General features: G+C 68.8%; 407 protein-coding genes, 9 tRNA genes, 3 pseudogenes and 2 riboswitches (2 of these 421 only partly in view). Of the genes and pseudogenes, 209 read left to right on the top strand and 210 right to left on the bottom strand.

The window, feature by feature from the left end; all coding sequences use genetic code 11:
• From J2X20_RS14935 to J2X20_RS14885, 11 genes are all read right to left on the bottom strand, one after another.
• On the bottom strand, positions 1–1,120 hold the 5' portion of the coding sequence (locus J2X20_RS14935) for a slipin family protein (protein ID WP_310266102.1). It extends 26 nt beyond the left edge of the window; 1,120 of the gene's 1,146 nt are visible here — the first part of the coding sequence; it begins with the start codon at positions 1,118–1,120; its stop codon lies beyond the left edge, outside the window.
• A 500-nt stretch (positions 1,121–1,620) separates the two neighbouring features.
• Positions 1,621–2,181 (bottom strand): HNH endonuclease, encoded by a 561-nt coding sequence (locus tag J2X20_RS14930; RefSeq protein WP_310266100.1) that lies wholly within the window; start codon positions 2,179–2,181, stop codon positions 1,621–1,623.
• A gap of 42 nt (positions 2,182–2,223) precedes the next feature.
• Positions 2,224–2,299, bottom strand: a tRNA-Gln gene (locus J2X20_RS14925).
• 12 nt (positions 2,300–2,311) lie between these two features.
• A tRNA-Leu gene (locus J2X20_RS14920) sits at positions 2,312–2,396 on the bottom strand.
• Positions 2,397–2,406: 10 nt separating this feature from the next.
• Positions 2,407–2,484 (bottom strand) — tRNA-His (locus J2X20_RS14915).
• A 27-nt stretch (positions 2,485–2,511) separates the two neighbouring features.
• Positions 2,512–2,587, bottom strand: a tRNA-Asp gene (locus tag J2X20_RS14910).
• Between the two features lies 1 nt (position 2,588).
• A tRNA-Pro gene (locus J2X20_RS14905) sits at positions 2,589–2,665 on the bottom strand.
• Positions 2,666–2,769: 104 nt separating this feature from the next.
• Positions 2,770–2,911 (bottom strand) — tRNA-Glu (locus J2X20_RS14900).
• A 10-nt stretch (positions 2,912–2,921) separates the two neighbouring features.
• A tRNA-Ala gene (locus J2X20_RS14895) sits at positions 2,922–2,997 on the bottom strand.
• A 41-nt stretch (positions 2,998–3,038) separates the two neighbouring features.
• Positions 3,039–3,196 (bottom strand) — tRNA-Arg (locus tag J2X20_RS14890).
• 370 nt (positions 3,197–3,566) lie between these two features.
• Positions 3,567–3,746: a hypothetical protein gene (locus J2X20_RS14885; RefSeq protein WP_310266097.1), complete on the bottom strand. Its 180-nt coding sequence runs from the start codon at positions 3,744–3,746 to the stop codon at positions 3,567–3,569.
• Between the two features lie 158 nt (positions 3,747–3,904).
• On the opposite strand from J2X20_RS14885, the gene J2X20_RS14880 reads away from it, so the two are divergent.
• Entirely contained in the window at positions 3,905–4,270 is a 366-nt protein-coding gene (locus tag J2X20_RS14880) for a hypothetical protein (protein ID WP_310266096.1), read from the top strand.
• On the opposite strand, the gene J2X20_RS14875 is transcribed toward J2X20_RS14880, so the two are convergent.
• Positions 4,271–5,638, bottom strand: a complete 1,368-nt coding sequence (locus tag J2X20_RS14875; protein WP_310266094.1) for a sigma-54-dependent transcriptional regulator — start codon at positions 5,636–5,638, stop codon at positions 4,271–4,273.
• On the bottom strand, positions 5,619–7,403 hold the full coding sequence (locus J2X20_RS14870) for a sensor histidine kinase (RefSeq protein ID WP_310266092.1): 1,785 nt from the start codon (positions 7,401–7,403) through the stop codon (positions 5,619–5,621). The genes J2X20_RS14875 and J2X20_RS14870 overlap by 20 nt, the downstream gene beginning before the upstream one ends.
• 134 nt (positions 7,404–7,537) lie before the next feature.
• On the opposite strand from J2X20_RS14870, the gene J2X20_RS14865 reads away from it, so the two are divergent.
• The 5 genes from J2X20_RS14865 (at position 7,538) to J2X20_RS14845 (ending at position 12,777) form a co-directional block, all read left to right on the top strand.
• Positions 7,538–8,140: a DUF4166 domain-containing protein gene (locus tag J2X20_RS14865; RefSeq protein WP_310266090.1), complete on the top strand. Its 603-nt coding sequence runs from the start codon at positions 7,538–7,540 to the stop codon at positions 8,138–8,140.
• A 137-nt stretch (positions 8,141–8,277) separates the two neighbouring features.
• Positions 8,278–9,747: a TIGR01777 family oxidoreductase gene (locus J2X20_RS14860; protein ID WP_310266089.1), complete on the top strand. Its 1,470-nt coding sequence runs from the start codon at positions 8,278–8,280 to the stop codon at positions 9,745–9,747.
• Entirely contained in the window at positions 9,728–10,654 is a 927-nt protein-coding gene (locus J2X20_RS14855; RefSeq protein ID WP_310266088.1) for a hypothetical protein, read from the top strand. Before J2X20_RS14860 ends, J2X20_RS14855 begins: the two co-directional genes overlap by 20 nt.
• 59 nt (positions 10,655–10,713) lie before the next feature.
• Positions 10,714–11,382, top strand: coding sequence for a response regulator (locus J2X20_RS14850; RefSeq protein ID WP_310266086.1), 669 nt, complete (start codon positions 10,714–10,716; stop codon positions 11,380–11,382).
• Complete coding sequence (locus J2X20_RS14845; protein ID WP_310266084.1) at positions 11,383–12,777, top strand: sensor histidine kinase; 1,395 nt, start codon at positions 11,383–11,385, stop codon at positions 12,775–12,777.
• Here the strand turns inward: J2X20_RS14845 and J2X20_RS14840 are convergent.
• Genes J2X20_RS14840 through J2X20_RS14780 form a run of 13 tightly spaced genes read right to left on the bottom strand, consistent with a single transcriptional unit; the run spans position 12,734 to position 25,387 of the window.
• A complete protein-coding gene (locus tag J2X20_RS14840) occupies positions 12,734–13,336 on the bottom strand; it encodes a 2OG-Fe(II) oxygenase family protein (protein ID WP_310266082.1) in 603 nt (200 codons plus the stop codon). The two genes, J2X20_RS14845 and J2X20_RS14840, sit on opposite strands and share 44 nt — an antisense overlap.
• 49 nt (positions 13,337–13,385) lie before the next feature.
• A complete protein-coding gene (locus tag J2X20_RS14835) occupies positions 13,386–14,150 on the bottom strand; it encodes a ParA family protein (RefSeq protein WP_310266081.1) in 765 nt (254 codons plus the stop codon).
• Positions 14,151–14,201: 51 nt separating this feature from the next.
• Positions 14,202–14,534 carry an antibiotic biosynthesis monooxygenase family protein gene (locus J2X20_RS14830; RefSeq protein ID WP_310266080.1) on the bottom strand — a complete coding sequence of 111 codons (333 nt, stop codon included), beginning with the start codon at positions 14,532–14,534 and terminating at the stop codon, positions 14,202–14,204.
• A complete protein-coding gene (locus tag J2X20_RS14825; protein WP_310266077.1) occupies positions 14,534–16,444 on the bottom strand; it encodes a B12-binding domain-containing radical SAM protein in 1,911 nt (636 codons plus the stop codon). The genes J2X20_RS14830 and J2X20_RS14825 overlap by 1 nt, the downstream gene beginning before the upstream one ends.
• Positions 16,445–16,486: 42 nt before the next feature.
• Positions 16,487–16,813: a hypothetical protein gene (locus tag J2X20_RS14820; RefSeq protein WP_310266074.1), complete on the bottom strand. Its 327-nt coding sequence runs from the start codon at positions 16,811–16,813 to the stop codon at positions 16,487–16,489.
• Between the two features lie 54 nt (positions 16,814–16,867).
• A complete protein-coding gene (locus J2X20_RS14815; protein ID WP_310266072.1) occupies positions 16,868–18,517 on the bottom strand; it encodes a GMC family oxidoreductase in 1,650 nt (549 codons plus the stop codon).
• Positions 18,518–18,569: 52 nt separating this feature from the next.
• The gene (gene creD, locus J2X20_RS14810) at positions 18,570–19,862 is read right to left on the bottom strand and encodes a cell envelope integrity protein CreD (RefSeq protein ID WP_310266070.1); all 1,293 of its coding nucleotides are present in this window, start codon (positions 19,860–19,862) and stop codon (positions 18,570–18,572) included.
• Between the two features lie 59 nt (positions 19,863–19,921).
• Positions 19,922–21,343: a two-component system sensor histidine kinase CreC gene (gene creC / locus J2X20_RS14805; RefSeq protein ID WP_310266068.1), complete on the bottom strand. Its 1,422-nt coding sequence runs from the start codon at positions 21,341–21,343 to the stop codon at positions 19,922–19,924.
• Positions 21,340–22,011, bottom strand: coding sequence for a two-component system response regulator CreB (gene creB / locus J2X20_RS14800; RefSeq protein WP_310267844.1), 672 nt, complete (start codon positions 22,009–22,011; stop codon positions 21,340–21,342). The genes creC and creB overlap by 4 nt, the downstream gene beginning before the upstream one ends.
• Positions 21,999–23,024: an NAD(P)H-dependent flavin oxidoreductase gene (locus J2X20_RS14795; protein WP_310266066.1), complete on the bottom strand. Its 1,026-nt coding sequence runs from the start codon at positions 23,022–23,024 to the stop codon at positions 21,999–22,001. Before J2X20_RS14795 ends, creB begins: the two co-directional genes overlap by 13 nt.
• A 10-nt stretch (positions 23,025–23,034) precedes the next feature.
• Positions 23,035–23,676 (bottom strand): MarC family protein, encoded by a 642-nt coding sequence (locus tag J2X20_RS14790; protein ID WP_310266064.1) that lies wholly within the window; start codon positions 23,674–23,676, stop codon positions 23,035–23,037.
• Positions 23,677–23,717: 41 nt separating this feature from the next.
• Positions 23,718–24,497, bottom strand: a complete 780-nt coding sequence (locus J2X20_RS14785) for a helical backbone metal receptor (RefSeq protein ID WP_310266062.1) — start codon at positions 24,495–24,497, stop codon at positions 23,718–23,720.
• Entirely contained in the window at positions 24,494–25,387 is an 894-nt protein-coding gene (locus J2X20_RS14780) for a hypothetical protein (protein ID WP_310266060.1), read from the bottom strand. Before J2X20_RS14780 ends, J2X20_RS14785 begins: the two co-directional genes overlap by 4 nt.
• A 233-nt stretch (positions 25,388–25,620) precedes the next feature.
• On the opposite strand from J2X20_RS14780, the gene J2X20_RS14775 reads away from it, so the two are divergent.
• A complete protein-coding gene (locus J2X20_RS14775) occupies positions 25,621–26,151 on the top strand; it encodes an RNA recognition motif domain-containing protein (RefSeq protein WP_310266059.1) in 531 nt (176 codons plus the stop codon).
• Between the two features lie 69 nt (positions 26,152–26,220).
• On the opposite strand, the gene J2X20_RS14770 is transcribed toward J2X20_RS14775, so the two are convergent.
• The 5 genes from J2X20_RS14770 to J2X20_RS14750 all read right to left on the bottom strand — a co-directional run bounded on the left by J2X20_RS14770 (position 26,221) and on the right by J2X20_RS14750 (position 31,750).
• Positions 26,221–28,518: a carbohydrate binding family 9 domain-containing protein gene (locus J2X20_RS14770; RefSeq protein WP_310266057.1), complete on the bottom strand. Its 2,298-nt coding sequence runs from the start codon at positions 28,516–28,518 to the stop codon at positions 26,221–26,223.
• A 237-nt stretch (positions 28,519–28,755) separates the two neighbouring features.
• Positions 28,756–29,529 (bottom strand): SDR family oxidoreductase, encoded by a 774-nt coding sequence (locus tag J2X20_RS14765; protein ID WP_310266056.1) that lies wholly within the window; start codon positions 29,527–29,529, stop codon positions 28,756–28,758.
• Complete coding sequence (lptC, locus tag J2X20_RS14760) at positions 29,526–30,158, bottom strand: LPS export ABC transporter periplasmic protein LptC (protein ID WP_310266053.1); 633 nt, start codon at positions 30,156–30,158, stop codon at positions 29,526–29,528. Before lptC ends, J2X20_RS14765 begins: the two co-directional genes overlap by 4 nt.
• 23 nt (positions 30,159–30,181) lie before the next feature.
• Entirely contained in the window at positions 30,182–30,763 is a 582-nt protein-coding gene (locus J2X20_RS14755) for a KdsC family phosphatase (protein WP_310266051.1), read from the bottom strand.
• Positions 30,764–31,750, bottom strand: a complete 987-nt coding sequence (locus J2X20_RS14750) for a KpsF/GutQ family sugar-phosphate isomerase (RefSeq protein WP_310266049.1) — start codon at positions 31,748–31,750, stop codon at positions 30,764–30,766.
• A gap of 140 nt (positions 31,751–31,890) precedes the next feature.
• Here J2X20_RS14750 and J2X20_RS14745 point away from each other — a divergent pair, with 140 nt between their 5' ends.
• From J2X20_RS14745 to J2X20_RS14715, 7 genes are all read left to right on the top strand, one after another.
• Positions 31,891–32,595, top strand: coding sequence for a phosphatase PAP2 family protein (locus J2X20_RS14745; RefSeq protein WP_310266047.1), 705 nt, complete (start codon positions 31,891–31,893; stop codon positions 32,593–32,595).
• A gap of 95 nt (positions 32,596–32,690) precedes the next feature.
• Complete coding sequence (locus J2X20_RS14740) at positions 32,691–34,469, top strand: FAD-dependent oxidoreductase (protein WP_310266046.1); 1,779 nt, start codon at positions 32,691–32,693, stop codon at positions 34,467–34,469.
• A 79-nt stretch (positions 34,470–34,548) separates the two neighbouring features.
• On the top strand, positions 34,549–36,384 hold the full coding sequence (locus J2X20_RS14735) for a 2-oxoacid:acceptor oxidoreductase subunit alpha (RefSeq protein WP_310266045.1): 1,836 nt from the start codon (positions 34,549–34,551) through the stop codon (positions 36,382–36,384).
• Positions 36,381–37,433, top strand: a complete 1,053-nt coding sequence (locus J2X20_RS14730) for a 2-oxoacid:ferredoxin oxidoreductase subunit beta (protein WP_310266043.1) — start codon at positions 36,381–36,383, stop codon at positions 37,431–37,433. Before J2X20_RS14735 ends, J2X20_RS14730 begins: the two co-directional genes overlap by 4 nt.
• Before the next feature lie 71 nt (positions 37,434–37,504).
• Positions 37,505–38,164, top strand: coding sequence for a hypothetical protein (locus J2X20_RS14725; protein WP_310266042.1), 660 nt, complete (start codon positions 37,505–37,507; stop codon positions 38,162–38,164).
• Positions 38,164–38,655, top strand: coding sequence for a hypothetical protein (locus J2X20_RS14720; RefSeq protein ID WP_310266040.1), 492 nt, complete (start codon positions 38,164–38,166; stop codon positions 38,653–38,655). Before J2X20_RS14725 ends, J2X20_RS14720 begins: the two co-directional genes overlap by 1 nt.
• Positions 38,656–38,754: 99 nt before the next feature.
• Entirely contained in the window at positions 38,755–40,230 is a 1,476-nt protein-coding gene (locus tag J2X20_RS14715) for a sulfatase-like hydrolase/transferase (protein WP_310266038.1), read from the top strand.
• Between the two features lie 12 nt (positions 40,231–40,242).
• Here the strand turns inward: J2X20_RS14715 and J2X20_RS14710 are convergent, their stop codons facing one another.
• The 5 genes from J2X20_RS14710 to J2X20_RS14690 all read right to left on the bottom strand — a co-directional run bounded on the left by J2X20_RS14710 (position 40,243) and on the right by J2X20_RS14690 (position 47,334).
• On the bottom strand, positions 40,243–41,448 hold the full coding sequence (locus tag J2X20_RS14710; RefSeq protein WP_310266036.1) for an erythromycin esterase family protein: 1,206 nt from the start codon (positions 41,446–41,448) through the stop codon (positions 40,243–40,245).
• Between the two features lie 53 nt (positions 41,449–41,501).
• On the bottom strand, positions 41,502–43,079 hold the full coding sequence (locus J2X20_RS14705; RefSeq protein WP_310266035.1) for a flavin monoamine oxidase family protein: 1,578 nt from the start codon (positions 43,077–43,079) through the stop codon (positions 41,502–41,504).
• Positions 43,080–43,147: 68 nt separating this feature from the next.
• Positions 43,148–45,553, bottom strand: coding sequence for an apolipoprotein N-acyltransferase (lnt, locus tag J2X20_RS14700; protein ID WP_310266032.1), 2,406 nt, complete (start codon positions 45,551–45,553; stop codon positions 43,148–43,150).
• Positions 45,550–45,990 (bottom strand): hypothetical protein, encoded by a 441-nt coding sequence (locus J2X20_RS14695; RefSeq protein WP_310266029.1) that lies wholly within the window; start codon positions 45,988–45,990, stop codon positions 45,550–45,552. Before J2X20_RS14695 ends, lnt begins: the two co-directional genes overlap by 4 nt.
• 231 nt (positions 45,991–46,221) lie before the next feature.
• Positions 46,222–47,334 carry an SGNH/GDSL hydrolase family protein gene (locus tag J2X20_RS14690; RefSeq protein ID WP_310266027.1) on the bottom strand — a complete coding sequence of 371 codons (1,113 nt, stop codon included), beginning with the start codon at positions 47,332–47,334 and terminating at the stop codon, positions 46,222–46,224.
• 259 nt (positions 47,335–47,593) lie between these two features.
• Here J2X20_RS14690 and J2X20_RS14685 point away from each other — a divergent pair, with 259 nt between their 5' ends.
• Complete coding sequence (locus J2X20_RS14685; protein ID WP_310266024.1) at positions 47,594–48,100, top strand: hypothetical protein; 507 nt, start codon at positions 47,594–47,596, stop codon at positions 48,098–48,100.
• A gap of 4 nt (positions 48,101–48,104) precedes the next feature.
• Positions 48,105–49,148, top strand: a complete 1,044-nt coding sequence (locus tag J2X20_RS14680) for an OmpA family protein (RefSeq protein ID WP_310266022.1) — start codon at positions 48,105–48,107, stop codon at positions 49,146–49,148.
• Positions 49,149–49,161: 13 nt separating this feature from the next.
• On the opposite strand, the gene J2X20_RS14675 is transcribed toward J2X20_RS14680, so the two are convergent.
• Positions 49,162–50,664: a TonB C-terminal domain-containing protein gene (locus J2X20_RS14675; protein WP_310266020.1), complete on the bottom strand. Its 1,503-nt coding sequence runs from the start codon at positions 50,662–50,664 to the stop codon at positions 49,162–49,164.
• Between the two features lie 126 nt (positions 50,665–50,790).
• Positions 50,791–52,080, bottom strand: coding sequence for a M23 family metallopeptidase (locus J2X20_RS14670; RefSeq protein WP_310266018.1), 1,290 nt, complete (start codon positions 52,078–52,080; stop codon positions 50,791–50,793).
• A 160-nt stretch (positions 52,081–52,240) separates the two neighbouring features.
• On the opposite strand from J2X20_RS14670, the gene J2X20_RS14665 reads away from it, so the two are divergent.
• Positions 52,241–52,489 carry a hypothetical protein gene (locus J2X20_RS14665; protein WP_310266017.1) on the top strand — a complete coding sequence of 83 codons (249 nt, stop codon included), beginning with the start codon at positions 52,241–52,243 and terminating at the stop codon, positions 52,487–52,489.
• A gap of 4 nt (positions 52,490–52,493) precedes the next feature.
• On the opposite strand, the gene J2X20_RS14660 is transcribed toward J2X20_RS14665, so the two are convergent.
• Entirely contained in the window at positions 52,494–53,429 is a 936-nt protein-coding gene (locus J2X20_RS14660; RefSeq protein ID WP_310266016.1) for an NAD(P)-dependent oxidoreductase, read from the bottom strand.
• 154 nt (positions 53,430–53,583) lie between these two features.
• On the opposite strand from J2X20_RS14660, the gene J2X20_RS14655 reads away from it, so the two are divergent.
• From J2X20_RS14655 to J2X20_RS14630, 6 genes are all read left to right on the top strand, one after another.
• Positions 53,584–55,632, top strand: a complete 2,049-nt coding sequence (locus J2X20_RS14655) for a M13 family metallopeptidase (RefSeq protein WP_310266015.1) — start codon at positions 53,584–53,586, stop codon at positions 55,630–55,632.
• Between the two features lie 32 nt (positions 55,633–55,664).
• Positions 55,665–57,122 (top strand): MocR-like pyridoxine biosynthesis transcription factor PdxR, encoded by a 1,458-nt coding sequence (gene pdxR / locus J2X20_RS14650; RefSeq protein ID WP_310266013.1) that lies wholly within the window; start codon positions 55,665–55,667, stop codon positions 57,120–57,122.
• A 126-nt stretch (positions 57,123–57,248) separates the two neighbouring features.
• The gene (locus tag J2X20_RS14645) at positions 57,249–60,029 is read left to right on the top strand and encodes a TonB-dependent receptor (protein ID WP_310266011.1); all 2,781 of its coding nucleotides are present in this window, start codon (positions 57,249–57,251) and stop codon (positions 60,027–60,029) included.
• Positions 60,004–60,756, top strand: coding sequence for a DUF1223 domain-containing protein (locus J2X20_RS14640; protein ID WP_310266009.1), 753 nt, complete (start codon positions 60,004–60,006; stop codon positions 60,754–60,756). The genes J2X20_RS14645 and J2X20_RS14640 overlap by 26 nt, the downstream gene beginning before the upstream one ends.
• Positions 60,757–60,824: 68 nt before the next feature.
• The gene (locus tag J2X20_RS14635; protein ID WP_310266007.1) at positions 60,825–61,595 is read left to right on the top strand and encodes a hypothetical protein; all 771 of its coding nucleotides are present in this window, start codon (positions 60,825–60,827) and stop codon (positions 61,593–61,595) included.
• 80 nt (positions 61,596–61,675) lie between these two features.
• Positions 61,676–62,233: a dihydrofolate reductase family protein gene (locus J2X20_RS14630; protein WP_310266005.1), complete on the top strand. Its 558-nt coding sequence runs from the start codon at positions 61,676–61,678 to the stop codon at positions 62,231–62,233.
• Between the two features lie 12 nt (positions 62,234–62,245).
• On the opposite strand, the gene J2X20_RS14625 is transcribed toward J2X20_RS14630, so the two are convergent.
• On the bottom strand, positions 62,246–62,857 hold the full coding sequence (locus tag J2X20_RS14625) for a DUF4337 domain-containing protein (protein WP_310266003.1): 612 nt from the start codon (positions 62,855–62,857) through the stop codon (positions 62,246–62,248).
• 92 nt (positions 62,858–62,949) lie between these two features.
• Here J2X20_RS14625 and J2X20_RS14620 point away from each other — a divergent pair, with 92 nt between their 5' ends.
• Complete coding sequence (locus tag J2X20_RS14620) at positions 62,950–63,972, top strand: alpha/beta hydrolase-fold protein (RefSeq protein ID WP_310266000.1); 1,023 nt, start codon at positions 62,950–62,952, stop codon at positions 63,970–63,972.
• On the opposite strand, the gene J2X20_RS14615 is transcribed toward J2X20_RS14620, so the two are convergent.
• Together J2X20_RS14615 and J2X20_RS14610 are read right to left on the bottom strand one after the other, a co-directional pair.
• The gene (locus J2X20_RS14615) at positions 63,969–65,129 is read right to left on the bottom strand and encodes a GGDEF domain-containing protein (protein ID WP_310265998.1); all 1,161 of its coding nucleotides are present in this window, start codon (positions 65,127–65,129) and stop codon (positions 63,969–63,971) included. The two genes, J2X20_RS14620 and J2X20_RS14615, sit on opposite strands and share 4 nt — an antisense overlap.
• A complete protein-coding gene (locus tag J2X20_RS14610) occupies positions 65,126–66,319 on the bottom strand; it encodes a GGDEF domain-containing protein (RefSeq protein WP_310265996.1) in 1,194 nt (397 codons plus the stop codon). Before J2X20_RS14610 ends, J2X20_RS14615 begins: the two co-directional genes overlap by 4 nt.
• 51 nt (positions 66,320–66,370) lie before the next feature.
• Here J2X20_RS14610 and J2X20_RS14605 point away from each other — a divergent pair, with 51 nt between their 5' ends.
• Positions 66,371–67,117, top strand: coding sequence for an SDR family oxidoreductase (locus J2X20_RS14605; protein WP_310265995.1), 747 nt, complete (start codon positions 66,371–66,373; stop codon positions 67,115–67,117).
• On the opposite strand, the gene J2X20_RS14600 is transcribed toward J2X20_RS14605, so the two are convergent.
• Entirely contained in the window at positions 67,114–67,977 is an 864-nt protein-coding gene (locus J2X20_RS14600) for a septal ring lytic transglycosylase RlpA family protein (RefSeq protein WP_310265993.1), read from the bottom strand. The genes J2X20_RS14605 and J2X20_RS14600 overlap by 4 nt on opposite strands.
• A 49-nt stretch (positions 67,978–68,026) precedes the next feature.
• Here J2X20_RS14600 and J2X20_RS14595 point away from each other — a divergent pair, with 49 nt between their 5' ends.
• Together J2X20_RS14595 and nadC are read left to right on the top strand one after the other, a co-directional pair.
• A complete protein-coding gene (locus J2X20_RS14595; RefSeq protein ID WP_310265991.1) occupies positions 68,027–68,725 on the top strand; it encodes a fumarylacetoacetate hydrolase family protein in 699 nt (232 codons plus the stop codon).
• Positions 68,726–68,727: 2 nt separating this feature from the next.
• On the top strand, positions 68,728–69,594 hold the full coding sequence (gene nadC, locus J2X20_RS14590; RefSeq protein ID WP_310265989.1) for a carboxylating nicotinate-nucleotide diphosphorylase: 867 nt from the start codon (positions 68,728–68,730) through the stop codon (positions 69,592–69,594).
• Here the strand turns inward: nadC and J2X20_RS14585 are convergent.
• The 3 genes from J2X20_RS14585 to J2X20_RS14575 form a co-directional block, all read right to left on the bottom strand.
• Positions 69,591–70,688, bottom strand: a complete 1,098-nt coding sequence (locus J2X20_RS14585; protein WP_310265987.1) for a PEP-CTERM sorting domain-containing protein — start codon at positions 70,686–70,688, stop codon at positions 69,591–69,593. The genes nadC and J2X20_RS14585 overlap by 4 nt on opposite strands.
• A 184-nt stretch (positions 70,689–70,872) precedes the next feature.
• Positions 70,873–71,616 carry a proteasome-type protease gene (locus J2X20_RS14580; RefSeq protein WP_310265985.1) on the bottom strand — a complete coding sequence of 248 codons (744 nt, stop codon included), beginning with the start codon at positions 71,614–71,616 and terminating at the stop codon, positions 70,873–70,875.
• A complete protein-coding gene (locus J2X20_RS14575) occupies positions 71,613–72,632 on the bottom strand; it encodes an NAD(P)H-binding protein (protein WP_310265982.1) in 1,020 nt (339 codons plus the stop codon). The genes J2X20_RS14580 and J2X20_RS14575 overlap by 4 nt, the downstream gene beginning before the upstream one ends.
• Positions 72,633–72,724: 92 nt before the next feature.
• On the opposite strand from J2X20_RS14575, the gene J2X20_RS14570 reads away from it, so the two are divergent.
• Positions 72,725–73,615 (top strand): LysR family transcriptional regulator, encoded by an 891-nt coding sequence (locus J2X20_RS14570; RefSeq protein ID WP_310265980.1) that lies wholly within the window; start codon positions 72,725–72,727, stop codon positions 73,613–73,615.
• Positions 73,616–73,618: 3 nt separating this feature from the next.
• Here the strand turns inward: J2X20_RS14570 and J2X20_RS14565 are convergent, their stop codons facing one another.
• Positions 73,619–73,897 carry a hypothetical protein gene (locus J2X20_RS14565; RefSeq protein WP_310265978.1) on the bottom strand — a complete coding sequence of 93 codons (279 nt, stop codon included), beginning with the start codon at positions 73,895–73,897 and terminating at the stop codon, positions 73,619–73,621.
• A gap of 196 nt (positions 73,898–74,093) precedes the next feature.
• Between J2X20_RS14565 and J2X20_RS14560 the strand changes: the two genes are divergently transcribed.
• Both J2X20_RS14560 and J2X20_RS14555 read left to right on the top strand, forming a co-directional pair.
• On the top strand, positions 74,094–74,516 hold the full coding sequence (locus J2X20_RS14560) for a universal stress protein (RefSeq protein WP_310265977.1): 423 nt from the start codon (positions 74,094–74,096) through the stop codon (positions 74,514–74,516).
• A gap of 1 nt (position 74,517) precedes the next feature.
• Positions 74,518–74,979: a universal stress protein gene (locus J2X20_RS14555; protein ID WP_310265975.1), complete on the top strand. Its 462-nt coding sequence runs from the start codon at positions 74,518–74,520 to the stop codon at positions 74,977–74,979.
• Between the two features lie 38 nt (positions 74,980–75,017).
• On the opposite strand, the gene J2X20_RS14550 is transcribed toward J2X20_RS14555, so the two are convergent.
• Positions 75,018–75,863 carry a universal stress protein gene (locus J2X20_RS14550; RefSeq protein WP_310265972.1) on the bottom strand — a complete coding sequence of 282 codons (846 nt, stop codon included), beginning with the start codon at positions 75,861–75,863 and terminating at the stop codon, positions 75,018–75,020.
• Positions 75,864–76,038: 175 nt separating this feature from the next.
• Between J2X20_RS14550 and J2X20_RS14545 the strand changes: the two genes are divergently transcribed.
• The gene (locus J2X20_RS14545) at positions 76,039–76,473 is read left to right on the top strand and encodes an Hsp20/alpha crystallin family protein (protein ID WP_310265971.1); all 435 of its coding nucleotides are present in this window, start codon (positions 76,039–76,041) and stop codon (positions 76,471–76,473) included.
• A 97-nt stretch (positions 76,474–76,570) separates the two neighbouring features.
• On the opposite strand, the gene J2X20_RS14540 is transcribed toward J2X20_RS14545, so the two are convergent.
• On the bottom strand, positions 76,571–76,903 hold the full coding sequence (locus J2X20_RS14540; RefSeq protein ID WP_310265967.1) for a hypothetical protein: 333 nt from the start codon (positions 76,901–76,903) through the stop codon (positions 76,571–76,573).
• 161 nt (positions 76,904–77,064) lie between these two features.
• On the opposite strand from J2X20_RS14540, the gene J2X20_RS14535 reads away from it, so the two are divergent.
• The 3 genes from J2X20_RS14535 to J2X20_RS14525 all read left to right on the top strand — a co-directional run bounded on the left by J2X20_RS14535 (position 77,065) and on the right by J2X20_RS14525 (position 80,679).
• Complete coding sequence (locus J2X20_RS14535; protein WP_310265965.1) at positions 77,065–77,592, top strand: flavodoxin family protein; 528 nt, start codon at positions 77,065–77,067, stop codon at positions 77,590–77,592.
• Positions 77,593–77,886: 294 nt separating this feature from the next.
• Entirely contained in the window at positions 77,887–78,609 is a 723-nt protein-coding gene (locus tag J2X20_RS14530; protein WP_310265963.1) for a response regulator, read from the top strand.
• The gene (locus J2X20_RS14525; protein WP_310265961.1) at positions 78,610–80,679 is read left to right on the top strand and encodes a PAS domain S-box protein; all 2,070 of its coding nucleotides are present in this window, start codon (positions 78,610–78,612) and stop codon (positions 80,677–80,679) included.
• On the opposite strand, the gene J2X20_RS14520 is transcribed toward J2X20_RS14525, so the two are convergent.
• The 3 genes from J2X20_RS14520 to J2X20_RS14510 form a co-directional block, all read right to left on the bottom strand.
• Complete coding sequence (locus tag J2X20_RS14520; protein ID WP_310265959.1) at positions 80,676–82,286, bottom strand: methyl-accepting chemotaxis protein; 1,611 nt, start codon at positions 82,284–82,286, stop codon at positions 80,676–80,678. The two genes, J2X20_RS14525 and J2X20_RS14520, sit on opposite strands and share 4 nt — an antisense overlap.
• A 65-nt stretch (positions 82,287–82,351) precedes the next feature.
• The gene (locus J2X20_RS14515; protein ID WP_310265958.1) at positions 82,352–85,678 is read right to left on the bottom strand and encodes a putative bifunctional diguanylate cyclase/phosphodiesterase; all 3,327 of its coding nucleotides are present in this window, start codon (positions 85,676–85,678) and stop codon (positions 82,352–82,354) included.
• An 80-nt stretch (positions 85,679–85,758) separates the two neighbouring features.
• Entirely contained in the window at positions 85,759–86,523 is a 765-nt protein-coding gene (locus J2X20_RS14510; protein WP_310265956.1) for a helix-turn-helix domain-containing protein, read from the bottom strand.
• Positions 86,524–86,724: 201 nt separating this feature from the next.
• Between J2X20_RS14510 and J2X20_RS14505 the strand changes: the two genes are divergently transcribed.
• Both J2X20_RS14505 and J2X20_RS14500 read left to right on the top strand, forming a co-directional pair.
• Complete coding sequence (locus J2X20_RS14505; protein ID WP_310265954.1) at positions 86,725–87,219, top strand: Rossmann-fold NAD(P)-binding domain-containing protein; 495 nt, start codon at positions 86,725–86,727, stop codon at positions 87,217–87,219.
• Between the two features lie 74 nt (positions 87,220–87,293).
• Complete coding sequence (locus J2X20_RS14500; RefSeq protein ID WP_310265953.1) at positions 87,294–87,890, top strand: NAD(P)H-dependent oxidoreductase; 597 nt, start codon at positions 87,294–87,296, stop codon at positions 87,888–87,890.
• 8 nt (positions 87,891–87,898) lie between these two features.
• Here the strand turns inward: J2X20_RS14500 and J2X20_RS14495 are convergent, their stop codons facing one another.
• From J2X20_RS14495 to J2X20_RS14475, 5 genes are read right to left on the bottom strand one after another with little or no spacing between them, the layout of a single operon-like run.
• On the bottom strand, positions 87,899–90,562 hold the full coding sequence (locus tag J2X20_RS14495; RefSeq protein WP_310265951.1) for a bifunctional acetate--CoA ligase family protein/GNAT family N-acetyltransferase: 2,664 nt from the start codon (positions 90,560–90,562) through the stop codon (positions 87,899–87,901).
• A 12-nt stretch (positions 90,563–90,574) separates the two neighbouring features.
• Positions 90,575–91,408, bottom strand: coding sequence for a universal stress protein (locus J2X20_RS14490; RefSeq protein WP_310265948.1), 834 nt, complete (start codon positions 91,406–91,408; stop codon positions 90,575–90,577).
• Between the two features lie 31 nt (positions 91,409–91,439).
• Complete coding sequence (adhP, locus tag J2X20_RS14485; protein WP_310265946.1) at positions 91,440–92,462, bottom strand: alcohol dehydrogenase AdhP; 1,023 nt, start codon at positions 92,460–92,462, stop codon at positions 91,440–91,442.
• The gene (locus J2X20_RS14480) at positions 92,453–93,838 is read right to left on the bottom strand and encodes an MBL fold metallo-hydrolase (RefSeq protein ID WP_310265944.1); all 1,386 of its coding nucleotides are present in this window, start codon (positions 93,836–93,838) and stop codon (positions 92,453–92,455) included. Before J2X20_RS14480 ends, adhP begins: the two co-directional genes overlap by 10 nt.
• Positions 93,838–93,963 (bottom strand): hypothetical protein, encoded by a 126-nt coding sequence (locus J2X20_RS14475; RefSeq protein ID WP_310265943.1) that lies wholly within the window; start codon positions 93,961–93,963, stop codon positions 93,838–93,840. Before J2X20_RS14475 ends, J2X20_RS14480 begins: the two co-directional genes overlap by 1 nt.
• Positions 93,964–94,228: 265 nt before the next feature.
• Here J2X20_RS14475 and J2X20_RS14470 point away from each other — a divergent pair, with 265 nt between their 5' ends.
• Positions 94,229–94,843 (top strand): OmpW/AlkL family protein, encoded by a 615-nt coding sequence (locus J2X20_RS14470; protein WP_310265941.1) that lies wholly within the window; start codon positions 94,229–94,231, stop codon positions 94,841–94,843.
• 94 nt (positions 94,844–94,937) lie between these two features.
• On the opposite strand, the gene hemN is transcribed toward J2X20_RS14470, so the two are convergent.
• Positions 94,938–96,326, bottom strand: a complete 1,389-nt coding sequence (gene hemN / locus J2X20_RS14465) for an oxygen-independent coproporphyrinogen III oxidase (protein ID WP_310265938.1) — start codon at positions 96,324–96,326, stop codon at positions 94,938–94,940.
• 83 nt (positions 96,327–96,409) lie between these two features.
• Between hemN and J2X20_RS14460 the strand changes: the two genes are divergently transcribed.
• From J2X20_RS14460 to J2X20_RS14445, 4 genes are all read left to right on the top strand, one after another.
• Positions 96,410–97,195 (top strand): helix-turn-helix domain-containing protein, encoded by a 786-nt coding sequence (locus J2X20_RS14460; RefSeq protein ID WP_310265936.1) that lies wholly within the window; start codon positions 96,410–96,412, stop codon positions 97,193–97,195.
• Between the two features lie 94 nt (positions 97,196–97,289).
• Positions 97,290–98,033, top strand: a complete 744-nt coding sequence (locus J2X20_RS14455; protein ID WP_310265934.1) for an ABC transporter ATP-binding protein — start codon at positions 97,290–97,292, stop codon at positions 98,031–98,033.
• The gene (locus tag J2X20_RS14450; protein ID WP_310267841.1) at positions 98,033–100,408 is read left to right on the top strand and encodes an ABC transporter permease; all 2,376 of its coding nucleotides are present in this window, start codon (positions 98,033–98,035) and stop codon (positions 100,406–100,408) included. Before J2X20_RS14455 ends, J2X20_RS14450 begins: the two co-directional genes overlap by 1 nt.
• 2 nt (positions 100,409–100,410) lie before the next feature.
• Complete coding sequence (locus tag J2X20_RS14445) at positions 100,411–101,604, top strand: efflux RND transporter periplasmic adaptor subunit (protein WP_310265933.1); 1,194 nt, start codon at positions 100,411–100,413, stop codon at positions 101,602–101,604.
• 28 nt (positions 101,605–101,632) lie between these two features.
• On the opposite strand, the gene J2X20_RS14440 is transcribed toward J2X20_RS14445, so the two are convergent.
• Genes J2X20_RS14440 through J2X20_RS14430 form a run of 3 tightly spaced genes read right to left on the bottom strand, consistent with a single transcriptional unit; the run spans position 101,633 to position 102,650 of the window.
• Positions 101,633–102,079, bottom strand: coding sequence for a universal stress protein (locus J2X20_RS14440; RefSeq protein ID WP_310265931.1), 447 nt, complete (start codon positions 102,077–102,079; stop codon positions 101,633–101,635).
• A gap of 19 nt (positions 102,080–102,098) precedes the next feature.
• Entirely contained in the window at positions 102,099–102,446 is a 348-nt protein-coding gene (locus J2X20_RS14435) for a carboxymuconolactone decarboxylase family protein (RefSeq protein ID WP_310265929.1), read from the bottom strand.
• 3 nt (positions 102,447–102,449) lie between these two features.
• Entirely contained in the window at positions 102,450–102,650 is a 201-nt protein-coding gene (locus tag J2X20_RS14430; protein WP_310265928.1) for a YgaP family membrane protein, read from the bottom strand.
• Positions 102,651–102,851: 201 nt separating this feature from the next.
• On the opposite strand from J2X20_RS14430, the gene J2X20_RS14425 reads away from it, so the two are divergent.
• From J2X20_RS14425 to J2X20_RS14415, 3 genes are all read left to right on the top strand, one after another.
• Positions 102,852–105,389, top strand: coding sequence for a cation-translocating P-type ATPase (locus J2X20_RS14425; protein WP_310265927.1), 2,538 nt, complete (start codon positions 102,852–102,854; stop codon positions 105,387–105,389).
• 74 nt (positions 105,390–105,463) lie between these two features.
• Positions 105,464–106,294 (top strand): polysaccharide deacetylase family protein, encoded by an 831-nt coding sequence (locus J2X20_RS14420; RefSeq protein WP_310265925.1) that lies wholly within the window; start codon positions 105,464–105,466, stop codon positions 106,292–106,294.
• Entirely contained in the window at positions 106,291–107,538 is a 1,248-nt protein-coding gene (locus J2X20_RS14415) for a putative glycoside hydrolase (RefSeq protein ID WP_310265923.1), read from the top strand. The genes J2X20_RS14420 and J2X20_RS14415 overlap by 4 nt, the downstream gene beginning before the upstream one ends.
• A 141-nt stretch (positions 107,539–107,679) precedes the next feature.
• Here J2X20_RS14415 and J2X20_RS14410 read toward each other — a convergent pair whose 3' ends face one another.
• A complete protein-coding gene (locus tag J2X20_RS14410; RefSeq protein WP_310265921.1) occupies positions 107,680–107,892 on the bottom strand; it encodes a hypothetical protein in 213 nt (70 codons plus the stop codon).
• Positions 107,893–108,208: 316 nt separating this feature from the next.
• Here J2X20_RS14410 and J2X20_RS14405 point away from each other — a divergent pair, with 316 nt between their 5' ends.
• Positions 108,209–109,153: a DnaJ C-terminal domain-containing protein gene (locus tag J2X20_RS14405; protein WP_310265920.1), complete on the top strand. Its 945-nt coding sequence runs from the start codon at positions 108,209–108,211 to the stop codon at positions 109,151–109,153.
• Between the two features lie 8 nt (positions 109,154–109,161).
• Entirely contained in the window at positions 109,162–109,479 is a 318-nt protein-coding gene (locus J2X20_RS14400) for a chaperone modulator CbpM (protein ID WP_310265919.1), read from the top strand.
• A gap of 106 nt (positions 109,480–109,585) precedes the next feature.
• Here the strand turns inward: J2X20_RS14400 and J2X20_RS14395 are convergent, their stop codons facing one another.
• Complete coding sequence (locus J2X20_RS14395; protein WP_310265917.1) at positions 109,586–110,869, bottom strand: MgtC/SapB family protein; 1,284 nt, start codon at positions 110,867–110,869, stop codon at positions 109,586–109,588.
• A 233-nt stretch (positions 110,870–111,102) separates the two neighbouring features.
• On the opposite strand from J2X20_RS14395, the gene J2X20_RS14390 reads away from it, so the two are divergent.
• Positions 111,103–112,098, top strand: a complete 996-nt coding sequence (locus tag J2X20_RS14390) for a S1C family serine protease (RefSeq protein ID WP_310265915.1) — start codon at positions 111,103–111,105, stop codon at positions 112,096–112,098.
• A gap of 43 nt (positions 112,099–112,141) precedes the next feature.
• On the opposite strand, the gene J2X20_RS14385 is transcribed toward J2X20_RS14390, so the two are convergent.
• A tRNA-Arg gene (locus J2X20_RS14385) sits at positions 112,142–112,217 on the bottom strand.
• A gap of 142 nt (positions 112,218–112,359) precedes the next feature.
• Between J2X20_RS14385 and J2X20_RS14380 the strand changes: the two genes are divergently transcribed.
• Positions 112,360–112,899 (top strand): c-type cytochrome, encoded by a 540-nt coding sequence (locus J2X20_RS14380; protein WP_310265914.1) that lies wholly within the window; start codon positions 112,360–112,362, stop codon positions 112,897–112,899.
• Positions 112,900–112,954: 55 nt separating this feature from the next.
• Here J2X20_RS14380 and J2X20_RS14375 read toward each other — a convergent pair whose 3' ends face one another.
• Genes J2X20_RS14375 through J2X20_RS14365 form a run of 3 tightly spaced genes read right to left on the bottom strand, consistent with a single transcriptional unit; the run spans position 112,955 to position 114,890 of the window.
• Entirely contained in the window at positions 112,955–113,470 is a 516-nt protein-coding gene (locus tag J2X20_RS14375) for a DUF2946 family protein (protein WP_310265913.1), read from the bottom strand.
• Positions 113,470–114,435 (bottom strand): YheT family hydrolase, encoded by a 966-nt coding sequence (locus J2X20_RS14370; RefSeq protein WP_310265912.1) that lies wholly within the window; start codon positions 114,433–114,435, stop codon positions 113,470–113,472. The genes J2X20_RS14375 and J2X20_RS14370 overlap by 1 nt, the downstream gene beginning before the upstream one ends.
• 11 nt (positions 114,436–114,446) lie before the next feature.
• Complete coding sequence (locus J2X20_RS14365) at positions 114,447–114,890, bottom strand: YybH family protein (protein ID WP_310265909.1); 444 nt, start codon at positions 114,888–114,890, stop codon at positions 114,447–114,449.
• 115 nt (positions 114,891–115,005) lie between these two features.
• Between J2X20_RS14365 and J2X20_RS14360 the strand changes: the two genes are divergently transcribed.
• From J2X20_RS14360 to J2X20_RS14345, 4 genes and pseudogenes are all read left to right on the top strand, one after another.
• Positions 115,006–115,608: a DUF1326 domain-containing protein gene (locus tag J2X20_RS14360; protein WP_310265907.1), complete on the top strand. Its 603-nt coding sequence runs from the start codon at positions 115,006–115,008 to the stop codon at positions 115,606–115,608.
• 263 nt (positions 115,609–115,871) lie between these two features.
• Positions 115,872–116,687, top strand: a pseudogene (locus J2X20_RS14355) (DUF2182 domain-containing protein).
• A gap of 35 nt (positions 116,688–116,722) precedes the next feature.
• Entirely contained in the window at positions 116,723–117,523 is an 801-nt protein-coding gene (locus tag J2X20_RS14350) for an EamA family transporter (protein WP_310267837.1), read from the top strand.
• A gap of 87 nt (positions 117,524–117,610) precedes the next feature.
• Entirely contained in the window at positions 117,611–119,524 is a 1,914-nt protein-coding gene (locus J2X20_RS14345) for a hypothetical protein (protein ID WP_310265903.1), read from the top strand.
• Between the two features lie 2 nt (positions 119,525–119,526).
• Here the strand turns inward: J2X20_RS14345 and J2X20_RS14340 are convergent, their stop codons facing one another.
• The 12 genes from J2X20_RS14340 to J2X20_RS14285 all read right to left on the bottom strand — a co-directional run bounded on the left by J2X20_RS14340 (position 119,527) and on the right by J2X20_RS14285 (position 128,564).
• Positions 119,527–119,742 carry a zinc-finger domain-containing protein gene (locus J2X20_RS14340; RefSeq protein WP_310265901.1) on the bottom strand — a complete coding sequence of 72 codons (216 nt, stop codon included), beginning with the start codon at positions 119,740–119,742 and terminating at the stop codon, positions 119,527–119,529.
• A gap of 249 nt (positions 119,743–119,991) precedes the next feature.
• Positions 119,992–120,924: a branched-chain amino acid transaminase gene (locus J2X20_RS14335; protein WP_310265899.1), complete on the bottom strand. Its 933-nt coding sequence runs from the start codon at positions 120,922–120,924 to the stop codon at positions 119,992–119,994.
• A gap of 46 nt (positions 120,925–120,970) precedes the next feature.
• Positions 120,971–121,348, bottom strand: coding sequence for a hypothetical protein (locus J2X20_RS14330; protein WP_310265896.1), 378 nt, complete (start codon positions 121,346–121,348; stop codon positions 120,971–120,973).
• Complete coding sequence (locus J2X20_RS14325; RefSeq protein WP_310265894.1) at positions 121,345–121,695, bottom strand: antibiotic biosynthesis monooxygenase family protein; 351 nt, start codon at positions 121,693–121,695, stop codon at positions 121,345–121,347. Before J2X20_RS14325 ends, J2X20_RS14330 begins: the two co-directional genes overlap by 4 nt.
• Before the next feature lie 9 nt (positions 121,696–121,704).
• The gene (locus J2X20_RS14320; protein WP_310265893.1) at positions 121,705–122,109 is read right to left on the bottom strand and encodes a VOC family protein; all 405 of its coding nucleotides are present in this window, start codon (positions 122,107–122,109) and stop codon (positions 121,705–121,707) included.
• Between the two features lie 222 nt (positions 122,110–122,331).
• Positions 122,332–122,760, bottom strand: a complete 429-nt coding sequence (locus J2X20_RS14315; protein WP_310265891.1) for a hypothetical protein — start codon at positions 122,758–122,760, stop codon at positions 122,332–122,334.
• A gap of 28 nt (positions 122,761–122,788) precedes the next feature.
• A complete protein-coding gene (locus tag J2X20_RS14310; RefSeq protein WP_310265889.1) occupies positions 122,789–124,165 on the bottom strand; it encodes an ATP-binding protein in 1,377 nt (458 codons plus the stop codon).
• On the bottom strand, positions 124,162–124,818 hold the full coding sequence (locus J2X20_RS14305) for a response regulator transcription factor (RefSeq protein WP_310265887.1): 657 nt from the start codon (positions 124,816–124,818) through the stop codon (positions 124,162–124,164). Before J2X20_RS14305 ends, J2X20_RS14310 begins: the two co-directional genes overlap by 4 nt.
• On the bottom strand, positions 124,819–125,379 hold the full coding sequence (locus J2X20_RS14300) for an outer membrane beta-barrel protein (RefSeq protein WP_310265886.1): 561 nt from the start codon (positions 125,377–125,379) through the stop codon (positions 124,819–124,821).
• Positions 125,380–125,447: 68 nt separating this feature from the next.
• Positions 125,448–126,893 carry a DNA repair protein RadA gene (radA, locus tag J2X20_RS14295; RefSeq protein WP_310265884.1) on the bottom strand — a complete coding sequence of 482 codons (1,446 nt, stop codon included), beginning with the start codon at positions 126,891–126,893 and terminating at the stop codon, positions 125,448–125,450.
• Between the two features lie 50 nt (positions 126,894–126,943).
• Positions 126,944–127,387, bottom strand: a complete 444-nt coding sequence (locus J2X20_RS14290; RefSeq protein WP_310265881.1) for a YiiD C-terminal domain-containing protein — start codon at positions 127,385–127,387, stop codon at positions 126,944–126,946.
• Positions 127,388–127,391: 4 nt separating this feature from the next.
• Positions 127,392–128,564 carry an MFS transporter gene (locus tag J2X20_RS14285; protein WP_310265878.1) on the bottom strand — a complete coding sequence of 391 codons (1,173 nt, stop codon included), beginning with the start codon at positions 128,562–128,564 and terminating at the stop codon, positions 127,392–127,394.
• 115 nt (positions 128,565–128,679) lie between these two features.
• Here J2X20_RS14285 and J2X20_RS14280 point away from each other — a divergent pair, with 115 nt between their 5' ends.
• On the top strand, positions 128,680–129,312 hold the full coding sequence (locus J2X20_RS14280; RefSeq protein WP_310265876.1) for a LysE family transporter: 633 nt from the start codon (positions 128,680–128,682) through the stop codon (positions 129,310–129,312).
• Positions 129,312–130,211 carry a DMT family transporter gene (locus J2X20_RS14275; RefSeq protein ID WP_310265874.1) on the top strand — a complete coding sequence of 300 codons (900 nt, stop codon included), beginning with the start codon at positions 129,312–129,314 and terminating at the stop codon, positions 130,209–130,211. The genes J2X20_RS14280 and J2X20_RS14275 overlap by 1 nt, the downstream gene beginning before the upstream one ends.
• On the opposite strand, the gene J2X20_RS14270 is transcribed toward J2X20_RS14275, so the two are convergent.
• Together J2X20_RS14270 and J2X20_RS14265 are read right to left on the bottom strand one after the other, a co-directional pair.
• Entirely contained in the window at positions 130,208–130,840 is a 633-nt protein-coding gene (locus tag J2X20_RS14270; RefSeq protein ID WP_310265872.1) for an FMN-dependent NADH-azoreductase, read from the bottom strand. The two genes, J2X20_RS14275 and J2X20_RS14270, sit on opposite strands and share 4 nt — an antisense overlap.
• A gap of 2 nt (positions 130,841–130,842) precedes the next feature.
• Positions 130,843–131,160, bottom strand: coding sequence for a DMT family transporter (locus J2X20_RS14265; RefSeq protein WP_310265870.1), 318 nt, complete (start codon positions 131,158–131,160; stop codon positions 130,843–130,845).
• Positions 131,161–131,250: 90 nt separating this feature from the next.
• Here J2X20_RS14265 and J2X20_RS14260 point away from each other — a divergent pair, with 90 nt between their 5' ends.
• Complete coding sequence (locus J2X20_RS14260; RefSeq protein ID WP_310265868.1) at positions 131,251–131,619, top strand: winged helix-turn-helix transcriptional regulator; 369 nt, start codon at positions 131,251–131,253, stop codon at positions 131,617–131,619.
• Here the strand turns inward: J2X20_RS14260 and tetR are convergent.
• Complete coding sequence (gene tetR, locus J2X20_RS14255; protein ID WP_310265866.1) at positions 131,616–132,239, bottom strand: tetracycline resistance transcriptional repressor TetR; 624 nt, start codon at positions 132,237–132,239, stop codon at positions 131,616–131,618. The two genes, J2X20_RS14260 and tetR, sit on opposite strands and share 4 nt — an antisense overlap.
• 62 nt (positions 132,240–132,301) lie before the next feature.
• Between tetR and tet the strand changes: the two genes are divergently transcribed.
• The gene (tet, locus tag J2X20_RS14250) at positions 132,302–133,480 is read left to right on the top strand and encodes a Tet(A)/Tet(B)/Tet(C) family tetracycline efflux MFS transporter (protein WP_310265865.1); all 1,179 of its coding nucleotides are present in this window, start codon (positions 132,302–132,304) and stop codon (positions 133,478–133,480) included.
• On the opposite strand, the gene arfB is transcribed toward tet, so the two are convergent.
• Together arfB and alr are read right to left on the bottom strand one after the other, a co-directional pair.
• On the bottom strand, positions 133,477–133,887 hold the full coding sequence (gene arfB, locus J2X20_RS14245; RefSeq protein WP_310265863.1) for an alternative ribosome rescue aminoacyl-tRNA hydrolase ArfB: 411 nt from the start codon (positions 133,885–133,887) through the stop codon (positions 133,477–133,479). The two genes, tet and arfB, sit on opposite strands and share 4 nt — an antisense overlap.
• Positions 133,880–134,980: an alanine racemase gene (gene alr, locus J2X20_RS14240; RefSeq protein ID WP_310265861.1), complete on the bottom strand. Its 1,101-nt coding sequence runs from the start codon at positions 134,978–134,980 to the stop codon at positions 133,880–133,882. The genes arfB and alr overlap by 8 nt, the downstream gene beginning before the upstream one ends.
• 120 nt (positions 134,981–135,100) lie before the next feature.
• Here alr and lplT point away from each other — a divergent pair, with 120 nt between their 5' ends.
• Positions 135,101–136,390 carry a lysophospholipid transporter LplT gene (gene lplT / locus J2X20_RS14235; RefSeq protein ID WP_310265859.1) on the top strand — a complete coding sequence of 430 codons (1,290 nt, stop codon included), beginning with the start codon at positions 135,101–135,103 and terminating at the stop codon, positions 136,388–136,390.
• A gap of 119 nt (positions 136,391–136,509) precedes the next feature.
• Here lplT and J2X20_RS14230 read toward each other — a convergent pair whose 3' ends face one another.
• Entirely contained in the window at positions 136,510–137,472 is a 963-nt protein-coding gene (locus J2X20_RS14230; RefSeq protein WP_310265857.1) for a hypothetical protein, read from the bottom strand.
• A 158-nt stretch (positions 137,473–137,630) separates the two neighbouring features.
• On the opposite strand from J2X20_RS14230, the gene J2X20_RS14225 reads away from it, so the two are divergent.
• Positions 137,631–138,131, top strand: coding sequence for a glutathione peroxidase (locus J2X20_RS14225; protein ID WP_310265854.1), 501 nt, complete (start codon positions 137,631–137,633; stop codon positions 138,129–138,131).
• On the opposite strand, the gene J2X20_RS14220 is transcribed toward J2X20_RS14225, so the two are convergent.
• A complete protein-coding gene (locus J2X20_RS14220) occupies positions 138,128–138,781 on the bottom strand; it encodes a Crp/Fnr family transcriptional regulator (RefSeq protein ID WP_310265852.1) in 654 nt (217 codons plus the stop codon). The genes J2X20_RS14225 and J2X20_RS14220 overlap by 4 nt on opposite strands.
• A gap of 56 nt (positions 138,782–138,837) precedes the next feature.
• Here J2X20_RS14220 and J2X20_RS14215 point away from each other — a divergent pair, with 56 nt between their 5' ends.
• The 6 genes from J2X20_RS14215 to J2X20_RS14190 are packed head-to-tail and all read left to right on the top strand — an operon-like array spanning position 138,838 to position 145,389.
• Positions 138,838–139,947: a DUF2332 domain-containing protein gene (locus J2X20_RS14215; RefSeq protein WP_310265850.1), complete on the top strand. Its 1,110-nt coding sequence runs from the start codon at positions 138,838–138,840 to the stop codon at positions 139,945–139,947.
• 27 nt (positions 139,948–139,974) lie between these two features.
• Entirely contained in the window at positions 139,975–141,171 is a 1,197-nt protein-coding gene (locus tag J2X20_RS14210; RefSeq protein WP_310265848.1) for an amino acid aminotransferase, read from the top strand.
• 7 nt (positions 141,172–141,178) lie between these two features.
• Positions 141,179–142,048 (top strand): hypothetical protein, encoded by an 870-nt coding sequence (locus J2X20_RS14205; protein ID WP_310265846.1) that lies wholly within the window; start codon positions 141,179–141,181, stop codon positions 142,046–142,048.
• Between the two features lie 28 nt (positions 142,049–142,076).
• Entirely contained in the window at positions 142,077–143,411 is a 1,335-nt protein-coding gene (locus J2X20_RS14200) for a D-amino acid dehydrogenase (RefSeq protein WP_310265844.1), read from the top strand.
• Complete coding sequence (locus tag J2X20_RS14195; protein ID WP_310265842.1) at positions 143,408–144,496, top strand: serine hydrolase; 1,089 nt, start codon at positions 143,408–143,410, stop codon at positions 144,494–144,496. The genes J2X20_RS14200 and J2X20_RS14195 overlap by 4 nt, the downstream gene beginning before the upstream one ends.
• Entirely contained in the window at positions 144,475–145,389 is a 915-nt protein-coding gene (locus tag J2X20_RS14190) for a S66 peptidase family protein (protein WP_310265840.1), read from the top strand. The genes J2X20_RS14195 and J2X20_RS14190 overlap by 22 nt, the downstream gene beginning before the upstream one ends.
• A 184-nt stretch (positions 145,390–145,573) precedes the next feature.
• Here the strand turns inward: J2X20_RS14190 and J2X20_RS14185 are convergent, their stop codons facing one another.
• A complete protein-coding gene (locus J2X20_RS14185; protein WP_310265837.1) occupies positions 145,574–148,486 on the bottom strand; it encodes a TonB-dependent receptor plug domain-containing protein in 2,913 nt (970 codons plus the stop codon).
• Positions 148,487–148,696: 210 nt separating this feature from the next.
• Between J2X20_RS14185 and J2X20_RS14180 the strand changes: the two genes are divergently transcribed.
• Together J2X20_RS14180 and dacB are read left to right on the top strand one after the other, a co-directional pair.
• Entirely contained in the window at positions 148,697–149,644 is a 948-nt protein-coding gene (locus J2X20_RS14180) for an ornithine cyclodeaminase family protein (protein ID WP_310265834.1), read from the top strand.
• Complete coding sequence (dacB, locus tag J2X20_RS14175; protein ID WP_310265832.1) at positions 149,644–151,059, top strand: D-alanyl-D-alanine carboxypeptidase/D-alanyl-D-alanine endopeptidase; 1,416 nt, start codon at positions 149,644–149,646, stop codon at positions 151,057–151,059. The genes J2X20_RS14180 and dacB overlap by 1 nt, the downstream gene beginning before the upstream one ends.
• A 70-nt stretch (positions 151,060–151,129) precedes the next feature.
• Here the strand turns inward: dacB and J2X20_RS14170 are convergent, their stop codons facing one another.
• Positions 151,130–152,167, bottom strand: a complete 1,038-nt coding sequence (locus tag J2X20_RS14170) for a S66 peptidase family protein (RefSeq protein WP_310265831.1) — start codon at positions 152,165–152,167, stop codon at positions 151,130–151,132.
• Between the two features lie 49 nt (positions 152,168–152,216).
• On the opposite strand from J2X20_RS14170, the gene J2X20_RS14165 reads away from it, so the two are divergent.
• The 3 genes from J2X20_RS14165 to J2X20_RS14155 all read left to right on the top strand — a co-directional run bounded on the left by J2X20_RS14165 (position 152,217) and on the right by J2X20_RS14155 (position 156,402).
• Entirely contained in the window at positions 152,217–153,062 is an 846-nt protein-coding gene (locus tag J2X20_RS14165; protein WP_310265829.1) for a hypothetical protein, read from the top strand.
• A gap of 121 nt (positions 153,063–153,183) precedes the next feature.
• Positions 153,184–156,036 carry a peroxidase family protein gene (locus J2X20_RS14160; protein ID WP_310265826.1) on the top strand — a complete coding sequence of 951 codons (2,853 nt, stop codon included), beginning with the start codon at positions 153,184–153,186 and terminating at the stop codon, positions 156,034–156,036.
• A 132-nt stretch (positions 156,037–156,168) separates the two neighbouring features.
• Positions 156,169–156,402, top strand: coding sequence for a DUF1653 domain-containing protein (locus J2X20_RS14155; protein ID WP_310265822.1), 234 nt, complete (start codon positions 156,169–156,171; stop codon positions 156,400–156,402).
• 51 nt (positions 156,403–156,453) lie between these two features.
• On the opposite strand, the gene J2X20_RS14150 is transcribed toward J2X20_RS14155, so the two are convergent.
• Positions 156,454–157,038, bottom strand: a complete 585-nt coding sequence (locus J2X20_RS14150; protein ID WP_310265820.1) for a hypothetical protein — start codon at positions 157,036–157,038, stop codon at positions 156,454–156,456.
• 88 nt (positions 157,039–157,126) lie between these two features.
• Between J2X20_RS14150 and J2X20_RS14145 the strand changes: the two genes are divergently transcribed.
• Genes J2X20_RS14145 through J2X20_RS14135 form a run of 3 tightly spaced genes read left to right on the top strand, consistent with a single transcriptional unit; the run spans position 157,127 to position 158,923 of the window.
• Positions 157,127–158,098, top strand: coding sequence for a helix-turn-helix transcriptional regulator (locus J2X20_RS14145; protein ID WP_310265818.1), 972 nt, complete (start codon positions 157,127–157,129; stop codon positions 158,096–158,098).
• A 7-nt stretch (positions 158,099–158,105) separates the two neighbouring features.
• Entirely contained in the window at positions 158,106–158,573 is a 468-nt protein-coding gene (locus tag J2X20_RS14140; RefSeq protein WP_310265816.1) for a GNAT family N-acetyltransferase, read from the top strand.
• An 11-nt stretch (positions 158,574–158,584) separates the two neighbouring features.
• Positions 158,585–158,923 (top strand): hypothetical protein, encoded by a 339-nt coding sequence (locus J2X20_RS14135; protein WP_310265813.1) that lies wholly within the window; start codon positions 158,585–158,587, stop codon positions 158,921–158,923.
• 6 nt (positions 158,924–158,929) lie between these two features.
• On the opposite strand, the gene J2X20_RS14130 is transcribed toward J2X20_RS14135, so the two are convergent.
• The 3 genes from J2X20_RS14130 to J2X20_RS14120 are packed head-to-tail and all read right to left on the bottom strand — an operon-like array spanning position 158,930 to position 162,011.
• Positions 158,930–159,535: a M15 family metallopeptidase gene (locus J2X20_RS14130; protein WP_310265811.1), complete on the bottom strand. Its 606-nt coding sequence runs from the start codon at positions 159,533–159,535 to the stop codon at positions 158,930–158,932.
• Positions 159,532–160,431 carry a LysR family transcriptional regulator gene (locus tag J2X20_RS14125; protein WP_310265809.1) on the bottom strand — a complete coding sequence of 300 codons (900 nt, stop codon included), beginning with the start codon at positions 160,429–160,431 and terminating at the stop codon, positions 159,532–159,534. Before J2X20_RS14125 ends, J2X20_RS14130 begins: the two co-directional genes overlap by 4 nt.
• A complete protein-coding gene (locus tag J2X20_RS14120; RefSeq protein WP_310265806.1) occupies positions 160,428–162,011 on the bottom strand; it encodes an ABC transporter substrate-binding protein in 1,584 nt (527 codons plus the stop codon). Before J2X20_RS14120 ends, J2X20_RS14125 begins: the two co-directional genes overlap by 4 nt.
• A gap of 460 nt (positions 162,012–162,471) precedes the next feature.
• Between J2X20_RS14120 and J2X20_RS14115 the strand changes: the two genes are divergently transcribed.
• The 6 genes from J2X20_RS14115 (at position 162,472) to J2X20_RS14090 (ending at position 171,308) form a co-directional block, all read left to right on the top strand.
• Complete coding sequence (locus J2X20_RS14115; RefSeq protein ID WP_310265803.1) at positions 162,472–165,501, top strand: hypothetical protein; 3,030 nt, start codon at positions 162,472–162,474, stop codon at positions 165,499–165,501.
• A 204-nt stretch (positions 165,502–165,705) separates the two neighbouring features.
• On the top strand, positions 165,706–166,590 hold the full coding sequence (locus tag J2X20_RS14110; protein ID WP_310265801.1) for an alpha/beta fold hydrolase: 885 nt from the start codon (positions 165,706–165,708) through the stop codon (positions 166,588–166,590).
• Between the two features lies 1 nt (position 166,591).
• Entirely contained in the window at positions 166,592–167,671 is a 1,080-nt protein-coding gene (locus tag J2X20_RS14105; RefSeq protein ID WP_310265799.1) for a tartrate dehydrogenase, read from the top strand.
• Between the two features lie 81 nt (positions 167,672–167,752).
• Positions 167,753–168,805, top strand: a complete 1,053-nt coding sequence (locus tag J2X20_RS14100; RefSeq protein ID WP_310265797.1) for a homocysteine S-methyltransferase family protein — start codon at positions 167,753–167,755, stop codon at positions 168,803–168,805.
• Positions 168,806–168,963: 158 nt separating this feature from the next.
• Positions 168,964–169,623 (top strand): YqiJ family protein, encoded by a 660-nt coding sequence (locus J2X20_RS14095; protein WP_310265794.1) that lies wholly within the window; start codon positions 168,964–168,966, stop codon positions 169,621–169,623.
• 2 nt (positions 169,624–169,625) lie between these two features.
• Positions 169,626–171,308, top strand: coding sequence for a flotillin family protein (locus tag J2X20_RS14090; RefSeq protein WP_310265791.1), 1,683 nt, complete (start codon positions 169,626–169,628; stop codon positions 171,306–171,308).
• Positions 171,309–171,311: 3 nt separating this feature from the next.
• Here the strand turns inward: J2X20_RS14090 and J2X20_RS14085 are convergent, their stop codons facing one another.
• From J2X20_RS14085 to J2X20_RS14075, 3 genes are read right to left on the bottom strand one after another with little or no spacing between them, the layout of a single operon-like run.
• Positions 171,312–172,472: a hypothetical protein gene (locus tag J2X20_RS14085; protein WP_310265789.1), complete on the bottom strand. Its 1,161-nt coding sequence runs from the start codon at positions 172,470–172,472 to the stop codon at positions 171,312–171,314.
• 22 nt (positions 172,473–172,494) lie between these two features.
• On the bottom strand, positions 172,495–172,995 hold the full coding sequence (locus J2X20_RS14080; RefSeq protein WP_310265787.1) for a hypothetical protein: 501 nt from the start codon (positions 172,993–172,995) through the stop codon (positions 172,495–172,497).
• The gene (locus tag J2X20_RS14075; RefSeq protein WP_310265785.1) at positions 172,992–173,582 is read right to left on the bottom strand and encodes an RNA polymerase sigma factor; all 591 of its coding nucleotides are present in this window, start codon (positions 173,580–173,582) and stop codon (positions 172,992–172,994) included. Before J2X20_RS14075 ends, J2X20_RS14080 begins: the two co-directional genes overlap by 4 nt.
• A 339-nt stretch (positions 173,583–173,921) precedes the next feature.
• Here J2X20_RS14075 and J2X20_RS14070 point away from each other — a divergent pair, with 339 nt between their 5' ends.
• The 5 genes from J2X20_RS14070 (at position 173,922) to J2X20_RS14050 (ending at position 177,908) form a co-directional block, all read left to right on the top strand.
• A complete protein-coding gene (locus tag J2X20_RS14070) occupies positions 173,922–174,335 on the top strand; it encodes a VOC family protein (protein ID WP_310265783.1) in 414 nt (137 codons plus the stop codon).
• Positions 174,332–174,790 (top strand): hypothetical protein, encoded by a 459-nt coding sequence (locus J2X20_RS14065; protein WP_310265781.1) that lies wholly within the window; start codon positions 174,332–174,334, stop codon positions 174,788–174,790. Before J2X20_RS14070 ends, J2X20_RS14065 begins: the two co-directional genes overlap by 4 nt.
• Positions 174,791–174,846: 56 nt before the next feature.
• On the top strand, positions 174,847–175,884 hold the full coding sequence (locus J2X20_RS14060; protein ID WP_310265780.1) for a GSCFA domain-containing protein: 1,038 nt from the start codon (positions 174,847–174,849) through the stop codon (positions 175,882–175,884).
• The gene (locus tag J2X20_RS14055; RefSeq protein ID WP_310265777.1) at positions 175,881–176,684 is read left to right on the top strand and encodes a hypothetical protein; all 804 of its coding nucleotides are present in this window, start codon (positions 175,881–175,883) and stop codon (positions 176,682–176,684) included. The genes J2X20_RS14060 and J2X20_RS14055 overlap by 4 nt, the downstream gene beginning before the upstream one ends.
• Positions 176,685–176,759: 75 nt before the next feature.
• Positions 176,760–177,908 (top strand): methionine aminotransferase, encoded by a 1,149-nt coding sequence (locus tag J2X20_RS14050; RefSeq protein ID WP_310265774.1) that lies wholly within the window; start codon positions 176,760–176,762, stop codon positions 177,906–177,908.
• A gap of 5 nt (positions 177,909–177,913) precedes the next feature.
• Here the strand turns inward: J2X20_RS14050 and J2X20_RS14045 are convergent, their stop codons facing one another.
• On the bottom strand, positions 177,914–178,732 hold the full coding sequence (locus J2X20_RS14045) for a hypothetical protein (RefSeq protein ID WP_310265771.1): 819 nt from the start codon (positions 178,730–178,732) through the stop codon (positions 177,914–177,916).
• Between the two features lie 220 nt (positions 178,733–178,952).
• Here J2X20_RS14045 and J2X20_RS14040 point away from each other — a divergent pair, with 220 nt between their 5' ends.
• Complete coding sequence (locus J2X20_RS14040) at positions 178,953–179,636, top strand: type IV pili methyl-accepting chemotaxis transducer N-terminal domain-containing protein (RefSeq protein ID WP_310265768.1); 684 nt, start codon at positions 178,953–178,955, stop codon at positions 179,634–179,636.
• A 3-nt stretch (positions 179,637–179,639) separates the two neighbouring features.
• Here J2X20_RS14040 and J2X20_RS14035 read toward each other — a convergent pair whose 3' ends face one another.
• Positions 179,640–180,074: a CPBP family glutamic-type intramembrane protease gene (locus J2X20_RS14035; protein WP_310265766.1), complete on the bottom strand. Its 435-nt coding sequence runs from the start codon at positions 180,072–180,074 to the stop codon at positions 179,640–179,642.
• Positions 180,075–180,139: 65 nt separating this feature from the next.
• Positions 180,140–180,511, bottom strand: coding sequence for a MerR family transcriptional regulator (locus J2X20_RS14030; protein WP_310265763.1), 372 nt, complete (start codon positions 180,509–180,511; stop codon positions 180,140–180,142).
• Between the two features lie 80 nt (positions 180,512–180,591).
• Between J2X20_RS14030 and J2X20_RS14025 the strand changes: the two genes are divergently transcribed.
• Positions 180,592–181,026 (top strand): hypothetical protein, encoded by a 435-nt coding sequence (locus J2X20_RS14025; RefSeq protein WP_310265761.1) that lies wholly within the window; start codon positions 180,592–180,594, stop codon positions 181,024–181,026.
• Between the two features lie 34 nt (positions 181,027–181,060).
• Here the strand turns inward: J2X20_RS14025 and J2X20_RS14020 are convergent, their stop codons facing one another.
• Genes J2X20_RS14020 through J2X20_RS13990 form a run of 7 tightly spaced genes read right to left on the bottom strand, consistent with a single transcriptional unit; the run spans position 181,061 to position 189,813 of the window.
• The gene (locus J2X20_RS14020; RefSeq protein ID WP_310265759.1) at positions 181,061–182,326 is read right to left on the bottom strand and encodes a Zn-dependent hydrolase; all 1,266 of its coding nucleotides are present in this window, start codon (positions 182,324–182,326) and stop codon (positions 181,061–181,063) included.
• 14 nt (positions 182,327–182,340) lie between these two features.
• Positions 182,341–182,706 (bottom strand): bleomycin resistance protein, encoded by a 366-nt coding sequence (locus J2X20_RS14015; RefSeq protein WP_310265757.1) that lies wholly within the window; start codon positions 182,704–182,706, stop codon positions 182,341–182,343.
• Complete coding sequence (gene hydA, locus J2X20_RS14010; RefSeq protein WP_310265755.1) at positions 182,703–184,157, bottom strand: dihydropyrimidinase; 1,455 nt, start codon at positions 184,155–184,157, stop codon at positions 182,703–182,705. The genes J2X20_RS14015 and hydA overlap by 4 nt, the downstream gene beginning before the upstream one ends.
• Positions 184,154–185,623 (bottom strand): NCS1 family nucleobase:cation symporter-1, encoded by a 1,470-nt coding sequence (locus tag J2X20_RS14005; RefSeq protein WP_310265753.1) that lies wholly within the window; start codon positions 185,621–185,623, stop codon positions 184,154–184,156. The genes hydA and J2X20_RS14005 overlap by 4 nt, the downstream gene beginning before the upstream one ends.
• A gap of 21 nt (positions 185,624–185,644) precedes the next feature.
• Positions 185,645–187,144, bottom strand: coding sequence for a CoA-acylating methylmalonate-semialdehyde dehydrogenase (locus tag J2X20_RS14000; RefSeq protein ID WP_310265750.1), 1,500 nt, complete (start codon positions 187,142–187,144; stop codon positions 185,645–185,647).
• A gap of 10 nt (positions 187,145–187,154) precedes the next feature.
• The gene (preA, locus tag J2X20_RS13995) at positions 187,155–188,474 is read right to left on the bottom strand and encodes an NAD-dependent dihydropyrimidine dehydrogenase subunit PreA (protein ID WP_310265747.1); all 1,320 of its coding nucleotides are present in this window, start codon (positions 188,472–188,474) and stop codon (positions 187,155–187,157) included.
• Positions 188,467–189,813 (bottom strand): NAD(P)-dependent oxidoreductase, encoded by a 1,347-nt coding sequence (locus J2X20_RS13990; protein ID WP_310265746.1) that lies wholly within the window; start codon positions 189,811–189,813, stop codon positions 188,467–188,469. The genes preA and J2X20_RS13990 overlap by 8 nt, the downstream gene beginning before the upstream one ends.
• A gap of 107 nt (positions 189,814–189,920) precedes the next feature.
• Between J2X20_RS13990 and J2X20_RS13985 the strand changes: the two genes are divergently transcribed.
• The 5 genes from J2X20_RS13985 to J2X20_RS13965 all read left to right on the top strand — a co-directional run bounded on the left by J2X20_RS13985 (position 189,921) and on the right by J2X20_RS13965 (position 192,359).
• Complete coding sequence (locus J2X20_RS13985; RefSeq protein ID WP_310265742.1) at positions 189,921–190,553, top strand: TetR family transcriptional regulator C-terminal domain-containing protein; 633 nt, start codon at positions 189,921–189,923, stop codon at positions 190,551–190,553.
• Between the two features lie 230 nt (positions 190,554–190,783).
• Positions 190,784–191,221, top strand: coding sequence for a nuclear transport factor 2 family protein (locus J2X20_RS13980; protein ID WP_310265739.1), 438 nt, complete (start codon positions 190,784–190,786; stop codon positions 191,219–191,221).
• Positions 191,222–191,280: 59 nt separating this feature from the next.
• Positions 191,281–191,694 (top strand): helix-turn-helix domain-containing protein, encoded by a 414-nt coding sequence (locus tag J2X20_RS13975; protein WP_310265737.1) that lies wholly within the window; start codon positions 191,281–191,283, stop codon positions 191,692–191,694.
• Positions 191,691–192,044, top strand: coding sequence for a VOC family protein (locus J2X20_RS13970; protein ID WP_310265735.1), 354 nt, complete (start codon positions 191,691–191,693; stop codon positions 192,042–192,044). The genes J2X20_RS13975 and J2X20_RS13970 overlap by 4 nt, the downstream gene beginning before the upstream one ends.
• Before the next feature lie 15 nt (positions 192,045–192,059).
• Positions 192,060–192,359, top strand: a complete 300-nt coding sequence (locus J2X20_RS13965; RefSeq protein WP_310265733.1) for an antibiotic biosynthesis monooxygenase family protein — start codon at positions 192,060–192,062, stop codon at positions 192,357–192,359.
• On the opposite strand, the gene J2X20_RS13960 is transcribed toward J2X20_RS13965, so the two are convergent.
• The 3 genes from J2X20_RS13960 to J2X20_RS13950 are packed head-to-tail and all read right to left on the bottom strand — an operon-like array spanning position 192,356 to position 195,354.
• Entirely contained in the window at positions 192,356–194,212 is a 1,857-nt protein-coding gene (locus J2X20_RS13960; protein WP_310265732.1) for a sensor domain-containing diguanylate cyclase, read from the bottom strand. The genes J2X20_RS13965 and J2X20_RS13960 overlap by 4 nt on opposite strands.
• Positions 194,213–194,263: 51 nt before the next feature.
• Positions 194,264–194,860 (bottom strand): NepR family anti-sigma factor, encoded by a 597-nt coding sequence (locus J2X20_RS13955; RefSeq protein ID WP_310265731.1) that lies wholly within the window; start codon positions 194,858–194,860, stop codon positions 194,264–194,266.
• Complete coding sequence (locus J2X20_RS13950; protein ID WP_310265730.1) at positions 194,857–195,354, bottom strand: RNA polymerase sigma factor; 498 nt, start codon at positions 195,352–195,354, stop codon at positions 194,857–194,859. The genes J2X20_RS13955 and J2X20_RS13950 overlap by 4 nt, the downstream gene beginning before the upstream one ends.
• Positions 195,355–195,422: 68 nt before the next feature.
• On the opposite strand from J2X20_RS13950, the gene J2X20_RS13945 reads away from it, so the two are divergent.
• Both J2X20_RS13945 and J2X20_RS13940 read left to right on the top strand, forming a co-directional pair.
• Positions 195,423–196,712 (top strand): S8 family serine peptidase, encoded by a 1,290-nt coding sequence (locus J2X20_RS13945; RefSeq protein WP_310265729.1) that lies wholly within the window; start codon positions 195,423–195,425, stop codon positions 196,710–196,712.
• Positions 196,713–197,063: 351 nt separating this feature from the next.
• The gene (locus J2X20_RS13940; protein WP_310265727.1) at positions 197,064–197,855 is read left to right on the top strand and encodes a hypothetical protein; all 792 of its coding nucleotides are present in this window, start codon (positions 197,064–197,066) and stop codon (positions 197,853–197,855) included.
• 43 nt (positions 197,856–197,898) lie between these two features.
• Here the strand turns inward: J2X20_RS13940 and J2X20_RS13935 are convergent, their stop codons facing one another.
• From J2X20_RS13935 to J2X20_RS13915, 5 genes are read right to left on the bottom strand one after another with little or no spacing between them, the layout of a single operon-like run.
• On the bottom strand, positions 197,899–198,675 hold the full coding sequence (locus J2X20_RS13935) for an ABC transporter permease (protein WP_310265726.1): 777 nt from the start codon (positions 198,673–198,675) through the stop codon (positions 197,899–197,901).
• Positions 198,672–200,765: an ATP-binding cassette domain-containing protein gene (locus tag J2X20_RS13930; RefSeq protein WP_310265724.1), complete on the bottom strand. Its 2,094-nt coding sequence runs from the start codon at positions 200,763–200,765 to the stop codon at positions 198,672–198,674. The genes J2X20_RS13935 and J2X20_RS13930 overlap by 4 nt, the downstream gene beginning before the upstream one ends.
• A gap of 8 nt (positions 200,766–200,773) precedes the next feature.
• The gene (locus J2X20_RS13925) at positions 200,774–201,442 is read right to left on the bottom strand and encodes a hypothetical protein (RefSeq protein ID WP_310265723.1); all 669 of its coding nucleotides are present in this window, start codon (positions 201,440–201,442) and stop codon (positions 200,774–200,776) included.
• The gene (locus J2X20_RS13920; protein WP_310265721.1) at positions 201,439–202,338 is read right to left on the bottom strand and encodes an ABC transporter ATP-binding protein; all 900 of its coding nucleotides are present in this window, start codon (positions 202,336–202,338) and stop codon (positions 201,439–201,441) included. The genes J2X20_RS13925 and J2X20_RS13920 overlap by 4 nt, the downstream gene beginning before the upstream one ends.
• Positions 202,335–202,724 (bottom strand): GntR family transcriptional regulator, encoded by a 390-nt coding sequence (locus J2X20_RS13915; protein ID WP_310265719.1) that lies wholly within the window; start codon positions 202,722–202,724, stop codon positions 202,335–202,337. The genes J2X20_RS13920 and J2X20_RS13915 overlap by 4 nt, the downstream gene beginning before the upstream one ends.
• Positions 202,725–202,792: 68 nt before the next feature.
• Between J2X20_RS13915 and J2X20_RS13910 the strand changes: the two genes are divergently transcribed.
• Positions 202,793–203,329, top strand: coding sequence for a DUF2262 domain-containing protein (locus J2X20_RS13910; protein ID WP_310265717.1), 537 nt, complete (start codon positions 202,793–202,795; stop codon positions 203,327–203,329).
• Here J2X20_RS13910 and J2X20_RS13905 read toward each other — a convergent pair.
• Positions 203,326–204,528 carry an HD-GYP domain-containing protein gene (locus J2X20_RS13905; protein WP_310265715.1) on the bottom strand — a complete coding sequence of 401 codons (1,203 nt, stop codon included), beginning with the start codon at positions 204,526–204,528 and terminating at the stop codon, positions 203,326–203,328. The two genes, J2X20_RS13910 and J2X20_RS13905, sit on opposite strands and share 4 nt — an antisense overlap.
• Positions 204,529–204,612: 84 nt before the next feature.
• A riboswitch (S-adenosyl-L-homocysteine riboswitch) is annotated at positions 204,613–204,679 on the top strand.
• 19 nt (positions 204,680–204,698) lie between these two features.
• Between J2X20_RS13905 and metH the strand changes: the two genes are divergently transcribed.
• The 3 genes from metH to J2X20_RS13890 all read left to right on the top strand — a co-directional run bounded on the left by metH (position 204,699) and on the right by J2X20_RS13890 (position 208,588).
• On the top strand, positions 204,699–207,395 hold the full coding sequence (gene metH, locus J2X20_RS13900; RefSeq protein WP_310265713.1) for a methionine synthase: 2,697 nt from the start codon (positions 204,699–204,701) through the stop codon (positions 207,393–207,395).
• Positions 207,396–207,506: 111 nt separating this feature from the next.
• Positions 207,507–208,103 (top strand): glycine zipper 2TM domain-containing protein, encoded by a 597-nt coding sequence (locus tag J2X20_RS13895; protein WP_310265709.1) that lies wholly within the window; start codon positions 207,507–207,509, stop codon positions 208,101–208,103.
• 32 nt (positions 208,104–208,135) lie between these two features.
• Positions 208,136–208,588 carry a glycine zipper 2TM domain-containing protein gene (locus tag J2X20_RS13890; protein ID WP_310265708.1) on the top strand — a complete coding sequence of 151 codons (453 nt, stop codon included), beginning with the start codon at positions 208,136–208,138 and terminating at the stop codon, positions 208,586–208,588.
• A 147-nt stretch (positions 208,589–208,735) separates the two neighbouring features.
• Here J2X20_RS13890 and J2X20_RS13885 read toward each other — a convergent pair whose 3' ends face one another.
• From J2X20_RS13885 to J2X20_RS13870, 4 genes and pseudogenes are all read right to left on the bottom strand, one after another.
• Complete coding sequence (locus J2X20_RS13885; RefSeq protein WP_310265706.1) at positions 208,736–210,709, bottom strand: diguanylate cyclase domain-containing protein; 1,974 nt, start codon at positions 210,707–210,709, stop codon at positions 208,736–208,738.
• An 11-nt stretch (positions 210,710–210,720) separates the two neighbouring features.
• The gene (locus J2X20_RS13880) at positions 210,721–211,695 is read right to left on the bottom strand and encodes an ABC transporter substrate-binding protein (protein ID WP_310265704.1); all 975 of its coding nucleotides are present in this window, start codon (positions 211,693–211,695) and stop codon (positions 210,721–210,723) included.
• A gap of 37 nt (positions 211,696–211,732) precedes the next feature.
• On the bottom strand, positions 211,733–212,671 hold the full coding sequence (locus tag J2X20_RS13875) for an ABC transporter substrate-binding protein (RefSeq protein ID WP_310265703.1): 939 nt from the start codon (positions 212,669–212,671) through the stop codon (positions 211,733–211,735).
• A 38-nt stretch (positions 212,672–212,709) separates the two neighbouring features.
• A pseudogene (locus tag J2X20_RS13870) lies at positions 212,710–213,306 on the bottom strand (ATP-binding protein); the annotation flags it as partial.
• Positions 213,307–213,393: 87 nt separating this feature from the next.
• Here J2X20_RS13870 and J2X20_RS13865 point away from each other — a divergent pair.
• The 8 genes from J2X20_RS13865 to J2X20_RS13835 all read left to right on the top strand — a co-directional run bounded on the left by J2X20_RS13865 (position 213,394) and on the right by J2X20_RS13835 (position 222,427).
• On the top strand, positions 213,394–214,557 hold the full coding sequence (locus J2X20_RS13865) for a tyrosine-type recombinase/integrase (protein ID WP_310265701.1): 1,164 nt from the start codon (positions 213,394–213,396) through the stop codon (positions 214,555–214,557).
• Positions 214,554–216,230 (top strand): hypothetical protein, encoded by a 1,677-nt coding sequence (locus J2X20_RS13860; RefSeq protein WP_310265699.1) that lies wholly within the window; start codon positions 214,554–214,556, stop codon positions 216,228–216,230. Before J2X20_RS13865 ends, J2X20_RS13860 begins: the two co-directional genes overlap by 4 nt.
• A 2-nt stretch (positions 216,231–216,232) precedes the next feature.
• Positions 216,233–218,044: a site-specific integrase gene (locus tag J2X20_RS13855; RefSeq protein WP_310265696.1), complete on the top strand. Its 1,812-nt coding sequence runs from the start codon at positions 216,233–216,235 to the stop codon at positions 218,042–218,044.
• Between the two features lie 70 nt (positions 218,045–218,114).
• Positions 218,115–218,402: a hypothetical protein gene (locus J2X20_RS13850; protein ID WP_310265694.1), complete on the top strand. Its 288-nt coding sequence runs from the start codon at positions 218,115–218,117 to the stop codon at positions 218,400–218,402.
• 662 nt (positions 218,403–219,064) lie between these two features.
• Positions 219,065–219,379 (top strand): helix-turn-helix domain-containing protein, encoded by a 315-nt coding sequence (locus J2X20_RS29485; RefSeq protein WP_409034165.1) that lies wholly within the window; start codon positions 219,065–219,067, stop codon positions 219,377–219,379.
• A gap of 137 nt (positions 219,380–219,516) precedes the next feature.
• Positions 219,517–219,798: a hypothetical protein gene (locus J2X20_RS13845; RefSeq protein ID WP_310265692.1), complete on the top strand. Its 282-nt coding sequence runs from the start codon at positions 219,517–219,519 to the stop codon at positions 219,796–219,798.
• 178 nt (positions 219,799–219,976) lie between these two features.
• Positions 219,977–221,860 carry an HAD family acid phosphatase gene (locus J2X20_RS13840; protein WP_310265689.1) on the top strand — a complete coding sequence of 628 codons (1,884 nt, stop codon included), beginning with the start codon at positions 219,977–219,979 and terminating at the stop codon, positions 221,858–221,860.
• 255 nt (positions 221,861–222,115) lie between these two features.
• Positions 222,116–222,427 (top strand): helix-turn-helix transcriptional regulator, encoded by a 312-nt coding sequence (locus tag J2X20_RS13835; RefSeq protein WP_310265687.1) that lies wholly within the window; start codon positions 222,116–222,118, stop codon positions 222,425–222,427.
• A gap of 1 nt (position 222,428) precedes the next feature.
• Here the strand turns inward: J2X20_RS13835 and J2X20_RS13830 are convergent, their stop codons facing one another.
• From J2X20_RS13830 to imuA, 6 genes are all read right to left on the bottom strand, one after another.
• Entirely contained in the window at positions 222,429–223,706 is a 1,278-nt protein-coding gene (locus tag J2X20_RS13830; protein WP_310265684.1) for an HNH endonuclease, read from the bottom strand.
• 112 nt (positions 223,707–223,818) lie between these two features.
• On the bottom strand, positions 223,819–226,815 hold the full coding sequence (locus J2X20_RS13825; protein ID WP_310265682.1) for a P-loop NTPase fold protein: 2,997 nt from the start codon (positions 226,813–226,815) through the stop codon (positions 223,819–223,821).
• A gap of 135 nt (positions 226,816–226,950) precedes the next feature.
• Positions 226,951–227,823 (bottom strand): hypothetical protein, encoded by an 873-nt coding sequence (locus tag J2X20_RS13820; protein ID WP_310265680.1) that lies wholly within the window; start codon positions 227,821–227,823, stop codon positions 226,951–226,953.
• 52 nt (positions 227,824–227,875) lie between these two features.
• Complete coding sequence (locus J2X20_RS13815; RefSeq protein WP_310265678.1) at positions 227,876–230,974, bottom strand: error-prone DNA polymerase; 3,099 nt, start codon at positions 230,972–230,974, stop codon at positions 227,876–227,878.
• A 15-nt stretch (positions 230,975–230,989) separates the two neighbouring features.
• Complete coding sequence (locus tag J2X20_RS13810; RefSeq protein WP_310265676.1) at positions 230,990–232,342, bottom strand: Y-family DNA polymerase; 1,353 nt, start codon at positions 232,340–232,342, stop codon at positions 230,990–230,992.
• Positions 232,251–233,081 carry a translesion DNA synthesis-associated protein ImuA gene (gene imuA, locus J2X20_RS13805; protein WP_310265675.1) on the bottom strand — a complete coding sequence of 277 codons (831 nt, stop codon included), beginning with the start codon at positions 233,079–233,081 and terminating at the stop codon, positions 232,251–232,253. The genes J2X20_RS13810 and imuA overlap by 92 nt, the downstream gene beginning before the upstream one ends.
• A 226-nt stretch (positions 233,082–233,307) precedes the next feature.
• Between imuA and J2X20_RS13800 the strand changes: the two genes are divergently transcribed.
• Complete coding sequence (locus J2X20_RS13800; protein ID WP_310265673.1) at positions 233,308–234,021, top strand: zinc-finger-containing protein; 714 nt, start codon at positions 233,308–233,310, stop codon at positions 234,019–234,021.
• Between the two features lie 24 nt (positions 234,022–234,045).
• On the opposite strand, the gene J2X20_RS13795 is transcribed toward J2X20_RS13800, so the two are convergent.
• The 3 genes from J2X20_RS13795 to J2X20_RS13785 all read right to left on the bottom strand — a co-directional run bounded on the left by J2X20_RS13795 (position 234,046) and on the right by J2X20_RS13785 (position 236,155).
• Positions 234,046–234,606 carry a hypothetical protein gene (locus J2X20_RS13795; RefSeq protein ID WP_310265671.1) on the bottom strand — a complete coding sequence of 187 codons (561 nt, stop codon included), beginning with the start codon at positions 234,604–234,606 and terminating at the stop codon, positions 234,046–234,048.
• Positions 234,607–234,750: 144 nt separating this feature from the next.
• Positions 234,751–235,728 carry an SOS response-associated peptidase family protein gene (locus J2X20_RS13790; RefSeq protein ID WP_310265668.1) on the bottom strand — a complete coding sequence of 326 codons (978 nt, stop codon included), beginning with the start codon at positions 235,726–235,728 and terminating at the stop codon, positions 234,751–234,753.
• A 223-nt stretch (positions 235,729–235,951) separates the two neighbouring features.
• Positions 235,952–236,155, bottom strand: coding sequence for a hypothetical protein (locus J2X20_RS13785; protein ID WP_310265666.1), 204 nt, complete (start codon positions 236,153–236,155; stop codon positions 235,952–235,954).
• 348 nt (positions 236,156–236,503) lie between these two features.
• On the opposite strand from J2X20_RS13785, the gene J2X20_RS13780 reads away from it, so the two are divergent.
• Positions 236,504–236,698: a hypothetical protein gene (locus tag J2X20_RS13780; RefSeq protein ID WP_310265664.1), complete on the top strand. Its 195-nt coding sequence runs from the start codon at positions 236,504–236,506 to the stop codon at positions 236,696–236,698.
• Between the two features lie 74 nt (positions 236,699–236,772).
• A complete protein-coding gene (locus tag J2X20_RS13775) occupies positions 236,773–237,018 on the top strand; it encodes a hypothetical protein (protein WP_310265662.1) in 246 nt (81 codons plus the stop codon).
• A 179-nt stretch (positions 237,019–237,197) separates the two neighbouring features.
• On the opposite strand, the gene J2X20_RS29480 is transcribed toward J2X20_RS13775, so the two are convergent.
• From J2X20_RS29480 to J2X20_RS13760, 3 genes are read right to left on the bottom strand one after another with little or no spacing between them, the layout of a single operon-like run.
• On the bottom strand, positions 237,198–237,698 hold the full coding sequence (locus J2X20_RS29480; protein WP_409034164.1) for a sigma-70 family RNA polymerase sigma factor: 501 nt from the start codon (positions 237,696–237,698) through the stop codon (positions 237,198–237,200).
• Between the two features lie 46 nt (positions 237,699–237,744).
• The gene (locus J2X20_RS13765; protein WP_310265659.1) at positions 237,745–239,640 is read right to left on the bottom strand and encodes a UvrD-helicase domain-containing protein; all 1,896 of its coding nucleotides are present in this window, start codon (positions 239,638–239,640) and stop codon (positions 237,745–237,747) included.
• Complete coding sequence (locus tag J2X20_RS13760; protein WP_310265657.1) at positions 239,637–241,595, bottom strand: ATP-dependent nuclease; 1,959 nt, start codon at positions 241,593–241,595, stop codon at positions 239,637–239,639. The genes J2X20_RS13765 and J2X20_RS13760 overlap by 4 nt, the downstream gene beginning before the upstream one ends.
• Before the next feature lie 294 nt (positions 241,596–241,889).
• On the opposite strand from J2X20_RS13760, the gene J2X20_RS13755 reads away from it, so the two are divergent.
• The 3 genes from J2X20_RS13755 to J2X20_RS13745 all read left to right on the top strand — a co-directional run bounded on the left by J2X20_RS13755 (position 241,890) and on the right by J2X20_RS13745 (position 247,757).
• Complete coding sequence (locus tag J2X20_RS13755) at positions 241,890–245,255, top strand: nuclease-related domain-containing protein (RefSeq protein ID WP_310265655.1); 3,366 nt, start codon at positions 241,890–241,892, stop codon at positions 245,253–245,255.
• Between the two features lie 129 nt (positions 245,256–245,384).
• Positions 245,385–246,239 (top strand): hypothetical protein, encoded by an 855-nt coding sequence (locus tag J2X20_RS13750; RefSeq protein WP_310265654.1) that lies wholly within the window; start codon positions 245,385–245,387, stop codon positions 246,237–246,239.
• Between the two features lie 54 nt (positions 246,240–246,293).
• Positions 246,294–247,757: a hypothetical protein gene (locus J2X20_RS13745; RefSeq protein ID WP_310265652.1), complete on the top strand. Its 1,464-nt coding sequence runs from the start codon at positions 246,294–246,296 to the stop codon at positions 247,755–247,757.
• Between the two features lie 239 nt (positions 247,758–247,996).
• Here J2X20_RS13745 and J2X20_RS13740 read toward each other — a convergent pair.
• Positions 247,997–248,914: pseudogene (locus J2X20_RS13740) on the bottom strand (YifB family Mg chelatase-like AAA ATPase); the annotation flags it as partial.
• A gap of 292 nt (positions 248,915–249,206) precedes the next feature.
• Between J2X20_RS13740 and J2X20_RS13735 the strand changes: the two are divergent.
• From J2X20_RS13735 to J2X20_RS13700, 8 genes are all read left to right on the top strand, one after another.
• Positions 249,207–249,938, top strand: coding sequence for a TorF family putative porin (locus J2X20_RS13735; protein ID WP_310265650.1), 732 nt, complete (start codon positions 249,207–249,209; stop codon positions 249,936–249,938).
• Positions 249,939–249,953: 15 nt separating this feature from the next.
• Positions 249,954–250,292, top strand: coding sequence for a P-II family nitrogen regulator (gene glnK, locus J2X20_RS13730; RefSeq protein WP_056192325.1), 339 nt, complete (start codon positions 249,954–249,956; stop codon positions 250,290–250,292).
• 34 nt (positions 250,293–250,326) lie between these two features.
• Positions 250,327–251,853, top strand: coding sequence for an ammonium transporter (amt, locus tag J2X20_RS13725; protein WP_310265640.1), 1,527 nt, complete (start codon positions 250,327–250,329; stop codon positions 251,851–251,853).
• Between the two features lie 105 nt (positions 251,854–251,958).
• The gene (locus J2X20_RS13720) at positions 251,959–253,086 is read left to right on the top strand and encodes a GGDEF domain-containing protein (protein ID WP_310265638.1); all 1,128 of its coding nucleotides are present in this window, start codon (positions 251,959–251,961) and stop codon (positions 253,084–253,086) included.
• A gap of 55 nt (positions 253,087–253,141) precedes the next feature.
• A complete protein-coding gene (gshA, locus tag J2X20_RS13715; RefSeq protein ID WP_310265635.1) occupies positions 253,142–254,407 on the top strand; it encodes a glutamate--cysteine ligase in 1,266 nt (421 codons plus the stop codon).
• Between the two features lie 362 nt (positions 254,408–254,769).
• The gene (locus J2X20_RS13710) at positions 254,770–256,779 is read left to right on the top strand and encodes a M13 family metallopeptidase (RefSeq protein ID WP_310265630.1); all 2,010 of its coding nucleotides are present in this window, start codon (positions 254,770–254,772) and stop codon (positions 256,777–256,779) included.
• Between the two features lie 144 nt (positions 256,780–256,923).
• Complete coding sequence (locus J2X20_RS13705; protein WP_310265628.1) at positions 256,924–258,807, top strand: potassium transporter Kup; 1,884 nt, start codon at positions 256,924–256,926, stop codon at positions 258,805–258,807.
• The gene (locus tag J2X20_RS13700; RefSeq protein ID WP_310265626.1) at positions 258,804–260,123 is read left to right on the top strand and encodes an APC family permease; all 1,320 of its coding nucleotides are present in this window, start codon (positions 258,804–258,806) and stop codon (positions 260,121–260,123) included. The genes J2X20_RS13705 and J2X20_RS13700 overlap by 4 nt, the downstream gene beginning before the upstream one ends.
• Here the strand turns inward: J2X20_RS13700 and J2X20_RS13695 are convergent.
• Positions 260,120–260,893 carry a class II glutamine amidotransferase gene (locus J2X20_RS13695; protein ID WP_310265624.1) on the bottom strand — a complete coding sequence of 258 codons (774 nt, stop codon included), beginning with the start codon at positions 260,891–260,893 and terminating at the stop codon, positions 260,120–260,122. The two genes, J2X20_RS13700 and J2X20_RS13695, sit on opposite strands and share 4 nt — an antisense overlap.
• A 197-nt stretch (positions 260,894–261,090) precedes the next feature.
• Between J2X20_RS13695 and J2X20_RS13690 the strand changes: the two genes are divergently transcribed.
• The 4 genes from J2X20_RS13690 (at position 261,091) to J2X20_RS13675 (ending at position 265,761) form a co-directional block, all read left to right on the top strand.
• Complete coding sequence (locus J2X20_RS13690) at positions 261,091–262,269, top strand: benzoate/H(+) symporter BenE family transporter (RefSeq protein WP_310265622.1); 1,179 nt, start codon at positions 261,091–261,093, stop codon at positions 262,267–262,269.
• A gap of 60 nt (positions 262,270–262,329) precedes the next feature.
• Complete coding sequence (gene gshB / locus J2X20_RS13685) at positions 262,330–263,277, top strand: glutathione synthase (protein ID WP_310265620.1); 948 nt, start codon at positions 262,330–262,332, stop codon at positions 263,275–263,277.
• A gap of 74 nt (positions 263,278–263,351) precedes the next feature.
• Entirely contained in the window at positions 263,352–265,049 is a 1,698-nt protein-coding gene (locus tag J2X20_RS13680) for a DUF885 domain-containing protein (RefSeq protein WP_310265619.1), read from the top strand.
• A gap of 268 nt (positions 265,050–265,317) precedes the next feature.
• The gene (locus tag J2X20_RS13675; RefSeq protein ID WP_310265618.1) at positions 265,318–265,761 is read left to right on the top strand and encodes a DUF4124 domain-containing protein; all 444 of its coding nucleotides are present in this window, start codon (positions 265,318–265,320) and stop codon (positions 265,759–265,761) included.
• 14 nt (positions 265,762–265,775) lie between these two features.
• Here the strand turns inward: J2X20_RS13675 and J2X20_RS13670 are convergent, their stop codons facing one another.
• Complete coding sequence (locus tag J2X20_RS13670) at positions 265,776–267,689, bottom strand: hypothetical protein (protein WP_310265614.1); 1,914 nt, start codon at positions 267,687–267,689, stop codon at positions 265,776–265,778.
• A gap of 85 nt (positions 267,690–267,774) precedes the next feature.
• On the opposite strand from J2X20_RS13670, the gene J2X20_RS13665 reads away from it, so the two are divergent.
• Positions 267,775–268,638: a hypothetical protein gene (locus J2X20_RS13665; RefSeq protein ID WP_310265612.1), complete on the top strand. Its 864-nt coding sequence runs from the start codon at positions 267,775–267,777 to the stop codon at positions 268,636–268,638.
• A 3-nt stretch (positions 268,639–268,641) separates the two neighbouring features.
• Here J2X20_RS13665 and J2X20_RS13660 read toward each other — a convergent pair whose 3' ends face one another.
• Positions 268,642–269,862, bottom strand: a complete 1,221-nt coding sequence (locus tag J2X20_RS13660) for a flavin-dependent oxidoreductase (protein WP_310265610.1) — start codon at positions 269,860–269,862, stop codon at positions 268,642–268,644.
• Positions 269,863–269,917: 55 nt separating this feature from the next.
• On the opposite strand from J2X20_RS13660, the gene J2X20_RS13655 reads away from it, so the two are divergent.
• From J2X20_RS13655 to J2X20_RS13630, 6 genes are all read left to right on the top strand, one after another.
• Positions 269,918–270,442, top strand: a complete 525-nt coding sequence (locus J2X20_RS13655) for a MarR family winged helix-turn-helix transcriptional regulator (RefSeq protein ID WP_310265608.1) — start codon at positions 269,918–269,920, stop codon at positions 270,440–270,442.
• Complete coding sequence (locus J2X20_RS13650; protein ID WP_310265606.1) at positions 270,439–271,401, top strand: Bug family tripartite tricarboxylate transporter substrate binding protein; 963 nt, start codon at positions 270,439–270,441, stop codon at positions 271,399–271,401. The genes J2X20_RS13655 and J2X20_RS13650 overlap by 4 nt, the downstream gene beginning before the upstream one ends.
• A 281-nt stretch (positions 271,402–271,682) precedes the next feature.
• Positions 271,683–272,390: a hypothetical protein gene (locus J2X20_RS13645; RefSeq protein ID WP_310265604.1), complete on the top strand. Its 708-nt coding sequence runs from the start codon at positions 271,683–271,685 to the stop codon at positions 272,388–272,390.
• Between the two features lie 103 nt (positions 272,391–272,493).
• Entirely contained in the window at positions 272,494–274,902 is a 2,409-nt protein-coding gene (locus tag J2X20_RS13640) for a tetratricopeptide repeat protein (protein WP_310265601.1), read from the top strand.
• The gene (locus tag J2X20_RS13635; RefSeq protein ID WP_310265597.1) at positions 274,899–277,013 is read left to right on the top strand and encodes an FUSC family protein; all 2,115 of its coding nucleotides are present in this window, start codon (positions 274,899–274,901) and stop codon (positions 277,011–277,013) included. The genes J2X20_RS13640 and J2X20_RS13635 overlap by 4 nt, the downstream gene beginning before the upstream one ends.
• Before the next feature lie 2 nt (positions 277,014–277,015).
• Complete coding sequence (locus tag J2X20_RS13630; RefSeq protein ID WP_310267834.1) at positions 277,016–278,116, top strand: S-(hydroxymethyl)glutathione dehydrogenase/class III alcohol dehydrogenase; 1,101 nt, start codon at positions 277,016–277,018, stop codon at positions 278,114–278,116.
• Positions 278,117–278,748: 632 nt separating this feature from the next.
• On the opposite strand, the gene J2X20_RS13625 is transcribed toward J2X20_RS13630, so the two are convergent.
• Together J2X20_RS13625 and J2X20_RS13620 are read right to left on the bottom strand one after the other, a co-directional pair.
• Positions 278,749–279,057: a DUF1272 domain-containing protein gene (locus J2X20_RS13625; RefSeq protein WP_310265594.1), complete on the bottom strand. Its 309-nt coding sequence runs from the start codon at positions 279,055–279,057 to the stop codon at positions 278,749–278,751.
• 2 nt (positions 279,058–279,059) lie between these two features.
• On the bottom strand, positions 279,060–279,740 hold the full coding sequence (locus J2X20_RS13620; RefSeq protein ID WP_310265592.1) for a glutathione S-transferase: 681 nt from the start codon (positions 279,738–279,740) through the stop codon (positions 279,060–279,062).
• 172 nt (positions 279,741–279,912) lie between these two features.
• Here J2X20_RS13620 and J2X20_RS13615 point away from each other — a divergent pair, with 172 nt between their 5' ends.
• Entirely contained in the window at positions 279,913–280,545 is a 633-nt protein-coding gene (locus tag J2X20_RS13615; protein WP_310265589.1) for a PEP-CTERM sorting domain-containing protein, read from the top strand.
• A 29-nt stretch (positions 280,546–280,574) separates the two neighbouring features.
• On the opposite strand, the gene J2X20_RS13610 is transcribed toward J2X20_RS13615, so the two are convergent.
• Together J2X20_RS13610 and J2X20_RS13605 are read right to left on the bottom strand one after the other, a co-directional pair.
• Entirely contained in the window at positions 280,575–281,528 is a 954-nt protein-coding gene (locus J2X20_RS13610) for a complex I NDUFA9 subunit family protein (RefSeq protein WP_310265587.1), read from the bottom strand.
• Entirely contained in the window at positions 281,525–283,540 is a 2,016-nt protein-coding gene (locus tag J2X20_RS13605; protein ID WP_310267831.1) for a lytic transglycosylase domain-containing protein, read from the bottom strand. Before J2X20_RS13605 ends, J2X20_RS13610 begins: the two co-directional genes overlap by 4 nt.
• Positions 283,541–283,740: 200 nt before the next feature.
• On the opposite strand from J2X20_RS13605, the gene J2X20_RS13600 reads away from it, so the two are divergent.
• Positions 283,741–284,316, top strand: coding sequence for a DUF4114 domain-containing protein (locus J2X20_RS13600; RefSeq protein WP_310265585.1), 576 nt, complete (start codon positions 283,741–283,743; stop codon positions 284,314–284,316).
• A 1-nt stretch (position 284,317) separates the two neighbouring features.
• Here the strand turns inward: J2X20_RS13600 and J2X20_RS13595 are convergent, their stop codons facing one another.
• Complete coding sequence (locus tag J2X20_RS13595) at positions 284,318–285,955, bottom strand: esterase/lipase family protein (RefSeq protein ID WP_310265583.1); 1,638 nt, start codon at positions 285,953–285,955, stop codon at positions 284,318–284,320.
• Between the two features lie 123 nt (positions 285,956–286,078).
• Between J2X20_RS13595 and J2X20_RS13590 the strand changes: the two genes are divergently transcribed.
• Both J2X20_RS13590 and J2X20_RS13585 read left to right on the top strand, forming a co-directional pair.
• Positions 286,079–286,621, top strand: a complete 543-nt coding sequence (locus tag J2X20_RS13590; protein ID WP_310265582.1) for a 5-formyltetrahydrofolate cyclo-ligase — start codon at positions 286,079–286,081, stop codon at positions 286,619–286,621.
• 7 nt (positions 286,622–286,628) lie between these two features.
• Positions 286,629–288,284 (top strand): cation:proton antiporter, encoded by a 1,656-nt coding sequence (locus tag J2X20_RS13585; protein ID WP_310265580.1) that lies wholly within the window; start codon positions 286,629–286,631, stop codon positions 288,282–288,284.
• A gap of 126 nt (positions 288,285–288,410) precedes the next feature.
• On the opposite strand, the gene J2X20_RS13580 is transcribed toward J2X20_RS13585, so the two are convergent.
• The 3 genes from J2X20_RS13580 to J2X20_RS13570 all read right to left on the bottom strand — a co-directional run bounded on the left by J2X20_RS13580 (position 288,411) and on the right by J2X20_RS13570 (position 290,372).
• A complete protein-coding gene (locus J2X20_RS13580) occupies positions 288,411–288,956 on the bottom strand; it encodes a DUF4199 domain-containing protein (RefSeq protein WP_310265578.1) in 546 nt (181 codons plus the stop codon).
• A gap of 106 nt (positions 288,957–289,062) precedes the next feature.
• Positions 289,063–289,482: a response regulator transcription factor gene (locus J2X20_RS13575; protein WP_310265576.1), complete on the bottom strand. Its 420-nt coding sequence runs from the start codon at positions 289,480–289,482 to the stop codon at positions 289,063–289,065.
• Between the two features lie 2 nt (positions 289,483–289,484).
• Positions 289,485–290,372, bottom strand: coding sequence for a LysR substrate-binding domain-containing protein (locus J2X20_RS13570; protein WP_409034163.1), 888 nt, complete (start codon positions 290,370–290,372; stop codon positions 289,485–289,487).
• A gap of 409 nt (positions 290,373–290,781) precedes the next feature.
• Here J2X20_RS13570 and J2X20_RS13565 point away from each other — a divergent pair, with 409 nt between their 5' ends.
• Positions 290,782–291,093 carry a DUF2917 domain-containing protein gene (locus J2X20_RS13565; protein WP_310265572.1) on the top strand — a complete coding sequence of 104 codons (312 nt, stop codon included), beginning with the start codon at positions 290,782–290,784 and terminating at the stop codon, positions 291,091–291,093.
• Here the strand turns inward: J2X20_RS13565 and J2X20_RS13560 are convergent.
• Together J2X20_RS13560 and J2X20_RS13555 are read right to left on the bottom strand one after the other, a co-directional pair.
• Positions 291,028–291,462 (bottom strand): TfoX/Sxy family protein, encoded by a 435-nt coding sequence (locus tag J2X20_RS13560; protein ID WP_310265570.1) that lies wholly within the window; start codon positions 291,460–291,462, stop codon positions 291,028–291,030. The genes J2X20_RS13565 and J2X20_RS13560 overlap by 66 nt on opposite strands.
• A complete protein-coding gene (locus J2X20_RS13555; protein ID WP_310265567.1) occupies positions 291,462–292,589 on the bottom strand; it encodes a sterol desaturase family protein in 1,128 nt (375 codons plus the stop codon). Before J2X20_RS13555 ends, J2X20_RS13560 begins: the two co-directional genes overlap by 1 nt.
• Before the next feature lie 101 nt (positions 292,590–292,690).
• Between J2X20_RS13555 and J2X20_RS13550 the strand changes: the two genes are divergently transcribed.
• The 4 genes from J2X20_RS13550 (at position 292,691) to J2X20_RS13535 (ending at position 296,008) form a co-directional block, all read left to right on the top strand.
• A complete protein-coding gene (locus tag J2X20_RS13550; protein ID WP_310265564.1) occupies positions 292,691–293,260 on the top strand; it encodes a 5-formyltetrahydrofolate cyclo-ligase in 570 nt (189 codons plus the stop codon).
• A gap of 71 nt (positions 293,261–293,331) precedes the next feature.
• Positions 293,332–293,556: a DUF1161 domain-containing protein gene (locus J2X20_RS13545; protein ID WP_310265562.1), complete on the top strand. Its 225-nt coding sequence runs from the start codon at positions 293,332–293,334 to the stop codon at positions 293,554–293,556.
• A 10-nt stretch (positions 293,557–293,566) separates the two neighbouring features.
• Entirely contained in the window at positions 293,567–294,883 is a 1,317-nt protein-coding gene (pepQ, locus tag J2X20_RS13540; RefSeq protein ID WP_310265559.1) for a Xaa-Pro dipeptidase, read from the top strand.
• 93 nt (positions 294,884–294,976) lie between these two features.
• Positions 294,977–296,008, top strand: a complete 1,032-nt coding sequence (locus J2X20_RS13535) for a hypothetical protein (protein ID WP_310265557.1) — start codon at positions 294,977–294,979, stop codon at positions 296,006–296,008.
• Here J2X20_RS13535 and J2X20_RS13530 read toward each other — a convergent pair.
• The 7 genes from J2X20_RS13530 to J2X20_RS13500 form a co-directional block, all read right to left on the bottom strand.
• Positions 296,005–298,257, bottom strand: coding sequence for a WD40/YVTN/BNR-like repeat-containing protein (locus tag J2X20_RS13530; RefSeq protein WP_310265554.1), 2,253 nt, complete (start codon positions 298,255–298,257; stop codon positions 296,005–296,007). The two genes, J2X20_RS13535 and J2X20_RS13530, sit on opposite strands and share 4 nt — an antisense overlap.
• A 207-nt stretch (positions 298,258–298,464) precedes the next feature.
• Positions 298,465–298,929, bottom strand: a complete 465-nt coding sequence (locus J2X20_RS13525) for a low molecular weight protein-tyrosine-phosphatase (RefSeq protein WP_310265552.1) — start codon at positions 298,927–298,929, stop codon at positions 298,465–298,467.
• 11 nt (positions 298,930–298,940) lie between these two features.
• Entirely contained in the window at positions 298,941–301,217 is a 2,277-nt protein-coding gene (locus tag J2X20_RS13520; RefSeq protein ID WP_310265550.1) for a TonB-dependent receptor plug domain-containing protein, read from the bottom strand.
• A 78-nt stretch (positions 301,218–301,295) separates the two neighbouring features.
• On the bottom strand, positions 301,296–302,135 hold the full coding sequence (gene metF / locus J2X20_RS13515) for a methylenetetrahydrofolate reductase [NAD(P)H] (RefSeq protein ID WP_310265549.1): 840 nt from the start codon (positions 302,133–302,135) through the stop codon (positions 301,296–301,298).
• The gene (locus tag J2X20_RS13510; RefSeq protein ID WP_310265548.1) at positions 302,132–302,878 is read right to left on the bottom strand and encodes a TlyA family RNA methyltransferase; all 747 of its coding nucleotides are present in this window, start codon (positions 302,876–302,878) and stop codon (positions 302,132–302,134) included. The genes metF and J2X20_RS13510 overlap by 4 nt, the downstream gene beginning before the upstream one ends.
• A 7-nt stretch (positions 302,879–302,885) precedes the next feature.
• Positions 302,886–304,304 carry an adenosylhomocysteinase gene (gene ahcY, locus J2X20_RS13505; RefSeq protein WP_310265546.1) on the bottom strand — a complete coding sequence of 473 codons (1,419 nt, stop codon included), beginning with the start codon at positions 304,302–304,304 and terminating at the stop codon, positions 302,886–302,888.
• A 79-nt stretch (positions 304,305–304,383) separates the two neighbouring features.
• Positions 304,384–304,465: riboswitch (S-adenosyl-L-homocysteine riboswitch) on the bottom strand.
• 10 nt (positions 304,466–304,475) lie between these two features.
• On the bottom strand, positions 304,476–305,375 hold the full coding sequence (locus tag J2X20_RS13500; RefSeq protein ID WP_310265543.1) for an AraC family transcriptional regulator: 900 nt from the start codon (positions 305,373–305,375) through the stop codon (positions 304,476–304,478).
• A gap of 156 nt (positions 305,376–305,531) precedes the next feature.
• On the opposite strand from J2X20_RS13500, the gene J2X20_RS13495 reads away from it, so the two are divergent.
• Entirely contained in the window at positions 305,532–306,533 is a 1,002-nt protein-coding gene (locus J2X20_RS13495; RefSeq protein WP_310265541.1) for an aldo/keto reductase, read from the top strand.
• Here J2X20_RS13495 and J2X20_RS13490 read toward each other — a convergent pair.
• Genes J2X20_RS13490 through J2X20_RS13475 form a run of 4 tightly spaced genes read right to left on the bottom strand, consistent with a single transcriptional unit; the run spans position 306,530 to position 312,121 of the window.
• A complete protein-coding gene (locus J2X20_RS13490) occupies positions 306,530–307,759 on the bottom strand; it encodes an MFS transporter (RefSeq protein WP_310265539.1) in 1,230 nt (409 codons plus the stop codon). The two genes, J2X20_RS13495 and J2X20_RS13490, sit on opposite strands and share 4 nt — an antisense overlap.
• The gene (locus tag J2X20_RS13485) at positions 307,760–309,262 is read right to left on the bottom strand and encodes a hypothetical protein (protein ID WP_310265537.1); all 1,503 of its coding nucleotides are present in this window, start codon (positions 309,260–309,262) and stop codon (positions 307,760–307,762) included.
• Positions 309,263–309,273: 11 nt separating this feature from the next.
• Entirely contained in the window at positions 309,274–310,365 is a 1,092-nt protein-coding gene (locus J2X20_RS13480; RefSeq protein ID WP_310265535.1) for a DNA glycosylase AlkZ-like family protein, read from the bottom strand.
• The gene (locus J2X20_RS13475; RefSeq protein ID WP_310265534.1) at positions 310,349–312,121 is read right to left on the bottom strand and encodes a diguanylate cyclase domain-containing protein; all 1,773 of its coding nucleotides are present in this window, start codon (positions 312,119–312,121) and stop codon (positions 310,349–310,351) included. Before J2X20_RS13475 ends, J2X20_RS13480 begins: the two co-directional genes overlap by 17 nt.
• Positions 312,122–312,275: 154 nt before the next feature.
• Here J2X20_RS13475 and yajC point away from each other — a divergent pair, with 154 nt between their 5' ends.
• The 4 genes from yajC to J2X20_RS13455 all read left to right on the top strand — a co-directional run bounded on the left by yajC (position 312,276) and on the right by J2X20_RS13455 (position 318,113).
• Entirely contained in the window at positions 312,276–312,599 is a 324-nt protein-coding gene (gene yajC, locus J2X20_RS13470; RefSeq protein WP_310265533.1) for a preprotein translocase subunit YajC, read from the top strand.
• An 81-nt stretch (positions 312,600–312,680) separates the two neighbouring features.
• A complete protein-coding gene (gene secD / locus J2X20_RS13465; RefSeq protein WP_310265531.1) occupies positions 312,681–314,564 on the top strand; it encodes a protein translocase subunit SecD in 1,884 nt (627 codons plus the stop codon).
• A gap of 12 nt (positions 314,565–314,576) precedes the next feature.
• Positions 314,577–315,611, top strand: coding sequence for a protein translocase subunit SecF (secF, locus tag J2X20_RS13460; RefSeq protein ID WP_310265529.1), 1,035 nt, complete (start codon positions 314,577–314,579; stop codon positions 315,609–315,611).
• 45 nt (positions 315,612–315,656) lie between these two features.
• Entirely contained in the window at positions 315,657–318,113 is a 2,457-nt protein-coding gene (locus J2X20_RS13455; protein WP_310265527.1) for a DUF1631 family protein, read from the top strand.
• A 45-nt stretch (positions 318,114–318,158) separates the two neighbouring features.
• On the opposite strand, the gene J2X20_RS13450 is transcribed toward J2X20_RS13455, so the two are convergent.
• The 3 genes from J2X20_RS13450 to J2X20_RS13440 all read right to left on the bottom strand — a co-directional run bounded on the left by J2X20_RS13450 (position 318,159) and on the right by J2X20_RS13440 (position 320,966).
• Positions 318,159–318,611 carry a Smg family protein gene (locus J2X20_RS13450; protein ID WP_310265526.1) on the bottom strand — a complete coding sequence of 151 codons (453 nt, stop codon included), beginning with the start codon at positions 318,609–318,611 and terminating at the stop codon, positions 318,159–318,161.
• Positions 318,612–318,697: 86 nt separating this feature from the next.
• Positions 318,698–319,789 carry a DNA-processing protein DprA gene (gene dprA, locus J2X20_RS13445; protein ID WP_409034162.1) on the bottom strand — a complete coding sequence of 364 codons (1,092 nt, stop codon included), beginning with the start codon at positions 319,787–319,789 and terminating at the stop codon, positions 318,698–318,700.
• A 7-nt stretch (positions 319,790–319,796) separates the two neighbouring features.
• Positions 319,797–320,966 (bottom strand): LysM peptidoglycan-binding domain-containing protein, encoded by a 1,170-nt coding sequence (locus J2X20_RS13440; RefSeq protein WP_310265525.1) that lies wholly within the window; start codon positions 320,964–320,966, stop codon positions 319,797–319,799.
• Positions 320,967–321,082: 116 nt separating this feature from the next.
• Between J2X20_RS13440 and def the strand changes: the two genes are divergently transcribed.
• The 11 genes from def to J2X20_RS13385 all read left to right on the top strand — a co-directional run bounded on the left by def (position 321,083) and on the right by J2X20_RS13385 (position 331,710).
• The gene (def, locus tag J2X20_RS13435; RefSeq protein WP_310265524.1) at positions 321,083–321,619 is read left to right on the top strand and encodes a peptide deformylase; all 537 of its coding nucleotides are present in this window, start codon (positions 321,083–321,085) and stop codon (positions 321,617–321,619) included.
• Positions 321,619–322,554: a methionyl-tRNA formyltransferase gene (fmt, locus tag J2X20_RS13430; RefSeq protein ID WP_310265522.1), complete on the top strand. Its 936-nt coding sequence runs from the start codon at positions 321,619–321,621 to the stop codon at positions 322,552–322,554. The genes def and fmt overlap by 1 nt, the downstream gene beginning before the upstream one ends.
• A 57-nt stretch (positions 322,555–322,611) precedes the next feature.
• A complete protein-coding gene (gene htpX, locus J2X20_RS13425; protein ID WP_310265520.1) occupies positions 322,612–323,457 on the top strand; it encodes a zinc metalloprotease HtpX in 846 nt (281 codons plus the stop codon).
• Positions 323,458–323,504: 47 nt separating this feature from the next.
• Positions 323,505–323,903 carry a hypothetical protein gene (locus tag J2X20_RS13420; RefSeq protein WP_310265519.1) on the top strand — a complete coding sequence of 133 codons (399 nt, stop codon included), beginning with the start codon at positions 323,505–323,507 and terminating at the stop codon, positions 323,901–323,903.
• A 116-nt stretch (positions 323,904–324,019) separates the two neighbouring features.
• Complete coding sequence (locus J2X20_RS13415; protein ID WP_310265517.1) at positions 324,020–324,778, top strand: head GIN domain-containing protein; 759 nt, start codon at positions 324,020–324,022, stop codon at positions 324,776–324,778.
• A 24-nt stretch (positions 324,779–324,802) separates the two neighbouring features.
• A complete protein-coding gene (locus tag J2X20_RS13410) occupies positions 324,803–325,519 on the top strand; it encodes an AzlC family ABC transporter permease (RefSeq protein ID WP_310265516.1) in 717 nt (238 codons plus the stop codon).
• A 73-nt stretch (positions 325,520–325,592) separates the two neighbouring features.
• Entirely contained in the window at positions 325,593–325,922 is a 330-nt protein-coding gene (locus tag J2X20_RS13405) for an AzlD domain-containing protein (RefSeq protein ID WP_310265515.1), read from the top strand.
• A 65-nt stretch (positions 325,923–325,987) separates the two neighbouring features.
• A complete protein-coding gene (locus J2X20_RS13400) occupies positions 325,988–327,181 on the top strand; it encodes a phosphoglycerate kinase (protein WP_310265514.1) in 1,194 nt (397 codons plus the stop codon).
• 90 nt (positions 327,182–327,271) lie between these two features.
• Positions 327,272–328,528, top strand: coding sequence for a GGDEF domain-containing protein (locus J2X20_RS13395; RefSeq protein WP_310265513.1), 1,257 nt, complete (start codon positions 327,272–327,274; stop codon positions 328,526–328,528).
• Between the two features lie 76 nt (positions 328,529–328,604).
• Positions 328,605–330,932, top strand: coding sequence for an NADP-dependent malic enzyme (locus tag J2X20_RS13390; protein ID WP_310265512.1), 2,328 nt, complete (start codon positions 328,605–328,607; stop codon positions 330,930–330,932).
• A gap of 73 nt (positions 330,933–331,005) precedes the next feature.
• Positions 331,006–331,710, top strand: a complete 705-nt coding sequence (locus J2X20_RS13385) for a transporter substrate-binding domain-containing protein (protein WP_310265511.1) — start codon at positions 331,006–331,008, stop codon at positions 331,708–331,710.
• 5 nt (positions 331,711–331,715) lie between these two features.
• Here J2X20_RS13385 and J2X20_RS13380 read toward each other — a convergent pair whose 3' ends face one another.
• The gene (locus J2X20_RS13380; RefSeq protein ID WP_310265509.1) at positions 331,716–332,648 is read right to left on the bottom strand and encodes a DMT family transporter; all 933 of its coding nucleotides are present in this window, start codon (positions 332,646–332,648) and stop codon (positions 331,716–331,718) included.
• A 41-nt stretch (positions 332,649–332,689) separates the two neighbouring features.
• On the opposite strand from J2X20_RS13380, the gene J2X20_RS13375 reads away from it, so the two are divergent.
• The 4 genes from J2X20_RS13375 to J2X20_RS13360 all read left to right on the top strand — a co-directional run bounded on the left by J2X20_RS13375 (position 332,690) and on the right by J2X20_RS13360 (position 335,848).
• The gene (locus J2X20_RS13375; RefSeq protein ID WP_310265507.1) at positions 332,690–333,262 is read left to right on the top strand and encodes a helix-turn-helix domain-containing protein; all 573 of its coding nucleotides are present in this window, start codon (positions 332,690–332,692) and stop codon (positions 333,260–333,262) included.
• Positions 333,263–333,277: 15 nt separating this feature from the next.
• Positions 333,278–333,751 carry a GNAT family N-acetyltransferase gene (locus tag J2X20_RS13370; protein WP_310265505.1) on the top strand — a complete coding sequence of 158 codons (474 nt, stop codon included), beginning with the start codon at positions 333,278–333,280 and terminating at the stop codon, positions 333,749–333,751.
• A 69-nt stretch (positions 333,752–333,820) separates the two neighbouring features.
• Positions 333,821–335,251, top strand: coding sequence for a pyruvate kinase (gene pyk, locus J2X20_RS13365; RefSeq protein ID WP_310265504.1), 1,431 nt, complete (start codon positions 333,821–333,823; stop codon positions 335,249–335,251).
• A gap of 15 nt (positions 335,252–335,266) precedes the next feature.
• The gene (locus tag J2X20_RS13360; RefSeq protein WP_310265502.1) at positions 335,267–335,848 is read left to right on the top strand and encodes a putative 2OG-Fe(II) oxygenase; all 582 of its coding nucleotides are present in this window, start codon (positions 335,267–335,269) and stop codon (positions 335,846–335,848) included.
• Here J2X20_RS13360 and J2X20_RS13355 read toward each other — a convergent pair.
• Entirely contained in the window at positions 335,842–336,264 is a 423-nt protein-coding gene (locus J2X20_RS13355; RefSeq protein WP_310265498.1) for a MerR family transcriptional regulator, read from the bottom strand. The genes J2X20_RS13360 and J2X20_RS13355 overlap by 7 nt on opposite strands.
• Positions 336,265–336,338: 74 nt before the next feature.
• On the opposite strand from J2X20_RS13355, the gene J2X20_RS13350 reads away from it, so the two are divergent.
• Positions 336,339–336,968, top strand: coding sequence for a cation efflux transmembrane domain-containing protein (locus J2X20_RS13350; protein WP_310265496.1), 630 nt, complete (start codon positions 336,339–336,341; stop codon positions 336,966–336,968).
• On the opposite strand, the gene J2X20_RS13345 is transcribed toward J2X20_RS13350, so the two are convergent.
• From J2X20_RS13345 to J2X20_RS13335, 3 genes are all read right to left on the bottom strand, one after another.
• On the bottom strand, positions 336,940–338,187 hold the full coding sequence (locus J2X20_RS13345) for an NRAMP family divalent metal transporter (RefSeq protein WP_310265494.1): 1,248 nt from the start codon (positions 338,185–338,187) through the stop codon (positions 336,940–336,942). The two genes, J2X20_RS13350 and J2X20_RS13345, sit on opposite strands and share 29 nt — an antisense overlap.
• A gap of 62 nt (positions 338,188–338,249) precedes the next feature.
• Positions 338,250–339,269, bottom strand: a complete 1,020-nt coding sequence (locus J2X20_RS13340; protein ID WP_310265492.1) for an MBL fold metallo-hydrolase — start codon at positions 339,267–339,269, stop codon at positions 338,250–338,252.
• The gene (locus J2X20_RS13335) at positions 339,266–339,733 is read right to left on the bottom strand and encodes a group I truncated hemoglobin (RefSeq protein ID WP_310265490.1); all 468 of its coding nucleotides are present in this window, start codon (positions 339,731–339,733) and stop codon (positions 339,266–339,268) included. Before J2X20_RS13335 ends, J2X20_RS13340 begins: the two co-directional genes overlap by 4 nt.
• A 156-nt stretch (positions 339,734–339,889) precedes the next feature.
• Between J2X20_RS13335 and J2X20_RS13330 the strand changes: the two genes are divergently transcribed.
• Positions 339,890–340,639, top strand: a complete 750-nt coding sequence (locus tag J2X20_RS13330; RefSeq protein ID WP_310265487.1) for a substrate-binding periplasmic protein — start codon at positions 339,890–339,892, stop codon at positions 340,637–340,639.
• A gap of 118 nt (positions 340,640–340,757) precedes the next feature.
• Positions 340,758–341,405 (top strand): substrate-binding periplasmic protein, encoded by a 648-nt coding sequence (locus tag J2X20_RS13325; protein WP_310265485.1) that lies wholly within the window; start codon positions 340,758–340,760, stop codon positions 341,403–341,405.
• A 6-nt stretch (positions 341,406–341,411) separates the two neighbouring features.
• Here the strand turns inward: J2X20_RS13325 and cphA are convergent, their stop codons facing one another.
• Positions 341,412–343,982, bottom strand: coding sequence for a cyanophycin synthetase (gene cphA / locus J2X20_RS13320; RefSeq protein WP_310265482.1), 2,571 nt, complete (start codon positions 343,980–343,982; stop codon positions 341,412–341,414).
• A gap of 7 nt (positions 343,983–343,989) precedes the next feature.
• Positions 343,990–346,164, bottom strand: coding sequence for a cyanophycin synthetase (locus J2X20_RS13315; RefSeq protein WP_310265480.1), 2,175 nt, complete (start codon positions 346,162–346,164; stop codon positions 343,990–343,992).
• An 89-nt stretch (positions 346,165–346,253) separates the two neighbouring features.
• On the opposite strand from J2X20_RS13315, the gene J2X20_RS13310 reads away from it, so the two are divergent.
• From J2X20_RS13310 to J2X20_RS13300, 3 genes are read left to right on the top strand one after another with little or no spacing between them, the layout of a single operon-like run.
• Complete coding sequence (locus tag J2X20_RS13310; RefSeq protein ID WP_310265478.1) at positions 346,254–348,500, top strand: cyanophycin metabolism-associated ABC transporter; 2,247 nt, start codon at positions 346,254–346,256, stop codon at positions 348,498–348,500.
• A complete protein-coding gene (locus J2X20_RS13305; protein WP_310265476.1) occupies positions 348,493–348,987 on the top strand; it encodes a RidA family protein in 495 nt (164 codons plus the stop codon). The genes J2X20_RS13310 and J2X20_RS13305 overlap by 8 nt, the downstream gene beginning before the upstream one ends.
• Positions 348,988–349,461 carry a cyanophycin metabolism-associated DUF1854 family protein gene (locus J2X20_RS13300; protein WP_310265474.1) on the top strand — a complete coding sequence of 158 codons (474 nt, stop codon included), beginning with the start codon at positions 348,988–348,990 and terminating at the stop codon, positions 349,459–349,461.
• 51 nt (positions 349,462–349,512) lie between these two features.
• On the opposite strand, the gene bfr is transcribed toward J2X20_RS13300, so the two are convergent.
• On the bottom strand, positions 349,513–349,989 hold the full coding sequence (bfr, locus tag J2X20_RS13295) for a bacterioferritin (RefSeq protein WP_310265472.1): 477 nt from the start codon (positions 349,987–349,989) through the stop codon (positions 349,513–349,515).
• A 106-nt stretch (positions 349,990–350,095) separates the two neighbouring features.
• Between bfr and J2X20_RS13290 the strand changes: the two genes are divergently transcribed.
• From J2X20_RS13290 to J2X20_RS13270, 5 genes are all read left to right on the top strand, one after another.
• On the top strand, positions 350,096–350,320 hold the full coding sequence (locus J2X20_RS13290; protein WP_310265471.1) for a (2Fe-2S)-binding protein: 225 nt from the start codon (positions 350,096–350,098) through the stop codon (positions 350,318–350,320).
• Between the two features lie 140 nt (positions 350,321–350,460).
• Positions 350,461–350,667 carry a cold-shock protein gene (locus J2X20_RS13285; protein WP_310267825.1) on the top strand — a complete coding sequence of 69 codons (207 nt, stop codon included), beginning with the start codon at positions 350,461–350,463 and terminating at the stop codon, positions 350,665–350,667.
• 83 nt (positions 350,668–350,750) lie between these two features.
• A complete protein-coding gene (locus tag J2X20_RS13280; RefSeq protein ID WP_310265469.1) occupies positions 350,751–353,033 on the top strand; it encodes a YgiQ family radical SAM protein in 2,283 nt (760 codons plus the stop codon).
• Between the two features lie 130 nt (positions 353,034–353,163).
• Complete coding sequence (locus J2X20_RS13275) at positions 353,164–355,377, top strand: putative bifunctional diguanylate cyclase/phosphodiesterase (protein ID WP_310265467.1); 2,214 nt, start codon at positions 353,164–353,166, stop codon at positions 355,375–355,377.
• A gap of 294 nt (positions 355,378–355,671) precedes the next feature.
• A complete protein-coding gene (locus J2X20_RS13270; protein WP_310265465.1) occupies positions 355,672–356,889 on the top strand; it encodes a 6-phosphofructokinase in 1,218 nt (405 codons plus the stop codon).
• A 47-nt stretch (positions 356,890–356,936) separates the two neighbouring features.
• On the opposite strand, the gene J2X20_RS13265 is transcribed toward J2X20_RS13270, so the two are convergent.
• A complete protein-coding gene (locus tag J2X20_RS13265; protein WP_310265464.1) occupies positions 356,937–357,395 on the bottom strand; it encodes a YciI family protein in 459 nt (152 codons plus the stop codon).
• A 64-nt stretch (positions 357,396–357,459) separates the two neighbouring features.
• Here J2X20_RS13265 and J2X20_RS13260 point away from each other — a divergent pair, with 64 nt between their 5' ends.
• The 4 genes from J2X20_RS13260 to J2X20_RS13245 all read left to right on the top strand — a co-directional run bounded on the left by J2X20_RS13260 (position 357,460) and on the right by J2X20_RS13245 (position 361,154).
• Positions 357,460–357,927 (top strand): VOC family protein, encoded by a 468-nt coding sequence (locus J2X20_RS13260; protein WP_310265463.1) that lies wholly within the window; start codon positions 357,460–357,462, stop codon positions 357,925–357,927.
• Between the two features lie 76 nt (positions 357,928–358,003).
• Positions 358,004–358,405 carry a BlaI/MecI/CopY family transcriptional regulator gene (locus J2X20_RS13255; RefSeq protein ID WP_310265460.1) on the top strand — a complete coding sequence of 134 codons (402 nt, stop codon included), beginning with the start codon at positions 358,004–358,006 and terminating at the stop codon, positions 358,403–358,405.
• Positions 358,402–360,657: a M56 family metallopeptidase gene (locus J2X20_RS13250; protein WP_310265459.1), complete on the top strand. Its 2,256-nt coding sequence runs from the start codon at positions 358,402–358,404 to the stop codon at positions 360,655–360,657. Before J2X20_RS13255 ends, J2X20_RS13250 begins: the two co-directional genes overlap by 4 nt.
• A 71-nt stretch (positions 360,658–360,728) precedes the next feature.
• Positions 360,729–361,154: a nuclear transport factor 2 family protein gene (locus tag J2X20_RS13245; RefSeq protein ID WP_310265457.1), complete on the top strand. Its 426-nt coding sequence runs from the start codon at positions 360,729–360,731 to the stop codon at positions 361,152–361,154.
• A gap of 303 nt (positions 361,155–361,457) precedes the next feature.
• On the opposite strand, the gene J2X20_RS13240 is transcribed toward J2X20_RS13245, so the two are convergent.
• The 12 genes from J2X20_RS13240 to J2X20_RS13185 all read right to left on the bottom strand — a co-directional run bounded on the left by J2X20_RS13240 (position 361,458) and on the right by J2X20_RS13185 (position 374,478).
• The gene (locus tag J2X20_RS13240) at positions 361,458–362,585 is read right to left on the bottom strand and encodes an HD-GYP domain-containing protein (protein WP_310265455.1); all 1,128 of its coding nucleotides are present in this window, start codon (positions 362,583–362,585) and stop codon (positions 361,458–361,460) included.
• Positions 362,586–362,755: 170 nt separating this feature from the next.
• Positions 362,756–363,664 (bottom strand): hydroxymethylglutaryl-CoA lyase, encoded by a 909-nt coding sequence (locus J2X20_RS13235; protein WP_310265453.1) that lies wholly within the window; start codon positions 363,662–363,664, stop codon positions 362,756–362,758.
• 2 nt (positions 363,665–363,666) lie between these two features.
• Positions 363,667–365,649 (bottom strand): acetyl/propionyl/methylcrotonyl-CoA carboxylase subunit alpha, encoded by a 1,983-nt coding sequence (locus J2X20_RS13230; RefSeq protein WP_310265452.1) that lies wholly within the window; start codon positions 365,647–365,649, stop codon positions 363,667–363,669.
• Between the two features lie 89 nt (positions 365,650–365,738).
• Complete coding sequence (gene bioB / locus J2X20_RS13225) at positions 365,739–366,779, bottom strand: biotin synthase BioB (RefSeq protein ID WP_310265450.1); 1,041 nt, start codon at positions 366,777–366,779, stop codon at positions 365,739–365,741.
• Positions 366,776–367,486 (bottom strand): dethiobiotin synthase, encoded by a 711-nt coding sequence (bioD, locus tag J2X20_RS13220; protein WP_310265448.1) that lies wholly within the window; start codon positions 367,484–367,486, stop codon positions 366,776–366,778. Before bioD ends, bioB begins: the two co-directional genes overlap by 4 nt.
• Positions 367,483–368,697, bottom strand: coding sequence for an aminotransferase class I/II-fold pyridoxal phosphate-dependent enzyme (locus tag J2X20_RS13215; protein ID WP_310265447.1), 1,215 nt, complete (start codon positions 368,695–368,697; stop codon positions 367,483–367,485). The genes bioD and J2X20_RS13215 overlap by 4 nt, the downstream gene beginning before the upstream one ends.
• Complete coding sequence (bioA, locus tag J2X20_RS13210) at positions 368,684–369,973, bottom strand: adenosylmethionine--8-amino-7-oxononanoate transaminase (protein ID WP_310265446.1); 1,290 nt, start codon at positions 369,971–369,973, stop codon at positions 368,684–368,686. Before bioA ends, J2X20_RS13215 begins: the two co-directional genes overlap by 14 nt.
• Complete coding sequence (locus J2X20_RS13205; RefSeq protein ID WP_310265444.1) at positions 369,970–370,581, bottom strand: DUF4126 domain-containing protein; 612 nt, start codon at positions 370,579–370,581, stop codon at positions 369,970–369,972. Before J2X20_RS13205 ends, bioA begins: the two co-directional genes overlap by 4 nt.
• On the bottom strand, positions 370,578–371,363 hold the full coding sequence (locus J2X20_RS13200) for an enoyl-CoA hydratase/isomerase family protein (RefSeq protein WP_310265441.1): 786 nt from the start codon (positions 371,361–371,363) through the stop codon (positions 370,578–370,580). The genes J2X20_RS13205 and J2X20_RS13200 overlap by 4 nt, the downstream gene beginning before the upstream one ends.
• 12 nt (positions 371,364–371,375) lie before the next feature.
• Positions 371,376–372,353 (bottom strand): dienelactone hydrolase family protein, encoded by a 978-nt coding sequence (locus tag J2X20_RS13195; protein ID WP_310265439.1) that lies wholly within the window; start codon positions 372,351–372,353, stop codon positions 371,376–371,378.
• Positions 372,354–372,355: 2 nt separating this feature from the next.
• Positions 372,356–372,874: a GNAT family N-acetyltransferase gene (locus J2X20_RS13190; protein ID WP_310265438.1), complete on the bottom strand. Its 519-nt coding sequence runs from the start codon at positions 372,872–372,874 to the stop codon at positions 372,356–372,358.
• Positions 372,871–374,478, bottom strand: a complete 1,608-nt coding sequence (locus J2X20_RS13185) for a carboxyl transferase domain-containing protein (protein ID WP_310265436.1) — start codon at positions 374,476–374,478, stop codon at positions 372,871–372,873. Before J2X20_RS13185 ends, J2X20_RS13190 begins: the two co-directional genes overlap by 4 nt.
• A 161-nt stretch (positions 374,479–374,639) precedes the next feature.
• Here J2X20_RS13185 and J2X20_RS13180 point away from each other — a divergent pair, with 161 nt between their 5' ends.
• Complete coding sequence (locus J2X20_RS13180) at positions 374,640–375,335, top strand: TetR/AcrR family transcriptional regulator (protein WP_310265435.1); 696 nt, start codon at positions 374,640–374,642, stop codon at positions 375,333–375,335.
• 229 nt (positions 375,336–375,564) lie between these two features.
• On the opposite strand, the gene J2X20_RS13175 is transcribed toward J2X20_RS13180, so the two are convergent.
• Positions 375,565–375,846, bottom strand: a complete 282-nt coding sequence (locus J2X20_RS13175) for a hypothetical protein (protein WP_310265432.1) — start codon at positions 375,844–375,846, stop codon at positions 375,565–375,567.
• 75 nt (positions 375,847–375,921) lie between these two features.
• Here J2X20_RS13175 and J2X20_RS13170 point away from each other — a divergent pair, with 75 nt between their 5' ends.
• The 6 genes from J2X20_RS13170 to J2X20_RS13145 all read left to right on the top strand — a co-directional run bounded on the left by J2X20_RS13170 (position 375,922) and on the right by J2X20_RS13145 (position 389,472).
• Complete coding sequence (locus J2X20_RS13170; RefSeq protein WP_310265429.1) at positions 375,922–377,550, top strand: FecR domain-containing protein; 1,629 nt, start codon at positions 375,922–375,924, stop codon at positions 377,548–377,550.
• A 10-nt stretch (positions 377,551–377,560) separates the two neighbouring features.
• Positions 377,561–379,942: a hybrid sensor histidine kinase/response regulator gene (locus J2X20_RS13165; protein WP_310265426.1), complete on the top strand. Its 2,382-nt coding sequence runs from the start codon at positions 377,561–377,563 to the stop codon at positions 379,940–379,942.
• A gap of 200 nt (positions 379,943–380,142) precedes the next feature.
• Positions 380,143–382,899 carry a TonB-dependent receptor plug domain-containing protein gene (locus tag J2X20_RS13160; RefSeq protein ID WP_310265423.1) on the top strand — a complete coding sequence of 919 codons (2,757 nt, stop codon included), beginning with the start codon at positions 380,143–380,145 and terminating at the stop codon, positions 382,897–382,899.
• Between the two features lie 102 nt (positions 382,900–383,001).
• Positions 383,002–386,703, top strand: a complete 3,702-nt coding sequence (locus J2X20_RS13155; RefSeq protein WP_310265420.1) for an ATP-binding protein — start codon at positions 383,002–383,004, stop codon at positions 386,701–386,703.
• A gap of 83 nt (positions 386,704–386,786) precedes the next feature.
• Positions 386,787–387,242, top strand: a complete 456-nt coding sequence (locus J2X20_RS13150; RefSeq protein ID WP_310265418.1) for a (2Fe-2S)-binding protein — start codon at positions 386,787–386,789, stop codon at positions 387,240–387,242.
• Between the two features lie 10 nt (positions 387,243–387,252).
• On the top strand, positions 387,253–389,472 hold the full coding sequence (locus tag J2X20_RS13145; RefSeq protein WP_310265415.1) for a xanthine dehydrogenase family protein molybdopterin-binding subunit: 2,220 nt from the start codon (positions 387,253–387,255) through the stop codon (positions 389,470–389,472).
• A 62-nt stretch (positions 389,473–389,534) separates the two neighbouring features.
• On the opposite strand, the gene J2X20_RS13140 is transcribed toward J2X20_RS13145, so the two are convergent.
• Both J2X20_RS13140 and J2X20_RS13135 read right to left on the bottom strand, forming a co-directional pair.
• Positions 389,535–390,461 carry a hypothetical protein gene (locus tag J2X20_RS13140; protein ID WP_310265413.1) on the bottom strand — a complete coding sequence of 309 codons (927 nt, stop codon included), beginning with the start codon at positions 390,459–390,461 and terminating at the stop codon, positions 389,535–389,537.
• 80 nt (positions 390,462–390,541) lie between these two features.
• Positions 390,542–390,751, bottom strand: coding sequence for a heavy-metal-associated domain-containing protein (locus J2X20_RS13135; protein WP_310265410.1), 210 nt, complete (start codon positions 390,749–390,751; stop codon positions 390,542–390,544).
• Between the two features lie 51 nt (positions 390,752–390,802).
• Here J2X20_RS13135 and J2X20_RS13130 point away from each other — a divergent pair, with 51 nt between their 5' ends.
• Entirely contained in the window at positions 390,803–391,357 is a 555-nt protein-coding gene (locus J2X20_RS13130; RefSeq protein ID WP_310265407.1) for an NADPH-dependent FMN reductase, read from the top strand.
• On the top strand, positions 391,354–392,253 hold the full coding sequence (locus J2X20_RS13125; RefSeq protein WP_310265404.1) for a pirin family protein: 900 nt from the start codon (positions 391,354–391,356) through the stop codon (positions 392,251–392,253). Before J2X20_RS13130 ends, J2X20_RS13125 begins: the two co-directional genes overlap by 4 nt.
• Before the next feature lie 7 nt (positions 392,254–392,260).
• Here J2X20_RS13125 and J2X20_RS13120 read toward each other — a convergent pair whose 3' ends face one another.
• Both J2X20_RS13120 and J2X20_RS13115 read right to left on the bottom strand, forming a co-directional pair.
• Positions 392,261–393,028 carry a PA3715 family protein gene (locus J2X20_RS13120; protein WP_310265401.1) on the bottom strand — a complete coding sequence of 256 codons (768 nt, stop codon included), beginning with the start codon at positions 393,026–393,028 and terminating at the stop codon, positions 392,261–392,263.
• Positions 393,025–394,044, bottom strand: coding sequence for an STAS-like domain-containing protein (locus tag J2X20_RS13115; RefSeq protein ID WP_310265398.1), 1,020 nt, complete (start codon positions 394,042–394,044; stop codon positions 393,025–393,027). The genes J2X20_RS13120 and J2X20_RS13115 overlap by 4 nt, the downstream gene beginning before the upstream one ends.
• A 144-nt stretch (positions 394,045–394,188) precedes the next feature.
• On the opposite strand from J2X20_RS13115, the gene fba reads away from it, so the two are divergent.
• From fba to J2X20_RS13080, 7 genes are all read left to right on the top strand, one after another.
• Positions 394,189–395,253, top strand: a complete 1,065-nt coding sequence (fba, locus tag J2X20_RS13110; RefSeq protein ID WP_310265395.1) for a class II fructose-bisphosphate aldolase — start codon at positions 394,189–394,191, stop codon at positions 395,251–395,253.
• Positions 395,250–395,675 (top strand): gamma-glutamylcyclotransferase family protein, encoded by a 426-nt coding sequence (locus J2X20_RS13105; RefSeq protein ID WP_310265393.1) that lies wholly within the window; start codon positions 395,250–395,252, stop codon positions 395,673–395,675. Before fba ends, J2X20_RS13105 begins: the two co-directional genes overlap by 4 nt.
• A gap of 95 nt (positions 395,676–395,770) precedes the next feature.
• Positions 395,771–398,869, top strand: a complete 3,099-nt coding sequence (locus tag J2X20_RS13100; protein ID WP_310265391.1) for a PAS domain S-box protein — start codon at positions 395,771–395,773, stop codon at positions 398,867–398,869.
• Positions 398,870–398,871: 2 nt separating this feature from the next.
• Entirely contained in the window at positions 398,872–399,243 is a 372-nt protein-coding gene (locus J2X20_RS13095) for a response regulator (RefSeq protein ID WP_310265389.1), read from the top strand.
• Positions 399,244–399,276: 33 nt separating this feature from the next.
• A complete protein-coding gene (locus J2X20_RS13090; protein ID WP_310265387.1) occupies positions 399,277–400,173 on the top strand; it encodes a phosphoribosylaminoimidazolesuccinocarboxamide synthase in 897 nt (298 codons plus the stop codon).
• 14 nt (positions 400,174–400,187) lie between these two features.
• Positions 400,188–401,312 carry a hypothetical protein gene (locus tag J2X20_RS13085; RefSeq protein ID WP_310265385.1) on the top strand — a complete coding sequence of 375 codons (1,125 nt, stop codon included), beginning with the start codon at positions 400,188–400,190 and terminating at the stop codon, positions 401,310–401,312.
• 54 nt (positions 401,313–401,366) lie between these two features.
• Positions 401,367–403,115, top strand: coding sequence for a serine/threonine protein kinase (locus tag J2X20_RS13080; RefSeq protein ID WP_310265383.1), 1,749 nt, complete (start codon positions 401,367–401,369; stop codon positions 403,113–403,115).
• A 1-nt stretch (position 403,116) separates the two neighbouring features.
• Here the strand turns inward: J2X20_RS13080 and J2X20_RS13075 are convergent, their stop codons facing one another.
• On the bottom strand, positions 403,117–404,067 hold the full coding sequence (locus tag J2X20_RS13075) for a tetratricopeptide repeat protein (protein ID WP_310265381.1): 951 nt from the start codon (positions 404,065–404,067) through the stop codon (positions 403,117–403,119).
• A 113-nt stretch (positions 404,068–404,180) separates the two neighbouring features.
• Here J2X20_RS13075 and purE point away from each other — a divergent pair, with 113 nt between their 5' ends.
• From purE to J2X20_RS13055, 4 genes are read left to right on the top strand one after another with little or no spacing between them, the layout of a single operon-like run.
• Entirely contained in the window at positions 404,181–404,645 is a 465-nt protein-coding gene (gene purE, locus J2X20_RS13070; RefSeq protein ID WP_310267822.1) for a 5-(carboxyamino)imidazole ribonucleotide mutase, read from the top strand.
• Positions 404,645–405,808 carry a 5-(carboxyamino)imidazole ribonucleotide synthase gene (locus J2X20_RS13065; protein WP_310265380.1) on the top strand — a complete coding sequence of 388 codons (1,164 nt, stop codon included), beginning with the start codon at positions 404,645–404,647 and terminating at the stop codon, positions 405,806–405,808. Before purE ends, J2X20_RS13065 begins: the two co-directional genes overlap by 1 nt.
• Positions 405,808–406,794 (top strand): L-threonylcarbamoyladenylate synthase, encoded by a 987-nt coding sequence (locus J2X20_RS13060; RefSeq protein WP_310265379.1) that lies wholly within the window; start codon positions 405,808–405,810, stop codon positions 406,792–406,794. Before J2X20_RS13065 ends, J2X20_RS13060 begins: the two co-directional genes overlap by 1 nt.
• A 26-nt stretch (positions 406,795–406,820) precedes the next feature.
• The gene (locus J2X20_RS13055) at positions 406,821–407,780 is read left to right on the top strand and encodes an SGNH/GDSL hydrolase family protein (protein ID WP_310265376.1); all 960 of its coding nucleotides are present in this window, start codon (positions 406,821–406,823) and stop codon (positions 407,778–407,780) included.
• 21 nt (positions 407,781–407,801) lie between these two features.
• Here J2X20_RS13055 and J2X20_RS13050 read toward each other — a convergent pair whose 3' ends face one another.
• Together J2X20_RS13050 and J2X20_RS13045 are read right to left on the bottom strand one after the other, a co-directional pair.
• Positions 407,802–409,535: a long-chain-fatty-acid--CoA ligase gene (locus J2X20_RS13050; protein WP_310265375.1), complete on the bottom strand. Its 1,734-nt coding sequence runs from the start codon at positions 409,533–409,535 to the stop codon at positions 407,802–407,804.
• A gap of 65 nt (positions 409,536–409,600) precedes the next feature.
• A complete protein-coding gene (locus J2X20_RS13045; protein ID WP_310265373.1) occupies positions 409,601–410,302 on the bottom strand; it encodes a DUF8198 family protein in 702 nt (233 codons plus the stop codon).
• A gap of 35 nt (positions 410,303–410,337) precedes the next feature.
• Here J2X20_RS13045 and J2X20_RS13040 point away from each other — a divergent pair, with 35 nt between their 5' ends.
• Positions 410,338–411,207: an esterase/lipase family protein gene (locus tag J2X20_RS13040; protein ID WP_310265370.1), complete on the top strand. Its 870-nt coding sequence runs from the start codon at positions 410,338–410,340 to the stop codon at positions 411,205–411,207.
• Here J2X20_RS13040 and hppD read toward each other — a convergent pair.
• Positions 411,153–412,298, bottom strand: coding sequence for a 4-hydroxyphenylpyruvate dioxygenase (hppD, locus tag J2X20_RS13035; protein WP_310265367.1), 1,146 nt, complete (start codon positions 412,296–412,298; stop codon positions 411,153–411,155). The two genes, J2X20_RS13040 and hppD, sit on opposite strands and share 55 nt — an antisense overlap.
• Before the next feature lie 122 nt (positions 412,299–412,420).
• Here hppD and J2X20_RS13030 point away from each other — a divergent pair, with 122 nt between their 5' ends.
• From J2X20_RS13030 to J2X20_RS13020, 3 genes are all read left to right on the top strand, one after another.
• A complete protein-coding gene (locus tag J2X20_RS13030; protein WP_310265365.1) occupies positions 412,421–412,903 on the top strand; it encodes an Lrp/AsnC family transcriptional regulator in 483 nt (160 codons plus the stop codon).
• Between the two features lie 32 nt (positions 412,904–412,935).
• Positions 412,936–413,451 carry an RNA polymerase sigma factor gene (locus J2X20_RS13025; protein ID WP_310265364.1) on the top strand — a complete coding sequence of 172 codons (516 nt, stop codon included), beginning with the start codon at positions 412,936–412,938 and terminating at the stop codon, positions 413,449–413,451.
• A gap of 93 nt (positions 413,452–413,544) precedes the next feature.
• Positions 413,545–415,053, top strand: coding sequence for a tryptophan halogenase family protein (locus tag J2X20_RS13020; RefSeq protein ID WP_310265362.1), 1,509 nt, complete (start codon positions 413,545–413,547; stop codon positions 415,051–415,053).
• On the opposite strand, the gene J2X20_RS13015 is transcribed toward J2X20_RS13020, so the two are convergent.
• The 4 genes from J2X20_RS13015 to J2X20_RS13000 all read right to left on the bottom strand — a co-directional run bounded on the left by J2X20_RS13015 (position 415,050) and on the right by J2X20_RS13000 (position 417,526).
• Positions 415,050–415,883 carry an HDOD domain-containing protein gene (locus J2X20_RS13015; RefSeq protein WP_310265360.1) on the bottom strand — a complete coding sequence of 278 codons (834 nt, stop codon included), beginning with the start codon at positions 415,881–415,883 and terminating at the stop codon, positions 415,050–415,052. The two genes, J2X20_RS13020 and J2X20_RS13015, sit on opposite strands and share 4 nt — an antisense overlap.
• Positions 415,884–416,160: 277 nt before the next feature.
• A complete protein-coding gene (locus J2X20_RS13010; protein ID WP_310265358.1) occupies positions 416,161–416,397 on the bottom strand; it encodes a hypothetical protein in 237 nt (78 codons plus the stop codon).
• Positions 416,398–416,469: 72 nt separating this feature from the next.
• The gene (locus tag J2X20_RS13005; RefSeq protein WP_310265355.1) at positions 416,470–416,661 is read right to left on the bottom strand and encodes a hypothetical protein; all 192 of its coding nucleotides are present in this window, start codon (positions 416,659–416,661) and stop codon (positions 416,470–416,472) included.
• Positions 416,662–416,947: 286 nt separating this feature from the next.
• On the bottom strand, positions 416,948–417,526 hold the full coding sequence (locus tag J2X20_RS13000; RefSeq protein WP_310265354.1) for a hypothetical protein: 579 nt from the start codon (positions 417,524–417,526) through the stop codon (positions 416,948–416,950).
• Between the two features lie 143 nt (positions 417,527–417,669).
• Here J2X20_RS13000 and J2X20_RS12995 point away from each other — a divergent pair, with 143 nt between their 5' ends.
• Positions 417,670–418,107 (top strand): nuclear transport factor 2 family protein, encoded by a 438-nt coding sequence (locus tag J2X20_RS12995; RefSeq protein WP_310265353.1) that lies wholly within the window; start codon positions 417,670–417,672, stop codon positions 418,105–418,107.
• A 7-nt stretch (positions 418,108–418,114) separates the two neighbouring features.
• On the opposite strand, the gene fusA is transcribed toward J2X20_RS12995, so the two are convergent.
• Positions 418,115–420,169, bottom strand: a complete 2,055-nt coding sequence (fusA, locus tag J2X20_RS12990) for an elongation factor G (protein WP_310265351.1) — start codon at positions 420,167–420,169, stop codon at positions 418,115–418,117.
• A gap of 70 nt (positions 420,170–420,239) precedes the next feature.
• Between fusA and J2X20_RS12985 the strand changes: the two genes are divergently transcribed.
• Positions 420,240–421,649, top strand: coding sequence for a M28 family metallopeptidase (locus J2X20_RS12985; protein ID WP_310265349.1), 1,410 nt, complete (start codon positions 420,240–420,242; stop codon positions 421,647–421,649).
• Between the two features lie 222 nt (positions 421,650–421,871).
• Here the strand turns inward: J2X20_RS12985 and J2X20_RS12980 are convergent, their stop codons facing one another.
• Both J2X20_RS12980 and J2X20_RS12975 read right to left on the bottom strand, forming a co-directional pair.
• Complete coding sequence (locus J2X20_RS12980) at positions 421,872–423,722, bottom strand: hypothetical protein (RefSeq protein WP_310265347.1); 1,851 nt, start codon at positions 423,720–423,722, stop codon at positions 421,872–421,874.
• Positions 423,723–424,221: 499 nt separating this feature from the next.
• Positions 424,222–424,653, bottom strand: coding sequence for a hypothetical protein (locus J2X20_RS12975; protein WP_310265345.1), 432 nt, complete (start codon positions 424,651–424,653; stop codon positions 424,222–424,224).
• A 212-nt stretch (positions 424,654–424,865) separates the two neighbouring features.
• Between J2X20_RS12975 and J2X20_RS12970 the strand changes: the two genes are divergently transcribed.
• On the top strand, positions 424,866–427,409 hold the full coding sequence (locus J2X20_RS12970) for an EAL domain-containing protein (protein WP_310265343.1): 2,544 nt from the start codon (positions 424,866–424,868) through the stop codon (positions 427,407–427,409).
• On the opposite strand, the gene J2X20_RS12965 is transcribed toward J2X20_RS12970, so the two are convergent.
• The 4 genes from J2X20_RS12965 to J2X20_RS12950 form a co-directional block, all read right to left on the bottom strand.
• The gene (locus J2X20_RS12965; protein WP_310265341.1) at positions 427,410–427,856 is read right to left on the bottom strand and encodes a hypothetical protein; all 447 of its coding nucleotides are present in this window, start codon (positions 427,854–427,856) and stop codon (positions 427,410–427,412) included.
• Positions 427,857–427,972: 116 nt separating this feature from the next.
• Complete coding sequence (locus J2X20_RS12960) at positions 427,973–429,394, bottom strand: CHASE3 domain-containing protein (protein ID WP_310265339.1); 1,422 nt, start codon at positions 429,392–429,394, stop codon at positions 427,973–427,975.
• Between the two features lie 10 nt (positions 429,395–429,404).
• The gene (locus tag J2X20_RS12955) at positions 429,405–429,818 is read right to left on the bottom strand and encodes a response regulator transcription factor (protein WP_310265338.1); all 414 of its coding nucleotides are present in this window, start codon (positions 429,816–429,818) and stop codon (positions 429,405–429,407) included.
• A gap of 123 nt (positions 429,819–429,941) precedes the next feature.
• The gene (locus J2X20_RS12950) at positions 429,942–430,271 is read right to left on the bottom strand and encodes a BON domain-containing protein (RefSeq protein ID WP_310265337.1); all 330 of its coding nucleotides are present in this window, start codon (positions 430,269–430,271) and stop codon (positions 429,942–429,944) included.
• Between the two features lie 188 nt (positions 430,272–430,459).
• Between J2X20_RS12950 and J2X20_RS12945 the strand changes: the two genes are divergently transcribed.
• Positions 430,460–431,110, top strand: a complete 651-nt coding sequence (locus tag J2X20_RS12945) for a response regulator (RefSeq protein WP_310265335.1) — start codon at positions 430,460–430,462, stop codon at positions 431,108–431,110.
• On the opposite strand, the gene J2X20_RS12940 is transcribed toward J2X20_RS12945, so the two are convergent.
• On the bottom strand, positions 431,104–431,298 hold the full coding sequence (locus J2X20_RS12940; protein ID WP_310265333.1) for a hypothetical protein: 195 nt from the start codon (positions 431,296–431,298) through the stop codon (positions 431,104–431,106). The genes J2X20_RS12945 and J2X20_RS12940 overlap by 7 nt on opposite strands.
• Positions 431,299–431,437: 139 nt before the next feature.
• Between J2X20_RS12940 and J2X20_RS12935 the strand changes: the two genes are divergently transcribed.
• On the top strand, positions 431,438–432,187 hold the full coding sequence (locus tag J2X20_RS12935) for a substrate-binding periplasmic protein (RefSeq protein ID WP_310265332.1): 750 nt from the start codon (positions 431,438–431,440) through the stop codon (positions 432,185–432,187).
• Here J2X20_RS12935 and J2X20_RS12930 read toward each other — a convergent pair.
• Genes J2X20_RS12930 through J2X20_RS12905 form a run of 6 tightly spaced genes read right to left on the bottom strand, consistent with a single transcriptional unit; the run spans position 432,184 to position 438,703 of the window.
• Positions 432,184–433,770 (bottom strand): acyl-CoA dehydrogenase family protein, encoded by a 1,587-nt coding sequence (locus tag J2X20_RS12930; RefSeq protein ID WP_310265331.1) that lies wholly within the window; start codon positions 433,768–433,770, stop codon positions 432,184–432,186. The two genes, J2X20_RS12935 and J2X20_RS12930, sit on opposite strands and share 4 nt — an antisense overlap.
• A complete protein-coding gene (locus J2X20_RS12925; RefSeq protein WP_310265329.1) occupies positions 433,770–434,924 on the bottom strand; it encodes a GGDEF domain-containing protein in 1,155 nt (384 codons plus the stop codon). Before J2X20_RS12925 ends, J2X20_RS12930 begins: the two co-directional genes overlap by 1 nt.
• Positions 434,921–435,385, bottom strand: coding sequence for a CreA family protein (locus J2X20_RS12920; RefSeq protein WP_310265326.1), 465 nt, complete (start codon positions 435,383–435,385; stop codon positions 434,921–434,923). Before J2X20_RS12920 ends, J2X20_RS12925 begins: the two co-directional genes overlap by 4 nt.
• 9 nt (positions 435,386–435,394) lie before the next feature.
• Positions 435,395–436,513, bottom strand: coding sequence for a lactonase family protein (locus tag J2X20_RS12915; RefSeq protein ID WP_310265324.1), 1,119 nt, complete (start codon positions 436,511–436,513; stop codon positions 435,395–435,397).
• Complete coding sequence (locus tag J2X20_RS12910; protein ID WP_310265322.1) at positions 436,513–437,799, bottom strand: alanine racemase; 1,287 nt, start codon at positions 437,797–437,799, stop codon at positions 436,513–436,515. Before J2X20_RS12910 ends, J2X20_RS12915 begins: the two co-directional genes overlap by 1 nt.
• 10 nt (positions 437,800–437,809) lie before the next feature.
• Positions 437,810–438,703 (bottom strand): diacylglycerol/lipid kinase family protein, encoded by an 894-nt coding sequence (locus J2X20_RS12905; protein ID WP_310265320.1) that lies wholly within the window; start codon positions 438,701–438,703, stop codon positions 437,810–437,812.
• Between the two features lie 109 nt (positions 438,704–438,812).
• Here J2X20_RS12905 and J2X20_RS12900 point away from each other — a divergent pair, with 109 nt between their 5' ends.
• Positions 438,813–440,003, top strand: coding sequence for a GGDEF domain-containing protein (locus tag J2X20_RS12900; RefSeq protein ID WP_310265318.1), 1,191 nt, complete (start codon positions 438,813–438,815; stop codon positions 440,001–440,003).
• A 3-nt stretch (positions 440,004–440,006) separates the two neighbouring features.
• On the opposite strand, the gene J2X20_RS12895 is transcribed toward J2X20_RS12900, so the two are convergent.
• Complete coding sequence (locus tag J2X20_RS12895; RefSeq protein ID WP_310265315.1) at positions 440,007–440,603, bottom strand: YdeI/OmpD-associated family protein; 597 nt, start codon at positions 440,601–440,603, stop codon at positions 440,007–440,009.
• Between the two features lies 1 nt (position 440,604).
• A complete protein-coding gene (locus J2X20_RS12890; RefSeq protein WP_310265312.1) occupies positions 440,605–441,186 on the bottom strand; it encodes a TMEM175 family protein in 582 nt (193 codons plus the stop codon).
• Between the two features lie 50 nt (positions 441,187–441,236).
• Between J2X20_RS12890 and J2X20_RS12885 the strand changes: the two genes are divergently transcribed.
• The 5 genes from J2X20_RS12885 to J2X20_RS12865 all read left to right on the top strand — a co-directional run bounded on the left by J2X20_RS12885 (position 441,237) and on the right by J2X20_RS12865 (position 446,469).
• Positions 441,237–442,226, top strand: coding sequence for a transglycosylase SLT domain-containing protein (locus J2X20_RS12885; RefSeq protein WP_310265310.1), 990 nt, complete (start codon positions 441,237–441,239; stop codon positions 442,224–442,226).
• Between the two features lie 40 nt (positions 442,227–442,266).
• Positions 442,267–443,682 (top strand): serine hydrolase domain-containing protein, encoded by a 1,416-nt coding sequence (locus J2X20_RS12880; RefSeq protein WP_310265306.1) that lies wholly within the window; start codon positions 442,267–442,269, stop codon positions 443,680–443,682.
• 70 nt (positions 443,683–443,752) lie between these two features.
• Positions 443,753–444,919, top strand: coding sequence for a GGDEF domain-containing protein (locus tag J2X20_RS12875; protein ID WP_310265304.1), 1,167 nt, complete (start codon positions 443,753–443,755; stop codon positions 444,917–444,919).
• A 156-nt stretch (positions 444,920–445,075) separates the two neighbouring features.
• Positions 445,076–445,918 carry an ankyrin repeat domain-containing protein gene (locus J2X20_RS12870; RefSeq protein WP_310265302.1) on the top strand — a complete coding sequence of 281 codons (843 nt, stop codon included), beginning with the start codon at positions 445,076–445,078 and terminating at the stop codon, positions 445,916–445,918.
• Positions 445,915–446,469, top strand: a complete 555-nt coding sequence (locus tag J2X20_RS12865) for a DUF4124 domain-containing protein (protein WP_310265300.1) — start codon at positions 445,915–445,917, stop codon at positions 446,467–446,469. The genes J2X20_RS12870 and J2X20_RS12865 overlap by 4 nt, the downstream gene beginning before the upstream one ends.
• A gap of 37 nt (positions 446,470–446,506) precedes the next feature.
• On the opposite strand, the gene J2X20_RS12860 is transcribed toward J2X20_RS12865, so the two are convergent.
• Together J2X20_RS12860 and icmF are read right to left on the bottom strand one after the other, a co-directional pair.
• Positions 446,507–447,298, bottom strand: a complete 792-nt coding sequence (locus J2X20_RS12860) for a substrate-binding periplasmic protein (protein WP_310265298.1) — start codon at positions 447,296–447,298, stop codon at positions 446,507–446,509.
• An 87-nt stretch (positions 447,299–447,385) separates the two neighbouring features.
• Positions 447,386–450,676 carry a fused isobutyryl-CoA mutase/GTPase IcmF gene (icmF, locus tag J2X20_RS12855; protein ID WP_310265296.1) on the bottom strand — a complete coding sequence of 1,097 codons (3,291 nt, stop codon included), beginning with the start codon at positions 450,674–450,676 and terminating at the stop codon, positions 447,386–447,388.
• A gap of 149 nt (positions 450,677–450,825) precedes the next feature.
• Between icmF and J2X20_RS12850 the strand changes: the two genes are divergently transcribed.
• Positions 450,826–450,901: the beginning of an OPT family oligopeptide transporter gene (locus tag J2X20_RS12850; RefSeq protein ID WP_310265294.1), read on the top strand. The gene runs 1,901 nt beyond the window's last position; the window shows 76 of its 1,977 coding nt (coding positions 1–76); the start codon lies at positions 450,826–450,828; the stop codon falls past the right edge of the window.

The following is a 450,901-nucleotide window of genomic DNA, read 5'->3' as shown; positions in this document are numbered from 1 at the left end:
GCACCTGGTCCAGACCTCCGAACACGGAGATCTTGTCGATGCGCTCGGCCACGCGTTCCAGCGTTTCCAGCTCCTTCAGGCGCAGGGCGACGGGGTTGTCCTCCATCACCTTGGCCGTGTTGAGCAGGGCGCGCGTCGCGGCGGTCTCCTCGCGGCGGCGGATCACGTTGGCCTCGGCGGCCTTGCCGGCCTCCACCACCTGGGCGAGGATGGTCTTCATCTCGCCCGGCAGCACGATGTCCTTCACGCCCACGCCGTCCAGCTGCAGGCCGTAGCCCACCAGCTTCGCGGTGACCTGGGCGGTCACGACCTCGTCGATGACCGACTTGTTCTCCAGCAGCTCGTCCAGCGTGCGGGTGCCCACCGCCGCCCGCAGCCCGAACTGCAGCTCGCGGTAGAGGTAGTCCGCCGGCTTGGGCAGCGCCTGAAAGGCAAGCAGCACGTCGGCCGGGCTCGAGTAACGCCAGTTCGCCGAGAGGTTGAGCCGCAGCGCGACCTTGTCGCGGGTCAGGATCTCCTGGCCCGAAACCTCCAGCGCCTGCAGACGCAGGTCCACCAGCTCCACGGCCACGTTGCGGCCGAACTTCCAGAACGCATGTGCGCCGGGTTCCAGCAGCCGCTCGACCTTGCCGTCGACGCGCAGCAGGCCGGCGCCGTGTTCGGGCACCTCGACCTGCAGCACGCCGGTCAGGCCGGTCACCGCGCGCGGACGCAGTTGCGGCTGGGCCAGACGTGCGGCGACGGCCGCGGGCAGCTCGGCGGAGGCGCGCAGGTCGATGACCTCGACCTGCACGTCCACCAGGCCGCGCCAGTACAGGCGCCGCGTGGACGGCGGCAGCACTTCGACCAGCAAGCCGTTCTCGGTGCGCAAGCCGGCCTGGTGCTCGTTCAGTTCGACGCGCAGGAACTCCGCCTCGACGACCTCGGGCTCCTTGGCCATCAGATAGTCGGTCAACGGGTGCACGAAGGCCGGGGCACCGATGTTGAAGAGCTCGACCTTGAGCTCGTCCATGCCGGCGAACAGCCAGTGCGTGCCGGGCTGCAGCACGCGTTCGAAATCGCCATTGCGCAGCAGCAGGCCGCGCTCGTTCTTCTTCACAGTCACACGCTTGATCGTCATGGTGTTCTCCTTGTGGTGACGCGTGTTGAGGGAGAGGGTGCCGTTACAGGGACCCGTGCGGACGCCGGATGCCAGGGCCTGGAGCCGCGGTGCGCCTTGACCGCCCCCCTCCCTGAAGGCGATCGCGGCTGGCCGTGGATGCACAGCCCCGCTTGCCCGGCGCGCGAGCGCGGGCCGCTGATGCGCGGTCCGGCCGGAGCCGGGGCGCACGTTCGGCGGGTGGTCTTTCGACCGGTTTTGTTTTGGAGTGGGAGTCGAACCCACGACACACGAATTACGAGTTCGTTGCTCTACCGATTGAGCTATCCAATTGCCAATTGGCTGGAATGAGGGGACTCGAACCCCTACCCTTGCGGGACGCCTGTCATCCCAATATCAACCGATTCCAGCAGGGCGGCATACGCCGTGACGACAGGCGGAAACCTGGCCACGGCGCACCGGCGGGGCATGGGAACCCCGACCTGTGAGCCTTTGCCTTTCTCGGCAGATTCGTTGGCGCCTCAGCTGAGGCGTGATCCTTTGGGCAGGCGCGCGGCCAGCCAGTCGTGCACGTCGGCGCGGATGTGGCGGCCCTTGAGGATGAAGTCCTCGAAGCGGCTCGGCACAAACGGCGCGAACAGCAGCGGCATGCGGGCCTCGTCCGGCGTGCGGTCGGCCTTGCGCGAATTGCAGGCGCGGCAGGCCGCGACCGTGTTCATCCAGCTCAGGGCGCCGCCACGGCTGGCCGGCACGATGTGATCGACCGTCAGCATGCGGGCGTCGAAACGCTCGCCGCAGTAGGCGCAGGTGCAGCGGTCGCGCTTGATGACCTTGCCCTTGCCGTAGACCGGCGTGATGTCGAAGAGGTTGAGCCTCGACGAGCCGCGCAGCGCCACGATGGGCGGTACTTCCAGCATCGACTGGCGGCCGGTGGTGCTGTTGAAGCCGCCACGCAGCACGGCCAGCGGCTGCTCACCGGCCGACCACACGACGGCGTCGGTAGCGACGAGGGTTGCGGCCTGCTCGACCGAGATCCAGGCCTGGGGGAGGCCGGTGATGTCCAACTGCAGAACGTCGTGCATGCTGACCTCCTTTCTTTGGGCTGGGCACGATGAATGAATGAGTGGCAGGGGTAGCAGGGCTTGAACCTGCAACCGGCGACTTCAAAGGCCGCTGCTCTACCGATTGAGCTACACCCCGGTTGAAGTGAATTGGTCCCCTCGGTCCGGATCGAACGGGCACGCCTCGCGGCCCCGGCTTCTGAGACCGGTGCGTCTACCTATTCCGCCACGAGGGGACGATGCGCTTGGGGGTGACCGACCGGAGTTGAACCGGTGATGCCAGGGTCACGACCTGGAGCCTTGGGCCTCTAGGCGACGGCCACCCCCAAGCGCACGTGAAAAGAAAGCAAATGGCGCCGCCAGCGGGTTCCGACCCCGCGACCTCCGGTTCGACAGACCGGCGCTCTTCCAGCTGAGCTATGGCGACATGGTCCGGGCGGCACGAGTTGAACGTGCACCCACCTGCTCCCAAAGCAGGCGCTCTACCTGGTTGAGCTACACCCGGATATTGAAGGAAAGGTTGTCGGTGACGGGTTCCGACGCCGCCCAATCGTTGCGGCCGGTTTGCGCCCGTCGAAGCGTGAGCTCGACAACGGGCTTCGGGTTGAGTGGTACCCCGTGCGGGAGTGCTGGCGCCCTGCGCCAGGCCTGCGGCCCGCAGCAAGCTGCGTCCTGAGCGGCTTCGCCGCTCAGAGTGAACCCGCCTCTTCGGCTTGAAGGGCCGAGGACCTCACCGGAAGTCCAACGGGGCCTGGTGATGGTGGTGGAAGCGGCCGGCATCGAACCGGCAACCGTCTGCTTGCAAGGCAGGTGCTCTCCCTGTTGAGCTACGCCCCCATGAAGTTCATGTTGCTTGCACTAAGGCCATGCAAGCCATGTGGTGCCTCGTGGACGACTCGAACGTCCACCTTGCAGGCCGCGCGTTCGCAGAGCGAACGCCCTTCGGCAGGCACAGGCTGCGCGCAGGCGCACCCTGTGTCCGGCCTCAGCCTCCGGCTTCGTAGACCGGCGCTCTGCTCCATTGAGCTAACGAGGCAAAAGAGAAACTCCATCTCGGCTGTGTCCACACGCGACGCGACTGGCTTGCGCAAGCCAGGGACGCATCGCTGCACGCGACAGGCGGCCGCCCGAGCGCACATGCACACCGGGTCGACCAATGCTTGTGCGTGGGCACACCCGAGATGGGGCAGGGCTGCCGAGACTGGGTCTTGGCGCCTGCCGTTTGTGAGCGCTGCGCGGGCCTGAGCCAGCGCGGCACTCGGTGCAAGTTGTTAATGAGCGGGCGCTGCGCAGGCGCAGCGGCGTCGAGGCAGCCTCGGCGCTGTGTTCGTTTGAACAGGGGGAAAAACAAGAGGCCCGGTTCCTTGGCAGGAGACCGGGCCTCGAATGAGCGTGGAAGGTCGGCGTCAGCCGGGTCCTTCACCCGATAGGTTGATGTCATCAGTCTCACGACCGCAGTCGTGTGCATAGGCGACCGGTGCGGGCAAGCCCTGCAGCTTCGATCCCTGGCCCTGCGCCATACGCGCGGCATCACACCGGCTCAGGAAGCCGATGGTGGTGATGACGGTGACGAGATGGCGGTTCATGGCAGAGGGCAAAAAAGCGGTTCGGTCGTCGGTTGGGATGGGTGGAAGAGCTCAGTTGTCCTGAGCGAATATGCGCATTGTTAAGAGTTTTCACTTCATCGTCAACACCTAGAATTCATGTGAAGTGTTTTCACAACACCGCGCCGCAGCCTTCACACGTGTCCAGTCCCGCCACCATCCGTCGCCTCAACGCCATCGCGTTGTTCCAGTCCTTCGCCGAGGAGCGCATCAACGCGGGCGACCCGCCCAAGGGCCTGGAGGCCGCCTGGGCCGCGCGCATCGGGGTCAGCGGCGCGACCTGGTCCATGGCCAAGAGCGGCGCGCGGCCGCTGGGCGACAAGCTGGCGCGGCAGATCGAGCACCTCTGCGGAAAGGAGTCCGGTTGGCTCGATGAAGAGCGGGAACCTACCGGCCTTACGCCCGCCGAACAGCAGTTCCTCTCGCAGGCGCTGAAGACCTATCGCGCCACCAACAGTGACGGGCGCAAGAAGCTCAGGCAGTGGCTGAAGGAATTCGGCAACTAGCTAACGCAGGCCCAGGCGGGTCAGCTTCTTGATGAGGCCGACCCGCGATACGCCCAGCTGGCGAGCTGCTTCGGATTGGTTGCCACCGGCGGCGCTCATCGCATCCTGGATCAGACGACGCTCCAGCTCGTTCAATGCCGCGTCCAGCACGCCAGTGCTTGCAGCAGGTTCGATGCTGCGCGGGGCTTCCGAGCTGTCGCCCGCGGCCAGGCGCAACAGCTCGGTGTCGACCTCATGCTGCTCCGGCAGCAGCAGCGCGCCGGCCGACTCGACGATGGCCTTGAGCTCACGCACGTTGCCCGGCCAGTCGCGTGCCGTGACCCAGGCCAGCGCACCCGCTGAGAAGCGCGCCTGCGGCGCCCCGCGCTGCAGGAAGCGCGCCGCCAGCAAGGGCACGTCGGCCATGCGTTCGGCCAGGGCCGGCGTGCGCAGCACGACGCCCTTGAGACGGTAGTAGAGGTCCTCGCGGAATGCCCCGTCGCGCACCATGGCTTCGAGGTCGCGATGCGTGGCGGCGACGACGCGGGCCTCCGCCGTCTTTTGCACGCGGCCACCCACGGGCACGAAAGTCCCCTCCTGCAGGAAGCGCAGCAGCTTGACCTGCATGGCCGGTGGCATCTCGCCGACCTCGTCGAGGAAGAGGGTGCCGCCGTGCGCCGCTTCGACCAAGCCGGGCTGATCGCGGTAGGCGCCGGTGAAGCTGCCTTTCATGTGACCGAAGAGCTCGCTCTCCAGCAGCTCGGCCGACAAGGCGCCGCAGTGCACGACGACGAAGGGGCCGTCGCGACGCGGGCTGCCTTCGTGCAGGGCACGAGCCACCAGCTCCTTACCTGTCCCCGTTGGGCCCAGCACCAGCACGCTGACGCGCGTCGGCGCGACACGTCTGACCATGGCACGCAATTGCTGCATGGGCGGCGTCTGGCCGACCAGGCCGAGGTCGTCGGCGCCCTGCTCGGCACGCAGCCGCAGCAGCTCGGCTTCCAGTCGCGACTTGCGCAGCGCGCGGGCGACGACGAAGCGCAGCAGATCGGGGTCGATGGGTTTGGTGATGAAGTCCCAGGCGCCCAGCTCGGCGGCGCGCAGGGCCAGCTCATGCTCGCCATGCCCCGTCAGCACGATGACGGGCACGCCTGCCAGGCGCGGGATCAGCTCCAGGCCGCGCTCGGGGTCCATATGCGGTGGCATGGCCAGGTCCAGCAGCACCAGCTCGGGCCGCTGCGCGGCGAAGCGGGCCAGGGCCGCTTCGCCGTCGCCGGCGATGTCGACTTCGTGCCCGAGGCTGCGCAGGAAGCCGCCGCCCAGGCGCTGGAAGGCGGCCTCGTCGTCGACCAGCAGCACGCGGCCGGTTTCAGGGTTGGATGGGGTCATGGGGAAAGCTCAGCGTGAAGCAGGTGCGCCAGCCGGGGCGCTCGTTGAGGGCGGCGGTGCCGCCATGCGCGGCCATCACGCGGGCGACGATGGCCAAGCCCAGGCCGGTGCCACCGGGGCTGCGCGAGGCAAAGGGCTCGAACAGCCGCTCGCGGATGGTCTCGGGCACGCCGGGGCCGTCGTCGCAGACATACAGGCGCAGGCCGTCGGCGTCGCGCTCGGCGTCGACATGGACGGCGCTGCCGCTGGCCGTGCGGGCGTTCTCGACGAGATTGGTCAGGGCTTGTTCGACGCGGCGGGCGTCCAGCAGCGCCGGCAGCGGCTGCTGCAAGCCGGGGCCGATTTCAACGCCGGGCTGGCGGCGCGCCACTGTCTGCACGAGGGTGGTGACGTCGACCTCGGCTGGTGCGAGTTTCCAGGGTTTGGCGTAGTCCAACAGGTCGCGTGTCAGATGGGCGATGCGGTCGACCTGCTCGGCCACCTCGCGGCGGGTGTCGCTCGGCGCCATGGCGACGGCCATCGAGATGATGTTGAGCGGGTTGCGGATGTCGTGGGCCACGGTGGCGGCCAGGGCGCCCAGTTCGGCCAAGCGTGCCTGCAACTGCCGCTCGCGTTCGCGGGCGGCGAGCTGTTGGGCCTGCTCGACGCGCATGGCGGCTTCCACGATCAGGCTGCCGAAGAGTTCGGCCAGATGCCGCTGGCCCGGCGGCGCGGCTGCCCAGCCTTGCAGCTCGAGTCGCCAGGGGACACGGCGGCAGTTCAGCCGCGGCAGGGCGGGTTCGGTTTCGGCGTCGAAGACGACCTCGACCGGCATGCCCAGGCGCGTGCCCAGCAGCCGTGCGGCGAGCAAGCCGAGTTCGTCCAGCGTCTCCGCCGGCAGCAGGGCTTCGCGCCAGGCCTGCAGGTCGGCGGCCGAGGCCTCGCCGCCCGGGTAGATCAGGCGCTGCACAAAGCGCCGCACCGGCCCGCTCAGCGCGAGGCAGCCGGCAGCCACGGCCACGCCGCTGAGCCAGCGCGACTCGAAAGGCAGCAGCAGCGGCATCAGGCCGACGATGCCGACGCCGATGGCCAGCAGCAGCGTCCACACCAGGGCGCGGCCGGCCCAGGCATTGGCGACGAACACGCCCCAGCGCAGCACGCCGTAGACGAGGATGACCGGGTAGAGGGGCAACAGCAGCAGCGGCACCGGGTAGACAGGCAGGCGCAGCATCACCAGCGCGTAGCCGCTGAGGCAGAGCAGCCCCCAAAGGCAGGACGCGGTGACGGCCGCAATCTGCTGGCGGGCCGGCGGCCGGGCCCGCGCCAGGCCGCTCAGCAGCACGCCCACGCCAGCGATGCCCAGCACGATCCAGGCGATGCTGGCCAGCCAGCCCACGGTGCTGGCCATGGCGATCCAGCCCACCGGCTCGATCCACACCAGGTGGCCCGACACCCAGAACTGCGCGACCAGCGAAGACAACCCGCTGTACGCATACGCCGCCGTCACCCAGCCCCGGCTCAAGGGCACGCGGCAGAACACGACGCAGAAGTGGAAGAAGAAGGCCGACACGAAGGGCGCCATCGACATCAGGCGCAGGGCGACAGGCTCGGCCTCCACACCCCACCAGTTGGGCAGCTCGTTGCCGGTGATCCAGACCGCGATGCCGGCCAGGAAGGCGGCCAGCAGCCGGCCGCCGGCCACTCGGTCAGACCACCAGAGCAGCACGCCGGCCAGCACCAGGGTCTCGAACAGCGAGAAGCCCAGGGCGAAACGGATCAGCAGCATGGGGTGTTAACGAAGTTGACAAGTGGGGCGTCCGGCACTGTATCCGAGGTATGCGCATTGCGGATGTAATTTCAATGAAATCAATCACTTAGGAGGTGAATCGGGCCTGGCATGGTTGTCGCGATAGAGGGGGCATGAACGCCGCCCAGCCCCTCGACCTCTCCGCCCTCATCGGCCCCGCCGCCTGGGCCCGCCTGCCCGCCGCCGTGCAGCGCCGCTTTGCCGCCGGCCATGCCGAGGCGACCTACCACGGCCTGATGGACATGCGCTGCTCGCGCCTGGGCCGCGTGCTGGCCTGGCTGGTCAAGCCGCTGCGCAGCCCGCTGGCCGCGGCCAATGCCAGCGGCGTGCCGACGACGGTGCGGGTGCGGGCTGTCGGCGCCGGCGTTGTCTGGGAGCGCAGCTTCGAGAACGGCGTCGGCCGCGTGTTCTCGACCAAGGAGCTGGATGCCGGCGGCCGCCTGCAGGAGCGCACCCGCGGCGGCCTGGGCATGGCGCTGAACGTCTTCGAGCACGACGGCGCCCTGGTATTCCAGAGCCACCGCTACTTCCTCGACCTGGGCGGGCTGCGCCTGGTCATGCCCCGCCTGCTCAGCCCTGGTACTTGCCGCGTCGAGCACCGCGACCTGGGTGATGGCCTGTTCCGCTTCACGCTCTCCATGGACCACCCCGTCTGGGGAGAAACCTTCCACCAAACCGGCGTGTTTGTTGACCCCTCGCCCGACCTCGCCGGCTGAACGCTGGCGAGTCCGGTCGGTCCCCCGAGGGGACGGCGATGCATGCCGGATTGACCGGCAGGCATCGCCCAACGCGGGCCGGCTAGGGAGCGGCCCGGCGCTCGGCCCGCAAATGCACACAACCAAGGATCACTGACATGAACCTCCTCTTCACCCTGCTCAGCGTCCAGGCCGTCATGGGCGCCTTCGACAACCTCTGGCACCACGAGCTGCAGGCCAAGCTGCCGCAGCGTCCGTCGGCCCGGCGCGAGCTGGCCCTGCATACGGCCCGAGAGGCCATCTACGGCGTCGTCTTCATCGGGCTGGCTTGGTGGGAATGGCAAGGGCTCTTTGCCGCCGTGCTGGCTGCGTTGCTCGGCGCCGAGGTCGTCATCACGCTGGCCGACTTCCTCGAGGAAGACCGCAGCCGCAGCCTGCCGGGCTTCGAGCGAGTACTGCACACGCTGCTGACCATCAGCTATGGCCTCTTCCTGGCGATGCTCGCGCCGGTGCTGTGGAACTGGAGCCAGGAGCCGACGCGATTGCTGCCCGCTTCCAACGGCTGGTGGGCGCCGCTGCTGACGGCCTATGGTGTCGGTGTGCTGGCCTGGAGCCTGCGCAATCTGATCGCCGTGCGCCGTCTGGCCCGCATGCCCGTGCCGCCGAACCAACCGGCCTCGATGCGCCGCCAGCCGGCTGTCCTCGTCACCGGCGCGACCGGCTTTGTCGGCCACGCCGTCGTGGCCGAGCTGGTGCGCGACGGTCGCCGTGTCATCGCGCTGTCCCGCGACTTGCGCCAGGCGCGTGGCCTGTTCGGTCCCGGCGTCTGGGTCGTCGACGACCTGGACGCCATCCCCTCCGAGACCCGCATCGAGGCCATCGTCAACCTGGCCGGTGCCCGCGTGCTGGGCCTGCCCTGGACAGTCGCACGCCGCCGCACGCTGATGGGCAGCCGGGTCGGCATCACGCAACGGCTGGTCGCGCTGATGCGCCGCCTGGAGCAACGCCCTCGCGTGCTGGTCAGCGCGTCGGCCGTGGGCTTCTACGGCGCCGTCAATGACGGCACAGCTTGCACCGAAGCCAGCCTGCCCAAGCCCGGCGAGTTCCAGTCCGACCTCTGCGCCGCCATCGAACACGAGGCCCGCCGCGCCGAGGCCCTGGGCGTGCGTGTCGTGAGGCTGCGCTTGGGCGTCGTGCTGGGCCGCGAGGACGGCGCCTATCCCCTGCAAGCCCTGGCGGCGCGGCTGGGATGCGGGGCGGTGCTGGGCAATGGCCGACAGCCAGCGCCCTGGCTGCATCGCGACGATGCCGTGGGCCTGATCCGCTTCGCACTGCAGCAGAGCGAACTCTCGGGTGCCGTCAATGCCGTGGCGCCCGAGACACCGCGGCAGGCCGACTTCGCCCACGCCCTGGCCGCCTCCTTTGGCCGTCGTGCCTGGCTGCGCATGCCGGCCTGGCCGCTGCGCCTGCTGGCCGGCGAGATGGCGACGCTGCTGCTGGACGGCCAGAACGTCGTGCCCGCCGCGGCCCTCGCCGCCGGCTACCGCTTCCGCCACCCGACGCTGCAGGCCGCCTTGGCCGACCTGGCCACGCGGCATGATGCTGGCCATGAATCCATCGCCCATTGACCGCTGCAACGACGGCAGCCAGCAACCGCCGCGGCTGCGCCGCGACATCAACCTGGGCACGATGGCCGAACTGCCGCGCGGCTCGACCGGCTGGCGCGCCAGCCACGCCGAGCAGCTGGCCCTGTTGAAGGTCGACGGCCATGAAGCCGTGCAGATCTGGCAGCCCACGGCGGCGGCCGCCCAGGCCGCGCGTGACGCCGGCCTTGCCGTCACCGGCATCTGCCGAGCACTGACGCCACCGGACGTCGACGCCATCGTGCGCGAGCAGTGCGATTTCGGCTGCGAGATCACGACGCTGCATGTCGGCAACTCCTTCGAGACCGACGCCGAGATGGATGCGCTGGCGGCAGCCGTGCTGGAGACCTCGGCGCGCCATGGCCACCCGGTCTATATCGAGACCCATCGCGGCACCATGACCCAGGACCTGCGCCGCACGCTGGACCTGGTCGCGCGCTTCCCGGCCCTGCGCTTCAACGCCGACCTGTCGCATTGGTACACCGGCCATGAGCTGACCTATGGCGGCGAGTTCTACGACCGCGCCGCGCGGCTGCAGCCGGTGTTCGAGCGCGTGCGCTTCCTGCATGCCCGCGTCGGCAACCCGGGCTGCATCCAGACCGGCCTGGACGACCCGGGTGACTACCTCGGCCATTTCCGCTGGATGTGGCAGCGCTGCTTCGAGGGTTTCCTGCGCGGCGCCGGACCCGGCGACTACCTGAGCTTCAACGCCGAGCTGCTGCCGCAGAAGATGGGCGCCGACTTCTGGCTGCACTATGCCCAGCCGCGCCCGGATCTGGCGGGCGATGCGCTCAATGGCGAGCCCAGCGACCGCTATGCCGACGCCGCGCGGCTGTGGCGGATTGCGAACGAATGTTTCGAGGCGGCACGCAGCCGCCTTGCCACGGCCTGACGGGTCGCGACAGCCCTGCGTCAGCACTTCGGCCGCTCTCGCGCCATACTTCCACCACCATGCGCATCCTGCTCGTCGAAGACGACGAACAACTCGTCGAAACCACCGCCCGCGCCCTGCGCTCCCAAGGCTGGGTCGTGGACTGCACCGCCCGCGGCGAGCCCGTGCCGCGCTCGCTGCGCGAGGACGCCTACGACCTGCTCATCCTGGACATCGGCCTGTCGGGCATCGATGGCTTCGAGACCCTGCGCCGGGTGCGCGGCGAGGGCATCGCCGTCCCGGTGCTGATCCTGACCGCCCGCGACGCCGTCGAGGACCGCGTGCGCGGCCTGGAGGGCGGCGCCGACGACTACCTCGTCAAGCCTTTTGCGCTGACCGAACTGGTGGCCCGCGCCCGCGCCCTGGTGCGGCGCAGCCAGGCCCGCACCAGCAACCAGCTGCAACTGGCCCGTCTGCGCATCGACCAGGAGGCGCGCCGCGCCTATATCGAGGACGAGCCTCTGGCTCTATCCGCTCGCGAATGGGATGTGCTGGGTTTCCTGATGGCGCGGGCCGGCAAGGTCGTGCCCAAGGAGCACATCGCGCTGGCCAGCAATGCCTGGGACCAGGGCGTCAGCGACAACGCCATCGAGGTCTGCCTGTCGCGGCTGCGCGCCAAGATCGAGCCGGGCGGCGTGCAACTGCGCACTGTGCGCGGCCTCGGCTACCTTCTGGAAGAAATAGGCTGAGTGGCTGAAGCGCCGCGCTCCAGCCTGCAGCGGCGGCTGTTCGGCTGGCTGATGCTGCCCCTGCTGGTGGCCCTGCCGGTGCTCGGCACGGCGCTGTACGAGCAGGTCAGGCACAGCGCCCAGAGCTGGCTCGACGAGGGCCTGGAAGACACCGCCCTGACGCTGGCCGGCCAGATCGACGTGCGCAGCGGCGAGCCGCGCATCGACGTCAGCGCCACCATGGATCGCGCCCTGCGCTTTGACCGCCAGGACGATGTCTTCTATCTCGTGCTGTCGCCGCGCGGGGAGGTACTGCAGGGCGACGCCGGCCTGGCGGAGCTGCAGCCCCGGCCCGCGCTGCAGGCAGCCGGCCATACCTATTACGGCGATGTGAGGCTGCGCGGCCGCGAGCTGCGCCTGGTGCAGCTGGGCCAGGACTGCGGCAGCGGCGTCTGCCAGATCCTCGTCGCCGAGACCCTGCACAAGCGCGACGCCCTGCAGCGCGAGATCGGCAGCTCCGTCGCCCTGAACGGCGGCGCCCTGGCCCTGCTGCTGGCCCTGGCCGGCTGGTGGGCCATCCGCCAGGGCCTGGCGCCCTTGACCGGACTGAGTGCCGAGCTGGAGCACCGCGACCTGCATCGCCTCACGCCGCTGACCGCCAGCCTGCCGCGCGAGCTGGTGCCGCTGCAGGCCGCCTTCAACCGCCTGTTCGAGCGCCTGGGCCGTGCGGCCGGCGCCCAGCGCGAATTCCTGGCCGACGCGGCCCACCAGCTGCGCACGCCGCTCACATCGCTGCAGACCGAGATCGAGCTGGCCATGCTGGAGCCGCACGACCAGCGCGTGGACCCGCTGCTGCAGCGCCTGCGCCAGCGCGTCGTGCGCAGCGCCCGCCTGGCCCAGCAGCTGCTGTCGCTGGCGCGCGCGGAAGACCGCAGCGTCGACGTCGGCCAGCGCATCGACCTGCGCGACATCGCCACCGAAAGCGGCCAGGACTGGGCCCACCGCGCCCTGCCCAGCGGGGTCGACCTCGGCTTCGAGTTGGCCGAGGCGCCGGCCCTGGGCCATGCCTTCCTGCTGCGCGAACTGCTGGAGAACCTCATCCACAACGCCGTCAGCTATGCCGGCGCGGCGGCTCGCATCACGGTGCGCTGCGGCAGCGGGCCCGAGGGCTCTTGGCTGGAGGTGGAGGACAACGGGCCGGGCATTCCGGCAGCGGAGCGTCCGGCGGCCATGCAGCGCTTCCGCCGCGGCAGCAGCGCCAGCGGCACCGGCAGTGGCCTGGGTCTGGCCATCGCGGCCGACATCGCGGCCCGCCATGGGGGCCGCCTGGAACTGCTGGATGCGCACTCGGGCCCGGGCCTGCGCGCCCGCCTCAGCCTGCGGCCCTTGCCGCCGGATCCAGCCCCAGCTGCTTGAAGAGATTCATCGCGACGACGACGCGCCGCCCCGGCGTGGCCGGCACCTCGTGCATGGTGATGCCGGGAAACATGATCAGCGTGCCCGGCCGCGGCTGGAAGGCGCTGGTCTTGGAGAACACCAGCGGCGCGCAACCGGGCTCGGCCTCCAGGTAGACGACGCAGCTCAGGTCGGCCGGCCAGTGGTTGTGTGGCGCCGTGTAGTCGGCCTGTTCGTAGATGGCGCCCCAGCAATGGGTGACCAGCAGGTCCAGCCCGAGCGAGTCCAGCTCTCCCGACCAGGCCTTGGGCGCCGCCGCCTTGGCGATCTCGACGACGCTGGCGCACAGCGGCAACAGCTTGTCGTTGAGCATGTGGCTCTTCCACGGGCTCATATAGACCGACTTCACATTGGACGCCGGCGACTGCGGATGGCTGATGCGCAGCTCGGCTATGGCCTCGCGCGCCAGCTGCAGCCGGTCGGCAATGGGACCCAGCTCGGCAATGATGACGGGCAGCTCGGTCTGCACACTGGCGCCGACAATTCGGACAGCTTCGGGCACGGATTCGGAAGTGCTCATGCCGCCATTCTGGCCGCAGGCGCCGGGCGGACAAGGCCCGAAAAGCCGGTCAGCCCAGGGCTTCGTACAGGGCCTGCAGCTCCTGCGTCAGCTTGTGGCGCGCATCGAGATGGATCATGGGCCGGCTCAGCTCGTGGGACTCCTTGACCTTGACGCTGCTGGACAGATAGGGCTCCAGCAGCGGCAGGCCTTCATCCAGCAACTCCTGCACGACGCGCTGCGGCAGCGAGGCGCGGGCCTGGAACTGGTTGACGACGATGCCCTCGACCGACAGCTCGGGCGCATGGTCGGCACGGATCTCCTCGACGGCTTCCAGCAGGCCGTACAGGGCCCGGCGCGAGAAGTCGTCGCAATCGAAGGGGATGAGGCAACCCTGGGCCGCGATCAGGGCCGAGCGGGTGTAGAAGTTCAGCGCCGGCGGCGTGTCGATCCAGATCTCGTCGTAGTCGTCCGCCAGCGGCTGCAGCGCGTCGCGCAGCTTGTAGATCTTGTAACGGCTCTCCAGCTTGGAATGCAGCTCGTCCAGCTCGGGGCTGGCCGGCATCAGGTGCAGGTTGTCCCAGGGCGTCTCGGTGACGAAGTCGGTGGCCGCTGGCGGGCGCACGGCGAACTTCAGCGTCGACTCGAAGAATTCGGCCGAGCCCGCCGCGCCCTCGTCCAGCGCATCACCCATCTGATAGCGGCTGGTATTGCCCTGGCGGTCCAGGTCGATGACCAGCACCCGCTTGCCGCCGGCCGCGGCGATCGCCGCCAGGTTGCTGGTGATGGTGGACTTGCCCACGCCACCCTTCTGGTTGAACACGACTCGCCGCATCGCCGACTCCCTTGCTGCTGCTGGATGCGGCGATTGTGCACTGCACAAAAGTCAGTGGGCTGGCGTGGTTTCGGCGAGCGGATGCGCGATGCCGCCGTCGCCGTAGGTGCGCACCACCTCGGCGATGACCACCTGGTAGCCCCTCAGCCACTTGGCCTGGGCCTGCTTGGCCTCGCGGTGAGCGGGGTGGCTCATCAGCTGTTGCAGGGCCTCCATCGAATCCCAGTAGTAGACGTTGGAGATCAGGCCGGTGGCGGCGTTCTCCCAGGCCTCCTCGCCGAGATAGCCGGGGATGGAACGGGCGACGGCCGCGATGCGCTCGTCCAGCGCGAAGAAGTCGGCGTCGTAGTCGCCCTTGGCGAAGGTGAAGGTGGAGGTGAACATCAGGAGATTGTCGTCAGCGCGCGCTCGACAAAGCGGCGCGGCACCGTGGTCTTGGGCACGCGCACCGGGAACCAGGAGCGAATGTCCTGCTCGATGCCGATGCCGTGCATGAAGTTGTAGAGGCCCTTCTTCAGCCCCTGGCCCAGGCCGTCGTGGTCGGTGGGCGTGGGGTCGATGAAGGCGATGTCGTTCCGGGCAAAGCGGCCATCCGCCGGCAGCGGCTGCAGCGTGACGCCATATTCGGCCGGGTTCAGGCCGACGGGCGAGTGCACCGTGCAGGCAAAGCGGTGGAAGAAGCCGCTGTGGATGCAGCCGTTCTCGAACAGCTGGCGCACATACTCCAGCGCGTCGACGGTGTCCTGGGTCGTCTGCGTCGGGAAGCCGTACATCAGGTAGGCGTGCACGAGGACGCCGGCGTCGGCGAAGGCCTTGGTCACGCGCGCCACCTGCTCGACGCTGACGCCCTTCTTCATCAGCTTCAGCAGCCGGTCCGAGGCCACCTCCAGCCCGCCCGAGATGGCGATGCAGCCGCTGTCGGCCAGCAGCTGGCAGAGCTCGGGCGTGAAGGTCTTTTCAAAGCGGATATTGCCCCACCAGGAGATGGCCACGCCGCGGCGGATCAGCTCCTCGGCCAGGGCCTTGAGCGCCTTGGGCGGCGCGGCCTCGTCGACGAAATGAAAGCCCGTCTGCCCCGTCTCCCCGACGATGGCCTCGATGCGGTCCACCAGCACCTCGGCCGAGGCGGCCTCGTAGCGCGAGATGTAGTCCAGGCTGACGTCGCAGAAGCTGCACTTCTTCCAGTAGCAGCCATGGGCCACGGTCAGCTTGTTCCAGCGCCCGTCGCTCCACAGCCGGTTCATGGGGTTGAGCATGTCCAGCAGCGACAGATAACGGTCCAGCGGCAGGCCGTCCCAGGTCGGCGTGCCGACGTCGTCAAAGGGAATGTCGGGTTCGACGAAGTTGGTGTACTTGACTGCGCCCTCATCGCGCCAGAAGGTGCGTACCAGTCGAATCTTCGAGCGCTTGCCGGCGACATGCTCCAGCAGGGCCAGCAGCGGCCGCTCGCCGGCGTCCAGCGTCACATAGTCGACGAAGTCAAAGACGCGCGGCTCGGCCAGTTCGCGCAGCTCGGTGTTCACATAGCCGCCGCCCAAAACACAGACGACCTCGGGCCGCGCGGCCTTGATGCTCTGGGCGATGCGCAGGGCCGCGTAGACCGAGCCGGGGAAGGGCACGGACAGCAGCACGACATCGGGCTGGTGCTGCTCCAGTGCGGCCAAGGTCAGCGCGTGCAGCGTGCGGTCGACGAGATTGGGCGGCGCGGCCAGGGCCTCGGCCAGTGGATCGAAATGGGCCTGGGCCGCGGCCAGGGACTCGGCATAGCGGACGAACTCGAAACGCTCGTCCACGGCGTCGCGCAGCACATCGGCGAGGTCGTTCAGGAACAGCGTGGCCAGATGGCGGGCGCGGTCCTGCAGGCCGAGGGCGCCAAAGGCCCAGGCGAGCGGGTCGCCGCCGTCTTCGTCGACATAGTTGTCCAGCGAGGCGAAGCGCGCGCCCTCGGGCAGAAAGCTGCGCGTGTTGATGCGGTGGGCCAGCGTCGGGTCGCGGCCTTGCAGGAACCCAAGGGTGCGCGGGGCAGCGGCGGCGATGGCGTCGAACTCGGCGGCAAACCAGGCGGTCTGCGGCGTGCGCTTCGCTTCAGGCAGGGCGTGCACGGCCTCGCGGATCTGAGTCAGACCGGCGGGCGAGAACAGCTCCAGCACCAAGGTCAGCGCCAGGTCCACCTGATGCGCGTCGATGCCGCGCGAGCGCAGGAAGCCGGTCAGATAGGCGGTGGACGGGTAGGGCGTGTTCAGCTGCGTCATCGGGGGGATGACGGAGAGGACACGGGAAGACGACAACGACATTCGCGGATTGTCGCGGCCGCGGCATATTTGGGCGCCTGTGCGCTACCTGTAGGAGATCAAAACTCCGCGCACATGTCTCTCCTGCTTGAAATTCTTCGAGCCTTGAGTGCCAGAGACTGCGAGTTCGGTATCGGAAATCCATTCCAGCTTCAGCGGCACCGTTCCATCGGCGATGAACGCACTTCCGGTTTCTTCCCCGGGCGCGTCGTCGGCCGGCACGATGGAAAGCTGAGTGTTGAAACCTGTTGTCGCGCCGCAATTGCGACTGAACACCACAGCGCTGAACCTGCCGCTCGGCGATGCGACTTTTGCGACGGTGTTGTTTTCGCAGGGATCACTACAACCGACCACGGCCATTGAGATTGCCATGACGACGAGAGAGATGACTGCGCTCCGTCCTTTGTGTGAAGGCGAGGGCAATTGCTATCCCGCCAACCACCCAGCCAACTTCTCCGCAATCATCAACGTCGGCGAATTCGTATTCCCGCTCGTGATTGTCGGCATCACGCTCGCGTCCGCCACGCGCAGGCCGCTCACGCCGCGCACACGCAGCCGCGAGTCGACGACGGCGTAGTGGTCGTCCTTGCGGCCCATGCGGCAGGTGCCCACGGGATGGAAGATGGTGGTGGCGATATCGCCGGCCAGGCGGGCCAGCTCCTCGTCGGTCTGGTACTGCGGGCCCGGCTTGTATTCCTCGGGCTTGAAGGCAGCCAGGGCCGGTTGCGACACGATGCGGCGCGTCAGCTTCAGGCTGTCGGCCGCCACCTGGCGGTCCGCATCCGTGGACAGGTAGTTGGGTTTGATGGCCGGCGCCACCGCTGCGTCGGGGGAGGTCGCGTAGACCGCGCCGCGGCTGGTCGGGTTGAGGTTGCAGACGCTCGCCGTGAAGGCGTTGAAGCCGTGCAGGGGCTCGCCGAAGGCGTCCAGCGACAGCGGCTGCACGTGGTATTCCAGGTCGGGCCAGGCTCGCTCGGGGTTGCTGCGCGTGAAGGCGCCCAGCTGTGACGGGGCCATGCTCATCGGGCCGCTGCGGCGCAGCGCGTATTCCAGGCCGATCATGGCCTTGCCGAGCAGCGAGGCCGAGCGGGTGTTCAGGGTCTTGGCGCCTTCGACCTTGTAGATGGCGCGGATCTGCAGATGGTCCTGCAGGTTGGCACCGACGCCGGGCAGGTCCTGCTCGACCGCGATGCCGAGCTTGTGCAGCAGGCTTTCAGGGCCCAGTCCCGAGAGTTGCAGGATGTGGGGCGAACCGATGGCGCCGGCGGCCAGCAGGACCTCGCCGCCCGCATTCAGCCAGGGCTGCTCGACGCCATGCGGTGTCAGCACCTCGACGCCCGCGCAGCGCAGGCCGGCATCGTCGCGCAGCAGGCGCAGCTTGCGCACCTGGGCGCCGGTCCACAACTCGAAGTTGGGCCGGCCGAACGCCGTCGGGCGCAGAAAGGCCTTGGCGGTGTTCCAGCGCAGGCCCTTCTTCTGGTTGACCTCGAAATAGCCCACGCCCTCATTCGTGCCGGCATTGAAGTCGCTGGTGGCCGGAATGCCGGCCTGTTGGGCGGCTTGGGCAAAGGCGTCGAGGATGGGCCAGCGCAGGCGCTGCTGCTCGACCCGCCATTCGCCCTTGCTGCCGTGCACGGCGGCAAAGCCTTTGGGTGCGGTCTCGGGCTTGTCCAGCCGCCAGTGGCTTTCGTGCTTGCGAAACGCCCGCAGCACACGCTCCCAGCGCCAGGTGTCGTCGCCGGTGACTTCGGCCCAATGCTCGTAGTCGCGACTCTGGCCACGCATATAGATCATGCCGTTGATGCTGGAGCTGCCGCCCAGCACCTTGCCGCGCGGGTAGCGCAGGCTGCGGCCGTTCAGCCCAGCCTCGGCCTCGGTGTTGAAGCACCAATCGGTGCGCGGGTTGCCGATGCAGTAGAGATAGCCGACCGGGATGTGGATCCAGTGGTAGTCGTCCTTGCCGCCGGCCTCGATGAGGAGGACGCGCTTCTCGGGATCGGCGCTGAGCCGGTTCGCGAGCAGGCAGCCGGCGGTGCCGGCGCCCACGATGATGTAGTCGAAACCTTGACGGGCCATGAAGCGCTAACGAGGCGTGCAGGGGGCTGCGGGATGCAGCCCCTAGCGTACGTTACTCGCCGGCGGTAGCCCCCAGGCGATACCAATCCAGCTTGCGCGTGAGCGTCATCACGGCGGCGAGCACGGTGAACAGCAGCACCGCGCCGATGACCAGGGCGGTCTGTTCGCGGCTCAGCAGCACATAGAGGGCGCCATAGAGCAGGGCGATGCCGCCGCCAAACGCAGTGCCGCGCAGCCAGCCGCCCAGCATGGCCGCGGCGTACTGCGTCAGCACCACGGCGGCGGCGCTCGAGGCGATCAGATAGGCCATCAGGAAGGGCAGGTGCTCCGACAGGCTGAGCAGCAGCAGGAAGAACAGGCTCAACGCCATGCCGACGAGCAGGTACTGCACTGGGTGCACGCGCCGGCCCGTCAGCAGTTCGGTCAGACCGACGGTGACGAAGGTCAACGCGATGAACATCAGGCCGTATTTGATGGCGCGGTCGCTCATGACATAAGGGTTCACCGGGTCGATGAACTCGACATCCAGGGTGTCGGGGCATTTCTCGCCGGCCGCGACCTGGTTGGCGGCGTTGCTGGCCAGCTCGGTCACCTTCCAACCGGCCTCGAAGCCGCTGACGCCGACCTTGCGATCCGCTGGCAGGAAGCGTCCGCCAAAGCTCGGATGCGGCCAGCTCGATTGGAGGCCGACGGTGGTGCTGCCAGCCGCCGGCACGACGCCGAAGCGCTGGCTGCCGACGAGGTCCAGCGCCAGGCTCAGGGACAGGCCGGTGTCCAGGCGCAGGCCCGGCAGCGGTGCATGCAGGCCGTTGCGGTAGACGGGGTGGGTAGTGCCGGGCTTCACGGCGAGGCTCTGCCCGTCGCGCTTGAGTTCGGCGCCGCGCAGGCCGCGCGCATCGCTGACGGAGAACATCACCGCCACATCGCCGCATTCGACCTGGCTGCCGGGCCTCTCGCCGCGTGGGGTCAGCGCAGCGGCATCGCTCCAGCGTGCGGTCAGGTTGAGCTTGCCGGCATAGGTGTTGACCTTGAACAGGCCGCGGTAGCGCGTCTCGGGTGTCAGGCCGCCGTTGACGGCCAGTTGGGCGGGGGCCGCGGTCAGCGTGAAGCTGCGCGATTCGGCGTCGCCCTGGCCGTTCTTCCAGAGTTCCTTGCAGGAGCGCACGAGCAGGGGGCCGAGCAGGGTCTGCGAGCCGGCGAGGGCCTGTTCGACGCCTTGCACGGCCTCCTGTTGCCTGGCCTGGCGCTCGTGCACGAGGCCGCCGATCTGGGCGAGCACGATGCACAGCAGCAGGGAGACGACGGCCAGGATGGCCAGCTTGGAAAATGTGGGGTTGAGCTTCATGCCGCCAGCATCGCCAGCGGCCGTGAGGGCATGACGAAGTCTGTGAAGCCGGCGTGAAGTCAGCGCGGCAGGATGAGCGTCACCCGCAGCCCCGGCTCCGCCGCCTCGAAAGTCAGCCGCCCGCCATGCAGCTCGGCCACGCGCCTCGCGATGGCCAGTCCCAGGCCCGAGCCCTTGACCAGGCTGCCCGGCCGCGCTGTCGAGAAGAAGCGCTTGCCGAGCTGGGCGAAGCCGGCGGGCGGCACGCCGGGGCCGTGGTCGCGCAGCGTCAGCCTTGCGGTCGTCGGCGTCGTGCTGACCGCCAGTTCCAGCGTCGAGCCGGCGGGCGCGAAGTCGATGGCATTGACGAGGAGGTTGCCGAAGGCCAGCTCCAGCAGGGCGGTGTCGGCTTCAACCGTCACGTCGTCACGCGCCGTCCAGGTGATGCGCAGGCCCTGTTGCTCCAGCCGCGGCGCCTGGCGGTCCAGCTGGGCTTCGACCCAATCGGTCAGCGTGATGCGCTGGCGCTCGCCGAGGCCCACCTGGGCCTCCAGCTGCGACAGCGCCAGCACACGCTCCACCAGGGTCTGCAGGCGCGCCGTCTGGTCCAGCACCTGGCCTGCGAAGCGCTTGCGATCGGCCTCCGGCAACTCGTCCTGCAGCAGCTCGCCGCTGGCGCGCAGGGCCGCGAGCGGGCTCTTCAGCTCATGCGTCAGTGCGCGCACATCGTGCTCGAGCTGTTCGCGCCCCTCGAGGCGACGGCGCATGTCGTCCATGGCGACGGCGAGGTCGCCCAGCTCTCCGGGCACGGCCGGAAGGGTCTGGGCCTGGCCGGCCTGGGCCTGCTGGGCAAAGCGGCGCAGGCGGCGCACCGAGGCCACCAGCCATAGCGTCACGCCCACGCCGACGAGGAGGCTGGTCGCCAGCAAGGCGGCGCCGGCCCAGAACACGCGGCGCTCGGCACGGTCGATGAAGGCCTGCACGCTGGCCACCGGCTTGGCCACGCTGACGACGCCCAGGGTGCGGCCGTCCTTCAGCACCGGTGCGGCGACGACGAGGATGGTGCTGCGGTCGTCGGCCGCGTAGCGCGTCGAGCGCGCGCCGTAGTCGCCGCGCAGCGTCAGCGCCACGTCGCGCCATTGCGAGTAGTCCTGGCCCACGGCCGAGGGCTGGCCGGAGTCGAGCACGACGCGGCCGCTGGCGTCCGTCACGTAGATGCGTAGCGTCAGGCTCTGCTTGCGCAGGCCCCAGATCGGCACGTCGATGTCGCGCTTCACATAGCGCTGCAACTGGGCGGCGAGTCGGCCATCGGGCACGGCTGCGCCGGCGGCCAGCTCATCGGCGGCGACCTCGGCCACCAGATGGGCGGTGTCCACCATCAGGTCTTCCATGACCTCGCGCACGCTGGGCTTGACCTCGGCGAGGAAGACCTTGAGCAGCAGCACGGCGCTGAGGCCGGCGATCAGGAAGAAGCCGAAGAAGACGCGAAGACCCAGCCTCATGGTTCGAGGGAGTAGCCCAGGCCGCGGTGGGTCTTGATCGGGTCGCTGCCAGGGGCCGCTTCGCGCAGCTTGGCGCGCAGCGTCTTGATGTGGGTGTCGACGGTGCGGTCGGTGCTTTCGGCGCTGCTGCCCCAGACTGCATCCAGCAGCGTGTCGCGGCTGTGGATGCGGCGAGGCGCGCGCAGCAGATGCGTCAGCAGCCCCAGCTCCAGCTTGGTGAGGTTGAGCACCACGCCGTCCAGGCTCACCCGCGAGCCCTCGACCAGGAAGCCCGCTGTGGCCGGTGGCGGCGCCTGCACGCGGCGCAGCAGGGCGCGCACGCGGGCGACGAGCTCGCGCGGGCTGAAGGGCTTGGCGAGGTAGTCGTCCGCGCCCAGCTCCAGGCCGAGCACGCGATCCATCTCCTCGCTGCGCGCGCTCAGCACGATGACCGGCAGATGGGCCAGGGCGCCGGCGCGCACCTCGCGGCACAGGTCCAGCCCATGGCCGTCGGGCAGGCCGATGTCGAGGATGAGCAGCTCGGGCGCCGGCGCCTGCTTCAGGCGCTCGCGGGCTTCGGCCAGCCAGGCCTTGTGCTCGACGGTGAAGCCCTCGCGGCGCAGCGCAAACGCGACCGTGTCCGCAATGGCGGGATCGTCTTCCAGCAGCAGGATGGTCAAGCGCGCCAGCCCTTCGAGAGTGCAGCGACGAGTTGAGCGGCCGTGCCCGGTGCGCGGTTCAGCGGCAGGGCCTGGCCGGCCCACAGGCTGATGAAGTCGGCCTGGCCGGCCTTGGCCGCGGCCTGGCGCAGGGGCCGGCTGGCGGCATTGGGCTGAGGGAAGGCGGGCAGGGCCACGCCCTCCAGCTCGCGGGTGACGCGGTTGGCCACGCCGCGGGCGAAGCGACCAGAGAAGGCCTGGGTCAGGGTCGAATCGGCATCCGTGGCCGCCAGCAGCGCGGCACGGTAGGCCGGCGACAGCGGGCATTCGTCGACCAGCAGAAAGGCCGTGCCGACCGTCACGCCGCTGGCGCCCAGGGCCTGGGCCGCGGCGACGCCGCGGGCGTCGGCGATGCCACCGGCAGCCAGCACCGGGATGTCGAGGGCATCGACCAGTTGGGGCACCAGGGCCATCGTGCCGATCAGCGCGCCTTCGGCTCTGCCCAGGAAGCCGCCGCGATGGCCGCCAGCCTCATAACCCTGGGCCACGACAGCGTCGACGCCGCTGGCTTGCAGGACCCGGCCCTCGCCGACCTGGGTGGCGGTGCCGATGACCTTGAACCCTTGCGCCTTCAGCGCCGCCACGCGCGCCACGCCCGGGTCGCCCATGACGAAGCTGATGACGGCTGGTCTGGCGGCGATGGCGGCCTCGAGCTGGGCGTCGAAGTCTTCCTCGTAGCGCTCCGGGCGCGTGGGCGCCGGCAGGCCCAGCTCGGTGTGCCAGGCGGCCAGGCGGGCGAGGTAGGCGTCCAGGGCGGTGTCGTCGCGCAGCCAGGGCTGGGGGCAGAACAGGTTAATGCCGAAGGGCTGGTCGGTGCGGGCACGGATGTCAGCCGCGATCTCGACTATGCGTGCGGGCGCCAGATAGGCCGCGCCGAGCTGGCCAAAGCCGCCGCCGGCGCTGACGGCGGCAACCAAGGCCGCGCTCGAGGCTTCGCCGGCCATCGGCGCCATCCAGATCGGTGGCAGGTTGAACAGGCTCATGGTGTCTCCCTCAACTGACGGAGCGTGCGGCGAGCACGGGGAAGAGCTTGATGAGGCCGTCGGCCAGCAGTTCGACGGCCAGGGCGGCGAGGATGAGGCCCATCAGCCGCGTCATGATGTTGATGCCGGTCTGGCCCAGCACCTTGGCGATCTTGCTGCTGGCCGAGAAGGTGATGAAGGTGACGATGGCCACGACGACGCCATAGCCGCAGAGGATGGCCAGCTCCCACCAGTGCCGGGTCTTGTCGGCATAGATGACCATGGTGGAGATGGTCGCCGGGCCGGTCAGCAGCGGAATGGCCAGCGGCACGACGGCGATGCTGGCGCCGGCATCGGCCTTGGTATTGCCCTCCGACACATCCTCCTTGCGCGCTTCGGCCGGTTGGGCGTTGAGCATCTGCAGAGAGCTGATCAGCAGCAGGCAGCCGCCGCCGACCTGGAAGCTGGCCAGCGAGATGCCGAAGAACTCGATGATCTTCAGGCCGAACAGGGCGCTCAGCGCGATGACGATGCCGGCCGTGCAGGCGCTGACCAGCATGGTCTTGCGCCGCTGCTCACGCGTGAGGCTGCTCGTGAAGTGGATGAAGAAGGGCACCACGCCGACGGGATTCACGATGGCCAGCAGCGCGACGAGGGGCTTGTAGATGTCCATGGCGGCAGATTGTGGCGGTCCGCCGCCGTCGGTGGAAAAACTCAGCCCGGTGAGCGATCTTGCAGGCTGCGCAGATAGTCCAGCCCCGCCGCCCCGCGGCAACCCCACCAGCTCAGCAGCTCGCCGTCGACCAGCTGCACGCGGGCCTGCGGGCACAGGGCCTGGGCCTCGGCGACATGCGTGGCGTCGAAGCGGTAGGGCTCGGAGCTCAGCAGCACCCGGTCGATGTCGCCCAGCCAGGGCTCCATGCCAGTGAGCGCCGGATAGCGGCCGGCGCCCTGCTCGCCGCCGAGCACGTCGGGCCAGGTGCGCCAGCCGGCTTCGGCCAGCAGGGTCGAGATATAGGTGTCGCGTGCCACCGTCATCCAGGGCTGGCGCCAGATCAGGTAGAGCACCTTCTCGCCGGGCCAGGGCGTCGCCCGGCAGCGCGCCAGGGCGGCCGTGAACTCGGCCGACAGGGCCGCGGCGCGTTCATTGACGCCCGGCTCGCCGGCAAACGCGCTGCGCAGCTGCTCGAACAGGGCCAGGTTGTCTTCGGGCCGGCGCGGGTGCGTGACGATGACCTCGGGCACGAATTCCCTGAGGGCTTGGGCCGTTTCGAGGCGGTTTTCGTCGATGTTGACGACCACATGGGTGGGCGCGAGCTGGCTGAGCTTGGCCAGGTTCACGTCCTTGGTGCCGCCCACCTTGGGCACGTCCTTCACCGCATCGGCGGGGTGGATGCAGAAGCCCGTGCGGGCGACGAGGCGGGACCCCAGCCCCAGGGCCACCAGGGTCTCCGTGGCGCTGGGCACCAGCGAGGCGATGCGCGGGGGCGTCATTCCGGCTCGGTCAGCGCCAGGTAGACGGCGCAACAGCCGCGCAGCCACACCAGGGTGGGCAGCACCAGGGCGATGGCGAAGACGACGCCGCCGCCGATCAGCGCGGCCAGGCCCAGCGACCCGCCCTCCAGCGGCATGCCGCTGGCGCCAAAGCCGCGCGGACCCAGGCCCATGACGCCGGCGAGCAGCTGGCGGGCGGGCAATTCGACGCCCGCGCCCACGATGGCCAGGCCGGCCATCAGCCGGCTGCCGCTGACGACGACAAAGCTGACCGCGGCCGTGGCCAGCGCCGTCATCAGATAGACGGCGGACATCAGCAGGGCCGTTTCGGGCAGGCCATGGCGCAGGCGCTCGCGCAGGAAGCCGATCACCTGGCGCCGGCCGGCCCAGACCGCCGGCCCGGCCAGCGGCCCGACCAGCACGACGAGGACGAAGCTGATGCCGCCCAGGGCCAGCACGCCGGCCGGCAGCACGACGGCCAGCAGGGGCGCGCCGACAAAGGGCCAGCGCGTTGCCCACAGCAGGCCGGCGAGGGCCAGCACGACCGCCCCCGCCAGGGCCAGGGCGACCAGCAGGGCCAGCAGCACGCGATGGCCGCTGCGCAGCGCATCGGCCAGGGCGTCCTGGGGATCGCGCACGAGCCGGCCGCGGGCCTGGTCCATCAACATCAGCCCGGTGGCATTGACGCCAAAAAAAGCGACAGCCAAACCCAGGCCCAGCCAGAGGGCGCTGAGCAGGTTCTGTTCGCGTGCCAGGGCCGACTGGGCCATGGCCACCAGCAGGCCGGCGAAGCAGAAGCTGGCCAGCAGGGCGTAAAGGGCGCGCAGATTGCGCAGCGCGTCGACGCTGGCGAGGACTCGGGAGAGGGCGGAGAGCAGGGTGGACGTCATGGATTTCACGCTTGGGCGGCGATGGTATCGATGACGGGCGCGTGATGGCCCCAGGGCGCGAGGGTTTGTGCTAGCTCGGAAAAACAACACTTGCCGGAGTGCCTCCCCGCAATCTTTACCCTCGCCACCATAATCAATTGCCTGTGTCTGGACGCCGCACCTTCGCTTGAATGGTTCACGATGGGTTGAAGCTCCACATGGTTTTTTGGTTTTGAGAAGAGAAGGGCTTCCCCATGGGAAACAAGCTTTACGTGGGCAATCTCGCCTACAGCGTGCGTGACGAATCGCTGCAAGAAGCGTTCGGTCAGTTCGGGACCGTGACCTCCGCAAAGGTCATGATGGATCGTGAAACCGGTCGCTCCAAGGGTTTCGGTTTCGTGGAAATGGGTTCGGATGCCGAGGCGCAGGCCGCCATCAACGGCATGAACGGTCAGGCCCTGGAAGGCCGTGCCATCGTCGTCAACGAAGCTCGTCCTCGTGAAGAGCGTCCGGGTGGCTTCGGCGGCGGCGGCGGCGGCCGTTCCGGCGGCGGCGGCTACGGTGGTGGCGGCGGCTACGGCGGCGGCGGTGGCCGTTCCGGTGGCGGCGGCTACGGTGGTGGCGGCGGCGGCTACGGCGGTGGTGGCGGCGGCTACGGTGGCGGCGGTGGCCGCTCCGGTGGCGGCGGCTACGGCGGTGGCGGCGGTGGCCGCTCCGGCGGTGGCGGCGGCTACGGTGGTGGCGGTAGCGGTTACGGCGGCGGTGGCCGTTCCGGCGGCTACTGATCCCCGATCTCGCGAGAGAACTGAGCAAAGCGCCCTTCGGGGCGCTTTGTCATTTCTGATGGCGCCTCTCTAGAAGTTCAAAGTTGCCTTCGCGAAGAGTTCGTTGGCGCGCACCGCACCCGGCTGCGCGCGGGCCCGGTTCAGGCCCAGGCTGATGACGCGGGACAGGCCGATGCGGTGCTGGAACATCAAGGACAGCACGTGTCCGCGGTCGTCCTGGGCGGCCAGACTGGCGGCCGCATCCTCGCGGCGGTTGAAGCGGGTCTGCTGGTAGATGAGTCTCAGCGACTCTCGCGGGCTCAGGTGCAGCACGACCAGGCTCTGGGCGCTGCGATCCGTGAAGGCGCGGCGACCATCGAGGGCGTCGACCCAGCCCAGGCCGAAGTGCTGCTCGAGCTCCAGCCACAGAGCGCCCGGCAACGGCATGCGCATCTGGGCCTGGACCTGGCTCTGCACGCCCAGGCCGACGCGATCGGCGTCGACATCCAGGCGCCGGCCCCATTCGACCTCGGCGTTCACATAGTTCAGCAATTCGCCGGGGTTGGACTCCATGCCGACCAGCAGGGTGCGCGTCGCATGCAGCTGGCCGCCGCTTCTGGCGCGGTGGCTGTCCAGGCCGACATGGCCCCAGACGCCGGTATTGCGTGCAGCCGCGAACCAGAAGCCCGGTTGCACGAGGCGGTCGACGATCTGGCCGGCCGCGACGCCGAGGAGCGGGTCAGCCAGGGTGCGCGTCTCCTGCAGCTTGAGCTGGGCTTCGTGGTCGTGCAGGGCGATGCCGGCGAATTCGCGCGGACCCAGGCGCAGATAGCCAAAGGCCGAGGCGCGCCGGATGCCGCTCTGGCTGACAAAGCCGTTGTCGTTGGCGAAACGCGGGCTGATCTCCTCGACGTTGACATTGGCCACCCAGTCCGCATCGCGATGCCGCCAGGCCGCCCAGGCGCGGTGGCCGCGCTCGCGGTTGATGTGCTGCACCTGGCCTGCGGCGTCCAGGCCGAGCGTCGTGCTGGACAGCAGCAGATGGCCGCGCCACTGGTCGCTGTCGCCGGCCCGCCAGACGCCGTCGCTGCCGACGACCTGCGTCGCCAGCCCGTCGCCGAAGTCGCGCAGCGACACCAGGCCGGCCAGGCCCAGGCCGCCCAATTGCATGCGGCCGCGCGCGAAGCTGGCCTGGGAGTCCCTGGGCTGCACGCCGGCGCGAGTGGCGAATGCGCCGGCGCGCAGCAGGGTGCCGCCGCCAGCGTCGCGCAGATGCAGGGCCGTGGCTTCGGCACCGGCGCCGCGCCAGGTCGCGCGCAGGCCCCAGTCGGGGTCGGTGATGGCGCGGGTGTAGAAGGCCGCGAGGCTGCGGTTCTCCCCCGACTCGTCCGCCTGGGTCGGGCCGACGACGTCCGCGCTCTCCAGAAAGAAGGGGCGCTTCTCGGGCACGCTGAGGGCGAAGCGGGTATTGCCGGCGAGCTGGGGCGCGTCCAGTTCGACCTGGGAGAAGTCGGGGTTCAGCGTCGCATCGACGACCCAGTCGGCACGCGGTCGCCATTTGAACTCGGCGCCGAGGCTGGCTTTGCGCGAGCGGCGCGTGCCATCGGCCTCGCTGCTGTCGCGCGTCGAGCGCAGCGTCAGCTCGGGGCGAAAGGCGATGAAGCTGCGCTCGCGCACCTGCTCGACCAGGTCGCCCAGGCCGTCCAGCGGCTGCAGTTCGGCGATGAAGCTCAGGGCATCCTTGTTCAGGGTCGGCGAGCTGACGTTCAGCGTGCGGTCCTCGCGCGGGATGTTGCGGGCCACCATGACGCGCCACGGCGCGCCATCGGCATGCGGAAAGCGCAGGGCCGCGAGGGGCCAGCGCAGCTCGATGCTGTAGCCATCGGGCAGGCGGGTGGCGGCCGCTTCGATGTCGAAGTCGGGGGCCGAGTCTTCGCTGTCCTCTTCGGCGGCGAACAGGCCGTCCTCGACGCCGCCGGCCGCGCCGACGCGCACGTACTGAGCCGAGCGGCGGTGGCCGACCGGGTCGATGAAGACGGCGATGAAGTCCTGGTCGGCCTTGACCTGGTCGCGCCGCGTGAGCGGTGCGCGGATGCGCCCGGGTTCGGCGTCCCAGGCGCGGATGCCGAAGACCAGGGCATCGTCGGTGACGAGGATCTGCACCGTGGTACGCCAACGCGCCGGCTGCTTGTCGGCAGGCAGGAATTGCGCGAAGCGCTCGTAGACCGGGGTGCGCTGCCAGGCCGCGTCGTCCAGGCGGCCGTCGATGACGGGCCGGGCTTCGCCAGCGGCCAGGCGCAGCGCAGTGGGTTGGGTCAGTTCAGGGGTGTTGCCCCAGGCGGGCAGGGCCAGGGCGAGCAGGCCCGAGCCGAGAAGGCGGAAATTCATGACGTGGTCCGAGATCGGCCGCCCGGCGAGAGCCGGAGGCTGCAGGATCAGGTGGGCTGGCGCCGTCAGTGCGAGACGTTATGCGCAGCCGGCGAGCGGCGCTGACGGGGGCGTCAGCGCACGGTCATTAGCAGGGGTGAAGCACCTTGGCCATCATGTCCTCCTTCGCCGCCTCTGAGGCCGGCTCTCGGTCCGAAGAGCGCGCAGTGTAGCCACGCAGCCCTGGTGTGACTACCGTCACTCGCTCGCGCGCTTCTTGCGCGGCCGACTCCCTAACGCACGGTCATAGAGCCAATTGGGCAGCAGGCGCAGCAGCTTGGCCAGCACCCCCATCTGCCACGGAATGACGCGGTAGCTGACCCGGGCGCGGATGGTGCGCACGGCCTGGTCGGCAAAGTCCTCGACCTGCATCAGGAAGGGCATGCTGTAGCGGTTGCCGCGCGTCAACGGCGTGTCGATATAGCCCGGCAGCAGGGTCACGACGCTGACGCCGAAGGGGCGGCACTCGCCGCGCAGGCTTTCGCAATAGGCGACGACGGCCGACTTGCTGGCGCAGTAGGCGCCATGCCCTGGCAGGCCGCGGATGGCCGCGACGCTGGCCACGCCGACCAGGGTGCCCGAGCGGCGCTCGTTCATCGCCGCGACAAAGGGGTGGAAGGTGGCGGCCAGGCCGACGTTGTTGGTCTCGAAGGTGCGGCGCATGACTTCGAGGTCATCGAAATGGGCCGTGTCCATGCCGATGCTGATGCCGGCATTGGCGATGACGACGTCGGGCAGGCCTTGCGCGGCGATGCACTCGCGGCCGATGCGGGCCATGGCTTCCAGGTCGGCCACATCGGCGCCATAGACCTTGAAGCGGGCCGCGTCGAGCTGCTGCTCGGCCGCCCAGCGTTCGACTTCGGCGGTGCGGCGCGCCACCAGCGCGAGGCGCGCGCCGTCGCGGTAGTAGCGCAGGGCAAGGGCCTGGCCGATGCCGCTGGAGGCGCCGGTGATGAAGACGAGTTCGCTCATCGGCCGCCCTTGGAAGTGATCTGGCCTTGGGACTTGCCGGTGAAGCTGACCTGGCCCGTCAGATGGCGGTATTCGAAGTTCTGCGCGTTCAGCGTCGAGCTGCCCTGGCGGATGGTGACGGGCAGGTGGGAGCGCAGGATCTCGCTGTTGGACAGGGCCTGCAGGAACTCGCCGCGCACCTCGAGCTGGGCCGGTGCGTTCTCGCCGGCACCGGGTGGCAGGCGGCGCAGGTGCACGTTGCCCATCAGTTGCATGTCGCTGCCGTCGCCATTGCTGATCGCCCGCTTGGCCTCGGCGATGGCCAGGGTGCCATCCGGCGCGATGGCGCGCACGCGCGCGTTGTCGATCTCGACGGTGTCGGTGTCCGGGTAATGGCGCAGCTCGTCGCCCGCGATCTGCACATGCAGCCGGCCATCGGCGCCGATGCGCTGGATCTCGAAGTTGGCCATGCGGTAGTCGGGCAGATGGCGCGGCGGGGCCACTTCGCCCGGGGCGTCAAGCAGCGGCGTGTTCTTGACCAGCCACCAGGTGCCGCTGGCCAGCAGGGCCATCAGCAGCAGCGGCAGGTAGTTGGACAGCAGGCTCTGCACCCGCCACAGCCAGGGCCTGGGCTTTGGTCGGCGTGGCACGGGCATCGGCAGCGCGACGGGGGTCACGAGGACTTGCCCCCGTCCAGCGTGTCGTGATGGGCGTTGAGCAGGCGCTCGTAATGGCCGGCGGCCATCAGCAGCACATCGCAGTACTCGCGGGCCGCGCCGTAGCCGCCGGTCGCCTTCGTGACGTGGTGGGCGATGGCCAGCACCTCGGCATGGGCGCCCGGGGGCGCACAGGCGAAGCCGGCCCGCGTCATCAGCGGCAGGTCGGGCCAGTCGTCGCCCATGACGGCGATCTCGTCCCAGCTGGCATCCAGGGCGCTGAGCAGGGGCTCGGCGGCGGCCAGCTTGTCCTTCACGCCGTAGAGGGCATGCGACAGGCCCAGGTCAGCGACGCGGCGGCGCACGGCCGGGCTGTCGCGGCCGGTGATGATGACGGGCGTGATGCCGGCCTGCTGCAGCGACTTCAGGCCATGGCCGTCCAGCGTGTGGAAAGCCTTGAACTCTTCGCCGTGCTCGCCGATGTAGACGCGGCCATCGGTCAGCACGCCGTCGACGTCGAAGATGGCCAGCTTGATGGCCAGGCCGCGGCCTTGCGCCTTGATCAGCAGTTCGGGCGGAAAACGGAGAGCGGGGCGCATTCAGATCACTTTCGCGCGCATGAGGTCGTTGATGCTGATGGCGCCCAGCAGGCGCTGGTCGGCATCGACGACGAGGACGACGGTGATGCGGGCGGCTTCCATCAGGTCGGCGGCGTCGACGGCCAGGGCCTCGGCGCCGACGGTGCGCGGCTTGGGATGGGCCACCTCGGCGGCGCTGAGGGCACGCAGGTCGCGGCCCTGTTCGACGAGGCGGCGCAGGTCGCCGTCGGTGAAGATGCCCTGCACGCGGTCCTCGGCGTCGACGACGACCGCCATGCCCAGGGCCTTGGCGCTCATCTCGCGCATCAGGTCGGTGAAGCCGGTGTCGGCCGCCACGCGGGGCAGGGCGTCACCGCTGCGCATCAGATCGCGCACATGGGTCAGCAGCTTGCGGCCCAGGGCGCCGCCGGGGTGGGAGCGGGCGAAGTCCTCGGCCTTGAAGCCGCGGGTGTCGAGCAAGGCCACGGCCAGGGCGTCGCCCAGGGCCATCTGGGCCGTGGTGCTGGCGGTGGGAGCCAGCTGCAGCGGGCAGGCCTCCTCGGCCACGGCGCTGTCCAGCACGATGTCGGCATGGGCGGCCAGGCTGGACTGCGGGCGGCCGGTCATGGCGACGATGGGCACGCCCAGGCGCTTGAGCACCGGCAGGATGGCGTTGAGCTCATCGCTCTCGCCGGAATTGGACAGGGCCAGCACGACGTCGCTGGGGGTGACCATGCCGAGGTCGCCATGGGCCGCCTCGGCGGGGTGGACGAAGAGGGCAGGCGTGCCGGTGGAGGCCAGGGTGGCAGCGATCTTGCGGCCGACATGGCCGCTCTTGCCCATGCCCATGACGGCGACGCGGCCGCGGCAGCCCAGCATTAGCTGCACGGCACCGGCAAACGCGTCGCCCAGGCGGGGCGCCAGCTCGGCCAGGGCGCGGGCCTCGACCTCGAGCGCCTGACGGCCGATGCGCACGGCGCGCTCGGCTGCAAAGACGGGAGAACTCATGCGGCCAGTGTAGACAAGGCCTTGCCAAATGTTTCCGGCGTGACTTCCGGCCGCAATGGCGCGCCATCCGGGTCTGCCCGGGTGTGAAACGCCAGCCTCCAGCAAGCGCGCCGGCCGGAGGGCCAAGACAATTCGCGGCCATGCAGACCGAGCTGTTAGACCGCCCCACGCGCGCCTCCGTCCTGCCGGCCGGCGTGCTGGCGCTGGGCCTGTCCCTGCTGGTGCTGCTGGCCTGGGACCTCAGCCACCTCGACCTGTGGGCGGTGCGACTCGCCGGCGGCGCCAACGGCTTTGCGCTGCGCGAGGCCTGGATCACGCGCAGCCTCATCCACGAGGGCGGGCGCCTGCTGTCCTATCTCGCCATGGCCTTCATCGTCGTGCTCAACCTGGTGCCCGGGCTGCTGCCCGCGCTGGGCCTGCGCGAGAGGCGCTGGTGGCTGGCGACGACCCTGGCCTGCCTGGCCGTCATCTCGCTGATGAAGCGTTTCAGCCTGACGAGCTGCCCCTGGGACCTGGCCGAGTTTGGCGGCGTGGCCCAGTACGTCTCGCACTGGGTGCTGGGCGCCCGCGATGGCGGCGGCGGGCATTGCTTCCCGTCCGGCCATGCGAGTGCCGCCTTCGCCTATCTTGCCGGTGGCTGGGCCCTGGCCAAGGCCTATCCCCGCGCGGCGCGCGCCTGGGTGCTGGCCTGCCTGGGCCTGGGCGTCGTCTATGGCCTGGGGCAGATGCTGCGTGGCGCCCACTACCCCAGCCACACGATGTGGACGGCCTGGATCTGCTGGGCGGTGACGGTGGCGGCTGCCCATGCGGACCCCTGGCGGCTCCGTCGCCCGGTCATGGGCTGAAACAAGTCCCGCGGCGCGCAAAGGGTTTCCACAGAGCCGGCGTGCAGGCGGCAGTCCTAGACTCGCCGCACAAAGCGCACCACGGAGGAGACACCGTGCAGCGGACCGATATCTCGGACCCGGCCTATTTCCACAAGGTCGTCGATTGCCAATGGGCCTGTCCGGCGCACACGCCGGTGCCCGAATACATCCGCCTCATCGCCCAGGGGCGGCATGACGAGGCGTATTGGGTCAACTGGGTCAGCAACGTCTTTCCGGGCGTGCTCGGTCGCACTTGCGACCGGCCCTGCGAGCCGGCCTGCCGGCGCGGTCGGGTGGAAGAGAAACAGGCGGCCAAGCCCGAACCCGTCGCCATCTGCCGCCTCAAGCGTGTAGCGGCCGACAACAAGAGCGACGAGTTCCGCGCCATGCTGCCCAAGCCGGCGGCGCGCAACGGCAAGCGCGTGGCCTGCGTGGGCGCGGGGCCGGCCTCGCTGGCGGTGGCACGTGACCTGGCCCTGGAAGGCTATGCCGTCACTGTCTTCGATGGCGAGGCCAAGCCCGGCGGCTTCATCCGCACGCAGATCCCGCGCTTCCGGCTGCCGGAGCGCGTCATCGACGAGGAGTGCGGCTACATCCTGGGGCTGGGTGTGGAGTGGCGGTCCGGCCAGCGCATCGAGTCGATGAAGGCCCTGCTCGGCGAAGGCTTTGACGCGGTCTTCGTCGGCTGCGGCGCGCCGCGTGGGCGCGACCTGCAGTTGCCCGGACGGCAGGAGGCCGTCGAGAACATCCATATCGGCATCGACTGGCTGTCCAGCGTCAGCTTCGGCCATGTCAACAGCGTGCAGCCACGCGTCATCGTGCTGGGTGGGGGCAACACGGCCATGGACTGCTGCCGCTCGGCGCGGCGCCTGGGTGCTGCCTCGGTGACGGTCGCCGTGCGCAGCGGCTATGCGCAGATGAAGGCCTCGCCCTGGGAGAAGGAGGATGCCGAGCACGAGGGCATCCCCATCCTCGACTTCCATGTGCCGCTGGCCTTCGAGCATGTGGACGGCAAGCTGACCGGCATGCGCTTCAAGAAGGCGCAGACCGGGGAGGAAGTCGTCATCCCCTGCGACGAGGTGCTGATCGCCGTTGGCCAGGAGAACAGTTTTCCGTGGATAGAGCGTGACGCAGGCATTGCCTTCGACGAGCATGGCCTGCCGGTGCTGGACGCCAAGAGCTTCCAGTCCTCGCTGTCGCATGTGTTCTTCGGCGGCGACGCGGCCTTTGGCCCGAAGAACATCATCACGGCGGTGGCCCACGGCCACGAGGCTGCGGTCAGCATCGACCGCATGCTGCATGGCGAGCCCGTCACCCAGCGCCCGCCGCCGCATGTGAATCTCGTCTCCCAGAAGATGGGCATTCACGAGTGGAGCTATGACAACGCCATCACGCTGGACCTGCGCAGCAAGGTGCCCTGGGCCGCGGCCGAGAAGGCCCTGGCCAGCATCAAGGTCGAGGTCGAGTTGGGCTTCGACGCGGCCACGGCCTTCAAGGAGGCCCAGCGCTGCCTGAACTGCGATGTGCAGACGGTGTTCGCGCCCAAGCTCTGCATCGAGTGCGATGCCTGCGTCGACATCTGCCCGATGGACTGCATCACCTTCACGGCCGATGGACCCGAGCTGCGGGATCGCCTCAACGCGCCGGCCCTGAACCTGGATCAGGCGATCTACGTCGAGGACGGCTTGAAGACCGGCCGCGTGATGGCCAAGGACGAGGACGTCTGCCTGCACTGCGGCCTGTGCGCCGAGCGCTGCCCCACCGGGGCCTGGGACATGCAGAAGTTTCTGCTCGTCACGACCAAGGCGGGCGCGGGCTGCCGTGACCATGCGACGCGCAAGGAGGTGGCATGACGACAACCCCCACGCGCGCTTCGCGCGCTGCCCCCCGAGGGGGCTCGGCCTCCCTAGGGGCGGCCCGTCGGGAGGCCGCATGAGCCGCATCGAAGCCGTCAACGATTTCGTCGTCAAGTTCGCGAATGTCAACGGCTCGGGCTCGGCCTCGGCCAACGAGCTGTTTGCGCGGGCCATCCTGCGCATGGGCGTGCCGGTCAGCCCGCGCAACATCTTCCCGAGCAATATCCAGGGCCTGCCGACCTGGTATGAGGTGCGCGTCTGCGAAGCCGGCTGGCTGGGCCGGCGCGGCGGCGTCGACCTGATGGTGGCCATGAACCCGCAGACCTGGGCCCAGGACCTGGCCGAGATCCAGCCCGGCGGCTATCTGTTCTACGACAGCACCAAGCCCATGCCGCCCAGCGCCTTCCGGCCCGACATCCACGTCATCGGCATGCCGGCCACGGCCATCTGCAATGCCACCTACGACGTGCCGCGCGAGCGCACGCTGTTCAAGAACATCCTCGTGCTCGGGGCGCTGAGCGAGCTGATGGGCATCGAGGCCGCCGTCATCGAGAAGCTGTTCGCCGAGCAGTACAAGGGCAAGGAGAGGCTGCTGGACTCCAATGTGCGGGCCCTGCATGCCGGAGCTGAGTTCGCGCGTGACCATCTGTCGGTGCAGCCCTTCGGCCTCAAGGTGCAGCGCGCCGACGCCGTGGGCGACAAGATCTTCATGGAAGGCAATGCCGCGACGGCCTTGGGCTGCGTCTACGGCGGCGCCACCGTCTGTGCCTGGTACCCCATCACGCCGTCGTCGTCGGTCGCCGAGGCCTTCGAGAAATACGCGGCCAAGTTCCGCACCGACCCCGCGACCGGCGAGAAGCGCTATGCCATCGTGCAGGCCGAGGATGAGATCGCCTCCATCGGCATCATCACCGGCGCCGGCTGGAATGGTGCGCGCGCCTTCACGGCCACCTCGGGCCCGGGCGTGTCGCTGATGACCGAGTTCCTCGGCCTGGCCTATTTCGCCGAGATCCCCTTCGTCGTCATCGACGTGCAGCGCGGCGGCCCCAGCACCGGCATGCCCACGCGCACCCAGCAGGCCGACCTGCTGTCCAGCGCCTATGCCTCGCATGGCGACACCCAGCATGTGCTGCTGCTGCCCGAAGACCCGCGCGAATGCTTCGAGTTCGCGGCCGACGCACTGGACCTGGCCGAGCGGCTGCAGACGCCGGTCTTCCTGATGAGCGACCTCGACATCGGCATGAACCAGCGCCTGTGCGCGCCGCTCGAGTGGGATGACGGGCGCCGCTATGACCGCGGCAAGGTCATGACGGCCGAGCAGCTGGAGGCCGGCAAGGAGTTCGCCCGCTACAAGGATGTCGACGGCGACGGCATTCCCTGGCGCACCCTGCCCGGCACGCATGCGAGCAAGGGCGCCTATTTCACGCGCGGCACGACACGCAACGAGCAGGCCATCTATTCCGAGCGCGGCGACGACTACATCCGCAATGTCGAGCGCCTGCGCGCCAAGTTCGCCACCGCCGCCTTGCTGGCGCCGCAGCCCCTGGTGCGCGCCGCGGCGCAGAAGACGCGGCTGGGCGTCCTCTACTTCGGCTCCACCGCGCCGGCCATGGACGAAGCCCTGGCGGCGCTGACCGAGGCCGGCATCCACATCGATGCGATGCGCTTGCGGGCCTATCCCTTCGCGCCCAGCGTCGCCGAATTCATCGCGGCCCACGATGCCGTTTTCGTCGTCGAGCAGAACCGCGACGCGCAGATGCGCCGCATGCTGGTCAACGAGCTGGAGGTGGCGCCCGCGCAGCTGATCAAGGTGCTGCACTTCGACGGCACGCCCATCACGGCCCGCTTCATCACCGACGCGATCACGCGCCATGTGCATGCGCTGGCGACGGCTCCAAGGAGTGCCGCATGACCTATCTCGCCAAACCCAAGCTGCACCACCCGAGCCTGACCAAGAACAAGGTCGGCTACACGCGCCGCGACTACGAAGGCAAGGTCTCCACGCTGTGCGCCGGCTGCGGCCACGACTCCATCTCCGGCGCCATCGTGCAGGCCTGCTGGCAGCTCGACATCGAGCCCCACCGCGTCGCCAAGCTCAGCGGCATCGGCTGCTCCAGCAAGACGCCCGACTATTTCCTCGGCGCCAGCCACGGCTTCAACACCGTGCACGGCCGCATGCCCAGCGTGCTGACCGGCGCCTACCTCGCCAACCGCGAGCTGCTCTACCTGGGTGTGTCAGGCGACGGCGACTCCGCCTCCATCGGCCTGGGCCAGTTCGCCCATGCGATGCGCCGCGGCGTGCGCATGGTCTATATCGTCGAGAACAACGGTGTCTACGGCCTCACCAAGGGCCAGTTCAGCGCCACGGCCGACAAGGGGTCGGTGGCCAAGAAGGGCGCCACCAACAACGACGCCGCCATCGACCTCGCCGCGCTGGCGCTGCAGCTTGGTGCCACCTTCGTCGCGCGCAGCTTCTCGGGGGACAAGACCCAGCTGGTGCCGCTCATCGAAGGCGCCATCCGCCACGGCGGCGCCGCCTTCATCGACGTCATCAGCCCCTGCGTGGCGTTCAACAACCATGCCGGCTCGACGCGCAGCTATGACCATGTCCGCGCCCACAACGAGGCGCTGAACCGCATCGACTTCATCGACCTGGCGGCCGAGCAGGTCGTCGAGCACTCGCCCGACGTCATCGACGTGCCCCAGGCCGACGGCAGCACGCTGCGCCTGCGCAAGGTCGCGCCCGACTACGACCCCACCGACCGCCTCGGTGCGATGAATGCCATGCAGCTGCGCGCCGCGGCCGGCGAGATCGCCACCGGCCTGCTCTATGTCGACCCGGCAGCCAAGGACTGGCATGCGGCGCAGCGCACGACGGCGGCGGCATTGAATACCCTGGACGAAGCGGCGCTCTGCCCCGGGTCTGCCGCCCTGGCCAAGATCAATGCGGGCTTGCGATAGCCGCTCGAATGGGCGGTCAGGGCGCGGTGGCGCCACTAGACTCCGCGCCACCGTCTTGACCCTCGACGCCCATGAACTTGTCCTTGTCGATCCGCCTCTGGGCAGCTGTTCTCCTGCTGCTGGGGCTGGCCGGTTGCGCCACACCCAACATCGACGCGAAGCACGATGTGCGCGGCGCCACGACGACGGGCGTGGTTTCGGGTTCCATCACTTATGCCGGGCCTTATGGCCTGTACCGGCTCAGATTTGTGTCCCAGGAAACGGGGGAGAAATACCCCGTCGAGCATGGCTCTGGCCAGACGCTCAACCCCGTGCTGGCCTTCAAGGGCGAAGACCCCCATCCAGGCCTCAAGAAGCGGGGGTCGCCCTTTGCGGTGGCCCTTCCCGCCGGCAACTACGAGCTGAAAGGCTGGGAGCTGCACTGCGGCAACGCCCACCTTGCATCCTCGGCAGCGACCGGCGTCGTCTTCAAGGTTGAGCCGGGGCAGGCCATCTACCTGGGCAACTTCAACTTCGTCGAGACCGCGCGCTTTGTGCGCATGCCTACTGCGGCCGCGCTGTCCCTGAGCGAGCAGTCGGCGCGTGATCTCCCGGTCATCCGCACGGCCTTCCCGGCGCTGGCCGAGGTGCCCATCACGCAGACGCTCAACCCTGCGGCTCGCCTGGAAAACCTGGGCGGCCAGTCGGCTTCCCGCATCGATATTCCCATCTTCATCCCCGTGGTCCGCTGATGTCTTACAAGATCTGCCTCCCCCTGCTCACCGTCCTTGTGCTGAGTGCCTGCGCCAGCTCCAGTCAAGACAAGGTCACCACCGCCGCGACCACACCGCTGAGCGACCTCAATGTCGTCCGCGCCGAAATCCCCGAGGTATTGAAGGCCGCGGCGGCCGCGCCCTATGCCCTGCCGGCTGATGCCAGCTGCGGTGGCCTCGCCGCCGGCATCCGCGCACTGGACGAGGTGCTCGGCCCCGACCTGGATGCGCCTCACACCGGCGGCAACCCCGGCCTGCTGGACCGCGGCGAGGACGCCGCCACCGGCGCCTTGCAGCGCACGGCCGAAGGCGTCATCCCTTTTCGCGGCTGGGTGCGCAAACTCAGCGGTGCCGAGCGCTATGCCAAGCAGGTCAGCGCGGCCATCACGGCCGGCGGCGTGAGGCGGGGCTATCTGCGAGGTCTCGCGGCTGCCAAGGCCTGCACGGCAGCGCCCGCGAAGGCAGCCTGACCGGCACGCGAACCGCGCACACAGTCCTTTGCCGAGCGCGAACGTTCAGCAAACTTCTGACTACGGGGCGGAAAACCAGTACCGGCAGACTCGCCGGCAATGCCCGCCGCCCGCTTTCTCCCTCGCGTTCCGCCCCGCGCCGTCGTCCTCGCGGCGCTGGTCTTGCTGCTCTGGACCGTCGTCGGCGCGACCTGGTTCCTGCGCACCTATCTGGGCCTGGTGACGCCCGACCAGGTTCTCTATCACCTGCAGAACGGCGGCATGGACTATGCCGACCCGCGCATGCTGTGGCGGGCCTGCCGCTGCCTGCTGGCGGTGCTGGCGCTGACGGTGCTCAGCCTCGTGCTGCTGAGCCGCATGAAGCGCTGGCATGGCCGGCTGCTGCTGGCCCTGCTGGGCACAGGCGCTGTCGTGTCGGTCAACGCCACCGTGTCCGATCCCTGCCAGCCCGAGCCCGATGGCGGCGACTACCTGGCCCGTCACTATGTCGACCCTGGCCAGGTCGCCCTGCAGGCGCCGGCCGAGCGGCCCGATGTGCTGGTCGTCTTCGTCGAATCCCTGGACGAGGGCTACACGCGGCCACGCGAGCCCCATGCGGCCCTGCTGCCCAGGCTCACGCGCATGCAGGACGACTTCCAGACCTTGGGCGAGCTGCGCAACCTCAGCGGCGCCAGCTGGACCGTGGGCGGCATGTTCAGCGCCCTGTGTGGCCTGCCCTTGCAGCCGGTGGGCCTGATGAGCCACAACTCGCTGGAGTACAGCCGGCGCTTCTTCGAGAACGGCCAATGCCTGACCGATCTGTTGGCGGGCCGGGGCTGGGATATCAGCTTCTACGGCGGCGCCTCGCTGAAGTTCGCCGGCAAGGGGCGTTTCCTGGAAGACCACCATGTCGCGCGCCGCTTCGGTGCCGAGCAGTGGCAGCAACGCGGTGTCCGGGTGCCCACGGCCGGCTGGGGCCTGCTGGACAGCGACCTCGTCGAGCTGGCCTGGGCCGACATGCAGCGCCCGCGCAAGGCGGGCGAGGCGCGGATGAGCCTGCTGCTGACGGTCGATACCCACGGCCCCTCGGGCGCGCATGACCGCGGCTGCGTCGCCGATGCGGTGGTTGACGAGGATGACGATGAATCCGCCGACGTCATGCGCGAGGCCCTGCGCTGCACCGACCGCGTTGTGGCCCAGCTGGTGGAACGCTTCATCGGCAACCGCGATGGCCGGCCCAAGGTCGTCTGGATCATGGGCGACCACCTCAATCCCGAGCCCCTGCTGAACGGCGAGCTGCTGCCGGAGGCGCATGGCCGCACCGTCTTCCATGCGCTGGCCCGCTACGACGCCCAGGGCCACGCGCTGCCGGCGGACGACCTGCAGCGCGAATTCACCCATGTCGACGTCCTGCCCACACTGGCCGAGGCGATTGGCCTGCGCTGGTCGTCCCAGCCGCACCGGCTCGGACTGGGTACCTCGCTGCTGGCCGATCCGAGCCATGCGACTCTGGCCGAGCGCGACGGCATGGCCATCGTCAATGGCCGGCTGTCCTGCCGCTCGCCGCTTTACGAGCGGCTGTGGATGAAAGCGTAGGGCGAACAGGCCCTAGCGCGCCATCTTCACGGCATCCATGTCGCGGATGTAGAAGACGCCGTCCCATTGCGCGCCCAGCCCAATGCCGGTGCCCAGCGGGATGCCGTAGCCGAACTCCATGGCGCGCGCCGGCAGGCCGATCTTGAGTTTGCGCGGTGCGTTGAGGAAGGCAAAGCCGGCCGGGTCGCTGGCCAGGGTCGACTCGAGGCTGCGCGGGTAGGCGGGCGGGATGGCCTGCACCTCGCCCGAGGCGAACTCCATGAAGCGACCCTGCAGGGCGGTGGTGTTCAGCACGTAGTAGTCGCGGCCCAGCTTCTGGCCCAGGATGTCGCCGGCATAGCGGTGGCTGTCGTCGAACTTGACGCCGCGCGCGACGTGGATGGTGTGGGCCCAGATGACGGCCTTGCGGCCCGGGTAGACGCGCTGCAGCTGCCACAGCACGTTGTTGGCCATCTCGCGGTCGCGCAGATAGTCGCCATGCCAGAAATTGGCCGCCTGGGCCTGCAGGCCGGCCAGGCTGCGGCACAGCAGTTCGTCGCCGCCAGCCTTGCACAGCGTGGCCTTCAGGCGTGCGGCCACCGCTTCGAAGGTCTTCTCGTCTGCACTCGACGGCGGCGTGCGGTCCATCTGCATCAGCTGGTCGGCCAGGTGCTCAAACGTCGGCCAGTCGGCGGCATCACCCTGCAACTTCGCACGCAGACGTGAAGGCAGCTCGCTGCGGCTCAAACCGCCGCTGAGCTGGCTGTCGATGCCCGACAGCAGCATGGGCCTGGGGCCGGCCTGGGCTTCGTCCAGGTAGCGCAGCAGCGTGCGGCCGGCGTCGCTCTTGGAGTACATGTAGAAGACATTGCCCGGCGCCAGCGCATCCAGCTTCTCGCCGCGCTGCATGGCCTGCTGCAAGAGGGCGACGTCGAAGACGCCGCTTTCCAGCAGCAGCACGTCAAAGCCCTTTTTCTCGTGCAGATAGCGCACCAGGCGCGTCTTGAGCTCGAACTCCTGGCGGCCACCATGCGTCTGCTCGCCCAGCGCCACGACGCGAGCCTGGCCGATGGCGTCGCCAAAGGCCTGCAACTGCGCATCGGTCAGCTCGGCCGGCGTGGCCGCCGGCATGGGTTTCATCTGGGCGCGCACCCAGTCCGTCGAGCCTACTTTGGGTGCCGCCTTCGCGCCCGCCACCACCATCGTCAGCGCCGCCAGCGCCAGCCATTTCCTGCTCATCGCCACTCCTTGGTGGCGGGCAGGATATCGACTTCAAACTGGTATCTCGTGCTTCAGGACAGGCCCAGGCTGGGCTCCTGGGAAGCCTCGTCCACGGGCCTGGCTGGTATGGTCGCCAGCGCCAGCTCGGCGCTGTTCAGGGCGCCTTCGATGAAGCCCTGGTAGTCCGAATAGGCCTCGCCGACGATGTGCAGATTGCGCGCGCCACTGCCGAAGTCGAAGGCCTTGAAGGCGTCCATGACCTTCCACGAGCGCACCCCCGGCTGCCAGCCGTGATTGGCCGCGCCATAGGGTGCGCGCGCCCAGTCGCGGATGCCGTAGGTGATGATGGAGTTGCGGATGTACTGGCTGGTTTCGGCCAGGCTCAGGTCGCCGAAGATGCGCTTGGCGTTGTCGGTCAGCTTGAGGGCGGATTCGGCGTTCGCGTCCGCCGCGCGCTTTACGTCCCGTGCCACGAAGAGGGTGAAGGCATCGACGATGCGCGCGTTCTGGTCCACCTCGGCGCGGTCGTGGCGCTCGCCGTCGATGACGTAGTGGCGCCAGAACTCGGTGGACGGGCGGTCCATATAGAGCAGCACCATGCCGTGGCCATCGGCGTCAGCCTCGGGCGCGCGGCGGAAGTAGTGGATCTCGCGCGTCGGCATGCAGTTGGCGTATTGCTGCGGCGCCTGGCCATAGCTCCACCACGGCGTGTTGCAGACGAAGAAGACCTTCAGCATCGGGAAGCCGTTGACGCTGTCCAGCTGCGAGGCGATGTGCTCGGGCAGGTGGCGGGTCAGCTTGAGCAGCGGCAGGCGCGGCAGGGCCAGGATGAGGCGTTCGGCGCGCAGCGTGACGGGGCCGTTCTGCGTCGCCACGTCCAGGGCCAGCGTCGGCTTGCCCAGCTCGACGGGTTGCACGCCCCTGAGCCTGTGGCCGCCGGCCAGCGTCACATTGGCATGGCCGCGCAGGCGCGACAGCAGGCCCTCGGTCAGCCGAGCCGAGCCGCCCTCGATGCTGGCCAGTTGCTGGCCCACGGTCTTGAGGGCGCGCAGCCACCAGATGATCCACTCGGCCGCGTTCAGGTTCTCCGGGATCATGTGATAGAAGGTCCCGGTGTCGCGCAGCTTCACCAGCGCCCGGTGGCTCAGGATGCCCTGCGCAGACAGCGCGTTCCAGAAGCCCATGTCCCACAGCGGCTGGCCGTGCAGCTGGGCATGCTTGCGCAGCCGCATGTAGTCGGCCTCGGTCAGCGCATCGATCCAGGCTTGGTCGTCCTTATCTGAGCCCTCGCGGCCCATGATGAGCAAAATGCCGCGCTTGAGCAGCTGCAGCGAGTTCAGGCCGCGCTCGGCCTCGGGCAGGTCGAGGTCGTCGCTCACCACCTGGTCCGACGAGGGGCCGGAGAAGTCCAGCAGCCCCACGCCCAGCTCGGCGCACAGGGCGGCGAAGCGCGGTTGCAGCGTCGGCTCGAAACGCATCGGCCCGTACTCGGCGATGAAGCCGTCCATGTCCTCGGTCTCGATGCGCCCACCCCAACGGTCGGCCGCGGCCTCCAGCACCAGGATGCGGTGGCCGGCATCGGCCAGGCGCAGCGCGCAATACAGGCCCGACACGCCGCCGCCGGCGATGACGATGTCATAGGTCGTCATGGAAACTCCACTTGTATGTACAACTTGGGTGGCAGCATATCGGAGGCGCTGCCGCGCCGGCTGCCGGATCAGGCGGTTGTGGCTCGCAACAGCAGCCAGGACGGCAATCCCACGTAGAGGGCCAGCAGTCCCAACCGCTCCAGCCAGACCCGGGTGGCGCCGGCTTCGGCGGGCCGCAGCAGTCCATCGACCAGCGCACCGGCTTCGATCGCGGCCCGGACCACTCCGGCACACAGCACCACGCCGGCAATCCATGCGGCCCACCACAGCCCGAAGGCCGTCAGATAGGCCTGGAGGCCGAAGCTGTAGAGCTCGCCGAAGGGGCTGCCATAGGCGATCCTCTGGTGCAGCTGGAAGGCGATGAGGGCGAGCAGCAGCGGCAGCAGCAGGTATTTGGAGAGGGGCTGCGACAGGCGGCTGCGCGGGAGCTGTACACGGCTGCGGGCGTAAGTCCACCAGGCGCGCATGGACGGCTTCTCGCTGACGGGCAGGCCCAGGGCGCCGGCCATGGACCAGGGGTCGGGAAGGGCGAGGCCATGTGGCCAGCGCTCCCCCGAGTTCAAGCGCAAGCCGGCACCCGGACCCGGCAGAGGAAGCCGCCAGGGTTCGATCGCAGCGATGTCGTGCAGAGGAACCTCCAGCCGCCGTGCACCGCGCATCAACAGCAGCAGGCCGTCACGCAGCGCGACCTCGGCGCTGCAAAGCCGCAGCAGGACCCAGGCCGCAGCCTCCGGAATGAGGCACAGGGCAATGAACATGCGGATCAGGGCCAGCGTGCTGGTCTGCAGCGTGCCGTCGCCCCACAGCCAGGCCGCGCCCAGGGCCAGCGCACCGCCACGGGAGATCAGGCGCAGCAGCCCGACCACCAGGCGGGCGGCCGAGGGCAGCACCACGACCCGGGCCGGCAAGGCCAACAGCGCCTCCGCGGGCGCCGCACCCATCCGTCGCCGCAGCGCCGCCAGCAGGGTCAGCCCGGCAAGGGATAGCGCCGCGGCGCGGCCCACCCAGTCGCCCCAGCGGACCATCAGCGTGGGCGCCGGGTCGCGCGCCGGCAGGTCGCCGATGACGAGGGTGCGTTCGCCCATGCGCGTAGCAGCGATGACCTGGCCGCGGGCGTCGATGACGGCGCTGAAGCCATTGGTCGTGACGCGGAACTGCGGCAATCGGGTCTCGATGCTGCGAAAGACGGCGACGGCCTGGTGCAGGGCGGCGCCCTGCTCGTGGTCGGTGAACCAGGAGTCGTTGGACATCGTCAGGATGACTTGGGCGCCCAGGCGCGCACCGTCAATGGCCAGGCCGGTGTCGGTATCGTCCAGGCAGATCAGTGGCAGTACCGGGATCTCGCGGCCATCCGCGAGGCGCAGCGGGAAAACGCGCGCGCCCGTGCCCGGCCGCCAATTGCCGGCGCCGGACAGCCAGGCGCGCACGGTGGGTGTGTCCAGCCAGCCGGGCAGGTATTCCGTGAAGGGGAAGAGCCGCGTCTTGCGGTACATGCCCAGCAGTCCGGTGCGCGGCTGCACGAAGGCGGCGGCGTTGTATTCGCCATCAGCATCGCGGTCATAGCTGCCGAAGACAAAGGGCACCCCGGCCGCGTCGATGATGGCCCGGATCTCGGCGTCCAGTTCGGCGCCCGCCTCGCTCTTGGGCTGGCCGAAGCTGGTGGGGTAGACGGTCTCGGACCACAGCACCGCGTCCACATGCTGGCGCTCGACGGCGTCGTAGCTCATCGCGAAATGGGTATCCAGCACCTCGCGCACGACGGCGCCGGCACCTTTCTCGCGGCGCAGGCCCTCGTAGTCGATGATGTTGGACTGCACCAGGCCCATGCGCAGCGGTTTGCCATCAGTGGGCGGTTCGGCCTGCAGCGCGACGAGGCCGTAGCCGGCCAGCAGCAGCGGGCCGGCGGCGGCCAGGGCCAGGGGCGCGGCAAAGCCCTGGCGACGGCGCGCCAGCGCAGCGGTGAAAGCCTCGTTGGCCAGCAGCAGCGCGACGGTCAGCCCGGTGGCGCCGCCCAGTTCGGCGGCCTGGCGCAGCAGTGGCGCGGGGTAGAGGCCATGCCCCAGGGTGTCGCCCAGCAGATGGGGGCAGGCCCATTCGGTGGCGACCCAGCTGGCGGCGCCCGTGAGCGCGGCGGGCACGGGGCCGTGGCGCTTGCGCGCGAGGTGGCGCACGAGAGCGAAGACCAGGATCTGCGGCTGGAACAGTGGCGCCATCAGCAGCATCAGCGCGAGGCCCGCGCCCGCACCGATCTGCGTGTAGGCCCCCAGAGCGCTGCCGAACCAGTAGAAGACGGCCGCCGTGTAGGCGACCGACATGGCCCAGGCGCTCAGCAGGAGGCGGCTCCAGCGGGTTTCGGCATCCAGCGTGCGCAGCCAGGGCACGAGGGTGACGAAGCCCAGCATCCAGGCCGGGCCGCCGCGGGCATAGAGGCCGCAGAGCAGGGCGGCCAGGGCAATGCCGGCGAGGCGGCTCAACGCGAGCCGTCCAGCGGCGCGGGCACGACGATGCGGCGGATCGGCAGGCCCGGCGGGGCGAGTTCCGGTGTCACGATGCGATCCGCCGGCACGGCGACCGCGCGGCCGTTGATGACGACGGTCTGCGCATCCGGCGAGAACATCAGCATGGGCTCGATGCGCTGGCCGTCGTCGGTGGCCTGGTGGTGGCGCACATAGCCGGGCGGCAGCTCGAAGCCCTCGGGCACGGCCAGGCCGATCAGCGGCGGCCGGGTGCCGGGGGGATTGAAGGCGCCGAGGCCCGTGTGCACGCCGGCCGCATGCAGGCGCTGGATCACTTCGGCCATGGTGGGGCGTTCGCCTTCGTTGACGTAGTCGGCCAGGTCGGGCGTCGGGTCGCCGTTGGGGTCACGCAGGCGCGGGATGCGGGCGACCGGTGGCGTGGCTGTCGCAGCCATGACGACGGTGGCGGAGGCGATCGGTGCGCTGGCCGCAGCCCCGCTTGAGACGGCGGCTGCCGGCGTCGGTTCGGCGGGCGCTGCTGCAATCGGTGCCGGCGGTGCGTCAGCTGCCGGCCACCACCAGGCGAGTCCAGCCGCCACCGCGGCGAGCGCGATCGCCAGTGCCCAGGGGGAGGGCCCCCAGGTTGGTTTGTTGTCGCGCCCTCGTGTCATGCGACACCGACGAGGTCAGGGGGCAGCGGGGTTAGACGTCGAGATCGCCCAGCCCATGCGCTCATGCCCATACTGGTTCCAGATCGGGTTCTTGCCGCCGCTGATGGTCGTGTAGCGTGCCGCGCCTGAGCCGGTGGTGCCACCGAAGATGCCGGCGGACACGGTGCCGCCGCTGTAAGTCGGGTGGGTATCGTCGGACTGGATGTAGTCGTAGCTGCTGCTGGCAGACACGAACTTGGCGTTGGCGTCGCGCAGGGTGGGCTTCAGCGTCACCGTGATGCGCGTGACATAGCTCGCTTCGCTCTCGCCGGGCACCCAGCGCAGTGCATCGGAGTCGATGACGCCGTCGCCATTGCTGTCGTAGTCGGCGCCCATGTATTGCGCGAAGTTGTCCGCGCAGTTGAAGCCCTTCTGGCGGGCGTGTTCGCACATCCAGTAGTTCATCGTCGCCAGCTTGGGCAGGAAGCGGTCGCGCATGTTCACCGTGGCGCCGGTCGTCGCGTCCCTGCAGCTGCTCTGCGTGTTGTCGGCGTTGTAGCCGGGGTAGTGCAGATTGGAGATCTGCTTGAGTTTGACGCCTGCATAGGCATTGGCGTTGATGAAGTCCATGGCCGCGGCCACGTAGGTCTTGCAGCTGTTCACGGCGGCGTCCATGCCCGCGTAGTTGCAGGTGCCGGTCTGGCTCTTGAAGGCCGAGCGCGCCTGCAGGCCGTCGTTGCCGCACATCTCGAAGGTGACGACGCGGGTGGAGGCCGCCTGCATGTACGACTTCTCGGCCACGATCTTGTTGTTGTAGACGTCGGAGGCCACGGCGCCCGACTTGGCGCGGCGCACGCTCTCGATGTCGGCGTTCCAGAGTGCCGACAGGTACTCGGCGTTCACGGTGGGCGCGGCGTACTTGGCGGCGTTCAGTACCGAGCCGTTGTAGCCGGCGTAGATGGAATCGCCATAGGCCACGATGCGGTATTTGGCGGTGGTGCCGGCGCGGTCGATGGTCCATGACACGTTCTGCGTCAGGGTGCTGGCAAAGGCCGGTGCGGTGCATGCAAGCGCCAGCAGCGGCAGGGCCAGCCGGCGCGTGGCGCGGCCGATGTTGCGGCGCACGGCGGCGCGAAGCGAAGTCCTCATCTGTGTCTCCTGGCCTGGTGTGTTGCGAAGGGAACCAACAGAGCGTGCGGCCGCCGCGTCGGCAGGCCGCAACCACGAACAACGGCTTCACGCTAGCACCGCGACTGCGGGGTGAATTGCGGACATTCCCTCTGTGTGCGCTGCAGCAAGAGGGACGGGGGAACCCCCGGGCATACCCGGCCATCCGCATCCTTGGGGATGCCGCGCCGGGGCGCGGCTGCAAAAGTCGGTGCCGAAGCGGCAGCCTTTGGGGGCATCCATGTCGATCAACTACCAGTTCACCGATCGCGGCACGATCCAGGTGTGGTGCGGGGATGACTGGATAGAGATACGGCTGCCCGGCGGCGGAGGTGGCGATGGCGACGCCGCGAGGCCGCGGGCCCGGGCGCCGGATGTCTCGGACGTCGACAGCGACGCGGCGCCTGCCGCGGTGCCGGACGAAGAGGAAGCGGATCCGGAGCCGCAGGTCGGCCCGGGCTCGATGTCCTTCATCGGCATGGTCGGCGGGCTGGGGCGACCGCCGAGGGCCTTGCTGTGGTCGGCCGCGCCGACGGCGCGAGGCTTCGAGCTGTCCAATCTCGAGTCGGGCATCGTGGAGCAGATGATGCCGGCGCCCGGGCTGGGCGACGTCCGTATCGTCGCCATCGACCTCAACAGCCTGCCCTTGAAGTCCCCGCTCTCGGTGGTGCAGCTGAACCGGCTGCTGCGCAACTGGCAGGCGGACGATGGCGGTGCCGGCCTCGGGACGTCCGAGCGCAACGAGTAGCGGCGTGGCCACCGACCCCTACAGCACGGCCAAGGCCAGCCTGCGCGAAAACGTCAAGACGCTGGTCGCGGTGTTCGGCGGCATTGCCGGCGTGCTGCTGGCGGGCACGCCTTTCTCCGGCTACGGCGCGTTGGAGTTGCTCAGCCCGCGTTGGTGGACGGCCTCCTTGGCCCTGCTGGCGGCGCTGCTGCTGCTCGGCCTGTGCGTCTGGCGCCTGCTCTTCATCCTGAGGCCCGACCTGACCTACACCCGGCTGCTGGTGGAGCCGACGCAGGACCGCGAGATCCAGGCGCTGCAGGCCGAATTCGCGAAATACAAGGACGAGCTGCTGCCCCGGGTCAAGCCGCCCCGACCTGCCATGGCCACCGTTCAAGACCTGCTCGACGCCAAGACGGCGGCCTGGGACGCCTTCCAGCGCGACAAGACCAGCGAGCCCAAGCGCCTGGCGCATGAGCGCCTGGCCGACGCGCTGGCGCTGGTCAACCACTGGAGCGGCTTTACCCGCCTTCACATCCGCGTCAGCCGCGGCGTGCGGGACGTGCTGTCGGTGGGCGTCCTGATCATCCTGTGCATCGCGGTGTTCGTGCTGGCGGCCTCGTCGCAGAAGGACAAGCCCGAGGCCGCGCCGACCATCTCGGTCATCGCTGCCCCGGAGCCGGCGCCTCGCGACCTGCCGCTGCCCCGGCTCGCGCCGGTGGAGTTTGACAGTGGCAGGTCCGAGCTGACGGCGCAAGCGCTGCAGCGCCTGGAGGAGGCGCGCAACCAGTTGCGCGCCCATCCTCAGGCCGGCCTGCTGATCCTGGCCAACACCGACACCGTCGGCAGCGACGCCTTCAACCAGGGCCTCGCCGCGGCGCGTGCCGCCCGCGTGCTGCAGGCGCTGCGTGCCCAGGGAGGCATCAGTGCGTCGCGGCTGTTCGTGGCCAGGCTGGGCGAGCAGGACCTGCCCGCCCTGACCGCGCAGCAGACCGCCAGCCAGGCCAACCGTGCCGTCGAGATGCTGCTGGTGCCGCTGCCGGTGCGCGCGGCCGCCTCCGGCGCGCGTTGATGGGCCACCGGCCTCAGTACAACCGGATGGCCGAGTCGAAGTGCCAGGTACGGCGGATTTCGATGACGTCGTACTCACGCGCCAGCGCGGGCGTGAAGGCCGGGTAGTTGGCCTGGCTCTCGATGACCTTGCGGATGGCCTCGTCCAGGGCCGGCACGCCGCTGGAGCGGTAGAAGCTGACCGACTCCACCGTGCCGTCGGCGCGGATGGCCACGGTGACGAGCGGATCGGTATAGGGCTGTTTCAGCGCGTCGCGGACCAGGTCCATGGTCTGGTTGAGCTGGATCTTGCGCGCCCAGGCCTCGGCATACAGCACCATCTCGGCATTGGCATCGGTGCGGCCGAACAGGCGGCCGCGGCGCAGGTTGCTCCAGGACGAGGGCAGGTTGGACTGGGCCTGGCGGGCCGCGTCGCGTTTGGCGGCTTCCTCGTTGAGCTGCTGGCCGATGGCGCGCAGCCGGGCCTCGCGTTGTTCCTCGGCGGCCTTGGCCTCGGCCAGCTTGGCAGCCGCGGTGCGGGCGGCTTCCTGGCGTGCGGCCTCCTGGCGGCCGGCTTCCTGTCTGGCGGCCTCCTGCCGGGCGGATTCGGCGGCCTGGCGGGTGGCTTCGGCCCGTGCAGCTTCCTGCCGGGCGGCCTCTTGGCGGGCCGCTTCCTGCCTGGCGGCCTCGGCACGGGCGGCCTCGGTGCGCGCGGTCTCCTGCCGGGCCGCTTCCTGTTGCGCCGCGGCGCGGCGCTCCGCCTCCAGGCGTGTCGCTTCGGCCTTCGCGGCGGCCCGGCGCTGGGCTTCCTGGCGTTCAGCCTCCAGCCGCGCCGCCTCGGCCCGGGCCAGCGCCTCCTGGCGCGCGGCCTCCTTGCGGATCGCCTCCTGCCGGGCTGCTTCCTGCCTGGCGGCTTCCAGGCGCTCGGCCTCGGCCAGTTTTTCGGTCTGCTGCTGGGCCTGTTGCTGGGTCTCGCGCCGGGCCCGGTCGAGCTGGGCCAGCTCCGCGTTGCGCTCGCGGGCCTCGCGGTCCAGGGCGGCGCCGCTCGTGTCGTCGCGCGTCAGCGTGGTCAGGGCGCTGGAGGCCGCGGACAAGGCGGCGATGACAGGGGCCGAGGCGGGCAGGGCGGCCGGCACGGTCCAGTTCGTCTCGGCCGGCCTTTCCACGGCGATGACGCTGGTGGCCGGTGGCGGCGCCGGCGCGGCCAGCGTGGGCGCCTCGGGCGCCGTGGCGGCTTCGCTGCGCGGGGCTGGCGTCGAGGTTGTCGCCGCGACGGGCTCCGCGGGCGGAGGCGCCGGCGCTTCGGCCGCCGGCGCGACCAGCACGACACGCAGGTCGGGCACCTCGGCGCGCCGCGCCTGCCAGGGCAGGCTCAGACCCGGCAGGCCCAGGCCCGAGCCGCCAAAGGTCAGGCTCAGCAGCAGGGCGTGCAGCAGTAGCGAGACGCCCCAGGCCAGCCAGGGGCGGGAGGGCGCGCGCCGCCGCGGCCAGGGGACCAGCGTCGGCACGCGGCTGGGATCACTGGACCAGCGGCTCAAGCCGGCCCCATCCCTTGGGGGCGATTCAGCTCGGGGCGATCCGGACAGCGCATGCGCCCATTGTCGTCAGCCGCGCCTGCCGCCCGGCTGGCGTGGCCCCGCGGATGCGGGAGGCGGCGCCGGGCCTCAGGGATTGCCGGTCTGCGAGGTCACGTTGTCGCCGCTCTTGGGCACCTGGCAGCCGTTGAAGCTGATGGCCACCGACTGGCCCCAGTCGAGGGAGTCGGCCTGCACCTGGAAGTGCAGATGCGGCCCCGTCGTGCGGCCGGTGTTGTCGCTCAGCGCGATGACGGTGCCGGCCACGACCTTGTCGTTCTCGGCGACCTTGACGCTGTTGGGCGTCAGGTGGAAATACCAGCTCGTGAAGCCGCCCAGGTGGCGGATGCGCACCGTGTTGCCCCAGTTGTCCTGGGCGCCGCCGGGGAAGGGCTGGTTGGTGGCCGTCGTTGGCGAGGAGGGGTCGTAGGTCGTCGTCTGACTCTGGCGCACCCACTCCACGGTGCCGGCGCGCGCGGCGCGCACCTCGGTGCCCGAGTCCATCGTGAAGTCGAAGGCGAAGGCCTGGCTGCCGTTGTGCGAGGCCGGCGGCGGGCTGTTGTTGCCCTGGGCCACGTTGCGCGTGACGCCGTTCTTCCAGGGGTAGTGGTAGGCGCCCTGGGCCTCTTCCTGCAGCTTCAGCAGGTCCAGGCGCAGGCCCTTGCCGAAATAGGCCAGGTCCTCGGTCTTGAAGTCGACCCAGCAGCGCCGGTGCACCCAGTACTGCGTGCCGATGCCGGGGCGCCAGACGGCGGCGTAGCTGCCGCCGTCCGACGACATCGAGAACAGCCGCAGGCCCTGCGGGAAGTAGGTGGCGTCCTTGGCTTCGAGGGCGGCGCCGTCCAGGCCCCAGTGGATCCACTGCGTGCCGCTGCCCGGCCGCCACACCGCGGCGAGCTTGCCGTTGTCGAGCTCGATCTGCGTGACGCGCAGGCCGGCCTTGAAGTAGGGCCCGTCCTTGGCCTTGAACTGGTCGCCCGTCAGCCCCCAGTGCACCCATTGCGTGCCGCTGCCGGGGCGCCAGACGGCGGCGAAGCGGCCGTTGTGCAGGGCGAAAGCCGCAATACGCAGGCCTTGCTTGAAATAAGCCGTGTCCTTGGCCTTGAAGTCGGCCTCGCTCAGGTCCCAGTGCACCCACTGGGTGCCGCTGCCGGGCTGCCAGACGGCGGTCAGCTTGCCGTCACGCACCGTCAGCGACACGATGCGCAGGCCCTGCTTGAAGTAGTCGAGGTCGGCCGTCTTGAACTCGTCGGCCGAGACACCGGCCTTGACCCATTGCGTGCCGGAGCCCGGCCGCCAGACGGCGAGATAGCCGTCGGCCAGGGCCTGGGAGGCTGCGGCGGCCAGCAAGGCGGCCGCCAGGACGTGACGCAGGGACATCGTCGGCTCCTTCTTCTGCCGGGGTGGCCGGGGCAGTATCCGGAGGGGGCGGTGGGGCGCCTAGCGCGGAATTAGGGAAGGGTTGATCCGGGATGTCGCAATCCGGGCCGCGATGTCGTCTGTTCAGTACACGCCTGCGAAAACCGCCCCGGGAGGTCCCATGAAACCCCTGCTGCCCACGCCCCGCCGCCTGCTGACCCTGGACGCGCTGTTCATGCGCCGCCGGCCGGTGCGGGTGGAGCCCGTGCTGGAGCAGGACACGCGCATGCCCGACGAGCCGGAGCTGCTGGCCCTGCAGGAGCTGGCCAGCACCCAGATCGGCCGCATCGCCGCCGAGGTGGCGCTGGAGGAGGGCAGCCGGCGCCAATACCCGTCGCGCGACGAAAGCCGCGTCATCGAGCGCCGCTGAGCGCTCAGATCGGGGTTGGCAAGGCCTCGCCGCGCCGCCAGGCCTCGACATTGGCGATGAAGTTCTCCACCGTGGCGCGGATGGACTGGGGCGACCAGCCGGCCACATGGGGGGTCAGGATGACGTTGTCAAAACCGAGCAATGCCTCGGGCGGACGGGGTTCGCTCTCGTAGACATCCAGGGCGGCGCCGGCGATCTGGCCGGCCTTCAGGGCCGCCGCCAAGGCGGCGGTGTCCACGCAGCTGCCGCGGGCGATGTTGACGACATGGCCGCCCGGGCCCAGGGCCGCCAGCACCTCGGCATTGACGATGTGCTTGGTGGCCGCGCCGCCGGGTGTCGCCACGACCAGGTCGTCGGCCCAAGCGGCCAGGGCCGCCACGCTGTCAAACCAGGTCGCAGCGCCGGCGCCTTCGCGCGGGCGGCGGTTGTGATAGCCGATGACCATGCCGAAGGCGGCGGCGCGGGCGGCAATCTTGAGGCCGATGCCGCCCAGGCCAATTAGCCCCAAGCGCCGGCCCTTGAAGTTGGGAAACAGCGGCAGGGCATCGCGCCAGACGCCGGCCCGCAGGGCCACGCCCTGCTGGGGCAGGGCGCGCACGCTGGCCAGCAGCAGGGCCAGGGCGTGGTCGGCCACGCAGTCGTCATTGGTGCCGGCGCCGTTGCAGACCAGCACGCCGGCCGCCTTGGCCGCAGCCACGTCCAGGTTCTCGTAGCCGGCGCCCTGGGCGGCCAGCAGCTTCAGCTGGGGGCAGGCGGCGATCTCGGCGGCCGTGAAGCCGACGGTCCCGTTGGTCAGCACCAGTTCGATGTCGGCGCCCCGGGCCGCGATGGCGGCGGCGCGGGCTGCGCTGTCCAGGGCCTCGAGGACGGCGAAGCGCTCGAGCAGCAAGGCCTTGTGTTCGGCGGCAATCGGGACGAGGAGAAGCAGGGTTTCTTTCATGGGGCGATGGCGTCAAGAATCCGCCCATGATGCCGTCCAAACAGCAGGCAGCGCGATCGGCGCTTGGAGCCGCTGCCTCTGAACGGGGGATGCCGAATGGCGCAGGCCGGGCGAGCGCCCACAATCCGCCCACTTTCAAATTTCCCGCCCCACCATGAAACGACTGTTGCTGCTGCCCGCCCTGCTCGCGGCCACGCTGGCCCACGCGGCCGGCGAAACCCCGCTTGATGCCCTGCCCTACACGCCCAGCCTGGACGTGACGGCCATGGACCGCACGGCCGACCCCTGCGAAGACCTCTACAAGTTCGCCTGCGGTTCCTGGAGCAAGACCAACCCCATCCCGGCCGACCAGTCGCGCTGGTCGGTCTACGCCAAGATGGCCAATGAGAACCAGCGCTACCTCTGGAGCGTGCTGAACAAGCTGGGCCAGCCCGGCACCGAACGCACGCCGACGCAGGCCAAGCTGGGCGACTACTTCGCCGCCTGCATGGACGAGGGCGCCGTGCAGGCTGCCGGCCTCAAGGGCCTGCAGCCGCTGCTGGACCAGATCACCGCGCTGAAGGACAAGAAGGCCCTGCCGGCCCTGCTGGCCGAACTGCAGCAGGCGGCCGGCAACAGCCGCCTCTTCTTCGGCTTCAGCGCCGGCCAGGACTTTGCCGATGCGACGCGCCAGATCGCCTTCGCCTCGGCCGGCGGTCTGGGCCTGCCCGACCGCGACTACTACCTCAAGCGCGACGACAAGACGCTGAAGATCCGCACGGCCTATGAAGCCCATGTGGCCCGCATCTTCGAACTGCTGGGTGAGACGCCCGCGGCCGCCAAGGCCGATGCACGCAGCGTGCTGGCCACCGAGACGGTGCTGGCCAAGGCGTCCCTCAGCAAGGTCGACCAGCGCGATCCCTACAAGACCTTCCACGTCGTCGACGCGCGCGGCCTGAAGGCGCTGATGCCCGGCTTCGACTGGGCCAGCTACCAGGCCGCCCTGGGCACCGCGCCCTGGCACGTCCGCTACAACGTCACCGAGCCGGCCTTCTTCAAGGCCCTGAGCGCGCGGCTGGGCAGCATGAGCCTGGCCGAGCTGAAGACCTATCTGCGCTGGCAGCTGGCCAGCAGCCTGGCCCCGGTGCTGGACAACGGCTTCGTGCAGGCCAACTTCGACTTCTACGGCCAGACCCTGCTGGGCACGCCCCAGCTCAAGCCGCGCTGGAAGCGCTGCGTGCAGCTCGTCGACGTGCAGCTCGGCGAGGCCCTGGGTCAGGAATTCGTCGCCCGCAACTTCACGCCCGACCTGAAGGCCGCCACCGTGCAGATGACGGATGAGATCGAGGTGGCCATGGGCCGCTCCATCGACAGCCTGACCTGGATGAGCGCCGAGACCAAGGCCCGCGCCCACGAGAAGCTCAAGGCCATCGTCAACAAGGTGGGCTACCCCGAACGCTGGCGCGACTACTCGGCCTTTGCCGTGCAGCCGGGCGACTTGCTGGGCAACGTCGTGCGCGGCAACACCTTCGAGGCCAAGCGCCGCCTGGCCAAGATCGGCCAGCCGCTGGACCGTGGCGAGTGGGGCATGACGCCGCAGACGGTGAACGCGTATTACGACGCGCAGATGAACGACATCAACTTCCCCGCCGGCGTGCTGCAGGCACCGCTGTATGACGCGGCCCTGGACGAGGCGCCCAACTATGGCAACACCGGCGGCACCATTGGCCACGAGCTGACCCATGGCTTCGACGACGAAGGCCGCCAGTTCGACGCCCAGGGCAATCTGAAGAACTGGTGGACCAAGAAGGACGGCCAGGCCTTCGAGAAGCGCGCCGCCTGCGTGTCCGACCAGTACGCCACCTACACCGTCGTCGACGACATCAAGATCAACTCCAAGCTGACACTGGGCGAAGACCTCGCCGACCTCGGCGGCCTGATCCTCGCCTGGGAAGCCTGGAAGGCGCACATGACGGGCAAGACGCTGGAAAACCGCGACGGCCTGACGCCCGAGCAGCGCTTCTTCGTTGGCTTCGCGCAGTGGGACTGCGCCGACGCCCGCCCCGAGGCCCTGCGCGTGCAGGCCAAGATCGACCCGCATTCGCCGGCCCGCTGGCGCATCAACGGCGTCGTCGTCAACATGCCGGAGTTCGAGAAGGCCTTTGCGTGCAAGCCGGGTGCCAAGCTCGTCAAGCCGGCGGGCCAGCACTGCAAGGTGTGGTGACCTTCCCCGCGCCCAGACGGCTGGAGTGAAGGATGTTCCTGGCGTTGGACGGCGTGGGCGATCTGCAGGCACAGGTCCTGAGGGCCTTGAAGCAGGGCATCCAGGACGGCCGCCTGGCGGTCGGGTCGCGCCTGCCGTCGACGCGGGAGCTGGCCGCCAGATTGGGCGTCTCGCGCAACACCGTCATCGCCGCCTATGAATCGCTGTGCGCCGAGCAGTTCGCGGTGGCGAAATCGGGCTCGGGGACGCGCGTGTCGGCCAGCCCGCCCCGGCAAACCGCGGCGCTGCCGGCCTTGCCCGTGGAGGCGCAGAGCCGCTATGCCGGCCGGGTGAGGGCGCTGCCGCCCATCATGCTGGAGAAGCGCGAAGAGGGGCTGCGCTGGAATCTGCAGTACGGCGAGCCCATGGTGGATGTCGCCCTCTTCACGATCTGGCGGCGGGCGCTGATCCATGCCGCGCAGCGCACCGGTGCCCATGGTGCGCCGGCCCAGGGCCTGCTGGAGCTGCGCGCCCAGATTGCCGATCACCTGGGCAAATACCGCGGCATCCGCTGCACGGCGGCCGACGTGGTGGTCGTCAACGGCACCCAGCAGGCCATCTCGCTGGCCGCGCGCATCCTCGTCGATGAAGGCGAGCAGGTGGTGCTGGAGGAGCCGCATTACCAGCTCGCGACACAGGCCTTCACCGCCCATGGCGCGGTGGTGCGGCATGTGCCGGTGGATGACGACGGCATCGTCGTCGACGCCCTGCCCACCGAGGCCGTCAAGCTGGCCTATGTGACGCCGTCGCATCAGTTCCCGTCCGGGCGCGTGATGTCGCTGGAGCGCCGCGTCGCCATGCTGGAGCGCGCCGCCGCACAGGGCTTCTGGATCCTGGAGGACGACTACGACGGCGAGTTCAAGTTCGACGGCCGCCCGCCGCCGGCCCTGCATTCCCTGGACCGGCATGGCCGGGTCCTCTACATCGGCACCTTCACGAAGACGCTGCTGCCATCGATACGGCTGGGCTACATGATCGCGCCGGAGCCGGTGCGCCGCGACCTCGTCAGGGCCAAGATGCTGGCGGATATGCGCTGCAGCGCCGTGGAGCAGGCGGCCGTGGCCCGGCTGATCTCCAGCGGCGCCTATGTGCGCCATCTGAAGCGCGCCACCCTCGAGCTCAAGAAGCGCCGGCGTGCGCTGCTGGCGGGCCTGCAGGCCCATTGCGCAGACTGGGTCCAGATCGACGACAGCGGCGGCGGCATGCATCTGATCTGCTGGCTTCCCCAGCTCAGTGAGGCCCAGCTGGCGATGCTGATCGAGCTCGCCACCGCGCGGGGCCTGGGCCTGCATGAGGTGGTGCATCACTACACGAGCAAGCCGCGCCATCCGGGCCTGCTGATGGGCTTTGCCGCGCTGTCGGTCCCGCAGATCAACGCCGCCACGGCGATGCTGGGCGAGTGCCTGGCCGACGTGGTGGGCGGCGGCGCACCGAAACGGCAGCAGGCCTGAGGCCGGCGCTGAAGCCGCTATCGGCTTCATTTGGTTCCAAGTGAGTGCTTGGGAAGTGGCTCTATCCGCCATCTGGGGGGCGTCTGAGACTGGCTGCGTCATCACTGTTTGAGACGGCCGACAGCCATGAACCCACAACCACTGCAACCGATAGCCCTGCTGGTGCGGGGACTCTTCACGATCACGCTCTGCTCCAGCGCCCTGGCCCAGACCCCCGACGCCACCGGGCAGCTCGAGCGCGTGGTCGTGACGGGCTCCTCCATCAAGCGCGTGGACTCCGAGACCGCCCTGCCCGTGCAGATCATCACCAAGGCCGACATCGCGCGCACCGGCGCCACCAGCACGGAGCAGCTGCTGGCCTCGATCTCGGCGGCCTCCGGCATGGGCTCGACGACGAATGCGATGGGCGCGGGGGCGTCCACGGGCGGCCTGTCCTCGGTCTCGCTGCGCGGCCTGACGGCCGACCGCACCTTGGTGCTCGTCAACGGCCGACGCCTGGCGCCCTTCCCGGGCGGTGCCCAGGCCTCGGTCAACGTCAACACCATCCCGCTGGCCGCCATCGAGCGCGTCGAGATCCTGAAGGACGGCGCCTCGGGCGTCTACGGCAGCGACGCGGTCGCCGGCGTCGTCAACTTCATCCTGACCAAGGCCTTCGACGGCGTGCAGGTCGGCGTGTCGGCCGGTGCGCCGACACGCGACGGCGGCGGCAAGAACAAAAAGGCCTCCATCGTCGCCGGCTTTGGCGACCTGGAGGCCGACCGCTTCAGCGTCGTCGCCTCGGCCGCCTATGAGAAGGAGGACGCCCTGTTCGGCCGCGAACGAGCCTTCTCCCGCAGCGGCAATGTGCCGCCCTTCTACACCAACGGCGCCACCGGCCAGGGCAATATCGAAGGCGCCTGGATCCCCGGCAAGACGCTGCAGGAGGTCGAGGCCACGCCGGGCTACCGCTTCTTCCGCTCGCCCAACAGCAGCTACGGCAGCCCGGTGGACTGCACGACCATCGGCATGTTCAAGCGCGCCAGCGGGGGCTACCAGGGCGCTCCGGTCTGCTCGTTTGACAGCGCGCCCTATGTGGGCCTGGTCCCCGAGCGCGAGCTGAAGAACCTCACCGCCAACCTGACCTGGAAGGCCAGCGACAACCTCGAGGTGTTCGCCGACCTGCTGTGGGGCCAGAGCAAGATCACGCAAAGCTTTCAACCCAGCCCCATCCGCGCCTCCTTCCTGGAGACCGACGACCTGTTCGGCCAGCGCCATGTGGATCCGGCCCTGCTGCTGCTGCCCGGCAACCCCAACTACCCGACCAGCTATCTGCAGTCGCGCGGCTTCACCGATCTCATCGGCAAACCGCTGGCCGTGACGGTGCGCGAGTCGGCCCTGGGCAACCGCATCAACACCGACACCAGCACCCAGGCCCGCCTCACCCTGGGCGCCAACGGCCATGTCGGCGAGCACGACTACGAGCTGGCCGTGTCGCACAACGAAAGCAAGCTCAGGGGCCAGGCCGTCAACGGCTATTTCTCGCAGGTCGGCTATGCGGCCGTCATCAACGATCCCGCCAACAACAGTCTGTGGAACCCCTGGGCCACGGGCGGCCAGCAATCGCAGGCGCTGGTGGACAAGCTCAAGGCCACGGCCTACACCGGCCAGACCCTGAACGGCCTGGCCAAGACGGATCTGGTGGATGGCAAGGTGACCGGCCCGGCCTTCACGCTGCCGGCCGGTGCCGCCCAGTACGCCCTCGGCTTCCAGGTCCGCAAGGAGGCCTACAAGACCGACCCCTCCGCCGCACTCTTCAGCGGCGACATCGCGGGCCTGGGCGGCTCGGTGGCGCCCATCGACCGCTCGCGCAATGTCAAGGCGCTGTTCGGCGAGCTGAGCGTGCCGGTGCTGAAGTCCCTGGAAGCCTCCATCGAGGCCCGCAGCGACCGCTACAACGACGTCGGCTCGTCCACCAACACCAAGGCCAGCCTGCGCTGGCGGGCGGCCAGCGGCCTGGTGCTGCGTGCCTCGGCGGGCACGGGCTTTCGGGCGCCCACCCTGGTCGACCTGTGGACGCCCCAGACCCTGGGCTCCTCGGAGCAGTTCGACGACCCCGCGACCGGCCAGACCGACCTGCAGGTCAACGCGCTGTCGGGCGGCAATCCCGGCCTGAAGCCGGAGAAGTCGCGCCAGAAGCAGGTGGGCTTCGTGCTGTCGCCCATCCGCCAGTTCTCGGCCACCGTCGACTACTTCCAGATCCGCCTCAAGGACATCATCAACACGCCCTCGGCCCAGGAGGTGGTGTCGGGCTTCCGCCGCGGCGACCCGGCCTATGCGGGCCTGGTCCGGGTGAGCCAGGCCAACGAGATCCAGCAGATCGTCACCGCGCTGACCAATGCCGGTGACGCCCGGCTGTCCGGCGTCGACGTCGACCTGCTGTGGCGCGACACCTATGCCTTCGGGCGCCTGGACGTGAACCTCGTCGGCACCTATATGAGCAAGTTCGACGAGGCCAGCCCGGGCGGCTTCCTGTCGCACAAGGTGGGCACCACCGTCGAGAGCGACGGCTCGCCGGTGCTGGGGGCCAATGGCGGCGGCGTGGTGCTGCGCTGGAAGCACATGCTGAGCGCCACCTGGACCCAGGGGCCCTGGTCCGCCACGCTGGTGCAGAACTACTACACCGGCTATCGCGATGGTGACGACCTGAATGGCAATGCCCACCATGTGCCCAGCCAGGCCCTCTATGACGCGCAGTTGAGCTGGAAGGGCTGGCGCGGCCTGCAGCTGACGCTGGGCGTCAAGAACCTCTTCGACAAGGATCCGCCGACCTATATCTTCGTCAGCAACCAGTTCCAGTACGGCTATGACGTGTCGCTGTACGACCCGCGCGGCAGGCTCGCCTATGTCAACGCGACGTACCGTTTCTGAGGCGTGGGCGGCGGCCCTGCTGGTGGTCGCCCTGGCCGCCGTCCTGGCGGCCTTGCCGGCCGTTGCGGCGCCAGGTGAGGCCTGCGCGCTGAAGGCCAGCGGCCCGCCGCCCACCGTCGTCGAGACCTACACCTCGGAGAAGTGCAGCAGCTGCCCGCCCATCGAGGCCTGGCTGTCCACGCTGGCGGGCGACAAGTCCGTGCTGCCGCTGGCCTTCCATGTCGACTACTTCGACGACAAGCGCTGGAAGGACCGCTATGCCAGCGCCGCCTACACGCGGCGCCAGAAGGAGATGCTGGCCGCCAGCGGGGCGCCCGGCATCTACACGCCCCAGGTGCTGGTGAACGGGCGGGACCGCACGCTGCCGCCCATCCCTGCCGCCGTGGACGCGGGCGTGGCCGTGGAGATGCAGGCCGAGGGGCGTCGGCTCTCCGCACAGGTGTCGTCGCAGGCATCCAGGACGCTGGAACTGGCCGGCTATTGGGCCGCCAGCGAGAACGGCCTGAGCAGCTATGTGGGCGGGGGCGAGAACGCCGGCCTCACGCTGAAGCATGACTTCGTCGTGCGCGACTACCGCAAGCTGCCCCCCTTCAAGCTGGCGCCGGGCATGCCTGTGCGGCTGGAGTACGAAGCCGAGCTGGACGGCGTGCGTGAGGTCGCCCTGGTGCTGACTGATGCTTCGAGCGGCAGGCCGGTCCAGGCCCTGCGCTGGAAGCCGCGCTGCTGAAACGGCTCCCTGCGATGCCAGAGCAGGTGGCTCTTCAAAGGCCAGCCTGCCCTGCCCATCATGAAGCCATGCATGCCCCCGACCTGTTCCTGGCCTCCACCCCGCGCGCCAACCAGGACCTCCTCAGGCAGCGCCTGCCCTATCTGGTTGATGCCACCGGCGAGGACTTCAGGGCCGGCCGTGGGTCCCTGCCGCTGGAGCTGCTGCGGGCCGGCTTCGTCGAGTGGGCCGGCATCAAGGCGCGCTCCGACGCCTTCGCCCGCGAGGGCCCCGCGTCGCTGGACGAGGGCTACAGCTATCTGCCGGTCGTGCTGTGCCGGGAGCGCCGATCGCTGCGCCAGGCACTGGCCTGCGACATGCGGTCGGGGCTGCTCGTCATCGGCACGCCGGCCTGCGCCTCGGGCACGGCATCGGGCGCCCGGGTCCAGTGGCCCGTCGACGCGCCCGACAACATCGAGATGTCGGCCACGGCCTGGTTCGGTGCGCCTGAGCATGTGGTCGGCGGCCAGGACTTCTGGAAGCTGCCCCTCTCCTGCGACACGCGCAGCCTGTCCGCCGACACGATCGCGAGCCGCCTGCACCAGGTGGAAGGCCTGTGGCTGCGATGCGGCGTCAGCCAGGGCTTTGTGCTGCTGAACCTGGACGGCATGCGCTCCCTCAGCGAAAGGCGCGACGCCGTTGCCGACGAGGTCTTCGCTGCGGCGCTGGCGTGGGCGCAATGCGGCTTCCATGAGGCGACGGTCATCATCCACGGCGAGGGCATGGCCTGCGCCCAGGGACAGAAGGCCATGGGCCAGGTCGCCCGCCATCTGGGCCGGGCGCTGAGCCGACGAGGCTAGGAGGCCGTGCCTGCATGCTCAAATCATGGGCGCAGATCATTGACGATTCATCGACGCCAGCTTTGCCGGAGACTCGCCGCATGGGGCTCTTGACCTTCAGCATCAATACCACCCTGGACGGTTGCGTCGACCACCAGGAGGGCATCGCCGACGACGAGACCCACGCCTTCTTCACCCGCCTCATGGACGAGAGCGGGGCGATGCTGTGGGGCCGCGTCACCTACGAGATGATGGAGAGCTACTGGCCGGCGGTCGCCCGCGGCGACGTGGAGGCGCCGGCGGCATTGCGCGAGTGGGCGGTCAAGCTCGAGGCCAAGCCGAAGTACGTGGTGTCCAAGACGCGCAAGGACTTTCCGTGGACCCACAGCCACCCTGTCGCCGGCGAGCTGCGTGCCGCCGTGCAGGCGCTGAAGGACGCGACCCCGGCCGGTGTGCTGCTGGGCAGCGGCAAGCTGGCGGCCGAGCTGGACAGGCTGGATCTGATCGACGAGTACCAGTTCCTCATCCACCCCAGGATCGCCGGCCACGGCCCGACCCTGTACCAGAGCGGGCTGCCCGGCACGCGCCGGCTCGAGCTGGTGTCGGCGCAGCCGCTGCGCAACGGTGCCATCGCCGTGCACTACCGGCGCGAGCGCTGAGGCCCGCCAGCCCTAGGACAGCAGCCTGAACAGCATATTGGGATGGATGGGCAGGTCGCCCAGGCCGGCCACGCCCATCAGCACGCCGAAGAAGGTCGGCAGCAGGGCGACGAAGTAGAGCGGCCACAGCCGGGTCAGCGCCGTCACGGCCAGCAGGGCGATGGCGATGGCGAGCAGGGCGTCGGACAGGTCGAACTGGTCGTCGCGGCGGTTCAGGGTCTCGTAGGTCGTCTGCGCCGCTTCGGCCTGGGCCTTGAGTTCGTCGCGCTTCTTGAGCTGGTCGGCCGTCTTGGCGCGGTAGGCGGCGATGGCCTTGTCGTAGTCGGCGGCCTGAGCGGCCGGTGCGCCGCCCTTGGCGAGCTCGAGCTGGGTGGCGGACTGCTCGGCGACGTCGGCGCGGATGGTGCGCGCCTGGAAGTAGGCCCAGTAGTCCAGCTTGTCGGCCTGGGCCTGCTGCATGCCCTGAACGATGTTGTCGTCCTTGACCTTGCAGATGCCCATGAAGGTGGCCAGCACCGCCACGGTGATGGCGACGGCGGCATTCAGGCGCGCCGTGCGAGCCTCCTGGGCGGCTTCAGCGGCTTCGGCGGCCTGGTCGACGAGGTCTTTGGGGTCGAGGTCCATGGGGGTGATGGGTAGTTGGCGGCGGAACTATGCGCGCAGCATGGGCCGCAGTCTGTGGCAATCTCGCGGCCTTCAGTTCCTGCGCAAGCCGAATGAAAGCCAAGAAGCTGTTGTTGTTGCCCCTGCTGCTTGTTCTCACCGCCAGCGTGGGAGCCGAGCCCGTCACCTTCACGCTCGAGGCGGCGCAGGCGCGCCAGGTCTTCCTGGCCGGGGAGATGACAGGCTGGGACCGGCACAAGCAGGCCATGGCGCGTGGCAAGGACGGCGTCTGGCGGCTCAGCCTGGACCTGGCGCCGGGCCAGTGGCTCTACAAATTCGTCGTCGACGGCCGCTGGACCCATGACCCGGCCACATCCGACCACGACGCCGATGGCCAGGGCGGCCAGCATTCCTTCGTCTTCGTTGGCGAGGGCGCGTGGACGCCGCCGGCCACGGGCCGCGGCCGCGTCGAGACGCATGAGGTGGCGTCGGCCGCCTTTGGCCGCCCGGCCAAGGTCAATGTCTATCTGCCGCCCGGCTTCGAGCGCGGCCAGGACCTGCCGGTGCTGACCCTGCTGCATGGCGGCGGCATGGACGCCGACCAGTGGTTTCGCACCGGCCATATCGAACGCTACGCCGACCGCCTCATCGCCAGCGGCCGCGCCAAGCCCTTCGTCATCGTCATGCCCAGCAGCAACGGCCGGCCCTATGACGGCCCGGCGGAGCGCTTCATCGTCGACGAATTGCCGGCCTGGTTGAAAGAGCGCTACGGCCTGCAGGCTTCGCGCGCCCAATCGGCCCTTGCCGGCATGTCCATGGGCGGCCATGGTGCCGTCAAGCTGCCCTTGGCGGCACCGCAGCGCTGGGGCTATGCCTATGGGCTGAGCGGCTGGTATCCCGACGAGCTGATCGCCGCCGTGAAGCGCGCCGGCAAGCTGCCAGTCACCCTGGTGTTGCGCTGTGGCACCGAGGACGATCTGATCGCCGGCAATCGCACGCTGCTCGCCACGCTGCGCGCTCAGGGCCAGCCGCCGGACTACCGCGAGGATGCCGGCGCCCACAGCTTCCACTACTGGAGCCAGGTCACCGAGGAGATGCTGCTCGGCGTGGACGCCTATTTCGCCAAGGTCCGCTAGGCCTGAACGACGTTTCGGCCCTGGTTCTTGGCGCGATACAACGCCGCATCGGCCCGGGCCAGCACCAGGTCGCCGCTGGCGTCGTCGCGTTCGGCCTCGGCAATGCCGAAGCTGGCGCTCAGATGCCAGTCCTGTTCCAGCCAGCGCAGCGGTGCCTCGTCCACCAGCATGCGCATGCGCTCGGCCACCAGGGCGGCGCCGGCGATGTCGGTGTCGGGCAGCAGCACGCAGAACTCCTCGCCGCCCAGGCGGCCGAAGCGGTCCACCTCGCGCACGCAGGGCTGCAGCTCCAGCACCATCTGGCGCAGCGCCGCGTCGCCGGCGGCGTGTCCCAGGGTGTCGTTGAGCTGCTTGAAGCGGTCCATGTCGATCATGACCAGGGCATAGCCGCGACCGCGCTTGAGCCAGGCGTGGGACTGCTCCAGGGCCTGGTCGAAGGCGCGGCGGTTCAGCGTGTCGGTCAGCGGGTCGCGCTCCAGCAGGCGCTCGATGCGATTGATGAGGCGCATCAGCACCAGGAAGGCCAGCGTCGCGTTCTGCAGCAGGGCCAGCACCAGGGCCGTCCACAGGAAGACGAGGTTGAAGTCGGTGGGCACGCGCAGGTCGGGCGTGCGGCCGGGGTTGGTGAAGGTCTCGAGGCCGCGCGCGGCCATCAGGGCCGCGATGAGGAAGAGGGGCAGGGCCAGCGGCGCGGGCGTGCGCCGGCCGGTGGCACTGCGGCCGAGGGCGCGCCAGGCCAGCATGCCGGCGGCCAGGGTCAGGCCGGCGCCGGCGCCGTTGACGACGCGGGCCTGCCAGCGCAGGTCGCCTTCATAGGGCTGGGCCAGCAGCAGCAGGGCGGCCACGGCGACGACGACGGCGCCCGGCTTCCAGACCAGCTCGCGCGTCGTGATGCCCGGCACGGCGGCGCCGAGCAGGGCAAAGGAGGTGATGGCCAGCACGTCGCCGGGCCAGTAGGTGAAGGCGTCGGGCAGCACGCCGCGCAGCACATGCAGGGTCAGCGAGGCCGAGGCGGCCGCATTGGCCGCGGCCATGGCGAGCGACGCGCGCGGCGCGATGCGGGCCACCGTGGCCAGCGCGATCCAGACGAAGGTGGCCACCCCGGCGATGAGGATGATGGCGGCCAGCAGCGTCAGGGTCTGGGCGGGCGTGATCATGCGGGCGCCATCCCGGCCAGATGAGTCGCCACGCAGACGCGGTTGCGGCCCTCGGCCTTGGCGCGGTAGAGCTCGGCGTCGGCGCGCGCCAGGCCGATCTCGCCGCGTGGGTCGCCCCCCACCGGCAGGGCCACGCCGAAGCTGGCCGACAGCGGCAACTCGAGGTTCTTCCAGTGCAGGGGCTGGGCGGCCAGGCTGTGGCGCAGGCGCTCGGCCACGCTGGCGGCGGTGGCCAGGTCGCTGGGCCCGTTCAGCGGCAGCAGGGCGCAGAACTCTTCGCCGCCCAGGCGCCCGAGGCGGTCCACCTCGCGCAGGCTGGCCTGCCAGACGCGCACGCAATGCTGCAGCGCAGCGTCACCGGCCTGGTGGCCATGCTCGTCGTTGATGCGCTTGAAGTGGTCGATGTCGATCATGGCCAGCGCGAAACCATGGCCGCGCTGCAGCTGGGCCTGGGCTTCGGACAGGGCCAACTCGAAGGCGCGGCGGTTCAGCGCGCCGGTCAGCGGGTCGCGGTGCGTCAGGTGCTGGATGCGCGTGATGAGGCGCCAGATCATCAGCGCGATGAGGCTCAGCGTGATGGCCGCGGTGACGACGAACCACAGCACGGCCCGTGCCGGTGTCGGCAGGTCGCCGCGCAGGAAGTGGTCTTCCCAGCCCGGCACGACCAGCAGCTCGACGGCATGCGCTGCGCCGACGGCGACGAGGGCCGCGAAGGGCAGGGCGGTGCAGGCGGTGACGATGCGCGACAGCTGGCCGCCGATACCGCGGATGACCTCGCGCACGGCCAGCAGGCCCAGCGCCGTGGCGCTGAGCGTGCTGGCCAGCTGGGGCAGCAGGCCCGAGCCGCCGGCAAGGCCCAGCGTGATGCCGAGTGCGCCCAGGCCGGCGATCCAGTTGATGTCGCGCGGGCGATGGCGGCTGCGCAGCATGCGCCTCAAGGCCATCATCAGCAGCAGCATGCAGGCCAGCAGGCCGAACTCGGGGATGGCCTGTTGCGCCAGGCCGGGCCAGCCGGCCATGCAGTCGCCGCAGCCCTGGGAGGCGATGCGCACCAGATGGGCGGCCGCCATCAGCCGGCCGGCGCGCGGCGCGATGCGAAAGACCTGGGCGAGCGTCAGCCAGGCCAGGGCCGCCATCAGATTGAAGAGGGCACTGACCTGGAGGACGGTGGGAACGTCGAGGAAATCCATGCAGCTTGGGGTGAACCGCGCATCTTCTCCGACCACGCCACAATGCCGGCCATGTCGGCTTGGGTATTGATCACCGGAGGCTCGCGAGGCATTGGCGCCGCGACGGCGCTGCGTTGCGCCGAGGCGGGCTGGGACGTGGCCATCAACTACGCCCAGGATAGCGGCGCCGCCCAGGCGCTCGCGGCCAGATTGCACGGACTGGGCCGGCGCGCGCTGCCCATCCAGGCTGACGTGGCCGACCCGGCACAAGTCGGCGCCATGTTCGAGAAATTGGACGCAGCCGGCGGGCGGCTGGCGGGCCTGGTCAACAGCGCCGGCATCGTCGCGCCGGCGGCGCGGCTGGAGGCCATGACACCCGAGCGCTGGCGCCGCCTCTTCGACGTCAATGTGATGGGCACGCTGCTGTGCTGCCAGCAGGCGGCGCGACGCATGAGCACGGCGCGCGGCGGCGCGGGCGGAGCCATCGTCAACCTCAGCTCGCGCGCGGCCGAGTTCGGCTCGGCCGGCATCTACGTGGATTACGCCGCCACCAAGGGCGCCGTCGACACGCTGACCAAGGGCCTGGGACGGGAGCTGATCGGAGAAGGCATCCGCGTCAACGGCGTGCGGCCCGGCATCATCGAGACCGACATCCACGCCACCAGCGGCATGCTGGAGCGTGCCCAGGCCCAGGTGAAGGACATCCCCATGCAGCGCATGGGCCGCGCCGAGGAGATCGCCGAGGCCATCGTCTGGCTGCTCAGCGATGCGTCCAGCTACACGGTGGGCACGCTGCTGGACGTGGCCGGGGGCCGCTAGCGCCTGTCCACCAGGCTAGCCTCGATGCCGGCCTCGTCGCGCAGTCGCGTGGCGGTCGCGCGGGCCTCGTCCGCGCTCGGGAAGGGCCCGGCGCGCAGCCGGTGCAGGCCGCCCTCGCGCACGACGGTCAGCAGCGGCAGCAGGGTCAGGTCGGCCTCGGCGATGCGCTGGCGCAGCGCCTCGGCACCGTCCAGCTTGGCGAAGGCGCCGAACTGCAGCCAGGCCGCCGAGACCTTGCCGGCCACGGTCGCCGTCGTCTCGCGCTGCGGCCCGCCGGGCGGCGTGTCAGGGGCGAAGACGGGCGGTGTTTCGTCCGCCGGCTTCTGGAAGTTGCCGGCACGGATTTCGGCATAAGTGATGCGCCTGACCTCCACGGGCGCGACGCCGCGCAGCACATCGAGCTTGAGGGCGGCGGTGTAGCTGAGGTCGATGATGCGGCCCTTGTGGAAGGGGCCGCGGTCGTTGATGCGCACGATGACCTCGCGGCCGTTGGCCGGGTTGCGCACGCGGGCATAGCTGGGGATGGGCAGGGTCGCGTGCGCGGCCGTCATCGCATACATGTTGTAGACCTCGCCGCTGGCCGTGGGCCGGCCGTGGAATTTGCGGCCATACCAGGAGGCCAGGCCGCGGTCGGCATAGGGCGTGTCGCCGCTGAGGGGCTCGTAGCGCTCGCCACCCACCTCATAGGGCTTGTTGGGGCCGCCATTGCGCACGGACTCGATGCGCGGCAGCGCGTCAGGCACCTTGGCCAGGTCGGGCGGCGGGTTGGGCAGGGGGCCGTCGCGGTCGATGCTGACCGGCGGCACCGTCGGGCGTGTCGTGGAGCAGCCGGTCATCAGCGCGGCCAGCAGCAGCGCCATGGCCAGCCCAGTATGCTGCGTGCTGTTCCTGCAATGTCGAAGCCATGCCATGAGCAATTTCGTCTTTCCTCCGGCGGAGATCCCCAGCGCCGCCGTGCGCGGCACGGACGCCCGTTACGCGGTCAGCCGCATCTTCTGCGTCGGCCGCAACTATGCCGATCATGCCCGCGAGATGGGCGCCGACCCGACGCGCGAGCCCCCCTTCTATTTCACCAAGCCCGCCAGCGCGCTCACCGCCTCGGGTTCGACGGTGCCCTATCCGACCGAAACCAAGAATTACCACTATGAGATGGAGCTGGTGCTGGCCATCGGCGCGCCGGTCTTCAAGGTCTCGCCCGAGGCGGCCGTCGCCGCCATCTGGGGCTATGCCGCGGGCCTGGACATGACGCGCCGCGACCTGCAGGCCGCGGCCAAGGCGGCCGGCAAGCCCTGGGACACGGCCAAGGGCTTCGACCAGTCGGCCATCCTCAGCGACATCGTGCGCAAGAGCGAGCTGGGCAGCCTCGACAAGGGCGCCATCACGCTGGCCGTCAATGGCGTCGAGAAGCAGCGCGGCGACCTGGCCGACATGATCTGGAACCAGGCCGAGATCGTCTCCAACCTGTCCCATCTCTACCACCTGCACCCCGGCGACCTGATCTACACCGGCACGCCGGCCGGCGTCGGTGCCGTCGTGCCGGGCGACGTGCTGGTGGGCCGCATCGAAGGCCTGGGCGAGATCCGGCTGACGGTCGGCCCGGCGGAGTGAACATGTTCTCGACCGAAGAGACGCTGGGCCAGGCCCGTTCCCGCAATATCCAGGAAGCGATTGCCGAGGACATCGGCAAATGCGACTGGACGGCCCTGCTCGTTCCGGCGGGCCGGCGCGTAGCCGCCCAGGTGCGGGTGCGCGAGGCCGCGGTGCTGTGTGGGCGCGAGTGGTTCGAAGGCGTGTTCTCCGCGCTGGACGCTACGGCCCGCATCGAATGGCTTTACGACGAAGGCGCGCTGATGACGGCAGACAGCATCGTCTGCCGCATCGAGGCCGATGGCCGAGCGCTGCTGAGCGCCGAGAGGCCCGCGCTGAACTTCCTGCAACTGTTGTCGGGCACGGCGACGCTCACGCGAGCCCATGTGGACGCGGTGGCCGGCGCCAGCCCCAAACCACAAGGCTGCGCCATCCTCGACACACGCAAGACCGTGCCCGGCCTGCGCCTGGCGCAGAAGTACGCGGTGCGTGTCGGCGGCGGCCAGAACCAGCGCTTGGCGCTTTACGCCGGCATCCTCATCAAGGAGAACCACATCGCCGCGGCCGGCGGCGTCGGCGCGGCCTTGCGCGCGGCCCAGGAACTGAAGGCGGGCGTGGACATCCAGATCGAGGTGGAGACCATCGAGCAGCTGAAGGAGGCGCTGGAGGCCGGCGCCGTCAGCGTGCTGCTGGACAACTTCAGCGAGGCGCAGATGCGCGAGGCCGTGGCCGTGAACGCCGGCCGCGCGCTGCTCGAAGTGTCCGGCGGCGTGGCCCTGGATCAGCTGCGCTGGATCGCCGCCACCGGTGTGGACCGCATCTCCATCGGCCGCCTGACCAAGGATGTCAGGGCGGTCGACTATTCGATGCGCGTGCTCGGCCCGGCCTAACGGCCGCGGCGGCGCAGCAGGCCCAGCAGGGTCAGGCCGGTGAGTCCCAGGGTGCCCGGCTCGGGCACGCGGCCGGGCTCGGCTGCGCCGGCGATCAGGAAGATGTCGCCAAAGCCGCCGGTGTCGCAGGGGCCGACGGAGCCGCCGCCCGCCAGAGCCGGGCCTGCGCCATTCACGCCCGTGTTGAAGCAGCCCATCCAGACCTGCACCGACATCGTGTCATAGCCCTGGGCCTGCAGGCTTCTGAGGTCCAGCGTCGGCAGATAGTTGATGAACTCGACCTCGTTGGACGCCTGGTTGGTGTTGACCAGCTGGCCGCCGTTCGGGCAGCTGGAGCCATTGGGCGACGGATAGGAGACCAAGGCGTCGACGACGCAGACGGCCCCCACGGTCAGCGCGAAGTCGGCCGCACCGGGCGTCGTGATGTTGTTGCCGTCAAAGGTCTTGGTCGATGTGTGCAGCGACGGGTCCTTGAAGATGCCGTTGGGATCCAGCGCCTGGGTCTCGAAGTATTGGTTGCCCAGATTGCCGTCAGTATCGCGAATCGTCACCAGGGCCCAGATGGGGATGCTGGAGGTGTCGTTCTGCGGGTTGTTGAAGTCGAAGGCGATGGCCATCTGGTGGTAGGCACCGCCGAAGGTCAGCTTCTGGTTGAGGGCGTTGATGCTGGTGTCCCAGCTGAATGGCGTGTCGCCGGCCAGGGCGCCGTTGTTGGTCGGGTCGTTGCCGTCGCCGGTGAAGAAGTACTTCTTGTTGCCGCCATTGTTCGACGAGAAGCCGTCCTCGGAGGGATTGATCTGGTCGCCGTTGTTGAGGATGTTGCCGTTGTTGGCGGTGACGACGATGGTGTCGATCAGCGCGCCCTGGCTGGCGGAGAAACCGTAGGGGCCGTTGAAGCCCGCAAAGCCGCGGGAGGCCAGGTTGTCCAGCACCTTGGTGGAGCAGGACACGAAGTTGCCGAAGGTGGCGCAGGCCGAATTGGGAGAGGGGTAGCTGGGCGAATAGACCGGCAGCGGTGCCGCGCTGGCCAGGCCGGCCGGAAGGAGCAGGGCCAGAAGCCACTGCGAACGGATGCCCCAGGATGTCTTTTTCATATGTCACCTCTGACGCGAAGCGTGAACTTCACGGTGAGAAATGAGCATTTATCGGGCCAACCCCCCTAAGTTGTTGATTTCCATGTTGTTGACTTTTGGACTGTCATCTGAATGTCAAAAACATCGACAGCCCCGAATGAGTGAGACACCGTTGTCAGGCTTCGCGCCGGGAGATGGCAGCGGATCAGCCGTCAACGTCGAACCAGGGCTCGTTGGGCAGCTCGTCGAAAACCTTGCGCAGGCCGGCGCTCCAGCCCTTGCGCAGGGCCTGGAAATAGGCGTCGTCGCGCTCGATGCGGTGGGGCGGCTTCATGGCCATCTCGAACTGGTTGGCGCGCAGCATCAGCATGTCGATGGGCAGGCCGACCGACAGATTGGACTGGATGGTGGAGTCGAAGCTGACCAGGGTGCATTTGGCGGCTTCGTCCAGCGGCGTGGTGTCGTAGCGGATGACGCGGTCGATGATGGGCTTGCCGTATTTGCTCTCGCCGATCTGGAAATAGGGCGTGTCTTCCGTCGCCTCGATGAAATTGCCCTGGGGATAGATGTGGAAGAGGCGCGGGCCCTCGCCCTTGATCTGGCCGCCGAGCAGCATGTTGGCGCCGAAGTCCACGCCGTTGTGCTGGTTGTCGCTGTCGCGGTTGACGATCTCCTTCATCGTGCGGCCCAGCAGCACGGCGGCGTCGTACAGCGTTGGCACATTGAGCAGGTGGTCGCCCTCGCCGTGCAGGCGCTGGTTCAGCACCGAGATGACGGACTGCGTCGTCGCCAGATTGCCCGCGGTCAGGATGACGATCTCGCGCTGGTGCGGGATCTGGAACTGGTACATCTTGCGAAAGCTCGCGATGTGGTCGACGCCCGCATTGGTGCGGGTGTCGGACGCGAACAGCAGGCCCGCACGCAGGCGCATGGCGACGCAATAGGTCATGAGGTAGTTCCGGCGAATGAGCTGGAAGGCATATTACGGCTGGGCCGCTGTGGCAGGCAGCCCAGGCCGCGCAGCGCGGTCTCGACGGCCTCGTCCAGCGGCGTGTGCGGCTCGTGGCCCAGCACCTCCAGCAGGCGGGCGTTGTCCATGCGCACCGGCTGCTGCCACAGATAGCGCATCTCGCGCATCTCCTTGAAGGTGGTGACAAAGGGCGAGGCCAGATCCAGCAGCCACCAGGGCAGGGCGGCGATGCGCGGCTTGCGGCCGTGGCGGGCCGTGACGCGCTGGATGGCCTCGGCCATCTGGCGGCCGCTGGCGTCCCAGTGGCCGGCCATGTGGAAGCTGGCGAAGGCGGGCAGGCTGGCGCGCCGGGCCAGCAGCTCGACCAGGGTGCGGGCCACGTCGGGCAGATAGGCCCATTGGTGGCCGACGCCGGCTGCGGCGGGGTTGCTGATGCTCGTCACGGCCTTGCCCGGCTTGATGAGGCCCTGGGAGAACCAGTTGTTGCCGGCCTGGGGGCCAAAGAAGTCGCCGGCACGCACGATGAGCACACGCAGGCCACGAGCCGTCGCTGCGTGCAGCCGGGCCTCCATCTCCACGCGGATGGCGCCCTTGCGCGTGACGGGGTGCTGCGGCGAGTCCTCGCGCAGCAGCGGGAAGGCGTCGGGCCCGAAGTTGTAGACCGTGCCCGGCAGCACCAGCGTCGCCTGCTGGGCCGTGGCGGCGGCCATCGAGTTGTCGAGCATGGGCAGCACGAGGCGATCCCAGTCGCGGTAGCCCGGCGGATTGACGGCATGCACGATGACGCTGCAGCCCTGCGCGGCGCCGGCCACGTCCAGCGCATTCAGCGCGTCCCCGCGCAGCCAGTGGATGCCGTCGCGCAGCTCGTGCGCCGCCGCCAAGCCGCGCTTGAGGGCCTTGACGGTCCAGCCCGTGTCGCGCAGCTGGCGCGCCACCTCACCGCCGATGCCACCACTTGCGCCCAGCACCAGGGCCGTCTTGTCCTTGCCTTGCATCGCTGTTCTCCTGAAGTTGATGGGATGGATTCTGGAAACCCGCGACCCTGTTGGGAATTGCTGAAGATGGTCTTACGGCTATACATTTATGCATGGCTTCGACCTTGCCCTGGGATCTGCTGCACAGCTTTCTTGGCGTGCTGCGCGAGGGCTCGCTGTCGGGCGCTGCGCGGCTGCTGGACCTGACCCAGCCGACCGTGGGCCGCCATGTGGCTGCCCTGGAGCAGGCCCTGGGCCAGCCGCTGTTCACGCGCTCTTCCACCGGCCTGCTGCCCACCGAAGCGGCCCTGTCCCTGCGCGTTCACGCCGAGCAGATGGAAGTGGCGGCGGCGGCCCTACAGCGGGCGGCGACGGCCCGGGGCGACGAGGTGCGCGGCACGGTGAGGGTGACGGCCAGCGAAGTCATCGGCGTGGAGGTGCTGGCCGGTGTCTTCGCCGCGCTGCGCGAGGCCCATCCCGGCCTGGTGCTGGAGCTGGCCCTGAGCAATCAGCTGCAGGACCTGCTGCGCCGCGAGGCCGACATCGCCGTGCGCATGACGCCCCCCGAGCAGGGCCAGCTGATCGCGCGCCGCATCGGCAGCATCGAACTCGGCCTGCATGCCCGCCCCGACTACCTCGACCGCCATGGCCGGCCGACCAGCTTGGCCGACATGGCCGGCCACACCTTGGTCGGTTTCGACCGCGTGACGCCCTTCACCCGCGCCGGCGTCAAGCGCCTGGGCGGCATCACCCGCGACAGCTTCGCGCTGCGCTGCGATTCCGACTTGGCCCAACTCGCCCTGATCCGCGCCGGCGGCGGCATTGGCGCCTGCCAGGTCGCGCTGGCACGGCGCGAGCCGCCGTTGGAGCGCGTGCTGGCCGACCAGTTCAGCTGGCCGCTGGAAACCTGGGTCGCCATGCATGAGGACCTGCGCCAGAACACGCCTTGCCGCGTCGTCTTCGACGCCTTGGTGGAAGGCTTGTCGCGCTACGTGGGCAGCTGAGTTTCAGCGGATCGGGCTCGAGGCCGGCCAGGGCGGCGGCGCCGATGCCGGTGGGAAGGAAGGCGGCGCGACGGAGGGTGGCGACGGCAAGGGCGGCAGCACGGGCGGCGGCGCCACAGGATCGCGGGGCACGCTGGCAGGCTCGGCCGGCGGCGTGGCCGTGGCGGGCATGGCCGCCGCGGGCTGCTGCGCCGGCTGGCTGCAGGCGACCAGCGTCGCCATGACGGCGCTGCTGGCGGCCAGCCACGGCCATGGGGTGCGTGTGAGGCTGTCGCTGGGCATGACTTGCTCCTTGGACGCGGGCGTGGTCCCCGGAGTTTTCATTCACGCAGCAAGCCGCCGCGGTGCCCATCGGCTGGCGCCTATCCCGCTGTAGGAGAGCAGGCGGCGGCCGGGGGGCGTGGCTTGATCCAGCGCAAGCGCCGCGACCGGCGTCACGCGCAACATGCCGGCAACCCGCCACACCGAAAGCGTCGCCATGAAGATCGTTCTCGCAGTCGACGGCAGCGCCTATACCAAGCGCATGCTCAGCTATATCGCCGCCCATGACGAGCTCGTGGGCCAGGGCAACGAATTCGTTGCGCTCAACGTCACGGCGGGCGTGCCGCCGCACGCCGCCCGGCACCTGCCGCACGACGTGCTGCAGCGGTATTACGCCGACGAGGGCGAGAAGGTTCTCGCCCCGGTGCGTGAGTTCGCCCGCATGCAGGGCTGGAAGCTGCGCGAGCGCCACGCGGTGGGCTACCCGGGGGACGCGCTGGCGGAGATGACCAACGAGGAAAAGCCCGACCTGCTGGTGATGGGCTCCCACGGACACGGCGCGTTCGCCAGCGCCTTGCTGGGCTCGGTGTCGTCGCGCCTGCTGGCCCACACCAAGGCGCCGGTGCTGCTGATCCGCTGACATGGACAGCGCCATGGGTGAAGGCTTCAACCACGTGCTGGTGGCGACCGACGGCTCACGCCTTGCGGATGCCGCGCTCGAATTGGCTCAGCGTGTCGGCAGCGGTGGCCGCGTCACCGCCCTGCTCGTGATGCATGACTACGGGTTGCCTGAGTACCTGCGGGCCGCCATCGGGCATCGTCCCGACGCGCGGGAGCTGCGTGAGGAGATCGCGGCAGAGGGGCGCCGCCTGCTGGACGAAGCCATCGCGCGCACCACCAGCGACGGAGACTGGATCGAGCGGTGCGTGGTCCTCAGTGACCGGGCGCCGCACCACGAGATCGTCACCGCCGCGCAGCGCGAGGGCTGCGACCTCATCGTGATGGCGACCCACGGCAAGGGCGGCCGCATCGCCGGCCTCGCCGGCAGCCAGGCCCGCGCCGTGGTCGCGCAAGCCACCGTGCCGGTGCTGGTGGCGCGCTGACGCTTCAGCCAGTGCCGGCGCGACCGGCATGGCGCCGGTCAGTGCGACATCAGCACGGGTACCGGCGAGCTGCGCATCAGCGTGCGCGTCACGCCGCCGAGGATGGATTCGCGGAAGCGCGAGTGGCCATAGCCGCCGGTGACGATGAGGTCGGCATTGATGTCGAAGGCGTGCGACAGCAGCGCCTCACCCGCGGCGACCTTGGCGGGCACATGCTTGACGTCGACCTTGACGCCATGACGCGCCAGCCACAGGCCGATGTCCGCGCCGGGGACGTCGCCATGCGCCATGCCGACGTCCTCCGGGGTCTCGAACACGGCGACCTGGACGTTGGAGGCCTTCCTCAGGAACGGCAGCGCATCGTGCATGGCGCGTGCGGCCTCGCGGCTCGCGTTCCAGCCCACGAGCACGCGGCGCGGCGGCGCGATGGTCCATTCCCCGGCGTAGGGCAGCACGAGCAGCGGCCGCCCCGACTGCAGCAGCACGTCCTGCGCCATCTGCGGGGACTGCTCGGCACGTACTTCATCCGGATCGTTCTGGGTGACGACCGTCAGGTCGCAGTACCTGGCAGCCAGCGCCATCGCTTCGCCCGCATAGCCCACCGCCATGCGGGTCTCGTACGACGGGACGCCCAGGCGCTGCACCTGCTGGCGGAAATCGTCGATGCGGGCCTGTGCGGCCTCGCGCAGCAGGCGCAGCGCGGTTTCCTCGTACATCGCCAGCGCAGCGGCAGCCACGCTCTCGGCGGGCATCACCATCCAGCCCGTCGGCGCCAGGCCGATCAGATGGGCGTCATATTGCAGTGCCAGTGCGGCAGCGGTGTCCACGCGCGCCTGCGCGTGCCTGCTGCTGTCGAGGTGGACGAGGATGCTGCGCAGGCTCATGGCGTATCTCCTTGGCCGAGGGGTGGGTCACAGGGATTGAATGATTGCGAGCTGCGCGGCGGCGGCTTTGACCGATGTCAACGCAGTCGGTTGGGACCCTTGATGAGGGTCAAAGCGGCCGCCGACGGCTTTCCTAGAGTTGAGTGGCCCCCCAACCCATCCGAAAGGAGAAGCCATGAGTGCATTGACTGCCTACGAACGCATGGACGACCTGCTGTCCGGCGCCTTTCCTGATTTCTTCCGCCGCTCGCTGATGCGCGATTGGCCCGTGGCGAACATGCCCGCGGAGATGAAGCTGGACGTCAGCGAGACCGAGCAGGCCTACCTCGTGAAGGCCCAGATCCCCGGTGCCAAGAAGGAAGACGTGAAGGTGAAGATCGACGGCAACTTCGTCTCCATCAGCGCCGAGGTCAAGGAAGAAAAGGAAGCCAAGGACGACAAGGCCAAGAGCCTGACGCGTGAGCTCTACTACGGCAGCCTCTCGCGCGGCTTCGCTCTTGCGCACGAGATCGACGAGAAGGAATCGAAGGCCAGCTTCGAGCAGGGCGTGCTGTCGCTGACGCTGCCCAAGCGCACCGATGCCAAGGGCACGACGTTGCGCATCATCTGAGAAGCCACGGAAGCGGCCGGGTTTCCCGGCCCACGCGGTCGCCGGTCCCGAGGGGGCCGGCTTGCCTGTGCGCGGCGCTCAGGCGCCGTGTCGACCCTCAGGCCTCGGTCGCGTCATGCCTGAGCGCGCCCGCCCAGACCTGGGCCCAGTCTGTCCAGGCCTTCTGCAGGGCCGACGGATCGAACATCCCCAGACCCTGGGCGGCGTCGACCAGGGGTTGGGCCGAGGGGGGCGGCGACCCGGGGGCGATCCACGACTGCATCAGGTTGGCCATCTCGCGCTCGGCGCTTCTCCACCAGGCGGTTTGCGCGTCCAGCAGCCTCATCATCCAATGCCCGTAGGCCAGCGAACCGGCGGCCCATTGGCGGGAAAAAGACGACCAGTCGACGGGGAAACTGGCGGGAGACGGCGTCCGGACAGGGGTGGGCATGGCAATCCTCGGAAGTGCTGCCCTCAATTTAGGCTGGCCAGGGCGGCCGGGGTTGCGTTGCGTCAACAGGTGTAGGGATGACCTGCTTGGACGCATGGGCGACGCCGAGGATGTTGAGCTGCATCAACCCGGCGCGCCATGCGCCGCCTACCCTTGGATGCATGGGCAAGATCCTCGTCGTCACCTACTCCTTCACCGGCACCGGCGCTCGACTGACGGAGTTGCTGTGCCGATCGCGGGACTGGGCGTCGGCCCAGGTGGTGGAGCGCCGGCCGCGCAAGTCCTGGATCACGCTGCGCTGCGCCCTCGAGTCCCTCTTCAGGCTGAAGCCACCCATCCTCTACAAGGGTCCCGACCCCGCTGATTTCGATCTGGTGGTGCTTGTCGCGCCCATCTGGCTGACCCGGCTCGCCAGTCCCATGCGCAGCTTCGTGGCGAGCTTTCGCGGCAGCCTGCGCAAGGTGGCGGTCGTGTCCGTGATGGGCGGCAAGGGCGGGCAGAACGCACCCGCGGAGATCGGCGGCATCCTCGACCGCGCACCCTTCATGAGCACCAGCTTCACGATGAGGGAGGTCGACGACGGCAGCTATGCCCCGCGCCTGCTCGCCTTCGCCGCCGCGCTGGACGCCGCGACCGATCCGGGAGGTGAGATGCGGCCCTTCGTGCTGTCGCCGGAAACGGCGGGCTGAGCTTCCCGGCAGGCCGGTGCAGGCAACCCCATGGGCATATGGCTGTGGCTGCTGCTGGTCGCTGCGATCGCGGCCTTGCTGTGGGCCGGATTCCAGCTGTTCATCGTCCTGCTGACCCGCGATTGACGGCGCGGGCCGGGCGCCCGCATTGCGTTTCAAGTGAACGACCTGCTGGACGTCTCCAAGATCGAGAGCGCCCCGGCAGGCGGGGATTGCGCCTGTCGCCGCGCCCGGCCCTGAATCGATGCAAGAATGACCCTATCAACATAACGTTTCAGCCGTGCCGACGCTGTGATGAACCAGCACGTTGCCGTCGTCGATGACGAATCGGCCATCACCGAGTTGCTCGCCAACTACCTGGCCGGGCACGGCTTTCGCACGACGCAACTGCGCTCCGGCCGCGAGCTCATGGAGCTGATGGCCAGCGATCCGCCTCAGCTGGTGCTGCTCGACCTGGGCCTTCCCGGAGAAGACGGCTTCGCCATCGCGCGCCAGCTGCGTGAGCATTGGCGTTGCGGCCTGGTCATCATCACGGGGCGCGGAGACTCCGTCGACAAGATCGTCGGCCTGGAGATCGGCGCGGACGACTACGTCACCAAGCCTTTCGATCTGCGCGAGCTGGTGGCGCGAATGAAGGCGGTGCTGCGCCGCATCGAGCCGGTCACCGCCGCTGCTGCGGGCGGGCCGGCAAGCGGCGCCGGCCTGGGCTTCCTCGGCTGGCGGCTCGACCTGGCGGCCCGCCGCCTGGATGACCCGCGCGGCATGGAGGTGAGGCTGACCACCGGCGAGTTCGAGCTGCTGGCCACGCTGCTCCAGCATGCCGGCCGCGTGCTGTCGCGCGACTTCCTGCTGGAGCAGACCCGGGGCCGCGACGCCGGACCCTTCGACCGCACCATCGACGTGCAGGTCGGGCGGCTGCGCAAGAAGCTGGAGGCCGACGCTGAGAATCCCCAGATCATCAAGTCGGTGCGGGGAGCCGGCTATATCTTCGTGCCGCCGGTCGAACCGGTCCGCTAGATGGACACCGCCCCGACCGCCTCAACGCAAGCCGTCGACGACCTCACGGTCTACCGCTCGCTGTTCGCGGCCTATCCCGATGCGCTGCTGCTCGTCGACGCCGCCGGCAGCGTCGTGCTGGCCAATCCCGCCGCGACCGCGCTGCTGGGCTATGCGACGGACGAGCTGGTCGGCCTGAGCGTGGACGAGCTCGTGCCCGACAGCATCCGGCCGCGCCATGCGTCCTATCGCCACGCCTACGCGCACGCACCGCGTTCGCGGCCCATGGGCACGCAGATGGAACTGGTGGCCAAGCGCCGCGACGGCAGCGAGGTCATGGTGGAGATCGCCCTGAGTCCGCTGCAGGACCATGGCCTGCCCTTCGTGGTGGCGGCCATCCGCGACATTGGCGGCTATCCGCGCGTCAAGCAGGCCTTGCAGCGGGCGCGCTACAGCGAGCATCTGGCGCAACTGGGCCGCCTGGCCGCCGACGGGCGGGATCCGCAGCTGTTGCTGCAGCAGGTGCCCACGATTGCCGCCGAGGCGCTCGAGGTCGAGATGGCTCTGGTGCTGCTGCTGGAGCGCAATCGGCTCGAGCTTCGCGTCGCCGGCGGGGTGGGACTGATCGCCGGCGAGGCGCTCGGCGCCATCGTGCCCAATCGCGGCGACACGCCGCTGGGCTTCGTGCTGGCCCAGGGGCAGCCGGTCGTGGTCGAGGATTTTCGCGCTGAACCGCGCTTTGCGATTCCGCCGGCCTATCTGGAAGCCGGCCTGGTCAGTGCGCTGGCCGTGCCCCTGCAGGACCGTGGGCGCGTCATCGGCGCGCTGAAGGTGCGCTCCCGTCAACCGAAGCGGTTCGGCGACGACGAACAGCGCTTCCTGCAGGCGCTGGCCAGTCTGCTGGCCACCTGCCTGCAGCGCGCCCAGAGCGAGGAGGCCCTCAACCACGCCCAGCGCCTGGAGAGTGTGGGCCAGCTCACGGGGGGCATTGCCCACGACTTCAACAACCTGCTGACCGTCATCCAGGGCAATCTGCAGGTGCTGGAGGAGCTGCCGCTGCTGGCGGGCGAGGAATTCGCCCAGCAGCTCGTCGGCGCGGCCACGCGCGCCTCCAAGCGCGGCGCGGAGCTGACGAGCAAGCTGCTGGCGTTCTCGCGCCGCCAGGTGCTGCAGCCCGACGCCGTCGATGTGGGCGCCATGCTGCTGTCGCTGGCGGACATGCTGCGCCGCACGCTCGACCAGCGCATCGCCATTGAGGTCGACATCGCTCAGGGTTGCCCGAGCGTGCTGGCCGACCCGGGGCAGCTGGAGTCGGCGCTGCTGAACATCGCCATCAACGCCCGCGATGCCATGCCCGACGGGGGCTCGCTGCGCTTCAGCGCGGGCCTGGCGGGCAGCCTGCCGGCCGACGTGCGGCGGGAGATCGACGATGCCAGCGCCCAGGACGAGCGCTTCGTGCGCATCGCCATCTCGGACACCGGCTCCGGCATGCCCGAAGAGGTCAAGGAGAGGGCCTTCGAACCCTTCTTCACGACCAAGCAGGCCGGACGCGGCACGGGCCTGGGCCTGAGCACCGTCTACGGTTTCGTCAAGCAGTCGCGCGGCGCGGTGTCCATCGATTCGACGCCCGGCTTCGGCACGACGATCTCGCTCTATCTGCCGCGGCCCTGGGACGACCAGCCGACGGGCGATGAAGCGGGGCCAGCCGCGGACGCCGTGCCGCCGGGCCTGAAGGTGCTGATGGTCGAGGACGATGCCGAAGTGCGCTCGGTGGCGCGGCGCTTCCTCGATACCCTGGGCTGCGAGGTCACGGTCTGTGCCAGCGCCGAGCAGGCCCTGCTGCTGCTGACGCCCGACGCGCGCTTCGAGCTGCTGCTGACCGACATCGCCCTGGGGCCGGGCATGCGCGGCACGGAGCTGGCGCGGCTGGCACAGGAGAGGCTGCCGCAGCTGTCCATCCTGCTGATGTCGGGCTTCTCGGCCGAGCTGCTGGACGCCGACCGCGACTCGCCTCCCGGTTGGGAGCTGCTGCCCAAGCCCTATTCGCGGTCGGAGCTGGCGCAGGCCATCGCGCGCGCCCTGGCCGCCTAGGCCACGCCGAGCCGGGCCGCGCGCCTCAGGCCGACGGCGTCGGGCAGGGCGCGGGACGCGGCGCTGCGGTCCAGCCGGAAGACGCGCAGGGCCGCGCTCACCTCCTCGGACTGGGCCAGCATCTGCTGGGCCGAGCCGGCGAGCTGTTCCACCAGGCCTGCGTTCTGCTGGGTGAAGCCGTCCATCTGCTGGATGACCTCGTGCATCTGCGAGATGCCCAGCAACTGCTCCTGGGCGCCACGGTCGATGTCGCTGATCAGGGTGGTGAAGTTCTCCACCGCCTTCAGCGTCGTGTCGATGCTGGACCGCGCGCTGTCCGTCTGCCGTTCGGCCGCCTGCACCTGCTCGGTGGAGGCCAGGATGAGCTGCTTGATCTCGCGGGCCGCGGTGGAGCTGCGCTGCGCCAAGGCGCGGACTTCGCTGGCGACCACCGCAAAGCCGCGGCCATGCTCGCCGGCGCGCGCCGATTCGACGGCGGCATTGAGCGCCAGGATATTGGTCTGAAAGGCGATGCTGTCGATGACCTGGATGATGTCGGCGATCTTCTGCGAGGACTGCGTGATGCCGCCCATGGTCTCGGTGACGGAGTGCACCACCTGGGCGCTGTGGCGCGAGACGCCGCTGAGCTCGGCGGCCACGCCGCTGGCCAGGTGGGTGGTGTCGGTGCTCTGGCGGACCGTGGCGGTGATCTGCTCCATGCTGGCTGCGGCTTCCTCGAGGCTGGCGGCCTGGGATTCGGTGCGCTGGGCCAGGTCGCGGTTGCCCTGGGCGATCTCGCGGCTGACGCGGCTCATCTGGGCCACTTCAGCACGGGTGTCGGAGACCAGCGAGCGGATGTTGACCGCCAGTTGAGCCAGGGCCTGCTCGAGCCCACGGCTCTGGCGGTCGCCGCTGGGCTTCAGGTTGTGGCTGAGGTCGCCGGCGGCGAGCTGGTTGGCATAGCGCTCCACAAGCACGAGGCCGCGGCTGAGCCTGTGCTGCGTGAAGGCCGCCGCGACGGATGCGGCCAGGACGACGCCGCAGGCGGCCACCCACGTGCCCTGGCTTGCCAGCAGCAGACCCAGCGCTCCCACGGCGCCATAGCCCGGCGCCAGGCCCAGCCAGGGCTGGGAGGCCAGGGCGCGGCCCAGGCGCCCGCGCCAGCCGCGGCGCTGCACCTGGCCGCGGTGCAGGGTGTGGCTCAGCCGGCCCGCCTGCTGTTCGTCGCGCATCTGCGCGTAGAGCTGCTCGGCCGCGTCGATCTGGGCCCGGCTGGGGGCGGAGCGCACCGACAGGAAGGCGATGGGCTGGCCGTTCTCGACCAGCGGCGTGACATTGGCCAGCACCCAGTAATGGTCACCGTCCTTGCGGCGGTTCTTCACCAGCCCGGACCAGGGCTGGCCGGCGGAGATCGTGGCCCACAGATCGCGGAAGGCCTCGGCAGGCATGTCGGGATGCCGGATCAGGTTGTGGGGCTGGCCCAGCAGCTCGTCGCGCGAATAGCCGCTGACGTCCACGAAAGCCGCGTTGCAATGCAGGATGCGGCCCTTCAGGTCGGTGGTCGAGACGAGGTTGCGGTCCACCGGGACCGGGTATTCGCGATGAGTGACTGGCAGATTGGTGCGCATGGAAGTCTCCCTGCCGCAACGGCGGCGATGCTGGTGAAGGGGGGGTGTGCCGAAAGTCCGAGGGGTCAGTAGGCGGTGACCAGATCCGCCTCGGCAGCCAGCCTTCGCTGCAGCGCCTCGGGCGCGTCCGGCCGGCCGAAGTGGTAGCCCTGCATCTCGTCGCAGCCCTGGCGGCGCAGGTGGTCACGCTGGGTGGGGGTCTCCACACCCTCGGCCACGACCCGCAGCCGCAGGCGGTGGGCCAGGCCGATCACGGCGTCGACGAGGGCCTCGCCGTCGGGCTGGGCACCGATGCGGCGCACGAAGGACTGGTCGATCTTCAGCGCATCGATCGGGAACTGCTGCAGATAGGCCAGGCTGGAATAGCCGGTGCCGAAGTCGTCCAGCGACACCTTGACGCCCAGGTCGCGCAGCCGCTGCAGCATCTGCGTCCCCGCCTGCGGATTGCTGATCAGCATGCCCTCGGTCAGCTCCAGCTCGAGGCAGCGGGCCGGCACGCGGTGCTGCTCCAGGGCTCGGCCCACGACGCCATCCAGGTCGCCTGCGGCGAACTGTCGCGCGGCCACGTTGACGGCGATGGGCACCACCGGCAGGCCGGCATCCATCCAGGTGCGGATCTGCCGGCAGGCGGTGTCGATGACCCAGGCGCCGATGGCGAGGATGAGGCTGCTGTGTTCGGCCAGCGGAATGAACTCGCCGGGGGAGACCAGGCCGACGCCGGCCCGGTTCCACCGCAGCAACGCCTCTGCCGCGACGGTCTCGCCGCTGTGGGCGTCCACCTTGGGCTGGTAGTGCAGCAACAGCTCGTCGCGCTCGATGGCGCGGCTCAGCGCGGCTTCCAGATCCAGCTTGGCCATGGCCTTGCCATTCATGTCCTCCGTGTAGAAGCAGAAGCGGTTGCGGCCCATGTCCTTGGCGCGATACAGGGCGGCGTCGGCGTCGCGCAGCAGCTCCACGGCAGAGGCGCTGCCATCATCGGGGAAGGTGCTGATGCCGATGCTGGCCGTTACATAGGTGTCCTGGCCACAGGACAGGGCGATGGGCGCAGAGACCGTGGCCAGCAGGTCGCCCGCCAGGGTGGCGATGCGGTCGGTGCCCGACCCGCCATCAAGGATGACGAGGAATTCGTCGCCTCCGAGGCGACCGAAGAAGTCGGTGTGGCGCAGGCGCTTCTTCAGCCGCTCGGCGACGCAGACCAGCAATTCGTCGCCAGCGGGGTGGCCCAGGCTGTCGTTGACGGTCTTGAAGCCGTCGAGGTCGATCACCATCACGACCACCAGGCTCTCGTGGCGGCTGGCCTTGAGCAAGACCTGCTCGAGATGGCTCTGCAACAGCATGCGGTTGGGCAGGTGCGTCAGCGGGTCGTGGTGAGCCAGCCAGTCGGCCTGCGCCTCGCTGTCCCGGAGTCGGCTGATGTCGGTGAACACGCCCACGTAATGCGTCACGCTGCCGTCGTCCTCGCGCACGGCGCTGATGGTCAGCCACTCGGGGTAGATCTCGCCGCTCTTGCGGCGGTTCCAGATCTCGCCCTGCCAGTGGCCGGACTGGACCAGCGAAGCCCACATCTCCCTGTAGAAGGCCTTGTCATGGCGGCCGGAATGCAGCAGCTGCATGCTGGCGCCGACTGCTTCGGCCGAGGCGTAGCCGGTGATGGCGGTGAAGGCCCGGTTGACCAGCTGGATATGGCCCAGCGAGTCGGTGATGACAACACCGTCGCGAATGTCCTCGAAGACGGTCGACCACTGGCGCATGCGCTGCTGCAGGTCGCGCCGCTCCGTGATGTCGCTGGCGACGCCGTAGACGCCGATGGTGCGCCCCTCGTCGTCCACGAGCCGGCCCTTGCTGCAGGTATAGATCCGTTCGCGACCGGCCACGGTCAGCCGTGTCTCGAGGCAGACGGGCCTGTCCGAGCGCAGCACGGCGGCGTCATCTTCGAGCAGGCGGCGCACCTGGTCGGCGGGGTAAAGGCCGGTCGAGTCCGAGCCGATCAGCTGCTCAGGGGTGCGTCCCAGCGCCTTGCAGAGCTCGCGGTTCACGAACAGATAGCGGCCCTGCAGGTCCTTGGCGAAGATGGTATCGGTCGAGCAGTTGGCGATGGCTTCGGCGACCTTCCAGGCCCGCTCCTTGTCCTGATGGGCGGCCGCCATGCGCGAGGTGGCCTGCAGTTCGCGGCGCTTCATGGCGCCGTAGACGACCGCCCCGGCCGCCAGCACGGCCAGGATGTCGACGATGGCCAGGGTGGCAGCGCCGGACACGGCGTTGCCTTCGAGCAGGCTGCGAGGCGCCTGCATGGCGACATACCAGGCCGAGCCGCGGATCGGGGCGGCCACGGCGGCCTGGGCCTCGTTGCCGCCGCCCACGCCGTCCAGCACCGTGCCGGCCAGGGAGGGGTTGCCGGACAAGGCAGCCAGCGAGGTGGCGGCTGCGTCGGCTGGCCGAACCAGGGACAGGTCCGAACCGTCGGCGCCTATCGCCAGCACGCCCTGGCTGGCCGGGCGGAAGAACAGGGTTGTTGGCGTGTCGATGGCGGACCCCGTCTGCAACTGCGGGAGCAGCGTGCGGTGCGGCGCGGTGCGCAGCAGCAGCACCGTCTCGGCCCTGCCATCGACGCCCGGCAGTGGCACGAACAGGTCGAACTGCAGGCTGGCGGGTTCGTTTTCCCGGGCCTGAAAGTCGCCATGGGTCAGCAGACCCCGCTGCATTGCGGCACGGGCGCCGGCCGATGTCGCCGGGTCGAGAATCCGTGCGCGGCTGTCCGGTGCCAGCAGCAGCTGGCCCTGCCCGTCGAGCAGCAGCGCGTCGGCATAGCGCGAGGAGGCGAGCAGCAACAGCAGCTGCCGGCGCATTTCGGCGGTCACTGCTTCGTCCGGACTGCGCTGCCAGCGCTGCACGCTGGCGCGCAGCTGCGGGTCGATCGTGAGCTGCCGGGCTTCCTCGGTACGCCTCTCGACCCAGCCCTGGACCATGTCCGCCTTGAGGCCGGCCTCGCGGCGCAGATGCTCCACCTGCTGCTGATAGGACTTGTGGGTCGAGCTCGCGTAGCTGACCAGGCTGGTGAGGACCACCGTCGCCGACAGCAGGGCGAACACCCAGAGCAGGTTGCCCGAGCCGGACGGGTGGGGCGCACCGTCGCCAGTCTGGCGGCCGCGCGCCGCCGCGAAATAGATCAGGCCGCTGGTCGCCAGTACGAAGGCCAGGCCCTTGCCCTGGCTGACGGCCGACAGCGTCGCGACGTCGGAAGCCACGGCTTGCAGCAGTTTGTCCGACAGGATGATCCATGTCAGGCCGAAGGCGGCATAGGCGGCCGCGAGCCCCTGAGGGGTTTGTGGCACCAGGCGGCGCAGTGACATTGCGTGGTGGTCGACGAACTGGCCTTCGGGGGCCGGGTTCACAGACGTTGCGCTTGGATCTTGATGCTTTGCATTCATGGTTTCTCCCTGGATCGCTGCGCCGCCCTTGACAGGCGGATGGCTCAGTGAAGGCCGACCGCTGCCGGGCGGCTGGTGAAGCTGCCCAGGGCCTGGAAGTCGGGGATGCAGATGTCGCGGCGGCTCTTTTCGTTGAAGGCGATCAAGCGGGCCCGGACCAGCCTGGACAGCACCCGGCTGACCGTTTCCAGCGTCAGGCCGAGGTAGTTGCCGATCTCGGCCCGGGTCAGGCGCAGGCTGATCTGGTCGGTGCGCAGGCCGCGCATGGCCAGGGAGCCGGCCCAGTCGTGCAGGAAGGTCGCGACCCGCGCATCCGCCGGCAGGGTGCACAGCGCCGTCTTGGCCTCGCGGTCGCGCATGATTTCGCTGCTCATGGCTTCATGCACCAGGGCCATCAGGCGCGGCTCTTCCGCGCAGGCCTGCAGCAGGGCGTCGTAGCGCAGGGTCCAGACTTCGGACGTGTCCATGGCGATCGCGTCGCAGGCATGGCTGCCCCTGGCGATGCCGCTGAAGCCCAGCCAGTCGCCGCGGAATTTCAGTCCGACGATCTGCTCGTCGCCGCTCTCGGACACGCTGAGCAGCTTGAAGCAACCGGAGTTCAGCACGTGCAGCTGCTCGAAACGCTCGCCGTAGCGGTACAGCACGTCGCCGGCGTGCACGATGCGTCGTGCGGGGTTCAGCGTGGCCTGCAGCAGCTTCAGCTCATCGGCGATGCGCTGGACGTGCGCAGACGCTGCGCTCGACCCGCCGGGAATGCGAGACGCCATGACGTCGGTGCGTTGGACGGCAGTGTGTGAGGTCGTGTGCATCTCGGGCTCCGGTGAGGCTGGTTTGATGCAAACGATGCTAGGCAGCGTCGGCCAACGCGATGCCAACGGCCGGCGCCAGTCGGTCGCACTGCGTAACACTCGGTGAACGGACGGTGACGGAGCTTCATAACACCAAGCCAGATCCGGTCGGGTTGACCTGGGTCAATGCCGGCGCAGGACCTGTCGCTACGCTGACGCCCAATGTGTTCAAAAGCCCGTCAAGGCGCCACAAGCGCCGAGTTTTCCAGCCCCGAGGACGCAGCCGCGCTGGTCCGGCAGGCACAGGCCCTCCACCAGCTCGGCGACGGCGGGCCCCAGTTGCTGCAAGGCAAGAAGTTCGCTCTCGTGTCGCCGCGCAGGGGCGAGGAGGGCGAGGGCGAATTCCTGCGTGCCGCCACCGCACTGGGGGCGCATGTGTCCTGTGTCCAGCTGGGGCTCGACGAAAACAGCAGTGCACAGCAGATTGCCACCACCGCCCGGTTGCTGGCCAGGCTTTACGACGCCGTCGAATGCCAGCATCTCCCGGCCGCGCTGGTGGGCCAGATCGCCAGCAGCAGCACCATTCCCGTCTTCGCCGGCCTGGCGACCCGGGAGCATCCGACGGCGGCGCTGGTCAATGCCCTCGGCGTTGATGCGCCGCCGACCGTGCGGCGCCACGTCATCCTTCAGGCGGCCCTGCTGCTCAGCATTCGGTGATGGCGGCGGCCATGCGCATGCGGGCCTTGATCCATCGCAAGGCCGGGGGCCGCGCGCCGGGCTAGCGTGCCGCCATGACTCCCCAAGCCCGCCATGTCCTGCTGATCCTCGGCCATCCCGACGCGGCTGGCGGCCACCTCTGCCACGCGCTGGCCGACGCCTATGCGCAAGGCGGGCGCCAGGCCGGCCATGAGGTTCGTCGCATCGATGTCGCCCAGCTCGACTTTCCGCTGCTGCGCAGCAAGCAGGACTGGGAGCAGGGAGAGGTGCCGCCGGCGCTGCGGCCGGCGCAGGCGGACATCGCATGGGCCGATCACGTCGTGCTGTTCTACCCGTTGTGGCTGGGCGACATGCCAGCCCTGCTCAAGGCCTTCCTCGAGCAGGTGGCGCGCCCCGGCTTCGCGGTCGGCAGGCCCGGCCCCGATGCGCTGGGCGTCAAGTTGCTGAAGGGCCGCTCGGCCCGCGTCGTCGTGACCATGGGCATGCCGGCCCTGGTTTACCGCTGGTACTTCCGGGCGCACAGTGTGAAATCGCTCGAGCGCAACATCCTCGGATTCGTCGGCTTCGCGCCGGTGAGCGAGACCCTGGTCGGCAGGGTGGAGGGGCTGAAGGATGCCGACGTCGCCAAATGGCTGGCGCGCATGTGCCGCGCCGGCCAGCGCGCCGACTGAAGCGCGGATCAAGCCGCCACGGCGCGGCTCGCGACGAGGATCTCCGGGGGCTGCGCGCCGTCGGGCTGGATGTCGAAGCCCATGGGCTTGAGCAGGTTCAGCATGGCGCGGTTCTCGCGCAGCACATAGCCGACGAGGCGCTGGGTGCCGCGCGACGCGGCGTAGTCCAGCAAGGCCTGCATCAGCAGTCGGCCCAGGCCCTGGCCCTTGAGGTCGCTGCGCACGAGCACGGCGAACTCGGCATCGACGTTGTCGGGGTCGCGCACGAGGCGGGCCACGCCCAGCGTGTTGGGGCTGCCCGGCGCCTGCTCATCGACGATGACCAGGGCCATCTCGCGCTCATAGTCGATCTGCGTCATGCGGGCCAGATCGTCATGCGTCAGCGCGTGCGGGGCCTGGAAGAAGCGCATGCGCAGGTCTTCAGGCGTGCAGGCTTCCAGGAACTCGCGGTGCAGGGCCTCGTCCTCGGGCCGGATCGGGCGCATGACCAGGGTGCTGCCCCGCCAGTACAGGGTGCGGGTCAGTTCGGCCGGATAGGGACGCACGGCAAACCGCGCCATCCCCGAGGGCGCCATCGAGGACAGGCGCACGCGCGCATCCAGCGCGACGACGCCGCGCTCGTCGGCCAGCAGCGGGTTGATGTCCAGCTCGGCCATCTCGGGCAGGTCGGCCAGCATCTGCGCGACCGCGGTCAGGGTGTCGCACAGCGCATCGAGATGGGCCGGCGGCCGGCCGCGGTAGCCCGCCAGCAATCGCGCCACGCGGGTGCGCTCCACCAGTTCGCGCGCCAGCGTGCGATTCAGCGGCGGCAATGCCACGGCCCGGTCGCCCAGCACTTCCGTGGCAATGCCGCCCTGGCCGAACAGCAGCACCGGGCCGAAGATGGCGTCGACATGGGCGCCCACGATCAGCTCGTGGGCATGGGGACGCCGCACCATGGCCTGCACGCTGAAGCCCTCGACCAGGGCCTCGGGGCGGGTGAGCTGCAGATGGGCCAGCATGTCCTGCGCCGCCGCCCGCACGGCATCCGCGCCCTGCAGGTCCAGGCGCACGCCGCCGGCATCCGACTTGTGCAGGATGGCGCTGGACACCACCTTCAGCGCCACCGGGCCATCGATGCAGCGAGCCGCCTCGGCAGCAGCCTGGGGCGACGCGTCGACCCGGAAGGTGGGCACGACGGGAATGCCGTAGGTGGCCAGCAATGCCTTGGCCTGGACCTCGTCCAGCCATTCCCTGCCGGCCGCGATCGCAGCGTCGATGATGCTGCGGGCCTTGACGCGGTCAGGCTCGGACCGCGTGCTGGCGCTCGGGGTCTGGCGCAGCGTGGCCTGGTTGCGCCGGTAGGTCTGCATCAGCGCAAAGGCCCGCACCGCGTCCTCGGGTGTGTCGTAGCCGGCGATGCCGGCCGCCTCGAAGGCGCGGCGCGCCGGCGCGACGCTGTGGCCGCCCATCCAGCAGCTCAGCACGCGGCCGCTGTGCTCGGCCATCAGCGGGGCGCAGGCGCGGGCGATGGCCTCGCTCGGCACGATGGCCGTCGGCGCATGCACGAACAGCACGGCGCCGGCCTCGGGGGCGTCGAACAAGGCCTTGAGCGTGTCCACATAGCGCTGTGCCGGCGCGTCGCCAATGATGTCGATGGGGTTGCCGTGAGACCAGCTGGCCGGCAGCACCGCGTTGAGCCGCTGCATCAGCGCCGGACTCGGCCGTGCCAGCGGCACACCCAGCGAGGAGGCCGCATCGGCCACCATCACGCCGGCACCGCCGCCATTGGTCATCACCATCAGCTCGCGGCTGTGGTTGTCGCGAAAGCGCGCCAGCGTCTGCGCGGCGATGAAGAGATCTTGCAGCGTGTCCACGCGCAGCATGCCGGCGCGGCGTATGGCGGCGTCGAAGACGAAGTCCTCGCCGGCCATCGCCCCGGTATGCGAGGCGGCCGCCTGCATGCCGGCCGGTGCGCGGCCGGCCTTCACGACGATGACGGGTTTGGCCCGCGCCGCCGCGCGCGCCGCCGACATGAACTTGCGCGGCGAGTTGATGGATTCGATATAGAGCAGGATGGCGCGCGTGCGCCGGTCCGTCGCCAGGTGGTCCAGCAGGTCGCCGAAATCGACGTCCATGTGCTCGCCCAGGGAGATCAGGTGGGAGAAGCCGATCTGTTCGGCGTTCGCCCAGTCCAGCAGGGCGGTCAGCAAGGCGCCGGACTGTGACACCAGCGCCAGCTCGCCAGGCAGGGCGCTGGCCTGGGTGAAGCTGGCGTTCAGGCCCAGATGAGGGCTCAGCAGGCCGATGCAGTTGGGCCCCAGCAGCCGCAGCGTGTGCGGCCGCGCGGCGTCCAGCGCGGCCTGCTTTTGCTGCATCGTGAGGCCGGCGGTCACGATGATGGCCGCCCGCGTGCCGAGGGCGCCGAGCTGCCCGATCAGCGGCGCGATGGTGTCCGGTGGCGTGCACAGCACGGCCAGTTCCGGCACGAAGGGCAGGCCGGCGACGTCGCCGAAGCAGCGCGCGCCGTCGAGTTCCGGCAGACGCGGGTTCACGGGGGCCAGTGCGCCCTTGAAGCCGCCGGCAACGAGATTGCGCCAGACGGTGGTGCCGACGCGCCCCGGCTTGTCCGAGGCGCCGAAGACGGCCACGGACTCGGGCGCGAGCAGGCGGTCGAGATGGCGTTGCGTCATGAAGCGCCTGGTTCAGTGGGACATCAGCACCGGCGCGGTCATGGACGCCAGCAATGTGCGGGAGACGCCGCCGAACAGCCGCTCGGTCCAGCGGGCATGGCCGTAGGCGCCCATGACGATGAGGTCCGCGCCGGTGTCGGATGCCGCGTTGAGCAGCGCGTCGCCGAAGGCCAGCGTCGTCACCTCGTCGCGCACTTCGGCATCGACGCCCTGGAAGGCCAGCCATTGCCGGATGCCGGCCAGATGCGCGAGCGGGGCGCTGCCTTGCGCTTCACGGCGCCAGTGCATCAGCGTGACCTGCGCGGCGCGGCGCAGCAGGGGCAGGGCATCGGTCATGGCGCGCACCGATTCCGGGCTGCCGTCCCAGGCCACCAGCACGCGCCGCGTTCCCACCGGCTCCCTGTGGGTGTAGGGGATCAGCAGCACGGGCTTGGCGCAGGACAGCAGCACCTCCTCGAGCTCGGCCGCCTGCAGGCGGTGGCCGGGCAGCGACGGATCGGGCTGGCTCATGATCAGCAGGTCGGCACATTGGGCGCGCAGCACGAGCGAGGTCGATGCGGGGGAGGGGTCGGCCAGCGCTTCGAAGGACGGCAGGGCTTCCGAGGTGCAGCGCTTGCGGAAGGCCTGCGCGATGGCCATGGCCTCGTCCAGCAGGCGTTCGCTGGCGGCGGCCGCGGCGTCAGCCATGGCGGCTGCGGTCTGCATCACCTGGGCGTCCAGGACGGCCGTCGGCGCCAACCCGATCAGATGCGCGTCGAACTGGCGGGCCAGCGCGATGGCGATGGCGGTGCGGGCACCATTGGCGGGCGTCGCGTCGAGGGCGACGAGGATGCTGCGATAGGTCATTGCGGATCTCCGTATTGGGGCGTAGTGGGGGTCAGGCGAAGCTGAGGACCGCGCGCCCGTCGATGCGGCCCAGCCGCAGGTCGTCGAAGATGCGGTTGATGTCGTCCAGGCGGTGCGTGGTGGTGCTGGCATGCACCACGCCGTCGGCGGCAAACTGCAGCGCCTCGTTGAGGTCCTGCCGCGTGCCCACGATGGAGCCGCGCACGGTCTTGGCGTTGAGGACGACGTCGAAGATCGGCAGCGCGAAGTCACCGGGCGGCAGGCCGACCATGGACATGGTGCCGCGCTTGTGCAGCATGCCCAGCGACTGGCCGAAGGACTCGCGCGACACCGCAGTCACCAGGGCGCCGTGCACGCCGCGCAGTTCGCGCTGCAGCACCGCGACGGGATCCTCCTCGGCCGAGTTCACGCAGAGTTCGGCCCCCAGCTGCCTGGCCAGCTGCAGCCGGGCCGTGTCGATGTCGACCGCCACGACGTGAAAGCCCATGGCGCGGGCGTACTGCACGGCCAGGTGGCCCAGGCCACCGACGCCGACGATGGCCACCCACTGCCCCGGCCGGGCGTCCAGCACCTTGAGCCCCTTGTAGACCGTCACGCCGGCGCACAGGATGGGGGCCAGCGATTCGAAGGACAGGCCAGCGGGCAGATGGCCCACATAGCCGGGGTCGGCCAGCACGTATTCGGCAAAGCCGCCGTTGACGGTGTAGCCCGTCATCTGCTGGTGATCGCAGAGCGTCTCCCAGCCCGTCATGCAGTGCTCGCAATGGCCGCAGGCCGTGTGCAGCCAGGGCACGCCGACGCGGTCGCCCTCGCGGATGCCCTTCACGCCCGCGCCCACGGCGGCGACATGGCCGACGCCCTCGTGGCCGGGAATGAAGGGCAGGGGCGGCTTGACGGGCCAGTCGCCGTCGGCGGCGTGCAGGTCGGTATGGCAGACGCCGCAGGCGGCCATCTTGACGAGGATCTGGCCGGCCGGTACTTCCGGCACCGGGACCTCCTCCAGGCTGAGGGGCTCGCGATAGGCGCGGACGACGGCGGCTTTCATCAGGGGCATGGCAGCTCCGGGGTGGTGTCGAGGTATTCGGGGACCGAGGCCGGCCAGCCCAGGCGCTCCTCGATGGCCTGGCGCAGGGCGTCGGCGGCCTGCGGCTCGCCGTGGGTCACGTAGACATGGCGCGGCGGGCGCGGCAGCGTGCCCAGCCAGGCCAGCAGCTGGGCCTGGTCGGCATGCGAGGACATGCCTTCGATGGCGGCCACCTCGGCGCGCACCGGCACCCATTGGCCGTGCAGGCGGATGCTGTCGGCGCCCGCCAGCAGCGTGGCGCCGCGCGTGCCGGCGGCCTGGAAGCCGGCGAAGGCGATGGTGTTGCGAGGGTCGGGTGCGAGGGCCTCCAGGTGATGCAGCACGCGCCCGCCCGTGGCCATGCCGCTGGCGGCGACGATGACGCTGGGATAGGACGGATGGTTGAGAGCGCGGGATTCGTCCTCGGTGCGCACATAGCGGACCTTCTCGACGAGATCGCGGCGTTCGGGCTCGGTCAGCCGGTGCTCGTCGGCATGGGAATGCACGAGGCGGGTGACCTGGGTCGCCATCGGGCTGTTCAGATAGATCGGCAGGTCGGGAATGCGACCGGCCGCCTTGAGACTCAGGATGGCGTGCAGGATGGCCTGCGCGCGGCCGACGGCGAAGGCGGGGATCAATGTCGTGCCGCCACGCGCCGCCGTGCGGGCGATGACGTCGCAGAGGGCGTCGGCGCTGGGGGCTTCGGAGTGCCGGCGATCGCCATAGGTGGACTCGACGACGACGATATCGGCGCCGGCTGCCGCAGCCGGCGGTTGCATGACCGGGTCGTCGTCGCGGCCAAGGTCGCCGGAGAAGGTGATGGAGCCTTCGGGCGAGTCGAGGTGGACGCTGGCGGCGCCGATGATGTGGCCGGCATGGCTGAACGCCGCCTTGAGGCCGGGGATGGGCTCGAAGCCCTGGCCGAAGGCGTGCCGGCGCACCTGCTTCAGGCAGTGCAGGGCCTGGGCTTCGGTGTACAGCGGCAGGGCCGGTGAATGCTTGCTGAAGCCATGGCGATTGGCGTAGCGGGCGTCCTCTTCCTGCAGCCGGCCGGAGTCGGGCAGCAGGATGGCGATCAGATCGGCGGTCCCGGGCGTGGCGTGGATGGTGCCGCGAAAGCCCTGTTGCACGAGGCGGGGCAGGAAGCCGCTGTGGTCAATGTGGGCATGGGTGAGCACGACGGCGTCGATGGACGATGCCGGCACCGGGAAGGGCGCCCAGTTGCGCAGGCGCAGCTGCTTCAGCCCCTGGAACATCCCGCAATCCACGAGCACGCGCCGGCCCGCGTATTCGACGAGATGGCGCGAGCCGGTGACCGTGCCGGTGGCACCGAGGAAGCGGATGCGGGGACTGTCGGTGGCGTTCATCAGCGCAGCCCGGCGATGCGGTGGACCGGGCGGCAGCCGACCAGGCCGAAAGCCGCGGCGCCAGCGAGCCCGATGCCCATGAGGATGCGAATTGCGCGGTCTGCCGTTGCGGCGTTGGTGGCCATGATTGCCTCCGATGAGCGAGCCGTGGCCCGGTGACCGGAAGGCTAGGTGGACAGCCGCGTCGAGGACTTGCGCTTGATCAAGCGGATGCCGCGAAGGCCGGGTTGTTCCGGCGCATCAGGAAAAGCCGCTGTGTTTGATCCAACGCAAGACCTGCCGCGCTTGCGTCGAGCCGGGCCAAAGGAGTTTGTGCTGCCTCAAATTGCCTGGGCGTGTCGGCGCTTGCAATGTCTCCATCGGGATTTTTCCCAGCAACCGGAGTCATTGATGAAGCTCACTTTCGCCGTCCGCCTTGTTGTCGCCGCTGCCGCTGCCGTCAGCATGCAGGCCACTTTCGCTGACGAAGGGCCGCTGCTCGTGCGCGTGCGCGCCCTGCACCTGGATTCGGCCAACAAGGACAGCACGGGCCTGGGCCTGTCGATCAACAACAAGACCTTTCCGGAAGTCGATTTCAGCTATTTCCTGGCGCCCAATGTCGCGGCCGAGCTGATCCTGACCTATCCGCAAAAGCAGACCGTCTATTCCAATGGCAGCGAGATCGGCTCGCTCAAGCACCTGCCGCCGACATTGACGCTGCAGTACCACTTCAATCCCACCGGCACCGTCCGCCCCTATGTCGGCGCCGGCGTCAACTACACCAACTTCTCCAGCGTGAAGTTCTCGCCCGCCGTGCAAGCCGCGCTGCATCCCAGCATCAAGCGCAACAGCTGGGGCCTGGCCTGGCAGGCGGGCGCTGACATCGAGGTCGCCAAGAACATCTACCTCAACTTCGACGTGAAGCGGGTCAACCTGGGCACGACCATCTACTCGAGCGGCGCGGAAGCCGGCAAGTTCAAGGTCAACCCGACCTTGGCCAGCGTCGGCCTGGGCTGGCGTCTCTGATCCTTCACGGACGGGGTCGATTCCCCGTCCCCGCTGCCGATGCCGGGAGGCATCGGCGGGCCTTGGCGGCGCGTTGCCGCAGTGTCAACAGGCCCTAGATGATCCTCGAGAAGCGTTCCCGGCTCGCGTCGGCCTGCAGATAGCGGTCGAACACCATCGCGATGGAGCGGACGAAATACCACCCCAGCGGAGTGACCTGGATGGCTCCCGGCTCCAGGGCCACCAGTCCCTGGGCCGCCATCTGCTGCAGCTTTTCCATCTCCATCGCGAAGTGGCGCGGCACGTCCACGAGATAGGAGGCGGCCAGGGACTCGAACTCCACGCGGCCCTGGCACAACAAGGCCATGATGACGGCGCGCCGAAGCAGATCGTCGCGCGTCAAGGCCAGGCCGCGCTGGACGGGCAGCACGCGCTGGCGCAGGGCGTCCTCGTATTCGGTCAGCACCGTGGCGTTCTGCGCATAGGTCGCACCGATGCGGCTGATGGCCGACACACCCAGGCCGATCTGGTCGGCGTCCGACTGGGTCGAGTAGCCCTGGAAGCCGCGATGCAGCCGGCCCTGGCGCTTCGCGACCGCGAGCGGATCGTCGGGCAGCGCGAAATGGTCCATGCCGATATGGCAATAGCCCTCGCCGAGCAGCGCGCTGATGGCGCCGGACAGCATGGCCAGCTTGTCGCCGGCAGGCGGCAGCAGTTCGGCGGCGATGCGCCGTTGCGACTTGAATCGATGCGGCTGATGGGCGTAGGGGTAGAACGCCACGCGCTGGGGTCGCCACGCGGCCACCTGGGCCACGGTGCGGGCGAAGCTGGCGGGCGTCTGAAGCGGCAGGCCGTAGATGAGGTCGACGTTGATGGAAGTGAACCCCAGTTCGTGCGCCTGCTCGACCACGCTGCTCACTTGTGCAGCCGGCTGCACCCGGTGCACCGCCTTCTGGACGGCGGGCTCGAGATCCTGAACGCCGATGGACAGGCGGTTGAAGCCGAGCCGGCGCAGGTGGGCCAGGCGCTGCCGGTCCACGTTGCGCGGATCCACCTCGATGCACAGCTCGGCGCCGGGCAGCAGCTTGATCCTGCGCTGTAGCAGGCCCATCAATTCGCTCAGCTCACCGTCCGACAGGAAGGTGGGAGAACCCCCGCCGACATGGAGCTGGGATGCGGGTGCCGCTCCCCCCAGCGCCTCGGCCACCAGGTCCAGCTCGGCGGCCAGGGCGGCGAGATAGGGGGCACTGCGCTCGTGATGCCGGGTGATGATCTTGTTGCAGGCGCAGTAGTGGCAGAGCTGCTCGCAGAACGGGATGTGCACATACACGGACAAGGGCTGCGCCGAGCCGCGCTGGCGCAGGGCATGCCGATGCTGGGCGCCCTGGTAGGCCTCGACAAATCGGTCGGTGGTCGGGTAGGAGGTGTACCGTGGGCCCGCCACGTCGTGGCGGCGCAGCAGGTCGGCGTCAATGTCAATGGAGCGTTCGGATACGGCGGCCATCTGCTCACTGTGCGGAGTCTGGTGCACCCCGGCCTTGATCCAAGTCAAGGAGGGTGGTGGACTTTGGGCAAAGAATCGACTTCATGCTGAAGACCCTGCCGGGCGCGACGCCCTTGCCGACGACTCCGGACCTGTCTGCGGCGTCCTCCGTGGCGGCCCTCCAGCCCTTGAAGGTCGCCTGCGCCAGTTGCAACCTGCGCGAGCTCTGCCTGCCCGTGGGCATGACGGCGAACGATCTGGCCCGGCTGGACGGCCTGGTCGACAAGCGCCGCAGCGTGCCTCGCGGCGGCCACCTGTTCCGCAACGGCGAGCATTTCGAGGCGATCTACGCCGTGCGGACCGGCTTCTTCAAGACCTGCGTCAGCAGCGAAGACGGCCGGGAGCAGGTCACCGGCTTTCAGATGGCCGGCGAGCTGCTCGGGCTGGATGGCATCAGCAGCGACCATCATCACTGCGACGCGATCGCGCTCGAGGATTCCTCCGTCTGCGTCATTTCCTATGCGCAGCTGGAAAACCTGTCGCGGGAGTTCACCGTGCTGCAGCATCAGTTCCACAAGATCATGAGCCGGGAGATCGTGCGCGATCACGGCGTGATGCTGCTGCTGGGGAATATGCGCGCCGAAGAGAGGCTGGCGGCCTTTTTGCTGAACCTGACGCAGCGCCTGGAGGCACGCGGGTTCTCCGCGTCCAGTCTGGTGTTGCGCATGACCCGGGTGGAAATCGGGACCTATCTGGGACTGAAGCTGGAGACGGTCAGCCGGACCTTCTCCAAGTTCCATGATGACGGGCTGATGGAAGTGAAGCAGCGCCAGCTGCGCATCCTCGACCAGGCGGGCCTGCAGGCCTTGGTCAACAACAGCCGCTGCTGATTCGGCAGCGGTGCCGCAAGGCGGCGGCGGCCCTGCGTTGGAGTTGAGCCAGCGCAAGCCCCGTGGCTTGGCGCTCGCGCAACATGGCGCCGCCATGACCGCCACGCAAGCGCCCCTCCCATCCCGCCCTGGCGGAGCGCCCCTCTTCCGGGCGCGTGGCCTGAGCAAGGTCTACCGCACGGGCGAGATCGAGGTGCAGGCCCTGCGCGGCGTCGACCTCGACGTGGCTGCAGGGGAATTCATCGTCTTGCTGGGCGCCTCCGGCAGCGGCAAGTCCACGCTGCTCAACATCCTCGGCGGCCTGGACACGCCGACCACCGGCGAGGTCGTGTTTGCAGGCCAGGCGCTGCATGGCGCCAGGGAGGCGGCATTGACGGCCTACCGTCGTGAGCATGTCGGCTTCGTCTTCCAGTTCTACAACCTCATTCCCAGCCTGACGGTGCGCGAGAACGTCGCCCTGGTCACCGACATTGCGCGCGACCCCATGCCCGCCGACGAGGCGGTCGACCTCGTCGGCCTGACGCCGCGGCGCGACCACTTCCCGTCGCAGCTGTCCGGCGGCGAGCAGCAGCGCGTTGCCATCGCGCGCGCCATCGTCAAGCGCCCGGAGGTGCTGCTGTGCGACGAGCCGACCGGTGCGCTGGACTACCAGACCGGCAAGCTCGTGCTCGAGGTCATCGCCCGCGTCAATCGCGACATCGGCACGACGGCCATCGTCATCACGCACAACGCCGCCATCGCGGCCATGGCCGATCGTGTCATCTACCTGGGCGACGGCCGCATCCAGCGCATCGAGGTGAATGCGCAGCGGCTGTCGCCCTCCGAGCTGAGCTGGTGATGCGGGCCCTGGACCGCAAGCTGCTGCGCGACCTGCGCCAGATGTGGAGCCAGGCGCTGACCATCGCCCTGGTGGTGGCCAGCGGCATCGCCGGCTTCGTGACCAGCCTGTCGGCGGTGGACTCGCTGGCCCTGGCGCGCGAGCGCTTCTATGCCGAAGGCCGCTTCGCCGACCTGTTCGCCGGCGTGAAGCGCGCGCCGCGCGCCCTCGAGGCCAGCCTGCGCGAGGTGCCGGGCGTGGCCGACGTGCAGACGACGGTCGAGGCCGCCGTGCGGGTTTCCATTCCGGGCCTGCCCGACCCCATCATCGGCCAGCTCATCGGCCTGGACCGCCGGCAGCCGCCGCGCATGAACCTTGTCAGCGTCAGCGCCGGCCAGCGCCTGGAGGCCCTGGGCGACGCGGGCGCCGACGGCTCCCTGCCGGCGCTGGTCAACGAGGGCTTCGCCCAGGCCCGCGGCCTGCACCCCGGCGACGTGGTGGACGCCCTGGTCAACGGCAAGCAGCGCCGCCTGCGCATCGTCGGCACGGCCCTGTCGCCCGAGTACATCTTTGCCGGCCTGTGGGGCATGCCCGACCTGCGCGGCTTCGGCGTGTTCTGGCTGGACCGCGACGCCCTGGCCGCGGCCTATGACATGCAGGGCGCCTTCAACCGCATCGCCGTGAAGCTGGCGCCCGGTGCCTCGGCCGACGACGCCATGGCGGGCCTGGCGCGCCAGCTCGCCCGCTACGGCGGGCGCGACGTGCACGCCCGCGACGACCAGGTGTCGCACCAGATGCTCGACAACGAGATCAAGGAGCAGCGCGTGCTGGGCACGGTGCTGCCAGCCATCTTCCTGGGTGTGGCCGCCTTCCTGCTCAATGTCGTCGTGACACGCCTCGTCGGCACGCAGCGCGAGCAGATCGCCGCACTGAAGGCGCTGGGCTATTCGAATGCGAGCATCGCCGCCCATTACCTCAAGCTGGTGCTGGCCATCGTGGCGCTGGGACTGGCGCTCGGGCTGGGGCTGGGTGACCGGCTGGGCAGCGCGTTGACCGGGCTGTATGCCGAGTTCTTCCATTTCCCGCGCTTCGAGCACCGCCTGGCCGCGCCGCTGGTGCTCATCAGCGCCGCGATCACGATCGGCACGGCCGTGCTCGGCACGCTGAGCGCCATCCTGGCGACGGTGCGCCTGGCGCCCGCCGAGGCCATGCGCCCGCCCGCGCCCGGCCGCTACCGCCGCACCCTGCTGGAGCGCCTGGGCGTGCAGGCCATGGGCCCGGCCCTGCGCATGACGGTGCGCAACATGGAGCGCCGGCCGCTGCGCGCGGCGCTCGCCATCGGCGGCGTGGCCGCGGCGGTGGCCATCACCATCCTGGGCAACTACTTCCGCGATGCGATGGAGGCCATCATCGACACGCAGTTCACGCTGTCGCTGCGCGGCGACCTGACCGTCTGGACCGCCGAGCCGTGCGATGCCGCCAGCGCGCGCCTGGCCCTGGCCCGGCTGCCCGGCGTCCAGGGCGTGGAGACGACGCGCTTCGTGCCGGTGGAGATGAGCTTTGGCCACCGGCGCGAGCGCGTGCTGGTGCGGGGCTTCGCGCCGCGGCCGGAGCTCTACCGCGTCATCGACGTCGACAACCGCCAGATCCCGCTCGAGGGCCGCGGCCTGCTGCTGACCGACCGGCTGGCGGCCAAGCTCGGCGTCAGGCCGGGCGACCGCGTCTGGATCGAGGTGCTGGAGGGCGAGCCGCGCCGCGTGGCGCTGGAGGTCGGTGGCACGGTGCGCGACATGATGGGCCTGAACGCCTACATCGACCGCAACGCGCTGAACCAGGCCCTCGGCGACGGCGACCTCGGCGGCGGCCATGTGCTGGCCGTCCAGCGCGGCCGCGAGGCCGAGGTGCTGGCGGCCACCCAGGGCCTGCCGCGCGTGGCCGGCGCCTTCAGCAAGGCCACCATGGTGCGCAATATGCAGGAGATCAGCGCGCGCAATGTACGCATCATGAGCAGCATCCTGACGGTGTTCGCCAGCGTCATCGCAGTGGGCGTGGTCTACAACAACGCCCGCATTGTGCTGGCCGAGCGCGGCTGGGAGCTGGCCAGCCTGCGGGTGCTGGGCTTCACGCGCGCCGAGGTGTCGGCCATGCTGCTGGGCGAGATGGCCATCACCATCGCCGTCGCGCTGCCGCTGGGCATGCTGCTTGGCTGGGCGCTGATCCACGCCATCTCCGAGCTGCTGAAGTCGGACCAGTTCTTCTTTCCGGTCGTCATCCGCGCGCGCACCTATGCGTGGGCGGCGCTGTGCGTCGTCGCGGCCGGCATCGCCAGCGGGGCCGTCGTGCGCCGCCGCATCGACCGGCTCGACATGGTGGCCGTCCTCAAGACCAGGGAATGAACATGAAGACCTCGACCCGGCTGGCCGTCGCCGGCATCACCCTCGCCGCCGTGCTGGCCATCGCCTGGGCGTTTGCGCCACGGCCCCTGGAGGTGGAAGTCGCCACCGTCACCGAAGGGCCGTTCGAGGCGACGGTGGATGAAGATGCGCGCACGCGGCTGCGCGACCGCTACGTCGTGTCGGCGCCGCTGGCCGGACGGCTGGACCGCATCGTGCTGCGCGAGGGCGACACGGTGGCGGCGGGGGACGTCGTCGCCACGCTGACGCCGGCGCTGTCGCCGCTGCTGGATGAGCGCAGCCTGCGCGAGCTGCGCGCCCGCATCGAGGCCGCGCAGGCGGGTGTGGAGCGCGCCGCGGCCCGGCTGGAGGGCGCCAAGGTGGCCGTCCTGCAGGCCCGCAACGAGGCCCAACGCAGCGAGGAGCTGGCACGCCAGGGCTTTGTCGCCGCGACCAAGCTGGAGGCCGATCGCCTCGGGCTGATGGCCGCGCAGAAGGACCATGAGGCCGCCGCCGCGGAGCAGCATGTGGCCATGCACGAGGTCGAGCAGGCCCGCGCGGCACTGGGCGCCGCGCAGCGGGGCGGCAGCCCGGCCTTCGCGCTGCGCGCGCCGGTCGCGTGCCGCGTGCTGCGCGTGGTGCAGGCCAGCGAGGCCAGCGTGCCGCTGGGAACGCCCCTGCTGGAGCTGGGCGACACCGCGCACATGGAGGTGGTGGCCGAGCTGCTGACGACCGAGGCGGTGAAGCTGAAGGTCGGCCAGGCGGTGCACGTCGAGCGCTGGGGCGGCGCCGGCGAGTTGCGGGGGCGGGTCCGCCTCGTCGAGCCGGGGGCGTTCACCAAGGTCTCGGCCCTGGGCGTGGAGGAGCAGCGGGTGAGGGTGCTGATCGACCTCGCCAGCCCGGCCGAGCAGTGGCGCACGCTGGGAGACGCCTACCGTGTCGGCGTGCGCATCGTCGTGCTGTCCGAGGGCCGTGCGCTGCAGGTGCCGCTGGCGGCGGTCTTCCCGCGCAGCGACGCGCCCGGCATGGCGGTCTTTGTACTGGACGGCCAGCGCGCCAGGCTGCAGCCGGTCGACGTGGCGGCGCGCAGCAGCACCCATGCGTGGGCGCGCCAGCTTCCGGCGGCGGGCACGTCCGTCATCCTCTATCCGGCTGCCGCCGTGGCGGACGGGGCGCGCGTGCGCCCGCGCAAGATCTGACGCCCCGCCTGGGCGCGCCAGGCGGGGCTCAGTCGCCGCGGACGAGCAGCACCGGCACCGCGGCGCTGCGAAGAATGTGCTCGGCATCGCTGCCCAGGACCAGCCGGCGCAATCCGCGCCGGCCGTGGGTGCCGATCACGATCAGGTCGGCCGGCCAGTGGGCGGCCTCGTCCAGCACCGAGTCGCCGATGCGGCTGCCGAAGACTTCGCGCATCAGCACGTCCACCGGCAGCCCCGCGTCCTCGACACGCTGGCGTGCGGCGGCGAGGATGGCCTCGCCGGCTTCGCGCATCAGCGCGATGACCTCGGCGGTGGTGTCGGGGAAGCCCTCGGCCCCGATGACGATGGACTGCTCGTTCACGACGTGGATCAGGCGCAGCCGCGAGCCGGCCAGCCGGGCCATGGCGATGGCCTCCGTCAGCCCCTTGTCGGCCGTCGGGCTGCCGTCCACGGGGACCAGGATGTGCTTGTACATGGGGGAAGCTCCGTGTGGGCTAGAGGCGCGAGAACTCGTCGAAGGCGCTGACCGCCTGGGCCGCGTACATCAGGGAAGGGCCGCCCCCCATATAGGTCGCCACGGCCAGCGTCTCCTCGACTTCCTGGCGGGTGGCGCCCAGCTTCACCAGGGTCTGCATGTGGAAGCCGATGCAGGCGTCGCAGCGCGCGGCCACGCTGAGGGCCAGCGCGATCAGCTCCTTGCTCTTGCGGCTCAGCGCACCGTCGGCCAGGGCCGCACGGCCCAGGTCGTTGAAGGCCTTCATGGTGTCGGGCGTGCCGGTGCGCAGCGACGCGAGATCGGCGCTGATGCCCTGCGTCAGCTCGCGGAAATGGGTGCCGGACATGGTTCAGCCGCCTTTGCGAGGCTTCATCGAGCAGGTGTTGAAGCCAAACGGCAGATAGGCCGGGCAGGAGCCGATGAGGCCGGTGAACAGGGGCAGCAGGCCGATCCAGCCCCAGGCGCCGATGCTGCCGAACCAGGCCGCCGCGATCAGGGCGAGGCCGATGATGACCCGCGCGAAGCGGTCGAGTGTGCCGACGTTGAACATGCAACCTCCTGGGAAGTTCCTCCATCTTCGGCACTCGCGATGCAGGCGTGTTGACGGGGATCAAGGTTCGGCGCCGGTGCCTTGACCGCCATCAAGCGCGGGAGCGGGCAGGGGTGGTCACATGGGCCATTCGCATCTGGAGGCCTGCATGCATCAGGAAAGGCGCCGCGCCCTTGTCCGGCAAGACGGCGGGTCGGTGACATGAACGCGCCGGAAACTACCGGCCCGGCCGCAGGGCTCAGCGACGAGGAGGCCGGGCGACGCCTTGCCATTCACGGGCCCAACGAGATCCGTGACCGCGAGCGTCACGGCCTGCTGGCCACGCTGCGCGGCGTGCTCACCGAACCCATGTTCCTGCTGCTGCTCGTGGCCGCCACCGTCTATCTGGTGCTGGGCGACCTCGGCGAGGGGCTGCTGCTGGGCGGCTTTGCCGTCATCACCGTGGGCCTGGTCGTCTTCCAGGAGCGGCGCAGCCAGCATGCGCTCGATGCACTGCGGTCGCTGGCGGCGCCGCAGGCGCGCGTCGTGCGCGATGGGCGGATGCGCCGCATCCCGGCGCGCGAGCTGGTGCCGGGCGACGTCTTCCTGCTGGGCGAAGGCGAACGGGTCGCCGCCGATGGCGCCGTGCTCGACGCGGCGGCCCTGGAGGTGGACGAATCCTTGCTGACCGGCGAGTCGCTGCCGGTGCGCAAGCAGGCCTCGCAAGCGGGTCGGGAGGCCATGGCCGCACCCGGCGGCGACGACAGGTCCTGCGTCTACGCGGGGACGCTGGCCGTCGCCGGCCATGGGGCCGTTCGCGTGCTGGCCACGGGGCCGGGAACGCAGGTCGGCCGTATCGGTGCGTCGCTGGCCAGCATCGAGACGGCGCCCACGCCACTGGAGCGCCACCTGCGCCGCCTGGTACGGGCCTTCGGCGTGGCCACGCTGGCCGCCTGCACGGCCATCACGATCGGCTACGGTCTGCTGCATGGCGACTGGATGCAAGGCCTGTTGTCGGCCATCGCGCTGGGCATGGCCATGCTGCCGGAGGAGTTCCCGATGGTCCTGGCCGTCTTCCTCTCGCTGGGCGCCTGGCGGCTGGCGCGCATCCAGGTGCTGTCGCGCCGCCCCGCCGTCATCGAGGCGCTCGGGGCGGCCACCGTGCTGTGCGTCGACAAGACGGGCACGCTCACCGAGAACCGCATGCAGCTGCGCCGCCTCGTCACCGCGAGCGCCGACATCGTCGTCGAGCCCGGTGCCCCCATGCCGGAAGCCGTGCACCGCTTGCTGGAGTTCGCCATGCTGGCCTCGCGCCGCGGCAGCATCGACCCGTTGGACCGGGCCCTGCTCGCCCACGGCGACGCGGCGCTGGCCGACACCGAGCATCTGCATCCCGACTGGCGGCTGACGCACGAGTTCCCGCTCAGCGCCGAGCTGCTCGCGATGTCGCACGAATGGACGGACGCCGATGGCCGGCGTCGCGTCGCGGCCAAGGGCGCGCCCGAGGCCGTGTTCGACCTCTGTCACCTGGACGAGCCGGGCACCGCGGCCCAGCTGGCCCGGGTGCGGGAGCTGGCGGCGCAGGGGCTGCGCGTGCTGGCGGTGGCCGAAGGCTGCGCGCCAGGCGGCGGCCCGCTCCCGCGGCAGCACGACCATGATTTCAACTTGCTGGGCTTCGTCGCCTTCGAGGATCCGCTGCGGGCGAGCGTGCCCGCGGCCATCGTCCAGGCCCGTGAGGCCGGTATCGCGGTGGTGATGATCACGGGCGACCACGCGGCCACGGCCCTCGCCATCGCCCGCCAGGCGGGCATCGATGTGCAGGCCGGCGCGTTGACCGGTGCCGAGGTCGAGGCGCTGGGCGAGGACGCCCTGGCCGACGCCGTGCGGCGCGTGCGCGTGTTCGCCCGCGTCATGCCGCAGCAAAAGCTCAAGCTGGTGCAGGCGCTGCGCCGCAATGGCGAGACCGTGGCCATGACGGGCGACGGCGTCAACGACGCGCCCGCACTGAAGGCCGCGCACATCGGCATCGCCATGGGCGCGCGAGGCACCGACGTCGCCCGCGAGGCCGCCGGTCTCATCCTGCTCGACGAGGACTTCGGCCGCATCGTCGGCGGCGTGCGCATGGGCCGGCGCATCTTCGACAACCTGCGCAAGGTCATGGTCTACATCACGGCCATCCACGTGCCGGTCGCGGGCCTCGCGCTGCTGCCGCTGCTGTTGGGCCTGCCGCCGCTGATGCTGCCCGCCCACGTCGTGCTGACCGAGATGGTCATCGACCCGGCCTGCTCCCTGGCCTTCGAGGGCGCGCCCGAGGCGCCGGGCATCATGCGCCGGCCGCCGCGGCGCGGCGACGACGGCATCGTCGGCTGGGCCATGCTGTGGCAGGGGTTGGCGCAAGGCGGCTGCCTGCTGGTCGCAACGCTGGGGCTGTACGTGGCTGCACTGCAGGCTGGCCGGGACGCCGACGTCGCACGCACCCTCGCCGTGGCGGGCCTGACCGTGGGCAATCTGCTGCTCGTCGCGGCCAACACCTCCGCCGGCAATGGCCTGCGCGCCCTGCTCGACCCCAGCGCGCGTGCCTTCTGGGCGGTGGCCACGGTCGCCACCGCCGCCCTGGCCCTGGCCATCGCTCTGCCCGGCCCGCGCGGGCTGCTGCATTTCGGCGTGCCGGCCGCGGGTGAACTCCTGATGGCCGTCGCCGCAGTGGCGGTCGCCGTGGTCGTGGGGACGGCAATGAGCCGGCGCATGCGGCAGGGCTGAGTCCGGCTTGACGTCCGTCAAGCCTTGCAGCCCCCTGCCGGTGGTCTCATGGCGATCTCGCTTCGGAGGGAAGCATGCTCGAGAACAAGCTGGCGCCAGCGCCGGACCGCTTGCGCCGTGCACTGGTGTGCAGCCTGGCCTGCGGGCCGGCACTCGGGCGCGGCGAGCCTCCCCTGCAGCGTCCCCGCGTGCCCATCCTCGCCTTCCATCGCTTTGCGAGCGCCGTCCAGGACAGCATGACGGTGCGCATCGCCCACTTCGAGGCCCAGCTGGGCCTGCTGCAAAGCCTGTCCTGCCAGGTGATCCCGCTTTCGACCTGGGTCGCCTGGCGTCTCGCCAAAGCGAAGGGAGAGGACCTCCCGCTGCCGCCCCGCGCCGTCGTGCTGACGGCGGACGATGGCCACCGCTCCCAGTTCGAGGTGATGGCGCCGCGCCTGCGCGAGCGGGGCTGGCCCGTGACGCTGTTCATCTACCCATCGGCGATCTCCAACGCGGCCTATGCCATGACGTGGGCGCAGCTGCGCGAGCTGGCGGCCGACACGCGGGTCTCCGTGCAGTCGCACACCTACTGGCATCCCGACCTGCTGCGCGAGCGCGAGCGCATGACGCCAGCCGCCTTCCAGCGCTTTGCTGGCGACCAGCTCACGCGCTCGCGCGACACGCTGGAGCAGCAGCTCGGCCGCCCCGTGACGCTTCTCGCCTGGCCCTTCGGCCAAAGCGACGACGCCCTGGCCCGGCAGGCGGCCGAGGCCGGCTACCTGGCCGCCTTCTCGCTCGGCAACCGCTCGGCCACCGCCGCCGACCCGCCGTTCACCGTGCCACGACATCTGGTCGTGGACAGCGTCAACCTGCGCCAGCTGGCCGCCCGGCTGGAAGCAGCCTTTGGCGACAAGGCGGCGCCATGAGCCTCTGGCGCCGCTGGGTCCTCGCGCTTTGCATGGTGGCGTCGCCGGCCTGGGCGGTGGACGGGGTGGTCCTGGACGCGGACACGGGCCGGCCGGTGCCCCTGGCGACCCTCGTCGTCGGCACCGAGGTGCGCCGCAGCGATGCGCAGGGGCGCTTCGACGCCGGCGCGCCGGGCACGCCGCTGAAGGCCCGCGCACACGGCTATGCCCGCTACGCCGGGCAGGCGGCGCCGGCCCAGCCGCTGGTGGTGGCGCTGCGGCCGCTGCGGCCCAAGGCCCTCTATCTGTCGGTCTATGGCATCGGCAGCGCCCAGCTGCGCGGTGACGCGCTCAAGCTCATCGCCGAGACCGAGCTCAACGCCCTGGTCATCGACATCAAGGGTGATCGCGGACTCGTCCCCCACCCCAGCGCCGCCCTGGCCGCCGCGGGGCTGCCGCAGACCCTGGTCACCGTGCGCGACATGCCGGCCCTGCTGGGTGATTTGCGCGCCAGGGGCCTGTACCTGATCGCCCGCATCGTCACCTTCAAGGACGAGCCCTACGCGATGGCCCATCCGACCTGGGCCGTGCACGACGCGCTCGGCAAGGTCTGGAAGGACCGCGAGGGCCTGGCCTGGATCGACCCCTTCCGACGCGAGGCCTGGGAGCGCAGCCTGGCGCTGGCCGAGGAGGCCGCGCGGCTCGGCTTCGACGAGATCCAGTTCGACTACCTGCGCTTTCCCGACGCCACCGGTCTCGTGTTCGCCGAGCCCGACAGCGAGGAGGGCCGCATCGCCGCCATCACCGGCTTCCTGGACGCCGCCCGCGAGCGCCTGGCGCGCCACAACGTCTTCATCGCCGCCGATGTCTTCGGCTATGTGGCCTGGAACAGCAACGACACCCACATCGGCCAGCAGCTGGAGGCCATGGCGGCCCATGTGGACTATCTGTCGCCCATGCTCTATCCGTCCGGCTTCAGCTTCGGCATTCCCGGTCACCGCGATCCGGTGGCCGCGCCCTACGAGATCGTGCGCAAGAGCCTGCAGCGCGCCATCGACCGCACCGGGCTGCCCGGTGTCCGATTGAGGCCGTGGCTGCAGGCCTTCCGCGACTATGCCTTCGACCGCCGCGCCTTCGGCGAGCGTGAGATCCGCCTGCAGATCGACGCCGCCGAGGCGGTGGGCACCGACGGCTGGATGCTGTGGAACGCCGCCAACCGCTACGGCGAGGACGGGCTGGATCGCGACGAGCCGGCGCCGGACTGAAGGCGCTTGCAGCGCGGAAGCACCTGACATTCGCCAAGGTGCGCTTGCTGATGTCGACGACAAGTTCCCATGCGCAGGCCGTTCACCTACTCCGACAGCAACATCACGCGTGCCGAGGCCTCGCCCTGGCTGGTGAGGGGGCTAGTGACTCGTCACCACTGGCAGGTCGAACTCGCGGCCCACCATGGCACGGGCATACAGGTAGTTGCAGCGCGCCGGCTCGCTCATGGAATCCAGTACGACCTTGCCCTGCGGGTCACAGGGAAAGGCGTAGCCTCTTCCTTCAATGAACAGGGAACGAAAGCGCAGTTCGAATGGCCATTCGTGGCGAGTCGTGGGCGTTGAGGTGTTCATCACAGCTCCTTGATTGGCGTCCCATGCAGCAAACTTAGTCGTTGCCCGAACAGGGCGTGTCACGGGTCTGGAGCGGTCTGGAACAGAGTGTCAACCGTCAGTCTCAGCCGGGTCACAGAGACGCCGTGAGCCGCATCGAAGCGACACATGCCATTGCATCGATCAGCTCTGTTGCCGGCGCGCAGCGCGGGCCGCTGCCGTGACTCGGCTGATCACCTGTCGCGACAGGGCGCTGCGTTGATTTGAAGCAAACGGTGTCGCAGGCGCCGAAGCTAGCGTCGAGGCTTGTCAAGTCGGGCAATGCCACGGACAGCGCATGGACTACAAGGACTACTACGCCACACTGGGCCTTGACCCAGGGGCGTCGGCCGACGAGGTCAAGAAGGCCTATCGCAAGCTGGCGCGCAAATACCACCCCGACGTCAGCAAGGAGGCGGGCGCCGAGGCCCGCTTCAAGGAGGTCGCCGAGGCCTATGAGGTGTTGAAAGATCCCGAGAAGCGGGCCGCATACGATGCCCTGCGCCAGGACCTGGCGCGCCGACGGGCGGCAGGGCAGGGCGCGTCGCCGCCTCCCGACTGGGACGCTGGCTTCGAGTTCCGCGGCGCAGCTCCGGGCGACGGGGCCTGGGACGATCACAGCGACTTCTTCCACGCATTGTTCGGTGCTGCTCGACGAGGGGCGCGTCCGGCGGGCCAGCGGCGCGGCGAAGACCACCATGCCCGCGTCGCGGTCGAACTGGAAGACCTCTACCGCGGCGCGACGCGCAGCCTGTCGCTGCGGGCGCCGGTGCTGGACGGTCATGGCCGCGTGACGCTGGCGGAGCGCAGGATCGAGTTGCAGATTCCCAAGGGCACGCTGCCCGGCCAGCACCTGCGTTTGCAGGGTCAGGGCATGCCGGGCATCGGCGGAGGGCCACCGGGCGACCTCTACCTCGAAGTCGATGTCGCGCCGCATGCGCGTTATCGCGTGTCGGGTCGAGACGTCTTCTTCGATCTGCCGCTGGCGCCCTGGGAGGCCGCGCTGGGTGCCGAGGTGCGTGTGAACACGCCCACAGGCCCGGTCGCGCTCAAGGTGCCCCGTGGCAGCGCCCAGGGCCGCCAGCTGCGCCTGGGCGGCAGGGGCCTGCCCGGCCCGCCGGCGGGCGACCTCTTCGCCGTGCTGGGCATCGTGCTGCCGCCAGTCATGTCCGTGGTTGACGAGGAAGCCTGGCGCAACCTGGCCCAGGCCTTCAGCGGCTTTGACCCCCGCAACATCGCATAGGAGTAGCCATGGACACCCAGGAATCCGGTGGGGCTGCCGCCACCTGTGCGGTCATCGTCGTGGAACGAGACCTCGGGCTGTCGCTCGCGGAGCTGAGCGCGGCCTGTGCCTGCGAAATGGGCTTCATCGAGGCACTGGTCGACGAAGGCGTGCTGACGCCGGCCGGGGCGGGGCCGCAGAGCTGGTGCTTCACGGGCGCATCCCTGGCCCGGGCACGCGTTGCCTCGCGCCTGGCGCAGGACCTGCACGTCAATGTGCCCGGCGTCGCGCTGGCGCTGGAGCTGATCGACGAGATCGCGGTGCTGCGCGCCCGGCTGCGGGGCTGAGGGGCCCGCCGCGGCCTTATTCACGCGGGCCGGACCGCAGGCGTTCAAGCCCTCATGGCCAGCGTGAAGGTCTCCCACCGGCCCACTTCGCCCGTGCGTGCGAGGTTCAGAGCCCGGCCCACAAAGCGGCCGTGCCGGCCGCGGCGATGAGGACACCCGCGAGGACGACCTTGCGTCGGACCGAGCCCCGAGCCACCAGCATCACCATCGCGGTCTTCACCGCGGTGTTGGCAAGCAGGGCCGCCAGCAGCGCCCACGCCGCTGTTGCCGTCGGCGCTGCCTGATGGCCGGTCGGGCCGCTCAGTGAAAGGGCGATGGCATCGACGTCCGCGGCGCCCGCGAGTGCCGAGATCGCCAACAGGCCGCCGCTCGGGAAATGCTGCTGGGCGAGCTTCACCAGCACCAAGACGACGGCGAACAACGCGCCGAAACGAACCGCCGCGCTCAGGCTGAACGGGTTTTTCAGCGGAGTGGAGGGCTCGGCGGAGGCCGCTGCGGCCTGGCTGCCCGCCAGGTAATGCCGGAACGCCAGGGCGCCGGCGATGCAGCCCATGAGCAGCAGCGGCGGCCACAGGGCGCTCAATAGCTGCCGGTTGAGGAGGGCGACTATCGTCAGCACGCGCAGGAACATGACCGACCATGCACACAGGATGCCGGCGGCGAAGGTGCTGCCGTTGCTGGCGAGGCCCGGCTTGCGGCTGTCGCGCGCAAAGTTCAGCGTGGTGGCCGTGGACGAAACCAGCCCCCCGGCGAGACCGGTCACGGCGGCCCCGCGAGCCGGCCCCAGCCAGCGCATGCCGACATAGCCGGCCAGCGACAGCGCCGAGATCAGGACCACCAGCAGCCACAGCTGGTAGGGGTTGAGGGCCTGCCAGGGATCCACCGTCTCATTGGGCACCAGGGGGAGCACGATGACCGAGGCGATCAGCAGCTTGATGCCCGCCAGGAGGTCATCGAGGCCGATGCGCGCCACCCAGGCGTGCAGGGGCTGCTTGAAGGCGAGCACCGCCGACAGGGTGACGGCCAGCGCGACGGCCAGCTCCCGGCTGCCCGTCGCGGCCATGCCGCCAAGCAGGACCACGGCGATGGCGGCGATCTCGCTGGTCAGGGTCGGCGTGCGATCCGGCTGCGCCACCTCCCGGCTGCCCGGCAGGTGGCTGGCTATCGCCATGGCGCTCACCGAGGCCAGCACGACGACGAAGAGCCAGGGATTCTGCAGTTCGCCACCCAGCCAGGCCGAAGCAGCACCGGCCAGGGCCAGCAAGGCATGCGTTCTGATGCCGCCGATCGGGTGGGGGCTGCTGCCGTTCCTTTTCTTCTCCCTTTCGATCCCCACCAGGATCCCGATCAGGAGTGCGACCAGGAAGCGGCTTGCGAGGTCGGGTGTCATCGGCTGCTTCGCTGCGTTGGAATGCGTCGGTTCTTGTGGTGGGTCAGCGCTTGGCAGCGTGCCTCTGTCCCTGCTGAGACTTCATCTTCGGCGCGGTGGGAGCCAGGCGGTTGACGCCGATCAAGAAAGGCCGCCCGGGTCGGCGGCATCCGAACAACGCCTTTGCGGATGAGATGACGACCGCTTGATGGCAGTCAATGGACCGGCAGCGGCGGCAAGCTAGGGTCGCCTCCATGAAAACGAGTCGATCCGCCGGCCTCGTCGCCAGCGTCCTGATGGCGTTCGTGCTGGCGTCGGTGGCGAGCGCGGATGTCGCAGCCTCGCGGCCGGCCGCCAGCGTCGCCCCCTCCAGCTTTGCGGCGGCCTTCCAGCGCGGGTCGGCCTGGAGCGTGGGCATCTACATGTTCGTGGCGGGCGATGACGAGCCCCGCGTCGGCGCGGGTTTCCTGCTCGATGACAAGGGGTCGGTCGCCACGGCCGCCCATCTGCTGGGCGAGGCGCAGCAGATCCTGGTCGCCCTGCCCGACAAGCGCCTCGTCGCCGCCGAGGTCGAGGGACAGGATGTCGAGTCGGATATCGCCCTGCTGCGCATCAGCCCGGCCCCTCGCGTGCATCCAGTGCTGGCAAAAGCGGGCAGCCTTCGAGTGGGTGACTGGGTCATGGCTGTCGGCGACCCCTTCGGCCTTGAGCGTTCGGCGTCGGTCGGCATCGTCAGCGGCATGGACCGGCACTTCGGCGACGACGGTGAACTGCTGTTCATCCAGAGCGATGTTGCCCTGAACCCGGGCAACTCGGGCGGGCCCTTGCTGGATGCCACGGGGGCGATCGTCGGCATGAATGCGCGCACCATCGTGGGCCCCGTGGGGACGCCCGGTGCCAGCTTGGCCATACCCATCGATATCGTCAAGCAGATCGTCAACGAACTGCGCGGCGACAGCGCCTTGCCGGCCAGGCCCCGGCTTGGCGCACTGTTCGACGACGTGCCGCCCCTGACCGCCTGGGCGGCCGGGCGGGGCAACGTCAGCGGTGCTTTGATTCTCAGCGTGCCTCGCGGGACGCTCGCCGAGCGGCTGCAACTCCATGCGGGCGACATCGTGACGATGATGAACGGCCAGCCCATCACGGGCGGCGCGGATCTGGTGAATGTGCTGCTGGCCTGGCGTGGTCCGGCGCAGGCGCGCGTCGTCGTGCAACGCGGCGGCCGTGAACTGCTGCTGCGGCTCGATTGACCGCCAAGGTCGGTCCCGAGCGCGGCTCGGCCAGTGGCCGGCCTGGCGCGCCCGGTTGGGATCGAACCAACAACCCCTGCCTTCGGAGGGCAGTACTCTATCCATTGAGCTACGGGCGCGAAGCCTCGCATTCTAGCAGCGGGGTATCTGCTGGCCTGGGGAGGGTGGCGAGGCTGCCTATAATTCGGCGGTTTTTCGTGTCGCGCGCCAAGCCGGCATGAACAAGAAGAGCAGACCGACAAGGATCGACAAGAGGAATCCATGAGCGCCAGCCACGACCACGACCAAGACGACGCCCACACCGGCCCGATCAAGACCCCCAAGCAACTCGCCTGGGCCGTGCTGTTTGCCTTCGTGGTGCCGGTCATCGTCATCATCCTGCTGGCCAACTACGTCAGCACCGACACCAAGCCGGCCGCCGGCACGGCCGCCTTCGAGGCCCAGGCCGTTGCAGAGCGCATCGCGCGGGTCGGCCATGTCGAAGTCAAGGACGTCAACGACGCCGCCGCGATGAAGACCGGCGAGCAGGTCTTCCAGGCCCAGTGCTCGGCCTGCCACGCCACCGGCGCCGCCGGCGCTCCCAAGCTGGGCGACGCCGCGGCCTGGGGCCCGCGCATCAAGAGCGGCTTTGACGCCCTCGTGCATTCGGCCCTCAAGGGCAAGGGCAATATGGGCCCCCAGGGCGGCGGCGACTTCAGCGACTTCGAAGTCTCCCGCGCCGTCGTCTACATGGCCAACCAGGGCGGTGCCAAGTTCGACGAGCCCAAGATGGCCGCGCCGGCCGCTTCGGCAGCGCAATAAGCGTCGATGCCTGTGTAATCCAGGGCTGCTTCGGCAGCCCTTGTCGTTTCAGGCCTCAGGGACTCGGCCGGCGCACGAAGCCGAAACGCTGCGGCAGCTCATCCGAGCGGAATTCTTGCGGCGTCCAGCGGCCCTGCTCGACGGCGTCGGCCGCCGGGCCCATGTCGGCCGTGTGCACCAGGCCCAGGCCGAGGTCGGCGAGCAGATACAGGCGCCCGGCCTCGTCCAGCCAGCTCGACTGCACCGCCGCCGTGGCGCCGGTGTGGCTCAGCACGCGGCCATCGGGCTGCAGGCGCCAGATCCAGGGCGTGGCTTCCAGTTCCACATAGACGCGTTGCGGGCCGTTCTGGAAGAACCAGCAGCCGGCCTCGTCCGAGGCGTAGTTGCGCTCGATGAAGGCGCGCAGCTTGTCATGGTTGATGCGGCTGCCCTTGACGTCAGGGAAGGGGCCAGCGTGCTGGATGCGCTCGTCACGCATATACCAGTCGCCGCGCGCGTCCAGGGCCAGCCAGCCGTAGCAGTGCGGCACATTGGGCCACTTCTTCAGGGCCGCTTCGACGATGGGGTCCATCAGCGATGCCTCCAGAGCCAGTCGCAGACCTGCTCGGGCATGGTCAGCAGATGCCCCGGCAGCCGGCCGGCAGGGAAGCCGACATGGCCGCCGTGGCCGGGCTGCCAGAGTGTCACATGGGTGCCCACTTCAGCGGCATGGGGCAGGCTGTCCCCGGGCACGAAAGGGTCGTTGCGCGCATTCAGCACCAGGGCCGGGATGCGGATGCGGTGCAGATGCGGCTTGGCCGCGGCGCGGGTCCAGTAGTCCTCGGTGCTCCTGAAGCCGTGCAGGGGCGCGGTGAAGAGGTTGTCGAACTCGTAGATGGTCGAGGCGCGCTTCAGGCGCTCACCGTCGAACAGCCCGGGGTGCTGCTGCAGCTTGCGCAGGGCCTTGGGGATCATGGTGCGCAGGAAGCGGCGCGCATAGACCTGCTTGTTGAAGCCGCGGTCGATGGCCGCGCCGGCGGCGGCGAGGTCGATGGGCGAGCAGATGGAGCAGACGGCGTCGGCGAGGTGCGCCGCCTGGGTGCCGGCCTCCTCGGCCCAGCGCATCAGCGCATTGCCGCCCAGCGAGACACCGGCGACCAGCAGCTTGGCGCCGTGGCGTTCACGCAGGCGCTGCAGGATCCAGCCCACCTCCTCGTAGTCGCCCGAGTGGTAGGCGCGGGGGCCGCGGTTCAGCTCGCCCGAGCAGCCGCGGAAGTGCGGCAGCGCCATGGCCCAGCCGCGCGCCCGGGCGACGCTGGCGAAGGCGACGCTGGAGTGGCTGGTGCGATCGCCTTCCAGGCCATGGAAGAGCACGAACAGCGGTGCATCCTCGGGCGCATCGGCCAGGAAGTCGACATCGATGAAGTCGCCGTCCGGCGTGTCCCAGCGCTCGCGGGTCCAGTTGGGCGGCGGGCCGTCGTGCTGGCGGCTGAAGAGGGCCGGCCAGATGGTCTGGGCGTGGCCGCCGGGCAGCCAGCGGGGGGCGCGGTACTGCATGCGCTGCCCTCCTAGTGAAGCGTGCCGGCGTCGGCGACGAGCTCCTGGACATCGCCCGCGTTGCCGGGGCTGGCGTGGTGCAGCACCAGGCGCCAGCCCAGCGCCGTCTTCAGATAGACATTGGTCGCGATGACCCAGGACTGCTGGGCTTCGCCCTGCAGCTGCACGCGTTCCAGCACATGGTGGATGGCGCAGTCGCCGCTGTGCAGGCGCCGCACGCGCTCGGGGTGGACGCTGACGGCGCCGCGCTGGAACACCGCCTCGAAGGCGGCACGGATCGCGGACAGGCCGACGATGCGCGGGCCGCCCGGGTGCACGCAGGCCACTTCCTCGTCATCCGCCCACAGGGCCATCAGGTGGTCCAGGTCGGCATGCTGCAAGGCTTCGTAGAACTGGGCCTCGGTATCGTCGGGCGAGGCGAGCAGGGCGGCGGTCTGGGCGGCGGAGCGGGGCATCATTCCATTGTAGGGAGACCTCGTTGCGCAAGGCATGCCGTTGCCCCCACCGCGGCGTAGCATCGCCACGTCTTGCCGCGGTCGCGGCATCGACGGTTCAGCACAGGAGGGGCTCATGGGCTATCACCTCGAAGGTCGGCTGCTGGAGGTCTGCAATTGCAAGGTGCTCTGCCCTTGCTGGATTGGCGAGGATCCCGACAACGGGACCTGCGACACCATCGTCTCCTGGCGCATCGACAAGGGCGTCATCGAGGGCACCGATGTCTCGGGCCTGACCATCGCCGCCGTGGCCCATGTGCCCGGCAACATCCTGCAGGGCAACTGGACGGCCGCCATCTTTGTCGACGCCAAGGCCAGCGCGGCCCAGGAGCAGGCCCTGCTCAAGGTCTACATCGGCCAGGCCGGCGGGCCGGTGGCCGACCTGGCCAAGCTGATCGGCAGCGTCGTGTCGGTCGAGCGCGCCGACATCCGCTTCGACGTGCAGGGCGGCAAGGGCACGCTGCAGATCGGCAGCGACTATTACGCCGAGCTGGAGCCCTATCTCGGCGCCACCGGCGGCCAGACGACGCTGTCGGACACGGTGTTCTCGACGGTGCCGGGCGCGCCGGTTTTCGTCGGCAAGGCGCCGCGCTACCGTTCGAAGAACGCTGCGCTTGGCATCGATCTCGACCTCAAGGGCCACAACGCGCTGCAGAGCATCTTTGTCTTCGATGCATGAAATGAGGCCCCTCGTCCAGCCGCACGCCGCTGAACGCGGTGCGTCTGACCGGGACCGCGCCGCGGCCAGAGGCCGTAGCGCTTCGGCAGGCATGGCGAGTCCTCAGGACTCGCCAAGTCCGGCCTCAGCCCCCGAGGGGACGGCGATGCTTGCGGCATCGAGCCGCAAGTACATCGCCAGAGCGGGCCGGCTAGGGAGCGGCCCGGCGCCCGGCCCGCAGGGGGCATGCCCTACGGCCGCCAAGGCGGGGATGGGTGACTGAAGTGCCGGCGCTGGCCGGCAGTCCCGAAGGTCGCGCTGCACGCCATCGCCGCGTCTTCCTGCCAGTCTGGCTGGGGCTGGTTGTGCTGGCTTGGGCCCTGCTGTGGGCCTGGAGCCTGAGCCCCTATGCCCGCTACATGGACCACGGCGGCTGGACCGGGCCGCTGGCCGATCTGTGCCGCTCACTGCCGGGCGCTGCCTGGTGGTTGCCGGCCAGCCTGGCGGCCCTGGCCTGGCTGCTGATGTGCATCGCCATGATGCTGCCGACGACGCTGCCGCTGTTCGACGTGTTCGAGCGCATCACGGCCGGCCGTGCCGACCAGGGCCTGCTGCTGGGCCTGCTCGGCATGGGCTATCTGGCCGTCTGGAGCCTGTTCGGCGTGCTGGCCCATGGGGCGCACGAAGCCCTGCTGGCCGGCGTTGGCCGCCTGCCTTGGCTGGCCGACCGGGCCATGTGGATAGGCGTGGCCACGCTGGCGGGCGCGGGTGCCTTCCAGTTCTCGGCGCTGAAATACCGCTGCCTGGAGCAATGCCGCACGCCGCTGAGCTTCGTCATGGCCCATTGACGCGGCGGCCGGCCGCGCTGGCAGGCCCTGCGTCTCGGAACTCATCACGGCTTGTTCTGCATCGGCTGCTGCTGGGCGCTGATGCTGCTGATGTTCGTCGTCGGCATGGGCCATCTCGGCTGGATGCTGGCCCTGGCCGCCTTGATGGCGGCCGAGAAGAACCTGCCCGGCGGGCGCCGGCTCAGTGCGCCGCTGGGCTGGGCCTTGCTGGCGGCGGCGGCGCTGCTGGCGCTGTGGGGCGGCACGCCGTGACGCACGGCCGCCTGCTGCTGCTTTGCACCTTGGCCATGCTGGCCTTTGCGGCCAATTCACTGCTGTGCCGGCTGGCCCTGCAGCAGGGCAGCATCGATCCGGCGAGTTTCGCGACGCTGCGCGTGGCTGCGGGCGTGGCCGTGCTGCTGTTGCTGGCGCGCCGGCGGGCGATCGCGCAGCCACCGGACTGGCCGGCTGCCGCCATGCTGTGGCTCTATATGGCGGGCTTCGCTTTCGCCTATGTCAGCCTGTCGGCCGGCAGCGGGGCACTCATCCTGTTTGCCAGCGTGCAGCTGACGATGTTCAGCGCCGGCCTGCGCGCCGGCGAGCGCTTTGCGGCCCGCGGCTGGGCGGGCCTCGCGCTGGCCCTGGGCGGCCTGGTCTATCTGGTCGTGCCGGGTTTGGAGGCGCCGCCGCCCTTGGGTGCGGCCTTGATGGGGCTGGCCGGCGTCGGCTGGGGCGTCTATTCGTTGCGCGGCCGTGGCAAGACCGATGCGCTGGCGGCCACGGCGGGCAATTTCCTGCGGGCCCTGCCGCTGTGCCTGCTGCTCAGCCTGTGCCTGTGGGGCAGCTGGCAGGCACAGCCGCGGGGGGTGCTGCTGGCCCTGGCCTCGGGCGGCCTGACCTCGGGCCTGGGCTATGTGATCTGGTACGCGGCCTTGCCGGGGCTCACAGCCATGCGTGCCGCCACCTTGCAGCTGTCGGTGCCGCCCCTGGCGGCCCTCGGCGGCGTGCTGCTGCTGGGCGAGGTGCTGACGGCGCGGCTGCTATGGGCCTCCTGCGCCATCCTCGGTGGCATCGCCCTGGTGCTGCTGAGCCGCGCGCGCAAGTCCTAGGGCCCGGCGGCGGGGCAGCCGCAACCTTGCCAGAATCCCCGCATGCCGCTGCTGAAATCCGTTACGCCACCCCTTTTGCTTTGTCTGTTGCTGGCTGCCTGTGGCGGCGGCGGTGGTGATGCATCGCCACCGTCGGGCCCGACGACGGTGCCGCCGCTGGGCACGCAATGCCTGAGCGGCTCGGTCGCGCGCCTGGCCCTGCCGGCCGCGGCGACGGCGGGCCGCAACCAGGAGCTGGCCCTCCTCGCCTGCCCCGGCTCGCGGCTGGACAGCGTGCAGTGGCGCCAGACCGATGGCCCGGCGCTGGCCCTCGGCTCGGCGCGCTCCCAGGCCCTCAGCGTCGCGCCGGCGGCCGCAGGCCGCCATGCCTTCAGCGTGGACTTCAGCGATGCCAAGGGCGCGAGCTACAGCGGCACCGCCGAGTTCACTGCCGCCGCGGCCGGCACGGCCGCGATGCTGATCCGCGGCGAACCCTCGGTGTGGGCCGGCGGCCAGACCTCGCTGCGCGCCTGGGTCGACGGCCTCGCGGTGGCCGACTACCCGCAAGCCCATGTGCGCTGGAGCCGCGTCGAGGGCCCCGACGTCAACCTCGGCGACGCCACCCAATGGCGGGTCATCTTCACGGCGCCCGCGGTCAGCGAGGACAGCCTGCTGCGGCTGCGCGCCGAGGCCACCTTGGCGGACGGTCGCAGCCTCAGCCAGGACTTCAACCTGCTGGTGCAGGCCTCGCCGCCGGCCGCGGCGTCGCCGCTGTTCGGCACGGGCAACCTGTCCTCGCGCGTCTACCCCTATCTGGCCGGCGGCGCGCATGCGGCCGAGCTGCGCGACTGCATCTACACGCCGACCCTGAGCAACGACAAGCTCTGCACCCTGGGCCGCTTGCCCATCCTCGGTACCGAGACGCGCGGCGAGCTGCCGACGGTGGAGCAGGTGATGGCGCGGGTGCTGGTGTCCAACGACTGGATGGGCCAGCGCTTCGAGGCCTTCCTGCGCGAGCAGGATGGCAACGGTGACTTCCGCCGCCTGCTCAATGCCACCACGGCCATCGTCATCGGCGGCCGGGTGCGGCCGTCCTTCTACTGGAGCGCCACCGGCGCCATCTACCTGGATGCCGACTACCTGTGGCAGACACCGGCCGAGCGCGACACGGTCAGCGAGGCGCCCGATCCGCGCAGCGACTACGGCAACGACCTCGCCTACACCATGCTGTGGCGCTATGTGCAGGGCAACAAGTCGGCCGGTGGCCGCCCGCCGGTGCTGGAGCGAACTTCACGCGACAGCGCCGCGCTGCTGCCAGCCCTGGGCCGTCTGCTGTATCACGAGCTGATCCACGCCAATGACTTCCTGCCGCCGCGCGTGCAGCTGCTGCTGAACACCGGCCTGCGGGTCTACGAGGCGGTGCCGGCCAACACGGCGTCCGAGCAGTTGCGCTCCCAGTTGCCCTTCTACTCGCAGGAGATGGTCGATCTGGGCCGGGTGCAGTTTTTCGGCGCGGCGTCCACGGCGGTGCAGCGTGCCTACCAGCCGGCAGACATCACGCGCTTCTTCAGCGGCGACCGTGTCACCGACGAGTACAGCTATTCCTGGTCCAGCAGCCAGAGCACGCCGCGCGAGGACGCGGCCATGCTGGCCGAGGAGGCGCTGATGCAGCTGCGCCATGGCGTGCTGCGCGACGTGGCCATCACGCCGCAGTTCAAGAGCGGTGAGACGAGTGCCGACCTGGTCGTGTCCTGGGGCCAGCGTGGCCGCGTCGGCGATGCCGCCATCAAGCCGCGCGTGGCCCTGGTGCTGGCCCAGACCATGCCCTGGCTGCCCGCGGGCTTCACCAACGGCCTGGCCGCACCGGCGCAGCTGCGTGCCGGCCTGACGTGGGGCCAGAACCTCGACCAAAGCGGGCTGGCCATGGGCGTGGTGAGGCCGTTGTCAGCGACCGAACGGGCGCTTGAGGCCGATCTGGACAGCCAGCGCCGCGGCAGCCGCAAGGCTGCGTTGGCGCGCTGAACTCAGTGGCCGGCCGAGAGGACTTCGCCGGCCTTGAGCTTGTAGGCGGTGCCGCAATAGGGGCACTGGCCCTGGCCGTCGTGGGTCAGGTCGATGAAGACCTTGGGATGCGAGCTCCACAGCGGCATCTTGGGGTTGGGGCAGAAGACCGTGCCGTTGTCGTTGCAGTCCTTGGCCGTCACTTCGACGGTGGCGGCGGGCGTGGTGGTGGTGCTCATGTTTTTCTCTCAGTTGTCCGTTTCGCGGCGCGTGACTTGCGGGCCGAGCGCCGGGCCTGCCATGGGCCAGAGGCCCATGGCCTTCCGTAGGCACAAGCAGTCCGCAGGGACTGCTTGTGTCCGACTCCAGTTCACCTAGCCGGCCCGCGCTGGCGATGTGCTTGCCGGTCGATCCGGCAAGCATCGCCGTCCCCCCGGGGGACCGACCAGACTCGCCCGCGTTCAGCGAGGCGAGACTGGGCGAGGGGCTCAAACTGAAGTCAGCCACTCGGCGTACTTGGGGTTGCGGCCGTTGACGATGTCGAAGAAGGCCGCCTGGATCTTCTCGGTGATGGGGCCGCGCGAGCCCGAACCGATCTCGACGCGGTCCAGCTCGCGGATGGGCGTCACTTCGGCGGCGGTGCCGGTGAAGAAGGCCTCGTCGCAGATATACACCTCGTCGCGGGTGATGCGCTTCTCGACCAGCTTCAGCCCCAGGTCCTGACAGATCGAGAAGATGGTGTTGCGGGTGATGCCGTTCAGCGCGCCGGCGGACAGGTCCGGCGTGTAGACGACGCCGCCCTTGATGACGAAGAGGTTCTCGCCCGCGCCTTCGGAGACGAAGCCCGAGGCGTCCAGCAGCAGGGCCTCGTCATAGCCCTCGTCGGTGGCTTCCATATTGGCCAGGATGGAGTTGGTGTAGTTGGACACCGTCTTGGCCTGGGTCATCGTGATGTTGACGTGGTGGCGGGTGTAGGAGCTGGTCTTGACGCGGATGCCGCGCTTCATGCCGTCCTCGCCCAGGTAGGCGCCCCAGCTCCAGGCCGCCACCATCAGGTGGACCTGGTTGCCCTTGGGGCTGACGCCCAGCTTCTCGGAGCCGATCCAGATCAGCGGGCGCAGATAGGCGCTTTTGAGATTGTTGGCCTTGACGACCTCGCGCTGGGCCTGGTTGACCTGCTCCTGAGAGAAGGGGATCTTCATGCGCAGGATCTTGGCGCTGTTGAACAGGCGCTGGGTGTGCTCCTGCAGGCGGAAGATGGCCGTGCCGTTGACGGTGTCGTAGGCGCGCACGCCTTCGAAGGCGCCGCAGCCGTAGTGCAGGGTGTGGGTCAGCACATGGATCTTGGCGTCGCGCCAGTCGACGAGCTCGCCGTCCATCCAGATCTTGCCGTCGCGGTCGTGAAGAGGGGCGGGAACCATCGGGAACTCCAGGTGCGGGGTGAAAAGCGACGATTTTACGAAGAGCCTAAGACTCCCCGCTCGCCCGGATCAGCCGCCACTCGGCGAGCTTGCCTTTCTTCAACACCACCTCGACCGCGTCGCCACCGCCGTCACGCCAGACAAAGGTCTCCGGCGCCTGCTTGGCGCCGAGGCTGCCGGCCAGCGAGATCAGGTCGACCAGCTTCATGCCGGCGTGCAGTTTGCTGTTCAGCATGACGGCATTGGCCACCGAGCCCAGTGGCGCGGCGCCGGCCGTCTTCATGATCCGCATCAGCCGCGAGATCTGCAGCAGCAGCCAGAAGATGATGCCCGTCGTGGCGAAGATGACGCCTTGCCAGCCGAGCAGCACGCCGCCCAGCACCAGGCCGGCGAGCGCCAGGCCCACGCCGATCCACGGGTTCATGCTTGCGGATCCTTCAATCCGTCCTCGCGCGCCCAGGCATAGGCCCGCTCGACCTTGGCGACGCGCAGCGTGTAGTGCTGGTACCAGTCGCTGCGGCCGCTGTCGCGCGCGATCTTGTGCTCGGCGTTGCGGCGCCAAGCGGCGATGTCCTCGGGGCTGCGCCAGTACGAGACCGTGATGCCGAGGCCGTCCTCGCCACGGGCGCTTTCCACGCCCAGATAGCCCGGCTGTTCGAACGCCAGGGCCACCATGCGGTCGGCCGCGTCGCCATAGCCGTCGTCGTCCGCGGGCGTGCGCTGGCTGGTGAAGATGACGGCGTAATACGGAGGGGTGGGCAGTGCGCTCATGCGCACATCCTAGATGCGCGTGATCTCGACGCTGTCCGCCGACCGCTTCGTCGGCCCGTGGTAGACCGCCTCGATGTTGTTGCCGTCGGGGTCCAGCACGAAGGCGGCGTAATAGCCCGGGTGGTAGTGGCGCAGCCCGGGGGCGCCATGGTCGCGGCCGCCGGCGGCCAGGGTCATGGCATGGAAGCGCTGCACCTCTTCCTCGCTGCGGGCCTGGAAGGCCAGGTGCAGATGCGAGACGCGGCCCTTGGCCTCGTCGACATAGAGCTCGTCCGCATAGAAGCAGCCCGGCGCCTCGCCAAAGGCCTCCAGCCGGCCTATGGCCTCCAGCGCCGCGCGGTAGAAGCGGCGGCTGGCCGCCAGGTCGCTCACGCGCAGATGCACGTGGTCGAGCAGGCGGCCCTGGTGGTCCATGTCAGCTGGTCATGTCGCACATTGCGGGCCGAGCGCCGGGCCGCTCCCTAGCCGGCCCGCGCTGGGGATGTGCTTGCCGGTCGATCCGGCAAGCATCGCCGTCCCCTCGGGGGCTGAGGCCGGACACAGGGCGCCCAGTGGGCGGCATGTGCCTGCCGAAGCTCTGCGGCCGGTGGCCGCAGAGCGGTCCCGGCCAAGGTAATCCTTGGACGAGGGGCTTCACTACTTGACCTTGAGGAGGACGCAGCGCACCCACTGGCCGGATTCCAGCGCTTCCTGGTGGCCTTTCAGGAATTGTTCGGCCGTGGAGTTGCGGGCCGTGAAGCACATGCCATGCAGGACGCCCATGCGCGGCACGGGGCGCGACCATTTGCGCTCGACGACGCCGTTGAACCAGGACACCTGCTCATCGTCGTCATCCACGTCGGAACGGCCCAGCAGCAGCACGACCTCGTATTTGTCGTCCGTCAGCGGCTCGATGGCGCTGGTCAGCACCTGCAGGCCGCCGTCGCTCATGTTCAGCACCAGGCCGGCCGGGCCCTGGCTGAACTGAACCGGCTTGAAGACCCATCCCGTCAGGGAGTCGGCGTCGTGCTGGGCGGCAAGAAAATCGGTGCGGGTGTGCTGCCTGAGGTTGGCGGGATCGGACATGAAGGGGCCTCCTGTGCGAGGTCGCATCCTAAGCAGACTTTGGCAGGGATAAAACAAAGGCAATCCCGCGCCCCCCCAATCCCTGCGTGACGCTCACCTGCCCGCCCAGCCGGCACGCCGCTTGCCGCACGATGGCCAGGCCCAGGCCGCTGCCGCTGACCTGCTGGCCCGGCGCGCGCCAGAAGCGGTCGAAGGCCCGCTCCTGCCATTCGGCGGGCAGGCCGGGGCCGTCGTCGGCAACGCTCAGCTCGATGCCTTCGCGGGCCTGTCTCAGTGCCACCTCGATGCGCCCGCCGGCCGGCACATAGCGCAGCGCGTTGTCCAGCAGGTTGTGCAGCACGGACTGCCAGGCCTGCAACTGCAAGGTGGCTTGCAGCGCCTCGGGCGCGTCCAGAGACAGCTCCAGCCCATGTGCGTTGGCCGTGTCACTGGCCGCGGCCAGGGCCTGCTCCAGCAGCGGCACCAGATCCACGGCCTGGGCCGGGCCGCCGGTCGCATCGTCCAGCACGGCCAGGTCCAGCAGCTGCTGGCTCAGGTGAGAGGCACGCTGCAGCATCTGCACCATGGCCGCCTCGGCGCGGATCCTGTCCTCGGGCGCCTCGGCATGGGCCAGCACATGGGCCTGGGTCGTCACGGCGGCCAGCGGCGTGCGCAATTCATGCGCCGCCTCCTGCACAAAGCGGCGTTCGCGCTCCAGCTTGCGGCGCAGCTGGGCCAGCAGGCCCTCGAAGGCCTCGGCCAGCGGGCGCAGCTCGCGGTGGGGCGGCTGCACACCCAGCGGGCTCAGATCCTGAGGCGCGCGGGCGGCCAGGGCGCGGGTGAGACGGCGCAGCGGCGACAGCCCCGTCCACAGCGCGAGGCCGACCGGCAGCACGACCAGGGGCAGGGCCAGCAGCAGCTTGTCGAGGATGTCATCGGCCAGCCGCCACAACAGCGGCGCCAGCGGCTCGGCGGGTTCGGCGATGACCAGCTGCCAGGGGCCTGCTTGCTGCAGGACGACCCAATGCTTCAGGCCGTACACCGGCTGCTGGGTGACGGGTTCGGGGCCGGCGGCGAAGGCCTCCATCGACTCGGGCGGATAGGCGGCGCGCACCTGGCCTGAGGCGTCGCGCAACTGGTAGACGACGGGGCTGTGCGGTTGGCCGGTGCGGCCACGCCAGCGCTCGTTGATGCGCGCCAGCGAGGTCATCAGGCGCTCGGCCTCGGCCACGTCGGGCAGGGCGGCCAGTTCGGGGGCCCACAGCTCGGCGCGGTTGCGGATGGCCAGGTCCTGCACATAGGCCTGGCGGGTCTCGAGGTAGTCGTGCACCAGCAGCACGCCCAGCACGAGGACAAAGGCCAGCGCGATGGCGCCGGCCGTGCGGCGCATCAGGCTGGGCTGGCGCAGCCAGACGAGGGCCTTCATGCGATCAGCGCGTAGCCCACGCCCCGTGTCGTGCGGATGCGTTCCGGCCCGATCTTCTTGCGCAGGTTGAAGACATGCATTTCGATGGCGGCCGCATTCAGCGGTTCGCCCAGGGGCTCCAGCTTCTGCGCGATCTGGCTCTTGGGCACGACCTTGCCGGCCGAGCGCGCCAGCTCCAGCAGCAGCTGGAACTCGCGTCGTGACAGGTCCAGGGCCGCGCCGGCCAGCTCGGCCGTGCGCGCAGCCGGGCGGATGCACAGCTCGCCGAGCGTCCAGACCTCGCTGGCCTGGGCCGCGCCGCGGCGCAGCACGGCGCGCAGGCGCGACACCAGCTCTTCGGTGGCGAAGGGCTTCACCAGATAGTCGTCGGCGCCTGCGTCCAGGCCAGCCAGGCGGTCTTGCAGGGCGCCCTGGGCGGTGATGATGAGGATGGGCAGGCGGCCGTCCTGGCGGCGCCAGCGCGCCAGCAGGTCCAGGCCGCTGCCGTCGGGCAAGCCGAGGTCCAGCAGCACTGCATCGGCCAGCGGCTGATCGAGGCGAGGCGGCGCATCGGCGGCGCGCCGCCACCACTCGACGCTGAAGCCATGCAGCTGCAGCGCCGCGAGCAGGGCGCGGCCGAGGTCCAGGTCGTCTTCGATCAGCAGCAGATGCATCTAGAACTTGTAGCGCAGCGTGGTTGAAATGCCGTTGATGACGCTGCCGCCCTTCTCGCGGCTCATGCCCAGGTGTTCCCAGGCCAGGCCCAGCTGCCAGTGGTCCGTCAGTGTCGTCTCCAGGCCCAGGCCGCCGTAGAGAGCCGTCGTCGAGCCGCTGGCGGCGCGGCCGGCGGCCTCGCCCATGCCGGTGAGGCTGCTCTGGTTGCGGGCCAGGCCCAGGCGGCCGACCAGGGCCCAACGCTCGCTCAGCGCGAAGCGGGCGCGGGCGCCCAGCAGCCAGCTGTGGCCGTGCGCGGTCAGCTTGCCGTCCTGGTTGCCGAGGCGGTAGCTGCTGCCGGGGGCGCCGTGGCCGGCATAGCCGGTTTCGACGGCCCAGCGCGCGTCGAATTCATAGCCCAGGCGAACCAGGGGTGACAACACATGGCCCTTGGCCGAGCCGTCGTTCGTGGCGCCGGGCACGGACAGGTCGTAGCGGCGCGCGAGGCTGCCGGCTTCGACATAGAGGCCTTCAGCATGGACAGCGGTGGAGATCAAGAGCAGGGGGAGCAGGAGTCGCATGAACGGCCCGGAGGAAGTGATGACCGGGTCATTCTTGAAATCCCAAGCTTTGGCTTTCCCAAATTTCCTCAGTTGAGGCCGCGCAGCACTTCGATGGCCTGCTCGACGCGCTCGACGGCATGGATGGTCAAGCCTTCGATGGCCTTCTTGGGCGCATTGGCCTTGGGCACGACGGCGACACTGAAGCCCAGCTTGGCGGCCTCCTTCAGCCTCTCCTGGCCGCGCGGCGCGGGGCGCACCTCGCCGGCCAGGCCGATCTCGCCGAAGGCGATGAAGCCCTTGGGCAGGGCCCGACCCCGCAGCGAACTCTGGATGGCCAGCAGCACAGCCAGGTCGGCCGCCGGTTCGCTGATGCGCACGCCGCCGACGGCGTTGACGAACACGTCCTGGTCGCCGGTGGCCACGCCCGCGTGGCGGTGCAGCACGGCCAGCAGCATGGCCAGGCGGTCGCGGTCCAGGCCGACGGAGAGCCGCCGCGGGCTGACGCCGCCGCTGTCCACCAGGGCCTGCAGCTCCACCAGCATGGGCCGCGTGCCCTCCAGCGTGACGAGGACGCAGGACCCCGGCACCGGCTCGTTGTGGGTGGACAAAAAGATGGCGCTCGGATTGGCCACGCCCTTCAGCCCCTTCTCCGTCATCGCGAACACGCCGATCTCGTTGACGGCACCGAAGCGGTTCTTGATGGCGCGCACCAGCCGGAAGCTGCTGTGGGTGTCGCCCTCGAAATACAGCACCGTGTCGACGATGTGCTCCAGCACGCGCGGGCCGGCGAGGGCCCCTTCCTTGGTGACATGGCCCACCAGCACGATGGCGCAGCCGCGCGCCTTGGCCGTACGCGTCAGCTGGGCCGCGCATTCGCGCACCTGGGCGACCGAGCCGGGCGCCGACGTCAGCTGTTCGGAGTACAGGGTCTGGATGGAGTCGATGACGCAGAAGTCCGGCGCCTCGGCCTCGATCGTGGCGAGGATCTTCTCCAGGCCGATCTCGGCCAGCACCCTCACCTTGGTGCCCGACAGTCCCAGGCGGCGCGAGCGCATGGCGACCTGGGCGCCGCTTTCCTCGCCGGTCACATAGAGCACCTTGAGGAACTGTTGGCCCCCGGGGCTCGGTGTACCGAGCCCGCCCCCCGAGGGGGTGTCGCCGGCTCGGGAGCGGCCCGTCACCGGCGTTTGCGACAGCGACTCGACCGCCTGCAGCAGCAGCGTCGACTTGCCAATGCCCGGGTCGCCGCCGATCAGCACCACGCCGCCGGCGACGATGCCGCCGCCCAGCACCCGGTCCAGTTCCTCCTGGCCGGTGGGCGTGCGTTCGAAGTCGCTGGCCTCGATCTCGGACAGTGTGGCCACCGGCTGGCTCCTGGCCAGGGACTGGTAGCGGTTTTTGGCGCCGCCCGTGGGCTCGGCGGCGGTCTCGGTCAGCGTGTTCCAGGCATTGCAGTGGGGGCATTTGCCCAGCCAGCGCGGGCTGGTACCGCCGCATTCGGTGCAGGTGTAGATGCTTTTGTTGGTGGCCATCGGGTGATTGTCAGGGTCGGCTGCGCGCCGCCTGTCAGCAGCCGAGCCGCCTAGCCGCCCAGGGCGACGAAGTCGCCTTCGAATTGCCCGACGGCCTGGCCGTCGCAATGCAGCGTGGACGAGATGGCGATGCGTGCCTTGCCCTTGCGCTCCAGCATGCGCGTGAAGGCCTGCCAGGCCTCGGCCTGGGGTGCCAGTGCCTGGGCCGTGAAGTCGCCGAGGATGGCCTGCTCATAGCTCATGGTGTTGCGCTGGATGACCAGACGTGCCTTGTGGCCGGCAGCCGTGAGCCGCACGTGCAGCAGCGACCATGCCGACAGGATGGCCAGCGCCGAGGCGCTGCCGCCGAAGACGGTGTCGCGGTGGTTGATATTGGGCGCCAGCGGGGCGCCCAGCACGACCTGCTCCGGCAGCGCGACGCGCACCTCGACCTGCATGGCCGCGGACAAGGGGATGTGGCCATGCAGATAGGCCTGGAGGTCGCTGGGCGTCATGCACTCATTGTGTGTTGCTGGGCCGGACCCATAGCGCCAGCAGGCAGGCGGCCAGCAAGGCGCAGCCGGCCGAGAAGCCAAAGGCGACGGTCGCCGACAGGCCCTCCCACAGCCCGCCGAACAGCAGCGAGGCCGGCAGCAGCAGGGCACCCATGGTCAGGTTCAGCCAGCCGAAGGCCGTGCCGCGCTGCTCGGGCGGCGTCAGGTCGGCCAGCAGGGCGCGCTCCACGCCTTCGGTCGCGGCCATGAAGATGCCGTAGAGACCGAACAGCAGGTACAGGCGCCAGCCGGGCTCGGCGAACCAGCCCATGCCGATATAGAAGACCGCATAGGCCAGATAGCCGGCCACCAGCAGGCGCACGCGGCCAATGCGGTCGGACAGGTTGCCCAGGGGCACGGCGAAAAGGGCCGCCACGCCCGACACTGCGGCCCACAGCAGCGGCACCTGGGCCTCGGCCACGCCCAGCTCCTTGGCGCGCAGCAGCAGGAACATATTGCTGGAATTGCCCAGCGTGAACAGCGCGACGACGACGAGATAGCGTCGCAGCGGCGCGGGCATGCCGCCCAGCGTCCAGCTCAAGCGTGGCGCTGCGGCGGCCGGGGGCGGGGCTTCCTTCACTGCCAGCGTCAGCGCCAGGCAGAGCAGGCCCGGCACGATGGCCCACAGAAACACCTGGCCCAGGGGCACGCCCGCACTCAGCAGGGCCCAGGCCAGCAGCGGGCCGATGACGGCGCCGGCGTTGTCCATGGCGCGGTGCAGGCCGAAAGCCAGGCCGCGCTGGCCGGGCGCGATATTGGCTGCCAGCAGGGCGTCGCGCGGCGCGGCGCGCACGGCCTTGGCGATGCGGTCGGTCAGGCGCAGGGCCAGCAGCAGGGGCCAGCCGGCCACGAAGGCGATCAGCGGCCGCGCCAGGCCGGCCAGGCCATAGCCGGCGACGACCCAGGGCTTGGCTGCCCCGCTGCGGTCCACCATGACGCCGGCCCAGAGCTTGAGCAGGCTGGCCAGGGCCTCGGCGATGCCTTCGATGAGGCCCAGCACCCGCGGGCCGGCCATCAGCACGCCGCTCAGATACAGGGGCACGAGGGGGTAGACCAGCTCGCTGGCGCTGTCGTTGACCAGGCTGATCAGGCCCAGCAGCCAGACGCTTCGCGGCAGCGAGAAAAGGGCCTTCAGCATCGGGGCATGTTATGGCTTGCGTGCCAGACCGCCCGAGCGCAGCGAGTAGCTCTGGCACCAACTGACTTCTCGCGTGGGACACTCTGGCTCTTGCAGTCAGTGTGGTGAGGCAGTCATGGATTTCTCGGTGTGGTTGGCCTTTTTCGCGGCCTCCTGGGCCATTAGCCTGTCGCCCGGTGCGGGCGCCGTCGCGGCCATGAGCGCGGGCCTGAGCCACGGCTTCAGGCGCGGCTACTTCATGACCTTCGGCCTCATCCTGGGCATCCTGACCCAGGTCGTCTTCGTCAGTGCCGGCCTGGGCGCGCTGATCGCGGCCTCGTCGCTGGGCTTCGCCCTCGTCAAATGGGCCGGCGTGGCCTACCTCGTCTACCTCGGCGTGCAGCAATGGCGTGCACCGGCCCGACCGCTGGTTGCGGCGGATGAGGGTTCGGCAGCCCAGGTCACGCGCCGCCAGCTGGTGCTGCGTGGTTGGGGCATCAATGCCGTCAACCCCAAGGGCACGGTCTTCCTGCTCGCCGTCGTGCCGCAGTTCCTGGACCTGCATGCCGCGCTTAGCGCCCAATACCTCGTCATCGGCTGCACCCTGGCCTTCACCGACCTCGTCGTCATGGCCGGCTACACGGCCCTGGCCGCGCGCGTGCTGGCGGCGCTGAAGAGCGAGAGCCATATCAAGACGCTGAACCGCGTCTTCGGCTCCCTCTTCGTCGCGGCCGGCGCCCTGCTCGCGACCTTCAAGCGCGCGGCCTGATGCCGGGAGACAAATCCGGCCGCCTGCCCACCTGGTTGCTCTTCCTGGCCCCGGTCGCGATCTGGGCCAGCACCTGGCACGTCATCCTCTACCAGTTGGCGTCGACGGTACCGGCGCTGACGTCGGTCGGCTGGCGCTTCCTGATCGCGGCGCTGATGCTGGCGGCCCTGGCCCGCAGCCGCGGCGTGTCGCTGCAGCTGCCGCCCTATGCCCATGGCTATGCGCTGGCCACCGGCGTCATCCAGTACGCCGGCAACTACTGGTCGGTCTATGAGGCCGAGCGCCTCGTGCCCAGCGGACTGGTGGCGGTGCTGTTCTGCCTGATGGTGTTCATGAACGCCCTGGTCGCCTGGCTGCTGTGGCGCCAGCCGGTCAGCCGGCGCTTCCTCGTCGCGAGCAGCGGCGCGGTGCTGGGCGTGGCGCTGATCTTCTGGCCCGAGATCGCGTCCACCGGCGCGCGGCCGCAGGCGGCGCTGGGCCTGGGCCTGAGCTTCTTCGCCGTCGTGGTGGCCTGCATCGGCGGCTTCTTCACCATGGTGCTGACGCGCCGCGGCCTGCCGCTGCTGCCGGTGCTGGCCTGGAGCATGGGCTATGGCGCCGTCTTCCTGCTGCTGATGTCGCTGGCCCTGGGCCATGGCCTGCCCTTCGACGGCAGTTGGACCTATGTCGGCAGCCTCGTCTATCTCGCCGCCTTCGGCTCCGTCATCGCCTTCACGCTTTACTACAAGCTGGCCGAGCGCCGCGGCCCGGCCCAGGCGGCCCTGGTGGGCGTGCTGGTGCCGGTCATCGCACTCGTCGTGTCGGCCGTGCTGGAAGGCTGGCAGGCCACGCCGCTGGCCGTGGGCGGCATGGGGCTCTGCCTGGCCAGCCTGTTCGTCGCGACGCGGTCGCAGCGCTAGATCCCGTCGGCCGCGGCTTCAGCCTGCGCGTGGGCCGATTGCTTCAGTGCGGCCAGCGTGGCCGGGTCGCTCAGCGTCGGCGCGATGACGATCTCCTGCGCCACCTCGATGCCGACGAAGCGCAGCCAGGCCCGCATCGCGGCCTTCTGGGTTTCCAGGTGATCCTGGGCGGAGCGACCGTCGGCGCCGTAGTCGCTGGCGCTGCTGTAGACCAGCACGGCGCGCTTGCCCGCCAGCAGCGGCCGGTAGCCGCTGTCGCGCGACCAGGCCCAGTTCTGGCCCGGCAGCGTGACGACGTCGATGTAGTGCTTGAGGCGGTAGGGCAGGCCGAGATTCCACATCGGCAGGTTGATGATGTAGTGGTCGGCCGCATTGAAGGCCTCGGCCAGGGCCACGGCGCGGGCCCAGTGGCGGCGCTGGGCGTCGGTGGCGTCCTGGCTGCGCAGCACGGCGAACTTGGCCGCGATCATGTCGGCGTCAAAGGCCGGCAGGTCCAGCTGCCAGACGTCGGCCAGTTCGATTGCGGCGCTGGGGTGGCGTTCGCGGTAGCGGGCGATGAAGGCTTCGGCGATCTCGCGCGAATGCGAGGGCGCGCTGGGCGAGGCCTGGATGTGCAGCAGCTTGCTCATCGTCAAGCCTCCAGCCAGCGCAGGCCGGCGATGCCGGCCACGATGAGGGCCATGCAGGCCAGCCGCGCGGGCGAAGCGCTGTCGCCATGCAGCAGCACGCCCAGCAGGGCCACGCCGACGGCGCCTATGCCGGTCCAGACGGCATAGGCCGTGCCGGTCGGCAGGCTCTTGAGGGACTGCGTCAGCAGCACGATGGACAGCAGGGCGGCGAGCACGCCCAGCGCACCCGGCAGCGGCCGGCTCCAGCCATTTGACGCCTTCAGAGCGGCGGCCATGGCGATCTCGACCAGCCCCGCACTCACCAACAGTAACCAAGCCATGAGGCCTCTCCAAGTTGCGATGGGCCCACTGTGGAAGTCCGGTCGCAGAATGGAAAGTACGCACCTTTTGGTAACCAGGAAATCGACGCCATGACCGACGCGCCTTCCGGCACTGTGCTCAGCGCCACCTGCCCCTCGCGTGCCGCGCTGGAGGTGGTGGGCAGCAAATGGGCCCTGCTCATCGTGCCGCTGCTGGCCCGTCAGCCGCTGCGCAACAACGAGCTGCTGCGCCAGGTGGGCGGCATCTCGCAGAAGATGCTGACGCAGACGCTGCGCGAGCTGGAGCGCCATGGCCTGGTGCAGCGCATCGACCACCAGACCGTGCCGCCCCATGTCGAATACCAGCTGACCGCGCTGGGCCAGTCGCTCAGCGAGGCCCTGGTCGTCGTCGACCGCTGGGCCGAGCGCCACTTCGCGGCCGTCGCCTCGGCGCGCATGGCCTTCGATCGGCGCCGCTAGGGTCGCGCGCCGTCGATCAGCAGCCGCAGGGCGCGCTCGAACAATTCATCGGGATCGCCACCCACGGTCTGCTTCCAGCCTTGGGCCAGCAGCGGGTACTGGGCCGCGTCGGGCCCCGCGAGCAAGGACGAGGGCGGCGCATCGGGCGCCTGGGCAGATTGCTCCTCCAGCACCCAGCCGACGACGAAGCGGCCCACCGACATCATCAGGACGGTGGCCGGCCCCGGCTCGAAGCCAGCCTTGCACAACAGGGCCAGGCGCGCCTCGATGGAGCCGCGCTGGGCCTCGCCCGGCCGGGTGCCGGCATGCAGCCGGGCGCCGTCGCGGCAGGCCAGCAGGGCCTTGCGGAAGCTGCGGCCGTCTTCCATCAGCCAATCCTGCCAGGCTTCGCCGGGCCCCGGCGTCGCGATGGCGCGACTTTGCTGCATGACGGCCGCCGACATTGCGTCCAGCAGGGCCGCCTTGCTCTTGAAATGCCAGTACAGCGTCGGCGACTGCACGCCCAGGCGCTCGGCCAGCTTGCGCGTGCTCAGCGCGTCGATGCCGACCTCGTTGAGCAGCTCCAGGGCGGCGCGCAGCACATCGTCGCGGTTGAGTCGGGCAGGGCGCTCAGCATTCATATCTCTAGCAATGATAGGGAGCTTCGGGCAGAATCTTCTCTATCAACGATAGAGAGACTGTTGTGAACCGAGCTTTGACCGTCATCCTGATGACGCTGCTGCTGGACGCCGTGGGCATGAGCCTGGTGTTCCCCATCCTGCCCGGCCTGCTGCGTGAGTTGGCGGGCGCCGAGGCCACGACCCACCACTACGGCGCCCTGCTGGCCGTCTACGCGGCCATGCAGTTCCTGTTTTCACCGGTGCTGGGGGCGCTCAGCGACCGCTTTGGACGCCGGCCCGTGCTGCTGGCCTCGCTGGCCGGTGCCGCCGCCGACTATGTGCTGATGGCCCTGGCGCCCAACCTGGCCTGGCTCTATGTCGGCCGGGTGCTGTCCGGCATCACCGGCGCCAGCATGGCCGTGGGCACGGCCTACATCACCGATGTGACGCCCGAGGCCGACCGCGCCAAGCGCTTCGGCCAGATGGGCGCGGCCATGGGGTTGGGCTTTGTCGTCGGGCCGCTGATCGGTGGCGCTCTGGGCGAGTGGTCGCTGCGCGCGCCCTTTGTCGCTGCGGCGGTCATGAATGCGCTCAATCTGGGCCTCGCCTGGATCGCGCTGCCCGAGTCCAACCAGAACCGCACCGCCCAGCTGGAGGCCAGCAAGTTCAACGCCTTCTCGGCCTTGCATCGCCTGGAGGGCAAGCCGCCGCTGCTGCCGCTGGTGGGCGTGTTCGCCGTCGTCGCCCTGGTGTCGCAGGTGCCGGCGGCGCTGTGGATCCTCTACGGCCAGGACCGCTATGGCTGGACGGCCTGGGTGGCCGGCCTGTCCCTGGCCTGCTATGGCGGCCTGCATGCCGTCTCGCAGGCCTTTGTCACCGGGCCCATGGTCGAGAAGCTGGGCGAGAAGCGCGCCCTGCTGGCCGGCATGGCGGCCGACGGCCTGGGCTTTGTCGGCATGGGCGTGGCCATCGCTGGCTGGATGCCGTTCGCGCTGCTGCCGCTGTTTGCCGTTGGCGGCCTGGCCCTGCCGGCCCTGCAGGCCATGCTGGCGCGCCAGGTGGACGAGCAGCATCAGGGCGAGCTGCAAGGGACGCTGGCCAGCCTCACCAGCCTGATCGGCGTCGGCGGTCCCTTGGTCGTCACGGCCGGGTTTGCGGCGACGCAGACCTCCTGGCCCGGTTGCGTGTGGCTGATCGCGGCGGCCCTGTACCTGCTGGCCCTGCCGCTGCTGTTCAGCCGGCGGGCGCGCGAAGAGCGCTAGAAGTCGGCCTTGCTGCGCCGGCCGGCTTTCACATCGCTGCGCTTGGACTTGCCCTCGAGCCGCCGCTGCTGGGAGCCATAGGTCGGCTTGGTCGCCTTGCGCGCCTTGGGCACATGGGCGGCCGCCTGCACCAGCTCGATCAGCCGTGCGACCGCGTCGGCGCGGTTGCGCTCCAGGCTGCGCGAGTCCTGGGCCTTGATGACGACGACGCCTTCCGACGTGATGCGCTGGTCGGCCCAGTTCAGCAGCCGCGCCTTGACGGCCTCGGGCAGGCTGGAGGCGCGGATGTCGAAGCGCAGATGGACGGCGTTGCTGACCTTGTTGACGTTCTGCCCACCGGGGCCGCTGGCACGGATGGCGTCGAACTCGAGTTCGTCCGGTCGCGGCTGCCAGTTGAGTTCAGGCATTCCGGATCGGGACTCGGGGCGTGATGGCGCACATCAGCTCATAGCCGATGGTGCCGGCCGATTGCGCCACTTCGTCGATGGGCAGGCGGGAACCATGCGGGCCTTCGCCCCACAGCGTCACCTCGCTGCCAAAGCCGCTGGCCGGCAGCTCGCTGAGATCCACGGCCAGCATGTCCATGGACACGCGGCCCAGGGTGCGGGTGCGCTTGCCGTCGACCAGGATGGGCGTGCCGGTGGGCGCATGGCGCGGATAGCCGTCGGCATAGCCGCAGGCGACGATGCCGGCCCGCGTGACGCGCTCGGCCGTGAAGGCGCTGCCATAGCCGATGGTGTCGCCGGGCTGCAGCTGCTGCACGCCGATGATCCGGGAGCGCAGCGTCATGGCCGGGCGCAGATCCCAGTAGGCAGCGTCGTGCTCGGGGAAGTCGGGCACGCCGCCATAGCTCATGATGCCGGCGCGCACCCAGTCCTGGGCCGTGCGGCCGGGGTGGCGCAGCGTGGCGGCGCTGTTGGCGATGCTGCGTTCGCCGGCCAGGCCCTCGGTGGCGGCCTCGAAGGCGGCCAGCTGGTGGGCGATGCCGTCCACGCCTTGCCGCAAGCTGTCGGCATCGGAGAAATGCGTCATCAAGCCGATCTCGTCGACCTGGGGCAGGGCCTCCAGGCGCGCATAGGCGGCGCGGAAGGCGGCCGGCGTGAAACCCAGGCGGTTCATGCCGGAGTTCAGCTTGAGAAAGACGCGGTGCGGCTCGTGGGTCTTGTGCATGGCCAGCCAGTCGATCTGCTGCTCGCAATGCACCGAGTGCCACAGCTTCAGCCGCGAGCACAGCTCCAGGTCGCGCGGCTCGAACACGCCCTCCAGCAGCAGGATGGGGCCGCGCCAGTCCAGGGCACGCAGGCGTTCGGCCTCGGCCAGGTCCAGCAGGGCGAAGCCGTCCGCCGCGCGCAGACCCTCGAAGGCGCGCTCGATGCCATGACCATAGGCATTGGCCTTGACGACGGCCCAGACTCGGGCGTTGGGGGCTTGTGCGCGGGCGCGGCCCAGGTTGTGAGCGAGCGCTTCGGTATGGATCAGGGCTTCAATCGGGCGTGGCATGGCCGGATTTTGCGCCCGGGTTTGGGGCGCCGCTGTCGAACTAGGGGCGTGCTATAAACCCGCGCCGCTCCCGTTTACCGGCCTACAAGCAGAAGACAGTTCAGGATTGCGCCACGCCCGATGAAACGCGGCTTTTACACCATCATGTCGGCGCAGTTCTTCAGCTCGCTGGCTGATAACGCGCTCTTCGTCGCCGCCGTCGAGTTGCTGCGTTCCTCCGGTGCCGCCGAGTGGCAGCGCGCCGCCTTGGTGCCGATGTTCGCCCTGTTCTACGTCGTGCTCGCGCCCTTCGTCGGCGCCTTCGCCGACGCGGTACCCAAGGGCAAGGTCATGTTCTTCTCGAACAGCATCAAGGTGGTCGGCTGCCTGATGATGCTGTTCGGCGCCCATCCCCTGATGGCCTATGCCATCGTCGGCCTGGGCGCGGCGGCCTACTCGCCGGCCAAGTACGGCATCCTGACCGAACTGCTGCCACCGTCCCAGCTCGTCAAGGCCAATGGCTGGATCGAGGGCCTGACCATCACCTCCATCATCCTGGGCGTATTGCTCGGCGGCCAGTTGATCGGCGACCGCGTCTCCCACCTGCTGTTGACGATCGACATGCCCATGGTGGAGACCGGCATCGACAGCCCGCCCGAGGCGGCCATCGCCAGCCTCGTCGGCCTGTATGTGCTGGCGGCTCTTTTCAATCTGCGCATCCCGCGCACCTCGGCGCCGCTGCAGCCCTATGCGCACAGCTTCCTGGGCCTGGTGCGCGACTTCTCGTCCTGCAACAGCAAGCTCTGGCAGGACAAGCTGGGCCAGATCTCGCTGGCCACAACGACGCTGTTCTGGGGCGTCAGCGGCAATCTGCGCTACATCGTGCTGGCCTGGGCCGCCGCGGCCCTGGGCTATGGCACGACGCAAGCGTCATCCCTGGTCGGCGTGGTGGCCATCGGCACGGCCGTCGGCGCCGTCGTCGCCTCGCTCTACTGCCGGCTGGACCGCGCCACCTCGGTCATCCCGCTGGGCATCGCCATGGGCCTGCTGGTCATCTTCATGAACCTCATCCACAACGTGTGGGTGGCGGCGCCCTTCCTGGTGCTGCTGGGCGGCATCGGCGGCTATCTGGTCGTGCCCATGAATGCGCTGCTGCAGCACCGCGGCCACAACCTGATGGGGGCCGGGCGCAGCATCGCGGTGCAGAACTTCAACGAGCAGGCCTGCATCCTGGGCCTGGGTGCCTTCTACACGGCCATGACGCGCTTCGGCCTGTCGGCCTTTGGCGCCATCACCATCTTCGGCGTCGTCGTGGCCGGCACCATGTGGTGGATCAAGCGCTGGCACCAGCGCAATCTGGTCGAGTACAAGGAAGAAGTCGAGCACCTGCTCGACCTGGCCCGCACCGACCACCTGCCGCAGGACCGATAGAGCTCACCCCCTACCGGCTTCGCCGGCCCCCTTCGAGGGGGCACTGCCAGTGGCCTGGCAAAGCCAGTTCCACGGCAGTTGCTGGAGGGGTGGCCGCGCTGCGCGGGCCTATCGAATACTCAGGAACTGCTGCTCGAGCCGCGGCCCTTGCGGCCGGTGGGAATCGGGATCAGGTGCTTGCCTTCCAGCACCATCTCGATGTGCTCGCTCCAGGCGCGCGCGATCTTGAAGCAGCCGCTGTGGTTGAGATGGATCTCGTTGTGCCAGTCGCCGCTGATGCCGGTGGAACCGGGCGCGGCCAGGGCCAGGGGCACGGCCGTCGAGTCGAAGATGAAGAGGCCGGGGAAGGCCTCCTTGTCGGCCGCCATGGCCTTCAGCAGCTGGGCCAGGTGGAAGACCATCAGCCGGCTCACCGCCGCCCAGTCGGCGCTCGGCACGCCATAGGCCTTCAGGGCCGGATAGAGCCAGGGGCCGCTGGCACCCAGGTCATCGCCCCCCTCGGCGCCGGCCGGGCGCGGCATGGGCACGGCATAGCAGTGCATGAAGACGGGCTTGCCAGCCGAAGGCCCCTGGTCGCGCAGGCTCAGCAGGTGCTTGACGTTGGCGCGCAGATATTCGGCATAGGTCGCCCAGCCGGGCTCGGAGAAATAGCGCGCCACGCCGGCCGACGGCGGACCCCATTCGGTCTGGCGGCGCAGCAGGCGCAGCTCCAGGGGGATGGGCTCGCCATTCCAGTTCTGGGCCGGCGTGCGGGCGGCGGCGATCAGGTCGTTGCCGCCGACGGACAGCAGGATGCCGTCCCAGGCCGGGGCGTCGGCCCCCGCCAGCAGCCGCACGAAGTCGGGGCTGGACTCCAGGTCCACCATGTGTGAGAGCGCATTGCCGGTGCCGGCGCAGTTGACGGCGACCGTGTTGGCCTTGAAGACCAGCTCCTGCAGCAGATTGGCATGGGCGTTGAGCTTGGCGCGCGCATTCGAGAACCAGGAGTCCCCCTGAGCCAGCAGCCTCCAGCGGAAGGCGCCCAGGTCGGGCGGTGTGCGGCCGGTGAGGTCGGCCGGGGTGTAGCAAGCCAGGTGATCCATGAATGGGTGGTGTCCGAAGTTGCTGACCGAAGCCTGTCCCGAGGGCAGGCCCCGAAGTTCGCGCGATTGGAAGGCCAGCCGCGCGAGCGGCGCCATGCTACAAACCCTCGGGCCTCCCCGGGGTTAGCATGGGCGGCCTTTCTAGGGAGGAAGCCCCCATGAGTGATCGCGGCGAGAGCGTCTTCGACTTCCAGGCCGTTTCCATCCGCGGCGAACCGGCCGACCTGGCCTCGCAGCGCGGCAAGGTGCTGCTCATCGTCAACACGGCCAGCGAATGCGGTTTCACGCCCCAGTTCAAGGGCCTGGAGCAGCTCTGGGAGGACTACGGCCCCAAGGGCCTGGTCGTCATCGGCTTCCCCAGCAACGAATTCGGCGGCCAGGACCCGGGCAGCAACGACCAGATCGCGTCGTTTTGCGAGCTGAACTACGGCGTCAGCTTCCCGATGATGGCCAAGACCAAGGTCAACGGCGGCGAGGCCCACCCGCTGTGGAAGTTCCTGAAGAGCGAGAAGCCCGGCTTCCTGGGCACCGAGGCCATCAAATGGAACTTCACCAAGTTCCTGATCGGCCGCGACGGTCAGGTCATCAAGCGCTATGCGCCCAATGACCCGCCGGAGAAGCTGCGCGGGGACATCGAGGCGGCATTGGGCGCGGGCTAGGGCGCCCGCCACAGCCAGCGCGCCCGGCCGCGCCTGACCTGGCCGGCCGCCTCGGCGGTGGCCAGCAGCTCGTTGGCGGTCTGGCGTGACAGATGGGCCAGGCGGGCCAGTTCGGCCTGGGTGGCCTGCACCTCGACCCAGCCCTCGCCCGCCGGCCGGCCGCGTTCGCGGGCCAATTGGGCCAGGGCCAGCCCAAAGCGCTCGGCCGCCCCCTGGTGGCGGGCCGCCTGCAGCAGGCGCAGCGTGCCGTCGTAGCGGCGCGCGAACTCGGCCAGCAGGGCGCGCGCAAAGCCCGGGACCTCGTCCATCAGGCGTGTGTAGGCCTCGCGGCCGAACACCAGCACCTCGGTGGCGCCGCGCGCGATGGCCTCGTACTCCGACGGCTGGCCAGCCGCGAAGGCGGCCAGCCCGAACAGGCGCGGCGGGCCGACGTTCTCGATGACCGACACCGTGCCGTCGGCGGCTGTGAAGCGGGTCTCGATCTCGCCGGCCGCCACCGCGTAGAAGGCCGCCGTCTTCTGACCCTGCACGAAGAGGCTGCGGCCATTGGCCAGGCGCCGTCGGGCGATGCCTGCGGCGATATCGGCCGGCAAGGCAACGCCCGGGAAATGGGCCTCGAAGACGCGTTGCAGGGCGGAGTCGGGAGGCATGCTGCATTGTCGGCTGGCCGACACAAGCCGCCGTGCCGGCTGCCTATGCTGGCTGCATGGACAGACAAGACCTCTCGACGCTGCTGGCCCGCTTCGGCCGCGAGGAATGCAGCCAGGAACCTTTGTACGTGGCGCTGTGCCTGGCCGCCGCCGGGAACGACCGCGCCCTGGCCCTGCTGACCGAAGCGCCGCCCGAGCAGCGCAAGGTCAATCTGCTGCTGGCCGCCTTGCATGAGCGCGTGCTGGCCGGCGCCGCCCCCGAACTGGCCGCCTATTACCGCAGCGCAGGCGGCTGCCGCGAGCCGGATACCGATCTGGGCGCGGCACTGTCTGCCTGCCTGCAGCGGGAATGGCCCACGCTGCTGCGGCATCTGCGCCATGGCGCCACCCAGACCAATGAGATCGCCCGCGGCGCCGCCATCTGGCCGGCGCTCGGCGAGGCGGCCCGCGCGACGGGCGCCCGCCATCTCGCCCTGCTGGACCTGGGCTGCAGCGCCGGCCTCAATCTCGGCGTCGACCAGTACGCGCTGCGCTACCGCACCGACGACGGCGCCGTGCACGAGCGCGGCCCGGCCCGCGACGGCGAACGCGCCGAGATCGAATCCCGCTGGCTGGGCGCCGCCCCGCCACCCGCCCACGCCGACTGGCGGCTGACGCTGCGCCATGGCCTGGACCCCGCTCCCGTCGATCCGCGCGACCCCGAGGGCCTGCGCTGGCTGCAGGCCAGCCTCTGGCCCCACGACGCCGCCCGCCGCGAGCGCCTGGCGCGGGCGGCGGCCCAGGTCGCGGCCCTGCCCGTCAGCATCTCCCGGGCCGAGGACTGCATCGCCGCCATCGAGCCCTGGCTGGCCGGCCTGCCCGCCGGCGTGCAGCCGGTGCTGCTGACGAGCTGGGTGCTGTACTACTTCAGCGCGGACGATCTGGCCCGGCTGCGCGCCAGCGTCGACCGCCTGGCCCTGAGCCACGGCCTGGCCTGGATCTGCGGCGAACTGCCGGCCCTGAGCGCTCAGCAGTTCGCCCCGCCGCCCCTGCCCGCGCTGCCGGCTGGCGAGGTCGCCGCGTCGGCCACGCTGTGGACGCTGCGCCATGTCGAATCCGGCCGCGTCACAGAACGAAACCTGGCCTTCAGCCACCCTCACGGGCGCTGGGTCGCCTGGCTCGGATAATCGGGGCTCCCCAACGGAGCCCCATCCATGTTCGAGCATGTCGACGCCTACGCCGGCGATCCCATCCTGAGCCTCAACGAGGCCTTCCAGAAGGACCCTCGCGCCGGCAAGATCAATCTGTCCATCGGCATCTATTTCGACAACGATGGCCGCATCCCCATGCTGCCCTCGGTGCGCGCTGCTGAGCTGGCCGTCGTCGAGGCCGCCGGCCCGCGACCCTATCTGCCCATGGAGGGCGCCGCCAACTTCCGCAGCGCCGTGCAGGCCCTGCTGTTCGGCGCCGACCATCCGGCCGTCCAGGCCGGCCGCATCGCCACCATCCAGGGCGTGGGCTCCAGCGGCGGCCTCAAGGTCGGTGCCGATCTGCTGAAGCGTTATTTCCCCGACAGCAAGGTCTATCTGTCCGACCCGACCTGGGACAACCACCGCGCCGTCTTTGAGGGCTCGGGCCACACGTGCGAGACCTATCCCTATTACGACCCGGCCACCGGCGGCGTGCGCTTTGACGCGTTGCTGCAGAGCTTCAAGGCCTTGCCGGCGCGCAGCGTCGTGCTGATGCATGCCTGCTGCCACAACCCCACCGGCGTCGACCTGACCCAGGACCAGTGGCGCGCCCTGGTGCCCGTCATCCGCGAGCGCCAGCTGCTGCCCTTCCTGGACCTGGCCTACCAGGGCTATGGCGACGGCATCGAGGAGGACGCCTTCGCGCCCCGCCTGCTGGCCGACGAGGGCCTGTCCTTCCTGATCGCCAACAGCTTCTCCAAGAGCATGAGCCTGTACGGCGAGCGCTGCGGCGGCCTGAGCATCGTCTGCCCCGATGCCGACCAGGCGGCGCGCGTGCTCGGCCAGATGAAGTTCATGATCCGGCGCAACTATTCCAACCCGCCCATGCATGGCGGCCAGATCGTCGCCAAGGTGCTGACCGATCCCAAGCTGCGCGCCCTGTGGGAGGCCGAGGTGGCCGAGATGCGCGAGCGCATCCAGTCCATGCGCCACCAGCTGCACGATGTCCTCGTCGCCAAGCTGCCGGGCCGCAACTTCGACTATTTCCTGACCCAGCGCGGCATGTTCAGCTACACCGGGTTGAGCCCCGAGCAGGCCGAGCGGCTGAAGACCGAGTTCGGCGTCTACATCCTGCGCTCCGGCCGCATGTGCGTGGCCGGCTTGAATACGCGCAATGTCGAGGCCACGGCCGAAGCGATGGCGGCGGTGCTGGCCGGTTGAGGTCGGCATGAGGCTGTATGCGGCCAGCCTCGCCTTGCTGGCGGTGGCGGGTGCGAGTCGGGCCGCCGGGGCGCCGCCGGTGGTGGATGACATCACCTGGCTGGTCAGCAACACCCTGGCGGTGCCCGACGGCGAGCAGATGCGCCGGCCGGCCGACGAGCTGACGCAATGGCTGCAGGCCCGCCTGCCGGGCGTGGCGCTCAAGCCCGTCGTGGCCAACGCCGAGCGCAGCTGGGCGCTGATCCGCCAGCGGCAACGGGCCTGCCATGCCGGCGCGGCCCGCACGCCCGAGCGCGAGCGCCTGGCCGTCTTCACCGACACCTGGCTGGTGCCGCCACCCCAGCTCATCGTGCGCCAGGACCGCCGCGACACGCTGCCGCTGGATGCGAGCGGCGCCGTCGACCTGGAGGCGCTGTTGAACGATGGCGGCCTGCGCGGCATCCTGACGCAGGGCCGCAGCTATGGCCCGGTGCTGGACGGGATGCTCGGCGGGCCCGTCGCGCGGCCGCAACTGCAGCATGTGTTCGGCGGCGACTACGGCAGCCAGCTGTTGGCCATGCTGGCCCAGGACCGGGCCGACTACACCATCGACTATCCCAATGTGCTGGTCGCCAGCCGCGCGGCGGCCGGCAGCCCCCTGGTGGCCCTGCCCATCAAAGGCGCCAGCGAGCCGGTCGTCAGCGGCATCGCCTGCCCACGCACGCCCTGGGGCCAGGCCGCCATCCGCCTCATCGACAAGGCCCTGGGCACGCCGGAGGGCGCCGCCCTGCTGCGCGACACCCTGCGCATCTCCTTGCCGCCGGACACCCAGCGCGCCTACAAGGACGCCTGGGACAACTTCTTCGCGCAGCGCGCCCGGCCGACACCCGGCCTCTGAGCGGCGCGCATGCCCATGTCGCCCGGTTATGGCAGTGGCTGCCGGTTTCATTGGCAGCGCCGCCTGGGCGTCTTTACCCTGCCGCCAAGTTCAAGAAGCCCAGGGCAGGATGAAGCATTGCGTGGTGATCGGCGGCGGCGTGGTGGGCCTGACCACTGCCTGGGCGCTGCTGGAACGGGGTCATGCGGTGACCCTGATCGAACGCGACGGCGAAGTGGCCCAGGGCGCCAGCCGCGCCAATGGGGGGCAACTCAGCTACCGCTATGTGTCGCCGCTGGCCGACGCTGGCGTGCCGCTGAAGGCGCTGCGCTGGTTGCTCGACCCCGACGGCCCCTTGCGCTTCAAGCCCGAGGCGAGTTGGGCGCAATGGTCCTGGTTGATCGCCTTCCTGCGCAACTGCCGCGGTCCGGTGAACCGCCGCACCACCGAGAGGCTGCTGGCCCTGGGGGCCTACAGCCAGGCCTCCTTCGCGCGCCTGCAGGCCCAGGCCCAGCTGGGCGACAGCATCGCGCTGCGCACGCCGGGCAAGCTGGTCGTCTACCGCAAGCCGGCCGAGTTCGCCCGCGTCGCCGCCCGGGTCAAGGGCAGCGGCGCCGAGCAGGCCCTGTCGCATGACGACTGCGTGGCGCTGGAGCCGGCCCTGTCCCAGTTCGAGGAAGGCGAAGCCACGCTGGCCGGTGGCATCTTCACGCCCGGCGAGGCTGTCGCCGACTGCCACGCCTTCTGCACGGCTTTGTACGAGCGCCTCAACCAGCACGAGCGTTTCCGCGGCCGGCTCGCGGCCCGTGTCGACGGCCTGCAGCTCGACGACCGCGGCGCGGTGCTGGGCGTGCGCACCGACCTGGGCAGCTTTGGCGCCGACGCCGTCATCCTCGCCGCCGGCCTGCACAGCCGCGCGCTGGCCGCGACCGTGGACGTCGAGCTGCCCATCTACCCGCTCAAGGGCTACAGCCTGACGGCGCCCATCAACGGCGTGCACAGAGCACCCGAGGTCAGCGTGACGGACTTCGAGAAGAAGATCCTCTACGCCCGCATCGGCCGGGAGCTGCGCATCGCGGCCATGGTCGACCTCGTCGGCGACGACCTCAGCCTGGACGCCGGCCGCCTGGCCTCGCTGCAACGCTCGGTGCGCGCCACCTTCCCCAACGCCGCGGACTATGACCGCGCCACGCCCTGGGCCGGCTTGCGCCCGGCGACGCCCAGCGGCGCCCCCATCCTCGGCGCCAGCGGTGTGCCGGGGCTGTGGCTCAATGTCGGCCATGGCGCCCTGGGTTTTACGTTCTCCTTCGCGACGGCCAACATCGTGGCCGAGCTGGTTTCCGGTCGCGAGAGTCCTCTGCCGCTCGAAGGCCTGACCCTGTGAACAACGACGATCTCGCCCAGGCCCTGCTGGCGGCCGTCCGCGCCCAGCGTTTCGAGCAGACGGCCGACAGCCTGCGCGGCGGCGAGCCTGTGGATGCGCCGCCCAGCATCGATCTCGCCGTGGCCGTCTTCCCGCGCGGCGGCGCGGCACCGGTCTGCGCCAATGTGCTGTTCTCGCGCGAGCATCCGCGGGGCCTGGTGGCGCGATTCGATGCCGCCACGGGCGCCGTCGCCAACATCGCCTTCCAAGCGGATGTACGCGATGCCAAGGGCGACTCCCATGCCTGGCTGCCGGGCGCTGATTGGAGCCGCATCGACTTCCCCGCCTGGTTCGGCCAGGGGCCGCGCTTTGTCGCCCCCTATCCGGCCTCGCTGCTGAAAATGATGGTGGCCGTCGGCGTTGGCCGCCTCGTCGACGCCGGCCGCAGCGACTGGGCCCTGCCACTGGTCTACCAGGACCAGACCCGTGCCGTCGCCGACTGGCTGTTCGACATGATCACCGTCAGCAGCAACGAGGCGACCTCGGCCCTGGTTGCCCATCTGCACGAGCGCGGCGCCATCCGCCGCGAGGGTGGGCGCGAGGTGCACAACGAGATGCACGACGCCTTCAAGGCCGCCGGCCTGCCCGGACTGATGATCGCCAACACCCAGGCCGACGGCGGCTGGGGCAATGGCGCCGGCTCGGGCGTCGGCCAGATCCAGATGACGGCCTGGGATGCGCTGCGCCTGATGTGGCGGCTGGACGCCGATGCCCCGGCCACGCCTGAGCTGGTCAGCCCCGCCAGCCGCGACGTCATCCGCCGGGCTCTGGACGCGCAGAAGCTGCACCACAACCTCAGCAGCGAGTCGCTGCGCGCCCTGCCGGGCTGGGTGCCCGGCATCCCGGCGCGCTTTGCGCACAAGACCGGCAACACGCAGAACTACACCAGCGATGCCGGCATCGTGCATGACGGCGAGCTGCACTATCTGATCGCGCTGACCACCAGCCTCGGCATGCGCTATGCGCCGCATCCCGAGGCGTCGACGACCTGGAAGGTGCCGGCCCTGGGCGCCGCCATCCACGCATGGCTGAAAGCGAATTCCTGATCCCGCCGCTGCGCCCCGGCGCCGGCATCGCCGTCATAGCGCCGGCCGGCCCGCCCAAGCCGGGGCGGCTCGATCCCGTCGAGGGCTGGCTGCGCGAGCGTGGCTATCGGGCGCAGCTGCTGCCGAGCTGCTTTGGCAGTGCTCAAGGTCTCGGGCCGCTGGACTTTCTCGCCGCCCCCGACGCCGTGCGCCTGGCCGATGTGCACACGGCCTTCGGCGACCCGCAGTTCGACGCCGTGCTGGCCCTGCGCGGCGGCTCGGGCTGCATCCGGCTGATGGACGGCATCGACCTCGGCCTGCTGGCTCATACGCGCAAGCTGCTGATCGGCTACAGCGACCTGACCGTGCTGCATGCGCTGCGCACCCAGGCCGACATTCCCTCGCTGCACGCGCCCATGCCGGCCAGCGACTGGGGCATGCCGGGATCGGACGCCGACACCAATGCGCTGTTCGCGCGCCTGGCCAGCGGCTGGAAGGCGGGTGATCTCGTCGGCCAGGCCGCGCCGCATCTGCTCAGCCACGGCGGCGCAGCGCGAGGTCGGCTCATCGGCGGCAATCTCGCCATGTTCTGCGCCTTGCTGGGCACGCCTTACCTGCCCGCCGTCGACGGCACCCTGCTCTTCATCGAGGACATCAGCGAGGAGCCCTATCGCGTCGACCGCATGTTGAGCCAGCTGCGCCTGGCCGGCGTGCTGAACCGCATCGCCGGCCTGCTGGTCGGCAGCTTCAGCGGCGCCGAAAGCCCGGACGCCGTGCTGGCCGACCATCTGCCGCGGCTGCGCTGCCCGGTGTTGGCCGGCTGGCCTTCTGGGCATGGTCAGCCCAACCGGCCGCTGCCACTCGGTGTGATGGCCGAGATGGATGTGGTGGCGGGCACGCTGACGCTCTGCTGAACGGCTTCTCGACTGCGAAGCAGGCGAGCGAGGAGGGCAGGGAACGCGCCGTCAGGTGTGCCGCGCCTCGCGCGGGCTGGGCGGCTCCGCGGCACAACTTCCGGCACTCATCAAAAAAACAGCCCCGCCGAAGCGGGGCTGGAATGCCGGTTTCCGGAGCCGGCAGGGAGTCTCCAGGACGGAGTCAGAACATCCGGTATTCGACGCGCAGCGTGTAGGCGCGGCCGCGCGGGTCGGCCACGCGCGGCTCCCAGCTGGAGCCGGCGCCGGTGTTGGTGTCGTAGGTGACGCTGAAGGGCGGGTCTTCGTTGAGCAGGTTCTTGATGCCGGCCGTGATGGTCAGGTTCTTGATGCCGCTCCAGGCCAGGCTGGTGTTGATGACCGAGTAGGGCGAGACGCGCGGGTTCCAGTTGGCCGGCTTGACGCTGCCGTTGGCGACGCCGGGCAGCACGAAGTCCTGATAGCCGGTGCGGTAGACATGCTGGACGGTCGCGGCCCAATTGCCCTCGCTGCGGGTCAGCGTGGCGGTGTGCTTCCAGCGGATGCCGAGGTCGCCGGCGCGCGTGAAGCGGCCCACCTCGCTGCTGCCCATGGGCGCGCTGGGCACCAGGCGGGACTTCTTGTCGAGCAGATAGGACACATCGAAGCTGCCGGTCCAGGCCGCGCCAAGGGCGTTCATGCTGCCGCGCACACTGGCTTCCAGGCCCTTGGTGAGGGTCTCGCCGGCGTTCACATAGCGCGTGTCGACGGCAACGATCTTGCCGCTGGCGTCGCGGATGAAGTTGTCCTGGAAGTACTGGTAGTTGTCGGCCAGCGTCGTCAGGCCAAAGGACTGGATGGTGCCCTCGCGGCGCACCGACCACCAGTCCAGGCTGGCCACCAGGTCCTTGGTGGGTTGCAGCACCATGCCGGCGCTGTACATCTTGGCCTCCTCGGGACCCAGGGTGGCCTTGCCGCCGAACAGCGTGGTGAAGTCGCGCACGCTGGCGCAGCCCGGCGCGTTGGACACCACGCGCGTGGGGCAGGTGGCCGGGTCGGTGAAGTCGGCACCGACGAAGGTGCTCTGCGTCACCGGGTCGAACATCTGCTTGAAGGTTGGCACGCGGAAGCCTGTGCTGTAGGCGCCGCGGAACAGCAGCTGCTCCGTCGGGTTGTAGCGGATCGAGATCTTGGGGTTGGTCGTCGAGCCGAAGCCGGTGTACTCGTCGCGGCGCACGGCCCCGGTGATCTCCATGTTCTTCATGATCGGCACGGCCACTTCGGTGAACACCGCCTTGATGGTGCGCTTGAGGGTGCCGGCCGTGGCCAGGGCGTTGTCGAAAGGCACGTTGAAGATCAGTGCGTCGACGGTGTTGGCATTGGGACGCTGGTCGCCGTCGAACTTGTACTTCTCGGTGCGCGAGTCCACGCCGATGGCGGCCATCACCGTGCCGCCGGGCAGTTTGAACAGCGGGCCGGAGACGGTGGCGTCGGCCTGCTGCATCGTGAACTTGCCGCCGTACAGCGTCACGCCGGTGGCCGAGATGGCGTCCAGGGCCTTGATGGCCTCGGGCGACTGCTGCAGCGAGAAGGGGTTGAGGGTGCCGTTGTTGATGAGGTTGGCGAAGGGCTGCCAGTAGTGGTAGCCGCTGCCGATGACGGAACTGCCCTTGCTCTCGGCGCGCGAGAAGCCGACGCGGTAGTCCCAGTCCTGGAAGAAGGGCAGGGAGCCGTCGGCGCCGATCAGGTAGCGGGCCGTGTCGGCCTTGGTGTCGATCTCGCGGTTGCCGCAGATCATGCAGCGCCACCGGAAGGCCATGCCCAGGCCGCGGTTGCCGGCCAGCTCGGGGAAGGACTTGACCAGGGCGTCGAAGATCTGGTTGTAGGACGCGCCGGTGCTGGGGTAGCGCAGGTCCCGGAAGGGGCTGGCCACCACGGTGCCGTTGGGCAGCGAGGTGGTCGAGGTGTTGGTGCCGCTGGTGATCTGGTTGGGCGAGAAGCTCTTGGCCGATTCCGCGCGGCCCAGCACGGCCTCGCCGAAGATCTGGTGATCACCCAGCTTGAAGGTCATGCGGCTGACCAGGTTGGTGTTCTTGATGGGCTGCTGGATGACGGCGGCGCGGCCCGTGTCCCAGGCGCAGCCGTATTTGGATGCGGCCGTGGCCCACAGCGCTTCCTGGTAGGGGCTCATGCCGTCCACCGACGAGCAGCCGGCGCCGCCGGGCAGGTCCAGCACATTGATGCCGTTGACGCGCAGGGCCGAGTTGGCGAAGTCCACCGGGCCGGCGGTGTTGCTGCGCGTGCCGTTGGGCATGGTCACGGTCAGCACGTTTTCCTTGGTGCCGGCCACGCCGAACAGCGTGGCGATGGGCGCGCCGCGCGTGTCGGGCGCCAGGCCGCGGTCGGGCTGGTAGGTGTTGACGAAGTCGCGCTGGTCGCCGCGCAGCACCTTGTTGTCCTGCACCGACAGCGAGGCCAGGAAGTTGAAGCCGTTGCTGTTCAGATCGCCGAAGCCGGCCGTCACCGAGGCGCCGTAGATCTCGCCGCCTTTCTTCTGCGGCACGTCGGCCAGCGTGTTGATGGTCAGGCCGCTGTAGTTCTGGCGCAGGATGAAGTTGATGACACCGCCGATGGCGTCGGTGCCATAGATGGCCGAGGCGCCGTCCTTCAGGATCTCGACGCGGTCCAGGGCCGCGAAAGGGATCTGGTTCAGGTCCACCGTGCCGCCGTTCAGGCCGTGGGCGGCCACGCGGCGGCCGTTCAGCAGGATCAGCGTGGCGTTGCTGCCCTGGCCGCGCAGATTGGCGCTGCTGGCGCCGTTGTTGCCGCGGGCGGCACCGTCAACGACGTCGGCGTTGCCGGCGAGGTTGTCCAGGCCGTTGCCGTTGATGTTGAGCTGCATGATCATCTGCTCGGCCGAGGCGATGCCGGCGCGCTCCAGCTCGCGGCGGCTGATGACCTGGATGGGCAGGGCGCCCTCGTCCTTGAGACGCTTGATGCTGGAGCCGGTGATCTCGACGCGTTCCAGACGCGTGCCTTCGTTCTGCGCCAGTACAGCGCCGGTATGGGCGGCAAGGCCGACAACGGCAAGCTGGGCGGCGAGGCGGTTCAGCTTCATCTCAGGGGCTCCTCAATGTGATTCGATTGCAGCCGATGTTCGCCGTCGCGCAGGTGCGCGCCCAGGGGGCGGCACCCCAGGTGTTGCGCGGATTTCAATGAATGCTTGTGCGCTGCACATAACCTGCGGGAATGCGTGCTGGCGTGAAAGCACGCACGCGGTGCGAAGTGGCCCCTCTACAGTGCCGCGCTGAGCGTTTTGGAGCCCTCGATGCGATTGATCACCGAAGCCGAAGTCGCGACCGTCCTCGATCCGGACAGCGCCGTCGCGGCCCTGCGTGCCGCCTTTGCCCAGCATGGCCGCGGCCAGGCCCAGGTGCTGGCCCGCCATCGCGCCAGCGCCAGCCACGACGGCGCGGCCCTGGCCATCAGCGCCATGGGCGCCATCCTGGGGGCCGATGGCGAACTGCCCGCGGTGCTGGGCACCAAGGTCTATTCGGCGCGCAACGGCAGGTACAACTTCCTCGTCAGCCTGTTCTCGGCCGACACGGGCGCAGCCATCGCGACACTGGAGGCCAATGAGTTCACGCGCCTGCGCACGGCCGCGGCGACGGCCGTGGCGGCTGATCTGCTGGCGCGGCCGGATGCGAAGACGCTGGCCGTCTTCGGCGCCGGCATCCAGGGGCGGGCCCATGCCGAGGCGCTGGTACGCGTGCGCCGTTTCGAGCGCATCCTCGTCTGCGCGCGTTCGGGGGCCGAGGCCTTTGCCGCGGATCTGCAGGCGACCCTCGGGCTGCCGGTGCAAGCCGTCGAGGCGGCGACCGCGGCCGCCGAGGCCGACGTGATCGCCACGGCCACGCGCTCGGCCACGCCGCTGTTCGATGGCGGCCTCGTCAGGCCCGGCGCCTTTGTCGCCGCAGTCGGCTCCAGCACCAAGGCGGCGCGCGAACTGGATGATGCGCTGCTGGGCCGGGCGTCCCTGGTCGTCGTCGAATGGCGCACCGCCGCCGAGCTGGAAGCGGGCGACATCGTGCAGGCCGCGCCGGGCGTCATCGCGCCGGGCGTCATCGCGCCGGAGCGCCTCGTCGAGCTCGGTGAGTTGATCGTCAACCCGCGCCCGCGCGGGTCGCAGGACATCGTCGTTTACAAGAGCGTTGGCATCGGCCTGGAGGACGTGGCCCTGGCCCGCCTCGTCGCCCACCGCCTGGGGGTGTGCTGATGCGCCTTTGGCTGCTTGCCGCCGCGCTGACCCTGACGGGCTGCGCGACCACCTCCGTGCCCGACCCCGTCCAGGCGGCGCTCGACCAGGCCGGCCTGCCGGCCGACAGCCTGGGCTTCGTGGTGCAGCCGCTGGACGGCTCGCGGCCCGCACTGCAGCGCCGCGCCGACGATCCCATGTCGCCGGGCTCGACGATGAAGTTGGTCACGGCCACCGTGGCGCTGGACAAGCTCGGCATCAATCACCGCGGCCGCACCGAGTTGCTTGCAGGTTCGGTTCCTGTCGGAGGGATCATCGAAGGGCCTCTGGTCCTGCGTGGCGGCGCCGACCCCGACCTCGACTGGCCGGCCCTGTGGTGGCTGCTGCGCCAGCTGCGCGAGAGCGGGGTGCGCGAGATCCGCGGCGGCCTCGTCGTCGACCGCACGCTGTTCAGGCCGGCCCGCTTCGACCTCGGCCTGCCGCCCTTCGACGACGCACCCGAGTTCGACTACAACGTCATCCCCGACGCCCTGCACCTGAACGGCAGCTTGCTGGACTTCGAGCTCCAGGCCACGGCCACCGGCGTGACGGCGCGCACCCTGCCGGCCCTGCCCGGGCTCAGCGTGGACGCCAGCGCGATGGCGCTGTCCACCCGGCCGTGCAAGGACTGGGACGAGGACTGGAAACCTGCTGCCGTTCAGCCTGCCGGCGACGGCTGGACGCTGAAGCTGCAGGGCGCCTTTCCGGCGGGCTGCCAGCAGCGCGCGCCGCTGCAGATCGTCGACCGGCAGTGGCTGGTCACGCATGCGCTGCGGCAATTCTGGACCGAGCTGGGCGGCAGCCTGGGGCCGGGCGATGCGCAAGGCGCCGCGCCGGCCGGTGCCGTCGTGCTGGCCACCCATCGCGGCCGACCGCTGGCCGAGGTGCTGCGCGGCGTCATGAAGCGCAGCGACAACGCGCTGACCCGCCTCGTCTATCTGCAGCTGGGCGCCCAGGCCGCCCAGCCCGATGAGGCGACGCTGGCGGCGTCCGAACGTGTCGTGCGCGCCTGGTTCGCCACCCATGGCCTGGACGACCGCGGCCTGGTGCTGGACAACGGCTCGGGCCTGTCGCGCAGCGAGCGCATCAGCCCGGCTCAGCTGGCCGGCCTGCTGCGCGCGGGGCACCGCGGGGCACAGGCGCCGGAGCTGCTCGCGACCCTGCCCATCGCGGGCGTGGACGGCACCTTGTCGCGCCGCTTGAAGGACGGCCCTGCCACGGCCCGGGCGCGGCTCAAGACCGGCACCCTGCGTGACGCCGTCGGCCTCGCCGGCTTCGTATCGGACGCCGACGGCAAGCCCTGGGTCTTCGTCGCCCTGCTCAACCACCCCGAGGCCGCGCGCAAGGGCCGGCCGGTGCTGGATGCCCTCGTGAACTGGGTGGCGACGCAGCGTTGAGGGCCGGCGGCGGGCTTGCGCTTCGTCACCAAGCCGCTGAGGCCCGATGCCCTGAGCGCGTCGGCCTGCGTCAGATGACGGCGGGCCGCAGCAGCCGGACCGTTCCCGCGTCGGCATCCATCTCGGCCGGTGCACCCACCGGCACCGTCAGCTTGCGCTTGATGTGGCCGATGGCCGCGCCCCGGTAGACGGGGATGTTGAGCGGCAGGAAATAGTCGTCGAAGACCTCGTCCAGCGTCAGGCTGCCATAACCCTCGCCGGGTTCGCATTTGGTGAAGCGGCCCAGCACCACGCCGCTCAGCTGCGACAGCGCGCCGGCCAGGCGCAGCGTGGAGAGGCAGCGGTCGATGCGATAGATGTATTCGTTGATGTCTTCCAGAAACAGCAGGGCACCGCGGCAATCGGGGAAATAGGCCGATCCGGCCATGGAGGCCAGCACGGTCAGGTTGCCGCCTACCAGCCGGCCCTGGGCCTTGCCGGCGCGCAGGGTCGTGATGCGCTCCTCGCGAGCGATGAGGTCGTCCACGGGCTTGGCCACCGGGTTGCGCAGCACGGCCGCCTCGGCATTCATGGCGATGGAGAGGAAGCTCTGCACCGAGTAGTCGTTCCATTCCGACACCGCCACGGGGCTGTGGAAACTGACCAGGCCGGTCTGGCGGTGGATGGCGTTGACGAGGCAGGTCAGGTCGCTGAAGCCGCCGAAGAACTTCGGCTTGCGGCGGATCAGCTCGTAGTCCAGCTTGTCGACGATGCGGTTGCAGCCCGAACCGCCGGTCACGGCCAGGATGCCGGCCACCGAGTCGTCGGCAAACATCGCATTGACGTCGGCGGCGCGCTGCGCGTCGGTGCCGGCAAACGGCCCCCGCCGTGCGGCGACGAACTCGCCGAGCCTGACCTTGAAGCCCAGGGCCTGCACGACCTCGACGGCCATCTTCAGCGGCTCGCGTTCGAAGGTGGCGTTGGCCGGGCTGACGAGGCCGATGGTGTCGCCGGCGCGCAGGCGTCGCGCCAGCAACGGGCCCCCTGCGGCTTCGGCGGAGCCGGTGGCGGCCAGCAGGCCGGCCGTGGCGGCACCGAAGTGCAGAAGTTGACGGCGTGACGGGTTCATATCGTTTTCAAACAGTCAGAAATGAGGGGTCAACCGCATACTCGGTCGCGTGGATTTGTCGACCTCGCACGGCATTGTGTCCGCCGTGGCGGCGGTCGCGCGGCGTCATCTGCTGCCGATTGCTGCATACCTCATAACCGGCGCGGCCCAGGCCGACGCCTGCCCCGAGCGCCTGCGCATCGCCTTCCCCGAGGGGCCGGCCGAGCCCTTCATGCGCGGCCAGGGCGAGGACTTTCTGCAGCCGCCCGGGCTGTTGGTGGACTGGATGCGCCAGGCGCTGCGCGGGCAGGGTTGCCTGGAGAAGGCCGAGATGCTGCGCCTGCCGGTGCGCCGGCTGCGCGCCATGATCGAGGGCGGCCAGATCGACCTGGTGGCCGGCGTGGGCGAGGGCGGGCCCATCGCGGCCTTGCTGGCCCTGCCGGCACGGGAAGGGCGCCGCGGCGAGTTCGACTACAGCCTGGGCATGGTCGAGTACGTGCTGTATGCGCGCCGCGGTAGCGGCATCGCCTGGGATGGCCAGGCGATCTCGGGGCTGACGGAGCAGGCGCGGGTCGGCGTCACTGCAAGCACGCGCACCGAGATGCTGGCCAGGGAGCGCGGCTGGCTCGCGGACCCGGCGCCCAGCCACGAGAGCGCCCTGCTCAAGGTGGCGGCGGGCCGCACGCCTGTGCTGCTGATGCACAGCTATTTCGTGGACGACAGGCTGCGCCGCGACCCGCAACTGGCCCGGCAGATCGAGCGGCTCTCGCCGGCGGTGGAGAGGCGGCACCTCTTCGTCGGCGCGGCGCCGGTGTTCGCTCACAGCCACAAGAGCTTCACGCGGCGGCTGTGGCGGGCCTTGTGCAGGCAGTCGGCCGCGGCCAAGGCCGACGGCGCCTGCCGGCTGCCGCCCTAGCCGGCCGCTCACGCAGGCTGTCATCAAGGTGAATCTTTCGGGGCCTTCGCAGGATTGACGCTGTGGCCATGGCCTCGCTATGTTCCGCGGTCTCGCGAAGAACAAGAGAGAGGAGCACCTCATGAAGCACCGCCTGTTCGGGCCGCTTGGCCTGCTGCTGGCACCGTTCGTGCTGCTGGCCGGCTGCGCCGGCAACAGCCCCAAAGCCAGCCTGGAAGACACCAAGAACTGCACGGCCATGCTGGCCGGAGGCTTCCGCAAGGTGGCCGACGAGCGCAGTGAGCGCTTCAACGGCAAGGTGGGCGAGGAGGTCGCCCGCTGCCGCGGCAGCGACAAGGCCGCGGCCTTCCGCCACACACCCTATGTCGACTGGGCCAACTACTGGGCCACCGGCGACAAGTCCACGCTGCTGCCGGGGACGACGGGCGTCGATAGTCATTTCAGCGCCAATGGCCGCGGCGTCGACGGCGCCCTGCTGGACCTCGAGTACCAGCGCATGGAGCTGATCAAGTTCAACCTCTTCGACAACTCCGGCAGCTTTGCCGACTACGCCCTGGGCCGCGAAGGCGTGGCGGGCGCCGCGATCAAGACCTGGCCCTCGATGCGGTTGCCGGCCGACTCGCCCTTCTACAAGGCCGTCGGCGGCGATGGCACCCAGCTCTGCCAGGGCGAGCTGATCCGCTGGCGCCAGCTGGACGGCATCTGCAACGACCTCCGCAACCCCAAGATGGGATCGGCCGGTGCGCTGTTCGCGCGCAATGTGCAGTTCGAGGCCACCTACCCGGACATCAGCGACGACCAGCTGGCGCGCAACCGCCATGGCGACCGCCTGTCGTTGCTGCAGCCCGACCCGCAGCTGATCAGCCGCAAGCTCTTCACCCGCGCCCAGAGCGACCCGGCCAAGTGCCGCGACGGCCAGGGCCTGCCGGGCAACCCGGTGGAGGCCAACTGCGACTACCAGAAGGCGCCCTTCTTCAATGTGCTGGCGGCCTTCTGGATCCAGTACATGACGCATGACTGGTTCTCCCACATGGAGGAGGGCCGCAACCAGAACCAGTGGATGTCCGTCGGCTGCAGCGGCGACGCAGCCAAGCTGGGCTGCCGGCCCGACGACCGTATCGACCGCAGCTTTGTGGCCGACGCCGGCGCGCCGCCGCGCTACACGGCGGCCGACGGCAGCAAGCCGCTGGCGCGTGCCTTCCGCACCCATGCCAACAACAACACGGCCTGGTGGGACGCCTCGCAGATCTATGGCTACAACGCCGTGTCGCGCCAGCGCGTCAAGCGCGACCCGGCCGATCCGGCCAAGCTGCTGATGCTGCCCGGCGCACGCGGCGGCGCGGGCGAGGCCCTGGGCCAGCTGCCCGTCTTCGGCGCCAACGACCCCATCCTGCCGCAATGGGCGGGGCAGGGCGCGGCGGCCTTCCCGGACAACTGGAGCATCGGCGTCGGCTTCTACCAGACGGTGTTCTCGCGCGAGCACAACGCCTTCGTCGCCGAATTCCGCCGCCGCGCCGCGGCTACGCCCGACGGCGACTCCGGCCTGCGCGACCCGGCCAACCCGATGGCAGTCATCCGCTACCGCGACGTCTCACCCGACGTGCTGTTCGAGGTGGGCCGCCTTGTCGTCGCCGCCGAGATCGCCAAGATCCACACCATCGAATGGACGACGCAGCTGCTCTACGACGAGCCGCTGTACCTCGGCATGAACGCGAATTGGGGCGGCCTGTTCGAGGGCCATCCCATCGTCGAGAACGCGCTGGAAGCCATCGTCGTGCAGAACTACGGCAAGAGCACCGACGCCAAGAAGGCCGGCCAGTGGTACTCGGCCCTGGCCTCGGGCCCGGGCATCTTCGGCCTGGGCGCGCGGGTCTACAGGGACGACAGCTTCTTCGCCCGCCACAACGCCAGGAAGGACGACATCTGGAACCTGGCCAACCCCGAGCATGTGAACGGCGGCGTCAACCATTTCGGCTCGCCCTTCAACTTCCCCGAGGAGTTCGTCAGCGTCTACCGCCTGCACGCCCTGGTGCCCGACCTCATCGAGCTGCGCCACTGGGACCAGGACCCCAACCGCATCGCCGCCAAGGTGCCCGTCATCGAGACCTTCCGCGGCAAGGCCACGCCGGCCCTCGCCAACGAAGGTGCGGCCGACTGGGCCCTGTCCATGGGCCGCCAGCGCCTGGGCCTCTTGACCCTAGGCAACACGCCGGCCTTTTTGCAGAACCTGGCGATTCCGCGGCTGCAGTCCAGCACCGGCAAGATCGACGTCGCGGCTCTGGACATCATCCGCGACCGCGAACACGGCGTGCCGCGCTTCAACGAGTTCCGCAGGCAATACGGCCTGCGCCAGCTGACGAGTTACGACGACTTCATCGATGCCAGGCTGCCGGCCGACTCGCCCGAGCGTGCCCGCCAGCAGCGCGTCATCAACGACCTGCGCGGCGTCTATGGCCAGCACAAATGCGATGCGAAGAAGATCATCACCGCCGCGCAGAAGAACCCCGATGGCAGCCCCATCAACGACTGCCTCGGCAAGCCCGATGGCAGCCTGGTCGACAACATCGAGGACGTGGACACGGTGGTGGGCTGGCTGTCCGAGTTCACGCGGCCGCATGGCTATGCGATCTCGGAGACGCAGTTCCAGGTCTTCATCCTGAACGCCTCGCGCCGCCTCTTCAGCGACCGCTTCTTCACCAGCAGCTTCCGCCCCGAGTTCTACAGCCATCTCGGCATCGAATGGCTGCTGAACAACGGTCCGACCGGCAAGCGGTTCGAAGCCAGGGAGAGCAACGGCCACCGCATCGAGGTCTCGCCGTTCAAGCGCGTGCTGCTGCGCACCGTGCCGGAGCTGGCGCCCGAGCTGGCCCACGTGACCAACGCCTTCGACCCCTGGGCCCGCGACCGCGGCGAGTACTACGGCCTGGGATGGCAGCCGCGAAAAGGTGCGGAAAGTGACCCCGCTTTCCGCTGAGCCCCTCGTCTGGTCCCCAAGGGAACGGCGATGCTTGCGGCGTTGAACCGCAAGCACGTCGCCATGACGGGCCGGCTCGGGAGGGGCCCAGCGCTCCGCCCGTGAATTCACGAGCCGCGGAGAATCGGGGGCATGAGCTCAGACCTGCCCCCGCTGCCCCATCTCGCCCCCGGCCGCTACCGCCACTACAAGGGCGGGGAGTACGAGGTGATGGGCGTCGCCCGCCACAGCGAGACGCTGGAGATCGTCGTGGTCTACCGGCCGCTGTACAACGACAGCGGCTGGTGGGTGAGGCCCTTTGACATGTTCACAGGCTCGCTGGAGGTCGACGGCGTCCTGAGGCCGCGGTTCGAGCGCGTGGGCTAGCGACGGCGATGCTGGCCTTTTTCTGGCCCACCGCCGCCTCGCACCACAGTCTCAGCTCACCCGCGTCCAATCCATCGACCAATCCATGAGCCAGGTCTTGCCGCCGTCGCGCGACGCCGCCTGCTGCCAGCGGCAGCCCGTCGGCGTGCTGCGGTCCCAGACGCTGCGGTGAATGACAGGTTTGCCGTCCTCCTCGGATTCCTCCTGGAAGATGCCGGCCCCACCCTCGAAGCTGCCGGGCAGGCCCTGGGCGCCGATTTCTCCGGCGGCGCCATTGACCCAGAAGTCGCTCCATTGCGCCTTCTTGACGTCCAGCAGGCGCAGGCCCATGCCGCTGAAGTTGCGCGCCGGGATGCGCAGCTCCTCGACGCTGCAGATGCCGCCCAGGATGGCGTGCACGGTGGCCTCGCCCTCGAAGACGTCCCAGGCCCCGTTGCGGCGCCTGTGGTGGAGGATCTTCCAGCGGCCGGTCAGGAAGTCGAAGTCGCCGGGCTTGCCGGGCGTGCGCGTGGCGGGCAGCAGCCCTGTCATGGCCGGGCCGGGCTGGGGTTCGGCGGGCGTGGCGGAGGCCTTGGGTGCCAGGGCCAGGGCGGCGGCGGCCTGCAGCAGGCGGCGGCGTTCGGTGGAGTCGGTCATGCTTGTCTCGCTGATGAGTGGAGGTGGCGCATGCTGCTTGGCATGACATGACAATCGGCGTCATGTTTTGCAGAACATCATCCGAGGCATGCGCGCCAGCCGACTGCTGTCCATCCTGATCCTGCTGCAGCTGCGCCCGCAGATCACGGCGCCTGCGCTGGCGCGCGAGTTCGAGGTGTCGGTGCGCACCATCCTGCGCGACATCGACGAGCTGTCGGCCGCCGGCGTGCCCGTCTATGCCGAGCGCGGGCGCGGCGGCGGCTTCAAGCTGCGCGAGGGTTTCGCGACAAGGCTCAACGGCCTGCTGGGCGACGAGGCCCAGGCCTTGCCGCTGCTGGGTCTGCCCGGCGCAGCCAGCGAGCTGGGCCTGGGCGGGGCCTCGCAGCGGCTCAAGCTCAAGCTGCAGTCGGCGCTGCCGGGGGAGTCCGCGGCTCTGGCCGGGCGGCTGCAGGCGCGCCTGCACGTGGACCCGCTGGACTGGTACCAGGGCGGCGCGCCGACACCGCATCTGCCGGCGCTGGCGAGTGCGGTGCTGGAAGGCAAGCGGGTCGAGATCGACTACTTGAGCTGGAAGGGCGAGCGACGCTGGAAGGCCGAACCCCTGGGCCTGGTGCTGAAGGCGGGCGCCTGGTACGGCGTCATGCGCTCGGGCCAGCGGGTCATGATGCTCAAGGTCGCCAACATCCAGGCCTTGACGGTCGGCGACGAGAGCTTTGAGCGCCCCGCGGATTTCGAGCTGGCGGACTGGTGGCAGGCGTCGACGCAGCGCTTCGAGCGCGAACTGAGGCCCGAGATGGCGCTGTTGCGGCTGACGCCCGAAGGCTGTCGCCGTCTGTCCGAGAAGGGCCGCTACGCCGCCCAGGCCGTCGCGGTTGCCGTGCCCGAGGCGCCCGTCAAGGCGCAGCGCTGGGTGCGCGTGAAGCTGCCCATCGAAAGCCTGGAGCAGGCGGCACGCCTGGTGCTGTCGCTGGCCCCGGAGGCCCAGGCGCTGGAGCCAACCGCGCTGCGCGAGCAGATAGGCACCTGGGCTCGCCAGCTCGCCGGTGCGCACAAGGCATAGTGCCGCCATGCAGCTCGCCTTCGAATCTCCCGACCAGCCCGACGTCGTCGCCCTCATCACCGAACTGGACGCCTACCAGGACTCGCTCTATCCGCCGGAGAGCCGGCATGCGCTGGATCTCAGCGTGCTGGTGCAGCCCCATGTGCTGTTCGCCGTCGCGCGCGACGAAACCCGGCAGGCCGTGGGCTGCGGCGCCATCGTCCTCGGCCCGGAGTTCGGCGAGCTCAAGCGCCTGTTCGTGAGTCCGCGCGCCCGCGGCCATGGCGTGGCAAGGCGGCTGCTGGACATGCTGGAGGCTGAGGCCGCGGCCAGAGGCTGCCGCCGCGTCACGCTGGAGTCGGGCCCCTACCAGCCCGAGGCTCTGGGCCTGTACGCCGCTTGCGGCTACGAGAGGCGCGGGCCCTTTGGCGACTACACCGACGACCCGCTGAGCGTCTTCATGCAGAAGGCGCTGGATGCCACCTCGCTGACCTGAAGGAAGGAACCATGCCGCCTGCCGACGCACAGACCCGGTTTGCCGCCCTCATGGCTGACCTGTCGGGCGAGCCCGGCGTGAGCCTCGGGCAACGTGGCAAGAAGGGCTTCGGGTCGTCAGCGCTGCAGGTGAACGGCAAGATCTTCGCGATGGTGTCGGCCGCCGGGGCGCTGGTGCTCAAGCTGCCGCGCCAGCGCGTGGACGAGCTCGAGGCGCGTGGCGTCGGCCGTCGCTTCGACCCCGGGCATGGGCGGCTGATGAAGGAGTGGCTGTCGGTCGATCGCTGCACGCCGGACGAGTGCCGCTCGATGGCCCGCGAGGCCATGCGCTTCGTCGGGGGCGCGGCTTGAGCCGCGTCAGAGCACCCGCGGCAGATCGCGCCTGACCGCCACGCGGTCGCCGAAGTCGAAATGCCACCACTCGGTGGTGATGCCATGAAAGCCCGCCTCGCGCATGGCCGCGCGCAGCCAGCCGCGCTCGACGAGGTGTTCGGGCTTGAGCGCACCCAGGGCGAGGTTCTCGGCCTCGTGGTCGGGGTGGGAGGCCAGCGTCATCTCGTCGAAGCCGCTGCCCATGTCGACCTCGCGGCCCTGCGGGTCGAGCAGGGTCAGGTCAACCGCCATGCCGAAGCTGTGGATGGAGCCGCGCTCGGGGTTGGCCAGATACATCGTCAGCGGCGTGCCCTGCAGCTCGTCCCAGAGGCGCTGCTGCACGCGCTGGGGGCGCAGGGCGTCCAGCACCAGCAGGCGGTAGCCGGGGCGGCGTTCGTGGAGCCAGGCGGCGGCCTGTTCCAGCGCGTCGCCGGCTTCGCGGCGCAGCCAGTGGCAATCAATGCCGGCATACACCGGGTGGCCGACGAAGTTGTCGGCCGTCGCGTAGCGCAGGTCCACGGCGATGCCGTGCTGCAGCGAGGCAAGCGGGCGGAAGTCCGAATGCGAGGCGATGTCTTCGATGCGAATCACGGCAGTCGAGAAAGGTGTTCGTGCGCAGCCGCGGTGATGAACTTGACCAGGCGCCGCGAGGCCTGACCCAGCGGCGCGCTGGCGGCGCTGAGCAGATAGAGCTGCACCGGCACGGCGGGCGACAGCGGCCGTACCCGGACCTTGCTGGCGTCGGCGCTGGCCGCGGTGAAGGGGTCGACCAGCGTCATGCCGACGCCGGCCTCGACGAGGGCGCGCGCGAGCTGGTAGGTCTGTACGGTGATGCGGCTGGCCAGCGGCTGGCCCAGGGCCTCGCCGGCATGGTGCAGCAGGCCGGCCAGCGGGTCGTCGCTCTGCAGGCCGACGATCTCGCTGCGGATGTCGGCCAGGCCGAGAGGCCCTTCGCCCTTGGCCTCGGGGCTGCCGAGGGGGCACAGGGCCACCATGGTGCCGCTGGCGATGGCTTCGGCCTTGATGCCGGGATGGCGCGGGTCCTGCAGCGACAGGGCCAGGTCGGCCTCGCCGAGCAGCAGCGCCGACACGATTTCTCGCGTGTGGTGGGTGGCCAGCGAGCAGCTGGCGTTGGGATAGGCCTTGCACCAGGGCGTCATCGCGGCCGGCACGATGGCCATGGCCAGGGCCGGCGTGGCCACGAGGCGCACCTGCTCGCTTTCACCGCTCTTCAGGTTGGCGGCCAGGCGGCGGATGCCGACGAGGTCGCGGTTGAGCTTGTCGATCTCGACGAAGAGGCGCTGGGCCTCGGGTGTCGGGTAGAGCTTGCCGCGCACGCGGTCGAACAGCGGCATGCCCAGTTGCAGCTCGCAGTGCTGCAGCACCTTGGTCACGGCCGGCTGGGAGATGTGCAGCAGCTGGGCCGCGCCGCTGATGGTGCCGGCCTGCATGATGGCGTGAAAGACCTCGATGTGTCTGAGCCTCATTTCCGGTAGACGCCTTCGAAGTCCACCGAGCCATTGGGCGCCATCTTGAAGCCGACGACGTCCTTGCGGATGGGGATGTAGACGGTCGAGTGCGCCATCGTGATCCAGGGCCGCTCGTGCTTGAAGATCTCCTGGGCCTTCTCGTACAGGGCGATGCGCTTCTTCTGGTCCGGGGTGGCGCGGGCCTCGTCGATGAGCTTCTCGAATTCGGCGTTGCAGAACTTGATGCCGTTCTTGTTGGCCGCGCAGCTGAGGTTGGGGGTCAGGAAGTCGTCGGCATCGCCGGTCTCGCCGCTCCAGCCGCTCATGTAGACGTTGTGCTCGCCGTTGTTGGCGCGCTTGAGGTATTCGCCCCACTCATAGGTCTTGATGTGGGCCTTGACGCCGATCTTGGCCCAGTCCTGCTGGATGAGCTGGGCCATCAATTGGCCATTGGGGTTGGTCGGGCGCTGCACGGGCAGGGCCCAGAGGTCGATCTCGAAGCCGTTCGGGTAGCCGGCCTTGGCCAGCAGGGCCTTGGCCTTGGCGGGATCGAACTCGTTCTTCAGCTTCTTGTTGTAGCCGGGGACGGCCGGCGGAAAGGCGCTGACGGCCTGCATGGCGTCGCCGCGCGGGAACAGGGCCTTGAAGATGGCATCGCGGTCGACGGCGATGTCCAGGGCCTCGCGCACCTCGCGCTTGTCGGTCGGCGGCTTCTTCAGGTTGAAGCTCAGATAGGAGATGTTGAGGGCCTGGATCTTCTCGATGCTGACGTTGGGGTTGTTGGCCAGCCCGGCGATGTCGACATCGCGCAGGGCCGCCGCCACATGGCATTCGCCGGCGGCGATCTTCTGCACCCGCACATTGGGCTCGCGGCTGATGCTGAAGACAAGGTTGGGCGTGGGCTGCTTGCCGCCCCAGTAATCTGTGTGCGCTTCCATACGCAGCACGTCGTCCTTGGCATAACTTTTGAACCGGAAGGGGCCCGCGCCGACCGGCTGCACATTGATCTGCGAGGCTTTTCCGTCCTTCAGCAGCTGGGCGGCGTACTCCGCGGACTGGATGCCTGCCCAGGCGAATGCGAAGTTCGCGACGAATGTCACATTGGGCTGGCGGAGCCGGAAACGAATTGTGCGGTCGTCGATCTTGTCGATGCCCTCGATCAACTTGGCCAGGCCGAGGTTCTGCGGATAGATGAAATTTGCCAGAAACGCCTTGTTGAACGGGTGGTTGGGGTCGATGAAGCGTTGAAAAGTGAACAGCACATCCTCTGCATTGAGGTCGCGGGATGGCTTGAACCAGGGGGTGCTGTGGAACTTGACGCCTTCCCGCAATTTGAAAATGAAGCTCTTCGCGTCGGGCGAGATTTCCCAGCTGGTGGCCAGCTTGGGAACGAGTTCCGTCGTGGGTCGTTTGAAGCCGAGCAGGCCGTCGAACATCTGGGCGCCGACGATATTGGTGCTAGCGCTGTCCCACATTCCTGGGTCAAAGCCCTCTGGAGAGGCGTCAGCGCAGTAGATCAGGGGCTTGCCCTGGGCTAGTGCGGCGGGCGCGCTGGCCAGTGCGAAAAGGGTCAGCAGGGCGACGTACTGGGGCTTCATGACGAGGGGTTTTTCAGAGGAAGAACGGGCGGGAATTGTTTGGATCCCGACCCGTCGCGACAAGGGCGGCAAAGGTCGAAACACATAACCCAAACTTATACCTTCAGGCATCCCTAGTCCGTAACGTTTCGCCACGGTCCGGTCAATGGCTGCCCTCAGAATTCGCTCCGCCCCTAGGCCACCCCCCTAGTACCGAAGTGCAGCGACCCGAGCTGCAAAGGATTGCTTTGCCATGAACGACCCCCAACGCCGTAAATTCCTCCAGTATTCAGCCGCTCTGGGTGGCGCCATTCCTTTGGCCGGTTGCGGCGGTGGCGGAGGTGAGGCGGTGGCCCAGGCGGCTACGGATGCCCCGACCGCCGACGCCGCAGGCATATTGCGCCCCCTGCCCAGCACGCCGACTCCGGTCCCTGCGCCGGCCCCGGCGCCGGCCCCCGCACCGGCCCCCACGCCTGCCGCCGTGGCCACCCCGACGCTCGGCCTGTTCACCGGCGCCATGCAGTTCAGCCTGGTCAGCACCAAGACCCAGGCCAAGGCGCCTTTCAGCCTGGGCTTCGCCTTCAAGCGCGGCGACATTCCGGCCGGCAGCTCGGTGGGCTCCAGCTTGAGTGCCCTGCAGGTCATTTCACGCACCACTTGGCCCGATGGCTCGCTGAAGTTTGCCCACCTTGCCGGCTTTGCCGACCTGACGGCCAACAGCCTGCTGACGGTGAGACTGCGCCGCATCAGCGTCAGCGCCAGCAGCGCCGCGCCGCTGACCCTGGCCGACCTGAAGAAGACCGGCATCACCGCCGAGGTCGGGGCCGGCAGCCTCGGCACGGCCAGCTTTGGCGCAGCCGACTGGGACAGCCCGCAGACCACCTGGGTCAGCGGTGCGCAGATGTCGTCCTGGATCTTCCGCAAGCCTGTCGGCGGCGACGCCCATCTGGTGGCCTGGCTGGAGGTGCGCCTGTTCGCCGGCGGTGCCGTCGAAGTGCTGCCCTGGATCGAGAACGGCTATCTGATGGTGGCGGGTCCGACCAGCAAGGCAGCGACCTACACCTTCAAGATCAATGGCACGCAGCGCTTCTCGGCCAGCATCGACCTGCCCCACCATTGCCGCACGCCGTTGATCAGCGGTACGGCCCTGTCCTACTGGTTGGGCACCGACCCCGACGTGACGCCGCGCCATGACCTGGCCTATCTGCAGGCGACCGAGCAGGTGCCGACCTACAGCGCCCGCGTGGACGCCAATGGCCCCGTCGCCCAGTGGCTGGTGACCAGCTACACGCCGCTGGACAAGGCCAATTTCACCTACGCGAGCGACTCCATGGCGGCCACCGGCTACCAGGAACCCATCGGCCTGCTGCCGATGCATGACGCGCTTTACCTGACCTGCGAAAGCAGCAACACCTATGCGGCCGTCGTGCGCAACGGCTTCGCGGCCGGCCGCTATCCGCTGTTCTACCGCGACGAGAAGACGCAGCGCCCGATCCGCTTTTCCCAGTACCCCAACCTGGTGTTGCACAAGGACAGCCGCGTCAGCGACCTCGGCAGTTCGACGCGCAGCCAGTTCACGCCCCAGCCTGCCGGCACGCAGTCGCCGCGCTGGGACTGCGCCCACAGCCCGTCGGTGGGCTATATGGCCTATCTGGTCACGGGGCGCTGGTACTTCATGGAGCAGGTGCAGTTCGCCGCCACGCTGAACTACCTGAGCAAGGCCGACGAGCCCAATATGCGCCGCGGCTCGCTGGGCCTGGTGCAGTCCTGCTTCGGCGGCTGGCAGACCCGTTCCGCTGCGTGGCAGTGGCGCGCCCTGACGCAGGCGCTGAACGTGACGCCGGACGACGACACCGTGCTGCGCCAGGAGTTCATCAACAGCGTGCAGTCCAACATCGAGGACTTCCACGCCGTCTACGTCGCCCAGCCCAACAATCCCTATGGCTGGATCCAGCCGGGCGAGCCCTACGAGAACATCATGCAGTTTGGCGCGGTCTGGCAGCAGGACTTCGTCACCGCCGCCTTCGGCTATTCGCTGTCCATGGGCCTGCCGGTGCCGGCGGCCGTGGAGGCCAAGCATGACGCCTTCTTCCGCTGGAAGGCGCGCAGCGCCGTCATGCGCCTGGGGCCGGCCACCGGCTTCTGGTATGTGAATGCGGCCGTCTACACCATGAGCATCTCGCCGGTCGCGGTGCCCGACTTCAAGACCGGCAAGGGCCCCTGGCTGCCCAACGATGCGGCCGTCTACCTGGCCAGCTATGCCAGCGTGCCGTCCTGGTTCGGCAATCTCGAAGGCAAGCTGGCGGGCGAGATCATGCCGGGCGATCGTGCGGCCTGGGGCAACTTGACGACGGCCATGGCCTATGCGGTCAGGCACGGCGTCGAAGGTGCCGCCACCGCCTACCAACGCCTCATCTCGGCCAGCAACTATCCGGCGCTGCGCGACGCCTTCAACACCGCCCCGGTCTGGTCGGTGGCGCCGGCGCGGGTCATTCCAAGCTGGCTGGCGGGCAAGCCCTTGAACACCTGGTTCGAGATCCCCGGCACGGCGGGTGCGGGCGGTGCGGCCATCGATGCCTACAGCGGCTTCGCCATCAACGACCGCACCAGCGAGATCATCATCGCCGCGGCCGGCGGCCACACCGACTCCTACGACAACCGCGTCGTCTCCATTGGGCTCGCGTCGGACACGCCAACCTGGAAGCAGCGCCTTGCGCCCAGCAAGAGCTATGCGCAGAACGTCGCCTACTACAGCGACGGCATGCCCTCGTCGCGTCACCTCTACAGCTCGGCTCATTTCATTCCTCAGGTCAACCGCCTGATGCTGTTCGGGGCGCGCGGCGCCTATGGCGCGTCCTGGGACTTCGCCAAGGTCGACGCCTTCAACCTCGACACCAACACCTGGGACAAGGCCGGCACCTGGGCCGACATGCCCTCGGGCTACTACGGCGCTGCGCAGATCCGCGCCACCGGCGAGGTCGTCAGCACCAGCCTGAAGAAGTGGTCGCCCGTCGACAAGAAGTGGACGGATCTCGTCACCAGCCCCATCGGCGACGCGGTGCGCTGGCCCATGGCCTTCGACGCCCGCCGCAACCAGATGTTCTGCCTGCAATGGGGCGACGGCCAGGGCTTCGACCCGCAGCGCATGGTGGCCAGCCGCGTGCCGCTGGGCAGCGGCCAGCAGATCGCCGTCAGCTTCAATGCCAGCAGCGCGCTGACGCAGTGGCAAAACGAGAAGCCCAGCTATGCGGCGATGGACTACGACCCCGACGGCGACCGCTTCCTGTTCTACAGCGGCCAGGGCGAAGCGGCGGGGCGTGTCTACGTCATCACGCCCAACGACAGCAATGTCTGGGACATGAGCCTGCTCAATGGCGGCAACCTGAAGATCGCGCCCACACCGGACAACGGCAGCGGCGTGCAGAACCGGCTGCGCTACGTGCCGGCCCTGCGCGGCTTCGTGCTGCTGGCCCGTGGCAGCGCCAACCTCTACTTCCTGCGCACCGCCTGAGCAAGCAAGCCCCTCGCCCAGTCTCGCGCCGCTGTACGCGGGCGAGCCTGGTCGGTCCCCCGGGGGGGACGAGGCTGCTTGCAGCATTGAGCTGCCAGCAGCCTCAGGCGGGCCGGCTCGGGAGCGGCCCAGCGCTCGGCCCGGAATACCCGAGATGGCGCGGCGTTCAATGGAAAACTGAAGGGAGCGGCAGAATCGGTCCGCATGTGGACCGATTTCCAACCGCTAACGTTTCAGCGTGACGGCGTCACGCTGTTCGCCCGTCAGGGCGGCCCGTCGGATTCCGGCAGGCCGCCCTTGCTGCTTCTGCACGGCCATCCGCAGACCATGGCGATGTGGCATCGCGTCGCACCCACGCTCGCCAGAGACCGCCGCGTCGTGCTGATGGACCTGCGGGGCTATGGCGACAGCGACCGCCCGCCGGCCAGCGAGGCCAGCGCCGCCTATGCCAAGCGCGAGATGGCCAGGGACGCCGTCGCGCTGATGCAGTCCCTGGGCCACGAGCGCTTCGCCGTGCTCGCCCATGACCGTGGTGCCCGCGTCGCGCATCGCATGGCGCTGGACCATCCCCAGGCCGTGACGCGGCTGATGCTGCTCGACATCGCGCCGACCCTGGCCATGTACGAGGGCACGACCGAAGCCTTTGCGCGCGGCTACTGGCATTGGTTCTTCCTGATCCTGCCGGCGCCGCGGCCCGAGCGTCTCATCGAGGCCGACGCCATTGCCTATCTGCGCGAAGGCATGGGCCAGCGCGGCGGCGACATCTTCGACCCCGCCGCCTGGGCCGAGTACGAGCGCAGCATCGTGCGCCCCGGCTCGGCCGCGGCCATCTGCGCCGACTACCGCGCCAGCGCCGGCATCGACCTCGAGCATGACCGCGCGGACCGCGCCGCCGGCCGGCGCGTCACGCAGCCGCTGCATGTGCTGTGGGGCGCGAACGGCGTCGTCGGCAAGTGCTTCGAGCCGCTCAAGCTCTGGCAGGCCGCGGCCGAGCAGGTCAGCGGCCGTGCCGTGGACAGCGGCCACTACATCGCCGAGGAAGCGCCCGAGGTGGTGCTGGCCGAGGCCCAATCCTTCTTCGGGGACTGACATGCAGAAGATTGCCGTGATCGCCGGCGACGGCATCGGCCAGGAGGTCATGCCCGAGGGCCTGCGCGTGCTGCGCGCGGTGGCCGAGCGCTTCGGCCTGGCTTTGCGCTTCGACGAGTTCCATTTCGCCGATTGCCGCTACCACGAACAGCATGGCCAGATGATGCCGGACGACTGGAAGGACCAGATCGGCGGCCATGACGCCATCTTCTTCGGCGCCGTCGGCTGGCCGGCCACGGTGCCCGACCATGTCAGCCTGTGGGGCTCGCTGCTGAAGTTCCGCCGCGAGTTCGACCAGTATGTGAACCTGCGCCCGGCCCGCCTGCTGCCCGGCGTGCGCTCGCCGCTGGCGGGCCTGCAGCCCGGCGACATCGACATGTGGATCGTCCGCGAGAACACCGAGGGCGAGTACTCCAGCGTCGGCGGGCGCATGTATGCCGGCACCGAGCGCGAGATCGTGCTGCAGGAGACGGTGATGAGCCGCGTCGGCGTCGACCGCGTGCTGCGCTTCGCCTTCGAGCTGGCCGCCTCGCGGCCGCGCGCCAGGCTGACCTCGGCCACCAAGAGCAATGGCATCGCCATCACCATGCCCTATTGGGACGAGCGCGTCGAAGCCATGGCGGCGCAGTTTCCGGGTGTGGCGGTGGACAAATTCCACATCGACATCCTCTGCGCCCATTTCGTGCAGCGGCCCCAGCATTTCGATGTGGTGGTGGCCAGCAATCTGTTCGGCGACATCCTGTCCGACCTGGGTCCCGCCTGCACCGGCACCATCGCCATCGCGCCGTCGGCCAATCTGAACCCGACGCGCGAGTGGCCCAGCCTCTTCGAGCCCGTGCACGGCTCGGCGCCGGACATCGCTGGGAAGGGCATCGCCAACCCCATCGGCCAGATCTGGGCCGGCGCCATGATGCTGGACTTCCTGGGCCATCGCGAGGCCCACAACGCCGTCATGGCGGCCATCGAAACCGTGCTGGCCGACCCGGCGGCGCCAAAAACTCCCGACCTGGGCGGCCGGGCCTCATGTGCCGAACTGGGCGAGGCTATTGCGAAGGCCGCGACCACGGTCTTGGCGCGTTGATGCCGACCGTAGGAATGCTCGAAACCTAGGGTTTCTTGCGCGTCAACGGTTCACGCGCCAAGAGCCGGAGAAAATGGCGGCATGAAGTCCATCGCCTACACCCGCGCCCAAGGCCTGCCGGCCATCCTCCAGAACCGCATTGCCGTGCTGGACGGCGCGATGGGCACCATGATCCAGCGCTACAAGCTCGGCGAGGCCGACTACCGCGGCGAGCGCTTCAAGGACCATGGCAAGGACCTGAAGGGCAACAACGAGCTGCTGCTGTTCACGCGCCCCGACGTGATCCAGGAGATCCACGAGCAATACCTGGCTGCCGGCGCCGACCTCATCGAGACCAACACCTTCGGTGCCACCTCGGTCGCCCAGGAAGATTACGACCTGCCGGAGCTGGCCTACGAGATGAACCTCGTCGCCGCCCGGATTGCCCGCGCCGCCTGCGACAAATACTCGACACCCGACAAGCCCCGCTATGTCGCCGGCGCCCTCGGCCCGACGCCGCGCACCGCCTCCATCAGCCCTGACGTCAACGACCCCGGGGCCCGCAACATCGACTTCGACACGCTGCGCGCGGCCTATTACGAGCAAGCCAAGGGCCTGCTGGACGGCGGCGCCGACGTCTTCCTCGTCGAGACCATCTTCGACACGCTGAACGCCAAGGCCGCCATCTTTGCGCTGGACGAGCTGATGGAAGACACCGGCGAGCGCCTGCCCGTCATCATTTCCGGCACGGTGACCGACGCCTCGGGCCGCATCCTGTCCGGCCAGACCGTGACCGCCTTCTGGCATTCGGTGCGCCACGCCCGCCCCATCGCCATCGGCCTGAACTGCGCCCTGGGTGCCACGCTGATGCGGCCCTATATCGAGGAGCTGTCCAAGGTGGCCGGCGACGTGGCGGTCAGCTGCTACCCCAATGCCGGCCTGCCCAACCCGATGAGCGACACGGGCTTCGACGAGACGCCCGACGTGACGGCCCGTCTGGTGGGCGAGTTCGCCCAGGCCGGCTTCCTCAACATCGCCGGCGGCTGCTGCGGCACCACGCCGGACCACATCGCGGCCATCGCCAAGGCCGTGTCGGCCTACAAGCCGCGCGTCAGCGGCGAGAAGTTCTTCAGCCAGATGCTCGACGCCGCCTGAGCGGCGGCACTTCGGAGTTTCCGAAGTCATCTTGCGATTGAAGGTGCTGGGTCGGTAGCAAGGCCGACCCTAACGTTGCGTCTCCCACTTCAAGGAGACCGACGCATGCACATCCACTGTTTCTTCATCACACCACGGGGCCTGCGCGGCCTGCCGTGATGGCCGCCGCACACCTGCAGTTGTTCACGGCACCGCAGACCCTGCCCTTTGGCGTGGCGGTGGTGCTGGTCGCGGCCATCGCTCTGCTGGAAGGCCTGGGTCTGCTGGCTGCGGCCAGCCCGAGCGCCTTGCTCGACCAGGTCCTGCCTGACATCGACGCCGACGCCACGGGCGGCCTGGACCGCGTGCTGGGCTGGCTGCACCTGGGCCGCGTGCCGGCCCTGGTCCTGCTGCTGCTGTTCCTGACCGGCTACGCCCTGTCTGGCTATGCCTTGCAGGCGCTGGCGATGCACATGACGGGCGGCCTGTTGTCGGCCTGGGCGGCCGGGTTGCTGGCCGTGCCGCCGGCGCTGACCACTGTGCGTGCCCTGGGCAGGCCCATCGCGCGCCTGGTGCCGCAGGACGAGAGCAGCGCCGTCAGCGAGCAGTCGCTGGTCGGACGCACCGGCGTCGTCAGCGCCGGCATCGCGCGGCGCGGCCTGGCGGCGCAGGCCCGCGTGCGCGACGCCCTGGGCCGCACCCATCACCTGCTCGTGGAACCCGAGCTTGAAGGCGAAGTCTTCCACGAAGGGGCGCCCATCCTCATCGTGGCCAAGGCCGGGCCCTTCTACCGCTGCATCGCCTCCACACATCCAACATCGACACAAGGGAGAAATTGAACATGGATCACATCATCGACATCGCCGTCATCGGCAGCGTGGCCCTGGTCGGGCTGCTGACCATCGGCGTCGTCTTCGCGCGGCTGTACAAGCGCAGCACCAAGGAGACGGCCTTCGTGCGCACCGGCCTGGGTGGCCAGAAGGTCATCATGGACGGCGGCGCCATCGTGCTGCCGGTATTCCACGAGCGCGTTCTCGTCAACATGAACACCCTCAAGCTCGAGGTGCAGCGCCGCGAGAAGGAGAGCCTCATCACCAAGGACCGCATGCGTGTCGACGTGACGGCGGCTTTCTTCGTGCGCGTCAAGCAGACCGAGGAAGCCGTCAGCACGGCGGCCCAGACCTTGGGCATCCGCACCATGAGCCCGGAGGAGCTGAAGAAGCTGGTGGAGGACAAGTTTGTCGACAGCCTGCGCGCCACCGCCGCGACCATGACCATCCAGGAGCTGCAGGACAAGCGCCGCGACTTCGTGCAGGCGGTGCAGAACGCCGTCGCCGAGGACCTGGAGAAGAACGGCCTGGAGCTGGAGTCGGTCTCGCTGACGAGTCTGGACCAGACCGACAAGCAGTTCTTCAACCCCAACAACGCCTTCGACGCCGAGGGCCTGACGCGCCTGACGGAGCAAACCGAGGCGCGCCGCAAGCAGCGCAATGACGTCGAGCAGGACACCGAGGTACAGGTGCGCACCAAGAACCTGGAGGCCAGCCGCCTGAAGCTGACCATCGAGAAGGATCAGGAGTTCGCTTCGCTGGCGCAAAAGCGCGAGGTGGAGGTGGCGCGTGCCGAGCAGATCGCGCTGATCGCCGCGCAACAGGCCGAACGCAGCCGCGAGGCGGAGACGGTGAAGATCGAGGCCGAGCGCCAGGTGGGCCAGCGCCGCATCGAGGCCGAGCGCGAGATCAAGGCCGCCGAGATCGAGAAGAACCTCGTCATCCAGACCCGTGAGATCGAGCAGGAGCGCCAGGCCGAGCTCAAGCGTGCCGAGCAGCGCAAGCAGGTCGAGATCGCGCGCCAGGACACGCAGATCGCCATCGCCACCAAGTCACGCGAGCAGTCCGAGGCCGATGCGGCCGCCAACCTGGCCCGCGCCGAAGCCGTGAAGGCCGAGGAAACCGTCAATACGGCACGCCAGGTGGCCGTGGCCGAGCGCGACAAGGCCATCCAGCTCATCGACGCCAGCAAGGAAGCCGAGCAGAACGCCATTGCCGTCAAGGTGTCGGCGTCGGCCGAGAAGGAGGCGGCCATCGACCGCGCCGAGGCCCTGACCATCGAAGCCAAGGCCAAGCAGGCCGCGGCCATCGCCGAGGCCGAGGGCCGGCGCGCCATCAACGAGGCATTGAACATGCTGTCGGCCGCGCAGATCGATTTGCAGGTGCGCACCCAGCTGCTGCAGCAGCTGCCCACCATCCTGGCCCAGGCCGTCAAGCCGATGGAGAACATCGACTCCATCCGCATCGTGCAGGTCAACGGCATGCCCGGCCAGGGCAGTTCGGAAGGCGGCGGCGCGAACGGCGCAACCTTTCCCGAACAGGTCATGAACTCGGCGCTGCAATACCAGATCGCCAAGCCCATCGTCGATGCGGTCATGCAGGACGCCGGCCTGTCGAATCACGGCATTACCGGCATGGCGCACAACCTGGCCGCCATGCTGAAACCCACTCCGCCGGTGACGCCGGCAGAGTGAGGCTCAGGAGCGCGACGGCGCGCTCGCGGCCGGCCTGGCGCTGCGCCGCGGGCTTTCGCTGAACTCCGCGGGGGGCTTCATGAGTGCAGCGTCGGGTTCGCCGCGCTTGATCTTCTCCAGCCGGTAGTTCTGCTCGCCCTGGCGCGGGTCGGCGTCGCGGCTGGAGACGGTCAGCATCAGCTCAGGCGAGCGCCAGACCTCGCGGCTGATGACGATGGGTTTCTCGTTGCCGATCTTGCCGGCCTCGATGGTCCAGGTGGTGCGCTCGCCGGTGACCTTGAGGCCGTCGATCTCCTTGGTCGCCAGTGCCGTCGTCGTGCCGCCTTCGCGCGGCAGGAAAGGCCCCTGCAGCAGCAGGGGCGGCATCGGTGGCACGGGCGGCACCGGGATGGCCATGGGCGTGGGCAGGGCGGGCAGGGCCGGCATCGGCGGCAGCTCGCTGGCGCGCAATACGCGCAGCTCGCGGCGGCGCTCGGGGGCGCTGGCGCCGGGCGCAGCGGGCACGGGCGGGGCCACGAGTTCCTGCTCGATGACGATGCCCGGCTCGCCGGCCAGGGTGCGCGCGCGGACCCGCTCGGCATCCACGCTGCGGGCGCGTTCGGCGACCTTGCCTCCCCATTCCTTCCAGCGCGCGGCCTGCTCCTTCATGCGCTCGCCCCAGTCCTGCATCGAGGCCTGCCAGGCCGCATGAGCCGCGGCATCGTCGCCCTGCATCCAGGCCATATTGCCGCGCAGGCGCTGCACGCGCTTCTGCTCGGGGTAGACGACCCAGCTCTCCTTGGCGACCGGATCGTTCAGGTAGATGACCTTGGGGCCACCCTCGCGCTGCACCTCGCGGCGGGTGCGGCCCTCGCCATCGCGGCAGAGCTGGCTCTGCTGCTTGCGCACGATGCGATTGCCATCGCCCAGGGTCTGCACGTTCTCGTGCACGGCCGTGGCGCAATAGGGGGCGCCCTTGACGACGCGCTCGCTCTCCAGCTCGCGGCCGGCAAAGGCCAGGCTGCGTTCGTCCAGCGCGATGCGCAGGGGCATGTCGGACAGGGCCAGCTGGACGTGGCGCTCCACCTCGCGTTCGATATTGCGCTCGACCGTGCGATCGACCTCCAGCGCGGTGGCCGTGGCGGCGAGGGCGCATAGCGTCAGGCCGGTGAGGGGTGTCTTCATGGCGTTCTCCGTCGTCAACAGTTCAGTTCAGGATGCGCACGGCCAGCACCTGGCCGCTCGGGTTCAGCATCAGCTCGGCGTGCACCAGCTCGTCGGCGCGTGCAGCGTCGAAAGGCAGGCCCAGCAAGGCCAGGCGTTCGCGCGGCAGTTCGGTGGGCTGCAGCCAGACGGCGGCACTGCGCCCGGCCGCCAGGGCAGCGCGGAATTCACGCTCGGGCACCAGGGGGATGAAGCCGCTGCTGGCCACCGGCGCCGCCTGGGCGCTGCCCGCGCCGGGCGGATCCAGCAGCAGCATGGCGCTCAGCAGCACGGCTGCCGCTGCTCCCAGGGCGCCGCTGCCCCAGGCCAGGCGGCGCAGCCAGTGCGGTTCGTGCTCATCGATGTCGCGCTGTCGCGCGTGGCGGGCCTGCTGCAGGGCGGTCAGCTGCGCGAGCAGGGCGGCGTCCTGCTCGGCGCCGGGCTGCAGGCGCGCGAACTCTTCGCGGGCCGGGCGCAGCCAGTCCGGGGTGGTGTCGGTTGTCATGGGCGTTCTCCCACGGCCAGCAGATCGGCCAGCCGCTGGCGGGCACGGTGCAGCCGCGTGCGCAGCACGTCGGCGCTGACGCCGGCGATGGCGGCGGCGTCTTCGTACGAGCGTTCCTGCAGATCGACGAGGACGACGGCCTCGCGCTGCGGCCAGCTCAGGCGCCGGATGGCCGTCCAGAGCTGGCTTTGCTGCTGGGCATCATCCAGGCGCGCATCGCTGGATGGAAACAGCTCGGCCTCGTCGTCGGCTTCGTCCAGCGAGACATGGCGACGCGCATCGCGCCACTGGTTCAGCAATTGATGGCGGGCCATGCCGGCGAGATAGGCGCCCAGCGATCCGCGCCCGGCCTGGTAGCCCAGCGGGCCGCGCAGCAGCTGCGCAAAGGCCTCCTGCACCGCGTCCAGCGCCGCCGCCTCGTCGCCGGCCAGGGCCAGGGCGTAGCGGTAGACCGAGCCGCTCTCGCGCCGGTAGACCAGGGCCAGGGCCTCGGCGTCGCCCTCGGCCAGGCGGGCCAGCAGGGCCGCCTCGTCGGACGGAGCAGACGCGGCCGGGGCCACGAAGCCGAGGCGGGTTACCCAGCTCATGTCAGCGGCGCCCGGCCGTCCGTAGCCGCTGACGCGCCCCCTCGGGGGGCTGAGCCCGCGCATGCAGGGTCCTGTGGACGCTGCACGGCTGGCGAAGAACCGGGCCGCTGGCCCGGTGCGGCCTGCAAGGCGGCGAGCAGCGCTCGCGCGGGGCCAGGTTCTGGGCAGCATGGGGTGAGGGCCTGCAGGGCTTGCATGCTGCTATTGAGCGCGACGAGGCCCGGTCGTTACTCCGGACAAACCCGTCGTCACTTTCGGCAGGGGGTGGGCGCCTGCTGACACTGGCTGGCAAGCCCGGCGCGCATGATGCCGGCCACACCCTCCGACATTTGCCGACCGATGCTGAAACTCCAGGGCCTGGACCATCTCGTGCTGCGCGTCATCGACCTCGACGCGATGACCCGCTTCTATGTCGACGTACTCGGCTGCAGCGTCGAGCGCCGCCAGGACGAGATCGGCCTCGTGCAGCTGCGCGCTGGCCGCTCGCTGATCGACCTCGTGCCGGTGGACGGCAAGCTGGGCCGCATGGGCGGTGCAGCGCCGGGCGCCGAGGGCCGCAACATGGATCACTTCTGCCTGCGCGTCGAGCCCTTCGACGCCGCTGACATCCGCGCCCATCTGGCAGCGCATGGCGTCGAAGGCGGCAAGACCGAAAGCCGCTATGGCGCCGAAGGCGAGGGGCCATCCATCTATCTGAGCGACCCCGAGGGCAATGTCATCGAACTCAAGGGGCCGCCGGGGAGCGTCCAATGAAGCCGTTGACACGCGCCATCGTCTGGGGCGGCCTGCTGGCCGGCAGCGGCGACCTCATCTTCGCGCTCAGCTACTACGGCGTGAAGCTGCGCGTCTTCCAGACCGTCGCCGCCGGCCTCATCGGCCGCGAGGCGGCCTTTGGTGGCGGGCCGGAGACTTTTGCTTTGGGCGTCGTGCTGCACTACGGCATCGCGCTGATCTGGGCCGCCATCTTCTGCATCGCGGCCCTGCGCCTGCCGGTCCTGCTGCGCAATGCCACGGCGGCCGGCCTGGCCTATGGCTTCGTCGTCTATTTCGGCATGAACAACGTCGTGCTGCCGCTGTCGGCCCTGCACACGCCGTTCTGGCCGCCCAAGCTGGACGCGGCGGCCATCGCGGCGCATTGCTTCGTCTTCGGCTTTCCGATCGGGCTGGCGGCGCGGCGGGTGCTGCTGGGCGGGCCGCCGCGCCGCTGAGGCACTAGCATGGCGAGCGCGGCCGACGCGGGTCGGCCGCTGTCACTGCAAGCCCCATGTCGCCCTACCAAAACCTGCCCCGACGGAACTTCTGGAAAACCGGCGTCGCGCAATCGCCGGCCACGGAGATTGCCGATCTCTACATCAAGAAATTCGGCATCCCCGCCGACGCGCAGATCGCGACGGCCGGCAGTTGCTTTGCGCAGCACATCAAGCGGCACATGAGCGCCAGCGGCTTCAAGGTGCTGGATCTTGAGCCGCCGCCGCTGGGCCTGCCGCCCGACCGCCAGCTGGCCTACGGCTTCGGCCTGTTCTCGGCCCGCTACGGCAACATCTACACGGTGCGGCAGTTGCTGCAACTGGCGCGGGAAGCCCTGGGCCTGCTGCAACCCGCCCATGCGGTCTGGCAGAAGGGCGAACGCTTCATCGACGGGCTGCGGCCCGCGGTGGAGCCGCTGGGTTTCACCGAACCGGGCATCGTGCTGCTGCACCGGCGCAGCCACCTGGGCAAGGTCAAGGCCATGCTCGAGCGCATGAACCTGATGATCTTCACGCTGGGCCTCACCGAGGCCTGGGTCGATGCCGTGGACGGCGTCGTCTACCCGACGGCGCCCGGCACCCTGGGCATGCCGGTCGGTGCGGCGGAGCTCGAATTCAGGAACTTCACGACGGCGCAGACGATCGCGGACTTCATCGAGTTCCGCGGGCTGGTCCAGGCCTTCAATCCGTCCTGCCGCTTCCTGTTGACGGTCTCGCCGGTGCCATTGACGGCCACTGCCACGCAGGACCATGTCCTCGTGGCCACCAGCTATTCCAAGGCGGCGCTGCGGGCGGCTGCGGGCGAGCTCGCGGCGGCTCATCCGGACATCGACTACTTCCCGTCCTTCGAGCTCATCTCCTCCCCGGTGTTCAAGGGTGCCTTCTTCGAGGCCAACCAGCGCAGCGTAGCGCCGGCCGGCGTGCAGTTCGTGATGGAGACCTTCTTCCGCGCCCATCCGCCGCACACCGCTGCCGCCGGGCCGGCCGCCACGCCAGCCGCTCCTCAGGTCGACGAGGCCTGCGAGGACGCCCTGCTCGAGGCCTTCGTCAAATGAGCCGGATCTGCTGCATTGGCAGCTCCCACCTCGGTGCGCTCAAGGGCGGCTGGGACAGCATCTCGCCCGAGCGGCCCGGCGTCGACATCGTGTTCTTTGGCGCGCCCAACTACAAAGTCGAGGAAAGCCTGCAGTTCCTGACGCTGGAGGGCCGCCGGATCGTGCCCACCGCGGCGGACGTGACCCACTTCTTCGAGATGACCTCCGGCGGACTGAGCCACATCGAGCTGGATGCCTATGACGCCTTCATCGTGATGGGCGGCATCGGCCTGACCAAGCCCTTCGATCTCTACACCCTGTTCCGCACCGACGAGCAAACCCACCAGCCGGCCCATGTGTTGGTCGGCTCGGACTGCCTGGTTGAAGCCTTTGTCGGCATCTTCCGCTCGACGCTGCCCTATCGGCTGACGACCGCGCTGGCGCAATTGACCGGGCGCCCGGTCTTCCTGGTGCCCGAACCACGGCCGAGCGAAGCGCTGCTGGCTGCCGAGGGCACCGAATCCCCCCACTGGGACGTCTACATCAAGCGGATCCAGCAATTGCACGCCCATGCCGACCACCTGCCGCTGGCGCGCCATTACGAAGCGGCCATGGCCGCGGTGCAACAACGCGGTGTGACCTTGGTCGATGCGCCGCCCGACCTGGTCGTCGACGGCATCTTCACGCCGCATCGCTTCTGCAGGGACTCGGTCTGGCTGCAGGGCCATGGCTATGAGAAGTCGCCGCGCAACGATTTCTTCCACATGAACCAGGACTTCGGCGCCGCGGTGCTGAACCGCATCCTGGGGCCTGGCGCCTGAGCGGGCGGGCCCAAGGCGTCATCAGCATGCAGGCGCGGCGCAGAAGGCCGCGGCGGCTCGCGCAGAATTGCGCCCATGCCCGTCCTGCCCACCAAGCTGCCCAACACCGGCACGACCATCTTCACCGTCATGTCGGCCCTGGCCGCCGAGCATGGCGCCGTCAACCTTGGCCAGGGTTTTCCGGACTTTGGCGCCGACCCGGCCCTGCTGCAGGCCGTCACCGATGCCATGGCCGCCGGCCACAACCAGTACCCGCCGATGACCGGCGTGCCGGCCCTGCGCCAGGCCATCGCGGCCAAGCTGAACACCCTCTACGGTTCGGCCTATGACGCTGATCGCGACGTCACCATCACGGCCGGTGGCACGCAGGGCCTGATCACGGCCCTGCACAGCTGCGTGGGCGCCGGCGACGAGGTCATCATCATCGAGCCGGCCTACGACAGCTACGACCCCGCCATCCGCCTGGCAGGCGCCGTGCCTGTCGGTGTGCCGATGACGATGGACTATCGGCTGGACTGGACGGCGGTGCGTGCCGCCATCACGCCCCGCACGCGGGTCCTCGTGCTGAACACGCCGCACAACCCCAGCGGCCGCATCGCCACCGCCGACGACCTGCGCGAGCTGGAGCGCATCGCCGAACAGCATGACCTCTTCGTCGTCAGCGACGAGGTCTACGAGCACATGGTCTTCGACGGCGCCACGCACGAGAGCGTGGCGCGCTATCCCGGCCTGCGTGAGCGCAGCTTCCTCGTCAGCAGCTTTGGCAAGACCTTCCATGTGACGGGCTGGAAGGTCGGCTTCGTCGCCGCGCCGCCGGCGCTGTCAGCGGCCTTCCGCCGCCTGCACCAGTACACGGTGTTCACGGTGCATACCCCGACCCAGCACGCCCTTGCCGCCTATCTCGCCAACCCAGCGCCATGGCAGGGGCTGAGCGACTTCTACCAGGCCAAGCGCGACGCCTTCCGTGCCGCGCTGGCCGCGACGCCGCTGAGACTGCTGCCCTGCGAAGGCACCTATTTCCAGACCGTGGACTACAGCTCGGTGTCCAACAAGACCGAACTGGACTTCGCCCGCTGGCTGACGACCGAGATCGGCGTGGCAGCCATCCCCTTGTCGGTCTTCTACCAGCAGCCGCAGGAGCGGCGGCATGTGCGGTTCTGCTTTGCAAAGCGGGATGAGACGCTGGCGCTGGCCGCACAGCGCCTCGCACGGCTGCAGGGCTAGCGCGCTCAGGGCTCCGGCTGGCACTTGGCGGGGTCAGTGCCCGGCAAGGTCACCGGAGGCTCCTGACCCCGTTGCTGGGCCACATTCGACCTGGCGAAATAGGGCAGGGCACAGGACGGGCGCAGCCCGACCTCGAACAAGCCCTTCTGATAGAGCTTGGCTGGCGTGCCGACATAGGCTGCCAGCCGGGCCCAGTATTCGTCGGGGATGGGGGTTTCAGAGGGCGGCCAGTACTTCTGGACCTCTTCGCTGTAGTCGGGCACGTCGGACTGCTGGGCCCGCCGCACAACCTCCTTCGCGGCCGGGTCGATCAGCATGAAGACCAGGCCCAGCCGCAGATGCGACTTGACGGCCGCGCCGGAATTGGAAACGGCCGCCTTGGACGAAAAGCTTGGCCCGTAGCTGGGTGCCGTTTCGCTGAACATGTTCTCGGACGAACCGTCGGTCACCAGCAGCAGGGCATCGCACTGGCAAGCGTCGTAATACGGCTCCAGCAGTTTTCCCCAGCTCTTGGGATAGGCCCAGCTGTCGACCACCTTGGCGGCGATGGCCCGCGCCGGCTCCGGCTCGATGGCGACCCGGCTGACCTCGTATCGCTCTTCCTGGCTGAGCTGCGCCAGCGTCGCCTGGAAGATGGCCTCGGCGATCCCGGCGTCGTCATGGGTGACGAACTGCCCCAGCTTGCCGATGTTCATCAGCGTGCCGCGCTTGACGACGTGGGCACGATAGCCCGACGTCACCAGCACGCCCAGTTTCCGGGTCCGCTTCGACAGCTCGGTGTCGTTGGCCTGGGTTTCGCGTCGTTGCGCCTGGGCCGGGGTCATGCACGCGAGGGCCAGGCCGACGATGGCCAGCAGGCGCGCCGCGGAAGTTGGCGAAGTTTTCATATGTCTTCGGTGAAGCAAGGTCGGCGCGAGTGGTCAGGCCGGCAGTATGGCGGCCCGCAGCACCGCCGTTGGCACGCCCCGTGCTAACCCTAGGGTGACATGACCGGCAGGGCTGCCGAGGGCGGCATCGGTCGTGACAGAGATCACGGGAGTCCCTATGGCGCACCAAGCGCGTGCCTTCAACGATGCACCAAGGAGGACCGCCGCCGCACCCAGGCAGGCGGCGGGCGAGGCCTTCGGGCGGCTGATCAACCTGTCTGGCCGCCGCCGCTTCACCTCGCAGCGCGTCGTCCTCTATGCCGTACTGGCTTCGCAGGGGCGGGACGGCGCCATGGCCACGGCCCGCGACGCACTGGCGACCTTCCGCGATGCCCATCGGGCGCTGCTCGAGGGCGAGCTGTCGCCCAGCGCCGTGGGTGGCGAGTTGCAGCAGGCCTATTTCGGCGACGACCGTGCGGACGAGCGCATCTGCGCCTTCATCGAGCTGGCGCAGAAGACGCTCGACGCCGTCGGCGCCAGCTCGCGCAGCGCCCCGGAACTGCTGGAGGCATTGGTGGAAAGTGCCACGCCGCTGCTGGGCCCGCTGAACCAGCTGACGCAGATCTACGAAGACCTCGCCCGCCAGCAGGCCGCCGCGGCCAAGAAGCAGCTGACCGCGGTGATGGGCGACATCGAGACCATCGCCAAGCACGCCCGCATCGTGTCGTTCAATGCCCAGGTCGTGGCGGCGCGGGCGGGTCAGTCGGGGCGCGAGTTCGCCGTGGTGTCGGGCGAATTCACGCAGATCACCGGCAAGCTCGATGGCCTGGTGCGCGAGGCGGTGCGCAGCGCGGTGGCTTGAGGGTCAGGCGCCCAGCAGCGGCCCGAGGACAAACCAGGTCAGGCAGTTGTGCGCCGCGTGCGCGACGTAGGCCGCGGTCGACGCACACCAGAAGCCTGCTGGGCGACACAGCCAATAGGCCAGCGCAAACACCGAGCCGCTGACCAAGGTGGACAACCCATGGCCCAGACCGCCGCCCATCCAGTGGGCGGCGCCAAAGACCCCGGCACTGGTGATGACGCAGGCCAGCGGTGGCGCGCGCAGACGGCGCAGCAATTCGACCGGGGCGCATTGTCCGATCAGCGTCTCCCAGGCTGGCCCGAACAGCACGCCGAACACCAGGAACCTCCAAGGGCCCTGCTCGCCGATGCTCTTGGCCGCCGATTCGCCGAACCACCCTTCGGGCAGCAGGACGGCCGCGAGGCTGGCCATGCCAAAGCTCGCCGGCATGCTGAGCATGGGTACGCACAGTCCGAGCCCGAGGGCGGCCGCCCAGGGACGTCGAGCCAGCAATGCCGGCCAGTTCATGTTTGCCGCAAGGGGCAGCTTGCGCCCGTCTCGGGTGTTTCGGCCAGCCGGCTGGCCAACTCGTTACGCAGGCTGTGCAAGGCCGCGATGCGCTCGTCGATGTCGGCCAGCTTGCGCGCCAGCGTGGCCCTCAGCGCCGGGCCGGCTTCCTCGCCCTGGGACAGCAGCGGCATGTCGGCAGCAATTTCGGCCAGCGTGAAGCCCAACTGCTGGGCCGTGCGCACATAGCCCAGCCATTGCACGGCTGCCTCCGGGTAGTCGCGATAGCCGTTGTCGCTGCGCCGCGCCTGAAGCAGGCCGCGCTTCTCGTAGAAGCGCAGGCTGTCGCGGCTCAGGCCGGTGCGGGCGGAGAGGGTGCCGATCTGCATCGTGGTCTGGAAAAGGGCTTGACCTTGGAGTGTGCTCCAGGGTCGAGCATGGCGGCCTCTTTCTTGTTTCGCGAGCCTTCATGCCTTCCTTCAACGCCCCATGCTTTCGCCGCCTCGTCTGGTTCAGCGCCCTCTATGACCTGATCGTCACGGCGCCTTTCGCCACGCCCTGGACCTTCGAGTTCAACCGTGCCCAGTTGAGCGCGATCAATCTCGGCCTGGGCGGCCAGGTCCTGCCGGCCTTCGATGCCGTGCAGACGCTGTTCGCACTGCTGATGGGCAGCATCGTGCTGGTCTGGTCCGTGCTCCGGCTACGCGGGCCGACGGTGCAGTTCGGCCGCTACGACGCGGCGGGGCGGATCCTGTTCGGCACCTGGATGGCCTGGGCCTGGATGCAGACCGGCGCGCCGGTGTTGTTGCTCTTCATCGTGCCGGAAACTGCCTGGGCGATTGCCCAGGCTTGGCCGGTGCGGCGCGATCCTCAGCCGGCTCTTTCCATGCCTCGCCCTGCGTGACAGGGCGAGTCCTTCGGGAGGCGTCGCGAAGTCCTCAGGACTTCGCTCGGTCCACGCTCAGCATGGCCTGAAGCAGCACATTGCACCCCGCCTCGATGTGCTCGGGCTTGGCGTCCTCGATCTCGTTGTGGCTGATGCCGTCCTTGCAGGGGATGAAGATCATGCCGGCCGGGGCCAGGCGGGCCATGTAGACGGCGTCGTGGCCGGCGCCGGAGACCGCGCGCATATTGCTGTAGCCGAGCGCGTCGGCGGCCTTCTGCACGGCGGCGATGCAGTCGGCGTGGAAGGGCTGGGCCGGGTAGGCGCTGACGGGCGTGATCTCGATGGGCAGGCCGCTGTCGGCGCTGAGCTTGGCGGCCACGGCGCGGATGTCGGCATCCATGGCCTCGCACAGCGCGTCGGTCGCGTTGCGCAGGTCGATGCTGAACTTGACGCGGCCGGGGATGACGTTGCGGCTGTTGGGGTGGACCTGCACCATGCCCACGGTGCCACGGCCGTGCGGCGGATGGCGATGGGCGCAGGCGACGACCTCCTGCATCAGCTTGGTCGCGACTTGCAGCGCGTCCTTGCGCAGCGCCATGGGCGTGGGGCCGGCATGGGCCTCCATGCCGGTGACGACGCAGTCGTACCAGCGGATGCCCAGCACGCCGGTGACGACGCCGATGGTCTTGTCGTGGTCCTCCAGCACCGGGCCCTGCTCGATGTGCGTCTCGAAATAGGCGCCGATGGGATGGTCGCCGGGCACCTGGCTGCCGATGTAGCCGATGCGTTCCAACTCGCCCTTCACCGTCTTGCCTTCGGTGTCGGTGGCCGCGTAGGCATGCTCCAGCGTGAAGGCCTTGGCGAACACGCCCGAGCCCATCATGACCGGCACGAAGCGCGAGCCTTCCTCATTGGTCCAGAAGGCCACCTCGATGGGCGCCTCGGTCTCGATGCCGTGGTCGTTCAGCGTGCGCACGACCTCGATGCCGGCCAGCACGCCGTAGTTGCCGTCGAACTTGCCGCCGGTGGGCTGGGTGTCGATGTGGCTGCCGGTCATGATGGGCGGCAGGCTGTTGTTGCGGCCCGGGCGACGCATGAAGCCGTTGCCTATTCTGTCGATGGTGACCGTCATGCCGGCCTCGCGCGCCCAGCGCGTGACGAGGTCGCGGCCCTGCTTGTCGAGGTCGGTCAGCGTCAGGCGGCAGACGCCGCCCTTGTCGGTGGCGCCGATCTGGGCCAGCTCCATCAGCGAGTCCCAGAGGCGCTGGCCGTTGACGCGCAGCTTCGTGATGTCAGTCTTGGTGGTGGGCATGTCCATGGTGGACTCCTCAATCAAGGATTCAGTTCGGTGCCGAAGCGCAGCTTGTTGTGGTCGGGGTCGACGAGCAGGAACTCGCGCACGCCCCAGGGCATGTCTTCGATGGGCTTGAGCGGCTTCACGCCCTTGGCCGTGAATGCGGCGTAGAGCGCGTCGGCATCCGGCACCCAGAAGTAGACGGCGCCACCGGGCGCGCAGTCGCCGGCGTGCCCGCTCAGGAACAGGGTCTGGCCCTCGCGCGTGAGCTGCACGAAGAGCGGGAAACCGGGCTCGAACTGGTGCTGCCAGTCGACCGTGAACCCGAGCTGATCGACATAGAAGGCCAGGCTGCGCTCGGCCTGGGTCATGCGCAGCTGCGGGACGACGGTCTGCTTGTTCATCGCGCGACGGCGGTGGGCGCCAGGTCGTGGGCGCGCTTGGCGGCGGCGTCGAATTGCGGGCCGAAGGGCGGACGCTTCAGATAGCGGCCCTTGCCCTGTTCGGCGCGCAGCTCGCCGCGCGCGAACACGACGCGGCCTTGCGCGATCGTGTGGCTGGGGATGCCGCGCACGGTGCGGCCCTCGAAAATGTTGAAGTCGTTCTTGGAGAACTGCGTCTTGGCGGAGAGCGTCTTGATGCCGGCCGGGTCCCACAGCACCAGGTCGGCATCCGCGCCTTCGGCGACGACGCCCTTGCGCGGGTACATGTTGAAGAGCTTGGCCGCATTGGCCGAGGTGATGGCGACGAACTCGCTGGGCGTGAGGCGGCCGGAGTTGACGCCGGCGTCCCACAGCACCGCCATGCGCTCCTCGACGCCGCCGCAGCCATTGGGGATCTTGGCGAAGTTGTCGATGCCCGCGGCCTTCTGCGAAGCGCAGAAAGTGCAGTGGTCGGTCGCCGTCGTGTGCAGCTGGCCGCTCTGCAGGCCGCGCCACAGGAATTCCTGGTGGATCTTGGGCCGGAAGGGCGGGCTCATCACATAGGCCGCGGCCTTCTCGAACGACGGATCGCGGTAGACGCTGTCGTCGATCAGCAGATGGCCGGCCAGCACCTCGCCGTAGACCCGCTGGCCACGGGCGCGCGCACGGGCAATCGCCTCGGCGCTTTCGATGCAGCTGACGTGCACGATATAGATGGGCACGCCCAGCACGTCGGCAATGGCGATGGCGCGGTTGGCGGCTTCGCCTTCCACCATGGGCGGGCGGCTCATCGGGTGGCCTTCGGGGCCGGTGATGCCCATCTTGGCGACCTCGGCCTGCAGCAGATAGACCAGCTCGCCGTTCTCGGCGTGCACGGTCGGCATGGCGCCGAGTTCGAGCGCACGCTTGAAGCTGTTCACCAGCGTCTCGTCGTCGCACATGATGGCGTTCTTGTAGGCCATGAAGTGCTTGAAGCTGTTGACGCCTTCCTCGCGCACCAGGGTGCCCATGTCGGCGTGCACCTGCTCGCTCCACCAGGTCACGGCGACGTGGAAGGCGTAGTCGGACGCGCTCTTCTCGGCCCAGCCGCGCCATTGCTGGTAGGCATCCATCAGCGGCTGCTGCGGGTTGGGGATGACGAAATCGATGATGCTCGTCGTGCCGCCGGCCAGGCCCGCGGCGGTGCCGGTGAAGAAGTCATCCTGCGTCACCGTGCCCATGAAGGGCAGTTGCATATGGGTGTGCGGGTCGATGCCGCCGGGGATGAGGTACTGGCCGGTGCCATCCAGCGTCGTCGTGCCGGCCGGGGCCTCGCGCGCGGCGCGTTCACCGATGGCGGCAATGCGGCCGTCGACACAGAGCACGTCGGTGCGACTTTCAGCGTCGGCATTGACGACGACGGCGCCGCGGATCAGCAGGGGGGTGGAACTCATATGGCGCTCCTCGTGAGCGGTTGGGCCTGGGTCTTGCCGGCCATCATCACGCCATAGACGATGGCGGCGAGGGCCAGGCCGGCGAACCAGGCATAGGTGTAGATGGCCTTGAAGGCTGCGCCCACTTCAGGGAAAACAGCCGGGAAGGCGGCGTTCAGGAAGCCGGGGATGTTGGGCGCGACGCCGACGACGAAAGCGATGACGGCGGCGATGTTCCAGCCGCCGCGGTAGCTGTAGCGTCCGCCTTCGCGATAAAGCTCATCGACGGCCAGCTCGGTCTTGCGCAGCAGGTAGTAGTCGACGATGAGGATGCCGGCCACCGGGCCCAGCAGGGCCGAATAGCCGATCAGCCAGGTGAAGATATAGCCCTCGGTCGAGGCCAGGATCTTCCACGGCATCATGACGATGGCGATGCCGGCCGTCAGCATGCCGCCGGTCTTGTAGCTGATCTTGCCCGGCGCCAGCGCCGAGAAATCGTAGGCCGGGCCGACCAGGTTGGCGGCGAGGTTGACGCTGACGGTGTCGATCAGCAGCACGATGAGGGCGATCAGCACGGCCGCGCCCGTCATGCGGCTGGCCAGGTCCACCGGGTCCCACAGCGCCTTGCCGTAGATGACGACGGTGGCCGAGGTGACGAACACCGCCAGCGCCGCCAGCAGGCCCATCGGCGCCGGCAGGCCGATGGCCTGGCCGAGGAGCTGGTCGCGCTGGCTCTTGGCAAAACGCGTGAAGTCGGGGATGTTGAGCGCCAGCGTGGCCCAGAAGCCCACCATGGCGGTGAGGGACGGCCAGAACACGGCCGAGAACTGGCCGGCCTTCTTGCCGCCGTCCACAAACGCCGAGGGCTGGTCGAGGATGGGGCCGAAGCCACCGGCCTTGTCCCAGGCCCACCACAGCAAGACAAAGCAGATGACGATCTTGATCGGCGCCGTGTAGGTCTCGAGCTTGCGGATGGCCTCGATGCCGTGCACGACGAACCAGAACTGCAGGGCCCAGAACAGCAGGAAGCAGCCGAGCTGGGCCGCGTTGATGCCCAGGCCCGGCAGCGGCTCCCCCGTCAGCGGATGACCGATCAGCACGCCCGCCAGCGTGTAGATCATCTGGCCGCCGAACCAGGTCTGGATGCCGTACCAGCCGCAGGCGACGAGTGCCCGCAGCAGCGCCGGGAGCCTTGCCCCTTGCGTGCCAAACGACGCGCGCGCCAGCACCGCATACGGGATGCCGTATTTGGCGCCGGCATGGCCGATCAGCAGCATGGGCACCAGCACGATGAGATTGCCCAGAAAGACCGTGCCGACGGCCTGGCTCCAGCTCATGCCCGATTCGATCAAGCTGGCCGCCAGCGTGTAGGCCGGGATGCACATGACCATGCCGACCCACAGCGCGGCGAAGTGATACCAGCGCCAGGTTCGCTGGGCAGCTGTCGTCGGGATCAGATCAGGATTGCTCAGCGTCGGGGCGGTCATGGCGTCGTGCTTCCTTCGTGGTCAGTTGTTCTGCGGGAAAGCAAATTGCGGGCCCTTGGGCAGGCTGTCCGGCCAACGCTGCATGACGGCCTTGTGCTTGGTATAGAAGCGCACCGCCTCGGGGCCGTAGGCATGATGGTCGCCGAACAGGCTGCGCTTCCAGCCGCCGAAGCTGTTGAAGGCCATGGGCACGGGCAGGGGCACATTGACACCCACCATGCCCACCTGGATGTGGTGCACGAACTCGCGCGCCACATGACCGTCGCGGGTGAAGATGGCCACGCCGTTGGCGTACTCATTGGCCTCGATCAGCGCGAGTGCCGCGGCCAGGTCGGGCACGCGCACGACGCAGAGCACCGGGCCGAAGATCTCCTCGGTGTAGCAGCTCATGTCGGCCGACACGCCGTCCAGCAGCGTGCCGCCGACAAAGAAGCCGTCCTCGTGGCCGGGCACGCGGTAGCCGCGGCCGTCCACCACCGCCTTGGCTCCGGCGGCCACGCCTTCGCCGATCAGGCGCTCGACGCGCTGTTGCGAGGCGCGCGTGATCAGCGGCCCCATCTCCATGCCGGCGCCATGGCCCTCGCCGATCTTCAGCGCGGCGACCTTGGGCGCCAGCGCCGCGACCAGTGCATCGGCCGCATCGCCGACGGCGACGGCCACCGAGATCGCCATGCAGCGCTCGCCGGCCGAGCCGTAGGCCGCGCCCATCAGCGCGTCCACGGCCTGCTCGAGGTCGGCATCGGGCATGACGACCATATGGTTCTTGGCGCCGCCCAGGGCCTGCACGCGCTTGCCGTGGGCCGAGCCGACCTTGTAGATGTGCTCGGCCACGGGCGTGGAGCCGACGAAGCTGACCGCCGCGATGCCGGGGTGGGCCAGGATGGCGTCGACGATGTCCTTGTCGCCCTGGATGACGCTGAACACGCCGTCGGGCAAGCCGGCTTCCTTCAGCCATTGCGCCATCAGGAGGGACGCCGACGGGTCGCGCTCGCTGGGCTTGAGGATGAAGGCATTGCCGCAGCCGATGGCCAGCGGATACATCCACATGGGCACCATGGCCGGGAAGTTGAACGGCGTGATGCCGGCGACGACGCCCAGCGGCTGGCGCACGCTCCAGGCGTCCAGGCCGCGGGCGACCTGCTCGGTGTACTCGCCCTTGAGCAGCTGCGGCATGGCCGTCGCGAACTCGATGTTCTCGATGCCGCGGGCCACTTCGCCGAGCGCATCCGGCAGGGTCTTGCCATGCTCGCGCACCAGGGCATCGGCCAGCACTTCGCGGCGTTCCTGCACGAGGGACAGGAACTTGAACAGCACGCGCGAACGCGCCAGGGCCGGCGTCTGCGCCCAGGCCTTGGCGGCTTTCGTTGCCGACGCGACGGCCGCATCCAGGTCGGCCGCGCTGCCCAGCAGCAGCTTGCCCTGCACCGCGCCGGTGGCGGGGTTGTAGATATCCTGCTGGCCCTTAGCCTGGCCGCGGCTCACGGCACCGTTGATCCAGTGCGCAACTTCATAGTGACTCATGACGTGTCCTTCAAGCGCAGCCCGTTCCAGGATTGGAAGCCATGGGATTGTTGGGGTGCGTGGTCCAGTTCGCATAGCTGCCGTCGATGACGCGGCCCGTGCGCGCATCGGTCTCGCCCGGTTGCAGTGCGCGCATGGAGATGGTGCCAGGGACGGGGCAGATCGACACGCAGAGATTGCAACCGACGCATTCCGCGTCATTGACCTCGAAATGGCGCTGGCCGTTCTTGGTGGCGAAGATGGCCTGGTGAGAGGTGTCCTCGCAGACGACGTGACAGCGGCCGCACTTGATGCATGTCCCTTGGTCGATGACGGCCTTCTCGACGTAGTTCAGGTTGAGCTGGTTCCAGTTCTTCACCGTCGGCACGGCGCGGCCCTGGAAGTCGACAATGCTCTTGTAGCCCTTCTCGTCCATGAAGGTGTTCAGTCCCGAGCACATGTCCTGCACGATCTTGAAGCCATAGACCATGGCGGCCGTGCAGACCTGCACCGTGCCGCAGCCCATGGCAATGAACTCGGCCGCATCGCGCCAGGTGGTGATGCCGCCGATGCCGCTGATGGGCAGGCCGGCGGTGGCTTGGTCACGCGCGATCTCGGCCACCATGTTCAGCGCGATGGGCTTGACGGCCTGGCCGCAATAGCCGCCGTGTGAGCCCAGGCCGTCGGTGACGGGGCTCATGGTCATGCGGTCCAGGTCCACGCCCATCACCGAGTTGATGGTGTTGATGAGGCTGACCGCATCGGCGCCGCCGTTCTTGGCCGCGCGGGCCGGGAAACGCACATCGGTGATGTTGGGCGTCAGCTTCACGATGACGGGCATCTTCGTGTGCTTCTTGCACCACTCCGTCACCTGCTGGATGTATTCCGGCACCTGGCCGACGGCCGAGCCCATGCCGCGCTCGCTCATGCCGTGGGGGCAGCCGAAGTTCAGCTCGACCGCATCGGCGCCGGTGTCGGCCACGCGCTCGAGAATCGCCTTCCAGGCCGGCTCGTTGACCGGCACCATCAGCGACACGACCATGGCCCGGTCCGGGAAGTCGCGCTTCACGCGTTTGATCTCGTCGAGATTGGTCTGCAGCGGCCGGTCCGAGATCAGCTCGATGTTGTTGAAGCCGATGACGCGGCGGTCCTGGCTCCACAGCGTGGCATAGCGCGGGCCGTTGACGTTGACGACCGGCGGGTCCTCGCCCAGCGTCTTCCAGACCACGCCGCCCCAGCCGGCTTCGAAGGCGCGGCGCACATTGACTTCCTTGTCGGTCGGCGGGGCCGACGCGAGCCAGAAGGGGTTAGGGCTCTTGATGCCCAGGAAGTTGGTGCTCAGGTCAGCCATGGGCCACCCCCGTCAGTTCAGCGTGAATGGATTCCGCGGCGCGCTTGCCGTGCTCGACGGCTTCCACCGTCAGGTCGCGGCCGCCGTGGCGGCAGTCGCCGCCGGCCCAAACGCGGGCGACGCTGGTGCGGAACTGCGCGTCGGTCTTGATGCGGCCGCCCTGCAGCTCGATGGCCGCGCCGGCCGGTGCAGCCTCATAGGTCTGGCCGATGGCGCGCAGCACCATGTCGGCTTCCAGGAAGAACTGCTCGCCGGTGTCGACCAGCTTGCCGCCCTCCAGCTTTGTCGCGGCGAAGCGCATGCCGCGCAGCACGCCGCCCGCCGCTTCGACGGACAGGGGCCGGGCCCAGCAGCGCAGCGTCACGCCATGGGTCTGGGCCCAGTGCTGCTCGTACTCGGAGGCCGACAGGCCTTCGGGGCCGCGGCGGTAGACCATGGTCACCTGCTCGGCGCCCAGCAGCCGGCTCTGCACGGCGGCATCCACCGCCGTCATGCCGCCGCCGATGACGACGACCCTTCGCCCCACCGCCACGATCTCGGGGGCGCTCTGGCGCAGCTCGGCGATGAAGTCCACCGCGTCGCGCAGGCCGGGCAGCTCGGGCTCGGCAATGCCCAGTGCATTGACGCCGGCCAGGCCCAGGCCGAGGAAGACCGCGTCGTATTCAGCAAGCAGGCCGTCGAGGGTGATGTCGCGGCCGAGTCGACAGTCCAGCTTCGGGCTGATGCCGCCGATGCTCAACAGCCAGTCGACCTCCTTCTGCGCGAAGCCGCCGGCGACCTTGTAGGTGGCCAGGCCGTATTCATTGAGGCCGCCGAGCTTGGCATTGGCGTCGAACAGCGTCACGTCGTGCCCGCGCCGCGCCAGGCCATGGGCGGCGGCCAGGCCGGCCGGGCCGGCGCCGACGACGGCGATGCGCTTGCCCGTGAGCGCGGCGCGCTCGAACAGCGGCTTGGCTCCCGGATTGGCGAAGTGACCCTCCACCGCGAAGCGCTGCAGCAGGCCGATCTCGACCGGCTTGCTCTCGTTGGTGTTGCGCACGCAGGCCTGCTCGCACAGCACCTCGGTGGGGCAGACGCGGGCGCACATGCCGCCCAGCGGGTTGGCCGTCAGGATGGCTTCGGCCGCGCCGCGGACGTTGTCCTGGGCCACGCGCTGGATGAAGCTCGGGATGTCGATGCCGGTCGGACAGGCCGTCTGGCAGGGTGCGTCATAGCAGTAGTAGCAACGCTCGGCCTCGATCAGGGCCTGGGTGCGGTTCAACGGCGGGTGGCCGTCGGCAAAATTCTGGGCGTAGTCGGCGGCGCCGAGACGGCCGGATTTCAAGTCGGCAAGGTCCACGGGTCTTCTCCAAGTGGATAACCCCCAAACATTACTACCCTGTAAAAATTGACCTAGACGTAAAAACCCGCAGGGCCGGCTTGGTGCAGCCCGTCAAAATCCGCCGCATGACCGATCCCGTGACCGTGACGCGCACCCCGCGCGCCGCCACCCTGCGCAAGCAGGAGGCCATCCTCGCCGAAGCCGAACGCCAGTTTGCCCGCTACGGGTTCGAGGGGGTCAGCCTCGACAGCATCGCCGCCGTGCTCGATCTGTCGCGCCAGAACCTGCTCTACCACTGGCCCAGCAAGGAGGAGCTCTACCGCGCCGTGCTGGACAGCGTGATGGGCGAGTGGATGGCCAATATGACGGCCATCGCCGAGGCCGACGAGCCCGAGGCGGCCATCCAGACCTATGTGGCGGTCAAGCTGCGCTTCAGCCGCGACCGGGCCAGCGGCAACGCCGTCTTCACCCGCGAGATCATGGCCGGCGCACCCCGCTACCAGGACGTGCTCAAGGTCCGGGTCATGCCGCTGCTGCACGCAGACGTGAACCGGTTCGAGGGCTGGGCCGATGAGGGCCTGATCCGGCGTGTGGACTTCACCCATCTGATGTTCCTGATCTGGTCGTCCACCCAGGCCTATGCCGACCTGGCCCCGCAGTTCTCCCTCTACATGGGCAAGCCAGCCTTGGACGACGCGGACTTCGAGTGCGCGCGCGAACTGATCACGAGTCTGATCTGGCGCAGCCTCAAGCCATGAGGGAGCCCCTCGCCCAGTCCCGCCGCGCTGAACGCGGGCATGCCTGGTCGGTCTTGCAGACCGCGCAGCCGCCAGAGCGGCTGCTCTTCGGCAGGCAGGACAAGTCCACAGGACTTGCCGTGTCCGGCCTCAGCCCCCGAGGGGACGGCGATGCATGCGGCATCAAGCCGCATGCACATCGCCAGAGCGGGCCGGCTCGGGAGCGGCCCAGCGCTCGGCCCGCAGGATTCATGCGCCGCGCACTGCTGGTGGCGTCGCTGGCGGTGGGGGCGCTGGCTCACGCCGCGCCGCCGCCCAAGCTGGTGGCTCAGCTCAAGGCCCAGGCCGACGCCTGGGACCAGGCCATCGTCAAGAAGGACCGCGCCGCCATCGAGGCCAATATGGCGAGCGACTTCCGCCAGATCGACGGCCGCGGCAACCTCGAGACCAAGGCCAGCTTTGTCGATGGCCTGATGTCGCCCGACCTCGTCATCGACCCCTACACCGTCGAGGACTTCGAGGTGCGCGTCTACGGCGACACCGCCCTGCTCAGCGGCCGCACGCGTATGACGGGCAAATACCAGGGCGAGGCTTTCAAGAGCCATTACCGCTATATCGACATCTATGTGAAGCGCGGCGGGGCCTGGAAGATCGTCAGCGTGCAGATCAGCCGCATCCCGGAACCCTGATCGGGGGATCGCACCAGTTTGTGCGCGAGGCTGAGTCGGCCCGCACTTAAGCTGGCGCCATGGTCCTGCACACCCTGCTCGCCGACACCCTGGCCCGCCGCCGCGCCGTCAATCCGGCCTATTCGCTGCGGGCCTTGGCGCAGTCGCTGGGCGTGCACCATGCGACGCTGACCCGGCTGCTGGCCGGCCGCACCATCGCCACCAGTCGCTGCGTGCAGCGCCTGGGCCGGCGCCTGGGTCTGTCCGATGCCGACATCCAGCAGCTCAGCCTGGCCGAGGCGCGCCGGGGCGTCTGCCGCGCCATCACGCGGCGCGACTTCCGGCCCGACTCGCGCTGGCTGGCGGCTATGACCGGCCTGCCGCTGGATGCCGTCAACGTCGCTCTGCAGCGCCTGCTGGTCGACCGCGTCCTCATCATGCGCAGCCGTGGCGCCTGGCAACTTCAACCTCCCACCGAAAGCCCTTCGCGATGAATGCACCCGTCACCCACTGGCAGGTCCTCAGCACCGACCCGGCTCGCACCGCCAGCTTCTACGGCCGCGTCTTCGGCTGGCAGATCAGCGCCGACAACGCCATGGGCTACCGCGAGGTGGCGGCCGCGCCGGGCGGCATCCGCGGCGGCATCTGGCCCCTGCCACCGGGCGCGCCGGGCGGCGTGCAGCTCTTCATGACGGTGCCCGACGTGGCAGTCTGTGTTGCCGCCGCGGCCGCCGAGGGCGCCCAGGTCATCGTGCCCGTCACGGCCCTGCCCGATGGCGACGTGATGGCCGTGCTGCTGGACCCGCTCGGACAACCCTTCGGTCTGGTGCAGAAGCACGGCTGAGTGACACTGCGGCGCATGATTCTCGAAATCGCCGACTTCCGCATCCAGCCCGGCCAGCAGGCCGCCTTTGAAGCCGCTCTCAAGCTGGGCATAGCGACCGCGCTGTCGCAGTCGCCCGGCTTCATCCGTGCCAGCGTGCAGCGCGGCCTCGAGTCGCCCGAGCGTTATGTGCTGCTCGTCGAATGGCAGACGCTGGAAGACCATATGCAGGGCTTCCGCAACGGGCCGCTGTTCGCGGTCTGGCGCAGCCATATCGGCGGCTTCTTCGCCAGCCCGCCGAGCATGGAGCATTTCGTCGCGTTGACCCAGGCCTAGGTCGGCTCGTCCTCGACCATCACCCAGCGACCCTTGCCGGCGCGCTTGCCGGCCAGCATGGCCTGGTCGGCGCGGGTGATCAGCGTGTTGACGTCCTTGCCGTGGCGCGGATACATGGCCACGCCGATGCTGATGCCCACCTGGGCCGAGCCGCCGCCGGGCAGGGGGAAGGGCGCCTCGAAGGCGTCCAGCAGCCGGTTCAGCGCATGCCTCTCGTCGCTGAGTCCGCCCAGCTGGTTGAGCACCAGCACGAACTCGTCGCCGCCGATGCGCGCCACCACGTCGTTGATGCGCACATTGGCGGTCAGGCGCTCGGCCGCGGCGCGCAGCACGGCGTCGCCGGCATCGTGGCCCCGGGTGTCGTTGACGGCCTTGAAGCCGTCCAGGTCCAGATAGCAGATGGCCAGCCAGCGGTCGTTGCGCCCGGCATCACGCAGCATGAAGGCCAGGCTCTCGAACAGCAGATGCCGGTTGGGCAGCCCGGTCAGCACGTCGTGGAAGGCCAGATGGCGGGCCTGCTCCTCGCTGTGCTTGATGGCGGAGATGTCCAGCAGCAGCCACAGCGATTCGCCATCCGGCAGGGCAGTGCCGCTCAGGTCGATCCAGATCGCGCTGCCGTCCTTGCGCCGCATGCGCAGCTGGGTGCGATAGCTGCGCAGGGTCTCCAGTTGATGCTGGTAGGCGCGGCCGACCTGGGCATAGGACTCGTCGTCCAGATAGAGCAGCCGCGATGGCTGGCCGCTCAGCTCGCCCGGCTCATAGCCGAACAGCTGGGCCAGGGCGGCGTTGTGCCAGACCTCGCGGCGGTCGCGCAGCCTCACCATGGCGATCAGCTCGTTGTCCAGCAGCGCGCCGCGCTCGGCGGCCAGCAGTTCGACGCGGCCGCGCTCCTTCACCTGGCGGGCCTGGGCCCGGTAGATGAAGACCGAGAAGGCCACCAGCAACGCCTCCAGCAGCAGCATCAGCGCGGCCAGCACGGCGACTTCCCGGCGCCAGGCGGTATAGAAGTCGTCGGTGGCCAGGCCCACCAGCAGCAGCATCGGGTAGTCGGGCACGGCTTCGTAGGCGGTGACGCGTTCGATGCCGTCCAGCACCGTGCGCGTGACGAAGCTGCCTCGCTTGGGGTCGTGTGCCAGCGCGGCGCGCAGCTGGTCGGACACCTTGGCCGTGCCGGTGCCGGCCTCGGGGTTGGCGTCCAGCAGCGAATGCCGCGCGATCAGCTGCAACGAGCCCGAGCGCAGCGTCACGGCGCCTTGTGCCCCCACATCGGCACGCTTGAAGTCGTCGCGAAAGCGTTCCGCCTTGATGCTGGCGTAGACCACGCCCAGGAAGCTGCCGTCGGCGGCCGTGCGGGCGCGTGCGATGGCCAGGCCCCAGCCGCCGATGAGGCGGCCGCGCACCGGCTCGGACACCACGGTCCTGGTCGGCTCGGCCTTGGCCGCCTGGAAATAGTCGCGGTCGGCCATGGACACGGCCGGCCTGTCGCCGGGGTTGAGCACCAGGCCGCTGGCATCGGTCACGCGCAGTGCGTCCACCGCGGGCACGAGGCTGCGCTGCTCCTCGGCGATGCGCGCCAGCTCGCGCGGGTCCGCCACGCCCCTGGCCTGCAATTCGTCCAGACGCTTCAGCGTGGTCTGCAGGCTGTTGTCCACCAGCTTCAGGCCCGCACTCACGCTCTGGCTGAGCGTCTGCGCCAGATTGGCCGCGCTCTGGCGCGCCCGCGCCTCATGAGTCTGGTAGCTGGCATGGGCGACCTGCAATGCGACCAGCACGACCATCGCCAGGACGACGAGGTTGCCGAGGATCAGATAGCGCCTGAAGCGCAGCAGGCTTGCGGAGGTTCGCCAGGGCATGCGAAGGCAAAGGGTGGCTGGCCGCCCCATGCTAGCCCAGCGTGGGGGCTCTCACCGCCAGCCGGCGTCGCGTGCGCTGCGCTCCTGTTCGGCGTTCAGCGCCTCGCCGGCCATGGTGGCGTCGATGGCGGCAAGAACCGAGGGTGGCAGGCTGCTCGCGGCCTGGCGCATGCCGCTGCCGGCACTGCTCGTGGCCGCGACCTGCTGCAGGGCCCAGGCGCCATCGGCCTCGCGGCAGGCCAGGCCGGCCGAGGCGGCCGTCGAGAAGCTGCGGCACCAGCGGCCGTCCCTGGCCTTGAAGCTGACCTGCACGGCGACCGTGGCGCCGGGCGCGCTGGCGAGCTGGCGGTCCAGGGCCTGTGCAATGGCGCCGCCGGCGACCAGCCGGTCATCGCCGCCGCCCGAGGGCGTCAGCCGCATGCCGATCAGCGTGCCCATCACCAGCGTCGCGGCCATGCCGCCCCAGGCCATCCAGTTCGACATGCCACGCCGCTGCGCCCGCACGGCGCCCAGGTCCACCACCTGGGCCGCGGGTTCGGCCAGCAGAGCCTTCAGCCGATCCGGCACCGGCTCCTTCAATACGTCGTCGAAAGCCGCCGCCATGCGGGCCCGCTCGGTCTTCAACAGTTCATCTTCATTGCGGCTCATGGCCACTCTCCCAGCAATTCCTGCAGCGCCTCGCGGGCGCGGGCCAAGCGGCTTGTCACGGTGCCCACCGGCACGCCCAGGGTCTCGGCGGCTTCCTGGTAGCTCAGGCCTTCCACCAGCACCAGGCCGACGACGGTGCGGTGCTCGTCGCTCAGCCTGGCCACCGCCTTGCGTACCAGGATGGCGTCCAGCGGCGCGCCCGACTTGGCGTCGTCACCGACATGCTCGCCTTCCTCCTCGGGCAGGAAGGTCTGGCCGCGCCGCTCGCGGGCCCTCAGTTCATCGATCCACGCGTTCTGCATGATGCGAAACATCCAGCTGTCCAGACGCGTTCCAGGCGTCCACTGGTCGGTGCGGGTCAGGGCCTTCTCGATGGCGACCTGCACGAGGTCGTCGGCGTCTTCGCGGGAGTGGGCCAGCGTGCGGCCGAAACGGCGCAGCCGCGGCAGCAGGGCGGCGATCTCCTGGCGAAGTTCGGAAAGGTTTTCGGGCATCGATACCGGGACAACGGACGAGGCATGGATTTTCTTCCCAGCCTCGCTCGTTATCCTCACAGAACGCCATGAAACAGACTGTCTTTGCCCTGTCCTTGTTCCTGAGCCTCGCGGCCCAGGCCCAGTTGCGCCTGCCGCAGCTGCCGGGCGTGCAGCGCCTGCCCGGTGCCGTGGACCGCGTCGTCGATCGCGTCGTGCAGCCCCTGCCCGAACTGCTGTCGTCGACCACCCAGCTGGTGGACCTGCGCCTGACGACGGTGCGCGACCTGCTGCAGCGCCACCCCGACGTCGTCGAGGCCGATCCGCGCGGCGAGCCGATACGCCGGCGCGAGCTGGTGCTGCTGGCGCCCAGCGAGGCGGCAATGGCGGCGGCGGCGGCCCTGGGCCTGACCAAGCTGCGCGAGGAGGCCTGGCCCGAGCTGGACCTGCGCGAGGTCGTGCTGCGCGTGCCGGCGGGCCTGGATACGGCCGAGGCGCTGGACAAGCTGCGCGCCGCCCAGCCCGAGCTGCAGGCTGACTTCAACCATCTGTATTCACGCAGCGGCGAGGTCGCGAAAGGCGCGGCGCCCGCGGCGCCGGCGCCGCGCGGCCCGGTGCGCGTTGGCCTCATTGATGGCGGTGTGGATCGCCGCCACGCCGCCCTGCGTCACGCGGTCGGTCCGAACTTCGGTTGCGGTGGCAGCACGGTGCCGAGTGAGCACGGCACGGCCGTCGCCTCCCTGCTCGTCGGCCGCGATCGCGGCTTTGCCGGGGCGGCCGTGAAGGCCGAGCTGTTTGCCGCCGATGTCTATTGCGACAAGCCGGACGGCGGCTCGGCCGAGGAGGTCGTGCGGGCCCTGGCCTGGATGGCCCGCGAGCGCGTCGCCGTCATCAATCTCAGCCTGGTCGGCCCGCAGAACCGCTTGCTGGAGCAAGGCGTGGCCGCCCTGGTCAAGCGCGGCCACCTGCTCGTTGCAGCCGTCGGCAACGACGGTCCGGCCGCCGCGCCGCTGTTTCCAGCCTCCTATGCCGGCGTGATTGGCGTGACCGGCATCAACCCCAATCGCCGCGTGCTGCCCGAGGCGGCCCAGGGGCCGCAGGTGCTGCTCACCGCGCCGGGCGCCGACATGGCCGTGGCGCGCAGCGGCGGTGGCTATGGCATCGCTCGCGGCACCTCGTTTGCGGCGCCGCTGGTGGCCGGCCTGCTGGCCGCCGAGCTGCGCGAGCCTGATGCCGCCATCGCGGCGGCCGTCATCGAGCGATTGGCGGCGTCGGCGATCGATCTCGGCGCCCCGGGCCGAGACCCGGTCTATGGCCGCGGCCTCGTTGCCGAGGACTTGCGCGTCGTGCCCGAGCAATTGCAGTCGCGCATGAAATGACACCCCTCGCCCAGTGTTGCGCGCTGAACGCGGCAAGCCTGGTCGGTCTTGCAGACCGCGCTGCGGACAGTGCCGCAGCTCTTCGGCAGGCACATGCCGCCCACTGGGCGCCATGTGTCCGGCCTCAGCCCCCGAGGGGACGACGATGCTTGCGGCATCGAGCCGCAAGCACATCGCCAGAGCGGGCCGGCTAGGGAGCGGCCCGGCGCTCGGCCCGCGATTCACGGCCTCCCCGGCTGTTGATACAGACCGTTGCACTCGGCCGGGGAAGGATATCGCGTCGGCGGTCGTTGTACTCAATGAAAGGGCCGGAATGGCTGGCTCTTCCGCAACGACACCCGGAGATCCATCATGTCTGCAACCCGTCGCACTCAAGTCCTTCGCACCACGCTGAGCATTGCCGCCATGGCCGCCGGCCTGATCGCTTCCAACGCCCACGCCGGCTTGCTCGGCGGTGGTGGTGGCGGTGGCGGCCTCACCGGAGGTTTGACAGGCGGCCTGAACGGCGCGCTGTCGCCGCGCCAGCTCGATGTCGGCGGCAAGGCCAACGGCTCGGCCAATGCCGATGGCTCGCTGATCAAGGGCACCGTCGACAAGACCAAGGGCGCCGTCGGCGGCGTCAAGGACACGGCTACCGGCAAGGTGGGCGAGGTCAAGTCCACCGTGACCGACAAGGCCGGTGAGCTGAAGGCCGCCGGCGAAGGCGCCAAGGACTCGCTGGGCAATGCCGCTGGCAGCGCCTCGGGCAGCGCCGACGGCAGCATCAGCGGCGCACTGAACGGCACGGCCAACGGCGTCAGCGGCAGCCTGGCCGGCCAGGGCAGCGGCGCGCTGAATGGCGCGCTGAAGCAGGGCGACGCGCCGGCGGCGACAACGCCGGCAGCGCCTGCCACGCCGACGGCCGCCGCACCGACAGCGCCCGCCACCCCCACGGCCGCCACGACGCCTGCCAAGCCGGCTGCGCCGCTGGCCCTCGGCGGCACGGCGAGCGGCAGCGCCAGCAAGAAGGAAGTCGGCGGCAGCGCCACGGGCCAGGCCACCGGCCGCAAGGGTCAGGCCGAGGGCAGCGCTGCGGCCAAGGCCACGCGCACCGACAACGGCGTCGCCTTGAACACCACGGCCGACGGCTCGGCCAAGCGCTGATCTGCGCCGGGGATTGGGGCGGCCTGCGGGCCGCCCTTTTCATTCAACCCCGCCGTTTCAGCCGATAAAGGGCGACCGCACTGCACAGCACCGTGAAGCCCAACAGCACGGTCACTGCCATCTCCGGCGCCATCCAGCGGAGCTTGGTCACGCCACCGGCCGCGAAGACGAGCTGGTCCAGATGGAAGTGGGGCCAGAAGGCGGTCTGGAAATGCATGGATTTGGGCAGAGGGAAGAACACGCCCGACAGATAGAGGCCCGGCAGATAGGCCAGATTGGCATAGGCCGGGGCGGCCGAGCCGCTGGTCAGCGCGCCCAGCATGACGCCCAGGGCGCAGAAGGGCAGGGTGCCGGCGGTCAGCACGGCGCTCATGGCCGCGAACTGAGCGCCACTCAGATGCGCCTGGCCCGTGGCGGCCGCCAGCACGAGGATGGGCAGATAGGCCAGGGTGCCGCACGCCACGCCCGCGACGATCTTGGCCGTCAGCCAGGCGCCGGGCGGCGCGGGCTGGGCGCGCTTCAAGGTCAGCAGGCCCTGCTCGCGCTCCATGGCGAGATTGGGGCAGGTGGCGAACAGGGCCGCCATCGTGACGGCCATCACCGAGAAGCCGCCGAACATGAAGCGGCCCGCATCGGGGTCCTTGGCCACCATCTCGCCGGCCACCGCGAAGGCGAACAGCAGATAGGTGGCCACCGGCAGCAGGAACATCGGCAAGGCAAAGGCCGGCATGCGCAGCAGGCGGATGAGCTCCAGCCGGATCTCGATGGCATAGACCGCCAGCGTACGGTTCACGGGCACGGATTGGGTCAAGGCGGTCATGCGGCCTCCCGGGTGAGTTCGTTGAAGGCTTCGTTGAGCCCGGCCTGTTTCACTTCCAGGCGCGAGAGCTGGGGATCGGCGGCGAGCAGTCGGCGCACGACGGCCTCGGCATCGGTGGCGACGATGGCCAGTTGATCGTGGTCGCAGGACACCTCGACGACGCCGGCCCAGCGCCTCACCTCGAGCGGCGGCAGCGTGGTGTCGCAGCGGATGTGGCGGCGCGACACCAGGGCACGCATCTCGTCGACGCTGCCCGAGGCGATGAGGCGGCCCTTGCCGAGCACCGCCACGCGTGTCGCCAGCGCTTCAGCTTCCTCGAGGTAGTGCGTGGTCAGCAGGATGGAGCAGCCCTCGCGCAGCAGGGCACGGATATGGGCCCACATGGCCTCGCGGGCCTGGAGGTCGAGGCCGACGGTGGGTTCGTCCAGGAACAGCACCCGGGGCCGGCCGCAGATGGCGAGCGCGAACTGCACCTGGCGCTTCTGGCCGCCCGAGAGCTTGCCGTAGGGACGCTGGGCCAGGGCCTCGATGCCGGCGCGTTCCAGCGCCTGTTTCACCGTCATCGGCCGCTCGTAGTAGCTGGCCGACAGGGCGACGAGCTCATGGACCTTGAGGTCCTTGGGCAGCTCGATGTCCTGCATCATGACGCCCAGGCCGCGGCGCCTCTCGATCTGCTGCGGTGCGCCGCCCAGCAGGCGCACGACGCCGGCATCGGCCTCATGCAGGCCCAGCCACAGCGAGATGGCCGTGGACTTGCCGGCGCCGTTGGGCCCCAGCAGCGCCAGCAGTTCACCGCGCTTGAGCTGCAAGTCGACGCTGCTGAGCGCCTGCAGCTTCCCGTAGCGCTTGGACACACCGCGCAGCGAGGCGACAAGCTCGTCGTCCGCGGGTATCTCGACGGGCGCCGCGGCGGCGTGGCGCGGGTAGATGCGACCGTTGAGCAGCCTGCCGATGACCGTCGAGCGCACCAGGTAGTGGTAGCTCAGCAGCAGCAGGCCGAGGCTGACACCGACGATGAAGGGGTATTTCAGGCTCCAGTGCAGCGGCCAGTCGCCCACCCACACCTGCAGGGCCGCGACGACCGGCAGATGGACGAGATAGATCCAGTAGGAGGCGTCGGCCACATAGCGCACCGCCGGGCGGTGGCCGGACAGATGGCGCAGCGCCAGGCCGGTGATGGCAAAGCTCCAGGCCCAGCTCGACGCGACAAAGGACAGCGTGAAGATCAGCTTGGGGTTGTCGGGCATGCCGAACACAGGCTGGGTCTTCAGGACGTAGAGGCAGACCGCCGAGGACGCGATGGCCAGGGTCAGATGCATGCTCCAGCGCGAACGCAGGGCCGCCAGCGCATCCGGCGCGCGCTGCACCAGCCAGCCGAAGGCGAAGGCCAGGCCATAGCCCACGGTGGCCGGCAGCTGCGGGATCAGCGACTGGTCGGGCGTGGGGATGCCGGCCCAGGGCATCCACCTCGGCAGCGCCAGCAGGCAGGCGGCGAGTGGCAGGCCCAGCAGCAGCGCCCCGGCGGGCCAGCGCAGGGCCGCGGTCACGGTGCGGTCCACGAGGCCGCGCCAGGCCTGGTGCGAATCCAGCTTCGCGATGACGCTGCGTGCGATCAGCGTGCCGGCGTACAGCCACAGCAGCTGGTAGAGGAACCACAGATGGAACAGCGGCAGGGCGCCGATCGCCTTGGGCATTTCCGGCGGCGCCGGCGGCGCACCGTGGAAGAGCTTCATCGCGCCCAGGGTCCAGACCAGGATGATGGCGGGAAAGCTCAGCAGCCAGCCCACCACCATGGGCACGGCGATGCGCTTGCCGCGATTGGCCCAGAAGCCGCCCGTGCCCAGGCGTTGGTGCAGGCCGCGCGCAAAGAAGCCGGCGATGAAGAAGAACAGCGTCATGCGAAAGCTGTGGGCCACGAAGCTGACGTCGGCCAGGAATGGGCTGGGCGAGTTGTCGACCATGGCCCAGAGGCCGGGTGGCATGCCGGGGATGAAGGACAGCATCGCGTGGAAGGCCACCCCCAGCAAAAGGGCAAAGCTCCGCACTGCGTCGAGGGCATGCAGCCTCTCGCCGTTGGGTTGATTCGTCATGAGCGCTCCTAGAGAACGTCGCGCCGTCTTGCGGCGAAGAGCAGGGGCAGGGACAGGGCGAGCAGGGTCAGGGCCAGCTCGGCCGCGAGGAGTTGCCAGAAAGCGGCGTTCCAGACCGGCGAGGCGGCCAGCATGTATTGGCCGATCGCGGGGATGCGGCCCACGCCCATCATGAACAGCGAGATGGACATATTGGTCAGGATGACCAGCCCGCCCATGGCGGCCTCGGAAGCGATGTGCAGGGCGCCGCACAGCACCAGCGCGAAATTCAGCAGCAGGAAGACGCACAGCAGCACCGCATAGGGCAGCAGGCCGTCGGCAATGCCGGGCATGACGAGGATGAGGGCCAGGGCCCCCGCGCTCAAGGCCGCCCAGGGCAGCAGGAAGCAGGCGAGCAGGCCGAGCAGCTTGGCGCGCACATAGTCGCCCGGCGACAGTGGCAGGCTGAGCATGAAGAGCAGCGAGCGCTCCTTGCGTTCGCTGGCGACGCCGAACAGCGCCAGCATGACGCCCAGGGCGATGATGGCCGTCAGCCAGACGATGAAGCCGATGTTGAAGCCGATCTCGCCGCTGGCCGCGCTCAGCAGTCCGGCCAAGCCCGCGGCGGTGCCACCGACGAGCAGCCAGCGGTAGACGTGGAGCTCCTTGGCGATGAGCTTGCGTGTGAGCAGATTCATGGCTTGCGAGCCTCTTGGGCTTGTCGGCTGTGCATGACGGTGGCGACGAAGACTTCTTCCAGGCTCATGCGGTGCACGGCCTGCACCGGCGCGCCGAGGCGGGCAAGGAAGCCGTCGTTGAAGCCGTCGACGGTCAGCGTGATGTGGGGGCCGTCGATGTCGCGGTGGACGATTTCCGGAAGCTGCCAGTCCGGGACACCCTCGGGCAGGCGCAACTGCAGCCGCCGCCAGCGTTCGAGGAAGTCTTCCTTGTTGTCGGACGCGACGACGCGGCCGCGGTCGATGAAGGTGAGGCGGTCGGAGATGCGCTCCACGTCCAGCGTGTTGTGCGACGAGAACAGGATGGAGCGGCTGTCGTCGCGCAGCACATCCATGAACTCGGTCAGCAGCTCCTGGCGGGCGACCGGGTCCATGCCGGCCGTGGGCTCGTCCAGCACCAGCAGGCGCGGGCGCCGTGCCAGGGCCAACAGCAGCAGGGCCTTGGCCTGCTCGCCGCTGGACAGCTGCCTGGCCGTCTGCCCGGCATGCAGGCCGAAGCGCTTCAACAGCGTGGCGGCATAGGCCGCGTCCCAGCCGGGGTAGAGGGAAGCGACGAAGTCCATATGCCAGGCCAGCGTCGCCTGCGGCAGCAGCTTCATGTCGTCGCTGACGAAACCGACGTCGGCCTTGGCGGCGGCCTGTTGGCGCGGCATGTCGTGGCCGAGCAGGCGGATGCTGCCGGCATCGGCCGTCAGCAGACCCATCAGCAGCCGGATGGTGGTGCTCTTGCCGGCGCCATTGGGACCGACCAACCCCATGATCTGGCCCGGCTCGAGGTCCAGGGACACGTCCTCCAGCGTGAAGAAGCGGAACGCCTTGCGCACGCCCTTCATCTCGATGGCTTGGGTAGCGCTCATTCGGCGGGCTCCTGGGGGTTCAGCGCGCTGCGCAGTCGTTCAATCAATTCGGTCTGCGGCATGGCCAGCGAACGTGCGATCTCACCTGCTTCAGCAAGGTGGGCGTCGAGCTGAGCCAGCCGCATGTCCTTGGCCAGGCCCTGGGCGTCGGCCACGAAGGAACCCTTGCCGTGGCGGGTGACGATGACGCCTTCGGACTCCAGATCCAGGTAGGCGCGCTTGACGGTGATGACGCTGACCCGCAGGTCGGCCGCCAACGTCCGGATGGAGGGCAGTTCCTGCCCGGCCGGCCAATCCCCGGCGGCCACGCGCTGACGGATCTGCTCGACGATCTGCAGATACATCGGCCGGGCATCCGCCTGGGAGATGAAAAGGCTACTGTGCATAATGTGTATACACAGAATATATGCACAGTCGAAGGAATGCAAGGCTCGCTGCAATACTCGCGGCCCTCATGAACTGGATTCGTCGCATTCGCCTCGGTTGGAAACAGGCGCTCGGCCGGCCGGCGCCCAGGCCGTCGGCGCCGCCGTTGGCTCTCAGCCATCCAGCGCTGGGGGAATTGGCGGGCACGGCAGAGGAGCTGCGTGGCGCCGTCATGGTGGGCGCGCAGCGGGTGACGCTGATCGTCAGGCCCGACGGCGGGCCGATGGACGATGCGCTGCGGCTGGCGGTGGAGGCTGCCGGGCAGCTGCCCGGCCTGCATGAGCGCAGCTTGCGCCAGATTGCCGAAGATTCGCTGGCCAGCTACAACAACGATTGGCGAGTCGGCCAGACGGTGGGTGCCGACGGCAAGGCGGTCGACTTCGAGAAGCCGCTGCTGTCAGCGGCCGAGTTCAGCGTCCAGTTCAGCTTGACCGAGGTCGACGTGTGCGGCCCCGACCTGCTGTCGCTCTGGTACGACTGCGGCGACCTGTTCTGGGGCCACAGCTTCAGTGCGACCTTCTTCGACGGCTTGGCTGGAGAGATCGACGTCCAGATGCTCGGCTAGAGCTTCAGCAAGGCTTCCAGGTTCACGCGCAGCTTGAACTCCGCCGGCGCCAGGCTGGCCGTGATGGCCTGCGAGGCCAGGCGGGTGTCGCGCGGCACCGGGTTGCTCAGCGGGCTGCCGCTCTTGCCGATCAGCGCGGCCACCAGGGGTTCGTTGGCACTGAAGCCGCGCTTGAAGACCAGGCCGACCTCGCCATTGGCCAGGCGCACGATGCTGCCCGGCGGATAGAGGCCGACGGTCTTGATCAGGGCGGCGCCGGCCTCGTCGGGCTGGCCGAGTTCGTCGAGGAAGACGGCGCGTGCCGCGGCGGCGCCGCTCATGGCCTGGCGACTGCGGCGCGGCGACAGGCGGGCGCCGAAGAGGTCGATGCGACGCAGCAGGCGGGCCAGCTTCTCGCCGTCGCCGCGGCTGCCCAGCGGGCCTGGGCCGGCATCGTGATGCAGGCGCACGGCCGTCAGCCAGACGGGATCGTTGATGCCGACCTGAGCCAGGCGCAGGGCGGCGCGGTCGCCATGGGCGGACAGGGCCTGGCGCTGGGCGGCCGTGGCGGTGTCGACCTGGGCCGCCATGCGGTCATGGACGGCCGTGGCGCCATAGTTCATCGTCAGCGCGGCGCCCTGCAGGGCCGTGCGCAGTTCGGGCGCCAGCTGCAGCTGCTGGGCGACGAGGTCGCAGACCAGCAGGGTCAGCAGGGCGTGGCGGGCGCTGTAGTCGCCGAACTCCTGGCTGCTCTCGAAGACCAGCAGCATCAGCGTGGCGTCCGGGTGGGCGTGCAGGCGCTTCAGGGCAGCGTCGCGCAGCGTGGCCAGGCGGGTGGCGAAATCCACCGGTTCGGCTTCGCGCAGCAGGCTGTGGATGCGCAGCAGCAGGTCCGACCAGGCCTCGCGCGGGCCCAGCTCGACCTTGGTCGGCACCAGCGTGTCCAAGCGGAAGCTGCCGTCGGCCTTGGCGATGTCGGACAGCGACACGTCCTGCATGACCATGGTGTCCAGCCGATGCGCCAGGGCGCGCTGGTACTCGATGGTGTCCTCGGAATTCACCCAGGCGCCGCCCTCGACGAGGCTGCGCACCAGCGGCGAGTCGCGCAGCACCTGGCCGCGCGCGAACAGCAGCTTGCCGTTGGCGTCGAAGAGGTCGTAGGGCAGGGTCATGCCCAGCCGCAGCGTGCGGGCAGGCAGGGGGATGAGTTCTGAGGCCATGGATTGCGGCATTCTCAACGGCCTTCGGCATTGCGCAGGCGTTCTTGAGGCACGGCGAAGGGGGGGCTGCGTAGAATTCCCGGCTCATCCGAGGAGCGCTGCGAGGGTTTGCCCCCCAGGCTCGGATCGTTTCCAACGGCGCTCATCGATCCCCAGCGTGCCCCGCATCGATGAATATCTCGCCGCCTCCCCTCAAGCTCTCCGGCCTCGAGCCTGTCGCCATCGACGCCGGCAGCCTGTTCGTCAACATCGGTGAGCGCACCAATGTCACCGGCTCCAAGGCCTTCGCCCGCATGATCCTGGCGGGCCAGTTCGAGCAGGCCCTGGCCGTCGCCCGCCAGCAGGTCGAGAACGGCGCCCAGGTCATCGACATCAACATGGACGAGGCCATGCTGGACAGCCAGGCGGCCATGGTGCGCTTCCTGAACCTGATCGCCGGCGAGCCCGAGATCGCCCGTGTGCCCATCATGATCGACTCCTCCAAGTGGAGCGTCATCGAGGCCGGCCTGAAGTGCATCCAGGGCAAGGGCATCGTCAACTCCATCTCGCTGAAGGAAGGCGAGGACGAGTTCCGCCGCCAGGCCAAGCTCGTCAAGCGCTATGGTGCGGCGGCGGTCGTCATGGCCTTCGACGAGAAGGGCCAGGCCGACACCTTCGCGCGCAAGACCGAGATCTGCGAGCGGGCCTACCGCATCCTCGTCGACGAGGTGGACTTCCCCGCCGAGGACATCATCTTCGACCCCAATATCTTCGCCATCGCGACGGGCATCGAGGAGCATGACAACTACGCCGTGGACTTCATCGAGGCCACGCGCTGGATCAAGCAGAACCTGCCCGGCGCCAAGGTCTCCGGCGGCGTGTCCAACGTGTCCTTCAGCTTCCGCGGCAACGAGCCGGTGCGCGAAGCTATCCACACCGTCTTCCTGTACCACGCCATCCAGGCCGGCATGGACATGGGCATCGTCAACGCCGGCATGGTGGGCGTCTACGACGACCTCGATGCCGAGCTGCGCGAGCGCGTCGAGGACGTGGTGCTGAACCGCCGGCCCGACGCCGGCGAGCGCCTCATCGAGATCGCCGACCGCGCCAAGAGCGCCGGCAAGGACGATTCGGCCCGCCTGGCCTGGCGCGCCGGCGACGTGAATGCACGGCTGTCGCACGCGCTGGTGCACGGCATCACCGACTTCATCGTCGAGGACACCGAAGAAGCCTGGGTGGCCATCAAGGCCGGCGGCGGCCGGCCGCTGCATGTCATCGAAGGCCCGCTGATGGCCGGCATGAATGTCGTCGGCGATCTGTTCGGCCAGGGCAAGATGTTCCTGCCCCAGGTGGTCAAGAGCGCCCGCGTCATGAAGAGCGCCGTGGCCCATCTCGTGCCCTATATCGAGGAAGAGAAGCGCCAGCTGCAGGCCGCCGGCGGCGACGTCAAGCCCAAGGGCAAGATCGTCATGGCCACGGTCAAGGGCGATGTGCACGACATCGGCAAGAACATCGTCACGGTGGTCCTGCAGTGCAACAACTACGAGGTCGTCAACATGGGCGTCATGGTGCCGGCGCGCGACATCCTGCAGAAGGCCAAGGATGAGGGCGCGGACATCATCGGCCTGTCCGGCCTCATCACGCCCAGTCTTGAGGAGATGCAGCACGTCGCCGCCGAAATGCAGCGCGATGACTACTTCTCATCACGCCACATGCCGCTGCTGATCGGCGGTGCGACGACCAGCCGCGTGCACACGGCCGTCAAGATCTCGCCGCATTACGAGGGCCCGGTCGTCTATGTGCCGGATGCCTCGCGCGCCGTGGGCGTCTGCACCGAGCTGCTCAGCGACGACCGCGCCGCCGGCTATATCGCCGAGCTGAAGGCCGACATCGAGAAGACCCGCCAGCTGCACGCCAACAAGAAGCAGACGCCGCTGGTCACGCTGGCCGCTGCGCGTGCCAACAAGGCGGTGCTGGACCTGGCCCGCGTGCCGCCGGCGCCCAAGTTCACCGGCCGGCGCGTGCTGAAGAACCTCGACCTCGCCGAGCTGGCGAAGTACATCGACTGGGGCCCTTATTTCCAGACCTGGGATCTCGCCGGCCCCTACCCGGCCATCCTTGACGACGCCGTCGTCGGCGGCGAGGCGCGCAAGGTGTTCGCCGACGCCCAGGCCATGCTGAAGAAGATCATCGACGGCCGCTGGCTGCAGGCCCATGCCGTCTTCGGCCTCTACCCGGCCGCGCGCGTCAACGAGGACGACATCGAGATCAAGAGCGAGCCTCCCATGACCTGGCGCGGCCTGCGCATGCAGTCGGAGCGGCCCGTCGTTGACGGCGTGAAGCGGCCCAACCGCTGCCTGTCGGATTTCGTGGCGGAGCAGGGCGACCACATCGGCATGTTCGCCGTCACCGCCGGCCTGGGCGTTGACAAGAAGGAAGCCGACTTCCTGGCCAGCCACGACGACTATTCCGCCATCATGCTCAAGGCCCTGGCCGACCGCCTCGCCGAGGCCGCAGCCGAGTGGCTGCACGAACGCGTGCGCCGCGAGTTCTGGGGCTATGCGCCGGCCGAAGGCCTCAGCAACGAAGAGCTGATCGCCGAGAAATACCAGGGCATTCGCCCCGCGCCCGGCTATCCGGCCTGCCCGGACCATCTCGCCAAGCGCGATCTCTTCAAGGTGCTGGCGCCGCAAGAGATCGGCATGGGCCTGACCGACAGCATGGCCATGACGCCGGCGGCCAGCGTCAGCGGCTTCTATCTGGCCCATCCCGATGCGGCCTATTTCAATGTCGGCCGCATTGGCGACGACCAGCTCGCCGACTGGGCCGCGCGCTGCGGCTTGAGCGAAGCCGACGCGCGCCGCGCACTGGCGCCGTTGCTCGGCTGACACGAGGGCCCGCCGCGGCGGGCCGATTTGTAACTGAAGCGGCCTTGTCCTACAGGACCGGTCGCGGCGTCGCGGCATCCTGCGAACACTCTCAATCACATCGGAAGCCCCATGTCGACCCCCACACTTCCCGTCAAGTCCACCCAGATCGTCGCCGGCGTGGCCGTCGTGCTGGCTCTGCTCGGCGGCGCCTATGCCGTGGGACGGTCGCAGGGCCCGAGCAGCGAGCCCGCGGCCGCCGCGATGCCGCAGCCGACGACTTCCAACCCACCGACGTCTGCCCAGCCGCAACGCCTGGCCAGCGCCGAGTCCGCGCGTGAACCGGTGCGCGAAAGCCGGCCGGCAACCGTGGAAACCGAAGCTCAGCCCGCCCTGTGCGCCAGCTGTGGCCGCGTGACCGATGTGCACGCCGAAACGCGTCGCGGCCAGTCCAGCGGCGTCGGCGCCGTGGGCGGCGCCGTCGTGGGCGGCCTGCTGGGCAATATGGTCGGCGGCGGCAATGGCCGCAAGCTGGCCACCGTGGCCGGTGCCGTCGGCGGCGGCTATGCCGGCAACGAGATCGAGAAGAACCAGAAAAGCCACACCGTCTGGGTCGTGCAGGTGCGCGAACGCGATGGCCGCCTGCGCCGCTTCGAACGCAGCGCCGATCCGGGCCTGCGCGTCGGCGACGAGGTCAAGCTGACCGAGAACGGTTTTTCGCGCGCCTGAGCGCGGCGGACCGCTTCTCCAGGATGGATGCGATGAAGCCGTTGTGGATCGCCACCCTGGCCCTGGCGGCCAGTCTCGCCCCGGCCGCGCGGGCCGCCGACAGCCCGGCTCCGGTGCTGTCCGTGCCCACGCAAGCGCAGCGCGAAGCCCTCTGCAAGGGCTGCCTGTGGGTGCAGGAAATCCACACCGAAACCCGCCAGGGCAAGGGCAGTGGCCTGGGCGTCGTCGGCGGTGCCGTCATCGGCGGCCTGCTGGGCCATCAGGTTGGTGGCGGCACCGGCAAGAAGCTGGCCACCGTCGGCGGTGCCGCGGCCGGCGGCTATGCCGGCAACGAGGTCGAGAAGAACGCCAAGAAGACCACCGTCTGGGTCGCCCAGGTCGTCGATCGCAGCGGCCAGATGCGCCGGGTCGAGATGGGCGCCGATCCCATGCTCAGGCCGGGCGACACCGTGCGCGAGCGGGACGGCCGGCTCGTCCGCCCCTGACGCGCTTCAGCGCGCGCTGCCGTCTCGACATAGTGCCGGGCCGAAGGCCAGTAGAAGGGCGCGCGACGACGGCCGTCGTCGCGATCTCGCGAGAGCCCGCCTGCTCGCAGGCCGTCTTCACCGGCAGGGCCGCCGCTGAATACCAGGTCAGGGCGCGTGCAGGCGGTACTGGTTGCGCCCCGCGTCCTTGGCCAGATACAGGGCCTGGTCGGCCCGGCCGAGCAGGGCTTCGCCGTCGAGTTCGTCGCCCGGATGGATGGCGATGCCGATGCTGGTGCCCACGGACAGCTCGCCAGCCGATGTCGCGAAGGGGCGGTTGATGGCGTCGATGATCTTGCCGGCCACGATCTCGGCCTCGACAGGCGCGCCCAGGGCTTCCAGCACGACGACGAATTCATCGCCCGCCAGCCGCCCGACGAAATCGGTGCCGCGCACCAGGGCGAGCAGGCGGCGCGCGAAGTCGCGCAGCACCTCGTCGCCGACGCCGTGCCCATGGCTGTCGTTGATGAGCTTGAACCGGTCGATGTCCAGAAACAGCAGGGCCGTCAGGGTCTGGGCGCGTTGGGCACGCTTGATGATGGCGGTCAACTGCTCGTCGAAGCTGTAGCGGTTGGGCAGGCCTGTGAGGGCGTCGGTGCGGGCCAGCTCGGCGAGCTGGCGCTCGAGGCGCCGGTGCTCGGTCACATCGGTGCTGAGTGCATACAGGCCGCGAATTGACCCGTCGGGCGCGATGTCGGGCAGATAGAGGTTGTGCAGGAAGCGGTTCACGCCCAGGGACGTGGATTCGAGGTCGAACTCGACCCGCTCGCCGGCCAGCGCCCGCGCGAGGGCTTCTCGGCGCTGTTCGTACAGCGGCGCGGGAATGGCCTCCGCTACCGTCTTGCCGACGGTGCTGCGGTGGTCCAGCCCCGTCCATTTGGTGAAGGTCTCGTTCAGGAAGAGCAGGCGCTGGTCCTTGTCGATATAGGAGATCATGACCGGCAGGTTGTCGGCGATGTCGCGCAGCCGCTTCTCGCTCTCGGCCAGCAGGGCCTCGGCTTGGCGCCGTTCGGTGATGTCGAAGGAGACGGAATAGAAGCCCTGCACCTCGCCGTCGGCATCGACATCGGGCACATAGCGCTGCACGAAGTAGAGGGTCTCGCCGTCCCGGGTCACGAAGGACTCGAACTCCTGGGGCTGGCCTTGCAGCACGGCATCGATATGCGGCTTGGCGATCTCCCACATCGCGTCGCCGCGGATCTCGCGAAAGCTCAGCCCCATCAGCTCTGACACCGGGCGCCTCAGCACGCGCTCTACGGCGAGATTGCCGAAGTCGGCGCGCACATTCCTGTCGAAGTGGGACACCACGACGGGGATGTTGTCGGTGATCTTGCGCATGCGCTGCTCGGCCTCGCGCAGCTCGTCGGTGCGCCGCCGCAGGGCGATGGTCATGGCGTCGAAGCGGCGCTTCAGCGTGCCGAGCTCGTCCTGGGCCGTGCTGCCGAACAGCGGCACCTGTTCGCCGCGCTCCAGGGCTTCGGTGACTTCGGTGAGCCGGGCCAGGGGGCGCAGCACGCGGCGCACGCCGACGACGGCCAGCACCGCCAGCAGCAGACTGAAACAGGCGATGGAGGCCATGGTGATGCGCTCGTGCACGTCCTCGGCCAGGCTGCGCGCGTCGCCGGCATTGCGTGACCAGCGGAAGGCCGCATCCGCCATGGCTTGTGTGTCGCCGAGCAGCAGCTCGAAAGCCTGGTCGCGGCGGCGTCGCTCGAAGTCGCTGACCGGTACGGCCGCGGTCTGCAGCGCGCGCTCAAACAGGACGGGGAGGCGGGCGGCCGCGTCGTTCAGCAACTCCAGCTCGGCCGCGGATTCACCCAGTGAGCTGGCCCCTTCCAGGTCCCGGACGATGTTGGCGAGCCAGCGTTTCCACTCCGAGGTCGAGAGCTCGTCGCGCTCGCGCTGGAACACATAGGTGACGCCGACGAGGCCGGCCACGTCGCGCGCCACCTGCTGGGCGCGCTGTTGCTGGGCCTCGGCGGCATCCTCGGCCGCGGTGGCCATCCACATCGCAGCGATGGCGGACACGCCCACCAGGACGGCGGCGACGCCGGCGGCGATGAAGAGGGAGCGGATCTTCATGGACGGTGAGCTCAGCGGGCCAGGCCCACGGCATTGGGCAGCACGGCGCGCAGCGGTCCGGCGTCGACCAGGGCGCGATAGTCGGCGGGCTTGCTGCCGCTCGCATAGCCCTCGCGCAGGGCCCAGTTGGCCTGGGACTGCATGGTTCGCAGCAAGCCTTCCTCCAGGGCCAGCACGGCATGGGTGCGCTGCATCGACCAGGCTGCAAAACTCGGCTCGACGCCCAGCCGGCTCACGAAGATGGCCTCGGCCCGGCGTGGCTGGGCGCGGATGAATTCATGGGCCCTCAGCATGGCCCTGAGGAAGCGTTCGACATCGCCCCGCCGCGCTTTCAGGAAGCCGTTCTGGGCCACGAGGTTGAAGGTCTGCTTGTAGTTGCCCGTTTCGCTCAGCACGACGCCATCCACCTGCGGGCTGTGCGCGGCCGCATAGGCAAAGGGCTGGAAGACGGCCACCGCGTCCACCTGGCCGGCAGTCATGGCGTCCAGCGCGGCCTCGGGCTGCAAGGCCACCTGGGTGATGCTCTTGGGATCGACGTTGTTGTTGAGCAGGAAGGTGTCGAGGAAGTACTGTGCCGACGTGCCCTTGACGACCCCCACGCGCTTGCCGACGAGGTCGCCGGCGGCCTTGATGCCCGCGCTGCGACGGGCGACGAGCTCGACGTCGCTGGAGGTGCTGGAGAAGGTCGCGACGATGGAGAAGTCCGTGCGCTCGAAGGATTCGAAGACGATGGCGGTTTCGGCCGCCGTGCCGAGGTCGGCCCGGCCTTCGGCCATCAGCTTCAGGCAGCGACGGCCGCTGGGCGCCTCGATGGCCTTGACCGTCAGGCCCTCGGCCTCGAACAGGCCCTCGGCCAGGGCGACGAAGACCGGCAGCGAATGCGGCGACCGTGAAACGGCAACCGTCAGTGGCGCCGCGCCCGCCGCGCCCGCCAGCCCTGTGGCCAGCAGCATCGGCAACCAGCGTTTGCAGAGACGGAACAGCATGAGGGACGTCTTTCCTGAATGGCCCGCGGGCCGGGCCTCATCGTGCCAGTGTGACCGCAGCCGGTGCGACGGACTGCAATGGGCGGGCATCGATGAGCTGCTGCATCGAAGGCGCGGGCTCCGTCGGCTTGCCGTCCTGGCCCAATTGCCAGCGGATCTGGCTGAGCATGGTGGTGGGCAGCGAGGTGTGCAGGGCGACACGATAGTCCTGCTCGGTCATCAGACGCTGGGCCACCGTGGCCGTGATCTTGAGGCTGGCCGCCAGGATGGCCTGGGCCTCGGCGGGCGAGTCGGCGATGAAGCGCTGGGCCCGCAGCAGGGCGCGCAAGACCTTCTCGTAGCGCGGCCGGTCGCGTTCGACGGCGCGGGCCTGGGCCGCGATGCAGAAGTGCTGGGTGTAGACATGGGCCGAAGGCAGGCGGACGGCGTCTTCGCCCAGCTTGTCCTCGATGCGGCTGGCCTCCGGCTCCCACACCACGGCGGCGGCGGCCTTGCCCTGCTGCACCAGATCACCCAGGGCGCCCGGCTCGGCAAAGCCCAGCTTGACGCGATCCGGGTCTATGCCCTGGTAGGTGAGCCAGCGGTCCAGGAAATACTCGGCCGAGGTGCCGGCCACCGTGGCGATGCGCTTGCCGGACATGTCGGCGCCCTGCCGCACGCCAGCGCGGCGGCTGGCGATGAGCTTGATCTGGGCCGTGGACTCGCCGATGGAGGCGAGGATGGCGACGGCGGGCGTCTGCGCGGCCGTCATGGCGACGGCGAATTCGGCGCTGGCGGCCATGTCGGCGCTGCCGGATCGCAGCGCGGCCAGGCAGGCCTTGCCGCTGTTGCAGGGGATGCGCACCACGTCCAGGCCCTCGGCCTGGAAGAAGCGCTGTTCGAGGGCCACCAGCAATGGCAGGGAGACCGGCCCGCTGGGCATGGCGATGTTGATCGTCGCGGCATGCAACGGTGAAGCTGGGACCGACAGCAGCATGACGGCCAGCCCGATTGCCAGTCGGACCCTGACCATGCTCAGACTGCCTGGCCGGGCAGCCCCCGGCGCAACTGGATGGCTTCAGCGACGTGCGGGCTGCCGATCACCACCGCCCCCGCCAGGTCGGCCACCGTACGGGCCACGCGCAGCACGCGGTGGAAGCTGCGCGCCGACCAGCCCAGGCGCTCGGCCGAGCGCTCCAGCAGGGCCTTGGCGGCCGGCTCCAGCGCGGCGTGGTCGTTCAGGTCCTGGGCCTGCAACTGCGCATTGGCCACCCCCTGGCGCGCCACCGCACGCTCACGCGCGGCCGCCACGCGCTGCGCGACGACGGCGCTGGCCTCACCGGGCGCGAGGTCTTGCAGCTCCCGCGGCGGGATGGCGGTGACCTCGATGAGCAGGTCCAGGCGGTCGAGGAAGGGGCCGCTGAGTCGGCCCTGATAGCGCGACACCTGGTCGGGCGTGCAGCGGCAGGCCTTCAAGGGGCTGCCCAGATGACCACAGGGGCAGGGGTTCATCGCCGCGACGAGCTGGAAGCGCGCCGGGAATTCAGCCTGGCGTGCGGCGCGCGAGATCAGGATGCGGCCGGTCTCCAGTGGTTCGCGCAGGGCTTCCAGCGCGGCACGGGGGAATTCGGGGATTAGGTGTCGCGCTTTGTATGTCTGTTTCATCGCCCAGGCCTTGCTGCTACGGTGGACACACCTCGACAGCACGATGCAGCCACGATGACTTTCAGCGGCTCTAGGGAACATCGCCTCGTACATCTGAGACCTCAGGAGATCATGCCGCAACTCGGGGAAGTGCTCGGCGACGTTGCACGGCTCGCAGAGACCGCAGAGGCCCGGTTTCGTCATCTTCCTCTGCTTTCTGTCCCGGTTGACGGGGCGGGGATGCCGGTGCGAGCGGCTGCGCTCTTTTTGGCCAGATGCGCACTGGAAAGCAGGGGGCGTACGGGCGATTCTCAGCGCACGTATGCCGAATGCCTGCTCGATTGGCTCGAGCATCTTTGGAACAGCGCTGAGGGGGTGGCACTGCCTTCAGACGAATTACTGCTTAGCGCAACGGAGGAGACGCTGCAGCTATATCGCACAAAGCTCTTTCACGCCGAAACCCGAAGCCGCTCGCGCGTTTCCTCTGCGACTGCGAATCTGCGGGTGACGGTCGTAGCTCAGTTCTACCTCTGGGCGCAAGTAAACGGATTTGAATCGCTCGTTGGCGAATTTTTGCGCGGGCGTTCTGGCGACAAGAGATCGCTCGCACGTCGCGTTGTAGTGCGGCACCCTAGGCAGCTTGGCGTTGAAGAACTCATTCGCCTATTCGGTCATGTCCGCTCGGTGTTTCGATTAATGTTTCGCTGGTGCCTCGTAACTGGAATGAGACGTTTCGAGATCCACGATCTGCTCAAGTCCATGCTGCCTTCGCCGCAAAGTCTTCCGTTCGACGAAGACGGTTTGTCGAAAATTCAGATTCGACGGAAGGGAGGCAAAGAAGCTCCTATCTATGCTCCAGCCTCGCTTATCGAAGAAACGAATTGGTACTGGATCGCGGACAGGCCCAAACCGATGCCTGGGTTCGAGGACGTGGTCTTTCTGAACAGACAGGGACGCGCGGTCTCTAGGCAATCGCTCTCACGAGAATTTCGTCGCTGCGCAAATCTGATCGGCAGCGAGGCAACGCTTCACCACTTGCGGCACACGTTTGCGGTTAATGTCTTGAAGTGCTTGGAGAAATCTAGGCGTGAAGGGGCCGAACTGAATAGCTTAAAAACTCTTCAAGTTCTATTAGGCCATTCCAATGCGGAAACTACAGAGGTTTATCTGCAGTCGCTTGAGGTATCGAGTGACGCTGTTGTGTCTGCGCTGGACTACCTTTATGGGAACACCCAATGACTGGCGCGGATCAAACAACTGTCCTGATTCGAAGGCATGTCGCCGCAGACGGAAGCATCATCTCAACCTTTGACTTGTCCGAATTCAATGTCCCATCGGAGCTGGCAGATGGCCTGCTGAGTGCACACGCTGCGGAATATGGGCACCTCGCAAAGGAGACTCAGCGACAAGCCTTCAGATGTATTCGTAAGCTTCTTGTATATATCACCGAACCCAAAGCGACTGTTACGTTACCGTTGTGCGCGCAATTGCCGATGAATTTTCATAGGTGGTTAGCTGGTTCGGGCCTGGCGGGAAGCACCGCCCAATCAGTGCAGGCAAACGTACTGATATTGCTTCGATGGTGCCAAAGGAACCGCCCGGGCTTGCTGGATCAAGACGCGAGTTTTATGGTTCCCTCATTTCGTAGGCAGGAGCCTAAGCGGCGAGGTCGGCTAGAAAAGGAGCAGGTCAAGCGAATTCTTGCAGCCTGCTACGAGGAAATAACCAAAGTCGAGCGCCGCTTAGAACAAGGTCGCCGTCTTCTCGCGGGTGACTATGAGAACGAATCGGAACGATTTCTGTCGCAGACCCTTTGCGATGCGGTGGCGTTTGGCAAAGGATCAATTCCGACTCAGCGCGGCCTAGCTGGATCCCGCGGAAACCTAGTTCGAAGGATCAATGATGCAGGGGGGCATCGAGCACTCCGCCTTCTGCTTTCCCTGGGGACCGCTGACATACTGCCATTCTATTTGGCAGTGGTTATTCAGACAGGCGGAAATCCGATGGCCATTAGGATGCTATTCATGGACTGCATCTCCCCACATCCGCTTCGAGAGGATCTTGAGTGCATAAACTGGGACAAACCAAGATCAGGCAGAGAGCAGAGGGTTGACTTTCCCCAGCACATGAAGTGGTCGGCGCCAAACATCATCCGAAAAATCCTGGCGCTGAACCGAAGCTTACGGGAAAAGGCTAAACCGCGCGACAAAGGCTTTGCCTTCCTCGCTGCTTCAACCCAGGGGACGCGGCCTGAAGTGCCAAGTCTTCAGTCGTTGCATAACTGCCTTGCAGATTTTATCAAACAGCACGGTTTCCCAGACTTTGACTTTAAGGACTGGAGGTTTCATGTCGCAAAGGCACATCGAATTGCCGGTGGATCGGTCGACGCTGCTCGAAAGAGGTTAAATCACAGGACCGCCCGAACGACCGCTGGTTATACCGGGGCCGAGGATATGCGGAGGCAATTTGACGAAAAGGTTGTGCAGTTTCAAGGGCAGCTGATTCGGCAAAGTGCGCAGACCGTCCCTGAATTGACCCCGTCAGCAGATGGCAATCGATATACCGCGGCAAGAACGGTGTTTGGATTCGACTGTAGCGATCCGTTCGGTGGCCTCGACGGCAAGACAGCGCCCGGCCATCGGTGCTTGAACTTCACCCGCTGCAGTACGTGTCCCGGCGCTTTGGTGCCCGTAGACGACCCACACGTAGTCGCAGCGCTACTCAGCGCTATGGACGCGCTCGATTCAGCTAAGAAGCGCGCAATGGCTAACGGCTGGTGGCCCCGTTATAAGGCACTTTATGAGGATAGCCTGGAGATTCTCAGGACTTCAATACTTCCAGCAGTGCCGCCAAATATTCTTGCTATCGCAAGGACGATGGTTAGGCCGCATCTTGTGCCTTATTTGGAGTAGCCGTGTCTTCCGTTATTAAAACACAGGGGCGCTCCATTTGGGTGATGGAAGCCTTTCCTCTGTATCCGGATCAGGCGCTGACGGTCGAGTGGAACAAGTTCCTTGTCGAGGGCGTGGGGAGCAAACACCAGCGTCACACCCTCCTCACTTCTTGTAAGGGCTTCTTCTCGGCGATGTTCGGTCCAGCGGCTCCTCGAGGAATTGCTTATAGTCCAAGCACCATACAGCTTTACCTTGTAAAGCTGAAGCGTATTGTCAGATGGATGACTGGACACGCAATCTGGCGGTTAAGTGACCTGCAGCCACAGGATCTTTTGGCCATATGCAAGGAAATAGCTCCTCGGGATGGGCACAGAGTCAATGACTCTACATTGAAGAGTTATCTGGCACTCTTTGACTCCATGTGGGAATTGCGCTCACTATATACGCACCCTCTGAGATTTAACCCCCGGGAAATTGAGACGGAGATAAGGGCGAGAGTTCCAACGCGCGGTAGCTTGTCTTGGGGAGCCCTTCCGGATCAAGTTGCTTTTCCGCTTATATATGATGCGTTGAGATGGATTAGAGAGTTTGGACCCTTCATTTCGCAGGCTGCTCTAGAAATTGCACAACGTTTCGAGAAGATGGTGGGCAAGTCCAAGGGTCAGCGGTCCCGCCTCAGTAAGCTTTTCTACCAGCAGTTGGAAGCGAAACCGGAATTTGGTCGGTTGCGCGATAGCTTGACTTTTAGCGGTCCGACATACAAGGTAATGTCGATTGCATTATCCATTACAGAAGGGGCCTGCCTCTTCCTGTTGCTGATACTGGTTGGCTTTAGAGCGAGTGAAGCGCTCGCATTGGACGTCGATTGCCTTATCGAAGAAGCGGCCGATGACCAGAAAGGTTTCGCATACTTGGTGGGCGTAGCTGCAAAAAGCAATGGGCTGACGAGGAAATGGGTGGCCGGAGACCCGATCCCCGAAGTCGTCGCACTGCTTGTATCCCTTGGCGCGTACGCGCGGAATCGCGGACCAACCACAAGTAAGGCGCTACTTCTCACGCGTCCGCAGGGCGCGCCAACCTTCCTCCCCAGCCGCAAGAGCATCAGATGGTCCGCGACGACGCTGGCATCCAGACTGAATGCGTTTTGTGTGGCCGGGCATCGCGAGGGTGCGATTCAAGCGGAGTGGTTCCACCCCCACATGCTGCGCAAGACTTTTGCGCAGTTGGCGGTTCGACGCGATCGGCGGAACCTAGAGGCTGTGTCAGCCCATCTAGGTCACGTCTACCGCTCGTTCACAGATCAGGTGTACGTCGGCATCGACCATGAGCTAGCAGCGTTGCTGGATGCAGAGGACCGACAAGAGCTGGCTCGGCAACTTGAACATTTGCTGACCTGTGATCAGGTCTTCGGTCGCGCCGCACCAAACCTAGAAAAGCTCAGGTCTGAGGTTAGGCAGTTCAAAGGCCGTGCAGACCTGACGAGCCTCATCAACGAACTGATAAGGAAGGGAGTGATGCTCGCGCCCTGCGATTGGGGATATTGTGTGTACTCCAAGCTGCATTCAGCCTGCGATGGCGATGAGAGAGGGCCAAATGAGCTTGGCAGGTCTCCGGAGGTTTGCTCCACCTGCACGAACTTCAGCGTGACACATGTGCACCTGCCCTGGTGGAACGACCGAGCGACGCGGGAGGAGCAGTTTCTGAACCAGCCGGACTTGCCTCAACAGACCCGCGCGCTCGCGGAGCGCAGGCTTGCGAACACTCGCGCCGTGCTTGGCAAAGTCATTCGGATCAAAGCGGCGGCGCCGGAGAGCGAAGAGCAGCGTGGCTAAAAGGACAGCTCAATTTGGCGTTGAAGCCCGAGTGGAAGCGGCGCTGGCCTTCCTACTTCACCGAACTCCGATGAGACGGCCTTCTGTCAGCGCCGTCTGTGCGGCTGCTGGCGTCAATCGATCCAACCTCTATGCCCATCACCGTGGGCTGGTGGAAAAGATACGAGGAGGCGCCGGTGGCAAACGCGCCGCCATCGCATCACCCGACGGCCTGAAAGATCGAAATGAGGCGCTTTCACTCCAGCTTAGGAAGAGCGCGGAGCAGTACAAAGCGCTACTCCTCGTGTGTGTTGAACAGCAGGCCGAGATTCAGACGCTGCGTCAGATGGCAAAGCTGAGGTCTCGGAAAGACAAGTGAAAAAATGGCCGTTCAGGCCGTCAACTGGACCGTGTCGGTTGGCCGCGCCGTCGCGATGGCTTGCCGCGGTTGGTGGCTGCTGTTTGCAGGCACAGCAGTAGCGATTTCTTGGCAGCTTCAAATCCGCTATCTAAGCCGTGCAACCCGGCGTCGAATGGCACGCCATTCACGTCCACCAGCCACACTTGGTTGGGACTGTCTTGCTCGCCTCCAAGCCAAACCTCCCGCACTTCGCGAGACATCCACTGGCCGCTCGGTGAACGCCATCCCGGCATCATGCAAACGAGACTACGGATCCGGCCTGGATGCACGGACCGCAGCACCTCCACTAAGTCTCGCTCCGACGCGATGAGTAGCGTCTGAAGCAGGCCGCCCTCACACGCAGTTTCGGCCGGTGTGATCGTCAGAACGAACCAGGGAGCGTGCAGCGTCAACTGCGCAACTCGCCAGTGCCTTGCACCTGGCGCACCGAGGCCGACGGGCATCTCCAACTCACTGTCTGGATAAGTCACAAACATGGACTAGATCTGGAGAACCAGTGGCCGAGGATTTGATAACTCAAGCCGATTATTGGCGGCGCGAGGGCGCCGCGCAATGTACATCGACATCTTGAGTTATATATAACGTGGCTTAAAAAGCGCAGCCGTAAGAGCCTTGGGCGGATGTCCTTCCGCCCCTCAAGCGCTCCAAAACCCGGCCGTCCCAAAGGAGTTAAAAGCCTCGACCCCGCCATCGCGAAGGTGTTCGGCACCGCACTGCAAGAGCGGCGTTTGGCGGCTGGGATGTCGCAAGAGTTCTTGGCGCTCACCTCAGGCATCGAGCGCTCGTATCTCAGTCGGCTGGAGCGAGGCGTCAGCCAGCCTACGTTGTTGGCGATGCTCAAGCTTGCTAAGGGGCTGGGATGTGAGACTTTCGAGCTCTTGCAGCAAGCCGAGAAAGCGTTCATGCGGAGGCGAGTGACGGCGCGGACGCGATAGCTACGCCGATTGCGGAGGCCTACGCTTGCAAGTTCCGGACGCTATTGAGCATTCGTCCAGGAGATCTTGAGCAGCTAGTCCCCCGCCGACATCGGGCACACCGTGCGGCTAAAGTTGCACTTAATCAGGGTCCGCACATGAAACGAGTTCGAGTCGCCCCGGGCAAGTTCGTCTCCGTCTCCACCGAGCTGTGGGAAAAGGCGGCGCGCGTGTTCGCGACCGGGCTCACGCGCGATCAGGTGCGCGACCTCAAGGCAAGCGAGCCGCGAAGCACAAAGGGCCTGATGGTCGGCTCGGCCAAGCCGCTGGCCCTTGCCCGGCCGAAGACCGCTGGGGCGACGACTGTTGGGAAAATCTCCTCGCCTGCCCAGGGTCCCTGCGCCGCAGGATCGGCTGATGCGCCGGCTGGAAAGAACTGAATCCACGCAGTTTGAAGCCAGTTCGGCCAGCCGGTGATCGTCCACGTTGGACCGACAGAGCAACAGCGTCGGAATGCACACCGACCTTCAGGGTTTAGTCCTCAAAGATGTGGATGTGGGCGCCTCAGAGGCCTGCAAAGCTGCCGAGGCTCATCAAAGCGTATGAAGGGAGGGCGGCATGGCCGGCAAGCACTGGATCGCATTGGTAGTGGGGCTGTTCGTTGGGGTGGCCTCTGCGGCGGGCCCAACCGAGCTCAACGTCGCGCAGCTCAATAGCGTGTTGTGGACGCAGCAGGCGATCGAGCATCAGGCCGCCACCATCGCGGCGTACCGGGCGGCCGGCACGGCGCTGTTGACCGTCTCCAAACAGGCGAGCTGGGCCTCGCTTGAGCAGGGGGCCGCCTCGACTGGCCGCAAGGCCGTCGTCATGGACATCGACGAGACGGTGCTGGACAACTCGGCCTACAACGCTTGGTTGATCCAGAAGGGTGAGCAGTGGAGCTCGCCTACCTGGGAGGACTGGGTCGCCCTGGAAAAAGCCGTGGCGCTGCCCGGCGCAGTCGAGTTTGTGAAGCTGGCCAAGAAGCTGAAGGTCGACGTGTTCTTCATCACCAACCGGGAGTGCGTACCCAGGGCTACGGACCCCTGCCCGGCGCTCACCCACACGCGCAACAACCTTATCCGCCTTGGTTTCGAGCGGGCGGCCGACCCGGATGCGCTGATGCTGAAGAAGCAGAAGCCGGAATGGGAAGCGAGCGACAAGACGAAGCGGCGCCAGGTCGTGGCCGACACCCACAAGATCGTCATGCTAGTCGGCGATGACATGGGCGACTTTCTGCCCGTGGCCAACGTCACGGCCTTGCGCGCTGGGTCACCGGATCTAGCCACCGCCAGGGCCATGACCCAGCTCGGCAAACGCTGGTTTGTGATCCCCAACCCGATGTACGGGTCCTGGGAGAAGGCAGTCCCGGCGACCGTCGCTGGGCGTGTCTCGGCATTGAAGCCGCCTGAGGGGTGGGCCGTGCCGGCTCCTGGCCCCGTGCCGATTTCCGCTGGCTCGACGCTGAAGGTCGCGACGTGGAACATGGCTTGGTTCGCCAACGACGTGCTCACCGCGGCCCAAGCGCAGAACTGTCGTGAAGAGGCCAAGGCCAAGCCAGGGCTGGACGATCGGCCGTCAGTCGAGTGCCGCAAAGGCGCGCCGTTCCGCCAGTTTGTGGACTATGAGCGCATGGCTATCCACGCCAAGGTGCTCGATGCGGACATCGTTGGCATCCAGGAAGTTCAGGGCCTGCCTGCGATTCAGAAGATCTTCGATGGCGACCTGGCTGCGACCAGCAGTAACGCTGGCGCGCTGATCCCCAAAGGCACTTATTTCCTCGCAGCTTATTCGCAAGGTGGGTGGCAGAAGGCGGCCTTGGCCATCCGTCGTTCCGTTCTTGATCCAAGCTTCGCGCCCGTCGTGAAGGAGTTCGTGTCTCTCGGCGATGCGCTTCCGCGTGACAGGCGCGGCGGTCTTGAAGTCAGCCTGAAGCTCAAAGACGGCAGCATGCTGACGGTCCTCTCAGTCCATCTGAAGTCTCGTTGCGCCGAGGATCCACTCGACGCCAATACCGACCACTGCCGACAGCTGTCGCAGCAGGCGCCAACCTTGGCGGCTTGGATCGCCCAGAAGGAAGTGACCCGCGAGCGCTACATCGTGCTTGGTGATTTCAATCGCAGCTTTGCCTCTCCCGCGGAACGAGCCTGCAGCCCGGCCACCGGCGACTGCAAGATGCACTCGCTCGGTGCCTGGATCGACGGCGGTGACTTCTCCGCAGCACCTGTCGTCTTGGCCACGGCCGGTGTCAAACATCCGGCAGGCTGCTTCGACACGAGGTTTGCCGGCGACGCGATCGAGCACATCGTGCTGGGCGGGGGCGCGGAGACGCTGTTGGTGCCCCAGAGCGCGAGGACGATCCCCTACGTCGACCCGGCGACTGGCTTGCCGATCACCGACCACAAGAAGGCTGTCGCGCTCTATTCGGACCACTGCGCCGTCGCTGTCGAAATCAAGCCCTAGGCGTCATCGGTCGTCGCGATCGAACCGCATAGAAGAAGGCGCAGGTCAGGGCGCTTCGCAGCCCACGGTTCGGGCTGCCGAGCCGCGTTGTGACCGCGTTGTGGGCGCGGTCCACTCGAGGCGACTCGATCATGGGCCGCTCCGTGGCTCAGCGGTTTGGCGAAAATGGCCAGGCCCTATGGCCTCAAAAGTTGCCACCCTTCAATGTGTTCAAAAACAGTCATTGAAGCCAGCTTTTGGGCTTTGTGACCGCAAATGAATACGTTGAGTGCTTTCACACCGGACGAGCTGATCGCCAAGCTTGGCGAAGACATTGCTCGTCTTCGGCTTGACAAGAACATCACGCAGCTGGAAGTGGCCAGACGGGCCGGCGTGTCGCGGACGGCGGTTGTGAACTTGGAAACGGGGCGCGGCGCGACCCTCTACACCCTGGTCCGGGTGCTTCGCGTACTCGGTCGCGAGGATTGGCTGGGCGCGTTGGCGCCAAGAGTCACGGTCCGCCCTTTGGAGCTGCGAAGGCTCGGGCATGGTCGGCAGCGCGCCTCCTCGAAGGGCTCAGGCGACTGACCTATCGAGCAGACTCCTCAGCGATGAACCTGTCGTGCCGTTCCTTCAAATAGATGGAGGATGGCTGTTGAGCGCTGGTGGTCGGAAATGATCTCAGTTCCGCGCCGTGGTACCTCAGATAGTCAGTCAGCATGAGACGCTTGGACAAATGCACGCGGTATCGGTCGTCCACGGACAGCAGATGCAAGTCATACAGCGTGTGAATGTCCGCGCGCAGAAGCAGTCCATTTGAGATGCGGTAGTTGGTGCCCTGAGCGTGGGGAACGATGTGCGCTGCCTCGAGGAGTTCTTCGATGCGCGTTCCCGTCACGGCGCATTTGCCGCCGTAGGCACCGATAAGGTCAGCGCGAAATTTCGCCTGGCCGCGACGCACTCGAATGGTCCCCAAGCGTCGTGCGTCGTCGGCGCCTGGTGACGTGTCATCCTCGACAGGCAAGGGGGTGGAGTCTTCGTCTGCGCCCGGGCGAACGCCACGGACAATCAGCCAGCGACCACGGGCTTCGTCGTGGCCATGAACGTACCAAGGCTCGTAGTCCAGTTCTCGAAATGCGACGCGAGAAGAGGCTTCACCTATCTCGACGTCGTCGCGCCGGACGCCGGCGTTGATGATCACCTGCAGGGGCTGATTGCGTCGACGCGACTCTTCCACGGCGTACAAGAATTCTTGAGCCCGCCGGATCTGTTGGCTGAGGCGACTGCGCTTTGCAGCGTCCGGACCAGCTTCGCTGCGCAGGCGCTCCAGCGTCTGAAGGTGATGGCCCATGTCGTTGTCCGAAACGATCTGCGAATCGCGCTCAGACAGCTCGTCGTACCAGAGGCACAGGACGAAGCCTTCCATCGGCGAACCGAACGACCAGTTGTAGCAGTAGTTCGGATTCGCGCGGGGATTGGCTACCGGGACGTTGTCGGCCGTTAGCGCCCAGCCGGATACGTCAATGCCAGCCCGTTCCACCAGATCCATCACAGGCTCGTGATGGGTTGGGCGCAGATCAATCAGGCGCATCGGCGGTGGAGCACTGCCTGCTCGCTCAAAGGTGACACGCTCGTTAGCGAGATCGACACGCGCCAGCCACCCTGCGGCCGTCCAACGGCGGGCCCACGAATGCGTCGGGTCGGTGGGCGAGTTGGCCCACCAGGCTGGGTATTGCAGTGCGGCTGGTGGTAGCTTGTCGCCTAGCAGCGCGTCGATTTCGGCGAAAGTCAGTTTGACCTCGTGAGTGCCCAGCGACTTCAGGTGATCGATGAGCGGGTCGTATTTCGATGGTCGGCTGATTGCCACTTTCTTGCTCCCTCGGCTGTTCTGTCGTGTGCCCGTGAGTGGTCAGGTGCGGCCCGCATCGCCGCTGACCAGGGCGCATCGCCGTCACACCGTCCGACGAGTCGGAAACGAGCTACTTCACCATCTCGTCGAGCACGTCCCTGAAGATTGGGATCCAGTACTCGTACTTCGCTTCGAACTTGTACGTCAGGACCGTGCGTTTCTCGTTGGTGAGGAGGTTCTTCAGCTTCGGGCCATGCTTGATCCAGAAGCCGCGTAGCTCTTCGACCGGCAAGAGCCTTGTCAGCGCAGCCTTCGCGAGGTCGGAATCCGTGGCGCCCGGCGCCGAGACCCTGGACTCTCTCAGGCTGCTGAGGCAAAAGTCCCCAAACGCTCGCGCATTGGCGATGTTCTCCAACATGGGGTTGAAGCAGAAATCCAGCAAGTAGTTGACCATTTCAACTCGAATGCGGCCTGCGTCCATCTCACCGACGGGATCGTAGAGGCCGCAGCCGACTCCCAGGCCATGCGGCTGCTCGTCGTTGGTCAACTGGTGAACTACGAAGGTCTTGATGGACGACCTGGCCACTTCAGCGGCCTGTTTTGCTTCTAAGGGAGTCAAGTCAGCTGGTACGCCAGCATCTCCAAATATGGCGTCATCTTCGAGCTTGTCGACCTCCTGGAAGAAGTTCAGCTTGCGATCGATGTAGTCGCGCCGGAATCGTTTGAACACCTCCTGGCTCAATCGGCGCATTGACCTTACCGTCAGTTCCGTCACCTCACCGCCGGTCGTAGCGGTCGGGTTGTCGTACAGCAGCAGTGCGCTGAAGAGTGATTGCGTCTGGCCGCCTCGATCCATGCAGCATCGGAGGCGGAAGGTCAACAAGTCTTCGTAGCCGAGTGCCCCCCGATCTGTCTTGGTCATGACGTCGACGAGCGACTCTCCATAGCTGGCTGGATTGGCGTCAAGAATGCGCTTGGCGATTTCCACCTGAAGCTCGGAATCTCTCACGCCGCCGTCTTGTGGTTCGCCGTAGCCAGCGCGGTCGAGCAACAGAATTAGCAAGGTGACCGAGCGTTGTCGAAGGCCGTTGTCGCCGAGTTCATGGCTGGCGTATCGCGGCAAGTAGCTCAGCAGCGTGTCGATCGCCTGGTCCGCATCTTTTCGACTGAGAAGCCGAGCATTGCTGAGCAGCGTCTGCCAAAACTTGTCGTGGGTTTTGTCGCCTCGTCGGAGATTGAATTCGTCGCGCGCAAGAACCTCGGGGGTGGTAGTCGTACCCTCAATGATCTGGTTCACCGCGTCGATGTAGAGACGGTAGGTCTCAGCCTTCTCGGGCACGACGAACCTCACGATGAGGCTCAAGTAGTTCTGCAGGTTTCTGCTGTCGGTGTTGAAGCACGCCCTCGTCCGATAGGCCAGTTCATTCGGTCGGCTGGCTTTGCTAAATCCCAACGTGTTGCGATCGAACAGTTGATTGACAAGGAACTGTGCTGGTTTTTCCAGAGACTGGACTACCTCCCCAAAGTCATCGTGATTTGCGTGGAAGGCTGTCTCAGCATCATCCGTCCACCGCAAAGAAAAGGTTCCTGCACGCCCTTCGGTCTCCTCCGCGTAGATGCGGCGAAACAGTCCTGGGTACAGCAGATGCAGCAGCATCAAATTGATCAAGTCCGGATAGTGGAAGTCGCCACCATCGAGGTCGGCTTCGGTGATCCGCATCATCAGCATGGCGTTGACGAATCGCTTGATCTTGCGCAAGTCGCCCAGCAGCGGCATGTACTGATCTGCGCTCTCACCGGCCATGAGTCCTGCCACAGTGGTCATGACAGCAGACATCCTGTCGATGGTGTCGGCGGGCATGATCCGCAAGCGCTCCTGTTGCACCATCCAGTCCGACTTCAGAAATTTCTCGATGGTCTGGCCGTCGATGAACAGGCTCAGCTTGACGTTGATGAACTTTTCGAGGAACTCGCGAGCGCGCCCGCCTTCTTCCTTGCCGGCGACCAGCATCTCGGTGTCGTAGCAGAGGACGTAGTGGGCGTGCCTGAGCCTGAACGTCCGGCGTGCCGTGAAGAGCACGTTGTTGACCAGCTTGGAGTCCAGCCGGTCTAAGTCATCGATGACAACAATCAGGCGCCGTCCGGCCTGCTGCAGGACGTCGTCGATGTTTTCAAGGAGTTCGTCGACGGTCTCCTCGGATGGCTCGAAGGTGAGCTTGATGCCCAGGATCGACACGTCGGTCTTGCCTTTGAGCATGCGGGAATAGCGGTTCGCGGCCGGCAGGAACTCCGGCGCAAACACTTTCTGTTGAATGGCTTTGCACAGTTCCTTGATAAAGCGCTCCGACAAGTCCGGCTCACTTGCATACCTCAGTGGCTGGAATTTGAAGACGATGACAGAGTCCGCAGCCTTCTCCTTCCAGCGAGCTTCGGCTAGATTGATGAAGCTAGTCTTGCCGATGCCCCAGGGGCCATCGAGACCAAAAACCAGGCCAGCGTGGGTGCCGTTGGCCAGCACGAGGTCCGCGAACTGTTCCGCGTTCTGCGACACGCCTAACGCGTCCTGCGTCGGCTCGTCGATTTCGGTATCAGCCAGGAAGTACGACGGTGTGTTGGAAGTCAGAGCCCGACCAGAGCGCTGGCGAAGTGACGATCCGAAAAGAACCAGCGCCATCGTCAGAAACGTTGGCGCCCACTGCCAAGGCGCCTGAAGCACAACGGCATGGAACTTTTCCAGCTGTGGCGCGAGAAGGAAGGTTGCCCAAGCGCCCAGCACCAGCATCAGCAGGAGGTCGACACGGCCGCTGCGTACCACTTTGGCGAGGTGGTCCTTGGTTCCGCGCTTGTATCCATAGAAGCCGACCAGGAAGATCACGACGAGAAAGAGCGGTATTCCCAGCGAGGCCACCCATTCGTCAACGAGTCGCTCTGCAAACGCGCGCGTGGACAGAAATGCAACCCAGAAGATCTCGGTTAAGGCGGCGCCCAGCAGCAGCGACCTGCCGAACACCAGCAGTTCCGGCATCCTGATCGCCTGGTTTTTCGCTTTAGACATGCTTCTTCCTCCCGCGCCAGTTGGCGCCTCTTTCGGTGCTGCCCAATGCTGCAGCCCGTTTTTCTGGATCATCAGCGATGCATATGTCGTCTCGCCGCCTAGCTTGCCTGTGAGTGTGTTATTGGCGTGAACTGCGTACGCCGGTGCGCAGGCCGCAAAGGTATTGCAACGTCGAACTGCGGCCGGACTTTCTGTGGCGCGCGGTTGCTACGGTCTTGGGGGCGCGTCCGTGTCTCCGAAATCCGGCATGCTGTCCGCGTATGGGATGCGGCTATGGCGAAACCCCAAGCGAGCCTCGGCCCAGTCACCGTAGTAGTCATCCACGGTGGCCGCGCGCAGCCGGTCGTCACCGACCAGGCGCAGAGCGGTGTTTGTCAAGGCGGCCAGCGATTCATTGGTGACATCAAAGGGGTCCGGGAACATGCCCTTGTTCTTCATGCGGATGTTGGACAGCATGTGAAACACCGTGGACAGGAAGCGTTCCGGCGAGCCTGGCGCGATCTGGCTTGCAACTTCCAGCGTTGCTGACGAGTCTTCAGGAACTCTGGCCTCATCGGCGTCCCTGCCCAGGGCCTCGGCGACACCGGCGAGCGATGGCCAGTGCTTCCAGTCGAACCTTTGGCGCAACTCGTCGATAGATGCCGTCAGCTTGTATCGGTACAGGTCGTTGTCGCCGGCGGCATCGATCAGATCGGCGACGTTGTAGAAGGTCTGATCCTTGAGACCCGAGCTGTGGCGCAAGTCCTCTCGGCGATCCAGGAAGCCTGACAGCTCGGCCGCAGACCTTGCGATGCGTCGGTTCAGCTGGATGAGCTCCGCCTTGAGGGCCAGGTCTTCAGGTTCAAGGTCATCCCCCCACACGGCCGCCGCGCTGAGCACGAGGCCCAGGAAACTGTTCAGGGCAGGGCCGTTGCCGAGCTTCAGATAGAGCTCGGCGTACGAGTCGGCCAGGCGATCACGGTTGTCCAGCAGACGTCGTGCAATGGTGCACTCGCTGGGCAGGCGCTTCAGATAGTCGTTCCATTGGATCGCCTCGAGCAGCACGCCCTCGCAGGCTTTGATGGCATCGTCGGGTCCCATGGGTCGATTTTGAGCCGGGCTGGCGGGCCGTTGTCTTGGCGTTATGACTGGCCTAGTGAAAATTCCGGCTCTTGGTCTTCAACGCGCCCAGCATGTCGGTGCGGTCTTCGAGGTAGCCAGCGATCAGGTTGCAAACGCCATCGGCGCGCTGCCAGCGCCCCTTCACGCCCATCAGGCGTGCGCCCATCATGGCCTGGCGGTACTTCTCCCAGATCGCGCGGTGGCAGATGACCTGGACGTCGCCATGCTCGTCTTCGAGGCTGATGAAGACGGTGCCGTTGGCCGTCTCCGGCTGCTGGCGCGTCACCACAATGCCGGCGGTGTAGACCTCCCGGCGATCAGGCGCCATCTCCAGGTCAGCGGACGTCTTCACGCCCAGCGCCTCTAGATCCTTGCGTAGTAGCGCCAGTGGGTGCGAGCGCAGGGTCAGGCCGGTGGAGGCGTAGTCGTGCTCCACAGCTTCGCCCTCGCTGGCCTCCTCCAGCTCCAAGTAGTCCTCGTCGATGGGGGCGTCCTGCAGCAGCGCCGGCATGAGCCGTGGCGCGGCCGCATCCCAGACCTGCTGGCGTCGGTGGCCAGACAGGCTCATCAACGCATCGCCTGCGGCCAGGCACGTCATCTGGTGCTGGTTGAGTCCGGTCTTGACGGCCAGGTCCTCGGCGCTATCGAAGGGCGCCAATTGGCGCGCGGCGCTGATTGCCTCGGCCGAGGCCTTCGTGAGCCTATCGATCAGCCGCAGGCCCAACCGCACAGCCAGGCCGCTGCCGTGGGGCTCCATCTTGCAGTCCCAGTCTGAGTACATGACGTCCACCGGCAAAACCTCAACGCCATGCCGGCGTGCGTCGCGCACGAGCTGGGCCGGCTGATAAAAGCCCATCGGCTGCGAGTTGATGATGGCCGCCAGGAAGTGCGCCGGGTAATGCCGCTTGATCCAGCAGCTGACGTAGACGATCAGCGCAAAGCTCGCGGCGTGGCTCTCCGGGAAGCCGTACTCGCTGAAGCCCTCGATCTGCTTGAAGATGTCCTCGGCGAACCTCAAGTCGTAGCCGCGCGCGGCCATGCCGTTCACGATCTTCTCGTAGTGCTTCTTCAGGCCGCCCTTGCGCTTCCAGGCCGCCATGTCGCGCCGCAACGCATCGGCCTCGCCGCCGGTGTAGCCCGCGGCGATCATCGCGACCTGCATGACCTGTTCCTGGAAGAGCGGCACGCCCAGCGTGCGGCCAAGCGCCGCCTCCAGCGCCTTACTCGGGTAGGTCACCTCTTCCTTGCCCTGCCGGCGCCTCAGGTACGGGTGGACCATGTTCCCAACGATGGGCCCAGGCCGCACGATGGCCACCTCAATGACCAAGTCGTAGAAGCACACCGGCCGCATCCGCGGCAGCATGCTGCGCTGGGCGCGTGACTCGATCTGGAAGGTGCCGACCGTGTCGGCCTCGCAAATCATGTCGTAGGTGGCAGGGTCCTCTGCCGGGATGTCCTGCATCGAGAACGGGTAGCCCAGCGTCTCGCCGATACCTGCGAGGGCCTTGCGGACGGCCGTCAGCATGCCGAGCGCCAGCACGTCGACCTTGAGCAGGCCCAGCACGTCGATGTCGTCCTTGTCCCACTGGATGATCGTGCGCTCATCCATCGACGCGTTCTCGATGGGCACGATGCGCGACAGCGGCCCCTGCGTCAGAACGAAACCACCCGGATGCTGCGACATGTGCCGCGGCATGGACAGGATCTGCCGCGTGAGCACGATGAGTTGCTGCGTGCTGAGGTCTTCGACGTCGATGCCGACCTCGGACACGCGCGTGGTGTCCAGTTCGTCGCTGTCCCACCAGCCGTAGTTGCCGCTGAGCTGGTCCAGCAGCGGCAGCTCAAAGCCCAAGGCCTTGCCGACATCCTTCAGCGCCGACTTCACGCGGTAGCTGATGACGACGGCTGTCAGAGCGGCGCGATCGCGGCCGTACTTCCTGTAGATGTGCTGGATGACCTCTTCGCGGCGTTCGTGCTCGAAGTCCACGTCGATGTCGGGCGGCTCGTTGCGCTCTTTCGAGATGAAGCGCTCGAACAGCACGCTCATCCGCGCCGGATCCACCTCGGTGATGCCGCAGGCGTAGCAGACGACGCTGTTGGCTGCTGAGCCGCGCCCCTGGCACAGGATCCCTTCGCGGCGCGCAAACATGACGATGTCAGCGACGGTGAGGAAGTAGTGCTCGTACTTCAGCTCTTCGATTAAGCCCAGCTCGCGCTCGATCAGCTCGCTGATCGTCGCGGGGATGCCGTTTGGCCAGCGTCGACCGGCCCCCTCGTAGGTGATCTTGCGCAGGTAGCTGCCGGCGGTCTCGCCTTCGGGCACCACCTCCGCTGGGTACTGGTAGCCGATCTCGTCCAAGCTGAAGTCGCACTGCTCGGCAACCCGCAGGGTCTGCTCCAGCAGATCAGCCGGGAAGGTCCGCGCCAGCCGCCCGCGCGTTCGCAGATGGCGCTCGGCATTGATGTCCAGCGCCCGGCCGCATTCCGTCAGCGGCTTGCCGATGCGCGTGGCCGTCATGACGTCGAGCAATGCCCGCCGGCTGCGCTGATGCATGGTCACGTTGCCGACTGCGACCAGCGGAATCTCGGTCTCTGCGCTGATCTCACGCATGCGCAGCAGCCGGATCTCGTCGTCGGCACGTCGCAGCAGATCCAGCCCCAGCCAGACACGACCCGTGAAGTGCGTCAGCAGCCAGCGCCCGAGGCGCATCAGCGCCGGCGACAGCGCGTGCCGCGTCGGGCAGGCAATGACGACGCAGTCGTCCAGCGAGCCCAGCGTCACGTCCTCGGGCGTCATCTCGTAGGTGCCCTTCTCAGAGCGGCGCCGCAGCTTGGAGATGAGCTGGCAGAGATTGCCGTAGCCGTTCAGGTTGCAGGCCAGCACCACCAGCGTGAACGGGAAGTCGCAGGTAACGGCGAACTGGCAGCCGACCAGAAGCGTCAGACCCTGGGCCTTGGCCTCCACGTGGGCGCGCACCACGCCCGCCATCGAGCACATGTCCGTGATCGCAATGGCCGAATAGCCCAGCTGCTTGGCGCGCTCGACCAGCTCCTGGGGCCAGCTCGCCCCTTCAAGGAAGCTGAAATTGCTGATGCACCGAAGCTCGGCGTAGTCGGGAAGGTCGGCCATGCCTGTCCCACGCGCTCAGCCGAAGATGCCGTGCAAGTACCAGGCGGGCGTGCCGTCATCCTGGCGGGTGCTGAAGATCCACAGCTTCCCCGCCGTCTTGGAGACCGCGACCCAGTAGTCGCGCTCGACGTGGCGCGCCGTCCCCGGCACGCCGGCTTCACCCGGCACCCGGTCCCACCAACCGCCCTCGACGCGCTCCGGCCCAAGGATGGGATATAGCGCGCCCTGGTACTGGGGCCGTTCGTTGGAGACAGCCAGCCTCAGCGGTTCCGGCAGTAGGAAGGTCGGCGCCGGCAGCGGATCCACCTCTGACGTCTTGCGCGTCCGGCGCTTGGCGAAGGCATCCCAGCGGGTCCTGCATTCAGGCCGGTGGTCGTCGACCTCGAAGGGCTGCACCACTAGGTCTTCGCCCAGCCGCGCAGCGATCTGCTCCAGCACCGGCGTCAGCGCCTCGCCACCGCTCATGGACTTGGGCAGCAGGGACAGGCTCTCCTCGACGACAAGCTCGATGCCGACCGCCTCCAGCTTCAGCTCGCCCACTGGCGCCAGCAGCTCTGTCTTGGCCAGGTGCTCAGACAGCAACCGGGCGAAGTGGTTAAGGTCGCGGCCTGGCGTGGACGAGCGAATGACCAGGTGCCCGCCGTCGCCGGCATCTTTGGCCCGCATGGAGTCATGGATCCACGTCAGCCGAAAACCCTCGGCCCCGGCATGCCGCGCAGCAAGCCAACCGCACATTTGCATGAGCAGCGGCCTGGCGTATTCCATCAGCGCCATCGCCTGGTCCTCGCGGGCGGGCAGCTCGAACCGAGCGAGGAAGTCCTCCGGGATCTGCTGCCACTCGAAAACTTCAGGCCGCCGGCCATAGGCCTGGTCCAGTGCCACCAGCAGCTGCTCGCTGAAACGCCGGCCCGTGGCCTTGCGCGGCAGCACCCGCAGCTGGCCCAGCGTGTTGATGCCTGCGTGGGTCAGCGTGGCCGCATGCTCGGCAGCTGCAGTGAGCGCGGGCAGGGGCTGCTGGTCGAGCACCGGTGTCAGCGGCCGGCCATCCAGGCTCACGCCGCAGCGGGCCAGCACGAGCGCACCCATTGCCGTCGGCGCCCAGCCGATGCCAATCACGCCGAGGTCCGGCGCCTCTGCAGCAATGCGGGCCTTCAGCGCGTCCTCGCCCCGGAACAGCCGCAGGCTGCTCCAGACCTCCAATGCGACCGCACAACCTTCGACCAACGCCACCCTCGGTGTGAACTGAAGGCACCAGGTCGCAATGCCGCGCAGGGCCTCAGCCGTGGCTAGCGGCAATGCGGGCGAGGACTTCTTCGGTGAGGCGGGCAGCAGCGGCGTGTGCGGGGTTGTGAGGGCGACCCACAACATGGCGTCGGGCCTCCTTGCTTCGGACGATGAGGCTGGGCCGGCGCATGCGCGGCGTCAGGACGTGGTTCAGGCCACCTGGGATGGAGTCCAGCAGCAGCGGGGCTTCGTGGGTGGGGCCACGGCGCTTGATGATCTCGACTTTGAGCTGCCAGTCGATCAGCTGCGAAGCCACCAGGCGCAGCGGCGCCGGTGACGCGTCGTAGCGTGCGTCCAGGGGCCGGAAGACGAACACGGGTCCCTCGCAGCCCTGCGTGGCCACCTGCAGGCGGCGCAGTTGGCCCGGGAGGCAGTGCGGCAGCCAGGTCAGCACCGCCGCTGCGGCGTTGGCCCGCAGCAGTAACTCGGCTGACCAGAGTCGGTCAGAGGGCTTGTCGGCACGGATCCAGACCAGGCAGTCCTCGGTCAGGCCAAGGTGGCGCAAGCCGGGCAGATAGGGTGGCTTGGGCGGGCCGATGACGACCACCGACCGGCCACCGTTGACCAGGGGCGCGAGGCTGGGCCCCACCATGCGCCATTCCAGCAGCGACGGCTGCGACTGCAGGATCTCGATCATGCTGCCGCAGGGCCAGCCGCCGTCCGGCAGCTCGGCATCTAGCGCCGGGAAACCCGTGCCCACAAAGCTTGCCCGCCCGCGGCCGAGCTCAGCGGCTCGCCAGACGCTGTCGGCCAGCTCCGAAGGCAGTTCGGCGCCGGTAGGGGCAGCGTTCTGCGTCGGGGACGCCAGGACGCCATCTGGCACGCTGGCGGGGCCTACAGGGGTCTCCTCGACCGCCGGAGCCACCGGGTCCGCAACGACGTCGCACGGAGGCCTCGCCGCTTCGACGGGCGGCAGTAGCAGCTCAAGCTGCTTGGTGGGACTGAGCGTGGGGGACAGAATGGCCTCCACTGGGTGCGCGGACATGGGTTGAATGAAATGCTGTTTATTTATACAGTACACCATCCAGCCCGAAAACGTCCACCCGCAGATGCACGCCGCCGCCGTTCAGATGATCGATGTCGCACCGCGGGTCCCCCTAGGCCCACCCGAGCGCTGCCTGTACTGCCATTCGGCCGTCGAGCTGGTGACGGGTGCCGAGGTGTATCCGGATCGACCGGAGCTGGCTGAGCGCTACATCTGGCGCTGCACCTGCTGCGATGCCCATGTGGGCTGTCACAGGCCTGGCGCTCGCATACCGCTACCTGGCGGCGATGAAATCGAAAGCGATGGCACCCTCCCGATGGGCAGCCTCGCCAACGAAGAGCTGCGCGCGGCACGCATCGAGACTCACCGCATGTTCGACGCGCTCTGGCAGCCGCCGGCGTGCATGAACCGCGCCGAGGCCTACAGCTGGATGGCACGCCTGCTCAACATCCGCAAGGAAGAGGCCCACGTGGCCAGCCTGACCTACGACGAGTGCGTCAAAGTCATGCTGGCCATCGAGGACCTGACCCGCGCGCCCAATGAGCCGCCACCTGCGCCTGGTGCCGCGCATTGGCTGATGCAGGCCGGCATCGAATTCACCGTCGCGCCCGACGGGCATCTGGTCGTGCGCGCGCACGACGAGGACATCGACTACTGGCCCGATCGGCAGACCTGGACCGTGCGCACCGGCCTGCTGGCCGATGAGAACGAAGGGCTGCACGAACTCATCCTGTACTGCCGCCGGCCCAAGCGTGCGGCCCGCCCGACACGCCACTGAGCACGTCTTTGAGGCTGAGTAGGCTCAGCTCACCTTGGCCAGGCGCACCAGAGTTCCAACGTCGTCAGGATGCCACCCTGGATCGCGCGTGAGCCGCGCGCGGCCGGGCTCGCAATAGGACACCGCGACGCCGATGTTGCCGACGATGTAAAACCAGCTCGCCGAGACGGCACGGTTGCCGACCTGCGCCGCGTTGATGTGCCCAACCTGGATCTGGTAGCGCGTGGAGTTCGAGGTGATGGGAACGAAGATCAGGCGCATGTGCGGGTGGGCAATGCCATTCTTGATGCACAACCCGAACTCCCAGATTGGCAACGGCACTCCGTACTCAAAGGCGTAGCAGCCCAGCAGCTTCGTGAAGTAGAGGTGTACGTCCAGCATCGATTGCGCGACCGGGCCAGTGAAGACACGCTCAAACGGGATTCGCCTTCCGCCCTTCAACGGAGGCTCGTGGTCGCGAAGGTACTCAGACAGCCTCTGCCAGGCCTTGTCGTGCGGTTGCGTGCGCGCGTTGTTGCAGTACCCGCATAGCGACGGTTTGAACTTCAGGATGCCGGCCTGAGCACCGCGCACCGGCTCGTTCATGTGATCTCGCGAGTGCCGGTACGCCGGCGCGACCTGTGACACCTTTCCGAAAACTGAGCGGAAGTCCGAGGCCTTCACCATGTGCTCTGCGCTGTCGGCTGGGGCACCACAAATCCAGCAGTCGGTCATATCGTCGAGCGTCCTTCAAGCCGCTTCGAGGTAGTGCCGGTAGTAGGGGCGCTCGCGGTCGTCGAGGATGGCCTGCTGGGCGTCCAGGTCGTTCACGTCCGGGTTCAGCCAGGCCATCAGGTTCTCGTGCCTCAGCGGAATCACGCAGCGGTCGTGGCCGGCCGCGGCCACCTCCGGCGGCGGATCGTCGGTGATAAACGCGACCGACAGCAGGTCTTCCTCGGTCTCGTTTCTTGCGCGCCAGTGGGACCACAGGCAGGCCACCATCATGGGGCGACCGTAGTCCGGTCTGAACGTAATGATCGTGTCGGTTGGCGCTTCGCCCGGGCGCAGCTCGCGACCTTCGGCCTTGTGAAGGTCCACGTGCTCATAGAACCAGTCGGTCATGATGACGCCGTGGGTCTGGCCCCATTCGCCGCGCCAGAACTTCTCCAGGCTGGTCCGCCTTGCGTTGAAGGTGTCGGGATATTCCTCGTCGTATTTCGGCGTCGCCCGGGCCGGTCGGCAGTGGTAGCGCATCGGGCGCACCACCAGTTCGCCATCGAGCATGGTCATCACCGGCACGTACCAGTCCGGGAAGATCCGCGAGTCGGCCTCCTTGGGCTCGGTCCGGTTGATGTCGGCGAGCTTGGTCAGATTCCAACTGACTTTGTTATTGCCGATACGCACGTCCTCGTGCGCGCCCTTGTTGGGTTTGTTGGGCTTCGCGTCGATCTTGCGCTGAGCATCTACTACACGCTTGCGCTGTTCGAACAGGCCCTTCTCGAAGACCAACGCATCGTTCCGTCGGCACTCCTGGATCAGCTCCCAGATCTCGCGCTCCTCATCGGTTTGTGGGTCGGCGAAGACCATCTCCATGCCCTTGGGCCATAGCAACTGCGCGCCCTGGGCCTTCCTGAAGAACAGGTTGCGGAACTCCTTGATCCCCACCTTGGCGCGGAACTCGCGAATGTATTTCCGGTAGTCCGACCAAATCTGCGCTGAGTAGCACATCAGCAACCTCCAGCCTTGAGGCCGTGATGCTAAAGCGGCCTGGCCAAGGTCACCTCGTCCCAGCGCCCTCAGGCGAGGGCGGGCTACGCAACTGTCAATTGCCGTAGCTTCATGCCGATGAATGCAGCGGTGGCACGCTGTTCACTCGGCCATGCCTCCCGGTCATACCAAGCCTCAAACTCCGCGGCCCAACTCTCCGCCCCCTGCAAGCCAGCGCTAGCCATCACTTCGCCGAGGAGTTCGACGCCCCGGCCCATTCCCTTTTTGCTCGCGCGCACTGCCAGGTCCACCAGTGGCGTTGGGTGTGCCGATGCATGTAGGTGCCGTCTTCGCGGCGTTCGAGATCGTCAATGCGCCTGGCATTGCGTGAGCTCAGGAAAAAGGTCTCGAATTCAGCCCGGGAGTTCGGCAGGGTATCGAGCGGCATGAGGCCTGATCGTAGTTGGGTGATGGTCTGAGTTTCGCGCTTCGACCGACGGCCGTCGCCGGGGACTGCCCGTAGAAAGCCCTGGGCGGCCGCTGGGGCGCGGGATACCGTCATCGCCGCGATACCGCGGCACATGCACGCCGGTGGCTAGCTCCTAGGTGCTGTTCAATGACGGTCATTGTCTCGGTCACCGCCGGCCCAGGCCATCGCCTTGAATGGGGAATCTGAGGGGGGTGTCTCCCCCATTGGGGGGATAGGGCCCGCTGGGCTCCCACCTGAGGGCGATACCCAATGCGTCTACGGCTTCGGACACTGGTGCCATCGCAGACAGCAGAACCGAGGCCAGAAATGCCCGCCATCAAACTCCCAGTCGCTGAACGCCGGGCCGCTGCCCGCAGGCTGCATGACGTGTGGCCCGATACCGTGCGCGAAGAGTTCAGGAAAGCTCAGTTCCTTGATGGAGTGGAGGTCAACGAAATGGACGACGAAGCTTGGCAGCAGTTGCTTGCGTGCTTCGAGGGCCGCCAGATTCGTTTCATCTGACGATTGCAGCCGCTGCCCGCGTCCCCCCACGCGGCCACCGCGGAAGCGTTCAATACCTGAATGGGAGAAGAGCGATGGCATTGTTCGAATTCAACCGCAGCTTTGGACCGGTGGCCGGCGTGGGCCAGCTGTCTTTTGAGCGGACGGACGGGATGGTCCGTGCGCGTGATGGCCAAGGGAAACTGGTAATGAGCATCCCCACCGGCCCGGGATTCGGCGAGCGTCTGGCGACAGCGTTCTATGAATACCGGAAGGGAATGCAGGAGACGGCACTCCGCACGCCTGCTAAGCAGGGACTCAGCCATTTGACGCCGCGCTGAACCTCAGGCGCAGCCCGGCCATGTTGTCGATCCCTGAAGGGGTAGAGTTGCGACGGGCCTTCCGGCCCCCTGCTTTTCCTCCCTAAGCAGGCGCCTGTCGTGACAGCGAAGGCGACTTCCACCCCGGCCAAGCGCCGGGGCTCTTTTTTGCGGCGCCCGTGCGACACGCCGGACCGGCGCTACCGCGGCAAATCCTTAGCGCTTCCCCATTCCCGAATTCTTCGCAGCGCCGCGTGATGAAGCTGGGAGACGCGGCCCTTCGTCAGACCCATGTCGAACGCGATTTCTTCGAAGGTGTGGAGCTGAAAGTAATGCGTGAAAACGACGCGGCGCTCTGGCGCTGGCAGGCGCTCGACGACATTGACGATTTGGCGCAGGGCTTGCTTCCGCTCTAGACCCACGTAGGTCTCGTCTGGGACGGTGGGCCCTACGCTGTTGTCTAGGTCGTCTTCGTCTTCAAGCTCAGCAAGGAGGGGGACGGAGCTAGTGGTCACGCCGCAAGTTTCTGCTATTCGCCCAGTCTTGTTGGATTGGGGCAAAGCCTGAGTTGGGCTCCTCCGCACCAGGACGCAGGACGGCTGCGCGCGGCGATGCACATGGATGACGACGCCGAGCTGCCGTTTTGATCTCGGAATCAGACTTGGCAGCTTGCCGCCTTTCTGCCGTGCGCGCTGATGCATAGGACGTAGGTCTACTGCGCGGCGCAACTCGCCACCCAGCACGCCGTCAGTCGACGACCGTCTCTTCGACCCCGGCACGGGTGAGCATCTCGTACAACTCGGAGATGCGTTGCCGCGCTCCGCGGTGCTCGCAGAACAGAAAGACAGCTCGCTGCTTGGCACGCGACAAAGCCACAAAGAAGGTCGCGATGCCCTCCGGGTTCCCTGGTGTGTGGGCCCACCAGGACCGGTCGTCCAGGCCGACGAAGAAGACCGTGTCGTACTCCAGCCCCTTGCTCTTGTGCACCGTCATCATCGGGATGTCGTGAGCGCCGACGAAGCGGTCGATGCATGCTGGCCACGACCCCGCCTCGCAGGCCGATTGCTGCAGGTGCAGCGAGAACGCCTCCATCATCACTTCGAGCAAGTCGTTGCGCGTGTAGGCGCTAAAGGCAGCCTTAAGTGCAGGCACGCCCAGGAACTCAAAGATCCGACGCGAGATCTCTTCTGCCAATTCAGTGGATGGCACCTGGTCGCGGATGTCCCGCCCCAACTCGCCCAGGAACTGCTGCAGGTCGCGGTCGGCCCGGGCGCGAAGCAGCTCATCATCTTCTTCAGCACCCCTGACCGCGTAGACGGCGCCGGAGAGCGTCGACCAGGCTGCTGCGCTGCGCTGCCCCGTCGCAAGCCGCAGGGCACACAACGCGACCGAAGCCGCGTCGTCGACCATTAGATCCTGCACATTGGTCCTGCCAACCGCCCGGCTTTCGTTGCGCAGGCTGAGGCCCAGTGCAGCAAACGCTGGCTGCAGTTCTTCCTCGAACTGATCGGCCCTCTGCCGCACCAACAGCACATAGTCGCGAGGCTGCTTGCGGCGAGCAGCCATGTCCGCCGCAATCCACTCGGCAAGGCGCTGCTGCTCCACGATGGTCGAGCGACTGCGCCACACCTGAACAACGTCCCGATCAAGCTGGCCTGGCGCCTGAGACTGGATCAATGGCGAGTGCGGGTCTAGCGCCTGGGCCACGAAGTGCTGCACGCGCACCAGCTCTGGCGACGACCTGAAGTTGAAGAGCAGGTTGACGCGCTGCGCGCCGAAGTCAGCCTCGAACCGCTCAAAGGCATCCTGGCGCGCACCGGCCCACCCCATGATCCGCTGCTTGTGGTCCCCAACCGCCGTAACGGTCGTGGCGCCGTGGCCGAACGCTGAGAGCAAGAAGTCGTACTGGGCAAACGTCGTGTCCTGGAACTCGTCCACGAACACGAAGGGATAGGTCATGCGCAGGGCGCGTGCGATCTTCTGATTGCCACGCACGATCAGTTCCGCCAGGCGATTCAAAGTAACGAAACTGAGCTTGGATGCGCGCGCACCGCGCAGCTGCCGCTGCAGCCAGTGATAGACCGCAAATTGCTCGGGAGTCACGGCCCCATCGGGCATCTCTATCGGCAGCCGAAGACCGCCCACGTTGAAGGTCTCGAACCACTCTGGGGCGAGGGCGGCAATCCCGGCCTGCAAAGCAGTTGGCGCCTGATCACGGATCTCGTTCAGCGCGTCCTCGAACATGCGCCTTGTAGGGAAGGCGATGTCGTAGGGCCGCGTCGGGCGCCAGATCTGCGGGATGACGGAGAGGAAGCGGTCGACCAGGCTCTTGGTGAACGCGTCGAAGGTGAGCGACGTGAACCTGCTGGACAGCTCGGGCGGGCAGCGCTTGCGCACGCGCGCCGCGAGGTTGGCGGCCGCGTCCGTCTTGAAGGAGATCGCGAGGATCTGCTTGGGTCCCTGGCACAGCCCGGCCTCCAACAGATAGGCCGCGCGCTGAGCCAGGAACTCCGACTTGCCAGCGCCGGGCCCGGCGACGACCAGCGTCGACGCCTGGCGCCGCAATGCCGTCCATGCATTGGGCTCCAGGTCCGGAATGCCTCGGGGACGCCACGCCTCGGGCGCGACCGGCTGCCAAGTCATCGCGCTACAGCTTGCTCAAGGTGGTCGACGACCCTGCGCAGCATGCGCTGCAACACCTGTGGCATGGCCCGTTCTAACTGCGCCGGATCAAGCCGGCTCAAGACTCGAACATGCGTGCTGGGCTTGCCGCGCCCAAGGAACAGGTATCTGTACCAGCGCAAAGGGTCGTCGTGCGCCACATCGTAGAAGGCCGGCGTACCGTCATCCCCAAGGACGGCGTCGCGCGCATTTCCGCGTTGCTGCGGCCCGCGCATCCCGACATCCAGCACGCGATAGGCCGCCGGATACGCCCAAAGCATGCAGTAGTCCAGGTCCAGCGGCCCAGAGAAGAAGACGTTAAAGTTCTCCAACCATGCCGTCCACCCCTGTAGGTTGGCAAAGTCACCCTGGGGTCCCGCGGCAATAAGCGCAAGGTTTGCGGCAGGGCCCTCTGGCCTGAGGTTCGCGCCGAACAGGCTCTCGCCGGTCACACCGACGCTCAGCAGCTGCTCGCATGCCGTCTTGATCCGGCCCAGGCCGCCGCCGCTGCGCCCCCAGTCGAGATCCAGCAAGGTCACGTACGGGATCTGCAAGCCCGACAGGAGTCGCCACAGGTGGTTCACGTGGCGGCCACCCAGCGGCACGACAGCGACAAATGAGCGATCGATCGGGAAGCCCATCGCTTTTGCCAGCAGCGGTAACACCACCTCCTCGGTGGCGCCTTCACCGAGGATCACGTAGCGGGCGAAGTACAGCTCCGGGTAGGCCCGCACGGCCTCACGGACGAACTTCGATGCGTCTTCATCGTCGGCCGGCAGGGTGATGCCACGCACCACGCTGCAGCGGTTGTCCAGGTCCAGCCTGAAATGACGCACGCTGCCAGGGTCGATGCGAGCAAGGATGCTGGGTGAATGGCTGGAGATGATGGCCTGGGCGTTGCTGCCTGCCGCGATCTCCAGCACCTGCTGAATGATCCGCGAGAGGTAGAACGGGGCCAGGTTGTTCTCGGGCTCTTCAAGCGCGATCAGCGTCAACACCGGAACGGCCACGCCGCCGTCCGCAAAGCCGCCCGGCGGGTTGCCGCCGGCGAGCTGCCTCTCGATGTCCAAGGTCGCAGCTGCCATGGCCAGATGAAACAGCGACCGCTGGCCGTCGCTGAGGTCTTCAAGCGCTCGGTCCTGCCCATGCTCGTCAGGGTGGAACACCACTTCGACTCGGCGGACAAACTCCTGCCAACGGGTGTCGACCGGCCTGAAGATCGGCTGGGCATCGGTGCCTGCCGAGTGCAGCTGCTGCCATCGCCGCGTCAATGCAGCGCTGATATTGGCCACCGCTGCCTCGCCAGCGAACGCAGCGTTGACCTCTGTGCCTGCGCCGGTCAGAGAATCCCTGACCTCCCCCGACCAGTCGATGGCGCGCCACAGTCGGCCGCGCACAAAAGCCGACACCTGGGAGGCACCGTCGCGGGTGGCTGGTATATAGAGAAGCTGGATCCGCGATCGGTCAGGGCCGCGCAACGGCTGCCGGTCGCCATCCTCAAAGGGGCCGAACGTCTGCACGGCAGAGTAGGTCTCGTCGATCGAGCCATCGAGCGTGCCGTCATCCGTCCAGGTCGCCTCCAGCCGCAGCCGAACCTTTAGGTGGCCGTTCTCCTCAGTCGCCATGTTCTTGAAGAACGCCGGCACGGCTGGGTTGTCGTCATCGGCGTCCAGTTCAGGGAAGGCAACGATGGCCTCGATGACCAGCATGCGGGCCGCAGGGCGCGCCGCTTCATTGAATGGCACGTGGAAGTCCTGTTTGCGCAGGCGGCGCTGTTCGGTCGTCACACCGAACATGCGCTGCAGGCCCTGAATCAGCGCTGTTTTGCCAACGCCGTTGTCTCCAATAAGGGCAACAAGGTCGGGGCCAAGCGCCACTGTGGTTCGAACAGGGCCAAAGCAGCGAAAGCCTTCCAGCTCAAGCCGTTCAATATGCATGACAGTCTCCCTGTGGCGCCGTGCAAGTCAGCGGCGTCATCGCTGTGCGTAAGCAGCAAGCGTAACCCGTCGACCGAGCTGCGCACGGGCGCTATGCGGCTTCGAGGTAGTGCTCGTAGTACGGGCGCTCGCGGTCGTCGAGGATGGTGCTCGTGCAAGAGCGGTACAAGGCGGCCGAGCCGCCGGCTGTGGGCGCGCAAGCCGGTCGAGTATCTGTAGATACTTGCGATATCAGACACCTGCTTCGGTCTTCCATGATCTGCAGTTGAAGATCTTTGCCGCCTACTTGCGTTCATGCTTGCAAAACACATCGCTCTATACATCGGGGCTCCGATTGAGCATGAGTCGGAACGGGCTGTGCTCGTCGAGCTATTGCGTTTGCTCGACACGTCGGGCGAGCACGCAACTGTTCTTGCCAACATCAATCTAAAGGGCCGGCAGTTGGATCTGGTGGTCGGCACTGATAGGCTGACGTTGGTACTTGAAGCCAAGGCCGGCATGGCACCCCTTCGCGGTTCGACGAATGGCTCGTGGGCAGCACTCACTCGATCAGGGCGTTGGAAGGTCACACGCAACATCTACGTGCAAGCCCTCGACGAGAAAAACGCCTTGCGTGACGCGATCCGGGAGCATCAGGGGGAAGTGACCGGATATCCGGCCGCCTACGTGGTGTTCGTTCCAGGATTGGCCGCAGGGTCGAACATCCCTTCGAACGACCACAAGGTTAGCCTCGGAGGTGTTGAGGGCCTGCCCGACCAACTCGCACAGCATTCTGGGCTCCGTTGCACCGCGGAGCAATGGCGTGGATTTGCCGACCAACATGGTCTTGAAAGAGTCTTCGACCATGCCAGCGCCTGGGACCAACGCCTTCTCGACGCACAGCGCACGCTCGAGCAATACGTAGCCGCCTTCACAGCAACGTATGCGCCGATGACCACTCAGTACAAGCACGACACGTACGACGCCGACGGCGAGACGCTGCGCGCGCCGGATATCGAGCGCCTGCTGCTCGAGAGGCGCGAGGATCTGTTGCTTCAGGGCCCTTCTGGCTGCGGGAAGTCGCTACTTTCATTGGTGCTTGCTAACCGACTATGTTCAAAGGGAGCGATTCCCGTAGTCGTGGAATGCAAGTCATTTGAAGGTCAGTTCGGGTCGGCGCTTGACAGAGAAGCCACCCTGCTCGATGTACCTTCTGCTCGGACCTTGTTGACCGCAGCTCGAACGCTGGGTCGGCCGATCGTCGTCCTCGTGGACGGCTACAACGAATGTCCATCGGAGCTGAGGGTACGACTGACTCGGACGCTACGGGCGGCATCGATGAAATTTGACGCGACGGTGATCGTCAGCTCGCAAATCGCCATTGACCGCGCCGACCTGCTTCCACTTCGAAAGGTATCCGTCGCCTCACCAAGTCAGGAGCTCAAGGTCCGCATTGCTGCCCTTGAAGCGGCCGCTGTCGAAATTCTTTCTCCCCTACTGCAGACAATTGCCACAGGCATGGAGGCCAGCCTGATAGGGCAGATGGGCCACGACGTGACACGGGTGTCGAGCAGATCCGCGTTATTTGACCGGTTCGTGCGGCACCGGCTCGGCGAGGTTGCAAGTCAAGGCATCACTCTGCTCTGTTGCGTGGCCGAACTGCTGTTCGAGCGCGTGACGTTCAGCCTCTCTATGCGCGAGGTAGACCGCATTCTGGTCCGAGAAAGACTTGGCGCCGAAGTGCTCCAAGAGGTGCGCCGCGCCGGTTTGCTTATCTCGCGCGGAGACCGCCTTTGTTTCGTCCATGAGATGTACTTGAATGCATTTGCGGCAGAAGCCATCGTGCGTCACGTCGGATCGGACGTCGAGGCCATGACCGGCGCGCTAGCGATGCCTCGGTTCAACGAACTCCGAGCATTTGTGGTGGGGGCAATTGAAGACGAAAAACTGCTTGCTCGCTTGCTGCGCGCAACCACTGACGCGACGTTGCTTCGAGCTTGCATGTTGGGAGAGTGCGGCGCCCATGCTGGTCAGGTCGTGAACAACGCAGTGGACGCCGTCATGGACCGTCTGAGGAGGGAGATTGAGGACGTTCGCTTCTTCATCTCTTCCGATCACATGTGGCAAATCGGCGTCGAGCCAAACAGTCAAGTTGGATGGACGGATAACGAGCGGGCTTTGCTGTCGGTGCTCTCGGCAGCAGTGATGCGAGGCCAGCGCTGCGAGCAGCTTCTCGAGTTGGTCGGCCTGCTCGATCAACGGCTGCGGGAAGAGTTCGCGCGACTTCGAAACGAAGCCGTTCAGAAGGAGATGAAGCTACTGCGAACCAGCCTATTCGCAGCGTCCTACGTTTTCGGCCAGCGCGAGCTAGGAATCTCGCTCGTCATGTCAGCCCTTCACAGCGGCAGCTTCGCAAGCTTCTCCGACAGCACCGAGCGGCGGGAGGCCCTGAAGCAGGTTTGGCGCGATGTAGCTACGTCGGGTCAGTTCTATTTGGCGCTGGCTCTATCCCACGTAGTACTCAGGTATCAGCAAGACGTCCTTGAGCTGGCGATCGAGCGCACCTTGCCACTGTTGGAGCTGGAGCGCTGGAAATCGCTTCCGTACCACCTTCAGCTAGACCTGATGAACTTCGTGCACTTTCTGCCGAGAGAAGACACGCCAGCGCCTGAGAAGCTAGCGCAAGCACTTGAGGCACTCTTGCCCGAGTTGCATCCGCTATTGCAGGGCATCGCCATCGAAGCTCTAAGCGGCCTGGGAGCGATGGACAGTGAGTTGCAAGCCCACGAGGCGCAGGTTCGGCAAGAGATCTCGCGACTCCTAGACAACCCCGACATCGAGAACTCGGCGGAGGTTGCTTGGGGCATCTATAACGGGCAATTCGATCATCCCTTTGACACCGCCTACATCAACGCAATCGAAGACTTGTCGGATGCGCAACACCGTGCATTGATGCGCCTGGCCTGCGCAGGCGCCAACGAGAACAGCTTCTTTCTTGGCTCGCTGATTGAGAAGCTTGCTCGTGACCCAGACCCTCTTGCAGCACCGCCAATCACGCGCTGGGCGCGTCTGCCAGACCCGAGTTCAAGCATGCGACAGAACGCGATTGAGGTCTTCATCACAGCTCTTACGGCATTGGGGCACCTTCAAACTGATCTGCCCGCCGACATTTGCCCAATGGGAATCGGCGTGCGAGAGGACACGATGTCCGCTTGCGGTCTCCTCTACTACTGGATGGGGCGGCATGCCGAGGCAACTGCGATTGCAGAGCCGATGGTAAAGGTGGCATTCGACACACTCGCCGCCAACCCTTCACTAGCGGTCGGCGTGCTGTCCGACATCTCGCGATCGATGATGAACACAAACCGACGCGGTGTCCTTATCGTGAACACCTTCCCCGAACGGTCAGTGTTGCTCGCCCGTGCCGCCCTTCAGAGCGGAAGTTCAATGCAGGGTTACTTCCCCGGCCCCGCATTTTTCGGAGAAGACGATGCCGAGCGGTTTGCGATCTCGATTATCGAAGCCCATGGGACTGCCGACGATCTCGAACTGCTGCGGACTTTTGCCGACCACGCCGGTCTCTCGGGAGTCGCCCGCAAGGCACTTGCAGCCATCGAGTCAAGGGCGACGTCAGATGCTGGTGGTCAAAGACGAACTTCCGCAAGTGGGCGACTCCATTGATCTACAGCTCGACCTCACAAAGGCAACCCAGTCAAGTGGCCTCGAGATAGTGCTCGCAGTACGGATGCTTCACGGTCGTCGAGGATGACCATGGCAACCGACGATTGACCTCGGACTTAAGGTACTGAATTGCCCTCAAGAGAAATCCAGGCTGCGTACGCTGAGTTCACTGCAGCCGCTGCAATGGTGGCGCATGAGCAGGGGCTTGTGCATCGGCTGATACGACGTGAGGCCGACTTTCTGCGAGAACAGCAGACTCAGGCCGCCGCGATGCATTTTTCCGGAGGGCCTGTGCATCAAAGCATGGTCTTCCGCGAGATGCGGCAGCGCCGGCCAATCTTCTACGCTTCTTCTGAGCCGAGCTACGACGAACTGATTTTTAGCCTCACAGTCAGCCACAACCGCCAGTATCAATGGCTGCTAGCCGAGGCCTTCGAGCTATTCGAGACCTTCGTGCTTGACGCGATGGCCTGTGCTGGTGCCAAGGACCCATCGGTTTGGGATCAACAGGACCTCAGAAGGATGGGGGCTTACGCGGGCCAGGATGCAGCGTGGTGGGTCGCTCAGGCGCGCGCATTGAAGCATCCCCCGCCCACAGCGGTAGCACTGAATCGTCTACGACAGCTTCCCGGTGTGCGCCAGCTTGAAGAAAACAACGCGCATCAGGTGGACTTCAGGCTCGTCCTTCAAATGATCGAGCGGATGAGGCACGTGATAGTGCACAACCGCGGACAGGTCAATAGCAAAGATGAGTTCGCAACCGGCGTGCTCAGGGATCTGGGAATGCTTTCCGGTGGCCGGCCAAGACCCGAGGACGCCGCCTTCATCGGGCAATTTGTCGGCAACGGCAAATTGAAGAACACCATCCTTCTGCTCGAATATCCCCTGGCTTCAGAAGGCCCGGGCACGACATACATCGACGTGTGGGATCACCTACTTGGGTGGATGCTTTCCTACGCGCACATGTTGTCAGAGCGACTGTAGGACGGCCGAGCAGAAGGAGAGGGCTAAAGAGTAGCTGGTGTCCTAACATTTCGCATGACCAAGGCCCCGAAGCCCACCAGTGAGTCGAGTGTGGAGCTCGAGTTCAAGCCCTTTCTCCGGCTTGGAAAGTACCTGTCGGACGACTTCATCCGCATTGCTGAAGAGCTGCTGTTTCTTGTGGGTCACTTCGGGCTAAGCCATACGCCGACAGCGCCCAGCAATGAAGAAGAGTGGCGCCATTTTTTTTGTCGGGTACATGAAGGTTGGAAGCTGGCACAGACCAAGATTGCCAACCTGCTGATTGACGCGTTAGGTCGAGACGTGACAGCGCGCGCGAACATCAAAGAGCAGCACCGCTCGCGCAACAAGGCTGGGCAACTTGAGGCAAAGCGCGAGGCACAGCGAATTGCCATAGAAATCCGTGTCCTGCGCCGGATGCTTGACGTCATTCTTTGGACGATCGTCAGCGGAGAACATGCGACGCTGCGTCGCCTGTTCGTCGTCGACGGCGCTCATAGCCTCTCAGCTAAGAACATCAGCGAGGGAATGTCGGTTGCAGACTCAATCAACGCGGAGCCCCTTCTCATGGCGGTATGCACCGACATGCTTTCGCTCGTACACGTTGGCGACTTGCTGGTGTCCGACCGGTTAAGGGGCGGCATTTCTTTTATCGAGCTAAAGGCCGGCGCAAAGAATCTTGAGATCAGCGAAGCGGCGCAGTTTGCAGTTCAGTCCGGTTGCCAGAAGTTCGACGACCTCACTCGCGCAGAGATGTCGGTGAAAGACGCCAAACATTACGAGCGAGTCAAGCGGCAAGCAGAGAGAAACAAGCAGATCATCGAAACCATCGTGAACGAAGTCGGCATTGACCAGAACACCGGCGCCAATGTGCGTGTCAGCTCGGTTGCGTCGCCAATGCTCAACTGGGCTCAGCAAATCGTCGATTGCTATGAGCAGCTTGGGCCGACAAAGAAATGGGCGATCACAACTGTTGATGAGTGCGTCTACGTTGGCGTTTACAGCGATCAGCGCTCTGCCTTCGTTGGATTTTCTAGCTGGATGAAGGTGATGAAATGCACATCACGAATCTACAACTTGACAGACTCTTTCAAGATGCCATGGGCCCGTCCGCTCGGTGCAATGATGCTGCCTCTGGAGTTGCAGAAGCTCATCATGCGAGGAGAGATCTTGGTGATGATCTGCTTTGATGTGGCGGCAATGATCGAGGCCGTGAATGAGTGGCAGCCCGGCTTCTTAAGCTTAGCCACAGCCCGTGAAACGGCAGATGCTCGACGCGGTGGCTACGAAAGCCTGGAGGTGGGAGGTCGAATAGTCAAAGCGACCCGTGACTCGCATAGCTGGCACATCGGCGCCGGTTTGCGGGACCGTGTTGTCTTCGACCAGCAAAGTCCGCTGCAGTTCATGGAGCATCAGTGGGAGTCGATGGCAAACGAATTGGCAGACATCGCAGCCGCGTCAGTCCCGGGGCCAAACATCGGCGATCGCTCGCCTAGGTAGTGTGGCGAAGCGACTGTTCGCCGTTCGATGGCCTAGCCTACCGGGAGCCCTTAGATCGATCGCGGGCGGCCTAGTCACTTTCACATGGTGCACTAGCACTTTGGGCTTTCCCAACCGCCTATTTGGCGGCAAGCATTCGGGGAGAAGCGCGAGGGGTTCTGACTAGCAGCTGTGGATAACTCTTCGTCCCCCTGCACCCCCTCAGCCCCGTACAGACAAATCGCTCAACACCTAACACCGAGTTCATCGAGGAAGAGCACGCCATGCTGGGCCAGCGAGATCTCGCCCGGCCGCGGGGGCGAGCCGCCGCCCACCAGGGCCACGCTGGAGGCCGAGTGGTGGGGCGAGCGCAGCGGGCGCTGGCCCCAGCGTTCGATGTCGAACTGGCCGGCCAGGCTGTGCACGGCGGCGGATTCCAGCGCGGCTTCCTCGTCCAGCGCCGGCAGCAGTCCCGCCAGGCGCTGGGCCAGCATGGACTTGCCGGTGCCGGGCGGCCCCACCATCAGCAGGCTGTGGCCACCGGCTGCGGCGATCTCGAGCGCCCGCTTGGGGCCGGCCTGGCCCTTGATGTCGGCCAGGTCGGGCAGGCCGCGCGCGGCTTCGCGGGGCAGGGCGGCGGCACGTGGCAAGGCCTCGCCCTCGGGCTGCAGCGCGGCGACGACGTCGAGCAAATGGCGGGCATGCCTGACCATCACGCCGTCGACCAGGGCCGCTTCGGCGGCGCTGTCTTCAGGCAGCAGCAACTCTCTGTCGCCACCGTCCTGGCGCATGGCCAGGGCCATGGCGAGGGCGCCGCGCACCGCGCGCAGCTCTCCCGCCAGCGACAGCTCACCCGCGCATTCGAAGCGCGCGAGCCTGACCGCATCGATCTGGCCATTGGCGGCCAGCAGGCCCAGAGCCATGGGCAGGTCGAAGCGCCCGCCTTCCTTGGGCAGGTCGGCCGGCGCCAGGTTCACGGTGATGCGCTTGTTTGCCGGAAACGACAGGCCACTGTTCTGCAGCGCCGCCCGCACACGCTCGCGGGCCTCCTTGACCTCGGTGTCCGCCAGACCGACGACGGTGAACGAAGGCAGGCCGTTGGCGAGATGGACCTCCACCGTGACCGGCGCGGCGGCGAGGCCATCGAGGGCGCGGCTGTAGACGGTGGCGAGGCTCATCGGTGGGTGGGCGGCTGGCCGGTGGCGGACGGCTCCGGCATCAGAGCCCCCAGGGGTGGCGGTCCAGTCTAGCCGCCGGTCAGGAGGGAGTCGGCCCAGTGCTTCTCCCATGAATGCACCAGTTTCGTGCGACGCTTCGCCGATGTTGGATCCAGTTTGGTGCAAACGCCTGACTTGAGGGCGTCTTCGTCCCAGATCCGTGCAGGGTGACAAGGTGTGACGCTTGGCACGGAAGCTGCAAACACCCCGGCCGGACCGTATTCCACCCACTTTCTTACTCAGGAGCTCCGCCATGAAGTTGTCCCCTTCGCTGATCGCACTCGCGCTGTCCGCGGTCGCCCTGCCCGCGTTCGCCGATGAGCCGGCGCCGGACCCCTTGTCGTTCAACGTCGGCGTCGTCAGCGAATACCGCTACCGCGGCATCTCCCAGTCGCGTCTGAAGCCGGCCTTGCAGGGCGGCATCGACTACGCCGCGCCGAGCGGCTTCTATGTCGGCGCTTGGGCATCGACGATCAAATGGATCAAGGACGCCGGTGGTGACGGCCAGGTCGAGGTCGACCTGTACGGTGGCTACAAGGCCGAAGTCGCCAAGGGACTGACGCTGGACCTCGGCGTGCTGCAGTACTACTACCCCAGCAACAAGCTGCCCACCAGCGCCAACACCTTCGAAATCTACGGTGCACTCAGCTACGGCCCCGTGACGGCGAAGTACTCCAACACCAACGGCACCAACCTGTTCGGCGTGCCGGGCACCAAGTACAGCGGCTACTTCGACGTGTCGGCCAATTTCGACCTGGGCGATGGCATGACGCTGACGCCGCACGTCGGCCATCAGACGATGCGCCACGTACCCGCCGGCTCCTACTCCGACTACTCGCTGACGCTGGCCAAGGATTTCTCCGGCCTGGTGCTCAGCGCCGCCGTCATCGGTACCGATGCCGACAAGAGCTTCTACGCCAGTCCCGCCAACGGCAAGTTCATGGGCAAGACCTCGCTGGTCGTCGGCCTGAAGAAGACCTTCTGATTACTGGAGCGCGACATGAAACTGATCACTGCCGTCATCAAGCCCTTCAAGCTCGACGAGGTGCGTGAGGCCCTGAGCGCCATCGGCGTGCAGGGGCTGACGGTCACCGAGGTCAAGGGCTTTGGCCGCCAGAAGGGCCATACCGAGCTGTACCGCGGCGCCGAGTACGTCGTGGACTTCCTGCCCAAGGTCAAGATCGAGGCCGCCGTGAACGACGACGTCGTCGAACGCGTCATCGAGGCCATCGAGTCCTCCGCCCGCACCGGCAAGATCGGTGACGGCAAGATTTTCGTGTCGCCGCTGGATCAGGTCGTACGCATCCGCACCGGCGAAACCGGCAATGACGCGCTCTGACGCGTCGCACCACCACCCGTTGGAGACCACTCAAATGAAGAAATTCCTTGCCGGCCTCGCCCTGGCGGCGGCCGTGCTGGCGCCGGCCGCGACCTGGGCCCAGGATCCAGCCGCCTCGGCGGCGGCCACCGCAGCGCCCGCTGCAGCGTCCGCGGTCGATGCCGCTCCGGCCGCGGCCGCCGCGTCGGCACCCGCCGAAGCCGCCTCGGCTGCTGCCCCTGCGCCCGTGCCCAACAAGGGCGACACCGCCTGGATGATGCTGTCCACCCTGCTCGTCATCCTGATGACGGTGCCGGGCCTGGCCCTGTTCTACGGCGGCCTGGTGCGCAGCAAGAACATGCTGTCGGTGCTGATGCAGGTCATGGTCGGCTTCTCGCTGATCGTCGTGCTGTGGTTCCTCTACGGCTACAGCTTCGCGTTCACCGAGGGCAACAAGTTCATCGGCGGCACGGATCGCCTGTTCATGAAGGGCATCTGGGACAACGTTGCAGGCACCTTCGCCACCGGCGCCACCTTCAGCAAGGGCGTGCCGATGTACGAGATGGTGTTCGCCGCCTTCCAGGCCACCTTCGCCGGTATCACCGCCTGCCTGATCATTGGTGCCTTCGCCGAGCGCATCAAGTTCTCGGCCGTGCTCGCCTTCCTGACGTTGTGGTTCACGTTCAGCTACCTGCCGATCGCCCACATGGTCTGGTTCTGGATGGGTCCGGATGCCTACACCGCCAAGGAAGTCGCCGATGCGATGAACGAAAAGGCGGGCATGATCTGGCAGTGGGGCGCGCTGGACTTCGCCGGCGGTACCGTGGTGCACATCAACGCCGCCGTCGCGGGCCTGGTGGGTGCCTATATGGTCGGCAAGCGCGTCGGCTACGGCAAGGAGCAGTTCACGCCGCACAGCCTGACCCTGACCATGGTCGGCGCCTCGCTGCTGTGGGTCGGCTGGTTCGGCTTCAACGCCGGCTCCGCGCTGGAAGCCAACGGCTTCGCCGCCCTGGCCTTCATCAACACCTTCGGCGCCACCGCCGCCGCCGTGCTGGCCTGGTGCGTGGGTGAAGCCCTGCTCAAGGGCAAGGCCTCCATGCTGGGTGCCGCTTCGGGTGCCGTCGCCGGCCTCGTGGCCATCACGCCTGCCGCCGGCAACGTCGGCATCGGTGGTGCCCTGGTCATCGGCATCGTCGCCGGCTTCGCCTGCCTGTGGGGTGTGTCCGGCCTGAAGAAGATGCTGCGTGCGGACGACTCCCTGGACGTGTTCGGCGTCCACGGCATCGGCGGTATCGTCGGCGCCCTGCTGACGGGTGTGTTCGCCTCGCCCAACCTGGGCGGCCCGAGCGCCATGGGCGACTGGGTCACCGCAACCATGATCACGCCGGCCGACTTCTCCATCGCCGGCCAGGTCTGGATCCAGACCAAGGCCGTGATCGTCACCATCCTGTGGTCGGGCATCGTCTCCTTGGTGGCCTACAAGCTGGTCGACATGACCATCGGCCTGCGCGTCACGGAAGAGGAAGAGCGCGAAGGCCTGGACATCTCGTCGCACGGCGAGACGGCGTACCACAAGTGATGTGAAGCCGAGGGGCCGGCCGCGCCGGCCCCTGGTTCACGTCGAGCCGCCCCCCGGGGCGGCTTTTCTTTTGGGCCCCCAGGCCGGCCGTTATGCTGATCCGCCATGGATGTGATCACCCTGCTGGCGGCGGTCCTCGTCAACGCGCTGCTGATGATGCTGGCCCTGGTCGTCAGCGTCGGCATTCGCGCGCGCAGCGGCCTGCAGGCCTGGCAATTCATGCTGCTGGGCCAGGCGGCCGGCTTCGCGCTGTTGATCGGCGCTACGCTGGCCTTGCCGCGGCTGCTGGCCACCCTGGGCGTCATGTCGCTGAGCTTTTCGGCCTCGGCCATGGTGCTGACGGCCGGCCGCTTCCTCAGCCAGCCCGTGTCGCGGCTGGGCCTGCTGCTGCCGCCGCTGCTGCTGGGCCTGGTGCATGCCTTCGTCTTCCAGGACCAGAAGCAGGCGACCGGCCTCACCAACCTCATCATCGGCCTGCAGATCATGTGGGCCAGCTGGCTGCTGCTGCATGGCGCCGAGCGGGTTCGCTGGCGGCTGCTGTGTGGCTTTGCTGGTGCGGCCAACGGCCTGCTGGTGCTGGGGCGCGCCGTTCTGGTGCTGGGCTGGCCCGAGATCTACCCGCGCTTCATCGCGCCGCATCCGCTGAACTTCGCCTCGCTGATGCTGCTCAACGCCAGCCTGGTGCTGGGCACCATGGGCTTTCTGCTCGCCCACCGCGACGCCGCCGAGCAGGCCCTGGTGCGCCTGGCCTCGCTGGATCCGCTGACCGGCCTGCTGAACCGCCGTGAATGGATGAACCGGGCCGGCCAGGCCCTGGGCGCGGATGCCGTCGGCGGCGCGGTGCTGCTGATGCTGGACCTGGATCATTTCAAGCGCATCAATGACGAGCGCGGCCACCCGGTGGGCGATGAGGTGCTGAAGCTGACCGGCGAGGTGCTGCGCGGCGAGTTGCGGGCCAGCGACCTCGTCGGCCGCTATGGCGGGGAGGAGTTCTGCCTGCTGGTGCGCCACTGCGATGCCGAAGCCTTCGGTCGCCTGGACAGCCGCCTGCATCAGGCGCTGCGGCGGCGCTGCGAGGCCAGCCTGGGCTTCCTGGCCGATTTCAGCGCCGGCGCCGTGCGCGTGCAGGCCGGTGAGACCCTGGCCGCCGCCATCAAACGGGCGGATGATCAGCTCTACCGTGCCAAGCATGCCGGACGCGGCCGCACCGAGTGCGCCGACGGCGTCTTGTGATCCGGCGGCTCGCCCCCAAGTGGGCCGACCTGCGCAAGTTTGAGATCATTCGGCCATGGTTCCCCATCTGATCACCGCCCTGAACGGCCCCATCAACGAGCTGGAGGCCCGCATCCTGGAATCCATGCCCGCCACGGAACGCTGGTTCAGGCTGGAATGGATGGAGCACACGCCGACCTTCTACGCCTCGGTGGACCTGCGCAACGCCGGCTTCAAGCTGGCGCCGGTGGACACCAACCTCTTCCCGGGCGGCTTCAACCACCTGACGCCGCAGATGCTGCCGCAAGCCGTGCAGGCCGCCATGGCAGCCATCGAGAAGATCTGCCCCGAGGCCCGCAACCTCCTCGTCATTCCCGAGACCGGCGCGCGCTGCAGCTTCTACCTGGAGAGCCTGGCCACGCTGGCCCGCATCTTCACCCAGGCCGGCCTGAACGTGCGCTTCGGTACCCTGGACACCGCCGTCACCGAGCCGACAGAGCTGCGCATGGCCAACGGCGAGAGCCTGGTGATCGAACCCCTGGTGCGCAAGCGCGGCCGGCTGATGCTCAAGGGCTTCGACCCCTGCACCATCCTCCTCAACAACGACCTCTCCGCCGGCACGCCGCCGCCGCTGATGGGCCTGCACGAGCAATACCTGCTGCCGCCCCTGCATGCCGGCTGGTCGGTGCGGCGCAAGAGCCAGCATTTCCGCGCCTACGACGAGGTGGCCAAGCGCTTCGCCAAGCTGCTGGGCATGGACCCCTGGCTGATCACGCCCATGTCGCAGAGCGTCGACCTGCATGGCAAGAAGGGCCTGGAGGCCCTGCAGACGGCCGCCGACGCCCAGCTGACCAAGGTGCGGCGCAAGTACAAGGAGTACGGCATCAACGAGAAGCCCTTCGTCATCATCAAGAGCGACGTGGGCAGCTATGGCAAGGGCGTCATGACGGTGCGCGACGCCAAGGACATCGAGGGCCTGGCTGAACGCCTGCCCGAGAACCTGGGCCAGGAAGTCATCGTGCAGGAGGGCGTGCCCACCCACGAGCGCGTGCACGAGGCCGTGGCCGAGCCGGTCGTCTACATGATGGACCGCTATGTGGTCGGCGGTTACTACCGCGTGCATGCCCACCGCGGCATCGACGAGAACCTCAACGCCCCCGGTGCCAGCTATGTGCCGCTGGCCTTCGCCGAGTCACCTCATCTGCCGCGTCCCGGCGAGAAGCCCGGCGCCAGCGCGCCCAACCGCTTCTATATGTATGGCGTCATCGGCCGCCTGGCCATGTTGGCCGCCAGCTACGAGCTGGAGGCGACGGACCCGCAGGCGGAGGCGGAAGCGGCCTGAATTGAAGCCCCTCGCCCAGTCGCGCAGCGCTGAACGCGCACACGCCTGGTCGGTCTTGCAGACCGCGCTGCGGCAGCGCCGCAGCTCTTCGGCAGGCACGGTGAGTCCACTGGACTCACCATGTCCGGCCTCAGCCCCCGAGGGGGCGGCGATGCTTGCGGCGTCGAGCCGCAAGCACATCGCCAGAGCGGGCCGGCTCGGGAGCGGCCCAGCGCTCGGCCCGGAATGTCCCGTTTCGTGCGACTGGGTGCCGCGAACGCGGAATGGTCGGCGGAAGGTAGGGGTTGCCCCGGCCTGGTCACTTTCGGCAGGGCGCCTGCTTTCGCCTAGGCTGCCGGGTTTTCGAGCTTCGCAGCCTTCCCATGAAAGCACCCCGCCTTGCCGCTCTGGCCCTGACGCTGTCCCTGGCCGGCCTGGCCGGCCTGGCCGGCGCCGCCCCGCATTCCGGCCTCGACCTCGCCGGCTTCGACCGCGTCGTCCGCCCGCAGGACGACCTGTTTCGCGCCGGCAACGGCCATTGGCTGTCCACCACCGAGATTCCGGCCGACAAGTCCTCCTTCGGCATGGTGGCCCAGTTGCGCGACCTGTCCGACCAGCGCGTGCGCGCCCTCGTCGAAGGCCTCGCCAAGGCCAAGCCGGGCTCGGCCGAGCACAAGCTCGGCGCCTACTACGCCAGCTTCATGGATACGGCGGCCATCGACAAGGCCGGCTTGGCGCCCGTGAAGCCGCTGCTGGAGAGCCTGAGCGCCGTGCAGACCCGCGAGCAGCTGGCCGCCTGGCTGGGACAGAGCAACGGCGTCGTCGACCAGCCGCTGACGATGAGCGTTGATCCCGACTTCAAGCAGCCCGGCATCAGCCGCCTGACGCTGAACCAGGCCGGCCTGGGCCTGCCCGACCGCGACTACTACCTGAAGGACGACGCCCGCATGGCCGCCGCCCGCACGGCCTACCAGGCCTATCTGCAGGCCCTGGCCGGCGCGGCCGGCCTGCCCGACGGCGCCGCCGCGCGTGCCTATGCCCTCGAGCAACGCCTGGCCGCGGCCCAATGGCCGGCCGAGGAGAACCGCGACCCGCAGAAGGTCTACAACCCCATGACGCCGGTCGAGCTGGCGGCCAAGGCGCCGGGCCTGGACTGGGCCGCCCTGCTGGCCGCCGCGGGCGTGCCGGCACCCGACCGCGTCATCGTCGCCCAGCCGAGCTATGCCGCCGCTGCCGCCAAGCTGCTGGCCGAGGCGCCGCTGGAGGATGTGCGCGCCTATCTCGCCCTGCGCGCGCTGGACCTCAACGCCGATGTCCTGCCCCAGCCCTTGCGCGAGGCCCGCTTCGCCTACCGCGGCACGGCCTTGAGCGGCGCCAAGACCGAGCAGCCGCGCTGGCAGCAGGCGGTGGCCGACGTCAACAACAACCTGGGCGAGGCCGTCGGCGAGGCCTATGTGAAGCGCCATTTCGCCGCGGCCGACAAGGCGCGCATGCTCAAGCTCGTCAACAACCTGCTGGCGGCCTATGGCGAATCCATCGACGGCCTGACCTGGATGACGCCGGCCACCAAGGCCAAGGCCAAGGACAAGCTGTCCAAATACCTGGTCAAGATCGGCTATCCCGATGTCTGGCGCAGCTATGCGGCGCTGGAGATCAAGGCCGGCGACCCGCTCGGCAACCGCCAGCGTGCCCAGCGCTTCGAATGGCAGCGCCAGGCCGCCAAGGCCGGCAAGCCGGTGGACAAGCGCGAATGGGGCATGACGCCGCAGACCGTCAACGCCTACTACAACCCGACCTTCAACGAGATCGTCTTCCCGGCCGCCGTGCTGCAGCCGCCGCTGTACAACACCCGGGCCGACGACGCGGTGAACTACGGCGCCATCGGTGCCGTCATCGGCCACGAGATCAGCCATGGCTTCGACGACGAGGGCAGCCAGTTCGATGGCGAGGGCGCGCTCTCCAACTGGTGGACCGATGCCGACCGCCAGGCCTTCGAGGCCGTTGGCGCCCGTCTGGTAGCCCAGTACGAGGCCTACGAGCCCATCCCCGGCAAGCATGTGAACGGCAAGCTGACCCTGGGCGAGAACATGGCCGACCTGTCGGGCCTGCAGATCGCCTACAAGGCCTATCTGCGGTCGCTCGGCGGCAAGCCGGCGCCCGTCATCGACGGGCTGACCGGCCCGCAGCGCTTCTTCATGGGCTGGTCCCAGGCCTGGCGCGAGAAGATGCGCGAGCCGCGCCGCCTGCAGCAGCTGACGGCCGACCCGCATTCGCCGGCCGAATTCCGCGCCAATGGGGCCGCCGTCAACCACGACGGCTTCCACGAAGCCTTCAAGACCCAGGCCGGCGACAAGATGTTCAAGCCCAGCGAGGCCCGCATCCGCATCTGGTGACGGTCTCGCCCGCGCCTACGCCTGCCAGGGGGCAGGCGTCAAGCCTCGGAACCCAGGTTTTGCTGCGCTGCACAAAAACCCAAAACCGGGCGCAGAATGCCCACTTTCGAACAAACGCCACCCCAAGCCGGTGGTCTTCGTGAAGTGAGTTCTTCCCACGCGGCTCGCAGCCCTTCGGCGCTGGCGGGTCTGACCCTCGGGGCCCTCGGAGTGGTCTATGGCGACATCGGCACCAGCCCCTTGTACGCCCTCAAGGAGGTCTTCCATGGCGGCCACGTCGCCACCACGCCGGACAACATCCTCGGCGTGCTGTCCCTGCTGTTCTGGACGCTGACTACCGTCGTATCCGTCAAATACGTGCTGCTCATCCTGCGCGCGGACAACAACGGCGAAGGCGGCCTCATCGCCATGCTGGCCCTGGCCACCAATGCCGTGAACGACAAGCCGCCGCTGCGCCGCACCCTGCTGCTGGTGGGCCTGTTCGGCACGGCCATCTTCTTCGGCGACGCCGTCATCACGCCGGCCATGACGGTGCTGGGCGCCGTCGAGGGCATCGACGTCTACGAGCCCCAGTTCCACGACGCCATCCTGCCGATCACGCTGATCGTCATGGTGGGCCTGTTCGCCGTGCAGCGCTTCGGCACCGGCGGCATCGGCAAGGCCTTCGGTCCCGTCATGCTGACCTGGTTCCTGGTGCTGGTGGCCCTGGGCCTGCCGCATATCTTCGACAACCCGCATGTGCTGACTGCCGTCAACCCGGTGTACGCGTTGAAGTTCTGCCTGGAATACCGCTGGGTGGCCTTCGTTGCGCTGGGCGCCGTCGTGCTGGTCGTGACCGGCGGCGAGGCTCTGTATGCCGACCTCGGCCACTTCGGCAAGAGGCCCATCCGCATCGCCTGGTACGGCGTCGTCATGCCGGCCCTGGTCATCAACTACTTCGGCCAGGGCGCCATGCTGCTGGACAACCCCGAAGGCGTGAAGAACCCCTTCTTCCTGCTGGCGCCGGGTTGGGCCGAGATCCCGCTGTTCCTGCTCGCCACGGCGGCCGCCATCGTCGCGTCGCAGGCCCTGATCACGGCCGCCTTCTCGGTCACCAAACAGGCCATTCAGCTGGGCATCCTGCCGCGGCTGCGTGTGCTGCACACCAGCGTGCGCGACACCGGCCAGATCTACGTGCCCTTCATCAACTGGGGCCTGTTCGCCCTGGTCGTCGTCGCCGTCGTCTTCTTCGGCTCGTCCACCAAGCTGGCCGGGGCCTACGGCGTGGCCGTCACCATCGACATGACGATCACGACGGTGATGACCTTCTTCGTCATCCGCTACGGCTGGAAATACCCGCTGGCCCTGTGCGTCGCGGCCACCGGCGTCTTCTTCCTCATCGACGTGACCTTCCTGGCGTCCAACCTGCTGAAGATCGCCGCCGGTGGCTGGTTCCCGCTGCTCATCGGCATCGGCATGTTCACGCTGATGCTGACCTGGAAGCAGGGCCGCAAACAGCTGTCCGACAAGCTGCGCGAGGACGCCATCGAACTCGACACCTTCCTCGACGCCGTCTTCATCAACCCGCCGACGCGCGTCGCCGGCACGGCCGTCTTCCTGTCGGCCGAGAAGGGCTCCACGCCCAACGCGCTGCTGCACAACCTCAAGCACAACAAGGTGCTGCACGAGCAGAACGTCTTCGTCACCGTCAAGCATCACGAGGTGCCGTGGATAGGCTTCGAGAAGCGCTGCGAGGTCGAGGCCCTGGGGCATTGCTGCTGGCAGGTGGCCCTGCATTTCGGCTTCAAGAACGAACCCGACGTGCCCGAGGCCCTGGCCCTGCTGAAGAAGCATGGCGTGCAGCTGGACGACATGGAAACGAGCTATTTCTTGAGCCGTGACATCGTCATCCCGACCATCGGCTCGGGCATGGCGCTGTGGCGCGAGAAGCTCTTCGCCAGCATGCACCGCAACGCGGCTGCCGCGGCGGACTTCCTGCATCTGCCGACCAACCGCATCGTCGAGCTCGGTAGCAAGGTCGAGATTTGAGCGGGGCCACGCCGGAGCGCCGCCTGGGTGCCCGGCATGCCGCCGCCTTGTACGTCGGCATGGTCGTCGGCGCCGGCATCTTCAAGACCTCGCCGATGGTGGCGCAGTCCCTGCCCGATGTGGCCCAGCTCTACCTCGCCTGGGCCCTCGGAGGCCTGCTGTCCTTTGTCGGCGCCCTGTGCTTTGCCGAACTGGCCGCGGCCTTCCCGGACGCCGGCGGCGACTACCACTTCCTGAGCCGCGCCTATGGCCGGCGCCTGGGCTTTCTGTTCGCCTGGTCGCGCTTCGCCGTCATCCACACCGGCTCCATGGCCCTGCTGGGATTCGTCTTCGGCGACTACCTGTCGCAAGTCGTCGACCTCAGTCCGTGGCTGGGCATGCATGCCAGCGCGCTGCTGGCTGCGGCATTGATCGTGGGGCTGACGGGGCTCAACCTGCTGGGCGTGCGCGTGGGCCTGGGCACGCAGCTGGGGTTGACGACCCTGGTCATCGCCGGCCTGCTGCTGCTGGGCCTGGCGGCCGGCGCCCAGCAGCTCGGCGGCCAGCCGCCCGCAACCCAGGGCGCGGCGACGCCACGCACCGACTGGGGCACAGCCATGGTCTTTGTCTTCCTGGCCTATGGCGGCTGGAGCGATGCGGCGACGCTGTCCGCCGAGATGCGCGACGACAAGCGCGGCATCGTCCGCGCGCTGTTGCTGGGCCTCGGCGTCGTCATGACCCTCTATCTGCTGGCCAACTGGGCCTACGTGCGTGTGCTGGGCCTGCCCGGCCTGGCGCACAGCGAGGCGCCGGCTGCCGAGCTGATGCGCGTCGCCTTCGGGCGCGGCGCCGAATTGCTGATGGTGGGCCTCGTCACGCTGACGGCCCTGTCGGTCATGAACGCCATCCTCATCGCCGGCCCGCGCACCACCTATGCGGCGGCGCGCGACCTGGCCTCCGAATGGCGGCTGGCGCGCTGGAACGCGCAACGCGGCACGCCCAGCGCCGCCGTCGTCGCCACAGCCGCCGTGGCCTTGCTGCTGGTCGCCCTGGGCGACGCCACGCGCGGCGGCTTCTCGACCATGGTGGACTACCTGTCGCCGGTCTACTGGGCCTTCCTGGTCCTCAGCGGCGGAGCGCTGATCGTGCTGCGCCGGCGCGAGCCCGATGCGCCGCGGCCGTTTCGCGTGCCCCTCTATCCCTGGCTGCCGCTGCTGTTCAGCGTCTGCAGCGGCTATCTGCTGTGGGCCAGCCTGGCCTATGTGAAAGCCGGCGCCGTTGTCGGCGTGGCGGTGCTGGCGGTGGGCGGTTTGCTGCTGCTCTTGCTCAAGCCTTAGCCGCTGCAGAGCAGGCGCCGCTCGATGCGCCCGTCGTGCACATGCACCAGCTCGCCCTTGGCGAGCGGCTGCCAGGCCTCGGCATCGTCGCCCAGCGGCTCCGATGCGATCGCCCAGCCGCCCGGCTGGGGCTTGAGATAGAGGCTGGGTGGCTTGTCGTCGCTGGCCCAGCGCACGGCCCAGAGCTGTTCACCGTCGGCCAGGGCCGCCGAGAAGCGCAGCGGCGTGGTGAAGCCGCGCACCTCCATCTCGTCCACCGTGTCCAGCAGCACCTGGCGCGTCGCCGCCTCCACCGTCGCGCCGGCCTTCACGCGGCCCATGATGAGCAGGAAGAGCAGCTCGGAGTCCGTCGCACCGCGGCGCAGGTCGTAGAGCTCGTCGGACAGCTGGGCCTCCATGCCGCGGCGCAGGCGCGGGAAGTCGCCGACCTGGCCGTTGTGGATGAAGAGATAGCGACCGAGATGGAAGGGGTGGCAGTTCAGCCGCGACACGCCGCCGCCGGTGGCCGCCCGCACATGGGCCATGAAGAGGTGGGAGCGCACATTGGCGCACAGGGCCAGCAGGTTCTCGTCGCTCCAGGCCGGCATGACCTCGCGGTAGACGCCCGGCGCGTCGCGCTCGCCATACCAGCCGATGCCGAAACCGTCGCCATTGGTCACCGACTTGGCTTCCGATGCCTGCAGGCTCTGGCGCACCAGGGAATGGCGCGGCTTGCAGACCAGATCTTCCAGATAGATCGCGTCGCCCGAGTAGGCCAGGAACCGGCACATCGACAAATCTCCTCAGGTTCCCATCATGCCTCGCCCCGATTCGGGCCGAGCGCCGGGCCTGCCACAGGCCAGAGGCCTGTGGCGCTCCGTAGGCACAAGCAGTCCGCAGGGACTGCTTGTGTCCGACTCCGCTCCGCAAGCCGGCCCGCCGGTGGCGGCGCGGGCCTGGGCGAGGGGCTCAAAGCTATGCTGGCCGCATGAGCCGCTTGCTGCAAGACTTTTCGCCGTCCACCGTCGTGGCCGGCTTCGTCGCGGTGCTGGTGGGCTACACCAGCTCGGTCGCCATCATCTTCCAGGCCACCGTGGCCCTCGGTGCCACGCCGGCCCAGACCGCCTCCTGGCTGTGGGCCCTGGGCCTGGGCATGGGCCTGACCAGCCTGGCCCTGAGCCTGTGGACGCGCCAGCCCATCCTGACCGCCTGGTCCACGCCCGGTGCGGCCCTGCTGGCCTCGACCTCGGGCGTGGAGATGCCCGAGGCCATCGCCGCCTTCGTCGTCTGCGGCCTGCTGATCGCCTGGGCCGGCGCCAGCGGCTGGTTCGAGAAGCTGATGGACCGCATCCCGGTGGCCATCGCCTCGGCCCTGCTGGCCGGCGTGCTGGCCCGCTTCGGCCTGGATGCGGTGACCAGCGTGAAGACGGCGCCCGGGCTCGTCGTCGCCATGGCCGTGGCCTATCTGGTCGGCCGGCGGCTGTGGCCGCGCTATGCCGTGCCGGGCGTGCTGATCGCCGGGGTCATCGTCGCCCTGGCCCAGGGGCGACTCAGCTTTGCCGGGGTCGACACCTCGCAGCTCTTCGCGCTGCCGGTCTGGACCGCGCCCCATTTCACCTGGCATGCCGCCATCGGCGTGGCCCTGCCTCTCTTCATCGTCACCATGGCCTCGCAGAACCTCCCCGGCGTGGCGGCCCAGCGTGCCAGCGGCTATGCAACGCCCGTGTCGGCTTCCATCGCCGTGACCGGCGCGGCGACGACGCTGCTGGCGCCTTTCGGCGGCTATGCCTTCAATCTCGCCGCCATCACGGCCGCCATCTGCATGGGCCGCGAGGCGCATGAAGACCCGGCACGCCGCTACACGGCCAGCGTCGCCGCCGGCCTGTTCTATGTGCTGCTCGGCCTGGCCGGCGGCGCCGTCGCCATCCTGCTGTCGGCCTTCCCGCGCGAACTGGTCGCGGCGATTGCCGGCCTGGCCCTGCTCGGCACCATCGCCGGCGCCCTGGCCACGGCGCTGAAGGACGAAGGCCATCGCGACGCGGCCATCCTGACCTTCCTGGTCTGCCTGTCCGGCATCAGCCTGTTCGGCATCGGCGCAGCCTTCTGGGGTGTGGTGGCCGGCGGCGTCGCGACCGCCGTCGCGCTCTTTCGCCGTTCTCAGCCCTAGGCGGGCGGGGCGTTCGGCCCTGTGCAACACTGGCCGGATTGCACAGGCGCTGCCCCGATCATGAAGCTGCTATTCGTTGCCGACCCTCTCGACACCTTCAAGACCTACAAGGACTCCACCTTCGCGATGATGCGCGAGGCCGCCAAGCGTGGCCACAGCATCGTCGCCTGCGAGGTCGGCCAGCTGGTCTGGCTGCGCGGCGGCCGCGTGACGGCCCGTGCTGCCCGCCACATCACGCTGACCGGTGATGCGCATGACTGGTTCAAGGTCGAAGCCACGGCCGATGTCGCCCTCGCCGACGTCGACGCCGTGCTGATGCGCAAGGACCCGCCCTTCGACAGCGAGTTCTTCTATGCCACCCATCTGCTCAGCCAGGCCGAGCGCGAGGGCGCCAAGGTCTTCAACCGTGCCAGCGCCCTGCGCGAACACCCCGAGAAGCTGGCCATCCTCGAGTTCCCGCAGTTCATCTCGCCCACGCTGGTGACGCGCGCCCCGGCCGAGATCCGCGCCTTCCACGCCGAGCAGCGCGACATCATCCTGAAGCCGCTGGACGGCATGGGCGGCATGGGCATCTTCCGCGTCAAGGACGATGGCCTCAACCTCGGCAGCATCATCGAGACGCTGAACAAGGACGGCACGCAGACGGTCATGGTGCAGCGCTTCATCCCGGCCATCGCCGAGGGCGACAAGCGTATCCTCATCATCGGCGGCAAGCCGGTGCCGCATTGCCTGGCGCGCATCCCCCAGGGCGGCGAAGTGCGTGGCAACCTCGCGGCCGGCGGCAAGGGCGTGGCCCGACCGCTCACCGCGCGGGATCGCGAGATCGCCGAATATCTCGGCCCCATCCTCGCCGCCCGCGGCCTGCTGCTGGTGGGCCTGGACGTCATCGGCGAGAACGTCACCGAGATCAACGTGACCAGCCCGACCTGCTTCCAGGAGATCACCGACCAGAGCGGCTTCGACGTCGCCAAGATGTTCGTCGACGCGCTGGAGGCGGCGCTGCACTGATCGCCCTGGCGGTATCCCTTTTGGCTGCGGCGCGGCCTTGAGCGACGATCGAGGTTCCACCTTTGCACGTCGCCATGCCATTCAACCGCCGCCAGTTCAGCCTCGCTCTCGCCGCCGCCCCCTTCGTCCCTTCGATCAGCCGGGCCCAGGACGCCGGCTTCAACCAGCTGACCGAGAAATTCCTCGAGGCCCTCTGGCGACAGGATCCCGACGCCGCCGTCGCAGCCGGCCGCTTCGAGTTCGCGCCCCGCGTGACCCTGCCCAGCCATGGCCAGCGCGACCGCATGCGGGCTTTCCTGGCGAGGTGGCAGGCCGAGTTCGAGCGCCAGCCCGAGATCGCGCTGAGCACCAGCCAGCGCATGGATCGCGCCTTGTTGATTGGCAAGATCCAGAGCGACCTCTGGCGCCTGGACGTGCTGCGTGAATGGTCCTGGAACCCGGCCGAGCACAACCCGGCCGCGCCGCTGGACCTGCTGCTGAATACCGACTACGCGCCGCTGCCGGCGCGGCTGAAGGCGCTCAAGCCGCGCATCGCCGCTTTGCCGGCCTATTACCGCGCGGCCCAGGCCAGCCTGACCGGTGTCACGGGCGAGCACACCGAGCTGGCCATCCAGCAGGCGCCTGGCGTGCTCGGCGTGCTGGACGACATCGCCAAACGCGCCGCCGAGGCCGGCCAGGCCGCCGCCCTCAAGGCGCCGCTGGCCCAGGCCCGCGCCGCGGTGAACGGCTATGTGGCGCATCTGAAGAAGCTCAAGCCGGTGCGGGGCTTCCGCCTGGGCGCCGAGCGCTACGAGCCCAAGTTTGCCCACGACATCCAGTCGGCCCGCACGGCCAAGGAGACCTACGAGCTCGCCCAGCAGCGCCGCGAGGAGGTGCTGGCCAGCATGCAGACCCAGGCTGCCGCGCTGTGGCCCAGTGTCATCGGCAGCGAGACGCCGCCCAGCGACCGCTTTGCGCTGATCGGCCGCGTCATCGCCAAGCTCAGCGAGCGCCATGTGGCGCGTGAGCGTTTTGTCGACGAGATCCGCGCCCAGATCCCGCAGCTGGAAGCCTGGGTGCGCGACCACGACCTGCTCAGCCAGGACGCCAGCAAGCCTCTGGCCGTGCGCGAGACGCCCGAATACCAGCGCGGCGTGGCCGGCGCCAGCATCGAGGCGCCCGGCGCCTACCGCCCCCAGGACCGCACCTATTACAACGTGACGCCGCTGGACGACCTCAAGCCCGAGGAGGCCGAGAGCTCGCTGCGTGAATACAACCACTGGATCCTGCAGATCCTCAATATCCACGAGGCCATCCCGGGCCACTACACCCAGCTCGTACATGCCAACCGCGCGCCGAGCAAGGTCAAGGCCCTGTTCGGCAACGGCGCCATGGTGGAGGGCTGGGCCGTCTACGGCGAGCGCATGATGATCGAGAGCGGTTACGGCGCCTCGCCCGAGATGACGCTGATGTACGGCAAATGGCATCTGCGCTCGGTCACCAACACCGTGCTCGACTACAGCGTGCACGTGCTCGGCATGAGCGAGGCCGACGCACTGGACCTGCTGGTGCGCCAAGCCTTCCAGACCGAACGCGAGGCCAAGGAGAAGTGGCGCCGCGTGCAGCTGACGTCGGTGCAGCTGACCAGCTATTTCAGCGGCTACAGCGAGATCTTTGCGCTGCGTGAGGCGCTCAAGGCCAGGCCGGGTTTCAACCTCAAGGCCTTCCACGAGCAGTTTCTCAGCTATGGCAATGCGCCGGTGCGCTTGATTGCGGCCGAAATGCTGAAGTAGAACTGGAGCCCCTCATCTGGTCTCGCCTCGCTGAACGCGGGCGCGACCAGCCGGTCCCCCGAGGGGACGGCGATGCTCGCGGCATTGAGCCGCGAGCACATCGCCCAAGCGGGCCGGCTCGGGAGCGGCCCAGCGCTCGGCCCGAAATACGCCCGACGACTGAGGTGAACATTGCCGCGAGATAGCGCGCCGCGCGTGCGTTACTGCCGCTTGCGCATGGGTGGGCTTGGCTAGCATGGCGCCCAGCATTCACCGGGCTTGCTCATCCATGCGCATCTATCTGCACCGCATCCTCTTGCTGCTGCTGGGCTCGGCCCTGTCCCTGTCTGCCAGCGCCCAGGTCTTCAAGTGCGTGGACAGCACCGGCAAGACGGCCTACCAGTCGCAGCCCTGCCCGGAAGCGACGCGCAGTGCGCAGATCGATGTGCGATCCGTTTCGGCCTTGCCGGCCTTGCCCGCCAACGGGTCGGTCTCGGAAATCCGCCAGACCTTGGTGGCCAGTTGCATGGCCCAGGGCGCACGCAGCACACCGGCCCTCGCACGCATCGCCGCCGAGCAGCCGCGCAAGTTCCGCGACTTCTGCGACTGCACCGCCGACACCACCCTGACTCAGGTCGACCGGGTCAAGGAACTCGCGACCCGGGGTGACCGCGCGGGCATGGAGAGGCTGGGTATCCAGGTGGGGCTGGCCTGCGCGTCGCGCCTGCAGTAGCCCCAGGTAGGGCTTTACAAGCTGAAGCGGTCATGCACCCGCGGCGCCGTCGCCTGAGCATCGTCATTGCGCCAGACCGGACCGGGCGGGCTTGAACGCCGCCAGCGCCGCGGCACGCGGTCGATGGCGATGAACCAGGCCGTCAGCTCGCCGGCGGCGTCGATGCGAAAGCGCAGGAACCCCTTGTGGTCCTGGCCGTCCAGGGCCGCGTAGCCGTTGTTGGTCAGCAGGCCCAGGCGACACATCAGGGCCAGATAGCCGCCGAAAAGTGCCGAGCCCAGCACCGTGCCGCCCGCAAAGACACCCGCCCCGACCAGCAGCGAATGCAGGATCAGCCCGAGGGACTGGTCGCGGTTGCCCAGGCCGGCCCACAGGCTGACGGCCTGGTGCATGAAGAACTCCAGGCTGAACACCGCCACGACGTGGACGAGGGCATGCACGGCGCCCATGCCCCAGGTGACGGTCCAGCGTGTCGTGAGGCCATCGTCGGGCGACAGCTCGTCCACCGCTTCGCGGCCCATGGCCATGCAGCCAAAGGCCATCAGCAGGTTGATGAGGAAGCCCAGCGGGCTGAACACCATGGCCTTGAGCCACAGGGCCAGCACGCTGCCGTAGTCGCCCGGCCCATAGACCCACAGCGGCTGGAAGCCGTCGGCCTTGAAGGACCAGGAAAATGGCATGGAGTTCAGATAGGCGTTGAACCAGTAGAGGGCGCCGACGAGCAGGGCGAAGCCGACATTGCCGTTGCCGCCTTCGCGCCGCGGCAGGAAGGCGAACAGATTGCGCCAGGCGCGGCCGCGCGAGGCCTGGGCGCCCGGGTAGACGGTGGCCTCCTGGCGCTCGAAGCGCCGGCCCTTGGCACGTCGGCCCGTCAGCCCGACCTTGAGGGCCGGCGTGGCGCTGCGCGGCTCCGGCGGGATGCAGTCCTCGGTGTCGAATTCCCGCAGCCGCACCGGCCGCGTCGTCGCCTTGGTGTGGGTGGGGTGGGTGAAGGCGCCGCCGCAGCCGCAGGTGACGAGGCGGCCATCCCTGTCCAGGTCCTGCGAATCCCAGCGCATGTAGTGGTGCAGGTCGCCCGCCAGCCGCAGCCGGATGCGGCCGCGCAGCAGGCCCTCCAGGCGCTGGTAGCGCTTGGGATGGCTTTCGTCGGCACCGTCGCCGATGGGGCGGGTCCAGTAGGGCTCGGGGTAGATCAGGACGACCTTGTCTTCGGGGCCGATGAGGGCGGGCTTGCCATGGCCGCCGATGGCCAGGGCCTCGAACTGCTCGTACTGGTCGCGGTCGATGTCGTGGGTCAGCGCGAAGTCCAGGGCCAGGGCCCACCAGCCGCCCGGTAGCTTGACGCAGAAATAGGACTGGCGCTGCGGGATATCGGCCCCCAGCAGCGGTGCCGAGTCGTAGCCGCGCACGAAATAGCGGCTGAAGGTGGACGCCGAGTCCATCCAGTCGTGGTTCTGCGGCACGGCCGCCAGCGTCAGCCGCCGGCCGCGCACCATCGTGTCGGCGAAGTCGTTGCGCACGGCCTCGAACATCTCGACGAAGCGGTAGCGGTAGTCCTCGGTGCTGGCGGCCGGGTAGGCGAGGTCGCCGCCGAAGAGCAGCAATTGCCCTCTCGGGAGCGTCTGCAGGTTTTCGCCGCCGGTCTTCAGCTCCGGCGCCAGCGCGGCGCTCGCCACCGCATAGCTGGCATTGCCGCCGTCGCCGGTGTCGGCAATGAAGTCGAACCAGAAGTTGCCGTCCGCCTCCGGCTGGCTGCGGTCGATGACGACCAGGGGCGTCAGCTGGCTCTCGCGGCCATCGCGGTTGCGCAGCTGGTCCAGTGACGACAGCACCTGGCGCGCCGCCGTCCACAGCACCTCGGGCTGGTACCAGGCGACGGGGTGGCGGTCATGGGGCGGGACGGAGCGGCCGAGCTTGAGTGGGGGCATGGGCCGCGATGATCGTCGCGTGCCGCGCGCCCATCAAGTGCGGCCGCGGCGCATACTGGTCGTCCGACTATCCATCGCCACGACCATGCGCCTCGCCCTCGGTGCCGCCAGCCTTGTGCTGTGCCTGCTGTCCTCGCTCGCCCAGGCGCAGACGGACAGCCTGGACCAGTTCCATCGCCAGCTCGGCAAGCTGCCGACCCAGCATGTCGTGCACTACCTGAAGTCCAATCTCGACGGCAGCGTCCGCCAGGTGCAGTCGCTCTATTTCGCCGGCCCGCTGCAGCTGGAGGTGCTGAAGGTGGAAAACGACGGCCGCTACCTCGGTCTCGTCGAAGCCAGGCTGGACCCGCAGACCCTCACCGAGAGCTGGATGCGCTCCTACAACCGCCTCGAGCAAGGCGTACAGCCGCTGCAGATGGCGTTGAACAGCGACCCCGGCCAGCGCCGCCTCGTCGCGGCCGTGGCCAAGGCGAAGCTGCCGGTGCAGGTTTCGCATCTGCCGGCCCACATCTACAACTTCGACCTCGCCGGCCTCAACGCCACGCTGCCCCTGCTCAAGCAACCCCGGGCCGACTTCCAGGTTGGCATCGTCGACCCGGATTTCGAGTTCCTGCGCCAGCGCTTCAAGCCCGATGGCGGCGAGCAACTGGGCGGCCTCGTCGACAAGGGCGTGGCGACCTTCAAATACCTGGGCGACGAGACCCTGGATGATGTGGCCGTGCATCGCTACGAGGTGGGTGGTCCGGCCTTTGCCGGCAAGCTGGGCACGCTCTGGGTCAATGCCCAGGACCGCCTGATCCAGCGCATCGAGCACCCCGTGCCCGACAACCCGACCTGGACCAGCTTCCGTCTCGACCGCATGGCCAGTCGCCCGATGACGCGTGCCGAATGGAAGGCCTTCAAGGTGGCCACCATCCGGCGCGCCCAGGATCTGCGCGAACGGCCCTGAAACTCAGCCGCGGGCGGCCTGCAGCCGGTGTCCCGCGGCGGCCTTGTAGCTGTTGATCTCGGCGGCGACCTCGGCGGGGTCGATGACGTCCTCCAGCCTTGCAAAGCCGTCCGGCGCCAGCGCCTCGACGCGGTCCAGGATGGCGTCCAGCCCCTCGCGGCGATTCATCTCGACGATGCGGGCGCACAGCGGCCGGCGCTCGTCCTCGTAGGCGGCCAGGGCCGTTTCGAGGTCGGCGTGGTTCGTTAGGGCCTCGGCCAGGGCCCGGGCGTCCATGATGGCCTGGGTCGCGCCGTTGCTGCCAATGGGATACATGGGGTGGGCCGCATCGCCCAGCAGCGTCGACGGGCCGAGGCGCCAGCGCGGCAGCGGGTCGCGGTCCACCATGGGCCATTCCAGCATCTGCTCGGCGCGGGTGATGAGGCCGGGCACGTCCAGCCAGTCGAAATGCCAGCTGCCGAAGGTGGGCAGCAGGTCGTCGAGCTTGCCGGTGCGGCTCCAGTCGGCGCGGTCGGGGGCGGTCAGGCCGGGCGTGGGTTCGTGTACGCGGCGGTCGGCAATCCAGTTGATGAGCTGCAGCCCATCGGCCCGCGGCGCGCCAATCGGATAGACGACGAACTTGGCCTGGCTGTAGCCGGCCTGCACCATGGTGCGGCCATCGAGGAAGGGCGGCGCCCAGGACGTGCCGCGCCACATCATGACGCCGCGCCAGCAGGGCGGGCCCTCGTCCGGCGCCAGGCGCCTGCGCAGGGCCGAGTGGATGCCGTCGGCGCCGACGATGAGGTCTGCGGCCAGCTCGCGCGGGCCGTCGGCCGTCTCGATCAGGGCGATGTTGCCGTCGCGCACGCCGACGACGCGCTGGCCACTCAGCACCGTGACCCGAGCCGAGGCCTCGCGCCAGAGCCGCATCTGCAATTCGCCGCGGTGGATGCTGAACTGCGGATGGCTGTAGCCACCGGCCAGGCCGCGCGGGTCGCGATGGATGGCCTGGCCATGCCGGTTGGCAAAGACCAGGGCCGAGGTCTCGACGGCCATCTCGCGCAGTGCCGGCAGCAGACCCAGCTCGTCGAGCACGCCCACCGCATGGGGCAGCAGGTTGATGCCCACACCCAGGGGCCTGGGTTCGCGAACCGACTCCAGCACCGTGACGTCGTGGCCGCGAGCCTTCAGCGCGAGGGCCGCCGTCAAGCCGCCGATGCCGCCGCCTGCGATGAGGATCTTCATGCCATTCAGGGTAAGCGAGATGGTTGCATACTGCAACTAAAACTACCCTGGATTGGTGAGCAAGATCGACAGCCCCGATCCCGAAGGCCTGATGCTGCCCGTGCCCGGCGTGGACTACGGCCCGCTGGACGGCCTGCTGGGCTATGCGCTGCGCCGCGCGCAGAACGCGCTTTATCTCGACTTCTATCGGGCCACGGCCGATTGGGACGTCAGCCCGCAGCGCTTTGCCGCCCTGGTGCTGATCGCGCGCAACCCGGGCCTGCGCCAGGGCCTGCTGGGCCAGGCCATGGGCCTGCACCGCAGCGGCGCCCTGCGGCTGACCGACTGGTTGACCGCCCAGGGCTGGGCGGAGCGCCGCGACGCGCCCGACGACGCCCGGGCCTGGGGTCTCTACCTGACGCCGAACGGCAAGCGCCGCCTCGTCAAGCTCGAGGCCGCCGTCGCCGCACATGACCGCGCCCTGCTCGCCGCCCTGGGCGACTCCGGCGCCGCACTCAAAGCCGGGCTGGAGCGCCTGGCCTGGGTGGCCACCGCACAGAGCACCGCCCCCGACAACCAGCCCAGGAGACAGAAACCATGATGGACCGACGCCACCTTCTCGCCGCGCTTGCGGCTGCACCCTTCGCCGCCCGCGCCCAGGGCCAGCCACCGCGCATCCTGGTCGGTTTCCCGGCCGGTGGCTCGGTGGACACGACGGCGCGCCGCTTCGCCGAATTCAGCCGCGGCAAGCTGGGCGAGACGGTGCTGGTCGAGCAGAAGGTCGGCGCCGGCGGCCGCATCGCCATCGCCGGGCTGAAGGACGCCGCCCCCGACGGCCAGACCCTGCTGCTCAGCCCCTCGTCGATGTTCACCATCTACCCGCATGCCTACCGCAAGCTGGCCTACAACCCGGCGACCGACGTCATCCCCGTCGCGCCGCTGGCCCTGTCGACCTGCGGCTTCGGCGTCGGCCCCATGGTGCCGGCCACCGTGAAGACCCTGGCCCAGCTGGCCGACTGGTTCAAGGCCAACCCCGACAAGGCCGCCTATGCCTCGCCGGCCGCCGGCGCCATGCCCCATTTCCTGGGCAACCAGTTCGAGCATGCGGCCGGCCTCAAACTCACCCATGCCCCCTACCGGGGCGCTGCGCCCGGCATGCAGGACCTGATGGGCGGCCAGATCGCCTCGGGCTGCTTCTCCATCGGCGACTTCCTGCCGCATTTGCCCAGCGGCCGGGTGCGCCTGCTGGGTGTCACCGACAAGGCCCGCTCGCGCTTTGCGCCCGAGGTGCCGACCTTCGAGGAGCAAGGCTTCAAGGGCATCGTCGGCGTCGAGAGCTATGGCCTCTTCGTGCCGGTCAAGACGCCTCAGGCCGCGGTCGACAAGCTGGCCGACATTGCCCGCAATGCGGTGCGCGAGCCCAGCGTCATCGACGCCCTGGCCAAGCTGGGTTTCGAGCCCTTGTCGCTGCCGCCGGCGGACTACGCCAAGCGGCTGGCGGCCGAGCGCGACTACTGGGGGCCGGTCGTCAAGGCATCGGGCTTCAGCTCGGACGATTGAGGCCCGTCCACACAACGGCCACGACCCTGCGGGAACGCCCGTTGCACTGGTGTTGACAGGCCTTAGTCCGCCGCGGCCCAGGTTTCAAGCTCGGCTGCGGCCTGAGGCCACCCGCAAGTGAGCGATGGATTGAGCCGGGCCAGCGCATATGTTTTGCAGATGGCCGCCCGACCCGTCGGCTATCGGCAAGGCTGAACTTCGCCCGCTGGCGGACTCGTCATTGCGCATCGGCGGCATGCATTGCACGCCGGCGTACAGGGTCTGCTCAAGGGAGATCAACCATGAGACTCGGCCAATTGCTCCTTGCCAGGAAACTGGCGCTTGTGGCGGCACTGCTCTTCTTTGCGGGAGCTCGAGCGGATCCCGTCTTGCCGGTGCTCAACCCGGTGGATTCCAACTCGCCGTTCGGCATCCAGATCGTGGCGCAGGTGTCCAACTCGCCAATCCTGGAGGGCAAGAAAGCGACCTTCACGTTCACCGTGCAGAACAACACCGCCAACTTCCTCATCCTGGACGAGGCCAAGCTGACGATTGACTTCCCGACGCTTCCCGACGGCAAGGACAGGCCCCGGAATCCGGTGAATGTCTCGTTTGCCCCGTTCATCGCGCCAGGGGGATTGGGGGTCTACGACTACATGGCGGAGTCGGGTCCGCTGGACTTTGGCGACTTCGGCGTCAGCCCCATCACCTTCGAGATCTGGATGAGCGAGATCGCCGGCCAGCCCCTCAGCCTTCCGCCGATCATCAACACGCTAGGCCCCTGCCCGGCCCCTGCGCAGGCCGTGGGCTGCAATGTCATCACTTTCTTTGAGCCCTTCCTGAACCCGCCCTTCCTGGTCGGCCCCCAGCACGAGGCGGACAATTTGCAGAACCCCATGCCCTTCCGGGTTAATGACCTTCCGGAGCCCTCGAGCCTGGCGCTTGTCGGCATTGCGGGTCTCGGACTGCTTCGTGGTGGGCTTCGCCGCGGCAAGAGCTGCTCCCCGTAGAGCCGACTGCTCCTGCTTGCTCGTGGGCCGTGAGGCAACGCGTTGGACTGCCAGGGGGGCGAATAGGGCCTAGCATGCCGGCTCCACTCACGGAGCTGCCTGAATGCCTTGGCGTCCACTGGCCGTTTGCCTGGCCGTTTGCCTGACCCTGAGCGCTGCGCAAGCGGCGACTGACACCGCGCGGCTGCAGACCCTGCTGACCGAGCAGCAATACGCCTCCGTGCGTGCCGACGTCGATGCGCTGCTGCGCGCCAGGCAGCCGGCCGCCGCCGAGCGCGCCGTCATCTACCAATGGCTATTCGCCCGCGACGATGGCGCGGCCATCGATCGCCGAACGCGCGGTGCATTGGCGGACGACAAGGCCGACGTCATCGACCTGCTGGCCGCCGGCCGCCTCGCGCTGGACCGGCGTGACTTCGAGCGCGCCAGGCAGTGCTTCGAGAAAGCCCTGGCGCGGGCGACGCGGCCCGTCGACAAGGCGCAGGCCCTGCGCGGCCTGGGCCAGCGCCACTACCAGCTGCGCGAGTTCGACGCCTCGCTGCACAAGCTCGAAGCAGGCGTTGCCGCCGAGCGCACGGCCGACGGCCTGGCAGCACTCGCCGACACGCTGATCCGCCTGGGCCGCACCGAGGACGCGATTGCCGCGGCCGAAGCCGCGGTCGCGCTGAACCGCCATCACGAAGCCGCCCACTACCTGCTCGGCAACGGCTATGCGCGCGAGAACTACAGCCAGCTCGCGGCACGCCTGGGCGATGGCTTTGCGCCGTTGATGGCCGATGTGAGGCGCGCTTCCGATGCCTTCGAGAAGGGCGACTTCGACACGGCGCTCTCCCTCAGCCTTGCCGTGCTGCAGCGCTGCCCTCAGCTGGGCCGTGCCCACGCCATCACCGCCAAGGCGCTGGAGTCGCAGCGCTTTGCGATCGACGTGCACCGCGCCGACTACGAGCGCCGCTTTGCCGCCCTGCCCATGCCCGTCGTGCCCGGCATTGAACGCTATGTGCTGAACTGGAAGGCGCTGTCACCGCGCCACCAGAAGCGCGTGGCCCTGTCGGTCGCGCCGTGGAAGGCTTTCATCCCGGTGTTGGTGGAGGGCGGCGCCACTCACTTCATCAAGCCGATGTGGATGCGCCTGTCCGAGACGCCTCAGGCCCATGCGCTGAAGGATGCCCGCATCGACTACGACTCGCGCCTCTGGGACGATGTGCGCGGCATGGGCGGCCACTTCACGGTCACCGGCATCGAGGACGTCGAGCGCAGCATCTTCGACCGCTACAACACCGTGCTGCACGAGCTGACCCACCAGGTCCACGGCGTGCTGACGGCCGACCAGGCGCGCGGCATCGAGGCGCTGTACCAGCAGGCCAAGGCGCGTGATGCGAAGACCCGCAACGGCTTCCTGTCGCGCTATGCCGGCGGCTCGGTGTGGGAATACTTCGCCGAAGGGGCCAATGCCGAAGCCTCGCCGCGCCGCGACGCCTATGACGGCCGCGAGATCGTGCGCGAGCGCCTCATCGAACTGGACCCGGCCCTGCGCGCCGCCATCCAGCGCTTCTATGCCCAGCGCGACACGCGCGCCAGCCTGCCGGTGGCCCTGGTCAATGCCGGCAGCCAGAAGCTGGAGGACGGGCAGCTGGCTGAGGCCAGGCCGTTGTTTGCCCGCGCACTCAAGCTCGCGCCGACCGACGAGCGCGCGCTGACGGCCCAACTCAATGCACTGGCCATCGAGGGCGACGGTGTCGCCGTCGCCGAGCTGGCCACGCGCGCCCTGGCCGCCCATCCGCGCAGCGGCGCGCTGCGCACCGGCGTGGCCGACGCCCTCTGGCATGGCGGCCGCCCGCTGGCCACCGAGGTGCTGCCCGGCCTGGCGCGCGATGTCGATGTGCTCAAGGGCGAGGACCGTTTCCGCGTCGACCTCGCGCTGGCCGACTACCACCGCCGCCTGGGCGATGTGGCGCAGGCCCAGGCCGCCTACCAGGCCGTGCTGGCCTACCAGGGCGACCAGCCCGAGGCCTTGTGGGGCCGCGCCGCCACGCTGGCCCTGGGCGGCCAATGGGACGAGGCCTTCAAGCAATATGAGGCCGTGCTGCGCCTGCGCACCGGCCTCGTACCGTTGCGCCGCGACTATGCGCTGGATCTGCTGCGCGCCGGCCGCACCGAGGCGGCCCGGGCCCAGATCAAGGAGACCCTGATCCTCGACCCGGCCGACCCCGACACGCTGGCGCTGAAGGGCTGGCTGGCCCTGGTCGACGGCGACGCTGCGGCGGCGAGCCGCGATGCTGGCCAGGCCCTCAAGCTCGGCCCGTGGAGCGACCTGGCCGTCATCGTGCAGGCCGCGGCGCTGCAGGCCCTGGGGCAGGGCGATGCCGCCCAGGCCGCGCTCGCGCCGCTCAAGCAGCGCATGGCCACCCAGGCGCCGCCGCAATATGTCTACCGGCCCGAGAAGTCAGGCTGGTTCTCGGTGCACGAGCTGCCGGCCAGCGAGCGTCGCGTCATGGAGCTGCTGATCAAGTGAAGTTCCTCAAGCGCCTCGAAGCCGCCCACCTCAACGGGCTCAGCGTGGCGCTCGGCGTCGCGGCCACGCATGTCGTCGTCGGCGCGCTGTTCGGCGAGACGGCCGGCCTTGCGGCCGTCGGCGGGGCTGTCTGCGCCAGCCTGACCGATGTACCCAACCCGCCGCAGCGCGTGCTGCCCCGGGTGCTGCCGGCCGCCGCGGCGGCCGCGGTCGTGACGCTGCTGGTGGGGCTGACCGACCATTCCCTGGCGCTGACGGTGCTCCTCATTGCCGTCGTCACCTTCCTGTCGCTGATGGCCCTGGCCTGGGGCCTGCGCGCCGGGCCGCTGTCCTTCGCGCCCGTGCTGGCCATGGTGTTTGCCATGGCCTGGGACCGCACCGCCGGCGCCACCTCGCCGCTGGAGCATGCACTGTGGGTGGGCCTGGGCGGTTGCGTCTATGCGGGCTGGGCGCGCACCAGTGCCGTCGTGCTGCGCCACCGCCTGCGCGAGCTGGCCCTGGCCACCGCTTTGCGCGCGACCGAGAAGCGGCTGCGCTCGCGTGCCGAGCGCATTGCCGGCGCGGTGGGCGGGGCCGAGGCCCGCATCCGCGCCTCCATCGCCGACGACGTCGTGCTGGCCGATGCCCTGCAGGCCGCGCGCGACCAGGTCTTCGCCGCGCGCCGCTCGCCGCGCAGCCGCCGCCAGACCGATCTCGTGCTCGGCCTCATCGAGCTGCGCGACCTGCTGCTGGCCAGCCGCCTCGACACCGAGCTGCTGGGCCAGGACTTCCCCGGCCGCCAGTGGCGGGCCGCGCTGGCCGATGCGCTGCGCCATCTGGCCGATGTGCTGGCGGCCCTGGCCAACAGCGTGGCCTATGGCGCGCCACTGCCCGAGGTGTCGGCCGAGGCCTGGGCCCAGCAACTGGCCACGCGCCTGGCCGATGTCAGCGCGCCGGCCGGCGATTCGCGCGGCCATCTGGTGTCGGCCTTGCAGTCCCGCCTGCGCCATATGCTGGACGACGTCAGCGCCATGGTGGCCCGCCAGGCCGCTGCTGACGATCCTGAAAGCCCCTGGACGCCCGAGAGACTGGCGCCTTTCGTGTCGCCCGAGGGCTGGCCGCTGGCGGCGCTCAAGCCGCATCTGAGCTTGCAGTCCGGCGTCATGCGCCATGCGCTGCGCTCGGCCCTGGCGCTGTCCTTCGCCTATTGGCTGGGGGCCATGCTGCCCTGGGCGGCCCATCCCTTCTGGCTGATGCTCAGCGTCGCCGTCGTGCTGCGCGGCAACCTCGAGCAGACGCTGTCGCGCCGCAACGAACGCATCATCGGCACCGTGCAGGGCTGCCTGCTGGTGCTGCTGCTGGCCCATGTGCACTGGACGCCGCTGTTGAGCCTGTGCTTCATCGCGGCGGTGGGCACGGCCCATGCCTATGTGAACCGCCGCTACCGCGTCGCCGCGACGGCCGCCACGCTGATGGCTCTGCTGCAGCCGCTGATGCTGGCGCCGGGCAGTCAGCCCTTCATCGGCGAGCGCCTGGCCGACACCTTCATCGGCGCTGGCCTGGCCTGGCTGTTCAGCTTCGTGCTGCCCTCCTGGGAGCGCGCCGTCGTGCCGCGCCTGGGCGCGCAACTGCGCGGCGCGCTGGCCCGGCATGCCGGCAATATGCTGCAGTGGCGCCCGAGTGCCGACGCGCAGCTGGCCCAGCGCCTGTCGCGCCAGCAGGCTTACACCGCGTTGGCCGCGCTGGCCGCGGCAGCCCAGCGCACCCGCGTGGAACCCGAGAGCGTGCGCCTGCCCGAGGCCGAGATCGAGTCGGCCCTGAGCCATGGCTATCGACTGATGGCCCTGCTGGGCGCCGTGCAGCACCAGGTGCAGAGACGCACCGAGCGCCTGGACGCCGCCAAGGCCGAGACCGCACTGCCGCTGGCGCGCAAGGCCTGCGTGGACATCCTCAAAGGCGAACCGGCCACGGGCACCGACCCGGCCGAGATTCCCGACGGCGATGCCGGCGCCTGGCCCGAACATCTGGGTCAGCAGGACCTGACACCCTGGCTGCTGAGGCGCTTGCGCCTGTGCCGCCATGAATCCCGCGAACTCGTCGCCGCCCTGAATCAACTAGGAGAAGCCTCATGAGCATCCAGACCCGAGCCGCCGTTGCCTGGAAGGCCGGCCAGCCGCTGACCATCGAGACCCTGGATCTGGAAGGGCCGAAGGACGGCGAAGTGCTGGTGGAGGTCAAGGCCACCGGCATCTGCCATACCGATGACTTCACGCTGTCGGGCGCCGATCCCGAAGGCCTCTTCCCCGCCGTGCTGGGCCACGAGGGCGCGGGTGTCGTGCTGGAGAGCAAGGTGCCCTGGCTGAAGGCGGGCGACCATGTCATCCCGCTCTACACGCCGGAATGCCGCGAGTGCAAGTTCTGCCTGAGCCGTAAGACCAATCTCTGCCAGGCGATTCGCGCTACCCAAGGCAAGGGCCTGATGCCCAACGGCACGTCGCGCTTCTCGCTGAACGGCGAGCCCATCTTCCACTACATGGGCACCAGCACCTTCTCCAACCATATCGTCGTGCCCGGCATCGCGCTGGCCAAGATCCGGCCCGACGCGCCTTTCGACAAGGTCTGCTACATCGGCTGCGGCGTGACGACCGGTGTCGGTGCCGTGCTGTTCACGGCCAAGGTGGAGGCCGGCGCCAACGTCGTCGTCTTCGGCCTCGGCGGCATCGGCCTGAACGTCATCCAGGGGGCCAAGATGGTGGGCGCCAACAAGATCATCGGCGTGGACATCAACCCGGCGCGCGAGGCGATGGCGCGGCAGTTCGGCATGACGGACTTCGTGAACCCGAAGGACGTGCCGAATCTCGTCGACCACCTCGTGCAGCTGACCGACGGCGGTGCGGACTATTCCTTCGAATGCGTCGGCAATGTGCAGCTGATGCGTCAGGCCCTGGAGTGCACCCACAAGGGCTGGGGGCGCAGCATCATCATCGGCGTGGCGCCCGCCGGCGCTGAGATCGCGACAAGGCCGTTTCAGCTGGTGACGGGGCGGAAGTGGGAAGGGTCGGCGTTTGGTGGTGCGAGGGGGCGCACGGATGTGCCGAAGATCGTGGATTGGTATATGGACGGCAAGGTGCGCATCGACGAGCTGATCACGCACAAGCTGCCGCTGGAGAGGATCAACGAGGGGTTTGAGTTGATGCGGCGCGGGGAGAGCATCCGCTCGGTGGTGGAGTTCTGAGGAAGCCTTTGCCTGGGCCCTTCATGACTCGTGTGCAGTGCCGCGGGAATCCGCCCCGCGATGGCGGGTAACTTTTCTCTGACGCGCCAGAGAAAAGTCACCAAAAGAGGAGCGCTAATGCAATCCGCACTCGAGCGGGATGACGCGCTCGCGATGCTCGGAATTGGACGGCGCCCACACGCGACCCGCTGCGCTCTCGCTGCTGTCCCTATGCCGAGCACCATCCATCGCCCCTTCACGCCTGTTAACGCCGGCTGCACGCCGGGCTCATCAGGGAATACCGCGTCGCTGGGGCGACGCACCGAACGGTGATGCTCGTCGCGTCGCCCGAGCGACGCCGCATTGGTTTGCTCTTATCGTGAGCACGGCGTGCAGCCGCGCGTCGGACGGGCAGGCGGTGCGATTTGTGATGCTCGTGACAAGTCAGACGCGAGAGCGAAGCGGGTCGCTTCTCCCCACAACGCCGTTGGTCGTTTTCGCGCGCCGCTCACGGCGACATCGCGCTCGTGTGCGGTTCAGGGCCTCTTCTTTGGTGACTTTCTTCTGGCCCCGCAGAAGAAAGTTACCCGGCCGCCGGGACGGACTCCCGGCAATGCATCGATCAGTAGCGTTCGTCGCAAAGCGTCCTAACGCTAACGCTCCTCCGGCGCCAAGCCACCCAGCGCAGCGACCAACGCCGCATGCGCCTCCAGGTCCACCGGCCTCAGCTTCGGCACCGTCCTCGCCGGATAGTCCCCGAGATAGTTCCCGCCTTTCCAGTTTCGCACTGGCCTCACCGGCCTCGGCACAAACCCGCCGCCGCAATTCGGGCAGACATTGCCCAGCAGCCCCTCAGCGCAGCCCGCACAAAACGTGCACTCGAAGCTGCAGATGCGCGCCGCCGTCGATTCCGGCGGCAGGGCGACATTGCAGTGTTCACAACTGGGACGCAACTCCAACATGGTCAGCGGCTCTTGCGGTAAGGCTCGTCCTCGACGATGAAGTCCTGCTCGCGCATCGAGTCGGCAATCCAGTCCTCCACGGCCGGATGGGCCAGCAGTGCATCGCGGTAGGCTGCGGCGGCTTCCGACACGGGCAGGCCGAAGCGGCTCAGCCGCACGGCCACCGGCGCGAAATAGGCGTCTGCCGCGCTGAAGGCGCCGAACAGGAAGGGTCCGCCGCTGGTCTTCAGCGCATCGCTCCAGGCCGCGTCCAGCCGCGCCACGTCGGCGCGCAGGGCCTCGTCCTCGGCCCAGAGCTTGGCGCCCACATCGGGGAAGAAGACCTCGATATTCATCGGGCAGACGGTGCGCAGCCGCGTGAAGCCAGCATGCATCTCGGCGCACAGGCTGCGCGCGCGGGCACGGGCCTTGGCCTCGCGCGGCCAGATGGCGTGTTCGGGGTGGCGGTCGGCGATGTATTCGGCGATGGCCAGGGTGTCCCAGACGGTGAAGCCATCGTCCTCGACGATGACGGGCACGCGCTTGACCGGCGTGACGCTGGCAATGACGCGATTCCACTCCGAACCTGCGCTGAAGTCGAAACGCAGCTTGACCTCTTCAAACGGAATGCCGAAGGCCGCCAGCAGCACGCCGCTGCGCATGGACCAGGACGAGTAGTTCTTGTTGCCGATATAGAGCTTCATGAGGGCTTTCGATAGGACGCCGAAGCTTAGGCGCCGGTCGGCGCGCGCGGGATGAGCTGTGGGCAAGGGATTGATGCGCCCGGTTCATCCATTGGTAGGCACCCGGACCCTTGTTCCCGGGATGCGGCCGGGTTCGCCGCGGCGTAGATTTCCGCCCAACCACGGAGGTCCCATGCCCGCTGCCAAACCCCTTGCCAGCCTCGCGCTGGCTTCCACGCTGCTGATGTCCGTCCACCCGGCGCTTGCCGGCCCGGTCGATCTGACGACCGGCAAGGCCATCACGTCCACCGGTGTCTTCGGACAGTTGAGCGCGCAAGGCCAGGCCTTTCCGTGGTGCGCCGAAGCCGTCTGTCCCGCTGCCGCCTTGAGCACGGTCAACGACGGTGTCTACCTGCCCAGCGGCACCTTCTGGCAAGCCGGCACCCTGTGGTGGGACGCGCATGATCCCCTCTCGGCCAGCAACACGATCACGATCGAGTTCGGCGGCCTGTACAAGGTGGACTTCGCTTCGATCCAGGGCGACAACAACGATGAATACTGGCTGGCGCTGCGCGACGCCGGCGGCAACTGGTTCGACTGGGCCTACGCGCCGGGCTGCTGCTCCGCGGGCATGTTCGAGCGCTCCGGCGGCCTGCTCGCCACGGAAGCCACGGCCGTGCGCATCAGTGCTCGCAGTGGCGATGGCTATTACGCGGTGTCCGAGGTGCGGCTGACGGGCTTTGCGGTCCCGGAGCCAGCGAGCCTCGGGCTGGTGGCACTGGCCCTGGGCGGCATGCTGAGGGCGCGCCGCAGCCGCGGGGCCTGAGTGCCATGGCGGCGGTCCGGCCCTGAGGATCAGCGCCGGGCGCGCCAGGCATCCAGCCGCGCGACGCCGCCCGCGGACGCCAGATAGGTCGGCAGCACCGCCTCCAGCGAGCTGGCCTGGATGCCCAGTTCCGCCAGCCCCGGCAGCTGGCCGCTGGCCACGTTGGGCACGCTGAGCGAGGCGAGGTTGTCGCGCGACAGCAGGGGCTCGCCGGGCAGGCATTCCATGAACAGGGCCTGCAGCGTGGCCAGCGCATGGGGCAGTGGCAGGAGGGGGCGTTCGTGGCCGGCGATGCGGCCGGCCAGGCGCACCAGCTCGGCCAGCGTCAGCTCGCGCGGCCCGGCGATCTCGTAGGTCTGGCCGATGGCCTCGCGGCGGCGCAGCGTCTCGACGATGGCGCGCGCCAGATCCTGCACCCAGACGGGTTGCAGGCGCGCATCGGCGCCACCCAGGGGCATCAGCGGGAACAGGCCCTGCAGCCGCGCGAACAGGTTGACGCTCTTGTCGCCGTCGCCAAAGACCAGGGACGGGCGCACCAGGGTCAGCTCCAGCGGATGGGTCTGGGCTGCGACCTGCAGCGCCGCCTCGCCGGCGGCCTTGCTGCGCAGATAGCGCGACGGCGCGTGCTCGGCCACGCCGAGGGCGCTGACGTGCACAAGGCGCCTGACACCCGCAGGGCTCATGGCATGGGCGACGCGCTTGGGCAGTTCCACATGCACATGCTCGAAGGCCGCCGCGCTGCCCTGCAGGATGGCGACGAGATTGACGACGGCGTCATGGCCTGGCAACAGGGAGGACAAGTCCTTGAAGACATCGGCCTGGATGACGGTGACGCCGGGCAGGCTCTGCACAACCTGGGCATGGGGCAGGCGGCGCGTCGGCACGGTGATGCGCACGTCGGCGCCCAGGCGCCTCAGCAGTTGCTCGCACAGCGCGCGGCCGACAAAGCCGCTGCCCCCCAGCACCAGGATCGACGAGCTCATGATTTGCCATCCCCCACCGCCGCTGGCGGCACATCGCTGACATCCGCGGCGGCGGCACCGGCCGGGCCGACGCTGCGGCCCAGGCGTTCGCGCAGCGAGGTGGTGGGCAGGCCCATCACCTGGGCGTAGACGGCACCACCGAGCAGCACCTTGCGCACATAGTCGCGAGTCTCGTTGAAGGGGATGTTCTCGGCCCAGATGGCCGCGTCGATGACGGGGCCATCGCGCCAGCGCGCGGGCCGCCCCGGGCCGGCGTTGTAGGCCGCGGCGGCCAGGGCCTGGGCGCCTTCGAAGCGGTCCAGCACCAGCTTGAGGTATTGGGTGCCGATGCGCAGATTGAAGTCGCGGTCGTGCATGCGCTCGGCGCTGTAGTTGATGCCGGCCTTCTTGGCCGTCCACTTGGCCGTGGCCGGCATGACCTGCATCAGCCCGGCCGCGCCCACGTGCGAGCGCGCATCCAGCACGAAGCGCGATTCCTGTCGGATCAGGCCATAGACATAGGCCGGGTCGATGCCGCTGGCCTGGGCCTCGCGCAGCAGTTCGGCGCGATGCGGCGTGGGGTAGCGCTGGGCGATGTCGATCTCGGTCTTGGTGCGCTCGCTGGTGTTGATGCAGCGGTCCCAGACCTCGCGGTCACAGGCCTCCTGCGCGGCGGCCAGCAGGGCGCGGTCGTTCATGCCGCGCAGCGAGAAATTCCATTCGCGCACGCCTTCGCTGCGCAGGCCCAGGTCGATGAGGCGCAGCGCGCGCATGAGGCCGGCATGCTGTTGCGCCGCACGCCTCTCCTCGGCCGTCAGCGGTGAAGGCGCCGGTGGCAGCGGGGTGGGCAGGCCGAGGTCCTCGGCCGCCAGGCGGCCAAAGTAGTTCAGCGGCGTCGACGACAGCGTCGTGAGCTGCACGCGGGCGCCGTGGGCATCGCCCTGCAGCCGCGTCGCGCGGGCCTTCCAGTAGGCCCAGGCCGGGTCGCGCTGCTCGTTGGCGCTGAGGCGCTCGATGGCGCGCAGGGCCAGCGCGGGTTGCCGGGCGCGCAGGGCGGCGCGGGCGGCCCAGGCGGCGGCGTCATCGCTCCAGGCCAGGTCGGGCGCCAGCTTGTCAGCGCGCTCGAACGCGGCCAGGGCGGCGTCCTGCAGGCGCAGCGCCGACTGACGGCCGATCTGCACCCACAGCCAGGCCTGCAGCTCGGGCGGCAGCTTGCTCCATTTGTCGCGCAGCAGGCCCGCGGCCTGGTCGGGGTCGTTGGCCGCGACGCGGGCCAGGGCCAGGGCAGTCAATTCGGCTTCGGGGCGGGGCGAGGTGCGGGCCTGGCGGGTCAGATAGCGGCCGGCGTTGTCTTGCAGTTCGGCGAGTTTCTGGTCCAGCGGCTTGGCTGCGAGCAGGGCCACGGCCTGGCGGGCGGCGCGCGGGCGGCTCTGCTCGGTGGCCAGGCGGGCCTTGGCCCACAGGGTGTCGGGCTTGAACAGGCCGGCATCCACCAGGGCGCTGGCGAGCTGCTGGCAGCCTTCGTCGCCGTCCTTCTGGGCCATCCAAGCGTTGCGCGCCGCCTCGACGTCGACCTTGGTGCCGGCGGCATGGTCGGCCAGCATCACATAGCAGGCCACCTCGCGGTCGTCGCGCATCTGGTAGCTCGCATGGTCGCGCCGGAAATTGCTCCAGTCGCGGCGGTGGCCCAGCTCCAGCAGCCAGTCGTTGCGCAGCCTGTCCTCGACATAGCTGCCGGGGTAGCGGGCGTAGAAGGCGTCCATCTCGGGCTGGCGCACCTCGCTGAGCCGCGCATTGAGGTCGAAATACTCGACCCAGCCGGCCAGCGGATGGCCCTGGGCGCGGGCGGCGTCGGCGTAGCTGGCCAGGCGCTTGCGGTCGCGCTTGACCCAGGCATCGCGGGCCTGCACGGCAAGGTCGGCATCGGCGGGCGGCTGGGGTGGTGCGGCGTCGGCGCTCAGCGCGACCGACAGCAGCAGGGTCAGCGCCCCGCGGCTGATGTTTTGAAAGACTCGACCACCCATCTGACTCATGCGCTTCACGCCCCGCGACTGCTTCACTTGGCGAGCACTCCGGCCAGCTGGCCGAGCGCCGCGCCTGGTGTCTGAATTTAACCCAGGGAAACCCGTGGCTTCGCGCTTTACGCAGGCCCGCGCCTTGCCCACGAGTTAGGGGCTGGAGATAGCGCTATCTCTTTCGTAATCTTGCGCGCCAGTCGACCAGGAGACCGTTGATGAAGAACGCCGCACGACGCCTGTTGATGGGAGCCTCGGCCACGCTGCTGAGTCTGGCGGCCCAGGCCAACCCTGCCGTCTACCCGACGCCCGGCACCCAGGCCCCGGCCAGCAGTTTCACGGCGGGCGCCAGTGGCAACCTGGTGGCCTATTACACCGGCGAGGCGGGCGGCTTCACCAATCTCATCGGCGTGCGCATCAACGGCGTGGATGGCGCGCCGGGCCTGGACAACCACGCCAGCGCCTATGGCCAGACCTTCGTGCTCGGCAAGGTGACGGCCGGCGACAGCCTGGTGTTCTTCATCGATGCCAACAGCGGCGCGGCGCGCTATTACAGCGACGTCAGCCTGAACAGCGACGGCGTCAACCATGTCTGGGCGGCGCCCTTTGCCGGCGACGCCCAGGTGCCGGCAGGCACCAACCTGGCCTTCGAGGATCTGCCCAGCGGTGGCGACTTCAACTACCGCGACCACAGCTTCGTCTACCAGATCCAGGCCGTGCCCGAGCCGGGGAGCTGGGCCCTGCTGCTGGCCGGCGCGGCGGGCTTGTCGGCCTGGCGCCGCCGCGCGCGCTGACCTAGTCCGCTGCGTCCGGGTTCCAGCCCTCGATCTCGAAGCGCAGCCGCCCGCGGATGCCCGGGTTGGTGGGCTTCATCTTGCCGTTGGTGGCGACGGCGCTGCTGTCGAAGGGCACGCTGACCTCGATGCGACCCGAGGTCAGCTGCTTGGCCGCGATCTCGGTGTCGGCCATGGAGACACCGGCGTCCTGCCAGGCGTACTTGACCTTCCAGGCATCGCCTTCGTTGGCCGGCGGCACCATCTCCAGGATCAGCGCGTTGCGGTACAGATAACCGCCCTCGAAGTGCTCGTTGAGCCAGAGCCGCTTCTCGATCTCGTAGTCGGGCACGCGCACGCCCAGCGTCATGCCGTAGGCGAGCGACTTGCGGCGCGGGTTGACCTTGGCGCGGTTGGCGAGGAAGACGCTGCTGAGGTAAAGGCTTGAATCCTTCTTCCAGTTGGCATGCGCCACGCAGGCGACGGAGTCTTCCTCCGTCGTGCGCCGCGTCAGATACCAGAGCTTGCCGCGCGGCGAGGCCACCACTTCGATTTGGTAGAGGGCATTGACGGCGCGGCCGGCGTCGGCCTCCCCCTGCACCTTGTCGGGCAGGCGGATGTCGTCGATCTCCAGCCACAGGTCCACGCGCACGTCGCCGAACAGGAAGCGGGCCAGGTTCTGGTAGCCCTCCTCGCTGTTGACGATGCCGAAATAGCCCGAGTGGGCGCGGTAGACGAAGGCCTTGGCGCACTGGTCGGTGATATTGCCCTTGGCATCCAGGCCGCACAGCGTCGCGTTCTCGATCTTGACCAGGCCGTCGCTGCCATGGCCGACGAAGCTGCGCGACATGCCGGCCGCAGCTTCGTAGTCCAGCCGGTTGGTGCCCACCAGCGTGAACACGCGCCGCGATGGGAAGCGGGCCTCGGGGATGAGGTCGACGCGCTTGTGCTTCTTGGCCGCGGCCGCGAGGTCGAGATAGGCCGGCATGCGCTTGTCGCGGTCGAAGTTGGAGATGTCGTTGACGCTCAGCCAGGACGGGATGTTCTGGCCCAGCACGTCGATGCCGTTGTGTGGTGTCGCGTAGGTGAAGAACTTGTCGACGTGCTGGACGACCTTCTCGGTGTCCAGTGCTGCGTTCTGCAAGAAGGCGCGGCACACCAGGCCACCCATGGAGTGGGCGACGAGATAACAGCGGAAGTCAGCCGGCTTGATCTTGTTCTCCGGGTTCTTGCAGACCAGGTCGCGCACGCGGGCCACCAGCTTGGACAGGCCCTTGGCAAAGTCCTCGATCTCCGGCGTCTTGCTGTTGCCGAGATAGGAGGAGGCGGCGTCGTAATAGCGGTAGATGACGATGCAGCGGCTGCCGAGCTTGTTGTCGGTCGGCTTGCCCAGGGAGTCGGCCTCCCACTCGGGGTCGACGATGTCATAGCCGTCCTCGTAGACATCCTGGTAGCCGTACTCCGAAGCCAGCCGCACGACGGGCGACTCGAAGACGTATTTGCGCGGCCTGTCGGTCTTGTTCGGCACGGCGCGGTACATGGTCGAGCCGAGGTTGAAGCCGCAGAAGGGGTCGGCTGTGGTCTCGTCGATCTCGCCGCGCGACATCGCGTAGCCGCGCACATAGATGATGGGGTGGTAGGGGGCGTGGGGCGTGGACATGGCGGCTTCGCGGGGTGAAGACGACGGCGACCATAGTCCCGGCGGGGCTCCGTGGCCATCCTGTGCCTGCCGCGCATCCTCAGGGCTGAGGAGCGGCAAGGGGGCCTGGGTTTTAATAGGCTGATGAGTGCCGCCCCTCCCGATCGTCCCAGCCTGCGCCGCGAACTGCTGGCCGCGCGCCGCCAGTTCGCGGCCGGCCCGGCCTTCCAGACCGCCCAGGCCGCCCTCGGGGCGGCGCTGCGCGAACTGCTGGATCAGCTGGAGCCCGAACTGTTGGGCGTCTACTGGCCGCTGGCCGGCGAGTTCGATCCCGGTGCCTTGCCCTATGCCCGTGCGCTGCCATTTGCACGGCGTGATCCGGCCGAGATGGTGTTTCGGCGCTGGGATGGCGGTGCGACGACGGCTCAGGACGAATGCGGCATCGCGACGTCCAGCGGCGCGGTCGCCGTGCCCGATGTCGTGCTGGTGCCCTGCGTGGGCTTCACGCGCGAGGGCTTTCGGCTCGGCTATGGCGGCGGCTATTTCGACCGCTGGCTGGCCCTGCACCCTGGCGTGACGACCGTAGGCCTGGCCTGGTCGGGCGCCGAGACCCATTTCCCCGTCGAGGCGCATGACCGTGCTCTCACTTTGATCCTCACCGAGCGCGAGCTCATCGCACCGGAGTAGTTGGCTGATGCATGACGGCATGACCCTGATCTCGACGTTGGCCGCGGCCTTTGGCCTGGCCCTGGTGCTGGGACTGCTGGCGCAATGGGCGCGGCTGCCGGCCCTGGTGGGCTATCTGCTGGCCGGCGTGCTGATCGGGCCGCACACGCCGGGCTTTGTCGGTGACGTGCATCTGGCCCAGCAGCTGTCCGAGGTCGGCGTCATGCTGCTGATGTTCGGCGTCGGCCTGCACTTCTCGGTGCACGACCTGGTGTCGGTGAAAGGCATCGCCCTGCCGGGCGCCCTGGTGCAGATGGCCGCGGCGACGGCCATGGGTGCGGGCCTGGCGCACTGGTGGTGGGGCTGGGATCTGGCGGCGTCGCTGATCTTCGGTCTGGCCCTGTCGGTGGCCAGCACGGTGGTGCTGCTGCGTGCGCTGGAGTCACGCGAGCTGCTGCATTCGGGCAATGGCCGCATCGCGGTCGGCTGGCTGGTCGTCGAGGACCTGGCCATGGTGCTGGCCCTGGTGCTGATGCCGGTGCTGAGCGGCCCCGGCGAAGGCGGCAGCGCCTTGTGGCTGACGATTGGCAAGACGCTGCTCGCCGTCGCGGCCTTCATCGCCGTCATGCTCATCGTCGGGCGGCGCCTGCTGCCGTGGCTGCTGTGGCAGGTCAACCGAACTGGCTCGCGCGAGCTGTTCACCTTGGCCACCGTGGCCGCGGCCGTGGGACTGGCGGTGGGCGCGGCGGCGCTGTTCGGCGTCAGCGTGGCCCTGGGCGCCTTCTTTGCCGGCCTGGTGCTGCGCGAGTCGGCCTTCAGCGAGCGCGCGGCGCACGAGAGCCTGCCGCTGCGCGACGCCTTCGCCGTGCTGTTCTTCGTCGCGGTCGGCATGCTGTTCGACCCGCGCATCCTCATCGATCAACCCCTGGCCGTGCTGGCCACGGTGGCCGTCATCCTGGTCGGCAAGACCTTCGCTGCCGGCGCCCTGGTGCTGCTGCTGCGCTATCCGCTGTCGACCGCGCTGACGGTGGCGGTGAGCCTGGCGCAGATCGGCGAGTTCAGCTTCATCCTGCTCGGCCTGGGCCAGAGCCTGGGTCTGGTGCCGGCCGAGGCGACCAGCCTGGTCGTCGCTGGCGCCATCGTCTCCATCGCGCTGAACCCGCTGCTGTTCGCGGGCGTGGAGCCGCTGCGCAGCTGGGTGCTGAAGCGCTCGGCCTGGGCGCGCAAGCTGGAAGCGCGCGACGACCCGCTGGCCGAGCTGCCGGCCGACACGCCGCAGAGCGCGCTGGCCGGTCAGGTCGTGCTCGTCGGCCACGGCTCGTTGGGCACGGCCCTGCATGACGAACTGGGCAGCCGGCCCCTGGTCGTCATCGACCGCGACCGCGAGGTCGTCGAGAAGCTGCGCGCAGCGGGCCACGCGGCCGTGCTGGGCGAGGCGACCGAGGCCATGACCCTGGTACAGGCCCATATCGCCCAGGCGGCCTGGCTGGTGGTGGCCGTGAGCGATGTGCGCGTCGTGCCGGCCATGCTGGCCACGGCGCGGCAGCTCAACCCGGAGCTGCGCTGCGCCGTCGTGGCCCACACCGGGGAAGAGGCACAGTGGCTGAAGGAGGCCGGCGTCAACGAGGTGCTGCGCGCGCAGCAGGCCTTGGCTCAGGCGCTGGCGAGGGTGGTGGCTGCTTAGAACTGGAGCCAGTGGTATTCCGGGCCGAGCGCCGGGCCGCCCCTAGCCGGCCCGCCTGAGGTCGCCTGCGGCTCAATGCCGCTGCCGGCCTCGTCCCCTCGGGGGACCGATCAGACTCGCCCGCATTCAGCGGGGCGAGCCTGGGCGAGGGGCTGGCATGAACCGCGGATTGCGCAACAGGGCCGCCGCCGCCAGCGACACCAGCAGGCCGACCGGCAGGATCTCGCACATCGTCATCGGGAAGCGGTACAGCGGGTTGGCGTAGTTGCGCTTGAACTCGTCCATCTCGGCCGCGAGCTTGGCCAGTTCGGCCTCGGGCAGGCCCTTGGCCCTGCTCTGGGCCAGATACATCTTGGCCCACTCGGTGCCGAAGTCCATCTTGGTGACGGCCAGCGTGACCTCCCAGGCGGCGGCGTAGACGAGGCTGGCCACCCCGCTGATGGCCAGGCCGAGCAGGAAGGCCGGCCAGAAGCGGATGACGCCGCCGAGTTCGTCGTCGCGGCGCCGCTTGACGGCGACGAAGACCAGGCTGAGCGCGATCAGCATCAGCGTGTAGCCGATGACCATGCCGTGCTCGGGCGGCGCGCCCCGGTTCAGGATCAGCAGGGCGAACAGCGGCACCCCGGCCAGCAGACCGGCGGCGAGACCGAAGGACAGGATCTTTTTCAGCATGGCAACCTCATGGCGGGTGGGAAGAGCCGCCATGGAACGATGTTCGGGCCGTTGAAGCCATCGGACAAATGGGTGATTTCGCCGGATTCACCTCTATTGCGGGGGCCTAGCGCAACAAACCCAGCTCCCGCGCCTTCAGGATGGCCTCGGTGCGGCGCCGCGCGTCGAGCTTCTCGAACAGCCTGGCCACATGCGTCTTGACCGTGTGCGGCGACATATGCAGTTTGTCGGCAATCTCCTTGTTGGAGAGACCCGCCGCCAGCAACTCCAGCACTTCGCGCTCGCGCGGGCTGATGCCCAGCGTTGCCTGCGCCTGCGGGTTGCCGTCGAAGGGCGGCGCCGGCGGTGCGCGGTGGCCGAGCAGCTTGACGCCGGCCCAGGCGCCCAGGGCCAGGAAGATCAGGGCGATCAGCGCGACGTGGACGGTTTCGGACTGGGCGCGGGCGAGCTGGCGATAGTCCAGCCACTGCAGCAGCGCCGTTCCCGCCGCCAGGGCCAGGCCATAGACGACGGCGCGCTTCCACATGGCTAGACGCCCACCAATGCGTCTCGGGTGAGGGCCGCCTGCTCGCGCACCCAGTCGGCGAACTGCTGCACCTCGGGCCGGCGTGCGGCATTGGGTCCGAGGATCATCCAGTAGCTGAAGGGGCAGCTCAGGCGGCCACCCTTGCCGAAGGGTTCCACCAGCTCGCCGCGCTGCACATGCTCATGCACCAGAGGCAGGCGGGCCAGGGCCACGCCCTGGCCGGTCAGGGCGGCCTGCACCTGCTGGTAGGTGAAGTTCAGATACAGCCAGCGCCGCGGCTGCAGCTCGGGTTCGCCCTGTTCGATCAGCCAGCGCCGCCAGCTCAGGAACTCGGCGCTGGGTCGGGCGTCGTCCTCCTCGGCCAGGGCGTGCTGCGCCAGGTCGGCCGGTTTTTTCAGCGGCGCCGGCGGGTTCTGCAGATACCAGGGGCTGACGGCGGGCGACAGCATCTCCTCGAAGAGCTGGATGGCATCGGCTGGCACCGAGGGGCGGTCGTCATAGCGCAGCGCCAGGTCGGTCTCGCCATCCTCCAGGTCCACCTTGCGGTCATAGGCCGAGACGCGGATGTCGATGTCCTCGTGCGCGCGCTGGAAGGCCTCCATGCGCGGTATCAGCCACAGCGACGCGAAGGAGGCGAAGGTGCTGACGTTGACGACGCGCCGGCCGCGGGTGCGGCGGATCTGGCGCACGGTCTGGTCCAGCTTGGAGAGCACGGCCACGGCGGTGGGCAGCAACTGGGCGCCGTCGCTGGACAGCTCCACCTTGCGCGTGCCGCGCAGGAAGAGGGTGCAGCCGATCTCTTCTTCCAGCGACTGGATCTGGCGGCTGATGGCCGACTGGGTCAGGCTCAGCTCCTCGGCCGCGGCGCGGAAGGACAGCAACCGGGCCACCGCCTCGAAAGCGCGTAGGGGGCCTATTGACAAAGGTCTTTGGCGTATGGGGGCTGTCGGCATGGCAGAAGTCGGTGCGAGAGGGGCTGCGCGGGCGCAGGGCTAGACAGCAGGCCTTGGTCGGGCTGGTTGCCCGGCCAAGGCCTGCAACAACGCCATGCGCCCGCGCAGGCCTTCTCCCGAAGGGTTGTCACTCGGAAGTCCGCGCGGCAGTGGCTGGTCTGCAGCGTAGCAACCCATCTTGGCCTCAAGGCCTTCCGCGGACTTTCGAGTGGCAACGCGCCGGCTTATGTCGTGCCGGCAGCTCCCTTTGATTCATGCGTGAATGGTATCAATCCGCGCTGCGGAGTCATTGGACCGTCTTGGGCAATCTAAGCAGAATCCCTGACATCAACCCAGGAGAGTCATCATGAGTGATGCGCAATCTACATGGCATTTGGACGGTGGCCGGGCCCTGACCCTGGCTGGAGCTGCTGAGGCCCGTCGCCTGGCGGTGGCCCGCGGCCGCGTCTGGCTGACCCTGTCCGGCACCGCCGACGAGCCGGCTGAAGATCAGTGGCTCGAAGCCGGCGAAGCCGTGGCCCTGGCCCCGGGCCAGACCGCAGTGCTGGAAGGCTGGCCGGCCGCTGACTTCGAACTGCTGGTGCCGCCGACTTCAACCGCGGCCAGCCGCGGTCTTCTTGGCCGCCGGTTTTTTGGCGGCGGACTTCTGAGCCGCTGATTTCGAGGCCGCCGGTCGCTTGGCCGGCGCCTTCTTGACCTTGGCGTTCGCCGCGCGCAGGGCAGCCTCTAAGCCGAGGCGGGCCCAAGGCAGCATCAGCGGCGGCGATTCCAGCGCCTCCTCCGGCGCTCGGTAATAGCCCGTCATGACGCGTTCGCCATCCTTGGTCTCGAAGCTGAAGGGCACGCAGCCGGCGGCGATGAAGCGTTCGCGCGTCGTGTCGTCGGTCTTCAGGAAGAACTGGCCATGATCGATCAGCGCCATGAACAGGCCATCGACATAGAAGCCCTGGCCGCCGAACATGCGCCGTACGCGCACGGGGCCCAGCGGCGACAGCAGCTCGATGCAGAGCTCGGTGAAGGCGTCCATCAGCCTTTCCAGGTGAATGGGAAGTGCAGCTGGCGCAGGAAGCCATCCGGCACATAGTCACCCAGCACGCCGTAGCGCTCCGGCCATTTGCGTTCCGACTGCACCGCGGTGCCGAACAGGTGGTCGAGGAAGGCGAAGTGAGCCGCGTAGTTCTTGTCCAGCGCCTCCTGGTCCTGGGAGTGGTGCCAGTGGTGGAAGTTGGGCGTCACGATGACGTAGCGCAGCGGCCCCAGGCGCACGCTGACATTGGCGTGGTTGAACACGGCCTGGAAGCCGACGACGACGATGTAGGCGTCGATGACCTCCTTGCTGAAGCCCAGCACGAAGATGGGTGCCAGCACCAGGGTGCGCGTGATGATGAGTTCCAGGATGTGCTGGCGCGAGCCGGCCAGCCAGTCCATGCTCTTCACGCTGTGGTGCACCGCATGCAGCCGCCACAGCATGGGCACCTCGTGATAGGCCCGGTGCGTCCAGTACTGCACCAGGTCGGCCACCAGGATGATGAGGAAGAGGGCCACCGGGAAGGGCAGGCCCTGCACCCAGCCCTGGATGCCGTCCTTGGCCGCCCAGCCGAAGAATTTATGCACCAGCAGATTGGTGGCCAGCAGCACGAAGCCCACCGCCAGGTGGTTGACGATGAAGTGCTGGAAATCGGTCTGCCACTCGGGACGGAACACCGGCTGGTCGCGGCGCAGCGCGAACAGCTTCTCGATGAAGACGAAGATCAGCGTCGAGCCCAGCAGGTCGAGGATGAACCAGTCCAGGCCGATATAGGGCGTGTTGTCGGGGAAGTTGGGGTCGACCTCGACCTTGTGCCCGCCCAGGGCCAGCGTCATGCCCAGCAGGATGAAGGTGCTCAGGGCCAGCCAGCGCTGGCGGCTGAAGACGATGTTGAACAGGGCCAGGCCGCCCGACAACACCAGGCTCCAGTACAGCAGGCGGCGCATGACGTCGACGTCATAGGACTTGCGCAGCTGCGGCGTGGTCAGGTATTCGGGGAAGTGGAAGGCCAGCACGCCGAGAAAGCACAGGATGGCCAGCCCCAGCGCGATGACGCCGCTGACCATGCCGCGGCCGGGCCTGAGGGCCCCGCTCGATTCGCTGAGTTGGTTGAGCTTGTCCAGCATCCGCTGTTCTCCCTGCATGACGATTGCGTGGCGCGACTTTAGTGACGCCGGGCCTTGGCCCACAATGGCCAGATTCCCAGGCATGGCAGGAATCTTCACCCTTGGACGCCAACGACCGCGCCGCCATCCGGCACAAGCTGATCGAACAACGCCTGGCCCTGCCCGACCGCCTCGCGCTCGCTGCCGACCTGCAGGAGGTGTTGCGGGTATGGCTGCTCAGGCGCAAGGAAACCACCATCGGCGCCTATTGGCCCATCAAGGGCGAGTTCGATCCCTTGCCGGCCCTCTACCGATGGGCTGAGGACCATCCCGAGCGGCGCATCGGTTTGCCGGTGGTCGACAAGGAGCACCGCACGCTGCGCTTTCACGTCTGGTACCCCGGCTGTCCGATGGAGGAAGACGCCTTCCATATCCCCAAGCCCAAGGGCACTGAGGAGTTCCAGCCCCAGCTGATGCTGGTGCCCTGCCTGGGCTTCGGGCCCTGCGGCCTGCGCCTGGGCTATGGCGGCGGCTTCATGGACAAGACCCTTGCCGAGACCAAGCCGCGGCCGGCAGCCGTGGGCATTGGGTATGCGCATGGCTTCTTGCCGCTGCTGAAACCGAGCGCGCTGGATGTGGCGCTGGATGCGATGCTGACGGAGGAGGGGGTGGTGTGGGATCGCGAGGGGTGAGCGCCCGGGTCGTGTCGTGACGTGACGTGCTGTCACACAATCGCCGCCACCAATCCACAGGGAGACCCATCATGTCCAGACTTCTGCTGACCCTTGTCCTGTGCGCCGCCTCAGCTGCTGCCCACGCCGCCGCCAAGCCCTGCGATGAACTCAAGACCGAGATCGCTGCCAAGCTCGATGCCAAGGGGGTCAAGGGCTACGAGATCGCCGCGGTCGAGAACGACAAGGTCGGCGACGCCAAGGTCATCGGCAGTTGCGATGGCGGCGCCAAGAAGCTGACCTACGTGCGCAAGTGAGAACGCGGCGATGAGCCTCTACCTCGACCATCTCGCCGCCCTGCAGCGCCACGCCGAGAGCGCGCTCGAGCGCACCGGTTTCGACATGCTGCTGATTGCGTCGGGCATCGAGAAATACGCCTTCCTCGACGACCGGCCCTATCTCTTCCAGGGCAATCCGCACTTCAAGCACTGGCTGCCGCTGACGAATCACCCGCATTCCTGGCTGGCCGTGCGGCCGGGCAAGAAGCCGCGCGTCGTCTACTACCAGCCCGACGACTACTGGCATGTGCCGCCCAGCGCGCCGAGCGGCGAATGGGTGGATGCCGTCGAGCTCATCGTCATCCGCGAGCCCGAGGAAGCGGCCCAGGCCCTGGCCGATCTCGTCACGCCGCGCACCGCCATCGTCGGCGAGGCCGATGCGGCCCTGGCGGGCCTGCAGCCCAACAACCCCGAAGCCCTGCTCAACCTGCTGCACTGGGCCCGTGGCGCCAAGAGCCCTTATGAGCTGGAGCAGATGCGCGCCGCCCAGCGCCGCGCCGTGCCGGGCCACAACGCCGCGCGTGCCGCCTTCCTGCGCGGCGAGAGCGAGGCGGGCATCCACCGCGCCTATCTGGTCGCCACCGGCCACACCGACCGAGACCTGCCTTATACGAACATCGTCGGTCTCAACGAGCATGCCGCGGTGCTGCACTACCAGTACCAGGACGAGAGTCCGCCGGCCGAGTCGCGCAGTTTCCTGATCGACGCCGGTGCCCAGGTCAACGGCTATGCCAGCGACATCACCCGCACCTGGGTGGCACCCGGCCATGACGAGTTCGCGGCCCTGGTCGCGGCCCTGGAGGCCGAGCAGCTCGGCCTGGTCGACGAGGTGCGCGAAGGCGTGGACTACCGCGACATCCACTTGAGCACCCATCGCCGCATCGCCCGCGTGCTGCGCAACGCCGGCATCGTCAACATGAGCGATGAGGCCATGGTGGAAGAGGGCGTCACCAAGCCCTTCTTCCCGCATGGCGTCGGCCATCTGCTGGGTCTGCAGGTGCATGACGTCGGCGGCTTCATGGCCAGCGAGACCGGCGGCGTGGCCGACAAGCCCGAGGGCCACCGCTATCTGCGCCTGACCCGACCGCTGCAGGCCGGCATGGTGGTCACCATCGAGCCCGGCCTCTACTTCATCCCGACGCTGCTGCGCCAGTTGCGCGCCTCACCCCAGGCCGCCCAGGTGGATTGGGATGCCGTGGATAGGCTGGCGCGCTATGGCGGCATCCGCATCGAGGACGACGTGGCCTGCCGAGGTGCTGGCGAGGCGCCCGAGAACCTGACGCGGGACGCGTTCGCGGCAATGTGATGTGTTTGCCCCTCGTCCGGTCTTGCCACGCTGGACGCGGGCCGGCTAGGGAGCGGCCCGTCGCTAGGCCCGCACGCTGAGATGGACCTGGTGGTGACGTTGCTGATCGGCGCGCTCGCGCTGCCCGCCAGTGCGCCGCCGCCTGACGCCCAGTTGGGGCGCGTCGCGGTCCAGGGCGAGTCCGCCACCGCCCGCGAGAAGAAGACGCTGGGCCAGCTCTTCAAGGCCGAGGCGCTGTTCGAGAAGCACCATGCACTGGCCCCCGCTGCGGCGCTGAAGTTCAAGGTCTATGCCCGCACCCAGGCCGATGCCGCGCCCAGCCTCGAGCTGGGCCTGATGACGCCGGCCGGCCGCCAGCCCCTGGGCCTGGACGCCGAGGACCGCTTCAGCATCGACCCGGCCTGGCGGGTGCTGCCCGAGCGCACCGAGGTGCGCAGCCGCCTGGCCGACGGCCGCGTGACCTGGCGGCCCGATATCCGCACGCCCGGTGTGCCCGAGGGCGAGCGCCGCCTGGGTGACCTGAGGCTGCAATGCCGCGTCGCCTTCGGCAGCGGCGTGGCGCGGGGGACCGACTTGTTCGGCGGCCTGTTGTCCTTTGCCTTCGACGACTGCTGGGACCGCGATTGGAGCCCCAGCAATTTCGCCGACCGCCCCATCTTCGCCGTGACCCTGGTGCACGGCGAGCGGCGTCTGACCCTCAGCGAGCGCCTGCTGCATGGCCTGCGCGATGACGGTGGTCCCAAATACGACTGGGGCTATTCGCTGCGCGAGCGCATGTTCCGCCTGCCCATGGGCGACGAGGGCTGGCCGGACGATACGCGCGTCGTCTTCGAGGCCATGGACGATCCACCGGCTGCGCCGGACGGTGCCGTGCAGGCGCTGAAGGGCGACTGGGTGCAAGCCGCGCTGGCCCTGTCGCCCGGATTGACGCCCGCCGAGATCGCGGAGCGCCTGGGCAAGGCGAGCGACGACACGCGCTTTGAATCGGGCCGGCGCTTGCAGCGCCATCTGCGCGAGGTCAAGACGCCGGCCGGACCGCTGCAGCTGGAGCTGGTCAGCCTCTTTGACGCCAACGACCGGCTGCTGAAGTCCTCACTGCGGCGCTTCGAGCTGCCCAGGCGCTAGCGCGGATCGCCGTACTGCACGCCGCGGCCATGCGTGCCGACGTAGACGCGGCCGAAGACTTTCGGATCGCCGCTGACCTGCAGGATCAGGCCCCATTGGTGGGCGTCGTCGTTGATGCGCCGCCAGCTCGCTGCCCCATCGGTCGAGCGGAAGACGCCGTAGCGGCCGGCCACGGTGCCAACGAGATAGAGGGCCGGCTCCTTCGCGCCCGGTGCTGCACGGCCGAAGCCGAAGGCGTGGATCTGCGAGACGGCGGGCAGGCGCTTGAAGGCCTGCCCATCCCCCGCGCGGTAGAGGCCGTGGAAGGCGGCGAGCCACAGGTTGCCTTCCCGGCCGGGCGTGGCGTACAGCCTGTCCTGGCCGCCACGGTCGTCGCCGCGGTTGCTGTGGTTGTTGCTGCCGGCGGCGGCACGCAGGGCGGGGCCGTCTGGCAGGTCCAGCGGTCGCGCGCCGAAGCTGTTGCCGCCGTCGTCGCTGGCGTAGAGCTTGGCGTCGAACAGGGCCATGGCATGGAAGCGCTTCGGGTTCACGCGGTCGGCGATGACGCGGGTGCCGGCGGGCAGGCCCTGGACCGGCGTCCAGCTGTCGCCGCGGTCGTGGCTGACGTGGGGTATGCCGCCCTTGGGGGTCCAGACCCAGGACTGGCCGTCGGCGGACACCGCGATGAAGCCGTCGCCCGTCTTGCCTTCGGGCGTCGTCCTGGGTTCGCGCCAGGTCTTGCCGCCGTCCAGGGAGTAGCCAAGGTTCTTCCCGCCGCCATCGCGGGCATGGCCGATGCGCACGACGACCTCGGGCGCCAACTCGGCGCCGCTCACATCGTGGGTATTGCCGAAGAAGGGCGGCTTGGGGTTGCCAGCTGCGGGCTTGTCGAGATCGGTGTGGACGAAGCCCGAGTAGTCGCCAATGGCCGTCACCAGCGGCACGCCCTGGGTCGGGCTGTGCAGGGCCAGGGCCACGGTCTCCTCGATGCCGGTGGCCATGACCTGCCAGTGCGTGGGCTTGGCGCTGTCGGCCTGGGTCAGGTCCAGCGTCTCCCAGCCGCCATAGCCGGTGGTGAACAGGGCATGGTCGGGGTTGGCGGGGTTGATCTTGACGTCATAGAGCCAGTGCAGAGGGGTGTCGGCCACATAAGGCGCGGCGGCGGCGTTGAATTGGGCGGCGGGGAAAAGCGGCTTCCAGGTCGTGCCGCCGTCCGTGCTGCGAAAGAGTTGGTCGCCCCTGCCGCGGCCGGCCGTGCTGGCGAGCAGGCGCTGCGGATTGGAGGCATCGACGGTGACGGTGGCGTAGCCGAAAGCGTCAGCAGCACCGGGCCGTTCGGGTGTGATGTCGGCCCAGGTCTTTTGGGCGATGTCGTAGCGCCAGACCGCACCGTCCTTCATGCGGTGCGGGCCGGGCTCGCTGGCATAGGCGACGTAGAGGCGGCCGTCGCTCGCGAGGGCGGCGCGCATGGGCCGGTGAGCGGGCGGCGCGCCCGGAACGGCTTGCCAGCTCGCACCGGCATCGAGGCTGCGCCACAGGCTGGGCCGGCCGACGACCGACACGCCGGCGTAGAGCGTGCGGCTGGGCTGGCCGCGCTTGCCGCTGGTGGGGTCGAAGAGGACGAAATTGATCGTCGCCTTGCCGTCGCTGCCGCCCCAACTGGGCGGAGCGCCGTCCGAGGCATCGCGGCGCCAGGCCGAGTCGGGGAAGGCATCGACGCGCTGGAAGCTCCTGGCCGCATCGCCGCTGCGCCACAGGCCGGCGAGGCGGCTGCCGAGGTAGATGACCCGGCCGTCGTTGGGGTCCACCGCCAGCCGCTCGCCATTGCCGCGGCCGCCCTCGTTGCCGCCGAGCTTGAACGGCAGGTCGGTGCGTTCGAAGGTCCGCCCGCGATCGTCGGAGCGCAGCACGGCGCCGTTCGGCACGGCGGGGTTGGTATAGGTGCCGCAGGCCAGGTACAGGGCGTCAGCATCGTTGGGGTCGACGGCCAGGCTCTCGACGCCCATCAGGTTGACTTCGCTGAGCGGCAGCCAGTCCAGCAGCGGCTGCCACGCGCCTGTCGCCGTGTCGCGCCGGTAGGCGCCGCCCATGTCCGTGCGGGCATAGGCCAGGCCCGGTACGGCGGGATGGAAGACGATGCCATCCACAAAGCCGCCGCCGACGATGGCGACGGGCTTCCAGGCATAGGGCACATCGGCGGGCGGTGCGGCGAGCACCACGGATGCAGCGGCCAGCGCCAGGGCGCCCAGCCAGGGCTTGATGGGGTTCATGTCTCCGGCTCTTCTTGAATGACAGCGTTAGACATCGTAATTTGTTCGTGCGACGAACAAATGCGGTTTACCCGTGGAAACTGGATGTCGTAGGTGCCAATGGCGGTGCGGCGTCGCCCGAGCTAGAGACAGCTTTGCAGCTGCATGACTCTCGCGGTCATGCCATTGCGGGCCGGGCGACGCCTCCGGCCTGTCAGGTCGACCGTCTCAACGAGTACCTAGGGAAGCAATCACCCCGTCGCAGGCCGCTTCCACCAGGTCCAGCACCTCCTCGAAACCCGCCGCGCCGCCATAGTAGGGATCCGGCACATGCGGCTTGCCGGCGTGCGGCGCGTAATCCATCAGCAGCTGGAGCCGATGCCGCTGCCCCGGCGGACACAGGCGCTGTGCATTGGCGAGGTTGTCGCCATCCATCGCGAGCACGAGGTCGAAGCGTTCGAAGTCCTGTGCGACCAGCCTGCGGGCGCGCAGCGCGCTGAGGTCATAGCCGCGCTTGAGCGCATGCTCCTGGCTGCGCTCATCCGGTGGCGCACCGACGTGATAGCCATGCGTGCCGGCAGAGTCCACCTCGATGTCGAGACCCGCCGCCTTCAGCTTGGCGCGCATGACGCCCTCGGCCGTCGGGCTGCGGCAGATATTGCCCATGCAGAAGAACAGGATGCGGCGTGTCATGGCCGCATTGTCTAGAACCTCATGTCTGCCCGCAGCGAGATCACCCGAAAGGTCGTGTTGCGCGACCAGGTGTCGGTCACCAGGTTGTGGCTGGTCAGCGGGTCGACATAGGTCGCCTCGGACGTGGCCTGCGCATCGCGCGGCAGCAGGTTGGCCAGGGACAGGCGCCAGTTGATGCCGTCGCGCACCGAGCCGCTGGCCCAGGACAGGTAGGCGTCGAGCTGGCGGCGCGAAGTCTCCTCGCGCCTCAGGTTCTCGGTCTGCTGCACGCGGGTGCCGGGCACATAGTTGAAGTTGAAGCCGCTGCCGAAGTTCTGCCCCAGGGCCTTCCAGCGGTGGTCCAGGCCGAAGTTCAGGCTGCCGCGCGGCTGCTGGTCCAGGCGTGCATTGGAGCCGGGGATGCCCTTGACCTTGCTGTCGAAGACGGCGACGTTGAAGCGCAGCAGCAGCAACTGCCATTCGGGCGGCGCCTCTTCCCAGACCTCGTCCAGGCGCGCCTTGACTTCGAACTCCACGCCCATGGTGCGCGCACCTTCCAGGTTGCGCGGCCGGCTGACCCAGCGCTGCGAGGTGCTGTCCCAGGGCACGGTCTCCAGGTCGATGCGGCTGCGGATCAGGCTCTTGATGTCGCGCACGAAGGCGCTGCCCGACACGATGCCGCCGGTGGGCAGCCAATGCTCCAGGCTGAGGTCCACGCCGGTGGCGAGTTCGGGCCTGAGGTCGGGGTTGCCGGCGCGGTCGGCATAGGTGGGCAGGTTGGGACCGGTGGGATAGGTGGTGTTGATGGTCGGCCGGGCGATCAGGTCGTTCAGGTTGGGCGAGCGGTAGCTGCGCGTCAGGCTCAGCCGCACCTGGTCCTTAGGGAAGGCCTCGGGCTTCCACAGCAGGTGGAAGAGGGGCGAGGTGACCTGGGAGACATTGCGTGTGTCGGGCAGCAGGCCTGCGGCATCGGAGCGGGTCTCGATGCGCTCGTAGCGGATGCCGGCATAGACCGACCAGATCTTGCTCGGGCTCCATTCGTCCTGGGTGTAGCCGGCGAAGCGCTGGCTGCTCGAACCCAGGGTGTCGCCGAACTTCTGCAGGGCGGGGGACTCCAGGCCGTCGATCAGCGTGCGCCGAACCTGGGTGCGCTGGCTCTGCTCATGCTCCAGGCCCGTCACCCATTGGTGTTCCTTGGCCGTCTTCAGGCTCCACTTGGCGCCCAGGCTGGTCTGGTCCTCGTCGGTGACGTTGCGGTCGTCCTGCACGCGCTGGTAGTCGATGCCCACGTCCTTCAGGCTCTCGTGGCGCTGGCTGTTGCTGGTGTTCTTGAAGCCGCCGCGGCCGATGCGGAAGTCCCAGGTCTCGCCGACGGCGGGCCGGTAGCTGGCCGACAGGTTGAGGCGCAGGTTGTGCATGCGGCCGTCGAACTCGCTGTGCACGTCGCGAAAGCGCGTGAAGCCGACGGCGTTGTTCTGGCTGTGGCCCTCGTTCTGCGACAACGCGAAGAAGGGCGCCAAGTTGAAGCTCAGCGTGTCGCTGAACTTCCAGCGCAGCCGGGCGTTGCCATTCAGATTGCTGCTGTTGCCCACGCTGCTGCCCTGCTGCACGGTCTCGTTGAGCACCTCGCCGGTGTCGGTGTCGACGACGCGGTTGTGGGAGTCGATATTGTTGAAGCGCCGATGCAGGCCGCCGTTGACGGACATGGCGCCGACGAATTCGTCGGCGTTCGGCCCGCCCCATTTGAGGTTGCGCGTCCAGCTGAAGTCGGCCTGCGGCTCGCCGCGATCGCGGCCCAGCGTGAAGCGCAGCTCGTGGTCGGACTTCTGCAGCGGCTCGCGCAGGATGATGTTGATGGTGCCGGCAATGGCGCGGGCCCCGGTCTCGGCGGTGGGAGCGCGATAGATTTCGATGCGCTCGACCTGGTCGGGTGGCAGGTCTTCCACGGCAAAGCCGGCCGGTGCGCGCTCGCCATCGACCAGGATCTGCGTGAAGCCTGCCCCAAGGCCGCGCATGCGGATGTCGCCGCCGCGGCCGGGGCGGCCACCGATGGTGACGCCGGGCAGGCGGCGCAGCACATCGCCCAGCACCGTGTCGCCATAACGGTCCAGGTCTTCGCGCTCGATGACGATCTTGCTGGCCGTGCTGTTGCGCCGGCGGCTGTTGGCCGTGGGGCCGCCGCTGACCTCGACGCGGTCGAGCTTGTTGGCGGCGGCGCTGGCGGCCGGGGCGGGGGGCTTGGGCGCCGTCTGGGCCACGCTCAAGGCGCTGGCACATAGCAAGGCCAGCGAAAAGAGGAAGCGGCTCATGGCCGCGCATTCTGGCGGCGGGCGCGCGGTCGCTACCGACGTAAAGCGCTCATTTACATGAGCGGAAGTTATGGCCCGTCAGGCGGCGCGGCCCAGCCCCAGGCGCTTGCAGAGTTCCAGCGTCAGCGCGCTCTGGTTCAGCGTGTAGAAGTGGATGCCCGGCGCGCCGCCGTCGATGAGGCGCTCGCACAGCCGCGTGATGACGTCCAGGCCAAAGGCGCGGATGCTGGCGGCATCGTCCATGAAACCTTCCATCTTCATTTGCACCCAGCGCGGGATGTCGATGCCGTCGCGCTGGGCGAACTGGGCGATGCGGCCATAGTTGTGGAAGGGCATGATGCCCGGCACGATGGGCTGGGTGACACCCAGTTTGCGGGCCTCGTCGACGAAGTGGAAATAGGCGTCGGCGTTGAAGAAGAACTGCGTGATGGCGCCATCGGCGCCGGCGCGCATCTTGTCGACGAAGTGCTGCAGGTCGCGCGCCGCATAGCGCTGCTGCGGGTGCACCTCGGGGTAGGCCGCCACCTCGATATGCCAGTCCTTGCCTTGCGTCTCGCGGATGAAGCCGACCAGTTCGGACGCATAGCGGAACTCGCCCGCCGTGGCCGTGCCGCTGGGCAGGTCGCCGCGCAGGGCGACGACGCGGTGGATGTTCTGGGCGCGGTAGGTGGCCAGGATCTCGGCGATGTTCTCGCGCGTGGAGCCCACGCAGCTCAGATGCGGCGCAGCCTCGAAGCCGGCCGCGGCGATGTCCATCACGGCGGAGAGGGTCTTGTCGCGCGTGGAGCCGCCGGCGCCATAGGTGACGCTGAAGTACTGGGGCGACATGGCGCCCAGCTCCTGCACGACGGTCTTGAGCTTCTCGACGCCGACCGGCGTGTTGGGCGGGAAAAATTCAAACGAAACAGGGGTGCTCATCGGGAGGCCCACAAGAAGAATTCGCGGTTGCCATCACCGCCGGTGATGGGGCTGTCGAAGTAGTCCAGCACCTTGAGGCCGAGGGCCGTGCAGGCCAGGCGCACGCGGGCTTCCAGTCGCGGGTAGTCGGCCTCGTCCTTGACGAGACCGCCCTTGCCCAGGGCTTGTGGCCCCAGTTCGAACTGCGGCTTGATGAGCACGAGCAGATGGCCGTGCACCTCCAGCCAGGGCAGCAACTCCGGGAGGCTGCCCACCATGGAAATGAAACTCAGGTCGCCGACGATGAGCGTGAAGCCGCCCGTCGGCTGGTGCTGGCGCAGCACGTCCAGCTCGCGCACATGCACGCCCTCCAGCGCGGTCACGCGCGGGTCGGCCTGCAGCTTGGCATGCAGCTGGCCGTGGCCGACGTCCACACCCACCACATGGCGCGCGCCATGGGCCAGCAGGCAGTCGGTGAAGCCGCCGGTGCTCTGGCCGACGTCCAGCACCGTGTGCGTTGTGACGTCAAAGCCGACACGCGTCAGCGCGCCTTCCAGCTTGAGCCCGCCGCGCGACACATAGCGCAGCTCCGCGTCGTCGGTGACGCGCAGCTGGGCGGTCTCGGGCAGGTCCTCGCCGGCCTTCTTCAGCGCGGCCCAGCCGGTGGGCGAGGCCCATTCGGCGGCGCCGTTGCTGATCAGGCGCTGGGCCACCGATCGGGTCGGTGCCAGGCCTTGGGCGACGAGGAGTTGGTCAGCGCGCATTGCTCGATCAATAGCGATACGTGTCGGGCTTGTACGGACCAGCCTTGTTGACGCCGATGTAGGCGGCCTGCTCCTCGGTGAGCTCGGTCAGCTGCGCATTCAGCGTGGTCAGCTGCAGGCGGGCGACCTTCTCGTCCAGGTGCTTGGGCAGCACATAGACCTGGCCGACGGCGTAGTTGTCCTTGTGCGCGAACAGCTCGATCTGGGCAATGGTCTGGTTGGCGAAGGAGGAGCTCATCACATAGCTCGGGTGGCCGGTGCCGCAGCCCAGGTTCACCAGGCGGCCCTTGGCCAGCAGGATGATGCGCTTGCCGTCCGGGAAGATGACGTGGTCGACCTGGGGCTTGATCTCTTCCCACTCGTACTTCTCGAGGGCCGCGACCTCGATCTCGTTGTCGAAGTGGCCGATGTTGCAGACGATGGCGTTGTTCTTCATCGCCAGCATGTGCTCGTGGCGGATGACGTTCTTGTTGCCGGTCGTCGTCACGAAGATGTCGGCCTTGTCCTGGGCGAATTCCATGGTCACGACGCGATAGCCTTCCATCGCGGCCTGCAGCGCGCAGATGGGGTCGATCTCGGTGACCCAGACCTGGGCCGACAGGGCGCGCAGGGCCTGGGCCGAGCCCTTGCCCACGTCGCCGTAGCCGGCCACGACGGCGATCTTGCCGGCCACCATCACGTCGGTGGCGCGTTTGATGCCGTCCACCAGGGACTCACGGCAGCCGTAGAGGTTGTCGAACTTGCTCTTGGTGACCGAGTCGTTGACGTTGATGGCACGGAACAGCAGCGTGCCCTTGGCGGCCATTTCCTTCAGGCGGTGCACGCCCGTCGTCGTCTCTTCCGTCACGCCGATGATCTCGGCGCTCTTGCGGGTGTACCAGGTGGCGTCCTCGGCGACCTTCTTCTTGATGGCCGCGAACAGGATGCGCTCTTCCTCGCTGCCGGGGTTGGCCAGCACGGACAGGTCCTTCTCGGCCTTCTGGCCCAGGTGCATCAGCAGCGTCGCGTCGCCGCCGTCGTCCAGGATCATGTTGGGGCCTTCGCCCGCTTCGCCCTTCGCGCCGAATTCGAAGATGCGGTGGGTGTAGTCCCAGTAGTCTTCCAGCGTCTCGCCCTTGTAGGCGAACACGGGCGTGCCGACGGCGGCCAGGGCGGCAGCGGCGTGGTCCTGCGTGGAGAAGATGTTGCAGGAGGCCCAGCGCACTTCGGCGCCCAGGGCCTGCAGAGTCTCGACCAGCACGGCCGTCTGGATGGTCATGTGCAGGGACCCGGTGACGCGGGCGCCCTTGAGCGGCTGGGAGGCGGCGTATTCCTTGCGGATGGCCATCAGCGCCGGCATCTCGTGCTCGGCGATCTTGATTTCCTTGCGGCCCCAGTCGGCCAGCGACAGGTCCTTGACGATATGGGCGGGGAGGTTGGCGGTCATGGGCAGCTCCTTCAAGCGAATGAAGCCGCTGGCGACGACGGTGCGGGGGAGATCAATCCTCACCCAGGCACGGTCGGCCAGCGGGTGAGCGCAGTTGCAGGGGGTCTGAGCTTCCGAGCCTGGCCTCAATAGGTGCTGAGGTTGCAACGCTCCTCGGAAGGAGGCGGCATTCTAGCCGGCAGTGTTGCGCAGAAGCGAGATGTCCTCGCGCGGCGGGGCGCCGAAAAGGCGACGGTATTCACGGCTGAACTGGCTGGGGCTCTCGTAGCCGACCCGGTGGGCGGCGCTGGCGGCGTCCAGGCCGTCGCCCAGCATCAGCCGGCGCGCCTGCTGCAGGCGCAGATTCTTCTGGAACTGCAGCGGTGACAGGGCGGTCAGCTGCTTGAAGCGCAGATGCAGGGTGGACGGGCTCATGTGGGCCAGTTCGGCCAGCTCGTCGATGGACAGCGGCTCGGCGAAGCGGCGCGTCAGCTGCTCGATGACGCGGTTGAGCCGGCGCGCCACACCGTCGCCCTGGGCGAGGCTGCGCAGCCGCGGCCCCAGCGGGCCGGTCAGCACGCGGTAGAGGATCTCGCGCTGCACCAGGGGCGCCAGCGTCTTCAGGTCCTGCGGGCTGTCCAGCAATTGCAGCAGGCGCAGGGCCGCGTCCAGCAAGGGCGCCGTGACGGGGGCGACATGCAGGCTGGCGTCGCCATCCCCTGGCGGTGCATCGTCTTCCAGCAGCAGTTCGGTCAAGGCCTGGGTCTCGCAGCTCAGGCGCATGCAGACATAGGGCCTGGACGGGCTGGCCTCGATCACCTGGCCGCGCGGCAGCATGGTCATGGGCACGACCAGGCATTGCATGGCGTCGTAATGCACGACGCGCTCGCCGAGCTGGGCGCGCTTGCGGCCCTGCAGTACCAGCACCAGGCCGGGTTCGTAGACGGCCGGCACCGGGTGGGCCGGGGCGCTGGCGCGGATCAGCCGCAGCCAGGGCAGGGCGGTCGCGTGCAGGCCGTCGCCGGGCGCGCGGGCCAGGGCCGCGGCGATGGTGCGTTCGCGCAGGGGCTGCAGGTCGTCATCGGTAGGCATGCGGGCAATTGTGCAAACGCTTTATGCAGCACGCCGCGCGCCGGGGCTTTGGATCGGAGGATCAGGCAAGCAACCGCCAGCTTTGTGCTGGGCGAGCGGGGTGGGGATTCCTAAGCTCTCGCCATCCCGTTGATCATCTCTGCAAGGAGTTCCACCATGACGCATTCCTCCCATCCCCGCCGCCGCCTGGGCATGCATGGCCCCGAGGTCTCGGCCCTCGGCCTGGGCTGCATGGGCATGTCCGATTTCTACGGCCCGGCCGATGACGTGCAGTCGCTGCTCGTGCTCAACCATGCGCTGGACATCGGCATCAACTTCCTCGACACGGCCGACATGTACGGCGTCGGCGCCAATGAGCGTCTGCTGTCACGTCTGCTGGTCGAGCGCCGTCGCGAGGTCGTCATCGCGACCAAGTTCGGCAATGTGCGAGCGCCCGACGGCACGATGCTGCGCATCGATGGCAGCCCGGCCTATGTGCGCGAGGCCTGCGACGCCAGCCTGCAACGCCTGGGCGTGGAACACATCGACCTCTACTACCAGCACCGCGTCGACAAGAAGGTGCCCATCGAGGAGACGGTGGGCGCCATGGCCGAACTCGTGAAGGCCGGCAAGGTCGGGCATCTGGGCCTGTCCGAGGCCTCGGCGGCGACCATCCGCCGCGCCCACGCCGTGCACCCCATCGCCGCTGTGCAGACCGAGTATTCGCTGTGGAGCCGCGATGTCGAGGCCGAAGTCCTGCCGACTTGCCGCGAGCTGGGCATTGCGCTGGTGCCCTACAGCCCGCTGGGCCGCGGCTTCCTGACCGGCGCGATCCGCTCGGCCGAGCAACTGGCGCCCGACGACCGCCGCCGCATCCACCCGCGCTTCCAGGGCGAGAACCTGGACCACAACCTGGCGCTGGCCGATGCGCTGTCGGCATTGGCTGAGGAGTGGAGCTACACGCCCGCCCAGCTCGCACTGGCGTGGCTGCTGGACCAGGGCGACGACATCGTGCCCATCCCGGGCACGCGCAGCATCGCCCGCCTGGACGAGAACGCGCTGGCCGCGCGCATCCACTTCGACGCTGGCCGACGCGAGCGCATCCAGGGGCTGCTGGCCGCGCATGCCGTGGCCGGCACGCGCTACCCGGCGGCGCAGATGGGGGCGCTCAACGCTTAGTTCGGAGAGGTCGTGCTGCGATAGGCCCAGAAGCGCGGCAGCAGGAAGCCGGTGGCAACGACGCCGGCGAGGCAGATCGCCCCGCCCATCCAGATCGCGGCCGACACGCCCCAGGCATCGGCCATGAAGCCGGCCCGTGCATTGCCGACCAGCGGGCCGGTCAGGTAGCTGATCATCTCGATGCCGGCCAGCCGACCGCGCAGCGTGTTGGGGATGGTCTCGTTCCAGATCGTGCCGCGGAAGACGCCGCTGACCATGTCCGCGGCACCGGCCACGGCCAGACACATGAGGCCCAGCATCAGGCTGGGTGCGAAACCGAGGGCCACGATGCCGACGGCCCAGACGGCCGCCGCGATGACGACGGCGCGGCCATGGCGCGAGACCTTGCCCGTCCAGCCGCTGAACAGGCCGATGATCAGCGCACCCACCGACATGGCCGACAGCAGCCAGCCCACCGACTCGGTGCGCCCGTCCGCCGCCGCCATGGCCGGGAACAGCGCGACCGGGAAAGCGAAGGCCATGGCGACGATGTCGACGATATAGGTGCCCATCAGCTCGGGCCGCTTCCAGGCAAAGCGCAGGCCCTCGGCCAGGTCGGCCAGCAGATGGGGCCGCTCACCCGGAGCGTCGACGCTGCCGAGGGCTTCGCGTGGAATGCGGGCGATGAAGAACAGTGCCGCGATGAAGGTCGCGAAGTCGAAGACATAGGCACCGACCGCGCCCCATTGGGCCAGCAGGACGCCGGCCAGCGCCGGCCCGGCCACCATGCCGACGGTGCCGCGCACCGAGGACAGGGCCGCGACGGCCGCGAACTCCTCGGGCTTGGCGAGCCTTTGCGTCAGCGCCTCCAGCGCCGGGCGGTGGAAGCCGCTGGCCCCTTGCAGCACGGCCACCAGCGCGTAGATGGCCAGCACGCTGGGCGCGGCACCGAGCGCATTCATCAGCAGGCCGGCCAGGCACAGGGCCATCAGCGCTTCGGAGCCGATCAGCAGGCGCTTGCGGTCGACGCGGTCGGCCACCGCGCCGCCCAGCAGGCCGCAGACGACGACGGGGATCAATTGCACCAGGCCGAGCAGGCCGACCTGGGCGTTGGAGCGGGTGAGTTCGTAGAGCTGCCAGGGCACGGCCACATAGCTGACCATGGTGCCCAGGCCTGAGATGAACTGGCTGGCGAAGAGGCGTCGAAAAGCGGTGTTGCGGCGCAGCGGGCCGATGTCAAGAAGCATTCAGTGAGCTTGGCTTTCGAAGCGGGCAAAGCGCGTTTCCAGGTCCCATTGCAGGCGGGCCTTGGTATTGGCGGTGAGGAAATCGCGGCAGCGGGTGTTCTTCACCTCGCGGCCTGCGCGTTCGCTGGCGCAGACCGCGACGAAGCGGCCATTGCCTGTGTCGGCCAGCAGCGCCTGGCCCTCGACAAAGCCGTAGTGGAGGGCATTGCGCGACAGTTGCTTGAAGTCACGGTAGTTCAGCTTGGGATAGGTGGCCGCGGCGCGCTGGTACTCGTTGGTCAGGTCGATGCGAAAGACGCCCTCGTCGTCGGCCGACAAGGCGGTGGGCACGCCGAACTGGCGGTAGAGCATCCAGGGGTGCTGATCGCCCCTGAGGTCGTGCACGATGGCATTGCTGGTCAGGTTGATCTCGACGGCGATGCCGCGCTTGGCCATGTCGCGCAGCGTGTCGAGGGCGCCGGTCTCCAGGCCAATGGCTTCGCCGTGGCCGATGCGGCGCGCGCCGGCAATGTCCAGGGCCTGGCGGATGTGGTCCTTGAAGTCCTCGGGCGGCACCAGGCCGAAGCCGAACTCGCCGGCATGCAGGGAGACCTTCACGTCGGGGTAGAGCTTGCCCAAGGCGCCAATGACGCTCATCTGCTCGGTGTAATGGCGCAGCGTGTTCGGGTCATCCTCGGGCGCGACGAGGTTGAGCCCGACCCAGCGCGGGTCGGCCTTGACCAGCAGGAAGGCCAGCGCGATCTGCGCGTTGACCTGCTCGGGCGGGAAGGTGCGGATGACCTGGGCCAGATAGCGCAGGGCCACGCCGCAGCCCGGCTCGGCGTTGGCCTGGCCACAGTGCGACAGCTCGCGCCAGCGCTTCTCGATGCGGTCCAGCTCGATGCGCGTGTCGGCCACGATCTTCTGCAGGGCCGGGTGGCTGGCCCAGTCCTTGGCCGGGTGGTCGGCGCGGAAGGCGCCGGGCTCGGCTGCGGCGATGGCGCGCGCCTTGTCCATGCCCCAGGACTGCAGCAGTTCCAGGTAGACGGTGTTCTCGGCGCCGCGGCGGTTGGTGGCTTCGCGCAGCATGTCGCCTTCGCGGCCCAGAGTGCCGGGGATGAAGCGGCCGAAGGTGTCGAAGACCTGGTCATGGCCGGACTTCGCGCCGCGCTCGTAGTTGCGCACCGAATAGGCATCGACGAGCTGGCGGTAGTTGACCGAGTCGGCCGCGTAGCCCTTCATGGCCGGGCGGGAGGCGTCGCAGGGCGGGTAACTGATCTGCCCGGTGATGGGCGCCACGCATTTGCCGTCCTCGGCCGCCCACTGGATGATGTTCTCGGCATAGATGCTGCCGTCCAGGTGGTTGTGCAGGTCGCCGCCCTTGGGGAAGCCTGCCATGAACTGGCGCAGCAGCCAGGGACTGTCGCGCAGCTTCTGGAAGGCCTTGGCGGTGCTGGCTTCGTCGGCCTGGGCGCTGCCCAGCAGTGCGAGGGAGGTCAGCAGCAGGGCGGCGAGGCGATGCATAAGAAAGCCTTTCAGTCGTCGAGTCCCAAGAAAATGTTCAGGCGCTGGATTTCTTCGTCCAGCGCCGCCTTGTACCCCGCATCCCGCGGCGCCTTGCCCGTCACATAGCCGCACTCCACCTTGAGCCGCCCGTCCTTGACGCCCGCGTTGGCCCAGCCAATGACCTGATCCCGCCACAGCAGCGGCAGCGCATAGTGGCCGCGCACCCGCTTGGCCGCCGGCGTGTAGGCCTCGAAGCGATAGGCCCAGCCCCACAGCAGCTCGAAGCGGCGCCGGTCCCACACCACCGGGTCGAAGGGCGCCAGCAGGCGCACCTGTGACGGGATGCGCCAGCCGCGCGTCGGGTCTTCGTCGGCCGGCCAGTACCAGTCGACACCGTCGACCCTGGCGTGGGCCAGCCTCTCCTTGGCGCGGGCGATGGTCGCCGGGGCCAGTTCGCGCCACTGGTGGGCGCCATGGAAGAGCATGCGGATGACCAGCGACAGGCTGGCGGCCGGCAGCGGCGCGTACTTCTGCACCAGCACGTCGGCCATGGCGTCCATGGCGATCTGCGGGTCGGGATGGGGCTCCCATGGCGGGCCCAGGGCATAGACGCGCGTGCCACTGTCGCGCCGCACGACGTCCAGATGGCCGCGGTAGTGCAGGCCGTCCAGCAGCTCAGTGGACAGGCGGCTGTTGCCGCCGAACCAGTTCTTCACAGGCCCATGGTTGAGTGCCGCGTCGACGTCGGCCGGGTGGGCCTCGCCCAGGCGCTCGACCTCGGCCAGCACGGCCTTGGCCAGCTTCCAGCGCGGCTTGTCCCAGACGCGGCGCGTCGTGCGCGGGTGCATCAGCGCGCGCAGCTCGGGCGTGACGAAGCCGTAGTTGATGAAGAAGTCTTCCTGCAGCGGCAGGCGCGGGTAGCGGCGCTCGAGGTCGCCGGCCTGGTAGCCCTTGACGCGGTGGCGCAGCGTCAGGTCCTGGGCGCGCGCGGGAGCCCGCAGCGGGTCGGCCTGCACGAAGCCGCCGAGCTTCTCGACGGCCTTCAGCAGCGTCGTCGGGGTGAACAGGCTGCGCGCCACGGCGTGGCGGCGCAGGGCGGCGAGATCAAAACCTTGAGGCATTCCTGTCGGGGTCCTGGGGCAGAGCCTGCTTGCGGGCGAACATGTCGGCGTCGGCATGGCGCAGCAGGCTCTCGGTGTCCTGGCCGTCGTCGGGGTAGAGGGCGATGCCGAAGCTGGCGCCGACCTGGAAGTCGGCCGGGGCGATGCCGGCCAGGCTTTCCAGCGGCGCGCGCATGCTGGCCTCGAGGTGGTCGCGGGCGGCCTCGGCGTCGGCCCGGTTCTCGACCGAGTCCAGCAGCAGCACGAACTCGTCGCCGGCGTAGCGGGACACGATGTCGCCGATGCGCACGCCGGCGCGCAGGCGCTGGCCGATCTCCTTCAGCACCGCGTCGCCGACGCCGTGGCCGAAGCGCTTGTTGATCTCCTTGATGCGGGCCAGGTCGACGAACATGACGGCGAAGGGCCAGCGGTCGCCACGGCGGCGCTGCTGCAGGATGCGGTCCTCGATGCGGCGCAGGATGGCGCCGCGGTTGGACAGTCCGGTCAGCTGGTCGGTCAGCAGACGCCTTTGCATGTCGGCGAAGCTGCGGGCGAGTTCGCCGAGCTCGTCACTGCGGTGCACCTTGGGCGGCTCGTCGAGCACGCCGTCGCCGACGCGCCGGGCCGCCTCGGCCAGCTCGCGCAGCTCGCGGGTGACGATGCCCAGCACCGCCCAGCCCAGCCCCAGGGCGATGACGACGCCCAGGCCAGCGAGCGCGGCGGCCTGCACGAAGTTGCGCTGCACGCCGGCCAGGAAGTCGGCGCGCGGCACGGCGACGACGATGAGCCAGTTCAGGCCCAGGGCGGGATCGACGCGGGCATAGCCGAGCTGCACGACGCGTCCCTCGGCATCGGTGAAGCTGGCCGTGCGCGCCGCGGTGCCCAGGGTTTCGGCCTCGGCCGCCGTGCGCTGGCGCACCGCCTCGAAGGCCGCCGCGACCAGGGCGTCGGAACTCTGGGCGGCATTCAGGCGCTCGTGCTGGCCGACGGCCACGGTCTTCATGTGCGCGCCGCGCGACACGCCGACGAGCTGGCCGTCGCCTTCCACGACCATGGCGACGGCGTTCTCCGTCAACGTCACGCGCTGCAGCAGGGCATTGACCTGCTTGAGCGGCAGGTCGGTCGCGGCCACGCCCTCGGGCTCGCCGACATCGTTGCCGACGCGCTTGGTGCGGGTCGTGACGAGGTCCAGGGTCTTGAAGTCGATATAGACCGGCGTCCAGCTCAGGGAGGCCGGGTTGGCGAGGGCGGCCTGGTACCAGGGCCGCTCGCGCGGCTCGAAGACCTTGTCCTCGACGACGGGCGAGCGCAGGTCGCCGGTGATGCCGCTCAAGCGGTAGATGGTGCGCGGCCCTTCGCCCTGGGTGCGCGTCCTGAGCTCGGCCTCCAGCTCGGAGAAGCGCCACAGGCCGAGGAAATGGCCGTGGCGGTCGCCGTAGTAGACGTAGTTGTTGGGATCGCGGTGCACCGAGGTGGCCAGCCAGAAGCGGTTGCGCAAGGTGTCCAGCTCCTTGGGCAGGTTCTCGGGGGCGGGCAGGCCGGTGGGGAAGGCGGCTTCCAGCACGGCGTCGGCCCCTCCGACATGGCGCTCCAGGGCCACGGCGATGCGGCCCACGGCCTCGACGAGGAGCTGGCCGGACAGGTTGTCCACCGTGTCGCGCCCGGCGCGCCAGGACAGGGCGCCCACGAGCAGCACCAGGGCCAGCACCAGCACGACATAGGGCAGCGTCAGCAGGCTGCGCAGGCTCAGTCGGTCGGTCAGCGTCCTGATCGGCAAGGCGGGAACTCCGGTTGGGTGGGCCGCGGCAGGTTAGCAGGGCCGGGTGGGGCGGCGTAACCCCAGGCGCCCCGCCGGCAGGGCCGCCGGCCCAGCGCACTAGAATTCAAGGTTGCCCTGCGGTTTTTGCGCCGCCCACCCCAAGGAATTCAACGTGTTCATCTCCAACGCCTACGCTCAGGCCGCCCAAGGCGCAGCCAGCCCCGAATCCGGCCTCCTCGGCATGCTGCCCCTGGTGCTGATGTTCGTCGTGCTCTATTTCGTCATGATCCGCCCGCAGATGAAGCGCCAGAAGGAGCACAAGGCCATGATCGAGGCGGTGCAGAAGGGTGACGAGGTCGTCACGGCCGGCGGCATCATCGGCAAGGTCAGCAAGCTCGGCGACAACTTCATCCACCTGGAAGTCGCCAACGGCGTCGAACTGCAGATCCAGCGCAGCGCCGTCACCCAGGTTCTCCCTAAGGGCAGCTTGAAGTAATCCTGCACGCGCCCATCTCCCGGGCCACGCCGTCCGGGCGCTGCTGATGACGCCGCGCAGGCGCATACAAGGAAGTCCCCCATGAACCGCTATCCGCTCTGGAAGTACGCGATCCTGCTCGTCGCGCTGCTGATCGGCACGCTTTACACGCTGCCCAATCTGTTCCCCGACGCGCCTGCCGTGCAGGTGTCCAGTGGCAAGGTCACCATCAAGGTGGACACCGCCCTGGTCGGCCGTGTCGAGACCGTGCTGCAGCAGGCCGGCATCAAGGCTGACTTCGTTCAGTTCGACGGCAACTCGGTGAAGGCCCGCTTTGGTGACACCGACACCCAGCTCAAGGCCAAGGACGCCATCAACAAGGCGCTCAACCCCGACGCCAACGAGCCCGGCTATATCGTCGCGCTGAACCTGCTGTCGCGTTCGCCCCAGTGGCTGTCGAGCCTGCACGCCAATCCCATGTACCTGGGCCTGGACCTGCGCGGCGGCGTGCATTTCCTGATGCAGGTCGACATGAAGGCGGCCCTGACCAAGAAGGCCGAGGCGCTGACCGGCGACGCGCGCACCATGCTGCGCGACAAGAACATCCGCCACGCCGGCATCAGCCGCGATGGCAACACCGTCAACATCGCCTTCCGTGACGTCGAGCAGCGCACGGCAGCGACGGACGTGCTGAAGAACCAGCTGCCCGACGTCATCTGGACGCCGCTGGATGAAGGCAGCGAGCTGCGCCTGAGCGGCACGCTCAACCCCAAGGCCCAGCTCGCCGTGCAGGAAGCGGCCGTCAAGCAGAACATCACGACGCTGCACAACCGCGTCAACGAGCTCGGCGTCTCCGAGCCCGTCATCCAGCAGCAGGGCGTGGACCGTGTCGTCGTGCAGCTGCCCGGCGTGCAGGACTCGGCCAAGGCCCAGGACATCATCGGCCGCACCGCCACGCTGGAGCTGCGCATGGTGGACGACGGCAGCGAGGCGCTGGAGGCCCTGAAGGGCAACGGCCCCGTGCCCTTCGGCACCGAGCGCTTCATCGACCGCGGCTTCGGCCCCATCATCGTCAAGCGCCAGGTGGTGCTGACCGGCGATGCCCTCATCGACGCCCAGACCGGCTTCGACGAAAACCACCAGCCCTCGGTCGACCTGACGCTGGACGCCAAGGGCGCCCGCATCTTCAAGGACCTGACGCGCGAGAACGTCGGCAAGCGCATGGCCATCATCCTGTTCGAGAAGGGCAAGGGCGAGGTCGTGACGGCACCGGTCATCCGCGGCGAGATCCCCAACGGCCGCGTCAAGATCTCGGGCGCCATGACCACGCAGGACGCCAACGACACGGCCCTGCTGCTGCGCGCCGGCTCGCTGGCCGCGCCGATGGAGATCATCGAGTCGCGCACCATCGGCCCGAGCCTGGGCAAGGAAAACATCGAGAAGGGCATCGCCAGCGTCACCTGGGGCTTTGCCGCCGTGGCCGCCTTCATGTGCGTCTACTACCTGCTGTTCGGCGTGTTCTCGTCGCTGGCCCTGGGCTTCAACCTGCTGCTGCTGATCGCGGCGCTGTCGCTGATGCAGGCCACGCTGTCCCTGCCGGGCATCGCCGCCATCGCCCTGGTGCTGGGCATGGCCATCGACTCCAACGTGCTGATCAACGAGCGCGTGCGCGAGGAACTGCGCGGCGGCGAATCGCCGCAGCAGGCCATCCGCCTCGGCTATGAACGCGCCTGGGCCACCATCCTGGACTCCAACGTGACGACGCTGATCGCCGGCGTGTCGCTGCTGGTGTTCGGTTCCGGTCCCATCAAGGGCTTCGCCGTCGTGCACTGCCTGGGCATCCTGACCTCGATGTTCTCGTCCGTCGTGTTCTCGCGCGGCCTCGTGAACCTCTGGTACGGCCGCCAGAAGAAACTCAAGAGCGTGTCCATCGGCCAGGTCTGGAAGCCTGAGCCCGAGGCCACCGACGTCGCCGCGAAAGCCTGAGGAAGCTGGAACATGGAACTCTTTCGCATCAAGCGCGACCTGCCGCTGATGAAGCATGCGTTGATCTTCAACGCCATCTCCTTCATCACCTTCGCGGCCGCCGTGTTCTTCCTGATCACGCGCCCCCTGCATTTCTCCATCGAGTTCACCGGTGGCACCGTCATCGAGGTGGCCTATCCGCAGGCGGCCGAGATCGAGAAGACCCGCCACACCATCGAGAAGATGGGTTATGGCGAAGTCCAGGTGCAGAACTTCGGCTCGTCGCGCGACGTCATGATCCGCCTGCCGGTGCGTGCCGGCGAGAAGCAGACCGAGGTGGTCGGCAAGGTCTTCGGCGAGCTGTGCGTGGCCGAATCGGGCGCCGTCAGCGAGCACCAGGAAGTGACGGCCCAGGGCGAGCAGGTCAGCAAGCAGATCTGCAAGAAGGCGGACGGCGCCGAACCCATCAAGCTGTCGCGCTCCGAAGTCGTCGGCCCGGCCGTCGGCGCCGAGCTGGCCCAGGACGCCGCCAAGGCCCTGGCCGTCACGGTCGCCGGCATCATGATCTACCTGGCCATCCGCTTCGAGTGGAAGTTCGCGCTGGCCGGCATCATCGCCAACCTGCACGACGTGGTCATCATCCTGGGCTTCTTCGCCTTCTTCCAGTGGGAGTTCTCGCTGGCGGTGCTGGCGGCGGTGCTGGCGGTGCTGGGCTATTCGGTCAACGAGTCGGTGGTCATCTTCGACCGGGTGCGGGAAGCCTTCCGCAAGTTCCGCAAGATGAACACCCACGAGGTCATCGACCACGCCATCACGTCGACGATGAGCCGCACCATCATCACCCACGGCTGCACCCAGCTGATGGTGGTGTCCATGCTGCTGTTCGGCGGCCCGACCCTGCACTACTTCGCCGTCGCCCTGACCATCGGCATCCTGTTCGGCATCTATTCCTCGGTCTTCGTGGCCGCGGCCATCGCGATGTGGCTGGGCGTCAAGCGGGAGGACCTGGTCAAGGCCGCCGTGAATCGTGACGACCCCAACGACCCGAACTCCGGGGCCGTCGTGTAGAGTGACCGCAACCATTCACTCCAGCCGCGCCGCCATCACCCGTCCATGACCGCCGCTCGTAACCAGGCCCTGGCGACCCAGGCACGGCGCGTCTATCTGGAAGCTCTGGTGCGCGGCATGACACCGCTGGTCGCGGCCGTCGGCCAGGGCGCCAGCCAGCTGCTGCTGCAGGCCGCCCCCCACGCCATCACGATGGCCCGGCGGGATGCGGTGCAGGCCTGGCAGAAGCTGGGCCCGAACTGGCAGATGGCCGTCGTCGCTGCCCTGCGCCACGCGGCCGTGCACGGCGTCTCCGACAACGCCCGCGAGCACGACGCCACCGTGCCGGCACAGTCGCTGAAGATGAGCCTGGTCGACGACTCGACCATCGAGCGCGAGATCACCAGCTCGCGGCTGGCCCTGGTCATGATGGACCGGGCGACCTGGGAATTCACCGACCTGCGCACCCGCATGCAGGCCCTGGAGGCCCATGACGACCTGGAGCCGATGGACCTGCTGCGCGCTCATGTCGTCGCCCGCGTGGCGCTGGACGCCTGGAGCCGGGTCGGCCTGGATGCCAACATCTGGCAGTTGCTGCACCACGAGCTGCACGAGGAATTCGCCCAGCTCATCAGCGAGGCCTATCACGAGACCAACCGCTGGCTGATCGCCCAGAAGGTGCTGCCCGAGGTCGACCTGCGGCCCTTCATCCGCCGCACCGCCCAGGCCGCCGCAGCCGCGACAGCCGCCGCCACCGGCGTGCCGGCGGCGCCGCCTGCGCCGGTGTCGCCCGGCCCGGGCCTGGGGCCGACATCCGGCCCGACGCCCCTGCCGACGGTGCGCAGCAAGGCCAGCAGCCAGGCCGATGAGGTCATGGCCCAGTTGCAGCGCGTGCTGGCCCGCCATGTGCCGGGTTTCCCGGTCACCAAGAGCCAGGTGCCGGCCCGTCCCGGCGGCGGCAAGCCCAGCCTGGCCGATGCGACCCCCAGCCGTCCCGGCGGCCTGGCCGGCGGGGCCGGCCTGACGGCCGCCGAGGCGCCGGCTGCTGCCTCGTCGCGCCCGTCGCTGGCCGATGCCCAACCCGTCGCACCCGCCTCGCCGCGGCTGATGGGGGCCATCAAGCATGCCCAGGAATCCCTGGCGCGCCGCCCCGGCGCGGACACCGGCGGGGTCGCCGGCCAGGCCAGCGCCCCGCGGGCCCTGGAGGAGATCGGCGCCCGCAACCAGGCCTTCAAGCAGGTCCTGAAGCAGGCCGCCAGCAACCCGGCCGAACGCGCGACCATCGAGATCGTGGCGATGATGTTCCAGAGCATCCTGACCGAGGAGCGCATCCCGGCCACGGTGCGGGTCTGGTTCGCCCGCCTGCAGATGCCGGTGCTGCGCGTGGCCGTCAGCGAGCCCGACTTCTTCGCCGCCGCCGACCATCCCGCGCGTCGTCTCATCGACCGCATGGGCGCCTGCGTGATGGGCTTCAACACCGCCCACGTCAGCGGGCCGGGCTCCGAGCGCGCCAGCAACGATGCGCTGGAGCGCGAGATCAAGCGCGTCGTGCAGGTCGTCGAGGCCTATCCGGACACCGGCCGGCGCGTCTTCGCTACCGTACTGACCGAGTTCGAGAAATTCCTCGACCACTATTTCGAGAACGAGAACCAGGCTTCCAAGCGCGGCGTGTCGCTGGCCCAGCAGGTCGAGCAGCGCGAGACCCTGGCCATCCAGTACACCATCGAGCTGCGCAAGATGCTGTCCGAGGTGCCGGTGCAGGACGGCGTGCGTGACTTCCTCTTCCACGTCTGGGCCGATGTGCTGGCCGTGACGGCTGTGCGCGCCGGCGCCCAGTCCGACGTCACCAAGGTCATGAAGCGGGCCGCGGCCGACCTGATCTGGAGCGCCAGCGCCAAGGCCTCGCGCGAGGAGCGCGCCGAGGTCATCCGCCGCCTGCCGCCCCTGCTCAAGACCCTGCGCGACGGCATGGGCCATGCCGGCCTGCCAACCGACAAGCAGGACGAGCATGTGCGCTCGCTGAACAACGCGCTGGCCGCGGCCTTCACGGCCAAGACGGCCGCCATCCCGCGCGAACGCCTGGACGAGCTGATGGACCAGCTCGAGACGCTGGAAGCCATGCTGCCCGAGGACGTCGAAGGTGGCGACAGTCATGTCGACGAGATGCTGGTGCGCGACCTTTCCGGCCACGAGTCCGAGGGCATGGAAGTCGTCGCCGAGGGTGGCTCGGCGCCGACGCCGGCCATGGTCGCCTGGGCCCGCGAGCTGCAGGTGGGCGGCTGGTTCATGCTGGACTACCGCGGCCGCAACGAGCAGGTGCAGCTCGCCTGGCGCGGCCTGCGCAAGCAACTGGCCCTCTTCGTCACGCCCAAGGGTCGTGGCGTGCTGTTCTCGCTGAACCGCATGGCGGCCTTCCTGCAGGCCGGGCTTTTGCTGCCGGCCCAGGACGAGGCGCTCACCGTGCAGGCCACGCGCAAGGCGCTGGCCAAGCTGGATGCAGACCCAGGTCAACTGCTGAAGTGACAAACGGCGCCCAAGGCGCCGTTTTTGTTTCAACCGCTGGCGTGATCAGTGGATCAGCCGGTCTTCCGGCGCGACGAAGAGTTCGTCGAGGATCAGCGCATCGGGCTCCTCGCCCAGGCTCCAGAACACCATCAGCACGATGATCTTCAGGTCTTCCAGGTCCATGGGAGCGCCGGAAATCGCCATGGCGCGGTCAATGACCATCTCGCGCATCGGGCCGGGCAGCACGCCGGCGGACTCGAGGAAGCTGATGAAGCCTATGGAGGCCTCGCCCAGGTGCTCGATCTCGGCGGCAGAGTAGACGCGCAGCGCGTGCTCACTTTGCTCGCCCTGATAGGACTCCCCAGCCGCGGCCAGGCCTTCGAGCCAGTTCAGCGCCTCCTGGATCTCATCGTTCTCGAAGCCTACCGCCGTCAGCTTGCGCGCAAGTTGCGCCGCGTCGGGGCAGGCGTCCGGGCGCCAGTAGGTCTCGTAGAGATAAACCAGGACATCGAACATCGTGAGGGGATGATAGCCCAGGGTTCCGCCGCCCCCGGCCGCGAATAACCCCTCGGTTCGGGCTCTGATATCCGCGGTTAAGCTTGCTATCCCCGTCGGCGGCGCTGGAAAAGCTGGCCCGCCAGCCGGGCGATCTGGCCATCGAGTTCCAGCTCGAGCAGGGCGGCGCTGAGTTCGGCCGCCGGCCAGCCGCAGCGGGCCATCAACGCGTCCAGGCTGACGGGGTCGAAACCCATGGCGTCCAGCAGCGCCTGCTGCTCGTGCGGCGTCTCGGCGATCTCCGGCGCTGCGTCGATGGCGCTCAGCGATGGCAGTTCTTCCAGCACGTCCAGGGCCGACTCGACCAGCTTGGCACCCTGGCGGATCAGCGCATGACAGCCGCGCGCCTGCGGCGAATGGATGGAGCCCGGAATGGCGAACACCTCGCGCCCGGCCTCGACGGCCTGGCGGGCCGTGATCAGCGAGCCCGACTGCACGGCCGCCTCGACGACGAGGCAGCCCTGGGCCAGGCCGGCAATGATGCGGTTGCGGCGCGGGAAATTGCCCGGCAGCACGGGCGTGCCCAGCGAGTACTCGCTGACCATGAGGCCACCGCCGTCCAGCAGCCGTGCGGCCAACGCCTGGTTGTGGCGCGGGTAGACCTGGTCAAGGCCGGTGCCGACGACGGCGATGGTGGCGCCCGCGGCGTCCAGCGCACCCTCGTGCGCGGCGGCGTCCACGCCCAGGGCCAGGCCCGAGACGATGGTGTAGCCGGCCTGGGCCAGGGCGCGTGAGAAGGTGCGTGCGTTGTCGCGGCCCTGGGCGGTGGGGTTGCGGCTGCCGACGACGGCGATCGATGGCGAGCCGAGCAGTTCGCGCCGGCCCTGCAGCCACAGCAGCAGTGGTGGGTCGGCTGTGGCCAGCAGGCGGGGCGGGTAGTCGGCATCACCCAGCACCAGCAGGTCATGCCCGGGCTCGGCCAGCCAAGCCTCGGCCTTGGCCATCAGGTCAGCAAGATGCTCGGGTGGCCGGTTGAAGGCCTCGCGCTGCTTGCCCATCAGGGCCTGGTCCAGCGCGACCGAAGGCAACTCGAAGACGCCTTCGGGACCGCCTGCCATGGCCAGCAGCCGCCGAGCGGCGGCCGGGCCCAGGCTCTCGGTCAATCTCAGCCAGGCGGCGAGCTCGGCCGACGCCAGCATGGCGAGATCAGGGTTGGGTGAAGCGGTCGCCCGGCTTGACTGGTTCCTTGACGGTGATGATCAGCGCATAGGACACGCGCTCGTAGACCTCAAAGACGAAGAGGATGCCGTGGCGCTCGTCGGGCAGCTTGATGGCCTCGGCCCTTTCCTGCGTCTTGTCCGTGACCCGGGCACCGTCGCGCCACAGCGCGAACACATGGCCGCGTTCGACGCCGTCGCGCTTGCCGCGGTTCAGGGCGACGATCTGGTTCTGGCCCGCGATGATGGAGTCGCCATAGACGGCCGCGATTTGACCCGCCATGGCCTTGTCGGGCGCATGGGGCACATAGCGTTCCAGATTGCGTGCCGGCGCCGGTGCCAGGCGGTCGCCGATGCCGACTTCCTGCTTCACCTGGCGGATGGTCATGGTGGCCGGCACGATGTCGACCTTGCCGTCGGCGCCGGTGCGGTTCTCGCCGGTGCGGGTCAGCTCGGCCGTGCCGACATAGGGCGCCTCGTAGCCCAGGACTTCCTTGGTGGTGGGGTCGGTCAGCGGGCGGGCGGTGCGGAAGATGCGGAAATCGGTGCCATTGCCGAAGTCGCCGCGGGCATAGGCCAGGTCGCCCTGGCCGAGCACCACATGGCCTTCCTGGGCGGCCACGATGCGCGGCGCGGCGGCCAGCGCGTCGGTGTCGAAGACGACGGCGTCGGTCAGGAAGGGCTGGATCAGGTGCAGGGGGATGGTCGGAATGGGGCTGGAATCCACGGCCGAGATGCGCATCTGCGGGCGCAGCTTGACCACGCCATTGCCGGCGCCGCTGCCGCCAGCATCCCGGGCGAACTGCAGCGTGGCGCGGCCGTCGACCTTGACCAGCATCAGCACCTGGCCGGGATAGATCAGGTGGGGATTGCGGATCTGGTCGCGATTCATGCCCCAGAGCTCCGGCCAGCGCCAGGGGCTCTTCAGGAACAGGGCCGAGATGTCCCACAGCGTATCGCCGGACTTGACCACATGCTGGTCGGGCGCGTTGGGCGCCAGTTCCGACAGCGGGACGCCCGCACTGGCGACCTGGTCGGCCACGCGCCGCTGCTCGGACGTGACGGGCAGCTTGGACGTTTGGGCCCAGGCTGAGGTCGTCGTCGCGAGGGCGAGGCAGGTCGCAAGGACGGCGAAATGGGCGGGGCGTGCAGCGGGCATCGGGCGCGGTCTCCGAAGGGATTGCCGGATCGGCGAAAATCCAGGCGATTCTGCCCGCAATCAACGGGGGCAACCAACAACCGCTAGCGCTCGTTTGCGAGTGCTTACAAGGCGCCATGGCCCAACTCCACATCCTTCGCTATCCCGACCCGCGCCTGCACACCATCGCCAAACCCGTGGTTGCGGTGGACGAGCGCATCCGCCAGCTCGTCGATGACATGCTGGAAACCATGTATGCCGCCGACGGCGTCGGCCTGGCCGCGACCCAGGTCGATGTGCATGAGCGCGTCGTCGTCATCGATACGTCGCAGGATCGCGACACTCCGCGCGTGCTGATCAACCCCGAGTTGGTGAAAACCAGCGAGCGCATGGTCGACGGCGAGGAGGGCTGCCTGTCCGTGCCGCAGATCTACGACAGGGTGCCTCGCCATGCCGAGGTCACCGTGCGCGCCACCAACCGCGATGGCGAGGTCTATGAATTCGACGCCGAGGGCCTGCTGGCCGTCTGCGTCCAGCATGAGATGGACCACCTGATGGGCAAGGTCTTCGTCGAATACCTGAGCCCGCTCAAGCGCGACCGCATCAAGACCAAGATGGTCAAGAAGACGCGCGAAGAGGAAGCGGAAGCCAAGAAGCGCAACCAGAGACTCTGATGCGCGTGGTCTTTGCCGGCACGCCGGAGTTCGCCGCCATCGCGCTGGACGCCATCCTGGCGGCCGGCTTCACGGTCCCGCTGGTGCTGACCCAGCCCGATCGCCCGGCCGGGCGCGGCATGAAGCTGCAGGCCTCGGCAGTCAAGCAGCGGGCCGTGGCGGCCGGCATCCCGGTCGCCCAGCCCCAGGGCCTGAAGCTGGACGGCAAATATGCGGCCGATGCCGCGGCGGCACGAGAAGCCCTGCTGGCGGCGGATGCCGACGTCATGGTCGTCGCCGCCTACGGCCTCATCCTGCCGCAATGGGTGCTGGACACCCCGCGGCGCGGCTGCCTGAATATCCATGCCTCGCTGCTGCCGCGCTGGCGCGGAGCCGCCCCCATCCATCGCGCCATCGAGGCCGGCGACGCCGAGACCGGTGTCACCATCATGCAGATGGATGCGGGCCTGGATACCGGCGACATGCTGTTGATGGCCCGCGAGGCCATCCGCGGCGACGACACGACGGCCGTGCTGCACGACCGGCTGGCGGCCCTTGGCGGCAGCCTCATCGTCGAGGCTCTGCAGGCCGTCACCAGCCTCACGCGCACGCCCCAGCCGGCCGAGGGCGTCACCTACGCCCACAAGATCGAGAAGGTCGAGAGCGCCATCGACTGGAGGCAACCGGCCGCCGAGATCGAGCGCCGGCTGCGCGCCTTCGACCCCTTCCCGGGCGGCGTGGCGACGCTGGCGGGCGAGGCGGTCAAGGTCTGGCGGGGCGAAGTCGTCAACGGCCAGGGCCAGCCGGGCGAGGTCATCGCCCCCGGGCCGGTCGTCGCCTGTGGCCAGGGTGCCTTGAGGCTCACCGAACTGCAGCGCGCCGGCGGCAAACGCGGGCCGGCTTCGGCCTTCCTGCAGGCCCGGCCCATCGCCGTCGGTGAGCGCTTCGAGGCTTGAAGTAAGGCCCCGTGGCACCATCTGCCATGCCATCTGTCACTTCGAAAGCCTATTGAGATGTTCAACCTCGTGAAGACCGCCATGCTGATGGCCGCCATCACGGCGCTGTTCATGCTCATCGGCTCCTATGTCGGCGGCCAGACCGGCATGCTGATCGCCCTGCTGGTGGCCGCCGGCATGAACTTCTTCGCCTATTGGTTCTCGGCCGACATGGTGCTGCGCATGTACAACGCCAGCCAAGTCGATGAGAGCTCGGCGCCGCAGTTCTATCGCATGGTGCAGGAACTGGCGCAGCGCGCCGGCCTGCCAGCCCCAAAGGTCTACCTGATCCAGGAAGACGCTCCCAACGCCTTCGCCACCGGCCGCAATCCCGAGCACGCCGCCGTCGCGGCGACGACGGGCCTCCTGCGCGTGCTGTCCGAGCGCGAGCTGCGTGGCGTCATGGCGCACGAACTGGCCCATGTGGCCCACCGCGACATCCTCATCAGCACCGTCAGCGCGACCATGGCCGGCGCCATCTCCATGCTGGCCAACTTCGCCGCCTTTTTCGGCGGCCGCGACGAGAACGGCCGCCCGAACAATCCGCTGGCCGGCATCGCCATCGCCTTGCTGGCGCCGATCGCCGCGGGCCTGATCCAGATGGCCATCAGCCGCGCCCGCGAGTTCGAGGCCGATCGCGGCGGCGCCGAGATCTCCGGCGACCCCGCGGCCCTGGCCTCGGCCCTGGACAAGATCCACCGCTATGCCCAGGGCGTCCCGATGGCGCCGGCCGAAGCCCATCCCGAGACGGCCCAGATGATGATCATGAATCCGCTGTCCGGCGGCGGGCTGCGCGGGCTGTTCTCCACCCACCCGTCGACCGAGGAACGCATCACGCGTCTGCTCGCGATGGCCAGGCACTGATTCCACATGACCTCAAGTTGGCGCTGCCCCGGCCGATAGCTGAGCCCATGAAGCGCCTTCTTCTAGCCCTGCCCCTGCTCGCCGCCCTGTCCGCCTGCGAACAGCTCGGCATCGACGACCCCGCCAAGGTGGCCGCCGCCAAGGAGGCCGAGGGCAAGGCCATCGGCAGCGCCTGCCGGCACGCGATGCGCGCCATCGAGGACTGCTACGTGCTGAACCCCAAGGCCCAGAAGGCCGCCATCTACGCCGGCTGGCGCGAGATGGACGAATACATGCGCGAGAACAAGCTCGAAGGCGTCGCACCCGTGGTGCCGCGCCCAGGATCGGCCAGGGCCAAGGAGGACGAGGCCGAAGCCAAACCGGCCGAGAAGCCCGCAGAGAAGGCGTCCGACAAGACAGCCGAGAAAACGCCCGAGAAGGGCGGCGACAAGGCCAAGGGGCGCTGATCTGGCGCCTGCAGGCGCATTTCGCGCCTCCGTTCCTGCGCATCGTCGCCTCGGCCCCACCGGCCCGTCCCGTCCTGGGCACCATGGGAACCATCACAACCCCGATGGAGCCCGCCATGAACACCTCCCGCCGCATCTTCGCCCTCGGTCTCGTTGCCGCTGCCGCCTTCAGCACCACGGCCCAGGCTTGGAGCTGGAACAACAACAGCGAGCGCATCAACGGCAATGGCGACATCGCCACCGAGGCCCGCGACACCGGCGCCTTTGACGGCGTGGCCACGGCCGGTGGCTTCAACATCGTCATCCGCCAGGGCGCGGGCAACAAGGTCGAGGTCAAGGCCGACCGCAATCTGCTGCCCTATATCGAGACCAAGGTCGTCGACGGTGGCAAGGGCCGCACCCTGCAGATCGAGCCCAAGAAGGGCTTCAACATCCATTCCTCCACCAACCCCAGCCTGACCATCGAGATGCCGACGCTGCGCGCCGTGTCGGTGGCCGGCTCGGGCACCGTCAAGGTCGAGGCCATGAAGACGGCCGGCGTCGACGCGGCCATCGCCGGCTCGGGCGACATCCGCTTCGCCAATCTCGATGCCGAGCGTCTGGGCATGAAGGTCAGCGGCAGCGGCGACATCGTGGCCGCCGGCCGCTGCGGCAGCGCCAACGTCTCCATCGCCGGCAGCGGCGACGTGAAGGCGGCCGATCTGGTGACGGAAGAGGTCAAGGTCACCATCGCCGGCAGCGGCGACGCCCAGGTCAACGCGACCAGGAAGCTGCATGTCTCCATCGCCGGCTCGGGCGATGTGAAGTACGCCGGTTCGCCGGAGATCTCCTCCACCGTCGCCGGCAGCGGCAAAGTCCGCAGGATCGGTCAGTAAGAAGGCTCCCGCCACAATGGCGGGATGCAGTTGATCGACAAACTGCGCGCGCTGGCGGACGACTCCGATTTCCGCCAAGGCGCGCGCGACATGGCCTCGCCCTCCCTGGGCCTAGCCGCCTGGGGCCTGGTGACCGGCGTCACGATGGTGAAAAGCGGCCTCAGCCTGCCGCTGGCCTGCGGGATGTCCCTGCTGGTGTTTGCCGGCAGCGCCCAGCTGACGGCCCTGCCGCTGATCGCCTCCGGAGCACCGCTGTGGGTGCTGCTGGCCACGGCCTTCTGCGTCAACCTGCGCTTCGTCATCTTCAGCGCGCAGTGGCGCAATTACTTTGGCCATCTGCCGCGCTGGCGCCGCCTGCTGAACGGCTATGTGGCGGCCGACCTGAACTTCGTCTACTTCATCAAGCGCTATCCCGACCCGGTGCCGCTACCGGAGCAGCAACGCTATTTCTGGGGCGGCGTGGCCGTGAACTGGCCGACCTGGCAGGCCTGCTCCTTCACCGGCATCCTGCTGGCCGACCGCATCCCGACGCATTGGGGCATCGGCTTCGCCGGCGTCATGGCCCTGCTCGGTCTGTCCTATTCGCTGCTGACCGAGAAGATGCTGTGGTGGGTGGCCCTCACGGCCGGCGCCGTGTCGATCGCAACCTACTCGCTGCCGCTCAAGCTCAACATCCTCTGCGCCATCGTCGCGGCCGGGGCCGTGGGCTGGTGGCTGGACTCGCGGAGGGCCCGGCGATGAGCGCAGCGCCGGGCCGTCCCAAGCAAGCTCGCTCCCGCTTGGCGGGACAGCGCGTAGCGCGAAGGGTGCACCAGTGAGCGAAACCCTGACCTGGATCGCGCTGTTCGGCCTGGGCGCCATCACCGTGCTGACGCGCGGCTTCTTCATGATCGGCGAGCAGCCCCTGCCCATCCCCGACTGGCTGCGCGAACTGCTCAAGGTGGCGCCTTTGGCCGCTCTTGTTGCTGTTGTGGCGCCGGAGATCTTCATGACCCAGGGCCATGTCATCACGACCTGGCAGGACGCGCGCTGGCCCGCCGCCGTGGCCGCGACGGCCTACTACTTCTGGCGCAAGGGCATCCTGGGCACCATCCTTGTGGGCATGGCGGTAATGCTCCCCCTGAAGCTCGGACTCGGTTGGTAACCGCGCTGGCGCAGCGCGGCGGCGAGAATCGCGGTAGTTTTGTCATCAACTGCCCCGCCTAGACCATGAACGTCATCCGCTTCTCCGACCTGATCGCCGCCGGCAAGGTGGCCGGCCAACGCGTCTTCATCCGCGCCGACCTCAACGTGCCGCAGGACGAGAACGGCAAGATCACCGAGGACACCCGCATCCGCGCCTCGCTGCCGGCCATCAAGATGGCCCTGGAGGCCGGGGCCGCCGTCATGGTCACGTCCCATCTGGGCCGCCCCACCGAGGGCGAGTTCAAGCCCGAGGACTCGCTGGCGCCCGTCGCCGAGCGCATGGCCGAACTGCTCGGCCGCCCGGTGCCGCTGCAGCGTGACTGGGTCGACACCGTCTCCGTCGCGCCGGGCCAGCTGGTGCTGCTAGAGAACTGCCGCGTCAACAAGGGCGAGAAGAAGTGCAGCGAGGAGCTGTCGCGCAAGCTCGCGGCCCTGTGCGACATCTTCGTGAACGACGCCTTCGGCACCGCCCACCGCGCCGAGGCCACGACCTATGGCATCGCCAAGTTCGCCAAGATCGCCTGTGCCGGCCCGCTGCTGGCCGCCGAGATCGACGCCATCACCAAGGCCCTGGCCAATCCGCGCCGCCCGCTGGTGGCCATCGTTGCCGGCTCCAAGGTCTCGACCAAGCTGACCATCCTGCAGAGCCTGTCCAGCAAGGTGGACGGCCTCATCGTCGGCGGCGGCATCGCCAACACGTTCATGCTGGCTGCGGGCCTGAAGATCGGCAAGTCGCTGGCCGAGCCCGACCTGGTCGACCAGGCCAAGGCCGTCATCGAGTCCATGAAGGCTCGCGGCGCCGAAGTGCCCATCCCCGAAGACGTTGTCACGGCCAAGGCCTTTGCGGCCGGCGCGACGGCCTCCGTCAAGGCGGCCGCCGACGTCGAGGACGACGACCTCATCCTCGACATCGGCCCCAAGACCGCTGCCAAGCTGGCCGAGAAGCTCAAGGCGGCCGGCACCATCGTCTGGAATGGCCCGGTCGGCGTCTTCGAGTTCCCGGCCTTCGCCCATGGCACCGAGGCCATCGCCCGCGCCATCGCCGAGAGCGTGGCCTTCAGCATCGCCGGCGGTGGCGACACGCTGGCGGCCATCGCCAAATACGGCATCGAGAAGGACGTCGGCTACATCTCCACCGGCGGCGGCGCCTTCCTCGAGGTGCTGGAAGGCAAGACCCTGCCGGCCTTCGAGATCCTGGCCAAGCGCGCAGCGGGTTGATACAAGTCCGCCCTGACCGGGCGGACCGATTTCACGCCCGGCGCGGCGACCCTGTGACAGTTTGATGACGCCGGCCACCACAATGGCCGGATGGTCCTACGCTGGCTGCTTGCCCTGCTCGTCGTCACGACGCTGCTCGGCCTTTATGCCAACGAATACTGGATGACACGCCACCTCGTGCTCGATGGGCGCGGGGCCGGCCAACATCTGGAAGTCGTCGACGACCGCAGCAGCGGCGGCAATAGCGAAGCCAGGCTGGATGCGCCCGCTGGCGGGCCGGTGGCCATGCGTTGCGAGATTCGCCTCGGCTACGAGTGGCCCTACTGCGAACTGCAATTCGAGATCAAGGGGCAGGCTCTGGACCTGCGCAATTTCAGCCACATCCGCCTGTCGCTGCATGCCGAAGGTCCTTCGCGGGACCATGACGCGGCCCAGGTGCGCGTCTTCCTGCGCAATGCCAACCCGGTCTATACCAAGCCGGGCAACGCCGAAAGCCTCAAGCCCCAGGAGGTCACCTTCGCGCCCGGTGCCCAGCCCCAGCCGGTGGAGCTGCGGCTGTCGCAGTTCGCCGTCAGCTCCTGGTGGGCCCAGACCCATCAACTGCCCGTGTCCCTGGTGGGGCCGGAGATGGACAGCATCCGCGTCATCAGCTTCAGCACCAGCGGCCAGGTGGCGCCGGGCCAGCATCTGATCCGCGTGGACCGCGCCGAGCTTGTCGGTGATTGGATCGCGCCCGAGACCTTCCGCCTCGGCCTGGTCGGCCTGTGGATGTTCAGCCTGCTGGGCTATCTGGTCTGGGAAAGCTGGACGGTGCACGGCCGCTTGCGCCTGTCGATGAAGCGTTCGCGGGCCCTGGAGAAGATGGCCCTGCGCGACCCGCTGACCCGCGTCGCCAACCGCGATGGCCTGAACCGCGCGCTGGAGCTGCTGCTGCAGGTGCAGGGCGACATGGGCTTCCCGCTGTCCGTCGTCTTCGTCGATGCCGACCATTTCAAGCGCGTCAACGACGAGCATGGCCACGAGGTCGGCGACCAGGTGCTCGTGCTGCTGGCCCGCACGCTGCGCGCCAACCTGCCGCGCGACGACCTGCTGGCGCGCTGGGGCGGCGAGGAGTTCGTCATCGTCATGCCGCAGACCCCGGCCGAGGAGGCCGTGGCCGTGGCCGAGCGGCTGCGCCAGGTGCTGGCGCGCACCGAATGGCCGATGGGGCTCAAGGTGACGGCGAGCTGGGGCGTAGCCCAGGCGGCTGCTGCGGCCGATGTGGAGGCGGCCCTGCGTGAGGCCGACCAGGCCATGTACCGTGCCAAGCACGAGGGCCGCGACCGGGTGATATCGGCTTCGGCATAGATCGCCAAGAAACCTGCATCGCGCGGGCCATGAAACGCGGCGTAACCTACGGGGTTGTCCCTGGAGACCCGCCCTCATGGAAAAGAACAACGCTCCCTTGTCGCCTGCCGAAGCCGCCTTGCGCGACGCCGCCCTCGACTACCACTGCAGCCCGACGCGCGGCAAGATTTCCGTCACGCCGACCAAGGCCCTCTCCAACCAGCGCGACCTGTCGCTGGCCTACTCGCCGGGCGTGGCCTATCCCTGCCTGGACATCGAGCGCGACCCGTCGCTGGCGGCCGACTTCACGTCGCGCGGCAACCTCGTCGGCGTCATCACCAACGGCACCGCCGTGCTGGGCCTGGGCGACATCGGGCCGCTGGCCGCCAAGCCGGTCATGGAGGGCAAGGGCTGCCTGTTCAAGAAGTTCGCCGGCATCGACGTCTTCGACATCGAGCTGGCCGAGCGCGACCCCGACAAGCTGATCGACATCATTGCCGCGATGGAGCCGACCCTGGGTGGCATCAACCTCGAGGACATCAAGGCGCCCGAGTGTTTCTACATCGAGCGCGAACTGTCCAAGCGCATGAACATCCCGGTCTTCCACGACGACCAGCATGGCACGGCCATCATCTCGTCGGCGGCCCTGCTCAATGGCCTGGAGCTGGTGGGCAAGGACATCGCCAAGGTCAAGGTGGCGGTGTCGGGCGCGGGTGCCGCGGCCATCGCCTGCCTGGACGTGATGGTGGGCCTGGGCGTGAAGCGCGAGAACGTCTTCGTCTGCGATTCGCGCGGCGTCATCCAGTCCGAGCGTGAGGACGCCAAGGCCGGCAAGCTGGACGAGTCCAAACAGCGCTATTGCCAGATCAGCGCCGCGCGCACGCTGGCCGATGTGGTTGACGGCGCCGACGTCTTTCTCGGCTGCTCGGCGGCCGGCGTGCTGACGGCCGACATGGTCAAGACCATGGGCACCCAGCCCATCATCCTGGCCCTGGCCAACCCCGAGCCCGAGATCCGTCCCGAGCTGGCCAAGGCGGTGCGGCCGGATTGCATCGTGGCCACCGGCCGCAGCGACTATCCCAACCAGGTCAACAACGTCCTGTGCTTCCCCTACATCTTCCGCGGCGCCCTGGACTGCGGCGCCACCAAGATCACCGAGGGCATGAAGCTGGCCTGCGTGCGCGAGATCGCGGCCCTGGCCAAGGCCGAGACCAGCGATGAAGTGGCGGCCGCCTATGCAGGCCAGGAGCTGGCCTTCGGCCCCGACTATCTGATCCCCAAGCCCTTCGACGCCCGCCTCATCCTGCGCATCGCCCCCGCCGTTGCGGCGGCTGCGGCGGCTGATGGCGTGGCCACACGGCCGGTGCCCGACCTCGTCGCCTACCGCCAGTCGCTGGAACGCTTCGTCTACCAGACCGGCATGTTCATGCGCCCGGTGTTCGCCACGGCCAAGGCCGAGTGCGCACGTGTCATCTACGCTGAGGGCGAGGACGAGCGCGTGCTGCGTGCGGTGCAGGTGGCGCTGGACGAAGGCCTGTGCAAGCCGACGCTGATCGGCCGCCCCGAGGTGCTGGCCTCACGCATCCAGCGCGCCGGCCTGCGCCTGAAGCTCGGCGAGGACGTGGCCGTCATCGACCCCGAGGACGACCCGCGCTTCCGCCAGTACTGGGAGGCCTACTACGCCCGTATGAAGCGCAATGGCTTCACGCCGGAGATGGCCAAGTCGGCCGTGCGGCGCTCCAACACGGCCATCGGCGCGCTGGCCATTGAGCTGGGCGACGCCGACGCGATGATCTGCGGCATGGTCGGCCGTTTCGACCGTCACCTGGAGCAGGTGCGTGATCTCGTCGGCCTGCGCGAAGGCGCCCGCCAGTTTGCCGCGATGAACGCGCTGATCCTGGAGCAGATGACGCTCTTCATCACCGACACCTTCGTCAATGATGACCCGAGTGCCGAGGAGCTGGCAGACATCGCCGCCATGGCCTCCGAGGAAGTCAGCCGCTTCGGCCTGCCGCCCAAGCTGGCCTTTGTCAGCCACTCCATGTTCGGCTCGTCGACGCGGCCGTCGGCGCTGAAGATGCGCCGCGCCCACGAGCTGTTCTCGGCCGCCCACCCCGAGGTCGAGTGCGATGGCGAGATGCATGGCGATGCGGCTCTGTCCGAGAGCGTGCGCCATGCCTTCCTGCCCGACAGCAAGCTCAAGGGCGCCGCCAACCTGCTGGTGCTGCCGACGCTGGACGCCGCCAACATCCTTTTCAACGTGCTGAAGATCAGCGCCAGCCACGGCGTGACGGTCGGCCCCATCCTGCTGGGCGCGGCCGCACCCGTGCACATCCTGACGCCGTCGGCGACGGTGCGCCGCATCGTCAACATGACGGCGCTGGCGGTGGCAGACGTGCGGGAGGCCAAGGGCGAGCGCCGTTGAATTGCGGGTGCCCGCGCCTCGGTGATACCGTGATTGCGTGAACCCGAGCGCCCGCCCTTCCGTTCGCCTGCTGATGGCCCTGCTGACCGCCTGCGCGGCCACCCGGGCGGCCGCCGCCGACCTGGTGCTGTACTACGAGGAGAGGCCGCCGTTGATGAGCCGCCAGGACAACCAGTTGACCGGCGTGCAGGGCGCGCCGGCCATGGCCGTGCTGCAGCGCGCCGGCATCACGGTGGAACTGCGCGAGGCGCCCGTGGCCCGTCAGATGGCCATGATCACGCGCAACGTCGAGCCCGCCTGCGCGCTGGGCCTGTACCGCACCGCGGAGCGCGAGAAGGTCGGCAAGTACTCGCGGCTGCCGGTCTACAGCAGCCCGCCCCAGAGCCTGATGATCCGCAGGGACGGCCGGCTCAAGGACATCCATCGCTTCGCTACCGCCGTCCAGTCGCCCACCATCACGCTGGCGCTGCGCCTGGGCTACTCCTACGGGGCCGAAACCGACAAGGCCCTGGCTGAGAGCAGTGCCAGGATCGTCCGCTCGTCGGACCACAGCATGGCGCGTGCGCGCCTGGTGTTGATGGGCATAGCCGACGCGGCCCTCTTCACCGAGGAGGAAGGCGAAGCTCTGATCAAGCAATTGGGCGAGGCAGGCGCCGCGCTGGAACTGCGCCGCCTGCCCGATGCGCCGCCCGGGGAAGGGCGCTTCTTCTTCTGCAACAAGGCCCTGCCGGACCGGCAGATGCGAGCCATAGACGACGTGATGGCAGCGTCTCGTTAGGGTTTCTAGCCGGGCGCGTTGCTGTCCAGCGGTTGGCGTCCCGGCCGGAAGCCGGCGGCGCCGAACTGCGCCAGCGCCACGCCGGCCAGGATGAGAGCCGCCGCCAGGATCTTGTGCAGGGAAAAGGTCTCGCCGCCCCAGGCCCAGGCCGTGATGCCCGCAACGAGCGGCATCAGATAGATCAGCGGCGCGGTGCGGGCCACGCCGCGCTTCTCGTTGGCCCAGCCCCAGGCCAGCCAGCCGATGAAGCCGCCGCCGATGACCTGCCAGGCCAGACCGGGCCACACCCACGCGGGCTGCGCCGGCCAGTCCAGCGACAGCAGGGCCGGCGAGCACCACAGCAGCATGGGCAGGGTGCAGACCAGGCTGCCATAGGCGAGCACCGTCACGCCGCCGTGGTGCTGGATCAGCGGCTTGCTGGCCACGGTGTAGTAGCTGAACAGGGCCGCGGCGACCAGCAGCGTCAGGTCACCCAGGCCCGCCTGCCAGTCCGCCGCCAGCAGCTTGTCAGACATGAACAGCAAGGCGCCGGTCGCGGCCATCGCGACGCCGGCCACCTGGCCGTGCGACAGCTTCTCGATGCCGCTGAAGCGCAGGATCAGCAGCGTGAACACCGGGCCGCAGGCCAGCAGCACGCTGGCGCTGAAGGCGGTGGAGCCCTGCATGCCATAGGCCGACAGCAGCAGATGCAGGCCCTGGCCGATCAGCGTCAGCCGCACCAGCGGCCAGACCTCGCTGCGGTCCAGGCGCGGCCAGCGCGTGCCGAAGCGCCAGCACAGCAGGGCGATGGCGCAGAAGGGCATCAGCAGATAGCGCAGGCCCAGGAAGCCCGTCGGTCCGACCTGGGTGAACAAAGCCTTGGACAGCGGAAAGTTCAGCCCCCAGGTCAAGACGACCGCCAGGGCGGCAAGGAGGGGAGCGGTCTGGCGGTCCTGCATATCGGCTAGCATATTCTCATATGAGAGAAGAATTCTCTGAATTGAACGAAGAAGGCCAGTTCGAGCGCCAACTGGCTGAGCGCCTGGCCACGCTGCGCACGGCGGCCGGCTGGTCGCTGGACGAGCTGGCGGCGAAAAGCGGCGTCAGCCGCGCGACGCTGAGCCGGCTTGAGCGCGCCGAGACCAGCCCGACGGCGACGCTGCTGTCGCGCCTGGCCCGCGCCCATGGCCTGCCGCTGAGCCGGCTGCTGGCCGAGGCCGAGGCGCTGCCGGTGCGCCTGCTGCGCGCCGCTGACCAGCCGCGCTGGCATGACGTGCAAAGCGGCTTCGAGCGGCTGATGCGCTGCCCGCCGCTGGCCGGTTTCGCGACCGAGGTCATCGAGGCCAGGCTGGCCCCGGGCGCGGAGTTGGCCTACGAGGAGCCGACGGTGGCGCGGCTGGAGCACCACCTCTGCCTGCTCGAAGGCTGCATCCGGCTGACGCTGCAGGGCCAGAGCTTCGAGCTGACAGCCGGCGACTCGATCAGCTTTCGCGTCCTCGGTCCCAGCGTTTTTGCCAATCCCGGCGCTGAAGCCGCGCGCTATCTGCTCGCGATGACGGTGCCTGCCCTGTAACTGGTATCGAACCACATGAACCCAGACCCGTCCGTCCGCCTCGCCCCGCTCGACCCCGGCCACCCCGATGCGCAGCGCCTGATCGCCCTGTCCGAGGCCTATATGAGTGCCCTGTACCCGAGCGAGAGCAACCATTTCGAGCCGGCCGAGGGCCTGCGTCCGCCAGGCGGCAGCTTCTTTGGGCTGTGGCGCGACGGGCAGCTCGTCGGCTGCGGTGGCGTCAAGCTTTTCGAGGCCGATGGCTATGGGGAGATCAAGCGTCTTTTCGTGCTGGACAGCGAGCGCGGCCGCGGTGTCGCCCGGCAGCTGATGACGCAGTTAGAAGCGGCCCTGCTCGAGCGCGGTCTGCGCATCGCGAGGCTGGAAACCGGCATCCACCAGCCCGAGGCCCTGGCCCTGTACCGGCGCCTGGGCTATGCCGAGTGCCCGCCCTTCGGCGGCTATGCGCCCGACCCGCTGAGCGCCTTCTTCGAGAAGACGCTGGCTTGAAACGGGACGAAACTCTGGCAGGGCCACGCGGACCATAATCCCGCGCCACCAGATGAGTTGAGACAAGCCATGACCCGCGCCACCAAGATCGTCGCCACCCTCGGCCCTGCTTCCAACACGCCGGAGGTGCTGGAGAAGATGATCCGCGCCGGCGTCGACGTCGTGCGGCTGAACTTCTCCCACGGCAAGGCCCAGGACCACATCGATCGGGCCAATATGGTCCGCGAAGCCGCGACGCGGGTGGGCAAGTCGGTGGCCATCATGGCCGACCTGCAGGGTCCCAAGATCCGCGTCGGCAAGTTCGAGGGCGGCAAGATCGAGCTCATCCCCGGCGCCCCCTTCATCCTGGACGCCGACCGCACCGAGCTCGGCAACCAGGACATCGCCAGCCTGGACTACAAGGAGCTGCCGCGCGACGTGAAGCCCGGCGACACCCTGCTGCTCAACGACGGCCTGCTGGTGCTGACCGTCGAGGCGGTGCGCGGTGCCCAGGTGCACACCATCGTCAAGCTCGGCGGCGAGCTGTCCAACAACAAGGGCATCAACAAGCAGGGCGGCGGCCTGACGGCGCCGGCGCTGACCGGCAAGGACATGGAGGACATCAAGACCGCGATGTCCTTCCAGTGCGAATACCTGGCCGTCAGCTTTCCCAAGAACGCCACCGACATGGAGATGGCCCGCCAGCTGGCCAATGTGGCCGGCGAGCCCTATCGCCACAAGCCCGCCATGATCGCCAAGATCGAGCGCTACGAGGCCATCCCCCACCTCGAGGCCATCCTGAAGGCCAGCGACGGCATCATGGTGGCGCGCGGCGACCTCGCCGTGGAAGTCGGCAACGCCGCCGTGCCGGCGCTGCAAAAGCGCATGATCAAGATGGCCAGCGAACTGGACAAGGTGTCCATCACGGCCACGCAGATGATGGAGTCCATGATCGTCAACCCGGTGCCGACGCGCGCCGAGGTCAGCGACGTGGCCAACGCGGTGCTGGACGGCACCGACGCCGTCATGCTGTCCGCCGAGACGGCCGCCGGCAAATACCCCGTCGAGACCGTCGAGCAGATGGCCAATATCGCGCTGGAGGCCGAGCGCGCCGAATTCGTCAGCCTGGACACCGATTTCGCCGGCCGCCAGTTCGGCCGCATCGACCAGTCCATCGCCATGGGCGCGCTGTTCACCGCCTACCACCTCGGCTGCAAGGCCATCCTGGCCCTGACCGAGTCCGGCTCCACGGCGCTGTGGATGAGCCGCCATCGCATCCAGGTGCCCATCTTCGGCCTGACGACGCAGCCCATCAGCCAACGCAAGATGGCCCTCTATCGCAATGTGCTGCCGCTGCTGATGCCCAAGTTCGAAGATCGTGACGTGGCCCTGGCCGCGGCCGAGAAGATCCTGGTCGAGCGCGGCGTGCTGATGCCCGGCGACACCTATGCCATCACCTGCGGCGAACCCATGGGCTATCCCGGCGGCACCAATATGCTGAAGGTCTGCCGGGTCGGTTGAGCAACCCAGCGGCCGATGGACATCAAGGTCCTGTTCCCGACCCTGGTTGCCGTCAGCCAGGCCGATGCGGCGACCTTTGCCGGCATCCAGGCCGAGGTGCTCGCCCAGGAAGGGCGCATCAAGTCGCTGCTCAGGCCGGCCTGGGGCGACCAGGTCTGGTCCTCCTTCGAGGCCGAGAAGCACCTCTTCGTCGCCGCCGGCCTGCACCGGCTGCGCGAGTTCGTCGAGACCAGCATCCTCGAGTTCGTCGCGCGCACGCGAGAGTCCGGTGACATGGCCTTTGTCGATGACTACTCGCAAAGCTGGATCAATGTGACGGCGCGCCACGGCTATCAGGAGCGCCACAACCACGAGCGCGAGGCCGTCGGTCTGCCCGTCAGCGGGGCCTTCTACTTCCGTACCAACGGCCAGGACGGCGACCTGTCCATCATGCCGGTGGACATGCAGACCAAGCTCTTCGATCCCGAGGTCATCGCCCCCGCGGTCGGCCGCCTGGTGCTGTTCCGCTCCGAGGTCTTCCACCGCGTCGGCGCCAACCTGACCGACTCGGATCGCATCTCCTTCAGCTTCAACTACCTGCTGCGCCGGCCTCAGTGACTGTGGCCGACGTGGCTCTTGGCCGGTAGCTCGGCGCCGGGCTCGGCCAGGCTTTCCAGGATGGCGCAGGCCGGCTCATCGCCCTTGCAGCGGGCGCGCAGGGCCAGCAATTCCTTCTCCAGTTCCTGCAGGGCGGCGATGCGCGCGGCGACATGGCCAATGTGCTCGTCCAGCAATGCGTGAGCCTCGCCGCCATGCCCGCCGCCCTGCAGGGCCAGCAGGGCGCGCACCTCGGCCAGATTCATGTCCAGGGACCGGCAGCGGCGGATGAAATGCAGGCGCTCGGCATCGGCCGGGCCGTAGAGGCGGTAGCCGGCCGCGGTACGTGGCGGCGGCAGCAGCAACCCCTTGCGCTCGTAGTGGCGGATGGTGTCGACCGGCGTCGCGGTCAGGCGGCTGAGTTCCCCGATGCGCATGGTCTGATTCTCGGCTTGACTCTGGAGTGGCTCCAGGGTTTGCAATGTCGTCCTGCGCTACCCAAGGTCTTTGCATGAGCCACGCCTGCCACGATCACGACCACTCTCACCACGGCAATTCGCCCGCCTACCGCCGCGTGCTGTGGGTGGCCCTGGTGCTGAACGCGGCCATGGCCGTGGTCGAGCTGACGGCGGGCTCCCTGGCGGGGTCGCTGGCGCTGTGGGCCGACTCGGCCGATTTCATTGCCGATGCGGCCAATTACGCCATCTCCCTGGCCGTACTGGCCTCCAGCCTGACGCTGCGGGCCCGGGTGGCCTGGGTCAAGGGCGCGGCCATGGGACTGATCGGCGCGGCCGTGCTGGCCAGGGCGGCCTGGGCCAGCTTCCACGGCGAGCCGCCGCAGGCCTTCACGATGGGCGCGGTGGGCGTGGCGGCGCTGGCCGCCAACGTCATCGTCGCGCTGATGCTCTACGCCTGGCGTGAGGGTGACGCCAATATGCGCGCCGTCTGGCTGTGCAGCCGCAACGATGCCCTCGGCAACATCGCCGTCGTCGCCGCGGCCGCTGCGGTGGCCTGGACGGGCACGGCCTGGCCCGACCTCGCCGTGGCCGCCGTGATGGCCGTGCTGGCCCTGTCCAGTGCCCGTGTCGTCATGCGCCATGCCAGCGATGAGCTCAGAACGGCAGCAGCGCCAGCGCCATGAGGGCCATGACGACGGTGGCGATCCAGCCCATGCGGCGCAGCTTGGGGCCGATGACATGCTCGCCCATGATGGACTTGCGCGTGGCCAGCACCATCATGGCGGCCATGATGGGCACGGCGCTGATGCCATTGAACACGGCGGCCCAGAACAGGGCTCGTACCGGATCCAGCGGCGCAAAGCACAGGGCCACCCCGCCCAGCGTCGCGGCGGCGATGACGGCATAGAAGCCGCGGCCCTCGCCGCGTTCCAGCCGCAGGCTCAGGCTGTCCTTCCAGCCCGCCACCTCGGCCACGGCATAGGCCGCCGAACCGGCCAGCACCGGCACGGCCAGCAGGCCGGTGCCGATGATGCCGAGGCTGAACAGCAGGGCGGCGTGCTCGCCGGCCACGGGCTTCAGCGCCTCGATGGCCTGGGCCGACGTCTGGATGTCGTGCACGCCGTGGGCATGCAGGGTCGCGGCCGTGGACAGCATGATGCAGAAGGCGATCAGGTTGGAGAAGCCCATGCCGACATGGGTGTCCAGCTTGATGCGGCGCAGATGGCGGCGCACGTCCTTGGCCTCGCAGGGGCGGCCGGCGCCGTCCTCCACCTCCTGGCCGGCCTGCCAGAAAAAGAGGTAAGGGCTGATGGTCGTGCCGAACAGGGCCACCACCATCAGCACCGTCTCGCGGTTCCAGTGCAGCTGGGGGTGGACGGTGCGCAGCAGCACCTGGCTCCAGTCGAGGTCGATGACGAGGACGACGCCGACATAGGCCAGCAGGGCCAGCGTCAGCCATTTCAGCCAGCGCACATAGCTCTCATAGGCGAGGAAGACCTGCATCAGCACACTGGCCACACCGAAGGCGATGGCATAGGCCAGCGTCGGCCCACCCACCAGCAGGTGCACGGCACTCGACATCGCAGCGATATCGGCGGCGATGTTCAAGGTGTTGGCCGCCAGCAGCAGGCCGACCAGCATGAGCAGCAAGGGCCGCGGGAAGGCCTGCTTCATGTTGGCGGCCAGGCCGCGGCCGGTCACATAGCCGATGCGGGCGCTGACGATCTGGATGGCAGCCATCAGCGGCAGCGTGAAGACGACGCTCCACAACATGCCGTAGCCGAACTGGGCGCCGGCCTGGGAGTAGGTGGCGATGCCGCTGGGGTCGTCGTCGGCCGCGCCGGTGATGAGACCGGGTCCGAGTTGCTTCAGCGGGCGGCGCAGGCGATCGAGCGACAACATGGCGGGCACAGCCTAGCCCGCGGGCGCTGCGCGAGCTTGTCGGAAATCAAGCCCGCCGGCTGTCAGACCCCACGTGGCGGAATGCGGCGTGTCGCGCCAATGGCCAGCGTGAAGAAGTCGCCCTCCGCCAGGCCGAGGGCGGCGCGCTGGCGTTCGAGCTGGCGCGGCGGTTCGTCCAGGGCTTCGTCGGTCAGCTCGAAGGTGCCCCAGTGCACGCCGAGCGACCGCTTGGCGCCCAGGTCGGCATGGATCTTCAGCGCCTCCTCGACGTTCACATGCTGGTTCTGCATGAACCAGCGCGGCTCGTAGGCGCCGATGGGGATCAGCGCGATGTCGAAGCCACCTCCTTGCGAGCTGTGCTGGCGCTCGGCAAAGCGCTCGCGGATGTCCGTGAAGTCGCGTGAGTAGCCGGTGTCACCGGCGAAGAAGAGCTGGCAGTCGGGGGCGAACGCGGCAAAGCCGCCCCACAACGTCTTCATGCGGTCGTTCAGACCGCGGGCCGACCAGTGCTGGGCCGGTACGAGGACGATGTCGAGCCCGTCGAGCTGTTCCGCCTGCCACCAGTCCAGCTCGACGACGCGCTCGATGCCGCGCGCCCGGAACCAGGCCTGCAAGCCCAACGGCACGACGAACAAGGGGCTGCCGGCCGGCTGGCGGGCCAGGGCGCGGCAGGAGGCCAGGTCGAGATGGTCGTAATGGTTGTGCGAGACCAGGACGGCGTCGATGTGCGGCAGCTCGGCGAGTGCGACGCCGGGCGGCTGCTCGCGCTTCGGGCCGGCGAAGGACAGCGGTGAGGCGCGCTCGGAAAAGATCGGGTCGGTCAGCAGGCTGAGCCCGCCGAGCTGCGCCAACACGGTGGCGTGGCCTATCCAGGTCACGGCGGGTCGCTGGCCCGCGCCCACGTTGGCACGGATGAAAGCGAGGTCGGCCGGCTGGGTCGGGATGGGCGCCGTGGGCCGCTTGGGCAGGCCCTGCCGCGCGGCATTCCACTTCCAGCGGATGACCTCGGCCAGAGACCGGGGCTCGAAGTCGCCGTGGTTGTTCTGGAAATGCCCGTCGCGATGATGGGCGGGGCGGGTCACTTGGTGACGATCTCGCGATGGAAGAAGGCCATGCGGGCCAGCAGCCGGTTCTGCGTCGCGAAGGGCACATGGGCGCGGTCCATGGCGCGCTGCAGATGCTCGACCAGGGTGTTGAAGTCGCCCTTGCCAATGCTCAGGTGGGCATGCGCGTCCTTCATGCCGACGCCGTCGTAGATGCAGGGGCCGCCAGCGACGACGCAGAAGTAGTCGGCCAGCACGCGCTTGAGATGCTTCATGTTGATGCCGTCGAAGAAGTGCGCGATGCGCGCGTCCTGCAGCATGCTGTCGTAGAAGTCGTTGGTGAAGCCCTGGATGGCCTCCCTGCCGCCGAGCTCGCGGTAGAGGCGGTCGTCGGCCGGGATGGGCGCCACCCCGGGCATCGCCGTGCTGGGCTGGGATTGCGCCTGGGTCAGCGGAGCCGCCAGGGCCAAGGCAAGGGCAGTGACGGTCAGGCGGGACTTCATCAGGCAAGGCTTGGGCAAAACGACGGGCCAGTCTATCGATGCGCCCTCGGCCGCGGCGGGCGGGTCGACTGCATTTCGTGCGCCGGTCACGTTCGGGCCGGGATCGATCCACCCCCGCCCGCCTCGGATTTGGCCGGCGCGGCATGATGGGCCCCCATGGTCAAGGCATGGCATCGTTTGAGGCGATCGGGGCTGGGCGGCTTGTGCGCCCTGCTGCTGTGCCCGCTCGCCCTGGCCGAGCCCGCCCGGCCGCTGGTGATGCTGGTGGAGACCAGCGCCCTGATGCCCCAGGCTCGCATCGACGGCGACCGCGTCGTCGAAGGCCTGCACCTGGACCTGGGGCAAGCCCTGGCCCGGCGCCTGGGCCGTGAGCTGGTCGCCAGGCCGGTGCCGCGCAAGCGCCTGGCCGAGGCCCTGCAGCGCGGTGAGGGTGACCTGCTGTGCGATTACCAGAGCGACTGGCTGCCCGGCGCCTTTGCCTGGAGCCGGCCCTTCATCCCCGACCAGGCCCTGCTCGTCAGTGCCGCCTCGGGCCCGGCTCCGTCCGGGTTGACAGCGCTGGCGGGCCAGCCCGTGGGCACCGTGCGGGGCTATGTCTACCCGGAGATGGCCGATGCGCTGCGCTCCGGCTTCCTGCGCGACGACGCCCCGGATGCGGTGGCCAATCTGCAGAAGCTGGAACTCGGCCGCATCCGCCACGCGCTGACCGGCCGGCGCGTGCTGGAGTACCAGCAGCGCATCGGGCGTTTCCATCTGCCCCTGCACCCGCCGCTGGTGGTGTCGGAGGTGCTGGCCCAATGCGCGCTGTCACCGAGCAGCCCGGTCGGGCTGGCGGCGCTGAACGCCGCCATCCAGGGCCTGGTGTCCGAAGGCGAGCTCAACCGCCTGCTCGCCAAATACCGCTGAGGCCGCGCCGCCGCAGCGGCTTTCTATGATGCCCGCCATGAGCTGGCGGCGCGGTGTGGGAATGCTTTTCGGGTTGGCGGGACTGGCCGTGTCGGCGCTTGCCCAGACATCCCTGGTCATGGTCGTCGACACCAGTGCCGTCATGCCCGAGGCGCGTATCGAGGGCCGACGCGTCCTCGATGGCCTGCATGCCGACCTCGGTGCCGCCCTGGCGCGCCGGCTGGGCCGGCCGGTGCAGATGCTGGCCCTGCCGCGCAAGCGCATCGCCCAGGCCCTGCAAAGCGGTGAGGCCGATCTGGTCTGCGACTACCAGAGCGCCTGGCTGCCCGGCCCCTTTGCCTGGAGCCGCGCCTTCATCCCTGACCAGACCGTGCTGGTGACGGCGGCTGCGACGCCGGCGCCGGCCGGCCTCGCGGCCGTTGCCGGCCAGCCCGTCGGCACCGTGCTGGGCTATGCCTATCCCGAAGTGGCCGCCGCCCTGGGCTCGGGCCTGGTGCGCGACGACGCGCCGGATGCGGTGGCCAATCTGCGCAAGCTGGAACTGGGCCGTGTGCCCCATGTGGTGACGGGCCGGCGCCTGCTGGACTACCAGCGCCGCGTCGGCAGCTTCAAGCTGGCCCTGCACCCGCCATTGGTGGTGGCCGAGGTGCTGGGGCAATGCGGCCTGTCGCCGCGCAGCGGGGTGACGCTGAAGGCGCTGAACGCCGCCATCCAGGGCATGGTGGCCGAGGGCGAACTGGGTCGCATCCTCGGCAAATACCGCTGAGGGCTTCTAGCCCTCAGAGATGCGCTTGGCCAGGTGGGCCAGGGCTTCCTCGACCTGATCGACCAGCACCAGGCACAGGTCGCCCGGCTGCAGGCGCGCCAGGGCCCTGTCGATGGCGATGAACTCGCCGACGATCTCCTCGATGTGCTTGGTCCTGGAGGCGCCTTCGAGACCGGCGCGTAGCAGGGCCACGACCTCGCCGGCCTGGCGGCCGCGCTGGCAGGCGTCTTCGTAGAGGATGACCTCGTCGAAGGCGGCGCCGAGGATCTCGGTCTGCACCCGGATGTCCTCGTCGCGGCGGTCGCCGGCGCCGCTGATGACGACGCTGCGCTTGTTGGCCGGCATGGCGGCGACGGCGCCGACCAGGGCCTTCATCGCGTCGCCGTTGTGGCCGTAGTCGGCAATCACCGTGGCGCCGCGGTAGTCCATGACGTTGAAGCGGCCCGGCGCGTTGTCGGCGTCGTTGGCAAAGCTGGCCACGCCGCGGCGGATGGTGTCCCAGTCCAGGCCCACCCCCCAGGCGGCGGCGACGGCGGCCATCGCGTTCTCGACCTGGAAGCCGATGACGCCACTGCGCGTGATGGGGATGTCGCGCAGCGGGATGCTCTCGCGCCACACGCCCTGGGCGGCGACGAGCTGGTCGCCGTCGACATAGACGCAGCGCTTGCCCTGGGCGCGATGGGTGGCCATCAGCGGGTGGTGGCGGTCGGCGGCGAAGTAGATGACCTGGCCGGGGCAGACGGCGGCCATCTGGGCCGTCAGCGGGTCGGTGGCGTTCAACACCGCATAGCCGTTCGGCGCCACGTTCTGCACGATGACGCGCTTGACCAGCACCAGGTCTTCGGCCGTGTGCAGGAAGTTCATGCCGAGGTGGTCGCCCGCGCCGACATTGGTGACGACGGCGACCTGGCAGCGGTCGAAGCCCAGGCCCTCGCGCAGGATGCCGCCGCGGGCGGTCTCCAGCACGGCAGCTTCCACGTCGGGGTGCATCAGCACGTTGCGGGCGCTCTTGGGGCCGGAGCAGTCGCCGCTGTCGATCTGGCGGCCGTCGACGTAGACGCCGTCGGTGTTGGTCATGCCGACCTTCAGCCCGCAGCTCGCGAACATGTGGGCGATCAGGCGGGTCACCGTGGTCTTGCCATTGGTGCCGGTGACGGCGACGACCGGGATGCGGCCGTCCTCGGCGCCGCCGGACTTCTGGCTGCTGCCGAACAGGTGGCCGATGATGGCTTCGCCGACATTGCGGCCCTTGCCAAAGCTGGGGCTCAGATGCATGCGCAGGCCCGGCGCGGCATTGACCTCGACGATGCCGCCGCTGATCTCCTCCAGCGGCCGCAGCACGCTCTCGGCGACGACGTCGACGCCGCAGACATGCAGGCCGACGACCTGGGCCGCTGCGATGGCGCGGGCGGCCACTTCGGGATGGACGTCATCGGTCACGTCGGTGGCCGTGCCGCCGGTGGACAGGTTGGCGTTGTTGCGCAGGATGACGCGCTGGCCCTTGTCGGGCACGGACTCGGGCGTCAGGCCCTGCTGCACGAGACGGGCGACGGCGATGTCGTCGAAGCGGATCTTGGTCAGCGAGGTGGCATGACCGTCGCCACGGCGCGGGTCGGCGTTGACCTTGTCGACCAGCTCCTTGACGGTGTGCTGGCCGTCGCCGATGACGTGGGGCGGGTCGCGGCGGGCGGCGGCGATGAGCTTGTCGCCGATGACGAGCAGGCGGTAGTCGCCGCCGGGCAGGAATTTCTCCACCATGACCTGGCCGATCTCGTCGGCGGCCTTGTAGGCGGCTTCGATGCCCTCGCGCGTCGTCACGTTGACGGTGACGCCCTTGCCCTGGTTGCCATCCTGCGGCTTGACGACGACGGGCAGGCCGATCTCCATCGCCACGGCCCAGGCGTCGTCCACCGACTCGACCGGGCGGCCGATGGGCACCGGCACGCCGGCGGCCTGCAGCAGGCGCTTGCAGAGGTCCTTGTCCTGGGCGATGGACTCCGAGACGGCGCTGGTCGCGTCGACCTCGGCGGCCCAGATGCGGCGCTGCTTGGCGCCCCAGCCGAACTGCACCAGGCTGCCTTGCGTGAGGCGGCGAAAGGGGATGCCACGGGCTTGTGCCGCATTGACGATGGAACCGGTCGACGGGCCGAGGCGGATGTCCTCGTCCAGCTCGCGCAGCTGGGCCAGTACGGCGTCGGCGTCGAACTCGCCGCCGTTGAGTGCCGCCAGCACCAGCTTGAGCGCGTGCTCGAAGGCCAGGCGGCCGACGTCTTCCTCGCTGTACTCGATGACGACCTGGTAGGTGCCGGCCTCGGGCGTCACATGGGTCTGGCTGAAGGTGACCGGGCAGCCGGCCTGGGCCTGCAGGGCCAGCGTCGCCTGCTCCAGCACCTGGGCCAGGGAGGCGTCGGTGCGCAGCTCGCCGATGGTGGGGAAGAGCTGGCGCAGGCGGGCCTCGAAGCCGGGCAGGCGTTCGAGCGAGCGCTCGGCGTCCTGGCAATGCACGACGGCCTCGATGGTCGTGTGGCGGCTCCACATGTTCGGGCCGCGCAGGGCGCGGGTGCGGGAAACGTCCATGTTCTGTTTATGCGAGGTGGAGTTCGGGGACGAAGGTGTCGAGGCCGGCGGCGATGAGCTCGGGCGAGATGCCCAGGGCCCAGGCGGCGGCGACGGCAGCCAGCAGCGTGGAGGCGTCGGTGGCCTGGGCGCCGAAGCGGCGCAGCAGGGCGTCGATGTTGGCGCCCGGGGTTTCGGCCGGCCCCTGGGCCAGCACGGCGGCACCGCCGCGCAGGAAGACAGCGCGGCCGCCGCGATCGCGGTGGTGCCGGATGGCCTCCAGGCTGCCGTCCTCGGCATAGAAGACGACCTCGCCATCGCTGAGCTCGGCCATGTCCACCAGGCGAGGATGGGCTGCATTCAGCACGCTGGCGCCGTCGCTGAGGACGACGTCGATCTGGGTGCGCAGCACCTTGTAGAGCTGGTCGCTGTCCTGCACGTCGAACTCGGTGAGGTCAGCGATGCCGTCCATGTCGGTGACGACGCCCACTAGAGCGCGGTCATAGGCCAGCCCATCGCGCAGGATGGAGGCGGGGTCGTTCTCGACGACGACGGCATTGACGCCGCGGTTCATCAAGAGGCGGTGGGCGGCGTCCCAGCGGGCGCTGTTGCGCTTCTCGACGCGGCGGGTGCCCAGGAACAGGCCTTCCTTGCAGGCCAGGCCGACATGGCGGCCGTTCAGGTGCAGAAGCCAGGCGACCAGGCGCGAGATCTGGTGGCCGCCGCGCGAGCCGGCCACGCCGACGATGGGGATGCGGCCCGACTCGTCCTCGGCGAAGAGGTGGTCGATGATGGCCTGGCCCACGGGCTGGGGCGCGCCGCCGGCCGGCTTCAGGTGCATCAGCAGGCCGGGGCCGGCGTTCACTTCGACGATGGCGCCGCCGGTTTCGCTCAGGGGCTTGGAGATGTCCTCGGTGACGAGGTCGACGCCGGCGATGTCCAGGCCCACGGTGCGTGCGGCCAGGGACACGGCGTGGGCCACCTCGGGGTGGACCTCGGGCGTGCAGTCGATGGCGACATTGCCGTTGCGCTGGATCAGCACCGCCTTGCCCGCGGCCGGCACGGACTCGGGCGTGACGCCCTGACGCTGCAGGTCCAGCAGCACGACGGGGTCTTCGCCCAGCGTGATGCGGTTGAGCGGGAAATCCTCGGTCAGGCCGCGGCGCGGGTCGGTGTTGATCTGCAGGTCGATCAACTGGGCGACCGTGTGCTGGCCGTCGCCATGCACCCAGGCGGCCTCGCCGCGCGCGGCGGCCACCACCTGGCCGCCGACGACCAGGATGCGGTGCTCGTTGCCGCGGATATAGCTCTCCACCAGCACCGACGAGCCTTCCTTGTCGGCCAGCTCGAAGGCGGCGGCGCAGTCGGCCTCGTTCTGGATGTCCAGGGTGACGCCGCGGCCATGGTTGCCGTCGCTGGGCTTGATGACGACGGGCAGGCCGATGTCCTGGGCGGCGCGCCAGGCCTCGGCGGCGCTCTTGACCTCCTCGCCCTCGGGCACCGGTACGCCGACGGCCTTCAGCAGGGTCTTGGTCAGGTCCTTGTCGCCGGCGATGCCTTCGGCGATGGCGCTGGTCATGTCGGTCTCGGCCGTCCAGATGCGGCGCTGGCGGGCGCCATGGCCGAGCTGCACCAGGTTGCCATCGTTCAGGCGGATGTGCGGGATGCGGCGGTCGGTCGCGGCGGCGACGATGGCCGCCGTCGACGGGCCGAGGTAGCAGTCGTCCAGCTTGTCCCGCACCCGGGCGACGGCAGCGGGCACGTCGAATGCCACGTCGTTGATCATGGCCATGATCAAGGCATGACCCTCGGCCAGAGCCGCGCGGGCGACCTGCTCGTCGCGGGCCCGGAACACCATGCGGTAGACGCCGCGCTGGCTGGTCGAACGCGTCTGGCCGAAGCCGGTGGGCATGCCGGACAGGTTCAGCAGCTCGATGACGATGTGCTCCAGCACATGGCCGCACCAGGTGCCTTCGCGCAGCCGCTCCAGGAAGCCGCCGCGCTCGCCGACGCCGCAGTGGTGTTCGATGAGGTTGGGCAGGGCGGTCGTCAGGCGGTCGTTGAAGCCGGGCAGCAGGTGGCTGGGATGGTCCTCCAGCTCGCCGAGATCCAGCCAGACTTCCAGCACCGGCCGGTAGGTCCACATATTGGGCCCGCGCAGATAGTTGATGCGCAGCAGGCGGATGTCTTCTTTTGGGCTCATGAGGTAGGGGGTAGGCACGGCAAGCGCTTGGAATTGTGCGCTGAAGTCATGAAGGAGAATCGGCTGCGTCCGTAAGAGCAAACAACAACATGCAAGACCAACCTCCCGTGACCCTACCGCATCCACAAACGGCTGCCCTGCAGGGGCGGCTTCTGGCTGGCGAGAACGTGGTGGCCACGCAGGAGGTTGACCTGGACGCCCAGGGCCACTTCGCCCAAGGGCTGATCGCGCTGACGAATTCACGCTTGCTGGCCTTCGAACCCGGCCAGGGAAGCTGGAGCGAGTTTGCGTTGGCGCCCGGGCAGTCGCTCAAGCTCAGCGACCATGGTGGCCTGGCCTTCATGGAGCTGTTCGACACCCACCAGCGTCTGGCCCGCTGGCGCTTCACGCTGGCCTGCAACCCCTCGGCCGTGCGCTTCGTCGATGCCTTCGACCGCGAGGTGCAGCGCGTCTCGGGCCATGCCGTGCGCGAAAAGGAGGAAGAGGGCGAGGATTCGGCCTTCGACTTCGGCGAGGCCAGCAAGCCGCCCAGCACCTGGGTGCTGCTGCGCCTGTGGCGCTTCGCCCGGCCCTACCAGGGCCAGCTGCTGCTCGGCTTTGCGCTGATGCTGGGCGCCACCGGCGCGACCCTGGTCTCGCCCTATCTGACCATGCCGCTGATGGACAGGGTGCTGATCCCCTTCCAGAACGGCCAGGCCATCGACCCCGGCCTGGTCATGCTGCTGCTGGGCGGGCTGCTGGGTGCGGCACTGTTCTCCTGGGCGCTGGGCTGGGCCAAGACCTATCTGCTGTCCCTGGTGTCCGAACGTATCGCCGCCGACCTGCGCACGGCCACCTTCGAGCATCTGCTGGGCCTGTCGCTTGAATATTTTGGCAACAAGCGCACCGGCGACCTGATGTCGCGCATCGGCTCCGAGACCGACCGCATCTCGGTCTTCCTGAGCCTGCACGCGCTGGACTTCATCACCGACGTGCTGATGCTGGCGATGACCTCCATCATCCTCTTCAGCATCCACCCCGGCCTGGCCCTGGCCACGCTGGTGCCGCTGCCCTTCATCGCCTGGCTGATCCACCTCGTGCGCGACAAGCTGCGCACCGGCTTCGAGAAGATCGACCGCGTCTGGGGCGAGATCACCAATGTGCTGGCCGACACCATCCCCGGCATCCGCGTCGTCAAGGCGTTTGCGCAGGAAAAGCGCGAAGCGCGGCGCTTCCGCGAGGCCAACCAGAAGAACCTGGAGGTCAATGACCGCCTCAACAAGACCTGGAGCCTGTTCACGCCCAGCGTGGCCCTGCTGACCGAGATGGGCCTGCTCGTCGTCTGGGGCGTGGGCATCTGGCTGATCTCGCACCAGAGCATCACGGTCGGCACGCTGACCGCCTTCCTGGCCTATATCGGCCGCTTCTACGGCCGGCTCGACTCCATGAGCCGCATCGTCTCCGTCACGCAGAAGGCCGCCGCGGGGGCCAAGCGCATCTTCGACATCCTGGATCACGTCTCCAACGTGCCCGACCCGGTCAACCCCCAGCCCTTCGAGAACGTCACCGGTGCGATCTCCATGCAGGGCCTGGACTTCCGCTACGGCTCGCGCTCCGTCATCCGCAACCTCAACCTCGACATCCGCCCCGGCGAGATGGTGGGCCTGGTCGGCCACAGCGGCTCGGGCAAGAGCACGCTGGTCAACCTGATCTGCCGCTTCTATGACGTGACCGAGGGCAGCATCAAGGTGGACGGCGTGGACCTGCGCCGCATCCGCGTGTCCGACTACCGCCGTCACATCGGTCTGGTGCTGCAGGAGCCCTTCCTGTTCTTCGGCACCATCGCCGAGAACATCGCCTACGGCAAACCCGACGCGACCCGCGACGAGATCGTCACGGCCGCCCGCGCCGCCCATGCCCACGAGTTCATCCTGCGCCTGCCGCACGGCTATGACAGCCTGGTCGGCGAGCGCGGCCAGGGCCTGTCGGGCGGCGAGCGCCAGCGCATCTCGATTGCCCGCGCCCTGCTGATCGACCCGGCCATCCTCATCCTCGACGAAGCGACCTCGGCCGTGGACACCGAGACCGAGAAGGAAATCCAGCGCGCCCTGGACAACCTCGTCAAGGGCCGCACCACCATCGCCATCGCCCACCGCCTGTCCACGCTGCGCAAGGCCGACCGCCTCGTCGTCATGGACCGCGGCGAGATCGTCGAACTCGGGCCGCATGACGAACTGATCGCCCGCCAAGGGCACTATTGGCGCCTCTGGGAGGCGCAAGCCCGGCGCGTGGACCAGGAAGACCTGGAAGACCACGCCGTCACCCCCAACCCCAGCGCCCATACCGCCAATGCTTGACACCGCCTTGCACGAACGCGACCGCGAGCTGGACGCCGCCTGCGCGGAACATGGCTTCGATCCCAGCCAGCCGCTGCAGATCGGTGGCCGCTACACCTCGTTGGTGCGCGACGGCCGCACCCTCTATCTGAGCGGCCAGATCCCGCGCATCGGCGACCACATCGCCGTGACCGGTGTCGTCGGTGCCGAGGTCAGCATGGAGCGCGCCAAACGGGCGGCCGCCATCTGCGCGCTGCGATGCCTGACCCTGCTGCGCCAGGAGCTGGGCAGCCTCAACAAGCTGCAGGCCGTGCTGAGGATGACGGTCTTCGTGCATTGCGAGGCTGGCTTCACCCAGCAGAGCGAAGTGGCTGACGGCGCCTCGGACATGATCTGGCGCGTGCTGGGCACCGCTGGCGCGCACACGCGCACCTCGGTAGGCGCGCTGCAGCTGCCCAAGAACGCGTCGGTCGAGGTCGATCTGATCGCGAGCACGGTGGAGGCCTGAATGAGCACCCTGCCTTTCCGCGACCTGCGCCTGGACGCCCATGGCCGGCTGCTGCTGACCGACCTGAATGGTGACTCCCATGTGGCGGTCACGCCAGTACGCGCCCATCCGATCTCGGCGCCGGACGAGGGCCTGTCCCTGGTCGGCTCCCACGGGCATGAGCTGGCCTGGGTGGAGCGCCTGTCGGCCCTGCCCGACGGCCCGCGCCGCCTGCTGGAGGCCGAGCTGGCCGCGCGCGAGTTCCATCCGACATTGAAGCGCCTGATCTCGGTGAACACCTTCTCGACGCCCAGCACCTGGCGCATCGAGACGGACCGCGGCGAGGTCGATTTCGTGCTGAAGAGCGAGGAAGACATCCGCCGCCTGGAGGAGGGCCGGCTCTTGATCACGTCCACCCATGGTGTGCAGCTGCAGGTGCCGGACCGCTGGGCGCTGGACAAGCATTCCAAGAAGCTGCTGGAACGCTTTCTCTGAGGCATGAAAAAGCCGCCTGGGAAGGCGGCTTGGCATTGGAGGCCGAGAAGCTCAGCCCGGCTCGCCCATCTGGGATTGCAGATAGTTCTGCTGGCCGACGGTGTTGACGAGTTCGAGTTGGGTCTCGAGGTAGTCGATGTGCTCTTCGGTGTCGTCCAGGATGGCGACGAAAAGTTCGCGGGACACGTAGTCGCGCACGCTCTCACAGTAGGCGATGGCGTCCTTCAGGTGGGCGTAGCCCGTCTTCTCGATCTTCAGATCGCATTCCATGGTCTCGACGGCGTTCTCGCCGATGAAGAGCTTGCCCAGGTCCTGCAGATTGGGCAGGCCGTCCAGGGTCAGCACGCGCTCGATGAGCTTGTCGGCGTGCTTCATCTCCTCGATGGACTCTTCGTACTCGTGCTTGGCCATCTTCATCAGGCCCCAGTTCTTCAGCATGCGGGCATGCAGGAAATACTGGTTGATGGCGGTCAGCTCCAGCTTCAGCTGCTGGTTGAGGTGGGCGATGACTTGGGGGTCGCCTTTCATGGGAGCTCCAGATTCGTGAAATTTGCCGCCAGTATCGCGAGCGAAAGCCCCTGGGCAAAACCGCTCTTTTTGCAAATGAGACCGATTCGCATTAGACTTCGCACCCATGATTGTCTGTGTCTGCCACCGCGTCTCCGATCGCGACATCGCGATTGCCGCCTCCAGCGGCTGCCCGAATTTCGAGGCCTTGCAGGACGACCTGCGCGTGGCCACGGCCTGCGGCGCCTGCCGCGACTGCGCCTGCGCCGTCTTCGAGGAAAGCCGTGTCGCCGGCGGTTCGCCGCGCGCCCGTGGCATGGCGGTGGCCGCCCAGGCGCTGCTGGCGGCCTGAGCCCTTACAATCCCGCGCTTCGGCTGGCACTCGCCGCCGGCGCCCGTCCTGTCTGATCTTGTGTGTTGTGTTTCGCCGCAGCCGCTCGGGCTGGGGGCGGATTTGATTCAACGACACCAAGGAAATTCTTCATGAGCACCATGCAATCCGGCATCGTCAAGTGGTTTGACGACGGCAAGGGCTATGGCTTCATCACCCCCGCTGACGGCAGCAAGGACCTGTTCGCCCATCACAGCGAGATCAAGAACAACGGCGGTTTCCGCACCCTGGCCGAAGGCGCCCAGGTCGAATTCGAAGTGAAGCAGGGCCCCAAGGGCCTGCAAGCCGCGAACATCCGCGCGCTGTAATTCACGCCCCGGCCCAGTGCCCCGAGCCCGCGCCCCGCGCGGGCTTTGTGCTTTCTGGGCCTGCCGTCGACAATCCACCTCTTATGTCCGCACTGCCTGTTGCCCAGCCTAAGGCCCTGACCGCTTACCGCCCCTTCTGGGCCAAGCGTTTCGGCCCCGCCCCCTTCCTGCCCATGAGCCGGGCGGAGATGGAGCAGCTCGGCTGGGATTCCTGCGACATCATCATCGTCACGGGCGACGCCTACGTCGACCACCCCAGCTTCGGCATGGCCGTCATCGGTCGCACGCTGGAGGCCCAGGGTTTTCGCGTCGGCATCATTGCCCAGCCGGACTGGAACAGCGCCGACGCGTTCAAGGCCCTGGGCAAGCCCAATCTCTTCTTCGGCGTCGCGGCCGGCAATATGGATTCCATGATCAACCGTTACACGGCTGATCGAAAAATCCGCAGCGACGACGCCTACACGCCCGGCGGCGAGGGCGGCAAGCGCCCCGACCGCGCCACGCTGGTCTATACCCAGCGCTGCCAGGAAGCCTTCAAGGACGTGCCCATCGTCATCGGCGGCATCGAGGCCTCGCTGCGCCGCATTGCCCACTACGACTACTGGCAGGACAAGGTGCGCCGCTCCATCCTGGTGGACAGCAAGGCCGACCTGCTGGTCTATGGCAATGCCGAGCGCGCCATCGTCGAGATCGCCCACCGCCTGGCGCGCCGCGAGCCCATCGAGGCGCTGACGGATGTGCGCGGCACCGCCTTCATGCGCCGCGACGCCGACCCGACGGCCGAGGGCTGGTTCGAGCTCGATTCGACCGAGGTGGACCGCCCGGGCCGCATCGACGAGCTGATCAGCCCCTACCAGGAGATCAAGCAGGAAACGTCCTGCGCGACCGAAGCTGAATCGGCGTCGGCGCCCAAGGTCATCACCATCCACAAGACCGGCCGCATCCAGATGCCGCCGCGCGACCACACGGTGGTGCGCCTGCCGGCCTACGAGAAGGTCAAGAGCGACCCGGTCCTGTACGCCCACGCCAACCGCGTCCTGCACCTCGAGACCAACCCCGGCAACGCCCGCGCCCTGGTGCAGCGCTATGACTTCAACGGCATCGAGCGCGACCTCTGGATCAACCCGCCGCCCATCCCGCTGACGACGCCGGAGATGGACCATGTCTTCGACCTGCCCTATGCGCGCAGCCCGCATCCGAGCTATGCGGACGAGAACGGCAGCCATGACGGTGCGACCAAGATCCCGGCCTGGGAAATGATCCGCTTCAGCGTCAACATCATGCGCGGCTGCTTCGGCGGCTGCACCTTCTGCTCCATCACCGAGCACGAGGGCCGCATCATCCAGAGCCGCTCGGAAGACTCCGTGATCCGCGAGATCGAGGAGATGCGCGACAAGGTCAAGGGCTTCACCGGCATCGTCTCCGACCTGGGCGGCCCGACGGCCAACATGTACCGCATCGGCTGCAAGAGCCCCGAGATCGAGGCCGCCTGCCGCAAGCCCAGCTGCGTCTACCCGGGCATCTGCCCCAACCTGAACACCAGCCACGACCCGCTGATCAAGATGTACCGCCGCGCGCGTGCGCTGCCGGGCGTCAAGAAGATCCTGATCGGCTCGGGCCTGCGCTACGACCTGGCCGTGCAGTCCCCCGAGTACGTGAAGGAGCTGGTCACCCACCATGTGGGCGGTTACCTGAAGATCGCGCCCGAGCACACCGAGAACGGTCCGCTGTCCAAGATGATGAAGCCGGGCATTGGAACGTATGACCGCTTCAAGCAGATGTTCGAGGCCGCCAGCGCCGCCGCGGGCAAGAAGCAGTACCTGATTCCCTACTTCATCGCCGCCCACCCCGGCACCAGCGATGAGGACATGATGAACCTCGCCGTCTGGCTGAAGAAGAACGGCTTCCGGGCCGATCAGGTCCAGACCTTCTACCCCAGCCCCATGGCCACGGCCACGGCCATGTACCACTCGGGCATGAACCCGTTGAAGGGCATCAGCCGCGACGAAACCCGCGCCGAAAAGGTCGACATCGTGCGCGGCGAGCGCCGCCGCCGCCTGCACAAGGCCTTTCTGCGCTATCACGATGCCAACAACTGGCCGCTGCTGCGCGAGGCGCTGAAGGCCATGGGCCGGGCCGACCTGATCGGCAACGGCAAGCACCACCTGATCCCGAGCTACCAGCCGGTCACGGACGGCAGTTACGAAAGCGCCCGCCGCAAGAACTCCACGCCCACCAAGGCCGTTGCCAAGCCGGCCACGCCGCGCAAGGGGCAGCTCTTGACCCAGCACACCGGCCTGCCTCCCCGCGTGACGGGCGGCGGCCGTAACAGTCCGTCGCGTCCGGGCAAACCCGGTAAGCGATAAGGCGAGCAACGGGACATTTGCCCGCGCTTTTCGTGGCGACTCCCGCGCGGATGCACTACGCTTGCGGCTCTTGATCGACGAGGCTGCCGCTCACGTGGCCTGTCGCCCGCGCCCGGAGCCCTCGCCCCCCATGCAAGACACGCCCGCTGTTGACGACGACCTGCTCGAGCTGCTCGATGAACCCGAGCATGCCGAAGCAGATCACCGCCCGCACGACCGGCCCTGGCGCATCCTCATCGTCGACGACGACGGCGACGTCCACAAGGCCACCGAGCTGGCCATGCAGGGCCTGACCGTCGAAGGCCAGCCCCTCGTCTTCCTGCACGCCTCCTCCGCGGCCCAGGCCCGCCAGCTGCTCGCCAGCGAGGACGACCTTGCCGTCGTGCTGCTGGACGTCGTCATGGAGAGCGAGGACGCCGGCCTGCAGCTGGTGCGCCATATCCGCGACGAGCTGCGCCTGAACGCGCTGCGCATCGTGCTGCGCACCGGCCAGCCTGGCTATGCGCCCGAGATCGAGACGGTGCAGGCCTATGACATCAACGACTACAAGACCAAGTCGGAGCTGACCCGCACACGGCTGTACACGGTGCTGACCGCGGCCGTGCGCTCCTACCGCCAGATCTGCGCGCTGGAAGCCAACCGCCGCGGCCTGGAGATGATCGTCGACAGCAGCACCTCGCTGTCGCGCATGCGCGGCCTGTCACGCTTTGCCGAGGGCGTCGTCACCCAGCTCTGCGCCCTGCTGGGCATCCTGCCCGAGGGGCTGGTCTGCGCCCAGGTCGGCGGCGAGACCGGCGACGAAGTCCGCATCGTCGCGGCCGCCGGCCAGTACAGCGGCCTCATCGACCGCCCACTGGCCCAGGTCAAGATCGCCACCGTACGCGACCGCCTGGAGCGCTGCCTGCAGGAAGAGCGCAACCTCTACGACGACGGCACGGTGCTGTACTTTGGCATGGGCCAGGGCCGCGCAATGGCCGCGTTGGTCGATGTCGGCCGCGAGCTCGACGAGCTCGACCAGCAGCTGCTCAAGGCCTTCTGCTCCAACATCGCCGTCGGCTTCGAGAACGTGGTGCTGTACAGCCAGCTGCTGGACCAGGCCTACAACGACCCGCTGCTGCGACTGCCCAACCGCAACCGCTTCGTCGAACTGCTCGACAAGAACCTGAAGGACCCGTCCGGCGTCACGCTCGCGCTGATCGACATCGACGACTTCTCGGACATCAACGACGCCTTCGGCCACCATTTCGGCGACCAGGTGCTGCAGGCCGTCGTGCACCGCATGAGCGAGATGCTGGGGCTGAACACGGCCATGGCCCGCGTCGGCGCCGACACCTTCGGCGTGCTCGGCGAGCATGCCAAGGTCTGCCCCGAGACGGTCAGCGCCGTCTTCGCCGACCCCTTCGTCGTCGCCGGCGAACGCCTGCAGCTGTCGGCCACGACCGGCCTGGTGCGCCTGGGCGAATCCACGGCCGTCGGCTCCGAGCTGCTGCTCGACGCCCAGATCGCGCTCAAGCGCGCCAAGCAGCAGCAGCGCGGCTCATCCCAATATTTCTCCGCCGCCATGGGCAGCGATGCCCGCGAGCGCTTCAAGCTGCTCAAGGGCCTGCGCACCGGTTTCGAGGAGAACCAGCTCTTCGTCGTCTACCAGCCTCAGGTGGCGCTGGAGACGGGTCGCGTCATCGGCGCCGAGGCTCTGCTGCGCTGGAAGACGAACGATGGGCGCTTCATCCCGCCCGACCAGTTCATCCCGCTGGCCGAGCAGAGCGGACTCATCATCCCCATCGGCGAGTTCGTCATGCGCACGTCCTGCGCCCAGCTGAAGAAGATGCAGGCGCTGGGCCACGCCGACTTCCGCATGGCCGTCAACGTGTCCATGGCCCAGTTCCGCCATCCCGGCTTCATCGACATGCTGGGCCGGGCCCTCGCCGACTGCGGCGTCAACGGCCAGAACATCGAACTCGAGATCACCGAGTCCATGGCCATGGAGGATGCCGACCTGGTGCTGCGCGTGCTGGCCGACATCAAGCAGCTCGGCTTCAGTGTCGCCATCGACGACTTCGGTACCGGCTTCTCCAGCTTGAGCCAGCTGCGCCAGCTGCAGGTGGACCGCCTCAAGATCGACCGCGCCTTCGTGCAGGAGGCCCAGGCCTCGTCCGCCGGCTCGACCATCGCCCAGATGGTCATCAACCTGGGCCGCGGCCTGGGCCTGACCGTCATCGCCGAGGGCATCGAGACCGAGGAGCAGCGCCAGTACCTGATCGGCCTGGGCTGCCATGAGGGCCAGGGCTGGCTGTTCGCCAAGCCCATGCCGGCCGACCAACTTGAGATCTGGATGCGGAAGTAGCCCCTCGCCTGGTCTTGCCTGCTGAACGCGGCAAGCCCAGTCGGTCTTGCAGACCGCGCAGCCGACAGAGCGGCTGCTCTTCGGCAGGCACGCCAAGTCCACAGGACTTGCCGTGTCCGGCCTCAGCCCCCGAGGGGACGGCGATGCCCGCGGCGTCGAGCCGCGAGCACATCGCCAGGCGGGCCGGCTCGGGAGCGGCCCAGCGCTCGGCCCGGAACACCAACTTGAAAGCTGCATGAACCTCGCGGGCCCCTAAACTTCGCGCCGTCGATTGACGACAGCCCAGGAGCGTTCATGAGTCTCGCGAAGATCCTCGTCGCCCAAGGCGGCGGCCCCACCGCCGTCATCAACCAGAGCCTCGTCGGCGTCGTGCTCGAAGCGCGGCGACAGGCCGGCGTGGCGGCCGTCTACGGCGCGCGCCATGGCGTACGCGGCATCGTCAACGAGGACTTCGTCGACCTGCTGCAGGAGACCAGCCACAACCTCGAGCTGGTGGCCAGCACCCCGGCCTCGGCCCTGGGCTCCACGCGCGACAAGCCCGATGCCGCCTACTGCCGCGAGATCTTCACGGTGCTGCAGGCCCACGGCATCACCCACTTCTTCTACATCGGCGGCAATGACTCGTCGGACACGGTGCGCATCGTGTCCGAGGAAGCCCAGGCGGCGAACTACCCGCTGCGCTGCATCCACATCCCCAAGACCATCGACAACGACCTGGTCGGCAACGACCACACGCCCGGCTATGCGTCGGCGGCGCGCTTCGTGGCCCAGGCCTTTGCCGGCGCCAATCTCGACAACTCGGCCCTGCCGGGCGTCTACGTCGGCGTTGTCATGGGCCGCCACGCCGGCTTCCTGACCGCCGCCGCGGCCCTGGGCAAGAAGTTCGACGACGACGGCCCCCATCTCATCTACCTGCCCGAGCGCAGCTTCGACATCCAGCAGTTCCTGCACGACGTCAAGGCGACCCAGGAACGCTTCGGCCGCTGCGTCATCGCCGTCAGCGAGGGCATCCACGATGCTTCGGGCGCCCCCATGCTGTCCAAGCTGGCGGGCGATCTGGAGCGCGACGCCCATGGCAATGTGCAGCTCAGTGGCACCGGCGCCCTGGCCGACCTGCTGTGCGAGGAGATCAAGGCCAAGCTCGGCATCAAGCGCGTGCGTGGCGACACCTTCGGCTACCTGCAGCGCAGCTTCCTCGGCTGCGTGTCTGACGTCGACCAGCGCGAAGCTAGAGAGGTCGGCGAGAAGGCCGTGCAATACGCCTTCCATGGGGACCGCGATGGCTCGGTCGCCATCAAGCGCGTCGGCTACTACTCGGTCGACTACGAACTGCTGCCACTGGCCGCCGTGGCGGGCAAGACGCGCACGATGGAGGACGAGTTCATCACCGCCAGCGGCACCGACGTGACCGATGCCTTCCGCCTCTACCTGCGGCCGCTGCTGGGCTCCGGCATGCCGGACGCGTTCCGGCTGAGGCCGAACCGGGTGGCCAAGGTGCTGAAGAAGGGCTGAGCAAGCGTAGCGGAGGGCGCTGGCAGCGGCGCGGGCCCGCCCCCTCCCTAGGGCTTGGGCTTGATCAGCTTGGGGTGCCACTCGTTGACCGACAGCAGGGCGGCCGAGCCGAAGTGGCGGTGGATGTCGGCCACCATCTCGCCGTTGACGATGACGGGGTCGCTGTCGACGGCCTTGCGGGCCACCTCCAGGTCCTTGGTGGCGAAGATGAAGAGGCCGCGCAGGCCGTTCTGGCCGTCCAGCGGACCGGCATAGACGAGCAGGCCCTCCTTGGCCAGGCGCTCCATGTTGGCGAAATGACCCTTGAACATCGCATCGCGCTCGGGCCCATCGGGCATCTTCTTGGGACCGGTCTTCAGCAGCACGAAGGTGTAGGACCGCAAGCCCTGGTCGTTGGCGCCCCAGGCCTGGGCCTTGGCGGCGTCATAGGTGGCCGGGGCTTCCTGGGCCTGGACGGGCAGGGCGGCCAGCAGGGCGAGGGCGCAGGCGGCAGCAGTTCGCTTCATGGTGTGGTGGCGTGGCAGTCGCGATGCGAGGATTGAACCGCACCCCAGCTCCCGCGAGACCGCGATGAAACCCACCCCACCCGGCTGGCCGCGACTGTCGTCGGCCATCTATTGCGAGAACGCCCGCGAAGCCATCGACTGGTACCAGAAGGCCTTTGGCTTCGAGGTCGAGCTCGTCGTCGACGCGCCCGACGGCAGCGTCATGCACAGCGAGCTGCGCTATGGCGAGGCCATCCTGATGGTGGCCGAGGGCAGTGTCGAGCGCGAGGTGCGCTTCGGTGCGCCGCTGCGTTCGCCCAAGGCCGCCGGCGGCGCCAACACCCAGAGCCTCTTCCTCTATGTGGACGACGTCGACGCCCATTGCGCCCAGGCCCGCGCCGCCGGCGCGCGCATCACCTTCGAGCTGACCAACAACGACTACGGCGCCGACTATTGGACCGACCGCAGCTATGGCTGCGTCGATCCCGACGGCCATCTGTGGTGGTTCAGCCAGCGGCTGCGTAATCCGGCGGGTCATCCACCGCCGCCCTGACCCCTGCCAAAAGACACTTGCGCCCCTGCAATCGAATCTTCTACATTTGTAGTACGACAACTGTAGAAGATCGCAAATGGACGAGGACATCGGCAGCGGTGGGGACGTGTCGCTGAGCGAGCTGCAGCTCAGCCTGATGCGCGTGCTGTGGGCGCGCGGCGAGGCCAGCACGGCCGAGGTGGCCGAAGCCCTGCGCGGCGAGCGCGACCTGGCGCACACGACGGTGGCCACGCTGCTGACCCGGCTCGAGAAGCGCGGCCTGCTGGCCAGCCGCCGTGAGGGGCGGGCGCTGCTCTACCAACCCCTCGTGACCCAGGCCGACGTGCAGCGCTCCATGGTGGGCAGCCTGGTCGACAGCCTGTTCGCCGGCCGCGCCAGTGCGCTGGTGAGCCACCTGCTGGATGCGCGCGGCGTCGACGCCAAGGAATTGGCCGAACTGCAGACGCTGCTGAAGCAACGCAAGGGAGAGACGCGATGACCGATGTGCTGCTGACCTGGCTGTGCAGCTATCTGCTGCACAGCAGCCTGTTGATCGCTGGCCTGTGGGCGGCCGAGCGTGCCGGCTGGTTGGCCGGCATGGCCACGTCGACGCAGGAGACGCTGTGGCGCCTGGCCCTGCTGGGCGGCCTCGTCAGCGCCAGCCTGCCGCTGCTGCCCGCGGCCTCCACCGCGCCGGCCGACACGGCAAGGCCCGTGGTCGTCGCGCAGCAGGTGGCGGCGCAGCCCACTGATGTGCGGCCCCTCGTCGTCGAGGCGCCTGCAGCTGCCCAACCCAGCGCCCAGCTCGGCGCCCTGCCCATCGCCACTTCGCTGGCGCCCAAGGCGCATGATCTCGCCGTCGGCTTCGTGGCGGCATGGCTGGCCGGTGCCGTGCTGATGCTGCTGGGCCTGGCCCTGCAATGGGCCTGGCTGCGCCGCGCCGTGTGTCGCCTGCCGGAGCTGGCCGATGCCCGCTGGCATGGCCTGGCCGAGCACCTGGCTGCCGACATGCGTGTGCCGCTGCCGGCCCTGCGCCACGCCCGCGCCGGTTGGGCCAGCCCCTTGCTGGCGCCGGGGCGCGTGCTCTGCCTGCCGGCCTGGTGCCTGGACCTGCCCGATGACGAGGCCCGGGCCGTGCTCGGCCACGAGCTGGCCCATTTGCGCCGCCGCGACCCGGCCTGGCGCCTGTTGGCCGCCGTCATCAAGGCTCTGCTGTGGCCGCAGGCCCTGAACCGCATCGCCCTGCAGCGCCTGGACCTGCTGGCCGAGCTGGCCTGCGATGCCGCGGCGGCCCAGCCCTCGGGCCAGCGCCTGGCCCTGGCGCAAAGCCTGCTGCGCTGCGCCGAGGCCCTGAAGGCCCAGGGCGGCCGCCACGGGCCGGCTCTGGCCTGCGGCGCGGCGAGCGCGGGCTCGCCGCTGTTGGCCCGCGTGCGCCGCTTGCTGAGGAGCGATGACGAGACGCCTCGTGAGCGCCGCGGCGTGCGCTGGGGCCTGGTGGGCATCATCCTGGTCGCCCTCGTCGCCATGCCGGCCGTTGTCGTCAGCCACACCGATGGGCGCAGTCTGCTGGAGCGCCTGGACTTCGGCGGCCTGGGCGACAGCATGGCCTTCTCGGTGCGCGGCACGCGCATCTACAGCCGCTATCCGGGTGGCAGTTTCGCGGTGGTGCTGGATGGCAAGGTGGCCTTCAACGACGCCGAGGACGAGGTGCAGACCCTGACCGGCACGCTGACGGTGAAGGAGCGCGAGGGCGGGCTGACGCGCGAGATGGTGTTGAAGTCCATGGGCGAGGGCCGCATCGAGCGCGAGTACCGCGTCGGCAACGACAGCCGGCCGCTGGACGAAGCAGGACGGCAGTGGTGGGGCAAGGCCGTGCAGCGCATGGCCGAGAGCCTGACCGACCCGCTGGTGCGCGCCAGGAAACTGTTCGCCCGCGGCGGCATCGACGCCGTGCTGGCCGATATCGAGAGCGCCAGGGAGGACTTCCAGCGCCGCCGTCGCATCGAGTCCGCACTCAAGCTCGACGGCGCGCTTCCCGTGGGGGCCGTGGAGCGCCTCATCACCGCGTCTGCAGGTTTGCAGGGCGCGTTCGAGCGCCGTGAAGCCTTGAGCGCCATCGCGCGCCAGCCGCTCACCGAGCCCCAGCAGCTGGCCTGGCTGGCTGCTGCGGCCGGCATCGATGGCGACTTCGAGCGCCGCGAGGCCCTGGCTGCGCTGGCCCCCCGTCTCCTCACCAGCCCGGCCGTGCTGGCGGCCTGGGGCCAGGCCGTCGGCCACATCGGCGGTGACTTTGAATTGCGCTCGGCCATCGAGGCCCAGGTGTCGGCCACGCCCCAGCCCGCCGTGCTCGCCGCGGCCCTGCAGGCGGCGACGCATATCGAGGGCGACTTCGAGAAGCGCGAGGCCCTGGGTGCCGTGGTCCAGCGCCTGCAGGGCGACGAGGCCGATCTCGTCGACGCCTATGCGCGCGCCGCGGGCGGCATCGGTGGCGGCTTCGAGCGGCGCGAGGCGCTCAACAAGCTGCTCGACCGGCCCCGTCTTGGCACGGCCGGCCTGGAGCGGGTGCTGGCCAGCGCCGAGAGCATGGAGGGCGGCTTCGAGCGCCTGCAAGTGCTGCTGCGCGTGGCCGAGAAGCTGGGCCAGTCCAAGCCCGTCGACGCGGCCTTGATCGAACGCCTGCGCCGTGCCGGCCGCGGCATGGGCGACCATGAGCGGGGGCAGATCGAGAATGCGCTGGATCGGTTGAGCTGAACGGAAGTCACTTCCGCGCCGTGGCCCTTGCTGCGATGCTGCGCGCCGTTCCAGCCTGAACGGAGCCCATCTTGCAACGACGCATCTTCATGAGCAGCGCGGCCCTGGCCGCGGCCTCCACCGCCGCGACCGCCGCCGAACCCGAGGCCGCCGCCATCGAGGCCTGCGCGCGCGACTACATCGAGGGCTGGTATGCCGGCGACGCGGCGCGCATGGAGCGCTCGCTGCATCCTGAGCTGGCCAAGCGCATCGTCGCGCGCCGCCCCGACGGCCGCAGTTCGCTGCAGACCATGGGCGCGATGACGCTGGTGCAGGCGACGCGGGCGCGGGCCGGCAAGCCCGAGACCGGCAAGCGCGCCGACGTGAAGATTCTCGACATCTTCGGCCGCACGGCCAGCGTGCGCGTCGATGCCGAGAGCTGGATCGACTACATGCACCTGGCCCAGGAGGACGGGCGCTGGCGCATCGTCAATGTGCTGTGGGAGTTGCGGGCTTAGTGAGACCCCTCGCCCAGCCTTGCTCGGCTGAACGCCGGCAAGTCTGATCGGTCTTGCAGACCGCGCAGCCGACGGAGCGGCTGCTCTTCGGCAGGCACGCCAAGTCCACAGGACTTGCCGTGTCCGGCCTCAGCCCCCGAGGGGACGGCGATGCTTGCGGCATTGAGCCGCAAGCACATCGCCAAAGGCGGGCCGGCTCGGCGAACTGGAGTCGGACACAAGCAGTCCCTGCGGACTGGTTGTGCCTACGGAAGGCCATGGGCCTCTGGCCCATGGCAGGCCCAGCGCTCGGCCCGCAATGCGTCAGTCGGGTACGGCTTGGATGAGTTTTTCCAGGCCGACGCGGACTTTCAGCCCCGCCAGCGGTACCACGGCGGCAATGCCGAACTCCGCCTTGGCCGTGTCGCGCCTGGCGGGGTCGATGCGCAGATGGCCCTGGCGGTCCGTCAGCACGGCCACCAGCGGCGTGTTGGCGCTGTCGCCGCGCTTCATCACCATGCCGACCTCGCCCGACTTCAGGCGCACCGTGCAGCCCGGTGGATACAGGCCGAACTCCTTGATGAGGGCCGCGGTCAGCGCATCGCCCTTGGCGCACTGGTATTGCAGCCGCGCCGCGGCGTCCGCCAGCATGGGCGGGCGCTTCAGGCGCGGGCTGAGCTTGGCGGTGAAGCAGTCGGCGCTGTGGATGAGCTGGGCCACTTCGTTGATCTTGACCGGCCGCCGCGGATAACCGCTGCCGTCGTGCTCCTCGTGATGCTGGCGCACGGCCTCCAGCCAGTCGCTGTCCGTCACACCGGCCATCTCCAGCATGGCGGCGCTGCGCTCGGGATGGGACTCGATCTCGGCGCGTTGCAGCGGCGTGACGGGCGACACCTGGGTCACCAGCTTGTTCTGCAGTTCGGCCATGGCGATGTTCATCGTCAGCGCGGTGCGCAGCACGCATTGGCGCTGCTGCGCCGACCAGCCCAGCCGCGTGGCCGCCAGGCAGGCTGCAGTGGCCGTGTGCACGGCGTGGCGGCTGGCGTAGGACGTCGGACCGCCATCGACCGCCTCGGTGCGCACGGCCTGCAGGATGGCCAGGTCGGGGTCGCGCTCGATGAGGGCTAGCAGCGGCTTGGAGGCTTGGTCGAGCGACTGCGTGAAGTCGCTGGTCGGGCTGGCGCGCAGCAGTCGCCCCACTTCACCCATGCTTTCATCCCAGTACGCGGGCAACTGGTCGCGCCGCGCGTTGGCAATCTTGCGCGCCGGGTCGTCGAACTCGCGCACATCCACCGTCGCTTCGCGCTCGATCAGCTTCTCCAGCTGCTCGCTGCTCTCGAACTGGTGCCCACGCGCCAGCAGCAGGCGCCCGCTGACATCGAAGATGCCGTAGGGCGTGGGCTTGCCCGCCTGGAAGCGGGTCTTGTGCAGACTCAGAGGCTGAAAGTTCATGGCCTACCGCGAGTGGCCCGCATCGTCTCCAATGCGCCCCGGCCAACCCAACGTCCTTGTTTTTGTGACGGGGCGGATTACAGCCGGGCTCGGCAGGCCTTGTGCAAGTTTTTTGGGCAGTCAGTTGTGACAACCGACACGTCAGATCCGTTGCAATCGAATGAAATTTTTCAGCCGGCGCGCTTGGCGAGGACGGCGCGGGCCACCCGCGACACCGGCGGGCGGCCCAGCACGCCGGAGATGAAGGCGCCGGCGTCGACCAGTTTGTCGAGATCGATGCCCGTCGTGATGTCGAGGCCATTCAGCATGAAGACGACGTCTTCCGTCGCCACATTGCCCGTCGCGCCCTTGGCATAGGGGCAGCCGCCCAGGCCCGCCACGCTGGCGTGGAAGCTGTGTACGCCCAGCTCCATGCTGGCGTAGATATTGGTCAGGGCCTGGCCATAGGTGTCATGGAAATGGCCCGAGACCTCGGCGAGCGGGAAGTGCTTGAGCGCCCTCTCCATCGCGGCCTGCACCTTGCGCGGCGTGCCGACGCCGATGGTGTCGGCGATGTCGATGGCGTCCACGCCCAGCTCGCGCAGCGGCTTCACGACACGCTCGACTTGGGTCGCGGTGATCTCGCCCTCGTAGGGACAGCCCAGCGAGCAGGACAGGGCCGCGCGCACCTTGATGCCGGCCGCATGCGCGCCTGCGATGACGGGCGCGAAGCGCTCCAGGCTTTCGGCGATGGAGCAGTTGATGTTCTTCTGCGTGAAGGCCTCGCTGGCCGCGGTGAAGACCAGGATCTCGTCGGGCTGGGTCGCCAGCGCCGGCTCCAGGCCCTTGGTGTTGGGCACCAGGACCGAGTAGCGCACACCCGGCTTGCGCGCGATGGCGGCCATCACGGCCGCGTTGTCGCCCATCTGCGGCACCCACTTCGGAGACACGAAGCTGGTGACCTCGATCTCCTTGAGCCCCGCGTCCTGCAGCATGGCGACCAGCGTCGCCTTGTGCTCGGTGGCGACGTTCTCCTTCTCGTTCTGCAGCCCGTCGCGCGGGCCGACATCGAGGATCTTGACGTGGGTGGGCAGGGCCATGGTCATGCCTCCAGCTTCAGCAGCTCGGCGCCGTCGCCAACCTGGTCACCCACGGCGAACAGCAGCTCGGCCACCTTGCCGTCGCGCGGCGAGGAGATGGTGTGCTCCATCTTCATGGCCTCCATGACGGCCAGGGGCTGGCCCTTGGTGACGGTGTCGCCGGCCTTGGCCAGGAAGGCCACCAGCTTGCCGGGCATGGGCGCGGTCAGGCGCCCGCCCTCGGTCGGGCCGTCGCCGGCGTGGGCGATGACGTCGACCTCGGTCAGCACGGCCGAACCGGTCGGAGCGAAGACGGCGACGCGTTCGCCCTGGGCATAGGTCTTCACGCGGATGCGATCCGTGCCGAGGAAGAGTTCGTGCGTCTCGGTGTCGACCGACTGCACGGCGAACTCGATGACTTCGCCTTCGACCGTCAGCGTCATGCCGCCGCGGTGATGGCGGGACAGCAGCACCTCGTGATGGGTGCCGCCGGCTTCGAGGTCGAAGCGGCGCGTGGCCGAGCCGAACAGGCGGAAGCCGTCGCGGGCGCTCCACGGGTCGCTGCCTTGCGTCGCGCCTTCCACGGCCAGCGTGTGGGCGACGACGGCGGCGGCGCTGACGCGCAGCGGCAGGCCGGGCTGGTCGAAGAGCACGGCCTTCTCGCGCTCGATCAGGCCGGTGTCGAGATCGGCGCCTGCAAACGACTGGGTGGCCGCGCAGCGGCGCAGGAAGGCGACATTGGTGTGAAGGCCGACGATGTGGGTGTCGCGCAGCGCCAGGTCCAGCCGCGCCAGCGCCTGGGCGCGGTCTTCGCCCCAGACGATAAGCTTGGCGATCATCGAGTCGTAATAGGGGCTGATGGCATCGCCCTCGCGCACGCCGGCGTCGATGCGGACATTGCCGCGCTCGAACGCCACATGAGCGGGCCAGCGCGCCACGTCCAGCCTGCCAGTCGCGGGCAGGAAGCCGCCGTCCGGGTTCTCGGCGCAGATGCGGGCCTCGATGGCATGGCCGTGCATGCGCAGCTCCGATTGCTTGAGCGGCAGCGGCTCGCCCGAGGCGACGCGCAGCTGCCACTCCACCAGGTCCTGGCCGGTGATGGCTTCCGTCACCGGGTGCTCGACCTGCAGCCGCGTGTTCATCTCCATGAAGTAGAAGCGGCCATCCTGCTCGGCGATGAACTCGACGGTGCCGGCGCCGACATAGCCCACGGCCTTGGCGGCGGCCACGGCCGCCTCGCCCATCTGGGCCCGGCGCTCGGGCGTCATGCCGGGGGCGGGGGCTTCCTCCAGCACCTTCTGGTGGCGGCGCTGCACCGAGCAGTCGCGCTCGAACAGGTAGACGCAGTCGCCGTGCGAATCGCCGAAGACCTGGATCTCGATGTGGCGGGGCTTTTGCACATAGCGTTCGATCAGCACCGCGTCGTCGCCGAAGCTGTTGATGGCTTCGCGCTTGCACGAGGCCAGGGCGGCGTCGAACTCGTCGGCGCTGTAGACGGCCCGCATGCCCTTGCCACCACCGCCGGCGCTGGCCTTGATCAGCACGGGATAGCCGATGCGGTCGGCTTCCTTCTTCAGCAGGGCTGGGTCCTGGTCGGCGCCGTGATAGCCGGGCACCAACGGCACCTGGGCGGCCTCCATCAAGCGCTTGGACTCGGCCTTCAGGCCCATGGCCAGGATGGCGCTGGGGGGCGGGCCGATGAAGGCGACGCCGGCATCGGCGCAGGCCTGGGCAAAGGCCTCGTTCTCCGACAGAAAGCCATAGCCGGGGTGGACGGCTTGCGCGCCGGTGGCCTTGGCCGCGGCGAGGATGCGCTCCCACTGCAGATAGGAGTCGCGCGGCGCCGGGCCGCCGATGAGGATGGCTTCGTCGCAGGCCTTGACGTGCTGGGCGTCGGCGTCGGCTTCGGAGTAGACGGCCACCGTCTGGATGCCGAGGCGACGGGCAGTCGCAGCCACTCGGCACGCGATCTCGCCGCGGTTGGCAATCAAAATTTTCTTGAACATCTCTTTCGTCTCCTCAGCCGTCTTCTTGTGGATTCAGGATCGGGGCGCGCCGCGGGTCGATGGCCCTTGGCGCGCGGTTGTCGCAGAACTCAGTGCGTGCAGACCTGCACCTTGGCCGCCGCCTCGGACGGCGTCAGCTCGGCCTCGGTCGAGCAGCGCATGCCCAGGCGCTCCAGCAAGGCACGGTCCTTCTCGGCCTGCGGGTTGCTCGTCGTCAGCAGTTTGTCGCCATAGAACATGGAATTGGCGCCGGCCAGGAAGCACAGGGCCTGCATGGTCTCGGGCATCTCTTCGCGGCCGGCCGACAGGCGCACCATGGCGCGCGGCATGGTGATGCGGGCGACGGCAATCGTGCGGATGAACTCCAGCGGATCCAGCGGCGCGGTGCCGGCCAGCGGCGTGCCTTCGACCTGCACGAGGTTGTTGATGGGCACGCTTTCGGGGTAGGGGTCGAGGTTGGCCAGCTGGACGATGAGGCCGGCGCGCTGGCGGCGCGTCTCGCCCATGCCGACGATGCCGCCCGAGCAGACCTTGAGCCCTTGCTGGCGCACGCGCTCCAGCGTGTCCAGGCGGTCCTGGTAGGTGCGCGTCGTGATGATCTGGCCGTAGAACTCGGGCGCGGTGTCGAGGTTGTGGTTGTAGTAGTCCAGGCCCGCAGTTTTCAGCTGTTCGGCCTGGCCGTCTTCCAGCATGCCGGCCGTCAAACAAGTCTCCAGGCCCAGGGCCTTGACCTCGGAAATCATCTCGCCGATGGCCTCGAGGTGGCGCGGCTTGGGCGAGCGCCAGGCGGCGCCCATACAGAAGCGTGTCGCGCCATTGGCCTTGGCCGCGCGGGCCGCTTCCATGACCTCCTGCAGCGGGATCAGCTTCTCGGCCTTCAGCCCGGTGTCGAAGTGGGCCGACTGCGGGCAGTAGGCGCAGTCCTCCTCGCAGCCGCCGGTCTTGATGGACAGCAGTGTGGACAGCTGCACGGCGTTGGCATCGAAGTGCTCGCGGTGCACCTGCTGCGCGCGGAACAGCAGGTCGTTGAAGGGCAGGTCGAACAGCGCCACGACGTCCTTGACGGTCCAGGGCGTGGCCTGGCGGCGATCGGTGTCGGTCGTGGGGGTGAGGGTCTGGATCTGGTTCATGCGGGAAGGTGTCCGAGCAGGGGTTCGAGCGACAGATGGCGGGCCATCGTGGCGTGGTCGGCGTGGGCCAGGCGGGGCACATGGCCGAGGCAGGGGGCTTGCAGGCCGCGCTGCAGAGCTTGCAGATTGTCGGTGACGTGGGGCTGGCGCTCGTCCACCGTGTTGGCCACCCAGGCGGCCAGCGTCAGGCCGCGGGCGCGCACGGCCTCGGCCGTCAGCAGCGCGTGGTTGATGCAACCCAGGCGCAGGCCGACGACGAGGATGACGGGCAGGCCCAGGTCGACGGCGAGGTCGGCGGTGTCCCATTCATCGTTGAGCGGCACGCGGAAACCGCCCACACCCTCGACCAGCGTCACGTCGGCACGGAAAGCCACGGCGCGCAGCGCGTGCAGCACCGGCTCGCGGACGATGGCCTCGTTCTCGATGCGGGCCGCGATGTGGGGCGCACAGGCGGTGCGCATCTGCAGCGCACCGACCTCTGCGGACGTCAGGCCCAGGTTGCCGGCCGCGCGCAGGCGCTCGACGTCGTCGTTGAGCCAATGGCCGTCGATGAAGTCCTGCCCGGCCGAGATGGGCTTGAGCGCGGCCACGCGCCGGCCGGTCAGGGCGAGCGCATGAGCCAGTCCGGCCGTGACGGCGGTTTTGCCGATCTCGGTGTCGGTACCGGTGACGAAGAAGCCCCTTCTCATGTGGGTCATGCCCGTCATGCCGCCTGCTCCTGGGCCGAGGCGGCGCGCTCCAGCGCAGTCAGCAGTGCGTCGACGTCGGCGGCGGTGTGCGTGCCGCACAGTGTGATGCGCAGCCGAGCGGTGCCCGCTGCCACGGTCGGTGGGCGGATGCCGGGCACGCGCAGGCCGGCGCTCTCCAGCGCGGCAGCCAGGGCCATGACCTCGGCATTGCCGCCGACGATGAGGGGCTGGATGGGCGTGGCCGAGTCGGTCAGCGACCAGCCCAGGCGTGGATGGTGGTCGATGAGGGCCAGCAGGCCGTCGCGCAGCCGGCCTTGCAAGGCGACGAGGTTGGCGCGGCGGGCGGCGCCCAGCGGGCCTTCGATGAGCTCGAAGCTGGCCAGCAGCGCATGCTCGATGGCGGGCGGCGAGGCGGTCGAGAAGATGAAGTTGCGCGCCGCCTGCAGCAGGTAGTCGACGATGGTGGCGTGGGCCGCGACAAAAGCGCCGGCCAGGCCCGCGGCCTTGCCCAGGGTGCCGACGAGGATGAGGCGCTCGCTGCGCAGGCCGAAGTGCTCCAGCGAGCCGCGCCCCTTTTCACCCAGCACGCCGAAGCCGTGGGCGTCGTCGACGATGAGCCAGGCGTCGAACGCCTCGGCGAGCTTCAGCAGTTCCGGCAGCGGCGCCAGGTCGCCGTCCATGCTGAAGACGGCGTCGGTGACGATGAGCTTGACCTTGGCGGTGCTGGCGGCGAGCAGGGCGCGCAGGCCGGCCACGTCGGCATGGCCGTAGCGCGTCACCTTGGCCTTGGCCAGGCGCGCCGCGTCGATCAGCGAGGCATGGTTGAGCTGCTCCGAGAAGACTTCCGTGTGCTCGTCGCCCAGGGCCGTGACGACGGCCAGGTTGGCCATATAGCCGGTGCACAAGCCGATGGCGCGGGCCTGCGGGATATGCGGCGCATACCAGCGGGCCAGCGTGGCGGCGACGGCCTCATGGGCGGCGCTGTGGCCGCTGACCAGCGGCGAAGCCCCCGAGCCACCGCCCCACAGGCGCGCGCCTTCGGCAATCGCCTGCGCGATGGCGGGTTCCGCGGCCAGGCCGAGATAGTCGTTGGAGCAGAACATCAGCAGCTCGCGGCCGTTGATGCTCTGGCGGGGCGCGGTGCCGCTGTCGGCGGTGCGCAATTTGCGCGTCAGGCTCTGGGCGGCAATGGCCGAGAGCTTGGCGCTGAGGTGATCAAGCAAGGACATCGTTCAGCGTCTTCGACACGGCGTCGGCCAGCCAGGCCGCGGTCGCGTCGTCGATCAGGTAAGGGGGCATCAGGTAGACGGTCGAGCCGATCGGTCGGATCAGCAGTTCGTGTGCGCGCGCAGCGAGGTGGAAGCGCTCAGCGAAGCGGGGTGGTGCTTCAGGCACATCGAAGGCCAGGATCATGCCGCGTTGTCGCAGATGTTTCACACGCGGGGCCAAGGCTGCGAAGGCGCGGGTCAGCGCTGAAGCCTGTGCCCGGTTGTCTTCGAGCTGGCCGGCATCGAAGCGGTCCAGCACCGCGTTGGCCGCGGCGCAGGCCAGCGGGTTGCCGGTGTAGGAGTGGGAATGCAGGAAGCCGCGCGTGACGTCCTCGCTCCAGAACGCGCCAAACACCGCCTCGGTCGTCAGCACCAGCGACAGCGGCAGCGTGCCGCCGGTGATGCCTTTGCTGAGAAGAATGAAGTCGGGCCAGTCCGCGCCGCTCTGCTCCCACGCGAAGAAGGTGCCGGTGCGGCCGCAGCCGACGGCGATCTCGTCGGCGATCAGGTGGACGCCGAACTCGCGCGTCAGCTCGCGCAGGCCCTTCAGATAGGCCGGCGAATACATGACCATGCCGGCGGCGCCCTGGATCAGCGGCTCGACGATGACGCAGGCGATCGAATCATGCCGCTCGGCCAGCAGTGTGCGCATCGCTTCCAGCGCCCCGGCCTCGTTGGCGAGGCGGGCATCCGGCGAGGCGACGATATGGGCCCGCATCAGCAGCGGGTCGTAGGCATCGCGGAAGACCTGCACATCGGTCACGCTCAGCGCCCCCAGCGTCTCGCCGTGATAGCTGTTTTTGAGACAGACGAATTCGCGCTTGTTGGTCTGGCCACGGTTCTTCCACGAATGGAAGCTCTGCTTCAGTGCGATCTCGACGGCGCTGGCGCCATCGCTGCCGAAGAAGGCATGGCCCAGGGCGCCGCCGGTGCGAGCCGACAGCCGCTCGGCCAGGCGCACGGCGGGCTCGTGGGTGCAGCCGGCCAGCATCACATGGGGCAGGGTGTCCAGCTGGGCCTTGATGGCGTCGTGCAACCCCTTGTCGCTGTGGCCGAAGAGGTTGACCCACCAGGACGAATTGGCGTCGAAATAGCGGCGGCCGTCGGTGTCGAACAGCCAGGGGCCTTCGCCGCGGGCGATGGGCAGGGGCGGCACCTGGGCCAGGCGGGCCATCTGCGTGCAGGGATGCCAGACGGCGGCGCGGCTGCGGGCCGCGAGGTCTTGGGAATTGCTCATGCGGGACTCGGTGCGCGCCAGCGCCGGACCAGCGCGCGCAGGAATTTGAAGCACAGCCAGATCAGCGTGCCCATGACGGCCAGCGCCAGGGCCAGCAGCGGGAAGAAGACAAGGGGATGGGCCCAGGCCAGCCACAGCATGGCGGGCACGGCCACGTCGCCGAGCAGCGACAGGCCGATATTGGAGAAGGGCTCCGGCGAGGTGTTGGCCGCCGCGCGCGTGCTGGCCTTGGCGGCATGCGCCGTCGCGGCCAGGCCGCCACCCAGCAGCGCGGCCACGATGCCCCAGGCCTGGCCATGGTCGCCCGCCCAGCCGCTCACCATGCCGGCCACCAGGGCGGCGCCGGCGGGGATGCGGATCAACGTGTGCAGGGCATCCCAGGCGCTGTCGACGAGGGGGATCTTGTCGGCCAGGAACTCGATCAGGGCCAGCACCGCGGCGGCGCTCATGACCAGCGGCGAGGCCAGCACCTGCAGGCCCGGCGGCAATGCAATCCAGCCCCAATGCCCGGCGATGCCGACCAGCAGCACCGTCAGGTACAGGCGCAGGCCGCTGGCCCAGCCGAGTGCGGCGGCCAGGGCGAGCAGTTGGAGGGCGTCGAGTTTCATCCCACCAGCCAGCTCGGCTTGGCCTTGTTCAAAAAGCTCTGAACGCCCTCACGCCCTTCGGCGCTGGCCCGGATGTCGGCGATGCGGCGGGCGGTGCTGTCGCGCAGCCCGGGCGTGATCTCGCGGCTGGCCACGTCCTTGACGAGCCGCTTGCAGGCGCGCGCAGCAGCCGGGCCGTTGGCCGTGATGGCGGCGACGAGTTCGTCGACCTTGGCGTCCAGCGCCTCGGCCGCAACGACTTCGTGCACCAGGCCCAGGCGCCTGGCCTCATCGGCCGGGAAACGCTCCGCCGTCACGAAGTAGCGCCGCGACGCCTGCTCGCCCAGGGCCTTGACGACATAAGGGCCGATGGTGGCCGGCAGCAGGCCCAGCTTGGCCTCGCTGAGGCAGAAGCCGGCCGTGTCCACGGCCACGACGACGTCGGCACAGGACACCAGGCCCACGCCGCCGGCATAGACATCGCCCTGCACACGCGCGATGACCGGCACCGGGCAGCTGTAGATCGCCCACAGCATGTCGGCCAGCCGGGTGGCGTCGGCATGGTTCTCGTCCCAGCTGTAGCCGGCCATGGCCTTCATCCAGTTCAGGTCGGCGCCGGCGCAGAAGGCCTTGCCTTCGGCCGCAAGCACGATGGCGCGCAAGTCGTCGCGCTCGCCCAGCTCGGTGAAGGCCGCGGTCAGCTCCTGGATCAGCACCTCGTTGAAGGCGTTGCGGACCTCGGGGCGGTTCAGCGTGACGCGGGCGACATGGCCCTGGGTCGTGATGGTCAGGCAGGTGCTCATGGCGGTACGGGATCAGGGATGGGATTGTCCGGCCGGGCCGAGGTGGCGCGCCAGGAAGTCGGCCAGGCGAGCCTGCGATGCGCTGTAGGCCTCGGGGTTGCCGCCAAGGTGCACGCCGGCAGCGTTGCGGCCGTTGGGCACGTCGCTGCGAAAGCGCACCGGGTTGTCGGAATCGAAGCCGTGATAGGCGCCGGCGTAGACATCGAGCACGACATCGCGGCCGGCGGCCTGCCAACGCTTGGCGAGCCGCGCGCAGGGTTCGGGCGGCGTCCAGTCGTCGGCGCCGCCCAGTTGGACCAGCACCGCGCCGGCGGCGGGCTCGGCGCCCTGCTGGCGGCCGCAGCCGGGGTAGAACAGCACGACGGCCGCCAGCGGCGGGGCCGGCGGTGCCTGGCGGGCATCCATGGTGCTCAGCGCCGTCGTCGCGCCATTGCTCCAGCCCATCAGCGCGACATGCCCGGCGTCCACGCGCGTTTGCGCACGCAACCAGGCCAGCGCCTCCAGCACGTCGGCGCGGCGGTCGGCGATGTCGACGCTGCGCGTGCCGTAGCGCTGGGTGCAGACCGAGGTCAGGCCGCGCGAGCCGAAGCTGTCGGGCAGCAGCACGTGGTAGCCCAGGGCATGCAGGCGCTCGACGTAGCTGGGGTAGCGCGCGTCCAGGCTGTGGCCGTCGCGCTTGTAGAGGCCGCCGCAGCCGTGCAGGGCCACGACGGCGGGGTGGGGCTGGTCGTCCAGCGGCGCCCAGTGCAGGGTCAGCGCGGGGCGGCGCAGCGTGGCGGGCAGGGTGACGACCTCCATGGCCTGGGTGAGGCCGGCCAGGGCCAGCCAGCCCGTCAGCAGCAGGGTGAGTGTTCGGGCCGAGCGCAGGGCCGCCCCAAGCCGGGCCGCCAGGGGCTGCTCACGGTTCGACGCCGTGGGCAGCCTCGTCCCCTCGGGGGACCGACTGGACTGGCCCGCGTCCAGCGAGGCCAGGCCGGGCGAGGGGCTCAAGGTCATCCGAGGGGTTTGCACATCAGCACCGACGCATAGGTCTTGCCCTGCCATTGCACGCCGCCGACCTCGGCATAACCGCGCCGGGCGTAGCGGTTGCGCAGCGCGGTGGCGGGTTCGGCCGTGTCCAGCGCCAGCTGACGGAAGCCCTGTTCACGCGCCCAGGCCTCGGCGACGTCCATCAACTGCTCGCCCAGGCCCAGGCCGCGGCAGTCCGGATGCACGGCCAGCTGCGACAGGATGGCCGTGCCCGGCGTCGTGTACAGCGGCGGCGGTGGGTCGGCGATATAGGCCTCGCCGGCCGGCTTGGGGCCGCGCACGGCGACGGTGCCGACGAGGCGTCCGCCCCACTCGGCGACAAAGCCCTGGGCGCCGGCCAGGCGCTCGCGCGTCACGTCCACGCTCTGGTCGACGGCCGTGAAGTTCCAGCCCTGGTCGGCGAGCGACGCGTAAGCCGTATGCAGCAGCGCGGTCAGCGCTTCCAGCGAGTCGCTGGGTTGGAGCAGGCGAATATCAATCACATCCGGAACACACCAAACTTGGTTTCAGGAATGGGCGCATTCAGCGAAGCCGAAAGCCCCAGCGCCAGCACGCGGCGCGTGTCGGCCGGGTCGATGACGCCGTCGTCCCAGAGGCGCGCCGACGCGTAATAGGGATGGCCTTGGTCTTCGTACTGCTGACGGATGGGGGCCTTGAAGGCTTCTTCCTCGTCGGCGCTCCAGGCGCCGCCCTTGGCCTCGATGCCGTCGCGCCGGATGGTGGACAGCACGCTGGCGGCCTGCTCGCCGCCCATCACCGAGATGCGCGCGTTGGGCCACATCCACAGGAAGCGCGGCGAGTAGGCGCGACCGCACATGCCGTAGTTGCCGGCGCCGAAGGAGCCGCCAATGATGACGGTGAACTTGGGCACCTGGGCGCAGGCCACGGCCGTCACCATCTTGGCACCGGCGCGGGCGATGCCGTCGTTCTCGTATTTGCGGCCCACCATGAAGCCGGTGATGTTCTGCAGGAAGACCAGCGGAATCTTGCGCTGGCAGCACAGCTCGATGAAGTGCGCCCCCTTGTTGGCGCTCTCGGCGAACAGGATGCCGTTGTTGGCGACGATGCCCACCGGCATGCCCTCGATGTGGGCGAAGCCGCAGACCAGGGTCGCGCCGTAGCGGGCCTTGAATTCGTCGAACTCCGAGCCGTCGACGATGCGGGCAATGATCTCGCGGATGTCGAAGGGCTTGCGAGTGTCGGTCGGGATGACGCCGTGCAGCTCGCTGGCGTCGAACAACGGCGCCTTGGGCTCCTGCATTGCCAGCGGGTTGGCCTTGCTCCAGTTCAGCCGCGCGACGGACTGGCGCGCGATGGCCAGGGCATGCGTGTCGTTGTTGGCGAGGTGGTCGGCCACGCCGGACAGGCGCGTGTGCACGTCGCCGCCACCCAGGTCCTCGGCCGTGACGACCTCGCCGGTCGCGGCCTTCACCAGCGGCGGGCCGCCCAGGAAGATGGTGCCCTGGTTCTTGACGATGATGGTCTCGTCGCTCATGGCCGGCACATAGGCGCCACCCGCCGTGCACGAGCCCATGACGACGGCGATCTGCGGAATGCCCTCGGCGCTGAGATTGGCCTGGTTGAAGAAGATGCGGCCGAAATGATCGCGGTCGGGGAAGACCTCGTCCTGGTTGGGCAGGTTGGCGCCGCCACTGTCCACCAGATAGATGCAGGGCAGGCGGTTCTGCTGGGCGATCTCCTGGGCGCGCAGGTGCTTCTTGACGGTGATGGGGTAGTAGGTGCCGCCCTTCACCGTGGCGTCATTGCACACGATCATGCAGTCCACGCCCGAGACGCGGCCGATGCCGGCGACGACGCCGCCGCCCGGAGCCGCGTTGTCATACATGTTCAGGCCGGCCAGCGGGGCCAGCTCCAGGAAGGGCGTGCCGGGGTCCAGCAGCATCTCGACGCGGTCGCGCGGCAGCAGCTTGCCGCGGGCGGTGTGCTTGGCGCGCGCGGCTTCGCCGCCGCCCTGGGCGATCTTCTCGAGCTTGGCGTCGAGGTCGCTGATCAGCCCGCGCATCGCGTCGGCATTGGCCTTGAAGTCGGCCGAGCGAGGGTTGAGCTGGGTGTTCAAAACCGGCATGTTGTCTCCCGGCAAGCGCTGCCGAATCAAGGATTAAGCAAGGCTCAACTTGGTGTGAACGGCCTCGTGAGCCGCGAAAGGTTCGCCAGAATAATCCAGGGTGAACACGGACGCAATGCCGACTTGAGTGTTACTCAAGAATTGCGCAGAATGCGACCCTGATGACCTCGACCGCCACCGCTTCGCCCCAGCGTCGCTCGCCCGCCGGCCCCAAGGCCGAGCAGCGCGTGCGCGACATCCTGCGCGTCGGCCGCGAGGTGTTCGCCGAGCGCGGCTATGAGCGGGCGACGACGACCGAGATCGCCCAGCGCCTGGCCATCTCCGAGGCCACCGTCTTCACCTATTTCCGCGGCAAGCGCGAGCTCTGCATGCGCGTCATCCAGGACTGGTATGACGAGATCATCGCGGCCATCGAGGCCGGTCTGCCGCGCCAGGCTTCGGTGCGCGAGCAGCTCGAGTTCGTCGTGCTGACGCATCTGCGCCTCTTCCTCATCCAGGGTACGGGGCTGTGTGCCCTGGTGCTGTCGGAAGGCCGGACCAAGGGCCAGGACCTGGGCGAGGGCTTTGTCGAGCTGCAGCGCCGCTACACGGCGCCGCTGATGGATCTGCTGGCACGCGGCCAGGAGGCCGGCGAGGTCAGGCGCGACATCCCGCTGCGCCTGCTGCGCTCCCTCGTCTTCGGGCCCATGGAGCACATGCTGTGGGAGGTGGTCATCACGGGCCGTCAGATCGACGTCGAGGCCAGCGCGCGCGACCTGGTCGCCCTGCTGTGGCCGGCCCTGCAGGCGCCCGACCAGGAGCTGCAACGGCTGCGCTGGCTGCGGAGCCAGCTGCAGGATGCGCTATCGGCTGCGTAAAACCGCCCGCCTTCGGGCCGAGCGCCGGGCCTGCCATGGGCCAGAGGCCCGTGGCCTTCCGTAGGCACAAGCAGTCCGCAGGGACTGCTTGTGTCCGACTCCAGTTCCCTAGCCGGCCCGCGCTGGCGATGTGCTCGCGGGCTCAATGCCGCGAGCATCGCCGTCCCCTCGGGGGACCGATCGGTCCCGCCCGCGTTCAGCGTGGCGGCGCCGGTCGAGGGGCTTCAAATCACTTGGTCCAGGACTGCACGAGCACCGTCTCGCAGACCTTGAACAGCAGCCAGGCCGCCATGGCTGCCAGCGCCGAGACGAGCAACTCCAGCAGCTGGCGCAGCCCGCCGTCCTGCAGGGCCTGCCAGCCGTAGTCCGACAGCAGGGCCGCATTGGCGCTGACCAGGCGCACCAGGTCCAGGGTCAGCAGGCCGAAGCCGATGAAGCTCAGCACCATGAGGCCGAAGCAGGCGATGCGATGGCGGCGCAGCCAGGCGATGAAGCCCGAAATCGTCAGCATTGCGCGCACTCCTCCTGTGTTCCTGATTCTCCGGCATGGCTAGTATTCGGCATCCTGCAAGGGAGGGGAGTGGCGATGAGAGCACTGAGAGTCTGGCTCGCCCTGGGCCTGCTGCTGGTTGGCGCTGCGGCGCAGGCACAGACGGAGGCCGCCGATGCCGACTGGCGCTACCGCATCCAGCCGGGTGACACGCTGATCACGCTGACCGACAACTGGCTGGCCGCGCCCCGGACGTGGCGCGACCTGCAGAAGCTCAACCGCGTGCCCGATCCGCTGCGGCTGATGCCCGGCTCCACGCTGCGCATGCCCGTGGCCTGGCTGAGGCGGGAAGCCAGCGTCGCCGAGGCCGTGTTCGCGCGCGGCCAGGTCACGCGCCAGCGTGGCAGCGCCAGCGAGGCCCTGGCCGCCGGCGCGACGCTGCAAAGCGGCGACCGCATCAGGACCGGCGCCCAGTCCAGTGCCAGCCTGCGCTTTGCCGATGGCTCGCGCCTGCTGATCCCGGCCGACAGCGACATCACGCTGGAGCAGCTGCTGGTGCTGGGCCGCGGCGCCCTCCCCGCGGTGCGCATCGGCGTGCAGCAAGGCGGGGCGGACAGCCGCGTCACACCCAACGCCCAGCGCGTGCCGCTGTACGAGGTGCGCACGCCACATGTCAATCTGGGCGTGCGCGGCACCGAGTTCCGTGTGCAGACCGCCGGCGCGCAGAGCCGCATGCAGGTGCTGTCGGGCGCCGTGCATGCCGACGGCCTCAGCCCCGATGTCGCGACGGGCCAGGGCCTGCTGGCCGACGGCGCGGCGCGCTCTGTTGCGCCGCTGCTGCCGGCGCCCGACCTCAGTGGCCTGGTGCCGGTGGCGGAGCGCCTGCCCCTGCATCTGGCCTGGGTGGGTGGCCCGACCGGCGCCGTCAGCTGGCGGGCCCAGCTCTACCCGCGCGGTGACTTCGACCAGCTGCTGCTGGACGCCGTCGTCGGCGAGCCGGCCACCAAATGGCCCGAGGCGCGCGAGCTGGCCGACGGCGACTACACCCTGCGCGTGCGCGGTATCGATGCGCGCGGCCAGGAGGGCGCGGCCGCCGACGCCGCCGTGCGCCTGCAGGCCCGGCCCGAGCCGCCCTTCATCCAGGCACCCGTACCCGGTGCCGTCAGCTACGACGGCGGCATGGCCCTGGCCTGGACGCGCAATACCGCCGCGCCGAATGTGCGCCTGCAGATTGCGCGCGACGCCGAGTTCAAGGACCTGGCCCTGCAGCCGGCGGCGCCCATCGATGCCGCCAGCTACGAAGCCAGGCTGCCCGATGGGGTCTACCACTGGCGCGTCGCGTCGGTGGAGGCGGGTGGGCGCTCCGGCCCCTTCAGCGATGCGCAGAGCTTCGAGATCAAGCCGCCGCCGCCCGCGCCGCCGCCCGCCGAGCCCGAGGTCAGCGGCGACCAGCTCAAGCTGCGCTGGCGCGCCGACCCCGGTGTCGCGCGCTATGAGTTGGATTGGTCCAGGACCGAGGCCTTCGAGGGCGCCGACGTGCAGCGCTTCAGCACCGACAAGGCCGAGGTCGACCTGCCCAAGCCCTCGCCCGGCAAATACTTCCTGCGCGCCAGGGCCTTCAATGCCGCCGGCGCGGCCGGCCCCTGGGGGCAGACGCAGATGATCGAACAGCCCTATCCGCGCTGGCTCTGGTTGCTGCCGCTGCTGCTCGTGCCTCTCCTTTGAAAAGCCCGGTTTGAAACGCTGGCCCTGGCTCGCCCTGCCCGCAGCCCTGCTGCTCTGGGCCCTGCTGGGTCTGACCGGCGCCCAGCCGCGCATCGACCGGGCGCTGGGCGACCTGCTGCTGCGCGCCGCGGCGCCGCCGGCGCCTGTGCCCACCAGCGTCATCGTCGACATCGACGACGCCTCGCTGCGCGCCCTGCGCCAGCCCCTGGGCGAGTGGCCGTATTCGCGCGAGATCTATGCGCTGATGCTGGACTACCTCGGCCAGGCCGGCGCCCGCCTCGTCGTCATCGACATCGTCTTCGCCGGGCCGCGCGAGGGCGACGCCCGGCTCGCCGCGACGCTGGGCTCGGGCCCGCCCACGGTGCTGGCCGCGGCGGGCCTGGCGACGCGTCAGCGCGCCGGCGTCGAGCTGGCGCCGGCCAGCGCCGCGGAGCAGCGCGCCCTGGCCCGCCTGGGTGTGGCGCACGCGCCGGGCCTGGACTGGGATGCGCTGACGGCGCCGGCCGACACGCTGCTGGATGCGCTGACCGAGCCGTCCAGCTTGGGGCTGATCTCGGTCGCCCTCGAAGACGACGGCCTGCTGCGCCGTCTGCCGCTGCTGCATCGCGTGCAGGGCCGCAGCCTGCCCAGCCTGGCCTTCGCGGCGCGGCTGCGCGCCGACGGCGCCCTGGCCTGGCGGCGCGAGGCGGGCGAACTCGTGGCCGGCGCGCGGCGCTGGCCGGTGGACGAGGAGGGACAGCTGCGGCTGCGCCTGCCTCTGGAGGGCGGCAAGCCGCCGCGCATCTCCTGGCAGCGCCTGATGCGGGCCGCCCTGGGCGAGGCCGAGGACGGCGAGCTCGCCCAGCTGCTCGCCGGCCGCAGCGTCTTCGTCGGCAGCAGCGCCTTCTTTGCCGACGAGGTCATGACCCCCCAGGGCCGGCTCACCGGCACCGCGCTGAACGCCGCCGTCTTCGAGGCCCTGGGCAGCGAGCCGCTGCCGCTGCTGCGCGAGCGCGGTGCCGCCGTCATGGCCGTGAATGCCCTGCTGCTGGTGCTGGGCGCGCTGCCGCTGTTGCTGCGTCGCCAGGCGCTGGCCGCCGGGCTGGGCATGGCGGCCCTGCTGCTGGCATGCTGGGCCGCCGTGGGCGCCGGCCTGATGCCGACGCCGGCGCCGGGCCTCTATCTGCTGGCCCTGGCCCTGCTGCTGACGGCCGTCGAGCACGAACGCCATGCGCGCCAGCGCGAGCGCGAGCTGACGCGTGAGCGTGAACTGGCCGAGGCGCGCAGCCGCGCCAAGACCGAACTGCTGGCCCAGGTCAGCCACGAGATGCGCACGCCGATGAACGCGGTGCTGGGCTTCTCCGACATCCTGGCCCGCTCGCCGCTGAAGCCCGAGCAGGCCCACTATGTGGAGGTGCTGGGCCACGCCGGCCGCCAGGTCTTCGCCCTCATCAACGACCTGCTGGACAACGCACGCATCGAGAGCGGCCGCCTGGAGCTGGCCGCGCATCCCTTCAACCTCGTCGACCTCGTCGAACTGCAGCTCGAGCTGCTGCGCGAGCGCGCCCAGAGCCAGGGCCTGTGGCTGCGCGTGTTCGCGCGCACCGAGGCGACGGGCTGGGTGCTGGGCGACCAGCAGCGTGTGGCCCAGATCGTCACCAACCTGGTCGGCAATGCCATCAAGTTCACCCGGACCGGCGGCGTGACGGTGGAGCTGTCGCGCGATGACCGGGGCCTAGTGCTGATCTGCGTGCAGGACACCGGCATCGGCATCGCGCCGGACCGGCTGGAGCGCATCTTCCAGCCCTTTGTGCAGGCCGATGCCAGCATCGCGCAGGAGTTCGGCGGCACGGGCCTGGGCCTGGCCATCACGCGCAGCCTGGCACGGCTGATGGGCGGCGACGTCAGCGTGCACAGCCGCCCCGGCCAGGGCAGCCGATTCGAGGCCAGCCTGGACCTGCCCGACGCGAGCCCGCCGCATGCCGACCTGGCTGAGCCGCGCACCGAGCGCATGGCACCGACGCGCCCGCTGGAGTTGCTGCTGGCCGAGGACAACGACGTCAACGTCCTCGTCATCGAGGGCATGCTGCAGCCTCTGGGGCACCGCATCACGCGGGTGCGCGATGGCGAGCAGGCGCTGGCCGCCTTGCGCGAGGGTACGGGCGAGGGCGGCTTCGACCTCGTGCTGATGGACGTGTTGATGCCCGGCACCGATGGCCTGTCGGCGACGCGCCAGTGGCGGGCCATCGAGGCCGCCGAGGCGCGCCCGCGTACACCCATCGTCGCGCTGACCGCAAACGCCTTCGACACCGATGTGCAGCAGTCGCTGGCCGCGGGCTGCGACGCCCATCTGACCAAGCCCATCAGCCTGGCTGAACTGCTGCAGGCCCTGGCCAAGTACGCGCGAGTCTGAGCTGCTGGCGAGGCTGCGCGCCTGTGTTGAAAGTCAGCCCCTAGTTCAGGGTGCTGCGATTGCGCCACAGCCTGACTTCCTGCAGGGGAAGCGGCGTGAAGGGCCACTCACACTTCTTTGCATGAGGGCAACACGCCGCGCCGCGGCGGAGGTCGGGGGCGACCTCTTCACAAGGCCCCAAACGACAGGAGTGAGCTTCCATGCAACACCGCCACACCCGCCTGGCGCTGGCTCTGCTGGCTGCTGGCATTGCCGGCACGGCCGCCGCGCAGAACGCGCCGGCTTCCCAGCAGCAACTCGAGCGCATCACCATCACCGGCTCGTCCATCAAGCGCGTGGAGTCGGAGACGGCCCTGCCCGTCACCGTCATGACGCGTGACCAGATCGAGAAGACCGGCGCCACCAATGTCGAGGACATCCTGCGCCGCATCGGCGCCAACACGGCCATGCAGTCGGACACGACGCAGGGCGCTGGCTATGCCCAGAGCTTTGCCAACCTGCGCGGCCTGGGTCCCAACTCGACGCTGGTGCTGCTGAACGGCCGCCGCCTGGCGAACTTCGCCTTCGGCTCCATCGGCGGCAACTCGTCGGTCGATCTGAACAGCATCCCCTTCGCAGCCATCGACCGCATCGAAGTGCTGCGTGACGGCGCCTCGGCCGTTTATGGCACCGACGCCGTCGGCGGCGTCATCAACTTCATCACCCGCAAGGACTACGACAAGGGCGCCATCACGCTGAAGTACGGCGAGCCCGAGAAGCACATCGGCGGCAAGGAGAAGAGCGCCTCCATCGCCTTCGGCATGGGCGGCCTCAAGACCGACGGCTACAACCTGCTGCTGACCGGCAACGTCAAGAAGCAAACCAAGGTCAGCGCCCTCGACCAGAAGTGGTATCTGCGCGGCATCGAGGAGATCCCGGGCTCCGATCCCCCGACCTCCGGCCGCTCCTTCCCGGGCCGCCTTGTCGACTTCAACATCACGCCGGGCGCCTATGCCAATGCGGGCGCCAATTTCAGCCCCTGCGACCCCAACTTCAACACCATCCAGACGCTGGCCGCGACGACGCCCAACGGCACGCCGATCAAGCGCTGCCGCTTCATCTACCCGGCCATGCAGGAAAACCTGCCCGACACGGACAAGGCCGACGCCTTCGGCCGCTTCACGCTGGACACGGGCGGCGACTCGCAGGTCTTCCTTGAGGCCAGCTATGCGCGCAGCAAGGGCATCGGCCGCACCGCCGCCGTGCCCATCGACTCGACGGCGGGTCATGTGAAGGCCGACGGCACCTACCCGTCCTTCGCCTTCCCGATCTCGAGCAAGTACTTCCCCCGCGATCTGCTGCTGAGCCTGGGCTATACGCCGGCCGATTTCGACACCCTGGGCGGCGGCTTCACCGAGATCGCGATGCGCTCGGTGCCGGTCGGCCCACGCACCAACAACACCCTCAACGAGCAGACCCGTGTCGTGGTGGGCGCCACCGGCATGTTGCAGGGCTGGGACTACGACGCCGGCCTCGCGGTGTCGCAGGCCAAGGGCTCGCTGGACTACTACAACTATCTGCACGAAGGCCGTTTCCTCACCGAGCTGGCCTCGGGCGTCATCAACCCCTTCGGCCCGCAGGACGAGGCCGGCCTGGCCGCCCTGAACCGCGCCCGCATGGAAGGGCCGATGCGCCGCTCCAAGAGCACGACCTATGCGCTCGACGCCAAGGCCAGCAAGGAGCTGATGAGCATGGCGGGCGGCCCCATGATGCTGGCCGTCGGCACCGACCTGCGCAAGGAAAAGGCCGACGACCACGCCGTCAATCCGGACTACGAGCTGGGCCTGCACATCGGCGGCGAAGGCACCGTGCCCAAGACGGTGGCCTCGCGCACCATCTATGCCCTGTTCAGCGAGCTTTCCATGCCCTTCGCCAAGGGCTGGGAGGCGACCGTCAAGGCGCGCTACGACCATTACAGCGACTTCGGCAGCACCTTCAACCCGGGTGTGACGCTGCGCTTCCAGCCCAGCAAGCAAGTGCTGCTGCGGGCCAGCGCCGGCACGGGCTTTCGCGCGCCGACGCTGTGGGACGTGAACAGCCCGACGGCCTTCACCAACACCGCCAACTCCCTGGTCGACCCCAACTGCCCGGCCGGCCACGCCAATGACCCGCGCTGCGAGACGCAGTTCAATGTGCGCCTGTCCAGCGATACGTCGCTCAAGCCCGAGAAGTCGCGCCAGTATTCGGTGGGCGCGGTGTTCGAGCCGGTGCGTGACCTGTCCATCGCGCTGGACTACTGGCATATCCAGAAGAAGGACCAGATCGGCACCATCGGCGGCGACGCCATCATGTCCGACCCGACCCTCTACCAGCGCTACAACGCCCGCATCCATCGCCTGACCAGTGGCTTCATCAGCTATATCGAGACCCCGGTCGAGAACCTTGGCGACCTGAAGACCAACGGCATCGACGTGGACGTGAAGGCCAGCTGGCCGCTGGGCGAGATGGGCCGGCTGGGCGCCAGCTTCACCGGCAGCTACATCAATGCCTGGAAGCAGCAGAACGGCAAGGGCACGCCCTTCGTGTCCTATGAGGGTACGGCCGGCGACGGCGCCGGCGTGCAGCCGGTGCCCAAGTGGCAGCACACCTTCGGGCTGGACTGGAACCTGGGCAACTGGAACGTCACGCTGGAGAACGTCTTCATCAAGGGCTGGACGGAATCCGCCGGCCTGGTGGAAGCCAACGTCGGCCCGTCCGTCGAGCACAAGGTCAAGGACAGCAGCCGCTGGAACATGGCCGTCGGCTGGAAGCCCATCCCGACCCTGGCCCTGCGTGTCGGCGCGCGCAACCTGCTGGACCAGGATCCGCCCTTCACCGCGGTGTCCAGCTATGGCTCGCATGTGACCGGTTATGCCGGCTCCTTCGTCGACCCGCGCGGCCGCTTCTGGTACATGACGGCGAGCTATCAGTTCAAGTGAAATGACCCGCGCCCGAGGGCGCGCCGGCAAGGGGCTCTGCGGAGCCCCTTTTTTCTTTTTGAAGTAGTCCCGGCCGGGGAGTTGCCGCTATCGTCACGCCGCATGAGTCAGCCTGCGCCCCGCGATTTCGATACCGCCTTCCTGGCCGGCGGTGGCGAGCTCGGTGCGCTGATGCGGGCCCACGACTGGGCGGCCACGCCGCTGGGTGAGCCAACCGGCTGGCCGCGCAGCCTGAAGACCGCCGTGCGCATCATGCTGACCTCGCGCCAGCCGATCTGGATCGGTTGGGGGCCGCAGCTCATCAAGCTCTACAACGACCCCTACAAGTCCATCATCGGCGGCAAGCACCCCTGGGCGCTGGGCCAGCCCGCCTCGACGGTCTGGCGCGAGATCTGGCCGGAGATCGGTCCGCTGTTGAGCAGTGCCATGAGCGGCGACGGCAATTTCCAGGAAAGCCAGCAGCTCATCATGGAGCGCAACGGCTATCCCGAAGAGACCTACTACACCTATTCCTACAGCCCCATCCCGGGCGACGACGGCCAGCCGGCGGGCATCATCTGCGCCAACTCGGACGAGACGCAACGCGTCATCGGCGAGCGCCAGCTGGCCCTGCTGCATGAGCTGGCCGCGCGGTCGGCCGATGCCCGCACCGTCGTCGATGCGGTCTATCGCTGCACGCGGGCGCTGGAGACCAACCGGCTGGACATGCCCTTCGCCCTCGTGCTGCTGCGCGGCCACGGCGAGGCGGCCTTCGAACTGGCCGGCTGGGCGGGCGGTGACGGGGACTGGGTCGGGGCCGCGCCGGGCCTGTCGTGGCCGGCCGGCGAAGTGCTGGCCCTGCAGCAGCCCCGCATCGTCGAGCTGCCGCGGGGCGACATCGCCTGGCCCTGCGGCGACTGGAAGGAAGCGGCGCGTCAGGCCATGGTGCTGCCGATACGGCCCTCGGGCGATACCGGTCGTGAGGGCGTGCTCGTCGTCGGCCTCAATCCCTATCGGCTGCCCGAGGGGCGCTACACCGACTTCCTGCGCCTCGTCGCACAACAGCTGTCGGCCGCCATCGGCAATGCCGAGGCCTATGAATCCCAGCAGCAAAGGGCCGAAGAACTGGCGCGGCTGGACCGGGCCAAGACCCAGTTCTTCTCCAACATCAGCCACGAGTTCCGCACGCCGCTGACGCTGATGATGGGGCCGCTGCGCGACGCCCTCGCACATCTGCAGCTGCCGCCTTCGGCGCGCGGCCGGCTGCAGATGGTGGAACGCAACGCGCTGCGCCTGTCCAAGCTGGTGAATGCGCTGCTGGAGTTCTCGCGCATCGAGGCCGGCCGGGCGACCTCGGTGTTCCGGCCCACCGACCTGGCGGCCCTGACCGGCGAGCTGGCCAGCAGCTTCCGCTCGGCCATGGAGGCGGCCGGCCTGGCCTTTCGCGTCGCCTGCCCGGCGCTGCCGGCGCCGGTCTATGTGGACCGCGATCATTGGGAACGCATCCTGCTGAACCTGCTGTCCAACGCGTTGAAATACACGCTGCAGGGCGAGGTCAGCGTGCGCGTGGGATCAGAGGAGGGTTGGGCGATCGTCGAGGTCGAGGACAGCGGCATCGGCGTCGCGCCGCAAGAACTGCCGCGGCTGTTCGAGCGCTTCCATCGTGTCGAGAACGTGCAGGCCCGCACCCATGAGGGCAGCGGCATCGGCCTGGCCCTGGTGCATGAACTGATGCGCCTGCACCAGGGCCGCATCGAGGTGAGCAGCCAGCTCGGCCGCGGCACGCGCTTCACGCTGCGCCTGCCCCTGGGCCACGCCCATCTGCCGCCCGAGCATGTCAGGCATGAGCCGGCCGAGATCCTGGGGGGCGGCCAGGCTATGTCCTATGTGCAGGAAGCCCTGCGTTGGCTGCCCGAGGAAGTGGTGCCCGAGGCCATGCCCAGCACGGCCGCCATGACCGATATCGGCGATCGCTATCGCGCGACGCTGGGCTCCCGCATCGTCATCGCCGATGACAACGCCGACATGCGGCAATACCTGCGCAGCCTGCTGGCACCGTATTTCCGTGTCGAGGAGGCGGCCGACGGCGAAGAGGCGCTGGCTGCCGTGCGCCGCGAGCGCCCGGCCCTGCTGCTGTCCGACGTCATGATGCCCAGGCTGGACGGCTTTGGCGTGTTGGCGGCCCTGCGCGCCGACGATGCGCTGCACACCCTGCCCGTCATCCTGTTGTCGGCCCGTGCCGGCGAGGAGGCGCGCATCGAGGGCCTGGGCGCGGGTGCCGATGACTACCTCATCAAGCCTTTCACGGCGCGCGAGCTGCTGGCACGCGTGTCGGCCCTCATCGAGCTGGACCTGGCGCGCCGCTCCGGCGAGCAGCAATTGCGCCTCTTCCTGGCCCATGCGCGCATGTTCACGTGGGAGATCGAATTGCCCGCGCGCCGCCTCACCGTGTCGGAGAACGCCGTCGACGTGCTGGGCGCCTCGCTGCGCAATCTCGATGAGGGCTTCGCCCTCGTCCATCCCGACGACGTCGACGAGATCCGCGCCAGCATCGAAGCCGCGGCGCGCGATGGCGGCGGCTTCACGCTGGAGCAGCGCATCGTGCGCCCCGACAATGGCGAGGTGCGCTGGCTGGAGACACGGGCCCAGGCGATGTGCAACGAAGCCGGCGAGGCCGTGCGGCTGAGCGGCATCTCCTTCGACATGACGGAGCGCAAGCGCATGGAGGAGACTCTGCGCGAATCGGATCGTCGCAAGGACGAGTTCCTGGCCATGCTGGCCCACGAGCTGCGCAACCCGCTGGCACCCATCCGCAACGCGGCCGAGCTGATGCTGCGCACGACCCAGCCCGGCGCGCCACAGCGCCGCGCGGTGGAGATCATCGACCGCCAGGTGCAGCAGATGACGCGCATGGTGGACGACCTGCTGGACGTGTCGCGCGTCACCCATGGCCGCATCGAGATCGAGCGTGAGCCCGTCGGGCTGCGCGGCGTCATCGCCGCGGCGGTCGAGGCCGTCGGGCCGGCGATGCTGGAGCGCCGCCACCGGTTGCAGGTCGTGTCCGACCTGCCGCTCACCGTACGCGGCGACGCGGCGCGGTTGCAGCAATGCCTGGTCAATCTGCTGTCCAACGCGGCCAAGTACACCGACCCGGGCGGCGAGATCCGCCTGGAGCTCGCGCGCGAGGGCGACGAAGCGGTGATGCGCGTGCAGGACAGCGGCGTCGGCATCGCGGCGGACATGCTGCCCGCCGTCTTCGACCTCTTCGTGCAGAGCGCGCGCACGCTGGACCGTGCCGAGGGCGGCCTGGGCATCGGGCTGTCGGTGGTGCGCCGCCTTGTCGAGATGCATGGCGGCCGCGTCGCCGCCCGCAGCGCCGGCGTCGGCCAGGGTGCGACCTTCGAGATGCGCCTGCCGCTGCTGCTGCAGCCACCCGTTGCCGCGCCGCTGCCCGCCGATTTGCCCGAGACGCCGCGGCGCGTGCTGCTGATTGACGACAACGAGGACGCCGCCGAATCCCTGGCCATGATGCTGCGCGCCGACGGCCACGAGGTGCGCACCGGCTTCGGTCCCCAGGACGCCCTGACCTTGGCGGCGGCCTGGCGGCCTGACGTCGTGCTGCTGGACATCGGCCTGCCGGGCATGGACGGCTATGAGGTGGCCCGCCGGCTGCGCGCCGCGCCGGCAGGGGCGCCGCTGCGCCTGGTGGCGCTGACCGGCTATGGCCAACCCGAGGACATCCAGCGTTCGGCCGAGGCCGGCTTCGACGGCCATCTCGTCAAGCCCGTCGGGCTGGACGCCCTGGCCAAGGCCCTGCGCCCCTAAGGCCGCAATGCCTGAGTGATGTACTGGGCGACTCCTTCTGGCTAGAGTCGCCGGCGGCTCATCTCACCCCCCGGAGGAATCCCATGATCAACCTGACCGTCAACGGTCGTGCCGTCGCGCTCGACGCCGATCCCGACATGCCCCTGCTGTGGGCGGTGCGAGAGGAGCTGCAGCTCACGGGCAGCAAGTTCGGTTGCGGCGCGGCTCAATGCGGCGCCTGCACCATGCATGTGGCCGGCACGCCGGTGCGCGCCTGTCTGACGCCGATCTCCTCGGTGACGGGCCCGGTCACCACCATCGAAGGCATCGCCAGCGACAAGATCGGCCAGGCCGTGCAGGCCGCCTGGGTGGCGCATGACGTGGCCCAGTGCGGCTACTGCCAGAGCGGCCAGGTGATGAGCGCCGTGGCCCTGCTCAAGGGCAACAAGAAGCCCACCGACGCCCAGATCGACGAGGCCATGGCCGGCAATCTCTGCCGCTGCGGCACCTACACCCGCATCCGCGCCGCCATCCATGCGGCCGCGGCTCAATTGGCTTGAGGAGAACGGCATGCTCAATCCTCGTCGCATCGACCAGGTCCTCACCGGTGGGCTGTCCCGCCGCAGCTTCGTCACCACCACCATCGGTGGTGCCGTCGGCCTGGCCTTGTTGCCGGGCGTCGCCTCGGCCCAGGCGCCCAAGCCCGGCTCCAAGCCGACCGAGCAGCCGCTGGCCTTCGTCACCATCGCCAAGGACGGCACCACCACCATCCTGTGCAACCGCATGGACATGGGCCAGGGCATCGAGACCGGCCTGGCCATGATCTGCGCCGAGGAACTGGACGCTGACTGGAGCAAGGTGCGCACCGGCTTCGGCGACCAGAAGGCCGCCTATGTGGACCCGCTGTTCGGTATCCACCTGACCGGCGGCTCCAACTCGGTCAAGAACAGCTACCAGCAGTACCGCGAGCTGGGCGCCCGCACCAAGGCCATGCTGCTCGCCGCAGCAAGCGAGAGCTGGGGCGTGCCGGCCGCGTCGCTGAAGGCCGAGAACGGCGTCATCTCGGGGGGCGGCAAGAGCGCCGGCTATGGCGAGTTCTTCGACGCCGCCATGAAGGGCACGGTACCCGAGGCCGTCACGCTGAAGGACCCCAAGACCTTCAAGCTCATCGGCCAGCCGACCGGCCTGGTCGTCAGCAAGGCCAAGAGCACCGGCACCCAGGCCTATGGCATGGACGTGCAGCTGCCCGGCATGGCCGTGGCCGTCATCCAGCGCCCGCCGGTCTTCAACGGCAAGATCGCCAAGCTCGATTCGGCCGGGGCCCTCAAGGTCAAGGGCGTCAAGGCGGTGCTGCCGGTGACGCTGGACCGCGGCGGCCAGGGCGTGGCCGTGGTGGCCAGTGGCTACTGGGCGGCCAAGAAGGGCCGTGACGCGCTGAAGGTCGACTGGGACCTGGCCGGCACGCCCAAGCCCGACACCGCGGCCCTGACCCAGCAATACCTGGCCCTGGCCAAGACGGCCGGCACGCCGGCGCCCAAGCCCGAGTTCCAGGCCGACGCCAGCGCCTGGGCCAAGGCGCCGAAGAAGATCACGGCCGACTTCGTCTTCCCCTACCTCAACCATGCCCAGATGGAGCCGCTGGCCTGCACGGTGGACCTGAAGGCGGACCGCTGCGACTTCTATTACGCGGCCCAGATGCCCGGCATCGACGCGATGAACCTGGCCAAGACCGTGGGACTCAAGCCCGAGCAGGTGCAGATCCATGTGCAGATGGCCGGCGGCGGCTTCGGCCGGCGCGCCACGCCCGCGACCGAATGGCCGCGCGAGGCGGCAGCCGTGGCGGTGGCCCTGGCCCAGGCGGGCAAGCCCATGCCGGTCAAGGTGATCTGGAGCCGCGAGGACGATCTGAAGTCCGGCTACTACCGGCCCATGACCGTGCACCGCGCGGAGATCGGGTTTGATGCGACCGGCAAGATCGCGGGCTGGCAGCATCGCATCGTCAGCCAGAGCATCCTGAAGGGCTCGCCGCTGGAGGGCTTCGGCTACCAGAAGGGCGTGGACGGCACGACGACCGAAGGCATGCGCGAGCCCTACGAGATCCCGATGAACCTCAGCGTGCACCACCCCGAGGTCAATGTGCCGGTGCTGTGGTGGCGCTCGGTGGGTTCCACGCACACGGCTTATGTGATGGAGACCCTGGTCGACGAGATCGCGTTTGCCACCAAGCAGGACCCGGTGGCCTACCGGCTCAAGTTGATGGAAGGCAATGCCAAGGCTGACCGACATCGCGCGGCCCTGCAGGCCGCCGTCGACAAGAGCGGTTATGGCAAGCGCAAGCTCAAACCCGGCCAGGCCTGGGGCGTGGCCGTGCACGAGAGCTTCGAGTCCGTCGTCGCCTATGTCGTCGTCGCCAGCATGAAGGGTAGCGCCAAGGCCCGCCAGCCGGTGCTGCAGGAAGTCCATGCCGGCGTGCACTGCAATCTCTGCGTCAACCCCAAGGCCGTCGAGACGCAAGTGCAGGGCGCGGCCATCATGGCCCTGGCGACGACGATGCCGACGCATCGCGTCACCTTCAAGGACGGCGTCGTCGAGCAGAACAACTTCTACGACATGGCCATGCCGCGCATGCCCGATGCGCCCAAGCTGATGACGGTCAGCATCGTGCCCAGCAACGACCCGCCCAAGGGCATGGGCGAACCCGGCCTGCCGGCCCTGGCGCCGGCCCTGGCCAATGCGGTGGCGCGGCTGACCGGCCAGCGCCAGCGCGAGCTGCCATTCCGCTTCGCCTGAGATCGCTCAGGCATGAAAAAAGCGGGCCCTCGGGCCCGCTTTGTCTTGGTGAAGCGCGTCGCTCAGCGCTTGCTGCTGCGGCGGCGCACGCCGGCTGCGGCCAGCAGGGCCGTCAGGGCCAGGCCGGCGCTCATGGGTTCCGGCACCTGGTTGGGCAGGGCGCGGGCGATGGGGTCGGCATTGGGCATGGGGTCGCCCAGGCGGCCGCCGGCGCCGCAATAGGCGGCAAACGGGCTGCCGGGCGATGCATTGCCGGCCTCGCCTTCGGTGTTGACGCCGTTGTAGAGCACGCCGGTGCAGGTTGCGGCCGACGTCAGGTTGCCAGAGGAGGTGGACTCCATCACATAGGAGATGGAGTGTTCCTGTCCCGGCGGCAGCGAACTCAGCGAGACGGTGAAGCCGCCGCCGTTGATGCCATAGCTGAAGTAGCCGCTGCCGGAGGTGCTGGTGCCGGTCACGGCGAGCAGGCCGGTGCTGGCATGGTTGGCGGTGATGGCGCCGCCCGTACCGACCTCGGCGCTCCAGAGCTCGTCCATGTAGACGGTGCCGTCGATGGTCAGCTTGATGGTCAGCAGGGCCTTCTGGAACTCGCCGGCGATGAAGGCCGAGCTGCCGAAGGCGCCGATCTCGCCGGGGTTGATGAAGAAGGAGAAATCGGTGGCGTCGCTGCCGCCGAAGCTGCCGAAGATGGACGCGGTGCTCCTGGCGTAATAGGTGGCCTCGCCCGAAGTGCGGGCGCCGAAGTTGGAGGCGCTGTCGTCGCAGGAGTAGGCGCGCACGGCGATGTTGTTGTCACCCGAGCCGGTCACGTCGCCGGCATCCTGGCCGAACACATTGCCGCAGCTGCTGACGGGGGCGGAGGTGCCGCCCGGCGGCAGCGAGCTGCCGACGTTGTAGGAACTGGAGGCCGTGTAGGTCAGGCCTGCCCAGGCCGGGGCGGTCAGGGCCGTCAATGCGGCGGTCAGGCAGAGTTTCTTGAAATTGGACACGACAGGCTCCTTGGCGCAATTCGCAGGATGCTAGGGGCAGCGCTAACCTTGTGTGTCCCCGGCTTCGGTCTCCAACCCCCTCAAATAGGGGTGTTGGCGGGCGCGGGTGTGTAACCTGCCGCAATCAGCGCCGCCACGAGAGCCTCGCGGGGCAGGGCGCTGACGACCTGGGCGGTCCTGGCCTCGCGGTCGATGTCGATGCGGGCCTGGGCGTCGACGGCCTTGAGGGCCTCGGTGATGGCGGCGACGCAATGGCCGCAGTTCATGTCGGGCAGGGTGAAGCTGTGCATGCTGGCATCATGCCCTGTATCCATTCCTAGCCTCAGGCTCGCGGTACCGCCATGCACATCATTGCCCTCAGCGGCGCGCTGCGCCGCGCCTCCTACAACACCGCCCTGCTGCGCGCGGCCATCGCGATGGCGCCCGAGGGCGTCACGATCGAGCTGCGCACCCTGCACGGCATTCCCCTGTATGACGGCGACGTCGAGGCCGAGGGCATCCCGGCGGCGGTGACGACATTGCGCGAGGAGATCCGCGCCGCCGATGCGCTGCTGATCAGCACGCCCGAATACAACCACTCCATTCCCGGCGTGTTGAAGAACGGCCTGGACTGGCTGTCGCGCCCCAGTGGTGAAGGCAGCAAGCTGTTCGGCGGCAAGCCGACCGGCGTGATCGGCGCGTCGCCTGGGGGCTTCGGCACGGTGCGGTCGCAGGGCGCGTTGTTGCCCGTGCTGCACGCCTTCGGCAGCGACCTCTGGATGGCCGGCGAGTTGCTGGTCTCCCGGGCGGGATCGGTCTTCGACGCCGACGGCAAGCTCGTCGACGACAAAGTCCGCGAGCAGCTGCAGCGCTTCGTGCACGGCTTTGTCGATTTCGTGCGCAAGAGGCAGTCATGAGCCTGCACATCGAGCGCATCACCAGCCATATCGGCGATGTGGGCGGCATTCCCATCCAGCGCGCCCTGCCCAGCAAGGCCCGCCGCATCATCGGCGCCTGGTGCTTCGCCGACCACGCCGGCCCTGCCACGCTGCCGCCCGAGCGGCGCATGAATGTCGGCCCGCATCCTCACACCGGGCTGTCGACCTTCAGCTGGATGATCGAAGGCGAGATCCTGCACCGCGACAGCCTGGGCTCGGAGCAGGTGCTGCGTCCGGGCCAGGTCAATCTGATGACGGCGGGGCGGGGCATCTCGCACAGCGAGGAGTCGCTGAGCGATCGCATCCATCTGGCCCAGCTGTGGATCGCGCTGCCGGATGCTGAGCGCGAGCGCGCGCCGACCTTCCAGCATTTCGCCGAACTGCCGCGCTGCTCGATCGGCGGCTTTGATGGGACTCTGCTGGTCGGCGAGCTCGATGGCCTGCGCTCGCCGGTGCCCAGCTTCACGCCGCTGCTGGGCGTGGACCTCGTCGCCGACGGTCCGGCCGATGCGGTGCTGAAGCTGGATGCCGGCTTCGAGCATGGCCTGATGCTGCTGGAGGGCGAGATCGAGGCCGCGCCGGCCGGCCATGAGGCGGTCGAGACGATAGCGCCCGGCACCCTGCTCTATATCGGCCCCGGCTGCGAGTCCGTCGAACTGCGCTGCTCGGCCGCGTCGCGCCTGCTGCTGCTGGGCGGCGAACCTTGGGGCCAGCCGCCGCTGCTGTGGTGGAACTTCGTCGGCCGCGAACCGGCCGAGATGCAGGACTGGGCGATGGACTGGGCACGCGAGGATGGCGGGCGCTTTGGCGTCGTCCAGGGCTACAACGGCCCGCGCATCGCGGTGCCGCCGGTGCCGGCGCTGAGGAAGCCCTGAAGCAGCCTCACAGGTTGGCGGGGTCGCAGTCCGTGATGGCCGCGCTGCCGGGTGGTTCGCAGCGGTAGGCGGTGGCTTCGAAGCGGCATTCGCGGTGCGACGGTTTCGGCGAGCTCGCCTCGCCGTCCCGCGTCTGATGGCTGATCTGGTCGGTGAGGCGAAGCCGGCGCCAGCCCGAGGTCTGCGGATCGAGCAGGCTCAATGTAGTGGTCGCTTCGTCCCAGGGATCCTGGCCGATCACCCCCAGCCCGGCGTCCTGCCAGCTCATGGCCTGGCAGAACACGGGCCGCAGGCGCCGGCCCTCCGGCACATAAAGGCGCAGCGCGCCGCCCGAGTGGTTGTTGGCCGCACTGCTGGAGCGGTCGCTGCTGAAGCGCAGCCCGAGCGCGCGAACCCCCGCTTTGAGCCAGTACGGCGCGAGGTCCAGGCTCAGGCTCTGGCCGGTCAGCCAGGTGGTGGCGTCTTCCTGCAGCGTCGCGCGGTGGCTGCTCAGCGCCTTGCCGCGGGCCGGGTCCACCAGGGCGACGACGACCTCCCAGGCCTGGTCGCTGTTGCTGCCGCTGCCCGGCCTCTCAAAAGCCATCACCGCTGCCGTGACACGTCCGGGGCCGGCGGGCCAGGGTCGGCAATCGCTGGCTGCGACGTCGCCGCGGATCCTGCTCTTGCCGCCCACCGCGCGCAGCGCTGCTTCGATGTCTTCGGGGCAGGCCTCACCGGGGCCCGCCTGGGCCAGGCCGGCACAGGCCGCCATCAGCAGGATGGCGGCCCGCTTCATCCAGCCCGGGCGCTCTTCACCAGCGCCTCGATGCGCGGCGTCGCATTGATGGCCACCAGTTCGATCTGCGGATTGGCCTTGGCGAAGACGCGGAACAGCTCGTCCGTGAAGCCATGGCCGACGTCGGTCACGCCGTCGAAGTCGATCTCCGCGCGCTTGAAGCTGCTGAGCCGCGAGCCGACGCGGCGGGCCTGGGCGCGGGAATCGAGGGCCTGGCCTTCGCCGGCCAGCAAGCGCAATTGCACCCGGGTCTGGTCGAACTCGATGCCGTCGCCGGCCAGGCTCCAGGCCTCCATGATGCCGTCCAGGGTGCGCGTCGTGTTCAACGCGATGGCCATATAGATGCTGCTGCCCTGGCGGGGCAGGGCGCGGCCCTTCTTCCAGCCGGCGCTTTCCCAGGCGCGGCGCTGGTAGGCGGTGTTGTTGGCGTGGATGTCGAAGACGTCGGCCAGTTGCGAGCTGAAGAACAGGCCGCGGCCGGTGTGGGCGTCGGGGGAGCTGGTCAGCCGGCCCTTGCTGAGCTCCAGCATGGCGTGCTGGGGGTCTTCGAGGGCGAAGGCACTGCAGATCTTGTCGAAGACGCCGATGCCGTCGTCGCTGACGAGGAGCTGCACATGGGTGGGCGTCTGGCGCAGCGACACGGTGACGCTGCTGCCGCCGGAATGGTCGGCCGCGTTGTTCACCAGCTCGGTGAAGCCGTGCTGCACCATGCGCTCGACATGCCGGGGCAGGGCGAAATGGGGGGCGAAGTCGCGCTGCCAGGGCAGGTCTTCCTGCAGGCCGTAGAGGGTGTAGCTGCGGGCCACCTGGCGCAGGGCGCCGGGGGCGAAGACGGGGCGGCGGCCGGAGCCGGTGCGGGTCAGCCAGCCGGCGTCGACCAGGCGCTTCAACGCCGACAGCACGGCCCGATGGCTGGCCCCGGTGCGCTCCTCGATATGGGCCGCCAGATCCAGCGAATGCTCGCTCGCGGCAGCCGTGATCCAGTTCGTCAGGTGGTCGAACACCAGTCTTGTCATGCCGCGCATTGTGCTGACTACTTCAACTGCGGGGGGTGGGGTCGCTACCGACTCCATAGAATCCCCAACCAGTTACGGCGCGGTTACAGCCTAGGGTGCATGCCGCAGTCGGCCCAGATTTCTCAACTCCACCGGGGACATCCCATGCCTCTCGTTTCCATGCGCCAGTTGCTGGACCACGCCGCCGAAAACGGCTACGGCATCCCAGCCTTCAACGTCAACAACCTGGAGCAAGTGCAGGCCGTCATGGCCGCGGCCGACGAGGTCGGTGCACCGGTCATCCTGCAAGCTTCGGCCGGCGCCCGCAAATACGCCGGCGAGCCCTTCATCAAGCACCTGATCCAGGCCGCCTGCGAAGCCTTCCCCCACATCCCCCTGGTCATGCACCAGGACCATGGCACCAGCCCCAAGATCTGCGCCGGCGCCATCGACCTGGGCTTCGGCTCCGTGATGATGGACGGCTCGCTGATGGAAGACGGCAAGACGCCGGCCTCCTTCGACTACAACATGGAGGTGACGCGCAAGGTCGTCGAGATGGCCCACAAGGTCGGCGTCACCGTCGAGGGCGAGCTGGGCTGCCTGGGCAACCTCGAGACCGGTGACGCCGGCGAGGAAGACGGCATCGGCGCCGAAGGCAAGCTGGACCACAGCCAGATGCTGACCGACCCCGAGGAAGCCGCCGTCTTCGTCAAGGCGACGCAGCTGGACGCGCTGGCTATCGCCATCGGCACCAGCCACGGCGCCTACAAGTTCAGCCGCAAGCCCACCGGCGACATCCTGGCCATCGGCCGCGTCAAGGAAATCCACGCCCGCATCCCCAACACCCATCTGGTGATGCACGGCTCGTCCAGCGTGCCGCAGGAGCTGCTGGCCATCATCAACCAGTACGGCGGCAAGATGAAGGAGACCTTCGGCGTGCCCGTCGAGGAGATCCAGGAAGCCATCAAGCATGGCGTGCGCAAGATCAACATCGACACCGACATCCGCCTGGCGATGACGGGCGCGGTGCGCAAGTTCCTGGCCGAGAACCCTGACAAGTTCGACGCCCGTGAGTGGCTCAAGCCCGCCCGCGAGGCCGCCAAGATCATCGCCAAGGAGCGCTACATGCAGTTTGGCTGCGAAGGCCAGGCCGCCAAGATCAAGGCGCGCACCTTGAGTGACATCGCCGGCGCCTATGCCCGCGGCGAACTTGCGCAAAAGGTTCAGTGACGCGTCACTGCTTCACCTACGGCTCGCTGATGTGGGCCGACATCATGGCCCGCGTCTGCGGGCGTGAATTCGCCAGCGAGCCGGCCTCGCTGGTCGGGCATGCGCGCCACCCGGTGCGCGGCCAGGACTACCCCGGCTTGCAGGAGTCGCCCGGCAGCCGCGTGCCGGGGCGGCTCTACCTCGACGTGACGCAGGACGCCTGGGCGCGGCTCGACGCCTTCGAAGGCGAGGAATACGAGCGCGCCGACATCGTCGTCACCCTGGCTGACGGCGGGACTCTGCCGGCCCAGGTCTATCGGTTTCGCACCGCCTTCGCCGACCGCCTGCTGCCCGGCGACTGGGATGTCGCCGCTTTCGAACGCGAAGGCCGGGCGCGCTTCATGGCCCGTTACATCGGCTTTGGATTGATCTCGCCGCGCTGAGCGGCAATAAGCCACGTTTGCGTCGGCGCACCCCCTGTGTGCGGGGTCACAATGCATCGACATAACCCCTCGGTAGTTGAGGGTGGGAGTGTCGGATGGACGAGCTGGCCGGGATCGTCGCGCGGGCAGGGTTCCTGCCCCACGGCTATTGCTTTCAGTGGTCGCCGGGCCTGCTCTGGACCATGGTCAGCGCCGACCTTGCCATCGCGCTGGCCTATTTCTCCATCCCGCTGGCCATCGCCAGCTATGCCCGCCGGCGTCCCCAGGTCAACCTGGGCAGCATCGCGACGCTGTTCGCCATCTTCATCTTCGCCTGCGGCGTGACCCATGTGCTGGATGTCTGGACCATCTGGCGCCCCGACTACGAATTGCAGACGGCCGGCAAGGTCTTCACCGCCTGCGCCTCGGTGCTGACGGCGGCCGTCGCCTGGCGGCTGATGCCCACCCTGCTGGCCCTGCCGTCCATCGATGAGATGCGCGCCAGCAACGAGGCCCTGCGCCGCGAGATGGACCGTCGCCGCAGCGCTGAGGACCATCAGCTGGAGGCCGAGCAGAGCCTGGCCGCCACGCTGGCGGCCATCGATGCCGGCTTCATCACCACCGATGGCGAGGGCCGCGTCACGCGCATCAACGCGGTGGCCGAGCGCATCACCGGCTGGCCGGCGGGGGAGGCTTTGGGTCGCTCGGTCTGGGAGGTCTTCCAGCGCGAGGGCATGCCGCGCGACCTGATGGCACGCAAGCCTGTGGATGTCGTGCGCGAGGGTGGTTTGCGTCGCCAGGCCGTCTGCGTCGCGCGTGACGGCAGCCAGCGCCCCGTCGAGATCCATGCCGACCTGACCCACCATGCCGACGGCCGCGAGCGCGGCGTGACCATCGTGTTTCGCGACATCGGCCGCCTGACCGAGGCCGAGGCCGAGGTGCGCCGCCTGGCCGCCGTCGTCGAGTCCTCCGCCGATGCCATCGTCGTGAAGTCGCTGGACGGCCGCATCACGAACTGGAATGCGGCGGCCGAGAAGATGTTCGGCTACACGGCCGCCGAGGCCGTCGGCCAGCCGGTGCAGATGTTGATTCCGCCCGAGCGCGAGGCCGAGGAGATGGGCATCCTGGACCGCATCGCCCAGGGCCAGCAGGTGCCGCCCTTGCGCACCGTGCACATCGCCAAGGACGGCCGGCGTGTCGAGATCTCGGCCCAGGTCTCACCGCTGCGCGATGCGACGGGCCGCATCATCGGCGGCATCAAGTCGGCGCGCGACCTGACCCACCAGCGCCAGATCGAGGCCGCGCTGCGCCAGAGCGAGGCGCGCCTGCGCTTCGCGCTGGAGTCGGCGGCCATCGGTGACTGGGAGCTGGAACTGGACAGCGGTGCCATCCACCGCTCGCGCCGCTATGACCAGTGCTTCGGGCTGCCCGCCACCACCGGCCCCTGGGACCGCGAGCGCATGCTGGCCGCCGTCCATGCCGACGACCGCGCGATGGTGGAGGCAGGCCTGGCGACCCTGCCCGAAGGCCATAGACCCTGGCATGCCGAGTTCCGCGTCGTCTGGCCGGACGACAGCCTGCACTGGCTGCGGCTGGACGCCCGCGTCACCCATGACGACGCCGGCGCGCCGCGCCTCGTGGGTATCGCCGCCGACGTCACCGCCATGCGCACCGCCGAGCAGGCCCGCCAGCAATCCATCTGGCTGGCCGCCGAGAACCGCCGCGTGCAGGAATCGAGCCGGCTCAAGAGCCTGTTCCTGGCCAATATGTCGCATGAGCTGCGCACACCGCTGAATGCCGTCATCGGCTTCGCCGACCTGCTGACCATGGGCGCCCACCCGCCGGACTCGCCGCGCCAGCGCGAATGGCTGCAGCACATCGCCAGCAGCGGCCGGCATCTGCTGACCATGATCAACGACGTGCTCGACCTGTCCAAGATCGAGGCCGGCAAGATGGACTTCCATGCCGAGCCCGTCGAGCTGCCGGCCCTGGTCGACGACGTGATGGCCACCGTCGCCGTACTGGCCGAGCAGCGCGGCCTGGGGCTGAAGTCCTCCATCGAGCCCGGCCTGCACGGCCTGGTGCTGGATCCGGCCCGGCTCAAGCAGGTGCTGCTGAACTATCTGTCCAACGCCATCAAGTTCACGCCCACCGGCGGCCATATCGAGCTGCGCATGCTGGGCGAGGGGCCCCGGCTGTGGCGGCTGGAGGTCGAGGACAGCGGTATCGGCATCCCGCCCGACCGCATCGGTCATCTCTTCGTCGAGTTCCAGCAGCTCGACGACGGCCTGACCAAGCGCCACCAGGGCACGGGACTGGGCCTGGCGCTGACGCGTCGCCTCGTCGAGGCCCAGGGCGGCCGGGTCGGCGTCTACAGCGAGCCCGGTCGCGGCAGCCGCTTCTATGCGGTGCTGCCGCGCCAGCCCCTGGATGCCGACGCGCCCCAGGGACGGCAGCAGCTCATCGCGCTGCGCGACCATCCGCTGCGCGACGGGGTTGCGCGCGAGCTGTCCCAGGCCGGTGTCAGCGCCGACACCGCAGCCACTGCCGGCGAGGTGCTGCGCCTGACGCGGGTGCGCCGCTACACCGAGCTGGCCATCGACCTCAGTCTGCCGGATGCGCCGGGCCTGTCGCTGCTGGCGGCGCTGCGCAGCGGCGGGCCTTCCATGCATGCGGCCGTCAAGGCGCTGGCACTGACGCCGCCCTCTGGCGCTGGCGTCGCTTTCCCGGTGGCCGACGTGCTGGCCAAGCCGCTGCGCCGCTCGGCCCTGGCCCGCGCCCTGGTGCCGCTGCGCGACCGGCTGGGCCCGGGCCGGCCCGTCCTCGTCGTCGACGACGAGGCGAGCTCGCGCGAGCTGATGTGCGCGGCCCTGCAGTCCAACGGCATCGAGGCGGTGGCCGCCGCCAGCGGTGCAGAGGCCCTGCAGCGCCTGCCGGTCCTGCAGCCCGCGGCCCTGGTGCTGGACCTGATGATGCCGGGTCTGGACGGCTTCCAGGTGCTGCAGGAACTGCGCGGCGACCCGCGCTGGGCCGAACTGCCGGTCATCGTCTGGACGGCGCTGACGCTCAGCGTCGAGGAGATCGCGGCCCTGTCCCGCTCGGCCGTGGCCATCGCCAGCGCCGGCGAGGCTCACGCCCTGGCCGAGGTGCGAGACGCCCTGCTCAAAGCCGCCCGCCAGGACCGCCGCGGCCGGCGCCGCAGTGTCGGGAGCTGAACATGGCCGGTGAACGCATCCTCATCGTCGACGACAACGAGCTCAACATCGACCTCGCCCAGTACGTGCTGGAGGCCGAGGGTTTCGTCGTCGACCGCGCCCTGCATGTGGACGAGGCCTGGGCGCGCCTGCGCGCCTACCGACCCGACCTGGCCCTCATCGACATCCAACTGCCCGGCGCCGATGGCCTGAGCCTGGTGAGGGCCATCAAGGCCACGCCCGACCTCGCCGACCTGCTCGTCATTGCCTTCACGGCCTATGCCATGCCGGGGGACGAGCAGCGCTTTCGCGCCGCCGGCTGTGACGGCTATCTGACCAAGCCCATCGACGTCCACTCGTTCGCGGCCACCGTGCGCGGGTATCTGGGCACCTAAAATCCCGGCGCCTTCCCCCTGAGCCGCGCCGCCATGCCCCAAGCCCTGTACGAATCCAGCCTCACCTCCCTTCCCCTGCTCGGCCGCGGCAAGGTGCGGGAGAACTACGCCGTCGGCGACGACCGCATCCTGATGGTGGCCAGCGATCGCCTGTCGGCCTTCGACGTCATCATGGGCGAGCCGATTCCGGGCAAGGGCGCGCTGTTGACGAAGATGGCCCTGTTCTGGTTTGACAAGCTGGACGGCATCGTCCCCAACCACCTGACCGGCGAGGATCCCCTCTCCGTCGTCAGCGGCGCGGAGCGCGAGCAGATCCGCGACCGCGCCATGCTGGTCAAGCGCTTGAAGCCCCTGCCCATCGAGGCCGTCGTGCGCGGCTACCTGGCCGGCAGCGGCTGGGCCGAATACCAGCAGAGCCAGAGCGTCTGCGGCGTCAAGCTGCCCGCCGGCCTGCGCAACGCCGACAAGCTGCCCACGCCCATCTTCACGCCCGCCACCAAGGCCGAGATGGGCGACCACGACGAGAACATCAGCTTCGAGCAGGCCGCCGACATCATCGGCGCCGACCTCGCCGCCCGCGTGCGCGACATCTCCATCCAGCTCTACCAGCGCGCCGCCGACTTCGCGCTGACCAAGGGCATCATCATTGCCGACACCAAGTTCGAGTTCGGCCTGGACGCCGACGGCACGCTGACGCTGATGGACGAGGTGCTGACGCCCGACTCGTCGCGCTACTGGCCGGTCGAGAGCTACGCGCCGGGCAGCAACCCGCCCAGCTACGACAAGCAGTTCGTGCGCGACTGGCTGGAGGCCGTGCGAATCGACGGCCAGCCCTGGGGCAAGAAGGCGCCCGCGCCGGCCCTGCCGGCCGAAGTCATCGCCAATACCGTGCAGAAGTACGAAGAGGCGCTGCAGCGTCTGACCGCATGAGCAGCAGTGGGCCTGTGAAGCTGCGCAGCCGCCTGGCGCAGAAGCTGGATGGCGAAATCGCCGCCGCAGCGGCCATGCCGGCGCGCGCCGCCGTGCTGCAGGCCCAGCGCGCCATCCTGTGGCTGCGCCATGGCCGCGAGGCCGAGGCCCGCGAGGAACTCAAGCGGCTGCAGGCCCGCGCCCTGGTGCATCCGCGCGTCGAGCTGGCCGCCTGGCTGCATCTGGCCGAGGGCCTGACGGCTTATTTCAGCGCTTTCGGCGGCGGTGCCCGCGAACGCGTGCGCCGGGCCCAGGTCATGGCCCAGGCGGCCAAGCTGACGGCCTTGCAGGCCCTGTGCGACGCCTGGCTGGCCCAGATGGCCTTCGTCGACCGCGACATCGACCGTCTCGTCGCCCATGCCGCCGCCGTGCTGGCCGCCCCGGCCGACAACGCCGCCGCCTGTCGCGTCGCGTCGGCCCTGGGCATGGCCTGGGATCTCGCGCTGGGGGCCCAGGACGAGGCCACCGCCTCCGCCTGGTATGCCTGGGGCCGCCGTGCCGCCAGCGCCGAGGGCGACGACGCCGGCCTGGCGGCCCTGCTCTACAACCAGATGCAGATGCGCGCCCTGCGCATCCGCCACGCCGCCCTGGCCGGCGAACCCGGCGAGGCGCCGGCCGTGCTGCTGGGCGTGGACTCCATCGGCCATTTCGACGATGCCGTCGGCGGTTCGGCCCGCGCCGACCTGACGCCCCTGCTGCGCGGCCAATTGCTGACCGTGCAGGGCGACTTCGCCGCCGCTGCGGCCCTGCTGGAAGCCCATCTGCCCGAGGCCGTGGCCTCGGGTCTGGCCCGCACCGGCGTCAGCCTGCTGGCCGACCTGGCCTGGTGCTGGGCCAATACCGGTGACGTGCAGCGCGCCCGGGCCCTGGCCGACCAGGCCGCGGTCGAGGTGCTGGCCGAGGACGCCGCCCACTGCGACCTGGACGAATGCGCCGCCCTGCACGCCCGCCTGGCCCAGGTCTACGCCAAGCTGCGCGAGGACGGCCTGGCCGCCCGCCATGGCGACGCCGCCCAGGCCGCCTGGGGCCATGACGCGGCCCAGCGCCGCCTCTGGGCCGAGCGCCTGAGGTCCGCAGGATTGGGTACTCCGGCACGCTGACCGGGCTTTTTCCGGGGTCTCGGCGCAGCCCGGCTGGGGTACCCTCGCCGGCCTATGACCGCCGACTCCCGCGACGACGAAGCCATCAACGCCCTGCCGGTGGGCACCCGTTTTGGCGAGCTGGAAATCACCGGCACCCTGGGCGTGGGCGGCTTTGGCATCGTCTATCTGGCGCGCGACCATTCGCTGGAGCGCGAGATCGCGATCAAGGAATACATGCCCAGCCAGTTCGCGCAGCGCGACGGGCAGTCCCAGGTCTCGGTGCGTTCGGTCTCCATGAAGGAGACCTTCGAGCTCGGCCGGCGCAGCTTCGTCAATGAAGCCAAGCTGCTGGCCCGCTTCGACCACCCGTCCCTGCTGAAGGTCTACCGCTTCTGGGAAGCCAACGGCACCGCCTATATGGCCATGCCCCGCCTGGTGGGGCAGAACCTGCGCGAGGCCCGCAAAGCCCGCCCGACGCCGCCGCCCGAAGCCTGGGTGCGGCGCATCTTCGACGCCGTCCTCGGCGGCCTGGAGACCCTGCACGCCCAGCATGTCTGGCATCGCGACGTCGCGCCCGACAATATCTTCATGCCGGCCGACGGCAGCCCGCCCATCCTGCTGGACTTCGGCGCCGCCCGCCAGGCCATCAGTGACAAGACCCAGGTCTTCACGGCCATCCTCAAGCCCAGCTTCGCCCCCATCGAGCAATATGCCGAGGCGACGACGCTGCGCCAGGGCCCCTGGACCGACTTCTACGCCCTGGCCGCGGCCATGCACGAGCTGCTGACCGGCCGCCCGCCGCCGCCGGCCACGGCCCGCGCCATGGGTGACGAGCTGGTGCCGCTGGCCGTGCCCGGCTATTCCCCCGCCTTCCTGGCCGGGCTGGACTGGGCCCTGCGCGTAGCGCCCCACCAGCGCCCGCAGACCGTTGCCGACTGGCGCGAAGCGCTCGACGGCCGGGCCAGCGTGCCGCCGCCCCAGGCCCCTCAGGCGCGCACGGTGGCGCCCACGCCGCCCGCGCCCGCCGAGCCGCTGGACCTCGAATTCGCCGACACCATCCAGGGCCCGGCGCTGGACGAGGAAGACGACGCCACCGTCGTCGTGCCGCTGCGCAAGAAACCACCGCCGCCGCCACCCCCCCCCCCGGCGCCCAAGCCGACCAAGCAGCCACCGGCCGGCCCTGCGCCCGTCGCGGCGTCGGCGCCTGCCTGGCGCGTCCCCGCCATGGCTGGCGGTGGTGTGCTGGCCGCGGTGCTGCTGGGCCTGTTCGTCATGCAGCTGCGCGGCAAGCCGGCGCCGCCCGAAGTCGTCCAGCCCGAGCCGGCCGCCTCGGTGGCCGCCCCGGCGGCTGCGCCCACGCCGGCACCCGCACCGGCTCCAGTGGAGCCCGTCGCGGCGCCGCCCAGCGCGCCCGCCAGCCAGCCCAGTCTCGTCCCCGTGCCGGTCAAGCCCGTCGCGGCGCCCGCGAGCGCCGTCGTGCGCACGCCCCCGGCCTCCGCGCCGGCGCGCCGCGACGCGGCGTCCAAGCCGATGATCACCGAGAGGGCGGGTGAGGTCAGGCCCGTGCCGCGCAGCCCGGTCGTCGCGGCCCCCGAACCGGCGACGACCGCCAACACGACGACCGCCCCGCCCAAGTCGGCGCCGGCCTCGGCCACGCCGGCCGAGCCGCCAGCGCCGAAGACCGCGGGTGAGGCCTGTGGCGGCCGCGTGCTGTTCGCGCGCGCCTGGTGCATCGACCGCCAGTGCGAGAAGCCGATCTACAAGGACGACCCCGAGTGCGTGAAGCTGCGCGACATTCGCAACAGCCGCGCCAATCACTAGGTCAGAACAGCGCCATCGACAGCTTGCGCCGGTACTGGTCGATCAGCGGGTCGCTGTGCACGACGGCGGCCTTGCCGGCGAGCTCCAGCGTGCCGCTCTTGGCCTCGACCGCGGGCTTGGGGGCCGGCTTGGCCAGCAGCTCCAGGATGGCCACATAGGTCTTGCGCGCGGCCTCGCCGTTCCAGGCCTTGTCGCGCATGATGATTTCCAGCAGCTCGTCCATGGCTTCGGTGAAGCGCTGGCCAGCCAGGTGCAGTTGGGCCAGCGTGAAGCGGGCGTCGAAGTCGCGCTTGTTCGCAGCTATTGATCCCTGCAGGGCCACCGGGTCGGCGCCGGCGCTGGCATCGAAGGCGGCCAGCCAGGTGGCCAGGGCGGCCAGACGGGGCGAGGGCACCAGCGTGTCGGCGGCCTTGGCGGCCACAGGCGCAAAGGCGGCGCGGGCGTCATTGAGCAGGCCCAGCTCCAGCAGGGCCTTCACATAGTCGAAGCGGGCGGCGTCGTTGGACGGGTCGGTCTGCACCGCGTGGGCCAGCTTGGACAGGGCAGCTTCCAGGTCGCCGTCGGCCATCAGGTCCTGGGCGTCGGCGAGGTCGGCCTCGGCTTCCAGCTCCTCGCCCGGCGGCACATGCTTGTCGAGGAATTCGCGGATCTGGGCCTCGGGCAGGGCGCCGACAAAGCCGTCCACCGGCTGGCCGCCGGCGAACATCACGCAGAAGGGGATGCTGCGCACGCCGAACATCTGGCTCAGCTGCGAGGCGATCTCGGGCACCTCGTCGCTGTTGAGCTTGGCCAGCGTGAAACGGCCGGCGTAGGCGGTTTCCAGCTTCTCCAGGATGGGGCCGAGGGTGCGGCAGGGGCCGCACCAGGGCGCCCAGATGTCCAGCAGCACCGGCTGGTTCTGGGAGGCGACGATGAGTTCGGCTTCGAAGTTCTGGAGGGTGATGTCGATCATGGCTGAGGGTAGTTGCGGACACGCCACCTACAATTCAAGGCTTTTCTGAGCCCCGGAGCGCGACCTTGTCCACCCCAGCCCCCCAGAACCCGGACGCCGTCATCGGCATCGTCATGGGCTCCAGCAGCGACTGGGAGACGATGAAGCTAGCGGCCGAGATTCTGACCGAGTTCGGTGTCGCCTTCGAGGCGCAGGTCGTGTCGGCCCATCGCATGCCCGACGAGATGTTCGCCTATGCCGAGGCCGCGGCCGGCCGCGGGCTGAAGGCCATCATCGCCGGCGCCGGCGGTGCCGCCCATCTGCCGGGCATGCTGGCCGCCAAGACGACGGTGCCGGTGCTCGGCGTGCCGGTTGCCAGCCGTCACCTGCAGGGCGTCGATTCCCTGCACTCCATCGTGCAGATGCCCAAGGGCATCCCGGTCGCCACCTTCGCCATCGGCAATGCCGGCGCCGCCAATGCGGCGCTGTTCGCGGTGGCCATGCTGGCCACGGGCGACGCGACCCTGCTGGGCAAGCTGAATGCCTTCCGCACCCGCCAGACCGAAGTCGCCCGCGCGATGAACGAGGAACTGCGCTGATGACGTCCCTGCTTCCCGGCGCCGCGACCCTGGGTGTGCTCGGCGGCGGCCAGCTCGGCCGCATGTTCGTCCACGCCGCCCAGGCCCTGGGCTACCGCTGCATCGTGCTGGACCCCGACGCCATCAGCCCGGCCGGCGCGGTCGCCGAGAAGCACATCAAGACCGACTATCTGGACTCCTTCGGCCTGGCCCAGCTGGCGCGCGACTGCGACGCCATCACGACCGAGTTCGAGAACGTGCCTGCCGTGGCCCTGGAGACCCTGGCCGGCATGCGCACGGTCGCGCCCGCGGCGGCCGCCGTCGCCGTCTGCCAGGACCGCGCCGTCGAGAAGGCGCATTTCGAGGCCGCCGGCGTGCCCTGCGCGCCCCATGCCGTCATCAGCAACGAGATCGAGCTGGCGGCCGTCGATCCCGGCCTGCTGCCCGGCATCCTGAAGACCAGCCGCATGGGCTATGACGGCAAGGGCCAGGTGCGGGTCGCCAGCGCTGCCGAGCTGGCCCAGGCCTGGGAAGGGCTGAAGCGGGTGCCCTGCGTGCTGGAGCAGTTGCTGCCGCTGAAGTTCGAGCTCAGCGTGCTGGTGGCGCGCGGCGCCGACGGCCAGATCGTCAATTTTCCGGTGCAGCAGAACCTGCACCGCGGCGGCATCCTGGCCGTCACCGAGGTGCCGGCGCCCGATGTGCCGGCCGAGGTGGAGAAGCTGGCCATCGCCGCCGCCCGCCAGGTCGCCGCGGCGCTGAACTACGTCGGCGTGCTGTGCATCGAGTTCTTCTGGCTGGAGGACGGCCGCCTCGTCGTCAACGAGATGGCGCCGCGCCCGCACAACTCCGGCCACTGGACCATGAATGGGGCCGACGTGTCGCAGTTCGAGCTGCAGGTCAGGGCGCTGGCCGGCCTGCCCCTGCCCGAGCCGCGCCAGCATTCGGCCTCGGTCATGCTGAACCTGCTGGGCGACCTGTGGTTCTCCGACGAAGGCGGCCCGACGCCGCCGGCCTGGGACCGGGTGCTGGCCCTGCCGGGTACGCATCTGCATCTGTACGGCAAGGCCGACGCCCGCCATGGCCGCAAGATGGGACACCTGAACATCACGGCCGAGACGCCTTCTGGCGCCCATGCCGTCGCCGTCCAGGCCGCGGCCATCCTGGGCCTGCCGACCGACTTCTGATGCTGCTGCTGCCCGGCAACGATCCCGAAGCCATCCAGGCCGCCGCCCGGCGCCTGGCGGCGGGCGACTTGCTGGGCCTGCCGACCGAGACCGTCTACGGCCTGGCGGCGCGCGCGGATGAGGACGCGGCCGTCGCCAGGATCTTTGCCGCCAAGGGCCGGCCGAGCGATCACCCGCTGATCGTCCATGTGCTGGACGCGGCCGGGGCCGAGCCCTTTGCCGACCACCTGCCCGCCACGGCGCGGCGGCTGATGGAAGCCTTCTGGCCCGGTCCGCTGACCGTCATCGTGCCGCGCAAGCCAGGTGTGGCCACGGGCGCCGCCGGTGGCCAGGCGACCATCGCGGTACGCGCGCCAGCCCACCCGGTCGCCCGAGCCGTGCTGGCGGCGGCCCGGGAGCTGGGCGTCCAGGGCGTGGCCGCCCCGAGCGCCAACCGCTTCGGCCGCGTCAGCCCGACGCTGGCGAAACACGTCGTCGAGGAATTCGGCCCCGAGCTGATGGTGCTGGACGGCGGCGCCTGCGAGGTCGGCATCGAGTCCAGCATCGTCGACTGCAGCCGCGAACGTCCAGCCCTGCTGCGGCCCGGGCTGATCAGCCGCACCCGTATCGAAGCGGTGCTTGGCCAGGCGTTGGCCGAGCCCGACGCCACTGCCCCCAAGGCCTCGGGCACGCTGGCCGCGCACTATGCGCCCAGTGCCCATGTGCGCCTGCTGGACGCCCAGCAACTGGCTTTACGTTCAGCCACAGCGGCCGCCAGCGGGGGGCTGGAGGGGGTGGCGGTATATTCACGCGCCCAGTTGCCGGCGTGGCGCTGGCAGGCCATGCCGACCGACCCGGCGGCAGCGGCCCACGAACTGTTCGCGGTGCTGCGGGCCCTGGATGCGGCCGGCGCCCGCGAGATCTGGGTCGAGGCGCCTCCGCGCGACCCGGCCTGGGATGGGGTGCGAGACCGGCTCAGCCGGGCCGCCGCCGCCTTTGCCGATTGAATGTTTCCTGTCCTGAGTTGATCGTCATGCAACGTGTTGTGTCCCAGAAATTGAAGCGCGGCCTGACCCTGGCCGCGGTTGCAGCCGCCGCGCTGATCGCCGGCTGCGGTGGGGGCAGCACCCAGCAGATCGACCCCTTCTCGCCCACCCGCGCCATCGCCTTCGGCGACGAGATGGGCACCATCCTGCAAAGTGGCAAGAAGTACACGATCAATGGCCTGAACGCCGACACCAAGCTGCTGGACTGCAGGCTCAGCCCGAACTGGAGCCAGATCCTGGCCAGCGGCTTCGGCTTCGTCTACCCGCAGTGCAACGTCGATTTCGTCGCCCTGCCCCAGGGCATCATGTATGCCGCCCCCGGCAACAAGGTGGCCGACGTGCGTGACAAGATCGACCAGCACCTGTCCAACGACCGCTTCGGCCCCAAGGACATCGTGGCCATCATGGTCGGTGTCAACGACATCCTCGAGCTCTACCGCCAGTTTCCGGCCCAGAGCCGCGATTCGCTGATCAATGAGGCCAAGGCGCGCGGCAAGCTGCTGGCCGACCAGGCCAACCGCATCGCCAACGCCAACGGCCGCGTGCTGGTGGCGACCATCTTCGACGTCGGCCTCACGCCCTTCGGCCAGAGGGAAAGGCAACAGCAGACCGACATCGACCGGGCGATCTTCCTGAACGACCTGAGCTCGGCCTTCAACACGTCCCTGCGTCTGAACCTGCTGAATGACGGTCGCCTGATCGGCCTGGTGCTCGTCGATGAGACCATCCAGCAGATTGCGCGTTTCCCGGCCGCCTTTGGCTACACCAATGTGGTGGATGCCGCCTGCCGCACCGACATCGCGCCGCAGGACTGCACGACCGAGACGCTGGTAACCGACGCGAACGCGTCGCAATGGCTGTGGGCCGGCGACCTCCTGCTGGGCCCGAGCGCCCAGCAGCGCATCGGCACGCAGGCGCTGTCGCGCGCCAGGAACAATCCGTTCTGACGGCGGCCCGCGGCCGCCATCTCAGGCGGTGGCCGTGCGCAACTCGCGGCGCAGGATCTTGCCGACGTTGCTCTTGGGCAGCTCGTCGCGGAACTCGATGAACTTGGGCCGCTTGTAGGCCGTCATCTGCTGGTTGCAGTAGGCCGCCAGGTCTTCCTCGGCCAGGGCCGGGTCGCTCTTGACGACGAAGAGCTTGACCGCTTCGCCCGACTTGGGGTCCGGCACGCCGATGGCGGCGCATTCCAGGACGCCCGGGTGCATGTTGACGACCTGCTCGATCTCGGTCGGGTAGACGTTGAAACCGCTGACCAGGATCATGTCCTTCTTGCGGTCGACGATGCGCACATAGCCGCGCTCGTCCATGATGCCGATGTCGCCGGTTTTGAAGTAGCCGTCGGCGCACATGACGTTGGCGGTCTCGTCCGGCCGCTTCCAGTAGCCGGCCATGACCTGCGGGCCGCGGATGCAGATCTCGCCGCGCTCGCCGATGGCGACGTCGTTGCCATCGTCGTCGCGGATGGCGATCTCGGTGGATGAGATGGGCAGGCCGATGCTGCCATTGAAGGCGCGCTGGTCCAGCGGGTTGATGGTGGCGGCCGGCGAGGTCTCGGACAGGCCATAACCCTCGACGACCGGGCAGCCGGTGACCTTGAGCCATTTCTCGGCCGTGGCCTGCTGCACGGCCATGCCGCCGCCGTTGGAGATGACCAGCTCGGAGAAGTCCAGGCGCGAGAAGCCCGGCTCGGCGGCCAGGGCGTTGAACAGCGTGTTGACGGCCGGGAAGATGTGGATCTTGTGGCCGCGCAGCGTGTCGATGAAGCCGGGGATGTCGCGCGGATTGGGCACCAGGATGTTGAGATGGCCCATGCGCGCGCCGAGCATGAAGCAGGCCGTCAGCGCGAAGATGTGATACAGGGGCAGGGCGCAAACATTGGTGAACTGCATGTTCTGGTCGGGCAGCTTGGCCAGCATGGGCTGGAACCAGGCCTCGACCTGCAGGATGTTGGCGACGATGTTGCGGTGCAGCAGGGTCGCGCCCTTGGAGACGCCGGTGGTGCCACCGGTGTATTGCAGGAAGGCGACGTCGTCGGGGCCGAGCTCGGCCTTCTTCAGCGTCAGGCGCTCGCCGTGGCGCAGCGCCTCGTTGAAGCGCACGACGGTGCGGCCGTCGCCCACCGGCAGGCGGAACTCCGGCACCATCTTCTTCAGGTGGCGCACGGCGAAGTTGATGAGCGGGCCCTTCCACCAGTTCAGCAGGTCGCCCATGGAGGCCAGCACCACATGCTTGACGTCGGTGGCGTTGATGACCTCGGCCAGGGTGTGGGCGAAGTTCTCCAGCACGACGATGGCGCGGGCGCCCGAGTCCTTGAGCTGGTGCTCCAGCTCGCGCGGCGTGTACAGCGGGTTGACGTTCACGACGACGAAGCCCGCGCGCAGGATGGCCGCGATGGCCACGCCGTACTGCAGCAGGTTGGGCATCATGATGGCGACGCGGTCGCCCTGCTTGAGCCCCTGGGCCTGCAGCCAGGCGCCGAGCTGGGTCGACAGCTGGTCGATCTCACTGAAGCGCATGCGCTGGCCCAGGCAGATCGCGGCGTCGCGCTGGGCGTGCTTGCGGAAGGCCTCGTTGAGCAGGTCCACCAGCGAGCCATAGACGCGGGTGTCGATCTGCGCCGGCACGCCGGCCGGATAGCTGGCCAGCCAGGGCTTGGCGCGGGATGTCACTTCGGTGACTTCGGCAAGGACGGCGGTCATCGGCGGGCCCCTCTGGCGTGCGCTGCAGTGAAGCCGACGATCTTGGGACGCGCGGTTACATCAAGCTAGGGGAGTTGCCCTAACGCGCCAGCATCCGCGCGAAACAAAGCGCGTGCGAGTGTGTCTTCGCGCTGTCGCACAGTGGACAGGAACTCGTCGGCGCCGCGCATGGCGCGGAAGGTGTCGAAGCCGCTTTCGAGGAAGGATTGCAAGGCGCCCAGGCCCGCCATCTGGGCCGGGCCGCGCATCAGCTTCAAGGTCTGGCGCAGCAGCGGCTTGCGCGTCAGCTTGTCCAGGGATTGGCCGACGGCCATGGTCAGCTCGATCTGCTGCTGTCGCGAGGCCGGCTCGCCGCAGGCGCGCCAGGCGATGCCGTAGTCCTGTGCCGTGATCTGCGGCGCCAGCAGGTGCTCGGCCATGCGCGTGTCCAGGTGTTCGGACAGGGCATGCAGGCGCGCCAGCCTGGCGACCGTGTCGACCACCTCCTCGGGGAAGAGGCGGGTCAGGGTCGGGATGACGCGGGCGAACTGGGCGTCGCGCTGGCGGTAGTCGTCGGGGCCGTAGAGCTCCTGCAGGAAGAAGCGCGTGGCGGCTTCGTAACGCGGGTTGGCCAGCAGGTCGGCATAGGTGTGCGCAAAGCGCTTTTGCTGGAAGGCCTTGAGGGCCTGGACGCGGGCCTGGAGCTCGGGGTCGGCGGCGCGGCGGGCGCGCTCGGCGTCGACGGCGCGCAGCTCTTTCAACAGGGATTCGGCGCTGGGATGGTCCATGGGTCGGCGGAATTCTGCCTTCCTACACTGGGCCGATGAACGGACGACTGCAAAGGATCTGGGTGCTGCTGAGGCTGGCCGTGGCGCTGGCCGTCGGCTGGCGCTTCGGCTGGGCCTGGGGAGCGCTGACGCTGGGCCTGCACGCAGCCATCCTGGCGGGCGGCTTCCTGCAGTTGCGCTGGGTCAACCGGCCGGCGCCGACCTGGGGGCAGCTGTTGCGCGCCTGGGCCCGTGAGGTGGTCGCCAGCGAATTGGCCTTCTCCTGGCGCCAGCCCTGGCGGGAATGGGCCGAGCCCGACCACCTGCCGGCCGGCGCCGGGCAGGGCGTGCTGCTGGTGCACGGCTTCTCGTGCAACCGCGGGCGCTGGAATGGCTGGATGAAGCGGCTGCGCCAGCAGGGCATCGCCTTTGTCGCGCCGTCGCTGGAGCCGGCTTTCGGCAGCATCGAGGCCTATGCCGACGAGATCGAGGCCGGCGTGCAGCGACTGAAGGCACACACGGGGCGCATGCCCGTCCTGTGCGCCCACAGCATGGGCGGCCTGGCGCTGCGGGCCTGGTGGCGCCGCTTCGGCGCGGGCCACGAGGCGCCGCATGTCATCACGCTGGGATCACCCCACCAGGGCACGCGCATGGCGGCGCTGGGGCTCGGGATCAACACCCAGCAGATGCGCCTGGGCAATGCCTGGCTGGCGGCCCTGCCTGGACTGCCGGACGTCGACTGCTTCTGGACGCCCTGCGACCAGATCGTCAACCCCGCGGAGCGCGCCATCCTGGCCGGCGCGCGGGCGCACCGGCTGGATGGCGTGGGCCATATGGGCCTCGTCCACTCGGAAGAGGCCTGGCAGTGCTGTCAGACCGCCTTGGCTTCGTCCTTGGTGTCGGTCAACACGCCGCGGCGGATCTGATCCAGCTCGATGCTCTCGAACAAGGCCTTGAAATTGCCCTCACCGAAGCCCTCGTTGCCCTTGCGCTGGATCAGCTCGAAGAAGATCGGGCCAATGACTTCCTTGGTGAAGATCTGCAGCAGCAACTCGTTGTCGGCGCCCAGGTGGGTGGCGCCGTCGATGAGGATGCGCAGGCGGCGCAGCTCGTCGACCTTCTCGCCGTGGTTGGGCAGGCGCTTGTCGATGAGGTCGAAATAGGTGTCGATGGTGTCCTGGAACACGACGCCGGTGTTCTTCATGCCCTCGACCGTGCCGTAGATGTCGGTCGTGCCCAGGGCCACGTGCTGGATGCCTTCACCGTGGTAGAGGTCCAGGTACTCGGCGATCTGGCTCTTGTCGTCGGAGCTCTCGTTGATGGGGATGCGGATCTTGCCGCAGGGGCTGGTCATGGCCTTGCTCTTCAGGCCGGTCAGCTTGCCCTCGATGTCGAAGTAGCGCACCTCGCGGAAGTTGAAAAAGCGCTCGTAGAACTCCGACCACTCCTTCATGCGGCCGCGGAAGACGTTGTGCGTCAGATGGTCGATTTCGGTCAGGCCATGGCCGACCGGGTTGGGATCGACGGGCTGGCCCTGGGCGTCCAGCAGCGGCACGAAGTCCACGTCGTAGATCGAGATATTGCCGATGGCGCCGGCCTTGGCGCCGCCCTTGCCCTGCCAGCGGTCGACGAAATAGATCAGCGAGTCGCCAATGCCCTTGATGGCCGGGATGTTCAGCTCCATCGGGCCGGCCTTGTTGTCAAAGCCCCAGGCGCCCAGTTCCAGTGCCCGCTGGTAGGCGTGGGCGGCGTCCTGCACGCGGAAGGCGATGGCGCAGATCGACGGGCCGTGCAGGCGCGCGAAGCGCTGTGCGAAGGAGTCGGTCTCGGCGTTGATGATGAAGTTGACGCCGCCCTGGCGGTACAGGGTCACGCTCTTGTGGCGATGCTTGGCCACGGCCTTGAAGCCCATGGTCTCGAACAGCCGGCCCAGGCCGGCCGGGTCCGGCGCCGCGAACTCGATGAACTCGAAACCGTCGGTGCCCATGGGGTTGTCCCAGGGAGTGAACTTGGCCATGAATGTCTCCAGCGCCAGCGGCGGGTGCAAAACGAAAATTCTGCGGCGCGGATCGCGCAGGTTTCATGCAATCTTCGGCGTTGAATTCACATGCAACGCAGGAAGTATGCAAAATTGGCCCCATGGAAGCTGTTCTCGAGCTCGATGCCATCGATCGCCGCATCCTGCGCGCTTTGCAGCAGGACGGACGCCTCACCTACGACGCCCTGGCGGGCGAAGCGGGCCTGTCCTCGTCCGCCGTGCTGCGCCGCGTGCGCCGGCTGGAAGAGGCGGGCGTCATCGCCTCCTATGTCGCCCTCGTCGCGCCGGAGCGCATCGGCCTGGGCCTGACGGCCTATATCAATGTCAGGCTGGAGAAGCAGACCGACAACCCGCTGCGCAATCCGCGCGACCTCTTCCGCGCCGCCGTGCAGACCTGGCCCGAGGTTGTCGAATGCGCGGCGCTGACCGGCGAGATGGACTATCTGCTGCGCGTGCTGGTGCAGGACATGCAGCATTACGCCCGCTTCATCAGCGACACCCTGCTGATGCACCCCAGCGTGCAGGACTGCAAGACCAGCTTCGTGCTGGAGCGACTGAAAAACACCACCGCCGTACCGGTTTGAACCGCTGAGGAGGCGGCCGGTATTCACCGGCCATGGCCAGCCTGCACCCTCCCTCGTCGCCCGACGCCGGCGCCATGCTGGGCTGGCTGCCGCGGCTGCGGCTGTATGCGAGAGCGCTGCGTCGCAACCGCGAGGACGCCGATGACCTGGTGCAGGACACGCTGGAGCGTGCCTGGTCGCGCGCCGGCCTGTGGCAGGGCGTGGGAGACATGCGCACCTGGCTGTTCAGCATCATGCACAACCTGCATGTCGATGCGCTGCGGCGCGGCCGCCTGGATGTCGTCGAGCTGGACGAGCACATCCCGGAGATCCCCGTCGCCGCGACCCAGGCCGAGCGCCTGGCCCTGCGCGACCTGCACAAGGCCCTGGTGGCGCTGCCGGTGGAGCAGTGCGAGGTGCTGCTGCTGGTGGGGGTGGACGGCATGGCCTATGCGGAGATCGCCCAGGCTCTGGACATTCCCATCGGCACCGTGATGTCGCGCCTGTCGCGCGGCCGCGACCGCCTGCGCGGGCTGATGCTGGAGCAGGAGAGGCGGCCTCATTCCTGAGGCCGCGTCGCCATAATCCCGCGCCAGCACCGCTGCGCCGGCCGCCGTCACCCCGACGCCGGCCGCCGACGGCTGGCCTGACCCGGGAGCCCCATGCCTGCTTCTCTCGTTCGCCGCATCGTCATCGTGGGCGGTGGCACCGCCGGATGGATGGCGGCCGCCGCCTTCTCCAGGCTGCTGGGCCCCGGCTACGACATCCGCCTGGTCGAGTCCGACGAGATCGGCACGATCGGCGTGGGCGAGGCGAGCATTCCCTATCTGGCGGACTTCAACGCCGCCTTGGGGCTAGACGAGAACGAATTCCTGCGCGCCACCCAGGGCACGTTCAAGCTCGGCATCGAGTTCGTCGACTGGGCGCGCCTGGGCGACCGCTACACCCATGCCTTCGGCCAGGTCGCCATGGACATCGGCGCGCTGGCCTTCCACCACTACTGGCTGCGCCTGCGCATGAACGGGGACTGCCGGCCGCTGGGTGTGTTCTCTCTCAACGCGCTGGCGGCCAGCCAGGGGCGATTCATGCGCGCGCGGCCCGACCTGCCGAACTCGCCGCTGGGCAACATCGCCCACGCCTTCCATTTCGATGCCGGCCTGTATGCGCGCTTCCTGCGCGGCTTTGCCGAGCAGCGTGGCGTGCGGCGCGTCGAGGGCAAGGTCGTCGAGGTGAGGCAAGGCGAGGACGGCGGCATCGCCGGCGTGCAACTGGAGAACGGGGATGTCGTCGAAGGCGATTTCTTCCTCGACTGCTCGGGACTGCGCGGCCTGCTGATCGAGCAGACCCTGAAGGCCGGCTACCACGACTGGCGCCACTGGCTGCCTTGCGACCGCGCAGTCGCGGTGCCGTGCGCATCGGTGCAGCCGCTGCTGCCCTACACGCGCGCCACCGCTCGACCGGCAGGCTGGCAATGGCGCATCCCGCTGCAGCACCGCATCGGCAATGGCCATGTGTTCTCCAGCCGCTTCATGAGCGAGGACGAGGCCACGGCCCTGCTGATGAGCAAGCTCGACGGCGAGCCGCTCGCCGAGCCACGCTGCATCCCCTTCGTGCCGGGCCAGCGCAAGCGCTTCTGGATCAAGAACTGCGTGGCCCTGGGGCTGGCCGCCGGCTTCTTCGAGCCCATCGAGTCCACCAACATCCACCTCATCCAGACCGCCATCATGCGAGTGCTGGCCCTGCTGCCGCGCGCCGGCATGGACGCCGAAGACATCGACGAATACAACGCCCAGACCCAGGCCGAGTACGAGCGCATCCGCGACTTCGTCATCCTGCATTACCACGCCACCGAGCGCGACGACTCGCCGTTCTGGACGCAGTGCCGCACCATGGCGGTCCCCGACACGCTGCGGCGCAAGATGGCCTTGTTCCGCAGCAATGGCCGGCTCTTCCACGACGGCAAGGAGCTGTTCGCCGACTCCAGCTGGCTGCAGGTGCTGATCGGCCAGCGCATCGATCCGCGCGGCTATCACCCGCTGGCCGACGGCATGGCGCTGGATCAGGTGCAGGGCATGGCCGACAGCATCGAGCAGCTGATGCGCCGCTGCGTCGAGTCGATGCCAACGCACGAGGCCTTCATCAAGGCCGAATGCTCGGCGCTGCGGCCCTAGTCGAAGTCGTGCAGCAGCTTCAGCGCGTGGGCTTCGCTGAGGTTGAGCAGCTCGGCGATGTCGTGAAGATCGTCCGGCACGCCGGCATCGTCCCAGCCGCGCGCGGTGTGACGGGCCAGCCGCACGGCCAGCTGGACGCAGCGAATCTGCGGGTCGCGGGCGTCCTTTTCGCTGGTGATGCGCGTCAGCAGATCGGGCAGGCGCCAGCGCCGCATCAGGGCCTGCTCCAGGTCGGCCAACTCGATGCCCAGCACCTGGCGCTGGGCGACCGTGCTGCGCAGATGGCGGTCGGCCTCCTGCAGGGCGGCGATCTTCAGCGCCAGCTCGGGCGCATGGACCCACAGCAGCATCTCGGCGAAGTCGTGCAGCAGGGCGGCGCTGTGGATGATGGCGGCGTCGGGGTCGGCACGATGGGCGGCAAAGCCCAGCGCGAAGCGAGAGGCACGTTCGGCGCGCTGCATGACGCGTGACAGCCCCAGCAGGGCCTCGTCGTTGTCGCCCAGCACGGACTCCAGCGTCGGCTGCGGGCCGAAGTCGCGGAAGAAGGGCGTGATGCCCATCAGCACGATGGCGGCGGTCACCGTCTCGGTATCCGCCATCAGCCGGCCGCGCCTGAGCTCGCTGGCATGGGCCAGCACCTTCAGCGTCATCAGCGGGTCGCTGGCGATCATCTCGCCCAGGCCATGGGCATCGACGTCATCCTCGGTCGCGCGCATATGCTCCAGCGACTCGGCCGTCTCGGCCAGCACGGGAATTTCGGCCCCCGCGAACGCGTTCACCCAGGCATCCAGGCTGGACAGCGGTGAGGTCAGGCGCAGGCGGGCGGACATGATGGCCCGATGCTAGGCCTGGGCGGGGCCGCCTGCTCGTCGGAGGCGGCCCCGTTTTGAGGCCTATTTCCGCTGTCCGCCCCGCATCAGTGCCGGGGTATTCCGGGCCGAGCGCTGGGCCTGCCATGGGCCAGAGGCTCTTGGCCTTCCGTAGGCACAAGCAGTCCGCAGGGACTGCTTGCGTCCGACTTCAGTTCCCGAGCCGGCCCGCCTGGCGATGTGCTTGCCGGTCGATACGGCAAGCATCGCCATCCCCACGGACGAGGGGCTCCATCTGCTACAGCCTGCGCACGCCTTCCAGCTGGGCGGTCAGCTTGCCGTCGACATAGAGCGCCCCTTCGGGCGCGCCGGCTTCGGCGTAGAACTCCAGGTGGCTGCGCGCACGGCGGCGGCGGTAGGCCGGCGAGAACACCAGGCGGATGGCGCGGGCAGCGCGCTTGACGCGCTTCCAGCGTTGGGCCCAGGCGGCATGGGTTTCGGCGGCGTCGGGGCCGCGCACTTCGATCAATCTCATGAGGGTCTCCTTGGCACCTGGCCGGCGGCCCTCATCACATGGATCGGATGAGGCGCGGGCGGTGCACGTGATTCAGGGGCTGTCGTCGGGGAAGCGGTCGCGCAGCAGGCGTCGCAGCTCGAGGCGGGACTGCTGGCGCTGGGCATGGGCGCGGTGGGCGCTCTGGTGGGCACCGGCCTGGCGTTTCATGGCCGGGACCACCAGCGGATTGCGCGGCTTCAGCGCCTTGATCTGCAGGGGACGGGGAGAGGTGAATTGGGGCATGGCGTGCTCCGGTTGGGACCGCTCGCGGGCGGCGGGCAATGCAGCGGCTTGGCCTGTGAAGGGCCCGGCGTTTGCATGAAGGTGGGAGTGCCCGGGGCTTGCTGCTCGAGGCAAGCGGGCCGGGCGGTCAGGGGACTTCGGGGTGTGTGACCTCGCCGTGACGCGGGGACTTCTGCATCACGACTTGCGCAAATGATAAACAAACGTTGCTCTTGCGCAAGCGGTTTTTATCCAACACCCCTAACGTAGAGGATGCGGTCCGTCCAGTGACGGATGCGTCTGGGCTTCAGCGTTTTTTGGGCTTGAGCGGTGCGATGCCGGCCTGCAGCCTGCGCCACTCGTCCAGCTCAGCCTGCGGGCTGGGTGCGGCCGCCTTGGGCGCCGGGCGCGGCGCGGCGGCAGGCTCGGGTGTGAGCACTTCGCCAAGCAGGTCCAGCAGCCGCGTGCGGGCGCGCTGCGGGTGGCGGCGGTAGTAGGTCAGTACCAAGCCAATGATGAAGCGCTCGTCATCGTCCTGGGGCACGCTGGAGTTGTCTGCCGGCGCGGCGGCCGGCGCCAGAGCCGCGGCCATGGAGGTCAGCGGGGCAGGCGCTGCGGCCAGGCCATGCTCGATATCCATCCAGCCCGGCGGCTTGTGGCAGAGCTGCTCGAACTGGCGCGCCAGGCGCTCGCCGATCTGGCGCGCACGGCCCTTGATCTGGCTCCAGTAGCTGGGCTGGATCTGCAGTCGTTCGGCAAAGCGCCGCTCCAGGCCACGCAAGGTGGCCGCATCGGCATGTTTGACGGTGGCGCTGACGAACTCTTCGAACAGCCGCATCGCGTTGTCCAATCGGATCTGCGCGACGTCGCGGGGGGCGCTGGGCATGGGCGGCAATGATAAATGAGCCTTCACCAAGAAGGCGTCGTCCGTAGGAAGGCACCGACCGGGATGCGGTCGTAGTTCCTACGGCAGTCCCTTGCGGGGGCGCCCATATTCGTCAGATCCCCCACCCGATCAGGAGATTTGACATGCACGCTTCCGACAGCACTCTCATCGCCATGGAGAAGAAGTTCTGGCAGTCCATGGTGGACGAGGACACCGATACCGCCCTGGGCATGTTGAACGAGCCTTCCTTGATGGTCAGCTCCCACGGCGCCATGCAGTTCAGCCATGACCAGTACCGCCAGATGGCCGAGCATGGTGACATGGTCATCAAATCCTTCGAACTCAGCGACATGCAGGTCATGCACCCGAGCGAGGACACGGCCGTGCTGACCTATCGCGCCAAGCAGGAGCTCGCCCCGCGAGGCGACAACGCCAAGACCATCAAGCAGGAGATGGCCGATTCGTCGGTCTGGATGCGCAAGGCCGGCGAATGGCTGTGCGTGATGCACACCGAGACCGAAATCGCCGACGGCGCCAAGAAGAAGCCGGCTGCGAAGAAGGCCAAGTCGGCCTCCCACTGAGGCGCTTTTACTCCTCCTCGCCGGCCTTGTAGGCGCCCACCAGGCTGGCCTGGGTGTTGGGCGGCACCGGCTCGTAATGCGACAGCAGCAGGGTGTAACGCCCTTCGCCGGCCGTGATCGCGTTCAGGCGTGACTGGTAGCTGGCCAGCTCGGCCAGCGGCGCCAGGCCCTGCACGATGAGGCTGCCGGGCACGGCCGAGCGCGTGCCGTTGACCTGGCCGCGCCGCGAGGCCAGGTCGCCGGTGATGTCGCCGATGCTGTGCTCCGGTGCGGTGATCTCGACCTGCACGATGGGCTCCAGCACCAGCGGCCGGGCCTCGCGAACGGCTTCGATCAGGGCGCGGCGGCCGGCGGTGACGAAGGCGATTTCCTTGCTGTCCACCGAGTGGTGCTTGCCGTCGTAGACGACGACGCGCAGGTCCACCAGCGGGTAGCCGGCGATGGCGCCCGTCGCCAGGGCCGAGCGCACGCCCTTCTCGACGGCCGGCATGAACTGGCCCGGGATGGTGCCGCCCTTGACCGCGTCGACGAACTCGAAGCCGGCGCCGCGCTCCAGCGGCTCGATGCGCAGATAGACCTCGCCGAACTGGCCGGCGCCGCCGCTCTGCTTCTTGTGGCGGTAATGGCCTTCGGCCGGCGCCGAGATGGTCTCGCGGTAGGCGATGCGCGGTGGCTGGGTGACGACCTCGCCCTTGTAGAGCTCGCGAACCCGGTCCAGCAGCAGGCGCAGGTGCAGCTCCCCGAGGCCGTAGACCAGGGTCTGGTGGGTCTCGCCGGCCTGCTCGATGCGCAGGCAGGGGTCTTCGTCCACCAGCCGGGCCAGCACCTCCCAGAGTTTTTGCTCGTCGCCGCGCCGCGCCGGGCTGATGGCCAGGCCGTGAACGGGCGTCGGGAAGTCCAGCGGCTTCAGGAAGATGTGCTCATCCTCCTGGGCATCGTGCAGCACCGCGTCGAAGGCGAGGTCGTCCACCTTGGCAATGGCGCACAGATCGCCCGGCAGGGCCTCGTCGATATCCACGTGCCTCGCGCCCTGCAGCATAAAGAGGTGGCCGACGCGGATGGGCTTGCGTGCATGGCCGACGAACAGCATGCCGCCCTTGGCGACGCGGCCCTGGTGCACGCGCATGACGCCCATCTTGCCCAGATAGGGGTCGGCGACGATCTTGAACACATGGGCCAGTACATGGGCCGCCGGGTCCGGCCTGGCGGGGTAGGGCGCGGGCTCCGTGCCCTTGCCCTCCAGGAAGGGCGGCGGGTTGCCTTCGGCCGGGTTGGGCATCAGGGCCTCGATGACCGACAGCAGCTCGCCAATGCCGGCCCCCGTCCTGGCCGAGCAGAAGCAGACCGGGATCAGATGGCCTTCGCGCAGCGCCTGCTCCAGCGGCGCATGCAGCTCTTTCGGGTCGACGTCGCCGTCGGTCAGGTAGCGGTCGACAAAGGCGGCATCGACCTCGACGACCTGCTCCACCAGGGCCTGGTGGGCTTCGGCCACGGACGAAAAATCGGCGTCCCCAGACGCCGCGAAGAAACAGTCGGCGACGCGCTTGGCGCCGTCGGCGGGCAGGTTCAGTGGCAAGCACTCCTTGCCAAAGACCTCGCGCAGCTGGGCCAGCAGGCCGGGCAGGTCGGTGTCGGGGCAGTCGATCTTGTTGACGACGATGAGGCGGGTCAGCCCGCGCTCGCCGGCCGCGCCCAGCATGCGCTGGGCCATCAGCTCGATGCCGTTCTGGGCGTTGATGACGACGATGGCCGTGTCGGCCGCCTCCAGGGCCGGCAGGGCCTGGCCGACGAAGTCCGGCGCCCCGGGCGTGTCGATGGCATGCACGCGAATGCCGCCATGCGTGAAATGGGCGAGGCTGGACTGCAGCGAATGCCCGAGACGTTTTTCCAGAGGGTCGTGGTCGCTGACCGTGCTGCCGCGCTCGATGCTGCCGGCCTGCGGGATGGCGCCGGCATGGGCCAGCAGCGCATCCAGCAGCAGCGTCTTGCCCGCCGCTGCCGGGCCAACCAGCGCCACCGTGCGGATCGCGCTCACTCGTGAATCCACCAGGCTCTCGCTCATCGGACTCTCCTCGGTTGTTGGGCCCAGGGTAGAAGAAGCCGGCCCGGCCGGCAAGGGCAGAATCTTCCGGATGCAAGCCCGACGCCTTCCCGCCCTCCTGGCCCTGTTCGCCGCTGCGGCCCAAGCTCAACCCACTGCACCTGCCGAAGAGCTTCAGGCCATGCTGGCCGAGGTCAGCCCGGCCCGCATCGAGGCCCGCATCCGCAAGCTGGTCGGCTTCGGCACCCGGCATACGCTGTCCGACATCGCCTCCGACAGCCGTGGCATTGGTGCCGCGCGGCGCTGGATCACCAACGAGCTGTCGACCTGCTCCAGACAAGCCGGCGGCCGGCTGCAGGTGGAGGAGCAGAGCTTCATCGAGCCGGCCGGCACGCGTGTCAACCTGCCGACCGAGCTGGTCAACGTCGTGGCCACCTTGCCCGGCCGTGGCGCGAGCAGGAGCCGCGTCCTGGTTGTCAGCGGCCACTACGACTCGCGCAACAGCGATGTCATGGACAACCTGGGCGAGGCCCCTGGCGCCAATGACGACGCTTCGGGCACGGCCGCCGTCATGGAGCTGGCCTGCGTGATGGCCCGTCGCCAGTTCGACGCCACGTTGGTCTTCATGACCGTGCCCGGCGAGGAGCAGGGGCTGCTCGGCGCCGCGCAATGGGCCCGCGAAGCTCGCGCCGCCGGCACCAACGTCGAGGCCATGATCACCAACGACATCATCGGCAGCTCGCGCGGTGACGCCGGCCAGCGCGATGCCAGGCGCCTGCGCCTGTTTGCCGATGGCCTGGACCCGCTGGTGCGCCTGCTGACGGCCGCCAGTGCCAACCGCCCGGCCAGCGAGGCCGACGCCAAGGCCATCGCCGCCATGCAGGCCGAGCTGCTGCCGCTGTTGCAGGCCGGCGGCAACGAGGACCTGCCCACCCACCAGCTCGGCCGCCACCTCAAGGCCGCCGCCGAGGCGGCCCTGCCGGGCTTCACCGTCCAGCTCATCCAGCGCCGCGACCGCTATCTGCGCGGCGGCGACCACATCCCCTTCCTGGAGCGCGGCTATGCCGCCGTGCGCATCAGCGAGCCTTTTGAAAACTTCGCCCACCAGCACCAGAACCCCAGGACCGAGAACGGCATCGTCTACGGCGACCTGCCCGAGTTCGTCGACTTCCCCTATGTGGCCGACGTGACGCGGGCCAACCTCGCCGGCCTGGCCACGCTGGCCTGGGCGCCGGCTCCGCCGAAAGGCGTGAAGCTGGACGCCCGCGAGCTGACCAACGATTCGACGCTGGAATGGCAGGCCAGCGACGACCCCGAGGTGGCCGGCTACCGCATCGTCTGGCGCGACACCGACTCGGCCGCCTGGCAGCAGTTCAAGGATGTGGGCAAGGCCACGCGCGTGACGCTGCCGGTTTCCAAGGACAACGTCGTCTTCGGCGTGCAGGCCGTGTCGAGGAAGGGTTATGCCAGCCTGGCCAGCTATCCGCTTCCCAGGCGCTGAGGCCAGCGAACGCCAGGTCGCCAAAGGCAACCCTTGCTTACTGCGGCGCCGGCCTCGATCGCCGAATATTCATCCGCCACCACCGCAAGGGCTGATGCCTGAAGCATGACCGCCTTGCCCGTGTCGTCCCAGGCCGTCCACTGTCGAGCCTGGCGGCGATGAGGCGGTGATGGCACGGGCGCGACAGCCGGCCCACCGGCTGCCGCGTCCGTTCTTTTCAACTCAGCAGGGCAGGCCGGCGATCTGCGCCGAGCAGGACTGGCTGTCCAGCTGCAGCACCAGGCCATCGGGCATGCGGCCCGTGATGCGCAGCAGCTTGTAGCTGTTGGTGTTCAAGGCCGTGTTGCCCAGGGTCGCACTCAGCGAAGCACCGGTCGCAAAGCTGCCGATCAGGTTGGCGGCACCCTTGACGACGACGCCCAGTTCCAGTTCGGCGAGCTTGCTGTTGCAAGCCGTATCGGTGCAGAGCAGGGCGCGGTCGGGCAGCAGGTCGCCGCGCGGCAGGGTCCAGGTCGGGCCATAGCTGATCTTGGCATTGACGGCGCCCTTCATGCCCGTCAGGTCGGTGACGGCCTTGGCCACCAGTGCCGGCCAGGGCTGGGCGGCCTGGCTGGCGGCCGTGACGGGAAGCTGGCCCGCCAGTTCGACGCTGATGGCATCGCCGTCCAGGCCGCCCAGCGGCGTGGCGCAGGCGCTGTCCTTGAACAGCTCTATCTTCAGGCCGCGGCCGGCGCGCACGAAATTGCGTGCCACGGCGTCGCCCGCGGCGCCGGCGGGCACCGGCAGGCTGACGATGTTGTTGCCGCGCGTGGCGCCGCTGGCGGGATCGAGGCTGGGCGTGGCGTCGCTGCTGCTGACGCTCCACAGGCTCAGATAGCTGCCATTGCCAGCCTTCTTGAAGAGGGCCAGCGCCACATCGGCGCCGCTGGTGTCCTTCTGGCTGACACGGGCGCACTGCAGCACGCCGCCACCGCTGACGCTGATGGCGGGAATGCTGATGTCCAGGGAGCGGGCATAGCTGTCGGGCGCCGCGCTGTCGACGCGGCGTGTCAGCACCAGGCGGGCGGCCGCCGTGGCCTGCACTTCCAGGCGGTTGCCGAGGAAGGTCCAGCCCGCGGGCCGCTTCACGGCGGCCTGCTCCAGCCCCAGGCGGCGCTGCAAGCCGGCGGTGTTCTGGTAGACGAAGCCGACGCGGCACAGCGGGTCGCCGGTGCCGAAGTCGCAGCGGCCGAGCAGGGAAGGCAGCAGCTTGCCGCCGAACATGACTTCGCCCTCGCCCAGGATGCCGTTCATGCGCAGGCAGACCAGCTGCGCCGCGTCCTTGGACCCGGTGAAGGGGGCCGAGACCGCGTCGACGCTGGACCGCGCCGCCGCGTCGAAGAGGGCTTCCAGGCCGATGGTCTTGCTCTGGCAGTTGCCGATGTTGGCCGTGGCCGTCACCAGCTTGATAAACAGCGCATCCAGGCCGGTCAGGTCCACGCCGGCGGCCGCGGCGTCGAAGCTCAAGGCGCCCTGGGTCGTGCCGGTCTCCAGATAGGCCGTGCCCGTGCCGAGGCGTGAGGTCAGCGTCACATAGGCCTGGGTGTCGGCACCCAGGCCGACGGCGACGCTGTCCAGCAGGCGGTCATAGCCGGTATGGGCGCCGGGCGTCAGCGCGCCGGCCAGCAGGTCGAAGTCGCTGGCCAGGCCGGCATCGGCCAGGGCCGGCGCGAGGGCGGTGCGCAGCTGGGTCTGGGCGCTGGCCAGGGCGGTATCGCTGAGGCCTTGCGCGGCGCCACTCATCAGCGTCTGCGGCGACTGGCCGCTGGCCAGCACGGTGATGGCGCTGGTCAAGGGCGTCAGGTTCAGGGTGCCGCCGTTGTTGGTGGCGCCCCAGACGCAGATGGGCCGGTCGCCGACGCTGCCGCAGGCCTCGACACGGAAGGGGCCTGAGCCGCTGAGTGCGATCGGCCCGTAGGCGCCGGTCGCGGCCGTGACGTCCTTGCCGCTGGCGACGACCTTGCCGGTGGCATCCAGCACACGCACCTTGGCGCCGGCGTTCAGGCCCAGGCCGGCCGCGACGATGCCGGCCACGGGAGGAGGCGGAGGCGGCGGAGGAGGGGTAGGCGTCGGCGTCGGCGCGGGTGCGGGCGACGGAGCCGGGCTCGGGGCGGGGCTGGGCGCGGGGCTGGGCGTGGGGGAAGGTGCCGGCGCCGGGCTTGGCGCCGGGCTGGGCGCAGGGGACGGAGCAGGCGACGGAGCAGGCGACGGGCTGGGCGTCGGCACCGGGACCGGCATGGGCAGCGGGCTGGGCGTCGCCGCCGGCGGCGGGCTGGGGCTGTCGCCGGGGGCCGTGCCGCCGCCCCCGCCGCAGGCCGCCAGGGCCAGGGCCATGGGCCAGGCGTAGTTCGACCGCCGGCGCGGGGCCGGCGGCGGGGTCAACGGGAGCGGCGGGGGGAATGAGGAGGCAGAGTCAGGCATCCGGGCCAGCCGCGCAGGCGCGGCACGACGGTCAGGGTTGACCCGACTTTAGGCCGCCCGGCCCTGCCGCGATGGGTAGAACTGCGGCCCTGGCAGCCTCTTTTGCGGACTATCAGTCACGGTGGCCATGCCCGTGGCCATGGCCACGGCCGTGATGGTGGTCATGCCAGTCGTCACGGCCACGACCGTGACCGCGATGCACATAGACGTTCTGCTGATACCAGCCATCCTGCACGAAATAGACCGGTGCGCCGCAGGCGCCGTAGTGGTAGCAATGGCGGCGCCAGTCGCGACGGTGCTCGGGCGGCACCCACAGATAGACAGGGTCGGCGCGGTAGACCGGCCGGCCGACGATGACCGGCTGGGGGGCGATCAGGACGGGTTGGGGATAGCGGCCGATGTCGACGCGGCCGTAGACGCCCGGCTGGCTGAAGCCGATGGAGACGCCGACATCGGCGGCCTGGGCAGCGGGCAGGGCGGTGAGGCCGGCTGCGGCGATCAGGGCGGGGGCGATCCAGCGGGTGAGGGTGCGTCGGGTTGTCATATGTTTCTCCTGGTGCTTGCGGACTGTGCCGCTGCCTCCAGTGAACGAGGCTGGCGCGCCCGCGGTTGTCAGTTCGGCGCGCCGGACGCTGTAGGACAGGCGGCGAGAACGTGCGAATGCGGCCTTGTCCTACAAGCCGCCACCCGCCATGCCGACGCCGGACGCCTGTCACGGGATCGATGCTTGCCGTCTTGGCGTTGGAGCAGGTATCGATGAGCGAATCCGAGCAGACGAGTGTGCCCGCGCCACAGTGGGCCGGGGTCGCCGCATCCGTCTCCGCAGCCCAGCAGGCGCTGGCGCAGAACGCGCGTTTCCTGGAACGCTGCAGTCGTCTGGCGGGTGTGGGCGCCTGGGAATGGCAGGCCGATATCGAGAAGCTGACGCTGTCCGATTCGGCTTGTGAGTTGCTGGGGCTGCCCAAGGGCCAGGTGCCGACGCTGGCGGCCCTGCTGCAACGTTTCGGCCCCGACGGCGCCGCCATGCTGGACGCCGCCCTGCAGCGCGCCACCACCGATGGCGAGGGCTGGGACGTCGAACTGCCCTGCGAGACGGGTCCGAAAGGCCGGCGCGTGCTGCGCGTCGTCGGCCGCTTTGATGAGGACGAGACCGGCCGGCGCGTCGGCGTCGTCATGCTGGACGTCAGCGAGCCCGCCGAGGTGCGCGCCGAACTCGAGCGCACGCTGGAGCGCCTGGCCCTGGCCACGCACAGCGGCGGCATCGGCGTCTGGGACCTCGACCTGCGCGTGCGCGACCTGGCCTGGGATGACGCCATGTGGCGGTTGCATGGCGAGGCGCCGCATGGCCAGCGCACCAGCCTCGCATCCTGGCGCAAGCGCCTGCATCCCGAAGACCGCCGCGCCGCCGTCATGACCGTGCGCGCGGCCCTGCGTGACGGCAGTCAACTGGACGGTGAATGGCGCGTCTGCTGGCCCGATGGCAGCACCCATGTGCTGCGCAGCTCGGGCCGCGTGCTGCGCGATGCCGGCGGCCGGCCGCTGCGGTTGTCGGGCGTGTGCTGGGATGTCAGCGAGGCGCGCCGCCTGCAGCGCCAGCTCGAGGAGCAGCGTGAGCTGCTGGAAGTGACGCTGCAGTCCATCGCCGACGCCGTACTGACCACCGACGCCCTGGGCCGCGTGACCTGGCTCAACCCGGTGGCCCAGCGCCTGACGGGCTGGTCCGCCAGCGAGGCGCGCGGCCAGCCGGCCGGCCGCGTCTTCACGCCGCAGCGCGAGGAGACCGGCGAGGTGCTGGGCGACCCCGTGCACCGCTGCCTGACCACCGGCCGGCCGACGCGCCTGCCGGCCGGCGCCATGCTGCTCAGCCGCGATGGTGAACTGCGTGCCGTCGACGACTCCGTGGCACCCATCCGCGACGCCGATGGCCGCGTGCTCGGCGCCGTGCTGGTCTTTCGCGACGTGACCCAGCAGCGCCGCCAGTTCGACGAGATCCGCTGGCGCGCCAGCCACGATGGTCTGACCGGCCTCGTCAACCGCGTCGAATTCGGCCAGCGCCTGGCACGCATGCTGGAGCGGGCCAAGCGCGACGGCAGCCGGCATGCGCTGCTGGCCTTTGACCTGGACCGCTTCAAGCTCGTCAACGACCATTGCGGCCATGCCGCGGGCGACGAGGTGCTGCGCGAAGTGGCGCGCCGCCTCGAGGCCGGCGTGCGCGGCCGCGACACGGTGGCCCGCCTGGGTGGCGATGAGTTTGCGGCCATCCTGGAGAACTGTTCCCTGGACGAGGCTTTGCATGTCGCGCAGAAGCTCTGCGACGCCATGGACCAGTACCGCTATGCGCATGGCGAGCAGCGCTTTCGCATCGGCACCAGCATCGGCGTGGCGCCGCTTGACGGGCGCTGGCCCGATGCCGACGCGGCCATGCGCGAGGCCGATGCCTGCTGCATGATCGCCAAGGAGCAGGGGCGCAATCGCGTGCAGGTCTGGGCGCCCGACGACGCCACGCTGCGCGCCCACCAGAGCGAGCACCGCTGGGCCACGCGGCTGCAGCAGGCCCTGGACGAGGACCGCTTCGAGCTCGACCTGCAGCGCGTCATGCCGGCGCAGGGCGAGGACGACGGCAGCCTACGCGGCGAGCTGCTGCTGCGCCTGCGCGAGCGCGACGGCAGCCGGGTGCTGCCCGGCGCCTTCATGCCGGCGGCGGAGCGCTTCCATCTGGCGCCGCGGCTGGACCGCTGGGTGCTGCGCCAGGCCGTCAACCTGCTGCAGCGCGAGGGCTTGCCGCGGGTTGCCGCCCTGTCCATCAACGTCTCTGCCCTGACCCTGCAGGATGCGGCCTACCACCAGGAGGCGCGCGCCCTGCTGACCGAGCTGGGGCCGGCGCGCGCGGCCAACCTCTGCCTGGAGATCACCGAAACCGCCGTCATCACCCAGCTGGGCGAGGCCGCGCGCTTCATCCAGCAGATGCGGGCCCTGGGGGCGCGCATCGCCCTGGACGACTTTGGCGCCGGTGCCTCCTCATACAGCTATCTGAAGGCGCTGCCGGTGGACCTGCTGAAGATCGACGGCCAGTTCGTGCGCGCCCTGATGACCGATCCGCTGGACCAGGTGGCGGTACGCAGCTTCGTCGACGTCGCCCAGACGCTGGGCCTGACGACGGTGGCCGAATGCGTGGAGACGCCGGAGGTACTGCTGGAATTGGTGCGCCTGGGCGTGGGTGAGGTGCAGGGTTTCCTGCTGCACCGCCCTCAGCCCTTGAATGAACTTCTGGCCGCGGCCGAGGACGCCGTACCCGCCTGACTATTTGACGGGCTGGAGTTGGCGCGGTGCCACGTCGGCGCGCACCGGCTGGTCCGGGTCGCCGACGTCCACGGCTTCGGCGCGGGCGACGAGGGCGGCGTCAACGGGCGCGGAGGCCGGTGCTTCGCGGCCATCGGCGACGGCGCGCAGCGACACCTGCAGGCCGCGCGACAGCTGGCCCTGCCAGTCTCGCAGGGTGGTTGCCGCCTTGTGCAGGGTTGCGCTCAACTGCACATCCAGCGGTCGCGGATCGTCCACCATGTCCAGGCCCGCGCTCGCGCCCAGCGCCGCGACGGCGATGAGGATGGCGACCGCGTGAAAGCGGCGGCTGTGCACGGGCGGCGACAGCGCGTCGGCGTCACGCGTCACGATGGGCATGTCGGGCAGCGGCCGGGCCGGCATCTGCGCGTGCCAGCCGTCGGCGTGCGTGGATTGCGGAAATTGCATGGAACCCTCCTGAGGCGTCTGATGGCCGCGCCGTGCAGGCGCAGCGACCTGAGTTCAAGTTTGGGCGGCGCGCTGACCGCAACCTGTCGGCCCGCGCAGACTTGGGCTGTAGGAATTCAGGAAGGGCTGGGGCCGGCGAGCTCGCCCGGCGCCGTCACCGGCGCGGGTTCGGGTTCCGGGTCCTCGCGCAGCGGCAGCCGCGCCAGCACCAAGGTGCCGCGCCCGGGCGCGGACAGCAGTTGCAGGGTGCCGCCCAGGCTTTCGATGCGGTAACGCATGCCCAGCAGGCCATGGTGGCCGGCGCCCACGGCCTCGGGGTTGAAGCCCTGGCCGTCGTCGCGGATGTGCAGTTGTATCCAACCGTCGGCCTCGGCCAGCGACACCCGCACATGCTTGGCCTTGGCATGGCGCATCACATTGGTCAGGGCCTCCTGCACCAGGCGGTACATGGCCAGACGGCTGGCATCGTCGCTGGGGGCCTCCATCAACTCCAGGCTGAGCTGCAGCCCGGAGCGCTGGGCGAATTCCTGGGTCAGGATCTCCAGAGCCGGGATGAGGCCGAGGTTGGACAGGGCCGAGGGGCGCAGGTCCTCGATGATGCGGCGCTTCAGCGCGATGCCCTGATCGAGCAGCTCGCTCATGTGCTTGAGGCGGTCGTCGATTTCGGGCGCGTTGTTGCGCGTCATGCGGCGGATGCGGGCAACGTCCAGCTTGGCGGCCGTCAACAGGGCGCCGAGTTCGTCGTGCAGCTCGCGGGCCAGGTGGGCGCGCTCGTCCTCGCGCACCGTCTGCAGGTGATGCGCCAGCTCGGTCAGCTCGGCGGTGCGACGGGCCACTTCGCGGTCCAGCCGGTCGCGCTCCCGCGCCAGTTCCTGGGCGTGTTCGCGACGGGCCGTGTGCAGGGCCTCGTTGCGGCGCAGGAAGATGGCCAGGCCGAACAGGCTGATCAGCGTCAGGCCGTGCACGCCGATGCGGCCGTAGTTCAGCGAGCGCACGACGGCGTCGCGTTCGGTGGCGATCTGCGCCAGCTCGTGCTGGTCGAGCTGGCCGACGGCGTCGCGCACGGCCTGCATCTTCTCGCGGCCGATGTCGGACTCCACCAGGCCGTGCCAGGCCGTGTCCTGGCCTTCGCGGTAGAGCTTGACGACGAGCTGCAGCTCGGAGAGTTTTTCGCTGGCGCGCCGGCTCGCGTCGGCCACCAGGGCCTCCCATTCGGAACTGGCGTACTGGCCGCGCAGGCGCGACAGCACGGTCGGCAACTCCTGCTCGGCCAGCTTGATGGGTGCGAGGTAGTCGTCGCGGCCGGTCAGCAGATAGCCGCGCTGGGCGGTCTCGGCGTCGGTCAGCAATTCGCGCAGGCGCAGGCCGTCGTTGCGCGCCAGGTGGCGGGCCTGGGATTGATTCAGCGCCTCGTCGGCACCCCAGAAGGCGGCCTCGCTGACGCCCATGACGGCGGCGGCGGCCAGGGCCGCGAAGCCGACGGCCAGACCGCGCTTGCGGCTGGCGCCTTCCAGCCAGGGATCGAGATGACGCAGCACCGTCAGCCGTTCAACTGGCCGCGGCTGCAGGACGCGTTGATGAGGCATGTTCGGCCAGCTCAGCGCAATAGCTGATGAGGTCGTCGAGCTCGCGGCTCTTGTCGAACACCCGCTCGGCACCCAGGCTGGCGCAGCGGCGGCGCATTTCCTCGGTGGCGTAGTTGGTCAGCACGACGCGCCGGGCGCGGATGCCGAGCTGCTGCGCGGCCTGCAGCACACCCAGGCCGGTGCCCGAACGCAGGAAAACGTCGACGATGAAGAGGTCGGCATTGCCGTCGGGGTCCCGGCTCATCCAGCGCACCGCGCCGGCCTCATCGGCCACCGAACCGACCACCTCCACCTGAGCCAGCTCCTCGAGCGTCGCAATCAGGTTCTCAAGGATCACCGGACTGTCTTCGACGATGAAGGCTTTGAGTGCTGGCATGGCCCGACGGCGGCGCAAAGGATGTGTTGAGGCTCAAGTATGGACTGCTTCCGCGTCGGGCCGGCAGTGCCGGCAGCGCATCGCGCTGTAGGACTTCTCCTAGGGGAAGTCCCTGATCAGGCCTTATTGAGGATGGCGCACGGCGATGTCGTTGCGCACGGCGACGACGCCGGAAGTCTCGCGGGCCAGCTTCTCGGCCATGGCCTTTTCCTCATAGGACTTGGCGAAGCCGGACAGCTGCACCGTGCCCTTCAGCGTCTCGACGCTGATGGCCATCGCGCTGACGGTCGGGTCGGCGGCGAACTTGCCCTTGACGCGGGTGGTCAGGGCGGCGTCGTCCACATAGGCACCGACGGTTTCCTGGTTGCGGGTGACGGCACAGCCACTGGTGGCGGCCAGGGTGGCCGTGAGGGCGGTGGCGACGGCGAGGGTGATGACGGACTTGTTCAGCATTGCAGTTCTCCTTGGATGGCGGCTTCACGGAGCCGCTGGAGTTGACTATCGCGGCGCGCCAGCAGCGGCGGCATAGTCCCGAAGCGCGGAGCCCTGTCGGACTCGGCCGGCGTCGATGTAGGACGGCGGCTCTCGCGGCCGGCGCGGCGGACTGCTACGCTGACGGCACCCTCAACACCCTGCCCACCATGATCCGTATCGGCATCGTCGACGACCACGCCATCGTGCGCACCGGCCTGCGCCAGTTCCTGTCCGACCATGTCGACCTGCGCGTCACGGGCGAAGGCTCCAGCGGCCACGATGCCCTGGAGATGGCGCGCGGCGGCGAGGTTGACGTGCTGCTGCTGGACATCTCCATGCCCGACCAGAGCGGCGTGGACGCGCTGGCGGCCATCAAGGCGCGCTTCCCGGAGCTGCCCGTTCTCATCCTGAGCGGCTTCCCCGAGGCCCATTACGCGACGACGCTGCTGCGCCAGGGCGCCAGCGGCTATCTGAACAAGGAATGCGATCCCGACGAGATCGCCAACGCCATCCGCCTGGTGGCGCGCGGGCGGCGCTATATCAGCCCGGCGGTGGCGGAGCAGCTGGCCGACAGCGTGGTCGGCGGCTCCGGTGCCGGCGCGGCGCCCGACAAGCCCCTGCACGAGGCGCTGTCGGAGCGCGAATTCCAGGTCTTCCTGCGCCTGGCCCAGGGCGAGACCGTGGGCCATATCGCCGAGGCTCTGTTCCTCAGCGTCAAGACGGTCAGCACCTACCGCACGCGCGTGCTCGAGAAGCTCAAGCTGCAGACCAACAGCGATCTGACCTATTACGCGCTGAAGAACGGGCTGATTCAGTAGCAGGCGGCTTCGCCGGTCGAGGCCGGCGCGTCCTCGCCCAGCGTCCAGGGCAGGGCGGATTCATAACCCAGCACCGGCTCGGCTGCCGAAGTGGCCGGCGACCACCAACGCGTCAGCGCCGACCAAAGCGGGCGGGTCGGGGCGGCTTCAGCCAGGGGTTGCAGCGTCAGAGGGGCGTCGAGGCTCATGGGCGTCTCCTGATGTGGGCCCAGCATGGCCGCAGCGCGGCGCCGCTTGTATCGGCGCGCAGCGCGGTGGCCTGTCGGAGTGCGCTGACAGGGCTGGCCCTCACCCACAATGCGTGCTGTGTGTTCGATCCGCTTTCTGTTGAGCCTTGCCGGGCTTGCCCTGGCCGCGTCGCCGGCCGCTGCCTGCGAGCTGCGCGTGCGCTGGAATCCCGACCCGCCCTACACCCTGCGTGACGAGGCCGGCCACATCGTCGGCCTGCAGGCCGAGCTGACCGAGCAGACGCTGCAGCGCATGGGCTGCAAGGCGGTCTGGGTCGAACTGCCCTGGGCGCGCGCCCTGGTCGAGTTGCAGGCCGGGCGGCTGGACGTGCTGCCGGGGGCGCTGCGGCGGCCCGAGCGCGAGGCCTATGCCTACTGGGCCGAACAGCATGTCGCCGTCGCCAACCGGCTCTTCGTTCGCGCCGGCCGCGAGACCGATTTCGGCAGCGCGACGCGCTTGCAGGAGGCCTGGCGGCCGGGCTTCAAGCTGGGCGTGCAGATTGGTGTGGTCTACGGACCCGCCTATGCGGAGCTGCTCGGCAACGCGGCCTTTCGTGCGACGCTGACCCAGGCCTCGGGGCGGCGCAGCCTGTGGCAGATGCTGGACATCGGCCGCGTCGACGGCGTGCTGGCCAGCGAGGCGACGGCGCGCTGGGAGCTGGGCGAGCTGGGCCTGACCGGCCGCATCGTGCCAACGGCCGTCGTGATCTCCCACGAGCCGGCCCAGACCATGTTCAGCAAGCGCTCGGTCGACGCGGCCCAGGTCCAGCGCTACCGCGAGGCGGCCGAGGCGCTGGAGAAGGACGGCACCCAGGCGCGCATCGTGCGCAAATACCTCGGCGGCGACTAAGCTGCCAACGCCGCGTCGAGTATTTGCGCAGCCTGGGGTACGGCCTGGCTGCCCACGAGCCGGCCGTCGCCGCCGAAACGCGTCATGACGAAGGCGTCCGCCGCGGCGGCGGACGATTGCCGGCGCATCAGCACGGCTTGCGCACACAGCACCAGGCCTTGAGCAACGCGGCGGGCCTGGGCTTCCAGCGGCGCCGGGTCGCCGCCCAGCAGGCGCCGCAGGGCCAGGGCCTCGGCCTGCACCGGCGCGTCGGGGCTGGCGGCGAATTCGTCCAGCAGCGCAAAGGCGACCTCGGGCTCGCGGGCAATCGCTCGCAGCACGTCCAGGGCCATCACATTGCCCGAGCCTTCCCAGATCGAGTTGACCGGTGCCTCGCGGTACAGGCGCGCCAACACGCCGTCCTCGACATAGCCATTGCCGCCCAGCAGCTCCATGGCCTCGCCGCTGCATTCGATGGCGCGCTTGCAGACCCAGAGCTTGGCGGCCGGCGTCATCAGCCGCTGCCATGCCGGCTCGTTGTTCTCGAAGCCGCGCGCCAGGCGCAGCATCAGCCGCATCGCGGCCTCGCTTTCCAGGGCCAGGTCGGCCAGCACCGTTTGCATCAGCGGCTGCTCGGCCAGATGGCGGCCAAAGGCGCTGCGCTCGCGGGCGTTGTGCAAGGCCTGCACAAAGCCGGCGCGCAACAGCGCCGCGCTGCCGATGACGCAGTTCAGCCGCGTGTAGCCGGCCATCTCGATCAGCGTCGGGATGCCGCGGCCTTCGTCGCCCAGACGGCGCGCCCAGGCGCCGTGGAACTCGACTTCGCTGCTGGCATTGCTGCGGTTGCCGAGCTTGTCCTTCAGGCGCATCACCTGCACCGCATTGCGGGCACCATCGGGGGTGTAGCGGGGCAGCCAGAAGCAGGTCGGCCCGGCCTCGGTGCGGGCCAGCACGAGATGGGCGTCGCTGGTCGGCGCCGAGAAAAACCATTTGTGGCCGGTTAGCCGAAAGCTGCCATCCGCCTGTTCGACGGCCTCGGTGGTGACACGGCGCAGGTCGGAGCCGCCCTGCTTCTCGGTCATGCCCATGCCGACCCAGATGGACGGCTTCTCGGTCAGCGGCCGGTCCAGCGCGTCATGCTCGCGGCTGAAGAACTTGTCGCGCAGCGGCGCGAACAGCTCGGGCTGCTTGGCCAGCACGGGAATGGCCGCCTGGGTCATGGTGGCCGGGCACAGCGAGCCGGCCTCGACCTGGCCATGCAGATAGCAGCCGGCCGCGAACTGGGCCCAGCGGCCCGGCGTGTCGGTGGCGAAGACATCGGCCACCAGGCCTTGGCGCCGATACATGGCCAGCAGCTGGTGCCAGGCCGGATGGAAGTCGACCGCGTCGACGCGGCGGCCGCGGGCGTCCAGCTGGCGCAGTTGCGGGCCGCTGCGATTGGCGTCGCGCGCGAGCTGGGCGGTCTCGGCGCTGCCGAGTTCGGCGCCATAGCGCGTCAGGGGTTCAAGCGCCTGGGGGGCGGCCTCGCGCAACGCGGCCAGCAGGGCCGGGTCGGTGGCCAGCAGGTTGTGGCCGACCCATTCGTCGACGAGGTTGTCGCTCATCAGTCCTGGACTCCGGGCTCGGCCATCAGCAGGCCCTTGCCGGCACGCTTGGCTTCGTACAGCGCCGTCTCGGCGCGGCGCTGCAGATCGGGCAGGCCGCGGTCGCCGGGGCGCAGCTTGGCCCAGCCGGCGCTGAAGGACAGCGGCATGCCCAGCTCGGCCGGTGCGCGCTCGGCCAGGGCCTTGCGCAGGCGCTGGTCCAGGGCCTGCGGGCCTTCGGGCAGGCAGCGCGCCATCAGCACGCCGAACTGCTCGCCGGCCAGGCGCCCGGCCAGGTCGCCCAGGCGGCCCTGGGCCTGCACGCAACTGGCAAACAGGGCCAGGGCGCGGTCGGCGAAATCCATGTCGTGCTCGGCCTGCAGCGTCGCGAAGTCGTCCAGGTCCAGCACCACCAGGGCCAGGGGCTCGTCGTAGCGGCGCGCCATGGAGATGAGGTCGACCGAGCGCTGGGTGAAGGCATTGCGGTCGATGAGGCCGGTCAGGCCGTCGGTCTGGGCCAGGCGGGCCAGCTCGGCCTCGGTCTGGCCGCGCCAGGCCAGCAGCAGCATGGGCAGGGCCAGCAACAGGGCGAGCTGGCCGGCCAGGGCCAGCACCAGGTCGGGCCAGGGGGCGGTGTCGCCGAGCAGGGTGACGGCGGCACGGCACAACATGGCGCCCAGCAGGGGCAGGACGGCGGCCAGGCCGAGCAGGCGCCAGCGCCGGCTGTTCAGGCCCTGCAGCACCGTGGCGCGCTGGGGCAGGGTCAGGGCCACGCCCAGCCAGGCGAGCTGGGCGCCGAGCACCACGTCGGCCAGGGTCTGGGCCACGTCGTGGTCGCCCACCAGCAGCGCATGGCCCATGCCCAGCAGTGCCGGCGCGGCGGCCATCACCCAGCGCCCCGGCCGCGGCGTCAGCCAAAGGCCCAGGGCCCACCACAGCGCCGACAGGCCGAGGCTGACGGTGGCCAGGCCGATGCTGTGCAGGGCCGGCACGGCCATGCGCTCGCCATGGGTGGGGCTGACCATGGCCAGGCCCAGGGCCAGGGCCGCCATGCCCACCTGGGCCCAGCGTCCACCGGCATTGGCGCCATGCCAGCCGATCAGCGTGATCAGCACCAGCGCGGCAGCCAGGGCCTGCATGGGCATCAGGGCGAACAGGGCGGCGGTGAAGCTCATTTCTTCACCGGAATCGGGGTTTCGCGGGCCACCGGCACGGCGGTCACGCTGTTTTGCGGCGAGCCGTCGATGAGGCGGTCTGAATAGGTCAGATAGACCAGGGTGTTGCGGTGCACATCCACCATGCGGACGATGCGCAGCCGCTTGAAGACCAGGGAGATGCGCTCGTTGAAGACCTCTTCCTGCAGAGGCAAGGCCTGGCTGATGGCGATGGGTCCGACCTGGCGGCAGGCGATGGAGGCCTCGGCCTTGTCCTCGGCCAGGCCGATGGCGCCCTTGATGCCGCCCGTCTTGGCGCGCGACACGTAGCAGGTCACGCCCTGCACCTTGGGATCGTCATGGGCATCGACGACGACCTTGTGGTCGGGGCCGATGAGCTTGAAGGCGGTGTCGACCGAGCCGATGGGTTCGGCCAGGGCGAGCGTGCTGGTGAGCAGCAGCAGGGGGGCAGCGAGCTTCATCGGACCAGTCTAAAGCGCGCAGGCGCCGGCCGGTGCGGGGACCGCGGTCTGGCGCCCCGTGAAGCGCGGGCTGTCGGGCCGGCCCAGATGGAAATGGCTGAGCTGGTCGCTGCGCTGGTTGCAGACATAAAGGTGCTGGCCGGCGCGGCCGGCGCTGCGCGGGTAGCTGCCATGCACCCAGTGGTGGTCGAGCAGGCGCGGGCTCGAGGGCCGGGCCAGCGCGATGACGGCCAGGCTGTCGTGCAGGCGGTTCAGCGCATACAGATGCCGGCCGCCGGGCGCGACGATGAGGTCGGACGCGTAGCTGGTGCCGACAAAGCCGGCCGGCAGCACCGGGATCTCGTCGCGCAGCTTGGGGCCGGTGGGCGTGAGCTCGACGGTCGACAGCGTGGACGACTCCTCCTGCAGCACGTAGACCCAGCGCGGCTCGTGCGGGTTGAAGGCGAAGTGCCGCGGCCCCGAGCCGGGGCTGAGGGCGAGTTCCTGGGCCGGGGTTTGCGGCGTGCCGGCCGGCAGCGGCCAGGCCAGCAGGCGGTCGCGGCCCAGGTCGGTGCCCAGCAGCCAGTGGCCGTCGGGGCTGACCTGGATCATGTGGGCATGCGGCGCCTCGTGGCCGCTGTTGGCCTGGCTGCCCGGCGGGGCCTTCAGCGCCCGCTGCGGGCCGGGGCCGCAGTCCGGCCCGGCGCAGCTGGGCCAGCTGTCGGCCGCGCCAAGGCGGCCATCAGCCTGCAGGGCCAGGGCGGCAAAGCGGGCGTCGCCGTAGTGGGCGACCCAGACGCGGCCCGCAGCCAGGCTGAGATGGGCCGGGCTGCGGCCGCCGCTGGGCTGGCGCTGCAGCAGCTCGAGCCGGCCCGCCGCGTCTTGCGCATAGACGGCGACATGGTCGCCGCCTTCCTCGGCCGCGTAGACGTGATGGCCGTGGGCCGCCAGCCAGCTCGGGCTGTTGGCGTTGGCCGTGACGCCCAGGGGCTTGAGGCGGCCGTCGGCGGCAATGGCGAAGCTGTAGATGCCCTGGCCTGGCGGTGCATAGCTACCGACATGCAGGAAGCGGGGCGAAGCGGAGGCGGCGGAAGCGGTGGCAGGCATCAGGGCAGCGGCGGACAGGCTCAGCAGGTGGCGGCGTTGCATCAGCAGAACTGGGTGGTGATGGCGTCGATGACGCGGTCGTCCTCGTCGACAACGGCCATCCAGGCCCATTTGTCAAAGGTGGTGCAGGGGTGGGAGGGGCCGAGGGCGACGCACGCGCCGACAGCCGGGCCGTCGCATGCGTCGGGGTCCCAGCGCAGATAGGCATGCTGGTCGTTCAGGCCAGTGACGCGCCAGCCGGCGGGTGCCTGCATTCGCTCGCCGCCTTGCAGCTGCCAGACCGGCCGCGGCCAGCCCGCGTCGAAAGACAGGTCGCGCCGGCCGGCGTTCAGCAGGGCCAGGCCGGGCTCGGGGCAGGACAGCACCTGGGTCCAGACCTCCAGGGCCGGCAGCAGGCTGGGCGAGCTCAGCGGGGTGCCCATGCGCTCGTCCATGGTCCGCATATAGCGGCCGTAGTGCTCATGGTCGTGGCAGACATAGCAGCCCGAGCGCAGCAGGCCCAGGCGCCGCGACCCGCCGGCCAGCACCGGCGCGACGAGGTCGAAGGCGGCCGAACCGCCGCCGCTGAGCCACAGCGGCTGGGCGTCGGCGTCCAGCAGGCCTTCGGCCTCGATGGCATCCAGCAGGGCCTGCAGGCGGGCCTGCCACTGCTGCATCAGGGCGACGTCGGGCGTGCTCTCGCCCTGGATCTGCAGGCCCTCGTAGAAGCCGACACCGCGCAGCCGCAGGGCCGGGTGGGTCTTGAGGGCGCGGGCCAGGGCCAGGGCCGGCCCGTGTTCGCGCACGCCGCAGCGCGAGGTGCCGAGTTCGACCAGCACATCGATGCGGGCCTCGGCGCCGCCGAGCTGGGCCCAGTGCGCGGCGATGAGGTCGAGCTGGGCCTGCGAGTCGACAAAAAAGGCCAGCTCCAGGCCGGCATGGCGGCGGCGCAACTCGAGCAGCTCGGCGAGGTCGGCCGCACTGATGAGCTGGTTGGCGATCAGGGCCCGGCGCGCGCCGGCGGCCAGGCCCAGGCGCAACTGGTGGACATTGGCGAAGGTCAGGCCCCAGGCACCGGCGTCGAGCTGGCGCTTGAAAAGCTGGGGGCTCATGGTCGTCTTGCCATGCGGCGCGAGCTGCACACCATGGCGGGCCGCGAAGTCCTGCATCCAGGCGATGTTGTGGGCCAGGGCCTGCTGGCGCACCACGGCCAGCGGCGTGGGCAGCTCCTGCAGAGTCCAGCCGCGCTGGGCCACGTCGGCCAGCGGCAGCGGCGGCTGCAGGGCCGGAAAGCCTTTCAGCCAGGGGCCCAGCCAGCCGGGGCGGGGAGTGTCGTCGTCTTGATCCATGGGCACATCATCAACGAACCACGTGAAGGGCCTGGGGCCGCACGCGCACGCTGATGTCGGTAGCCGAGGGCAGGGGCTCGCCGTCGACGGCCAGCGGCACCGGCTGGGGCGAGGTCAGGCGCAGAGTCTTGAAGGCGCTCAGGTGGATGTTTGAGTGGCGCAGATGCAGGCCGGTCAGCAGCAGCGGCATCATGGCCAGGGCGCCCAGCCGCCCGAAGGCGCCGACGCGCAGCAGCTGCAGTTCGCCGTCGTCGATGCGCGCGCCGGGGGCCGCCGGCATGCCGCTGCCATAGCTCGGCGTATTGAGGCTGGAGGCGAACAGCAGGGGGCCGTCGTGCAGCAGCTGGCCATCGGCCTCGACGCGCAAGGGGTAGACGCGCAGCCGTCCGATCTCGTTCAGCGTGGCCCACAGATAGCGCGGCTGGCCGCGCAGCCAGTTGGGCGCGGCCTGGGCGCGGATGGCGATGGCGGCGTCGAAGCCGGCCGTCAGGCTGGACATGAAGAGCTGGGTGCCACACTCGGGCGCCGTGATCTCGCCGAGGTCCATGGCCGAGGCCGGCGCGCTCTGGGCATGGGCCAGGGCCTCGCGCCAGCCCATGCGGGCCAGGCCCAGGGCGCGGGCCAGGTCATTGCCGGTGCCGCCGGGCAGGATGGCCAATTGCAGCTTGCGCGCGACGAGAGCCGGCAGCAATTGGTGCACGGTGCCATCGCCGCCCGCCACGATGACGCGGCTGCCCTCGGGCAGGGCCAGCAGGCGCTGGCGCGCGGCGGCGACATTCTCGGGCAGCACCAGGGGCACCTGGGGCAGGGCCTCGCGCAGTGGTTCGGCGAGGGCGGCGCAACGGCCGTTGGCGGCATGCGGATTCAGCAGGCACAGGGCCGGAGTCAGGGCAGGGGCGATCACTCCGGCATTGAATCCGCGCCGGGCGGGCCGCGCCATCGGCGCAGACCCTGGCGACGTCCAGCGGCGCTCTGCCTACACTGGTCAAAACCCGGGATGGGAGCTGGTGCGCATGACGCTGGATGTACCGACGCTGGTGCTGATGCTCGTCGTCGGCTTCGGCCTGCTCACCCTGCTGCTGGAGATGGCGGGGCGGGGCGGCCTGCAGCGCGGCGAGCTCAGGCGGCTGAGCGGTGCTGCCAGGTCCTTCTGCGGCGGCTTCCTGTGCTTTGCAGTGCAGCCCTGGCTGCCCGCCTGGTTGACGCTGTTGGCCGGCAATCTGCTGCTGATGCTGGGCCTGGCCCAGCTGGCCTCGGCCGTGTGCTGGCATCTGCTCAACCGCGGCCTCAGGGTCTGGCAGCACTGGCTGCTGGCGGGGGCAACGCTGGCCATTCCCTTCATCCTCGACGCCAGCACGCCGGCACGGGCCGGCACCATGTCGGCCGCCATGGCCGCGCTGTTGCTGCCGGCCACCGTCATGGCCTTGCGCCAGGGCTGGCGAGGCGAGCTGTCCTTTCGGGTCGTCGCGCTGATGCTGCTGCTGGCCAACCTGGCCCTGGTGCTGCGCGTGTGTTTTGCGGTCTGGTGGGCGGGCGGCGGCCATCTGCCGGCAGGCACGTCGACCTTCTGGAGCAGCGCCATCTTCATGCTGGCCTTCATGGCCGTGCTGGCGGCGGGCTTCGGCTTCGTGCTGGCCGGCTTCGAGCGCATGGCGGCGCAGATGCGCGAGCTGGCCAGCGTCGACGGGCTGACGGGTGCCGTCAACCACAACACGGCGGTGTCGCTGCTGGCGCACTCGCTGGAGCGGGGCCGGCGCGAGAACCAGCCGGTCAGCTTCGTCATGCTGGACCTGGACCATTTCAAGCGCGTCAACGACCAGCACGGCCATGTCGTCGGCGACCAGGTGCTGAAGGCCGTCGCAGCCTGCACGCGGGCGCGGCTGCGCGGCTCCGACGTGCTGGGCCGCCTGGGCGGTGAGGAGTTCGGCCTGGTGCTGCCGGCGACGGGCGTGGCGGGCGCCAAGCACCTGGCCGAGCAGGTGCGCCTGGCCGTCGAGGCGCTGGAACTCAAGGGCGACGGCGGCCAACCGCTGCGCGTGACGCTGTCCGCCGGGGTCGCCCAGGCTTCCAAGAGCGACACGCCGGAAACGCTGATGCACCTGGCCGACAAGGCTCTCTACCAGGCCAAGCAGAAGGGCCGCAACCGCGTCATCGTGGCGGATGACTGGATGCGGAATTCGACGCTGCAGTCTGTTGTCGGCTAGACCTCAACAGTTTTCATACTTCCAGTTGCGCGACTTACCCTCGGCCAGCCATTCCACCGCCTGGGCGATTCGCTTGGCCCGCGTCTCCTCGCGCTTGGCCTCGATCACCCATTCCAGGTAGTCGCGCCGCTTGCTGGACGCGAAGGCCTCGAAGTGCTGCTTGGCCGCCTTGACCTTGGCGAGGGCCGCGGCGAAGTCGTCGGGCATCTCCAGCTGGGGGCGTGGCTCGCGGTTGGGCTTGGCGGCGCGCGGCGCGCCGGCCTGCAGCAGGGCCGCGGCCGCCTTGATCTGCTTGCGCAGCTCGGTGCGGCTGGGCAGGTCCTTGAGGCTGGTGATGCGGCCGAAGTCGCCCATGGCGCCGCTCTGGCCGGGCTCGGCGCCCTCGCGCTCCCAGAAGCCGAAGGCGCAGTGCGCCTTGAAAGCGGACATGCCGCACAGCAGCTTGCCGTCCAGCGTGAAGTGAGGGCGGCTCCACTTGATGGTCTCGACGACGTCGGGGCAGGCCGCGTGCACGTCCTCGCGCAGGCGCTCAAGGATGGGGCGGGCGAACTCCGGCAAGCCGGCCATATAGGTGTCGATGCGCGGGTCCAGCGTGGGCATTTCACTCGCTCCGGCTGAGGTGGTGCTCGATGCGGCGGTCGGGAATCAGCCACAGCGCCGCCGCGATGGCGTAACCCGCCAGCGACAGGCCGACGTGCACGAAGGCCAGCGCGATGGACGCCAGATAGATGAGCGGCGAGATCTTGCCCTTCCAGTCCTTGCCCAGGGCCTGGGCCAGCACGGTGTTGTTGCCGGGAATGCAGACCAGGGCCCGCTGCAGCAGCACCCAGGCCAGCGCGGCCATAACGAGGACGCCGCCGTAGACGGCCACGGGCAGGGGCGCGAAATGGTTCTCACCCATCCAGCCGGTGGCAAAGGGCAGCAGCGACAGCCAGAACAGCAGATGCAGATTGGGCCACAGCACGCCGCCGCTGATCTTGTGCACGGCGTGCAGCAGATGGTGGTGGTTGTTCCAGTAGATGCCGACGTAGACGAAGCTCAGCACATAGGACAGCAAGACGGGCCACAGCGGCTTGAGCGCTTCCCAGTCGCTGCCGTGGGGCACCTTCATCTCCAGCACCATGATGGTGATGATGATGGCGATGACGCCGTCGCTGAAGGCTTCGAGGCGGGTCTTGTTCATCGCGACAAGTCTAGACTTCCGGCCCTCCTACCCTGCCTCCGGACTGACCCTTGCGACACCTGCTGCTGCTCCTTCTGTTTGCCTGCACAGCGGCCGGCGCCCAGTTGCCTTCCTTGACTTTGGAGCAGCTGCCCCGCCCGACCATGCCGCCCGGCGAGCGCGGGCCCGTCGTGCCGGCCCAGGTGGAGCGCTGGCGCCAGGAAGCCAAGGCGCTGGAGTACGGCGATGGCGTCAAGCGCGACGAGGTGGCGGCCGCCAAGCTCTACTGCCGCGCCGCCCGCTATGGCGACGCCGAGGCCCAGTACAGCCTGGGCTGGATGCTGACCAATGCGCGCGGCATCCAGCGCAATGACGCGGAGGCCGCGCACATGTTCGCCGCCGCCGCCGAGCAGGGCATGGAGCAGGCCCAGAACATGCTCGACAAGATGGGCGGCACGCCGCTGGGCGACCCGCCGCCCTGCCTGCGCCCGCCGGAGACCGACCCGCCGGTGGCCGCCGTGCCGCCGCCGCCGGCTGCGCGTGGCGCCAAACCCGTGTCTTTGTGGGCCACGCTGCCGCTGCCGCAGAACGCCCCGCCGGCCATCGTCAGCTATGTGAAGCTGGTGGCGCCGGAGTACCAGCTCGCCCCGGCCCTGGTGTTGGCCGTCATGGCCACCGAGTCCAACTTCGATCCCCTGGCCGAGTCGCCCAAGCGCGCCCAGGGCCTGATGCAGCTACTGCCCGAGACGGGTTCGCGCTTTGGCGTCGTGCGGCTGCGCGACCCCTCGCAGAACATCCGCGGCGGCATGGCCTATCTGCGCTGGCTGCTGGCCTATTTCGAGGGCGATGTGATGCTGGCCGTGGCCGCCTACAACGCCGGTGAGAAGGCCGTGGACCGCTATCTCGGCGTGCCGCCCTATGCCGAGACGCGGCTGTATGTGCGCAAGATCATGGCGGCCACCGGCGGCCAGCGCCTGCATCCCTTCGACGCCAAGGTGGTCGGCGCCTCGCCCATGCTGCTGCGTGTCAGGGCGGCGATGCAAACCATCCAGTCGCGCTGACTTTCGCCAGGGGCCGATGCGGCTGTCCAGAATGCGCTGCATGCTCAAACCCCTTGCCCTCGCTGGCCTGATCCTGACCGCTGCCGGCGTGTCGCAGGCCGAGCCCAGGCCCGAGCGTCATGCTCAGGTCCTGCTTGACGCTCTGCGTGAGATCAGTGGCGTGCCCGGCATGGGCGCCGCCGTCTGGCAGGGCGACCGGCTGCGCTGGCAGGGCAGCAGCGGCCTGCGCGATATCGAGCAGCGCCTGCCGGTGCAGGGCGACACGCGCTTCCGGCTGGCCAGCGTGTCCAAGCCCTTCGCGGCGGTGGCCGCGGCTCAGCTCAGGGTCCAGGGCCGGCTCGATGTCGACGGGGCCCTCGGCCCCTTGCTGCCCGAGCTGGAGCCGACCCTCGCGGCACTGACGCCGCGCCTGCTGGCCGCGCATCTGAGCGGCCTGCCGCATTACGAGGCCCGCGACGCGGGCCGGGGTGGTAGCCATCACGCGACCGCGCGCTCCTCTCTGGGCTATCTGAAAGACCGCACGTTGCGCTCGGTGCCGGGCAGCCGCTATCTCTATTCGTCCTGGGGCTACACCCTGCTGGCCGCGGCGGCGGAGGCCGCGGGCGGCAAGCCCTATCTGGAGCTGCTGGCCACGCGGGTGGCGCCCGGCCTAGCCATCGGGCCGGACGAGACCGGCAGGTCGTCCGCCATGACCAAGGCCTACGACTTCGGCGTGATGGGGTTGCATGAGGCTGCGCCGCACGACTACAGCTACAGCTGGGGCGGTGCCGGCCTGGCGGGAACGGCGCCGGCCCTGGCTGAATGGGGCGGGCGGCTGCTGCAGGGTCGCGTCGTCGATGTGGCCACGCGCGACTGGATGTGGCAGCCCGTGCTCGACAACGCCGGCCAGCCGGTTGGCGAGCGGACCTACAAGATGGGCTTCGGCTGGCGGTTGGATACCGATGCCGAAGGCCAGAAGACCGTTCACCATGCCGGCGTGACGGCGGGCGCGCGCAGCGTGCTGCTGATGTGGCCGCAGGGCAGGGACGCCGGCACCAGCGTCAGCCTGCTGTCCAACGCGATGTGGACCTCGTCCATCGAGCGCAGCGCCGAGCTGTTGAGCGCGCCCTTGCGCGCGCCGCTGCCGGGCCTGCAGCCGCAGCCCTGTCCGGTCGAGGTCAGCCGTTTCGAGGGTGAGCTGGACGGCGCCGCCTTGGCGGGGCGGGCACGCTTTCGCCGCGATGCCGACGGGCTGTGCCGTGGCGAACTCGGCCTGCCGGCGGCGCTGGCCCGGGTCGTCAACCCGGGGCCGCAGCCGGCGGCCGACAAGCTGGCCGTCATCGGCCTGCAGGGCGAGCTGGCACGCGCCGCCCTCGTCACTCCCATCGGCCTCGCCGACTGGCGGGCCCAGGCCGATGGCAGCGTCCTCGTCGACAACCTGGCCAGCCGGCGCCTGGCGATACGCTTGCAGCAATAGCCACCCCGCCGTGAGATAAATCATGGCGCGGCTGCGCCGCCCATGGCCGGGAACGCGCGATGCAGGCATCGTGTCCGCCATCACGATGGAACCCCTGCACGCCGACACGCTGCTGCGCGTTTTCCAGCTCGTCACGACGATGCTGGCCCTGGCCACGCTCGGCGGGGCCTGGCATCTGAAGGGTGAGCGTGCGCTGTGGTTCTGGGCCGGCGCCTTTGCCGCCGCGGCGCTGACCCAGGCAGCTCGGGTGGCCTTCATCGCCCTGGACGCGCCGCGCACCCTCTGGGTGGTCGGGCATCTGGGCAGCCCGCTGTCCGCGCTGATGGTGCTGCTGGGCCTGCGCGTCTACCTGGGCCTGCCGCTGCGCTGCCGCTGGCCGGTGCTGTTCACCGCGCTGGCCTGCATGGGCTCCTTTGCGCTGACGGCCTGGACGGGCCAGTTCTGGCCCTCGCTGACGCTGACCCTGCTGGCGGCCGCCATGCTGACCATGCCGGCCGCCCATGCGGCCCTGCAGGCCTGGCGGGATCAGCGCGGCTTTCCGCTGGGTCTGCTGGGACTCGACCTGCTCCTCACCGCCGTCGTCGAGGTAGCGCGGGGCCTGGCGGTGTCGCCGCTGATCGCGGAGAACCGCGCCGAACTGGCGCAGTACAACGCCGTCGGCCTGTTCGCCATCATCGCCCTGCTGATCGGCCAGGCCCTGGCCATGCTGTTGCTGTTGCAGGACCGTGCGCTGCGCCAGATCGAGCGTCTCATCGAGATCGATGTGCTGACCGGGCTGTTGAACCGGCGCGGCTTCGACGAACGTCTGCGCCGCCTGCTCAAGCGCGGCGCGCCGCGGCCGCTGCTGCTGGCCGTGCTGGACGTCGACCATTTCAAGCGCATCAACGACACCCATGGCCACGCGGTCGGCGACGCCGTGCTCAGCGGCGTCGGCGCGCGCCTGCATGAGGCCCTGCGGCCGCTGGATCTGGCCGTGCGCCTGGGCGGCGAGGAGTTCGCCGTCATCTGGCTCAATCCCGAGGCCGGTGGCGAACTGCGCCTGGGTGAGCGCCTGCGCGAGGTCATCGGCGGCCAACCCTTCCTGACGGTGGCCGGCCCTTTGGCCGTGACGGTCAGCGTGGGCGTCGCCCCGGCCACCGGACCCGACGAGGCGCCCGAAGCCTTGTTCAGTCGCGCCGATGCGGCTCTCTACGAGGCCAAGCGTGGCGGGCGCAACCGCGTCGTGCTGGCCCGCTGACCCTCGTTCGGGGGAGTCTAGGGGCCGGCCTCGAGTTGCCGGCCCGGGTTCCAAAACGGGCTGCTGCACAATCCGCCCTGCCTAAGAAAGCAGGGGGATGGAGTGGAGCGCGACGGCATCAATTGGCTGGGAATCGGTCTGCGAGCGGCGGCCTTGGTGGTCACGATTTCGCTGCTGACCTGGTGCAGCATGGCGCGGCGCAGCACCCAGGACGTCGCCGGCCTCGGCCCCGAGTTGCGCGAGATGATGCTGATGGGCGGCCTGGCCGACGCCAGCGGCATGATCGACATCGACAAGACCGCCGCGCGAGTGGGCGCCATCGGCATGAACCGCCTGCTCTACGACAACGCCGGCACGGCCAGCCTGCCGGCCCTGCGCTGGATGGTCAAGCACGGGGCCGAGCCGCGCAATATCGGCGCCATGGACAAGGGAAGCCTGCTGCAGCAGGCCGCCGCCAAGCCGACGCTGGACCGCATGAAGCTCTTCATCGAGGAGTTCAAGCTCGACCCCAGGCAGGAGACGCCCGATCGCGTGGGCGTCATGCATCTGGCGGCGCGCAATGGCGTCGACGCCCAGACCCTGGTCTTCCTGACCTCGCGCGGCCTCAACATCAACGCGCCGGACGCCGGCGGCCGCCAGCCCATCCATTACGCGGCGCTGAAGTCCATCGGTCCTCTGGTGTCGGCCGGGGCCGACATCAATGCGCTGGACAGCCAGGGGCGCACGGCCCTGCACTGGGCCGTCGAGGAGGGCCGGCACGATGCGGTGGCGGAGTTGATCCGCCTGCAGGCCTCCGTCTTCGCCCAGGATCGCCAGGGCAACACGCCGCTGCACCTGGCCGCGGTCGGCAGCTCCGAACCCATCGTCGACACCCTGCTCGCCGCTGGCGCACCCAAGGCGGCGCGCAATGCGGACGGGCTGACGGCGCGCGAGTACTTCGACAAGTTCCGCTACAAGCGCCGCTATGGCAACAACAGCGACCGGGAGCAGAAGCTGTGACCCTGGCGCGTGCCAGCTGGGCTGCGCTGGCCCTGCTGTCGCTGCTCGGTTCGGCCTGGGCGGACGGCGGTGGGGTCTACAAATGCCGCAAGCCCGACGGCACCGTGGCCTTCAGCGACCGTCCCTGTCCCGAGGCCGACTCCACGCAGATCGCCCGCAGCGGCCCCAAGGCGCCGGATGCCAGTCAGTTCATGAGCCCACGCTGCCTGCGCCTGCGCGAGCAGCTGAACCAGGCCGGCAGCGATGGCAGCACCGACGAGGCGACGCGCCAGCAACTGGACTATCGCTACCAGCGCGATTGCTACGCGGAGGAGCAGGAGGCCAACGAGAAGGTCCACCAGCTGCTGGAAGAGGCGCGCAACCGCTCGCTGGAGGAGCGCCAGCTGCTGGCGGAGAACAAGGCGCGGCAGCGGCTCGAGTTTTCCCAATGCGTGGAGCTGCGCAACAACCTGCGCGCGCGGCGCGCACGCCAGGCCGAGATGAATGCCGGCGAGCGGGCCGACCTGGAGCGGCTGTCCGCCGCCTTCGACCAGCGCTGCCGCGGCCTTTAGCCGCCGCAAGCCTCTTGTGCCTTGGGCACAGCGCGGCTCAGCGGTAGAGGGTGCGCTCCTGCAGCCGCGCCTGCCAGCCCGGGTCGCGCGCCAGCACGTGCAGCGCGTCGTTCAGGGGTTTGAGCACCTCGGCGAATTCCTGCGGTACGAGGATGAAGCGCTCATACTCGTCGTGGGGTTGCAGGGCGACATGGAACTGGCCGCGCAAGCCCGGCCGTCGCGCCAGGAAGGCGTACAGGGTTCGGCGCGTGATGATGGTGGCCTGGACCCGGCCCAGCACCATCATCATGAGGGCGCTCTCTTCCCCTTCGCAGTCGGTGCGCCGCGCCTTGCCGGCTTGCACCAGCTCGTCGACACCATAGTAGTAATAGCCGCGTGGCAGGGCGATGTTGAGTCCGGCCAGGCTGTCGGGGCCGTTGTAAAGCACCGGCTGTTTGTGCAGCGAGACCACCACATCGGTGTCGTGCATGAAAGCGGCGCTCCAGAGATAGCGGCTGCGCTGGGCATCCTTGAACCAGACCGGGTTGACGCCGATCACCAGACCGTGCAGCCGGCCGCCCTCAAGGTCGGCTTCCAGGCGCCGCCGCGGCAGATATTCGGTGCGGAACCGGATGCCGGGCGTGCGCAGGCCGAGCAGTTCGGCAAGCTCGAAATACAAGCCCTGCCGATGCTCCAGATCCTCCAGATAGGGCGGCTTGAGGTGGTAGGCATAGAGCACCACCTCCGAGTTGGCATGCCCGCTGCGGGCCAGCAGCGAAAGCCCGCCGGCAATCAGCAGGCGGCGGCGCCCCAGGCCCGGATTGCTTGCTGACATCGCGGCCTCGTTCATCGCGGGTGTGACCCCACTCTACGACTTCAACCGGCTGGCTTGAAGAGCCGGCGAACCTGGCGTCACCCGGGCATGGGCGCCCGCTGCCTACATGCTGCGGCGGTACTGCCCGCCCACCTCGAACAGCGCGCCGGTGATCTGGCCCAGGGAGCAGACCCTCACGGCCTCCATCAGCACGTCGAAGACGTTCTTGTTCTCGATGACGGCCTGCTGAAGCCGGGCCAGCATGGCCGGCGACTCGGCGGCGTGGCGGGCCTGGAATTCGGCCAGGCGGGTGAGCTGGGACTGCTTTTCCTCGTCGGTGGAGCGCGCCAGTTCGATGTGTTCCAGCACCGTCTCGCCATGCGGGTTGCGGAAGGTGTTGACGCCGATGATGGGGTACTCGCCGGTGTGCTTGAGCATCTCGTAGTGCATCGACTCTTCCTGGATGCGGCCACGCTGGTAGCCGGTCTCCATGGCACCGAGCACGCCGCCGCGCTCGCTGATGCGCTCGAACTCGCGCAGCACCGCCTCCTCGACCAGCTCGGTCAGCTCGTCGATGATGAAGGCACCCTGCGACGGGTTCTCGTTCTTGGCCAGGCCCCACTCGCGGTTGATGATGAGCTGGATGGCCATGGCGCGGCGCACGCTGTCCTCGGTCGGCGTCGTGATGGCCTCGTCAAACGCGTTGGTGTGCAGCGAGTTGCAGTTGTCGTAGATGGCGATCAGCGCCTGCAGCGTGGTGCGGATGTCGTTGAAGGCGATCTCCTGCGCATGCAGGCTGCGACCCGAGGTCTGCACGTGGTATTTCAGCTTCTGCGAGCGCTCGTTGGCGCCGTAGCGGTCGCGCATCGAGACGGCCCAGATGCGGCGCGCCACGCGGCCCAGCACGGTGTATTCCGGGTCCATGCCGTTGCTGAAGAAGAACGACAGATTGGGCGCGAAGTCGTCGATGTGCATGCCGCGCGCCAGATAGGCTTCGACGAACGTGAAGCCGTTGGACAGCGTCAGCGCCAGCTGCGAGATCGGGTTCGCGCCCGCCTCGGCGATGTGATAGCCCGAGATCGACACCGAGTAGAAGTTGCGCACGTTGTGATGCACGAAGTACTCGGCGATGTCGCCCATGACCTTCAGCGAGAACTCGGTCGAGAAGATGCAGGTGTTCTGGCCCTGGTCTTCCTTCAGGATGTCGGCCTGCACGGTGCCGCGCACATTGGCCAGCACCCAGTCCTTGATCTTGGCGGCTTCGTCGGCGGTCGGCTCGCGTCCGTTGTCGGCCTTGAACTTGGCCAGGTTCTGGTCGATGGCCGTGTTCATGAACATGGCGAGTATTGACGGCGCCGGGCCGTTGATGGTCATCGACACCGACGTGGTCGGGCTGCACAGGTCGAAGCCGTCGTACAGCACCTTCATGTCGTCCAGCGTCGCGATGCTGACGCCGGAGTTGCCCACCTTGCCGTAGATGTCGGGCCGCGGCGCGGGGTCGGCGCCGTACAGCGTCACCGAGTCGAAGGCCGTGGACAGACGCTTGGCGGGCATGCCTTCGCTGACGAGCTTGAAGCGGCGGTTGGTGCGGAAGGCGTCGCCTTCGCCGGCGAACATGCGCGTCGGGTCCTCACCCTCGCGCTTGAAGGCGAACACGCCGGCCGCGTAGGGGAAGCTGCCCGGCACGTTCTCCAGCATCAGCCACTTCAGCAATTCGCCATGGCACTCGTAGCCGGGCAGCACGACCTTGCGGATCTTGGTGCCCGAGAGGCTTTGCGTGACCAGGGCGGTGCGGATCTCCTTGTCGCGGATCTTCACGACGTACTCGTCGCCGGCATAGGCCTTGACCATGTCGGGCCACTGCTGCAGCAGCTGGCGGGCGTCGCCGTCGAGCTTGGCCTTGCGCTGCTCGGCCAGGTCGGCCAGCGCCGTGCGGGCGCCGTTCTTGTCGGGGTTGGCGGCCTCCAGCATGGCGCGGCTGGCTTCCAGCTGCTGGATCTCGCGGGCCAGCGTCGCCTGCTTGCGGGCGCGGGCCTTGTAGCTGCGCACGGTGTCGCTGATGTCGGCCAGATAGCGCACGCGGGCTGCCGGCACGATGGGGGTCTGGTGGGTGCTGTGGCGGGTGTCGACGCGCGGCAGTCGGCCTTCGCTGAACTTCAGGCCGAGCTCGGCCAGACGCACCTTGAGCGCTTGGTAGAGCGCCGTCACGCCGTCATCGTTGAATCTGCTGGCCATGGTGCCGAAGACGGGCATGGTGTCCGGCATCACCGTGAAGGCTTCGCGGTTGCGCTGCACCTGCTTTGACACATCGCGCAGCGCGTCCAGCGAGCCCTTGCGGTCGAACTTGTTGATGGCGACGAACTCGGCGAAGTCCAGCATGTCGATCTTCTCGAGCTGGCTGGCAGCGCCGAACTCGGGCGTCATCACATACATGGGCACATTGACCAGTGGCACGATGGCCGCGTCGCCCTGGCCGATGCCGGAGGTCTCGACGATGACGAGGTCAAAGCCCGCCACCTTGGCCGCGGCGATGACGTCGGGCAGGGCCGGAGAAATCTCGGAGCCGAAGTCACGGGTGGCGAGAGAGCGCATGAAGACGCGTGCGCCGCTGCTCCACGGCGAGATGGCGTTCATGCGGATGCGGTCGCCCAGCAGCGCGCCGCCGCTCTTGCGGCGCGAGGGGTCGATGGAGATCAGGGCCACGCGCAGGGCGTCGCCCTGGTCCAGACGCAGGCGGCGGATCAGCTCGTCGGTCAGGCTGGACTTGCCCGCGCCCCCGGTGCCGGTGATGCCGAGGACCGGCGTCTTGATGTCTTTCGCCTGCTCACGCAGCGCGTCGACGATTGAACCGTCGGCCTTGCCGTTCTCCAGCGCGGTCAGCAGCTGGGCCAGCGACCGCCAGGCGGATTCGGAGTGGCCGGTGATGGCCGACAGCTGCTGGGGGGCGTAGACGCTGAAGTCCTGGTCGGCCTTCATGACCATCTCGCCGATCATGCCTTGCAGGCCCATGCGCTGGCCGTCCTCGGGGCTGAAGATGCGCACGCCGTGTTCGGCCAGCTCGCGGATCTCGGCCGGCACGATGACGCCGCCGCCGCCGCCGAAGACCTGGATGTGCTCGCCGCCGCGCTCCTTCAAGAGCTGCACCATGTACTTGAAGTACTCGACGTGGCCGCCCTGATAGGACGAGATGGCGATGCCCTGGGCATCCTCCTGCAGGGCCGCGGTGACGACTTCGTCCACCGAGCGGTTGTGCCCGAGGTGGATGACCTCGGCGCCCATGCCCTGCAGGATGCGGCGCATGATGTTGATGGCGGCGTCATGCCCGTCAAACAGGCTGGCGGCAGTGACGAAACGGACCTTGTGGGTCGGGCGGTACTCGGCCAGCGCCTTGTAGTCGGCGGCGAGATCGGTCATGGCTGTCTCCTTGCTTGGCCGGGATTTTAGGCGGCCAATTGACGTTAACGTCAATTGAGCGTCGGTCTAGGGTTATCCGGGCGCGGCAAACGTGCAGGCTGCCACGATGATGCGCACCTCGCCAGACCCGGCGTTTCACCCACAGTCGCATGAGCACCTCATCGCCAGCCACGCCCCAACTGGGCACCGAACTGACCCTGCGCGGCATCGTGCTGGGCATCCTCA

The sequence above is a fragment of the Roseateles saccharophilus genome (genome assembly GCF_031458095.1).
GTDB lineage: Bacteria > Pseudomonadota > Gammaproteobacteria > Burkholderiales > Burkholderiaceae_C > Pelomonas > Pelomonas saccharophila_A.
Note: the sequence above shows the minus strand (reverse complement) of the source record. Positions and strands in the feature narration are given on the sequence as shown.

Coding starts and splice junctions, on each gene's coding strand:
- J2X20_RS14185 (WP_310265837.1), bottom strand. CDS start 148,486: ATGAAGCTGAACCGCCTCGCCGCCCAGCTTGCCGTTGTCGGCCTTGCC.
- J2X20_RS13450 (WP_310265526.1), bottom strand. CDS start 318,611: ATGTTCGATGTCCTGGTTTATCTCTACGAGACCTACTGGCGCCCGGAC.
- J2X20_RS13765 (WP_310265659.1), bottom strand. CDS start 239,640: ATGACTTGGCAGCCGGTCGCGCCCGAGGCGTGGCGTCCCCGAGGCATT.
- J2X20_RS13595 (WP_310265583.1), bottom strand. CDS start 285,955: ATGTCCACGCCCCACGCCCCCTACCACCCCATCATCTATGTGCGCGGC.
- J2X20_RS13545 (WP_310265562.1), top strand. CDS start 293,332: ATGTCCAGACTTCTGCTGACCCTTGTCCTGTGCGCCGCCTCAGCTGCT.
- J2X20_RS13400 (WP_310265514.1), top strand. CDS start 325,988: ATGAACGTCATCCGCTTCTCCGACCTGATCGCCGCCGGCAAGGTGGCC.
- J2X20_RS13055 (WP_310265376.1), top strand. CDS start 406,821: ATGCAACGTGTTGTGTCCCAGAAATTGAAGCGCGGCCTGACCCTGGCC.
- J2X20_RS14170 (WP_310265831.1), bottom strand. CDS start 152,167: ATGAACCCGTCACGCCGTCAACTTCTGCACTTCGGTGCCGCCACGGCC.
- J2X20_RS14390 (WP_310265915.1), top strand. CDS start 111,103: ATGAAAACGAGTCGATCCGCCGGCCTCGTCGCCAGCGTCCTGATGGCG.
- J2X20_RS14340 (WP_310265901.1), bottom strand. CDS start 119,742: ATGAGCACCACCACCACGCCCGCCGCCACCGTCGAAGTGACGGCCAAG.
- J2X20_RS14560 (WP_310265977.1), top strand. CDS start 74,094: ATGAAGATCGTTCTCGCAGTCGACGGCAGCGCCTATACCAAGCGCATG.
- J2X20_RS14725 (WP_310266042.1), top strand. CDS start 37,505: ATGAACTTGTCCTTGTCGATCCGCCTCTGGGCAGCTGTTCTCCTGCTG.
- J2X20_RS14305 (WP_310265887.1), bottom strand. CDS start 124,818: ATGCATCTGCTGCTGATCGAAGACGACCTGGACCTCGGCCGCGCCCTG.
- J2X20_RS14365 (WP_310265909.1), bottom strand. CDS start 114,890: ATGCCCCGCTCCGCCGCCCAGACCGCCGCCCTGCTCGCCTCGCCCGAC.
- J2X20_RS14840 (WP_310266082.1), bottom strand. CDS start 13,336: ATGAGCACTTCCGAATCCGTGCCCGAAGCTGTCCGAATTGTCGGCGCC.
- J2X20_RS13695 (WP_310265624.1), bottom strand. CDS start 260,893: ATGTGCCGGTTCCTGGCCTACTCGGGCGACGCGATCTATCTGGAAGAT.
- J2X20_RS13115 (WP_310265398.1), bottom strand. CDS start 394,044: ATGACAAGACTGGTGTTCGACCACCTGACGAACTGGATCACGGCTGCC.
- J2X20_RS13815 (WP_310265678.1), bottom strand. CDS start 230,974: ATGGCCGACCTTCCCGACTACGCCGAGCTTCGGTGCATCAGCAATTTC.
- J2X20_RS14310 (WP_310265889.1), bottom strand. CDS start 124,165: ATGAAGGCCCTCGTCTGGCTGCGCCAGCCCAGCCTGATGCGCCGCACG.
- J2X20_RS14080 (WP_310265787.1), bottom strand. CDS start 172,995: ATGACAACCGACACCACCCCGGACTGGCTGCGCCCGGCCCGCGAAGAG.
- J2X20_RS14180 (WP_310265834.1), top strand. CDS start 148,697: ATGCGATTGATCACCGAAGCCGAAGTCGCGACCGTCCTCGATCCGGAC.
- J2X20_RS14285 (WP_310265878.1), bottom strand. CDS start 128,564: ATGCTGAAGGCCCTTTTCTCGCTGCCGCGAAGCGTCTGGCTGCTGGGC.
- J2X20_RS14585 (WP_310265987.1), bottom strand. CDS start 70,688: ATGAAAAAGACATCCTGGGGCATCCGTTCGCAGTGGCTTCTGGCCCTG.
- J2X20_RS13410 (WP_310265516.1), top strand. CDS start 324,803: ATGCAGTTGATCGACAAACTGCGCGCGCTGGCGGACGACTCCGATTTC.
- J2X20_RS13120 (WP_310265401.1), bottom strand. CDS start 393,028: ATGAAGCGGGCCGCCATCCTGCTGATGGCGGCCTGTGCCGGCCTGGCC.
- J2X20_RS13200 (WP_310265441.1), bottom strand. CDS start 371,363: ATGAGCACCTGCCTGACCATCACGACCCAGGGCCATGTCGCCCGCGTC.
- J2X20_RS13620 (WP_310265592.1), bottom strand. CDS start 279,740: ATGAAGCTCTATATCGGCAACAAGAACTACTCGTCCTGGTCCATGCGC.
- J2X20_RS13285 (WP_310267825.1), top strand. CDS start 350,461: ATGCAATCCGGCATCGTCAAGTGGTTTGACGACGGCAAGGGCTATGGC.
- J2X20_RS13095 (WP_310265389.1), top strand. CDS start 398,872: ATGGCCGGTGAACGCATCCTCATCGTCGACGACAACGAGCTCAACATC.
- J2X20_RS13625 (WP_310265594.1), bottom strand. CDS start 279,057: ATGTTGGAGTTGCGTCCCAGTTGTGAACACTGCAATGTCGCCCTGCCG.
- J2X20_RS14790 (WP_310266064.1), bottom strand. CDS start 23,676: ATGGACATCTACAAGCCCCTCGTCGCGCTGCTGGCCATCGTGAATCCC.
- J2X20_RS14005 (WP_310265753.1), bottom strand. CDS start 185,623: ATGACCGCCCCGACGCTGAGCAATCCTGATCTGATCCCGACGACAGCT.
- J2X20_RS13185 (WP_310265436.1), bottom strand. CDS start 374,478: ATGCCGGTTTTGAACACCCAGCTCAACCCTCGCTCGGCCGACTTCAAG.
- J2X20_RS14820 (WP_310266074.1), bottom strand. CDS start 16,813: ATGGCAATCTCAATGGCCGTGGTCGGTTGTAGTGATCCCTGCGAAAAC.
- J2X20_RS14500 (WP_310265953.1), top strand. CDS start 87,294: ATGACTCCCCAAGCCCGCCATGTCCTGCTGATCCTCGGCCATCCCGAC.
- J2X20_RS14830 (WP_310266080.1), bottom strand. CDS start 14,534: ATGTTCACCTCCACCTTCACCTTCGCCAAGGGCGACTACGACGCCGAC.
- J2X20_RS14470 (WP_310265941.1), top strand. CDS start 94,229: ATGAAGCTCACTTTCGCCGTCCGCCTTGTTGTCGCCGCTGCCGCTGCC.
- J2X20_RS14720 (WP_310266040.1), top strand. CDS start 38,164: ATGTCTTACAAGATCTGCCTCCCCCTGCTCACCGTCCTTGTGCTGAGT.
- J2X20_RS13965 (WP_310265733.1), top strand. CDS start 192,060: ATGATTCTCGAAATCGCCGACTTCCGCATCCAGCCCGGCCAGCAGGCC.
- J2X20_RS13615 (WP_310265589.1), top strand. CDS start 279,913: ATGCCCGCTGCCAAACCCCTTGCCAGCCTCGCGCTGGCTTCCACGCTG.
- J2X20_RS13315 (WP_310265480.1), bottom strand. CDS start 346,164: ATGAGCCCAAAAGAAGACATCCGCCTGCTGCGCATCAACTATCTGCGC.
- J2X20_RS14205 (WP_310265846.1), top strand. CDS start 141,179: ATGAGGCTGTATGCGGCCAGCCTCGCCTTGCTGGCGGTGGCGGGTGCG.
- J2X20_RS13760 (WP_310265657.1), bottom strand. CDS start 241,595: ATGCATATTGAACGGCTTGAGCTGGAAGGCTTTCGCTGCTTTGGCCCT.
- J2X20_RS14655 (WP_310266015.1), top strand. CDS start 53,584: ATGAAACGACTGTTGCTGCTGCCCGCCCTGCTCGCGGCCACGCTGGCC.
- J2X20_RS13565 (WP_310265572.1), top strand. CDS start 290,782: ATGAGTGATGCGCAATCTACATGGCATTTGGACGGTGGCCGGGCCCTG.
- J2X20_RS13415 (WP_310265517.1), top strand. CDS start 324,020: ATGAACACCTCCCGCCGCATCTTCGCCCTCGGTCTCGTTGCCGCTGCC.
- J2X20_RS13075 (WP_310265381.1), bottom strand. CDS start 404,067: ATGATCGACATCACCCTCCAGAACTTCGAAGCCGAACTCATCGTCGCC.
- J2X20_RS13275 (WP_310265467.1), top strand. CDS start 353,164: ATGCAAGACACGCCCGCTGTTGACGACGACCTGCTCGAGCTGCTCGAT.
- J2X20_RS13910 (WP_310265717.1), top strand. CDS start 202,793: ATGAACTGGATTCGTCGCATTCGCCTCGGTTGGAAACAGGCGCTCGGC.
- J2X20_RS13735 (WP_310265650.1), top strand. CDS start 249,207: ATGAAGTTGTCCCCTTCGCTGATCGCACTCGCGCTGTCCGCGGTCGCC.
- J2X20_RS13840 (WP_310265689.1), top strand. CDS start 219,977: ATGGCCGGCAAGCACTGGATCGCATTGGTAGTGGGGCTGTTCGTTGGG.
- J2X20_RS14870 (WP_310266092.1), bottom strand. CDS start 7,403: ATGCTGCTGATCCGTTTCGCCCTGGGCTTCTCGCTGTTCGAGACCCTG.
- J2X20_RS13150 (WP_310265418.1), top strand. CDS start 386,787: ATGATCAACCTGACCGTCAACGGTCGTGCCGTCGCGCTCGACGCCGAT.
- J2X20_RS13590 (WP_310265582.1), top strand. CDS start 286,079: ATGAGTGCCGCCCCTCCCGATCGTCCCAGCCTGCGCCGCGAACTGCTG.
- J2X20_RS14445 (WP_310265933.1), top strand. CDS start 100,411: ATGAAGACCTCGACCCGGCTGGCCGTCGCCGGCATCACCCTCGCCGCC.
- J2X20_RS13385 (WP_310265511.1), top strand. CDS start 331,006: ATGGCCCTGCTGACCGCCTGCGCGGCCACCCGGGCGGCCGCCGCCGAC.
- J2X20_RS14750 (WP_310266049.1), bottom strand. CDS start 31,750: ATGAGTTCTCCCGTCTTTGCAGCCGAGCGCGCCGTGCGCATCGGCCGT.
- J2X20_RS14735 (WP_310266045.1), top strand. CDS start 34,549: ATGAGCCGCATCGAAGCCGTCAACGATTTCGTCGTCAAGTTCGCGAAT.
- J2X20_RS13380 (WP_310265509.1), bottom strand. CDS start 332,648: ATGCAGGACCGCCAGACCGCTCCCCTCCTTGCCGCCCTGGCGGTCGTC.
- J2X20_RS14040 (WP_310265768.1), top strand. CDS start 178,953: ATGGCGCACCAAGCGCGTGCCTTCAACGATGCACCAAGGAGGACCGCC.
- J2X20_RS13720 (WP_310265638.1), top strand. CDS start 251,959: ATGGATGTGATCACCCTGCTGGCGGCGGTCCTCGTCAACGCGCTGCTG.
- J2X20_RS13930 (WP_310265724.1), bottom strand. CDS start 200,765: ATGACGAATCAACCCAACGGCGAGAGGCTGCATGCCCTCGACGCAGTG.
- J2X20_RS13915 (WP_310265719.1), bottom strand. CDS start 202,724: ATGCACAGTAGCCTTTTCATCTCCCAGGCGGATGCCCGGCCGATGTAT.
- J2X20_RS14525 (WP_310265961.1), top strand. CDS start 78,610: ATGGACACCGCCCCGACCGCCTCAACGCAAGCCGTCGACGACCTCACG.
- J2X20_RS14475 (WP_310265943.1), bottom strand. CDS start 93,963: ATGGCCACCAACGCCGCAACGGCAGACCGCGCAATTCGCATCCTCATG.
- J2X20_RS14380 (WP_310265914.1), top strand. CDS start 112,360: ATGAGCGCCAGCCACGACCACGACCAAGACGACGCCCACACCGGCCCG.
- J2X20_RS14855 (WP_310266088.1), top strand. CDS start 9,728: ATGAATCCATCGCCCATTGACCGCTGCAACGACGGCAGCCAGCAACCG.
- J2X20_RS12965 (WP_310265341.1), bottom strand. CDS start 427,856: ATGCAATTTCCGCAATCCACGCACGCCGACGGCTGGCACGCGCAGATG.
- J2X20_RS14715 (WP_310266038.1), top strand. CDS start 38,755: ATGCCCGCCGCCCGCTTTCTCCCTCGCGTTCCGCCCCGCGCCGTCGTC.
- J2X20_RS12895 (WP_310265315.1), bottom strand. CDS start 440,603: ATGCCCACGCTGGACCCGCGCATCGACACCTATATGGCCGGCTTGCCG.
- pepQ (WP_310265559.1), top strand. CDS start 293,567: ATGAGCCTCTACCTCGACCATCTCGCCGCCCTGCAGCGCCACGCCGAG.
- J2X20_RS14580 (WP_310265985.1), bottom strand. CDS start 71,616: ATGACCTATTGCGTCGCCATGCGCCTGCGTGCGGGCCTGCTGTTCGCG.
- J2X20_RS12915 (WP_310265324.1), bottom strand. CDS start 436,513: ATGCAACGCCGCCACCTGCTGAGCCTGTCCGCCGCTGCCCTGATGCCT.
- J2X20_RS14635 (WP_310266007.1), top strand. CDS start 60,825: ATGCATGCCCCCGACCTGTTCCTGGCCTCCACCCCGCGCGCCAACCAG.
- J2X20_RS13005 (WP_310265355.1), bottom strand. CDS start 416,661: ATGCCCCAATTCACCTCTCCCCGTCCCCTGCAGATCAAGGCGCTGAAG.
- J2X20_RS12945 (WP_310265335.1), top strand. CDS start 430,460: ATGATCCGTATCGGCATCGTCGACGACCACGCCATCGTGCGCACCGGC.
- bioD (WP_310265448.1), bottom strand. CDS start 367,486: ATGACGGGCATGACCCACATGAGAAGGGGCTTCTTCGTCACCGGTACC.
- J2X20_RS14645 (WP_310266011.1), top strand. CDS start 57,249: ATGAACCCACAACCACTGCAACCGATAGCCCTGCTGGTGCGGGGACTC.
- J2X20_RS13160 (WP_310265423.1), top strand. CDS start 380,143: ATGCAACACCGCCACACCCGCCTGGCGCTGGCTCTGCTGGCTGCTGGC.
- J2X20_RS14110 (WP_310265801.1), top strand. CDS start 165,706: ATGTGGACCGATTTCCAACCGCTAACGTTTCAGCGTGACGGCGTCACG.
- J2X20_RS13480 (WP_310265535.1), bottom strand. CDS start 310,365: ATGCCTCAAGGTTTTGATCTCGCCGCCCTGCGCCGCCACGCCGTGGCG.
- J2X20_RS13850 (WP_310265694.1), top strand. CDS start 218,115: ATGAGACGGCCTTCTGTCAGCGCCGTCTGTGCGGCTGCTGGCGTCAAT.
- J2X20_RS13020 (WP_310265362.1), top strand. CDS start 413,545: ATGCCTGCTTCTCTCGTTCGCCGCATCGTCATCGTGGGCGGTGGCACC.
- J2X20_RS13090 (WP_310265387.1), top strand. CDS start 399,277: ATGCCCCAAGCCCTGTACGAATCCAGCCTCACCTCCCTTCCCCTGCTC.
- J2X20_RS14290 (WP_310265881.1), bottom strand. CDS start 127,387: ATGACGCCCAGCGACCTCCAGGCCTATCTGCATGGCCACATCCCCTTG.
- J2X20_RS14695 (WP_310266029.1), bottom strand. CDS start 45,990: ATGGCTGCGACAGCCACGCCACCGGTCGCCCGCATCCCGCGCCTGCGT.
- J2X20_RS13585 (WP_310265580.1), top strand. CDS start 286,629: ATGCATGACGGCATGACCCTGATCTCGACGTTGGCCGCGGCCTTTGGC.
- J2X20_RS14160 (WP_310265826.1), top strand. CDS start 153,184: ATGAAGCACCGCCTGTTCGGGCCGCTTGGCCTGCTGCTGGCACCGTTC.
- pdxR (WP_310266013.1), top strand. CDS start 55,665: ATGTTCCTGGCGTTGGACGGCGTGGGCGATCTGCAGGCACAGGTCCTG.
- fba (WP_310265395.1), top strand. CDS start 394,189: ATGCCTCTCGTTTCCATGCGCCAGTTGCTGGACCACGCCGCCGAAAAC.
- J2X20_RS13215 (WP_310265447.1), bottom strand. CDS start 368,697: ATGTCCTTGCTTGATCACCTCAGCGCCAAGCTCTCGGCCATTGCCGCC.
- bioB (WP_310265450.1), bottom strand. CDS start 366,779: ATGAACCAGATCCAGACCCTCACCCCCACGACCGACACCGATCGCCGC.
- J2X20_RS14605 (WP_310265995.1), top strand. CDS start 66,371: ATGTCGGCTTGGGTATTGATCACCGGAGGCTCGCGAGGCATTGGCGCC.
- J2X20_RS13880 (WP_310265704.1), bottom strand. CDS start 211,695: ATGCTGTTCCGTCTCTGCAAACGCTGGTTGCCGATGCTGCTGGCCACA.
- J2X20_RS14320 (WP_310265893.1), bottom strand. CDS start 122,109: ATGGACCACCAGGGCCGCCTGCTCGACCACGTGCATCTGCGCGTGAGC.
- J2X20_RS14415 (WP_310265923.1), top strand. CDS start 106,291: ATGAGCCTCTGGCGCCGCTGGGTCCTCGCGCTTTGCATGGTGGCGTCG.
- J2X20_RS14095 (WP_310265794.1), top strand. CDS start 168,964: ATGGCCGCCGCACACCTGCAGTTGTTCACGGCACCGCAGACCCTGCCC.
- J2X20_RS12880 (WP_310265306.1), top strand. CDS start 442,267: ATGCTCAAACCCCTTGCCCTCGCTGGCCTGATCCTGACCGCTGCCGGC.
- J2X20_RS13800 (WP_310265673.1), top strand. CDS start 233,308: ATGCACGCCGCCGCCGTTCAGATGATCGATGTCGCACCGCGGGTCCCC.
- J2X20_RS12890 (WP_310265312.1), bottom strand. CDS start 441,186: ATGAACAAGACCCGCCTCGAAGCCTTCAGCGACGGCGTCATCGCCATC.
- J2X20_RS14765 (WP_310266056.1), bottom strand. CDS start 29,529: ATGAGCGAACTCGTCTTCATCACCGGCGCCTCCAGCGGCATCGGCCAG.
- dacB (WP_310265832.1), top strand. CDS start 149,644: ATGCGCCTTTGGCTGCTTGCCGCCGCGCTGACCCTGACGGGCTGCGCG.
- J2X20_RS13330 (WP_310265487.1), top strand. CDS start 339,890: ATGGTCAAGGCATGGCATCGTTTGAGGCGATCGGGGCTGGGCGGCTTG.
- J2X20_RS14545 (WP_310265971.1), top strand. CDS start 76,039: ATGAGTGCATTGACTGCCTACGAACGCATGGACGACCTGCTGTCCGGC.
- J2X20_RS14370 (WP_310265912.1), bottom strand. CDS start 114,435: ATGCAGTACCGCGCCCCCCGCTGGCTGCCCGGCGGCCACGCCCAGACC.
- J2X20_RS14435 (WP_310265929.1), bottom strand. CDS start 102,446: ATGTCCGGCACCCATTTCCGCGAGCTGACGCAGGGCATCAGCGCCGAT.
- J2X20_RS14885 (WP_310266097.1), bottom strand. CDS start 3,746: ATGAACCGCCATCTCGTCACCGTCATCACCACCATCGGCTTCCTGAGC.
- J2X20_RS13820 (WP_310265680.1), bottom strand. CDS start 227,823: ATGGGACCCGACGATGCCATCAAAGCCTGCGAGGGCGTGCTGCTCGAG.
- J2X20_RS14875 (WP_310266094.1), bottom strand. CDS start 5,638: ATGACCCCATCCAACCCTGAAACCGGCCGCGTGCTGCTGGTCGACGAC.
- J2X20_RS13100 (WP_310265391.1), top strand. CDS start 395,771: ATGGACGAGCTGGCCGGGATCGTCGCGCGGGCAGGGTTCCTGCCCCAC.
- J2X20_RS29485 (WP_409034165.1), top strand. CDS start 219,065: ATGTCCTTCCGCCCCTCAAGCGCTCCAAAACCCGGCCGTCCCAAAGGA.
- purE (WP_310267822.1), top strand. CDS start 404,181: ATGGGCTCCAGCAGCGACTGGGAGACGATGAAGCTAGCGGCCGAGATT.
- alr (WP_310265861.1), bottom strand. CDS start 134,980: ATGCCACGCCCGATTGAAGCCCTGATCCATACCGAAGCGCTCGCTCAC.
- gshB (WP_310265620.1), top strand. CDS start 262,330: ATGAAGCTGCTATTCGTTGCCGACCCTCTCGACACCTTCAAGACCTAC.
- fusA (WP_310265351.1), bottom strand. CDS start 420,169: ATGAGCGAGAGCCTGGTGGATTCACGAGTGAGCGCGATCCGCACGGTG.
- J2X20_RS14375 (WP_310265913.1), bottom strand. CDS start 113,470: ATGGACCCCATCGTCGAAGCGGCCCTGAAGAAGTGGCCCAATGTGCCG.
- J2X20_RS14200 (WP_310265844.1), top strand. CDS start 142,077: ATGGCAGTGGCTGCCGGTTTCATTGGCAGCGCCGCCTGGGCGTCTTTA.
- J2X20_RS14510 (WP_310265956.1), bottom strand. CDS start 86,523: ATGCACACGACCTCACACACTGCCGTCCAACGCACCGACGTCATGGCG.
- amt (WP_310265640.1), top strand. CDS start 250,327: ATGAAGAAATTCCTTGCCGGCCTCGCCCTGGCGGCGGCCGTGCTGGCG.
- J2X20_RS13390 (WP_310265512.1), top strand. CDS start 328,605: ATGGAAAAGAACAACGCTCCCTTGTCGCCTGCCGAAGCCGCCTTGCGC.
- J2X20_RS13065 (WP_310265380.1), top strand. CDS start 404,645: ATGACGTCCCTGCTTCCCGGCGCCGCGACCCTGGGTGTGCTCGGCGGC.
- J2X20_RS14020 (WP_310265759.1), bottom strand. CDS start 182,326: ATGGACATGCCCACCACCAAGACTGACATCACGAAGCTGCGCGTCAAC.
- J2X20_RS13300 (WP_310265474.1), top strand. CDS start 348,988: ATGAGCACCCTGCCTTTCCGCGACCTGCGCCTGGACGCCCATGGCCGG.
- J2X20_RS14400 (WP_310265919.1), top strand. CDS start 109,162: ATGGACACCCAGGAATCCGGTGGGGCTGCCGCCACCTGTGCGGTCATC.
- J2X20_RS13130 (WP_310265407.1), top strand. CDS start 390,803: ATGCACATCATTGCCCTCAGCGGCGCGCTGCGCCGCGCCTCCTACAAC.
- J2X20_RS13875 (WP_310265703.1), bottom strand. CDS start 212,671: ATGCTGCTGTCGGTCCCAGCTTCACCGTTGCATGCCGCGACGATCAAC.
- J2X20_RS14300 (WP_310265886.1), bottom strand. CDS start 125,379: ATGCGACTCCTGCTCCCCCTGCTCTTGATCTCCACCGCTGTCCATGCT.
- J2X20_RS13485 (WP_310265537.1), bottom strand. CDS start 309,262: ATGCATCGCCTCGCCGCCCTGCTGCTGACCTCCCTCGCACTGCTGGGC.
- J2X20_RS13600 (WP_310265585.1), top strand. CDS start 283,741: ATGAAGAACGCCGCACGACGCCTGTTGATGGGAGCCTCGGCCACGCTG.
- J2X20_RS13810 (WP_310265676.1), bottom strand. CDS start 232,342: ATGTTGTGGGTCGCCCTCACAACCCCGCACACGCCGCTGCTGCCCGCC.
- J2X20_RS14755 (WP_310266051.1), bottom strand. CDS start 30,763: ATGCGCCCCGCTCTCCGTTTTCCGCCCGAACTGCTGATCAAGGCGCAA.
- J2X20_RS13845 (WP_310265692.1), top strand. CDS start 219,517: ATGAAACGAGTTCGAGTCGCCCCGGGCAAGTTCGTCTCCGTCTCCACC.
- J2X20_RS13040 (WP_310265370.1), top strand. CDS start 410,338: ATGAACGGACGACTGCAAAGGATCTGGGTGCTGCTGAGGCTGGCCGTG.
- J2X20_RS13780 (WP_310265664.1), top strand. CDS start 236,504: ATGCCCGCCATCAAACTCCCAGTCGCTGAACGCCGGGCCGCTGCCCGC.
- J2X20_RS14815 (WP_310266072.1), bottom strand. CDS start 18,517: ATGGCCCGTCAAGGTTTCGACTACATCATCGTGGGCGCCGGCACCGCC.
- J2X20_RS12955 (WP_310265338.1), bottom strand. CDS start 429,818: ATGCCAGCACTCAAAGCCTTCATCGTCGAAGACAGTCCGGTGATCCTT.
- J2X20_RS13895 (WP_310265709.1), top strand. CDS start 207,507: ATGTCGACCCCCACACTTCCCGTCAAGTCCACCCAGATCGTCGCCGGC.
- J2X20_RS13050 (WP_310265375.1), bottom strand. CDS start 409,535: ATGACCGCCGTCCTTGCCGAAGTCACCGAAGTGACATCCCGCGCCAAG.
- J2X20_RS14745 (WP_310266047.1), top strand. CDS start 31,891: ATGCAGACCGAGCTGTTAGACCGCCCCACGCGCGCCTCCGTCCTGCCG.
- J2X20_RS13230 (WP_310265452.1), bottom strand. CDS start 365,649: ATGTTCAAGAAAATTTTGATTGCCAACCGCGGCGAGATCGCGTGCCGA.
- J2X20_RS13935 (WP_310265726.1), bottom strand. CDS start 198,675: ATGACCGCCTTGACCCAATCCGTGCCCGTGAACCGTACGCTGGCGGTC.
- J2X20_RS13420 (WP_310265519.1), top strand. CDS start 323,505: ATGAAGCGCCTTCTTCTAGCCCTGCCCCTGCTCGCCGCCCTGTCCGCC.
- J2X20_RS14660 (WP_310266016.1), bottom strand. CDS start 53,429: ATGAAAGAAACCCTGCTTCTCCTCGTCCCGATTGCCGCCGAACACAAG.
- J2X20_RS14630 (WP_310266005.1), top strand. CDS start 61,676: ATGGGGCTCTTGACCTTCAGCATCAATACCACCCTGGACGGTTGCGTC.
- J2X20_RS14395 (WP_310265917.1), bottom strand. CDS start 110,869: ATGACACCCGACCTCGCAAGCCGCTTCCTGGTCGCACTCCTGATCGGG.
- J2X20_RS14565 (WP_310265978.1), bottom strand. CDS start 73,897: ATGCCCAGCGACAGCCTCACACGCACCCCATGGCCGTGGCTGGCCGCC.
- J2X20_RS13250 (WP_310265459.1), top strand. CDS start 358,402: ATGACCGATGTGCTGCTGACCTGGCTGTGCAGCTATCTGCTGCACAGC.
- J2X20_RS14360 (WP_310265907.1), top strand. CDS start 115,006: ATGGGCTATCACCTCGAAGGTCGGCTGCTGGAGGTCTGCAATTGCAAG.
- J2X20_RS14335 (WP_310265899.1), bottom strand. CDS start 120,924: ATGGTTCCCGCCCCTCTTCACGACCGCGACGGCAAGATCTGGATGGAC.
- cphA (WP_310265482.1), bottom strand. CDS start 343,982: ATGGACGTTTCCCGCACCCGCGCCCTGCGCGGCCCGAACATGTGGAGC.
- J2X20_RS14330 (WP_310265896.1), bottom strand. CDS start 121,348: ATGAACCCGTGGATCGGCGTGGGCCTGGCGCTCGCCGGCCTGGTGCTG.
- J2X20_RS14065 (WP_310265781.1), top strand. CDS start 174,332: ATGAAGCCGTTGACACGCGCCATCGTCTGGGGCGGCCTGCTGGCCGGC.
- J2X20_RS13135 (WP_310265410.1), bottom strand. CDS start 390,751: ATGCACAGCTTCACCCTGCCCGACATGAACTGCGGCCATTGCGTCGCC.
- creC (WP_310266068.1), bottom strand. CDS start 21,343: ATGAGGCTGGGTCTTCGCGTCTTCTTCGGCTTCTTCCTGATCGCCGGC.
- J2X20_RS13325 (WP_310265485.1), top strand. CDS start 340,758: ATGGTCGTCGACACCAGTGCCGTCATGCCCGAGGCGCGTATCGAGGGC.
- bioA (WP_310265446.1), bottom strand. CDS start 369,973: ATGAGCAATTCCCAAGACCTCGCGGCCCGCAGCCGCGCCGCCGTCTGG.
- J2X20_RS14825 (WP_310266077.1), bottom strand. CDS start 16,444: ATGTCGTTGTCGTCTTCCCGTGTCCTCTCCGTCATCCCCCCGATGACG.
- J2X20_RS14155 (WP_310265822.1), top strand. CDS start 156,169: ATGAGCTCAGACCTGCCCCCGCTGCCCCATCTCGCCCCCGGCCGCTAC.
- J2X20_RS13265 (WP_310265464.1), bottom strand. CDS start 357,395: ATGAAGCGAACTGCTGCCGCCTGCGCCCTCGCCCTGCTGGCCGCCCTG.
- J2X20_RS13745 (WP_310265652.1), top strand. CDS start 246,294: ATGACCAAGGCCCCGAAGCCCACCAGTGAGTCGAGTGTGGAGCTCGAG.
- J2X20_RS14505 (WP_310265954.1), top strand. CDS start 86,725: ATGTGTTCAAAAGCCCGTCAAGGCGCCACAAGCGCCGAGTTTTCCAGC.
- J2X20_RS14540 (WP_310265967.1), bottom strand. CDS start 76,903: ATGCCCACCCCTGTCCGGACGCCGTCTCCCGCCAGTTTCCCCGTCGAC.
- J2X20_RS13975 (WP_310265737.1), top strand. CDS start 191,281: ATGGTCCTGCACACCCTGCTCGCCGACACCCTGGCCCGCCGCCGCGCC.
- radA (WP_310265884.1), bottom strand. CDS start 126,893: ATGGCCACCAACAAAAGCATCTACACCTGCACCGAATGCGGCGGTACC.
- J2X20_RS13985 (WP_310265742.1), top strand. CDS start 189,921: ATGACCGATCCCGTGACCGTGACGCGCACCCCGCGCGCCGCCACCCTG.
- J2X20_RS13825 (WP_310265682.1), bottom strand. CDS start 226,815: ATGATCCAGAAAAACGGGCTGCAGCATTGGGCAGCACCGAAAGAGGCG.
- J2X20_RS13455 (WP_310265527.1), top strand. CDS start 315,657: ATGACCGCCGCTCGTAACCAGGCCCTGGCGACCCAGGCACGGCGCGTC.
- J2X20_RS13360 (WP_310265502.1), top strand. CDS start 335,267: ATGGACATCAAGGTCCTGTTCCCGACCCTGGTTGCCGTCAGCCAGGCC.
- J2X20_RS13000 (WP_310265354.1), bottom strand. CDS start 417,526: ATGCCCAGCGCCCCCCGCGACGTCGCGCAGATCCGATTGGACAACGCG.
- J2X20_RS14275 (WP_310265874.1), top strand. CDS start 129,312: ATGCCGGGAGACAAATCCGGCCGCCTGCCCACCTGGTTGCTCTTCCTG.
- J2X20_RS14425 (WP_310265927.1), top strand. CDS start 102,852: ATGAACGCGCCGGAAACTACCGGCCCGGCCGCAGGGCTCAGCGACGAG.
- J2X20_RS14730 (WP_310266043.1), top strand. CDS start 36,381: ATGACCTATCTCGCCAAACCCAAGCTGCACCACCCGAGCCTGACCAAG.
- J2X20_RS13690 (WP_310265622.1), top strand. CDS start 261,091: ATGAGCCGCTTGCTGCAAGACTTTTCGCCGTCCACCGTCGTGGCCGGC.
- J2X20_RS14930 (WP_310266100.1), bottom strand. CDS start 2,181: ATGCACGACGTTCTGCAGTTGGACATCACCGGCCTCCCCCAGGCCTGG.
- J2X20_RS13305 (WP_310265476.1), top strand. CDS start 348,493: ATGCTTGACACCGCCTTGCACGAACGCGACCGCGAGCTGGACGCCGCC.
- bfr (WP_310265472.1), bottom strand. CDS start 349,989: ATGAAAGGCGACCCCCAAGTCATCGCCCACCTCAACCAGCAGCTGAAG.
- J2X20_RS13145 (WP_310265415.1), top strand. CDS start 387,253: ATGCTCAATCCTCGTCGCATCGACCAGGTCCTCACCGGTGGGCTGTCC.
- J2X20_RS13015 (WP_310265360.1), bottom strand. CDS start 415,883: ATGTCCGCCCGCCTGCGCCTGACCTCACCGCTGTCCAGCCTGGATGCC.
- htpX (WP_310265520.1), top strand. CDS start 322,612: ATGTTCAACCTCGTGAAGACCGCCATGCTGATGGCCGCCATCACGGCG.
- J2X20_RS14055 (WP_310265777.1), top strand. CDS start 175,881: ATGAGCCGGATCTGCTGCATTGGCAGCTCCCACCTCGGTGCGCTCAAG.
- J2X20_RS14520 (WP_310265959.1), bottom strand. CDS start 82,286: ATGCGCACCAATCTGCCAGTCACTCATCGCGAATACCCGGTCCCGGTG.
- J2X20_RS13500 (WP_310265543.1), bottom strand. CDS start 305,375: ATGCCTACCGATGACGACCTGCAGCCCCTGCGCGAACGCACCATCGCC.
- J2X20_RS12975 (WP_310265345.1), bottom strand. CDS start 424,653: ATGACAACCCGACGCACCCTCACCCGCTGGATCGCCCCCGCCCTGATC.
- J2X20_RS14600 (WP_310265993.1), bottom strand. CDS start 67,977: ATGGCGCTGCTGCTGGCCGCGCTGATGACCGGCTGCTCCACGACACGC.
- J2X20_RS12860 (WP_310265298.1), bottom strand. CDS start 447,298: ATGAACGAGGCCGCGATGTCAGCAAGCAATCCGGGCCTGGGGCGCCGC.
- J2X20_RS13060 (WP_310265379.1), top strand. CDS start 405,808: ATGCTGCTGCTGCCCGGCAACGATCCCGAAGCCATCCAGGCCGCCGCC.
- J2X20_RS14220 (WP_310265852.1), bottom strand. CDS start 138,781: ATGCCTCCCGACTCCGCCCTGCAACGCGTCTTCGAGGCCCATTTCCCG.
- J2X20_RS13640 (WP_310265601.1), top strand. CDS start 272,494: ATGCCTTGGCGTCCACTGGCCGTTTGCCTGGCCGTTTGCCTGACCCTG.
- J2X20_RS13605 (WP_310267831.1), bottom strand. CDS start 283,540: ATGAGTCAGATGGGTGGTCGAGTCTTTCAAAACATCAGCCGCGGGGCG.
- J2X20_RS13395 (WP_310265513.1), top strand. CDS start 327,272: ATGGTCCTACGCTGGCTGCTTGCCCTGCTCGTCGTCACGACGCTGCTC.
- J2X20_RS13865 (WP_310265701.1), top strand. CDS start 213,394: ATGACTTTCAGCGGCTCTAGGGAACATCGCCTCGTACATCTGAGACCT.
- J2X20_RS13795 (WP_310265671.1), bottom strand. CDS start 234,606: ATGAACGAGCCGGTGCGCGGTGCTCAGGCCGGCATCCTGAAGTTCAAA.
- J2X20_RS13610 (WP_310265587.1), bottom strand. CDS start 281,528: ATGAGCTCGTCGATCCTGGTGCTGGGGGGCAGCGGCTTTGTCGGCCGC.
- J2X20_RS14795 (WP_310266066.1), bottom strand. CDS start 23,024: ATGAGCCTGTTCAACCTGCCACCGATCTGGATGGCGCCGATGGCCGGC.
- J2X20_RS13905 (WP_310265715.1), bottom strand. CDS start 204,528: ATGGCCTCAGAACTCATCCCCCTGCCTGCCCGCACGCTGCGGCTGGGC.
- J2X20_RS13925 (WP_310265723.1), bottom strand. CDS start 201,442: ATGAATCTGCTCACACGCAAGCTCATCGCCAAGGAGCTCCACGTCTAC.
- J2X20_RS14775 (WP_310266059.1), top strand. CDS start 25,621: ATGGGAAACAAGCTTTACGTGGGCAATCTCGCCTACAGCGTGCGTGAC.
- J2X20_RS13205 (WP_310265444.1), bottom strand. CDS start 370,581: ATGAAACTCGACGCCCTCCAACTGCTCGCCCTGGCCGCCGCACTCGGC.
- J2X20_RS13155 (WP_310265420.1), top strand. CDS start 383,002: ATGAGTCAGCCTGCGCCCCGCGATTTCGATACCGCCTTCCTGGCCGGC.
- J2X20_RS13175 (WP_310265432.1), bottom strand. CDS start 375,846: ATGCTGACGATTTCGGGCTTCATCGCCTGGCTGCGCCGCCATCGCATC.
- J2X20_RS14100 (WP_310265797.1), top strand. CDS start 167,753: ATGAAGTCCATCGCCTACACCCGCGCCCAAGGCCTGCCGGCCATCCTC.
- J2X20_RS13350 (WP_310265496.1), top strand. CDS start 336,339: ATGAGCCACGCCTGCCACGATCACGACCACTCTCACCACGGCAATTCG.
- J2X20_RS12900 (WP_310265318.1), top strand. CDS start 438,813: ATGACGCTGGATGTACCGACGCTGGTGCTGATGCTCGTCGTCGGCTTC.
- J2X20_RS13980 (WP_310265739.1), top strand. CDS start 190,784: ATGCGCCGCGCACTGCTGGTGGCGTCGCTGGCGGTGGGGGCGCTGGCT.
- J2X20_RS14315 (WP_310265891.1), bottom strand. CDS start 122,760: ATGTCCGATCCCGCCAACCTCAGGCAGCACACCCGCACCGATTTTCTT.
- J2X20_RS14850 (WP_310266086.1), top strand. CDS start 10,714: ATGCGCATCCTGCTCGTCGAAGACGACGAACAACTCGTCGAAACCACC.
- J2X20_RS14230 (WP_310265857.1), bottom strand. CDS start 137,472: ATGGATCACCTGGCTTGCTACACCCCGGCCGACCTCACCGGCCGCACA.
- preA (WP_310265747.1), bottom strand. CDS start 188,474: ATGGCTGACCTGAGCACCAACTTCCTGGGCATCAAGAGCCCTAACCCC.
- J2X20_RS12910 (WP_310265322.1), bottom strand. CDS start 437,799: ATGGATCAAGACGACGACACTCCCCGCCCCGGCTGGCTGGGCCCCTGG.
- J2X20_RS14085 (WP_310265789.1), bottom strand. CDS start 172,472: ATGAAGACACCCCTCACCGGCCTGACGCTATGCGCCCTCGCCGCCACG.
- J2X20_RS14785 (WP_310266062.1), bottom strand. CDS start 24,497: ATGACGCCCCCGCGCATCGCCTCGCTGGTGCCCAGCGCCACGGAGACC.
- J2X20_RS13180 (WP_310265435.1), top strand. CDS start 374,640: ATGACCTCGACCGCCACCGCTTCGCCCCAGCGTCGCTCGCCCGCCGGC.
- creD (WP_310266070.1), bottom strand. CDS start 19,862: ATGAAGCTCAACCCCACATTTTCCAAGCTGGCCATCCTGGCCGTCGTC.
- dprA (WP_409034162.1), bottom strand. CDS start 319,789: ATGCTGGCGTCGGCCGAGCTCGCCGCCTGGCTGAGATTGACCGAGAGC.
- J2X20_RS13645 (WP_310265604.1), top strand. CDS start 271,683: ATGAGACTCGGCCAATTGCTCCTTGCCAGGAAACTGGCGCTTGTGGCG.
- J2X20_RS14495 (WP_310265951.1), bottom strand. CDS start 90,562: ATGACGCAACGCCATCTCGACCGCCTGCTCGCGCCCGAGTCCGTGGCC.
- J2X20_RS14325 (WP_310265894.1), bottom strand. CDS start 121,695: ATGAGCGCACTGCCCACCCCTCCGTATTACGCCGTCATCTTCACCAGC.
- J2X20_RS13345 (WP_310265494.1), bottom strand. CDS start 338,187: ATGTTGTCGCTCGATCGCCTGCGCCGCCCGCTGAAGCAACTCGGACCC.
- J2X20_RS14575 (WP_310265982.1), bottom strand. CDS start 72,632: ATGCAAGGCAAGGACAAGACGGCCCTGGTGCTGGGCGCAAGTGGTGGC.
- J2X20_RS14595 (WP_310265991.1), top strand. CDS start 68,027: ATGAGCAATTTCGTCTTTCCTCCGGCGGAGATCCCCAGCGCCGCCGTG.
- J2X20_RS29480 (WP_409034164.1), bottom strand. CDS start 237,698: ATGCATCAGCGCGCACGGCAGAAAGGCGGCAAGCTGCCAAGTCTGATT.
- J2X20_RS13235 (WP_310265453.1), bottom strand. CDS start 363,664: ATGGCCCTGCCCACCCACGTCAAGATCCTCGATGTCGGCCCGCGCGAC.
- J2X20_RS13670 (WP_310265614.1), bottom strand. CDS start 267,689: ATGCCCCCACTCAAGCTCGGCCGCTCCGTCCCGCCCCATGACCGCCAC.
- J2X20_RS13680 (WP_310265619.1), top strand. CDS start 263,352: ATGCCATTCAACCGCCGCCAGTTCAGCCTCGCTCTCGCCGCCGCCCCC.
- J2X20_RS13440 (WP_310265525.1), bottom strand. CDS start 320,966: ATGCCCGCTGCACGCCCCGCCCATTTCGCCGTCCTTGCGACCTGCCTC.
- J2X20_RS14035 (WP_310265766.1), bottom strand. CDS start 180,074: ATGCTCAGCATGCCGGCGAGCTTTGGCATGGCCAGCCTCGCGGCCGTC.
- J2X20_RS14440 (WP_310265931.1), bottom strand. CDS start 102,079: ATGTACAAGCACATCCTGGTCCCCGTGGACGGCAGCCCGACGGCCGAC.
- J2X20_RS13030 (WP_310265365.1), top strand. CDS start 412,421: ATGGAAGCTGTTCTCGAGCTCGATGCCATCGATCGCCGCATCCTGCGC.
- J2X20_RS14260 (WP_310265868.1), top strand. CDS start 131,251: ATGACCGACGCGCCTTCCGGCACTGTGCTCAGCGCCACCTGCCCCTCG.
- J2X20_RS14410 (WP_310265921.1), bottom strand. CDS start 107,892: ATGAACACCTCAACGCCCACGACTCGCCACGAATGGCCATTCGAACTG.
- J2X20_RS13170 (WP_310265429.1), top strand. CDS start 375,922: ATGAGAGCACTGAGAGTCTGGCTCGCCCTGGGCCTGCTGCTGGTTGGC.
- J2X20_RS13890 (WP_310265708.1), top strand. CDS start 208,136: ATGAAGCCGTTGTGGATCGCCACCCTGGCCCTGGCGGCCAGTCTCGCC.
- J2X20_RS13960 (WP_310265732.1), bottom strand. CDS start 194,212: ATGCCCTGGCGAACCTCCGCAAGCCTGCTGCGCTTCAGGCGCTATCTG.
- J2X20_RS14780 (WP_310266060.1), bottom strand. CDS start 25,387: ATGACGTCCACCCTGCTCTCCGCCCTCTCCCGAGTCCTCGCCAGCGTC.
- J2X20_RS13755 (WP_310265655.1), top strand. CDS start 241,890: ATGCTTGCAAAACACATCGCTCTATACATCGGGGCTCCGATTGAGCAT.
- hydA (WP_310265755.1), bottom strand. CDS start 184,157: ATGAGTTCCACCCCCCTGCTGATCCGCGGCGCCGTCGTCGTCAATGCC.
- J2X20_RS14610 (WP_310265996.1), bottom strand. CDS start 66,319: ATGGATTTCCTCGACGTTCCCACCGTCCTCCAGGTCAGTGCCCTCTTC.
- J2X20_RS13775 (WP_310265662.1), top strand. CDS start 236,773: ATGGCATTGTTCGAATTCAACCGCAGCTTTGGACCGGTGGCCGGCGTG.
- J2X20_RS13885 (WP_310265706.1), bottom strand. CDS start 210,709: ATGAAGATCCGCTCCCTCTTCATCGCCGCCGGCGTCGCCGCCGTCCTG.
- J2X20_RS13710 (WP_310265630.1), top strand. CDS start 254,770: ATGAAAGCACCCCGCCTTGCCGCTCTGGCCCTGACGCTGTCCCTGGCC.
- J2X20_RS13125 (WP_310265404.1), top strand. CDS start 391,354: ATGAGCCTGCACATCGAGCGCATCACCAGCCATATCGGCGATGTGGGC.
- nadC (WP_310265989.1), top strand. CDS start 68,728: ATGTTCTCGACCGAAGAGACGCTGGGCCAGGCCCGTTCCCGCAATATC.
- J2X20_RS14075 (WP_310265785.1), bottom strand. CDS start 173,582: ATGAGCTGGGTAACCCGCCTCGGCTTCGTGGCCCCGGCCGCGTCTGCT.
- J2X20_RS14460 (WP_310265936.1), top strand. CDS start 96,410: ATGCTGAAGACCCTGCCGGGCGCGACGCCCTTGCCGACGACTCCGGAC.
- J2X20_RS14405 (WP_310265920.1), top strand. CDS start 108,209: ATGGACTACAAGGACTACTACGCCACACTGGGCCTTGACCCAGGGGCG.
- J2X20_RS14025 (WP_310265761.1), top strand. CDS start 180,592: ATGCCTTCCTTCAACGCCCCATGCTTTCGCCGCCTCGTCTGGTTCAGC.
- J2X20_RS14265 (WP_310265870.1), bottom strand. CDS start 131,160: ATGGCTTGGTTACTGTTGGTGAGTGCGGGGCTGGTCGAGATCGCCATG.
- J2X20_RS14685 (WP_310266024.1), top strand. CDS start 47,594: ATGTCGATCAACTACCAGTTCACCGATCGCGGCACGATCCAGGTGTGG.
- J2X20_RS14480 (WP_310265944.1), bottom strand. CDS start 93,838: ATGAACGCCACCGACAGTCCCCGCATCCGCTTCCTCGGTGCCACCGGC.
- J2X20_RS12925 (WP_310265329.1), bottom strand. CDS start 434,924: ATGAGCTTCACCGCCGCCCTGTTCGCCCTGATGCCCATGCAGGCCCTG.
- J2X20_RS12950 (WP_310265337.1), bottom strand. CDS start 430,271: ATGCTGAACAAGTCCGTCATCACCCTCGCCGTCGCCACCGCCCTCACG.
- J2X20_RS13675 (WP_310265618.1), top strand. CDS start 265,318: ATGCGCATCTATCTGCACCGCATCCTCTTGCTGCTGCTGGGCTCGGCC.
- J2X20_RS14835 (WP_310266081.1), bottom strand. CDS start 14,150: ATGCGGCGAGTCGTGTTCAACCAGAAGGGTGGCGTGGGCAAGTCCACC.
- J2X20_RS13580 (WP_310265578.1), bottom strand. CDS start 288,956: ATGCTGAAAAAGATCCTGTCCTTCGGTCTCGCCGCCGGTCTGCTGGCC.
- hemN (WP_310265938.1), bottom strand. CDS start 96,326: ATGGCCGCCGTATCCGAACGCTCCATTGACATTGACGCCGACCTGCTG.
- J2X20_RS13555 (WP_310265567.1), bottom strand. CDS start 292,589: ATGCTGGACAAGCTCAACCAACTCAGCGAATCGAGCGGGGCCCTCAGG.
- J2X20_RS14550 (WP_310265972.1), bottom strand. CDS start 75,863: ATGAGCCTGCGCAGCATCCTCGTCCACCTCGACAGCAGCAGGCACGCG.
- gshA (WP_310265635.1), top strand. CDS start 253,142: ATGGTTCCCCATCTGATCACCGCCCTGAACGGCCCCATCAACGAGCTG.
- J2X20_RS13255 (WP_310265460.1), top strand. CDS start 358,004: ATGGACGAGGACATCGGCAGCGGTGGGGACGTGTCGCTGAGCGAGCTG.
- J2X20_RS13260 (WP_310265463.1), top strand. CDS start 357,460: ATGAAACCCACCCCACCCGGCTGGCCGCGACTGTCGTCGGCCATCTAT.
- icmF (WP_310265296.1), bottom strand. CDS start 450,676: ATGACCGATCTCGCCGCCGACTACAAGGCGCTGGCCGAGTACCGCCCG.
- J2X20_RS13920 (WP_310265721.1), bottom strand. CDS start 202,338: ATGAGCGCTACCCAAGCCATCGAGATGAAGGGCGTGCGCAAGGCGTTC.
- J2X20_RS14860 (WP_310266089.1), top strand. CDS start 8,278: ATGAACCTCCTCTTCACCCTGCTCAGCGTCCAGGCCGTCATGGGCGCC.
- J2X20_RS14665 (WP_310266017.1), top strand. CDS start 52,241: ATGAAACCCCTGCTGCCCACGCCCCGCCGCCTGCTGACCCTGGACGCG.
- J2X20_RS13955 (WP_310265731.1), bottom strand. CDS start 194,860: ATGAGCCGCAATGAAGATGAACTGTTGAAGACCGAGCGGGCCCGCATG.
- J2X20_RS13530 (WP_310265554.1), bottom strand. CDS start 298,257: ATGAACCCCATCAAGCCCTGGCTGGGCGCCCTGGCGCTGGCCGCTGCA.
- J2X20_RS14125 (WP_310265809.1), bottom strand. CDS start 160,431: ATGAGGCTCAGACACATCGAGGTCTTTCACGCCATCATGCAGGCCGGC.
- J2X20_RS14070 (WP_310265783.1), top strand. CDS start 173,922: ATGCTGAAACTCCAGGGCCTGGACCATCTCGTGCTGCGCGTCATCGAC.
- J2X20_RS14570 (WP_310265980.1), top strand. CDS start 72,725: ATGGCTTCGACCTTGCCCTGGGATCTGCTGCACAGCTTTCTTGGCGTG.
- J2X20_RS13240 (WP_310265455.1), bottom strand. CDS start 362,585: ATGAACTTTCAGCCTCTGAGTCTGCACAAGACCCGCTTCCAGGCGGGC.
- J2X20_RS12930 (WP_310265331.1), bottom strand. CDS start 433,770: ATGAGCGACAACCTCGTCGACGAATGGGTCGGCCACAACCTGCTGGCC.
- J2X20_RS13785 (WP_310265666.1), bottom strand. CDS start 236,155: ATGCCGCTCGATACCCTGCCGAACTCCCGGGCTGAATTCGAGACCTTT.
- J2X20_RS14710 (WP_310266036.1), bottom strand. CDS start 41,448: ATGAGCAGGAAATGGCTGGCGCTGGCGGCGCTGACGATGGTGGTGGCG.
- J2X20_RS13950 (WP_310265730.1), bottom strand. CDS start 195,354: ATGCCCGAAAACCTTTCCGAACTTCGCCAGGAGATCGCCGCCCTGCTG.
- J2X20_RS13650 (WP_310265606.1), top strand. CDS start 270,439: ATGATGGACCGACGCCACCTTCTCGCCGCGCTTGCGGCTGCACCCTTC.
- J2X20_RS14015 (WP_310265757.1), bottom strand. CDS start 182,706: ATGAACAAGCAGACCGTCGTCCCGCAGCTGCGCATGACCCAGGCCGAG.
- J2X20_RS14135 (WP_310265813.1), top strand. CDS start 158,585: ATGCCGCCTGCCGACGCACAGACCCGGTTTGCCGCCCTCATGGCTGAC.
- J2X20_RS14030 (WP_310265763.1), bottom strand. CDS start 180,511: ATGCAGATCGGCACCCTCTCCGCCCGCACCGGCCTGAGCCGCGACAGC.
- arfB (WP_310265863.1), bottom strand. CDS start 133,887: ATGCCTGAACTCAACTGGCAGCCGCGACCGGACGAACTCGAGTTCGAC.
- J2X20_RS14670 (WP_310266018.1), bottom strand. CDS start 52,080: ATGTCCCTGCGTCACGTCCTGGCGGCCGCCTTGCTGGCCGCCGCAGCC.
- J2X20_RS13025 (WP_310265364.1), top strand. CDS start 412,936: ATGGCCAGCCTGCACCCTCCCTCGTCGCCCGACGCCGGCGCCATGCTG.
- J2X20_RS14430 (WP_310265928.1), bottom strand. CDS start 102,650: ATGTTCAACGTCGGCACACTCGACCGCTTCGCGCGGGTCATCATCGGC.
- J2X20_RS14865 (WP_310266090.1), top strand. CDS start 7,538: ATGAACGCCGCCCAGCCCCTCGACCTCTCCGCCCTCATCGGCCCCGCC.
- glnK (WP_056192325.1), top strand. CDS start 249,954: ATGAAACTGATCACTGCCGTCATCAAGCCCTTCAAGCTCGACGAGGTG.
- J2X20_RS14050 (WP_310265774.1), top strand. CDS start 176,760: ATGCCCGTCCTGCCCACCAAGCTGCCCAACACCGGCACGACCATCTTC.
- secF (WP_310265529.1), top strand. CDS start 314,577: ATGGAACTCTTTCGCATCAAGCGCGACCTGCCGCTGATGAAGCATGCG.
- J2X20_RS12920 (WP_310265326.1), bottom strand. CDS start 435,385: ATGAAGCTCGCTGCCCCCCTGCTGCTGCTCACCAGCACGCTCGCCCTG.
- J2X20_RS13970 (WP_310265735.1), top strand. CDS start 191,691: ATGAATGCACCCGTCACCCACTGGCAGGTCCTCAGCACCGACCCGGCT.
- secD (WP_310265531.1), top strand. CDS start 312,681: ATGAACCGCTATCCGCTCTGGAAGTACGCGATCCTGCTCGTCGCGCTG.
- J2X20_RS14770 (WP_310266057.1), bottom strand. CDS start 28,518: ATGAATTTCCGCCTTCTCGGCTCGGGCCTGCTCGCCCTGGCCCTGCCC.
- J2X20_RS13080 (WP_310265383.1), top strand. CDS start 401,367: ATGACCGCCGACTCCCGCGACGACGAAGCCATCAACGCCCTGCCGGTG.
- J2X20_RS14490 (WP_310265948.1), bottom strand. CDS start 91,408: ATGACCTATCGCAGCATCCTCGTCGCCCTCGACGCGACGCCCGCCAAT.
- J2X20_RS13665 (WP_310265612.1), top strand. CDS start 267,775: ATGCGCCTCGCCCTCGGTGCCGCCAGCCTTGTGCTGTGCCTGCTGTCC.
- J2X20_RS14060 (WP_310265780.1), top strand. CDS start 174,847: ATGTCGCCCTACCAAAACCTGCCCCGACGGAACTTCTGGAAAACCGGC.
- J2X20_RS13370 (WP_310265505.1), top strand. CDS start 333,278: ATGAACCCAGACCCGTCCGTCCGCCTCGCCCCGCTCGACCCCGGCCAC.
- J2X20_RS14145 (WP_310265818.1), top strand. CDS start 157,127: ATGCGCGCCAGCCGACTGCTGTCCATCCTGATCCTGCTGCAGCTGCGC.
- metF (WP_310265549.1), bottom strand. CDS start 302,135: ATGAGCACCCCTGTTTCGTTTGAATTTTTCCCGCCCAACACGCCGGTC.
- J2X20_RS13310 (WP_310265478.1), top strand. CDS start 346,254: ATGCAAGACCAACCTCCCGTGACCCTACCGCATCCACAAACGGCTGCC.
- J2X20_RS13270 (WP_310265465.1), top strand. CDS start 355,672: ATGAGTCTCGCGAAGATCCTCGTCGCCCAAGGCGGCGGCCCCACCGCC.
- J2X20_RS14625 (WP_310266003.1), bottom strand. CDS start 62,857: ATGGACCTCGACCCCAAAGACCTCGTCGACCAGGCCGCCGAAGCCGCT.
- J2X20_RS13860 (WP_310265699.1), top strand. CDS start 214,554: ATGACTGGCGCGGATCAAACAACTGTCCTGATTCGAAGGCATGTCGCC.
- J2X20_RS13940 (WP_310265727.1), top strand. CDS start 197,064: ATGTCTGCAACCCGTCGCACTCAAGTCCTTCGCACCACGCTGAGCATT.
- J2X20_RS13835 (WP_310265687.1), top strand. CDS start 222,116: ATGAATACGTTGAGTGCTTTCACACCGGACGAGCTGATCGCCAAGCTT.
- metH (WP_310265713.1), top strand. CDS start 204,699: ATGAATATCTCGCCGCCTCCCCTCAAGCTCTCCGGCCTCGAGCCTGTC.
- J2X20_RS14535 (WP_310265965.1), top strand. CDS start 77,065: ATGGGCAAGATCCTCGTCGTCACCTACTCCTTCACCGGCACCGGCGCT.
- J2X20_RS12970 (WP_310265343.1), top strand. CDS start 424,866: ATGAGCGAATCCGAGCAGACGAGTGTGCCCGCGCCACAGTGGGCCGGG.
- J2X20_RS14615 (WP_310265998.1), bottom strand. CDS start 65,129: ATGATCACGCCCGCCCAGACCCTGACGCTGCTGGCCGCCATCATCCTC.
- J2X20_RS14210 (WP_310265848.1), top strand. CDS start 139,975: ATGTTCGAGCATGTCGACGCCTACGCCGGCGATCCCATCCTGAGCCTC.
- J2X20_RS14120 (WP_310265806.1), bottom strand. CDS start 162,011: ATGAAGCCCCAGTACGTCGCCCTGCTGACCCTTTTCGCACTGGCCAGC.
- def (WP_310265524.1), top strand. CDS start 321,083: ATGGCCCAACTCCACATCCTTCGCTATCCCGACCCGCGCCTGCACACC.
- J2X20_RS13575 (WP_310265576.1), bottom strand. CDS start 289,482: ATGTGGAAGCGCGCCGTCGTCTATGGCCTGGCCCTGGCGGCGGGAACG.
- J2X20_RS14555 (WP_310265975.1), top strand. CDS start 74,518: ATGGACAGCGCCATGGGTGAAGGCTTCAACCACGTGCTGGTGGCGACC.
- J2X20_RS14150 (WP_310265820.1), bottom strand. CDS start 157,038: ATGACCGACTCCACCGAACGCCGCCGCCTGCTGCAGGCCGCCGCCGCC.
- J2X20_RS14090 (WP_310265791.1), top strand. CDS start 169,626: ATGGATCACATCATCGACATCGCCGTCATCGGCAGCGTGGCCCTGGTC.
- tetR (WP_310265866.1), bottom strand. CDS start 132,239: ATGAATGCTGAGCGCCCTGCCCGACTCAACCGCGACGATGTGCTGCGC.
- J2X20_RS14455 (WP_310265934.1), top strand. CDS start 97,290: ATGACCGCCACGCAAGCGCCCCTCCCATCCCGCCCTGGCGGAGCGCCC.
- J2X20_RS12995 (WP_310265353.1), top strand. CDS start 417,670: ATGCACGCTTCCGACAGCACTCTCATCGCCATGGAGAAGAAGTTCTGG.
- J2X20_RS14190 (WP_310265840.1), top strand. CDS start 144,475: ATGGCTGAAAGCGAATTCCTGATCCCGCCGCTGCGCCCCGGCGCCGGC.
- J2X20_RS14705 (WP_310266035.1), bottom strand. CDS start 43,079: ATGACGACCTATGACATCGTCATCGCCGGCGGCGGCGTGTCGGGCCTG.
- J2X20_RS13495 (WP_310265541.1), top strand. CDS start 305,532: ATGACGCATTCCTCCCATCCCCGCCGCCGCCTGGGCATGCATGGCCCC.
- J2X20_RS13510 (WP_310265548.1), bottom strand. CDS start 302,878: ATGCGCGCTGACCAACTCCTCGTCGCCCAAGGCCTGGCACCGACCCGA.
- hppD (WP_310265367.1), bottom strand. CDS start 412,298: ATGGCCAAGTTCACTCCCTGGGACAACCCCATGGGCACCGACGGTTTC.
- J2X20_RS13355 (WP_310265498.1), bottom strand. CDS start 336,264: ATGCGCATCGGGGAACTCAGCCGCCTGACCGCGACGCCGGTCGACACC.
- J2X20_RS13045 (WP_310265373.1), bottom strand. CDS start 410,302: ATGGACCATCCCAGCGCCGAATCCCTGTTGAAAGAGCTGCGCGCCGTC.
- J2X20_RS13490 (WP_310265539.1), bottom strand. CDS start 307,759: ATGCTTCTTGACATCGGCCCGCTGCGCCGCAACACCGCTTTTCGACGC.
- J2X20_RS14640 (WP_310266009.1), top strand. CDS start 60,004: ATGTCAACGCGACGTACCGTTTCTGAGGCGTGGGCGGCGGCCCTGCTG.
- lplT (WP_310265859.1), top strand. CDS start 135,101: ATGAAACGCGGCTTTTACACCATCATGTCGGCGCAGTTCTTCAGCTCG.
- J2X20_RS14620 (WP_310266000.1), top strand. CDS start 62,950: ATGAAAGCCAAGAAGCTGTTGTTGTTGCCCCTGCTGCTTGTTCTCACC.
- J2X20_RS14105 (WP_310265799.1), top strand. CDS start 166,592: ATGCAGAAGATTGCCGTGATCGCCGGCGACGGCATCGGCCAGGAGGTC.
- J2X20_RS14420 (WP_310265925.1), top strand. CDS start 105,464: ATGCTCGAGAACAAGCTGGCGCCAGCGCCGGACCGCTTGCGCCGTGCA.
- J2X20_RS13010 (WP_310265358.1), bottom strand. CDS start 416,397: ATGAGATTGATCGAAGTGCGCGGCCCCGACGCCGCCGAAACCCATGCC.
- J2X20_RS13560 (WP_310265570.1), bottom strand. CDS start 291,462: ATGGACGCCTTCACCGAGCTCTGCATCGAGCTGCTGTCGCCGCTGGGC.
- J2X20_RS12940 (WP_310265333.1), bottom strand. CDS start 431,298: ATGAGCCTCGACGCCCCTCTGACGCTGCAACCCCTGGCTGAAGCCGCC.
- J2X20_RS13520 (WP_310265550.1), bottom strand. CDS start 301,217: ATGAGCCGCTTCCTCTTTTCGCTGGCCTTGCTATGTGCCAGCGCCTTG.
- adhP (WP_310265946.1), bottom strand. CDS start 92,462: ATGCCCCTGATGAAAGCCGCCGTCGTCCGCGCCTATCGCGAGCCCCTC.
- J2X20_RS14225 (WP_310265854.1), top strand. CDS start 137,631: ATGAGTGATCGCGGCGAGAGCGTCTTCGACTTCCAGGCCGTTTCCATC.
- fmt (WP_310265522.1), top strand. CDS start 321,619: ATGCGCGTGGTCTTTGCCGGCACGCCGGAGTTCGCCGCCATCGCGCTG.
- J2X20_RS13290 (WP_310265471.1), top strand. CDS start 350,096: ATGATTGTCTGTGTCTGCCACCGCGTCTCCGATCGCGACATCGCGATT.
- J2X20_RS14270 (WP_310265872.1), bottom strand. CDS start 130,840: ATGAGCAAGCTGCTGCACATCCAGGCCTCGCCCAGCGCGCCCTCGCAT.
- J2X20_RS13945 (WP_310265729.1), top strand. CDS start 195,423: ATGAAACAGACTGTCTTTGCCCTGTCCTTGTTCCTGAGCCTCGCGGCC.
- J2X20_RS14140 (WP_310265816.1), top strand. CDS start 158,106: ATGCAGCTCGCCTTCGAATCTCCCGACCAGCCCGACGTCGTCGCCCTC.
- J2X20_RS14690 (WP_310266027.1), bottom strand. CDS start 47,334: ATGAGGACTTCGCTTCGCGCCGCCGTGCGCCGCAACATCGGCCGCGCC.
- J2X20_RS14450 (WP_310267841.1), top strand. CDS start 98,033: ATGCGGGCCCTGGACCGCAAGCTGCTGCGCGACCTGCGCCAGATGTGG.
- J2X20_RS14280 (WP_310265876.1), top strand. CDS start 128,680: ATGGATTTCTCGGTGTGGTTGGCCTTTTTCGCGGCCTCCTGGGCCATT.
- J2X20_RS13335 (WP_310265490.1), bottom strand. CDS start 339,733: ATGAAGTCCCGCCTGACCGTCACTGCCCTTGCCTTGGCCCTGGCGGCT.
- J2X20_RS13790 (WP_310265668.1), bottom strand. CDS start 235,728: ATGTGCTACTCAGCGCAGATTTGGTCGGACTACCGGAAATACATTCGC.
- J2X20_RS13660 (WP_310265610.1), bottom strand. CDS start 269,862: ATGAAGATCCTCATCGCAGGCGGCGGCATCGGCGGCTTGACGGCGGCC.
- J2X20_RS14350 (WP_310267837.1), top strand. CDS start 116,723: ATGCTGGCCTTTGCGGCCAATTCACTGCTGTGCCGGCTGGCCCTGCAG.
- ahcY (WP_310265546.1), bottom strand. CDS start 304,304: ATGACCGCCAACCTCCCCGCCCATATCGTCAAGGACCTGTCGCTGGCC.
- J2X20_RS14530 (WP_310265963.1), top strand. CDS start 77,887: ATGAACCAGCACGTTGCCGTCGTCGATGACGAATCGGCCATCACCGAG.
- J2X20_RS14045 (WP_310265771.1), bottom strand. CDS start 178,732: ATGACCCCGGCCCAGGCGCAACGACGCGAAACCCAGGCCAACGACACC.
- J2X20_RS12985 (WP_310265349.1), top strand. CDS start 420,240: ATGCAAGCCCGACGCCTTCCCGCCCTCCTGGCCCTGTTCGCCGCTGCG.
- pyk (WP_310265504.1), top strand. CDS start 333,821: ATGACCCGCGCCACCAAGATCGTCGCCACCCTCGGCCCTGCTTCCAAC.
- J2X20_RS13280 (WP_310265469.1), top strand. CDS start 350,751: ATGTCCGCACTGCCTGTTGCCCAGCCTAAGGCCCTGACCGCTTACCGC.
- J2X20_RS14215 (WP_310265850.1), top strand. CDS start 138,838: ATGGACAGACAAGACCTCTCGACGCTGCTGGCCCGCTTCGGCCGCGAG.
- J2X20_RS13525 (WP_310265552.1), bottom strand. CDS start 298,929: ATGACACGCCGCATCCTGTTCTTCTGCATGGGCAATATCTGCCGCAGC.
- J2X20_RS14000 (WP_310265750.1), bottom strand. CDS start 187,144: ATGAGTCACTATGAAGTTGCGCACTGGATCAACGGTGCCGTGAGCCGC.